Origin of the sequence: Rhodococcus sp. H36-A4 (assembly GCF_027158005.1) — a bacterium.
In the GTDB taxonomy this organism is placed as follows: domain Bacteria; phylum Actinomycetota; class Actinomycetes; order Mycobacteriales; family Mycobacteriaceae; genus Rhodococcoides.
In genome coordinates this window covers 1-461,373 of the sequence record NZ_JAPVLQ010000006.1, presented here as the reverse complement: position 1 = coordinate 461,373, position 461,373 = coordinate 1, and the positions used below count along the sequence as shown (strand labels likewise).

Sequence of the window (461,373 nt, the reverse complement as noted above, 5' to 3'; positions counted from 1 at the left end):
CGTTTTTGTCAACTGAACGATGCCCGCTTTCGCTGCACCGTATCCGGGAACCAACGGAGACCCGAAGTAGCTGTACATCGAACCGACGTTGATTATCGATCCACCAGACTCCGCCATGAGCGGCTTGAGGGTGACCGCGACGTTGAACGATCCCACGAGATGGATGTCGACGATCTCGCGGAAGACCGCAGGATCGAACTCCTCGCCGGGGGCTGCCCTGCCGGCGCATTGAACGATCGTGTCGAGTGATCCGAATTTTGATGCGGCTTCGAAGATGCTGGAAGGGTCTCGGACATCGGCAACTACATCGTCGATTCCCTCTCGTGGTACATCCGGCACCGGAGAAACGTCGACAGCGATCACGCGAGCGCCGGCAAAGACGAATGCGCTTGCTATTGCCGAGCCGATACCGCCCCGGCCGCCGGTTATCAGTACCGATTGACCTGTCACAGTGAAATCTGGTGATGACATGCGTGGTACCACACTTTCATTTTCGCAGAGAAGTCCACGGAGACTTAAGGATTCGTCGTCTTGCGAACACCGCGATTCGTTTCTGTAGCCACGAAATGGCGATGTCCTGGTTCACAGTATGGATCGCAAGTGACTCAGGACACTTGACTCGAGGCGACAGTCTTTTGATAATTGACGACATGGACGATCTAATTCGGGCTTCGTCGCTGGCGAACTTCATCGGTTTGGTCGCCCAGCAAGGGGGTGACGGTGAACAGATCTTGTCCGACTGCGGAATCAACCCGGAGTGGGCCGGTAACCACGACAAGTTCATCAGATACACAGCCCTGTCCCAGGCTGTTCATGTTGCTTCGTCATCGGCTGGGGGGAGTGACTTCCCCATCAGGCTCGCCCAAGCTCAGGGCGCAGACATCCTCGGTCCGGTAGCTGTTCTGGCACGAAACGCTGTCAGCATCGGTGAAGGCATCGACGATGTTGCCCGATACCTTCACACATACAGCCCGGCCGTACGCGTTTCACTGCGACGAAACCTGCCCTGCCCGCAATTCCGATTCGAGATCGTCCTCCGGAGCCTCGTCGGACGCGACTCGATGGTGGAACTCAGCCTTGGAATCGCGCTCGAGTTGCTCAGGCTGCTGATCGACCCATCTTTCGTCCCTGAACGGACAGGATTTGCCCACGCGCAGATCTGTCATTCCTCGGTGTATCGCGAGGCCTTCGGATCTCCTATCGAGTTCGAAGCCGACGGAAATTTCTTCGCGCTACCCAGTGCGATCCTGGAGGAACCGACACGAGGCGCCGATGCGGTTTCGCGTCGTCTCGTCGCTCAATTTCTCACGCCGATCGCCGCCTACGAATCGGTGGTCGACCAGGTCGCCGATTTCGTACAGCGATTGCTGCCGCTCAATCAGGCAACACTGGTCCATGTGGCCTCAGCAATGTCTACGCATCCTCGTACGCTGCAACGCCAAATGGTCAAGGAAGGTAGTACATTTTCAGCGACTTTGGATGGTGTACGTCGCAAGATGGCGTTACGGCTTGCTGGCGAAGGGTTCTCCGCGAGTCAGATTTCATCCTCCCTCGGATATAGCGAACAAAGCTGCTACACCCGCGCCTGCTGGCGATGGTTCGGTGAAACCCCACTCAATCTGGCATCCCGATCCGCTGGCCGCCGGTGACCTGGGCGCCTGTCGCGTGAAGGCGGATGTTACCTTTTCGGCCGACTTGTGCTGTGCGGAAAGGGATTCGCGCTAACCGCTGAATTCTCCGCTGCGGCCAGCATTGTCCGATGCGTGACGATCCAGGCGGCGACGAGTGTTGTTGTCCTTGCTGCTGCCCTGGTTGGGTGTGCAAACACTGACATCGCTGCAGATCAGCTAAACCCGACGACTGCGCGACCGCAGCCGCCGAGCGAACAATCCGAGCAATACGTGGCTGCATTGCACCAACTCGTACTTGTCGACCACCCTTTTGCGCGAGCGCCGTCACCCGTTCGGTACCTCTACATTGTCAACGGCAGTAGTAAACCGCCTAGCCCGGTACCGTCCTTCGGCAACGAGGGAATGCAGATCGAATCCGAACTGAGGAACGAGATGACAGCCCAGTCCGGCGATCTCCCTCCCATCGAGTTCATTGCGAGCCCGGACCAGCGAGCCGACCCGGAACGAAGCGGCCTCACCGTAGTCGAGAACGACGGCGTGATCATCAGCTTCATCCCCGCCCGGCAACAAGAGAATGGGGGAGTTCACGTCGGCGCGTACCTCTGGTGTGGCGTCGACTGCAGACTCGGACTCACCTATGCTCTCGACAAGGTCGACGGACACTGGACGGTCACCGGAACGACCGGGCCGATCAGCATTTCCTGATCTGCTTGGATTCGTCGCGCTCATTGTGTGTACTGCGGCGGATAGACTTCGGTGATGCCGCACTCCGCTGATGCGGTCTCACATCCGATCGGATTGTGGGGCGTTGTGGCTATCGGCGTCGGAGGCATGGTCGGTGGCGGGATCTTCGCCGTCCTCGGACTATCGGTGCAAATCACCAAGGGCGCCGCCCCGGTCGCGTTTCTCCTGGCCGGACTGGTGGCGTTGTTGACCGCGAGATCGTATGCGCTGCTCTCGAAGTCGTATCCGAGCCGCGGCGGCACGGTGACGTTCGTCAATCGTGCGTTCGGCACGGGATTGTTCTCCGGTGGAATCAATGTTCTGCTGTGGATGAGCTACATCGTCATGTTGGCGCTATATTCTCAAGCGTTCGGGAGCTACGCGTCCAGTTTCCTGCCACCGGAGTTTCGCAGCCTTGGCAAGCATCTCCTTCTCACAGCGGCGATCGTCCTCATCACCGTTCTCAACATCGCCGGTGCATCTACGATCGCTCGCACCGAGCGCTACGTCGTGGCGATCAAGATCGCGATCTTGGTGTTGTTCGTGGTGGTCGGGCTGGCGGGGGTCTCCGCAGCACGGCTCGAGCCGTCACAATGGAGCTCCCCGATCTCCATCGTCGCAGGCGGCATGATCATCTTCTTGGCCTACGAAGGATTCGAACTCATCGCCAACACCGCCGAGGATGTCGACGATCCCGGGCGCACCCTCACGAGGGCCTACTACATTTCGGTGCTCTTCGTGATCGTGTTGTACGTGCTTGTCGCTGTTGTCTCTGTGGGAGCCGTGCCGTTGGCGAGCCTGATCGACGCGCGTGACTACGCGCTGGCCGAGGCCGCCCGCCCGGCGCTCGGAGCAGTCGGGTTCACGATGATCGGCATCGCGGCGATGCTGTCGACCGCTTCGGCGATCAACGCCACTCTGTATGGATCGACTCGGATGATCTACATCATCGCGAAGTCGAGAGAACTACCTGCCCAGCTCCAACGGCCCATCTGGAACCACCCGATAGAAGGGCTGCTGATTACCTCCGGATCGACCATCGTGCTTGCGAACGCACTGGACCTGAACAGCATCTCCACCATGGGTAGCGCAGGCTTTCTCATAATCTTTGCCGTGGTGAACGCCGCAGAAGCTCGCACCGCGCGCCAGCGTGGATCGACGCCGTGGATCTCCGTCCTGGCAGCTACGGCATGTGCCGGCGCGCTGGCAGCACTACTCGCCGAGAGCGCCGTCGGCCCTGCTACCGTCCTGGCAGTTATGTTGGCGCTGTCCTTCGGTATCGAAGCAGCCTTTCGGCACTTTCGTGGCCCGGCACCCCAGCTGTAGGAATTCATGGCCGATCAGGCCAAGTCCCGGCCAGCGTCGCGGCAAGATAGCTATCCGGCGCGGGTTGGGGCCGAGCTGTTCTGGAAGAGTTCCTACGCATGGAATCAGTTGTGACCTTGTCGGCGAAGGACGCGGGTGAGCTATTCACGCTCCAGCGTGCCGCTTACGTGACCGAGGCCCAGGCCCACGAGGATCTGAAGCTTCCTCCGTTGGTCGAATCGCTGACCGAGGTGACGAATGAACTCGACAAGCCTGAAGTGGATTCGTTCGGGTTGCGCGATGGCGCACAACGCCTCGTCGGGGCGGTACGTGTGCGTGTCCTTCCTGCGAATGCACAGTGTGCAGAGGTGGGCAGGCTGGTCGTAGCCCCTGATGTGCAGGGTCGTGGATTGGGAAGTCGGTTGCTCGAACTCGTGGAGGAGCGAGTTTCTGAGGACATCACCGAGCTGAAGCTGTTCACTGGCGAACGCAGTGTCGGTAACCTGCGGCTCTACTCCAGGTTCGGGTACCAGGAAACGCACCGTGTACCGACTTCGAGCGGCTATGCACTTGTCTATCTGAGCAAGCGACTGCGATAGAAATTGTCCTCATATGGCCGGTACGTTTCCGCCTCCGCATCCATACCGCCAAGAACTGTGGCGTGCTCTATTTCCTGTCGCACGGTTCGACAAGAACTGAATTCGGTTGAAAATCGTACAAAGCAAGCTATCGACCTGAGCGCACTTCACCCGCTCAGGCGACTCTCAGGGCGCGGATCGCGGCGTGGTGTCATGCTTTTGCACCCCGATCCGACTATCGCCGCAACCGGAGCAGTCTCCGCTCAGTCGGTACGAGTGAGCGGAGACTGGCGGCAAGTGGATTCAGCCGGGGTTGTCGAGAACGAGCAGCCCAGGGGGGGAGTCCTATGTTGCGGGAACGACTGGAGGCATCGTGAAGGTGCCGGCCAGCACGTCTGCACCGGGAATGTAGGACCTGGCGAAGAGTATGAACTTCTTTCCGTCGGCCGGGCTGGGTAGCCAGTTCGCGGCCGCGTCGGACGAGGGTGCGGTTGGTTGAATGTGGAGATCGATACTGCCATCCGGGTTGGAGATCAAGCCTTCGGTCTCACTGCTGATGACATAACGATCGATCGGGTTCGGCGATGGGTATTGGCCGTTCTCCCGAACCTCGTACAGCGTGACCGACCAGAATGCCTCCGCGGGAATTCCACCCTCGGGTAGGCGAAGCACGTAGTCCGCGGTGCCGAGCAGTGGGGCATTGTCGGCGTCGGTGAAGGTGATCCAATAGTTCGCCTCCTTACGGTCCATCCCCAACATGCCGCCGCCGGCCGACAATGCAAAGGCCCGTCGGGTGTAGTCCCTTTGCTCCGTGGTGCCGAGAACCGATCCGGGCGGGTTGTAGTTGGTCCAGCCCTGCGATGGGCGGTTCGCGAACTCTTGCATGTAGCGACCGAACTCGGGATACTTCGCGTTCCACGCTGCCTTGACGTCATCGGGCAGGGGTCCCCAGCCGCAGTCGGCCCCACAGATGCCGACCTCACGGAACCGGTCGACGGCCGACTGGTCATGTGCTGGCGGGGGGTTCAGCTCGAGCATCTGATTGACGACATCGAGGTAGTTCTCGGGGTCATCGTCGGTGGGCTGAATCCGCTTCGTCGAGCTTTCCGACACAGGTTGAGTGGGGGTGAAGCGGAATCCATCCTGCACAGCATTCGCCGCAACTTGGTCGGCGGTCCCGGTCGTCTGAACGCGCAGATTGACATATACGTCGTTCGTGGGCGCCCTGACCACAGTGGCGTCGGCGGGGGCCTCACCCTGCCAGTCCGGCCCCACGACCAGATGCTTCTGCGCTTGCGTGCCGGTGGTGCGCTCGCCAGCGTAGAAGAAGCTGTTGGAGTAGAAATCGATCAAGACTAGCGAGTAGTAGCGTGACTGCACTTCCGGAATATCAAGGTAGACAGGTCCGTCCGCCAAATTCAACCAGGCAGTGGAGTAGAGAACGTCCTGGCTCGGCCCGTTCGCCCAAGTGTCGTCGGGCCCTGCCAGTGACCGTGAGTGCACGAAGTTGTTCAGCGTGGTGCTCGTCCGTGAGTCGGTCGTCTCCAACGCCGTCCATCGATAACGTGAAAGGTCGTAGAGCGGAAACGCGAAACTGTAGGCTTCCTTGATTGTTGCGTCGAGATCCGTCGCCGTCACTGCTGGTTCCGATTCTGGTTCCGATTCCGTGGCGCCCGATGAGCAGCTCGACGCCGCGAATACAGCCAAGCAAAGTCCTGCTATGAGCGCGGCCTTTCGGGTCCCTACGCGGCATATTTTCTGATGCATCGTCAAATTCCTTTTCTTGTCTACCAAGTACCGTCGCCGCGAAGGACAGCGTCGGCGCCGCCGTCCAGGAATACGACTTGGCCGGTGATATGAGAGTTTTCTTTGGACACCAGCCAGGAAATCAATTGCGCCACCTGTTGTGGCTGGGCATGACCGTTCAACGGCATCGGCACGCTGCCATCGATAGCCTTTAGACCTGCATCGGTGTCGAGCATCGCCTGGATCATCGGTGTGACGATGGTGCCGGGGGCGATGGCGTTGAGCGGAATGCCCATGCCTGCCCACTCAGCCGTGACGGCGTTGCGACGCACCCAGCGTGCGATCGCAGCCTTCGACGACGAATAGATCTGTGCACCGTGGCCGCTTTCCACGGCGGACCGGGCTGCTGCTGTTGCCGCCGCTTCGTCGCCGGCAAGTGCAGCTTCGACGATGGAAGAATCAGTGGGGTGTAGTGACGCTACAGACGAGATCACCACGGCCCTCGGATCGGTCCCTTCGACGAGTAGAGGCCGCAAGCCTTCGAGGGTAGCCACAGCACCGAAGTAGTTGACACCAATGGTGATCGGGTCGAACTGTGCGACGCCCGCGCAGGCTACAACCCCGTCCAACCTTCCGCCTGTCAACTGGTGAGCCTGTTCGACGAGCTCGCGTCGTCCGTCTGCCGTCGCGAGGTCAACGGTGATATCGCTGTCTCGCAGATCTGCGCCGACGACGTGAGCACCCTGGTTGCGCAGATGCGCGGTAGCGGCAGCACCGATACCGGAAGCACTACCGGTCACTAAGTACGTTCTGGTCATGTCCCGCCTTGTCATGGTTCGAGGAAGCGTGATCGCAATGCGCGCATATGAGACAAGTTGCCAATCTATGCCATCATGCTAATGTGTGTCAAAGACCTCCGGAGGAACTATGACCCGACCGCAGCAGTCGTTGATGGACCGTCGTCGGGCGGCAGTGCGGATGGACATCGCCGCGAGTGCTGCACGACTCTTTGCTGAGCGCGGATTCGACGCGACCTCCGTGGAGGACATTGCGCGCGGAGCCGGTATGTCGGTTCGAACCTTCTACCGGCACTGCGATGCGAAAGAAGACACCTTGACCCCAGTGGTTGTGTCAGGGATTCGTCACTTCGTCGAATGCCTGCGCACCAGACCAGAACAAGAATTGGTGTCCACATCCGTTCAGCAAGCATTTCTGCAGGTATTCGAACGTTACAAGAACGCAGAAGGCATTTCGTCGAGTGAACTTTTCGTCATCCTCACTTCAGTGCCCGGTATTCACGCACGATGGATGGTTGCGGCACATGGACTAGCAGAGGAAATGCGACCGCTTCTCGCCCGGCGTGCCGGATTGGAACCTGATGGTCTCGAGGCGCGCATATTGTCGCATACGCTGATCGGCGCGCTCACAGTCACTTTGGAGTACTGGGCAACCCAGGAACCGGGCGATCCCAACGAGATCGGACAACTCGCAGCATCAGCATTATCAGTGCTCCGGATCATTACCGTCGAACAAGAACACTGAACTGACTCCAGATTCGGCAGAATAGGAAAAATGATGATTCGATTTATCACACGTAACGTGATTGTTCCCGTGCTCCCAGATATCGCGTGGGAGTACGTGGGGGACTTCGATGCTCTTACATCTTGGCATCCCGGTGTTCCTCCCGTAGAAATGGAAAACAATGCAGACCCGACAGGGATAGGTTCTGTCCGAACCTTTTCGTAGACGGACGAGTAGTGGCCCGTGAGCAATTACGCGCCCGCGATGCTGAGAAGCGCAGCTACAGTTATGAAGTACTCGACCCGATGCTGCCCGTCCGTGACTACGTCGCGACGATCGCGGTCGTCTCCCACGATCAGGGCTCAGAAATCCAATGGAGCGCTACCTATCGATCCGGCGACGATGCTGTAGCCATGATCGAGCAGGCATATGGCGACAACGTCTACAGCACTGGACTCAAAGCTGTTGGAGAACATTTTGTTGCATAGCGGCTCGCAGATCGGCTGCATGCTGCACGAACATTTGCCCGCATGACTCGTTCACAACAGCTGTGCTGACACAACGTCGGCATCTGAACTTTCAAGCCTCGATGCAACGGTCGGTGGTGTCACGCGCTGTAGAAATCCTTTGGCTTTCGGGTGAGGCCATCGCCCCCTGCTCACCTATTCCAAACCTGCCGATCGTGATGCGGCGACAACGAGGTGGCGCCTTTGCCGTGATAGTGCACCAGGGTAGAGGATTAGGCCTCACGCCTGTTCGTGCCTGTACTGGAGGTTGCCGTGACAAAAGTTGTTCGTACGCTGCTTGTCTGCACATCCGTTGTCATCGGTTCGACGCTGGCGACGGTTGGCACTGCGTCCGCGGCTGTGATCGTTCCGTTTCAAGTCGACCCGGCACCGTTCGGAAATCCGAACGGAAGCTTCGACGCTCACGCTGTGCGTTGTGTGGCGGTGCTCGGCGAACAGCCTGGCACGGTGACCATTACCGGTGCCAAGGAAGGCAGGTGGGGGTGCTTGATCTCGTCCGACGTGCATTGGTTGAATCTGTCGACCGGAGCGTCTGGCTCCGCGCGAATGTCTGACGGAATCTATGGATTTCCGTCCGAGGCGACGCTGATGAGTGGGTCTGGGCATATTGTTGTCACCGTCGTTTCCACCCTTGGGACGATCACTCCAGGAATCGCAAGCTTCTTCGTTCCATAATCGTGCTCCGGGCCGACTCCGATCGCCCCTTAGAGTCGAGCTATGACTCCCGTGAGCTGGACATTCGACGCATCCGATGGAGGCCAACTGACGATCAAGACGGACGTCACCGGCAAGGCGTCCAAACTGGGCCACCGTCTCACCATTGCAATGAAGTCGTGGACCGCCGCTGTCGACTGGTCTGGGAACACTCCCACCTCGGTCACCTTCACCGTCGAAGTCGATTCACTCGACGTGGTCGGCGGTGAAGGTGGTGTCACGCCGCTGATCGGTCCGGAGAAGATCCTCGCAAAATCCAACGCGCTGAAGACCTTCGATGCGAAACGTTACCCCCAGATTCGCTTCCGCTCAGACGATATTGCCGCGATCGAGAACGGATTCAGCCTGCGCGGCACGATGGAGATCCACGGTGTCACCCGCGAGATGACTGTGATCGTAACCGTTGCCGACGATGGTACGAAATGGCACTGTGCATCGGAAAGCACAGTGCGCCAGTCGGATTACGGAATCAAGCCGTTCTCACAAATGCTGGGTGCTATGAAGGTGGTCGACGAGGTGACCGTGTCCTTCGAGGCCGAGCGCACGAAGCCAAACGTCACTCCACCGATTGGGTAGTCGACGCGAATAATCTCAGGTGCGACGGTAGGCGTTGTGATGCGCGACGGGTACTTCGTTGTCGCTGAGTAGACCAACCATGATATGTCGTTCGTGGTCTTTCGAGTTCGACCGAAACCGTGCACACTACGTCGATGACTCGAAGACGGTGGGTACAGAGGGCGATCGGTTCAGCAGCACTACTCGTGGCAATCGGTCTGTCCGCGGGGTGCGGGAACAATTCAGCATCTGCCGATGGACCGCCCGGCGTCAACGTCAACGGTGTCGGTGAAGTCGAAGGCACACCCGACACCCTGACGGCGCAGATCGGCGTCGAGACGATGGCCGACGACGTCACGACTGCCATCGATCAGGCGAACACCGCGGTCGGCACAGTAACCGATGCGATAGCGACCGCAGGCGTCGATCGCGAAGACATTCAGACTCAACAGGTGTCCATCAACCCCCAGTACTCGGGTGGGATGCTCGGCGGAACCCCAGAGATTTCCGGCTACCAGGCAACCAACACCTTGCGAGTCACGGTTCGGGACCTGTCGAAGGCGTCGACGGTCCTCGGCGACGCCACGTCCGCGGGTGGCAACGCAACCCGGATATCCGGAGTCTCGTTCCGCATCGACGACGATTCGGAACTGATATCCGACGCGCGGGCCCGGGCATTCGCGGACGCCCGCGATCGCGCTGAGCAGTACGCGACGCTCTCGGGTGGCGATCTCGGGCAGGTTCTGTCCATTACCGAGAACATCACCGGGCAGGACCAACCGTCGAGATTCATAGATGGTTCCAGTGCAGCAGACTCATCGGTCCCCATCGAACCCGGGCAGCAGACTGTCAGCGTGTCCGTTGCCGTCAAATGGGCTTTGGACTGATCAGCACCGATTTCTTCGCTGTCTAGATCAACTTGTTGTCTCGGTTGTCCCAGTATGGTTTGCGGAGGTCGCGTTTGAGGATCTTTCCGGTGGGGTTTCGGGGGAGGACTTCGACGACGTCGATACTCGTGGGGCATTTGAACTTTGCGAGACGGCCGCGGGTATAGGTGATCAATTCGGATTCATCGACGACCGCATCGGGCACGAGAACGACAACGGCTTTGATCGTTTCACCCCAACGGTCGTCGGGGACGCCGATGACTGCGACCTCGGCGATTGCGGGATGCTCCACGAGGATCCGTTCGATCTCAGGTGAGTAGACGTTCTCACCACCGGTAATGATCATGTCCTTGAGACGGTCTTCGATGAATATGAAGCCGCCGTCATCGGCTCGTCCCATGTCCCCGCTGCGCAACCACCCTTCGGCGGTGATGGTTTCGGCTGTGGCCTCGGGTTTACCCAGATAGCCCGGGGTGCATTGTTCCGACCGCCACCACAGTTCACCAGTGATCCCGGTTGGTGCATCCTCGAGTGTCACGGGATCGACGATCCGGACTTCCATACCGGGGATCGGCGTCCCAGCCGAGGCCATGCGTTCGGTCTGGGCCTCATCGCGATGAACGTCGGGCATCAACGCGGTGACCACCCCAGCCAACTCGGTCATGCCGTAGACCTGTACGAACTCAGTGTCCGGCCAGGCAGCAAGTGCAGCGCGCAGCAGTGGCAGCGGCATCGGTGCAGCGCCGTAGACGATGCGCTTGAATGCCTTGAACGCGTTGATCGCTTGTTCTCCCGCAGCCAACACCCCGGCGATCACCGGGGGAACGAGGAAGGCGATGTTGGCGCCGGCCGCGAGTCCGGCAAAGATAGACGGGCCGTCAGCTTCCCGGGTGAAGTAGCAGTGCTTACCAGCATGAATTCCCATAATGGCGTAGCAGGTTCCACCGACGTGGAACATAGGCATGGCGACCAAGAATCGGTGGTCTTCCTCCACCGGCATGATGTCGAGCATGCTGTCGCTGTGTGCGAAAAGGTTTCGATGTGTCAGCCGAATACCTTTGGGACGACCGGTAGTCCCTGAGCTGTAGAGAATCAGTGCAGTTGCATCCGGGCTAACATGTGGACGGGGGTGTAAAGGCGAGACTCCGTCGATCCAAGGCTCGAACTCATCGTGTTCACCGCCTATCGAGAAGATCCTTTCGACGGCGGTCAGACGGTCGCGGATCGCAAGAATCTGTGGATGGAGTTCGCTGCCGACGAACAGGATGCGGGCACCTGAGTCGGCTAGCACGTAATCGAGTTCTTCACCTGCAAGCCGCCAGTTCGGAACGACGTTCGCCGCACCGAGAAGCGAAGCGGCATAGGTGACTTCGATACATGATAAGTTATTTTTGTCGACAAACGCGACCGTATCGCCGGCTACGATACCCGCGTCGGCGAGGGCGGCCGCGACGCGGAGGATGCGGTCATACCACTGTGACCACGTGTATTCCGACCCTTGGAATGCCATCGCAAGCTCGTCGGGTTTGACCGTCGACCAATGCTCGACGCGATCAGAGATGATTGCTGCGGGGGAATCGGACATCGAACCATCCTCATATCGTATTGGCGTACGGATTACGCAAGTCCGGTTGCCTCGCAATCGTGAACCGAATAGTAACTTGGGCCTCGGTCCGGCGGACGACTTCCGTCCAAATCGAAGTCTCCGAGTTCGCGACGGCGAAAGTGCAATACCTGCCGAGTTCATCACGTAATCCCGTGATCTGGATGGTGCGTTCGGTGATCCGCTTCTGGGTTGCAGCTTTGTCGGCGAACGACGATCTGCTTCGCTCCCATTTCCGGATCCATGAAGCTCGATGCTCTGTGATCGTCACCTGGGTCGAGACCTCGATGCGTCTGCCTTACTGGTGGATTCGAGGCCTCGCATCCCCGCTCGATACTCGAGATGCTCGACAACCCTGGAGTAGGTTCGAGATCGGCCAATTGATCGTTGACACGGGAGCAAACCGACCAAATGGGTGCAGATAGCTGTCTCCGGTGATGTACTGCACAATTAAGGTGTGGAGTACGTAATCGAAGATATCGACGCAGCTGAACTCGCCCGCCGCCGAGCCATCTACGTTCCGCTCACGGAGGCCGTCCGCGACCTCATCGACGCAACCATCCGCACTGAGGTCGACGATACCGTCATCACTCAGGTCCGTGACGAGATCGCCGCTGCGACGGCAAAACTTCGCGTAAAGCAGATCGTCGGTTCATATGGTCTGCGGAAAACCCCCGTTGGCGATTCAGTGTCTTGGGGCAACGTCGCGGTGGGCCTGCGCAATGCGATCGCCCCTCCGATCATGGTCGAGTCTTCCCCCGATGGGCTGCACTGGGCCGAGCTCACTCTCGGTGCAGCCTATGAAGGTCCGACCGGCCTGGTGCACGGAGGGATCGGGGCACTGATCCTCGATCACGTGCTCGGGGCCACCGCGAAATCCGTTGCGCCGAGCTTCACCGGCACCCTCACTCTGCGTTATCGCCGCGGTACCCCGTTGGGCACGCTTCGTGCCGAAGCCCGTGTAGATCGCACGGAACGCCGCAAAGTGATTGTCACTGGAACACTGTCCGACGCCGACGGCGTCACGATAGAAGCAGAGGGCATCTTTATCCGCCCTGAGACGAGCTGATTGCTGAATAAGACCAAAGCGAGCGTCACGGTGCGGTGCGGCCGTTGCCGCGGACTCTATTTCCTGGATCGCCACGCACTTCTAGCGGAAACCGGCTGCACAAGAGACATCCATGCCAACTCGGTGGGGCGCCGTGCCCACCCTTGCTCTGTTGAGAGGGTGTAGCAGTGCCGGTTGCAAGGCCGTGGTCAATTCACTGGTGGCCAGATCGGCGTGATGCTCCAAGGCTGCATCGACTCGATCTGTGAGGCGATGCGGATCAGCAGGTCCTCGCGACCGAACGCCGACACGAACTGCACACCCAGTGGCATACCGGTCGAGTCCTGACCCAGGGGCAGCGAGATTGCTGGCTGGCCGGTGATGTTGAAGGGGCTCGCGAACGCGCTGTAAGCCCCCGCATAGGTCCAAATCGACTCGATGCTGCTGGCATCGAGCAGCCCGAGAGGAGGTGTCGGCTCAGCGAGGGTTGGCGTGACCAGCAGATCATAGTCAGCGAAGAATCCGCCGACTGATTCGGCGACGAGGCTGAGCTTTTCCATTGCGAGAGGGAACGCGCTTGCGCCGAGTTTCTTCGTGCGTTCATAGACCACTCGGACCGCGGCCTCCAGATCGTCGTCTCGGAGCCCTCGCCCGAGTTGCTCCAGCCGGGCGTCCACCGCCATCGCCATCGATGCCGCGGTTCCCTGCCGTATTACAGCGGAATTGTCGCCTAGCGCGAAGTCCGGCTTTCCGGAGCTGATCCGATGGCCCAGACTGGCCAAAAGAGCTGCGACGTCGTCGACGGCCGCCGCGCAGTCCGCGTGTGCGGGCGTGCCGTTCGGCAAGTGCGTCATAGTTCCGATCCGCAGCACGCCTGGGTTGACACCCACCTCCTGCACATAGGGGCGGGACTGCTGCACAATCGTTATCGGCGCCCCGCGCTGCGGTACGGACACGATGTCAAGAAGCAGCGCCGAGTCCCGCACGCTGCGCGTAACTGCATGCTGCACCGACAATGGCGAGGTGAGGGCATTACTCCCGACACTCCCGATGGCTCGCCCCCTAGAGGGCTTGAGGCCCACCAGTCCTGTCATCGCCGCCGGGATGCGTATGGAGCCGCCGCCATCACTGGCGTGCGCGGCAGGGAGCATGCCAGAGGTGACCGCGGCCGACGCACCACCCGACGATCCACCTGGGGAGTGGCTGAGCCGGTGCGGATTGCGCGTAGGTCCGAACAGTGCTGGCTCGGTGCTGGCGTTCTGGCCCCATTCAGGGGTGTTGGTCTTGCCGACGATCGCCATTCCCGCTCGTCGGTAGGCAGTGACAATTGGCGAGTCGGCCTTGGCTACCGCGTCGGCGAAAAGACGAGATCCATGCGTCGTCGGCAGCCCGGCGACATCGGTGACGAGGTCTTTGATCGCGAACGGCACGCCAGTGAGTGGGCCCTCCGGCAGACCCGCCTCGATCTCTGCCCGAACCTGGTCCGGGCGCTCGGCGATAATTGCGTTGATGGTGGGGTTGCGTTCGTCGATTCGGGCAAGGGCGAATTCGACGACTTCGCTGACAGATACTTCTCTATCCGAGATCGCTTTTGCCAACCCCGTCATGTCTCGCTCGTCGAACAATTCTTGCATGCTTGCTCCTGACCTCGCAGTTGTTGCCATACAACGAGGTCTCGCGCCAAGAAAATCGACGCGAGACCTCGTCTCAGGGCGACAACTATTTTGATGCCGCACTTGTGGTCAAAGTAGCAGCGACCCCTGTTCTGGTGGTGACTTGTTTCATACAGCGAGACAAGCGACTAGGACGGCTCTGTGACTTTTCACGGACAATCAGCTTGACGTCTGACGTGCGGAGGCCCGCTGAGCGCGCGCGCAGTGAAAGTCCATCCGCCGCATCGAGTTCTCCCGATTGCGGAACCCTCATCCCGAGCGTTTCACGGTCTTGGCCAATCGGTTGGAGCCCCCCGCTCGAGCGTTGGCGATTCCGGTGCCGAGGAACGCTTTCGTATCCGGCCACTTGCGGCGCAACTGCTTCCGAGCAATCTGCACACTCTTGATATCGAGGGCAACGTGGTCGGCCCGCGGGCGCGGCTTCTTCCCGTAATTCCGGCAAGATCCCAAAGTGATTCTGCTGTAACGATACTCGCGAACGAACGGCGGCAGAACGCCGCGCTCGCAATCGTCCCATCCAGCATGATGGCCAACCGCACGGAGGTATTCCGTAGAATCAAGATCCGCCTAGGGCCTTGCTCGACTGTGCGGAGCCTTCACGTCCCGTCTCGCCGGGACGCCTCACCGAAGGCGAATCAGACAGGTCAGCGGTGTCGGCCCCGCAATGAAACATTTCGCAATGAGACATGAGGTCAGCGCGCGTAGTACTCCCTCATCGGCTCTTCGGCCAGCACTTCGCCGTCGGAGACGATGGTCAACCCGGATCGGTTGAGTTGATACTGGGTGCCGTCGGTGGGGTTGGTAGCGACGAATCCGCCGGCGGAGGGCCGGGGGTCATCGAGTTCGATCCCGGCACCGTCGGTGATGCGGACGCCCTTGTAGTAGTAGCGGCCGACACCGGTTTCGCAGACCACGATCATGGAATCGGTGCTGCGCCCGATGGCGACGGCGAGGTTGTCGGCGTTGCATCGCGGGCCGGAATTGCCGAGGAAGCCTTGACTGTCCGCGCCGGAGACGGGGATCGCCCGAGCGCGGGTGGGTGCGACCGGAGCGGACGTCGGGACGACCGCTGTCGGCGGTTCTACCTCCGTCTTCGGTGCGCTCTGCGAAGTCGGAGCAGCCGCCGATGGTAGTGCAGCCGTGTTGGATTCGGTGTTCGGCGCGAGTGTCAGCCATGCAACAGACGCGCCGAGTCCAAGTACCAGGACGACGAGGAGGGTGATCGCCACGGGGAGAAATGTCGAGCGGTGCGGCCTCGGTTGGGCGATCGGGTACGGGGCTGCATTCGGTAGAGGTGGTAGGGGAGGGGGTGCCGCTGTGTCCCAGGCCTGCGGTCGGGGATGGACGGCATCGCCAACCTTGGTCTGTCGATATTCACCGACGCTGCCAACTACTGTGCCGTCGAGCGTGCGACCGACGATCGCGGTGGCCTCGTCGCGGTCCGGCGGAGTAAGGGCAAGATGGGCGGCGAGCGCGAAGTCGCCTGTACTGGCGAACCGTTCATCAGGGTTCTTCGCCAGGCCGCGGACGACTACTGCATCGAGTGCGCGGGGAAGCCCCGGCCGAGTGAGGCTGGCTCGAGGTGGCGCGGTCATGAGATGCGCTTTGATCAGTTGACTGACGCTGGTCGACGGATAGGGCGCTGTTCCGGTGAGGCATTCGTACAGCACGCAGGCCAGGGAGTACGTATCGGCGCGATCGGTGATCGCATCGGCGTCGAATCGTTCGGGTGCCATGTAGGCGTACGAGCCGATCGCGGTGCCCTGGGTGGTGAGCTGTACGTCCGAACCCGACCGGGCAATACCGAAGTCCACCAGGTATGCGAAGTCGTGCCGAGTTAGGAGAATATTCTCCGGCTTGATGTCGCGGTGAATCAAATTGTCGGCGTGCGCGGCGTCCAACGCTGAGGCGACCTGTGCGACGATCGCGACGGCGCGGCTCGGTGACATCGGACCCTGCGCCTGGAGCGCGGTTCGAAGATCATCGCCGGCGACCAATCGCATGTCGATGAAGAGGACGCCGTCGATCTCGCCCCAGTCGTGAATGGGAATGATGTGTGGCTCTCGAAGACGTGCTGCAGCTCGCGATTCGCGGCGGAACCGTTCCTGATATATCGGATCGTGCGCAAGGTCGGGCGAAAGCAGCTTGAGAGCGACAGTGCGGTCCTTGACCGTGTCGTACGCCTCGTACACCTCACCCATGCCGCCCTTGCCGAGCAAGGATCTGAGCTCGTAGGGGCCGAACCGGCTTCCCTCGCGGGAGTCTGTTGCGAACTGATTCATCGAACCTGCTTCGTGTGTGCCGAGAAGAATACAAACGATGATCCAGTCAGGTTTCGCTGAATACTGTAAATTCGTTACGTCGTACTGCCTCGATCGCGCCCGACTCCAGCGGGTCCGAAGGAGCGAAAACCATGTCGAACATCTTGTTGATATCGGGTAGCTTGTGCGCGAAGTCGAGTAATTCGGCGTTGCTTCGCACCGCAGCCACTTTGACTCCTGACGGTTTCCGCGGCGTGCCGTACGACACAACACCGATGCGGCGATCGTAGACGGGGCATGTGCTCATCTCCCGGTGACTCCAGCAATGATCGATGAGGACGGCTTCATTACCGATGGTGTGGTTCGTGAGGGAACTCGCACTTCGCTTGTAGCACTGTGTCATCGGGTGCCCTTCGCAAGCTGACGGCGGCCGTGCACCCCAACCTTCAGCCGGTCAGGTCACGTCGGATATAGACGGGGAACGCGCAGGCGCACAAAATGATCGCGGCAACGAGAAGAATTGATAGATCAGCGTAGTTGGCCCCGTTGACGAGGGGGTTGCTACCTGCGAAGTAGTACCAGGGACTGACCTTCGTGAAGCCGGCAAGTGAGTCCGACAACGGTAGGAACGCGTTGAGCGCGAAGGCAATTACGGCAAGCACCGCGGGGATGGTTGCCGCGAGCCGGGCGTCACCGGTAAGCGCAGCGATCAGAACCGCGACCGCGCCGAACACCATCGCCAACAGTGCGCTGTGCGCGCAGGTGCCGAACACGCCGGATGCGTCGATACCGAGGCCGCCGATCACATCCCCGATTATCAATCCGGCTGCGACGCCGAGTGTCGCAAGCAGGACGTGCACAATCATGGCGGCGGTCTTGGCGGTAAGAAAAGCGCTGCGGCTCAATGGAAGCGATAGAAGTACGCCCACGGTCTTGGTCTGCTCCTCCCCACAAATTGCTTTGGATGCGGAGAGAATCGCAACCGCGATCAATCCTCCGGGCACGACAAGCGAGACCATTTCGGCATTCATCCACCCCGCCGGAGTCGTCATGTTGGCTCCGGTGAGTACCTTGCCGATCGCGTCCGTGAAATCAGCGGGCAGGCCGACCAGCGTGTCCTGCAGCGGCGGCCACAGCGCTCCCGTTAGAGCACCCATCGCGACCATCGCCGTAGCCACGACACCCACCAGGGTCAACCGGTCGTGCAGAGCGAGCGCGGTCACCCCTTGGATCTGGCGGAGACTGCCGGGTCGTGCCGATCCGGTGGCAGCGTGGTCCGAGATCGTTGTCATCGTGCTCATCCCTTCAGATCGCGGCGGTCGAATGCAAAGGCCGCGATCGTCGCCGCGGCGAGGGTAAGTACGACGAGGAGGAGGATGTGCGGCAGGTCGACGCCATGACTCAGCGGCTCGCTGGAGACGTAGTAATACCACGGGCTGATTCGCGCCCACGCGTCGAGATGTGCAATCGGAAGCATCGAGTTCGACACCCACGCTGCCATCGCGAGACCGCCTCCGACGCCGGCGGCTATACCCGGATCGCCGGCTACTGCGCCCGCGGCCAGCGTGATCGCCCCGAATAGCAAAGCGAGCAGATACAGATGCAGACACGCCGCTGCGATGTGGCGGGGAGTGAGCTCGTCGACGCCGAACAGCATTGCCGACAGAACCGTAGCGGCGCCGAACACTATCGTCACCGCAGCGAGTGCCGCGCCCACTCCCAAAGCTTTCTGTGCCAGGATCGACCGTCTGGTGACCGGCTGGGCGGACAGCAACGCCATCGTCCCGACTTTTTCCTCCCCGGCGGTTGCCGCCGCCGCGGTGATAACCGCGTACGCGATCAGGGCCAGCGGGGCGATCAGGTTGAACAGCTCACCGATCGCATAGCCGCCTGGGCCTGCCGGGATGAACGCAGTGACTGCATCGGGCATCGCGTCGGTCAGATCGGTCATCACGTCCTCGAGCCCGGAGCTGATCCCGGTCACGAAGAATGCGAAGAGTGCCAGCACGACGCCCAGTGCGGCGACTGGCATCCGACGGTCGATGATTTCGCGAGTGAAGATGTCAGTGGACATCTGATGGATCCTTCTTCGCACCGTCTTCTGAGTCTCCGTCGTCTGAGTCTTCGGAACTGCCGCGGTAGTAGGCCAGGAAAATCTCCTCCAGGTCGGCATCACGGGTATGTAAATCGACCAGTTCGTGCGACATCGCCGCCGCCAATATGCCGTTGATCGGGCCGTCGAACGCCACGGTGGCGTGGGTGCCGTCGACGGTGACCTCACGGACGGTGTCTACCTGCGCGAAGAGCTTTGGTGACACCGGCTCCGCGAACTCGATGTCGAGTCGCCGGATCGCTTTCGCTTGCAGGTCCGCGATGCGCTCGACTGCTACGAGTCGGCCTTCTCTGATGATGCCGACCCGTCCGGCGACGCGTTCGACCTCGGACAGAGTGTGCGAGGACAAGAACACGGTGCGCCCTTCCTCGCGCACCTCGTGCAGCATCGTGTTGAACTCGCGCTGCACCAGTGGGTCCAGTCCCGCGGTCGGTTCGTCGAGAATCAGTAGATCCGGTTTGTGCATGAACGCCTGAATCAACCCGATTTTTTGCCGATTGCCGGTGGAGTAGTCGCCGACCTTCTTCGACAGGTCTGCTCGCAACCGCTCCGCGAGCTGATCGACATACTTGTGGTCGACCCCGCCGCGAAGACGCGCGAAGTACCGCAGCGTTTCTGCTCCGGTCAGTTTGGGGTAAAGGGCCAGGTCCCCAGGCACGTATCCGATCGCGGACCGGATTTTCAACGAGTCCTTGCGCGAGTCCATCCCGAGGATCCGTGCGCGACCGGAGGTGGGCCGGATCTGGTCCAGGAGTGTGCGGATCGTGGTCGACTTTCCGGCACCGTTGGGGCCGAGGAAACCGAATACTTCACCGCGTTCGACCTCGAGGTCGAGATCGCACACGGCAGTGAATGCGCCGAACTGCTTGGTGAGTCGATCGGTCCTTATCGCAGGCTGCTTAGACATCATTGCATCGTGTCCCTCGCGGTAGCGGTGGGTGATCGCTGTCCAGATCCGTCGACAAGTCGGCGGTGTTGCGGAAGTTCCGTCAGATAGTCAGTGTACGAAGATTTCGGGGTCGGGTTTGTCGATTTCGATCATGCTCGTGCTCGACGTGACGCGAGTGTTTCCTCTTCGATCCGCGGCGCATGTAGCCTGAAACTACTCACCATGTAGTAGTTCGGTGCTGATGCGGGAGGATGCCGTGCTCGAAGACTCGTTGCCCTTGAGTTCGACTCAAGCTGATATCTGGTATGCGCAACAGCTCATGCCGGACATCCCCTTCACCATCGCCTATTACGTAGACATCACCGGTGAGGTCGATGTAGATGAATTACTCGACAGTGGATTGCAGGCACACCTCGAATTCTCTTCGTCGAGCATGCGCGTCGTCGACATCGAGGGACGGCCCGCTCAGGTATTCACGACACAGATCCATGACGTCGCGCAGATTGTCGATCTCAGAGCGCACCCGAGCGCATTGAGTTCTGCGCTCCAATGGATAGACGACGATTGTCGATCCCCGCTGCCGATGGATGGGCCACTTGTCCGGTTGCGGCTCTTTCGTCTCGCCGATGACCATGTGCTCTGGTACACCCGAGCCCACCACATCGCGCTCGACGGCTTTGCATCGATGAAAGTGCTCGAGCGGGCCGCCGCGATCTACTCGGCCTCCCGAGCCGGGACCGAACCGGAACCTCTCCACCTGTCGTCTCCGGCCGCCCTTGTCGACGAGGACGAAAGATATCGAACGTCCTCGCGATTCGAGCGTGATGGACAGTTTTGGGAAACTACGAATGCTGATGCAGCAGAATCGATTCCGGTCACCCTGGGTCGGGCGGTGCAGCCCGAACCGTTGTCCGTGACGATCGGCGCGGACACCGACGCGCACCGGACGTCTTCGACCGTTTCATGGTCGGTCGGCGATCGCGCAACATCGAGTGTGGTGATCGCTGCGTTCGCCGCTTTCCTTGCGCGCATGACCGGTTCCGACGATGTACACCTGTCGTTGCCGGTGTCCGCGAGGCCGACGGCATTGCTACGCCGTGCCGGATCCTCGGTGTCGAATGTGGTCCCTCTGCGATTGTCCGGAGTCGGATCGGCCACGGTCGACAGCGTCGTCAAATCGACAGAAGTGGCATTGAGTGGAGTATTGCGGCACCAGCGCAGCAGACCCGCTGCATCGGTGAGCGGATCTCCGCTTCGCGTCGGCCAATTCGGGCCCACCGTCAACGTGATGATGTTCGCCAACAACATCACCGTCGGTGATCTGGACGGTCAGATCCACATCGTGACGACAGGTCCGGTCGCCGATCTTGCGGTCAATATCTATCCGAGTAGAACTGCCACGCATCCCCGTATCGATTTCGAGGCGAACCCGACCGTATACACAACCGCTGATCTATCCCGGTATCACTGCCGCTTCTTACATTTTCTCGACGGCTTCACCGAACCTGGTTGCGGAGACACCGCTGTGGCGGATCTCGAGCTCTTCTTTCCCGAAGAAACGCGAACCTCACCCGCGTCCGTCGGCGCAGATGCCGAGAGCTCGACTTCGCTGATCGAAGTGTTCGACGAGGCGGTCCGTCTCTACGGCGATCGGATTGCTGTCCGCGATACCGAAGTCGTCACGTATGCCGAATTGTCCACGCGAGTCGACCGTCTCGCCCGGGCATTGATCGACCGCGGAGTCGGGCCCGAGGACATGGTTGCGGTCCGCGCGTCTCGATCGATCGCCGAAGTCGCGGCGTTCTGGGCAGTAGCGCGAGTGGGCGGAGTGTACGTCCCCATCGACCCGAACTATCCCCGGCAACGAGCCGAGTTCATCCTCCGCGACTGCTCTGCAAGGGTCGGCCTGTGCACATTCGAGCACCTCGAATCCGAACTGGGGGAGGTGCAATGGATAGACATCGACAATCCCGCCGAACCGACACGCTCCGCCCCTGCTGTCGTATCGGTCGACTACAGGGCAGATAGCGCCGCGTACCTCATCTATACCTCCGGCTCGACCGGCAAGCCGAAGGGAGCGATCGTCACTCACGACGGGATCGGTGCACTCACACAACACATTCGAGCCAGCTACCACCTCGACTCCTCCTCGCGCATCTGTCATCTCTCCTCACCGGGATTCGACACCGCAGTCGTCGAACTGCTGGCGGCCGCGATCTCCGGCGCGACGGTCGTGATCGCGCCACCCGGTGTGTACGGTGGACTCGAACTCGCTGAACTACTTTCACGCGAATCGATCACCCATCTGTTGATCACCCCTTCGGCTCTGGCCACACTCGATTCATCAGAGCTGAAGGGCATCGAGACCATCATCATCGGTGGTGAGGCGGCACACCGAGATATCGTCGATCGCTGGTCCCCGAACCGACGCTTGCTCAACGCCTACGGGCCGACCGAAACAACATGCAGTGTCACCATGACCGGCCCGCTACACACAGGTGAGGTGATCGGAATCGGTGCAGCCATGACAGGGGCGGCGATCTACCTCCTCGACCGCACCCTGCACCCGGTGCCCGCCGGTGCCACCGGTGAGATCTTCATCGAGACACGTGGTCTGGCCCGTGGATACCTGCGCCGCAGTGCCGACACCGCCACACGGTTCATCGCAAACCCTTTCGGCAGCAGGGGGTCACGGCTCTTCCGTAGTGGCGACCTGGCACGACTCCTGAAAGACGGAAACCTCGAATTTCTCGGCAGAACCGACGATCAGATCAAGATCCGAGGCAACCGCGTCGAACTCGGAGAAATCGATGCGGCTCTGCGCGCGCATCCACAGGTCACCGCAGCATCCTCGACCGTGCGCTACGGCCCCGATGGTGGGCTACGCATCGACGGCTACATCGTGCCCATCGAACAGGCTGTCGATACACAGCAGATTCGACTGGATATTGGACAGCGGTTGCCCGCACACATGATTCCGTCGACAATGACCATTCTCGACGCGATCCCTCTGACAGTCAACGGAAAGCTCGACCGCGCAGCGCTTCCCGTGCCAACTCCGCAGATTCAGCCGAAGGCACGTGGCATAGAGCCCTCGGGTGCCACCGAAATTGCGATCGCGGCGGCGTATGCGCGCATTCTCGGTGCGGACCACGTCGACGTCGAGACGTCCTTCTTCGATCTGGGTGGCGATTCGCTGGCAGCCACCAGAGTTCTCGCTCTCGTCCGCGTCGACACCAGCGTGGAGATCGGCGTACGAGACCTCACCGAGGCGCCTTCGGTCCGTGCTCTGTCTGCGCTGGTGGAAGCCCGGTCCACCGACCAGGGTTCGGCCTACCCTTCTGGTCCTGAGCGGGGCCTGGCGGACACTGCGGTGTACATCCCGCTCGCTCCGCAGCAGCGCCACATCGATCGAGGCGCACTCCTTCCGTTGTACAACTTGCCGTTCACCATCGACATCACGGGCTCGTTCGATGCGGGCGCGGCGGAAGCAGCGTTCGCAGATCTGACGGTCCGACATCGAAGCTTGAGGACGGTGTATCCGGATTCAGTGAGGGGCCCCAGCCAAGTCATCGAACAGAATGTTCGTCTTGCCGGACCAGCGTTCGGGGCGACTGCGTTCGATGCCGACGAGGTAGATGCGGTATTGGCAGAACCATTCGATGTTCGGTCCGAGCGTCCCATCCGGGCGCAGCTGTTCTCGCTCGCTTCTGATCATCATCTGCTCGCGTGCGTTGTGCACCACATCGCTGCAGATGGGTGGTCACTGGGTGTGTTGGCTTCGGACTTCGTTCACGCGTATCGGGCCCGGGCCGCTGGCAGGAACGTTGATTGGACAGAGTTGCCGCTGGAGTACTCGGACTTCAGCGTATGGGCCGCAGCTCGGTCCACCGCCGCCGATATCGCATTCTGGCGCAAGGAGTTGCTTGGAGCACCACCAGATATCGGTTTGCCCCTGGACCGGCCGAGGCCAGACCTGTGGGATTTCTCCGGCGCCCGGGTTTCGCTGGAATTCGACTCAGCTGTCGTGGATGGGCTGGACGGGCTCGGTCACCGTAGCCGGACAGGACGATTCACCGTACTTCGGTCAGCACTGCTCGTCCTTCTGGCGCGGCTCAGCACGACCACCGACATCGTCATCGGCACTCCTGTTGCAGCTCGAGACGATCCGAGGTTCGAGCAACTCGTAGGAATGTTCACCAATACGGTCGCCATCCGCACGAATATCGCGTCCGCGCGAACGTTCGACGATGTCCTTGCCCTGGGGCGTACCAGCGAACTGAGAGCACTCGATCATGCAACTGCCCCGTTCGTCGACGTCGCGGGTGATCTCGTCGAGGACCCCGTCGATTCCTTGCATCCACTCTTTCAAGTCGCCTTGTCCCTGGATATCTTCACCACTTCGAAGTTCGACGTCGACGACGCCAATTTCGAGGTAACTCCACGTCCGCTGGATATCGCCAAATGCGATATGCACGTCCATGTCACCGAACGTCGGGACGAAGCGGGACTTGTCACCGCGATCGGGGTGGACATCGTCTATCCAACGGCGTTGTTCGACGGGACGACAGTCGCCGAGTTCGGCCAGTCTTACGAGCAGGTCGTACGTGACATCATCGCCAATTCGAAGGCGCAGTGGAATCGTGTACTCGACTGAGAAGCAATGCAATTCGTGCAATACGTGGTGCATCGCACGTGCAACCGAAAGTAGGAAAACCAGTGTCCACGATCAACGGCCTACCAGCCCATATTCTGTTGATTCACTTCGTCGTGGTCCTCGCGCCACTGACTGCACTTCTCGCCGTCGCGGCCAGTGTGTGGGCAGGGGTGCGTCGAAGATTCGTCTGGTTGATCGCGGCTTTGTCGGTGCTGATTCTGGTGCTGACACCGCTCACCACGGATGCCGGTGAATGGTTGGAAAAGCGCGTTCCGAAGTCCGCAGCAGTAGAGACGCATGCCGGGCTCGGCGACACCATGCTCTATTTCGCAATCGCAGCTGTCGTGGTTGCGGCATTGCTGGTACTCCAACATTTACGTGAACGCCGCGAGAAGCCGCCGGTGCGGTGGCTATCGGTTGCCGTCGTGATTGTGGCTGTCCTTGTCGGGGTGGCAACGATTGTCCAGGTGTATCGGATCGGAGATTCCGGTGCGCGTGCAGCGTGGGGTGACACCGTCACTTCTGCCCCCGCGGAGGATGGCCCGAGCAAGTGACGGGAAGCCGACGGCGAGAACTAAGATCCCGCCTCCGGCCAAAGCTATCGGAAGACAGATGAAGGCGTTTCTCCGGCCTCCGGCGCGATGACGTCCTGCGCCACGTCGAACAGCGCTATCGAGATCGACGCGCATGCGGCTATCACCACCAGGCCGGCGACGACGACGGCGTAACGCTGGCGCTCCGGCGGGGGCTCGGTCAAAGCACGCACACGCCGAACGACATCACCACCGGTACTTGCAAGTTTCCGAGACTGCGCATCCCTCTCGAGATGAGTGCGGAGCAAAGCCGTTCGCGCGAGCGCAGACACAGTCACATTCCGGCCGAATGTTGCGGAGTATTCATCTGCTTGACGTTCCGCGGCATGTCGTACCCGAACCACCAACGGGCGCAGTACCGGATCGAATTGGGCCGCGATCTCGCACATCTGAATCCATAGGGCGTGGCGAAATCGCAGATGCGCACGTTCATGTTCGATGACCGCACGCAATTCGGCATCGGACAGAGCCTCCGCGAGGCCGGTTGTCACCACAACAGCACCGCCACCGGATGGCACGGCAAAGGCGTCGGGTTCAGCGGAGTCGACGAGAACTGTTCCCCCTGGTGTTCTGGCTTCGGCTCCGAAGCGCGAAGCCATCGAGGAACTGACTACAACCCGTCGAAGATGCAGTGACACCTCGATGGACCGCCAGAGAATCCACCCGAGAAGTGCAACACCCAGCACAATTCGGAAGGGATTGGGTGAGGAAACCATGACTGCAGCAATTGCCACCATCGAGGCGACAATCGAGAATGCGGTCACGACGGCGAGAATTGGAAACAGCACCACAGCAGTCGAGGGAGTGAACCGGCGATCGATGCGTTCGATGTTCATGCGAATCGCCAGCGACACTACCCAGGGGAATGCGGCCACGAACACAAGTAGCGTCACAGCCCTTGCTCTTCCAGATCGCCTGCATCAGGTGAGAGCAGATTGCGCAGCGTTGCCTCGTCCTCGGGGTCCAAGGACGCGACGAAACTTGCCAGCACATCCGCACGCTTGTCCCGCTCACCGAGTTCGGTTCGCATACGCATCGCGGCACGAAGCGCAGGAATCTCGTTTACCGGTGCTGTGAGGGTGTAGACGAACGATCTGCCTCGGCGTTCCCGCTCGACCAGACCTTTGCCATGGAGCCGAACCAGCGCGGTCATCACGGTGGTGTGGGCGAGTTCGGCGTCCAGGTGAGCGCGAGCCTCCGATACCGACAGCTCTCGATGCTCACCGAGCAGCTGCACGATGGACTCTTCCAGCTGACCGGACGCTCTACGCACAGGATTCACCTCACTCACTGATATGCCCCAAGGATAGGGCACTATTGCGCCACCTGACTGACGTGCCGGGTCGGTGTGGATTCGTCCGTAGTCGCAGTGTCGAGTCGGTGTAGTGCGTAGCCGCCGAGGGTGACCATTGCTGCGGCGATGAGGGCGCCGGCGCAGACGTCGGTGAGCCAATGGACTCCGAGATACATGCGTGTGCAGGCGACAATGACGGTGATGGCGAGAGTGATAGCGAGGAACAGGACGCGTGCTGCCGTTGGGCATCGCGCGCTGGCGATGAGCGCGATCATCATCAGTAGGGCTGCGCTGCCGGTGACGTGCCCTGATGGGAAAGAGTGATCGGTTTCGAGCATCAGCTGCATCGACAGTGGTGGGCGGTCGCGGCCGACGATCAGTTTCAGTGCACTGCACAGAAACGATGCTGCCGCGACGGTCGCAAGCACTACCACCGCTGGGCCGTAGCGCTTGGTTCTCCAGATCAGCACTACCGCGACGAGGATGCCCAATGCTGCTGTTTCGGGCGGGCCGCCTGCGATGGTGATGGCGGTTGCCAGGTGATCGAGGGTGGAACTTCGGTGATCGACGAACCATTGGGCGACTGGTGCGTCGGCGCCGGTCAGAGCGCCGTCGCTGTGTACCGCGACGGCCAGGACCAGCACAGCGAAGGCATAACCCAGTGCGGAGAAGATCGCCCCGCGGGCTCGATTGTCGCGCGTCCGGAGCACTATTCCGAGGATCACGAGACCGAAGGCGACCGCGAGCCCGACCGCTTCGACGTCGGTGGAGGCGGCTTCGGTGAATACTTCGGTGACCGTTGAATGCACGGCGGACGTCGATGAGGAGAGGAGCACGAGCATCAGTGTGCAGATGTAAACCTGAAGAACCGCTGAAAGCGTATCGCTGTCCATCTCCTGGTTCTGGTGTACTTCTTCGGACTCACACAGATGGAGTTGCCGATGAGGGTACTGGTGGTCGAGGACGAGGTGCGTTTGGCGGAGATGGTGCGTCGCGGTCTCGTGGCCGAGGGTTTCGCTGTCGAGGTTGAGCACGACGGTGACGAGGGGTTTCACACCGCGGTCTCCGGGGCGTTCGATGCGCTCGTACTCGACATCATGTTGCCGAGTAAGCATGGTTACGACATCGTGCGGGATCTGCGGGCGCAGGGTGTGTGGACTCCGATTTTGATGCTTTCAGCCAAGGACGGTGAATACGATCTTGCCGATGCCTTCGATCTCGGTGCGGATGACTATCTGATCAAACCGTTTTCGTTCGTGGTGTTGGTCGCTCGGTTGCGGGCTCTGGTGCGGCGAGGAGCTCCGGAGCGTCCTGCAGTGTTGACTGTCGGCGATTTGGAATTGGATCCGGCGCGGCACCGCGTCATGCGGGCGGGATCGGAGCTATCGCTCACCCCTCGTGAGTACAGCGTGCTCGAGTTTCTGATGCGGCGCAGTGGGGTGGTGGTCACCAAGTCCGAGATCGTGCGATCGGTATGGGATGCGAATTATGACGGGGACGAGAACATCGTCGAGGTCTACATCGGTTACCTCCGCAAGAAGGTGGATCAGCCGTTCGACCGCAAGAGCATCGAGACGATTCGGGGAGTCGGATACCGGCTCGCAACCGGTGTGATCGACTGAGCTGTTCGTCTGCTTCTCGAATGTTCCCGCGAGCTCCTGAAGTATCACCGTGGAGCGCTGAGGGTCGGTGTCACACTGTCTCCCCATCCTTGGTATCCACGCTGTCGAATGTGGTGTCGAGAACGTCGGCTTTGGAGATGGTCAAGTACGTCACGGATCCAACGATGGCAATCACGAACACGGCGGTGACGAGGGTCGGTCCGAGTCCGAGGCCGAGGCCGCCGGCAGTCTTGTCCTGTGTCAGGTAGTCACCTATGGCGCGCCGAGTGGGCGGGTGATGATGTAGGCGATCCAGACTGCGAGGACGGCGTTGAGTCGGAGGGCGTAGTGCGCGGCGGCGACCAGGGCGATGATGGCGGCGAAAATGAGTGCCGGGGTGAGGTATCCCAGTTCGATTTGCTCTGCGACGAGATCGCCTGCAGCGGTGCCGAGTGCGAACGTGAACAGGATTGCGAGCCAGTAGAACCCTTCGCCGCGGCGGGTTCGGATGCTGTGAATCGAGAGTGCTCCCTCGGCGATGTACCAGGCTGAAACTTCAGAATCAGTGCGGCGGTGAAGAATCCGGTACTCGTTGCCAGTGGAACGCCGAAATTGTCGGTGAGATTGTCGGTGATCAGCGTGCCGGCGACGCTGATCAGGATGACCACCAGCCAATAGATCCATGGCACGTACCGCCGGAGGGTGAACTGGTAGGTAAGCGCTGCGGCCAACATGATGCCGACGACGAGGGTGGTCCCGGTGCGACCGAACCCGAGATCGACGTTGAGTGTGTCGGCGGCTGTCTCCCTCTGACAGGGTAATCCTGAAGGGATGCTGAAGATGGTCGTTGTCTTCGGCGCTGCAGGTAGGACACTAGGGGCGTGATGTCCTACATCGATGTGTTCCGGCCACGACGTTGGACCGTGCGGGTGCGTTCGGCGGTTGCTACGACCCTGGTGCTTGCTGTGTGTTTGATCGTCGCCGGTGGCGCGTTGTCGAGTGTGCTCTACAGCTCTCTCGAATCCTCTGCCCGTACTGCTGCGGTGGCTCGCGCGGTGCAGGTCTGCGAGCAGCTCGAGTCCGATTCGCCGTCGCAGATCGACAATTCGTTGTTGGCTACCGACGGTCAGATCGGGATCCTGCAGGTCGTCGACGCGTCCGGGGCGGTGCGGGTTTCTTCGAGTGGGGATGGTGATGCGCCGCTGTCGACTTTTCAGGTTCCAGCGTCGACCACGCAGGATCTCGGGCGTGTCGAGGTCGGCGAGAGTGGCGATTTCTGGGTGACGGGCCGCGGCGCGATGAGTGTAGAGGGGCCGGTGACGGTGTTGGTGGGTGCCGACCGGGAGCCGGTCGAAGACGTTGTCACCACGGTCGCGGTTCTACTGGCAATCGTTGGCCCTATTGTGATCTCGTTAGTCGCGTTCGCGACGTACCGACTTGTCGGTGCGGCGTTGAGTCCCGTCGAGCGGATCAGGACTCGGGTGGCGTCGATCTCCAATGGTCAGCTGGGGGAGCGTATTCCGGTTCCGGAGGCACATGACGAGATCGCTCGACTTGCGGTGACGATGAACGAGATGTTGGAGCGGCTCCACGCGGGGCAGCGTGCGCAGCGGCGGTTTGTCAGTGATGCTTCGCATGAGCTTCGGAGTCCGCTTTCGACGATCACTGCTGCTCTCGAGCTTGCCGCAGCACGGCCGGAGTTGATCGATGCGACATTGATAGACGATTCGCTCCTTCCCGAAGCGCGCCGGATGCGGGGGTTGATCGAAGATCTTTTGTTGCTTGCTCGTTCGGACGAAAAGCAGACCGCCGCCAGCGCAGTCGACGTCGACCTCGACGATCTGCTCTATGAGGAGGGCAAACGTGTCGGATCGATGTCGGAGGTGACTGTTCGGACGTCGATTGTTCCTGTTCGAGTGACCGGGGATCAGCAGGCGTTGGCGCGGATGGTGCGCAACATTGTCGATAACGCGGTTCGGCACGCGAACAGTCGAGTGGAATTGTCCTGTGCGGAGTCGGGTGGGTCTGCTCTGATCACGGTCGATGATGATGGGCCGGGTATTGCCGAGTCGGAGCGGGTGCGAGTGTTCGATCGGTTCGTGCGTCTGGATTCCTCGCGAACGCGTGGTGAAGGCGGTGCGGGTCTGGGTTTGGCTATTGTTGCCCGCACGGTCGCTGCGCATGGTGGGTCGGTGACTGTTCTTCGGTCGCCACTGAGTGGAGCTCGTTGCGAGGTCAGACTCCCCATGGGATCGAAAAGTGAGTCCAAAGACAACAGGACTTGATCACGTCATCGTGGTTGCCAACGGATACGAGGTGGGTGTGGCCCGATGGCATCAGAAAACGAGGTAAGCGCGTCCACAACGGACCTCAACGGCGCCGATTGTGAATCCGATGTGATCTCGGGGGCTTCTCAACGGGCACACATCAGGCCAGGTCATCGAGTTCATCGTACATTCGACCACCGCCGTCTCGCTTGGCGCGGTAGAGCAACACGTCGGCGCGATCGAAGCAGTCGAAGAGGGTTTCGCGCTGCTGCAGCGCAGTGAATCCAGCCGAGAATTGCTGACCGTCGGGAACGACCGCTGCGATGTCGGTAAGAATTCGACGCGCCTGCATGACGTCGATTCCGGGTAGAGCCAACGCAAATTCTTCACCACCCCAACGAGCAAACAGGGTCTGCGGACCGAGGATGCCGCGCGCTGCTGCGCTGAACGTGGTGAGCAGTTGGTCGCCGGCGGGGTGGCCGTGCGTGTCGTTGTACGCCTTGAACCGATCGAGATCGATCATCGCCAGTATGAGTGAGTCGGCGCAGTGCGGGGGGTAGCGCAGTCGGTGCAACCCTTCTCGCCATCCGCGGCGATTGAGCAAACCGGTGAGAGGATCGGTCGTTGCTGCGGCATGCAACATGTCTTCGGCGATTCGGCGTTCGGTCGTATCGTGGATGACCGAAGCAGTCCATGTCCGGCCATCCGGTGACGTCACAGCGACTGCGGAGACCCATGCCCATCGCAGGGTGCCATCTGGGCGGACATAACGCTTCTCGAGCCGGAGCACCTGGCCCTGCTCTCGTGCTCCTGCCATCAACTGCGCCATCGCCGCATGCTGTGCGAGATCGTCGGGATGGGTGAATTCGCGGGAGGATCGACCGGCAATTTCTCCCCAGGTGCGTTGGACCATCGCGCAGTAGGCGTCGTTCGCGGCCATCAGCAAGCCCTGCTCGTCGGCTAGTGCTATCGCAACGGTGCTCGCGTCGAACAATGCGCGGTACCAGTGCTCGTCTACGCCTTTGAATGATTTCATGTTCCTGCTGACCTTCTCGTTTGCTACTGGGCACCTTTATCTTGTCAGCGCACGGCAGCGCCTAAGTTATCCAAAATGGCAGCACCCGAGACCATTGCAAGAGGTCCCAGTCCGACGAGCACACGTTGCGCCTTGGGTGACTGCAGGGTTAGTAGTGCCGCATCCGTCCCGTTGGGCTGGATGCCGTCGATCGACGCACATCGGTGGATCGAGATCGAGCGCGTGTGGAACGAGCAGGTGACAAGCTTGGCTAACCGATCGGGGAGTCGCACGGCTACATTCCGCCTTGCCAGCCTAGTGATATCGCTGCACCCCCTTGGCGGTCGCGACTCTCTGTTCGGTCTCCTCGTGGGCCACGTCCGTTCAGGCAATATTAGAACATGTTTCAATTTTGGTTCGAATTGTGGCTGTGGTGGGCAGTTTGATGACGCCTGTCAGTTTTGTGTGTGCGACGTCGGAGTACTTTTACCTCCAATAGGTGGAGTGTGTAGTTTCAGCCGACGCAGCTGAGGTCACCAAGTCGTTGGTGTGGCGTCCCAGTGGTCGTGACCACCGACGGCGAGCGAGGCGGTTCCCCTACGGTGGTGTGATGATCGACATTCCGGTGCGTAGGACGATTCGCTTTGCTCCGGTGGCGTTGGTCCCGATCCTGCTGATTGCCAGCACCTTCCCTGGCGAGTTCTATGTACCGTTGAGCTACTGGTTTCTGGGGTGCGCGTCGGCAGTAGTCTTCAGCGTTGGGGATAGGGCACCGCTCGTTGCGTCCATCACGCTGTCGGCGTTGTCCGTTCCGATGTTCGCCGCGCAAGCCTGGGGCGTGTCGGAGCTTGTTCCCTATCTCGGCGCCGTATCGCTGGGCGAGGTTGCTTTGCGCTCGTCCCGAGCATCTCGAGTTTTTGCGACTATGGTCTGGACAGGTGCGTTGGTGCTCGGGGCGTGGCTCGACCACCCCGATGCCTTCTGGCGATGGACTACAGTCGCCTCGACCGCATTGTTCGTCGGGCTCCCTGTGCTGCTTGGTCTTTACATTCGCGCGCAGCGCGAGCTTGCGGCGACCTATCAGGAACGTGCCGCAGATGCAGAAGCCAGGACGGCAACAGCTGAAATCAGTGCACGCTCAGCTGAGAGAACCGCTGTGGCAAGAGAATTGCATGATCTCGTCGCGCACCACATGGCGTCGATCGTCCTGCGGATAGGAGTGGCACGACATGTACTCGGAAGGGTCGATCCGCGTGTGGACGCAGTTCTCGATGATGTGCACCTCACAGCATCCGACGCACTGGCCGATATCCGTCGACTTCTTGCCGCGCTTCGCGAACCGTCTTTGAACGAAGTGCCTCTGGTGGACCCAGGTGCCGTCCGATCTGAAATCTACGCGGCTATCGAACGCACTCGTCGCGCCGGATACGAAGTGGCGGCCTATGTGGACGCTGATATCTGCGAACTCGACGCCATCAGCAGGCTCTCGTTGCTGAGAATTGTGCAGGAGTCGTTGACGAACGTAATGAAACACGCGGCGACCGGATCGGCTGTGAATCTGTCGATAGCCCGCAAGGGCGCAGGGTTCTCGGTTCGAATCATCAATACTGGAGTCGAAAACATGCCACCTAGCGGCGAGGGATACGGAGTCATCGGCATGAAAGAACGCATCGCCCTGGTGGGTGGACAACTAGTGACAACAGCAATCGTCGACGGATGGGAACTCGACGCGTGGATCCCCGCCGCCCCAACCACACCTGGACACACGCTGTGATCCGGTTGACGATCATCGACGATCAGCGCTTGATACGGGCAGGCCTTCGCATGTTGTGCGAGTCGACACCGGATCTGGCCGTTGTCGGCGAGGGATCCAACGGCATGGAGGCAATTCGGTTGGCCGCCGAATTCGCACCCGATGTGACCTTGATGGATCTCGGAATGCCCGGTCTCGGCGGTATCGAGGCAACGAGACAGATCGTGGCATCAAACCCTGAATCGAAGGTGCTGGTGCTGACGACGTTCGATGACGACGACCATCTTTACCCTGCGTTGGCGGCCGGTGCCGCCGGGTTTCTGGTGAAGGACACCTCGCCGGTCGACTTGCTGAGCGCTATCAGGCGGACGGCCGACGGAGACTTCTTGTTCTCCCCGGAGCTCATGCGTCGGATCGTCGATCGCGCGCTTACCGCCTCTTCGGGCATCGCGGACGCAGCGGTCCCGGCGGTGTCGTTGACTGCGCGCGAACATGATGTGCTGGGTCTTGTCGGCGAGGGGCTGAGCAATCGAGACATCGGCGATCGACTGCATATCGGCGTGACCACGGTGAAATCGCATATCTCGAATTTGATGGAGAAGACCGGTTGCGACAACCGAGTACGTCTCGCGATATTCGCCAAGGGAGCGGGCTAGTGGTGCATGCCTTCAAAATTCGGCATCGATTCCATGCCTGATATGTCGGCGGAGGAGCTTATCGTCTGCGCCGCTTGTGCGCCCGGCTCGACCACGACGAACTGTCCCATCATTCCCTGGTCTTCGTGCATGAGCATGTGGCAGTGATACATGTACGGCGCTGTCGGGTCGGTGTAGCGGCTGAACCGCAATACCAGCCGTAACTGTTGCCCGGGTGGCGTGTACACGGTGTCTTTCCATCCGTCGAGCTCTGGCGGTGGGGGCGTCCCGTTGATGTCGACGATCTGAAACTGAGCGTCGTGTACATGGAAATTGTGTGGCCAATTGTCGACGTTTGTTACCGTCCACACCTCGGTAGTACCCACAATCGACGTGAAGTCGATACGGTTCATATCCATCCGTTGGCCGTTTATCATGAACCATTGCAATTCGAATTCTCTTGTTGCCGCGGCACTCCCAGAATCCAGTTTCGGTAGAACTGACAGAACCGTAGGGAGTTCCGGCGAAGCTCTGAGTTGCTGCCTTCCACGCAGCCGAAAGTATCGGTGGATTCCCAATCCACATCATCGTGATTGTCGATCGGAAACGATCGCAAAATCGAATCGGTTCCCGAATCGATTCGCACGATCATCTCGACGCGTTCACCCGGGCTGATCTGAATTCTGCTCAGTGATATGGGCTCTCGCAGTAAGCCGCCGTCAGTCGCTACGAGCTGAAATTCGCGGTAATCATCGAATCCGAGGTTGTACAGGCGGCCGGACGATCCGTTGAGGATGCGGAGCCGGATGCTCTCGGTAACGACGGCGAGGAAAGCCCCAGCGACCCCATTGGTGACGATGGTGTCGCCCAACAGTCCGATATTTGTGGAGTCCGACTCATCGAGGCTGCCGTCCTCCTCGAATCGACGATCCTGAATGATCAGCGGTACGTCGTCCACTCCGTAGTCACCGGGCAGTTCGAGTGAGTCGGAAACATCATCGTCGATGATGAAAACCCCTGCGAGTCCCCGATACACGTGCTTTTCTGATGAACCGTGCGGATGGGGGTGGTACCACAGTGTCGCGCTCGGCTGGTCGATGGTCCATGTGGGTTCCCACTTGTCACCGGGGTCGATCCTTTGATGGGGTCCACCGTCGAACCGAGCTGGAACGTGCATTCCGTGCCAATGCACGGTCGTCGCTTCGGGCAGAGAATTTTCGACGGTGAAAGCCACAGTCTCGTCGCGACGAGCACGCAACGTCGGCCCCAATATCGAACCGTTGTACCCCCACGTGGCTGTCGTCGTTCCGCTGATTAGTTCCGCTGCGCCGGCCGCTGCGACCAAGTGAAAATGGCGTGTGCCGTTCGCATCGACCGTGGACTCGGCTATGGGCGGTATCGGCAACTGCCGCAACGGCGACGCTCGAGACCGCTCGTTCTCGCCGTCGCCACATCCGGCAAGTACCACGATCGGTGTCGCGGCAAGGCCTGTCAGAAACTGTCTTCTGGATAGTTGTTTCATGATGCTCCTGTTCAGGCGGGACATCGCGATGCCCCGAACTCTCCTGACCAGTCTTCCTAGTTGGAGCGATCGAAGCCTCCATCCGACGGGCCCCCCGCTGCGGTAAGTCCTCCTACCCAGGTACCTACCGTAGAAGCTGTACCCGTGATAAATGATCGACTGCATTCGTACTATGACGAGTCGGCCGAAGAGCTGCGCCGAGCATCCTCGAATGAAGGGTGTCCGGGAGCGCAATGGCGCTACGCGGCCGGGTTGACCGCCTACTCGGAACCCGCGTCATTTCATCTCCTCGGGTGAAGTGCCAATCATACTTTTTCACCGCAGCCCCAGGGGTTTGGGCAGATCGTGATGTCGAGAAACGGACATATTCGGCTTTCGCAACATTAAGCTGGCGAAACGCCGAGCATGAGGAGGTCCCATGACGCAGCTTGGTCCCGATGAACAGACCGGTCGCCGGTCGGATGCGAACGGGTTCGACGAAGTCGATCAGCAGTCGGCCGGTGAACGCGCCGAAGAGGTGAAGCCGGGTCGGCGGAAGCGTCAATGGATTGGACTCGCCGCCGGAGTACTGCTGGCCGTAGTCGTCTACGCGGTAATGCCAGCCGACGTCGGTCATGCTGCGCGGTTGACCGCCGGGACAGCAGTTCTGATGGGTATCTGGTGGATGACGGAGGCCATCCCGATTCCCGCAACTGCACTGTTGCCCCTGATAATTTTCCCGATCTTCGATCCCGACGTCGCCGTCAACGACGTGGGCGCGTCCTACGGCAACAACATCATTTTCTTGTTCATGGGCGGGTTCCTACTGGCTCTTGCGATGCAACGGTGGAACCTTCACCGCCGGATTGCGTTGCTGACTGTCAACGCCATGGGCACCAAGCCGACGATGGTGATCGCTGGATTCATGATTGCGACAGGTTTTCTGTCGATGTGGGTCTCGAATACCGCCACTGCGGTCATGATGATCCCCATCGGTGTCTCGGTTCTGGTTCTGGTGCTCGACATCGGAAAGAAGGCAGGGGCGGATCACGCCACGGAAGAACCCGGCGCGGACACTTCGGCACCGGCACGTCCGACATCCAAGGATGACGTGCCAACCGACGCGACGGTTACGGAGGCGGTGATCAAAAGCAACTTCGGGACCGCCTTGATGTTGGGCATTGCCTACGCCGCTTCGATCGGCTCTTTGGGGACGATCATCGGAACACCCCCCAATACCTTGCTAGTGGGTTATTTGGAGGGCGAGGGAATCACCATCGGATTCTTCGAATGGATGGTTGCCGGAGTGCCACTCGCCGTCGTTCTGCTCGTTGTCGCGTGGTTTTTGCTCACTCACGTCTTGTTCAAGCCCGAGATCGACGACATCCCCGGCGGTAAGCGCCTCATCAGGGGAGAACTCGATGCTCTGGGGAAGATGTCACAGGGTGAAATCCGGGTGGCGGTCATCTTCTGTCTGGCAGCCACATCCTGGGTCGCGGTTCCGCTCATCTTCGATGACCCACCGATCTCCGACACCGGCATCGCGATGACCGCGGCTATTCTGTTGTTCTTACTCCCCAGCGGAGGTAAAGCAGGAGTGCGTCTGATCGACTGGGAGACAGCAATCAAGCTGCCGTGGGGGGTATTGCTTCTGTTCGGCGGTGGACTCGCCCTATCGGCCCAGTTTCAGTCCAGCGGCCTGACCGATTGGATCGGTAGTGTGGCAGCGGGTCTCGACACGATCCCTGTGATCCTGTTGGTCGTGGTGACAACGACCGCGACCATCTTCCTGACCGAGCTCACCAGCAACACCGCGACAGCAGCGACATTCCTTCCGTTGGCAGGTGGCGTGGCGATGGGCATGGACCTCGATCTGCTGCTTCTGACGATTCCGGTCGCGCTCGCAGCAACCTGCGCGTTCATGCTGCCGGTGGCGACACCACCGAACGCCGTATCGTACGCGAGTGGTTACATCACGATCGGTCAGATGATGCGAGGTGGCCTGTGGCTCAACCTCATCGCGATCGCTCTGATCACCGTCGCCAGTTATACGGTCTTTGCCTGGTCCTTGGGAATCGCGTCGTGACGACCTGCTGGGTCTGAAATGGCATGCTGGGATTTTGCAAGAGAAACAGCTCTGCCAGGATCAAACATTCGACACGACGAAAAAGGTATGAGTGATGTCAGGGGACTCGGCACACCGACTCGAGCGGTGGCAACGATATTGGAACAAGCAATCGGCCAACTACGACAAACATATGACATTCCTCGATCGAGTTCTCTTTCGAGACACCAGATCGTGGGTCTGCGCCCGAGCCGAAGGTCGGGTGCTCGAGATTGCCGTCGGTACCGGCCTCAATCTGGACCACTACCCACCTGGCATCGACTTGACCGGCATCGAACTCAGCCCGGAGATGCTTGCCCGCGCAGGCAGCAAGTCCAAGGAAGCCATGCCCGGAGCGCAACTGATTATCGGTGACGCGCAGGCCCTGACCTTCGACGACGCGTCCTTCGATACGGTCGTCTGCACGTTCTCGCTCTGCGCAATACCGGATCCCGACGCGGCACTTGCAGAGATGACGCGTGTCCTTCGGCCCGGAGGGACCTTGCTGCTGGCCGACCATGTGTCCTCGTCCATTCGGGTCGTCCGATGGCTTCAACGAGTCATCGAGTTGATCAGCGTCCCGATCGGGGGTGAGCACTTCCTCCGACGACCCTCCGACTCCGTCAGGCGCAGCCGAAACTTCACCATCGAGGAAATCGACCGGTTCACACTCGGGCTGGTCGAACGTTTGCGGGCACAACGGACGTGAGTGTCGATGTCGTAGCGCAGGATCACATCGAACTTCCGACCATCCACCGTATTACCTGAACATCTCGGGACGGTTCGCATACTCTGACCTGACATTTAGGTTCCCACGGCGATAGCGAACGCTCACTCTGAAAGGCTAGGTCGCATCAGTGCTGATCATAGGAATAATTCTCTTCGGTCTTCTGATAGGTGCCGGCGCGCAGTTGATCTTGGGCAGGTCCAAGACCGGCATGGACTGGACGCTGGCGTTCACCGCCGGAATTGTGGGCTCCTTCGTCGGTGGCTTGGTGGTGAGTTTGATTGCCGGCGACGGAATATCGCTGCGGCCGAGCGGAATCATCGGATCACTGCTTGGAGCATTGCTCGTCACTGCACTGTGGCATCGGTTCAGCCCGGCCCGATCGAACTCCCAGTAGCGGGATCGAGTTACGCAGGCGCCTCAGGCTCCGCGATACTGCCCTGGCCTCTTCTCTTTCGACGTGGCCGGAGCGGCTGACGAGCAGGGGAGACCAGTCGGGCATATAGATGTCAGTTCTGTGAGGGGATGTCCAGGCGATCACGGAGCGACGATTCGATCGATACCAAAAGTGTGGCGAAGTGAAAGTCCCGTGCAAGCCAGCGCTCCTTCGACGGCTCGAGCCACCTCTTTCGGACGCGCAAGGATTTCCACGCTCAGGTCCTACGATCAATACCCCCGACCCAGACAACGTCGTCATGGCTTACGGTGGTGTCGAGATAATGCCCGGCGTCGGGCTTGCCGTACTGCCGCGTGATCGGGTTCGGATAGGCAGGCTCGTTCGGGGTGGGCTTTGTGGTCCACCGCCGCCCCCAAGCGCAGGTAGTTCTTACTGCACTGTCGTCTGTGACTGAGAGTGTCGTGTTCTAACCTCCGGGCCACCAAGAGATCTGGCTTCGCGGCCTCGTCCGAACTTCGGACAGAAATGTTCCGAAATTACCGTCACCGCACACTAGAACGTGTTCTCATTGGGTCTCCATCACTCGACAGGAGCACCTAGTGACGCGTGACGACGTCGCGGAAATCGAACAACTGAAATATCGGTACCTTCGGACCCTCGACTGCCGCAGATGGGACGAATTCGCAGAGACCCTGACCGAGGATGTCGTTGCCGAATACGGTGAACACCTGCGGTTCACCTCACGCGATGATGTCCTGGCATTCATGCGTAGTGCGATGATACCGGGACTCATCACCGAGCACCGCGTAGATCACCCTGAGATCGTCGTCGAGGGCGACAGCGCCAGCGGGGTGTGGTACCTGTCCGACATGGTCATGCATCCCAAGTACGGCGCCATTCTCAGAGGTGCAGCGTTCTACGACGACCGTTATCAGCGGGGTGAGGACGGCCGTTGGCGCATAGCGCACACCGCTTACACCCGAACCTACGAATTCACACACGAACTCACTAGCCTGCCCGGATTTCGGATGACGGCGGATCCATGGCAGGACGGAAGGACACAGTTGTGACCGAAAACCTTACCGGCAAAATCGCTTTGATCACCGGAGGCGGCCAGGGAATCGGACGGGGCGTCGCTCTGGAGTTCGCACGCGCGGGGGCCAAGTGTTTCCTCGTCGGCCGTACTCGCTCGAAACTCGAGGCTGTAGCCGAGGAGATTGCGCAGGTGACCTCGGCTGCAGACGTCGCCGTATACGAGGTGGACATCGCCTCGGACGGTGCCTGCGAGGCTGCTGTGAGCGCAGCAATGGACACTTTCGGCGGCGTCGACATTCTGGTCAACAACGCCAATTCCGCGTTCCCGGTGCCGCTCGACGAATCCGGCGACGACTTCTTCGACTACGCCCTGAGAACAGGACCACGAGCTGTACTGCGCCTGATGCGAGCCGTCCACCCATCGATGGTCGAGAGGGGTGGGGGAGTCATTATCACGATGATCACCTCGTCTGCAGTTCGTTGGGACACATCAGGATTCGGTGTTTACGCAGCCACCAAGGAAGCCATGCGCGTGTTGACTCGGACTGCCTCCAGTGAATGGGGACATGAAGGAATCCGCGCGCATTGCGTTGCTCCGCATGCACTTACGCCAGCACTCGAGTGGTGGATCGAAAACAATCCGGAGGAAGCCGAGGAGTTCGTTCGGACGATCCCAATGGGGCGTATCGGCGATCCTGAACGCGACATCGGCCAAGCCGTTGCGTTTTTGGCCTCGGATTCCTCGCGTTATCTGAGCGGCGCGGTCATCCCGTTGGACGGCGGTCAATCTCGCTGGTGAGGTCGGTATCCAACCCACGTTGACGCCTGCATTCTCCGAACAGAAAGGCCCGCACCCGTTTCTCCGGGTGCGGGCCATCGGCAGTTGGTGGTCAGTGCTGCAGTGCTGGATAATCCGTGTAACCCTCTGCACCACCGGAATAGAAGGTGTTCTGATCTGGTGTATTCAAGGGTAGATCTTCACGCCATCGGTACGCGAGATCAGGATTGGCGATGGCAGGGCGACCGACGACCACTGCATCGCCGATGTCGTCCGACAGAAGGGTCAGCGCTTCGGCGCGGCTGGTGATCTCGCTGAATCCGCTGTTGACGAGCGTCGGACCACCGAAGGCCTGCCGCAGGCTCTGGACGAGTTCCCCCGCCGGATTCTTGTGCAGCACACTGAGATACGAGAGGCCTAGTGGCGCAAGCCGACCGACGAGCGCCAGGTAGGTCGCCCGCACGTCGTCGGCGTCCTTCTCGTAGGCATCTTGGATGTTGTGTTCGGGAGAGATGCGGATTCCGACTCGCCCTGCACCGACGGCCTCCGCAACGGCCGCGACGACTTCCGCGACGAAACGGGCCCGATTCTCCGGCGATCCGCCATAGGAATCCTCACGTCGATTCGACGCCGGCGAGAGGAACTCGTGGAGCAAATAGCCATTGGCACCGTGAATTTCGACGCCATCCATACCAGCTGCGATCGCGTTCTTCGACGCCTGCACGAACTCCTCGATCACCGAGGGCAGTTCGTCGGTTCGGAGTGCACGCGGGACCGGGTAGGACTGCTTGCCGTCGTAGGTACGGGTTTCGCCTTCGATGGCAACCGCACTCGGCCCCACTACCTCGCGGCCGCCCGTTGTCCCCTCGTGCGTCACACGCCCGGCGTGCATGACCTGGGACACGATCAGCCCACCTTCGGAATGCACTGCGTCCGCGACGTTGCGCCAACCAGCGATCTGCTCAGGCGTGACGAGACCGGGCTGACCCGGGAATCCCTGACCTGCATGAGATGGATATGTCCCCTCGGTCACGATGAGACCGAGCGAGGAACGCTGCTTGTAGTGCTCGACCACCAGGGGGCCGGGAATTCCGTCTCGTCCTGACCGCACACGTGTCAGCGGCGCCATGACCAGCCTGTTTGCAAGCTTCAGTTCGCCTAATGTCAGTGGGGAAAACAATTTCACTGGTTCTGCTCTCTTCGTTGGCGCATCTGTAGTCTTCATTCCAATTACTTACAGTCGCTAACCTTCGGAGATGGTGACCTATTCCGAGCCGAGACGATCATCACGCGTTGCACAGGCTCGAGGAATCGAGTTTCCGGCGGGGTCAGGTCTCATGCTTGGCCAGAACGGGATCGCGGACGTCGTCCCACCTGGCACGCGGTCCCGCTCACCGAGAAATTCCGCACATCGGTAGGTTTTTCGACTTTACTGAACCTTGTGACGAGGACCGATTCGACCACCGAGAGCCCAATCCAGCCGATACCTGAAGCGCAGGTGACGGAGTGGAATTACGAAGCCGACGTCGTCGTCGCTGGATTCGGTGTAGCAGGGGCCGCGGCCGCGGTCGGTGCGGCCCAGGCAGGTGCCGATGTCTTGGTGCTCGAACGCACCGGTGGATGGGGTGGCGCGGCCGCGATGGCCGGTGGCTTCATCTACATGGGTGGCGGAACCCCGTTGCAGAAGGCCTGCGGATTCGACGACACCGTGGACAATATGAAGGCCTTCATGAAGGCAGCCTTGGGGCCCGGTGTCGACGAGGCCAAGATCGACGTCTACTGCGAGGGAAGCGTAGAGCATTATCACTGGCTGGCCGATGACTGCGGAGTTCCGTTCAAGGAGAGTTTCTGGGGTGAACCGGGCTGGGAGCCCCCAGACGATGACGGTTTGCAGTACACCGGAGGGGAAAACGCGGCACCGTTCAATTCGATCATTCCGCCGGCGCCGCGAGGGCACGTCCCTCAAATGAAAGATAAGCACGTCAGCTCCGAAAAGGGCGGCGGATACATGCTGATGAAGCCGCTGACCGACAAGGCTGCCGCCCTCGGAGTCAGATCCGAGTACGACATGCGGGTTCAGACGCTGATCGTCGATACCGACGGACGGGTTGTCGGAGTCCAAGCGAAGCAATACGGCAAGACCGTTTCAGTCCGCGCACGTAAGGGCGTGGTGTTGGCCACCGGCAGCTTCGCCTACAACAAGACAATGGTCGAGTCGTACGCGCCCAGGTTGATCAATCGTCCGGCCGCGTCGATCGAAGAGCACGATGGACGCGCAATCCGCATGGCGCAGGCAATCGGTGCCGACCTCGCGCACATGGATGCCGCTGAGGTCGCATTTTTCAGTGACCCACAAATGTTCATCCGTGGAATATTGGTCAACGGACGAGGCCAGCGTTTCATCAACGAGGACACCTACCCCGGCCGTGTAGGTCAGGCTGTTCTGTTCGAAAACCTCAACGAGGCGTTCCTCGTCATCGACGAGGCCTCATACGAGGTCGCGATGACTACGCAGACTTCGACCCCGCAGCTTCGGCGCCGACCCACCTGGGTCGCCGAGACGGTGGAGGAGCTGGAGTCCGACATGGGATTGCCCGCAGGCGCTTTGCAATCGACAGTCGAGCTGTACAACCGTCACGCCGTGAACGGTGAGGATCCGTTGTTGGGTAAGAAGACCGAATGGGTCAAGCCGATAGGCACTCCCATTGCCGCGATCGACCTGCGCGGCATGACGGGCGGATTCACGCTGGGCGGACTGCGGACGAGTACAGCTTCCGAGGTGCTCCACGTCTCCGGCCAACAAATCCCCGGCCTCTTCGCGGCCGGTCGCTGCACCGCAGGTGTCTGCGCAGGCGGCTACGCCAGCGGGGCGTCACTCGGCGACGGCAGCTTCTTCGGCCGTCGTGCCGGCCAGAGCGCGGCTAACGGGGGCTGACGGACTCTGCTACCTCAGCGAGCTATCGCGGTCACGATCAAGTACTGCCATTGCATTGCTTTACCTTCGTAGAATTCTCCAGCCAGCTCGATCAGTGAGCTGTCCAAAACCCTGACCGCGGCATGGTCGTCCGCGATCCGGCGGTACACCGCGATCGTCGGACCATAGTTCTTCTTGAAGTAGTGCACGAAGTCCTCCGGCCGGGCGAACATGTCGACGGTCAGTGTTCTCACCTCGGCGGTCAATTCGCGGACCCGATCTCCGAACAGACCGCGGACATGCGCCTCGTCGCCCCACAAGGGTGGCGGCTGTGCGCCGGGAGGTGGGGGAGCGGCGTACGGCTTCATCGCCGAAAACATCTTTCCGATGAAGCCGTCCGGCGTCCAATTGATGAGCCCGATCGTTCCACCGTCCCGGCAGACGCGTACCAGCTCGTCCGCAGACTGCTGATGATGCGGGGCGAACATGACGCCGACACACGACATCACGATGTCGAACTCGTTGTCCGCGAACGGAAGAGCCTCGGCGTCACCCTGGATCCACTCGAGGTCGACCTGCTGAGCTGCGGCCAACTCGCGGCCGCGAGCGAACAGTTCGGGTGTCAGGTCACTTGCGATCACGGTTGCGCCGGCCGCAGCAGCCGGTACTGCCGCGTTCCCTGATCCTGCTGCGACGTCGAGCACTCGCTGACCGGCCTCGACCCCGCACGCGCGTACGAGTGTCGGCCCGAGTTCCTGAACTACTTCGGCAGCGACGGCAGGATAGTTTCCCAGCCCCCACATGGTTCTGTGCGCCGCCTTCAGCGCACGGTCTGCATCGACAACTTCTGTGGTTTCGGTCATTGTCCCGCTCCTTCGACGTTGTATCGGCTATGAGTCGAAGAGTAAGAATGTGAGCTGGGTTTATCCAGTACAGGATCTGTACCGGGAACACGATGAGCGCTATCGTCGGTAGATGGGGTCCTCGTACCACCAGTTCTGCCCCGTCGCCAAGGCGATGGAGCTGTTCGACGAGCGTTGGACTCTGCTGGTGGTTCGCGAATTATTGCTCGGCAGTCGCCGCTTCAACGATGTGCGACGCGGACTGCCCCGAATGTCACCCACTCTGCTGTCGAAGCGACTTCACCAACTCGTTGTAGCCGGGATCGTCGAAAAGCAGGATTCGGGAAATGAGGCGCGCTACGTCCTCACCCGAGCGGGAATGGAGCTGCGACCCGTTGTCGAAGCGCTCGGTATGTGGGGCACGCGCTGGGTCGGAACCCTCGGCGATGGGGATCTCGATCCTGCACTGCTCATGTGGGACATGCATCGCAACGTATGTTCGACGTCCATCCCGGGCGAGCATGCGGTGATCGAGTTCCACTTCACCGACGTAGCAGTGCATTCCCGGGCATGGTGGCTCGTGATCACCCCCGGTGAGGTCGACGTGTGCGATGTCGATCCAGGTCTGACCGTCTCGGTCTGGGTGAGCACAAGATTGCGTGTGCTGACCGAGATCTGGCGCGGCGACGTGACCTGGTCGCACACGCTCGAGTCCGGCGACCTGACCATCGACGGGCCGGCAACGTTGCGCCGCGGGCTGCCGAGCTGGTTCACCCTTCCGAAGTCCGCGGCGGTGCCCAGACCTGTCCACGATCGGGCGTGACCGATGACGACCGTCAATGGGTCGCTCGCTCGGCCAGCAACGCCAACCTGCGCAGGGCCTCCGAGTTTCGAGGATGCACTGCGCCGTGCTGCAGCGAGTCCGGGAGCAGACTGAAAGGCTTGCTCGCAGCGTCTTCGATCATCTGGATTCGACAACCGCGCGCCTGCGGGTGCAATCGAACAGTGATATGACCGGTCCCGAACGGCAGGGCACGTGCCCGGAGCTGTAGCTCCCGTCCGGGGAAAGACTCGGGGACGGTCGTGGTGTCGTCAAGTACCGCAGGCCACAGGCCAACAGAGTGATGAATCGAAGAACCCGGCGACGGCCACGTGCTGTCGACTGCGCGAATGCGGGATGCACCCACGACCCACATGGCGTATTGCCATCCGTCGGCCAGCACCGCCCACACCGCGTCGGCGTCGGCGTCGGTGGTTCGTTCTGTCCCTGAAGTCATACCCAACATGCTTACCCGAATGGCCCCGGTCTGGCGATAGGGTACGACCGGAAACGACGTCACGTTGCAGGATGGGGTTTGCCCGTGTGCAAGGCGGGGCACTCCCCAGTACCAATACGGAGGTGCCGGTGACCGTTGCACGAGAGCGTTCGTTTCCATCCATCAGTGTCGACGACGGAGTTTATGCGCCTCAGGAAGATTCGTATCTTCTGTGCGACGAGATTGCTGCGCACTCCGGACTCGCTGGTGCCCGGGTTCTCGACCTGTGCACCGGCAGCGGAATCGCCGCGATCGAAGCTGCACGACGCGGTGCCCGGGAAGTAGTTGCGTACGACATCTCTGCCCAGGCCGTAGCCTGCGCTCTGTCGAATGCCGACGCGAACGGCGTCGACGTCGACGCACGCTTGGGGACGCTGTCCGACGCGCGGCAAGACGCGCCGTTCGGTGTCATAGTCTCCAATCCGCCGTACGTACCCTCACCTCGTCCGCCGGTCGGGATGGGTCTGCACCGTGCGTGGGACGCAGGAGACCGCGGCCGAGTGGTGTTGGATCTTCTGTGCACACACGCGTTCGATCTCCTGGTGCCGGGTGGAGCAGTGATGATGGTGCAGTCTGAACTTTGCGGGGTAGAGGAATCTCTCGATCGGCTGAGGGACACCGGGCTCGACGCCGAGGTAATACGCCGTCGAACGATCGATTTCGGGCCCGTCCTCCATGAGCGCGCAGCGTGGATGGAAGCGGCAGGCTTGATCGAGGTGGGATGTCGAAGCGAAGAACTGATTGTCATCGAAGGCCGTCGGCCAGCCGACTCCTGATCCGACACTCGGTTGATTCACCACTACCCGGGGTAGTCGGTGCTACATGAGACGAGACGAAGACATCGAATCCGAGTCCACCGAGCCTAAAGGCGGTCGGCCCGGGCCGACCGACGAAGGTAAGACTGGAGGAATGGCTACTCGGGAAGTAGCTCCCGAAGTCGCCGAGAACGAGGACAAAGACAGCTGACCGCAGAGGCGCCGCGACGCTGACAAGTGCTGCGGAAACACGTCTGCGTGTGTTTCGCACTCACGGCCTTGGGTATCAGAGACAGTGGCACTGAAGCAGATTGGCGCCTCGAAGTGTACGAGCAGCCACAGTCTGGAGTCCGAATGTCAATCGACGACACTACCGAGTCCGTGATTTGGTTCGATCCGAGCCCATTGGTCAGTTGGTGGGATCGAGTGATGAATCAGAGCACCGTCGCTCCCGCCGGCCGAAACTGATAGTCGGTCTGGCCGCTCGAAGGCCAACTCTTGCAATGAAAAGCGAAGGAGCAGTCCCATGAAAGCAGCTACTTGGCACGGTAAGCGCGATGTTCGCGTCGACTCGGTTCCCGACCCCATCATCGAGCAGCCCACCGACGCCGTCATCGAGGTCACCTCGACCAATATCTGCGGTTCTGACCTGCACCTGTATGAGGTGCTGGGCGCCTTCATGAAACCAGGAGACATCCTGGGCCACGAGCCGATGGGCATCGTTCGTGAAGTCGGTAAGGAGGTTACCAACCTTGCTGTCGGCGACCGAGTAGTGATTCCTTTCCAAATATCGTGCGGAAGCTGTTTTATGTGCGATCGCTCGTTGTACACACAATGCGAGACCACCCAAGTGCGTGAGCAGGGTATGGGTGCGGCACTGTTCGGTTTCTCCGAGCTGTACGGCAGTGTTCCAGGAGGACAGGCCGAGTACCTGCGCGTTCCACAGGCGCAGTTCACCCACATCAAAGTTGCATCTGGAGCACCCGATTCGCGGTACGTATACCTGTCGGACGTGCTTCCGACGGCGTGGCAGTCCGTTGTGTACGCCGACATCCCGCCGGGCGGTTCGGTGACGGTCCTCGGTCTCGGCCCCATCGGAGACATGGCTGCCCGCATCGCAACCCACCTCGGCTTCGACGTCATTGCGGTCGATCGAGTCCCCGAGCGACTTGCCCGTGCGCAAGCCCGCGGAATTCGGACCGTCGATCTCGCCCAGCATGCGGGGGAACTCGGCGACGTGATTCGAGATCTCACCGACGGGCGCGGCACCGACTCGGTGATCGACGCTGTCGGGATGGAAGCACATGGTTCACCTGTGGCGAAGGCTGCGCAGCAGCTCACCGGTCTGCTGCCGGACTTTCTCGGTAAGCCGATGATGCAAAAGGCCGGAGTCGACAGACTCGATGCGGTGTACTCCGCCATTGACATCGTCCGTCGTGGGGGCACCATCTCACTGATCGGTGTCTATGGCGGGGTTGCCGATCCGCTTCCACTGCTCACCATGTTCGACAAGCAAATTCAGCTGCGCATGGGCCAGGCAAACGTGAAGCGGTGGGTGGACGACATCATGCCCCTGCTCGGTGACGACGATCCATTGGGTGTCGATTCGTTCGCAACTCACACCCTGCCGCTCGAGCAGGCCCCGCACGCGTACGAGATATTCCAGAAGAAGCAGGACGGCGCGGTCAAGGTGATTCTGAAGCCCTGAGCGGCGATGGGGGCGAAAGGCTTTCGTTGGTCAGAGTCCAGACGGCGAAGGGTGGTCGGGTGACAGCCTGTTCTCGTCCAAAAGAGACTCCAACAACCTGACCGTCAGTTGCACGACTTGGTTCTCTTCTGCGCCCGCTAGCTCGTCGAGGGTTCCGGCTGCGCGTCCCAACGCAATACCCGCCAGCACGGCTACTGCCATCTGAGCCCTCAATCGTGGGGAGTCGAGACCTGCCTCCTTCATCCGATCTTGTATTCCCGCAGTGAGTTTGGCGTCGATCCGAGCTGTAGCTGCGGTCTGAATCGCCGGATCGTCGTGTGCGCGAACAACTGCTTGCAGTACGGGGCTCGGACCGACCTGGTGAACACGCCGAATCGTTGCCTCGATCCGAGCGGGATCGAGCATGTCCGAAAGGTGCGGATTTTCGTTTTCCGTTGGCAGGGTTTGGATATACAAGGCCGCCTTGCTCCCGAAATAGCGGGCGATCAAGGCGGGATCAGCGCCTGCCTTCTCGCCGATCTCTCGGATCGTCGTTCTCTCGTATCCACGCGCGCCGAACAGTTCGGTTGCAGCTTCGAGAAGATCCTGCTTGGTGCGGTCGGAGTCACGAACGCGCGCTACCGGGCGTGTTCGGATCATCGTGAATCCTCACTCTGTCCTCTGCGGCTGGCGATGTCGTAGGCAAAGCCGCCGGTGGCGGCCGACTCGATGCTCTCGTCGACCAATCTGGCAGGCAGTTTTTCGGCGCGGCTGCCTCGATAGGACAGTGCAAAAGCCAAGATTGCCGTGCCCGTCCATAGGCCGATACCGACGATGGCGGTTGCTGTGTAGCCGGCGCTGTCCGGGAACGTCTGCCCGGGGGCTGTGTATATCGCGAGCACGGTGGCGCTCAATGCGCTACCCACCGCACCACCGACCGTGCGTGCTACTTGGTTGACCCCTAGTGCGCTGCCTGTTTCGTGCGGTGGGACCGCGCTGACGATGAATGCCGGCATTGCGGCGAAGGTGAACCCGATCCCGAGGCCGGCTACCCCCATGAGTACGAAGACTACCCATAGTTCGTCTCGACCGAACAGGAACAGCGTGAGGGCGCCGGCGAAGGCCATCGCACCGATCGGCATGATCATCGATTTGCTGATCCACCGCTCGGCCAGGGGAAGGAGCCTGTTCGCGAACACGCTCGTCAACGAGAACGGCACGAGTACGAGGCCAGCCACCATCGCCGACTGACCGAGGCCATAACCGGTGTCGGACGGAGTCTGTATGAAGCGGATGACGGCAGATGACAGAACGAACATCCCGATACCGGCGAAAAGCCCGGTGACATCGGCGGTCAGGACTGCGGGTTTGGACAACAGTCCCAATTCCACGAGCGGGAACCGAGTCCGCAGCTCGTGGAAAGTCCAGCCGACGACGACCGCGAGGCCCACCGCAGCACATCCGATCGTCTGGAAGGAAGTCCAACCCCAGTAGCTGCCGGAGGTGAGCGCAATCAGAAACAGAGTGAGGCCGATTCCAAGGAGTGCTGCCCCGACGATATCGAGCGGCTTGCGCGGTAGGTGCCGGCTGGAAGGAACCGATGTGATGCCACCGACCAACACTGCCAGCGATGCCGCAGACGCGACAACGAAGCAGGCGTGGTAACCCCAGAAGTGGGCAATAACCCCAGTCACGGGGTAGCCGAGACCGATGCCCGCGACTGCGGTCACCGACAATGCCGCAACGGTGCGTTTGGCCTCGAACGGTGTCAGGTGATCGCGCGCTACCGCCATCGCGAGCGGCGCCAGCCCCAGCCCGACTCCTTGGAGGCCACGCCCGATGAGCAGGAGTGCGAGGTTGCCGGGGATCGCGGCCAGAACACAACCGATGAAGACTACGGACAGCGCTCCGATGATCACGGGTCGTCGGTGGGGACCGTCTCCGAGGCGGCCGAGGACCGGAACGGTAACGGCTCCAACCAGCATCGTTATCGTCAGCGTCCATTGCGCACTCGTGAACGAGACCGAGTACGCGTCGGCCACTGTCGGAATCAAAGGTGCACCGACGCTGCTGACGATGGCGACGACGGTACAAATTGCGGCCAGGACCGGTACGAACCCGCGGGGGGTCGCAAGTTGTTCCTCCGGTTTGTCATCAATCGATGTCATCGCTTGATGTTATACCCAGTTCCGTGCGTGGACCGGATCGAATTCACACGTGGGTCGACGTCGGATAGATCGGAAGGTCCGCGTCGAACGCATAGTTCGGTGATCCCAACTCTATTGTCGGGACTATGAAAAACGTGGCGATCGGACAGGTGTGATGGGCAGTTCGCCCTCACCGGGCCATTCCAGGCGGCCGCCGTCACGGTTCAGGTCGGCCAGTATCTTGCTCGGTCCAGCTTTCGTTGCGGCGATAGCCTATGTCGATCCAGGGAATGTCGCCTCGAACGTCAGTGCCGGCGCGCAGTTCGGCTACTTGCTTGTGTGGGTGATCGTTGCGGCGAACTTGATGGCCGGACTCGTGCAGTTCTTGTCCGCGAAGCTCGGCATCGTCACCGGCATGACGCTTCCCGAAGTCGTCCGCTCGAAATCGAGCAGGTCTGTGCGACTTGCATATTGGTCTCAAGCGGAAGTTGTCGCCATGGCGACCGACCTCGCCGAGGTCGTCGGTGGTGCGATTGCGCTGTATCTACTGTTCGACCTGCCCCTTCTTGCCGGTGGTCTGATCACCGGACTGGTGTCGATGATGTTGCTGTTGGTGCAGGATCGGCGTGGACAGCGGCCGTTCGAGTTCGTGATCCTCGGTTTGCTTGCCGTCATCGCTGTCGGCTTCCTGGCCAGCATGTTCGTCGAACCTCCATCGTTTTCGCAGGCCGCTGCGGGACTTGTCCCACGATTCGACGGTGTGGAAAGCGTGTTGCTCGCAGCAGCGATGCTGGGTGCAACGGTCATGCCGCACGCGGTCTACCTCCACTCCGGACTTGCACGCGATCGCCATGGACACCCCGAAGCAGGACCGGTACGTCGGCGGTTGCTGCGGATCAGCCGGATAGACGTCGGATTGGCAATGCTGTTGGCCGGAGCCGTCAACATGTCGATGCTGCTCTTGGCGGCAACAACTCTCGGCGGACGCGATGGCGTCGATTCGATCGAGGGCGCCCATGCGGCGGTGGGGGAGACATTGGGCCAATCGGTCGCGCTGCTGTTCGCGGTGGGGCTCCTTGCGTCGGGGCTCGCGTCGACGTCGGTAGGGGCGTATGCGGGCGCGATGATCATGGACGGCCTACTACGCAAGCGGATTCCGATTGTGCTGCGGCGAGTGGTGACGCTAGTGCCTGCACTTCTCATTCTTGCGGCTGGGATCGATCCCAGCCGCGCACTCGTCGTCTCCCAGGTCGTGTTGTCCTTCGGTATCCCGTTCGCTTTGATCCCATTGGTGCGGTTCACCTCCGATCGAGTGTTGATGGGACAGGATGTCAATCACCGGATCACCACCGGTGCGGCGTGGCTCATCGCAGGCATCATCGTTGTTTTGAATGTGGTCCTGATCTATCTGACCTTGACATGAGTCGGCTGCGCTTGTGGCTTTCGGATCCGGTTGCATTGTGTGTTCGAGGCGCGGTTTACGGGTAGTTACCTGTGGCGTCACACTCGAACAGCAGGAGCCTCGAATGAGCGAACTGACCTTTACCATCGGGCACGAGGAACTGATGATTCGTCAGCGATGGGAAGTCGTCAGTATCGTCAACGACATTCTGGTTGCCGTCTGGTTCATCGTCGGCAGTGTCTTGTTCTTCGGCGAGACGACGGCGGTCGCTGGCACGTGGTTGTTCCTGATCGGCAGTGTCGAGCTCTTGATTCGCCCGATGATCAGGCTCGCTCGACGCATCCACATTCAGCGGGTCCGACAGGGGACTGCGGCCTCCGACTCCAGTGACGACTACTGACATCGCCCCGAGTGTGTCGAGCGAGAGCCAGGCGCCGCTGCAATCAGCTTCCTGACAGTTCCGAATCCAAGGAGAAACAGTGATCTTCATCGTCGTACAGTTCGAGACGAAGCCCGAGTGGACCGAGCGTTGGCCAGAACACGTAGCCGAGTTCACCGCGAATACCCGCGCCGAGGCAGGCAACTTGTGGTTCGAATGGTCTCGTAGCCTGGAAGATAGATCCGTCTATGTCTTGCTCGAGGCCTTCCGCGATGATGAAGCCGGTGGTGACCACGTCAACAGTGATCACTTCAAGAAGGCAATGAAAGAACTCCCGCAAGCACTGGCGTCGACGCCCAAGATCATCAGCCAGACCGTGGATGCAACCGGATGGGGCGAGATGGGCGAAATGTCGGTCGACGCGCAGTAGTCGAATGCCACGTGGAGCACCTGATGCTCTGGACAAGTGCCCGCGCGTTCTGCTGCAAATCTGGAATTCTTCGAAGGTCCATCGGCGTGAGATGAGTCACCGAATGGCATCCTCACGTGCAACTCTACCCTCACGGGAGGGTAGGTTCGTGAACGAAGCTTTTCGGGGACGCACACAATCTGCGCCCGTCCTGAGATGTTGCCCCCACTCCGGCAAGCGTTCACCACCTCGCATCTTTCCGATCACCCCACGTTCCTCGACAGAGAATGGAGCATCTACATGGCTTCCGCGGCCACCGCAGCGCAGACGATCGAACCGCAATGGACGGTGTGGTCTGCCTTGCGATCGCCGAGACGGTTGCGGACCGAGGTTCTCGCCGGGCTGGTGGTTGCGTTGGCTTTGATTCCGGAGGCGATATCATTTTCCATCATCGCCGGAGTGGACCCACGGGTCGGATTGTTCGCCGCGTTCACCATGGCGGTGACGATCTCGATCGTAGGTGGTAGACCTGCAATGATTTCGGCTGCCACCGGTGCAGTTGCGTTGGTCATCGCGCCATTGGTGCGGGACTACGGGGTCGAGTATCTGATCGCGACAGTCATTCTCGCGGGCGTGCTACAGATCCTGCTCAGTGTGGTGGGGGTCGCGAGATTGATGCGGTTCATCCCACGCAGCGTCATGGTGGGATTCGTCAATGCGCTGGCGATACTCATCTTCATCGCCCAGGTTCCGCACCTTCTCGGGGTCCCCTGGCTGGTGTATCCCATGGTTGCCATCGGGATCGCGGCAATGGTGTTCTTGCCCAAGGTGAGCACCGTCGTCCCTGCACCGCTGGTCGCGATCGTGTTACTGACGGCGGCGACGATCGTGTTCGCGCTGAATGTTCCCAATGTCGGTGACGAGGGGGAGCTTCCGTCAAGTTTGCCGTCACTAGTTCTTCCCGACGTTCCGCTCACGTTCGAGACATTGAAGATCATCGCCCCGTATGCGTTCACGATGGCCATCGTAGGTCTGCTCGAGTCACTGATGACTGCGAAGTTCGTCGACGACATCACCGACAGTCACTCGAACAAGACCCGAGAGTCCTGGGGTCAGGGTGTCGCCAACATCGTCACCGGATTCTTCGGCGGTATGGGCGGGTGCGCGATGATCGGACAGACGATGATCAACGTCAAGACATCCGGCGCACGAACTCGGATCTCTACGTTCCTCGCAGGCGTGTTCCTGCTGACCCTCGTCGTCGGTCTAGGCGACATAGTCTCACTGATCCCGATGGCCGCGTTGGTGGCGGTGATGATCATGGTTTCGGTCGGCACCTTCGATTGGCACAGCATCGCCCCGGCGACACTGCGGCGGATGCCCACGAGCGAAACCCTAGTCATGGTCGCCACCGTCGCGGTCACCGTTGCTACCGACAATCTCGCCTACGGAGTGGCGGTCGGCGTCGTGACCGCGATGGTCTTGTTCGCGCGACGCGTCGCGCATCTGACCGAGGTCGTCGATGTGGCACACCCGGACCCGGACACCCGCGTCTACGCGGTGCATGGTGAGTTGTTCTTCGCCTCCAGCAACGACTTGATCTATCAGTTCGATTACGTCAGTGACCCTGCACATATCGTGATCGACATGTCGGCATCACACATCTGGGATGCGTCGACCGTCGCGACCCTTGATGCGATCACCACCAAATACGCAGCCAAGGGAAAGACCGCGACCATCGTCGGGTTGAACGAGGCCAGCGCGCAGCGACATGGGTTACTGAGCGGAAATCTCGGCGCAGGGCACTGACGGGTTCGCGCGTGAAAAGAAGGAGCTATGCGGATATGCCTGAACGCGAAGACGAACCGGCACAGATGCAGATCGGCAACGTCGCAGCGCGAACCGAGCTGTCCATCAAGACGATTCGACACTACGACGACGCAGGTCTGGTGACTCCGTCGGCGCGAAGCAAAGGCGGATTCCGTTTGTACACCGAATCGGATGTGCAGCGGCTACTCGTCATACGGCGCATGAAACCGCTGGGATTCACGCTCGAGGAGATGCGCGAACTTCTTACCGCTCTCGACGCGCGAGCAGATGGATCCGCCGACCGCGAGGCACGGGCAACGGCCGAGCGATACGTTGACGAATGCCATCGACGAGCCGAAACCACGTGCGCCGAATTGCGAACACAGCTCGCTTACGCCGAAGAATTTACTGCACTCCTTGCACAGCCCTGATCGTCAGACTCCGGCAATACCCAACAGTTGTCCGATCAGGTAAGTCACGATCATTGCCAGCGCGCCGCCGATGACGATGCGCCACATTGCAGGGCCTGGCCTCGAGCCGCCCAGTCGCGCACTGACCTGGCCGGTCAATGCCAGCGCCAGCAGAACTGCCACGAAGGTCACCGGGATTCGAGCCGTTGCCGGTGGCGCGAGTATCGCAATGAGGGGCAACGCTGCGCCCAAGGTGAAAGACAGAGCAGACGACAGTGCTGCCTGAACCGGACTGGTCAGGTTGTCCGGGTCCAGGTGCAACTCGGCATCGACGTGCGCTGCGAAAGCGTCGTGCTCGGTGAGTTCGTGAGCGACGGTGAGCGCAGTTGCCCGGCTGAGTCCCTTGCTTTCGTAGATCGAGGTCAGCTCTTCGAGTTCCGCGTCGGGATCGTCACGCAACTCCATTTTCTCCTTGGCCAGTAGGGACTTTTCGCTGTCCCGTTGGGTGCTCACCGACACGTACTCGCCGAGTGCCATCGACACGGCACCAGCGACGAGACCGGCGACGCCTGCAGCGAGTATCGGTCCCCGCTCGGACGAGAGTGCTGCAACACCGACGACGAGTCCTGCCGTGGAGACGATTCCGTCGTTGGCGCCGAGCACACCAGCGCGCAGCCAATTGAGCCGTGACGAAAGACTCTCGCCGTGCTGTTCCCCGGGATGGGCTGCGTACGTCTCATTGCCGAGGCCGTTCGACTCGCTCATCATGCAAACGCTAGTTTCTATCTCGGCTACGCGCCAGCAATGCAAGGCTTCCCGTAGTCGATTGGCGGTAGCGCCCGTGCCCGCCCTGCGCATCGTCGGTGTTGTCATTCGGCGTAGGAGGACTCATGATTCGAAGCGCACACTGCGGGGTAAACACCGGCGGACTGCATCGCCGTCACTTTGCAGCGCAAGCAAGGCCCACAGCCAGGTGTGTTGTTCACATGGTGGTGTCGAGTAGATCGGGTAAGGACCCTTATGTCACGTACACGTATTCGCGTGGTGGAGCGCGGGCCCATGCTTGTGAACGGTCCGGTGGAGATCACCATGCCCGACGGATCCCAGGTCGTATCTGATCGCAGTGTCGTCGCGCTCTGCATGTGCAAGCGGAGCAAAATATATCCATTCTGCGACACCAGCCACCGTGCACGCCGAGAGCGGACGCCTGTCGCGAAAGCCGGTCGAGCCGCCGAAGACACCGTGGGGTAGACCGGATCACCACTTGAAACCGAGACGGGCTGTCGACATTCAAGAACGCATGATCCGAACGGGTGCGTGACACACCTCGACCGCGCCACCCAATGACGGCCCATGGGTCAAAAGTCGACGATTGCCGAGATATGTGTCTCCAAATTGATTCGCGCCCTTCCTGACGGGGGTGGCGTACCCAATCCGAACGCGCGCACCACTGCCGCAACCGAGGCGCCGCCGAGTGCGACATCGCTGCCGAGTTGCGGCCAGGTAGACAGCGACACCCCGATTTCCGGTAGCGAAGCGAGCATTCGCGGAGTGAGTTTCGTGGGGTCGAGAATCCGGGCAGCCAGCGGTGCCTTCTGCTCCGGCGTGATGTCGGCCAGAGAGCGGGCATCGAGATCTCCGAGGAGGCCGTGTAGCAACGGTCTGGTCGGTTCGAGATCGAATCGCTCGACATCGAGTATTCCGCCGTCGCTGGTCTCCATCAAAACTGGTATGCCTCGACTTCTGGCGGCCTCGCGGAGATTCAACTTCGCGTCGAGCGAATCGCATTCGTCGATGACGATATCGAGTCCGTCCATGAACGTGTCCATACTGGAAGCAATTAGACCTTCGGGATGCGTAACCACTTTCAGATATGGGTCCAATTCAGCGATTCGGCGTGCCGCGACCGTGGTCTTGTTGATGTCGAGGTCGAACACCGATGCCGGGACTCTGTTGAGATTGGACAGGTCCAGGACGTCGAAATCGGCGAGTCTGAGCTCACCGCACAACCCTTCGATGGCGATGGTGTGCGCCACGGCGTGCCCCACGCTGAGACCGACCACTCCCACCCGCAGTTCGGTCATCCGCTCCTGCTCGGAGAGGGTGATTTTGTTTCTGTTCCGGTCCAGTCGCAGAGTCCGAAAGCCTCTCGGCCCGAGAAGTTTCACAAGGGAGTGTCTCCACGGATAGTGAATCCACCGTTGTGGCTCGGCGAGGACGTCCACCGGTGGGCTCGGCAGGAGACCCGTCAACGATTCGAACTGATTCTGTGAAGCGTCGAGAATCCGCATCCCTGGTAGACCCGCTAGTTCCTCGACGGTCGTCGAATCGCTCTCGAGGGCCGAATTCAGTATCCGATGTTCTGACACGTGGCTCTCACTTTTCTCGTTCGGACGCTCGAGCAGGTGCTCCGCTTTCGTCAAGATAACCGATACAGGTGTACTCGGTGTTCACTGAGGTCCGATACGACTGCGAAATCCGAGTCGAAAGATTCGACAAAGTGCGTCATCGGTACCGGAAATATGATTATCCGCAGTGCTGGAAGAAGATTTACGACCTTCGAACAGTCAAATGTTCCACGACCAGGAAGAATTGCCTGGTTGCCACTTGGCAACTGAACTGTTGGCGCTCGATAGCGTCGGCTTTTCGCCCCATAGCCGGGGACTTCGGATCCCGGTATGTCTACTTAGGAGAAATTATGTCTGCACCTGCGACAGTCGATTACCGCTATGCAACCCCTACCGCGAACAGGGGTTCGCGTGCCGCTCGGTTGAAGCTGTCAGGAATGCGTCGGCCTGTCGACGCATCATTCGGGCCAAGAATCAGCCACTGCGAGGGATCGATGACTCTCGTTGCGGCAATGCCTTCTGCAGCGCCGGAACTCTGGACGCGGTATGTCGACGGTGCTTGGTCGTCGTATTCGCGCCATGGTGTGACGTGTGCTCTCGACATCGACGAAGTGGAATCGGGCGCGACGACAGCGTTGTTCTACGTCGTTCTCGGACCTGAGGGGGAGATGCTCGGTGGAGTTAGGGCGCAGGGTCCTTATACCTATGTCGAGCAGTCGCATGTGTTGACCGAATGGGCGGACTCACCGGGGCTCGACGTGGTCAGGGGTCAACTTCTGACTCGACTTCCGCACGGAATCATCGAGATGAAGAGCGCGTGGGTTAGAGAGGGAGCGCCGGCGCGGCTGATTTCGGGAATGTTGGCTAGAACGGCGCTGCCGACCATCGAACTGACGGGCAGTAGGTATTTGTTCGCAAGTGCTGCCGACCATGTGCTTCGTCAGTGGGAAACGTCCGGAGGGCGAATCGACACCACTGTGCCCGCTGCTGCGTACCCAAGCGATCAGTACCGCACTCGTTTGATGTGGTGGGATCGGGAGACCATTGCACGAGATGCACATGCGGATGTCTGGGATCTCATGGAAAGCGATTCGCGTGCGCTGACCGGAAACGGCTATCACTCTTCTGCAGTCGCATAGTGGATATCAAGTCTTCGACTGCGGGGAACTATCTTCGAGGGGACAGCGATTCACCGGTCTGCCGCGTCGAGTTCCACGTGACCATTATTGTCCCGGCGTGTGACGCACGGTCACGGCCACTGGATTTGGCGGCGTAGAGGGCGTTGTCGGCGGCGTGCATGAGTGTATCGATGACTTGCTCGACGTGGGGGCTGTCCAATTCACCGTCGATGGTGAGCCTGGGATCGAGGACGGCACGGACGTCGGCAGTCACCGATCCGATGCTGACGGTGACCTCGCATTCGGAGCGGACACGTTCGAGAATGTTCGATTCGAAACAACGGTTGTCGGTGAGGGGAGTCAATACGAGAAACTCCTCGCCACCGATGCGAGAGACGATCGTTCCACGCGACCCCGTCTCCTCGGTTGCATGAACGAGGGCATCCGCAATCGTCACGAGTATGAGATCACCTGCAGCGTGACCATGACTGTCGTTCACGGCCTTGAAATGGTCGATATCGATGACATGTGCGGACAACTGACTGCGACTGTCGCACGTCTGGTCGAGCAACGCTTCTACCTGTGTCATCATTCCGCGGCGATTGAGCAAACCGGTGAGTGGATCGGTATTCGCCAGAACATTGAGGCGCTTGTTGACGATGAGCAGAGACCGGCGAAGGGTCGCGATCAGGATCACCGGTACCAGCACAGACGTTGCTCCCGCACCGATAGCGACGATGGTGACCGCAACGCCTGAGGACGAGAGACTGACGGCCGACAACCACGTCGCCATTGCCACCGAACCTGCCGTGAGAGCAGCTGTCATGCGGGGCGAGGAGCCGGACGCTGCAATTGCAGGTACAACGGCAAGCAGTGACGTCACTGCCCGCGTACCTGCAGGGTCGGCGATGAGGTAAGCCGAAATTGCGACACCGATCATGCCGCCCGCACCGAGCGCCGCGAACTGCCCATCTGTCAGTCTGCCGACGTGCACGGCGTACAGCACGGTAATCGCAGTGAAGACGACGATCGCGGTCAGGAGGGGTAGCGCGCCGTCGCGAAGGAACGACGGTGAGATCAGCGCAATTGCCAGTAGCGGCAGCGCCCCAGAGGCGCTCGTGATCACCATCGTTGTCCGCGTGTCGAATCGCGTCCAGAACGACTTCGATTCGGACTTGGTTCGGCGCAAGGTCGCGCTCATGTATCAGTCGCGCTCATGTATCAATAGCCTCGGTTCGCCGCCGGATGTAGCCGACAGCATATCGCGGCTACAGTCAGCCTGACGATCTTGATGCCCCGGTGCGGCGGACTTTTCCTTCGCGTCGCCGGTCAGGTGAATTCAACCGTCCGAGGGCACAGGGAACCCGTTCGATAACGGGCTGATCGCCCGAATAACGGTGCCGCGGTGGCTAGGTTGCGAGCGGGGTTTGTGGCGACGACTGAATCAGTAGACGTTTGATCACCTTGCCGGTTGCGGTGCGCGGAAGCTCGTCGAGAAACGTGACGTCGCGAGGTACCGAGAATCGGCTCAGCCGATTTCTGATGTAGAGACGAACCATGTCATCGTCCAGTCCTGCGGCGCCGCGCATCACTACGAATGCGGCAAGCCTCTGACCGTATTCCTTGTCCGACACACCTACTACTGCGACCTCGCCGACCTGAGGAAGATGAGCAATCGCATCCTCGACAGGACCAGGAAAGACGTTCTCTCCACCTGAGATGATCATCTCGTCATCCCGGCCGCAGACGAACAACCGGCCATTGCAATCCAGGTAACCCAGATCACCGGTGTCCATCATGTCCGCCCCGAGGCCTGCTGTGACAGCAGGCGTCGCGCCGTTGGTATATCCGTTGAACAACATGTCGTTGCCTACGAAAATTCTTCCGACACAGCCGCGCGGAACCGGATCACCCCCACCGTCGAGAATGGCCAAAAGGGTTCCAAGTGGCGGCTTCCCCGCCGTCGTAGGAGCAGCTCTGAGATCAGCAGGGCCGGCTACCGTTGCCCACGATACCTCTGTAGAGCCGTAGAAGTTGTACAGAACGTCACCGAATGTGTCCATGAAACGAGTGACCATCGAACCCGCCAGAACCGATCCACTGCATGCGACTACCCGCAGACTCGAGGTGTCGTACCGTGCGCGGACGTCCGCCGGCAACTCGAGGATACGTTGGAGCATGATCGGGACTGCGATGAGCGAAGTACAACGATTCTCAGCAATCGCTCGCAAGCAGGATTCGGGTTCGAATCTGTCCTGCAACACAACCGTCGATCGAAGCGGTGTACTGAGCTGAAGCGCGGCGAGACCCCAGCTGTGGAACAGTGGGGCGGCAATCATCATGCGCTCGTTCACCTGCAGCGGCATCTTGGACAACATCGCCGCAATCGTTCCGAACCCTTTGGCGGTGGGGCGGAATGCGCCCTTGGGAGTTCCGCTCGTTCCAGAGGTGAGGACCACCAGTGTTCCCGGATGCTCAGGCCGAGCGAATGTCGCGGACGGGGGCGCCACCAGCTGCTCGAGCAGGCGCCTGCCAGGGACGGTCGAGCGTGAGGAGAGGCTGATTCGCGGCACTTCCTGGGACACATGCGAGACGATCGAGTCGAACTCGTCGTCGGCGAACAGCGCTTTCAGCTGATGGTGGTCCGCGATACTCTCGATTTGGCGTGCTGCCAGGCCGGTGTTCAACAGCACCACGTCCACCCCGAGTAATCCGCAGGCGACTGTGCATTCGGTCATCGCGATGTGATTGCGCGCCAGCACCCCGACGGTGTCTCCGGAGCGCAGACCCATCGCGAACAAACCCGCAGCTATGCGGTGTGACCGTTGATGTACTTCTGCGAACGTCCGGGTTCCTCGGTCGTCGATAAGTGCGATCGCGTCCGGTGAGGTCGCCGCGGCTGCGCCGAAACCGCCGCCCAGTGTGAAACCCCATTTGGACAACGAACTCAGTTGTCGAAATGCGAGATCTGGTCGTGCGGTGCGGATGACGCCGGTTTTGTACATCGTCTTGGCGATATCGAGTTGCATTGTCCTGGAGTTACCCGAACCGGAAAGAATGGAGGTCGGCTTCCCCGCCAGGTAGTCGGAAAGGTGTGCGAACCCAGCTCGCAACCAATCGCACACAACGCCGTTGCGGTCGGGAACAGACGAGTACGCACCGTTCAAAGATGCTTTGAACACGGTCACGTCGGCTGTACATCGCCCGGGCGAACCCTCGGTGAGGTGGACATTGACGAATCCACCGGAATCGAGATGAGTGATCGACATCGTCGTTCTCACGTAGTCGAGATCGAGCCGCACGGCGTGATCGGTGCCGTCGGCCCTTGCCATGAACGCTCCGGGAATCGACTCCGAAACAGGCAGGCAGGACTCGAGCCCCATGAAGAACCGGGAATACCATTCCGGCGCAGTCACGATTTCCCAGACTTGATCTTTCGAATGTTCGAAGTCGATGGTCACATCGATCACGTCGGACAACATAGCTGTTCCGCCCCCAGTCAGACGTGCGCCCCACCAGTGCGGGGATTGATTTATCCAAACCCAATAACGGATCGTAGACGGCAACCTGCACAGCTGAGCAGCGTTCGGGAAAGTTTGTCAGATCAGGCTCGACAAACCAGAGTTCCACGCTGCCAGCATCCGGTCGCCCAGCGCAGCGTCGACGAAATCGAGTGCGCGCATCCCGAAGACGATGTCGGACTCGAGATGGGGTTCTGTACGAATGAGGCCACCGACGACGTCGTGACGCAATAATTGCTCGTGCACGGCGTCTGCCTCGACGTGCTCGGCGTAGAACTCGATGCAGGCCTGCGGTGCCCCCAGCCGCTCGAGGCCGGTGACCAGCCGCTGTGACCCGGGCGAAGAAGTGATCTCAGTGGCAGCGAAGTGCCCGACCGTCGCGCCGCGCAGTCCCCGGTGAAGACCGAAGAGCGACATCAAATTGACCCAGGCGAGCGTCTCGGCAGGCGCTCGGTCGGTATATCCGAGGTATGTCGAATCCAAGTCGGCGGCATCCATGAGATCTGCCCACAACTTCTGATGTACTCGCTCGCCGCGCCCGCCGCCGTACTCGTCGAACTCGACCGCGACGTACGAGGCTTTTGCCTGTCCGTGTAGCCGAGGGATCGCCCACGCGTGCGGGTCGGCTTCCTTGAGGTGGTAGATCGATCGGTGGACAAAGTACTCGCGCATGTGATCCCACGAACCTTCGTCGCGCAGATACCAGGAAGGCCCGCTACCCGAAGAATGCGCAACGGACAAGAACTCCATCTCGGCCATCGCGTCGTCGCCTGGCTCGACGCTGTCTCGGAGATACGACAAGAACGACGCTTCCAAGGCTGCGCGGAATCGCAGCACCTCCGAATCCCATTCCCAGCGGTCGTCGACCCCGTCGAAACCTCGGTAGTGCAACTCGTAGCACGTAGCCAACGCCACATGGAGGTCCCGAGACATCGGCTCCAAGCCACCGACAGTCAGGGGCGCAGCCGTCGACTTGCCGGTGATGAAGTCCATGACACCGGCCGACAAGGGACCACAGGGTGCAGGTAGGGGAGGCGACGAAACGAGGTGAGTACTTGTCATCGGTCCTGTCTACCCCTTCCGGCCGAAGCCAATCTCCTCTCTGACGTCCGAGAGGAGATTGGCGAGAGCACAGGCCGTCCGGCACAGCAGGTGAACCCGATGCGCCGGACAGTCGATTTCTCTGCTCAGACCAGATCGAAGCGATCCAGCTGCATGACTTTGTCCCACGCGGCGACGAAGTCGTGGACGAACTTCTCGCGAGCATCGTCCGACGCATAGACCTCGGCCAGTGCGCGCAGTTCGGAGTTCGAGCCGAAGACGAGGTCGTTACGGGTACCGGACCACTTCGTTTCTCCCGTCGCAGCGTCCTTGCCCTCGTAGATGCCTTCCTCGGACGTGGGAATCCACTCTGTGCCCATGTCGAGAAGATTCACGAAGAAGTCGTTGGTCAAGGTTCCAGGACGCGTCGTCAGGACTCCGTGTTCGGACTTCTTGTGGTTTGCTCCCAGCACTCGAAGACCGCCGACCAGCACTGTCATCTCGGGCGCACTGAGGGTCAACAGGTTCGCTTTGTCGACCAACGAGTACTCGGCCGGAAGACTCTGGCCCTTCCCGACGTAGTTGCGGAACCCGTCCGACTTGGGTTCGAGAGCGGCGAACGACTCGACGTCCGTCTGGTCCTGTGCTGCATCTGTACGCCCGGGAGTGAACGGCACCGTGACATCGTGGCCGGCACTCTGCGCGGCACGTTCGACGGCTGCACACCCGCCGAGGACGACGAGGTCGGCGAAGGAAATTTTCGCTGTTCCCGCAGCATCGAAAGTCTCCTTGATGCCTTCCAGCACACGAATGGCGTTTGCCAGTTCGTCCGGTTCGTTGATCTCCCATCCGGCCTGTGGCTGTAGGCGAAGACGCCCACCGTTGGCGCCTCCACGCTTGTCACTGCCCCGAAACGACGACGCTGCAGCCCACGCGGTGGAAATCAACTGTGATCCGGTCAGCTCCGAAGCGAGGATGGCGCTCTTGAGTTTTGCGATGTCTGCTTCGCCGACCGGTTCATGATCGAGCGCCGGGATCGGGTCCTGCCAAAGGAGGGTCTCGCTCGGAACTTCTGGACCGAGGTAGCGGGAGACGGGCCCCAGGTCACGGTGGGTCAACTTGAACCAGACCTTCGAGAACTCCTCTGCCAGTTCCTCCGGGTGATCGAGCCAACGTCGAGTGATTTGCTCGTAGATCGGGTCTACACGCATCGCGATGTCACTGGTCAGCATCATCGGAGCGTGCCGTTTGGAAGGGTCGGCGGGGTCGGGAACGAGATCGGATGCAGCGCCGTCCTTCGGACGCCACTGCCATGCACCACCCGGACCCTTGTGGACCTCCCATTCGTAGCCGTACAGCGTTTCGAGGAACGTGTTGTCCCAGGTCGTCGGAGTCGGTGTCCAGGTACCTTCGATGCCACTGGTGATGGCATCTGCACCGACGCCCGTGCCGTAGCTGTTCTTCCAGCCGAGACCCATCTGCTCCAGCGGTGCGGCCTCTGGCTCTGGGCCTATGTGTGGCTCTGGATCGGCTGCACCATGAACCTTGCCGAAAGTATGGCCGCCGACTGCCAACGCAGCGGTTTCGATATCGTTCATCGCCATCTTGCCGAACGTGTCGCGGATGTCGACGGCGGAACCCGCGGGATCGGGCTCGCCGTTCGGGCCCTCGGGGTTGACATAGATCAGACCCATTTGGACAGCGGCCAGAGGATTGTCCAATTCCCGCTCGCCCGTGTAGCGCTCGTCGCCGAGCCATGTCTGTTCCGGTCCCCAGTAGACGTCCTCGTCGGGCTCCCAAACGTCGACGCGGCCGCCGGCGAATCCGTAGGTCGGCAACCCCATCGACTCGATCGCTACGTTTCCGGTGAGGACGATGAGATCGGCCCATGAGAGCTTGTTGCCGTACTTCTTCTTGACAGGCCAAATGAGTCTGCGAGCCTTGTCGAGACTTGCGTTGTCCGGCCAGCTGTTCAACGGAGCGAATCTCTGCATCCCCGCGCCCGCACCTCCGCGTCCGTCCTGAATCCGGTACGTGCCCGCCGCGTGCCAGGCCATACGTACAAAAAATGGTCCGTAGTGACCGAAGTCCGCAGGCCACCATGGCTGTGAGTCCGTCATCAAGGCCGCAAGGTCAGCCTTGACCTCGGCGAGATCGAGCTTGGCGAACTCTGTGCCGTAATCGAAGTTCTCGCCCATCGGGTTGCCCACAGCTGGGTTCTTCTTGAGAATCCGAAGATTGAGGCTCTGCGGCCACCAATCACGATTGCTCCCACCCTCACTCGGGTGTAGCTGCCGATCATGTAGTACTGGGCAGGCGCCTCCCTCTTGGGGCTGGTCCTGGTTCATCTCTTTTTCGCGAGTGGTGTGGTCTTCAGACACGAGATTCCTTCCGGGGCTGGCGGATCGAACCGATCATGATTGTGATCGTGAACTCTGTGGGGACGCGCAATCGGGGCAGATACCCCAGAACACGACCTCGGCTTCGGAGACCGCGAATCCTCGAGTGTCGGACGCGGTGAGGCACGGAGCCGATCCGACCGTGCAATCGACGTCGGAGATGGCCCCGCACGAGGTGCACACGAGGTGATGGTGATTGTCGCCGACTCTGGACTCGTACCGCGCCACGGAACCGGCGGGTTGGATGCGGCGAACGAGTTGAGCGGCCGTCAAAGCGCTGAGCACGTCGTAGACGGCTTGCCTGGAGACGACCGGCAGTTCAGCGCGAACTGCGGTATGGATGAATTCGGTGTCCGAGTGCGGGTATGTGTGCACCGCGTCGAGCACCTCGATGCGAGGGCGCGTGACGCGAAGTTCTGCATCGCGCAACATCTCCCGGTAGTTGGGCCTCGAGGTCACCCCTGTGATACGACTCTCATTTCTTGAACAAGTCAAGTATTCGTCCGATACCGCCCGTACTCGGAAGGACGCTCGGGTCATCGCCGCACCCAGTTCGAAGTCTCCGTCGATCTCGAACTCGTGGTAGACAGATCGCGGTCGGATGAGCGTTCGAGGTCTGGTGGTCGGAGATGGTGGGCAACAGCAGCGTGTGGTCGCGATCGAACCAAACGATGCACCCGTCGTCGATCGTCAGCGTCCTACTCGTTCTCGGTTTGGTGACAGGGTGGCTTTTGCTGTACTCGGTCAGCATTGTGGGAGCGCTGTGGAGAATGCGGGAGCCCAACGCGCCGACCCCGGTGCTGAGCGTGTCGGATCAACGGGCCGACCTCGTTGCGCTGGCGGTCCAGATGTCGTTGGGGTTCATTGCTATCGGGCTGACACTCCTCCTACGGCGACGCACTCTCGCCGCAGTGTTGCCAGAGCGCCGCGGAACCGCTCTCGATGCGTCCATCGCATGGTGCGCGGCTATCGCAGGTGCATCAGCGGTCGTATTGGTTCTCGGCCAGTTAGGTCTCGCGCGGTTCGACTTCTCGGTGCCGGCGGTCGTGGCGTCACCCTGGTTGGCTGTCGCTTCGGCGCTGGCCACCGGGCTGCGTGAAGAACCACTCCTAGCGGCGCTGCCCGTTCTCCTTCTTTCGGGTCGACTACCGATTGGATGGATCATAGTTCTCGCTGCCACCATGCGGGGCCTGCTCTACGTGTACTTCGGCTTCGGCGGGTTCGTGTGGGCATTCCTCTGGGGTGCAGCTGCGGTATGGGTCTACTTCCGGTTCCGAAGACTATGGGTCCTGATACTTCTCCACGGTCTCGTGATGAACATGCAAGCGCTCGACCGTGTCATCACCGACGACAACGCAGCGACAATTTTGCAATGGTGCAACATTCTGGTCCTTTTCGGTGCGTTGCTGTGCTGGCTTGTACCACGTGCGCTCGATGCGGTGCTGCCCGGCGAATCGGAGGTCCCAGCTGTCGGTGGACACACCGGTTCGGACACGGTTGACGTGCACGAGGTCCCGCCGACAGTGCAGCTTCCTACCGAAGATGCAGACAGAGTGTGACCGGTCGAGCGATCGAAAAAGATTGTGGGATATGGCAATGAGCACAAGTCGATCAGCCCGACGCCTCGGTGAGTCGTTGCCTGGCGTCGGGCTGTGTATGGGCGCCGGGGTAGGTATCACCATCGGCGTCGCCGTCGGCGGCGCGCCCGGTATAGCAGTCGGAATCGTTGTGGGCGCAGGCCTTGGACTGGTGGGGGGGTCGATCGCGTCGTTGTGGACCCGGTCTTGGTGCGAGAGCTCGGCGTTGCGCGATGAGTAGGATGTAGCAACCGTTCCGCACACCGACCCAGGAGTTGTCGATGCCCGATTTCGACGCGCAGGTCGTCGCGGCGTTCGGTATCCACTCCGGTGTTTCCGGTGGTCGATCCGACAGCGAAGTCCTGTGTAACGCCGGCCTGCCGAATTTCATCCCGACATGGATTACGTCGTGATCGACGACGAACGACTGGAACGTCCGTCGATCGTGTCCGCGCTATCGGAATTCGAATCTCGGCGGATGGCAGTCGGCGACATGCGAGCGGCGGCAGTGGCCATAGCCATCGGTGGTGAACCGTACAGACGACGGATGCTTCTCACCATGCGTCCCTCGCGTCTGCGCGCTCATCCGGGGCAGTTCGCTTTGCCAGGAGGTGGCATCGACCCGGGGGAGTCGGCCGAGGATGCTTGCCTGCGTGAACTCGGCGAGGAGCTGAACGTGCATGTTTCCCCTCACGATATTCTTGGCCGGCTCGACGACTACAGCACTCGATCCGGGTATGTGATCACGCCGTTCGTCGTGTGGGTAGGCGATACGTTGAAGCAGGTCGTGCCGAACATCGTCGAGGTAGAGATCGTGTACGAGGTCGACGCCTCGGAGATCGATATAGACCCGAGGTTCGTGGCGATTCCGGAATCCGAACGGCCCGTCATCCAATGGCCGTTCCGAGATTCGCTGGTACACGCGCCGACGGGTGCAGTCGTTCACCAGTTCCGCGAAGTCGTCTTCCATCGGCGTCATACTCGCGTGGCAGACTTCGAGCAACCGGTGTTCGCGTGGCGTTGACTCTTCACCCCACGTGTGGGTACCAATCCAGCCTCAATCAGGGCGTCGACGACAAAGGATCGAGGTGTGCGTGGTGAGCGATCCGGGTTCCGATGCCGATCTCAGTAGCCGGGTTCTCACAGTGCCGAACGTGCTCAGCACACTTCGGTTGCTGGCAATTCCATTGTTTCTTTATCTGCTCCTCGTTCCTGAAGCCGACGGATGGGCGCTGACAGTCCTGCTGCTCAGCGGTGCAACCGATTGGCTCGACGGAAAGCTTGCACGGGCGCTCGATCAGTCATCGCAACTGGGTGCGCTTCTGGACCCGTTGGTGGACCGATTGTCGGTTGTGAGTGCTCTCGCTGCATTCGTTGCCCGTGGGATCGTTCCGTGGTGGGTGGCGGCGATTCTGATCGGACGCGACGTCGTCCTCGCGGGTACATTGCTGATCTACCGTCGACGCGGACTACCGCCACCCGAGGTGATCTATCTGGGTAAAGCAGCAACTTTCGCTATCATGGTCGCCCTGCCTGTACTGCTCGGTGCCACCGGAGAATCGGTTGTAGCGGACGTGCTCACACCGATCGGATACTCGCTGATCATTTGGGGGACCGCTCTCTATACCTGGACCGGGGTGCTCTACACCTACAAAGCATCGATCGTGGCGAAGACGATCCCGAGGAGCCAGAATCAACGTGTGTCGTGATGCGTAAACCACCGATACGCAACCCGACGCCTTCATTGCTGAAGTCATTGATGAGCGAGCACCTCGACCCAGGGTATGCAGCCGCATCGGCGACCAAGTCGTCGAAATCCACTCGGACTCGCATGGATGTGGTCCTTGCCATCGTCGGCGTAGTTCTCATCGGCATTGTTTTCGGTGTGGCGCTATCTCGAGTCGACGTCCTCAGGTCGGACGCGTCCGGTCAAGCGCACGACTTGGTGGAGACGGTACGCGAGGCAGAAAGCCGGTCCGACGCGATGGAACGAACACGCTCGACTCTCGCCGGCGAGGTCGAGTCGGCCCGGTCGAACGTCTTACAGAGCGACAACGATGGTGCATCGATCCTGAGTTCACTGATGAACATCGAGTCTGCGGCGGGCGCCGAAACCTCGTCCGGCGCAGGTATCGCCGTCGTGGTCACCGAGCCGCCTGCCTCGGCAAACCTGTCCGATGTTTCGCAGAAGAAACGCGGAAACTCTGCGGCCACCGTGCTGGATCGAGATCTCCAAGTGGTCGTGAATTCATTGTGGGCGAGTGGTGCCGAGGCAATTGCAGTCGATGGAATCCGAATCGGGCCGAACGTGACGATCAGACAGGCGGGCGGTGCCATGCTCGTAGACAATCATCCAGTCTTCTCCCCGTACGCGATCGACGCAATCGGGTCGCCCGAGCAGCTCCAGGTTCGATTTGCGGTAAGTGATGCCCACCTGCGAATGTCAGCGCTCACTCAGCTCTACGATGTCGGGTTCGAAGTGCGGTCCGAGGATTCACTCGAACTGCCCGCAGCGGTTATCAGGACGGCCGCACGCGTACAGCAGGAAGGCGGAAGGTGACACAGGAACGTAACGACGGGGCAGCAGCGAATTATATGTCCGACGACCGCGCCACACATGCTGTGAGCAGGCGCGGCGGAGGGTTGGTTTTGCTCGCTTTCCTTGCTCTCGGGATCGGGGTCCTGATCGGAACCGTGTCGGGTCCGCAGATTCCCGGCGCAGTCGCTCCATATCTACCGATCGCCGTAGTCGCTGCGCTCGATGCGGTCTTCGGCGGTCTCAGAGCGTATCTGGACGAGATTTTCGATTCCAAGGTCTTCGTCGTCTCGTTCGTCTTCAACGTTCTCGTCGCAGCGCTCATCGTGTGGCTGGGAGATCAGCTCGGAGTGGGTACACAGCTGTCGACGGCCATAGTCGTGGTTCTGGGAATCCGGATCTTCGGAAATGCAGCAGCCCTGCGCCGTCGACTGTTCGGGGCCTGACCGCCGTGGCGCGAGAGGGAAGGCACGAGTTCCACGGTGATCGACGCAGACGCAGAACGATCGTGTTCGGTTCGCTGACGATCGTGTTGATGATCGCCCTCGGGATCGGCTTGGCTGCGCAGGTTCGCGTGAACGACAGCGAGAACTCACTCGACAGCGCGCGCCCGGGAGATCTTCTCGTTCTTCTGGACAATTTGGGTCGTCGAGAAGCTGCGCTCCGTGACGACATCACGTCACTACAGGACACCCTGTCGACACTGCAGCAGGAGGACGGTGGCTCCGGTGCCGCACTCACGCAGGCGCGCGAGCGTCTCGACGCCTTGTCGGTACTGGTAGGGACCGTTCCTGCGACGGGCCCCGGCATCGTGATGACGGTGGAAGACCCTCGCACCGGCGTCGGCTCCGAGGTCCTCGTGGACGCACTGCAGGAGCTGCGAGCGGCGGGCGCGGAGACGGTGCAGATCGCCGGCAGCGACAACGATGGAGTTCGTATCGGCTTGGACTCGTGGATTGCGGGACGTGCAGGGGCGGTCGTCGTGGACGGGCAGAAGGTAAGTGCTCCGTTCGTCTACACCGCAGTCGGAGATCCGGCGACGTTGGCCGCAGCATTGGATATTCCAGGCGGGGTGGTCGATACGGTAGCCAGGAATGGAGGTCAATGTCGGATTTCACAATCGGAGCAGGTCACCGTGTCCGCCTTGCGGGACCCATGATCACGTCAATACGCTCATCCAGCAAAACCATTATCACCGTCCGGTGAGCTGAGACGAAAGGACTGCCGAGTTGAGCGAAATCGAGCTGCCTGCCGATTTGTTTTACACACCCGAACACGAGTGGGTGCAGCGAGTAGGCCCATCCAGTGTTCGCGTCGGTATCACCGACTACGCACAGGCGCAATTGGGTGATGTCGTGTTCGTGCAGCTGCCTTCTGTCGGCGAGGAAGTCACCGCCGGCAGCTCCATGGGCGAGGTCGAGTCGACCAAAAGTGTGTCCGACGTGTTCGCACCCCTGACCGCCAAAGTTATTGCCGTCAACGAAGTTCTGGAGGCAGATCCGGAAAAGGTGAATTCGGGACCCTACACCGACGGGTGGTTGGTCGAACTGGAGGTCTCCTCGGCGGAGGTCTTGGACGCGGCAGTGTCAGAGATGCTCGATGCGGACGGATATGCTGCCATTACGACCGAGTAACTAGCGGACGCGAGCTGAAGCAACCGTCTACACCCATGCCCGTCCGCAAGGTACGGTCGTTGTTGTGCAGTTGTCGTGTCGGGGCGCAGGTCCGTAGGAACACAGAACAAGCAAACTATTTTTGCGTCGACCGTGGTGTAAGTCGCCAGGGTGCAGAGGACTGAGAAGGAGAAACGGTGAGCGAGAACGACAACGACGGCATCTACGGAGAGTCGCCAGCGGAAACCACTTCGGTTTTTCGTGCGGATTTCCTGCAGGAGCTGGATAACTCGGCGACGAGCCAGACCTCGGAGGCCCCGGTGTCGGGTGTGGAAGGCCTGCCCGTCGGATCTGCTCTTCTCGTTGTGAAGAGGGGACCGAATGCAGGGTCTCGATTCCTTCTGGATCAGCCGACGACTTCTGCCGGCCGTCATCCGGATAGTGACATCTTCCTCGATGATGTCACTGTGAGTCGGCGTCATGCCGAGTTCCGTCAGGACGAGGACGAGTTTCAGGTGGTCGACGTCGGCAGCCTCAACGGAACCTATGTCAACCGCGAGCCTGTCGACTCGGCTGTGCTCACCAATGGTGACGAGGTCCAGATCGGCAAGTTCCGCCTGGTATTCCTGACCGGTCCACGCGGCGGCGCCGGATCCCAGGTCGGCGAATCGTCTGCGGGTGCGGGCAGCCAGTGACCGCCGTCGGGCAGCAGTCTCCTGGGGGGATGTCGATTGGCTCCGTCCTCGATCGTCTTCGGCCCGACTTTCCTGACGTCACGATTTCGAAGATTCGATTCCTCGAAGCGGAGGGTTTGATTTCGCCCGAGCGCACAGCGTCCGGATACCGTCGTTTCTCCATCGCTGATTGCGAGCGGTTGAGATACGTATTGACGGCGCAGCGAGATCAATACCTTCCGCTGAAAGTGATCAAAGAGCAGCTAGAAGCCATAGACAGTGGTGTCGCACGCGTCGAGCGTGCAGAGGACGCGCCTCGTAGGCCGCGCGGTCTCAGTATCGCTCCCGGTGAAGTGTCGCCTGAGGAGTTCCTCGCTGATCGTGAGGTCAGAGTCAGCAAAGCCGACCTCATGGAGCGAGCGGGTGTCGACGAGACATTCGTGACGGAACTCATTCGAGGCGGCCTTCTTACGCCGGGCCAAGCAGGCTTCTACGACGAGGGCTCGGTAACCCTCGCGCGGACTGCGAAAGCGATGTTGCAATTCGGTCTCGAGGTTCGGCATCTACGAGCTTTCAAACTGGCTGCCGATCGAGAAGCCGGTTTGGTGGCGCAAATTGCCGGACCGGTTGCGAAGGGCAGAGATGCGGGAGCACGGGACCGAGCCGAGGAAATGATCAGAGAGCTCGCTGCGCTGTCTCTGACTCTGCACACTTGTCTGGTCAAAGCCGCGGTGCGCGGTGCGCTCGATCGCTGAGCGTTCGGTTCGTTTCGTGTTCATCCCTAGGCCACCCTCCGCATGGCGGTGGATTCCAATAGACTCGGCTGCAGTGGGCGGACCCAGACCTGCGGCCCGATTTTCAACGCATATGGGAGGCAGAGGCAATGAGTGAGATGCGTGTTGTCGGTATTCGTGTCGAGCAGCCTCAGAATCAGCCCGTCCTGTTGCTGCGTGAAGCCGATGGGGAGCGGTACCTACCCATTTGGATCGGGCAGACCGAAGCTGCTGCCATTGTGCTCGAGCAGCAGGGAGTGCAACCGGGCAGACCCTTGACGCACGACTTGATCAAAGACTTGATCGGCGCTCTGGGACACACTTTGAAGGAGGTTCGCATCGTGGACCTCCAAGAGGGCACCTTCTATGCGGATTTGGTCTTCGACAAGGACATCCGAGTTTCGGCCCGTCCATCGGACTCCATCGCGATCGCGTTGCGGGCGGGCGTGCCTATCTTCGCCGACGAACCCGTCCTCTCCGAAGCAGGGCTCCTGATGCCTGATGAGCGCGAAGACGAAGTCGAGAAGTTCAAGGAGTTTCTGGAATCGGTTTCACCGGACGATTTCAAGGCCACGGACGGCTGAAGTCCTCTATTCGGTAACGGAAGAGTCTCAACCTCAACTTTAGGTTCAGGTTTACGGCGCGTTGCGTTGATTGTCTCTCCTCGGCCCCCTAACGTTCCCGTTGTGAAGTACAGAAGTCGACGATCGTGTGTCGTCGATTCGCGCCGGGGCGTAGTCTTGCCGGGTACGCGGAGTGGATTTCACGCAGAAGTACACCGGGATGATTTCCCGGTCGGATCGCTATCGTCGTGGTCCGAACAGCAGCGTCGAGACATCCGAAGAGGGAGCAAGTAAGTGGAAGATCAGCCGCAGGGACGCCACCACGGTTCAGCGAGCGTTGTGCCGGACGATGCTGAATCGGTGGATACCTCGAAGGCAGATCTGCCGACGCAGCCTGCGGCAGATGTCACGGCGACACCCTTCGTGCCCGACTTTCAGCCGGGGCTGTTCCCTGACGATTCCGTTCCAGACGAACTGGTGGGCTATCGAGTTCCGAGTGCATGCCAGATCGCGGGCATTACTTATCGTCAACTCGACTACTGGGCTCGTACGGGGCTAGTAGTACCGTCCATTCGCAGCGCAGCGGGTTCCGGTAGTCAACGCCTGTACTCCTTCAAGGACATGCTGGTTCTGAAGATCGTCAAGCGTTTACTGGACACTGGTATCTCTCTGCAGAACATACGGGTAGCGGTAGATCACCTTCGCAAGCGCGGCGTCGGAGATTTGGCAAACATCACCTTGTTCTCCGACGGCACCACTGTGTACGAGTGCACGTCTGCAGAGGAAGTAGTCGATTTGCTGCAGGGCGGCCAAGGGGTATTCGGCATTGCCGTCAACGGAGCGATGCGTGAACTGACCGGTCTGATCGCCGACTTCCCAGCCGAGCGTGCAGACGGTGGAGAGTCCGAGACGAGTCCCGAAGATGAACTCGCCTCCCGCCGCAAGACTCGGGCCAGCCGCAAAACAGGATAGACTTCGAGCGTCGCGCTTGCGCGGGAGAGTTCCGGGACAGCCAGTCTCGGACGCCGAAGGAGCAATACCTCCCCGTCAATCTCTCAGGCACACGGACCGTGTGAGCTTCGACGTCTCTGGAAAGTGATGGGAGTACCCGTCCGCCCAAGGTGAAAAGACGTTCGGACAGCTCCTCGAGTCCGGATCGGCTGAATCTCTCAGGCGCTCGTTTCGGTGAGCACGCGACAGAGGGGGAGGATCCGGCCCTGTCGTATGCACACCTTGGAGCGCCCCGTGATCGAAAGTTCTTCTAGCACAGCTGATCCGAAATCGGTAAAGGCACTGTTCGCCGACCGGCACATCGGCCCGGACAGTAACGAACTCGAACGAATACTTCACGTTGTGGGCGTCGCGTCGTTGGACGAGCTGGCAGCCCGTGCAGTGCCGAAGTCAATTCTCGATCCTGCGTCGTCTTCAGGTATCAGCGACGGTCTCGAAACCCTCCCGGAGCCGGTGGGTGAACATCAGGCTCTCGCCGAGTTGGCCGTCCTTGCCTCACACAACACAGTGGCGACGTCGATGATCGGTCTCGGCTACTACGACACGCTGACGCCACCGGTGTTGACTCGCGGAATACTCGAAAATCCAGCGTGGTACACCGCCTATACGCCCTACCAGCCGGAGATCAGTCAAGGTCGTTTGGAGGCGCTGCTCAACTTTCAAACAATGGTGTCCGATCTGACCGGAATGGAAGTGGCCAACGCGTCGATGCTCGACGAGTCCACTGCAGCCGCTGAGGCCATGACGCTTCTTCGCCGAGCTAATCGCAAGTCGACTTCATCGCGCTTCCTCGTGGACATCGATGTGTTCCCGCAGACTCGTGCGATCCTCCAAACCAGGGCTGAGCCGCTGGGCATCGACTTGGTCTCGATCGACCTGGCCAAGGGTCTTCCCGAAGATGACTTCTTCGGTGTGCTTGCACAGACGCCCGGCGCCTCGGGCGCGTTGGTCGACCACACGGACACGATCGCGCGAGCACACGAGGTAGGTGCTCTCGTTGCGATCGGGGCAGACCTGTTGGCGCTGACTCTGCTCACCCCTCCCGGGGAAGCGGGTGCGGACGTATGTTTCGGCACCACTCAGCGTTTCGGTGTTCCCATGGGTTACGGCGGCCCACACGCCGGGTATCTCGCAGTGCATGCACAACATTCGAGGCAGCTTCCAGGCCGCCTGGTCGGAGTGTCCGTCGACGCGGACGGAGACCTCGCCTACCGGCTTGCCCTGCAGACCAGGGAACAGCACATTCGTCGCGAGAAGGCGACCTCGAACATCTGCACTGCTCAGGTTCTGCTGGCGATAGTGGCGGCAATGTACGCCAGCTATCACGGAAGCGAAGGACTGCGAGCGATTGCGCACCAAGTGAATTCGCACGCACGACGGCTTGCCGGCGGCCTTTCGAATTCTGGCATAGAACTGGTTTCGGACCGTTTCTTCGACACGGTCACGGCGATAGTTCCAGGACGCGCGCAGGGCATCGTCGATGCGGCCAAGAGCTCAGGTATCAATCTTCGACACATCGATGCCGACAGAGTAGGAGTGTCCTGCGACGAGGCCACCACCACAGCGCACGTCGACGCAGTTCTGAGTGCTTTCGAAGCGGGTGACTTCATTTCTGAGTCGATCGAGTCCATTCCAGCGAACTTCGTGCGAACTTCCGAGTTCTTGACCCACCCGGCGTTCACTCGCCACCGATCCGAGACCTCGATGCTCCGCTACCTACGTATGCTGTCGGACAAAGATATCGCGCTCGACAGAAGCATGATTCCTCTCGGCTCGTGCACGATGAAACTCAATGCAACAGCGGAAATGGAGTCGATCACCTGGCCGCAATTCGCACGGTTGCACCCCTTCGCTCCCGACGGCGACACGGCAGGAATACGTTCTGTCATTGCCGATGTCGAAAAGTGGTTGGTCGACATCACCGGTTACGACGCAGTCAGTCTCCAGCCCAACGCTGGAAGCCAGGGGGAGTACGCAGGATTGCTCGCGATCCGCAACTATCACCTCGGGCGGGGGGACAGTCACCGTGACGTCTGCCTGATTCCGTCGAGCGCACACGGGACGAACGCTGCCTCTGCCGTCATGGTTGGTATGAAGGTCGTCGTGGTGGCCTGCCGTAGCAACGGCGACGTCGACGTCGACGATCTGCGGGCCAAAATCGATCAGCATTCAGGTTCGTTGGCGGCGATCATGATCACCTATCCGTCGACCCATGGCGTGTACGAGCATGAGATCGACGACATCTGCGCACTCGTGCACGACGCCGGCGGCCAGGTGTACGTAGACGGGGCAAACTTGAATGCTCTTGTCGGCCTTGCCCGCCCGGGCCGTTTCGGTGGTGACGTGAGTCATCTGAATCTGCACAAGACCTTCTGTATTCCGCACGGTGGTGGTGGCCCCGGTGTCGGTCCGATCGGAGTACGCAGTCACCTCCAGCCATACCTTCCCGGGCACCCCCTGCGAGCCGACCTCGGGGGCGGACCCGCGGTATCGGGCGCGCCGTTCGGCAGTGCTTCGATCCTCACCATCACGTGGGCGTATATCCGCATGATGGGCGCAGTGGGGCTGCGTCGCGCGACGCTCACCGCCATCGCGTCGGCAAACTACATAGCCCGGCGTCTGGACGAGCACTTTCCGGTTCTGTACACCGGCGACAACGGGATGGTCGCGCACGAGTGCATCCTCGATCTTCGAGGGTTGACCAAATCGACGGGCGTCACGGTCGACGATGTCGCCAAGCGTCTTGCCGACTATGGCTTCCATGCGCCGACGATGAGCTTCCCCGTCGCAGGCACTTTGATGGTCGAGCCGACCGAGAGTGAAAATCTGGACGAGATCGATGCCTTCTGTGACGCCATGATCGCGATTCGCGCTGAGATAGATCGAGTCGGGGCAGGCGAGTGGCCAGTGGAGGACAACCCGCTGCGCGGTGCGCCGCACACAGCGAAGAGTCTCGTGGGTGAATGGAATCACCCGTATTCGAGGGCCGAGGCAGTGTTCCCCGACGCAGTGAACGGAAGGGCGAAGGTCTGGCCGTCGGTGCGGAGAATCGATGGGGCACACGGAGATCGAAACCTGGTGTGCTCATGCCCGCCGATCGAGGCTTTCGCCTGAAGCTATGCTCCGACGAGTTGCAGCATCGAGATTTCCGGCGGTGCTGCAACTCGTACGGGAGGACCCCACGCTCCGGCGCCACGCGTGGTGAACAGGGTCGTGCCGCCGATCTTGTCCAGTCCCTCGACGCTGGGCTGCTGTAGCGGCACCAGGTAGCGCAGCGGCCAAATCTGCCCCGCATGGGTGTGTCCGGACACTTGCATGTCCACTCCCATGTCGGAAGCCTCGTGTGCCTGCTTGGGTTGGTGGGCCAGGAGAAGAACGAATCGATCGGAGTCATGCCCTTCGAGGGCAACGCTCAGATCGGGTTCGTAAGGCGCGGGTGCTGTCGCATCGTTGATGCCGGCGATGTCGATGCTCACGCCGTCGCGGGTCACTTCCTGGCGCTCGTTTCGCAAAACGGTGATCCCCAAGGTCGACCACAGGTCGAGCCACTTGCCACCGTCATCGGCGTAGAACTCATGGTTGCCACTGACTCCGAAGACGCCCAGTGGTGCTGACAACTCGCTTAGTGGGCCCAGATCGGAGCCGACGAGATCGACTGTCCCATCGATGAGATCACCGTCCAGCAAGATGAGGTCCGGGGCCTGCGCATTGATATCGTCGACGACCTTCTGAACGAAGGATTCCCCGCGGGCCGGTCCGACGTGAAGGTCGGACACCAACGCGACTCGCAGCCCGTCGAATTCCGCCGGAAGTCGCTCGAGGGCCACCGTCGTATTCGTTATCCGTGGTTCGCTTGCTTCGACTACTCCATACGTGACTGCGACGACGGACGCGGCGGCAACCAGAGCAGAACCCAGTCTGTTCACCCGAAACCGGATAGTACCGGACTCGCGTCCGCGCAGCGATGACACGATCCGGATCCCGAGACTGACAACCCCGACGAGCAGGGTGCCCAGTACGAGATACAGAATCACAGCAAGCCAGGTGAGTCCTAGGAATCCCGGCAAACGAGCCCAACTCGGATCGAACAACTCGCCCGAACCGATACCCACGAGGGCCAGAACCCACATGATTGCGAGAACGGTATCTGCGACCAAAGAATAGGGTCGGGGGAGTCGAGTACCCCGCACGAAACGGAGATGAATCACCAGGCATACCAACGCGAGGAAGATGCCGAATGCAATAAGTCGAGTCATGTTTCAGTACAAGAACTTTCCGAGAAGCGCAGCTAGGTCGGATCTGTCCGACGACGAAACAGAGGTGAACGTGCCGCCGGTAACCGTGGACACCGCCTCCAAGGCCACAGTATCGGCATTGGTTCCGATCGATACGACATCGACCGCTACAGGTCGGGCCGGATCGACAAGCTTGGTGATATCGGCCAACACACTCTCGGACGACTCTGCCGGATCGTCCTTCGGGCCGTCGGTGACCAGGACGATGCTGTTCGGTCGTCCCGGGATGAAACCTTCGAGTGCCGAACGGTATGCCGCGGTCACCGACGGATACGTCGAGGCTACGTTCTCGGGTTTCAGGCTCTGTGCCGCCGCAACGAGCGCTTGCCGTCTGCTACCGGCAGGAAGTTGTTCGGACACCGTGCCGGTGGGAACCAATATCCGATACGGACGATCTTCGTCCAGATCCTTGCTGTCGGACCACAAACCCAGGTCGGTCGAATCGATGACTGCGTCGAACTGTGCGGTGAGTGCCGATACGACGTTCTGTAGACGCGATCGACCACCTTCTTCGGTGTCCATCGATGTCGACACATCCATGACAACTGTCGATCGACGCTCTGTTGCAGGATTCGTCACAGCGTCGAGCAGGGCTGTGCGGACGTCGGGTCCGGTGGGGGCGCCGAGTGGTGTCGATCCAGGAGCGTCGTAACCCGCGTCTGTGAACATCTTCGAGTTCTCTGCCTGCAAGATGAACTCGACGAACTGGGCGCCGGCACGCCTGAGCGTCTCGTTCACCCACGACCCGGACATGATGACCGACGGATAGTCGATCGACACCGTCGAGCCGGGTGGTGCATATCCCGTCAGTTCGTTCTGACCGGACGTACCGAGTTGTTGTTCGGTCACCGGAACCGAATGGAAGTCGGCGTCGGGTGAGAGCTTGCCCGCCAACCCGGACAACGCCATATCCGTTGAATCGGGTACTGCGGCCGCAACCCCGCGGTCTGTCGTCGCGAGGGCGGCCAAAGCAGACCGTGTCGGCGACTTCAGGGGTAGCTGCAGTGTTGTCGTCGGCACATCGGAGGAAGTCGTTGCCGACGACGCAACGGCAGCGAGAACGGCTGTCGTCGCATCGGAATCCGGTCCGACGGGAAGTTGCAACCGTAGCCCACCCCATCCTGGAAGGTTGAGGCCGAGCAACGACTCCGGATTGCTTTGCAGTGCAGGGAGATCGGCCCAACCGACACCCTTCGCGTCCAGTGCGGCCGTCAACTGAGGAGGACTCGCGAGCACAACAGGGGTGCTGGCAATCGTCTTCGGCGTCCCGTCGACGGTTCCAGCTGGGAGCGCAGTGACCGAGTTGGAAGAACGTGGTATCCACAGCGCTGGGATCGGACCGAGTGCAGAGGGTTCCCAACTCTGCTCTCCTGCTGCCAGCGCGCGGGCGATGGCAGTCGAATCTGCCACCTCCACGGCGACAGAAATACAGTGATCACGAACGACGGGCCCGGTGGTGGCGAACCGTGTCGCAAGGTCGGTGACCTGTGAAGCAATATCGGGATCGACCGTGACCGACAAAGTCTCGGCACCTTCTACGCAGGTCTCCGCCGCTGCAGCACCCTGATCGGCTATCCGATCACGCAATTCGAACCACCCGAACACGGCGAGCACCACCACAATGATGGCGCCCACCGTGAACACTGGGCCTTTGCTGATACTCCGTATCCCACCGGAGTTGCGATGTTCACCCACGCGCGAAGGTTACGAGACCGTCAGTTGCCCGCGGCCTTGTACTCGCGTCTGCGTCGATGCAGAATCGGCTCGGTGTATCCGCTCGGCTGCTTGGCCCCTTGGAAAATCAGCTCGCTGGCGGCCTGGAACGCGATATTGGTATCGAAGTCCGGAGCCAGGTTCTTGTACGTAGGGTCGGACGCATTCTGGCGATCGACGATGGGGGCCATGCGTTCGAGGCTCGCACGGACTTGATCCTCGGTGACGATGCCGTGGCGCAGCCAGTTCGCAATGAACTGGCTCGAAATCCTCAGCGTCGCTCGATCTTCCATCAAGGCAATGTCGTTGATGTCGGGCACCTTGGAGCAACCGACTCCGTGATCGATCCACCGTACGACGTAGCCGAGAATCGACTGTGCACTGTTGTCGATTTCCTTCTGCTTCTGCTCTTCGCTCCAGTCGGTGGCGGGGGCGAGCGGAATCTCGAGGATCTCGTCGACGGTCGCGCGCTTGGCCTGTGCCAACTCGAGCTGGCGGGCGAAGACGTCGACCTTGTGGTAATGCAATGCGTGCAAAGTGGCCGCGGTGGGGGAGGGAACCCATGCGGTGTTGGCGCCGGCCTTCGGGTGGTTGATCTTCTGCTCGAGCATGTCGTGCATGAGATCGGGCATTGCCCACATGCCCTTGCCGATCTGAGCCTTACCCTTCATTCCTGCCGCGAGGCCCGTATCGACGTTGAAGTCCTCGTACGCCGAAATCCACTTCTGGGCCTTCATCTCGCCCTTGGGGACCATTGCGCCTGCCTCCATCGAGGTATGGATCTCGTCGCCGGTGCGGTCGAGGAAGCCGGTGTTGATGAAAACGACCCGCTCCTTGGCTGCCAGGATCGAGGCCTTCAAGTTGACCGTGGTGCGACGCTCTTCGTCCATGATGCCCACTTTGAGCGTGTTCTCCGGCAACCCGAGCACCTGCTCGACGCGGCCGAAGAGTTCCGCTGTGAACGCAACCTCATCGGGCCCGTGCATCTTCGGCTTGACGATGTACAGCGAACCGGTTCGGCTGTTCGAGAGGAGGTTGTCTGCGGTCAACGAGTGCATTCCGGTGAGCGAGGTGAACAGCGCATCGAGGATGCCCTCGGGAACTTCGTTGCCGTCGGCGTCGAGAATGGCATCCGAGGTCATCAGATGTCCGACGTTGCGGACGAACAACAGTGAGCGTCCGTGCAGGGTGACAGGTGACCCGTCGACTCCGGTGTACGTGCGATCAGGGTTCAGAACGCGAGTGAACGTCTTCCCACCCTTGGAAACATCCTCGGAAAGATCGCCTCTCATCAATCCGAGCCAGTTCCGGTAGCCGAGAACCTTGTCGTCGGCGTCCACGGCTGCGACCGAGTCCTCGAAATCCATGATGGTCGTGACTGCCGATTCGAGCAGCACGTCCTTCACGCCCGCCGCGTCGGTAGCACCGATCGGGCTCGTAGGGTCGATCTGAATCTCGAAATGCAAGCCGTTGTGTACGAACAGAATTGCTGTGGGTGCATCCGGCGTCCCGTGGTATCCGAGTAGCTGCGCCGGATCCTCGAGGCCGGTGGTGGTTCCGTCGGCGAGGGTGACTGTCAACGAAACCGCATCGACGACGTATCCGGTCGATCCGACATGTGACCCGGACGCCAGTGGGGCTGCCTCGTCGAGGAAATCGCGCGCAAAGGCGATGACCTTGTCGCCGCGCACCTTGTTGTAGGAGGTGCCCTTCTCGGCGCCGTCCGTTTCGGGGATGGCATCTGTGCCGTACAACGCGTCGTACAACGAGCCCCAACGCGCATTCGATGCGTTGATTGCGAATCGCGCGTTGAGAACGGGAACGACGAGCTGTGGTCCGGCCGTCGACGTAATTTCCGTGTCGACACCGGTGGTGGCGATGTCGAAGTCAGCGGGCTCGTCGACGAGGTAGCCGATTTCCTTCAGGAACGCTTTGTACGCCGCACGGTCGTAGTCGTTTCCGGCATGCTCACCGTGCCAGGCGTCGACCTTGCCCTGAATCTCTTCACGAACGGCCAGAAGCGCCTTGTTCTTGGGGGAGAGATCGGCGATTACCGCTTCGGCACCGGACCAGAACGCCTCCGATTGCACACCTGTACCCGGAAGTGCCTCGTTCTGTACGAAGTCGTACAGCACCTTGGCGACTTGAAGACCACCGACACGAACTCGCTCAGTCATGAATTCCTCACTCTTTCCGGTCTGGGCGCCCAGAAGGGCGGTAAAGCGACATCGGCCTAAATGTTACTTGGCAGTAAGTCGGCCACCGTACCCGCCGCTCACCAGTAGATTTTGGCATCGCATCGCCAGCGCCGAGCGGAGAGGGGCAGCCCTGGCCGACAGGTCGGTTTGCGCGCGCACATATTCTGACCGACCGGACGGTGTTTCGATCGCGATAGGCGATAGGCCATAGCCGGAGAGGTCGTATGGGCTGGCGCGCATATCGATCGCCCGTGCATCGAGTGCAAGTTCGAAGCAGTCGAGCACAAGGTCCGAGTCGATCAACGGTGAGAGTTTGTAACTCCACTTGTACAGATCCATGCTCGCGTGCACACAACCCGGCTGCTCTCGTTCGGTCCTACTCGTCGGGGACAGGTCGAGAAAATTCTTCGGGGCGGCGTCCGGGGTGAAAAATCTGAACGCATCGTAGTGTGTGCAGCGAATTTTCATCGACTCCACCACCGCATCGGTGCCGTCGTGGCCGAGCCGAAGCGGCACCGATCCGTGCCGCAATGCAGGCTGTCCGCCCCGATAGACCATTGCCCACTCATGGAGCCCGAAGCACCCCAGATTGGGTTTGCGCGTCATTGTCGCCTCGAGGAGGTCACGGGTGAACACGATGGCCGAACGCCTCTGCTCTACCAGAGAGCGTCGTACCCGATAGCCGGAGTCCGGTCCGTCGACGGGTTCGTAGGACGCGAACGCCGCGTAATCCTGAGCGGCTTCGCCGGTCAGGATTACCTCGAAACCTGGGTTCCAGCGCTTCAGGTGGCCGGGTTTGTAGCTGTAGTAGGTGAACAAGAAATCGAGCACCGGATGTGTATTGCCCTGTGCCCGATCGTGCAGATATGTACCGATCAAGCGGTCCACCCGAGCCGAGTGGTCCGCACGTCTGGCGGTCCAGTCCGGCTCGGTCAACGCGACCGACATCCCGGTCGCTGAGGTCTGCATCATCGGTCGGTGCTCGTCATCTTTCAGTTCTCGCCACCGGAACGTGCAGGCAAAGACTGGCCCGGTGACGGCCCTGCGATCCGGTGCGTGCCGTCACGGACGGTTCCGACGAACTCCTCGACCAAGTCTTCCAGTGCCACGATCCCGATCGTCGTGCCTGACGAATCGCTCACCGCGCCCAAGTGGCTGCTGGCCCGCCGAAGTCGAGTCAAAGCGTCGTCCAGCATCGTCTCGGAGGTGACCACCGGCAGCCTTCGGACCTCGGAACGCGGTATGACCGTCTCCGGACCAGCAGCGTCGTCGAGCATGTAGCTCAGAACGTCCTTCAGATGGAGATACCCGACCATCGATCCATCCTCGGCTTGCACCGGGTATCGCGAGAAGCCGGTGGCGATCACCGCCTCTTCGACGGATCCGAGGGTGGGACCCGAGCCGGGTTCGAGGCCGGAGAGACGCACGCTGCGGACCTTGGCGGATGGAATGAGCACCTCCGCCACCGTGCGCCCGGAGATGTCCAGCGCCTGGGTGAGGCGTCGGTGCTCCTCCTCGTCGATGAGACCTTCCGATCGTGACTCGCCAATCATCTGTGAGAGCTCGACGGCGGACACAGACGAATCCAACTCGTCTTTGGGCTCGATGCGCAGTGCACGCAACGTGAGGTTGGCACACATGTTGTAAAACGAGATGAGCGGTTTGGCGAGCTTGATGAACATCAGATGGATCGGGACGAGCAACATTGCCGTCTTCTCCGGGCCTGCGATCGCGATGTTCTTCGGAACCATTTCGCCGATAAGGATGTGCAACACCACGACCAGCGCCAGTGCAATGGCGAAAGCTATCGGGTGCAGCAGGCCTTCCGGGATTCCGACCAGTTCGAGTGGCTTCTCGATCAGATGTGCCACCGCAGGCTCGCCGACGCGGCCGAGGAGGATGGAACAGATCGTGATTCCCAGCTGTGCCGCGGCAAGCATGAGGGACAGATTCTGACTGGCCTCGATTACCGATTTCGCCTTCTTCTTTCCCTGCGCCAGCAACGACTCCAGTCGGTCACGGCGCGCCGAAATCAGTGAGAACTCGGCGCCCACGAAAAAGGCATTGCCGCCAAGGAGGAGGACGGCGAGAAGTACGGACAGGTAATCACCCACGAGCCCTCTCCTCCGATCGAATCTGCTCTATCACGTCGGGGCCGACCGGTTGCAACATCACTCGATCGATTCGTCTGCCATCCATCCTGGTGACTCGACCTGCCCATCCACCGTGCGTATCGGCAGGGTCATCCTCAGGTGGATCGGGCATGATCACGCGGTCACCTTCGACAGGAATACGTCCCAGTTCGGTCAATACGAGCCCGCCGATGGTGTCGTACTCGCCTTCCGGCGCCCGGTACCCGGTCGCGGCTGCCACTTCGTCGATTCGGAGCAGTCCCGAGCACAGCCAAGTGTCCCCGAACCGCTGGACGTCGATCTCGGGCTCGTCGTGTTCGTCTCTGACGTCGCCGATAATCTCCTCGATCAGGTCTTCCATGGTCACCATGCCCGCTGTGCCACCGTATTCATCGACTACAAGGGCCACTTGCATGCCGTCGGAACGAACGCGTTCCATCACCGAATCACCGTCGAGACTCGACGGCACGACCGGCACGTCCTGCGCGAGAGAGTCCAGGCGAGTCCCGGCACGTTTGCCTATCGGCACGGTGAAAGCATGTTTGATGTGAACGACACCAACAGTGTCGTCGAGGTCTCCGTCGACTACTGGAAAACGCGAAAAGCCGGTTCTAGCCGCCGTTTCGATAAGGTCGGATACCGAGTCGGACACCGACAACGACTCGACTTTGACCCGTGGTGTCATCAATTCCTCCGCGGATCGCTCGCCGAACTTCAGTGATCGGCCGACGAGTCTGGCCGTGCCCTCATCCAGGGATCCTTGCCGCGCAGACGTGCGCACGAGCGACCCCAGCTCACTCGCTGATCTCGCCGAGCGTAATTCTTCTGCGGGTTCGAGTCCGAGTCTGCGGACCAACCAATTGGCAGCGCCGTTGAGTCCGTTGATCGCCCAGCGAAATACCATCGAGAACCCGGACATCGCGCCAGCCGTCGCCCTCGCGGTTCCCATCGGCATCGCGATTGCGATGTTCTTCGGAACAAGTTCACCGAAGATCATCGAAAACGATGTCGCGATGATCAGCGCCGCGACCAACGACACAGCAGATGCAACCGAGGTAGATGCACCCAGTGCAGTCAGAACCGGGACGAAGAAGCCGGCGAGGACAGGTTCGGCGAGATAGCCGGTGATGAGTGTGGTGATGGTTATGCCGAGCTGGGCCCCGGAGAGCTGGAACGACAGCGTTCGGTGTGCACGTTGGACCTGACGTGAGCGCGCATCCCCGACGGTGCTTACGGACGAGTCGACCGTGCTCTTCTCGAGAGCTGTCAAAGAGAATTCGGCTGCCACGAACAACGCGGTACCTGCGGTAAGAGCCACGAACCCGATGAGGCCCGCGAGGCTGATGACTATGTCCATCCGCTACCGCCGCCGAAGTTCCGAGAGGAGCATCGCGCCCTGACCGGAAGCAACAGAGACGCGGCCGGATACAACCCCGCCGCGGTGTGGAGCTAGCTGGAACGATGGTGGTCCGCCGGGTTTGTCTCCCGGCTCGATAGAGGAGCCCTCCGAAGTGGAGCCCTCGTCACCGGACTCGGTCGGCGCAGTCTCGGTGCTGGTGATGACGGGTGCCTCAGGCACCTGGTTCCCTTCTGTTGTTCCGCTACGAATCGATCGGCGGAAGTGAGTTGTAAGCGTGAGCCATCATTCTACCGGCAGTCGGGCAGGAGATTGGATCCTGGGCCGGACCGACCGCCGTCACAGGTCACCACCCGGATGGAAGCGGGCGACCTTCGGCGAAACCGGCCGCCGACTGCACACCGAGCACGGCGCGCTCATGAAGTTCGGGAAGGGTGCGGGCACCTGCATAGGTACATGTGCTTCGAACTCCGGAACAGATGTAGTCGATGAGATCCTCGACGCCGGGGCGATCCGGGTCCAAGCGCATTCGCGAACTGGAGATTCCCTCTTCGAACAGTGCCTTCCTAGCTCGATCGAACGCACTGTCGGCCAACGTGCGTGCAGCGACGGCGCGCTTGGACGCCATTCCGAAGCTCTCCTTGTACGCGTTGCCCGCTGAATCGACCCGAAGATCGCCCGGTGACTCGTAAGTACCGGCGAACCATGACCCGATCATCACGTTCGCCGCACCCGCTGCCAACGCAAGCGCGACATCTCGCGGATGGCGAACCCCGCCGTCGGCCCACACCGAGGCACCCACTTCGGCGGCAGCCGCCGAACACTCGGCGACGGCCGAGAACTGTGGTCGGCCGACTCCGGTCATCATCCGGGTCGTGCACATCGCCCCGGGCCCGACGCCGACCTTGACGATGTTCGCGCCGGCGGCCACGAGATCTCGAGTGGCTGTAGCGGACACGACATTGCCTGCCGCGAGTGGAACACCGAGATCGAGGGACCGGACCGAAGCCAAAGCGTCGAGCATCTTCTTCTGGTGACCGTGGGCAGTGTCGATCACGAGTAGGTCAGCGCCCGCCTCGACGAGCGCCTGAGCCTTCGCCGCGACATCGCCGTTGATTCCGACAGCGGCCGCGACGCGCAGCCGCCCCGAACTGTCCAGAGCAGGCGCGTAGATGCCGGTACGGATTGCCCCGGTGCGCGTCAGGACACCGGCGAGTGCCCCATCCGGTTCGATCAGAACGGCAAGTCCCTCATGAGCGGCGTCCAACGCATCGAAGATCGCTCGAGGGGACGCGTCGGACGGCACCGTGACGAAGTCCGTCGCGGCGACCGATTGCAGTCTGGCGAACCGGTCGACATCCGCGCAGGTCGACTCGGTGACGACGCCGATGGGTCGGCCGCCTTCCACGACGACTACCGCGCCGTGGGCCCTCTTGTGCATCAAAGCGAGTGCGTCCGACACCGACGCATCCGGCCCGAGTACGACCGGAGTGTCTGCGATCAGATCCCGGCTCTTGACGAACGCGACGGTCTCGGCCACGGCTGCGGTCGGTAGATCCTGAGGAAGAACGGCAATGCCACCCCTGCGTGCAACAGTTTCGGCCATTCTGCGGCCCGACACGGCGGTCATGTTCGAGACGACGATAGGGATTGTCGTGCCGGATCCGTCGACTGTGGAGAGATCGACATCGAATCTGGAAGTGACATCGGTTCGGTTCGGGACGAGGAAAACATCGTCGTACGTCAGGTCGTGGGGCGGATGTTGGCCATCGAGGAACTGCACGTTGGGTCAGCGTACCCGTCATTGCGCAACAGGGTGTCCGGTGACCTTTGCTTGCGCTCGCGAGAGGGCAACTGTTGCAACGACCATCACTGTCACGCAGACCGCTATGACCACCAAGGAGAACGCGTCGTCGCGAATGCGTTCGTCCAGGACGGTGATTCCGAGAAACGCGGCTCCGAAAGGTTCTCCGATGGTGATAGCCGGGAGTGAAGCAGACAACGGGCCGGACTGAAAGGCGCGCTGCTGGAGGTAGAAGCCGAGGATTCCGCACCCGACGAGTGCGTACGTCTGCCAGGCAGTAACTGCTTTGGCAAGATCGGTTCCTAGAAGATCGGTGACGTACTTCGTCAACGCCACGGCCATCCCGAAGAGCAAGCCTCCGGCCGCGCCCAGAAGCAGGGCCCGCCAACCCGGGTTGGTCGACAACAATCCAGCAAGTGTGGCGGCCAACACGAGGCCCGATGCAATGGCCAACGGAATCATCCACTCGGAGAACGGCGCATCGGAGTTTCCCTCCGTCGGGTCACCGACGCCGATGAACACGGTGAGAGCTATCGCCAGCGCCACCGCCCAGACCCATGACGAGCGGGTCATCCGATAGCCGGCGAATTTGGCCGACAGAGGCAATGCGAACAACAGCATGGAGACGATCAACGGTTGCACGATGAGGACCGAGCCGGCCCACAGTGCGGCAACCTGAAATCCGTAACCCCCGACGTCGCCGCAGAGACCGGCCCACCACCGTGGGCTTCGTAGGAGCGTGGTGATCAGCGATTGGCCCTCGGGCACAGCTGCGGCGGCACTTTGTTGGGCGACCGATGCGCAAGCGAACAGGAAGGCGGCAATCAGTGCCAGCACGATCGACAATATCGGAAGTCCGTTCATCGTCGACCCGATCGACCTGGCTTGTCCCGGGTACGCCGAGGCGCCGAGCGTTTTCGGCGATCGACCTCGCGTGTGCGCCCGCTCTGGTCGACTGTCGGTGTCACTTCGACGATCGGTGATCCAGGAGGTGCCTGCGCACCCGTGGATTTGGACAGTGCTGGACTCGACGCCGTCACATCGGTGAACTCGGCCATGATTCCAGCCTCGGCTGCAAGCGTCGCGACGTGCGATTTTTGGCTTTCGGTGACAAGCGTGACGACGGTGCCGATCTCGCCTGCACGCGCCGTACGTCCGGCGCGATGCGTGTAATCCTTCGCATCGGCCGGCGGGTCCACGTGCACGACCAAGGTGATTCCGTCGACGTGCAGGCCGCGGGCCGCGACGTCGGTGGCGACCAGGACAGGAACGGAACCATCCGCGAATGCAGCGAGAGTTCTCGTTCGATTGGCCTGAGATTTGTCACCGTGCAAGGCCAGTGCAGGCACGCCCACTTCGCGCAGGGACGCGGTGAATCGATCCACTGCATGCTTGGTGCGCAGAAAGATCATAGTTCGCCCTGTTCGCGCCGCGATTCGCAGTGCAATCGAATTCTTGTCGGTGTCGGCCACTCGGAAGAAGAGGTGCCGCATTGTCGCCTGGGCGAGTGGGGGTGGCTCGGCGGAGTGAATAGCGGGGGAGTCGAAGTACCGCTGCACCAGGTCGTCGACATCTCCATCGAGGGTCGCTGAGAACAGCATGCGCTGTCCACCTTTCGGGGTGCGGTCCACAAGCTTCCGCACCTGGGGCAGAAAGCCGAGATCGGCCATCCGGTCAGCTTCGTCCACCACGGTGATGTCGATGTCTGCGAGCGAGACAGCAGCGTGCTGGATGAGATCTTCGAGACGTCCTGGGGTAGCCACAACGACGTCGATACCGCGCATGAGGCGTTCGGATTGGCGCTTGATCGGCACCCCGCCGACGATTCCCATCACTCGGATGCCCAACGCGAGTGCCGGCTCCTCCAGCGCCCGTTCGATTTGCAAGGCCAGCTCGCGTGTCGGGACCAGTACCAACCCGCGGGGACACTTCGGTCGGCTGCTCGCACCCGACAGTCGCTGGAGCATCGGCAGTCCGAAGGCAAGGGTCTTCCCTGATCCGGTCGGAGCGCGACCGAGAATGTCTTGTCCGGCAAGGGCATCGGGGATCGCTGCCGTCTGAATGTCGAAAGGAACATCGATACCGATCCGACGCAGAGCGTGGACCAGGACAGGTCGGAGCCCCAAATCGGCGAACGACGTTTCGGAACGGGGCATAGCGGAACAGTACCGTCCGGGGAGTTTCTGTCGGTGCCATAGGCAATCATTCTCGATACGAACATACGTTCGATGCAGTAGATCCGGCCGGCTTGTTCGCTGCTGGATCTCGAGAAGCTTGGGGGAGCTATGTGTGCGATGTGTGACGGGCAGTCGATGGCGGACTACGTGCGAAACGTGCACGGCCTAGTGGACCGCCACGGCTGGGCTTTGCAGTATGTGAATTCGGAGGTGAATTCGAATTTCGATCCGGACAATGCTGGGGTGATCGAACCGGCTTTCTGCTACACAGTCGGCTTGACGGCCCTCGGACACCCCGAGTTGATCGTGACGGGGCGATCACCCGGGGAATCTGCCGCCGCATTGAACACGCTGGCGAGGCGGGTGATACTCGGAGGTCGGGCGTTCGAGTCCGGCATGGAGTGTACGGCAGCTGGTTTCGAATTCCACTTCGTCGACGTGACGCACTGCGACGAGTGGCTCCTCATGGCCTCGGAGGTGTACCCATCAGATCGGATCCGCGCGGTCCAGGCCGTGTGGCGTGACTCCCAGGGGGACTTGCCATGGGAAGGCGACGTGTCGTCGACGATCGTGCAACCCATCCTCGGAACACCGTTGGGCTGGGGTCTGTACGACTGAATACGACATTCGGATCATGTTGGGCGACGGTGCGATGGCAACCATCGACAAGTGGTTGCCATCGCACCCTACGGCCGTGTTCGGTTTGATTCAGGCTTGAACTTCGCTTCGGTCACCGCTCCAGAGCGTGTGGAACTTGCCCTCGGAATCGATGCGCTCGTAGGTGTGCGCGCCGAAGAAATCTCGCTGGCCCTGCGTCAATGCGGCGGGGAGCCGCTCGGCGCGAAGTGCGTCGTAATACGCCAGAGAAGAGGCGAACGCGGGCACCGGAATGCCGAGTGACGCCGCGGTGATGACGACTCGACGCCAGCTGTCGATTGCGTCCTCGATCGCGTCACGGAAGTACGGCGCGAGAATCAAGCTCGGAAGCGAGGAATTGTCTTCGTACGCATCTTTGATTCGGTTGAGGAAGCGCGCACGGATGATGCAGCCTCCGCGCCAGATCGTGGCGAGATCACCCGGGTGGAGGTTCCAGTCGTATTCGGTGCTGCCAGCCGCGATCTGATCGAAACCCTGGGCGTACGCAACGATCTTGGACGCGTACAACGCCCGACTGATGTCGTGCGTGAACTGCTCGGCATCAGTCGGCTTGTCTGCGAGTACGCCCGACGCCAACCCGACAGCCGCCTCGCGCTGCGCGCGCGAGCCGGAGAGTGCGCGTGCAAACACGGCTTCGGCGATCCCGGTCACCGGCACACCGAGGTCGAGAGCGGCCTTGACCGTCCACCGGCCGGTGCCCTTCTGCTCGGCGGCGTCGACGATGACGTCGACCAACGGCTGGCCTGTTTTCGCGTCGACCTGTCGAAGGACCTCTGCTGTGATCTCGACGAGGTAGCTTTCGAGGTCACCCTTGTTCCACTCGGTGAAAACGTCCGCAACCTGGGCGGGTGAGTAGGCCAGCGCATCACGGAAAAGGTTGTACGCCTCGCCGATCAACTGCATGTCGGCGTACTCGATGCCGTTGTGCACCATCTTGACGAAGTGCCCGGAACCGTCCGGGCCGATGTGCGTGCAACACGGTGTTCCATCGACCTGTGCCGCAATAGATTCGAGGAGCGGGCCGAGTGCCTTGTAGGACTCGACTGGACCACCGGGCATGATCGACGGACCGTTGAGCGCGCCTTCTTCGCCACCGGAGATTCCCGCGCCGACGAACAGCAGTCCACGCTCCTTCAGTGAAGCTTCGCGTCTGATCGTGTCTGTATATAGTGCGTTTCCGCCGTCGATGATGATGTCGCCCTGTTCCATGGCACCGGCAAGTTCTTCGATCACAGCGTCGGTCGGCTCACCGGCTTTGACCATGATCAAGACTCGGCGAGGCTTCTGCAGTGCGGCGACGAATTCTTCGATCGTCTCAGTGCGAATGAACTTGCCTTCGCTACCGTGCGCTTCGATGAGTGCATCCGTTTTGGAAATGCTGCGATTGTGAAGCGCAACCGTGTGTCCGTGATGCGCGAAGTTCCTGGCGATGTTCGAGCCCATCACTGCAAGGCCGGTGACACCGATCTGGGCGAGTTCTGACGAGTCCACTGCTGAGGTCATGAGTACAGCTTTCCTTGCCGAGCGCACAAACGAAAGCCAGGCACGCGCATCGCGTCGATCGAGTCAGCGGAATTTGGTGCCCGACAGAGCTCAGACGGATGCAGCAACCAAAAATGGAGGGCACTGCTTCTTACGAAGCCGTGCCCTCCATTATCGAATGAACTGAACCTTCGAATGAACTGAACCGATCAACTATCAGTGATCGCGCGCAGGCCCGTCGAAGCCGTCGTACGAGCGGCGATCGGTGCGGCTACGAAATCCGCTTGTCTTCGACTCTTCGCGGACGAATGTCGACTGCGTGCGGGGGCGGTCGCCCTGGTAGCCGCCCGAACTCGGTCGGTCGCCCTGGTAGCCGCCGGTGCGGGGACGGTCACCCTGGTAGCCGCCGGTGCGGGGTCGGTCGCCCTGGTAGCCGCCGGTGCGGGGTCGGTCGCCCTGGTAACCGCCGGTGCGGGGACGGTCGCCCTGGTAACCGCCGGTGCGGGGACGGTCGCCCTGGTAGCCACCCGAACTCGACCGATCGCCCTGGTAGCCACCCGAACTCGACCGATCGCCCTGGTAGCCACCCGAACTCGACCGATCGCCCTGGTAGCCACCCGAACGAGGGCGGCTGTCGCGTCGGTCCCTCGGCGCACTGCTTTCGGCGCGCAATGGGTCGCCCGTGGGCTTCTTCGCTCCGGTGATGCTGTTGAGCTCGGCCGAGCCTGGTGCGACGTTGACCGAAGTCGCCTTGACTCCAGCCATTCCGGTCAGACGCTGAACCTGTCGACGCTGGTTCGGCAGGACGATCGCAACGACTGTGCCCTTTTCGCCTGCACGGGCGGTACGGCCTGCGCGGTGAAGGTAGTCCTTGTGATCTGCGGGTGGATCGACGTGAACGACCAGATCGATTCCGTCGACGTGAATTCCACGGGCCGCGACGTCCGTTGCGACCAGAACAGGCGTGCGCCCGGCCTTGAATCGCTCGAGGACGCGGGTGCGCTGGTTCTGGGCCTTGCCGCCGTGGAGAGACTCTGCGGCGATGCCAAGAGCGCGGAGGCGGTCGGTGATGCCGTCGCATCCAAGTTTGGTCCGAGCGAACATGATCGTCCTGCCCTCGCGCGCACCGATCTCGGAGAGAACTACATCCTTCTGGCCGCGATCGACCATCAGCATGTAGTGATCCATCGTGTTGACGCTGGCCTTGCCGTCCTGCGTCGAGTGCTCGACGTGATCAGGAAGGAACTGGCGAACGAGTGACTGGACTTCACGATCGAGGGTGGCGGAGAACAGCATTCGCTGTCCATCGGCCGGAGTGTCCGCCAGAACGGCACGCACCTCGGGAAGGAATCCCATGTCGGCCATCTGGTCGGCTTCGTCGAGGGCAGTGATTTCGATCGAGTCGAGAATACAGGTGCTCTGGCGTAGGTGATCGGCAAGACGCCCTGGTGTCGCGACGAGAACGTCGACTCCTCGGCGAAGCTGCTCGACCTGCTTGTTGAACGGCGTGCCGCCAACCGCAGCAAGCAACCGAAGACCCTGCGCATTGGCGTAGGGGAGCAGGGAGTCCACGACCTGGAAAGCAAGCTCACGGGTCGGAACCAGCACCAGCGCACGAGGACGCTTGGCGGCTGGCCTGTCTGTGTGCTGTGCGAGGCGAGCAAGAATTGGTAGACCGAAGGCCAGGGTCTTGCCCGAGCCGGTCTGTGCACGTCCGAGGACATTCTTCCCGGCAATCGCGTCGGGGAGTGCTTTGGCCTGAATCGGCGAAGGCACGGTGATGGAGTTGCGGGCCAAAGCGGCCACTACCGCCTCGGGGAGTCCGAGCTCGGCGAAGGTGACGACCGTGGTCGGTACTTCTTCTGCGGTGGGTGTTGTTGGTGTACTAGTCGAAACAGCGTGAGTCACGCAGTTGAACCTCTCCGGATTACGGGCACGCCACGAAGCCACAGCTGAGAAAGACCCGCAGGAGAAGGGCACATAAAACAGCTAGATCACATAGAGACGAGCCAGGGCACTGTCACCTGGCCATCCTTGCGCAGTTGATCTTCGCGCAGAGTGGGGCTGTTTGTGCCTTATCGAATTACTAGGCCGCGATGGCGACCTAGGACTACTGTACGCGACCGGTCTTCGATTCATCGACTCGAAATATGTGAGCTGTCCTACTCCCGAGAGGGAACGACACGGCTAACTCGAGCCGAGTAGCCGACCGAGCTCGTCGAGCCACGGCATCGCGACGAAAATAGTCGGCAGAACCAAAATGATCGCGGCGGCAAGGTACGCCGAAATGCTGATGCGGATATCGGTACGAGGACCACCGAGACGTCGCACCCTGATCAGGGTGCTCGGGCCGCCTGCCGCAAGTGCACCACGCGGAGCGGTCGATCCGGCACACGTCACGAGTGCCCGAGCCAGCGGTGTCGGCCCGGTGACCTTGACGGCAGAGTCGTCGGCCAGCAGTTCGACGAGCAACTGCACGCTACCGAGGGCGGATCGACTTCGGACGATGCGTGGAAAAGCCTCGTTGACTGCCGTGAACGCCTCGAGGACGAGATCGTGACGAGAACGTAGGTGTGAGCGTTCGTGACTGAGGATTGCCTTGATCTCGAACCTGTTGAGATTGGTCAACACGCCCTCGCTGAGCACCACCCGTTGACGAAGACCTGGTAGGCAATAAGCGATCGGTTCTACGGCATCGAGGACACGTACATCCGCGTCTCGCACGCCTGGGAACGGCCGATCGGAGTCGCTGCTGCGGTCGAGCAGGTCGACCAGAATGCGATGGCGTGCCCGCCGACGCCGTGTTCGCACGAATACTTGGACGAAGGAGAACATCAGTTTCGCACCGATGCTCAGGGTGATTGCCAGCACCACCACGTACAGAATCCACAGTGGCAGGCCAAGTGCTTCGATTTCGTCAGTCGGAGCTGTGGTTGGACGGCCGTCCGGACCGGGGACCAATAACAGGCCACCTATGGCCAGACCCGAGCTGAACGCCGAGAGCACCGCAGCGATAGCAATCGCTTGCCAGAGGACAAGAGCTGCACGCGGCGCGCGGTAGGGCCATGTTGCACGAGAGAACACAGCAGGAACGGGACCTGCAAGAAGCAGTGCGAGTACCGCGAAAACCAGCGCAGTGGTGGAGTTCAATGGTCCTCACTAACCGATGGCAGGGGTCAATCGGATTGCGGCGCTCCGACATGTGACGTCGAATGTACATCCGATTGTGCCAGTTCCAGAGCCGCTAGCGCTTCTCGGAGGGCCGCTGCTTCGTCTGCCCCCACTTGGCCTACGAAGTGAACCAATGCTGCTGCTCGTCCACCGGACTTGGGTGCTTGCGCTAGAGCGTCCACCATGAGGCTCGCAACCAACTCGTCGCGGCTGTGAAGTGGGGCATAGCGGTGTGCGCGATCATCGCGCTGCTGAACTACCAGCTGCTTTTTGGCAAGCCGCTGGAGCACGGTCATCACCGTTGTGTACGCCAGTTCACGATGTGCGGCGAGCGCTTCGTGCACCTGTCGAACAGTCTGTGGCTCCGTGGAAGCCCACAGATGATCCATTACTGCACGTTCGAGTTCGCCTAGACCTGCCATTCTGACAAGTCTACGGGTAGTGCGACACAAATGCGTACTACTCCATGTAGTAAATCTATGATCTGAATTGCGGCGTGGTCGAACTTGTTGCGTGGCGAATTCATCGACAGTCCCAATTTCGTACCCCGACATGCCTATTCTGCAGTGGTGTCAGAACTTCATCGGAGTCCGGTCTTCGACGTGCTGGAGGGGGCGGAGTGCACTCGATCTTGTCTCTTTCGCTGATCAGCGGCACCACGCCGATCTTGGTATCGATCCTCGGCCTCCTCGGTGCCTTGTGGCTACTGGCGTCGAGGCGCAGGTGGTATCTCCTGCGAGCAGTACCGATCGCACTCGTGGTGGCATCGGTCTTCGGGTTTTCTCTCTATTACGTCGTGGAAAAGGTGTGGCGGCCGTTTCCGGATCCGATCGAGGTCGAGATCTACTTATGGATCGCGATCGGAACTGCCGCACTGCTGCTCGTGGTGCCCAGAACCATGGTGGCGTCGGGATTGTTGGGTAGAGCGACATCGATTCTCGCTGCGCTATTGGTCGTTCTTGCGGCGTCCACGCAAATAAACCTGGTGTTCTCGGCGTATCCCACTGTTGGCACAGTGTTCGGGGTCGATTCGGCCGATCGGATCTCCCTCGCGGATCTTCCCGGTCCAGAAGTCGGCGTGGTCACCGGCGATCCACTCGACACGTCCTGGCGTCCTCCGGCCGACATGCCAACTGCCGGCAAACTGACCTCGGTGGCGATTCCGGCAACTGCCTCGGGATTCAGTGCGCGAGATGCACAGGTGTACCTGCCGCCGGCCTATTTTGTCGATCCGCGCCCACTGCTGCCGGTTCTGGTGCTCCTGGCCGGCCAACCGGGGGAACCCGAAGATTGGCTGAACGGGGGCAAGCTGATCGAAACGATGGACGCATTTGCGCGCGATCACGACGGTCTTGCACCGGTGGTCGTGGTGGCGGACGCCACTGGGTCGGCCCTTGCCAATCCGCTCTGCGTGGACTCGGCCCTCGGCAACGTTGCGACGTACCTGGCCAAGGACGTACCAGATTGGTTCACATCCGGACTCCAAGTCGATTCGAACCCGCGCACTTGGACGATCGGTGGATTGTCGTACGGCGGTACGTGCTCGCTTCAGATGGCAACAAATTTTCCTGATGTCTATCCGACATTTCTCGATCTGTCGGGCCAGCTCGAGCCGACGCTCGGCGATCGAAACCGAACAGTGAACGAAGTGTTCGGGGGGAACGAGGCCGCATTCCTAGCAGTGAATCCGATGGATTTGCTGAAGACGAGGCAGTTTCCCGATTCTGGTGGCGCATTCGTCGTCGGAGCGGACGACAACGACTACAAACCAGGACAGAAGACGGTGTACGAAGCCGCTCAGGCAGCAGGAATGGATGTCCGTTACTCCGAGGTGCCGGGTGGCCACAGTTTCGCCGTCTGGTCCGAAGGTCTCAAAGAGCAATTGCCGTGGCTGATGCAGAGAGTGGGACTGATCTCGTGAGCAAGATTTCCGAAGGAAACCAACAGGTCCCATCCAAAGATGCGACGGCACCGGACACGACTCCTGCGACCCCGTCTTGGTTCGATCGGCGACGACTCCGAGCAGTGACCGCGTGGCACAAAGCGATAAGACAACTCGTGCGACTGCGGGCGCTGATCGTATTCGGTGCCAAGGGAGCGCCCGTCAGCTTCGGATTGCTGACCGCTGTCTTGATATTCGGCATTCTCGGGGCGAGCCTCGGGCGCAACATGGTTCATCGTGACTTCGCCGTCGGGATCATGCCGTTCGAGGAGTTCCGGGTATGGACAGCGTTGACTTCCGGGCTTGTCGCGCCCGGTGTCCTTGGGTACGTGGTGGCGATCGTTGCGATCCTGGTGGCCGCCGCTCCGATCGAACGGAGGATAGGTTCGGTCAAGTTTGCAATAGCTGCATTACTCACTCAGGTATTGGGTGCATTGCTAGGCCTCGGAGTCGCAGCCTTGGCCAAGATGTTCGACGCGGACTGGGGTTTTCGGCTGCATGTCGGAACCGCTATCGGGCCTACGACGTGGATCGTGGGTGTCGTCATGGTGGCAAGCGCTCGCATGGACACCTTGTGGCGACGTCGTATCCGCGTGGGGTTGTTCGCGTTGTTGGTCACGCTGGCGCTGTTCAGTGGGCATTTGCAGGATGTCATTCGCCTCGCGTCCGCTGTGGTCGGATTGCTGCTCGGTCCCGTGATCGTGGGGAGGTCTGCGCGGGGTCCGAGGCTCGCCGGCACGCAGCGCGAAGGTCGTGTGCTCGTTGCGCTCATCGTGGCTGCAAGTGCGCTCGGTCCGGTCATCGCTGCATTGAGTCCTGACGCCGTCGGCCCGTTCGCGGTGTTACGCGACGTCGTGCGTGGGGTTCCGTACACCGCCGCCGAGGTGCGCGAAATCTGTGCCGATTCACCTACGGATCCGGAATGTCGTACCGGCCTTCTGGAGTTGCGGTTGGGTGGAGTGGGACCGACGATACTCTCGCTGATGCCATCGATCTTCTTGCTGTTTCTGGCAGACGGGCTGCGGAGAGGTCGCAAATTCGCTTGGACCGCAACAGTTTTCGCCCAGATCGTACTGTTGATCCTGTCCGTGGCCAACTTTGCGATCAGATTCGTGGAATCGGGTGACGACGAGTCGGTCTTCTACGGTCTGGAGTCGCCGACGGCGTACCGCACGATTGTTCCGTTCCTGCTGCCCCTTGCGGTTCTCGTTCTTCTACTGTTGACGCGCAAGTTCTTCGACGTCTCAGCGCCGAAGGGGACGTACCGCACATGGGGCTTCGCCGTCGTCGGATCGGCAGTGGGTCTGGCTGTTCTGTACGTTCTGGGCGGCCTCGCGGCGCGCGGGGGATTCGACAACGAACCTTCGATCCTCGGATTGCTCGCGGACTTCCCGCAGAGGTTGGTGCCACCGGTGTATCTCCAGTGGCTCGAGCCACGGTTCTTGCCCGAGAGCATTCCGACCACGTTGCTCTTCGAATGGACCGGGGTCGTGTTCTGGGCTGCACTGTGCGTACTCGTCCTCAATACCTTTCTCACCCCTGCGTACGGTGTCGATACCGACGCCACCGAACGGGCCAAGGAATTGCTGACAACCAGCAGTGGCAGCGCGCTGTCGTGGATGACGACCTGGCGTGGCAACAAGTACTGGTTCTCACCCGATGCGCGGAGCTATGTTGCGTATCGGGTCATTTCCGGCGTGGCCCTGACCACCGGCGATCCAGTAGGGCCACGAGAAAGACTGCACGACAACGTCGTCGACTTCGCCGAGTTTGCTTCGAAGAACGGATGGATTCCATGCTTCTACTCCGTGACACCTCAGGTGCGGGAGATCACCGACAGCATCGGGTGGGGTGGCATTCAGGTCGGCGAGGAGACAATTCTCGACCTCGAGAATCTTGCATTCACCGGTAAACGATTTCAAGACGTCCGGACGGCCTTGAATCGTGCAAAGAAGGCGGGTGTGGTCGCGGAGTGGATCAGCTTCCCCGAAGCTCCACTTGCCATCACCGACCAGATCACAGCGATCTCGGAGGAATGGGTCGCCGATAAAGGGATGCCCGAAATGGGCTTCACACTCGGAGGCCTGGAAGAAGTCGACGATCCACACGTCCGGTGCCTGATCGCTGTGGACGAGCATCGGACCGTTCACGGAATCACCTCATGGATGCCGGTATACGAGAACGGCGAGATCGTCGGCTGGACTCTCGATTTCATGCGTCGCCGCGCTGAAGGTTTTCGACCTGCGATGGAATTCCTCATTGCATCGGCCGCTCTGCTCCTCGAGCAAGAGGGTGTGAGATTTTTGAGCCTGTCCGGTGCACCCCTGGCCAAGATCGACGACGGCCGCGGCGCGGAAACGTCGGCCGATGCGTCGACCTTCTCGACTCTGCTCGACCGCTTGCTCGACGTGCTGGGCAGGACCTTGGAACCGGTGTACGGATTCAGGTCTCTGCTCGCCTTCAAATCGAAATTCCAGCCGAGGTACGAGTCCATGCATATGACCTTTGCCGATCCAGCGGCATTGCCGAGCATAGGAAATGCGGTCGGTCGGGCGTACCTCCCCGAAGTCTCGCTGGGGCAGGGCTATCGACTGGTCCGAACGATGATCGAGCGTTAGCTCTCCGAGGAGAACGAGGTCGTTACGACCGCTTCCCTGTGTGGGCCGCCTACGGCGCCGTAGACGTGTCGAGTACCGATAGGAACGATGAGGGGGCGATCGGAAACCGGATCTTCGATCACCCTCGCTTCGAGGCCGAACACGTCGAGTAGAAGCTTTTCGGAGATTACGTCCTGGGGGCGACCCGCTTCGACTATCTTGCCCTGTGACATGACGATGATCTGGTCGCTGTAGCGAATGGCCAAGTTGAGGTCGTGAAGCACCATGATCACGGTGCGGCCCAGGTCCTCGTGGAGTCGGTCGATCAAGTCGAGAACCTCCAGCGAGTGAGCGAGGTCAAGGTAAGTGGTTGGTTCGTCGAGCAGCAGAATGTCCGTGCCCTGTGCAAGTGCCATGGAAATCCAAGCCCGCTGGCGCTGACCACCGGACAGTTCGTCGACAGGACGATCGGCCAGATCGCCGACTCCGGTCAGCTCGAGGGCGTTCGCGACCTCCGACTCGTCGTCCGAGCTCCACTGTCGAATCCAGGATTGATTGGGGTGGCGACCCCGTGAGACGAGGTCGGCGACAGTCAAGCCTTCCGGCGCGACCGGTGCCTGAGGCAGCATCCCGAGGACCCGCGCGACGTCCTTCGTGCGCATCGACGAGATCGCTTTTCCGTCGAGGACCACCCTGCCCGACTTCGGTTTCAGCAACCGGCCGAGTGCGCGCAACAAAGTTGATTTGCCGCACCCGTTGGGACCGATCACCGTGGTGATCACACCGGTCCGAACCTCCAGGCCGAGATTCTCGACGACGATGCGGTCTCCATATCCGAGGGTGAGATCCTCCGCGACGAGACGTGGCAAATCGGTGGCGGTCATGCGGAGGCCTTTCGATTACTTCGGACTAGAAGGTACAGAAGGAACGGTCCGCCGAGTGCGGAGGTCACGATGCCGACGGGAAGCTCTACCGGCAGGATCGTTCGCGCTATGAGATCGCTGCCGACGACGAGTAACCCACCCAGGATCGCCGACGCAATGATCGGCGGACCGGGTGTTCTCAGTAGCCGCAGTGCGATCTGGGGGGCTGCCAACGCCACGAATCCGATGGGGCCTGCAGCGGCCGTCGCGATGGCCGCGAGCGCTACCGCAGCGAGAAGCATTGTTGCCTGACGCAATTGCAGTCGCACGCCGAGGGATCGGGCGTTGTCGTCGCCGAGGCGGAGAGCGCCGAGGGTGAAAGTCGACATGACGGTCAGGCCGCCGACAACGAGTACCGCGCCCAGGACCGGCCACACCGAACTCCAGTCTGCACCGTTCAGCGAGCCGTTGAGCCACAGCTGAGCTCGGGACACGTCGTTTATGTCGGCACTGATGAGAAGCCATCCGATCGACGCTGTCAGCATGGCATTGATAGCGATTCCGACGAGTATCAACCGAAATCCCTGGACGCCGCGCTTCCATGCGAGTGCGTAGATGACCACCGCGGTGGCGATTCCACCGATGAGCGCAGCGAGCGGCAACCCGAGGGTCGCGAGTATGCCGGCGAAGGTGCTACCGCCACCGAGGACGATGAGCGCGACGGCTGCCGCGCTGGCGCCGGCGGTGATACCGAGAATATCTGGACTTGCCAGTGAGTTTCGCGAAATGGATTGCGTCACAGCACCGGACATACCGAGTGCCATCCCGACGAGCACCCCGGTAAGAGAGCGCGGCAATCGTAAGTCCATCACGATGAATCGTTCGATTCGGGTGCCGCCACCGAGCAGCACGTCGATGACGTGCCCTATCGACAGGGGGAAGTCTCCCCGTCCGATGTTGAGGCACACCACCAGCAACAGTGCCGCCAACAGAACGAGATTGACGAGCACCATGAAGGGGCGCCGTACCAGCGAGAAGCGACCGATCCGGAATCCAGGCCTGGACGGAACTGTCAGCCTCGTTGCCTCCGCGGACGTGGTATTCGATTTCACTGTGGTCACAGGCTCGCCAACTTTCGTCGACGGACCAGCGCAATGAAGAACGGGGCGCCGAACAGTGCAACGACGATGCCCACTTGTAGTTCGCCGGGGCGCACGACAACGCGTCCGATGACATCTGCCATCAGAAGCATCACGCCGCCCATCAAACCTGCGTAAGGGACCAGCCATCGATAGTCCGGTCCGGTGACGACGCGGGCAACGTGTGGCACTACCAGTCCGATGAACGCGATCGGTCCGCACGCAGCCGTCGCGGCACCCGTAAGCAGCGTAATGGCGATGATGCCGACAGTTCTGCTGAGTGCGATGTTGACACCCAACGAGCGTGCGACGTCCTCGCCGAGGCTCATGACGTTGAGGCCCGGAGTACTGGCGAGAGCGATGACCACGCCGAGCACGAGAAACGGGAGAACCTGCCAGAGGACGTCCAGCCCTCGGCCGGCAACCGAGCCCACCGACCAGAACCGGTAACCGTCCAAGGTTGTTTGGTCTATCAGCACCACTGCATTGGTCATGGCTGCCAGGAAGAACGCGACCGCAGCACCCGCGAGCGCAAGATTGAGCGGACTCGCCTTCCCATTCCCGATCGAGGACAACCCGAATACCACGACGCTCGCCAGCGCCGAACCGGCAAAGGCGAACCAGAGATACTGGCTGGGGGAGTTGAATCCGAACAGGTAGATGGCGAGCACGACGAAGAAGGCTGCGCCGGCATTCAGACCCAGCAACCCGGCGTCGGCCAGGGGGTTTCTGGTGTGGCCCTGAATCAGGGCTCCGGCGATCCCGAGCGCGATTCCGACGACAAGCGCAAGGAGGGTGCGCGGGAGGCGCAGAGTACGAACGATGATGTCGGTATCGGTGCCAGTCGAATGCACCAGTGCATTGCCGATCTCCTCGAATGTAAGCGGCCTCGCTCCGATGGCGATGCTCGCGAGAATCGCCGCTGCCAGCGCGACGGTCAGAACGAGAAGTCCGAACAGCCTACGTCTACGGATGGCCTGCACCGAGGTGTCGCGCGTGACGGGTGCGAACTTTTCGGCGTATGCGGTCTTGTCGCGTACCACCTCAGTGCTCGAGCGGCCGAGAGCGAACTGCCTGCAGAGTCCCCGACGGACACCGATCGGTCCTCCGGTCGCGGAGTCGCGGACTACGAGTCCGGTCCATCGCCTGCCAGTGCTCTGACCGTCGCGCCCGGTGCGAAAACCCTGATTCCACAGCAGCAGCCCGATTGCAACGATCACCGAGATGGCTCCGAAGACGAACCTGTCCGCCTCACCACCACCATTGTCGTCGCGGAGAGAATCGACGATCGACCACCCGATGCCCACAGGTAGCAACACGATCGCAAGGTCGACGATCGCTGCCAGGACGCGAAGAAACCACGGGGCAGGGCCGCGTGGGATCTCCTCTCTCGAAAAGTCCACGTCCGATGGTCGACGGGGATTTTTCGATCCGAGCGATGGGGCCGTCGTCACTGTTGTTGTGACTCCTCACTTTGTTTGAAGGTACCGCTGCTTAGGTTACGGAACCCTTTGTCAGTCCGTGCGTCCGGGAAGGGTAGCCAATCCGTACAGGCGAAAAATGATGAAGACGCGGTGTCGACCAGATGGATTGGTTAGGCTAACCTATATTACAACCCGTTAAGGGTTGTACCTTTCGAACAAGGGAGTGTTCTGGTGTCAGTTGCAACAACGACGTCCGATGCCTGGGCCGATGTGCATCGTTCGCTTACGTGCAGCGACGACGTCGGTCCACTGGGCGCGGCCAGCGTCGGTCTTCGTGCGTTGAACTCGGACTATCCCCGCATGTATGCGGTTGCATCGATGGCAAACGAGGCCAAGCGTCGCTGGTGGCAGTTGGCCGCAGGCCTCGAAAGAGGTCGAGTAGAGCAGATGATCACTCGCTCTCTCGAGGACGTGAAGACTCCCGAGGTGGCAGCTGTCCAGGTGGCAACCGCGTTGATTCATGCAATCGTGGGCCGCGTCGTCGCGCTTTTGGTTCTTCAAGGGCGGGCGTGGGATCCGGGTATCGACAATCTGTGGATTCACATGGACAGCGACGGCGGAATCGACTGGGCAGGGCTTACCTCACCCGTATTGAGAGTCTTGCCCGGCGACAGCCTCGATGGAGCTTCGGGGACGGTCACTCTCCCCTGCGAGGAAGCACTGCTGATCTGGACGGCTCACCGATGCGTCACTTCCCTCGATGTCGTTGCCCGGGCGATCGCTGATCGTGCGCCCCTCAACTTGCGGGTCTTCTGGTCGTTGGTGGGCGATGCAGTGCTCGGTGCATCGACACACGTGCCCATGTTGTCTGGATCGCTCGGAGTATCGAGTGCTCGTCGCGGTCAGGATCTTCTCGACGCGTTCGTTGCTGCCGGTGTTCCGGTTCGTTCTCGTCCGGCATCGATCGGGCGACTTCGCTTGCGCGCCCCGTGATTACCACTTGTCGATCGGATAAGGATAGCCTAGGCTTGCATTGAACTAACGGACCGCGCCGGAGTCCTGAGGGCTGCAGTGACTCCCGGTCCTTGCCGCGGCGGGCCTCACATCCATTCGGATGTGGGGCCCGCCGATTTTTCTCGGCTGGGTCTCGTGTAGTCCTGGTGAGATCACACGCCGCTCGCCACGCGCGGCCACGACACCCTAGGAGGGCCTGATGAGCCAGACCGAACCGAAGGAAACAACTACCTCTGACACGAATGTCGATCCAACCGACATCACCGAGATGGTCGCCCAGGGTTTCGACGGCACCCTGGGGCTCGAGTATCTCGAGGTCTCTGGTGATCGAGTCCGTGCTTCCTGGGATGTGACACCCAAGCTGCACCAACCAGCCGGGATCATGCACGGTGGGGTTCTCTGTGCCGTGGTCGAGTCGCTTGCCAGCATCGGCGGAAGCGTGTGGCTCGGCGACCGCGGACACGTCGTTGGCGTCAACAACAACACGGACTTCCTCCGCGCAACGCGTTCGGGACAACTCACCGGCGTTGCCACGCCCGTCCATCGGGGCCGCACTCAGCAGATCTGGCAGGTGGACATATCCGACGAAGCCGGAAAGCTTGTTGCGCAAGGCAAAGTTCGACTCGCAAATATCGTCGACACAGCAATTCTGGGAAACGCCGCGACATGAGCTTGCAGGTGGACTGTCGGCGCGGGGCGAACGCTCGTGTCTGCGCTGCGTTGTCGCGTCGATGGCACTCCTCGGACTCGACGCACTACCGTTGCGATCATGAGTGAATCGGCCGGTAGCGGTATGTCGTCGCCGGGGGCCGGAGCCTTCGATCCCGAACACGTCACCCAGGCGCGTGCCGCAATCGATGCAGTCGACGACATCGGGGTGTGGGTCCAACGCTTCGACCTGTTGGGCGATCCGACCCGGCTCCGCATTCTGCTGTGCATGCACAGGGCGCCGGGTATTTGCGTGACCGACCTGGCGTCGGCGCTGGAGATGACGCCGACCTCCGTCTCGCACGCACTACGCCTTCTTCGCAACGAGGGATGGGTTGTCGTTCAGCGCGAAGGCAAGAAGATGACCTACAGACTCGACGACGACGTCGTGCACGGCATGTTGCACCAACTCGGCGCCACCCATGCACGAGATGTGCACGAATGACGCCGAGTGATCAGCTTCGGTAAAGCGGTCAGCCTGCGGCTTTCTCCTCCTGCTTTTCAACCCTCTTCGACGAGCGTTTCGATTCCATCGAGTTCAATTGTTCGATGGCCAATCGGGCGAACACCTGCTGCTCGGTAGACGCCATCTGTGCACGTCCCTTGCCGAGGAAGGTGACGAACCAAGAAATGACCGTAGTCAGGCGGCTGCGGTAACCGACTAGGTAGTACAGGTGCAACGCGAGCCACATGACCCAAGCGATGAAGCCGCCGAACTCGAACTTTCCGACCTTGGCGACGGCGTTGAAACGCGACACCGTTGCCATGGACCCCTTGTCGAAGTATTTGAACGGCTTGCGCTCTGCAGGATCAGCACCTGTCAGTGACGCCTTGATCTGCTTGGCGGCGTAGTTGGCCCCCTGGATCGCGCCCTGTGCCATACCGGGAACATCCTCGACGGACATCAGGTCGCCGACCACGAAAACATTGGGATGGCCTTTGACTGTCAGGTCGGGTTCGACGATGACCCTCCCTGCACGATCGGTCTCGGACCCGGACTGATCAGTGAGTTGCTTCCCCAGTGGGCTGCCCTGTACTCCGGCGGACCAGACCTTGCACTGTGCGTCGATGCGACGGGTTGTACCGTCCTTTTCCTTGACGGTCAGGCCGTCGTTGTCCACGTCGGTGACCATGGCGTTGAGCTGAATCTCGACGCCCAGCTTCTCGAGACGTGCTGCGGCTTTCTGGCCGAGCTTTTCGCCCATGGGCGGCAGCACGGCCGGGGCGGCATCGAGCAGAATGACACGCGCATCACGGGGGTCGATATTTCGGAATGCACCGTCGAGGGTGCGATCTGCCAATTCTGCTATCTGACCGGCGAGTTCGACACCGGTAGGTCCGGCACCGACAACCACGAAGGTCATCAGACGGTCCTTCTCCTCCTGATCGTCCGACAATTCGGCCTGCTCGAACGCGCCGAGAATACGACCACGAAGCTCGAGAGCGTCGTCGATCGTCTTCATGCCAGGCGCGAACTCGGCGAAGTGGTCGTTGCCGAAGTACGACTGCTGCGCTCCGGCCGCGACGATGAGGCTGTCGAAATGGGTGACGGTGACGCGTTCGAGAAGCTTGGAGGTGACGGTCTTGGCCGTCAGATCGATGGCTAGAACGTCACCGAGGAGTACTTCAGCATTCTTCTGCTTACGCAGGATGACCCTCGTCGTGGGCGCAATTTCGCCCACGGACAGGATGCCGGTGGCCACCTGGTAGAGAAGAGGCTGGAATAGATGGTGGGTGGTCTTAGCGACCAGAGTGACGTCGACGTCGGCCTTCTTGAGTGCCTTGACGCCGAACAAGCCACCGAATCCGGAACCGATGACAACGACGTGATGACGCTTCGATTCGACCGGTTGGATGCTCATTAACCTGCTCCTAGAGATTTGAGATGTACCACAACGGTAACGGTCCGGGTTTGCGGTGTCTCGGCAAGGTTCCCATGTCGGAGGCCGAATCGGGTGCTGGCATGACGATTAGTGCCACTGACCAGGGCAAGTGATCAGAGCTCGACTGCGAGAACCGACACGCCGGCTTCTGTATCGCTTCAGAAGCACGTCATCGGATCACCGGGCGCGAGCGCGCTGTGCCAGTTCCACTGTTGCTGCGCGTAGGTCGGCAAGGGCTGTAATCGGTTCGGTATATGCAACGCGAGTGGTCGCCTTCCCACGCGGAGTGAGCACGGCGAGGTCGAGTCCGTACCGGTCGGCCGACATGACCGTACTTTCCGTCGCATCCGGGTAGCCGCCGATAGCGCGCGCCATTGCGAGTAACGATTCGCCGTGATCCTCGTTCAAGTGCGTGAGCGCACCGGCGGCCTGCGTTGCCACCGGGTCTGCTGTCGCATGTGAGTAGTCGTCACCGAGTGCAGAATCCATCCGGCCGTATCCGCCTACCCAGCGGACTCGATTCACACGCAGAATCCACACCGAGAAGTCGCTGTAGTCGATGTAGTACTTGGCGGCGGGGACAGCTGATAGATGCGCCTGCCGCGCAGCGGCCATCTCATCTCTAGATGGTCGTTCCACCACGCCTGCCAAGGTGATCCTCGACGTCGCGAGCGGATCGGTGACCGATGCTGGGGAGACCACCGACAAACTCGCTCTGGGGTCGTGATCGAGGTTCCTTCCGTGCTCGGCCATGTTCGAAACACACAGAACCGGTGAGCCTCCCATTAGGCCATAGGTGATGTAGGACGCCCACGGGTCGCCCTCGACAGTCAAACTTGCGAGGGTGCCTATGTTGGTCGATGCTGCGACGGTTCGAGCCTCTTCGGCTGCCGACATCCGTCGGGCAGGCTCGAAGGCGCCCAATGGGGGAGGGACGGAAGGAGCGTCGCCGGGATCGCCATGATCGAGTGCCATGATCGCAGTCTACGGAGCATGCTCGGCTGTCGTGAACGTTCGTGTGGCCCAGGCGACTCCGAATATCCGTTTCGTCGCGCGAATCGCGGGCATACTCACCCGGTGATCAAGGTAATGCGCACGAACCAAACGGTCCGGGCCATGGTGGCTGCAATGGGGTTGTTCGTTGTGGTGGCTGCCATATGGGCGGGTGTCGGATACGTATACGCCGATGACCACAAAACCATGTCGGCGACCACGGTGGGGCTATGTGTCTTGGCCGCCGGGTGGTTGGTGATTCTGGGGGCCTTCGCCATCAAGTTCGGTCGCTTGCGGGCTCGACGACGTAAGAGCGAACACGACGGCTAGCTCTCGAGCACGACCAACTTTTGCGTCGCACGCGTCATCGCCACATAGCGGTCTACAGCTCCCTCTGTGTCTGTACCGAATGCGTCGGGGTGGATCAGAATCACGAGATCGAATTCGAGGCCCTTGGACATTTCTGGAGTCAGCACGCGAACGCGTGAATTCGCCCGGAGTTCGATACTGCCCGTGACATCGACGCTGACGATGCAGACGATCCCTTCGGTGTGCTGGGCCAGCCATGACTCGATAATCGAAGTCAACTCTGACGTGCGTCCGTGCACGACGGGGATGCCGCTCCGACGAATGGAGGTCGGAACGTTGGCGTCCGGCAGAACGGTTCGAATGATCGGTTCGGCTCGGCTTGGATCGTCCCCAGCACATCGCGCATCCGGTGCGAGCTGTCACTGCCGAGACTCGCTATGAATGCCGAGTGATCGTCGAGTGCTGCGTGCCGGCGCACCCCATTCTCGCTTTCGATTTCGTCAGCAGTGGAAACCTCGTCCCGATAGTCGCTCACACGGCCACGAGTCCAGCGATACCGACGCCGACGCGCCAGCCCCATCGGGTTGGCCTGTGTTGCGCCGAAGTACGGCTCGGCTGAAGGGGAGCGCCAGTCGGCGATCAACGCGGGGTGGGCTTTGGCGATGAGTCGACCCGAGAGATCGAAGGCACTTTCGGTCACAGGACTCACGCTGCCGCCTCCCACTGCTCGATTCGCGATGGGATCGAAGTAGGTGGTAAATCCGGCACAGGTAGATACATGAGTTTCCCTCCCTTTCTGCAGCTTTCGGATTCAGCCGGTAATTCTGCGCCGCACCCGGGGTCTTGCCACAAGCCCCCGGGTGCGCTATGTGTTGCAAAGGGAAGGGAAGCTGTTGCACGCGGTAAGCGGCTCGGTGGAGGTCGAGAATGGCCTTGCTACCGGCCCCCATTTATCAGACGAGGCGGTGTATCAGCCCGAGACGTCGATGATTTCGATCGCGAAAACCAAGGTGTCGCCTTGCTCGATGCCAGCTGACGGTTGACCACTGGGGTACCCGTCGGCGGATGTCATCGCGACGGCAACCTTCGACCCGACAGTTTGCCCCGCAATCGCCTTCTGAAAGCCAGGTACGACTCGTGCAAGCGGGAACTCGACCGGTGCGCCACGTTCGTAGCTGCTGTCGAAGACCGAACCATCGCGGCCGTTGACTCCCATGTAGCACACCGAGACCGTCGCGTCGTCGGCCACGACCGGTCCGTCACCGGTCTGCAGAGTGTGTACCTGGGTTTCGGTCACAGCGAACGGCGTGGTGACCTCGACGAGGGGCGCCGTCGTATCGGTTGATCCGGCGACTGCCACGCTGCCGGTGGATCCGGGAAGCGTCCATTCGGGTGTGGTGCCGGCCTCGGGCGCTTGGGACGGGCATGCGGTGGATGCAGGTGCAGATTCGCTGACCGATGAGGTAGTCGAATCGGAGCCGCATGCTGCGAGCACCACAGCGAGCGACGCGGCGCAAGCCGCGAGTATGCCGGATTTGGTTGCGCGAGAATAATTCACGTCGACCACGCTACAGACTTCGTTTGCGCGTGAGAGCTGCTCCCCGCCGCCACCTGCGAATCTCGAGCGCGTCGGGAATCCTCGGGACAAGCGATCGACGTTCATCATGCTGACAGCCAACGGAATACGTGCCACCAGAGCTGCAGGAGGAGTCCGCTCTCGCCGTTTACCGGCAATGGGAAGCCACTGTCGGCGTCGAACAAGTGACGCAGATGGGGGGAGACGCTCGCAGCCCTGGCTGTATCGGGACGGCTCCGGCCGCTGTGGTGAGCTGAAGCGACAGTCGATCCGCGGCCGAGATTCCTATCTGCCACGGGGTCGCAATAGGACCCGGCCTATTCGGTATTCCACGTATCGTCCTCCGACTGCTCGTGGGGAAGAATGCCGTGCAGGATGATGTCGGCCAAGGCGTCGGCGACCGGTCTCGGATCGTCGATATCGCGGACCGACATCGCGAAGATCGCGGCACCCGCGAGGATGTCGAGGAGAGTGTCCACGTCGACACCTGCACGAATTTCGCCCTGTTCGCTGCCCACCGCCATTCGGCGCTCCAGCTCCGCTCGCACTCCCGCGAGCTGGCGTACGACCAGTACTTCACGTAACGCTCCGTCGGTACGCACCTCGCTCATCAGCCCTGGGACTGCTGCCCGGGTGGCAGGGGAGGCGAACAGTGCGACCGCGCCCTGCACCAGTGCGTGAACTTGGGCAACCATCGTGCCGGTGACGCCGAGTGTCGAGTCGATGTCGGCCCCCAGATCGGTGTCCAGAACCGGGTAGACGGCCTCGTTGACGATGTGGGCCTTCGAAGGCCAACGACGATAGATGGCGGGGCGTCCGACGCCCGCGAGGGCGGCGATCGCGTCGATCGTGGTGCCGGAATAACCCTTCTCAGTCAGCAATTGGCGGGTGGCATCCAGCACGGCTGCGTCGATCGTCGGGTTTCGCTGCGGGCCGAGCCGATGCTGGGCCTCGGGTTCCTTCGGCATTCTTCTACGGGCCCCTTGTGGTTTCGGTGTGACGTCCGTTACATTCTGTCACGACTTCAGTCGATACGAAGTGTAACGACTAGCGCGTGCCATCAGTGTCTCCCAAGCCACTAGGAGTGGTTATGACTTCTGAATCCACGGGAGCAGATCCCGACTTTGCCGAACTCGCCAGACCAGTTGAGTCCCGCAGCGATCCCGCTGTCTTGCGGGCGCGACTCGAGCGCTGGCTGGCCACAGTTCTCGACGCCGAGTCCCAGCCGGAGGTGACCTCGACCGAAGTTCCCGCCGGGACAGGGATGTCCAACGAGACGGTGCTGTTCGACGCTGTGTGGACCGAGGACGGTTGCCGCTCGGAGCACCAGCTGGTAGCGAGGATTGCGCCCGCCGCCATCGGGGTGCCGATCTTCCCGACCTACAACTTGGACCAGCAGTTCCATGTCATGCGGGCGGTTGCGGAACACACGTCGGTGCCGATTCCCCGTGTCTACTGGTCGGAGTCCTCGCCTGAGGTACTCGGTGGCGAATTCTTCGTCATGGAGCGGATCAATGGCGACGTCCCTCCTGACGTGATGCCGTACAACTTCGGATCCTGGCTGTCTGAGGGCACGGCGGAAGAACGTTCCCGACTCCAGCTTTCCTCTATCCAGGTTCTCGTCGACCTGCATGCCATCGCCGAGCCCCACCGCGTCTGCCCGAGTTTGAGATGTACCGACAGCGACGAAGAGCCCTCCGGAGAGGCGGCGTTGCGTGCGCATGTGGCGGGTCAACGGCGCTACTACGAGTGGGCCACCGCTGACGGACCACGGTCTCCGCTGATCGAACGCGGACTCGACTGGATCGAGGCGAACCTGCCCACCGACGACCGACCGGCGGTGTTGTGTTGGGGCGACTCCCGCATAGGCAACGTCATGTACCAGGACTTCCGGCCTGCAGCGGTACTCGATTGGGAGATGGCCACGCTCGGTCCGCGCGAGTTGGACCTCGGCTGGATGGTCTACTTGCACAGGTTCTTCGAGGACCTCGCCACGTCGGCCGGGCTCCCTGGGCTGCCGGACCTTCTCCGCCGAGAGGACGTCGCCGACACGTATTGCGAGCTGACCGGGCACCGACCGGCCGATCTGGACTTCTACACGCTGTACGCGGCTGTTCGTCACGCCGTCATCATGTTCCGAGTGCAGCGCCGTGCCGTCGCTTTCGGCCAAGCTCAGTTGCCGGAGAACCCAGACGAGATGATCATGCACCGAGCAAGTCTCGAAGCCATGCTGGACGGCACCTACTGGGCCGTCGTCACGGCAGGAGCCGCGCTATGACTCTATCTCCGCTCGACGACTACCCAGTCCACCAGATCGCCGAGCCGATCCGACACGTCGGCACGTCGGACCGCAATTTTTACGACCGGTACTACTTCAATTGTCATGCCGGGGTCGACGGAGCCGATCCACTGTTCCTCATCATCGGACTGGGCCAGTATCCCAATCTCGGTGTGTGCGACGGGTTCGCGGTGCTGCGACGCGGAGATGATCACCTCGTCTTTCGAGCTTCCCGAGCGCTGGGGGAGGACCGCATGGATCTGTCCGTCGGACCGTTGCGGATCGAGATCATCGAGGGATTGCATCGTCTGCGAGTCGTTCTCGAACCGAGCCTGGAGGCTCCCGACCTCAGTTTCGATCTCGAATTCGAGTCCGACGTGCCGGCGAACCTCGAGGCGAGGCACTTCCATCGGCAACTCGAGCGGGTCACCTTCGACACCCAGCGGTTCGTCCAAACCGGGACGTGGGCGGGGACACTGACGCTCGACGGCGAGGCCATGTCCGTCACGCCGGACACATGGCGCGGCAACCGTGATCGTTCCTGGGGTGTACGGCCAGTGGGCGAAGCGGAACCACCTGGACGCAAGGCCGATCCAGCCATTGCTGCCGAGCAGAACTTCTTTTGGATCTATTCGATCATGCAGTTCGAAGATTTTTCTATCGTCACGGTCATTCAGGAGGACAGGCACGGTCGGCGAATCGTCGAGGACTCGACGCGGGTGTTCGCCGATCTAACCCGGGAACGGGAATGGCTGGGCCGACCGGATCACGAGTTGACCTTCGTTCCAGGTACCCGCGAAGTCGAGACGGGCACACTGTACTTCCGCAGACCGGGTTCGCCCGGCCAGCCGGATCACGTCCTCACCGTCACATGCGAACCAGTGCTTCCGCACTACCTGGGGGTCGGCACCGGGTATGGCCTCGAGCAGGATTGGCGTCACGGAATGTGGCAGGGCGAGATGGTGGTCCAGGGGTGTCGCGAGAAGGTCTCCGAGATCGAACCCTGGAAGAAAATGCTCTGCCCAGTCGACAATCTCGCTCGATTCACCATCATCGAGGACGGCGTCACCCGCACTGGCGCAGGACTCTTCGAGATAGCGGTCATCGGACCCCACAAGCAATACGGGTTCACCGGGGTCGGTGACGTCGCCATCTGATTATCCGGGCCTCGGCCGAATTCGGAGCCGCCGTAAACGTCCCGGTCAGTGCTTCACGCGATACCGCACGTGCGTCGTGAACGGAGAGTGAATGGCTTCGATCGGTTCAAGGCTCGAGTTCGTCAGGCCATCGAACGGTGATTCACCCCTTCCGAGCAAGACTGGTGTGATGTCGAGGACGAGTTCGTCGATCACGCCGGCGGCGAGGGCTTGATGAACGGTCGACGCGCCGCCGGCGATGGAGATGTCGTTTTTGCCGGCCACGGCCTTGGCCTGGGCGTACGCGGAATCGAAACCATCGGTCACAAAGTGAAAAGTGGTGCCACCCGCCATCTCGATTGGATCGTGTCGATAGTGGGTGAGTACGAACACCGGTGCGTGGTACGGAGGATTGTCACCCCACCACCCGCTCCAGTCCTCATCCCACTCACCGCGGATGGGACCAAACATGTTGCGACCCATGATGAATGCTCCGCGAGGACGCAGTAGTTCAGCGGTGAGCGCGGCATCGGCCTCGTTCGTGGCCTCACCGATATGCCATGTGTGCAGTTGGAGGCCTCCGACACCCAAGGGGTTGTCCTTGTCCTGATCGGGGCCGGCGACGAAGCCGTCAAGGGAGATCGACATATGTGCGGTAGTTCGAGTCATGTCGTTCAGACTGCCACCGCGATCGAAACTCATCGCCTTCATCGCAAAGGCAATCTGCTTGTGGTCAAGCCAAGCTATGGAGTTGCCAGAGAACCCGTTTCACCCTCGACGGGATCCCCAGCATTCTCTGGACGCCCGAGTCCGCACCCGGGCCGGTGCCGCTGGTTTTACTCGGCCACCCTGGGGGATTGCACGCGATGCATTCCCGGTTGGCAGGGCGGGCCCGGGCTTCGGTTCTGGAGCACGGCTTTGCCGCGGCCACCATCGAGCTTGCTGGCGGCGGTGAGCGGACCCGTTCCGCCGCGGAGCAGGCCCGCAGTGATCTGGCGGGCGCTGGCGGCCGGTGAGCCGGTCGACGAGATAGTCGATCGGCTTGTACTTCCGCTGGTGGACAAGGCAGTCCCGGAGTGGCAGGACGCTTTGGATGCTCTTCTTGCGCTACCTGAAGTTCGCGGACCGGTCGGGTTCTCGGGAGGACCGATAGCCATCGGTATCCGATTGGCGGTGGTCGAGCCGCGTATCACTGCCGCCGTGTTGTTCGCGGGTGGCTTCGTGCCCGCCGCCATGTTCGACGAGGCCCGTCAAGTCACCATTCCGCTACTGGTTCTCCTGCAGTGAGACGATGAAACGAACGCCCGGCAGGTTAGTTTGAATCTGTTCGACGCCTTCGGCTCCGAGGAAAAGGCGTTGCACGCGAACATGGGCGGGCATTCTGGAGTACCACAATCCGAGGTCACCGGTGGGGCCCAGTTCCTCGCCCGACACTCGAGTTAGTCATCGTTCCCGGCACCTGCAGCTACGCCCGTGACCAGGTGCCGAGAGCGGGTGCGGGATGGGGTCTTCCTCGCTTGCCATGACCTCATGCTTGGCGACCAGTAGGCCGGGGATGCACACTTGTCGAACCAACGAAAGGGCCCCTGATCATGAACGCACTGCTGCCGTACACCTTCGAGGACACGCCTGATTGTGCCTCACTCACGACCGTGGGGTTCGAGAGTCTCGTCCGGTCATCGGGGGATTGTTTCGGCAAGCTCGATGCGGTCGTTGGCGCGCGATGAACTCGATGACGCCCCTCGCCGATCTGACCCCCGCTGATCGGCACCGAGCGATAGCCACCGTTTTCACTGAAAACGTTGCACTGGTGCATGATTGGGAGTTGCCCACTCCGGTCGAGGGCTGGGTCGTCCGCGATATCGTCGCGCATCTGGTCAACTGGTTCACCGACTTCCTCAGTGCCGGCGGTCAGAAATTACCACCTGGACCGGACATACAGTCCGATCCCGCAGCCGCTTGGCAGGCGCACGTCGAGGGTGTGCAGGCCCTACTCGACGAAGCCACCGACGAGAGCGAGTTCAGCCACCCGATGGTGGGCACCCACCGACTCGCCGACGCGATCGATCAGTTTTACACCTCGGATGTCTTCATGCACACCTGGGACCTGGCAACCGCCCTCGGTCGAGCGCCGAACCTGGACCCTGCATTCGCCACACAGTTGCTCGACGGTATGGCCGGAATCGAAGAGCTGCTGCGGTCTTCTGGCCAATACGGTCCGGCCGTCGCCGTGGCCGCCGACGCGGATCCAGTGACGTCACTGGCAGGCTTCATCGGACGAGATCCGTACTGGCCTGGAAATTCGTTGCCGGGTAGCTGACCACCTGTGGAACCTATCTCGATGGCCCGTTCGTGGACAAAGTGCACCCTGGATAGTGGATCCCGATAGCGGGAAATGCAGGTTTCGCTGAGAGGATGTCCCCAGCTGAGAGGATGTCCCCATGTGTGAAGTGATCGAAGGGCAGTGGACTTGAAGTCCCAGAACCGCCAGGATTGGGCCCCGCTCCTGCAAACGCTGGCCGGACGCCGTGAAGCTGCACGGGCCATGGGCGGGTCCGAGAAACTCGCCCGCCACCGCGCCGGCGGGCGAGTCGACGCCCGCACCAGAATCGATGAACTGCTCGATCCGGGTAGCTTCATCGAAATCGGCACTCTGGCCGGCGACGGTTCCACTCCCGCGGACGCTTTCGTCGCAGGCTCCGGTCTCATCGATGGCCGGCCTCTTCTGGTCGGGTCCGAAGACTTCTCGGTCAGCGGTGGTTCCATTGGCACCGCCGCCGCCACGAAGCGCGCTCGAATCGCAATGCTCGCACAGCAGGAGCGTCTTCCTTTGGTCATGATGCTCGAGGGTGCGGGGCACCGAGCCGTCAACGGACTCTTCCCGCACCGACCGGCACCCAATGATCTACAGGCGATGAGCGAATTGGCCGGATTGGTTCCCACCGTGGCGGTGGTTACCGGCCCGTCCGCCGGGCATGGGGCGCTGACCGCGCCCCTGTCTGACTTCGTGGTGATGGTCGACGCGGATGCCGCGCTGTTCACCGCGGGTCCTCCACTGGTCCGGGCGTCGACAGGCGAGCAGGTCACCAAGAGCGATCTAGGTGGGCCCGCAGTACACGCGGTGGAGAGTGGAGTCGTCCACAACGTTGTTGCGGACGTCGAGGAGGCACTCGCACTGGTACGACGCTATTTGTCGTATTTCCCGAGCAGCGCTTGGAATCGACCGCCCACGACGACAGCGGTTTCCGGGCACGATCTCGACGAGCGCGATCTCGATGACTTGTTGGACATCATCCCGCCGAATCCGCGGAAAAGCTACGACATGCGGGAAGTGCTGGAGCGGCTTGTAGACGCTGGATCCCTGTTGGAGATCCAGCCCGAGCATGGTGGTTCGATCATCACAGCCCTTGCCCGCATCGGCGGACATGTGGTAGCGATCGTCGCCAACCAGCCACTGGTACTTGCTGGTGCGATCGACAGGGCGGCCGCAGAGAAAGCGGCACGATTCATTTCGATGACCAGCGCATTCCACCTACCACTGGTGCAGCTGGCGGATAATCCGGGCGTACTGGCCGGAAGCGTGTCGGAGCGCGCCGGAATCCTCCGGGCCTCGGCCCGGATGTTCGCCGCTCAGCATCGTGCGCAGGTTCCAAAGCTGCATGTGACCGTACGTAAGGCCTTCGGTTTCGGCAGTTCGGTGATGGGGCAGAACGCGTTCGGCGGGCAGACTGTTTCGCTGGCGTTTCCCGGTGCCATGCTCGGTGGGATTCCGGCCGGTGTCGGCGGCGATACTGCGAAGGAAGATGAGCAGACACGAGCGGCACTGATCGAGAACGAAAACTCCGGCCCCTGGCGTTTGGCCGGCACGGTCACCTACGACGAGGTTATCGATCCGCGCCAGTTGCGCAACGCATTGCTGGGAGGTCTGCGAATGGCCCGAGGTCGTGAGCCCGCCCCGGTCGAACCAATTCGGCACATCGGCTATCTGCCCTGAGCGAAGCGGCAGAACTAGCACGAGGTGAATTTCGCGCGTGCTGCGTGTGACGGTCGGTCGCCGATGATGGCTGTTGATATACATACACGAGGTGCGAGTGAATTTTGTTCGGCGGAATACGGATCCAGTCGATGGACCGGGCGTTATCAGACAATCGGTCGTTGGATCGAGCGTGAACATCTCAAAAGAGGACGAATGATGACTACAGAGTTGACCATCCAAGAGCGACGAACGCAGGCACTTGCGGCGGTCACCGCCCCGGGGCGGCAATTCGAGCTTGTCTACGAGGACGTTCGCGGTCATCGAATGCAGGTGTTCAAAAACCGGGCGCGATCGCTGAGCGAAGCTCTCACTGCGTCGGCGGCCTATGGTGATCGCGAGTACCTGATATGCGGCGACGGTCGGTTGACGTTTTCCGAGCACCATGACCGGGTGGCCTCGCTGAGTCGGGCACTGCAGGAGAAATACGGGGTCGGCAAGGGCGACAGAGTGGCGCTCTTGGCGGCCAACAGCGCGGAATGGGTCCTCTCGTTCTGGGCGGTGACCGCACTTGGCGCGATAGCCGTCGGGATGAACTCGATGTGGTCGGCGCGCGAAACCGCGGATGCCATCGAACTCTGCACACCCATGCTCGTCGTAGCCGATGAAAAACGCCGAGCAATGCTCGACGATCCGAAAATTCCCGTGCTGACGATCGAGGAGGACATTCCTCGGCTCAGCCTCGAATTCTCGGGTGCCGAGCTGCCGCCTGCTGTGGTCGAAGAGGACGACCCCGCCATCATCATTTTCACCAGTGGCACCACAGGTAGGGCGAAGGGTGCTACACATTCGCACCGCAACGTGATTGCTGCAGCCGACTATTTCGCCGTCAATGACGCGGCAGCGACCGAGATGGGAATTTCGCGTCCGGAACAACGCCGCGTACTTCTCGCCGCGCCGCTGTTCCACATGATGTCACTGCACAATCTAGTGGTGCCCCGATTGGTCTTCGGGGATGCGGTGGTGATCTACCTTGGAAGGTTCGACATAGACAAGGCGCTCCAACTGGTCGAAACGGAGCATGTGACCCAGTGGGGAATGGTTCCGACCATGGCCAACCGCCTGGTCCAGCACAGTGATCTTTCGGGCTACGACCTGTCCTCCCTCACCACTATTTCCCTGGGGTCGGCACCGTCCTCTCCGTCGCTGAAAACTGCGCTTCGCAAAGTTCTTCCTGACGCAGCGAAATCGCTGGGTACCACCTACGGGCTCACCGAATCCAGTTCAGCGGCGACGATCGCGACCGCCGCCGACATAGCGCTCTACGAGGATTCTGTAGGCACCCCGGTTATGACCATGCAGGTGCAGATCCAGGAGATCAGCGGAATCCAGGTGACGGACGGCGTCGAAGGCGAAATCTGCTTGAGAGGCCCATTGGTAATGCTGGGGTACTGGAACAACGCCGTGGCGACAGATGCTGCTATCGATGCTGACGGATGGCTGCACACGGGGGACATCGGAGTGATGCTCGACGGGCATCTCCGACTGCGCAGTCGGAGATCCGACCTCATCATCCGAGGCGGCGAGAACATCTATCCAGCTGAGGTCGAAGCCGCACTCGCGGAGCACCCCGCTGTGCAGGAATGTGCAGTGTTGGGCGCGCCGCACGAAGACTTTGGTCAAGAGGTGGTTGCCGTAGTAGTGACAGCGACCGACACGACGGAAGCAGACCTGAAGGCGTTCATGTCCGATCGTATTGCGCGCTACAAAGTCCCAACTCGCTGGGTTCTCACTCAGGTCGAGTTGCCGCGCAACGCCACAGGCAAAATCGTGCGGCGCGGGCTGGAGGCGTTTGCGCCGCCCACGACATAAGGATTCTCGACCCGATAGTGCGCTTCCGACGAAGTCTGTGCAGTCGCTCGATGGCCAACCGCTGACCATCGAGCGACGACCTGCCGACACCCGCGACTAGGACGTCTCGCCGGAGGGCCAGCGCTCGGTGATCATCTCTGTCATCTCGTCCACCCAGGTCTCGTCCAGAGCGGAGTCGCGGCGAATGAGGATGCGGAAGATCGCAGTGCCCGCCACAACCTCGGCGAGCATCGGTAGCTCGTCATCGCCTCGGCGCTCCTGACGGAAGCGAGATTCGAAAGCTGTCAGATTGCCGGCCAACCGGGCGATCATCGTGCTGTGCACTTCAGGGTTGGCGACGGTGTCGGCAATCAGGCCCGGCAACGCCATACGCACCTCAGGAGCGTCGAACATAGTGCGGATCGTTTCGACCAACGCTCGAATATCCTCACGAATATCGCCGGAACCGTTCGGCGTGGGGATGGATTCGGCGGGTAGCACTGCCTCGTGGACAAGCTGTGCCTTGCCCGACCACCGCCGGTAGATGGCAGCAGTGGTGGTCCCGGCGTGCGCGGCGATCGCCGACAGTGACAACGCGGAATAGCCCGTCTCGAGTATCAATTCGCGGGTCGCCGCAATGATCGCGTCATCGATCCTGCCGTCGCGCGGACGACCCGGTGCGATATGCGCTGCGCTATTGCCTTCCATGCGGTTTTCTGCTGTCATGACTTCAGCATAGTTCCAATACAGTGCGTATCGTATTTGAGGGAGACTTGTGAAACTGAGCCCGCTCGACGAATATCCAATTCACCAAACCCCTGCGCCGATGACTTGGCCGGCCACATCCGATCGAAACTTCTACGATCGCTCGTACTTCAACGTGCTCGACCGAAGTGGCCGCTTCATGGCTCTGACCGGAATCGGCTACTACCCGCGACTGGGCGTCAAGGACGCCTACTTCGTCGTGCGGCGCGGCGAGACTCAGACCGCAGTACACCTCAGCGACAGCATCGACGATGACCGCCTTCACCAGAACGTCAACGGCTACCGTCTCGACGTCATCGAGCCGTTGCAGGAGATGCACCTGACACTGGCGCCGACTGAGGGCATTTCCGCAGATCTCACGTGGCGCGGGCTCTTCCCTGCCGCCCTGGAAAAGCCGCACGAGATGCTCACCGAGCGGCGAGTGACGTTGCAGGCGTGCCGCTTCGCGCAGGTCGGCTCCTGGCAAGGCTGGATCGATGTCGACGGCGAACGGTTGGAAGTCGATCATGACAGCAGTGTGGCCAGTCGCGACCGATCCTGGGGGATCCGACCTGTCGGTGAGACCGAGCCGTCCGGTCGTCCGGACGCCACTTTCCGCGGACTGTGGTGGCTCTACCTTCCACTGGCCTTCGACGACTACCAACTGTTCCTGATCCTGCAAGAGGACCCGGATGGCCATCGCAACCTGTACGACTGCACGCGACGCTGGCGAGACGGCCGCGTCGAACAACTCGACGGAGTGCGCGCCACCGTCGATTATCTGTCCGGGACGAGGATTCCGAAGGGCGTCCACGTCGAGTTCATGAATCGCGCCGGAGACCGAATCCGACTGGACGTCGAATCGAAGCTGTTTGCGCCCATCGCTTTCGGGTCGGGCTACGGTGGGGACTCCTCGTGGTCACACGGCAGCTGGAAGGACGGGCCGTTCGCCGAACGCGTCAGCTTCGACCTGTCGGACCCAGAGGTGATCGCCCGCGCGCCGTTCAGTCTCATCGACCATGTCGGCCATGCCGTGTGCACGGAAGCAGATGGGACTACCCGTGAGGGCGCGGGTTTGTTCGAGCACGGGGTGATCGGCCCGCACCACCCGTCCGGTTTTGCCGACTGGACAGACGTAGCGAACTAGGCGACGTCAATGAAAATCATGACAGCGCTGTTCGGGCCCACTGACGCGGTCGAGCGCGCACAAGTGTTGCAGGAAGCCGGTGCATCCGGTGTGTTCACCTTCGAAGGACCTTTCGACGTGTTCACCCCTCTGGTGCTGGCTTCGTCGGTGAAGGGTCTCGACGTGATGTCGAACGTCGCGATCGCGTTTCCCCGCAACCCGATTCAGCTCGCCCACCAAGCCAACGATCTGCAACTACTCAGTGAGGGGCGTTTCATCCTGGGGCTCGGCACGCAGGTGCGCGCGCAGATCGAGAAGCGCTATGGGGCCGAGTTCGATCGGCCGGTCGCGCGGATGAAGGAAATGGTGGGGGCGCTGCGAGCGATCTTCGCAACGTGGAATGACGGTGAACGACTGGACTTCCGCGGTGAATACTACCGACACACCTTGATGACGCCGACCTTCGTACCGGGTCCGAACCCGTTCGGTCCGCCGCCGATCTACCTCGGCGCCCTCGGGCCTCGGTTGACGAAAGCCACCGCAGAAGTGGCCGACGGTCTGTTGGTGATGCCTTTCGGGTCGAAGCGGTTCCTTCACGAGAGGACGATGCCGGCTGTACGTGAAGGGCTCGCTGCTGCCGGCCGCAGCGAGGATGACTTCGAGGTGGTGCCCGAGATCATCGTGTCGGTCGACTCCGGAAGAGACGACGACCATGCCTCGACTCGAATGCTGTTGGCGTTCTACGGTTCCACCCCGGCCTACCGGCCAGTGCTCGACGCCCACGGCTGGGGCGATCTTCAGCCGGAACTCAACACTATGTCCAAGCAGGGCCGGTGGCAGGAGATGGCTACATTGATCGATGATCGAATACTGCACACCATCGCCGCCTGCGGCACCCCAGCCGAAATTGCCGCGCACATCCGCGACCGTGTCGACGGCGTGTCGGACCGAATCTGCCTGTATCAACCGGGCCCCATCGAGGTTGACGCGCTCGCCGAGATCGTAGACTCGTTGGGAGGAAAACCATGACGCTGAGAACTGTCGAGTTCGATGACGTCAGCGACGACCGCTACGGCGGTAAGGCCGCTGGGCTCGCTGAACTGCGACGTCTCGGCCTATCGGTGCCAGTGGGATTCGTCATCGCCGATGCCTCCACGGACGGCTCCGTTAGTGTTGCGGCACAGCGGTTCTTGCAGATGGCTGCCGACGGCACGACCCCCGTGGCAGTCCGGTCTTCGGCCGTCGGGGAGGACGGTGACAACCAGTCCTTCGCCGGGCAATACGACACTGTGCTCGGTGTCGACTCCGTCGATGACTTCACCGAGGCAGTGTGCACGTGCACCGCCTCGGTGAATTCCGAACGAGCCTCGTCCTACAGCGGGGAGTCAGCGGCCATCATGCATCTGGTGGTTCAGCAGATGGTCGACGCGCGCGCCGCCGGTGTCGTGTTCACTGCGGATCCGACCACCGGCCGGCGCGACGTCATGGTTATCGACGCCATCGCCGGACTCGGTGACGCGCTCGTCGACGGTACGGCGTCTCCTGACCACATACTCCTGGATTCCCGCGGAATCCCCGTCGTGCACGAGGTTGGCGAGGTGCCGGTTCTGTCGCCCCGGGAGATCGCCGACATTCGCTCCGATGCTTTACGCGCTGAGCAACACTGGGGGAGGCCTATGGATCTCGAATGGGCGATCGACCGGTCCGGCACTCTGTGGTGGCTGCAGGGCAGGCCGATCACCAGCCTGCCCGCTGAACTCGACGAGATGGACTCGCCACTTGCGGGCGCCGATCACGTGTACACGCGCTGCAACATAGGGGAGATGATGCCGGGTGCCTTCTGCCCGCTGACCGCGTCGGTATCCGGCTACGCCATCGACCACGCGATGCAAAGGCTGCAAGTGGTCGCGCGGGCACAACCGAGTTACGAGAAACCGTGGCTTCAGGTCGGATATTTTTATGGACACATGTTCCTGAACCTGACCGAAGGCACGGCGCTGAGCTCGGGCCTACTCGGAAATTCGCTGGAGCAGTTCTCCACATCGATCTGCGGTCGGGTGGTCGACGAATTGAAGCCCAAGCCGGCGAAACCCTTCTTTCGCAAACTTGGCAATACGGTCCGGCTCACCGCGTATGCACTATCCGCCGGTCCGGCGATCAGACGCCTGGGCGACCAGATCGCCGGATTTCCGGTTCCGACCAGTGATGACCGACGAGACGTTCTGCGGCAGTTGGAATTCGGCGTCGAACAGTACTGCGACATCACGCTGACTCATGTGCGGTCGTCGTCACGCGCAGCGGTTGCAGCCAACATCCTCGAAAGCGTTCTGATGAAGCAGGCGGTCAAGAAGGGAGGCAGTGAGGACGAGGGGAGAGCCGAGGCAACCCGCCTTCTGGCCGGCGCCTCCGATGTCGAGAGCGCGCTCATGCTCGAGCATCTCGACTCGGTAGTGAACACCGTCGCCACCGACGACGAGGCCACCACGAGATTCTTGGCCGCGGAGCCGGGCAATGCGGTCGACGGATTGCGGACTACAGACAGCGCCGGCGGTATAGCTTTGCGACAGTTCTTGATTCGCTACGGTCACCGCGGATACCGTGAGCTGTGCATGCGAGACCCATCTTGGGCCGAGGACCCGGAAGGGCTGGGATCGATGATGCAGGTCATGCTGCGCTCATCTCTCGATCAGGCTGTTCGCGGACCGATGTTCTCTCGGGTTCGGACGCCCACATCGTCGACCGTCAGACTTCTCGCCCGCCTGGCGCAGGGCGGCGCGCGGGGACGCGAGGAGACGAAATCGAAGATGGCTCTGATGGCCCATGCGCTCAAGCTGGGGTACCGCCACCTGGGGGAGTTGCTGGCCTGTACTGGACGGCTACCCGACCCTGATCTGGTGTTCTTCTTCGACCGCACAGAATTGAACCACATCGTCGGTCCGCACGACGTTGCCGATCTCGTGCTGCGCGGTCTCCAGCGTCGTGAAGCACTCGCGTTCCAGGGGTTCCTCGAGTTCGACGATGTGTCTGTGGGGAGGCCGTCGCCTCTCATTGCTCGGACGGAGCGCAGCTTCACCGACGACGAGATCGTCGGACGGCCCGCCAGTCGGGGTACGGTCGAAGGCTTTGTGCGTGTTGCGAAGTCGATAGTCGATGCGCGTGAAGTGCAGCGTGGTGAAATTCTTGTCGCCCCGGTCACCGACGTGGGATGGACTCCGTACTTCACCGTCATCGCCGCTCTGGTCACCGATATCGGCAGCTCCGTTTCTCACGGCGCTGTGGTGGCGAGGGAGTACGGGCTACCGTGCGTCGTCAATACCTTGGTGGCAACGCAGGTGCTCGAGACCGGCGACCGGGTTCGCGTGGACGGGGACCGAGGTCTGGTCACCAAACTCGATAATCCCTGACCCCACCCTCGGTTACGTGTGGACGGCCAGTGGGTGACTTCGATTGCCCGCCACACCAGCGGCGTAGGTTTGTAATTCGGTGCCTGCACGCGGGTTCCGATGCTCGGGGCACCAGGTTTTCCCAGGGCCGGCTATCGCGTCCCGTAGGAAGCGGCCGTGCCGCTCCAGTGAGACATGCTTTTTGCTTGCCGACGTCAAGATTTTTTGGCGATTGTAAGTCGTCAAGATATGTTGACGATATGTATTCCACGAAGAAACTCACCGCGGCCGAACTGTCCGCGATGTACGACGAATACAACGCCGCCCTCGCAGCGGTCGAGCTCGCCGAAGGTGTGCGCAATCTGGGGCGTGAGGATGCTGAAAAGTGGATCACCGACGCCGAGCGGCGTCGCATTGAGGCCGTCTCTGATTTCGATGCGCTCGAGATCAACGCGTTCCTGGCTTCGACGATGATCGCCGACCGCTACGCCATCATCGAGCGACTGCGCAGTGCAAGACCGCCGGTGCCGTGGTCGAAGATTGGCGACGTTCTCGGCATGAGCAAGCAAGCAGTGCACCAGTGGTACGGCGGCTACAATCTGCGGCCCAGAATGAAGAACCCGACGGACCCCGAACGGCCGCAGTGAAACAGGCGCAGCGAATCGATTCGTTGCGCCGAATGACCCGGTGCCTGGTATAGCCATCGCGCAGCGGCCACACACCGATGGTCCGCCGACCGTCGGCTGACGTGTCTGCATGTGTCACGCAGAGTGCGCGAGTTGTATCGACTGGTACACGAAGTGGAAAAGTTCTCGACAGGGGACAACATCCAACATATTACTTGACATAATGTTGATTATCGGCAAATTGGCCAAAATACAGGTTTACCAGGTCAGCGCGCAGTCGGCACGGTGAGCTACTTCAGTGGGTAATCAGCCTTCAGCCTCCATCGATCAGTCGCTTGTGAGCAGTACGCCGAATCGCGCAAGCGCGAAATGCACGCATATTGAAAATTTTTGCCACGCTCGCTGCATTCCACTTGCGTGGCAAAATTTTCGATGCCTCCAGATGCATCGCTGCGGGTCCATGTGCATTCCTGCCGAAACTCCCGGACGCTACCTCGCAGTCCATCCCCCCTTGGCAGGCTTTCAACCTGTCGAATCGTCACTGTGACGATTCGACAGGTTGAAACGGTCAGCTGCCCTGAAGACCTCTGGATGATCTGCGGGTCTCGCACCCGTCAGCAGCCAATGCTCTGATCTTCCTTTCCCGCCCGTGGATCCAGACGAGAATTCGGCGCCACAGGCGGGATTCATCCGCAGTGGGTGAGTATTTTCAGCCCAGGACGGCTCACACTCGAATTCGACAACCGCTGCCGCGAGGATAGAGGAATGTGATGACTGCTGAACACGATCGCCATCCCGTAAAACAAGGATTTGCAGCCGGAACAACATTTGCCGCCGCAATCCTGCTGCTTACTGTGTCGATTTTGACAGTGCTGCAGGGTATTTCGGCGATATCGAAAGACGCATTGTTTGTCGCCGGACCTGAGTACATCTACAAATTCGATCTCACCACGTGGGGTTGGATCGTCACGATTGTAGGTGTACTCGGTGCGCTTATTGCAATCGGCATGTTCAGTGGAGCTGTCTGGGCCCGAGTCGGTGCAATTGTGATCGCAGCGCTATCGATCATCGCCAATTTTCTTTGGCTCCCCTACTACCCATGGTGGTCGGTTTTGGTGATCGCCATCGATATCGTCGTAATCTGGGCAGTTGCCTCCTGGAGGACTGACTGAAGCACTTCGGCGGCAAGGGAAGTCGGCCCGAGGCGGACACGTCCCCCGCCTCGGGCTGCAGGTGCATGTCGATCATGTGCGTCCCAGTGGAGTCACCTATCCCCCACTGGTAAACCTGTGTGCTGACTTTATCAATCGGATTCGACGATTCTCCAACGTCCTCGACATCAAGAATAGGTACGCATCCTTCGTGTACAACTTGCTCGGAATGACTGAATTCACCGCCACCGCAACAGAAGCGATCAGCCCGGGCAAGCACCAGATCCGTGCAGAGTTTGCCTACGACGGAGGCGGTCTCGCCAAGGGCGGCACCGTCACCGTCTTCTACGATGGTCGCGAAGTCGGTAACGGTCGGGTAGATCAGACACAGCCGATGGTTTTCTCCGCCGACGAAACGACCGATGTCGGCGACGACGACGACCATTCGCACGTCATCGACCCCGCCGACATCGCCAGAGTCGCAGTATCGCGCCAGTAGCGCCAGGCTTGTTCTCGACATCTGAACCTTGTCGGATCGGTTTCCTCCACCGGTTCGACAAGGTTCAGTGCTATTTCGGAGGCATGACGCTTCGGAAGTGGCCAGCGATGTCACCTGCCGTCGTGAACCAAACGCCGTCGGCACTCGCCGTCATGTGTTCGAGGGCGGCGCGAAATCGACGGAGTCGATACGGCTGTCCGGTCAGGAATGTGTGAATCGAGATGGCCAGCACCACGGACTGCTCGGCTGAATTGTCCTTAAGTTCTTCGAACGAATCGATGATCGTGCGCTCGAACTCGTCCGCTGTGCCGTGATGGTGAACGAATGCCGGTAGATCGTTGGCCTCGTGGGGGTACGGAACGCTGAGCAACGGTCCGCCGCGGGTGGAAAGCCATACCGGTTGATCATCGATCGGCCAGTCGAGTGTGTAATCGAATCCACGATCGGCAAGGAGGTCTTCGGTTACGCGACTCGGATTGGCGCCGGGACTCATCCACCCGCGAGGCGGTATCCCTTCGAGGCGTTCGATCGTGCGATAGACCTCGTCGATGGTCTGACGCTCGTCGGTCTCGTCCTGTTGGTTGGGTTGGACGGCGTTGGTGCGGCCGTGGGCTACGAAGTCAGCGTCGAGTTCACGAAATGCGTCGAGCAACTCCGGTGCGTGATCGTATGTTTCGGTGTTGAGCAACAGGGTGGGCCGTATCCCGCTCCGCTCCAGAGTTTCTGCGATCCGGAATCCGCCTACACGGTTACCGTACTCACGCCACCCCCAGTTATAGGTGTTCGGTTGATCCATATCCGGGGTGTAGCCGAGGCCGGGGGGGCCGTCGTCGTAGGGAAAGTGCTCGCAGTTGACGGCGACGTACACCGCAAGACGAGCACCACCTGGCCACTCGAACTGTGGACGATCGGTGATTGCCGAGTAATCGAAGCGTCGGTGTGAGGCGAGAGCCATCGGTTCATTATGCCCCGCCACGCCACTATGGGTGCTGAAGCAGAATCATCCTGGGCGGGTGATGCTGCCTGGACCGGAAAAGGACCATGCTCGAATGCCGAGGACAGCATCTCGGTCTCTGGTGAACTCGACACGCCTGAGCGATGCCACCGCACATGATGACGAAGGAGTGCCCGTGAGCACACGGTCAACGCCTAACCGGGCTCCCGCGATAGTCGATGCACCGTCACCCGAGCATTCGGGTTCAGGGCGTGCTGCGCGTGCCTTGGTATCGCGCCGGGAGCTTGGAAGTTGGAACTCGGCAACTCGCGGTCATGACCCTCTGCAGACAATACTGGCGCAGAGCGATATTCGAGCACCGGACCTCCTCCCGATCCGACATGGGCGAATGAGCCATTCTCCCTGGACGTACTACCGTGGGGCCGCGGCAGTGATGGCCGCCGACCTCGCCTCCACCGCAAATACCGGGATCATGGTCCAGATGTGCGGCGATGCGCACATCCTGAACTACGGTCCGTGGACCTCTCCCGAGCGAAATCTCCTCTTCGATCTGCGGGACTTCGACGAGACCCTACCCGGGCCGTTCGAGTGGGACCTCAAACGTTTTCTCGCGAGCGTCGTCGTGCTTGCGCGAGACAACGGCGTGCCGGAAAGGCTTGCACAAGAGTCGGTTCGAGCTGGGTACCGCAGCTATCGCAAGCACATGAAGACTTACGCAACGATGCCGCAGATCGACGTCTGGTACGACAAAGTCGGTGTCGACCAGTTGGTCGAGTATGCGACCACCGACGATGAGGGCGAAATGGATGCGCTCATCGAGAAGCGTGCCAAAAAGCGGACAGGCCGGGTGGCCTCGAAGAAGCTCACCACTCTGGTCGACGGCCATCGAGTGATCACCGAGGATCCCCCGTATCGAGTACACCGGCTCGGCGACGCGGCTGATCAAATCTTGCTCGACGTGATGCGCAAGTATTACGACTCCATCCCCGACCATCTCGATAACCTGCTCACCCGTTACGACGTGGTCGACGCAGTACGTCAAGTCGTCGGCGTCGGAAGTGTCGGCATGCGGGTGTTCCTGACACTGCTCGAGGAACGGCGCACAAAAGACCCACTGCTACTGCAGATCAAACAGGCGGGCCCATCTGTCTACGAACAGTTCCTGGGCAAGAGCCAGTACGAAAACCACGGATCACGCGTAGTGCATGGTCAACGCATGATCCAGAGCGCCACCGACATGTTCGTGGGATGGACATCTTTTCAGGACGCGAATCTGCACCTCGATTTGGATTTCTACGTCAGGCAGTTCCGCGACGGCAAAGTAATCCCCAAAGGTGAGGTCGTCGCTCTTCGTCTCCCGCAATTTGCAGCAGCCTGCGGCAACGTCCTGGCGCGCGCTCATGCTCGTAGCGGTGACGCTGCAGCTATCGCCGACTATCTCGGCGGTGGCAGTAAGGTCGAGGAAGCGATGGTTGCGTTCGCAAGCGCCTATGCCGACCAAAACACAGCAGACCACGCTCAACTGGCCAAAGCTGTTGCTGATGGCTCCATCCCATCCGAGCGTGGCTGGCCTGATGTCCCCTGAGAACTGCTCAGCTTTTTCCGCTGTCGGTCAGTTACCGACATATCGCGCGAGGTAGTCGCCGGTAAGGGTCGTTCGGTCGGCGACGAGATCTGCGGGCGTACCTTCGAAAACGATCTTGCCGCCGTCGTGTCCGGCTCCGGGTCCGAGATCGATGATCCAGTCCGCATGCGCCATCACAGCTTGATGGTGTTCGATCACCACTACCGATTTACCGGAGTCGACGAGGCGATCGAGTAGGCCGAGAAATTGCTCGACGTCGGCGAGATGGAGACCGGTGGTCGGTTCGTCGAGTACGTAGATTCGGCCTTTTTCGCTCAAGTGGGTCGCGAGCTCGAGGCGCTGCCGTTCACCACCTGACAGTGTGGTCAGAGGCTGACCCAGCTTGATGTAACCGAGGCCGACGTCGCAGAGTCTGCTCAGTATCTTGTGTGCGGACAGTATCTTCGCATCGCCTTTGCCGAAGAAGTCCTCGGCTTCGGACACCGGCATTTCGAGAACTTCGCTGATATTTCGGCCACCGAAAAAATACTCCAGCACCGATGCCTGAAAACGCTTGCCCTCACACACTTCACATACGGTGGCAACCCCGGCCATTATTGCGAGATCACTGTAGATGACGCCCGCACCGTTGCAGTTCGGGCATGCACCGTCGGAGTTGGCGCTGAACAAAGCAGGTTTGACGCCGTTGGCTTTGGCAAACGCTTTTCGAATCGGATCGAGTAGCCCGGTATACGTAGCTGGATTACTGCGTCGGGATCCGCGGATCGCTCCCTGATCGACCGAGATGACGTCGTCCAGTCCGGACAGAGATCCGTGAATCAGCGAACTCTTGCCCGAACCGGCGACACCGGTGACGACAACGAGAACTCCGAGCGGCACATCGACGTCGACGGATCGAAGGTTGTGGGACGTCGCACCGCGGATTTCCACAACCTCGGTAAAGGCCCGGACGGAGTCCTTCAGTGCTGCCCGGTCGTCGAAATGTCGGCCCGTGACGGTCCGACTTGCGCGGAGTCCTTCGACCGTCCCTTCGAAACAGAGCTCGCCTCCCCCGCTGCCGGCGCCGGGACCGAGGTCGACGATGTGGTCGCCGATCGCTATCGTTTCCGGTTTGTGCTCGACCACCAGCACCGTGTTGCCTTTGTCGCGAAGCCTCAGGAGGAGATCGTTCATCCGAGCGATGTCGTGCGGATGCAGGCCGATCGTGGGCTCGTCGAAGACATAGGTGACGTCGGTGAGCGAGGAACCGAGGTGGCGAATCATTTTGGTGCGCTGGGCTTCACCACCGGACAATGTGCCGGATGGACGGTCCAGACTCAGGTATCCGAGCCCGATCTCGACGAACGAGTCGAGGATGCCGCTCAACGACGTCAGCAGCGGCGTCATCGTCGGTTCCTGCACATTACCGACCCACTCGGCGAGATCACTGATTTGCATCGCACAGATGTCGGCGATGTTCTTGCCCTTGATCTTCGACGATCGCGCAGCCTCGCTGAGCCTGGTGCCGTCGCAGTCTGGGCACGTTGCGAAGGTGATTGCGCGCTCCACGAAAGCACGAATGTGGGGTTGCATCGCGTCGACATCCTTGGCCAGAAACGACTTTCGAATCTGTGGGATCAGTCCCGTGTAGGTCAGGTTGATGCCTTCGACCTTGATTTTTGTCGGCTCCTTGTAGAGCAGATCGTTTGTTTCTTTCTTGGTGTATTTGCTGATCGGTTTGTCCGGATCGAAGAAGCCGCAGCCGCGGTAGATGCGGCCGTACCAACCTTCCATGCTGTAGCCGGGCACGGTGATGGCGTTCTCGTTCAAGGACTTGGCTGCATCGAACAGTGCGGACAGATCGAAATCCGATACCGAGCCTCGTCCCTCGCATCGGGGGCACATTCCTCCGGTGATGCTGAAACTGCGCCGTTCCTTCGTCTGTCGGCCTCCTCGGTCGATGGTGACCGCGCCCGCCCCGGAGATCGAGGCGACGTTGAAGGAGTACGCCTGCGCCGAACCGATGTGTGGCTTGCCGAGTCTGCTGAAGAGGATACGAAGCATCGCGTTGGCGTCGGTGGCTGTGCCGACCGTCGATCGCGGATCGACACCCATTCGTTGTTGATCGACGATGATCGCCGTTGTCAGCCCTTCGAGTACGTCGACGTCGGGCCGAGCGAGCGTGGGCATGAAGCCTTGGACGAACGTGCTGTAGGTTTCGTTGATCATGCGCTGTGACTCCGCGGCAATGGTGTTGAATACCAACGAGCTTTTGCCCGAGCCGGACACACCGGTGAAGACGGTCAGCCTGCGTTTGGGTATATCGACGCTGATGTCTTTGAGATTGTTCACTCGGGCGCCCTGGACTCGAATCAGATCGTGAGCATCGGCGGCATGCAGTCCATGCGAACTCGCACTTCTCTTCGTGACCATGCGTTCGGTTCTCCATCTCCAGAGCAGGTAGCTGTCGCGGCTTATGTGTCGTCACGGTAGCTTCGCGTCTCACTGTCCCGCTTCTCGATTCCTGATCCATATTATCGGCGGGTCCTCGCGGGTTAGCATCTGCGCATGAAGCTCGGCGAATACATGTCCCTGGATGCCCTGTCATTGGCAGAAGCCGTTCGCACCCGGCAGGTAACTGCGCGCGAACTACTCGATCTCGCACGTGAACGAGCGGCTGAGGTGAACGGCAAGCTGAACGCCATCGTGGCGCCGTTGGACGCTGCAGACGCGCGGGCCGGCGACCCGTCGCTCAGCGGCCCTCTCGCAGGTGTGCCGTTTTTGATCAAAGATCTTCTCCAGGAGTACAAGGGCTATCCGACGTCGTACGGTTCGCGATCCCTGGCCCATCACGTCGCTACCGATCACGCCCTCGTGACGCAGCGGTTTCTCGACGCAGGTCTGGTGATCTTCGGGAAGACCAACACACCGGAGTTGGGTGCGAAGGGTGTCACCGAACCGGACTACTGGGGAGCTGCCCGCAGCCCATGGAACCTTTCCCGCACGCCCGGCGGTTCTTCGGGTGGATCCGGCGCGGCCGTAGCTGCTGGGATTGTGCCCGCAGCCGGCGCGAACGACGGCGGCGGTTCGATTCGGATCCCCGCGGCGTGCAACGGTCTCGTCGGCCTGAAGCTCAGTCGAGGACTTTCCCCTTACGGTCCGCAGACCGGAGAAATCATGTTCGGAATGGTGACGCAGGGGGTGGTCAGCAGAACTGTGCGCGACAGCGCTGCCCTGTACGACGCGATTGTCGGCCCTGATCCGAACTCGGACTACCAAGCTGCATTTCCCGCGCAACCATTTTCGAAGGATCTCGATCGAGCCCCGTCCCCGCTACGAATCGGCTGGTCCTCGTCCTCGGCGGTCAATCCGGCACCGCACCGGGAGGCTGTCGAGGCGGTGGAGCGTACCGCCGAACTGCTCGCAGGCTTGGGGCACCACGTCGAGCAGGTGACGCCGCCCTACGACGACTGGGCGCTCTCGCGTGACTTCCTGACGATATGGTTCGCTCAGGTACACGCGCAGATTGCTGATATCAAAAGACGAACCGGCGCAAGCGATTCCGATTTCGAGGCTGACACTGTGGCAATTGCCGAGTTCGGTCGTTCGAGTGGTTTGCTAGCTACGATCGAGGCGTTGGAACGAACGACGTCCCATGTCCGTTCGCTCAGCGCATTCCACGAGCGTTTCGATTACCTGTTGACTCCGACACTGGCTACTCCCCCTCTGCGAGTAGGCGCAACCTCCACCTCGTCGTTGATGCAGCGAACCGCTCGTCTTGTCAGCAAGGTTCGCGGCGGGAAACTGATGGCTTTCAGCGGGGTACTCGACGACGTCATTCAGGACAGCCTCGGGTGGGTCCCCTATACCCAGTTGGCCAATCTCACGGGCCGCCCCGCGATCAGCGTTCCTCTGCATTGGACCGAGGGCGGGCTACCACTGGGTGTGCAGTTCGTCGGAAAATTGGGATCCGATGGTGAACTCCTCCGGCTCGCGGCTCAGCTCGAGGAAGCACAACCGTGGATTCATCGATTCCCGGCTCCGGCAGATTGACCTCGTAACCCGCGGTACCGAGCGCAGTCGGTACCGCGGGTCAGTGAGTCAGAGTTCGAACTCGGCCGGATCTATACCGACGGCGAAGCACGCGTTGCGTACCGCGTTCTTCTCGTGGTCATCGAACAGTCCGTCTGCGCCACCGATGATGATGCCGATCTGGATGACTGCTCGAGCTTGTTCCGGCTTGGTCTTCAACTTGCCGATGGTGGCAGTGGCTTCCACTTTGCCGAAGTCGAAGTCACCATTCAGCTTGTCGCAATACCAGTCGAACTTCTGTCGAAGTTCGTCGGCAGGGAAGACCTTCAAGGCTTCGTTGCTGGCAATGAGTGATGCTGTCTTCTGCCGTTCGGCCGGATCTATGGTGCCATCCGCTGCGGCGATGAGAGCGCACATCGCCATGCTGCCGTTTGCGAATTCTTTGTTCTTGAACTGGACGGTCTTGGTCTGCAACTGTCCGTTCAGCTCTTGGGCCTTCGATTTGAGTTGGTCCCAGAAAGCCATGGATCTCCTTCGTTCGGCGTCGCGCCGTTCGCGCGATCGACTCCATTGTCCACATCTTGGTCCGAAGTGTCCGAAACGACGAACCAACTGGCCTGGTGAGCCCTATCGCAGCCGTTCGGCGTCTTTTGCTCTGGCCACGAGTTCGACGCACAGTTGGGCAAGTTCTTCCGCTGACGCACCTTCTTGCACGGCAATCGCGACGTCTTCGGCGGCACATCTGACCTCGAACGTGCGGTCGATCAATGCTGACGCCTCGTCGGCCGACAATACGATGGCATCTGCCGGGATGGATGTGCCCTTGACCGCACTCCGGTGCTCGTATGCCCGCTGCCGGCACGACTGACGGCAATACCGCCTCCGCCGACCCATTCCGGAGTTCGCGACCTCGCGTCCGCACCATGCGCACGCATGAACTCGACGAGACGACACCGGCATGTACAGAGCCTAACGGTGCGGGACGGTAGAATGACCACGGACTGGCGCCGACAAAGACTTCTCGCGTGTCGATACGGGAACGAACGACGCGGTACAGACGTTGACATATTTGTGAGTTGCATGAGGGCATCACCAGCCCCGTGCAAAATCGCATGCACTATGAGGAGAGGACTTCACAATGGCAGACCGCGTACTACGGGGTAGCCGTCTCGGTGCTGTGAGCTACGAGACCGACCGCGATCATGATCTCGCGCCTCGCCGGGTTGCCCGGTATCGCTGTGACAACGGTGAAGAGTTCGACATCCCGTTCGCCGACGAAGCCGAGATTCCCGGCACTTGGGCGTGCAAGAACGGCCTCGAGGGTTCGCTCCTCGAAGGAACGGCACCGGAGGCCAAAAAGGTAAAGCCTCCGCGTACTCACTGGGACATGCTCCTCGAGCGCCGGTCCGTGGAAGAGCTCGAAGAGCTTCTCAAGGAACGTATGGACCTACTGAAGGTCAAGCGCCGGGGCGCCTGATTTCTTCATGTCGAGTGCACGGGCGCTCGACCGACATAAAGTAACTGTGCTTGCGCCGAACGAATGGAAACATTCGTTCGGCGCATTTTTTTGTCACGCTTCCTACCGTGGGTTTGTTTTCGAGAAGCACGTATTTCGAATCGACGACGAATGAACAATTTCTTCGTGGACGCCGTCCCAACTCCGCCGTGCAATGAAAGTATTGTGCTCTGAGCCATACTGAGTTCTAACGCCACGCGCGGTCGTCAGGACTGCGGACCGTAAGGCATCGTCGGTATGGCGCAGGGGTAACAGCTCGAGGATCACTGTCGATGTATATGTCGACGCGGTAGGTGGAAACGCTGCATTCGAACTCGGACGCGGTATCCACGGCAGAGCGAGAGGGGCGGCACCAGGTGTACGGGGATTCCGAAAATCTTTTGAGCTCTCTGCGCGAGGAATTGGACGCGGTCGATCGCTGTCTTATGGATTCGATTCGTGACCGGATCGATATCTGCGTGCGTGTCGCGGCGGTCAAGCGTGAGTTCGAAATACCGATGATGCAACCGGGCCGCGTCGGGGTCGTTCAGGAAAGAGCCCGCGAATTCGCGCGTAGCAATGATCTGTCGGAGGACTTTCTCACCTCGGTGTACAAGTTGTTGATCGCAGAGGCATGCCGTGTCGAAGACCTCATCATCGACTCGGATTCCCCCACCCAGCGCGCCGCGTCCGACGCGCAGCATCGTTAGGTGATGGACATGGCTGTTCGCACGTTGCTCATAGACAATTACGACTCGTTCACCTATAACCTCTACAGCCTGTTGGCAGAGGTGAACGGCGTGCCACCTGTGGTCGTCAAGAATGACGTGCCCTGGGAGTCCATCGACTTCGGAACCTTCGACAATGTCGTAGTGTCTCCGGGGCCTGGGCGTCCTACGACCGCGCACGATCTCGGAATCAGCGCGCGCGCTATCGAAGAATGCGAGCTGCCGATACTCGGTGTGTGCCTGGGTCATCAGGCGATATGTCACCTGTTCGGCGGCGTGGTCGATCTTGCACCCACGCCGATGCACGGTCGAATATCGGAAATTGTCCATACTGGCGACGATCTGTTCGAGGGAATTCCGTCACCGTATTCGGTAGTGCGATATCACTCGTTGCTGGCAGTGGAAGTGCCCGACGAACTCGAAGCCGTCGCGTGGACCCATGATGGCTTGGTAATGGCTGTTAGTCACCGCACCAAACCGATCTGGGGAGTGCAATTCCATCCAGAGTCGATCAGTACCGATTACGGTCGCGAACTGCTGGCAAACTTTCGGGATCTCACGGTGGCTCGCAAGCCCCGAGCATCGACCGGCATTCCATGTCGATCTCCGTACTCGATCGAAACTCTCTGCATAGACGGCGAATTCGATACCGAGCGAGCGTTCTCTGCGCTGTTCGCAAGTGGACCCAACAGCTTCTGGCTTGATGGCAGTGCCGCGGTCGAGCCGAATTCACAGTTCACCATCATGGGAGACTGCTCTGGTCCGCTAGCGGAGTACGTCACGTACCGAGTAGCCGAGGGACAGGTCAGTGTTGAAAGCAGTGATGGATCGGTGGAAACCATCGATTCGACCTTCTTCGCGTACCTCGACCGCCAGCTGCGTGATCGTGCAACTCCCCCACTCGAGCACCTACCCTTTGCATTCGGACTCGGCTACGTCGGATACTTGGGCTACGAACTCAAAGCCGACGTCGGCGGACAGCTTGTTCATACCGCACCGACTCCGGACGCCTCGATGGTTTTCGCTGATCGCGCCGTAGTATTCGACCATGTTGGACGGCAGTGCTACGTCATGGCCCTGGTCCGGGATCGAGCGGAGACGGAAACTGCGACGTGGTTCGCATCGGTCGAGCGCGCATTGAGATCACTCGAACACGAGGACAAGCAGGTTCCGGACACACAGGCGCTGATCGCTCCACTTGTTCAGAACGAGTTGCCCCTTCGCCACAACCATGCGAAGTACCTAGACCTGATCGAACAGTGTCTGGCCGAAATCCGGTCGGGAGAGACATACGAAGTGTGCCTTACCAATACAGCGACGTTCCCCGGTCCGATCAACGCGCTCGATACCTATTCCTATCTGCGTGAAATCAACCCCACGCCCTACAGCGCATTTCTGGGCTTCGCTGATCTGTCGGTGTCGAGCGCATCACCGGAGCGGTTCCTGCGTATCGATGCCGAACGAATCGTCGAATCGAAGCCGATCAAGGGGACGCGTCCGCGCGGTGAAAGCCCCGAACAGGACGCCGAACTCCGCGCGGATCTTCTCGACAACGAGAAGGACAAGGCCGAAAACCTGATGATTGTCGACCTTGTCCGCAATGATCTTGCCCGCGTGTGCATCCCGGGGTCGGTACATGTCCCCAAATTGTTCGACGTCGAAACGTACGCCCCCGTACACCAATTGGTGTCCACAGTGCGAGGTCGACTACGCGAAGATGCCTCTGCCGTCGACTGTGTCAGCGCTGCATTTCCCGGTGGCTCCATGACTGGAGCGCCAAAAATTCGAACGATGGCAATAATCGACAAGCTGGAAGATGGTCCGCGCGGTGTGTATTCGGGAGCAATCGGATACTTGTCGGTGACGGGTACCGCCGACTTCTCGATCGTCATTCGAACCATCGTCTCCACCGAGCACGAGGTCACGTTCGGCGTCGGAGGCGCCATCGTTGCTCTGTCGGACCCGGAAGAGGAGTTCGAAGAAACGATGGTCAAAGCAGTCTCGATGCGGCGGGCGCTGGGCCGCCGGCCTGAGGGACGAAGCTAGCTGTTCCGCCCCTCAGTCGTCGGCTCGGTCAGGGAGTAGCGAAGTACTCGAACACGGCTGGTTGAACCTGCGGATTGGCATTGAGCGTTCCGATGATCGATCCCGCCACCACGCCGATGACAGTTCCGATGATGCACCCGGAAATGAAGTTCGGAAAGATCGAAACGCATCCGATGGCGAATCCGAGTGCAGCGCCCACAGCGGTACCGATTGCGCCACCATTGGTGTAGCCGATGGCGATCTGATTCAGAGCATTATCGAGTGCCGCTTGCTTGGTGACCGGGCCCGCCACGTCGGTCACGAGCGACGCTGCCGGTTGTGGCGTCAGCAACAACTCTCGACTGCCGAGTACGGCGGGCGCTATCGAATACGACGTACCGTTGACGGTATAAGTCAGTGGCAAGGCGGCCAGGACGTTACCGGATGCACCGATCACCTGAACTTGCTCAGCAGTTGCGTCGAGACGAAACGCGCCTGAGTCGAGAATTGTGCTGACTGCTCCATCCGGTAGAACGGACGTCTGGTAATTCACTGATTCGTTCGCTGCGACCGGATCGGCAGACGCCGTGCCGCCACCGATCACAATTGTCACCGATGTCGTAACAAGCACCGCAGCAACTGTTGCCGTTACTGACTTGATCCGCTTCACAGGTATCCCCAGACCGTAGTTCGACGAATTGTTCGTTTTGTCTCTGCGATGGTATTCGCTACCACCAGATTCATGTGCTCAATACAGGTTTTCATCGAGATAGATTTCCAATACTGTGCCGATTTCCGCGAGCACCTGCGGTTCGATCATCTGATTGTGGGCGCAGTCGACTTCATGAATTCGGACTTTTCCGGTCACGAATTCATTCCATTGCGCCGGGTCGCGAGAAACTCCATCGCCGGAGCCCTGTGCTGCGGAGAAGAACAGAACGTTTCCATCGAAGACATCGGGCACGAAGCGGTTCATGATTGTCGTCGAGTTACCGAATCCGTCGTTGATCCGTTCCAGATGCTGCGGAGTCACACCGGTGTTCTGGCCGAAGGATTCGTTCAGAAGTTCCACCGCGCTCTCGTAGGTCAGCGCTCCGTCCGATTCCTGGTTCCCGACATCGAGGCCGAGACCGGCGAGCAACTCCTCGACGCTGAGTCGACCTTCGACCGCCTCGGCGGGTTCGAGGACGTAGCTGTCCAGAATCGTCAGGGACTCGACGATGGATCCGTCATGGCAGAGTTCGACCGCGACCGCATGAGCGATGGCGCCGCCGAGTGACCACCCGAGCAGGTTGTACGGACCGACCGGCTGGACTGCGCGGATCTCCTCGACGTAGCGGTGTGCGAGAGCCTGAATCGACTCGAAGGCACCGCCTTCGGAGATACTCGGAAGCTGAAGACCGTACACAGGTCGATCGGCCGCGAGGTGACGAACAATTCCGGAGTAACCCCACGACAGTCCGATGCCGGGGTGAACACAGAACAGAGGTGTTCCACTCCCCTGCCCGCGCAACGGAATCACGACGCCGAAGGCACTGTCCAGAGAAGACTGCTCGCTTTCCGTGGAATCGATTCGGGCGGCGAGCCCAGCCGCGGTCGGGTCGAGGAAAAGGGCCTGCAGCGGCACGCGCACACCCGTCGCAGTCTCCAGAGCAGGTACGACGCGTGTTGCCACCAACGACGTACCTCCGAGATCGAAGAAGTTGTCGTCGACACCGATGGTCTCGACTCCGAGAATCTCGGTGAAGACCTCGATGACAGAGGCTTCGGTCGCCGACGACGGCGCCCGATAGGCGACTGTCGCTCCCGTCAATTCCGGTACCGGCAAGGCTCGACGGTCCAACTTACCGACGGGAGTCAGCGGAATCTCGTCGAGGACCACGATTGCGGTTGGGACCATGTGCCGCGGAAGCGTTTCACCGACGAACTCGGTCAGCGTGGTCGTAGTGACCGAGCGCCCATCGGCAATCCGAATGTACGACACCAGGACGGTGTCGCCGGACGGCGCGGTATGACCGATGGTCGCCGCGAACACGACGGCGTCGTGCGCGGTGAGAGCGGCGTCGATTTCGCCGAGTTCGATTCGGAACCCACGAACCTTGACTTGGAAATCGCTGCGCCCGACGAATTCGATCGTGTGGTCGACAGTCCACCGAACCACGTCTCCCGTGCGATACATCCGTTCGCCCGGTTCACCGAACGGATCTGCAACGAACCGTTCCGACGTCAAGGCGAAACGAGAAAGGTAGCCGCGAGCAGTTCCAGGTCCGGCAATGTAGAGCTCTCCTGCCACTCCCGCCGGAACTGGACGCAGGCGTGCGTCGAGGACCAGGTAACGGAAGCCGATGGCGGGCTGTCCCACATCGATGACCTGACCGGGGACGAGTGGCCCACCCACGCTTGCTTGGATGGAAGTCTCGGTCGGTCCGTAACCGTTGAACATTTTTCTGCCGGGTGCCCACCGAGCGATGAGTTCGGACGTACACGCCTCTCCTCCGACTGCGAGAACGCCGACGTCGGTAAGCCGGTCGCCATCGATGGAGGACAGCGCAGCCGGGGTGAGAAAAGCATGCGTGACGCCGGACTGCTCGAGCAGATCTGCAAGATCGTCACCGCCGAAGATCCCGGGCGCAACGATGACGACAGTGGCTCCCACACCGAAGGCCATCATGAGTTCGTAGATCGAGGCATCGAAGCTCGGGGACGCGATATGGGAGACCCGCGACTTCATAGTCGGATGGAACCGGTGCGTGACCTCCTTTTCCAGATTGGCCAGACCACGGTGCCGCACGGCAACGCCTTTGGGTCGTCCTGTCGAGCCCGAGGTGTAGATCAGGTAGGCAGGATGATCGAGCTGCAGGGTAGACGTCCTATCGGCGTCGGTGACCTCCTCGGTCGGATAACGCTGTGCATCGTCGACGAAATCGGGATCGTCGATGACGAGCCACGGGATCGTGTCGGGAAGTTGGTCACGGTATTCGGCGACAGTGATACCGATCGGTGCTTTCGAGTCGGTCAGCATATGAGCGATGCGATCGGAAGGATAGTTCGGATCTACCGGTAGGAAGGCCGCACCGGATTTGGTCACCGACCACATCGACACGACCGATTCGATCGATCTCGGTAGGGCAAGCGCGACGAACGACTCGGGGCCCAAGCCGAAGTCGATCAACATGCGCGCGATACGCGTCGACAGGTCGTCCAGGTCTCGGTACGAGAGGCGGGTATCCCGAAATTCCAACGCGATGCCGTCCGGATTCAGCGATGCCTCTGTCGTGAGCATCTGCGGCCAGGTCTGCTCCTGCACACCGTCATCACCGCGTGCCGGAGCAAACTTTTCGCGCTCCTCGGGCTCGAGTACGTCCACGTCACCGATCGGTGACGTGGGGTCGAGGGTGACCGAATCCAGTATCCGAACGAAGCGATCGGCGAAGGACTCGACCGTGGCGGGATCGAACAGCGATGTCGCAAAGTCGAATGCAGCTTCGATTCCCGCCGGCTGCCCGGCCTCGTCGAATGTCTCCGAAAGCAGCAACTGCAAGTCCTGTTTCGCGACAGGAACATCGAAGTCGAATCCTTCGACGGTCAGCGAGGGTAGTTCGAGCCGTGCCTTGGTGTTGTTCTGGAATGACAACGCGACCTGAGACAACGGTGAGTACGCCGTCGACCGTGCCGGATTCAGTACTTCGACGACACGCTCGAACGGGATCTCGGTGTGGCCGAAAGCTTCGAGATCGGCATCGACAACCCGACCGAGCAGCGACTCGAACGATTCGGCGCCATCGACGACAGTCCGAAGTACGAGAGTATTGACGAACATGCCGATCAAGTCGTCGAGTGCCGCTTCACCTCTGCCTGCCACCGGAGTGGTGATAGCGATATCCTCTGTTCCGCTGAGGCGGGCAAGGGTCGCGGCAAACGCACCGTGCACGACCATGAACATAGTGGCGTTCCGCTCGCGGACGAATTCCGTTATGCGCCGATGCACGTCCTTGTCGATGGAGAACACGATGCGTCCACCGCGGAAGTCCTGCAAGTTCGGCCGTGGACGATCCGTCGGCAGCGGAAGCAGGTCGGGCACTCCCTGGAGTGCGGTGCGCCAGAAATCCAATTGTCCGCTGGCGATGCTGGCAGAGTCCTTCTCGTCTCCGAGTAGTTCGCGCTGCCAGAGCGTGTAGTCCGCGTACTGCACGGGCAACGGTGCCCATGCGGGCGCGCTCGAGGCAGTCCGAGCCGAGTAGGCGATCATCACATCGCGGGCGAGCGGGGCCATCGAGGCTCCATCGGCCGCGATGTGGTGCACCACGATGGCAAGGACGTGCGTGGGTTCGACCGAGGACTCGATTCGGTATAGCGCAAGACGAATCGGGATCTCGGTAGTGACGTCGAATCCGGTCCCGGCGATAGTGCCGATGGCATCACGAAGGTCGCCATCGGCAATGGACACCACCGAAACAGCAGGAACGACGTCTTCGGTCCGGTGGATCCGTTGTTCGGGCATGACACCGTCGGACGGGAACGTCGTCCGCAGGGATTCGTGCCGTTCGAGCAGGTCCGCGACGGCCAGTTCGAGTGCGTCGAGGTCGAGTTCTCCGGTCAAGCGCACCACCAGCGGCACGTTGTACGCGGGCGAGCTCGGATCGAAGGTGTTGATGAACCACATGCGCTGTTGTGCCAGCGACAGCGGGATCCGCTCGGGGCGAACGACAGCGCGTAGGGCGGGGCGGTCACCCGAGGGCGAGGACGTACCGATGGCCGCAGCCAGTCCTGCGACTGTGGGCGTTTCGAAGATTGCGCGAACTCCCAGTCCCGCACCGCTCGCGGCATTGATGCGCGCGATCACTCGGGTGGCCGACAAGGAGTCTCCACCTAGATCGAAGAAGCTGTCGAGCGCACCGACGCGGTCGATCCCGAGAGTCTCCTCGAAGACGGTCGCAACCGTGGTTTCTCGAGCGTTCCGCGGCGCTATATATGCGTTTGTGTCCGAACCGAATTCGGGTTCGGGCAAAGCACGGCGGTCCAATTTTCCGACCGGTGTCAGCGGTATCTCGGCAAGCTGCACGAAAAAGGACGGCACCATGTGACCGGGAAGGCTCGCCGACGCATGTGCCGTCAGTTCCGCGGTGTCGATCTCCGCAGAACGGTCAGCGGACCGGACATAGGCAACCAGAACTGTTGCACCCGAGGGCGATTCGGATCCTACGGTCGCAACGAAGTCAACGGCTGGGTGGGTGGAGAGCACGGCGTCGATCTCGCCGAGCTCGATGCGGAACCCGCGCACCTTGACCTGGAAATCGCTGCGCCCGATGTATTCGACGGTGCGCTCGGGCGTCCATCGAACGACGTCCCCGGTGCGGTACATACGAGCGCCGGCCATCCCGAACGGGTTCGCGACGAAGCGTTCGGAAGTCAACGCTCCTCGTGCGTGATAACCACGTGCCAGGCCCACGCCTGCAAGGTACAACTCACCAGACACGCCGACTGGAACGGGCTGCATCCGGGTGTCGAGCACGACTTCGTACACCGCGCGGATGGGACCGCCTATAGTCAGCGCGGAATCAGCGTCCAGCGGGTCGCTGATGTTCGACATGATGGTGGTCTCGGTCGGGCCGTAACCGTTGAACAAATTACGGCCGGGTGCCCAGGTTGCGACCAGCTCGGCGGGAACCGCCTCGCCTCCGACGGCCACGTACTGGAACGAGTCGAGGCCGGCAGGATCGACCGAAGCGAGAACTGCCGGGGTGATGAATCCGTGAGTAACTTTCTCGGACGCGAGAATGTTCGTGAGCTCTTCGCCACCGTAGACTGTCGGCGGGACGATGACCATTGTCGCGCCCATTCCGAACGCCAGTAGGTACTCGAGCACCGAGGCATCGAAACTCGGTGACGAAACATGCAAAGTCCTCGATTGTGGGGTGATCTCGTATCGCTCGGACTGCTCGGCTGCAAAATTGTCGAGACCTGTATGCGTTACGACAACACCCTTGGGTAGGCCGGTCGAACCGGATGTGTAGATCGCGTAAGCGACGCTGTCGAGCTGGATACCGTGGACTCGCTCGTCCTCGCGAAGAGGTGACACCGCGTACTCGTCGAGTTCGGTCGCTATCTGTGCATCGTCGAGAACGGTCCAGCCACCGCCCCCGGCAAGGGTCTCGGGGAGGCCGGGCACATTGGCCCGCATCGTCAGACCGAACTGCGCACCCGAGTCACTGACCATGTGGTCGATACGATCTCGTGGGTACCCGGGATCCACGGGGACGAATGCGGCACCGGTCTTGGCGACCGCCCACACGGAGACGACCGATTCGATCGACCGAAAAAGACCGAGTGCTACGAACGATTCTGCGGACACGCCGCGTGCCAGGAGCAGTCTGGCCAGTCGCGTTGACTGCCGATCCAATTCACCGTATGTCATTGTCCTGTCGGCGAATCGAAGTGCGATGTGGTCGGGATCGAGTGCGGCTGCCTGCTCGAAAATGTGTGGCAACAGTCTCTTCGAGCCGCCTTCAGCGCCGACGACCGGAGCCAAGGAAGCGTGTTCGATGTCGTCGAGCAGGCGAACCCGCGCCAACGGGCTGCGATCGTCGATGAGTACGGCATAGAGCACCCGCTCGACGCGGGCAACGATGCGATCGATCTGTTCGGCGGTGAAGAGATCGGGCAGATATTTCGCCTTCAAGTGAAGGCGATCATCGACCGACGCAACAAGAGTCAGCGGATAGTGCGCGGCGTCCGAACCCAGGACGTCGGCCACCTTCATTCCCGCGATATCGGTCTCTTCCGACAAACCGGCGCGGTCGACCGGATAGGACTCGAAGACGGTAAGGGTGTCGAACGAAACGCCCGGGCCTGCAGCGCGCTGAATATCGGTCAGACCCAGGTAGTGATGGTCCAGCAATGCTGCCTGTTCCACCTGCACCCGATCGATGAGGTCACCGATCGGTTCGGCTGGGTCGAGCGTGATCCGCACGGGCAACGTGTTGATGAACAGGCCGATCATCGACTCGATGCCGTTGACTTCCGGCGGCCTGCCGGACACTGTGGCGCCGAAGACGACGTCGCTACGACCGGTCAGTGCGGCAAGTACCACGCCCCAGGCGCTCTGGACGATGGTATTGAGCGTCGATCCGTGCTGTGCCGCGAAATCTCGCAGCGCCGCAGTGGTCTCCAGTGACAACGATCGAGACCTCTCCACCGAAGTCGTCGAGAGATGACGGCCACGATCTGCATCGGCGAGAAGGGTGGGTTCTTCGACGCCTGCCAGAGCACGCGTCCATTCTGCAGTGGACAGCGAAGAGTCGCGGGTGTGCATCCACGCCAGGTAGTCGCGATACGCGGGCACGCGAGGCAACATCGAATCGTCGCCCGCAGTTGCGTAGAGCGTCAGCAGTTCCTTGATCAGCAGAGGTGTCGACCATCCGTCGAGCAGGATGTGGTGGTTGGTCATCAACAGACGCCACTCCCCCTCTGCTTTGGTGATCAACGTGAACCTGAGTAGCGGAGCACGATCCAGTGCGAATCGCGTGGCGCGGTCGGATTCGAGAACACGGTCGAGAGCGGCGTCGCTATCGGTTTCGCCGCGCAGATCGACGTGACTCCAGGGAACCCGAATCCCCGTTTGAACAACCTGCACGGATTCGCCGTCTGCATTGTGTACGAACGCTGTTCGCAGATTGGCGTGGCGATCGAGCAAGGTCTGAGCCGCAGCATTCATTCGAGCGATGTCCACGACACCGCGGAGCTCCAACCCGAGTTGCACCATGTAGGCGTCGACACCGGTGTCGACGCTCTGGTCGACCTCGCCGGCCAACCGCGCGTGGAACAACAGGCCGGCCTGCAACGGCGACATCGACCAGACATCGTCGAGAGCAGGAAAGCGTGCCTCGAGCTCGGTGATGGTCGCCTGATCGATATCGACCAAATCCAGATCCGACGGCGTGAAGCCACCCGCATTCGACGTCGTCGCGTGCGTCGTCAACGCGGTCAGCGCCGCAACCCACAGTTCGATCAGTCGATCCACCTCGTGCGAGGCCAGAACACCGGCTGGATAGGCGAAAGTGGCGTCCAGAACGGGGCCAGTCGATGTCGCGTTCGTGACGGCGTTGATGTCCAGCACAGCTGGAACCGGCATGTTCGGGTTCTGTGCGTCGCCCAACGTTGTGTCCGACACCGGAATCCATCCGACATCCTGCATGTTCTCCGAAGAACCGGTGGCGAAGCGCCCCAGGTAGTTGAAGCTGACCTGTGGACGGGGGAACCCGCCCAGGACAATTCTTCCTTCCTCGGTCAGATACCGCAGCATGCCGTAGCCGATGCCATGATCCGGGATCGCCAGCAGCTGTTCCTTCACCGATTTGATGGCATCGCCGGCCGCGGGTCCCCCTTCGAGGACGTCGTCGAGATCGATTCCGGTCAGACCCAGGCGCACCGGGAAGATAGTGGTGAACCAACCGACGGTACGTCCGAGATCTGCACCCGGCACGACGCCGTCTTCACGACCATGGCCCTCCAAAGTGACAAGGGCATTATCGGCAGTCGAGCCCTGCTCACGTCGCCAGGCCGTCAGTGCCACAGCGAGACCAGTCAGTAGTCCGTCGTTGACGCTGCCATGGAATTTCTCCGGGAGTGTCGTCAGAAGATGCTCGGTGACAGTCGTCGGCAACGACACTCTGATGCGTTCGACGGTGGCGTCGACGTCCACGGCCGGATCCAGGACCCGTGAACCTATGACCTCGTCGGCTCCGGCGAGCATGCCCTGCCATAGCGGCAACTCGTCCGTACGCGTCCCGGCGACCTCGGCGAGACCTGTTGCCCATCGACGCATCGAGGTTCCGGTCTCGGGCAGAGCGGGTTCGGTACCGGCCACAGCATGTGCCCAAGCCGAAGCCAGATCCGGCACGAGGATGCGCCAGGACACCCCGTCGATCACCAGGTGATGCGCGACGATGAGAAGACGACCACGGCCCAAGCCGTCGGCGAACCAGACCAGCTGAATCATTCGACCGACCGTCGGATCGAGACGATCTGCGGCAGCGTCCAATTCGAGCGCGGCTAAGGTGGAGAACTCTGATCCTTCGATCGAGTCGACGTCGACCCTGTGGATGATCGACGAAGCCTCTACCGACCCGACCGGCTCCACCGTTTCCGACCAGACACCGTCATAGTTCCGGTACAGGCGCGCACGGAGCATGTCGTGGGTGTCGAGGACGGTCTGAACAGTAAAGTGGAGAATCTCCCGCTCGATCTGCGTAGGCAGTTGCAGCAGCGCAGTCTGGGTGTATCGACCGAACTCTTCGCTGCGTTCGAGCATCCACTGCACGACGGGGGTCAGCGGAAGGTCGCCGACTCCACCACCCGGCAACTCCTCGAGGACCACAACTTCGGAGTCCTCGGCGCGGCGAGCTACCTCGGCCAGTGCCGCAACGCTCTTGCGCTCGAACACGTCTCGCGGAGCGATGACCAACCCTGCTGCCTTGGCGCGCGAGACCAGCTGGATCGACATGATGCTGTCGCCACCGAGCGCGAAGAACGAGTCGTCCACTCCGACTGCATCCAGTCCGAGAACCTCGGCGAACAACGATGCAAGGCTTTCTTCGATCGGCGTCGCAGGGGCCCGGCTCAATGTGACACTCGAGGCGAAGTCCGGTGCCGGCAGAGCTCGGCGATCGAGTTTTCCGTTGGCCGTCAACGGAAGCGCGTCGAGGACGATGACTGCCGCGGGCACCATGTACGACGTCAGCGTCCCGCTGACGAACTCCAGAATCGACGAAGTGTCCACGGTCCGGCCCGCTTCCGGCACGACATAGCCGACAAGACGATCGCCTGCCCCGCCGTCGCGAACCGAGACCACCGATTGAGCGACGCCGTCGTAGCTGGACAACGCAGCCTCGATCTCACCCAGTTCGATTCGGAATCCATGTAGCTGGATCTGCATGTCACTACGGCCGAGGTACTCGAGTTGGCCGGCACGGTTCCACCGAGCGGTGTCACCGGTGCGATACATCCGAGTTCCGGCGCTGCTGTCGGGGTCCGCGACGAAGCGCGTCGACGTCAGAGCTGTTCGACCGAGGTATCCGCGTGAAAGTTGTGCGCCGGACACATACATTTCGCCGGTGACGCCAGGAGGAACCAGACCCAAGCGTCGATCACGCACGGACACAGTCAATCCGGGGATAGCCTGCCCGATGACGCTTGCGGACGCAGAGGCGGCGAACTCCTCGTCGAGCGGAAGGTAACTGACATGCACGGTGGTTTCGGTGATTCCGTACATATTCACCAGAGTGGGCGAATCCTCGGCATATCGGGAATACCAACGACCGAGTTGACCGAGATCGAGTGCTTCGCCACCGAAGATCACGTAACGCAGCGCCAGAGGATCGGAGTCAGCAGGCGCCGTGCGGTCTGCCTCGGCGAATTGGTAGAACGCCGTCGGTGTCTGATTGAGTACGGTGACCTGTTCGGCAACCAGTAACTCACGGAACAGCTCCGGAGAGCGCGCCGTGTAGTAGTCGACGACGACGAGTTTGCCGCCGTACAGCAACGGCCCCCAGAGCTCCCACACCGAGAAGTCGAAAGCGTAGGAGTGGAACATCGTCCACACATCGGATTCGTCGAAGCCGAACTTACCGATGGTGTTCTCGAAGAGCGTCGCGACGGTCGCATGCGTAACTTGAACGCCCTTGGGGCGGCCGGTGCTCCCCGATGTATAGATGACGTACGCGACCGAATCCGGCCTGGCGTCGCCGACACGCTCGTTCGAAGACAACGGTTCCGGTGACAGCGAATCCAAAGTCGACACGGTTTCCGGGTCGTCTATCAGGACCGTTGCGAGAGCGTCGGTGGGAACCGATTCCACGTCCCGAGTCGTCGAAACGACACACACGGGCCGAGCATCGTCGAGCATGAATGCCAGTCGGTCTGCCGGATAGGTGACGTCGACGGGGAGATACCCGCCGCCGGCCTTGAGTACCGCCAGCAGTACGACGATCAACCCAGCAGTCCGCGGCATAGCAACTGCTACAAGCGTTTCCGGGCCTACCCCGGCTGAGACCAGGTGGCGAGCGAGCTGGTTCGCGCGAGAATCGAGTTGTGCATAGGAATATCCGGTTTCACCGTCGACGACGGCCGGGGAGTCGGGGAAGCGTCGAACAGCAGCCTCGAAGCGAGCGGTCAGGGTCTCGCTCGACGGCAGTGTTCCTGGGTGATTCCAGTCGGACCGCATCGCAGCCGTCTCGGCGGGGTCCACGATCTCGATCTCACCGATCGTGACGGTCGAGTCCGCGGTCACAGCATCGACGATTGCGACGAATCTGTCAGTGAACTTCTGCACCGAGTCCTCGTCGAACAGGTCGACGGCATAGGTCAGTGCACCCGACATCCCTGAGGGAGAACCTGATTCGTCGAAGTGCTCCGACATCGTCAACTGCAGGTCGAACTTTGCGACTCCAGCATCGAATTCGAGAGCTGTGACGCTGAGATCGGGCAGTTCGAGGTGTGCGCTCTGGTTGTTCTGGAACTCCAGTAGTACCTGGAACAATGGTGAGTGATCGGTCGAGCGTGTCGGTGCCAGGGCGTCGACGAGTCGCTCGAAGGGGATGTCGGTGTTGTCGAAGGCCGCGAGATCTGCAGCACGGGTAGCAGCGAGAAGTTCGGTGAAACTCGCGTGCGGTGAGACCTCTGTCCGCAGAACGAGGGTCCCCACGAACATACCCACGAGGTTGTCCAAGCCCGCTTCACCGCGCCCGGCGATGGGAGTACCGATAGTGATGTCCTCGGTACCACTGAGACGAGCCAGCAGTAATGCCAGCGCAGAATGGACAACCATGAAGACTGTCGAGCGGGTCTCACGTGCGAGCCCGACCAGGCGATCATGAGTTGCTGCATCGATGTCGAATGCGACCGAAGCACCTCTGTTGGATTGTTGGTTCGGGCGTGGATGATCGATCGGCAACGGCAACACATCCGGCACATCTGCCAACGCCTGAGACCAAAACGCCAACTGACGCGACAGCACAGAGTCCGGATCATCCTCACTACCGAGAACCTCACGCTGCCACAACGTGTAATCGACATACTGCACCGCCAACGGCTCCCACCCCGGAACCCCACCAGCAACCCGAGCGCTGTACGCCACCATCACATCAGCAGCAAGCGGCGCCATCGACGCACCATCAGCAGCAATATGATGCACCACAATCGCCAACACGAACTCACCTACACCCACCCGATACAACGACGCCCGAAACGGCACATCCACCGTCACATCGAACCCCGCAGCAGCATCGGCAAGAATCCGCTCCTGCAACCCATCCGCATCGAGCTCCACAACCGCCAAGTCGACCACCACATCGGAAACAGACCCGATCAACTGACACGGCAACTCACCCTCCACCGGGAAAGTAGTCCGCAACGACTCGTGACGAACCAACACATCCCCCACCGCAGCCTCTAGCGCAGCCACATCGAGAGCACCCGACAACCGCACCGCAAGCGGAATATTGTACGCAGGCGAAGACGTATCGAACTGATTGATGAACCACATCCGACGCTGCGCCTGTGACAACGGAATCACCGACGGACGCTCCACCACACCCAACGCCGGGCGCGGACTGGCGACGGCGCTATCTGTTGTTCGAGTGGAAAGCGTTGCAACGGTGGGTGATTCGAACAACATGCGAACGCTGATGTTCGCGCCCAGCGCAGCATTGACCCGGGCCGTCACTCGTGTGGCGCTGAGTGAATCACCGCCGAGATCGAAGAAATTGTCGTCGAGGCCTATAGCTTCGGCACCGAGCACTTCTGCGAAGACCCGGGCGATGGCTACTTCTGTCTCGTTGCGAGGTGTACGTCCGCTGCCGGCACTGGGCAATTCTGGCGTAGGTAGTGCTCGGCGATCCAACTTACCTGCCGGAGTCAACGGAATGGAATCCAATACCACGAACACCGACGGAACCATATGCGCCGGCAACACCGACACCACCCGATCCCGCACCGCATCGACATCAACCACCCCACCCACCACACCGAGCACATACGACACCAAGATCGTCGCGCCCGCCGGACCATCGACACCCACCGTCGACACGAAATCAACCTCCGGCAAAGCCGCAATCACCGCATCGATCTCACCCAACTCGATCCGGAACCCACGAACCTTCACCTGAAAATCACTGCGCCCCAGATACTCCAAAACCCCAGAACCAGTCCACCGCACCACATCACCCGTGCGATACATCCGCACCCCATCACCGAACGGCGCCGCGACGAACCGCTCCGCCGTCAACCCCAATCGATCGTGGTAGCCGCGAGCCAACCCACCACCCGACAGATAGAGCTCACCTGCAACGCCCACCGGCACCGGCTGCAAACGCGAATCCAACACCACCACAGCAAAACCCGACACCGGAGAACCGATATCGACCGGATCACTCGGCGACATCGGCGCACTCAACGACGCAAACACCGTCGCCTCCGTCGGACCATACGCATTGAACATCGACCGGCCCGGCGCCCAACGATCGACCAAATCCGACCCCGAGGCATCACCGCCGGTCGCTACGACTGCGAGTGAATCGAGACCGGTGGGATCCACCGACGCCAACGCAGCCGGCGTGACGAAGGCATGCGTGATCTTCTCATCGCGCAGCAACCGAGCAAGCTCGACACCGCCGAAGACATCGGTCGGCGCAATCACCATCGCCGCACCGCCACAGAACGCCAACACCAACTCGAGCACCGACGCATCGAAACTCGGCGACGCGAACGCCAAAGTCCGCGATGCAGGAGTGACCCCGAACCGAACACGTTCTTCCTCAGCCAAATTCGCCAAACCACGGTGTGTCACAACGACACCCTTCGGTACACCCGTGGAACCCGAGGTATAAATCAGGTACGCAGCATCATCGAGGTGGACCGATCCCAGGCGATCGCTGCCGAAAAGCGGCTCAGCTGAAAGATCGACAAGCTCTCGTACGGTCGACTCCTCGTCCAGGGCGATCCACGACACCCCGCCGCCGGCCTGGGTCAAACCCGACACATGCTCGACCGCGGTAATACCCACTACAGCACCAGAATCGGACAACATATGAGCAATACGGTCCACCGGATACGACGGATCCACCGGTAAGAACGCGCCACCGGCCTTCGCTACCGCCCACACCGCAACCACCGACTCCACCGAACGACGCAACCCCAACGCGACGAACGAACCCACACCCACACCACGCGAAATCAACAACCGCGCCAGGCGTGAAGATCGAACATCCAAATCCCCATACGACACCGACACCCCACCACACACCAACGCTGTTGCGTCCGCACCGGCGGCATCGACCGCAGAAGACAAAATCTCCGGCAACAACAGGCCATCCACCGACACACCACCACGCACCGGCACCAACAACTCACGCTCGGACACCGACAATAAATCCAGCTGTCCCATGAGTAGGTCCGGCGTCGTTGAGAACGCCGTCAACACTCGAACGATGCGCTCGACGATCGATTCGACCTCCATCGAGTCGAACAGTTCGGGTAAATATTTTGCTTCGATGTGCAGTTGTTCGTTCGCCATGGCGACCAGCGTCAGCGGGTACTGAGCGGTATCGCTGCCGTCCAGAATGTTCTGTACCCGCATACCCGCGATGTCGGTGTCATCGGAGAGTCCTGCCCGATCGACCGGATAGGACTCGAACACGGTGAGCGTGTCGAATGCGACTGCCGGTCCGACCGCACGCTGGATCTCGGTCAAACCGAGATAATGATGGTCCAACAGACCAGCTTGTTCCGACTGGAGTCGAGCGATGAACTCGCCCAACGTCTCCCGTGGGTCGAGTGTGACGCGAACCGGCAACGTGTTGATGAACAACCCGATCATCGATTCGATGTCGTTGATCTCGGGCGGCCGACCGGACACCGTTGCACCGAACAATACGTCGCTGCGTCCTGTCAGTGTACCGAGGACAGTTCCCCACGCGGCCTGGACGAGCGTGTTGACCGTGACCCCGCGCTCGCGTGCCACCCCGCGCAGTCGATCGGTGTCCGCGGCTGACAGTGATGTCAGTACACGTGCTGCGAGCGTCGACTCTTGCCGACGGCTTTCGATCGGCGTCAGCAACGTCGGTTCGGACAGCCCGGACAACGCTTCGCTCCACGCAGACCGCGCGCTCGCTGAATCGCGGCGACTCATCCATTTCAAATAGTCGCGGTATGCAGGTACACGAGGCAATATCGAGTCGTCACCATCGGTTGCGTACAACGTCAGCAGTTCGCGGATGAGCAGAGGCGTAGACCAACCGTCGATAAGAATGTGGTGATTGGTCATGACCACTCGCCACTCGCCCGGATGGACGTCGATGAGCGTGAACCGCAGGAGCGGCGCCTCGGCCATGTTGAAGCGCGTAGCGCGATCGGTAGCCATGATGCGTTCGAGTTCGATCTGCGCCGCGGACTCGTCCAGTCCAGTGAGGTCGTATTCGTTCCACGGCACCTCGACATCACGTTCGACGATCTGTACGGAATCGCCTTCCATGTTGTGCACGAAGGCAGTCCGCAGGTTTGCATGCCGGTCGAGAAGTCGCTGCGCGGCAGCCCGGAAACGTGCCCGATCCAGTGTTCCACCCAGCTCCAACACCAGCTGGACGATGTAGGCATCGACGGACTGGTCCGACAACTCTGCGTGGAACAGCAGTCCGGATTGAAGCGGTGACATGGACCAGATGTCCACGAGCTTCGGATACCTGAACTCGATGTCGTCGATGGCCGCTTGATCGAGCTGCACCAAGTCGAGATCCGACGGGGTGAACCCACCGGCGTCGACACTGCGTGCGTGCCGCGCCAGGCCGGTCAAAGCCCGGACCCATAGCGCGGTCAGTTCCTCGACATCTTCGGAATCGAGCACGCCCGACGGAAAGGCGAAGGTGGCTTCGAGAACTGGGCCTGCCTCACCGGTCGTGGTCACCGCGTTGATGTCCAGTACCGCTGCTACCGGAAGATCCGAGTTCTGGACGTCGCCGATATCCGCGTCGTCGACAGGTAGCCAACCCACGTCACCAAGGTTGTCCGGGATGCCCGCGCTGTAGCGACCGAGATAGTTGAAGCTGATCTGCGGACTGGGGTGTGCGGCAAGCGCCTCCCGTGACTGCTCGTCGAGGTAGCGAAGCATGCCATAACCGATACCGTGATCCGGTACCGCCAACAGGCGTTCCTTGACCGATTTGATCAGGCTTCCGGCGGATACTCCACCGGCCAATGCATCGTCGATGTCAGTGCCGGACAAATTGATTCGAACTGGGAAGATGGTGGTGAACCATCCGATGGTTCGCCCTAGATCGGCACCGGGCACCACGTGATCTTCACGTCCGTGGCCTTCGAGGCTGACGAAGACCTCGCCGTCCACTACCTCGTCGTCCATTCCGCCTCGTGTACGGCGCCACGCTGCGATTGCCAGCGCGAGTCCGGCCATCAATCCGTCGTTTACACTGCCGTGGAAGACATCGGGGATCGTGGTGAGTAGATCCTCGGTGACCGCTGCGGAGAGCTCGACGTCGATTCGCTCCACCGTGTCGTACACATCGACTGCCGGATCGAGCGGACGAGACCCGATCAATCTATCGTGACCGTCCAGCACCTGTTGCCACAGATCGAGTTCGCTGCGGCGATCGACAGCTTCATCTCGGAGACCGTGGGCCCAACGGCGCATCGATGTTCCCACCGGCGCGAGTACGGGCTCTTGGCCGGCGACTACTTGCGACCAGGCCGATGCCAAGTCCGGCACCAGAATCCGCCAGGACACACCGTCGACCACGAGGTGGTGGGCGACGATCAGTAACCGGGAAGGCTGTGAGCCTGCGTCGAACCACACCAACTGCAGCATCGACCCCGCGCCCGGATCCAACCGGCCCGCAGCTCGATCGAGTTCGGCCGACGCCAAAGTCGAGAATTCGTGACCCGAAGCCGAATCGACGCCTACGCGGCGGATGATCTCGGCGGCAGCGACCGCCCCTGCGGGACGAACGTCCATCATCCATTCGTCTTGGTCGTGCTGCAGGCGAGCGCGAAGCATGTCGTGGTGGTCAAGCACAGATTGCACTGTGCGCTCGAGCACCGTTTGCTCGATGCCGGGTGGCAGTGTGAGCAATGCGGTCTGCGTATGACGATCGAACTGTCGAGTCCGCTCGATCATCCAGGACACGATCGGTGTCAGCGGGACCTCGCCGACTCCGCCGCCTGGAAGCTCCTCCAAGATCGCGGTGTCCGCGTCATCCACCGACAGGGCGACCTCGGCCAGCCCAGCAACGGTCTTGCGTTCGAAGACATCACGTGGTGACAGAACGAAGCCTGCTGCTTTTGCGCGCGAGACCAGTTGAATCGACATGATGCTGTCGCCACCGAGGGCGAAGAATGAGTCGTCGACACCTACATGATCGAGGCGCAGAACCTCCGCGAATAGGCCGGCCAACATCTTCTCGACCGGAGTGTTCGCGTCTCGGCCGGACTCGGGCCTGTTGTCGAACGACGGCTGCGGTAGTGCTCGGCGATCGAGCTTGCCTGCGGGGGTCAGCGGAATGGCATCGAGTTCGACGAATGCCGTCGGAACCATGTGAGCGGGCAACGCTGCAGCAACCTGCTCACGCAACGCGCGCACATCGAACCCGGCATCGGCTGTCGGCAGGACATAAGCAACGAGAATTGTGTTTCCCGCAGGCCCGGTAGTGCCGGCAGTCGTCACGAAGTCCACGGACGGATGCGCAGCGAGCACACTGTCGATCTCGCCGAGTTCGATGCGAAAACCTCGGACCTTGACCTGTGAATCACTGCGCCCAACGAACTCCAACGCACCGTCGCGGTTCCAGCGAACGATGTCACCGGTGCGATACATGCGCGAACCGACCTCGTCGAACGGGTTCGCGACGAACCGCTCGGCGGTCAGCCCGAGACGTCCGTGATAGCCGCGGGCAAGTGCTGGGCCCGCGAGGTAGAGCTCACCCGGTACGCCGACCGGGACCGGATTCAACCGCTCGTCGAGTACGACTTCGACGAAACCGATTGTCGGGGAACCGATGTCGACGGGTGCCCCCGGGGACATGCTGGTGCTGATCGAAGAGAAGATAGTCGCCTCGGTAGGACCGTAGGCATTGAACATCGACCGCCCCGGTGCCCACCGGGCAACCAATTCCGGAGGACAGCTGTCGCCACCGGTAGCGATGACCTCGAGCCGGGTCAGACCGATCGGGTCCACGGATGCCAGTGCTGCGGGTGTGACGAAAGCATGGGTGACCTGCTGTTCCGCGAGGAGCCGACTCAGATCGGGCCCGCCGTACGTCGCAGGGGGTGCGATCACCATGGTGGCTGCGCCGCCGAAGGCCAACATGAATTCGAGAATCGACGCATCGAAACTCGGGCTGGCGAACGCCAAGGTGCGCGAAGCAGGAGTGACCCGGAATCGGGTGCGCTCCTCCTCGGCGAGGTTGGACAACCCCCGGTGAGTGACGACGACGCCCTTCGGAACGCCAGTCGAACCCGAGGTGTAGATCAGGTAGGCGGCGTCGTCGAGTCGCAGCGGCCGAAGACGATCGACGTTGCGAACCGCATCGCCCGAGTGTTCGGCGATGGCGACCATCTGGTCGGCGTCGTCGAGCAACACCCAGGTCGTCGCCGAGAGACGCTGCAGCTGGGGCGCATCTGATGACGTCGTGAGACCGAGGACAGCTCCCGAGTCGGTCAGCATGTGTTCGATACGGTCAGCTGGATACGTCGGATCGACGGGGAGGAATGCAGCACCAGCCTTGGTCACAGCCCACAGTGCAACGATGGTGTCCGCCGAACGCGGCGTGGCCAGCGCAACTACCGCGCCGGGACCTGCACCGAGGCCGACCAACGCTCGGGCCAGCTGCGATGAACGGATATCGAGTTCTCCGTAGCTGACGACGGCGTCTTCGAACCACAGGGCGTCCGCTGCAGCACCCGCTGCACTGACTGCCGCCGTCAAGATATCCGGAAGCAGTCGTGCGTCTTCTCCTGATGCACCGCGGACGGGCGCCAGCGCATCTCGCTCCACGGTGGAGAGGACATCGATATCCCCGACGATGATCGTTGGTCGGCCGGTCACTATATGCAGAATTTTGAGCAGACGAGTCGCGAACACCGATACGGTCGACGAGTCGAATAGATCACTCGCGTACCGGAACGACGCATCGATACCTGCTTGACGACCCGAATCATCGAAAGACTCCGAAATTGTCAGCTGGAGATCGAAGTTCGCAATGGCATTGGCAAGTTCGATCCCCTCGATCTCGAGGTCCGGCAAAGTGATGTTCGGCCGATCGGTCTGCTGGAACTCGAGCAAGACCTGGAACAGCGGCGTGTACGAGGTCGATCGAGCGGGGTCGAGCGCATCGACTACCCGCTCGAACGGGATGTCCGAGTGCGTAAAAGCTGAGAGGTCCGCAGTGCGCACCGTGTCGAGCAGAGTGTCGAAGGGAGCAGATCGGTCGATCTCGGTACGCAGAACCAGCGTGTTGACGAACATGCCCACCAGGTCGTCCAGAGCCGCGTCGCCACGTCCCGAGATTGGTGTGCCGACCGAAATGTCATCGGATGCAGACAATGTCGACAGCAGCACGGTGAGAGCTGCGTGAACGATCATGAACACGCTGGAGTCGCGAGATGCCGCCAGCTCGGTTATCGCGCGGTGAAGATCGACGTCGATGTCGAAATCGATCTGAGCGCCTCGGAACGACGCTTCCGCCGGGCGAGGCCGATCGTACGGAAGTGCGAGTACATCCGGGGCGCCGGACAACGAGTTGACCCAGAAGGAGAGTTGAGTCGACATCAGCGATGCCGGATCGGACTCCGAGCCGAGAAAGTCACGCTGCCACATCGAATAGTCCGCGTACTGGACGGGTAGCGGTGTCGGAGTGGGGGCATCACCACCAGACCGAGCGCTGTACGCGACGATGAGATCGCGGGCGAGCGGAGCCGTGGAGAAACCGTCGGAAGAGATGTGATGAACGACGAAACCGAGAACGTATTCTTCCTCGTCGACTTCGATCAGTCGGGCGCGAACGGGAACCGAACGTGACACATCGAAGCCGGTGCCCGCCATCTCGGTTACCAACTCGAGTACGTGTGCAGCTGAATTCGCGGAAATCGGTGTCAGGTCAGGTAACGCTTGGTGGGATTGAAGAATGGACTGGATCGGTCCAGTGTCGGTCAGCGGGAAGACCGTGCGCAAGGACTCGTGCCGGTCGATCACGTCGCCGATCGCACTGCGCAAAGCGTCGATATCCAGGCGCCCGGTCATCCGCATAGCGAAGGCAACGTTGTATGCGGCGGAGGATGTGTCGTACTGGTTGATGAACCACATTCGCTGTTGCGCGAGCGACACCGGGATGGATTCTGGGCGCACTACCGACGTCAAGGCCGGGCGTGCATCGGTCCGGTATCCGTGGGACTCGGCGGTCTCGGCCAAAGCTCGGACTGTCGGCCCGTCGAACAGATCGCGCACTGTCAATGTCGAACCGAGCGCAGAGTTGACGCGTGCCACCAGGCGCATGGCTACCAGCGAGTTGCCACCCACTTCGAAAAAGTTCTGGGTGACTCCGAGCTGGGAGAGACCGAGAAGATCGGCGCACTCGGCAGCAATGATCTCCTCGACCGGGTTCTGCGGGCTGACCAGCTCGACATCAGCAGTTCCGAATTCTGGCTCCGGAAGCATCTTTCGATCGAGCTTGCCGCTCGCGTTCAGAGGGAACTCGTCGAGTTCGATGAAAAGGGAGGGAACCATGTACGCGGGTAACGACTCCGCCAGCGCTGTGCTCAGTTCGGCGCCGTCGACTACTCGCCCGCGTGCAGCGACCACGTAGGCGACCAGAACCTCGCCGGTTGCTTCGTTGCTGTGGACGATCGCGACTGCCTGGGCAACGGACTCGTGGCGCAGCACAGCAGCTTCGATTTCCGGCAGCTCGATACGCAGACCACGGAGCTTGACCTGGAAATCGGTACGACCGATGTATTCGAGGTTGCCGTCGCCGCGCCATCGTACGAGGTCCCCGGTGCGGTATATCCGAGCGCCTGGCTCCCCGAACGGATCTGCGATGAACCGATCCGCGGTGAGATCCCCGCGTCCGACGTACCCGCGAGCAAGCTGAATACCGGCGAGGTAGAGCTCACCGGGTGCACCGATGGGAGCCGGCTTCAGGGACGCATCGAGAACGTAGACCCGCGTGTTCCACACCGGCGCCCCAATCGGGACAACGGTGGGATCTGTTGCAGCGCAGTGGTAAGCAGTGACGTCGACCGCAGCCTCGGTGGGACCGTACAGGTTGTGTAGATCCGCACCGGAGAAGTCTGTGAACACGCCGACGGTTGCCGGCGGCAACGCCTCCCCGCTACAGAACACCAGCCGCAACGACACGCAGTCGTCGGAATGTGCACCATCGGTGAAGACGGCCAGCATCGACGGAACGAAGTGCACCGTGGTGATGCGCTCACGGAGAATCAAACGCGAAAGGTATTCCGGGTCGCGGTGCCCATCCGGTTCGGCGATGACGAGCTTCGCGCCGATCTGCAGAGCCCAGAAGAACTCCCACACCGACACGTCGAAGGTTGCAGGAGTTTTCTGCAGCACATTGTCCGACGGCTCGAGGCTGTATTCGTCCTGCATCCACAGCAGGCGGTTGACGATTGCTTCATGGCTGACCGCAACACCCTTCGGGCGCCCGGTGGACCCCGAGGTGTAGATGACATAGGCGGTGTTTCGTCCGCTGATCGCACTGTGACGCTCAGCGTCCGTCACCGGATCGGTAGCCCGGTCCGAGACGTCGATCAAATCCACGGCGAGCACTGGAGTGGCCACAGGGACGTTGATCCAGTCCCGACTGGTGGTCAGAATGCACACCGGATCAGCACTGTCGATGACATACGCCGAGCGATCGGTCGGGTGGTCCGGATCTATCGGGACGTAGGCACCGCCCGCCTTGACGATTGCGTACATTCCCACAAGTAGATCGATCGAGCGCCGTATAGCGAGCCCGACGTGGGTTTCCGGACCCACCCCGAGTGAGATCAAGTGACGTGCAAGCTGATTGGAGCGGTCGTCGAACTCGCGGTAGGTCACGTGTTCGTCCTCGAAAACCAAAGCTATCGAGTACGGGCTCCGGGCCACCTGCAAATCGAACAGGGTATTGAGCGTCGGATCCGAACCGACCGTCGCCGGCAGGACGTGATCGGTTGCGTTCCAATCTTCCAGAACGGTCTCGCGCTCGCGTCGTGACAGGATCTCGACATCGCGGAGCGGGACTGTCGGAGACTCGCATATCGAACGCAGCAATCTGAGGAATCGATCCACGAAGTTGTCGATGGTAGATGCATCGAACAGTTCGGTGGCATACGTGAATGCTGCTGGGAGCGAACCTGATCCCGTTGCGGCTTCATCGACCCGCAGCTGCAGATCGAACTTGGTCGTTCCGGTCGACAATTCCTCGAACGCGACGGCGAGGCCGGGCAGTTCGAGGTGTGCGCTCTGGTTGTTCTGGAACTCCAGTAGTACCTGGAACAATGGTGAGTGATCGGTCGAGCGTGTCGGTGCCAGGGCGTCGACGAGTCGCTCGAAGGGGATGTCGGTGTTGTCGAAGGCCGCGAGATCTGCAGCACGGGTAGCAGCGAGAAGTTCGGTGAAACTCGCGTGCGGTGAGACCTCCGTCCGCAGAACGAGGGTCCCCACGAACATACCCACGAGGTTGTCCAGGCCCGCTTCACCGCGCCCGGCGATGGGAGTACCGATAGTGATGTCCTCGGCACCACTGAGACGAGCCAGCAGTAATGCCAGCGCAGAATGGACAACCATGAACAGGGTGGAGTCATGGTTCGACGCCAACTGCATCAGTCCATCCCGACTGTCGGCGGGGATCTCGAATGCGCGGGTTGCACCCGATATCGATTGTTGGTTCGGGCGTGGATGATCGATCGGCAACGGCAACACATCCGGCACATCCGCCAACGCCTGAGACCAAAACGCCAACTGACGCGACAGCACAGACTCCGGATCATCCTCACTACCGAGAACCTCACGCTGCCACAACGTGTAATCGACATACTGCACCGCCAACGGCTCCCACCCCGGAACCCCACCAGCAACCCGAGCGCTGTACGCCACCATCACATCAGCAGCAAGCGGCGCCATCGACGCACCATCAGCAGCAATATGATGCACCACAATCGCCAACACGAACTCACCTACACCCACCCGATACAACGACGCCCGAAACGGCACATCCACCGTCACATCGAACCCCGCAGCAGCATCGGCAAGAATCCGCTCCTGCAACCCATCCGCATCGAGCTCCACAACCGCCAAGTCGACCACCACATCGGAAACAGACCCGATCAACTGACACGGCAACTCACCCTCCACCGGGAAAGTAGTCCGCAACGACTCGTGACGAACCAACACATCCCCCACCGCAGCCTCGAGCGCAGCCACATCGAGAGCACCCGACAACCGCACCGCAAGCGGAATATTGTACGCAGGCGACGACGTATCGAACTGATTGATGAACCACATCCGACGCTGCGCCTGCGACAACGGAATCACCGACGGCCGCTCCACCACACCCAACACAGGACGCGAACCCCTGGCCTTGGAACTTTCGGCGCGTAATGCCAGCTCTTCGATGGTGGGTGCCTCGAAAAGGTCGAGAACCCGCAGTCCGGTCCCGAGCTCCGCATTGACGCGCGCCACGAGTCGTGTTGCGACGAGCGAATTTCCACCGAGGTCGAAGAAGCTTTCGTCGATACCTATTCTGCGGCCGTCGAGAAGTTCGGTGAACACGTCGGCGATTTTCTGCTGTCGCGCTGTTTCCGGAGATCGGAATTCGGACTTGCGTCCGAGTTCCGGCGTGGGTAGTGCTCGGCGATCCAACTTGCCCGCCGGAGTCAACGGAATCGACTCCAACACCACGAACGCCGACGGAACCATATGCCCCGGCAACACCGACACCACCCGATCCCGCACCACATCGACATCGACTGACCCGCCCGCCACACCGAACAGATACGACACCAACACCGTCGTACCCCCAGGACCATCGACACCCACCGTCGACACGAAATCAACCTCCGGCAAAGCCGCAATCACCGCATCGATCTCACCCAACTCGATCCGGAACCCACGAACCTTCACCTGAAAATCACTGCGCCCCACATACTCCAAAACCCCAGAACCAGTCCACCGCACCACATCACCCGTGCGATACATCCGCACCCCATCACCGAACGGCGCCGCCACGAACCGCTCCGCCGTCAACCCCAACCGATCATGATAACCACGCGCCAACCCAGGACCAGCCAAATACAACTCACCCACAACACCCACCGGCACCGGCTGCAAACGCGAATCCAACACCACCACAGCAAAACCCGACACCGGAGAACCGATATCGACCGGATCACCCGGCGACATCGGCGCACTCAACGACGCAAACACCGTCGCCTCCGTCGGACCATACGCATTGAACATCGACCGGCCCGGCGCCCAACGATCGACCAAATCAGAACCCGACGCATCACCACCAGTAACCACCACACCCAGCGAATCCAGACCCACCGGATCCACCGACGCCAACGCCGCCGGCGTCACAAAAGCATGAGTAATCTCCTCCTCACGCAACAACTGCGCCAACTCCACCCCACCGAAAACATCCGTCGGCGCAATCACCATCGCCGCACCACCACAGAACGCCAACACCAACTCGAGCACCGCCGCATCGAAACTCGGCGACGCGAACGCCAAAGTCCGCGACGAAGTCGACACCCCGAACCGAACCCGTTCTACCTCAGCCAAATTCGCCAGACCCCGATGAGTGACCACCACACCCTTCGGCACACCCGTCGAACCCGAGGTATAAATCAAATACGCCGCATCATCGAGACGAACCGAACCCAACCGATCACCATCGGACACCGGCTCACCAGACAACCCACCAACCTCACGCGCGATCGCCTCATCGTCCAGGACGATCCACGACACCCCACCGCCCGCCTGACCCACATCCGACACATACTCGGCCGCAGTAATCCCCACTGTCGCAGCCGAATCCGACAACATATGCGCAATCCGATCCACCGGATACGACGGATCCACCGGCAAGAACGCACCACCGGCCTTCGCTACCGCCCACACCGCAACCACCGACTCCACCGAACGCCGCAACCCCAACGCGACGAACGAACCCACACCCACACCACGCGAAATCAACAACCGCGCCAACCGCGAAGACCGAACATCCAAATCCCCATACGACACCGACGCCCCACCACACACCAACGCCACAGCATCCACACCCGCAACACCCACCGCAGAAGAGAAAATCTCCGGCAACAACAGGCCATCCACCGACACACCACCACGCACCGGCACCAACAACTCACGTTCGGACTCGGACAACACGTCGATATCATCAGTGAAGACGCGCGAATTCTGAGAGACAACGCGGAGCATCTTGATCAGCCGAGCGAGGTGACCACGAAGTGCCACTTCGCTGAGAACTGCTGCTTCGCAATCGAATCGGATTGCAATCCCGCGGGGAGCGCCGAGCGCATCGAACGTTTCGTCGACCGACACCACCAGTTCGACGTCGGTGTCGACCGCGGGCGTCGCTTTGGTTCCGAACGCCAGCACGACGCGATAGAGATCGTCGCGTGAGAGTTTCTCGAAGACGTCGGCCATCGACACGTCCGCATGAGCGAGAGCAGCGGTATCGCTCTCGTGCGCGCGGGAGGCCAACTCGGCGAACGGTTCTCCGCGCACGACCGAAGTCCGAAACACGATGGTGTTGCCTTCGGTGAACGGTGTCCGCGCGCCGATCGCGATGTCGGTCTCCCCCGAAAGGCGGGCCAACAGTGCGACAAGAGCAGCGTGAACAGTGACGAGAACGCTGGATCCGTGCTTTGCCGCATCGGAAGTAAGTCGTCGGTGGACTCGGTAGTCCACGCTAGCCTCGACTCCAAGTCTCGGCTTCGGATGAACCTCGGAAGGTGTTCCCTGTGTGGACGGCCCCAGGCCGACTCCGGCAGGTGCGTCGGTAAGCGCTGTCGACCAGTAAGCCAACTGTTGTTGCTCGAGTCTGCGGCGGCGGCCGACAGCTGCGCTCTCGGCGTGCACATCGTCGACCAGATCAAGTGGGCCTGCCTCGACGAACGCGGAGAGGATGTCGATGAATCCACGATGATGACGGGCGAGATCCGCATCGACGTATCTGTTCGGATTTCCGCGGAAGTCGATGAATGTTTTTGCTGGAGAGCCGCTTTGGTAGATGTTGACCAAAAGGTCGTCGACCGGGCCAGAGGTGACGATGTTGAATTCACCGGAGATGGGCCCGAGATGGATTTCTTGATGAAACAGCATCACGTTGACCATGGGCGCAAGTAGGCCGCTATCGAGGCCCTTGGCGGTCAGGTCGCGTCGGATGTCCTCGATGCTGAATCGCTGATGTCGCAGCGCTCCCATGAGTTCGAGTTGGACATGCTGTACCAAATCGCCGATGCTGCCGGCCGGAGAGACACTGATGGGCAGCGGAGCGACGTTGACCAGCATTCCGCCGGAGCGACGGAGAACTGCGGTCGTTCTTGCGGACACTGGAATGTTCACCAGGACGTCTTCGCGCCCCGTCATGCGTGAGAGATAGCACGCGAATGCTGCGATGACTACGGCGGCTGCCGTTGCGCTCTTTGTGGCGTCCGACTTCTCGAGGTTCTTCACGACGTGCTCGTCGAGGGCCGCGCTTTCGAGCTTACTCGCGGCTACCGTGGCACCATCGGAGTTCGCCAGTGTGGCGCCACCCTGCACCTCACGTACGTGTTCGGCCCAGTACTCGCGGTCGGTTTCGAACCGCCCTGAATGTCGGTATTTCTGATCGAGTGAGTACAGCTTCTTCAAATCCGCTGCACTCGACGGCTTGGGATCCTTTCCTTCGAGCTCGGCTGTATAGAGCTCGGCCGTGCGGTTGACCATGGTCATTGCGCCGTAGCCGTCGAGTGCGACGTGGTGAATTTTGCTGTACCACAAGAAACGACTGTCCTCGACTTGCAGAATCCACACCGTGACCAGGCGATCGCGGCTCAGATCGACTGGTGCCGTGTAATTTTCGTCGATCCATGCTTTTGCGGCGGCCATGGGATCCGCTTCGCTACGCAGGTCCAGAAAATCGACGTTGTCGTCTATGCCGTGATCGACGATCTGGATCGGTTCCCCGTCGATCTCGGACAGGCGAAGAAAGGCAGATTGAAATTCGTGCCCGGCGGTACGTGAAGACTTTCTCAGTAGCTCGAGATCGAGGTCACCTCGTAGGTCCACGTACTGCGCAATGCAGACCGGGACCTCGGGCGCCAGTTGCTGCGCAAACCACATTCCACGCTGCGCCGAGGAAAGCGGAAATCCTGAGGTCTCGTCATCGCTTCGAGGAAGGGAGCCATGCGACTCCCCCGAAATCACGGCTCGCATTCATTCGCCTTTCTGACGCGGGAACCTCGTCGAACAGATCGTCGGCTTCGACACCGGTCGTCGATACGATGCGCGAGCAGGATCGATCAATGTGTTCACTGTCCGTTCTGATCGGGTGCAGTTGTGCAGGCCAGTACTGAGCATTCGGCTTCTCGGCGCGGGCAACGCAATCGGCCAACTCAGGTTGATTCGAAGCGGACCACATCATGGATTGGAACTGTGCGCGGATTCAGAAACGTGCTTGCAGTCTGTTTCCAACGTCGTGCAGTGCTGCGGGTCGGCTGTCTACACTCCGTGCCTTCTACGGCAAGACTCATCACCGGCGCCCCCTCTCATGCGCGTACACCACCGAACGTCCAGGGCCCCGGTCTTCCTGGTCGACGGCTGGCGATATGCGTGCTGCATATCGCGCTCATGACAATTTCGATCTACCAACACACAATAGCCAGCCGCCATTGTTTTGGCGGACTATTAATTGAGAATCGAGAACAATTCCCTGTCCGTTACACTTCCGGTGAAACCGCAGGTGAGTCGAGTGAATTGTCCAATTCGGTAGCGGACGATATGAGGGTTGAAATATGTTCAAAGCTTATTTGCGGACTTCTGAATTGTTTCCTCGCCCGATAACCGACTCGTTGCCTGTTGTTCGCGGGCGTACAACTGCGAGCAGCAGAAACAGTGCCGCGCTGATGCATATAAGCCGTTCCGGCCACGCACCCAGATCTGTTGCGACGGTCGTTCGGCTATGGAGTCCGATCTGTGCGACGAGGGTATCGGGGACGAACAAGGGAGTCTGCTCGACGACCGACCCGTCGGGCGAGACAATGGCGCTGACCCCGCTGGTTGCGGCGACTACAACGGATCGCCCGTGCTCGACAGCACGAATTCTCGACATCGCCAACTGCTGATAGGTCATCTCGGTGTCACCGAAGGTGGCGTTGTTGGTCGGGATCGCGATGAATTCTGCGCCCGATCGGACAGATTCGGTCAAAGCTCTGTCGAACGCGACTTCATAGCACGTCGCGATACCTGCAGCGATACCAGCAGCGTGAACTACGCCGTTTCCCGTACCCGGGACGAAGTAGCCAGCTTTGTCGGCGTATTCCGAGAACATTCGAAAGAAGCTTCGGTAGGGTAAGTATTCACCGAACGGTTGAATTATCTTCTTGTCGTGACGTTCGCCGGGCCCGTCGGCGCCATTCCATGCGATGACCGAATTAGTGGTTGTGCGATCGTCGTTGACCAGGACGGTGCCGACGAGAATCGGTGCCCCGACGGCCAATGATGCCGCGGTGATTTCCGAAGCCGCGTCCGCGTTTCGCAACGGGTCGATATCCGAAGCGTTCTCGGGCCAGACGACCAGATCCGGTCGATCCGCGCGCCCTGCCGATACTTCGTCGGCCAACGCCAGTGTTTCCCGGACATGATTGTCCAATACCGCGCGGCGCTGAGAGTTGAAGTCCAGACCCAACCGAGGCACGCTGCCTTGGATTGCGGCCACGGTGATGGTGCGCTCTCCTGCTTCTGGTTCATTGCTCACCAGTGTCGGAAGAAGCGCAACTGCGACAATGGATGCCGCGCTCGTGGTCGCGACCGCGACAACGAGTCGGCCTCGGACAGCAGGTTTCTTTCTCGCCGCGAGAGTACATACGACCGCCGCAAGTCCAGTGCCGGTAAGCGCAACGCCGAAGCTCAGCAACGGAGCTCCGCCGATGCTCGCGAGCGGCAACAACCAACTGTCCGGTTGCCCGAAGGACAATCGGCCCCAAGGGAATCCACCGAACGGAAAACTCGACCTCGCCCACTCGACGAGGCTCCACACCGCAGCCGTGGAGACCGGCCACCAGCGGTTTCGGGAGACTACGACGGCTAGTACGCCGAAGAGACCGATGAACAAAGATTCTGCTGCAGCGAGTGCCAGCCACGGCAGCGGACCGACGTAGACACCGATCCAGGGAAGCAGTGGAACGAAGAACCCCAGTCCTGCGAGGAATCCATAGCCGAGACCGCTCTTCTTCGAGACCGACCCGGTAGTACCGAAACGGCGCAGGACGAGGACGAGAAGTGCCACCCCGACTGGGGCGAGAAACCAGAGGGGGCGGGGAGGGAAGCTCAGGAACAGCAGGAGGCCGGACGCCACAGCGGACAAGACCGACACACCAGTGCGGACCACCTGCACTCGTGCGACCCCCACCCCTTCAAGCGCCATGAATTGTCCGCCCACGATGCACGGTGCGAAGACAGGTCGGGGACGGCGAGCCAGGCTCGAGCGATGGCAGGGCAGGGACACCGGCCCGCGGGTCGGTCGACCAACGCGCAACACTGTCTTTGGGTGCTCTGACCACGAGATCGGTTGCGTCCCAGATCGCGTAGCTTGCCGGAGCCCCCGGCGTCAGGGTGCCGGCAAGGCCATCCCGCACGCCGCCCGCGCGCCACGCACCGCGCGTAGCGGCCGAAAACGCCGCTCGAGGCGAGATTGCACTCCCCTCGGTTCGGTGATTGACCGCTGCGCGCAGCATCCTCCATGGATCGAGCCCGGTGACCGGCGCGTCGGAGCTGAATGCGAGGGAGACGCCAGAGGAGGCCAGTTGTGCAAGCGGGTTCATCGTCCGCGCACGATCCCCCCCGAGTCGACGCGCATACATCCCCTCCTCGCCACCCCACAACTCGTCGAACATCGGCTGCATACTTGCGATTACTCCCCAGGACGCCAACTTCGCCGCTTGTTCACCGGACACCATCTCCACGTGCTCGACGCGATGTCCGAGGGCTGCCAGGGCGGGGCCACCGATGGCGGCCGCTACACGGGAAAACCCCTGCACGACGGCGGATACAGCGGCGTCGCCGATTGCATGGAAGCCCGCTTGGATCCCGGCTTCGGTGCAGGCTGCCACCTGCGTGGCAATCGCGTCGACGTCCAGGAACGAGAGTCCGGTGCCGGGCCCGTCGTCGTAGGGCGCGCTGAGCCACGCCGTATGTGAGCCGATCGAGCCGTCGACGAACAGATCGCCCCCGAGCGCATGTGCACCTGTCGCGTGCATGAGCGCGCGTGCTTGATCTGCGGTGGACACCGATTCACCCCAGTACCCGCGTACTTCGACCCCGTGTTCGGTACCGAGTAGTTCCTGGAAATCGTCACGGCCGGAGATATCCGGACCGCCACATTCGTGCACGGCACAGATGCCGTTCGATGCGGCGTTGTCGAGGGCTCGGGTTCTCGCGGCCGCTCGAGCGGACGGAGTCAAAAGCTTCAAGGCGGCACGACGAACCGCGTGGTGAGCGTCACCGGTAAGCGCATGTTCGGGATGAAATCCCGCGAGGGAATCGAGCGCGCCACTGGCAGCACGGAGAACCGTCGAACTTGCGGCGCTGTGTCCGTCCACGCGGGCCAGATAGATCGGCCGGCCGGGGGCGGCGTCGTCCAGATCCGAGGTCGAGAGCACACCCGGCTCGTCCCACGCCGTGTCGTCCCAACCGTTCCCCCAGATCAACGGATCGGAGCTTTCCAGCGCGTAACGGCGTATCGAATTCACACACTCTGCACGTGAGCGGCACGCACTCAGATCGAGTGCACCGAGAGCCAGGCCGTACGCGGTGGTGTGGACGTGTGTGTCCACGAACGCGGGGGCCACGAACGCGCCGGCCAGGTCGATCTCTTCGGCACCGGGGTGCAGCGCGCGGCCCGTTCGATCCTCACCTGTCCACGTCACGATGCCGTCGGTAATTGCGATAGCGCTCGCGTCGGGAGCCATCGGGCTGTAGATCCGTCCACCGAGAAGCAGTTGGGTACTCACGATGGTTCAGTGTGCCCTTAGCGAACCGGCTTCTGGAAATCCTGCCCGTCGATGTCGACTATCTGTCCCTCGAGCACCATGCTCGAGGACGGTCCGTCATAGGCCGTCCGTCCGGGCGAATCGGAGACGACCTCGCCGTCGATGACGGTCGGCCTCATCCTGCCAGCGGCCGTGGCGACCGTCGGCATCCATCTGGCGGCCGCCAGCATCACCAGGGGACGTAATGCCCAGCGTGTGGGGGGCAGAAGAAGCAAGATACCGAACGCGGTCGTGACCAAGCCTGGAGCGAACATTGCGACCGAACCTATAGCGAACAGCACACCGTCGGCGACCGCTCCACCAGGGGACCGTTCACCGCGACTCGCGCTGCGGAGGCCTTCCATCACGCGACGGCCCTGACCGCGGACGAGTATCAACCCGGCAGCGGAACCGGCGATGAGGAGCAGCACGGTCCAGAGCACGCCGATAGCGCTACCAACAGCCACCAGCGCGGCCACCTCGACGATGACATAGAGGGCAAATAGCGCAATCACGTGTTCGTTCCTTTCGTCGCCTTCACTGACAACGGACGACCACGTTGTATTTCTCCCTGAATCCGTCGTCGTTTCGGTAACGATTCACGACCGAGGACGCACGACGCCCGTTTCGTATGCAAGAACCACCGCTTGAACCCGATCACGAAGGCCGAGTTTCGTCAGAATTCGGCCGATGTGGGTCTTCACCGTGGCTTCCGACAACACCAACTTACCGGCGATCTCGGCGTTGGACAGTCCTGTTGCGAGCAATCCGAGCACCTCCCGTTCACGGTCGGTGAGAGCGTCGAGCACCACCGGGTCCCGTGCGAGTGGTGCGTCCTCGGCGATGAAGCGTGACAGTAGACGCCGCGTCACTTTAGGTGAGACGACCGCGTCACCGGCGGCGACGCTGCGGATCGCGGATATCAAATCCTCGGACGGGGTGTCCTTGAGTAGAAACCCGCTCGCCCCTGCCCGTAGTGCTCCCAGGACATGCTCGTCGAGATCGAACGTCGTCATGACGAGCACTCGGGAGTTCGACTCGGATTCGGTGATCATCGAGGTAGCTCGCACACCGTCGATTCCCGGCATCCGAACATCCATGAGAACGACGTCCGGTCGATGCTCGTGGACAGCGCGCACGGCTGCCGATCCGTCTGCCGCCTCCGCGACGACGGTGATGTCTTCCTGGGCGTCGAGGACCATCGTCAGGCCCATCCGCATCAATTCTTGGTCGTCGACGATGAGCACTGTAATCGGCACGGTCCCAACCTAACGTCATTCGAGCGGCAACTCAGCGCGTACTCGCCACTTGCCGTCCGCCGTTCGGCCGGCTTCCAACGCACCCTGCAGTACGGCAACACGCTCACGCATGCCGAGCAGGCCGTTCCCTGTCCCCTCGACGGCACTGGTTCCTGATCCAGCACCGTTGACGATCTCGACGAGGACGTCTTCCTCGCGGCGCACGACTGCGACCCGTGCCCGCGGAGCGTGGCCCCCGTGGCGCAGAACGTTGGTGAGCGATTCCTGAACGAGACGATGGATACCCAAACTGATCGCGGGACTGATGTCGTCCAGATTCCCGGTTTGTTCGAGTTCTACGTTCAATCCGGCACGCGACATCATGTCGACCACTTTTGCCAGCCCCGCAGTCCCGTACATGGGCATGTCCTCGGAATGGGGAGTGGTTCGGAGTAGTGCGACCGTGCGCCGTAGTTCCGCAAGCGCCTGCCTGCCGGTGGCAGAGATGTTCGCGACTGCTTCTTCTGCTCGATCCGGATCCCGCCGGATCGCGTACGACGCCCCATCTGCCTGAACGATCATCACGCTGACACCGTGTGCGATGACGTCGTGCAACTCCCGGGCGATGCGGGTGCGCTCGTGTGCAACGGCTTCCTCGGCACGCCTGTCCCGATCATATTCGGCGACAAGCAGTTTCGCCTCGACCGCCTCGTCGTACGCACGGCGAGCTCCGAGGAACTCGGCAGCGATCCAGGCGAACCCGTACAGCAGAACAGTGAACAGCATCGAAAGAACCACATCGTCGTCCAGCGCCCATACCGCCAGACCTCCATCGAGCAGTACCCCGCCCAGATAGAGCAGTCCTTCTCGGCGGCCCACGTACGCGATAAGTGTGTAGAGCATGATCGGCAGGGACAGTGCAGCAGGATGAATAGCGGTTGGCGCCCCGACGGCAAGTCCACCGAGCGTGATGAGCAGCGAGCCTGCCAGCACCGACCACGCGACCGTCCGCGGGTGCCGTCGTCGCCATGCGATCGGAGCACTCAACGCCACCGCCCCGACGACGAACACCATCGGGCTTCTCATATCGACGTTGCTGACGAATGTCACAACCTCGAAAAGGAACAGAGTGCCTGCTAGCAGCATGTCGGCGATGAAGGGCTTCCCCCTGAGCCACAAGCTGAATCTACGCATGTGATTGAGTTTGCCGCATGACTGCCGCCGACTGGGGATTGTTGATGGTCGCAGCGACAGCGGCAGGTTGGGTCGACGCCGTAGTCGGTGGTGGTGGGCTCATCCTCCTGCCCGCGATCTTGCTCGTCGCGCCTCAGCTGGCCCCACAGGCGGCGCTCGCCACGAACAAGATGACTGCCGTGTTCGGTACTTTCGCAGCCGTAGTCACCTTTTCCCGTCGAATCGCACTCGACTGGCGACTGCTCGTTCCCGCCGGAGCCCTCGCAGCCGTCGCGTCGGCGGCAGGTGCCGCTGCGGTGTCCTTGATCGACCGCGAATTGTTCATCCCGATCATCATGGTCGTATTGATCGCTGTCGCGGCCCTGGTGACCGCTCGACCCACGATCGGCTCCGCTGCAGGCTCACACGCCCCGAGCAAGCGGAAGACACTGACCGTCGTATTCCTCGCAGCCGGCGGATTCGGATTTTATGATGGCATACTCGGGCCTGGCACCGGAACGTTCTTCATCATCGCTTTTGCGACGTTGCTCGGAACCGAGTTCGTGCGCAGTGCAGCAATGGCGAAGGTGCTCAATCTCGGCTCCAACCTCGGGGCATTGGCATTCTTCGCCGTCACCGGTCACGTGCTCTGGCAGTTGGGAGCGGCGATGGCTGTGTGCAATGTGATCGGCGCAGTGTCGGGCTCACGCATAGCGCTCGCTCGTGGTTCCGGATTCGTGCGAGTGGTGTTGCTGGTGGTCGTGTTCGGGATGGTCATCCGACTCGGATGGCAACAGTTCGGCTAACCTCGATTCCTGTGACCCAGCAGCGGCGAAGACATGTGGACCCGGACTTTCTCGAGCTCCCCCTGCGCGAACTTGCCGAGGCAGTACTCGATACCGCGCGGCGAGCGGGTGCTGCCCACGCCGATCTTCGCGTGCACCGGTTGACCACGCAGTCTCTCAATCTTCGCGACGGTGCGGTTCAATCGGCTGTGGACGGCTCCGAGATCGGGCTGGCAGTTCGCGTGGTGATCGACGGTACTTGGGGATTCGCCTCGCACAGCGACTTGTCCGTTGCCGCTGCGGTACGGACGGCCAAGACGGCCGTCGATGTCGCCACTGCTCTGCGGGCCCTCAATCGCGAGCACGTCGAGTTGGCAGGCGAACCGATCTATTCGGACGCAACCTGGGTGTCGGACTACGAGGTGGATCCTTTCGACGTTCCCACCCGTGACAAAGTCCAACTTCTCGCCGAATACTCGTCGCGATTGGCAGCGTCCGACGGAGTCGACCACGTGACGGCGTCGGTCCAACAGGTCAAAGAACAGACGTTCTATGCGGACTCGGCGGGTAGTTCGATCACTCAGCAACGCGTTCGACTGCATCCACAGTTCGAGGCGACCACGGTCGACTCCGACGCCGGCGCCTTCGAGACGATGCGTACTCTTGCGCCACCGATCAGTCGTGGGTGGGAGTACCTGGCTGCGGACAGCACGTGGGACTGGGCCGACGAACTCGCGCGCATACCCGACTGGCTGGGTGAGAAAGTGAAGTCTCCTTCGGTGGTGGAGGGTCCCCTGGACCTCGTGATCGACCCGACCAACCTGTGGCTCACGATCCACGAATCGATCGGCCACGCTACGGAGTACGACCGCGCCATCGGATACGAGGCGGCCTACGCCGGTACATCTTTCGCGACGCCGGACAAACTCGGCACACTGAAGTACGGCAGCGAATCCATGCATGTAACAGCCGACCGCACCGAAGTTCACGGGCTGGCAAGCACGGGCTACGACGACGAAGGTGTCGCCGCCCAGAAATGGGACCTGGTGCGCGACGGTGTACTGGTGGGGTACCAATTGGATCGCGTTTTCGCGCCGCGGCTCGGACTTTCGAGGTCCAACGGGTGCTCGTACGCCGACTCCGCACATCACGTTCCGATTCAGCGCATGGCCAACGTCTCCTTGCAACCGGACCCGAATGTCGATCGCAGCATCGACGACCTGGTGGCGGCTGTCGAGGACGGAATCTATGTCGTCGGCGACAAGTCGTGGTCGATCGATATGCAGCGGTACAACTTTCAGTTCACCGGTCAGCGGTTCTTTCGTATTCGCGATGGACGACTCGAAGGCCAAGTCCGCGATGTTGCCTATCAAGCGACCACCACCGACTTCTGGGGCTCGATGGATCTGCTGGGTGGTGAGTCGACCAGGCGGCTCGGTGGCGCATTCAATTGCGGCAAAGCGCAACCCGGTCAGGTTGCTGCGGTCAGCCATGGCTGTCCGGCAGCTCTCTTCCGAGGTGTCAACGTACTCAACACTCGATCGGAGGGGGTCCGGTGATTCGAGCTCAGGACGTCGTCGAGCAGGTTCTACGTGCCGCCACAGTGGACGAGACCCTGGTGATCGTCACCGATTCCAGTGAGTCCTCACTCCGATGGGCCAACAATTCGATGACCACCAACGGCGTCGGAGTGTCCAGACGATGGACGGTCGTCTCCATCGTTCGCGCGGACGATGGGACTCGGGTTTCCACGTCTTCGTCCAGCAGCGTCGATCCGAAAGACATAACCGCAACGGTCCGTGCCTCCGAAAATGCCGCTCGCACAGCTGAGACGGCCGAGGATGCAATGCCCCTCGTCGAGGGGAGCACGGTGGCACCGGATTGGGATGCCGATCCCGCGCAGACCGACATAGGGGTGTTCGAGTCCCTCACCGGTTCCCTTTCGACCGGTTTCGACGGGCAGGACCAGCTCTACGGTTTCGCCCACCACCAGATCGAAACGGTATGGCTCGGGTCGTCGACCGGCATCAGACGGCGATTCACGCAGCCCACGGGATCGATCGAGATCAATGGAAAGCGTTCGGATGCCAGCGCGTGGGTCGGCGCGAGCACGAAGCACTTCGACGATGTGTCGATCGAAAAGTTGCTCGAAGACCTGTCCACCAGGCTCGACTGGTCCAGACACCGAATCGATCTACCCGCAGGTCGGTACGAGACTCTACTGCCGCCGTCCGCGGTTGCCGACTTGATGATCTATCTGATGTGGACCATGGAGGGACGTGGCGCACAGGAAGGACATACGGCGCTTTCTCGGGCGGGCGGAACTCGTATCGGTGAGAAGCTGGGCCAGTTACCGCTGACGTTGTTCTCGGACCCTCGGCACCAGGGGCTCGAGTACTCGCCATTCGTCGCAACGGGTTCTTCGAACGACTCCGTTTCGCTTTTCGACAACGGCGTGTCCACCTCCCGAGTCGAGTGGATCCGAAACGGAACGATCAATGCGCTCGCCTACCCGCGCTTTCTTGCGGAGAAATACGACACCGAGCTGACAGTTCCGGGCGACAACCTCGTTCTTACCGGCGGGTCGGACACCACCCTCGAAGAGATGGTCGCGCGAACCGAACGAGGACTGCTACTGAGCACCCTCTGGTACATCCGCGAAGTGGACCCTGCGACGCTGCTGCTGACGGGGTTGACTCGCGACGGCGTCTACCTGGTCGAAAACGGCAAGGTAGTCGGCGCGGTCAACAACTTCCGCTTCAATGAAAGCCCACTGGCACTGTTGCGCCGCGCCACGGAGGCCGGGGCAACGGAGAAGACGCTGCCCCGGGAATGGAAAGACTGGTTCACGCGAACGGCTATGCCGCCGTTGCGTATTCCGGACTTCCACATGTCCTCGGTGAGTAAAGCGCAGTAGCTATTCGCTGGGGCCCGCGATTTCCAGGGCAATATTGTCGGGGTCACGGAACTCGACGATCGACAATCCCGGGCCACCGCTCTTGATGGGTTCGTGTGCGATACCGAGCTTGTCCAGCGTCACCACTGCGTCCTTCAAGTCCTGATGCTTCTCCACACTGAAGGCCAGATGGTCGAGTCCCGTTCGATCTTCGTCGAAGGAATCTCTCTCGGGTGCGACCGGTCGCAAGCCGAACAATCCGCCGGGGAACTTGTAGATCACTCCGCCGAAGAGAAACCACAGAGACTTCTTGGTTTCTTCGTCTGCATTCGGATCGAAGGCAAAAGCGACCTCGAAGCCGAACACCTCGTCGTAGAACTTGCGCGAGATGTCGATGTCGCTGACTGTGAGACGAACATGGTTGTAGTCGGATACTGCGATCGGCACGTTGAAATCTCCGTTCTGGCGACGGAACTCGTCACCGTTTATCGAGCACTCGAAAAACATTCGGAACTGTCACCGCGAACGATTGCCGACCGAACGATATGACTGTCGAATCAAGCAAGGACCGGTGGCAGGAACGTCGGTGGCGGCTGTAACCGTCTACTACGCCGGCACGATCGAGATGCCTACCGTCCCTGACTTTCCTCGACGAAGCGAGCTTCCCTTCACCGTCAACCAACCGAGAATGCCGTACTTGGACGATATTGCCGAGCGCGCCTTCTCAGTACCTGCGGCGTCCAGAACCTCGGCGACACCGTCGACTGCGTCGCCCTCGACCTTGCCCCGCGCCGAACACGAGGCGATGGTGACCGAGGAATTGCGCTTGATGCGCTTGACCTTCCACGAATCAGTCGGCGTCCACACGAGAAGACGATCTCCGTCGCGCGCACCCCACAATGGCGTCGCGACGGGAGTCCCGTCCTTCTTGAAGGTGGTCAGTGACACGTATTTTCCGTCGGCGATGCTCGTAAAGGTGGCCATGCCGATAAAGGGTACGGCTACTCCCCCTCCAGGTCGCCTTCGGTTTCGAGATACACCTGGCGTAGACCGTCGAGGATTGCGGCGTCGGGCTCGGCCCACATCTTTCGTTCGGCCGCTTCGAGCAACCGCTCCGCGATCCCGTGCAGAGCCCATGGATTGGACTGCTGCATGAACTTTTGATTCTGCTCGTCCAGGACGTACGTCTCGGCCAGCTTTTCGTACATCCAATCGGCGACGACATCAGTGGTGGCGTCGTACCCGAACAAGTAGTCGACCGTGGCCGCCATCTCGAACGCGCCCTTGTAGCCGTGTCGGCGCATCGCTTCGAGCCAGCGAGGATTGATCACGCGTGCACGGAACACGCGAGCGGTTTCCTCGGACAGCGTTCTGGTCCGCACGGATTCCGGCCTCGTACTGTCACCGATGTACGCCTCGGGAGACTTACCCGTCAGAGCACGAACAGTCGCGACCATCCCGCCGTGGTACTGAAAATAGTCGTCCGAATCGGCGATGTCGTGTTCTCGAGTGTCGGTGTTCTTGGCGGCAACGGCGATGCGCCGGTACGCACTGCGCATATCGTCCGACGCGGGCACTCCGTCGAGACCCCGCCCGTATGCGAAACCGCCCCACGTCGTGTAGACCTGCGCCAGATCTTCGTCGCTACGCCAGGTCTTGCTGTCGATCAGTTGCAGCAGCCCAGCGCCGTACGTTCCAGGCTTCGAGCCGAAGATACGGGTCGTCGAGCGACGCTCATCGCCATGCTCGGCGAGATCTGCCTGAGCGTGCGCGCGAACGTAGTTCTGGTCGGCCGGTTCGTCCAATGCAGCAACGAGGCGTACTGCGTCGTCGAGCATCGCCAGCACGTGTGGAAAAGCGTCACGGAAGAAACCACTGATCCGCACCGTGACGTCGATCCGCGGCCGACCCAGTTCGTCCAGTTCGATGACCTCGAGCTTGGTGACGCGTCTCGATGCCTCGTCCCATACCGGCGCGACGCCGAGGAGTGCGAAGACTTCTGCGACATCGTCGCCGGACGTCCGCATGGCGGAGGTGCCCCACACCGACAGACCCACGGACTTGGGCCACTCCCCGTGGTCCTTGCGGTAGCGGGCGAGAAGCGACTCGGCCATTGCCTGCCCGGTTTCCCACGCCAGGCGCGAGGGCACTGCCTTGGGATCGACAGAGTAGAAGTTCCTGCCGGTAGGCAGAACGTTGATGAGTCCGCGCAGCGGGGACCCGCTCGGTCCGGCGGGAATGAACCCACCGTCGAGCGCGTGGAGGATCTGGTCGATCTCGCGAGAGGTTGCCCGAAGTCTGGGAACCACCTCGGTGGCCGCGAAGCGAAGGATCTCGGCGACAACCGGTCCGTGCTCTCCTGCTACTGCTTCGGCGGATTCAGGGTCCCACTGAGTCGTCTGCATCGTCGCCACGAGACCGTGTGCGATCGACTCGATGGCGTCGACTCGTGTTCGCTCCTCGTCTCCGTCCTCGCTCAGTCCCAACGCTTCGCGAAGTCCGGGCACGGTTTGTTCGCCGCCCCACATCTGACGTGCACGCAGCATCGCCAGCACCAATTCCACCTCGGCGTCGCCGACCGGCTCCTGACCGAGGATATGCAGACCGTCCCGGATCTGGACGTCTTTGATCTCGCAGAGCCAACCGTCGACGTGCAGCAGCATGTCGTCGAACACTTCTTCGTCGGGACGCTCCTCCAATCCGAGGTCCTGATGCATCTGGGCCGCGGTCATCAGAGTCCAGATCTGCTGCCTGATAGCAGGCAGTTTGGCCGGGTCCAAAGCCGAAATGTTGGCATGCTCGTCGAGCAACTGCTCGAGCCGGGAGATGTCGCCGTAACTCTCGGCGCGGGCCATCGGCGGGATGAGGTGATCGACCAGAGTGGCGTGGGCACGACGCTTGGCCTGCGTCCCCTCGCCTGGATCGTTGACGAGGAATGGATAGATCAGCGGCAGGTCGCCGAGTGCGGCATCGGTGCCGCACGACGCGGACATCCCGAGCGTCTTACCTGGCAGCCACTCGAGGTTGCCATGCTTTCCGAGGTGGACCATCGCATCGGCACCGAAGCCGCCGTCCTGAATCGACGCCTGGATCCAGCGATACGCCGCGAGATAGTGATGACTGGGAGGTAGATCCGGATCGTGATAGATCGCGACGGGTCGCTCGCCGAATCCGCGGGGCGGTTGAACCATGATGACGACGTTGCCGAACTGCATTGCCGCGATGACGATTTCGCCTTCGGGATCGCTCGAGCGATCGACGTACAGATCACCGGGAGCTGGGCCCCAATGCTTCTCGACGGCGGTCGTCAGGTCCTCCGGGAGCTCGGCGAACCACGACCGGTACCGCGCGGCCGAGATGCGGATCGGATTGCCCTCGAGCTGTGCGTCGGTGAGCCAATCCGGGTCCTGTCCACCGCGCGCGATAAGTGCGTGAATGAGTGCGTCGCCATCGCGGGCGGCCAAGCCCGGAACGGCGTCGGGTCCGTCCTCTGGTCCGAGATCATATCCCGCGGTGCGCATCTCGGTCATCAGCGAAATCGCGCTTGCCGGCGTATCGAGGCCGACGGCATTTCCGATGCGAGCATGTTTGGTCGGGTACGCCGAGAACATCAGGGCAATCCTGCGCTCCGACGTAGGAATGTAGCGAAGTCGTGCATGACGCACCGCGATTCCAGCTACCCGCGCAGCACGTTCGTGATCGGGGACGTAGGTGGTCAGGCCATCGCCGTCGATCTCTTTGAACGAAAACGGAACCGTGATGAGTCGGCCGTCGAATTCGGGAACTGCAACTTGAGTCGCAACGTCGAGCGGCGACATGCCGTCGTCGTTCGCATCCCAGGTAGCCCGGCTGCTGGTCAAGCAAAGCCCCTGCAGGATGGGAACGTCCAGCGCGGCTAGTTCGGTCACGTCCCATGCTTCGTCATCGCCGCCTGCCGACGCGCCTGCAGGCTTGGTTCCGCCCGCGGCCAACACAGTCACGATCATCGCGTCGGCCGACTTCAAAGCGCCCAGTAGTTCCGGGTCTGCGGCGCGCAACGACGCGCAGAAGAGCGGAAGCGCCTTCCCGCCCTTCGCCTCGACGGCCGCGGCAAGAGCTTCGATGTATGCCGTGTTTCCGGCCAGATGCTGCGCTCGGTAGTAGAGGATCGCGATGGTCGGTCCGCCGGCATCGGCGGGTGTCACCGAAGACTCCAACACTCCCCACGTAGGTGTGTGGACGGGCGCAGAAAACCCATGACCGGTGAGCAGAACGGTGTCGGACAGGAAGCCGAAGAGTTCGGCAAGATTCTCCGGGCCACCTTCTGCCAGGTAATTGTGGGCTTGAGCTGCGACATTGCCGGGGACCGTCGACAACTCCATCAACTCGGCGTCGGGCGCCTGCTCCCCGCCGAGAACGACCACCGGCACGCCGGAGGCGAGTACCGCATCGACGCCTTCTTCCCAGGACCGCTTCGACCCCAGGATCCGGAGCACGATCAAATCAATGCCCTCTGCTAGCCCGGCAACATCGTCGGCGAGCAGGCGCGAAGGATTTCCCCACCGATAGTCGGCGCCGCTGGCACGCGCGCTGAGCAGGTCGGTGTCCGATGTGGACAGAAGCAGGATCACGGTTACTGCCCTCCTCGGGGTTTTCGCGCCCCGCATTTGTCTTGCGTGTGGGCTCACGGGAGAGGGTCTGGCTTTCACAGTGGCGCGACCGCGCCGGACTTACACCGGCTTCCTCTCGGCCGAAGCCGTTCGAAGGGGATGCTACCGAAGAAACCCTCCGGCTCGTTACTTCGGGAAACCCCGACAAGATGCACTTGTAGCCTTGGACAGGTGACGTCGAGCGATCCGAGAACAACCCCCGACCGCTGCCCAGGTGCACTGACCTTGCACCAAGCAGCCGATGGCGCGCTGGCCAGGGTGCGGCTGCCCGGCGGATTGGTCGACCCTTCCCACATGCAGGTTCTCGCGAAGGCTGCTGGTGATCTCGGCAACGGGTCCATGCAGCTGACATCCCGTGGCAACATTCAATTTCGCGGGGTTCGGGATAGCACCGAGCTGGCTCGACGCCTAGCGGATGCCGGTATGTTGCCCTCTCCCTCTCACGAGCGTGTGCGCAACATACTTGCCTCGCCCTTGACTGGTCGGGTGAATGGTGTCACCGATGTCCGAACCGTGATCACCGCACTCGACCGAGGCCTGTGCACCTGTGCCGACCTGGTGGATCTTCCCGGCCGGACGCTGTTCGCCCTCGACGACGGCCGAGGTGATGTCACCGCTCTTGACCCGGACTTCGGTGTCCAAGCGCTTTCGCCAGCGTCGTTCGCACTGATCCTCGGTGGCGCTGATACGGGTGTAAGGGTCGACCGCGACAGCGTCGTCGACGTGCTGGTGGACGCCGCCCGGATATTCGTCTCGTTGCGGGGCACAGAGTGGCGACTGACCGAGCTCGCCGACGGACCCGCACGAGTTCTCGCAACGCTGGGCCTCGATTCATCCGGCTACGACCCGACAACTACGGCCCCACTGGCCACTCGGCCGTCCGATACGCCCCCGGTCGGGTGGCTGTCGCAGGGCGACGGACTCGTCGCGCTGGGCGGAGTCCTTGCGCTCGGAGTCCTCGACGCACGGCTCGCCGAGTTTCTCGCTGCAATCGACAAACCGCTCGTCGTCACGCCGTGGCGCGGGATCGTCGTGTGCGATCTCGACGAGGGCGCTGCCGAACAGGTGGTTCGAGTACTGGCCCCGATGGGCTTGATCTTCGATGCCGACTCACCCTGGGTGAACCTCAGCGCCTGCACCGGCGCACCTGGGTGCGACAAGTCGAATGCCGACGTGCGGGGTGATCTACGTGACGCCGTGGCTGCCGGCCGGAATCTTGCTGACCAACGCGAGCATTGGTCAGGATGCGAGCGTCGATGTGGCAGGCCGAAAGGCGAGATCGTGGACGTCGTCGCCACCGGCGCCGGATACCGGGTGTCATGAGGGGTCTCGGTTCTGACCTATCGTGAACTCCATGTACGACTACATCCGCGACGGTGCGGAGATCTATCGACAGTCCTTCGCGACTATTCGAGCCGAGGCAGATCTTTCGGCGTTCGCCCCTGACGTTGCGCAGGTCGTCGTTCGGATGATCCATGCCAGCGGTGAAGTCGACCTCACCGAAGTTGTCGGTGCCACACCGTCGGTTGTTTCCAGTGCCCGCACCGCCCTCGCTGCAGGTGCACCGGTTCTGTGCGATGTGAAAATGGTCGCGGCAGGTGTCACTCGTCGACGATTGCCCGCCGACAACGAAGTGATCTGCACGCTGTCGGATCCGAGAGTGCGTGATCTCGCGGCCAAGATGGGCACGACTCGAACTGCCGCCGCGCTCGAATTGTGGGGAGATCGGCTCGATGGCGCCGTAGTTGCGATCGGTAACGCGCCGACAGCGCTGTTCCGTCTGCTCGAGATGCTGGCAGCAGGCGCGCCCAAACCCGCTGCGATCGTCGGGGGGCCGGTCGGTTTCATCGGTGCTGCCGAATCCAAAGAGGACCTCATCGCATCGAACTTCGGTCTCGAGTATCTGGTGGTTCGAGGACGGCGTGGCGGTAGCGCCATCACAGCCGCCGCAGTGAATGCCATTGCAAGCGAGGAAGAATGAGCGTAATTCCAGGAAAGTTGTGGGGCGTCGGCATCGGGCCCGGGGATCCCGAACTGGTGACGGTCAAAGCTGCGCGGGTCATCGGTGAAGCCGATGTCGTGGCATTCCACAGCGCCAAGCATGGCAAATCCATCTCACGCGGAGTCGCCGCCGGCTATATGCGCGAAGGTCAGATTGAAGAGCACCTGGTGTACCCGGTCACCACGGAGACCACCGATCACCCAGGCGGCTATCAGGGAGCTATCGACGAGTTCTACACCCAGGCAGCCGAACGCCTTGCCGCACATCTCGAGTCCGGACTCTCGGTAGTACTTCTCGCCGAGGGCGACCCGCTTTTCTACAGCTCCTACATGCACATGCACAAGAGGCTCTGCGACCGGTTCGACGTCGAGATCGTACCGGGTGTGACTTCGGTGAGCGCCGCCTCTGCCGCACTGAAGACACCATTGGTCGAGCGCGACGAAGTCTTCACGGTGTTACCCGGAACACTGTCTGTCGCCGAGCTGACGAGGCGGCTTCGAAACACCGATGCGGCGGCAATCATGAAGCTCGGGCGCACGTACCCCAATGTTGTAGCTGCACTGAAAGATTCGGGGCGACTCGACGAAGCGTACTACGTCGAGCGAGCCAGTACCGGTAGCGAACGGGTTCTTGCCGCTGCCGACGTCGTCGCCGACGAGGTGCCGTACTTCTCCATCGCAATCGTGCCGAGCCCGGCGAACAATCCCGTCGAATCGCGCACACTGGGTGAAGTTGTCGTCGTCGGCCTCGGTCCGGGCGCAGACAGGTGGACGACGGACGAGGTTCGTCATGAGCTTCGCGCTGCCACCGACCTCGTCGGTTATGTGACGTATCTCGACCGAGTCCCGATGCAGGCCGGTCAGATTCGGCATGCAAGCGACAACAAGGTCGAGTCCGAACGTGCCGCTTTCGCGTTGGACCTCGCGAAGCGGGGCCGACGGGTTGTAGTGGTGTCCTCCGGCGATCCTGGAGTGTTTGCAATGGCCTCGGCAGTCGTCGAAATCGCCGCCGAAGATCAATGGTCGACCGTGCCGGTGCGGGTCGTCCCTGGAATGACCGCAGCCAATGCGGTAGCAAGCCGCGTCGGCGCACCACTCGGACACGATTACGCCGTGATTTCACTGTCGGATCGCCTCAAGCCCTGGGACGTCGTGGCCGCGCGCCTGTCGGCTGTGGCCGAAGCGGACATGGCGATTGCCATCTACAACCCCGCCTCGAAGTCGAGGACATGGCAGATCTCTGCCACACGTGACATCCTCCTCGAACATCGTGGACCTGACACTCCGGTGGTCATCGGTCGCGCAGTGGGAAGCGAAGACGAGTCGGTGACCACCGTCCGGTTGGCCGATCTCGCCGAAGCGAAAATTGATATGAGGTGTCTCCTCATCGTGGGATCCTCGCTCACCGAGGTCATCGACACGGGTAGTGGCCCAATGATCTTGACGCCACGGAGATACCCTGCTGCAGAGGGACGCGCCTAGCCGAAAAGCGAATCCAGCCAGGCCAGCACGTCGTCCACGGTGTAAACCACACGTCGATCGGGTGGCACTGTCGGCCGGGCGACCATGATCACTGGAATGCCCAGTTCTCTCGCCGCGGTGATCTTCGCTTCCGTCATCACTCCCCCGCTGTTCTTGCTGACGACGGCGTCGATCCCGCGTCGACGCATCAGTTCGATCTCGGAGGCGATGTCGAACGGGCCTCGCGTGAGTAGCAATTCGTGATTGATAGGAAGTACCGGGTCTGGTGGATCGATACTACGAATCAGAAACCAGCTGGAGTCGATTGCCGCGAAGGCCGCTACCTCCTGACGCCCGATCGTCAGCAGGACTCGACCGGCGTCGGCTGGAATGGCCGCCGCTGCTTCGCTGGAATTCGATACCTCGATCCACTGGTCACCGGGCCTGCGGGACCATGGCGTGCGATGCAGTCCGAGAAGCGGGATGCGATGGTGTGCGGCGGCGATGGCGGCGTTGTTCGAGATCGTGGAGGCGAAGGGATGCGTCGCGTCGACCATTGCGTGGATCTCGTGATCGTGCAGCCAGCGGGTCAACCCGTCGGCCCCGCCGAACCCGCCGACGCGCGAAGTGCCCAGCGGGAGTATCGGGTCCCGGACGCGCCCGGCAAGAGAGGTGACGAAGTCGAACCGATCGTCGCCGGACAACCGTGCGGCCAGCTCCCGTGACTCGGAGGTGCCTCCAAGTACCAACACCCTCACTGCTTGATCGATATCCACTGCGCAACCGGAAGCTGCGGGCGCCAACTCGTGAACGAGCCCAACGGCTCCCCTCGGTATATCTGGAACTTCCTCAACGACCCACCGTACCGATCCACGCACTGCAGAAGAAGCGCCTCGGATTCGGCCGTCACCGCATTCGCGACGAGTCTCCCCCCTGGTCGCAGTTGCGACCAGCAGGCCTCGATCATGTCGCTCTGGGTCAGCCCGCCACCGATGAATACCGCATCGGGCAACTCACCGTCGCCGAAGCAGTCGGGTGCAGCGCCGCGAACCTGAAGCCCTGGAACGCCGAGCGCACGTGCGTTGACTTCGATCTGTGATCGCCGTGCCTCTAGAATCTCGAATGCGACTGCGGTGCATCGTGGATCCGTTCGCATCCATTCGATACCGATCGATCCGGACCCGCCACCGACGTCGAACAACACTTCTCCCGGCGTCGGGGCAAGTGCACTGACCGTCAATGCCCGAACCTCGGACTTGGTCAGCTGACCGTCGCCCGCGTAGGCAGCGTCGGGTAGCCCTGGGATTCGACTGATCCGAGATGCAGTGGGCGAGAACACGCAGTCGACAGCGACGACGTTGAGCGGATCTCCGGGCGGCTCGGTCCACGTGCGCGCGGTACCGGTCACCGACCGTTCGGCCTGTCCACCCAGTTGTTCGAAGACTGTGACAGTGGAGTCCGCGAACCCCGATTCACGCAGCAGCGACACCACCTGAGCGGGGGTGTGCTGATCTCGGGAAAGAACGATCACTCGGCCGCCGTGAGCCAAGGCGGGTAACAGCGTCGCGACTTCGGAGTTGACGAGACTGACTGCTGTGGTGGTGTGCACCGCCCAGCCCAGACGCGCACAGGCCAACGACATCGACGACGGGGCCGACATCACGTGCAACCGCTCGGCGCCGAATTCCCTCGCCAGCGTGACTCCGATGCCGTGAAACATCGGATCCCCGCTCGCAAGTACGCATACCCGCTTACCGTCGAACTCGTCGATCGAAGCGCGCAGGCCGGGCAACATCGGGGACGGCCACCGACGTAAGCGATCGTCCGGTATGGGAAGCGTCGCCAACTGCCGAGTCGAGCCGAAGACCACGTCCGAGGACAAGATCACTGCCCTGGCGGATTCGGCTATACCTTCCCAACCGTCCGCTCCGATACCGACAACCGCTATCCGGCCGCCCGGGAGCATCAGCGAGGCATCTTTCGCCAGAGCCACGACGGCAGCAGATTCAATCCGGCGTACAGGGGTCCGAGGATGCCGGGCACCCACACCCGAGACTTCTTTCTTGCCAGCGCATGCGCCACGGCATCAGCGACTTGGCCTGGTGTACTGGAAAACGGTGCGGGAGACATTCCCTCGGTCATCGATCCGATGACGAAGCCTGGGCGGACAAGTAGCAGTGATACCCCCGACCCATGCAGTGAATCCGCTAGACCGCTCGCGAAGCCGTCGAGCCCAGCCTTGGCCGAGCCGTACACATAGTTGGCCTTGCGCACGCGGATGCCGGCCACGGAGGAGAAGACTACGAGTTCGCCGCTCCCCTGTACGCGCATCATCCGAGCCCCGTGAGTGAGAACAGAAATCTGAGCGACAAAGTCGGTATGCACGATCGCCATTGCGTGCTCGGCGTCCGATACTGCCAGTGACTGGTCGCCGAGGATTCCGAATGCCAGAACCACGGTCGCCAATGGGCCGTGCTCCTGCGCGACGGATTCGAGAAACTCACCGTGCCGGCTCACGTCGTCGGCATCGAACTCCACCGTTGCGACGCTGCGTGCACCGGCAGCCTGCAATCGACCGACCTGTGAGGAAAGCTGATCGCTCCGCCTCGCAGCAAGTACGACGGTCCGACCCGGTGCAAGCCTCGTCGCCACCTCCATACCGATCTCGCTGCGGCCCCCTAGAAGCAGGACTGTGCCGACATGGCGCGGAAAAGTGTCACTGGGTGGAGTGGACGTCACGACTGACAGTCTCGCCGATTACGGTCGTAGCATGGCCACCACCCCCGCAGACCCCGCAGCCCTCACCGCCGAGGCGACCGAATTTCTTACCCAACGTCATCTCGCAACGCTGACGACACTCCGCGCCGACGGCACGCCCCACGTCGTCGCTGTCGGGTTCACCTGGGATCCCGAAGCTCGCATTGCGCGCGTGATCACCGGCCGCACGACACAGAAGGCGATCAACGCTGCACGAGGTGGCTATGCAGCTGTAAGTCAGATCGAAGGGCCGCGGTGGCTGACGTTGGAAGGGCCGAGCACCGTGCTGACCGACCGAGACGACGTCCACGAGGCGGAGCTACGATACGCCCAGCGCTACCGAGTCCCTCGGGAGAATCCGGAACGCATCGTCATCACGATCGCCGTCCAACGGATACTGGGCTCCCGGTCACTGCTCGCGCGCTGATCTACGTGGTCGGCAATACCGCCAGCCCGTGCGGCCGAAGGTTGACCGACTCGCACCCGTCCGCGGTGACGATCACGATGTCCTCGATGCGCGCACCCCACTGACCCCGAAAATAAATCCCGGGTTCGATACTGAAGGCCATCCCCTCGACCAATTCGATGTCATTTCCTGCCACGATGTAAGGCTCCTCGTGAACCGACAGACCGATTCCGTGGCCGGTGCGGTGCAGGAACACATCCCCTAGTCCCTCGGCGGACAGTACGTCGCGCGCCGCCGCGTCGATGGTCTCGGCTCTCACACCGGGCCTGACTGCATCGACTGCCGCTTGTTGTGCTCGCTCGAGAACGGCGTACTGCTTGGCAACTTCGGCAGAGGGCTCGCCCAAAACATATGTACGCGTCGAATCGGAGTTGTACCCCGGCGCGACAGGCCCGCCGATGTCGATCACGACGACATCTCCTGCCTCGATGATGCGCTCCGACACCTCGTGATGCGGATCCGCGCCGTGCGGACCGGAACCGACGATGATGAACGCTGCCTCGGTGTGCCCTTCCTCCACGATCGCGGCGCCGATGTCGTGTGCGACTGCGGCCTCCGTTCGGCCGACTCTCAGGAAGTCCCCCATTCGGGCGTGGACCCGGTCGATGGCGTGGCCGGCGCGCCGGAGCGCCTCGATCTCGGCGCTGTCCTTCGACATTCGCAGTTGCCGCAACACCGCGGTCGCCAAAATTGGTGTCCGACCCAGCTTCTCGGCCAACGGCACGAAGTGCAATGCCGGCATGGCGTCGTCGACCGCGGTCTTCGCGCCGGACGGCAAGACGGCGGCGACAAGTGCGTACGGACTGACTCCATCCACCCAATCGGTAATGACGAGACCGAGATCACCGACCGCGGAATCCTGCAAGGCTGCCAACTCGATCCGCGGGACGATCACGGTGGGGCTCGAGCCATCCGCGGGGATCACCAGGCAGATCAGGCGCTCGAACGAACTTGCCCGCGATCCGACCAGGTACTGCAGATCTGGACCAGGGGTGACCAGCAACGCATCCAGGCCCGCCTGCCCGGCGTACTCGGCCGCGTGAGCCAGCCGCGAGGCATAGATTTCTGTCGCGAATCGGGTGGGTGACGACGTGGAATCGGAACTCATGACTTCAGGCTAACGGCGTTTGGCAAGATGATGTCCATGACAGCCCCGGGAACGTCACCTCTTCTTCTTCTCGACGGAGCCAGCCTGTGGTTTCGGGCCTACTACGCGCTACCCGAATCGATCACGGCCCCGGATGGGCGACCGGTCAACGCCGTGCGGGGATTCATCGACATGGTCGCTGCTCTGATGGCTCGAACCGAGCCGCGCCGTCTCGCCGTCTGCCTCGATCTCGATTGGCGCCCGAAGTTTCGAGTGGATGCAGTGCCGTCGTACAAGGCGCATCGCGTCGCAGAAGTACTGCCCAGCACCGGATCGAGCGAGGAAGTACCCGAAACACTGACCCCGCAGGTCGAGATGATCAAGAACGTTCTCGCTGCCGCGGGGATCGCAACTGCCGGATCGGTCGGACTCGAAGCCGATGACGTACTTGGAACTCTGGCTGCGCGCGAGCGAGAGGATCCGGTCGTCGTAGTCAGCGGAGATCGAGATCTGCTGCAGGTTGCGTCCGATGAACCCAACCAGGTCAGGGTCCTCTACGTCGGACGAGGGTTGGCGAAAGCAGAGTTGTTCGGCCCCAGCGAAGTAGCAGAAAAGTACGGGGTTCCCCTGCACCGGGCGGGCGAAGCATATGCCGAACTCGCCCTTCTACGCGGTGATGCCTCCGACGGACTCCCGGGTGTGAAAGGCGTCGGCGAGAAAACAGCGTCGACCCTCATGCTGCGCTACGGCTCGGTGGCCGACCTGCGCGCAGCGGTGAACGATCCAGCATCCGATCTAGCGAAGGGCATCCGAGCAAAACTGACCGCGGCGAGCGACTACCTGGATGCAGCACTGCCCGTAGTTCGCGTCGTCACCGATGCCGAGGTCGAGTTCTCACGCTCGGACATCATCCCAGCTGCGCCCGCCGACCCGGATCGGCTGTCGCAGCTGGCTTCCGAGCTCGGAATCGGCAGTGCTGTGGACCGACTGACCTCGGCAATGGGCACCTACGGTCGCGCCTGACCCGAAACCCAGATACACTCCGTGGCCCAGCTGGCTTTCGTACATCAGCCGGTTCCAGTACGTCAGCGGGGACGTGATACCTCGTAGGTTCCGGTGTCATCGGTGAACGTCAACGTCACCTTTTTGTCGATGCCATCGACTCGCACCGAGCAATCGAAGGATGCACCTTTTTCGACGGCCTGGCCGCTGGGGCAATTTACGTTCGAAATGCTTGTGGCACCGTAGGTTCCGGAGACGATCTCTTCGATTCCGGCCTCGGCAGCGTCAGGATCAAGGGTCTTCGTTCCACCCAAGGTGGCAAAAAGCACCCCACCGATGAGAAGAATTGCAACGACCAAACCGCCGATCAGGAACAGGGGTGTCTTCGACTTGGTGCCCTGCGGTGATTGTCCACCTGGATTCCACTGCTGCTGACCGGGCTGCTGCTGACCCGGCTGCTGCTGACCGGGATACATGCCCCCGTACTGGCCCTGCGGGTTTTGCCCCTGCGGATACTGCCCCTGGGGGAACTGGCCCTGCGGAAACTGCCCCTGGGGGAACTGGCCCTGCGGAAACTGCCCCTGCGGAAACTGCCCCTGGGGGAACTGGCCCTGCGGAAACTGCCCCTGCGGATACTGCCCTTGAGGAAATTGGCCCTGCGGAAACTGGCCCTGCTCGTAGGACTGAGTTGGATAGTTACCCTGCCCCTGGGGCTGCGCCGGGTATTGCCCCTGTGGATAGGGCGGCTGCTGCAGGTAGCCCTGAGTCGGTTGGCCCGATGTAGGTCCGGCTTGGCCCCATGCTTGCTGACCGGGTACCTGTTGATCCCACGGCTGACCGGTCGGAGGGAGTTCACCAGAAGGGGTCTCCGACGCTGGTTCTTCCCGTTGCCCCTGATTGCGCGACCATTGCTCATCAGGGTTGTTCGGACCGTAAGGGCCGGTCATCTCGCCTCCACTTGATTCGATGTCGTCACACCTTAACGGAATTCACTCACGCCGCATCGACTGCGACAACACCACGTCGTAAGGCAGTGACAGCGCGAGCTGCCGTCTTGGATATCTCCGGATCCGGCGAAGCCAGACGTACCTGGTCGAGTAGATCGATGACCTGTCGGCACCATCGAACGAAATCACCCCCGGACAGAGCTTTTCCGTTGTCCCCTGCAGCGACGAGAGCATCTACGAGCGAGCTGTCGCTGGCCCAGCGATATACGGCTTTCACAAACCCCATATCGGGTTCACGTGTCGGCGGCAGGGAATGTCGAATCTCGTCGGCACGCAATTCCGTCCATACCCGAACCGTCTCGGTCAGAGCATGACGCACAGGTCCGGTTGGCCCCTGTGGAGTCGAGTCGCCTTCCTGCCGTGACTCGAACACGACCGAGGACACAACGGCAGCAAGTTCGGCGGGCGCAAGGCCGAGCCAGAGGCGTTGCCGCAGGCACTCGGCGACAAGCAGATCCGATTCCGAGTAGATTCGGCTCAACCGCGAACCGTTACCCGTCACCTCGGGTGTACGACCGGCAGTGATGTATTCCCTTTCGGTAAGCAGCGATAAAATCCGGTCGAATGTGCGCGCCAAGGAATTGGTCGTAGCAGATACCTTGCGGCGCATCGATTCATTCTCACGAGCAAGCCGGTTGTACCGCTCGCCCACTCGGCCGAGTTCCTCACGATCGGACCTCGAATGAACCGGATGCGAACGTATGCTCCGCCTCAACGTGGCAAGTTCGCGGTCGTCGGCCGCCGTGGATTTACGGCGTCGGTGATCCGATGGCACGGAGATTCCGGTCGAACGCAACGCCGCCGCCACATCACGCCGAGTACTCGCCGTTCGATGATCGACATAGCGGGGCAAACGCATCTCACCCAATGAGTCCGCAGGAGAGGGGAAGTCGGCAGCCGACACTCGTCCGGCCCACTTGTCCTCGGTCAGAACCAACGGCCGAGGATCGGTGAGATCGTCATCGGGCTCGAGGACAACAGCCAACCCGCTGCGCTTCCCGCTGGGAACAGACACGACGTCACCACGCTTGAGACTCCGTAGCGATTCGACGGCATTGTCCCGTCGGTCCTGTCGTCCCTGACGCTCGAGGGTCTTTTCGCGGTCCTTCAGTCGTTCGCGCAGCTTGGCGTATTCGAAGTATTCACCTTCCGGTCCGCCCAGTCGCGCACCCAATTGGGTCAGAGTCACATCGTTACGCTCGATGCCGCGAACGAGCCCGACGACAGATCGGTCCGCTTGGAACTGCGCAAACGAGCGTTCCAGCAATGCGCGTGAGTCGGCGGCCCCGAATTGTTCGACCAAATTTATCGACATGTTGTAGCCCGGACGGAATGAGCTCCGTAGCGGAAAAGTGCGGGTCGATGCCAGACCCGCTACTTCGGTCGGCTCGGTTCCCGGCTGCCACAGTACGACCGCATGACCTTCGATATCGATGCCACGACGTCCCGCTCGACCCGTCAGCTGGGTGTACTCCCCCGGAGTCAATTCCGCATGGGACTCACCATTGAACTTGACCAGCTTCTCGAGCACGACGGTGCGTGCTGGCATATTGATGCCCAGAGCCAATGTTTCGGTGGCAAACACCGCCCGGACAAGGCCTTTGACGAACAGCTCCTCGACTGTATGGCGGAAGACCGGCAGCATACCCGCGTGATGGGCGGCGAGCCCTCGCTCGAGAGCCTCGCGCCACTCCCAGAAGCCGAGTACTTCGAGGTCCTGACGAGGAAGCTCGGAGGTGTGTTTTTCGACAATGTAGCGAATCTCTTCGACCTGCTCCGGCGTCGTGAGAACCAACCGGGAACGCAGACATTGCGTCAGCGCAGCGTCGCAACCGGCACGGCTGAAGATGAAAGTGATTGCAGGGAGTAGACCCTCCTGGTCGAGCCGAGCGATAACTTCGGGCCGCGGCAGAGGTCGATTGTTCGCACTCGCACCGTGTCCACCGCGCCCGCGTCCTCTTCCATGTGGCGCTTGCCATCTGTCGACGTAATCGAGTGACTGCCGTTCCTTCACATGGCGGACCAGATCGCGGTCGACGACAGGTTTTGCCGCACCCCCGCTGGAGTGAGCGCGACTGTCGAACAAATCGAACAACCGGCGGCCGACCATGATGTGCTGCGACAACGGCACCGGTCGATTCTCGTCCACCACGACGGTGGTATCTCCCCGCACCGTCTCCATCCACGCGCCGAACTCCTCGGCGTTGCTCACGGTGGCCGACAGGCTGACCAGTCGAACGTCCTGCGAGAGATGAAGAATCACCTCTTCCCACACGGCACCCCTGAACCGATCGGCGAGATAGTGAACCTCGTCCATGACCACATGGGACAGTCCCCGAAGGGCATTCGAGTTGGCATAAAGCATGTTTCGCAAGACTTCGGTCGTCATCACGACGATCGGAGCATCGGGATTGATGCTCGAGTCGCCGGTCAACAGGCCGACAGTCGACCGGCCGTACCTTGCCGTCAGCTCGGCGAACTTCTGATTGCTCAGCGCTTTGATCGGAGTCGTGTAGAAGCACTTGCGACCCGATGCGAGGGCGAGATGAACGGCGAACTCACCGATAATCGTCTTACCGGCACCGGTGGGAGCGCATACCAGAACGCCGTGACCCGCCTCCAATGCCGTACAGGCATCGATTTGAAAGCGATCGAGTGGAAAGCTCAGCTCACCCGCGAACTTCTGCAATTCAGACGTCGAGACGCTCACTCCATCACGTCAGATCGTGTCGGTGAAGTCCTGCTGAGGTTGACGGGGTGCCTCGACCTTGCTCGGTGACTCGACCTTGTTCGGTGATTCGATGGATCCAGTGAAATCGATCGACGATGCTTCGTCATCGGATACATCACCCCATTCCTCGCTACTCTTGCGCAATTTACGCCTGTCGTGAATGCGAGCGATCTGCACTGCCATTTCGAACAGGATCGTAAGTGCCAACGCCAACGCCAACATCGAGAACGGGTCTTGACCGGGCGTTGCGATCGCAGCGAAGACGAACAGTCCGAAAATCAGTCCGCGGCGCCATGCTTTCAATCGTTCGTAAGTCAAGATGCCGACGAAATTCAAGGCCACCACCAGGAGCGGAATCTCGAAGCTGACACCGAAAATGATCAGCAAGTTGATCAAGAACCCGAAGTACTGGTCACCGCTGAGCGCCGTGATCTGAACGTTGTCGCCGATGGACAACAAGAAGTGCAGGCCCTTGGCCACGACGAAGTACGCGAGAATCGCACCTGCGACAAACAGTGCAGCAGCTGAAGACACGAACGCGATCGCATAGCCGCGTTCCTTCGCGTATAGACCCGGGGTGATGAACGCCCACAACTGGTAGAGCCATATCGGGCACGCCAACACGACGCCGGCGGTGAACGCGACCTTGAATCGGAGGAGGAACTGATCGAATGGGCCGGTAGCCAGCAAGCGGCACGAGTCGTCGTTGCTCAGATTCGCTCTCAAACTCGGATCGAGTGAGCAGTAAGGACCGCGTAGTAGGTCACCGAGGCTCTCGATGCCGAACAAGGTGTGCGAGTACCAAAAAAAGCCGAAGGCCGTCGTCACGGCAACGGCGAGCAAAGCCCACATCAACCGAGTCCGCAACTCGTACAAGTGATCGACCAACGACATCGTGCCGTCGGGATTCAGTCGGCGCTTGCTTCGCCTTGGGTCGAACGGGATTCGCATTCTCTGTCTTCGCTCAGCAGTGAACCGGGGTGCTGATCAGCACCCCGGTTTGCTACGTATCGTTCTTCTCAGGCCGACTTGGTGTCGGGTCGGCTGCTCACGCCGTCAACGGGATGAGCGTCAACGGAGTGCGGGTCGACCGGCGCCGCAGGATCGAGCTGGCCTGGCGCGGCAGGTCGAGCGGCAGGAGCTTCGGCCTTACCGTCGTTCTGCATTTCCTTCACTTCGCTCTTGAAAATGCGCAGCGAGCGTCCCAGTCCCCGAGCTGCTTCGGGCAGCTTCTTGGAACCGAACAGAATTACGACGACCACCGCGACGATGGCCCAGTGCCACGGGCTCAAGGCTCCCATGTATACCTCCCAGAATCAGATATCTCGAGCGTACCCGACATCAGACCTAGTCGGACCCGAAGAAATCGAGTGTTAACTGTCAGTTCATTGATCTCGAGCGACGCGAACAACCTCTTCGAATCATTCACCGAGCTCAGCATAGGCAGCCAGCGCGGCCCGGGCACGTTCGTTGACGCTGCGCTGCAGTTCCGGCGGTCCGAGCACAGCGATCCCCGTACCGAAGCCAAGCGTCAAACGGGTCATCCACGCCAAGGTCGCGAATCGCATCGTCACCGTGATCGAGCCATCTGCCGCAGCACCTACCTGAGTCATCGGGTAATAGTCCATCACCCACACGAAATCTGTTTGGATCTCGAGAAGTGCCTGTGGGAGCGACGGATCGTCATTGAAGATCTCGAAACTGTCGTCCTGTGGTGCACCCTCGGGCGGGCGCGACGGTTCGGAAAGCTCGCCTGCGCTGTCGATTCGATCGAATCGAAAGAGTCGCACTCCCTCGGCGCGACGGCACCAAGCCTGCAGGTAGCTGTGATCATCGATCAGGACAGTTCGGATCGGATCGACGATTCGTTCGGACACGGCGTCACGCGAAGCGGAGTAATAGGTCAATTCGAGTGCATGTCGATTCCGAAGGGCAGAGCGGATGGCGGCCGCGGCCGCGCTCTCCGGTGCCGATGTCTCCGTAGCCTGCCCGGACGATCGGGGGACGTTGGCGGCAGCAGCTCCTGCTGCATCCTCGATCTTCGCGATCGCTCGCTGCGCAGCTGACGGATCCACCATCCCCGGCATCGAAGTCAATGAACGAAGTGCGACGAGTAGGGCCGTGGCTTCGGTCGACGTCAACCGCAGTGGACGATCGATTCCAGCAGAGAACGTCACCTCGATGCTCTCCTCGGAGAAGGACAGGTCGATGAGATCTCCGGGACCGTAGCCGGGCAATCCGCACATCCAGAGCTGATTCAGATCGGTCATCAGGGTCGTGGTGGATACGCCGAGCTCGCGCGCTGCTTCGGCTGCGCTCAGGCCTGGATTGGCCAGAAAGAAGGGCACCATGTTGAGGAGTCGGGCCAACCGCACCGACAGTCGCGCGCTCACCGTGACGCCTCGACCGCTGCCGAACGCAGTGCACGAATGACATCGGCTCGTAGCTCGGGCGGATCCAGCACCAAAGCGTCACCCCCGTGCCCGGCTACGAGACGGGTCACCCATTCCCATGAACGCACCGGGATCTGTACGACAGATCCACTTCTTCCGCCGACCGTGCGGTTCTCCAACACAGTTCCCAGTCTTCTGATCTCGAATGCGGCGTCGTCCACGACCCAGACGGTTGCCGATCCGCTGACCTCCGCGGTTCCGGCAACTCGTTCGACAATGGACTGAAGATCGATGCCCTCGGGCTTACGCACACTTCCTGTGCGCCCGAACGTGGAAACATCATCGCCGATCCGCGACAACCGGAACGTCCGAGTGTCGTTGCGATCGACGTCGTGCCCCACCAAGTACCACCGCCCGCGGAACGTGACGACGCCCCACGGTTGCACGGTGCGAGTGACGAAGGGGTCTGTGGCCGAGCCCCGATGCTCGAAACGGACGGACCGCCCCGCGTCGATTGCCGTGAGCAAGGCACCGAGCGCAGGTTCGGAGCCCCTGGTCCGCGCTGGAACCGCGGTGACCGATGCCGCCGATTCGTCTTGATCGACCTGAATGCCGGCGGCACGTAGCTTGAGGAGCGCGCTTTGCGCTGCAGAAGTCAACTCTGGGGACTCCCACAATTGCACAGCAACTGCGACGGCGGCGGCTTCTTCTCGGCTGAGATCGATGGCCGGGAGCTCGTAGGCATCTCGATTGATTCGATACCCCTCGATCCCTCCCGAGCCGGCAGCCAATCCAGTCTCCAACGGAACGCCGAGATCTCGGAGTTCGTTCTTGTCTCGCTCGAACATGCGACTGAACGCTTCGTCGGTCCCCGAGTCCCCGTACCCTGCGACGCTGTCTCGGATCCGCTCCGCGGTCACGAACTGCCGCGTCGACAGGAGACAGATGACCAGGTTCATCAACCGCTCGACTTTGGTGATCGCCACTATGGCAGCCTAATGGTCGATACGTGACCCGCTACATCGAAGCGATCAAACGCTCCACGCGTTCGTCGACCGAACGGAACGGATCTTTGCACAGCACGGTGCGCTGCGCCTGGTCGTTGAGCTTGAGATGTACCCAGTCGACGGTGAAGTCGCGCCCCGCTTCCTGCGCGGCGGTGATGAATTCGCCTCGCAGCTTCGCGCGAGTCGTTTGCGGTGGCAAATTGACTGCCTCGTCGATTTGTTCGTCTTCGGTGATTCGTTTGACCAAGCCTTTGCGCTGAAGAACGTCGAACACCCCGCGACCGCGTTTGATGTCGTGGTACGCCAAGTCGAGCTGAGCGATCTTCGGATCCGACAGCTCCATGGAGTAGCGATCCTGGTACCGCTGGAACAGCTTGTGCTTGATCACCCAGTCGATCTCGGTGTCGACCTTCGCAAAGTCCTGTGTTTCGACGGCGTCGAGAGTGCGGCCCCACAGATCGACCACTTGCTCTACCTGTGGGTCGGGTTCGCGGGACTTCAGGTGTTCGACGGCTCGCGCGTAGTACTCACGCTGGATTTCCAGTGCACTGGCCTGACGTCCGCCGGCCAGGCGGACCGGCTTCCGACCGGTCAGATCGTGGCTTACCTCGCGAATCGCCCGAATCGGGTTGTCCAGAGCGAAGTCTCGGAAGGAGACGCCGGCCTCGATCATTTCCAGAACGAGCGCAGCGGTACCGACTTTGAGCATGGTGCTCGACTCGGACATGTTCGAGTCACCGACGATGACATGCAGGCGCCGGTACTTCTCGGCATCGGCGTGTGGTTCGTCTCGGGTGTTGATGATCGGTCGAGAGCGCGTAGTAGCTGACGACACACCTTCCCAGATGTGTTCGGCCCGCTGAGAGAGGCAGAACGTCGCAGCTTTGGGTGTCTGCAAAACCTTGCCGGCCCCACAGATCAATTGGCGAGTCACCAGGAAAGGCAACAAGACGTCGGAGATTCGAGAGAACTCCCCTGCGCGTGCCACCAGAAAGTTCTCGTGGCAGCCGTAGGAGTTGCCAGCCGAATCGGTGTTGTTCTTGAACAGATAGATATCACCGCCGATACCTTCTTCGGCGAGACGCTGCTCCGCATCGATCAGCAGGTCTTCGAGCACGCGTTCACCGGCTCGGTCATGTGTGACGAGCTGCAGAAGGCTGTCGCACTCGGCCGTCGCGTACTCCGGATGCGAACCGACGTCGAGGTACAACCGCGCACCGTTGCGAAGAAAAACGTTAGAGCTACGACCCCAGGACACGACGCGGCGAAACAGGTAGCGGGCCACTTCGTCGGGACTCAGCCGCCTATGCCCGTGAAAGGTACACGTCACACCGAACTCGGTCTCGATGCCCATAATTCGTCGTTGCACACTTCGACAGTACAACGACCTAGCACCCACCTGGGGTCCGAACGTCCCGACTTCTGTCGTGTCACTTCGCTCCGCATAGGCTTGAACTGTGAAGCACAGGCCATCGCGACTACCCGACCTGATCCATACCTGGGACGTAAGAGTGTTCGATCGCATTGCTGTGAGCCGCGCGTCCGCTGCCGATCCACTGTTGCGCGAACTCAGTACGGCCGCAAATCACAGTCTTCTGTGGGCAGCCTCGGCAGGACTGCTCGCTGCGCGCCCCGGCCCGACGCGTCGTGGCGCTGTTCGCGGACTTCTTGCCGTCGCCGGCGCAAGTGCAGTCGCAAACGGCGTTCTCAAGCCACTCCTACCGCGCACCAGACCAGGGTTCGAGCGGACTCCACTCGTCCGACGCCTGCTGTCTCCACCCGAGTCTTCCTCGTTTCCGTCCGGGCACTCCGCGTCGGCGGCAGCCTTCGTCGTCGGGGTTTCCCTCGAATCACCGCTGGCAGGAGCGCTTGTGGCTCCGATCGCAGCCGCAGTCTGCTATTCGAGGGTGCACACGGGCGTCCATTGGCCATCCGACGTCGTCGCAGGCGCTGCTCTGGGTGCGGGTATCGCTCTGTCGACCAGGAGGTGGTGGGCGGTTCGCACAGAGGAAGCAGCCGAGCTCGGCACTTCCATGGAAGCACCCGCGTTGCCGAAGGGAAGAGGACTACTCATCCTCACCAACCCTGGTTCCGGGACGGACGACGATATGTCCGTGGTGATCAGCGAACTGCTCCCCGAGGCCGAACAATTCACGCCAGATACCGACAGCGATTTCAACGAACAGCTCGAGAGGCGTATCAGCGACGGCAGACCGCGAGCGCTGGGAGTGTGCGGAGGTGACGGCACGATCGTAAGTGTGGCGGAATCAGCTGTTGCACACGGACTCCCGCTCGCAGTATTCCCCGGAGGAACACTCAACCATTTCGCCAGAGACGCCGGGGTCGCCAGCGTCGAAGCGACTGTGCATGCCATCGAGAGTGGATACGCATCGCGGGTCGATCTCGCATCGGTCGTCGTCGACGGCTCTCGGTCAGTGCATTTCGTCAACACGGCAACGTTCGGCGGGTACCCGGATTCCGTACGACTTCGAGAACGCCTGGAAGGCAAGATCGGTAAATGGCCGGCAGCGGCGGTAGCGATGATCCGTGTTCTGGCGGCGGCGCAACCCTTGAAGATTTCCCTCGACGGCCAGCAAAGATCGGTGTGGATGCTGTTCGTCGGCAATGGCCAGTACCACCCCAGTGATCAGGTCCCGATGTCTCGACGCTCCATCGGTTCTGGCACGCTCGATGTTCGGTATCTTCCATCGAAGCCGTTTTTGTCGCGCACACGACTGCTGATCGCAGCATCGACCGGCACGCTCGGAACTTCGGCGACCTATGTGCATTCCGTTGCTCGAACGTTGAGTGTGAAGGTCACCGGCTCGGAGGTTGCACTCGCGACCGACGGCGAAGTAACCGCTGACGGTAGTGAATTCGCCTTCTCCACCGACGACAACGGCCTCGTACTCTACCGCGACAGGTAGCGCACGAGGCCGGTTCGCAACAACTCAATCAGCCGTCGAGGACTCGGAAGTCGATGCGAGATTCGGCAACATTTCCTGCAACGCCGGGCCCGCTATGCGTCGAAATGCACGCCGGGGACGAGCTTGATCGAGAACGGCGACTTCGAGGGAACTGACTTCGAGAATTTTCTTCTCGGAGTCGGCACCGTTCGCGGTCGTAGTCGTAGTCGTCGACACCGTGCCCTGCGCAAGTGCGTCGACTGCGATCTTGACCGCAGCGCTGAGGTCGAGCCCCTGCCGGTAGGACGTCCGCAGCGCGGTCACGATCGGTTCGGTGGTGCCGCCCATGACGATGAACTCTTTCTCGTCGACGATCGAACCGTCATAGGTGATTCGGTACAGCTGCGTCGACGACGGCTCGTCGGAGTGACCTACCTCGGCAACACAGATCTCCACTTCGTACGGCTTGAGTTGCTCGGTGAAGATCGTGCCGAGCGCCTGGGCGTAGGTCTTGGCAAGAGAACGTCCGGTGACGTCACGACGGTCGTAGGTGTAGCCCTTGGTGTCAGCGTGCAGAATTCCAGCCTTGCGGAGGTTTTCGAACTCGTTGTACTTGCCTACAGCTGCGAAACCGAGTCGGTCGTAGAGTTCGCTGACCTTGTGAAGTGCCGAAGAGCGGTTCTCGGCGACGAACAACACACCATCGGCAAAGGTCAAGACGATGACACTTCGACCTCGTGCGATGCCTTTGCGTGCCAGCTCCGAGCGATCGCGCATGATCTGCTCGGCAGATGCGTAGTACGGCATCGTCATGACGAAAGCCCCCCGGCCTGAGCGCGTTCGGCTATCACTGCCCGAGCGGCATCGGCAATTCGTGATTCGGCAACGTCGACAGCACCGACACTGGTGATGGTGACAGCGGTCGGATAGATGCCCCGTGTCACGTCCGGTCCGCCAGTCGCGGAGTCGTCATCTGCTGCGTCGAAGAGGGACTCCACTGCTGCACGCAGCGCGGCTTCTTCATCCATGCCCGGCGAAATCAGCTTCTTCAGCGCCGATTTCGCGAATAGCGATCCCGAACCTACCGAGTGATAACCGGATCGTTCTTCGTACCGGCCGCCGACCACGTCGTACGAGACGATGCGACCAGCAACCTCGGGATCGGCGGCGTCGACGTCGAATCCGACCAACAGTGGCACTGCTGCCAGGCCTTGCATTGCGGCACCCAGATTGCTGCGGACCATCGAAGACAGCTTGCTCGCCTTACCGTTGAACGTAAGCGGAACGCCCTCGATCTTCTCGTAGTGTTCGAGTTCGACGGTGAACAGACGCACGAGTTCGATTGCGATACCTGCAGTCCCGGCAATGCCCGCCGCCGAGTATTCGTCCGTGACGAAGACTTTCTGCATGTCTCGGTTGGCGATGAGGTTGCCCTGCGTCGCACGACGATCGCCTGCGATGAGAACGCCACCGGCGAAGGTAACCGCGACGATGGTCGTGCCGTGGGGCGCCAGATCCGACATCGTCACGAAATCGCCTGCACTTCCGTGTGGATCCGCACCTGCTTCCGGCGAAAATCGATTCCCCGGAAGCAGGTGCGGTGCATGATCACGTAGGTGGTCGGTGAACGAAGAATGATGCGAACCGAAAGTCGGCAGCAGATCATCGAGCGCGGACGCCGTCCGGTCCAACCTCACTGGCCGCCCTTCTGAACGTAAGCACGTACGAAGTCTTCGGCGTTTTCCTCGAGCACGTCGTCGATTTCGTCGAGTAGGTCGTCGGTTTCCTCTGCCAGCTTCTCGCGCCGTTCCTGACCACCGCCGGCCTCACCGGGGACCTCGTCGTCGCCATCGCCACCGCCAGAGCGTCGTGTCTGCTCTCGAGCCATAGTCGCCGACCTCCTTACGTATTCGCAGTACCTGCTCGGACCTTCACCCTACCGATTCGGCGCTGGGACGGGCGGCAAGACACCAGATCAGGCAGGAACGGAGCCTGCGGAGTGACCGAGATGAGCAGGAGCGGAGCCCGCGGAGTGACCGAGATGAGCAGGAGCGGAGCCCGCGGAGTGACCGAGATGAGCAGGAGCGGAGCCCGCGGAGTGACCGAGATGAGCAGGAGCGGAGCCTGCGGAGTGAGAGCCGCGTGGGTCAGCTGGTGAGTTGTTCGACAAGCTCGGCGGCAGTCTCGGCGGACTCGAGGAGTGCCCCGACATGCGCTTTGCTTCCACGCAGCGGTTCCAGGGTCGGTATTCGCACCAGCGAATCGCCGCCTAGGTCGAAGATCACCGAGTCCCAGCTTGCGGCTGCGATATCGGCGCCGAACTTACGTAGGACCTCACCGCGGAAATAGGCCCTGGTGTCGGTCGGTGGGTTGCTCACTGCGTCGAGGATCTGCTGCTCGGTAATGAGACGCTGCATGGATCCGCGCGCCACGAGTCGGTTGTAGAGGCCCTTGTCGAGCCGCACATCCGAGTATTGAAGGTCCACGAGATGCAGCCGTGGCGCTGACCATCCCAGGCCTTCGCGCTGCCGGAACCCCTCGAGCAGGCGGAGTTTCGCCGGCCAGTCGAGCAGATCCGAGCATTCCATCGGGTCGCGTTCGAGCAGGTCGAGGACCATCGCCCACTTCTCGAGGATGTCCGCAACCCGTGGGTCGTCGTTGCCCTCACCGGCTACGAACTTGGCGACGCGTTGATGGAAGATCCGCTGCAATGCCAATGCGGTCAGTTCTCGACCGTCGGTGAGTGCGACGGTCTGCCGCAGGGTCGGGTCGTGGCTGATCTGGTGAACTGCGGTGACGGGACGCGCAAGCTGAAGGTCCGAGAGATCGACGCCTGCCTCGATGATGTCGAGGACCAGCGCTGTCGTTCCCACCTTCAAATAGGTCGCCATCTCGGCAAGGTTGGCGTCGCCGATGATGCAGTGCAGTCTCCGGTACTTGTCTGCGTCGGCATGCGGTTCGTCCCGGGTATTGATGATTCCGCGCTTGAGGGTCGTTTCGAGGCCTACTTCGACCTCGATGTAGTCGGCGCGCTGCGAGAGCTGGAAGCCTGCTTCATCGCCGGACTGACCTATACCTACCCGACCCGATCCGGTGAAGACCTGACGGGATGCGAAGAACGGAGACAGGCCGGCGATGACAGCCGAGAAAGGGGTCGTGCGGGACATGAGGTAGTTCTCGTGAGTTCCGTACGACGCGCCTTTGCCGTCGACGTTGTTCTTGTACAGCTGGAGCCGCGGGGCACCGGGCACACTCGAGGCATGCCGTGCCGCGGCCTCCATCACCCTCTCGCCTGCCTTGTCCCAGATGACTGCGTCGAGAGGATCGCGTACTTCTGGTGCCGAGTACTCCGGATGTGCGTGGTCGACGTACAGCCGTGCACCGTTGGTCAGAATCATGTTTGCGGCGCCGATCTCGTCGGCATCGATGATCGGCGCAGGTCCGCTGAAACGGCCGAGATCGAATCCACGAGCATCACGCAGGGGCGACTCGACCTCGTAGTCCCAGCGGGTTCGCTTCGCCCGGGGTACCCCGGCTGCGGCGGCATAGGCCAGCACTGCCTGAGTGGACGTGAGAATCGGGTTGGCCGTTGGATCGGTTGGGGAGGAGATTCCGTACTCGACCTCGATGCCAATGATGCGCTCCATACATCCGAGCCTAGGTGATGGTCGGGTCTGCAATCGAACGACCAGGCCGGACCGGATCGATATCGTCGCGACATTGCGACGTATCACCGAGGGCGAAGTGCCGTTTCCGCTCGGAATCAGAACTGCTCGGCGCACCTACCGAACGAGCGGCGTGTGCGTCGAGCAGTTCTGGACGACGATCTTCCTGTCGAGAAACTCGGTTGCTACAGGTACTGCCCCGTGTTCGATTCGGTATCGATGGCGCGGGAAGCACTTGCGTTCTTGCCGGTGACCAGGGTGCGAATGTAGACGATCCGCTCGCCCTTCTTGCCCGAGATCCGAGCCCAGTCGTCTGGGTTCGTGGTGTTGGGCAAGTCCTCGTTCTCGGCGAATTCGTCGACAATCGAGTCGAAGAGGTGCTGGACGCGAAGTCCTGGGGTTCCCGACTCGAGAACAGACTTGATCGCGTACTTCTTCGCACGATCGACGATGTTCTGGATCATGGCACCGGAGTTGAAGTCCTTGAAGTACAGGACTTCTTTGTCTCCATTGGCGTAGGTCACTTCGAGGAACCGATTGTCGTCGCTTTCCGCATACATGCGGTCCACCACACGTTCGATCATCGCCCGAATGCAGGCAGTCCGATCTCCGCCGAATTCTGCGAGGTCGTCAGCATTGACCGGTAGTGAATCGGTCAGGTACTTCGAGAAGATGTCCTGAGCCGACTCGGCATCGGGGCGCTCGATCTTGATCTTCACATCGAGCCGACCGGGACGAAGAATCGCCGGATCGATCATGTCTTCACGGTTGGACGCACCGATGACGATGACGTTCTCGAGTCCCTCGACGCCGTCGATTTCGGCGAGAAGCTGTGGGACGACCGTTGTCTCGACATCCGAGGACACCCCAGAGCCACGGGTACGGAAGATGGAATCCATCTCGTCGAAGAACACGATGACGGGCGTACCCTCGGATGCCTTTTCACGCGCACGCTGGAAGATCATCCGGATATGCCGCTCGGTCTCACCGACGAACTTGTTCAGCAGCTCGGGACCCTTGATGTTCAGGAAGAACGATTTTGCTTCCTTGGCATCCTGGCCGCGAGATTCGGCGATCTTCTTCGCAAGCGAGTTCGCGACAGCCTTCGCGATCAGCGTTTTACCGCAGCCGGGTGGGCCGTAGAGCAGTACTCCCTTGGGTGGCCGCAGGGAGTACTCGCGGAATAGATCCTTGTGGAGGAACGGAAGCTCCACCGCGTCGCGGATCTGCTCGATCTGGCGGCCGAGACCACCGATATCTTCATATCCGACGTCCGGCACTTCTTCGAGCACCAAATCTTCGACCTCGGCCTTGGGTACACGCTCGAACGCGTACCCGGCTTTGGTGTCGACCAGGAGCGAATCGCCGGGCCGCAGTTTGCGGGACGGCTCGTCCGGATCTTGGGGAAGGGTGTCGTTGACCATGTCGAACAACGGCTTGGCGAGCCACACCACGCGCTCTTCGTCTGCGTGACCCACGACCAGAGCGCGGCTGCCGTCGCCGAGCAACTCTCGGAGAGAACAGATTTCCCCGACTTGCTCGAACGATCCCGCTTCGACGATCGTCAGCGCCTCGTTCAACCTCACTGTCTGGCCGGGCGCCAGTGATTCTGCCTCGACGTTGGGCGAACATGTCAGCCGCATTTTGCGTCCGGACGTGAACACGTCCACCGTGTCGTCTTCGTGCACTGCCATCAAGATGCCGTACCCGCTGGGGGGTTGTCCGAGCCGATCGACTTCTTCACGCAGCGCGATGAGTTGCTGACGCGCTTCCTTGAGGGTGTCCATCAGCTTCGAGTTTCGTAGCGACAGCGAATCGATGCGGGTCTCGAGTTCACGAACACGCTCCGGCGATTCCCCGAGTTGACCGAGTTGTCGCCGTAGTGCCGAAGCCTCGGTACGAAGCTCGTCGAGTTCCGCCCGTGCCGCAGCCGATTCTGGATTGTCTGTTGAGCTCATGAGCGACTCCTCCCAGTCCGATCTTTCAACGCTACCGGCACAGCGACCAAAGCGCGTGTGGACACGTTCGAGTGTTGTCGACCGGGTGACGAATAGAGCCATCGAAGACTTCGTAGAGCCATGTTAGCCTCGCCTGCCTAGTAACCCGAGAGCCCCGCCCGAAAGAAGCTCCACCAGTGAAGATGCGAGGTTTCTCGGTACTGATTGCAACCGCGCAACAGTGATGGCCGTTACCGGTTGTAGCGATAGCGAGGATTCCGATCACGCTGATCACAGTTCGGACTCCACCGTCGAGAAACCCGAAACAACGTCCATCGTGTGCGGCGCCGACAGCTTCGGAACTCGAACCTGGCCTCGGCCGGGTTCGAGTTGCCTGGGTCCGTCAGCCCTTGCCGGATCGGCGCTGAGGCTTCGGGGTAACGGTCCCGGCTGCCAGTTTGCGAGCGCTGATCAGGAATGCGGTATGCCCCTGCATTCGATGCTCGGGGCGCACTGCCAATCCCACGACGTGCCAACCGCGGACGATGGACTCCCACGACTTCGGTTCGGTCCAGCATTCTTGCGCGCGCAGAGCTTCGACGACGCGTGAGAGTTGCGTTACCGTCGCGACGTAGACGATCAACACCCCGCCGGGGACGATCGCGTCCGCGACGGCGGGCAGGGCGTCCCACGGTGCGAGCATGTCGAGAATTGCGCGATCCACTGTCTCACCGGGATGATCCGCGGCGAATTGATCGATGTCGGCCACCGTCAAATCCCAGTTCGACGGCCGCTCGCCGAAGAAAGTTTCGACGTTCTTCACGGCATAGTCGGCGTGGTCCTGCCTGATCTCGTACGAGATGACGGTGCCCTCCGATCCGACCGCCCGAAGCAGCGAACACGTCAGTGCGCCGGAACCCGCTCCTGCCTCCAACACGCGTGCACCGGGAAACACATCGCCCTCGTGGACGATCTGCGCAGCATCCTTGGGGTAGATGACCTGTGCGCCGCGCGGCATCGACAGGACGTAATCGGTCAAGAGCGGGCGCAGCGCCAGGTATGGCGTGCCGTTCACGGACGTGACTACGCTGCCCTCGTCGGCACCGAGGAGCTTGTCGTGGGTGATTCCGCCGCGGTGAGTATGGAACTCCTTGCCGGGCTCGAGTACCACCGTGTAGTGCCTGCCCTTGCCGTCGGTCAGCTGGACTCTGTCGCCGGTGCGGAACGGTCCGCTGCTGGCGGGTCCGGCATTCTCGATGGGCTCAGGAGCTGTGTCGGATGCAGGAACCGGGTCGGATGCAGGAACCGGGTCGGATGCGAAGGCCTCCTCGGAAGATTCGATTTCGCCCGAAGACATGCTCTCGTCCGAAGACACAGCCATTCCCACTTTCTAGTACTTGCACTCAACCATCTGCCCGCGCGTAAATCTGCATGGGAAGGCGACCGCCGATCCGAGAATTCGGAAGCGACTCGACCGCCCAGACTACGGCCTTCCCCGATTCTGTCGGGGCAGGGGCTTACCCTGCCCTATGTGAGTATTTTGGAATTTCCGGCGCAGCCACGTCCGCGTCGGAGTAGGCCCGCACTGTCGCCCTCCCGCGCGAACGACTTCAAACAGTGTCCTTTGCTCTACCGATTTCGAGCAGTGGATCGTCTTCCCGAGAAGTCCACCACAGCTCAGGTCAAAGGAACCGTCGTTCACGCTGCACTCGAAGCGCTGTACGCAATGCCCACCGAAACAAGGGATTCCGTCGCTGCAGTCGAGTTGGTGTCCCCCGCGTGGGATCGTGTGCTCGAAGAATCACCGGAACTCGACGCACTGTTCGAGGGTAAAGATCGCGAGGCACTCCTCGACCAAGCGCGGACGCTGGTGGCCGGGTACTACGAGATGGAAGATCCGACCAGCTTCGATCCGGAGTCTTGCGAACAACGAGTGGAGATCGATCTGGCCGACGGCACTCCTCTTCGCGGATTCATCGATCGAATCGATGTCGCACCCAACGGCATGATCCGCGTCGTCGACTACAAGACCGGTAAGTCTCCTCGTGAGTTCACCGAGGCCAAGGCCCTCTTCCAGATGAAGTTCTACGCACTGGTGATCATGCGTATGCGCAGCGTCGTACCCTCCCAGCTCAAATTGATGTACCTGGGCGACAAGAAGTCGCTGACCTACACACCCGACGAGGAAGAATTGATTCGGTTCGAACGGATGCTGTCGGCGATATGGAAGGCAATTCTCGAGGCAGGGCAGTCCGGCGACTTTCGACCGAAAAAAACCAAACTGTGCGGGTGGTGCGATCACCAGGCTGTGTGTCCTGAGTTCGGTGGTACTCCCCCGGTCTATCCAGGGTGGCCTGACGAACTTCAGGATCAGAACTTGCTCGTCTCGGAGATGAGCCAGTGACCTCGAGCGAGCACACCCCGAACTCCGAGACCCCCGCTGCCGAGACCGAGCCGGAGGCATTCTTCGTGCCCCTCGGGCTCAATGCCCGAGGCAACGAGGTGTTCTCCACGACTCGTCGTACGGTGAGCTTGTGGGCACCGACGATGCAGCATGGCGCACCCCCGTCAGCCTTGCTCGTTCGCGCTCTCGAGCGCGTCTCACCGCGCGAGGACGTACGTGTGAGCCGGGTCGTCGTCGAATTGCTCGGCCCGGTGCCCATCTCGGACATCGAAGTTCGTTCCTGGGTCGATCGACCGGGCGCGAACATCGAACTTGTCGTCGCCGAATTATGGGCTCGGTCTCCTGACCGTGTCGATCGGGACGGTGTCGTCCGCGAGGGTGTCGAACGCCCGGTTGCCCGAGGCACAGCGTGGCGCATGACCACAGTCGACACCTCGAGCGAGTCCCACCAAGCCGACGCGTCCTTGAAACCCCTGTCGGAGGGGACAAGTCACAACTGGGGAGGAATGTGGAAGTCCGGGTATCTCGACAATATCGAGATCTTCGCGCTTACCGAACTGGGCGGTAACGGACCGGGGCAGGTATGGGCAAGGCCTACACCGGCTTTGGTATTGGGCGAAGAGATGACGCCCCTCGAAAGGCTGTTCTCGATTGCCGATATCGCAAACGGTATCGGTGCCAAACTCGACCTGAACCGGTGGACCTTCCTCAATACCGATCTCACCGTCCACATCTTCCGCGTACCGGAGGGTGAGTGGGTTGGGATTTCGGCCGAAACGTCCACCGGCCCAGATGGGTTCGCAATGTCTGCCGGTGTGCTACACGACGAACGAGGGCCGATCGGACGTATCGCACAGACAGTGCTGGTCAGACCGCGCCCATAGGGACGACAGCCGACCCGGTCAGAAGGCGCGGCAGGACCTGATATCCGAAGCGAGAATAGCTTTGGCTCCAAGGTCCGCCAGCTCGTCCATGACGCTGTTGTGCACCTTGCGAGACACCATTGCCCGCACCGCAACCCAGTTGTCGTCGACCATCGGTGAGAGCGTCGGGGATTCGATGCCGGGCGTGATCTTGACGGCCTCGTCAAGAATGGACTTCGGGCAGTCGTAATCGAGCATGAGGTACTGCTGAGCGAACACGACGCCCTGCACGCGAGCGATCAACTGCTTGCGAACCTTGTCGGTGTCCTCGCTACCTGCCCGCGAAATCAGAACACCTTCCGAATCGCACAGGGACTCACCGAACGCGACCAGATTATGTTGCCGCAAGGTACGACCGGAGCCCACGACATCAGCGATGGCATCGGCGACACCGAGCTGGATGGAGATCTCGACGGCGCCATCGAGTCGAATGACCTCCGCAGTAAGGCCGCGACGAGCCAGGTCTGCTCGTACGAGGTTCGGGTACGAGGTTGCGATTCGGAGTCCGTCGAGGCTCTCCGCAGTCCATTCTTTTCCTGCCGGCGCTGCGTATCTGAAGCTGGATTGCCCGAAGCCGAGGGCCAAACGCTCATCGACCGGGGCACCTGAATCGAGTGCAAGGTCGCGGCCGGTGATGCCGAGGTCCAGCTCGCCGGAGCCGACGTAGATGGCGATATCTTTCGGGCGCAGAAAAAAGAACTCGACCTGATTGGCTGGATCGAGGACTGTGAGATCACGAGCGTCGGTCCGGCGTCGATAACCGGCCTCGGACAGAATCTCAGCGGCGGATTCGGAGAGCGAGCCTTTGTTGGGAACTGCTACACGCAACATGGAGTTTTCCTGTGTTCGGGGTGTCGGTCGGGAATCGTCGGGGCGGAGCTCACAGATGTCGGTAGACATCTTCGAGTTCGAGACCCTTACCCACCATCAACACCTGAACCCAATACAGAAGCTGGGAGATCTCCTCGGCGAGCGCTTCGTCGCTCTCGTGTTCCGCGGCGATCCACACTTCGCCTGCTTCTTCGAGGATCTTCTTTCCTTGCGCATGCACGCCGGCATCCAACGCAGCGACGGTGCCGGAACCCTCAGGGCGTGTCGCGGCGCGATCGGTGAGCTCGGCGAACAGGGATTCGAAGGTCTTCACGGGTTGTGATTCTTTCATGACGAAGTAGTGGAACGCGCATCGCACCACGCCGAGGAGAGTTCGTCGGCGGTGAGCCCGACGAGCGAGCTGCGAACGACATAACCCGCACGAGGGGTTACTGCGAGTTCGGAGGGCACAAAAAGCACGGAACAACCTGCGCGATGAGCGGACAACGATCCGGTCGGTGAGTCCTCGACAGCGAGGCAGTCCTCCGGAGCGACACCGAGCAACGAGGCCCCGCGGAGATAGGGCGCAGGATGCGGTTTGCCGGCCTCGACTTCGTCGCCGCTCACAGTGGCGTCGAAGTAGTCACGGCCGACGGTGTCCAACGCGAACTCGACCAGGCCCCGCTCGGTGTTGGTCACCAGAGCAGACCTGAGACCGAGGTCGCGGACAAGCTGAAGAGCGTCCTTGGCACCGGGGCGCCACGAGATTCCCTCGGCGAACAATACAGCGACACGGTCGGTGAGCCAGTTCCTTGCGGTGGCCAGCGACTGGTCGGTCACCTCGGTGCCGGTGTGGGCGAACACTGTACGGAGGGCGTCCTGCATCGAGTTTCCGAGAGTGCTCTCGCGAACCTCTGGCGTCAGTTCACGTCCGAGATCGAGGGACAGTTCCTCGACCGCGACGTCCCAAATCTTCTCGGAATCGAGCAAAGTTCCGTCCATGTCCCACAGCACGGCCCGCAGACGGCGGTCAGAAGAGTCAGACATTGAAATACTTGGCCTCCGGGTGATGAAGAACGAATGCGTCCGTGGACTGCTCTGGATGCAGTTGTAGTTCTTCCGACAGCTTGACGCCGATCCGTTCGGGTTCGAGAAGTGCAGCCAACTTGATGCGATCCTCGAGGTCTGGGCACGCACCGTAGCCGAAAGAGTAACGCGCACCACGATATTCGAGCTTGAAGTATCCCTCGGCCTCGGTCGGATCCTCGGCCGCGACACTCGCACCACTGGAAAGCTTCAGTTCTTCACGGACTCGGCGATGCCAGTACTCGGCGAGCGCCTCGGTCAACTGCACACCGATGCCGTGCACTTCGAGGTAGTCACGGTACGAGTCCGCAGCGAACAGCTCGTTTGCGAAATCCGCGATCGGCTGCCCCATCGTGACCAGATTCATCGGAAGGACATCCACCTGACCAGATTTCGTGGCATCTTCCCTCGACCGAACGAAGTCGGCGATGCACAAGAATCGATCACGATTCTGACGTGGGAAGGTGAACCGGAATCGTTCGGGCGCATCGACGCGCGGCTCGGTCAGTACGACGACGTCGTCACCTTCCGAGACCGCCGGAAAGTATCCATAGACGAGGGCCGCATGCGCGAGGATGCCGTCGGTGCTGAGACGATCCAGCCAATACCGCAGTCGCGGTTTGCCTTCCGACTCGACGAGGTCCTCGTACGTTGCTCCTTCGCCCTTGCGTGCGCCACGCAAACCCCACTGGCCGAGAAAGAGTGCGCGTTCGTCGAGGAGTTCGGAGTAGTCGGACAATGACACACCCTTGACGATGCGAGTCCCCCAGAACGGCGGAGTCGGAGTCTCGATATCCGTCGCGACATCCGAACGCTCCGGCACCACGACAGGAACCTCGTTTGCCTTGCGCTGCTCGGCGATTCGACGTGAACGTTCGTGGCGGGCCTTGCGCTCTTCGGTTTTCGCCTTGGCCGCCAACGCCTCCGGGCTGTCCGGCGCCGGCCCACCTCCACGCTTGGTCGTCATGATGGTGTCCATCAGGCTCAGACCCTCGAACGCGTCGCGGGCATAGTGGACATCGCCTTGGTAGACGTCCTGTAGATCGTTCTCGACATAGGAGCGCGTCAAGGCCGCGCCACCGAGCAGCACCGGAAACTTCTCGGCGACTCCCCTGTTGTTGAGTTCGATCAGGTTGTCCTTCATGACAACCGTGGATTTGACAAGCAGTCCCGACATGCCGATGACATCGGCACGCTTGTCGATCGCTGCTTCCAGAATTGTCGCGATCGGCTGTTTGATCCCAAGGTTGACGACCTCGTACCCATTGTTGCTGAGAATGATGTCGACGAGGTTCTTGCCGATGTCGTGCACGTCGCCCTTGACCGTGCCGAGGACGATTCGCCCTTTGCCGTCGTCGTCCGACGCTTCCATGTGGGGTTCGAGGTACGCGACAGCGGCCTTCATCACCTCAGCGGACGCCAACACGAACGGCAGCTGCATCTGACCGGAGCCGAACAACACTCCCACGGTCTTCATGCCTGACAGGAGCGTTTCGTTGATGATCTCCAGCGGTGGCTTTTCTTTCATTCCCGCATCGAGATCCGCTTCGAGTCCGTTGCGCTCGCCGTCGACGATGCGCCGCTCGAGCCGCTCGAACAGCGGCAATCGGCCAAGTTCTTCGGCACGAGACTCGCGCGCCGACGCCGCCGAAACCCCTTCGAAGAGCTGCATGAGCTTTTGCAGCGGGTCGTATCCCTCGGATCGACGGTCGTACACCAGATCGAGTGCAATCTCGCGATGCTCGTCGGGGATCTTGTTCATCGGCAAAATCTTCGACGCGTGCACGATGGCCGTGTCCAAACCGGCCTGGGTGCACTCGTGCAGGAACACCGAGTTGAGGACCTGCCGTGCAGCAGGATTCAAACCGAAAGAGATGTTCGACAATCCGAGCGTGGTGTGCACCCGCGGATAGAGTTCCTTGAGCTGGCGGATGGCCTCGATCGTTTCGATTCCGTCGCGTCGCACTTCTTCCTGCCCAGTGGAAATCGGGAAGGTGAGTGTGTCGACGATGATGTCTTCCTGACGAAGACCCCAGTTGCCGGTGATGTCCTCGATCAGGCGCGCGGCGACGCGGACCTTCCATTCGGCGGTGCGTGCCTGACCTTCTTCATCGATGGTCAGAGCGACGACAGCAGCACCGTGCTCCTTGACGAGCCGCATGATCTTCTGAAAACGCGAGTCCGGACCTGCTCCGTCCTCGTAGTTGACCGAGTTGACGGCGCTGCGGCCACCGAGATGTTCCAATCCGGCTTCCAACACGGCAGGTTCGGTCGAGTCGAGCATGATCGGCAACGTGGATGCCGTCGCCAGACGACTGGCGAGTGCAGCCATGTCAGCGGCCCCGTCCCGGCCCACGTAGTCGACGTTCAGGTCGAGCATGTGTGCGCCGTCGCGAGTCTGGTCCTTGGCGATGTCGAGGCACTTCTCGTAGTCCTCGGCGAGCATTGCGTCGCGAAATGCCCTGGAGCCGTTGGAGTTGGTGCGCTCACCGATCACCAGGATGCTGGAATCCTGCTCGAAGGACACGGCCGAGTATAGCGAGGAAACACCCGGTTCCGGGGTGGGCGTGCGCTCGGCCTGGCGGGTGCCATGAACGAGATCGGCGACCTGACGAATATGCTCGGGCGTCGTTCCGCAGCATCCGCCGACCAGTGACAGGCCGTATTCGGAGACGAAGCCACTCAGTGCGATCGCCAACTCGGGCGCGGTCAGCGGATATTCGGCTCCCCTGGCTCCCAGAGTGGGCAGCCCGGCGTTCGGCATGACGGACACAGGCAACCGCGAGTGCTTCGACAGATGCCGAAGATGCTCACTCATCTCTGCAGGTCCAGTTGCGCAATTGAGCCCGATCATGTCGATACCGAGCGGCTCCAGCGCAGTGAGCGCGGCGCCGATCTCACTTCCGACGAGCATGGTGCCGGTGGTTTCGACGGTGACATGCGTGATGATCGGAATGCGCGCACCCAGCTTGTCCATCGCGTGCTGGCTACCGATGATCGCCGCTTTGACCTGTAGCAGGTCCTGGCAGGTTTCGATGAGAATTGCATCGGCACCACCGTCGATCATGCCGAGCGCGGCCTCGGTATATGCGTCACGAAGGCGCGCGAACGGCGCGTGACCCAGCGTGGGAAGTTTGGTACCCGGGCCCATCGACCCCAGCACGAAACGGTCCATCCCATCACGACCGGGGCCCATCTCATCGGCCGTTTCACGCGCGAGGCGTGTCCCCTTCTCGGCCAGCTCGCGGATCCGATCCTCGATGTCGTAGTCCGCCAGGTTCGGAAGGTTGCAACCGAAGGTGTTGGTTTCGACGGCGTCTGCGCCCGCATCGAAGTAGGCGCGGTGGATCTCACGAAGCACGTCGGGACGAGTGTCGTTGAGAATTTCGTTGCAGCCCTCGAGGCCGATGAAGTCGTCGAGCGTCAATTCTGCGTCCTGCAACATAGTCCCCATCGCACCGTCACCGATGACAACGCGCGAACGAATCGCTTCCAGCAGACCGGTCTTGTGTAGCGCAGGCATTGCTACAGCCTAGTGGTCACGCAGCGATACCCAAGACGGGCCGGGCTGGTCGTAGGCTGTCGTGGTGAGTCCCCGAAACAGCGACGGCAATATTCCAGCTGACAACGACGTTACAGAACGCGACAATTCAGACAACGCTGCAGAAGCGCTGCTCGAAGCCGTCTCCGACGCTGTGTCCAATGCCACATCGTTTTCCGTCCCCGAAAACGACGATTCGGATGTCGAGCCGGACCTCCCCACGCTGCGCGACCCGATTCTGGTGGCTGCGTTCGAGGGCTGGAACGACGCGGGGGACGCGGCGAGTGGCGCCGTCGAGCATCTGGAATTGATCTGGGATGCCAGTCCGTTGGCCGAGCTGGACTCCGAGGACTACTACGACTACCAGGTGAACCGTCCGACGATTCGACAGGTAGAGGGCGTCACGAGAGAAATACAGTGGCCGTCGACGCGCTTGTCGGTGTGCTCGCCACCCGGCAGCAGCAGGGACGTCGTGTTGCTGCGCGGTATCGAACCCAACATGCGCTGGCGAAGCTTTTGCGACGACCTGCTGGAGTTTATCGAGCAGCTCGGCGTGGACACCGTGGTCATCCTCGGCGCTCTGCTTGCAGACACCCCGCACACCCGACCGGTACCGGTGACGGGAAGCGCGTACAGCGTCGAGGCCGCCGAGCGTTTCAACCTAGAGCAGACTCGATACGAGGGGCCGACGGGCATCACCGGTGTCCTACAGGACGAATGCGTCAAGGCAGGCATTCCGGCCGTCTCGTTCTGGGCAGCCGTGCCGCACTACGTGTCGCAGCCACCCAACCCCAAGGCAACCGTGGCGTTACTCCAGCGCGTCGAGGATGTACTGGATATCGAAGTTCCGCTCGGTGAGCTCCCTTCCCAGGCCGAGGACTGGGAAGAGGCCGTCAACGAAATGACAGCCGAGGACGAGGAAATCAGCGAATACGTTCGAACGCTCGAGGAGCGCGGAGATGCCGAGGTGGACATCAGCGATGCGATCTCGAAGATCGACGGCGACGCCATCGCAGCCGAGTTCGAGCGTTACCTCCGACGTCGGGGGCCCGGGAACTTCGGGCTCTAGCGGAAGTCGGTCCGGGTCGCAGTTGCATGCCCGCGAGCTACCGCACAGCGACAGAACGATCATCGTGAGATCTTTCTGACCCCTACGTAACGTCAACGCCGCGGGAGTGCAACCCCGACGCGGCACCGTGGCGTCATGGCCAGCACACCGCGATTTCTCCAGGGCGTCTTCCCATTCACCGGGCAGGGGCTCAGCAAGCCCGAGTCGATAGCTTCGTCGACCAGGTTCGTCGTTCCATCCGGGGCTACCGCTCAACCGCTGTACTTCCGTGGCGGTAATTCGAGCGAAGAGCTGGTGGTCGTGACCTTGATGAGGGACGGGCAGCCCATGCGGATGTTCCCCATGGGCTCCAAGAGCGGAGTCAACATCGCGCTTCGTGTCGTCGAGGATGTCGATCCGGATTCCGTCCTCGAGCTCGTCGTCGCGGCACCGGAAGGAACGACCGGTGAAATCGTCGTCGACTTCGGTTTGGTGCTGATCTGATGAGCAACGACGCGATGCGTAGCGAAACGACCGACCTGCGGAAACTGCTCGTGGTCGGAAACGGCATGGCGGGCGCGCGCACAGTCGAGGAGATCCTCAAACGCGGCGGACGCACACTGTTCGACATCACGATGATCGGCGACGAACCGTACGGCAACTACAACAGGATCATGCTGTCGCACGTGCTGTCCGGTGAAGCCGACATCGACGACGAAGATCTGCTCCTCAATCCGATGAGCTGGTATCGCGAAAACGGTGTCACGCTGTATGCAGGCGACCGTGCCGTCTCGCTGGATCGGTTCGCCAAGTCCGTGGTGTGCGAAAGTGGTCGAACTGTCGCGTACGACGTCCTGATCATCGCCACCGGCAGCAACACGTTCTTTCCGAACATGGACGGGCTTCGTGAGAGCGACGGTCGCCTCGCCCGCGGAGTGTTCGGATTCCGGACCATTGCCGACACGAACGGCATGTTGCAGATGGCGGAGGCTCAGGACGACGTCGCTGCGGTCGTGATCGGCGGCGGACTGCTCGGATTGGAAGCTGCGTACGGTCTTCGAACGCAAGGCTTGGACGTCGATGTCGTGCACTCGCCCGGCCACTTGATGAACCAGCAGTTGGACGAACGCGGTGGACGGGTACTGCGCAACAAGATCGAAGCACTCGGCGTCGGTGTGCACACCTCCAAACGCACGACTTCGGTCCTGCGTACCAGCGAGGGCGCAGTGGCCGGTGTGGGCTTCGACGACGGCACCTCACTTGCCGCCGACATGATCGTCGTGACCGCCGGAATCCGTCCCAATGTCGAATTCGCACGCGGGGGCGGACTGGTGATCGAACGCGGAATCGTGGTGGACGATCAACTACGCTGCGAGGACGAGGGGTCGATCTTCGCAGTGGGTGAATGCTGCCAACATCGCGGTGAGGTGTACGGCCTCGTAGCCCCGCTGTGGGAACAGGCTGTCGTCCTCGCCGATCATCTGACCAACGCGAATCCTACTGCGGCATATCATGGTTCACGCCTGACGACCAAGCTCAAAGTGGCCGGTGTCGACGTGGCGGCAATGGGGGTCAAAGGGCCGGAGCGTGAGGACGACGAGTTCGTCCAGTTCTACGAACCACGCAGCGGAACGTACAAGAGCGTCGTCGTGCGCGACGGCAAACTCATCGGTGCCACGCTTCTCGGGGACATCAGCAAAGCAAACTTTCTGACGCAGGCGTTCGACGAGAAGGTTCCGCTCCCCGAGGAACGAATCAGCATGTTGTTCGACATGGGAACCCCGACGGCGGCAACCGGTGCAGCCGAACTGGCCGACGACGTCCAGGTATGCAACTGCAACGGCGTCACCAAAGGTCAGATCGTCGCCTGCGTTCACGCAGGTGCTAAGACGATGATCGACGTCACCGCCAAGACTCGCGCAGGTAAGGGGTGTGGGTCCTGCAAAGGCCTCGTCGCCGATATCTTGGCTTGCGCTGCCGGAGGCGCAGTCGTCCCCGACCCCGCCGCTGACTGGTATGTGCCGTCCATCCCGTTGGCCAAGCCGGCCTTGATCGAGATCATCCGCGAGCGCGACTTACGTTCGGTGTCGCAGGTTTTCAGCGAACTCGCTGCAGGTGGCCGTGAAGATGCGAGCGCGAAGATGCCACTCGCATCGTTGCTGCGAACGATATGGGGACCGGACTGGGTAGACGAACGGGGTGCGCTCTTCATCAACGATCGCGTCCACGCCAACATTCAGCGTGACGGGACCTTCTCGGTCGTACCGCAGATGAAGGGTGGGGTCACGACTCCGGATCAGCTTCGCAAGATCGCCGACGTCGCCGACAAATATCACGTTCCGCTGGTCAAGGTCACCGGCGGGCAGCGCATAGATCTGCTGGGAATCAAGAAGGAAGATCTACCGAAGGTCTGGGGTGACCTCGACATGCCGTCCGGGTTCGCGTACGGCAAGAGTATGCGAACCGTGAAAACGTGTGTCGGCAGCGACTTCTGCCGCTTCGGCCTCGGCGATTCGACGGCGCTGGGCATCGCACTCGAAGAGCGCTTCCAGGGACTCGAGACCCCCGGCAAACTGAAGCTGGCCGTCGCCGGATGCCCACGAAACTGTTCCGAAGCACTGTGCAAGGACTTCGGTGTCGTGTCCGTCGGCGAGGACAAATGGGAGCTCTATGTCGGCGGTGCCGCAGGTGCCCACATCAGGAAGGGCGATCTGCTGGCCACTGTCGTCGGCGGCGAGGAAGTTCTGCGGATGGCAGGGATATTCATCCAGCACTACCGAGAGACGGCGCAGTGGCTCGAGCGAACATACGCGTGGGTCCCCCGGGTCGGACTGGACGAGCTTCGACGAGTTCTGGTCGAGGACGGTGACGGAATCGTCGCTGGACTCGAACAACGCATGCAGACATCGGTGGACGGGTACCGGGATCCCTGGCAGGACCGGGCCGAACCCAAGTCGCCTGCGCAGTTCACACCGTCATTGCCGCTCCTTCCGCTCCCCCAGGTACCGGTCCGATGAGCGTGCCGGTAGGTCCTGTCGAAGACCTGACACCAGGTGAGGGCCGCGCCTACGTCGTCGACGGCAGGCAGGTAGCGGTATTCCTCCTCCAGGATGGGAGTGTGCGCGCCATGGACGCGGTGTGCCCGCACAAAGGTGGGCCATTGGCGGACGGTCAGATCGACGGCTCGGTCGTGATGTGCCCGATGCATCAATACGCGTTCTCTCTCGACGACGGCACCTGTCCGAGCGGAATCGCCTCCGTACGAACATATCCCGCAGTAATCGTCGATGGAAAGATCATGGTGGAGGTGTAGCGGCACCCGCATTTCTTTCGCGACCAACCCCATACCGATTACCGTCAGCCGATCGAGGTGCCGTCCGGCATGATCGCCCCGGTGAGATCGGCACCGTCCAGGATGGCGGTGACGATCTTCGCCCCCGTCAGGTTGGCTTTCCCAAGGTAGGCACTGATCAGGGTGGCACCCGAGAGGTCGGCGTCGCCGAGGTAAGCGCCGGTCATGTACGCGCCGGATAGGTCCGCTCCAGTGAGATCCGCATGCCCGAGGAAGGTCCAGGTAAGGAACGTCATAGTCAGGTCGGCTCCCCTCAGGCGGGTGCGCGTGAGATACGCACGGGCAAAGTTGGCGTCGTGAGCGATCGCGCCGGTGAGATCGGCTCTCGACAAGTCGGCGCCCACGAACTCGGCCGAGGTCACATTGGCGCCCACGAATGAGGCATCGGTGAGATCGGCGCCCGACATGTCAGCGCCGGTCAAGTTCACGCCCGCTAGATTCGCGCCTGCCAGGCTTCGACCCGCCAGGTCGGCGTCGACAAGGCTGGCGCTTCCCGGATTGCCAAGTGCCCGAGCAGCATTCCAAGCCGCAACATCGAAGTGGAGCGGGTCGAGCCGATGCGCCCGCGTTGTCGATGTCATCGAACCTCCGAATAGGACGACGATGGCGGCGAATCACCACCATCCATCAGGACAGTCACCGTCACCGTCACGTTGACGCTGTCAACCTAGCAATGGCTTGTTGACGGCGTCAACCTTCTTCTATCCTGACGAGATGCAAGAACGGGCCCGGGACACACGTCGTGCTTTGATCTCCGCAGCCAGCGAACTCCTCGCGCGGGGCGGACCGGCTCACGTCACACTGAGAGCGGTGGGCGCGGCCGCCGACGTATCGCGTACCGCGCCATACCGTCACTTTCGAGACAAGGACGACCTGCTGAGTACGGTGGCAGTCGAGAGCCTGATCTTCTTGAGAGCTGAAATGCAGCGTGCGGCAGCAAATTCCGATGCCGCCTCCACTCCGTTGTTCCGTGCCTGCCTTGCCTATGTCCGCGTCGCCTGGGAATGCCCCAACCATTACCGGCTCGAGTTCGGAGGCGACTACGCGTTCAAGCCGAGCGGGGTGCTCGAGGTGGCCGCCGTCGACTTCAACCAATACTTCCAGGAACTCGTCATCGAGGCGCAGCAGAGCAACACCCTCATCGCCGACGACATCCGAGACGTCGGTCCACTGCTCTGGGTCATGCTGCACGGACTTGCCATGTCCAACCACCTGGTTGCCGACCAACCATGCGAGACCGGTACAGGCTATGGGGCTGAGGATTTGCCGCGTGTACTCGCCCTGGCCCTGCGAAATCTGGCCCCACGATGAGCCTCACCCCACCCCTGGATCGGATCGAACCGGGATGGGGTGACTCTTCCGACTGCGCAAGGCACGAACCAGGGGGACCAAAGGCAGCGAATGACGGGTTCCGGGAAGGCCGGTGAGACTTCGGGACGCGGTCAGGAGACTTGGCCGTTACCGTAGTTCGGCACATGTAACTACCGAGCCATTTGAGTTCGTCGAATCTGCTTTCCGCATCGAAGACGATCCGTTCGACAAGCTCACGCCATTTCCGCGGTGGCACCGCGTGACTGCCTACTTCGGAAACACCGGGACGGATCACACCTGCAGGGAAGGCAGAGTGCAGGTTCGGTGGTGGGCGATCGTGCTCACTCAGGTGATGGCGTAGCCGAGCTGATGGGCGGCGGTGTCGATCGGTCCGGCGAGGGCGGGATGCGCCAACGGCAGCGACACCGCTGGGTGACGGGGGAACGCGTCGGTGGCGCGTTCGACCAGGGAGATGCACACGCTGCCCGCGAACCGACCCCGGTAGATGATGCCGTCGAGGTCGTCGTGCGCGCGGTGGATGGCGCGCGCCCAGTGCTGGGTGCGACTGTGGGCTGCCGAGTCGAGGGCGTGGTTGCCGCCGACGCGTGTCGCCCACGCGCCGCCGCCGATCCCGGCGACGTCGAGCAGCCGTAGCGGCCGCGCGAAGCGCAGTGCGGTCAGGTAGGGGTCGCCGTAGTGGCGGTCGATGACCCGCGCCGATTGGAATGCTTCGGCCAGGGCGCCGCGGGGACTGGCTGCGCCGTACCAGATGCCGTAGGCGTGGTGTTCCCCCCGCGGTAGCGGGTGGTGGTCGAACCGCAAGATAGGCCCGAACGTCCGCATCCCGTTCCAGGGCAGGATGTGAGAGCCACCGGTGGTGCGGTGCACTCGCCACAGCAGTTCGGCAGTCTGCCAGCTCAGCAGTTCGTCGGGGTGGATTCCCGCGTCATGGAGAACGGAGACTGCGGGCGGCAGTGGCAGAGTCACCGGCCCCATCTATGCCGATTCCCAGGTAGCGGCGGTGATCACGTCGGCGGCCTGTTCGATCTCCTCCGCGGTGCCCGCGCTTCCGGTCAGCCACCGCGCGATCGACACCGGGCGGCCCTCCACGATCAGGGACGGCTGCGGCTGCGTGAGCAGCGACTGAACGGTCAGCGGGTGCAGATCTTTCGCCAGCAGCGGCATTACCTTGTCGATGTGAGGTACCGCGCCGGTGGCAGTGAACTGGGCGGACGGCAGCAGCCTGCCCTGGCCCGAGGTGAACGCCCAGAGAGTGCCCTCGGTCAGGCGCTGGCGGATCCGGGCGGTGCTGACCCCGAGGCGTTCGGCGGCGTCAGGCAACGGCAAGGAGCGCTGGACTAGGTACTGCATACGGATGTCGCGGTCCAGCCGCGCCGCCGTGGCGGCGGCGGGATCGGTGACGAATCCGGCTTCGGCGAGCAGCGTGGAGTCGTGCTCGGACAGTGCCAGCCCGGCCCGGTCTGGTGTCGTGAGGTCGTGCAGGATCCGCGCGAAGAACTCGCGGCCGATGTCGGCGCCGGTCGCTTCCCGCACCGCCGTCTCGAAGTCCAGGTCACCGTGCCGGTAGCGGTCTTCGGCGCTCCTCATCCCGTTTACCATTCCCATCGCTTCCTTACAGTTACTTGCACGTGTAACTCAATGATAGGCGCGGCCGTAGGTCAGCGCCATAGCCGCCGGTGAGGTGCGATGCAGGTGCAGCCGTATCGTGCAGGTTCCACGTGCCCCAGAAGAAGAAAGAACCCACACCTGGCCGGTCTTCTAGCAAGGCCATGAGCTTGCGTTCTTGCTCGACGAGGGTATTCATACAATTTCACTCACCCCCCGGCCAACGCCTACCCTGTTCCAGTGAGCGATTCAGACGACAACGCACCGCTCGGTGCCGCGGCAGCGTTCTTGCAGGAAGATCGCCTCAAACTCTTCGCATTCGCGGTCGCGGAAAAACACAACGAGTATCTTTGGGTGCTTCGTGCCTTCGACATCGCCCGAGCCAACTATGTCGTTCTTCTACATGCGGCCGAGATTGCGGACACGCTGGCCAAGAATGCCCACGAAGACGCACGGCTCACCCCGGCCGAAATCGCACCGCTGCTCGAGCAGCTTCATACCTGGGAGCTTCTCGAGCGCAGCTACGACGGCTCACGCGCGGCTACCTTGGCCGAATACCGCAACCGCCATTACGTCTACCAGTTCAGCCAGGCCGGCTACAAGGCGTTTCGTGCCGTCGAGGACGTGCTCGGTGCCCGGCTGGACGACGCATCCCTGTCCCGGCTCGTCCTTCCCGAGCTGCTCGCCGACATGCACGAGTTGGCCGAGGCGAACCGTCAGGCCGACGGCGACCGCATCTACCGCAAGCTCAGCCGACTCGACTCGACCCTCTCCGAAATGGCCACTCGGGCGGCGCATTTCTATCTGGTCCTCGGCGACCTCGTCCGCACCACCGAGATCACACCCGAATCGTTTCTGGTCCACAAAGATGCACTCCTGACGCATATGCGTGAGTTCAGCTCGGACCTGACGCGGTACGCCCCGAAGTTGGCGGAGGCCATCGCGGTCGTCGAATCGACATCAATATCGACGCTCATCGAGCGCGCCGCAATCAGTGATGAGCGGGTCTTCCTGACCATCGATGAGCGTCGTGCCGACTGGCAGGCGCGGTGGTCGGGTCTATCCCATTGGTTCGTGGCTGCGGAGGCCGAACTCAGTGAGTCCGAACGACTACGTGAAGGCACGATGAGCGCCATTGCCGCGGTGTTGTCGCTGCTTCGACGGGTAACCGAGACGCGCAGAGGTGGTGTGAGCCGCGAGAGTCAACTCCGTCACCTCGCAGGTTGGTTCGCCAACACTGCGACCGAGGACAGTGCGCACGCTCTTTTCCATGCCGTGTTCGGTCTCGGCAGGCCCCGTCATCTGTCCATGGTCCACCCGGATGCGGACATCATTCCCGCATCGCGATCCTGGTGGGAAGCCTCTCCCGTCGAAATCTCTCGCACCTTGGCGGAAACCGGTCGCGCGCCGTCGCCCGGCCTGCCTGGTCGCGTTCAACGCAACGACGGCGGGATTCGTCGCCTCCGTGAACAGCAGCTCGCCGCGCAACGCACTCGCAGTGCCGCAGCTCGATCTTTGGCCTCGGTAGGTGTGTACGACCGGACGCTGAACGAGGAGGAGACCGAAGTGTTGTTGAGCTTGCTCAATGCGGCGCTCACTGCCCGGGTCCGGGTGAGTGGTCGTACGTCCGGCTCGACGGGTTCGGACAGTGGTGTGAAATTGACACTGACCGACTCCGAAATATCGACCGTCGTCCGGACGACGCGTGGACGGCTACATCTGGATCGGCTGCAACTCGAGGTTGCGGATGTGACGCGCCGGTGAGAGCACGCGAAATACCTTCTCTGGCACTCGATTCCTATCAGCGTGCGGCGCGCGTTGCGTTGGCGAACCATCTGGTGACGGCGACGTACCCAGACCGGATCGCTCTTCCACTTCTCCGCAGATGGGCAACCGAGCTTCGCGAGGATCTTCTCGAGTTGTTCGGCTATCGCTTCGAGGTCACAGAAACGACAGCCCGCTTGTTTCCGGTTCTCGACGCGCTCGATTCGACCCAGCCTGCACGAACCGCCTCAGACCGCGTCTTCGATCGACGCAGGTACGCCTACCTGGCGTTGTCCTTGGCTGCGCTCGGCCGAGCAGGCAATCAGATCACGCTCTCCGAACTCGCCGACCACGTAGCCGCCGAGGCAGGCCAGGTGGACGGAGTGGAACTTGCGACCGACCGCGCTTCGGATCGAGATGCGTTCGTCGACGCTGTCGGCTGGCTGGCCGCGCGGGGCGCAATATCGCTCGCTGATGGTGATGCAGGCGGCTGGGCCAACAATCCGGCTTCGGGTGAGGCTCTCTACGACATCGAGCGATCAGTGGTCGTGGCGATGTTCCGTCCACCCAGAGCCGTGCAGCACCTCCGTTCGGTCACCGGTCTGCTCGTGGGATCCGACGACTCGACCGAAGACAGCGAAGAGGACGGGGAGTCCCGGCCGCCGATAGATCCCAAGGAGACTCTCAAAAATGTGCGCCGTGCGTTGGTCGAGCATTCCGTCGTCTATTTCGACGATTTCGATCAGGACGGCCGCACCGCACTCGCGTCGGTACGGACAGTCGCCGACGTCGAACTCCTGACCGGTCTGATCGCCGAGCGTCGCGCCGAGGGCGTCACGTTGATCGATACGTCCGGGCGGATGTCGGACCTCCGATTCCCCAGCACAGGAACAATCGCTCAAGTCGCACTACTTCTGGCCGGTGAGATATCGGACCGGGTGATCGATCCCGATGCCCTCGAATTGGCACGCCATCCGATTCCCGATGACGGCGACCTGATCGACCTCATCGACTCGGCAATACCTGGAGGTGGGGTTTTCGACGACCTCGCCGAATTCGGTGGGCGAGGTCGAACCGGCGAAAACTTTGCTACCGAGCTCTACCCTTTCGTGGAGAACAGTTGGGTGAACAGCGCGGTCTCCGACCTGGTCGAGAGGTACGGACGCACGTTCGCGGCCCAATGGCAGGCCGACCCGATCGGTCTCGGAGAGCGGGCGGTCGGCATGCTCCATCGACTCCGGCTGGTGCACATCATGTCCGGCGGGATACTCGTTCTCCCCGTCATCGCTCGCTACCGCGATGTGGTGATCAGTGTGCGGGACCGGGTACCCCAGGATTCTCTCTTCGAGACCACAGAATTCGACGGCACAGAAACGAGTTCGCATTCTCACACCACGGAAACCGAGGCGCACTAGATGACCGCACATGCTCAGCGCTTCCGCCCGACCCGCGCCGGGATCATCAATCTGTGGGACTACCGCGATCAGGAATTTTCCTTTGCCGACGGTCGCCTCGTGTTGCGCGGACCCAACGGTTCCGGAAAGACCAAAGCACTCGAGGTTCTGTTTCCGTTCGTGCTCGACGGACGAATCGAGCCGAGGCGGTTGAACCCGTTCGCCGGTGAAGAGCGCACGATGAAGTCCAACCTTCTCTATCGCGGCCAGGAGAGCGCGCACTCGTACGTGTGGATGGAGTTCGGGCGGGGCTCACGCGAAGATCCCGAGTCCGTCACCGTCGGTATCGGAATGCGCGCCAGTCGACAGAACGACAAGGTCACTCGCTGGTACTTTGTCGCCGACGGCCGTGTCGGCGTGGACTTTTCGCTTCTGGGGTCCGATGATCGGCCGCTGACCAAGAAGCAGCTTGCCGATCGACTCGGCACCGACGCGCTTTCCGACCGGCCGGTCGACTACCGAGCAGCCATCGACGCTCGGATGTTCGGTCTCGGCGCGCAGCGTTACGACCAATTGATCAATCTGATCTTGACGTTGCGTCGTCCGCAACTGGCAAAGAACTTGGATCCGAAGGGCCTCTCCCAGGCACTGACCGACGGTCTGCGTCCGCTGGACGAGCAACTGGTTCTCGAAGCAGCGCGCTCGTTCAGTGACATGGAAGAGGTCGGTCGAGCGCTCGAAGGCTTGACTCGGGCAGATCAGGCCGCCACAACCTTCGTCGGCGTGTACGCGAAATACCTTCGAGTGCAGGCTCGCTCGGACGTGGAACAGATCAGTCGCAGACTCGAGTCCGTTACCCATGCAACCACGGCACATTTCGCGGCCGCGGCACTGAAGGAACGCCGGTTGTCCGAGCGCTCCGCAGCCGAGAAGCGATTCGACGACGCCGAACGAGCCCTGGACCAAGCTCTCGCCGACCGCGAAACACTGCAGCGATCGAGTGCCTACGAGGGCAAACAGCAACTCGACGATCTCGCCGAATCGGCAGCGAAGCTGAAGATATCCGCCGCCCAGCAGTCCGAGCGTGCCGGTAAAGCGCAGGCGGATCTGGCGCAGCGTTCCACCGAGGCCATCGACGCCGAAAGCTCGGTACGCGACTCGGTCGCCGCACTGGCACGCGCCGAGGACGATCTCCAGATTGCGGCCGAGGACGCCGGCATCGCGTGGGCGTCGATGCCGGCCAGTGCGCGCACCGACCAGTTCAGCACGGCACTGCGCGGTCATGCCGAGGAACGTGACGGTGATGTGCGTGCCGTCCGCGACGCTCTGAGCACCGTCGAAAAGGCGATGACCGAACGCGCCCGTGCAGACAGAAGCGCCTCTCGGGCAAGAGAATTGCTCGAAGCTGCTCGCGCGTCCGTCACCGAAGCCGAAGCTGCCGTGGAGTTGGCCCGTGCGCAGTATGCGTCGGGACTGCGGTCCTGGTGGGCCGAGAACTCGACCCAGTACTCGGCTGCGGGAATCACCGTCGCCGCATTCGATTCCCTCGACGCTGCGGTACCTCACATCGGCGAGGACGACGCACCCAGCCTGGATGCCGTCCTTGCCGAGGCCTCGGCCGAGGGCCTCGAGAACGTGCGCGGACGGCGGACGCAGTCGGGTGCCGCCGCTGCGGCACTGACCGAAGAACTGGCATCGATGCGTGCCGAACATGACCTCGTCACTGCCCAACGCGACGATGCTCCCCCACCGTTCGCAGCTCGTACGTCCTCGCGTGACGGTCTGGTCGGAGCGCCGTTGTGGCAGCTCGTTCGATTCGCCGACGGCGTGGAACCTGCTGTAGCTGCCGGTGTCGAAAGCGCATTGCAGGCCGCGAACCTTCTCGACGGTTGGATCTCGCCGACCGTCACCGTCGGGTCCATGGAGTCGGACCAATTTCTGGTCGGCGTACCGGAAGCCGAGCGTCCGACGGGCCGCACGCTGGCTGACGTCCTCGAGGTGGAACCTGGAACAGACGTGCCAGAGGCCGTGGTGCGCGATGTACTGACCTCGATCGCACTGCTGGAGGAAACTGGCGCATCGAAGAATGCGGTGACCTCGATCGGCATCGACGGGCGCTACTGGCAAGGCGTTCAACGCGGACGTCATGTCAAGCCGGATGCGGAATACATCGGGGCTACTGCCCGTGCGCGTCGTCGGGCAACGCGGCTCGCCGAACTGGACACCTCGATCGAAACAGCCAGTATGTCCTTGGCGGCCACCCGCGAAGAGGAGCAGTCGGCTGCCGAACTTCTGCGCGGCCTCGCGGTTGCGGCGAAGAATTTGCCGAAGGTCTCCGGAATCGTCAAGGCGCAGAAGACTGTCACCGAGTCGGCGGGGGCCCTTCGTACCTCACAGGCAGGGTCCGCGGCCGCGGACAGCGAGCTCGACCAGGCTATCGCGGAGCTCTCGGCGAAGGAGAGACACCTGCGGAGTACTGCGGTCGCCCACCGCACTCCCCATAGCGCACGGGATATCGACTCACTCGCTGCAGCGATCCGGCACTTCGAGAATCAGGGTGGTCTCGTCCTTCGTCGCCGAGGCGAACACGTTCGCGAAGCCGAGCGGGCACGCGAAGCACAGAACCGATTGGAAGAATCCACCGGCCTCGCCGAAGAGTTGGCCGAGGAGTCCGCGATCGCACAGGAAAACCATCTCCAGCAGGTTCAGAGGTTGGACATCCTCACCGAGAAACTCGGATCCACCGCCGAACAGATCAATGCCGATCTGGAGAAGGCGCGCGAAAAAATCGAAGCATGCAAGGTCGAGCAACGCGCAGCACGCAAAGCGGACAAGGAAGCCGGAGAGGCGATCGGTAAGGCCGAAGGTGCATGCAACACAGCGCAGGAGAGTCTGCGAGCCGCGCTCACCGAGACTCTCGACGACACAGCACGCCTCGCCCCGTATGCCCGCAGAGATCTACTCGCTATCCTTGGTGTCCACGAGCTCTATTCCTGGCCATCGTCCGACTCCGCGTGGCTCACTGTCGAACAGATCCTCTACCGAATTCAAAGTGCCTCGTCACCTGATGAAGAGATTTCGGTCCTGCCACCGGTGGTGCACCAACTCCACACGGCGCTCGACGCGGCCACTGCGTCGGTCAAGGCCGGCGACTCCTACCGCAAAAGCACGCGGACTGCGTTGACCGGTGCTTTGCAGGAATTCGACTCACAGCTGGCGTCGTCCGGGCAGGACTACCGGTTGCAGTGGGACGCACCCGACGGATTGACCATCGTTCGTGTGCAGGACGAGCAAGGATTCACCTCGGTCGGCGAGTTCGCACACCGTATCGGTGACGCGCGGTCGAATCAGGAGACGTTGCTCACCGAACACGAGCGTCGGATTCTCGAGGATGCGCTGTTGACCGGCTTGGCGCAGCAGATCCACGAACGCACCGTCGATGCCCGCGAGCTCATCGCGCAGATGTCTTCCGAGATGAAGCAACGGAAGATGTCCTCTGGCAACACGATCGGTGTGCACTGGGTCCTCGCGGACAATCTCGACGAAGGCGCACGAGCGATCTCGAAGCTACTCGATCGTGACGCGTCCGGACTGAATGCGGACGACCTCGCCTCCATGCGAGCACATTTCGCGTCCGAGATCAGAATCGCGCGCGCGGCACACCCGGAGCGTTCCTACCCCGAGATTCTGGCCTCCACGCTCGACTACCGCCGTTGGCGGGTCTTTTCGTTCACGCTCATTCGCGGCGACGGTACCGAGGATCGCCTGACGGTCGCGCGACACAGCGCGTTGTCCGGCGGTGAGCAATCGGTGTCTCTGCATCTACCGTTGTTCGCGGCCGCGCACGTCATGCTGTCCTCGGCAGATCCGCACGCACCCCGACTGCTGGCACTCGACGAAGCCTTCGCCGGCGTCGATGACAACGGTCGTAGTGAACTGCTCGGGCTCAGTGTGCAGTTCGATCTGGATCTGTTCATGACGGGCTACGATCTGTGGATCACCTACTCCGATGTCCCCGGGTGTGCGCACTACGACCTTGCGCATTCGACAGCGGAAAACACTGTCAGCGCAGCGTTACTCGTCTGGGAGAACGGTGAACTGTTCGCCGAACACGATGGTTCCGATCTAGCCGCCGCTCTGGGTTCGCCGTTGACACGACGCGTGCCCACTCACGCCGAAGGCGGTCTCGAATTTGTCCGGTAACGAAGAACTCGGATGGCGAAACACGCCGGAACTCGACGCACTCTTGGCCGCCGCGCGCAAGAAGTTGGAGTCGAACTATCTGAAGGTCGGTGGCAACATCACCGTGCACCTGGGTGAGCCGGCAGAGCTGTGGCGATTGTGCAGTGCAATCTCTCGATCCCGTACCGGTCTGCACAGCCGTGCCCAGACTACGAAACTCGATCTCGCCCGTTTCGACGAATGGCTCGCCCACCCACGAAACGGTGGGATCGGCTTGATCGCAACTCTCGACGCCGTCGCTCCGCTACAGGACAGAAAACAGATCGCATCCGACAAGGCCGAGGTCAAGGCCACTGCACTCGCCGAAGCGCGGGCTCTACTCGCGGAAACAACCGACGACGACTGGGCCGAGCATTGGTTGTCCTCGTTGCTGAATCAGGACGGCACACTCGGAGGACGCGTGGCCGTCGACGCCCTACGGGTGGCTGCACGGGTGTTGGCGTGTCTTCCCGTCGACGGCTTGTCGTTGACCGAACTCGCCGAATACGTGTGCGGGGACACCAAGGCACTGTCCTCCGGTGGTGCCCCACGTCTTGTTCTCGACGCACTCTCGCTCCGCGAAGGAATACCCCGTCCAGTCGACCCCGTCGGCATTCGGTTGCTATGGGAAACTGCCGGAGTCTCGGTCGACGCACTGTCCAGCAGGGTTCTGGTGTTCGGGTATCGAGTCGACGAAACGCACACCGTCGGACGTTGGCTGAACGACGCTGCAGACGCCGGGATTCCGTTCCCACTCACCCTCGACATGGCCTCACGCGGCCCGCTCACCAATGTCGCAGATCGAATTTACGTGTGCGAGAACGTAGCAGTCGTAGCGGCGGCCGCACGATCGTTGGGAAGTCGTTCCGCGACTCTCGTCTGCACCGATGGCCAGCCGTCGGCTGCGCTGCACAAACTACTATCGGGCGTGCGGGCAGGCACGGAACTGCTGTGGCGCAACGACTTCGATTGGCCAGGCCTGCAGATGACCGCCCGCGCCCGCTCGCGCTACAACGCCGTCCCATGGCGGATGGATGCGCAGTCGTATGTTCGTGCGCTCGACGCAAGAAATTCCGAACCGCTGAAAGGCCATCCTGGCCCGAGTGAGTGGGACCCTGATCTTGCGGCAGCGATGCACGAGTCGGGACGCGCGGTAATGGAAGAGCGTCTCGTGCCCGACCTTCTTCTCGACCTGGCGTAGTCCTGTGTGGACGGTTGATCCCGGGTGTCGAAACACCCCGGGATCACTGCCAGTTCGAAAGATGTATCAGCGCAAGGGCACGCCGAGGAGTGCATCGACGGCGTCGGCGAATGCGCCGGGAGCTGTGGTGTCCGATCCCCCGCGCTCGACGGCGAAACTTGCCCACGCATCAAGTGCATCGAGAGCCCTCGGCGTGTCCAGATCGTCGGCCAAGTGCTGACGTAGGCGAACTACTGCGTCGTCGGCGCTGACGGCCGACTCCAGTGCAGCTGCCTTGCGCCACAACGCCAACCTGGTATGTGCACGTTCGAGAACCTCGTCCGTCCACGGGCGATCCTGGCGGTAGTGCCCGGACAGCAGACCCAGCCGAACTGCGGCCGAATCGACGTTGTCGGCGCGAAGCTTCGACACGAACACGAGGTTGCCGCGACTCTTCGACATCTTCTCGCCGTCGAGACCGATCATCCCGGTGTGCACATAATGCCGAGCGAATCGACCGCCACCGGATACTGCTTCGGCGTGCGCGGCCGAGAACTCGTGGTGCGGGAAGATGAGATCACTGCCGCCACCTTGCACATCGAAACCGGTCCCGATGCGATTGAGCGCGATTGCCGAGCACTCGATGTGCCAGCCCGGTCGGCCAGGACCGAACGGAGACGTCCACGACGGCTCACCCTTGCGCTCTGCACGCCACAGGAGAGCATCGATCGAGTCCTTTTTCCCTACTCGGTCCGGGTCGCCTCCACGCTCGGCGAAGAACTTGTCCATCGTCGCCCGATCGTAACCGGACTCGTAACCGAACTCAGCCGTAGCGTCCGCGCGGAAGTACACATCGGGATATTCGGCGTCGTCGACGACATACGCCGCACCCGAGGCGACCAGCTTCTCGACCATGCCGATGACCTCGTCGATGGATTCGACAGCACCGATGTAATCGCGCGGCGGCAGAACTCGGAGCGCCTCCATGTCCTCACGGAACAAGGCGATCTCACGATTACCGAGGTCGATCCAGCTTTCACCGTCGCGGTCGGCTCGTTCGAAAAGAGGGTCGTCCACATCGGTGACGTTCTGCACGTAATGCACCTCGTGACCCGCGTCGCGCCACAGTCGATTCACCAGGTCGAACGTCAGGTATGTCGCGGCATGACCGAGATGCGTCGCGTCGTACGGGGTGATTCCGCACACGTACATCTTCGCCACTTTGCCGGGTGTGACCGGTCGCACTTGCCGATCTGCCGTGTCGTAGAGCCGGAGCGTAGGCCCCTGGCCGGGGATCGAGGGAACGGCTGGTTCGGACCAAGACTGCATGAAGACGAGCCTAACGGAGAGGCTTCAGAAGGCAGGCCACGGTATCGGCCTGCTCGATCGCGGCCCCGGCATCACCGGATGCGCCACGAGCGCACGTGCTCGGCCGAGCAGGGCATCGATCTCCTCATCGGTGATGTGCCCGCGAATTCGTGGTTCGACGACAGTGGCGAACGACTCGACGAAAGCGACGACGTCGGACATCGCAGCGTCGTCGATAGCGGTGCCGGCCCAACCCCACAGCACCGTCCGAAGCTTGTTCTGCGAGTGCAGACAAATGCCGTGATCGACGCCGTACACGTAACCGTCCAGGCCTTCGAGGGCGTGGCCGCCCTTCCGGTCGGCGTTGTTGATGAGTACATCCAGCACTGCCATCCGCTGCAGGCGAGGATCGTCGGCATGAATGAGCGAGACTTCCTCGCCATCGCCGTCGTAAGCCTGCATGACCGGTATCCATCCGGTGGGAACGAGGTCCGGCCTGCAGATATCGACCAGGTCGAGAGTGCGGCCGTGTTCCCCGTCGCGGTCCGGCGTATCGATCCACCGCTGCACCATCCCCGGACCGAACGGACCGTCCCGAAGAATCGTTGTCGGAATTACATTCCAACCCAAAGAGTCCGAAACCTCGTACGACGCGATCTCTCGCCCGGCCAAGGTCCCATCGGGAAAGTCCCAAAGCGGCACTTCTCCGCGAACAGGTTTGTAGACGCACCGAACCGTGGACGTCTCACCGTCGTTCCCGGTGCCTGTTGCCTCGCAGACCAACGTCGCGTTGCTGGCCGACACCACTCGACCGATGATGGTCAACTCACCGGTTTCCATCACCTTGTGACCCGCGAACGGCGGCCGGTCTTCGGTCAAAGCTCTTCACCAAGTTCGCCGGCCGAACCGAAGGTGGCATCTCGTTTGTATCCATTCGATCGGATACAGGTGTGTCCGTCCTGGGTCAGCGGCTCACCACACAAGGGGCACGGCGCACGGCCGGCAGCAATCACCCGCTCGGAACGAAGGGCGAACTCCCGTGCCGCGAGCGGCGTCAGAAAGACGCGGACTGCATCGGGACCTTCGTCGGTGTCATCGAGGACGACGGACTCGTCGACCTCTACCTCACTGATAGCCAGCAGTTCTACCACCACCGCATTCGCATCCGCGTCCCAGCCCAGACCCATGGTCCCGACCCGAAACTCGGTATCGATCGGCGTCATCAACGGACTCGTGTCGCCCAGTTCGGTTTCCTCGGGCGGAAACTCCGCGCCGAACCGTCGTTGAACCTCGTCCAGCAGCAAACCTATCCGGTCTGCGAGGACCTGCACCTGCTGCTTTTCGAGTGCGACCGAGACGACGCGAGCGTCGTGGACTGCCTGCAGAAAGAACGAACGATCGCCTGGCTCACCCACGGTTCCCGCGACAAAACGATCAGGGGTGCGGAAAACATGTATTGCGCGTGGCATTGCACCTCCTGGAGCTTCATTCTCAGATCCGAAAACTCGGACCCGAACTTCATTATCCGCTATCGACGGGCCTACGTTCCGGAACCGCCACCGGGCACCGCATCGGAGTCCATGCTCGACGCCGTCGGCACCGCAGGTACCAACGCGGTCAAGTCGAGACCGGTGTCGTTCGTCCGAAGCACGAACGGCCTGGTGGAGCTGTACCGGACGACACTGACGGAGGCAGGATCGGCAACGATACGTTGGAACGAATCCAAGTGGCAGCCCAATGCATCAGCGAGGATCGATTTGATGACGTCACCGTGTGAGCACGCCACCCAGAGGACATCACGGCCGTACTCCTCCGCGAGGCGCGCGTCGTGTTCCCGGATTGCAAATACAGCCCTCGACTGCACCTGAGCTAGTCCCTCGCCTCCGGGGAACACCGCCGCAGACGGGTGTTGCTGGACCACCTTCCACAGCGGCTCCTTCACCAGATCCTTGATCGATTTTCCCGTCCACGACCCGTAATCGACCTCGATCAGCCGTTCGTCGACCGTCGGAGTCAGACCGCGCCGGGCGGCAAGAGGTGCCACCGTTTGCTCACACCGTTGCAGTGGTGAGTGCACGATCTCCTCGACCGGAAGCCCACCCAATCTCTCCGCAATATGAGCGGCCTGTTCCAGTCCGCGGTCGTCGAGCGCGACACCGGCCGACCGCCCTGCCAGAGCGCCCGCAGTATTCGCCGTCGAGCGGCCGTGTCGCAGCAAGATCACCGTCATGGAACCCAGCCTAGGGCGTCTGACGAATCAGGTGGCCGACACCACGCCCGCAGACAGCAGCGCCATCACGCCGATGCCGAGCACGATGCGATAGCCGACGAACCAGTAAAGCGAGTGATTCGCAACGAACTTCAGCAGCCATGCGATCGAGGCATAGCCCAGTGCGAATGCAACGACGGTCGCGGCCAGCAACTGTGGGCCGGAGGCATTGAGACCTTCACCGGCCGGCTCGAATGCATCGGGCAGCGAGAACAGTCCGGACGCAGTCACAGCCGGTATGGCGAGCAGGAATGAGAACCGCACGGCTGCTTCGCGTTCGAGGCCCATGAACAGGCCGGCACTTGTGGTGGCGCCCGACCGGGACACACCGGGAATCAACGCCAGACATTGTGCGGCGCCCATCACGAGCCCGTCCCGTGTGGTGATTTTGTCGAGCGGTCGCTTCTTGGAACCGAGGAACTCGGCGACTGCGATGACGATGGCGAAGACGATGAGCATCGTTGCGATGAGCCACAAGTTGCGTGCCCCGGTTCGGATCTGGTCTTTGAACAGGATACCCAACAGCCCGATCGGGATGGTGGCGATGATCACGTACCAACCGAGCCGATAGTCGAGATCGCGCGCAGCCTTGTCGAACATGCCGCGGAACCAGGCCTTGACGATTCTCACGATGTCGCGCCAAAAGAACACAAGCACTGCTGCTTCGGTTCCTAGCTGCGTGACAGCGGTGAACGAAGCTCCTGCATCGGACCCGAAAAATACGCTCGAGACGATTCGTAGGTGTCCTGACGACGATATCGGTAGGAACTCGGTCAACCCCTGAACAGCGCCGAGGATGATTGCCTGAAGCCAACTCATGGACTCGCCGATCATGCTCGAACCTCCCCCAAGGTCGACGAGAGCAGAGGGGTCCGGCCAAGGAAAGATGCGCAATTCACGGCCCGACGGTACCTGGCGCGGCTCGCCGGGATCGACCGACACTCGCACCGCCGCCACCGGCGCACTACTCTGCTCACCTGGCGCCGTTTTCCTTATCGACTCAGAAAACCGACACCATCACAATCGACAAGGAATGTTGAAAAACTATGAAGCAGCGATCAGTCGGCTCCAGTGGCCTGCGCGTGTCGAGGATCGGGCTCGGCACGCTCGGATGGGGCAGCGGCACCGACGGTGACGACGCGGCTGCCCAACTCGCTGCCTTCGCCGACGCCGGGGGAACGCTCGTCGACACCTCACCCGTATATGGGGATGGACGAGCGCAACGAGTGCTCGCGGAGGTCCTGGACGACGTGGTCCCGCGCTCGAACCTCATCGTGAGCAGTGCAGCCGGTATCGAAACGGCAAGCGGGCACTACCGCATCGACTGCTCTCGACGAGCACTGCTCGGTCAACTCGATGCGACGCTGCGTGAATTGGGCACCGACTACCTCGATCTGTGGCAAGTGGCGGCATGGGATGCAAGCACGCCCGTGGACGAGATCGCATCCACCCTGGACTACGCCGTATCGAGCGGAAAAGTCCGGTATGTAGGCGCACGTGGCTATCTCGGCTGGCAACTCGCGACTGCGGCTGGAGCCGCGGGCGCAGGCCGCATCGTCGCGACGCAGGCCGAGTATTCGCTTCTTGCTCGCGGTATCGAGGACGAATTGCTGCCGGCCGCGCATCATCACGGTGTCGGCATCCTCGCTGCTGTCCCTTTGGCCGGCGGAGTACTGACCGGAAAATACCGGAACGGCACGCCGGCGGACTCACGAGGTGCCGACGATCTCCACGCAGGATCGCTTTCCGGTTACCTCACCGACGCTGCCGTCAACGTCGTCGATGCGGCCGTCATGGCCGCAAGTGGCCTGCAAACTTCGCCTCTCGCGGTGGCCCTGGCCTGGGCGCGCGATCGCCCGGGTGTGAGCTCGGCGATAGTCGGAGCCAGGGACCTCGCGCAATTGACCGGGGTACTCGTCGCGGAAGACCTCGAGTTGCCTGCAGCTATCACCTCGGCGTTGGACGACGTCAGTAGCTGACCGCGTGCCTACGCCGTCCCGTTGCTCGTCGGTAGTCCGAGAGTGTCGACTTCTGACCCATCAGGCAGGGTGGACTCGACACGTCGTTCCGCTACGCCACACCGTGGCACCCTTCAATCGCACGATCACAGCATCCAGGAGCAGGCATTTTCATGAGAGACAGACGTTTGCGGTGGCGAACTCTCGCCGCGGTCGCGGCCAGCTCGACGATCTTGTTGGCGGCCGGTTGTTCGGGGGACGGCGCCGAGGAGCCCGATCCGGTGAGCGTCGAGCCTTTGGCCGGGGTCAGTTCTCCCGAAACTTCGACTCCCCCAGCAGGGAGCATCACGGCGTCTCCATCCGGGATCCACTTCACCTCTTTCGACACTGCCACGCGCAGCGTTCTCGCGCTCGACGACAGTTTTTCGAACCTGCTGGTGTTCGATACATCCGACAGCAACGCCGAACCGCGTGCAATATCGCTACCGGGCGAAGCGGCCGCGATAGTGGCCCCCGGCGACGGCACAGTCGTACTGCCGATGAACGGAAGTCTCGCACGCGTCGATATAGGCGACTCGAAGGTCACGTCGACGAAAGTCGACGCCAATCTCCTCAGTGCTGCTGTTCTCGAGGACGGCAGAACGGCGGTAGGAGATGATCGTGGTTCGGTTCACATTCTCGACCAAGACGGGACCGAATCGCAGACCATAGACGGGTTGACCTCGGTCGATGCCCTGGCCTCGACCATGTATGGACTTACCGCTCTGGATCGCGATCAGACATCCGTCACCGTTGTCGACGTCGACAACGGTTCCCTGGGCATTGCCCTCCGCGCCGGTGAAGGTGCAGCCGAGCTGGATACCGACCGGTTCGGGCGAATCCTGGTGACGGATGCGACCGGAGAAGAACTTCTCGTGTTCTCCTCGGACGACTTGTTGTTGCGTCAGCGCTTTCCTGTCGATGCGCAGCCATGGGCTGTCACCTACGACGACGAGACCGATGTCGTATGGATCAGCGTCCCCGCCCTCAATGAAGTTGTCGGATACACGCTCGATACGGGAATCCCCGTCGAGGTTTCCAGGTTTCCGACCGTAAGGCAGCCGGACTCCCTCGCGATCGACTCCGCGACGGGTGATTTGCTCGTGGGATCGGCCGCCGGTGCGGGATTACAACGAATACCGGTTGGCGACGCCCGGTAGCGGCAACGAGAGTCGAGGCTATAACCCACCATGTCGAAGAACAGCTACGGGAGCGGGCGCTTGCCGCGTGAGTGGGACTTGACGTCTGAGGAGTGGGAATACGTTCCACTCCGCCTGCCACCGGATGTCACCCGGGTGACGGCCTCGATGCGGCTTGCGATCCAGGTCGAATTCGGCGGTTGGGAACTTTCGCGCGTGCGCGTGTACACCGATGGAAGTCGGCGAGTTCTGCTCAAGCGAAAGAAATCCGCCCAGCACATACCCGATCCTGGAATATGAGACGCGAGTACCAAGATGGAAAGAAGAACCGTGGGCCAGACCTTGTACAGCGCACTGCTTCGGCTGATGTTTTTGCTGCAGCCGGAGCGGATCCACCATCTCGCGTTCGCGACCATGCGCACGCTGACGGCCTTTACGCCGACGAGAAAGCTACTCTCGCGAGTATTCGTCGTCGACGATCCACTACTTCGAAGCACAGTTTTCGGCGTGGACTTCCCCAGACCACTCGGTCTTGCTGCAGGCTTCGACAAGAATGCGGACGGCGTGGATGCATGGGGACCACTGGGCTTCGGGTTCGCCGAGGTGGGCACGGTCACCGCGCAACCGCAGCCCGGTAATCCGACTCCCCGGCTGTTTCGGCTGCCTGCGGACCGTGCTCTGATCAATCGAATGGGCTTCAACAACCACGGCGCCGGCAACGCCGCCAACGTGCTGAGGAACCGCCGAGGCGGTGTACCGATCGGCGCGAACATCGGGAAGACCAAGGTCACGCTCCCCGCCGACGCTGCTGCCGACTACACCGCAAGCGCAACGCTTCTCGGACCACTGTCCGACTTCTTGGTGGTGAACGTCAGCTCGCCTAACACCCCAGGCTTGCGTGATCTTCAAGCTGTCGCGTCGCTACGGCCCATCCTCGAGGCTGTGCAAAGTGTCGTCACGGTTCCCATCCTGGTGAAGATCGCACCCGATCTGTCCGATGAGGACATAGACGCCGTCGCCGACCTTGCAGTCGAGTTGGGACTCGACGGTATCGTCGCAACCAATACGACGATCGACAGGTCTGGCCTGCGCACTTCGGCCGAGGAAGTCGAGTCCATCGGGGCAGGCGGATTGTCGGGTCCACCGGTGGCCGACCGCTCACTGGTGGTTCTGCGCCGGCTGTACGCCCGAGTGGGGACACGTATTGCCATTATCTCGGTCGGTGGGATCGAGTCGGTGGATCAAGCGTGGGAACGCATCACCGCAGGCGCGTCACTGATCCAGGGTTACACCGGTTTCATCTATGGGGGCCCGTTCTGGATGCGTCGAATCAACAAGGGCATCGCCCTGCGATTGAGAGCGCACGGGTTCACGTCGTTGTCTGACGCGGTCGGATCGGACCACCGCCGCAATTGACGGCAACCTGACACAGCAAGAAAGGCCGTGTTGTGCGACGATCCGCACAGCACGGCCTTTCTTCGTGCCGTGGGCCCTATCGAGCCTCGTACAACCCCGTCAGGACGGCTCGTCCGATCGCGTGTGAGAACAGGTTGAAACCGAGAAACGCCGGCGTTGCTGTCTCGTCCACTTCCATGCGCTCGACGTCGACCGCATGGACCACGAAGAAGTAGCGGTGCGGTCCATGACCCGCTGGAGGTGCCGCACCGATGTATCGAAACAGACCCGCGTCGTTCTTCAACGTGACAGCAGCATTGGGCACGCCTGTACCGCCGTCGTCACCGGCACCCACGACGAGCGAAGTCGTGTCGACTGGGATGTTCGCTACCGCCCAATGCCAGAAACCCGAGGCCGTCGGTGCATCCGGGTCGAAGACGGTGAGTGCGAAACTCTTGGTGCCCTCTGGGAATCCGGACCAGGACAGTTGCGGCGAATTGTCGTGGCCCCCGGCGCCCATGATTCCACTCAACTGCTGGCTACCGAGAGTTCCACCGTCCTCCACATCCTCCGAGGTGAGTTCGAAGAAAGGCAGTGTGGGAAGTGCGTCGTAAGGGTTGTACGCCATCAAAAGATCCTTTCGATTCAGCTGTGCAGCAGAAAGTGTTCCAACACCTGTGTACCGAACTCCAGTGAACTGACCGGTACCCTCTCGTCCACGCCGTGAAACAGGGCTGCGAAGTCGAGTTCGGGCGGCAATTTCAGCGGCGCGAAACCGAAGCATCGAATACCCAAGCGCGCGAAAGCCTTTGCATCCGTACCACCCGACAGCATGTACGGAACCGTGCGTCCGTTCTCGTCGTGTGCAAGTATCGCGTCGTTCATGGCGTCGACGAGGTGCCCGTCGAATGTCGTCTCATAGGAGTCGAGCTTGGTGACCCACTCGCGTTCGACGTTGGGCCCGATAAGTTCGTCCACTTCCCGCTCGAACGCAGCCTGACGCCCGGGGACCACCCTGCAATCGATCATCGCCTCGGCGGTCTGGGGAATGACGTTCGCCTTGTATCCGGCTTTGAGCATCGTCGGGTTTGCGGTATCTCGCAGCGTAGCGCCGACGATCCGCGCGATGCTGCCGAGTTTGAGCAAGGTGCCGTCGAGATCGGGGCTCGCCGGGTCGAAATCGAGTCCGGTCTCCTCGGCCACCGCTGCTAGAAACTCTGCCACCGAATCGGAGATCACCAACGGGAATGTGTGGTTGCCGAGCTTGGCCACAGCTTCTGCGAGATAGGTCACCGCATTCTCCTCGTGCAAGAACGACCCGTGTCCGGCTCGCGCCTTCGCAGTCAGTTTCATCCAGCCGAGACCCTTCTCTGCCGTCTCGACCATGTACAACCGCTTCTCGGTGCCGTCCGGCCTGGCTACGGTCAAGGAGAACCCACCGACCTCGCCGACGGCTTCGGTGACACCCTCGAACAGGTCAGGACGATGCTCGACGAGCCACTGCGAGCCGTACTTCCCACCGTTCTCTTCGTCGGCAAGGAAGGCGAAGAGAACGTTCCGCGGCAGGACGGTGCCGTTGGATTTGAATTGCCGCGCCAACGCCAGCGCCATTCCGACCATGTCTTTCATATCGATCGCGCCGCGACCCCACACGTACCCGTCTTCGACAGCGCCGGAGAACGGATGCACGCTCCAATCCGCAGGCTCTGCCGGGACGACGTCGAGATGCCCGTGGATCAACAAAGTGCCGCGGCTCTGGTCCGCACCCGGCAACATCGCGAATACATTCCCACGGCCGGGGGCGCCGGATTCGACGTACTCGGTCTCGTACCCGACTTCGTGAAGTTTGTGCGCCACCCACTCGGCGCACTCCTTCTCACCCTTGGTCGTTTCCAGTTCGCCGGTGTTGGAGGTGTCGAATCTGATCAAAGCGCTGACGAGGTCGACGACCTCGTCGAGCGCGGTCGTCGGGACAGGGTCGGTATGGGGATGATCGGCGGAAGACACCCCACGTTCCTACCACCCGGACCAGAGCTATGGGCGAACTGACGTGGGGATTTGGGCGATAGGCCACCCGTCGTATATCTTTGTCCAGCACGCAGCGAGCAGGCGTGCGAATAAGATGTGTACACCGTGATGCTGGTAATTGCAGTGCACAACTGGTCCGAGTGGCGGAATGGCAGACGCGCTAGCTTGAGGTGCTAGTGTCCTATTAACGGACGTGGGGGTTCAAGTCCCCCCTCGGACACCAGGGAATTGCACAAGATCTTGTGTATGAGTTCCAGAAGTTCTGCGTTGAGACAGACGACATAAGCCCCGATTCCCCGGAATCGGGGCTTATGTCGTTTTCGCACGTAGCAAGGAGAGGGAGACGGATGGTCGACGGGAACGCTGTTGTCGATTCGGAGTTACTCGGATCGTCGACCGACTGCTCGGCGATCGAGCCGGCTGATCTCGCGATCTGTCTCCGTGTCCTCGCCCAGGCTGGGTCGCTGGACAAGGATCATCCTGATTCGATTGTCATGCAGCGCGCTTCGGGGCAACTGTTCAAGGATCTGAAACGGGCACGCCGTGTCGCTGCACGTTCGGCCAAGTCGGATGCGGATCGGGCAGTTGTGGAGGCGACCGCCACCGGGTCGCCGGATCGTATCGACGACGAGACCGCGGGCGTATCGCTGACCTCGCGGACCGAAACCGAGTTCGCAGGCACATTGATTCGCCCTCGCCCGTGCTACATCTGCAAGCAGCGCTACACGCTGGTCGACTCGTTTTACCATCAGCTTTGCCCGGACTGCGCAGTGTTGAACCGGGGCAAACGTAATGCAACTACCGATCTGACCGGGCGCACCGCGCTTCTTACCGGTGGGCGAGCCAAGATCGGCATGTACATCGCACTGAGACTGCTGCGGGACGGCGCGCATACGACGATCACGACGCGATTCCCCAATGATGCCGTCCGCAGATTCGCGGCGATGCCGGACAGCGACAAGTGGCTTCATCGTCTCCGTATCGTCGGAATCGATCTGCGCGACCCGGCTCAGGTTGTCGCACTTGCAGATTCGGTCGCCGCTCATGGACCACTCGACATCCTGATCAACAATGCAGCGCAAACGGTGAAGCGCTCGGTAGGTGCATACAGTGCGCTTGCCGACGGTGAGTCGACACCGCTGTCCCTGGACTTCATCCCAGCCGGGTCTCGGCCGGAAGTGACGAAGTTCGGCACGACGAGTGATGCGCATCCCGCGTCGCTGGCGAGTTCGCTGCCGGAGACCGCGATCACAGCGGGCGGTCGTGAATCTCTCACCGCCGAGGCCGTCGCATCTCTTGCGTTGGTTGCGGGATCGGCGAGCGCCGAACGAATCGAGCAGGGCATCGCTATCGACGCCGGTGGACTCGTGCCGGATCTGGCAGATACGAACAGTTGGATACACACCGTCGAGCAAGTCGATCCGGTGGAACTGCTCGAAGTTCAGCTTTGCAATTCGGTGGCACCGTTCATTCTGGTCTCCCGTCTGCGCGCAGCCATGGAAGCCTCGACTGCCCGCCGCAAGTACATCGTGAACGTCTCGGCGATGGAGGGGCAGTTCAGTCGGGCGTACAAGGGTCCCGGACATCCGCACACCAACATGGCCAAGGCCGCGCTCAATATGCTCACCCGAACGAGCGCCAAAGAAATGCTCGATCACGGAATCCTGATGAGCGCCGTCGATACCGGGTGGATCACCGACGAACGACCCCACCCGACGAAGATGCGGTTGGCGGACGAAGGATTTCACGCCCCACTCGATCTTGTCGACGGTGCGGCGCGTGTCTACGACCCCATCGTGCAAGGCGAGGCGGGTATCGATCTGTACGGCCAGTTCCTCAAGGACTACGGCCCCTCACCCTGGTGATGTCGCGCCCTGGGCGGTAGCCACCATGATCGGCCATCGCACGTTTGTGCTGCGACACTCGAGGGAATACCGGTTTGCGAAGATTCGGTATCGGGCGTGGTGACGGATAGGCGGTTGGGGTATGGGCGACGATGTCGAACAGCGGAAGTTCACCAGGGAGGACCGTCATCGGTTCCGGCAGAAGGTTCAGGACTGCCTCGATGCACTTGCGACCATGCTCGCGCAGGAGACATTCGAGGTCGGGCAGCCGCAAATAGGGATGGAGATCGAACTCAATCTCGTCGACGACGCCATGGCACCTGCGATGGCCAACGCGACCGTCCTCGACGCTATTGCCGACCCGGATTATCAGACGGAACTCGGCCAGTTCAACATCGAGATCAATGTCGAACCACAGCCGTTGCGCGGCCGCAGCATCGAAGATCTCGAGCGCAATCTGCGGACTTCGCTCAATTCTGCTGACGAGCGTGCACGTTCGTCGGGGAGCAGACTCGCGATGATCGGGATGCTTCCGACGTTGACCGAGAAGCACTTCGAGCATCGCTGGTTGTCGGCGAATCCCAGGTACGACCTGCTCAACCAACAGATCTTCGCTGCCCGCGGCGAGGATATCGAACTCGATATCCTCGGGGTCCGGTTACCCGGAGCAGATTCCGCCGAGAAGCTGTCGACCATCACGGACACGATCCTGCCCGAAGCGGCCTGCACGTCGGTGCAACTCCACCTGCAGGTGGCCCCGGAAGAATTCGCCTCCCATTGGAACGCAGCGCAGGCGCTCGCCGGCGTACAGGTCGCGCTCGCGGCCAATTCACCGTTCCTTGCCGGCCGTGCCCTGTGGCACGAGACGCGTATTCCCTTGTTCGAGCAAGCAACCGACACCAGGCCGAAGGAATTGGTCAATCAAGGGGTACGGCCAAGGGTGTGGTTCGGTGAACGATGGATCACCTCGATCTTCGACCTGTTCGAGGAGAACTCGCGATACTTCCCAGCTCTGCTGCCGGTCTGCAGCGACGAGGATCCCCTGGCAGCGTTGGCCGAGGGGGTGACACCGAACCTATCCGAGTTGCGCATGCACAACGGCACCGTCTACCGCTGGAATCGGCCCATCTACGATCGCTCGTCCGGCGGTCACCACATTCGCCTCGAGAACAGGGTGCTACCCGCCGGCCCGTCGATCGTGGACACGCTGGCGGATGCCGCGTTCTACTACGGGACCGTCCGTTCGCTCGCAGACGCCGACAGGCCATTGTGGTCGCAGATGTCGTTCGATGCAGCTGAAGAGAACTTGCATTCAGCTGCTCGAAATGGATTCGACTCTCGGCTCTATTGGCCGGAAGTAGGTTCGGTGAGTCCCCAGGAGTTGGTCCTTCGACGATTACTACCGATGGCCGACGCCGGGCTCGCGTCCTACGGCGTGGATGTCGCCGTGCGCGAAAAGTATCTCGGCATAATCGAGGGTCGTTGCTTGGCGCGACGTTCGGGCTCGGTCTGGCAACGCGAGGCAGTAGTGGCACGCGAGCGCGCCGGAGAGGACCGAGAGGCCGCATTGGCCGGGATGCTCGGTGACTACATCACGTTGATGAATGAAGGCAAACCGGTCCACACCTGGTCTTTCTGACGCGCTGGGGGCATAGGATCGGTTCATGATGTTCCGGGCGCTGGCCGACATCACGGTAGCGGCGCACCTCGCGTTCGTCGTGTATGTCGTCGCGGGCGGATTTCTCGCCTGGCGTTATCCACGCACGATCTGGCTGCACGGCGTCGCAGTTGCGTGGGGGTTCGTCTCGATAGTGATCGGCGTCGATTGCCCGCTCACCCAACTCGAAAGCTGGGCCCGAGTGAATGCAGGCGAATCAGCACTGCCGTCCACCGGATTCATCGACTACTACCTCACCGGGGTCATTTACCCCGAAAGCATGCTCGGTATGGTTCGGTTTGCGGCAATCTGCGCCGTCGCCATCTCGTGGGCAGGGTTTGCCCTGCTCCGATCACGATCGCGGCACCTCAGCGCGAGCTGATCGAGGATGGTGGGCGTCGTCGACTCTTGCCGTGATGCACGTTACTGTCGAGTACATGACTTCGAGTGTTCCCGAACCCGCCGAGACAGCTGACAGAACCCGCTTGTACGACATAGTCGTCTACGGCGCAACAGGCTTCGTCGGACGTCTTACTGCCGACTATCTGGCCCGCCACGCTCCGGAAGGAACGGTCGTAGCCCTCGCCGGCCGGTCGGCTTCCCGTGTCGAGGCGGTTCGACGCACCCTCCCCTCAGCTGCAGCGCAGTGGCCCATCGTCGAGGCCGACGCTGCGGACGAAGAGGCGCTCCGAGCTCTCGCCGAATCCACTCGCGTCGTGATCACTACCGTCGGCCCCTATGCGAAGTTCGGACTGCCGCTCGCTGCCGCATGTGCTGTCGCCGGCACCGACTACGTCGATCTGACCGGAGAAGTACTTTTCGCTCGTCAAAGCATCGACAAGAATCACGAGATCGCCCGGAAGTCGGGCGCCCGCATCGTCCATTCGTGTGGATTCGACTCGATACCCTCCGATATCGGTGTCCACGTTCTGCACGCAGCCGTGGCCGCCGATGGCGCAGGCGAACTGACCGACACCACCCTCGTGGTCTCCTCGATGCGCGGCGGCGTCAGCGGCGGCACCGTCGACTCGGTTCGGACACAACTCGCCGAAATGAAGAAAGACGGCAAACTTCGCAGGCTCGCCGCTCGCCCTTACTCTCTGAGTCCGGACCGTAGCCTCGAGACCGACTTCGGTCGGCAACTCGACGCCCAGGTCGTCAATGGCACCCAGATCTCCCCCAGCGTACGAGGATGGAAAGCGCCGTTCTTCATGGCTTCGTACAACACCCGCGTCGTCCGGAGAAGCAATGCTCTCCGAGATTGGGCTTACGGCAAGCAGTTTCGTTACCGCGAGGTGATGAACGTCGGCACCTCGTTCGCCTCTCCCGTCATTGCCGGCGCAGTCTCCGTCGGACTCGGCGCCGCATTGGTGGGAATGACAGTTCTGCCCCGCACGCTTCTCGACCGCATCCTGCCCGAGCCAGGCAAGGGGCCGAGCACCCAGGCGCAGGAGAACGGTCACTTCACTATGGACGTGTACACGACCACGACGTCCGGAGCTCGATACCGTTCGCGAGTGAAGGCCGACGGCGATCCGGGCTACAAGGCCACCGCAGTGATGCTCAGCGAGTCAGCGCTCGCGCTTGTCCACAACCGAGACAGCCTGCCCGACGCCGCTGGAGTACTCACTCCTGCAACGGGAATCGGTGATGCACTGGTGACTCGCCTCCAGGATGCGGGCTTGGAAATCTGGGCTCGCAAGGAGTGACGGTTGCCGACGGGTCCGATGCCCACACCGATCTCGTGCGGGAGTACGAGAAATCGGTGGGGGTGTCCGGCGACGGCAGCGAGTTCTCGACGGCGCCGTGGGGTAATCAGCTGTCGGCCGTCTTACCGGTACGCGGACTCGCATCCGGTGCTGTTGCAGCGTTCGCGTCGTCAGTGGATCGGTATCGGCGAAGCGTGGGACTCGAGACCACTGCATGGAAACTCAGCCCCGATCGCATTTCCGCGTCCTTCAGCGGTGACCGCATGTACCGAGAAAACGGTGAGCCGGTACGCGCCTTTGCCGAACTCTCCGGGTTCTTCGAATGCGCGGACGGTTGGGTACGCACGCACGCCAACTATCCGCATCATCGACGTGCGCTGTTGCGGGCAATCGGCCTCGACGAAGCAGCCACCGTGGACGCAGCCCGGACACGTATCGGGTCGCTCGACAGCGACATCATCGAGCGCAGATGCGCACGCGCCGGCGCAATCGCGGTCCGGGTCCGCACCGAGCAGGAGTGGGCCGAACACGAGGTCGGCGCAGCGGTTGCGTCCGAACCTCTCGTTCGTTCCATTCTTCGATCCGATGCAGCGCCGCGATCCGATCCCGTTGCGACACAACAGCATCCGCTGCGCGGAATTCGGGTACTCGACTCGACCCGGGTAATCGCAGGACCCGTCGCATCGCGCGCCTTAGCTCTTCTCGGCGCGAGTGTTCTGCGCATCGACCCGCCCGACCTGCCCGAGATCGGATGGCAACACATGGAAAACGGCCAGGGTAAACGTAGCGCCCTACTCGACATGAAGACTGCCGAAGGATTGAATACGGCTCGACAATTGTGCGCCGAGGCCGATGTCTTTCTCTCAGGCTACCGACCGGGCGCCATCGAGAATGTCGGCTTCCTACCCAGCTCGTTTCGGCCGGGGATCGTGTGTGGATTCGTGTCGGCGTGGGGGCACAGTGCTCGGCAGAACAGTGCATGGCTCCAGCGTGGTTTCGACAGCATCGTCCAGGCCGCGAGCGGGATAGCGGTGATCGAGGGATCCGAGGACGATCCTCGCGCCCTACCCGCGCAGGCACTCGATCATGCCAGTGGTTACCTTCTCGCCGCAGGCATCGTCGATGCACTCACCTCGACACGCACGTCGGGATCAGGCCGCGATGTATCGGTGTCACTGGCGCGAACCGCGTCATGGCTCACCTCCGCAAGAGGTCGGACCGAACACCCCGACGCTGCGTCCCTACCCGGACCGGACTTCACCGTCACACATGGATCCACGACGACCGCATTGCCTGCGCTCGCGGACTACAGGGACTACCCGTTTCCAGCACACCCGCTCGGTTCGCACGCCCCGAGCTTCGACGACGACCGAGGACTTACTTCCGCATGACTATTCCGCTGATCGTCGACGTAGACACCGGAATCGACGACTCCTTGGCTCTGCTCTACCTGTTGGCCAGCCCCGAAGCCGAAATTCTGTCGATCGCATCGACCGCGGGCAACGTCTCGGTGAACCAGGTGGCTGCAAACAACCTGGCGTGGCTCGACCTGTGCAAGGCAACCGACATCGAGGTGACGCTGGGTGCACAGGTGCCGCTGGTATCCCCGCTCATGACAACCGAAGAAACGCACGGCCCACGCGGAGTCGGGTACGCCGAGCTTCCGGTTTCCGATCGCTCACTGTCGAATCGTGATGCAGCAACTGCCTGGGTGGAACTTGTACGCGAACGGCCAGGCGAGATCGTCGGATTGGTCACCGGGCCGTTGACCAATCTCGCACAGGCTGTTCGAATCGATCCAGACCTTCCGCGCTTGTTGAAGCGACTCGTGTTGATGGGTGGGGCTTTTCAGCACCCCGGTAACACGACACCGACAAGCGAATGGAATATCGCAGTCGATCCGGAGGCAGCATCGGAAGTGTTCGCGGCATTCTCCGGCCTTCCAGAGGCACGTCTTCCCATCGTGTGTCCCCTCGACATCACCGAAACCATCGAAATGCTCCCCCACCACATCGCGCGTTTGGCCGAACGCGCGGGAAGTACACCGCGCGAGATCATTTCGGAGACAGATGGATCCGACATCAGATCCACCGCGTCCAACGCGGTCGTGCGCCACTTTTCCGATGCAGTCCGCTTCTACATGGAGTTTCATCGCGATCACGACCAAGGATTCCTGGCGCACATGCACGATCCGTTCGTCGCTGCCGTAGCACTGAATCCCGCGATCGTGACTCTGCGAACAGCCACCGTGGATATCGAACTGGACGGAACCCTCACCCGCGGAACAACGGTTGCGGACTGGAGGGGAATGTGGGGCCGCCCGCTCAACGCAGCCATCGCATCGACGACAGACCCGGAAGCCTTCTTCGACGACCTGATCGAACGCATCGGAGCGATGGCCGCACGCCTGTACCCCTGAGCTACCGATTCCTCGGCACGGTCAGGGGTACAGGATGTTCACGGTCGAACTACGTCCACGAGGGCGGCGCGGCAGCATCGAAGGTGTCGAGCAACTCCTGAGCTGCCAATGCCGCGGTCAAAGACCCGTCGCGAACACGCTCTTCGACCCCGACGCGAATAGCTTTCACCGCAGGATTCTGTGCGATTCGGCGCAGCATCTGATCGTTGACCATCGTCCACATCCAGTCGACCTGCTGGCGTCGACGCTTTTCGGCGAATTCACCGGCGTCGGTGAGCACCTGTTGATGCCTCAGAACGGTGTTCCAGAATTCGTCGAGCCCGGTCCCCTCGATCGCGCTGATAGTGAGAACCGGTGGCTTCCAGATCGCATCGTGCGGATAGATCATCCGAAGCGCGCCTGCCAACTCCCTGGCCGCGCTCTTGGCCTCCATGATGTGTTTGCCGTCGGCCTTGTTCACAGCCACCAGATCGGCCAGCTCGAGGACGCCTTTCTTGATGCCCTGCAACTGATCTCCAGTCCGGGCGAGAGTCAAGAACGCGAAGCAGTCCACCATGTTGGCAACCGACACCTCCGACTGCCCTACCCCGACGGTCTCGACGAGGATGACGTCGAATCCCGCAGCCTCGAGCAGAACGATGGTCTCGCGGGTCGCTCGCGTCACTCCCCCGAGAGTGCCCGACGTCGGCGACGGCCGAATGTAGGCGTCCTTCTCCACCGACAGCCGAGCCATCCGGGTCTTGTCGCCCAGAATCGACCCACCGGTACGGGTGGACGAGGGATCGACGGCCAAGACCGCGACCCGATGACCCTGTTCGATCAACCGCATGCCGAGTGCGTCGATGAACGTCGACTTCCCTACCCCCGGAACTCCGGTGATGCCGACGCGATGTGCGCCACCGGCCTTCGGCAGCAGTTGCAGAAGCAGTTGCTGTGCCAGGTCGCGATGATCCGCTCGCGTCGACTCGACCAACGTGATCGCCCGAGCAAGCCCGGAACGATCATTGGCGAGGACCGACTTCGCGACCGCGTCGATATCGATATTCAGCGGCGTTCTGATCGAGCTACTCATCCGAATACGTCACGATCACGCGGTCGCCTCGTGCGGCTCCGGCCCGTTTCCGTGACCGAGCTGTTCGGAGATCTTCTGAACGAGTCCGATAGCAGCGTCGGCGATGACCGTCCCGGGCGGGAAGATCGCTGCAGCACCTGCGGCATACAACTCCTCGAAGTCACCTGGCGGGATGACGCCGCCGACGACGATCATGATGTCGGGGCGATCGACTGCTGCGAGTGCTTCCCGAAGTGCAGGTACCAACGTCAAGTGGCCTGCTGCGAGCGAGGACACACCGACGACGTGTACGTCGTTGTCGGCCGCCTGCCGCGCAACCTCTTCAGGAGTTTGGAACAGCGGACCGACGTCGACATCGAATCCGATATCGGCGAACGCAGTCGCAATGACCTTCTGACCACGATCGTGGCCGTCCTGGCCCATCTTGCACACCAGAACGCGGGGACGTCGACCTTCGTCCTCGGAGAACTTCTCCACCAGCTCTGTCGCCTTGATCAGGTTCTCGGACTTTCCTGCTTCATCGCGGTACACACCACTGATTGTCCGGATTTCGGCCTGGTGCCGCCCGTAAACCTTCTCCAGTGCGTCGGAAATCTCTCCGACCGTGGCCATCTTGCGGGCAGCGTCGATCGCCAGATTCAGCAGGTTGTTTTCCATACCGGGCTCGTCGGACGCCGCTGCACGCGTCAGGTTCGCCAACGCGGCCTCCACCTCTTCGGTGTTTCTTTCCTCGCGGAGGCGCTTCAGTTTGTCGATCTGTTCTTTGCGGACCTTCGAGTTCTCGACCTTGAGAACCTCGATGGTGTCGGGCTCGTCCGGCACGTACTTGTTGACGCCGACGAGCGGCTGGCGACCGGAGTCGATACGAGCCTGGGTTCGTGCAGCTGCTTCCTCGATCCGCAACTTCGGAATGCCTTCGCCGATGGCCTGCGCCATTCCTCCTGCGGCTTCGACCTCGGCGATGTGTGCCCGTGCGCGGTTCGCGAGCTGGTGAGTGAGCCATTCGACGTAGTGAGAGCCGCCCCACGGGTCGATCGGTCGTACCGTGTTCGACTCCTGCTGAATCAGCAACTGCGTGTTACGGGCGATTCGAGCGGAGAAGTCGGTAGGCAGCGCCAATGCTTCGTCGAGTGCGTTGGTGTGTAGCGACTGCGTGTGCCCCTGGGTTGCGGCCATCGCCTCCACACACGTGCGTGCGACGTTGTTGAACACGTCCTGGGCAGTCAGAGACCACCCTGAGGTCTGCGAATGTGTACGCAGCGACAACGATTTGGCGCTCTTCGGCTCGAATTTCGCCACCAACTCTGCCCACAGCAACCGGCCTGCACGCAGCTTGGCAACCTCCATGAAGAAGTTCATCCCGATGGCCCAGAAGAAGGAAAGCCGAGGCGCGAACGTATCGATGTCCATTCCCGCGGCCAGTCCTGCGCGGATGTACTCGACGCCGTCGGCAAGGGTGTACGCCAATTCGAGATCGGCTGTCGCACCGGCCTCTTGGATGTGATAGCCCGAGATCGAGATCGAGTTGTACTTCGGCATGTTCGCACTCGAATACGCGAAGATGTCCGAGATGATCCGCATCGATGGTTTCGGCGGATAGATATAGGTGTTGCGGACCATGAACTCTTTGAGGATGTCGTTCTGAATGGTCCCGGCAAGTTTCTCCGGCCCGACGCCCTGTTCCTCGGCCGCAGCGACGTACAGCGCGAGGATGGGTAGCACGGCACCGTTCATCGTCATCGATACCGAGACGCTGCCGAGATCGATACCGTCGAACAACTGCCGCATGTCGTAGATCGAATCGATCGCTACACCGGCCATACCCACATCGCCTTGCACGCGCGGATGATCCGAGTCGTAACCGCGGTGGGTCGCCAGATCGAACGCAACCGACAGACCCTTCTGACCGGCCGCGAGATTTCGCCTGTAGAACGCATTCGATTCCGCCGCAGTGGAGAATCCGGCGTACTGACGAATCGTCCACGGCTGGTTGACGTACATCGTCGGGTAGGGCCCACGAATGAACGGCGGCGTGCCCGGATAGCTGTCGAGCGGGTAGCCCTCGGCTTCGGCAGCATCGCGATCGGCCTTGGTGAACACAGGCTTGACGTCGATACCTTCGGGAGTGGACCACACAACCTGCTCAGGGGTGTAGTTGTTGGCCTTCGCACCCGCCGCAATATGCTCCGACGCTTCCTCGGCCGTGGGCGAGGACGAGGGCGGCGACTGCGGATCCTTCAGTGGAACATCGGCAAAACTACCGATGACACGAGTTACCCGTGGTTCGGCTTCGTTGGTGGTCATTTCTCAGGCCCCCAGATTGGTGAGGAGATCGGACAGAACGGCGATGGCGTCGACCTTGGCGGTCAAGAAATCGTCCGGCCGACCTTGGCCGGTGATATCGGTGAACAGCTTTTCGGGCCCGGCGAGAAGTACCCTTTCGACGCCGGCCGCGCGGAGCGCGCTCACTGCGGACGAGGCCTCATCGGTGTATCGCTTGTCGGTGCCGCACACGACCGCAATACGAGCGCCCGCTGTGCGTACGGCTTCGGCGATGCTCGACTCGGTCAGCGGTCCTGGATTCTGCGACTCGATTCCACCCGAAGCCAATAGGTTCGCAGCGAAAGTCGTTCGTACATTGTGCTCGGCTACCGACCCGAGCGGCACGAGCAGCGCCAGTGGCCGCGCATCGTGCTCAGCGAGATATGCATCCGAGCGGTCACGTAGAGCTTCGAACGCAGCTCCGTACCGAGCAACCCGTGGCGCTGTGCCCGCCTGCTCCGGGCCTACCGGCGCAAGCGGCGCCTCGGCCAGGTTGGGGAACTCGTTGACACCGGTAAGCGGCGTCCGGCGGTGAGCGACATCGGAATCACGAGCGGCTTTGGTCTCCGCGATCGACGACGCAAGCGTCCCGGACTCGAGTGCAGCACGATAACCACCGTCGGCTTCTATCTTCTGGGTGAAAGCCCATGCCTTCTCGGCGATGTCATCGGTGAGTTGCTCGATGTACCAAGAGCCGGCACCCGGGTCGAGAACGCGCCCTAGATGAGACTCCTCGAGGAGTAACAGCTGCGTATTTCGTGCGATTCGCGCCGCGAAAGTCTTCGACACCCCGGCTGCTCCCCCCTCCAGCGCCACATCGAACGGAAGGACGGTGATCGCGTCGGCTCCGCCGATCCCCGCGCCGAATGCCGCCAAGGTGGTGCGAAGCATGTTGACCCACGGATCGCGCTGCGACATCATCGCTTCGGATGTGACCGCATGCTGCGGAGCGCCGCCGGCGTCGGGCGCACCGGATACCTGCGCGACGCGTGACCACAACACGCGTGCCGCGCGGAACTTCGCGATCGTCTGGAACTGGTCGTCGGTCGCTGCGAAGCGGAACTCCAGTTGCCCGAGCGCATCTCCGATGGAGAGACCACTCGACGTCAGAGCACGGAGGTATTCGAGGCCGGCAGCAACTGCTGCTCCGAGTTCCTGTGCATCGCCGGCTCCGGCGTTGTGGAACACGGTGCCGTCGACCGTGATCGCGCGAACGGTCTCTGCGCGGGCGGACGACTGTGCGGCCAGGTCTACGAGTGTCGTGAGTTCGGGTGCGGGAGCCCCTGAGAACTGCGAGGTGAGCGTGGCACCACCCAGCCGAATGTCCACCGCTTCCGTATTCTCGGCGGCGGTACGGTCGAGCAATTCGAACACTGCGTGTGCGGCTGCTTCGGTGGCGTTACCGGCGTCCACGACCAACGGTGCGAGATCGAGCAGGACGCCGTCGACTGCTTCGGCGATCGAAGCTGCCGGAAGGTCACTCTCGCCGACGCGGAGCCAGAGTGCGCTGACACCGTTGTTCAAGCCGTCCAGTATCGACTGGTTGACCTTCGCTGCGTCCGACTCACCGACACCGAACCTGGCACTGACCTTCCACCCAGCGTTGACGTCTCGGGCCGCATCCCGGCCACGTATGAACGGGAACACTCCAGGGAGTGCGTTCTCGGGGTGCTCGTCGCGAGGACCGTAGAGAGGTGAGATCGTCACCCCGTCGTAGGTCGTCGTCTCGAGGAGACGCTCAGGATCCTCTGGCAGATCTGCGACGTCGACTCTGCGCGACTTCGCCAGAACTCCGGCAACCGCCTTCTGCCAGGCGGCATACGCAGTGCGTGAGGCGTCTTCTTGTGAAGCAATGGGCACGATGACTGCTCCCTCAACTCGATCGACGAGAGTCGGTCGACAATAGCGACTTTTGTGATGTGAAACCCGATCTCTCCGACAGTATCGTGAGGATCACCTCATGTTCGAATCGGAGGTGGTTTGGTCGCGGCGCGAAACGTTTCGACGCAGGTAGGCTCGTTGATCGTGACGAGACGATTGCGAGATCCACGGATGATCGGCATCGTGGTTCTTCTCGCAACTCTGGCAGTGGCAGCGGTATCGGCACCTCATCTGTCGGCAGAACAGCTTCGGCACTGGGCGCTGTCGATCGGACCCACCTTTCCGCTCGTGTTCTTTCTCGTCCACGCGATCGTGACCATTCCGCCTGTGCCCCGAACGCTGTTCACCCTCACTGCCGGAGTTCTGTTCGGTCCGGTCACCGGCATCGCTGTCGCGGTGGGTGCGTCGACCCTCAGCGCCGTTCTTGCATTGTTACTCGTTCGGATTATCGGTCGAGAGTGGTTCGCCGCGAGGATGACACATCCTGCCGTTCGCGCGATCGACGACAGTCTGCTTCGGCGCGGATGGCTGGCGGTGGGATCTCTCCGGTTGATCGCACCGGTTCCGTTTTCGGTCGTCAACTACTGCTGTGGAGTTTCTTCGATTCGGCTCGTACCGTTCGCCGTGGCCACCGCGATAGGCATGGCACCGGGAACGGTGGGCATCGTCGTCCTCGGCGACGCAATCGGCGGACACACGAATCCAGTACTGCTCGCGCTCTCCGGTGTGTGTATTGCTGCTGGAGCGATCGGCCTCTACGTCGACTGGCGTCTTTCGGCATCGACTCGGCTCTCGAAGGTGAATTCCGAGCCGACCAAGTAAACTCTCCAAGCTTGATTATCTCTAAGCAAGCTCTAATCATTGACTAAGTAATATCAAGCTTCTAGGCTTGACGAATGTTTGTCATGACGGTGGATCAACGTCGAAGTCGACGCGATATCGACAGAGTCGAAGCGGTACTGGAACTGACTCGCCACGCTCCCCTCCTTCGAGGTTTCGAACGTACGGCAGGTGATGAAATCCAGGCAGTCGCGACAGATGCGCACACTGTCGTGGATCTCACGCTGACACTGCTCAGGCTAGAAACGTGGAGTGTCGGCATCGGTGTCGGACAGGTCGAAGTGCCGCTGCCCGACACGACACGGGCCGGTCGCGGCCCAGCTTTCGAGGCCGCACGAGACGCGGTCACTCGCGCCAAGAACGCACCCGCTGCAGTCGCCGTCACGGCTGCGGATCCCGATCTCGATACGCCATGCCGAGATGCCGAAACCGCATTGACGCTGATTGCTCTACTCATCACCGACAGAACAGAGCAAGGGCATGCGGCGTCGGATCTGATGGCCCGCGGCCATACGCAGAAAAGCGCGGCGGAGACTCTGGGGATCACCAAGCAGGCCATGTCCCAGAGGTTGTCGGTAGCTCGGTGGAGTATCGAGGCAGGCGGACGCGCCCTCGCCGAGCGACTACTCACCGAACTCGACGTCACCACCCGACACCACTGAATTTTCCGGTCCGATCGACCGCACTCGGCAACGCTGCACCGACACATAGGGGGAATTCATGATCGCCGTGACGCTGATACTTCTGGCGCTGTCGGCAACAGCGTCCATCTTCTCGGGGAGTGCCTCGGTTCCGCGTTGGGTGCCTGCGGCATTATCTGTCACATTGTTGGCCTCGGCGGCAGCGGTCGGGACGACCACCGAGCCGGCCCGAGGATTCGCCCTGGCCTCCACCTACGTCGTCACCGTTCTGGCGGCCGTAGCGGGTGGGTCGCCGATAGTCGCCGAAGTTTTCCGATTAGCGCGACGCGACCGGACACCGACCCCGGACACGCCCGTAGAACCACTACACGGCGGGCGCACAATCGGAGTGCTCGAGCGCACCGCAGTCGCAGCATCCATCCTCGCCGGATGGCCCGAGGGCATCGCAATCGTTCTCGCGGTGAAAGGGCTTGCCCGATATCCCGAACTACGAGGATCCCAGGCGTCCGCGGCATCCGAGCAGTTCATCATCGGAACCTTTGCCAGTGTCATGTGGGCGGTCGCCGTCTGTGGCGTCGGACAGGCACTCGCCACCTGAACTGTGGGCAGATACACATCATCCCTCGGCCGCCACAAGTGACGTGCCGAGGGATGTTTCGAGCCTGATGAGTCGGTGCGGGGCCTAGTTCGGCTCTGCTGGCGGAGCCGTCAAATCCGTCTCGGGCGGCGGTGCAGGAAGTTGTCCGACGTCCGTCCCCTTGATCAGACTGGGATCAGGCGCCAACGAGGTATCGACCGGTGTCCGGGCAACCGCCTCCGCCGCAGCAACCGCCTGGGCCACTGCGGGATCAGTTTTCGTTTCGAACCACTCGGCAACCTCTTCGGAATCGTCTGCAGCCTTGGGCTCGTCGCCGCTACTCGAGCTGGGCTCGTAACGGAAAACGCCGTCCTCGCCTGGTGTCCCGAGGGTCTTGGCAAAACCCTTCAATGCATCGCCGAAGTCGCTCGGGATCATCCAGACCTTGTTGGCGTCGCCCTGCGCCATCTGGGGAAGGGTCTGCATGTACTGGTAGGCAAGTAGTTCCGGAGTCGGCTTTCCTGCCTTGATGGCTGCAAATACCTTCTCGATTGCTTTTGCCTGACCTTGAGCCTGCAGATACTTCGCCGCTCTGTCGCCTTCCGCCCGCAGAATGCGAGACTGACGCTCGCCTTCAGCTGTGAGGATCGAGGCCTGTTTTCCGCCCTCGGCGGCAAGGATACGGCTCTGCTTGTCGCCCTCCGCGGTCTTGATCGCGGACTCGCGGTGGCCTTCTGCAGTAAGAATGGTCGCCCGCTTCTCGCGGTCCGCCTTCATCTGCTTCTCCATCGACTCCTGGATCGACGGAGGTGGATCGATGCTCTTCAGTTCCACGCGAGCGACCCGCAGTCCCCATCGACCCGTCGCCTCGTCGAGGACTACCCGCAGTTGGCCGTTGATCTGATCACGGGATGTCAGAGTTTCTTCCAGCGTCATGCCGCCGACGACGTTACGCAGCGTCGTGGTGGTCAATTGCTCGACGCCGACAATGTAATTGTTGATTTCGTATACCGCGGACTGGGGATTCGTGACCTGGAAATAAACAACGGTGTCGATCGAAACAGTCAGGTTGTCCTTGGTGATCACCGGTTGCGGCGGGAACGACACGACACGCTCTCGCAGGTCCACCTTGGCCCGAATCCGGTCGACGAACGGTACGAGGAAAGTCAGCTGCCCGGAAACGGTGCGAACATAACGACCGAGCCTCTCGATCACTGCTGCCTCGGCCTGCGGAATGATCGATACGGATTTGGCCACGAGTATGACGACGAGAAGAACGATGACGCCGAGAACGATCAGTGCTGCCATAAAACTACGGTCCCCTCCACACGACGGCAGTAGCGCCGTCTATTTCCATCACGGTCACAGTCACTCCCGGTGCGTAGACCTCGGATTCGTCGAGGGGACGCGCAGTCCACACCTCGCCGCCGAGCTTCACCTGACCCTCGTGTGCCGAAACCTGTTCGAGCACAATCGCACTCTTGCCCGACAACGCGGCAGCGTTGGTGGCAAGCGCGGGCGGAGCGGCGAAGCGTCGCAACAACATCGGCCGCACACCCAGCACCAGTACCAAGGACACGAGTCCGAATACAACCGCATCGGCCCACACTGGGAAGTCCGTGACGGCCGAAATGCCGGCGGTGGCTAGAGCACCACCGGCGATCATGAGCAGAAAGAAATCTCCCGTCAGCGCCTCAGCTGCCGCGAGAGCGATTCCTGCGATGAGCCAAATTATCGCCGCCACAACCTCCATCTAACCAGAAATCGGACATCGGGCGGCGGCTCTCACTCGGTTACGAAGTCGACCAGCTGTTCGACCGCTCCGATCAACGGCGCTTCGAGATCTCGGAACGTCGAGACCGACGAATACACATGTCGCCAACCCTGCTTCGGAGTTCCCCACCCGAGCTCGCGACAGATTCCCGTCTTCCAATCCTGACCGCGGGGAATCTTCGGCCAAGCGCTGATTCCGACAGCCTTCGGCCGGACGGCTTCCCACACGTCGATGTACGGGTGACCGGTGACAAGTACGTGCGGGCCGAGCGAGGCAGTCAATTTCGACTCCTTGGATCCCGTGACGAGGTGGTCGACCAGGACACCTACTCGCCGGCCAGGGCCTGGTTCGAATTCGGCCAGGCGCTCACCCAAATTGTCCAGCCCCTCCAGGTGCTCTACGACGACTCCCTCTACTCGGAGGTCGTGGCCCCACACACTTTCCACCAGGGCAGCGTCGTGCACGCCCTCGACCCAGATCCGGCTGGCACGAGCGGTACGAGCACGCAACCCCTCTACCTTGGTAGAGCCGGAGGCCGATCGCGTCGACGTGGCCTTCGGAGATGCCGTCGCACGCACGAGGGTGACGCGCTTGCCGTCGATCAGAAATGCCGCCTCGCGCAATGCGAACAACCGCGTCGTGCGAGCCGAATCTTCGAGGCGTACGAAATCGCCGTCGTACGTGCGCTCGAACCCGACTACCGCCCCGCAATAGCCGGTAGCGGAGTCCTCGACGACGAGTCCGCGCTCGGCAGGCACCTGCGGGACAGGTACCTTTCGCATGCGGCTGTGTCCTGAAAGTATGTCTTCGCCGTACATGTTCGTCACGGCCGACAACGGTAGCCACCCCCACGCCCGAGCGCGCGTCGCCACGCCGACCTATGCTTGGAAGTCGTGAGTTCTCCAAGTGCAAGCCTTGCCGTCTGGGCCAGCTCGTGGCTGGCCGGATTCAGCGCGCCCGACAACGTGATCGATTCGATGGCGGAGTGGGCACCGATGCATCTGGCAGTTGCCGGCGACCAAGAAACGGCGCTCGAGACCGGGCTGCCATGGCCGAGTCCTCGCGACGAGGGCGTGGCAGGCCTACTCACCCTCATTCGCGCTCAGGTACCGAGTGACCGCACAAACCCCGCAATCGAACTCCTCCTCCCCCATCCTGGTGCCACGTCGAACGTGTCACCGAAGAGTCCGTTCGGGCGCCTGGCCATTCAAACCGGAGAGGCCGTTTTGGTCGGCGATCCCGAGACCCGAGGACTGGGACTCGTACCGACCGTAGAGGGGCCGGACGTCCTCCGATGGACGGTGTTCTCGATCGTCCTGCCGGCCCGTGCGATGCGCGACTTCACGCTCGGGGAAGCCGAATACGCCATGCGTGAAGCGGTTCGTGGCGCTGCCGAAGCCCTCGGCTCGCTTCAATCACTACCGACGCGAACCGAACTGGGAGACCCCCGAACACGTATCGCCGTCGAACTCGCCGATCTCGGCCGACACCGCTACCCGTCGGAAATGTCGGACCGGGCACTTCGAGTGCTCGAATCGGCAGATCGAGTGGCAGCCATTCTTTCGGTGGCACAACACTCTTCCCCGACCGAACCCGCCACGGCACTCGGAGCGGCAGCACGTGAGGATTTGATCAGACCGTTGTGGGCTGCGGTGAGGAAAGCTCGTGCGATAGCACTCTCCACCAGTATCGAGTCCAGGGCGCCCGGCCGCTAGCTGGGCCGTGTTGGGCGAACGGGCTGCTCGCAGCATCGAATTGCGCATCGGCTGCCGTTGAGTGTCGAGCCGTACTTCGGGACACTTCCGATTCCACGCGGCGTCGCGTCGCTGATGTGCTCTTCGACGAGTTCGAGGATCATCTGCGCGAACCGAGGGTCCGTTCCCGGTGTCGAGGCCCGCGCGAAAGCGATATTGAGCTCCCTGGCCTTCTCCTCGGCCTCGGTGTCGAGGTCCCAGACGACTTCGAGGTGATCGGAGACGAATCCCACCGGACAAACCACTACCGCTTCTACGCCGTTGTCCGACAGCGCATCCAAATGGTCGCAAATGTCAGGTTCCAACCATGGCACCTGCGGCGGACCTGACCGCGACTGCCAGACGAGGTCGTAGTCGTCCACACCGACGGCTGCCGCAGCGAGCCTGGACGCTTCAGCCACTTGCCTGCTGTAGAGGTGCCCGCCGTCAGCCGGAGGCCCGGCATTTGCGTCGGCAGTGCTCGGAATCGAATGTGCTGTGAACACCAATCTCGCTTTCGAGCGTTTCTCGGGGGGAAGCGAATCCATCGCGGCCGTAATCGAATCGGCGAAAGCGGCGATCAGCAAGGGATGGTCGTAATACTGCCTGATCTTCACCAGGTCGGGTGCGTCGGAACCGACCGCTTCCCTGGCTCTGGCCACATCCTCGTGGTACTGGCGACAACCCGAGTAACCACCCCACGCCGACGTCGGAAACACCAGCGCGCGTTCGATACCGTCCGCCTGCATCTGCGCGAGAGTGTCCTCGACCATCGGATGCCAGTTCCTGTTACCGAAATAGATCGGCAGGTCGACACCGGCCGTGGCGAATTCAGATTCCACAGCGGAGATAATGTCGCGATTGAGCGCATTGATCGGAGACACACCGCCGAAGTGCATGTAGTGCTCGACTACCTCGTCGAGTCGCTCGGGCGGGACCCCACGCCCGCGCGTCACATTCTCGAGAAACGGCCGAACATGTGCAGGCTCCTCCGGGCCGCCGAAGGAAAGAACCAGGATCGCATCGAAACCCGCAGACTCGGTCATGTCCCCATTGTGCGCGCTCGAAGACAACAGGTTCGCTCAGGTTGCCTCATACAAGCATCGATCCACCATCTGGTAGGCCCCCACTCGTCGATGCTTGCATGAGGCCAGACGGACTACATGTCGTCGGGCAACCAGGTGTTGTGGCTGGCACCGCCGTCGACGTACACGATCGAGCCGGTCGTTCCTGGCAACCAATCCGACAGCAACGCCACGATCGACTTGGCGACCACGGTCGGGTTGTCGACATCCCAGCCGATCGGCGCCGATCCGGACCAGTAATCGTTGAGCTGATTCATCTTGGTGGCGTCGCCGGTAGCCGTTCCGGCGATAGCCTTTGCAGCAAGGGTCTTGATCGGCCCGGCAGCAACCAGATTGGACCTGATCTTCTTCGCGGCGCCTACTTCACGAGCCACGTACCGGTTGACCGACTCGAGTGCAGCCTTCGCCACGCCCATCCAGTTGTAGTACGGCATCGAGGTACGCGGATCGAAGTCCATCCCGACGATGGAACCGCCCTCGTTCATGACAGGCAGAACAGCCCGCGCCAGCGACGCGTAACTCCACGCCGAGATTTCGAACGCGCGTGCCGCGTCGGGACCTGGCCCCTCGAGGAACGGCAAAGCACCCGGGCCCATGAGTGTGCGAGGCGCAAAAGCGATCGAATGTAAGACGCCGTCGATGCCTTCGGGGGCTACTTCACGAATACGATCGGCGAGCGCCGACAGGTGCTCCTCGTTGGTGGCGTCGAGTTCGATCGCGGGGGGCACTTCCTTCGGTAGGCGCTGCGCGATGCGATCGATCAACCGAAGCCGATCGAAACCCGTGATGATGACCTTCGCTCCTTGCTCCTGCGCCATGGCTGCGGCGTGGAACGCGATGGAGGCATCGGTGATGATGCCGGTGATGAGAATTGTCTTTCCTTCGAGCAGTCCGCCCATGTTCATCCTTACCGATCGAATCGAAATGAGAAAAGAGGTTTACCAGTTGCGAAAACTCGGATCCCCGAGTGGTCAGTGGCCCATACCGAGACCACCGTCGACGGGAATGACCGCGCCCGAGACGTACGCGGCATCCTCGGAGGCAAGCCAACTGACGACGCCGGCAACCTCGTCCGTCTTTCCCTTGCGGCCGAGTGGAATAGCACTGACAGCCATCTCCTGGTACTTCTCGTCCAATGCCTGCGTCATTTCCGTGTCGATGAAGCCAGGAGCAACGACATTCGCCGTGATCGACCGAGACCCCAGCTCACGAGTGAGCGATCGAGCAAGCCCGATGACGCCGGCCTTCGACGCCGCATAGTTGGCCTGTCCAGGAGTTCCAGCTAGAGCTACAACAGATCCGATGAAGATGAAGCGGCCGTAGCGGGCACGAAGCATCGAGCGGCTAGCGCGCTTGGCGACTCGAAAGGCACCGGTGAGGTTGGCATCGATAACGCGAGAAAACTGGTCCTCGCTCATCCTCATGATCAGCGTGTCGTCAGTGATGCCGGCGTTCGACACCAGAACCTCGACCGGTCCGTGCTTGGCTTCGACCTCTTTGAAAGCAGCATCGATCGACTCGGAATCGGTGACGTCGCAGACGACCCCGAACAGGCCGTCCGGAACCCCGGAACCACGGTGCGTGACGGCTACTTTGTGCCCGTCCTCCGCAAGCCTCTGAGCGATGGACAGACCGATACCTCGGTTCCCTCCCGTGACAAGTACCGATCGAGCAATGAAGTCTGGTTTGGACATGCCTGCAACCTATCTGTTCGTCCCGGAATGACAAAGCGAAACTTACTGGTGAGTAATAACTGGGAATCAGGGCAATCGTTGTCGGAGAACCAAAGCCGTGCCCAAACCCAATGTTGTGAGCAGGACTCCGAGAATCAACCACGGACGGCTCGCATCTCCACGGGTGATCTCGAACCCGATTTGCTCTTCCAGCGTGTCGTACACCGCGCGCAATTCTTCGAGTGAGGAAGCGGTGAAGAAGCTTCCACCGGAAAGATCGGCAATCTCCCGCAAAGACGGGTCGTCGACTGGGACCGGTACTCGTTCGACTCCGGACTCGTCTTCGATGTCGACTGTCCCGTAGCTCGTCCCGAAAGAAATCGTCGAGATCGGTACGTTCTTGTCCTTCGCGGCGCGCGCAGCGGTGTATCCACCCCGCGGATCGTCAGGGCTCTCCGGAACGGTCTGTTTGCCGTCGGACAACAGAACAATTCGAGCAGGCGGGGCCGCATCACCTCCACCGAGCACCGCTCCCAGCGTGTCGATCGACTGCAGCGAGGTAAAAATCGCCTCACCAGTTGCAGTTCGTTCGCTCAATTGAAGTTTGTCGATGGCAGCCTTGGTCGCTTCTCGATTAGCGGTAGGCGATACGAGCACCGATGCCGTTCCAGCGAAGGCAACGAGCCCCAGATTGATACCCGGAGTCAACCCGTCGGCGAACGACTTTCCGGCCTCCTGCGCGGCCGCCAACCGAGACGGTTCGACGTCGGTTGCCTCCATTGACAACGACACGTCGATCACCAGTATCACGGTCGCGCGGTTCCGCGGCACTTTCTGATCAGCAGTCGGGCCCGCCAATGCAATTGTCAGCAGGAGCAGACCAACGAGGATGAGTGCGGTTGGCACGTGACGCAAGTAGTTCGGCCGCGTCGGTGCCACTGTCTCCAACAATTCCATATTGGAGAACCGCAAAGTGTGCTTGTGGCGACGACGCTGCGCCGCGACGTAACCGACGACCAAACCGACAACGACGAGCAGAAACAGCAGCCACCACGGCGAGGTGAACTCGGACAGGCTCACCGGCGACCTGCCCGAGCCGAGTTGACTGCGCTGGAACCGAAGGTGTGGCGGCGCGAAGAAACGAAGCGGACGACGTCCGCTATCCAGTCTCCGTCGGTTCGGAGAGTCAGTCGCGGAGCACCACAGCGACGAAGCGCACGCTCCACGTCCTCGCGATGAGACGCGGCAGCTTCGGCGAAATCAGCACGCAACTGCGGCGTCGTGCTGAACTCACGGGTGCGGCCTGTTTCGGGGTCGTGGAGGACTACATCCCCGACATCCGGCAATTCGAGGTCCCGAGGATCGAGTACTTCCACCGCCAACACGTCGTGCCGTGCAGAGATCGCTCGCAGCGATCGCTCCCAATCGATCGGCCCGAGGAAATCACTGATCACCACTGCCATCCCCCGCCTGCGTTGCGGCCGACGAAGCGCTTCGATGGCCGAACGAAGATCTCCTCGGACGCCGTCTGCGGCACTGGGCGTGGTCGCGATGGTCCGGAGCAACGTCTGTGAGTGGATTCGGCCACCCCTGGCCGGGATCCGAGTCGTTTGCGCTCCAGTAGCAACCACAGCACCGATGCGATTGCCTCCACCACTGGTCAAGTGGGTGATTGCGGCGGCCGCCGCGACAGCCAGATCTCGCTTCTCGCACCCCGTCGTACCGAAATCGAGACTGGCCGACAGATCGACGACCATCCAAGTTTCCAGTTCACGATCCGCAACAGACTGACGGACGTGCGGGTGAGTCGTCCGAGCGGTAACCGACCAGTCCATCTGTCGGACGTCGTCACCAGGCTGGTACTCCCGCGCGTCGCCGGGCTCGGAACCAGGTCCCGGAATCAATCCGAGGTGGTCACCGTGCAACACGCCGTCGAGACGGCGGCGGACTGTCAATTCCAAAGTGCGCAACGCCGCAGCGAGTGTGGGGTCACGTAGTTCACCGCTCCGGAACGACGGGGGCCGCGAGTCGGGTGGTCGACCCGCCCCGCGGGCAAGTGCCCCGCTCACTGCTGCTGGCTACCCACGGCTGGGGAATTCCCCGCGGATTTGTCCAGGGACGGGGCTGGACCCGGCTGTCCTTGTGGCACGCCTGCGTTGTATGCCTGCTGCGGCACTCCCTGCTGCGGTACTCCCTGCTGCGGTACTCCCTGCTGCGGCATTCCCTGTTGCGGAGGATGCTGCGGCGCCGCGCCTTGGTTCGCCGGTTGCTGCGGGACGAAAGGCGCTCGGGGGACCTGCTGCGCGCCGACCGCTTGAGGGGCCACCTGGGGAAGACCCACCGCCTGCAAGATACGAGTGATCACATCTTCCGGAGTCACCTCGTCGGCGAGTGCGTCGTAGGACAGGACGAGGCGGTGACGGAGAACGTCGGGGATCACTTCGAGCACGTCCTGCGGCACCACGTAATCACGTCCTCGCACTAGAGCAAGGGCGCGCGATGCCGAGATGATCCCGAGAGTTGCTCGCGGAGACGCGCCGTATGCGATCCAACTTGCGACGTCGTCGAGACCGAGTTGTTCGGGCGTTCTCGTCGCAGCGATGACGCGGACGACGTAGTCGACGAGTGCATGATGAACGAACACCGAACTCGCGACGTCTTGGAGCCGAACCAGCTCCTCTGGATCGAGGATTTGCTTCGGAGTCGGGACCGCGGTGCCCATCCGGTAGACGATTTCGCGTTCTTCCTCGACAGAGGGGTAGTCGACGACGATTTTGAACAAGAACCGGTCACGCTGAGCTTCGGGAAGGGGATAGACACCTTCGTTCTCGATCGGGTTCTGCGTCGCCATGACCAGAAAGGGGTCGGGCATCGCGAAGGTATGACCACCGATGGACACTTGCCGCTCCGCCATTACTTCCAGCAATGCGGACTGTACTTTTGCGGGTGCGCGGTTGATCTCGTCGGCCAGCACGAAGTTGGCAACGACTGGACCTAGTTCGGTGTCGAATTCTTCGCGCCCCTGCCGATAGATGCGTGTACCGATCAGGTCTGTGGGCACAAGGTCGGGCGTGAATTGAACGCGAGAGAACGTTCCACCGACAACCTTGGCGAAAGTTTCCACTGCAAGGGTCTTCGCCACTCCGGGCACACCCTCGAGGAGTACGTGGCCGCGTGCAAGAAGTCCTACGAGGATCCGTTCGACCAGTCGATCCTGGCCGACGATCACACGCTTGACCTCGTACACGGCCTTTTCGAGGATCTGCACATCATGTGCGAGCCCTGCCGCATCGGTGCGGCCCGATCCATTCCCGCCCGAGGCGCCGCCCTTGGACATGCTGCCGTTCGAACCGCTGTCCTGCGAGACGCTGCCGTTCACTTCGGCGCCGTCACGTGATGTCACCAAGAATTCACCGCTTTCAATCGAATCACTTCTCGGGCACGTTCGGTATCGACCATCGACTATTTCAGACGATGACTGCTTGCGCCGTGAGGCCGCCCCCCAAGGCTACCGATGTCTCCTGTGGGGCGAGCCTACCGAGTGGCCCCCGAAGAATGCCGTCAGGACACCATACGTACTGCATACGGCGTCATACCGTCGTATCGAACGGACGAAACCTTCACGATGTCACCGGATTGAGGGGCTTCGAGCATCTTCCCGTCGCCCAGATACAGCGCGACGTGCTGACTGGCGTTCGGTCCATAGAAGATCATGTCCCCGCGCTTCATGTTCGAGGATGGGACCTGTTTGCCTGCCGTGTATTGATAGCCCGTGTAGTGCGGCAGCGATATGCCGAGTCCCCCGAACGCGTAGATCATCAATCCGGAACAGTCGAAGCCGACCTTGTTGTAGTCGCCGTAGCTATCGGCCACTCCCCCGTCCCGGATTCCTTTCGTCGGTCCGTTTTCGTCGCCGCCACCCCAGGAATACGGGACGCCCAGCTGGGACATTCCGCGGTCGATGGCGAGCTCGACTGCTGCACTGCCGGTGAGGGACGAACTCGATTGGCCCGAGCTTCGCGGCTTCTTCGGTGTCGTGGGTGTCGTGGTGCCCGTGCTGCCTGCAGAGTCGCTGCCGGTGGAGTCGCTGACGACAGAGTCCTGATCTTCGTCGATATCGGCGTGGGATCGTTGACCTGCTGCTGCGGCAGCCGCAGCCGCACTCGCAGCCTGGTTCGCTGCAACCCTGGCAGCAGCTTGAACTGCCGCCTGCTTCGCTGCGGCCGCCGCGGCGGCAATGGCTGCATCCTCCGCTGCCTTCTGTGACTCCCAGGTCGAATAGGCGACGCGCTGATCGGCAAGTCCTGCCACGTTCGATCGTGCGGAATCGAGCTGACTCTGCGCTGAGTCACGCTCGCTCTCGATCGCAGCCTTCTGTTCTGCCTGGGCTTGGAGCGCGGCGCGGGCGGTCGCTATCGCTTCCTCGGCATCTGCTTTCTTGGACTCTGCTGTCGAGGCTGCGGCATCGGCTTGTTGTTTGGACTCGCGAGCCGCGGAGTCACGGTTGGCCTGTTCGGTTCTGGCCCGTTGGAGACCGTCGAGCACAGCGTTCTGGCTGTTCGACAGAACCTTCAGTACCTGCGCACGGTCGAGAACGTCGTCTGGTCCACTCGATCCGAGGAACGAGGACACCGAGGCGACGCCTGTGCCCTGGGTGTAGCTCGACACGGCGAAATCGTTGAACTTTTGCTGTGCCGCCTGGATTCGAACACCTGCATCGGTGAGAGCCTGCTGAGCAAAGACGACGAGTTGCGAAGCTACGTCGGCGGCGTCGCGAGCATTTTGAAGATCGACGAGGGCCTTGTTGACGTCCTCGCGTTTGATCGCCACGTCAGCATCGAGTTGGGCGAGCTGTTGGTTCGCAGACGCGACTTGATTGATCAGCGCACCCACGGCACCGAGTTGTTGCTCTACCGCGGAGCCCGCGGCGGCAATGTCGGAGTCGGATGGGTTGGGCGGCGGCGGCGGAACAGCGAGAGCGGTGCTGGAAGCGCCGCTTATCAATGCAACAACCATTCCGGCCCCAACGAAGACTCTCGCGGTTTTGGAGAACGCGCAGCGGCGTGTCCCGCGGAATGCTCGTCGCGTCAAAGTTGTCTCCCTCTGCTCCGGCGCTCGCGACGTTCTATCGATCGTCGACGCCGAAGGAGAGGACCCAGCACCCACATCAGGTGCCGGAATTCGCGCTCATCGGGCAGGGAGGAAGCACGCAGCATCACCACAGGTGTAGACCACGTCGGTCCCACCCGAAGCAGGCGTCACCCGAGGTAACTCGGATAGACCTCTGCCCTCTGCGACACTCCTTCCCCAGCAGTGCCAATGGCACCGTACGACACTTCGCACACTAAAGAAACTCCAGTCCCAAAGAACATATATGTAATTCGACCAGCGCAAATGCCCTGAACTCGGTGTTTACGCGAAACAGTTTTTTCGACTTTTTCCAACAGATGACGAACGCCCCGACCAGAAGTCGGGGCGTACGGTCCTGCGGTATCCGGCAGAGTCGATTTTCAGCGTTCGGTGGCAGACTCGCCAGAAGAGTTGCTCGGTTCGGATGCCGGCGTGGGCCGCTCCGTTTCGCGAAGCTCTGAAGTCGAGACAGCCCGCGCCTTGTGGCGCCGGATTTTCGCCATTGCAGTTGCTGCTGCCACCGCCGTGACGAGAACAAGGATCAGACCCGTGATCAAACCCCACGGAGTCTGCGGGCCGACCAGCGTGTCGACGAAGTTGTCGGCTCCGACGACAGGATTGCCCGTGTAGGTGCGATCTTGCCCAGCTTCGAGCGTCACTCGGCTGACAGTGTCACTGAAAGACCCCACCTGACCTGGGCTCAAGACGAGGACGGTGCCGCCGTCCTGGGTACCGACCGCTGTCGCAAGATCACGTAACTGAGAATCGTGAATGGGGTCCTTTTCCATCACCACGATCCCGAGATCGACTCCATGCTCCTCTGCACGCTGAACTACGACCTGCAGATCGCTCCGAAGTGCAGGAGGCGCACTGACCCCGGACTCGGCGACGTCGGCCACGACCGAATCGATGTCCGTGCCGGGTGGGACTTCGGCGGCCAGCGGAACAAAAGCAAGAATCGGATCAGGCATCTCTCGTCCAGTCGCAATAGCGGAGTCGGTGGGTGGCGGTCGTTACCGAACAGTACGAGCGGCCCGTCCGAACCTTACGTCACCGACTCCTCGCAGGATCGCATTGGACACTGGCGGCATGGCCGGTAGTGAGGTTGCCCTGCATTGCGAAGGTAGTGCCACTGCGTGAGGATTGTCGGTGTAGGGCTCGCCGACACACCATCAGGCCTGCCCTCAGGGTTTCACAGGACAAGCGTACTGTTAGACTTACAACGAGGCGTTCGGCGCACCGCTCGGTCGCGTAGAAGGTCTCGCTTCAACCGTCGACACAGCCCCGTCGGCGGTGTGCCTCATAGACGAGTGGAGCTGAAGTGACCGCTAGTAATAACTCATTCGGTGCAAAGGGCACCCTCGAGGTCGGAAAGAACTCCTACGAGATCTTCCGTCTGTCGGCCTTGCCCGGTGCCGAAAAGTTGCCATACGCACTGAAGGTCCTCGCGGAGAACCTCCTTCGCACCGAGGACGGTGCCAACATCACCGCCGACCATATTCGTTCGATCGCTTCGTGGGATCCGTCCGCGGACCCGAGCATCGAAATTCAATTCACCCCAGCTCGAGTCATCATGCAGGACTTCACCGGCGTGCCCTGCATCGTCGACCTGGCCACCATGCGCGAAGCCGTGACCACACTGGGCGGCGACCCGAGCAAGGTCAACCCGCTCTCTCCTGCCGACATGGTCATCGACCACTCGGTGATTCTCGACGTGTTCGGCCGCGCCGATGCCCTCGAGCGCAACGTGGACCTCGAGTACGAGCGCAACGGCGAGCGCTACCAGTTCCTTCGTTGGGGACAGGGCGCGTTCGACGACTTCAAGGTCGTACCCCCCGGCATGGGTATCGTGCACCAGGTCAACATCGAGTACCTGGCACCGACCGTCATGACCCGCAACGGCCAGGCGTATCCCGATACGTGCGTCGGTACCGATTCACACACCACGATGGTCAACGGCCTGGGCGTGTTGGGTTGGGGCGTCGGCGGGATCGAAGCCGAAGCAGCAATGCTCGGCCAGCCGGTCTCGATGCTCATCCCCCGCGTCGTCGGCTTCAAGCTCTCCGGGGAGATTCAGCCCGGCGTGACCGCGACCGACGTCGTTCTCACCGCGACCGAAATGCTCCGTAAACACGGCGTCGTCGGCAAGTTCGTGGAGTTCTACGGCAAGGGCGTCGCAGAGGTACCTCTGGCCAACCGAGCAACGCTGGGCAACATGAGCCCCGAGTTCGGTTCCACCGCGGCAATTTTCCCGATCGACGAAGAGACCATCAACTACCTGCGCCTGACCGGCCGCAGCGACGAGCAGCTGGCGCTTGTCGAGGCGTATGCCAGGGAACAGGGCATGTGGCACGACCCGGAGAACGAGCCCGTGTACTCCGAGTACATCGAGCTCGACCTCAACACCGTCGTTCCGTCCATTGCCGGACCGAAGCGCCCGCAGGACCGAATTCTGTTGTCGGAGTCCAAGCCTGCGTTCCGCAGGGACATCCACAACTACGTCGATGAGAGCCACCCCGCACACGAGGGTGACAGCAAGCTCGACGAGGCACTCAACGAGTCGTTCCCCGCGAGCGACCCCGCTTCACTGTCGTTCACCGAGGACGACGCCGTCGCCGTCCAGTCCGCCGCGTACGGTTCCGACGGTCGCCCGAGCAAGCCGATCACCGTCAAGTCCGAAGAGGGCGCCGAGTTCGTCCTCGACCACGGCGCGGTCGTCGTCGCAGGCATCACCTCCTGCACCAACACCTCGAACCCGTCGGTCATGCTCGGCGCTGCACTGCTCGCGCGCAACGCCGTCGACAAGGGCTTGACCACCAAGCCGTGGGTCAAGACCAACATGGCGCCCGGCTCGCAGGTAGTCACCGACTACTACGAGAAGGCCGGTCTGTGGCCGTACCTCGAGAAGCTCGGCTACTACCTCGGTGGCTACGGATGCACCACCTGCATCGGCAACACCGGTCCTCTCGCCGAACCGATCTCGAAAGCGATCAACGACAACGACCTTTCGGTCACTGCAGTGCTCTCCGGTAACCGAAACTTCGAGGGTCGGATCTCCCCCGACGTCAAGATGAACTACCTGGCTTCGCCCCCACTCGTCATCGCATACGGTCTCGCCGGCACGATGGACTTCGACTTCGAGACCGACTCTCTCGGAGACGACCACGACGGCAAGCCCGTCTACTTGAAGGACATCTGGCCGTCCGCACAGGAGATCGACGACACGATCAAGTCGTCCATCAGCCAGGACATGTTCCGCAAGTCGTACAAGACGATTTTCGACGGGGACAGCCGCTGGCAAAACCTTTCGACCCCCGAGGGTGACACGTTCGCGTGGGACGAGAAGTCCACCTATGTGCGCAAGCCCCCGTACTTCGACGGCATGACAATGGACCCGGAGCCGGTCAAGGACATCAAGGGCGCTCGCGTCCTTGCACTGCTGGGAGATTCGGTCACCACCGACCACATCAGCCCAGCCGGCCCGATCAAGGCCGGAACGCCTGCTGCCCAGTACCTGGACTCGCATGGAGTCGAGCGCAAGGACTACAACTCGCTCGGTTCGCGCCGCGGCAACCACGAGGTCATGATTCGTGGAACGTTCGCTAACATCCGCCTGAAGAACCAGCTCCTCGATGACGTCTCGGGCGGTTACACCCGTGACTTCACCCTGGAAGATGGACCGCAGGCCTTCATCTACGATGCTTCGCAGAACTACCAGGCCGCCGGCATTCCGCTCGTGGTCCTCGGTGGTAAGGAGTACGGTAGCGGCTCTTCACGTGACTGGGCTGCCAAGGGAACCAGCCTGCTCGGCGTCAAGGCCGTCATCACTGAGTCCTTCGAGCGTATCCACCGCTCCAACCTCATCGGGATGGGCGTTGTTCCGCTTCAGTTCCCGGTTGGCGAGAGCGCTGCATCGCTGAAGCTCGACGGCACCGAGACATTCGATATCGTCGGCGTCGAGAAGCTGAACGAGGGTGTCACACCCAAGACGATGGCAGTCACGGCGACGAAGACCGACGGCACGAAGGTCGAATTCGACGCCGTGGTGCGCATCGACACCCCCGGCGAGGCGGACTACTACCGCAACGGCGGCATCTTGCAGTACGTCCTCCGCAATATGATCCGAGGCTAGGCACTTCTTTTCAAGCTCGGCCCTGGTGAGTGAACTCGACCAGTGAGACTCAGAACGCGCACGACCACTTCGAGCCCGGTTCAGGCTCGAACAGACAGTGGGCGTGCGCGTTCTGCGCTGAAGGCGGGACCACGTATCAGCCTATGAAGGAGGCAGTGTGCCGAAGGTCAGTGAGGACCATTTGGCAGCACGACGTAGCGAGATCCTCGACGGCGCACGACGTTGCTTCGGTGAATTCGGCTACGAGGGTGCGACGGTCCGCCGCCTCGAGGAGACGACTGGTCTGTCCAGAGGTGCGATCTTTCACCACTTCAAGGACAAGGACGGGTTGTTTCTCGCGCTCGCGCAGGAAGATGCTCGACGAATGGCAGAAGTGGCTGCTCGTCAAGGCCTGGTTCAGGTCATGCGGGACATTCTCGAGCAACCCGATCGGTTCGAGTGGCTCGGTACTCGGCTGGAAATAGCGCGGCGCTTACGCACCGATCCGGAATTCAGGAAGAGCTGGGCGGAGAAATCCTCGGAACTCACCGATGCAACCCTTGCCCGTCTGGAACGTCAGAAAACGGCGGGCAAACTGCGTGAGGACGTTCCGAAGGATGTGATGCACGACTATCTCGATCTCGTGCTCGACGGTCTTGTCGCTCGCATCGCCTCCGGTCAGGGAGGACCAAATCTCTCGGCGGTACTGGACCTTGTCGAAGCATCGGTTCGCAGGCCCGACAGCACTTAGCCCCCTGTACAGCTATTCGGCGCGATGTCACTTCTGCCGATTAGGGCCGCCCCTCGAACGTAACGCGACACCCGATTCGGCCAGTATCTTGTGCACGAATCCGTAGGATCTGCCGAGATCGTGGGCCAGACTGCGAATGCTGGCCCCTGCGGAGTACTGCTCCTGCAGTGACGCTCGGAGCCGATCGCGCGATTCGCCGGTAATCCGTGCGCCTTTACCGATAGGCGGGCCCTCGGACTCGGTGACGGATCCTCGGGCCGGTAGTGGTGGCATGGCGTTCCTCCAGTCAGCGACACTTCACTCACCGAACACCCCCGCACAACCAGGGTAGAGGACATCACACTTCGACCACGAGAAAATCGCCGATCAGGCCAGCTGAATCAGTTCAAGGTAGTCCTGCGACCAGTGGTCCTCGTTGCCGTCGGGCAGCAGAATGACCCGCTCGGGTGACAGAGCTTCGGCCGCACCAGGGTCGTGAGTGACCAACACGACGGCTCCCTTGTAACTACGGAGAGCATCGAGCACCTGTTCACGTGAAATCGGGTCGAGGTTGTTCGTCGGCTCGTCGAGAAGCAGGACGTTGGCTGCAGAGGACACAAGTCCGGCAAGTGCAAGTCTGGTCTTCTCACCGCCCGACAGCGTGCCCGCCGGCTGCTCCAGCTGCGGTCCGGTAAACATGAACGCCCCCAGCAGCGAGCGCAACTCCTGCTCCCCTGTGTCCGGTGCCGCATGGCGAATGTTCTCCCACACCGACGCGCGATCGTCGAGTGTGTCGTGTTCCTGTGCGAAGTATCCGACGCGGAGTCCGTGGCCGGCGAGGATCTCACCGGCGTCGGACTTTTCGGTACCCGCAAGAATCCGAAGCAAGGTCGTCTTACCCGCACCGTTGAGTCCGAGTACTACGACGCGGCTGCCGCGGTCGATGGCCAGATCGACTCCGGCGAAGATTTCCAGCGACCCGTACATCTTGGTGAGGTTCTTCGCCATGAGGGGGGTCTTGCCGCAGGGTGCAGGTTCAGGGAAGCGGATGTGCGCAACTTTGTCCGAGACTCGCTCGGCGTCGAGGTTGGCCATGAGCTTGTCGGCACGCTTTGCCATGTTCTGCGCGGCAACAGCTTTGGTTGCTTTCGCGCCCATCTTCGCGGCCTGCACGCGCAACGCGCCTGCCTTCTTCTCCGCATTGGCACGCTCACGCCGCCTGCGCTGCTCGTCGGTTGCCCGAGCATCGATGTACTTTTTCCAGTTCATGTTGTAGACATCGGCTTCGCCGCGCACCGCATCGAGGAACCACACGCGGTTGACTACGTCACTCAGAAGGTCGACGTCGTGGCTGATCACGATCAACCCGCCATCGTGATTCTGCAGGAACCCACGGAGCCAGGTGATGGAGTCGGCGTCGAGGTGGTTGGTGGGTTCGTCGAGCAGTAGTGTCGTGTCGGACCGTCCGCCGCTCCCGTCGGAGGCCGCGAACAGAATGCGCGCAAGTTCCACGCGCCGACGTTGGCCGCCGGACAGCGTGCGCAGTGCTTGGGCGAGAATGCGATCGGCAAGTCCCAGGCTGTTGCAGATTCGCGCTGCTTCGCTCTCTGCTTCGTAACCGCCCAGCGATGCGAATCGCTCCTCGAGCTCGCCGTACTTGCGGACCGCCTTGTCCAGAAGCGCCTCGTCGGCGACCTCGGCCATCAACGCCTGCTGCTTCTCCATGCGATGCAACAAGGTGTCGAGTCCACGCGCGGAGAGAACTCGATCCCGGGCAAGCACATCGAGGTCGCCCTCTTTCGGGTCCTGTGGCAAGTATCCGAGATCGCCCGTACGCACAACGGTGCCCGCGTAGGGTTCGCCCTCACCCGCAAGAATTCTCAGCGTCGTGGTCTTGCCCGCTCCGTTACGGCCGACCAACCCGATACGGTCTCCACCTTGTACGCGGAGTGCTGGTCCTTGCGTCGAGAGCAACGTGCGGACACCGGCACGAACTTCCAAGTCGGTGGCGGTAATCACGCGGGTGCTCCTAGCTATAGCGGGCGAAGTTCGGCGTCTGGCCGTTTTCACGAGCGGTCGAGTCGCAGGCGGTAGCGAACGATGACTCGTCGAAGGTGCGCTGGGCCTGGCCCTGAAACCACTCATGGCCCATGAACCTCCCATTTTAACCCCTCGGGGGCCGTGCTACCGACCGTCCGAGCAGTGACACCGGTAACGTCTTGATTCATGACCGCCGCAAAAACAGCCCAAGAGCAGGATCTGACAGGCCGAGTGGCTCTCGTCACCGGTGCCAGCCGAGGAATCGGCAAGGCAATCGCCGCCGAGCTGCTTGCTCGAGGCGCACGTGTGACGATCACCGCTCGTAAACCGGAACCGCTGGCCGAGGCGGCCCGCCAACTCGGCGAAGCCACCGGAAACGGGACCGACAGGGTCCTGGCAATTGCAGGCAATGCCGGTGATGCGGGCTCCCGTCGCGACTCGGTGGACAAGACGATCGAGGTATTCGGTTCGCTCGACATCCTGATCAACAACACCGGCATCAATCCTGTCTACGGTTCGCTGATGGACGCCGATCTCGACGGTGTCAAGAAGATCTTCGACACCAATGTCGTCGCCACATTGGGGTACATCCAGGAGGCCTACCGAGCCTGGATGGGCGCGCACGGTGGTGCCGTAGTGAACGTCGCGAGCGTCGCAGGCCTGCGCTCCACGGGTGTGATCGCTGCGTACGGCGCTTCCAAAGCGGCCCTGATCCGCTTGACCGAAGAACTCGCGTGGCAGCTGGGACCATCGATACGAGTGAACGCAGTCGCACCGGGCGTGGTCAAGACGAAGTTTGCCGAGGCGCTGGTGGCTGGAGGTGAGGAGCACGCTGCCGCGGCATATCCGATGAAGCGGCTCGGATCTCCGGAAGACGTCGCAAGTCTCGTGGGATTCCTCGTATCCGACGCATCGTCCTGGATCACCGGCGAAACCGTCCGGGTGGATGGCGGATTGCTGGCCACCGGCGGACTGTGAACGATTCAACGCTGTCCCAAGACGTTGCGGCGGACCTCGTCGTGGTCGGGCTGGGCCCGGCGGGTCGCGCCCTCTCACATCGAGCGTCCGCCGCCGGGGTCGACGTCGTAGCCATCGATCCTCACCCCAACAGGCGCTGGACCCCGACATATTCGGCCTGGTCGGACGAGCTCCCCCACTGGCTCCCCGCCGCAGCCGTCGCGTCGACCATCGCTCGGCCGGCGGCGTGGACGGTACGACGTCACACGATCGATCGGAGGTATTGCGTACTCGACACCGCTGCGCTGCAACAGGTGCTCAGCGAAGGATCCACACGTGTGCTCCGAGGAACAGCCACATCGGTGACCAAGGACGCCGTGCGTCTCGCCGACGGGAGAACGGTCACCGGACGCACGATTGTCGACGCGCGCGGATCCGCCGGCGTGCTAGGTCTCGCCGAACAGACGGCATACGGCATCGTCGTCGATCGCTCGGCGGGCGTTTCGCTCCTGGAGGACACCAGTGCTTGGTTCATGGACTGGCGATACGACAATGGCACCTCACCTGAGGAGGTACCGAGCTTTCTGTATGCGGTCCCGCTCGACGACGATCGAATCCTGCTCGAAGAGACCTGTCTTGTGGGGAGTCCGCCACTGGGTCTCGATGTCCTACGAGATCGCCTCGCGAAACGATTACACAACCGCGGCGCCCGCCCGACGGGGACCGAGCCGATCGAACGCGTCCGGTTTCCGGTACAACCGCCAGGGCACCTGCGAGGTGAACGCGGGGCTGTGCGGTTCGGCGCACGATCCAGTCTCATGCACCCCGCCACCGGCTACAGCGTCGCAGCATCACTGGCCACAGCCGACACCGTAGTCGCGACACTTCGCACCGGAAATTCTGTTCGCCCCCTGTCGGTTTGGGCGGTCCAACGTCTACGCAACCTCGGGCTACGTACCGCGCTCGAACTCGAACCCGAGCTGATCCCCCACTTCTTCGCCAGCTTCTTCGAGCTTCCGGTCGCCCAGCAGACTGCCTACCTGTCCAACCGAACGGATCCACTCGCAACGATGAACGCAATGATGCGAATGTTCCCGACGCTGCCACCTCGAGCTCGCATGGCGATAGCGCGAACGGTAGTCAATCCGCGGCGGGGAAACGGCCATCACTCGTCGTCTCGATAACGAAACCCTCGACACGACACCCGTGCCTCGTGAATCATGAACCTCATGCGTTCCATATGGAAGGGATCTATCGCCTTCGGGCTCGTCAACGTGCCTGTCAAGGTGTACTCCGCGACGGAGACACACGACATCCGGTTCCACCAGGTACACGCGAAAGACGGCGGTCGGATCAAATACGATCGTGTCTGCTCCGAATGCGGCAAATCGGTGCAGTTCGCCGACATCGACAAGGCGTACGACTCACCCGACGGTGAACGCGTCATCCTGACCGACGAAGATTTCGACAAGCTCCCCGCCGCCGAAAAACACGAGATCCCGGTCCTGGAATTCGTCCCTACCGAACAAATCGATCCCATCCTGTACGACAAGAGCTATTTCCTCGAACCCGACTCTTCGTCGCCGAAGGCATATGTGCTGTTGCGACAGACACTCCTGGATACGGAACGTACCGCGCTGGTGCATTTCACCTTGCGGCAGAAGACGCGACTGGCCGCCTTGCGGGTTCGCGAGAATACTCTTGTGATCCAGACATTGCTGTGGCCGGACGAGGTGCGGGCCGCGGAATTCCCCTCGCTGGACGATGCACCCGAAGCAAGGCCTCAGGAAGTCAAGATGGCCACCTCACTGGTGGAGAGTATGTCGTCAGATTTCGATCCCACGGAGTACACGGACGACTACCAGATCGAACTACGTAAGCTGATCGACGACACGATCGAGAACGGTGGAGAGAAGGTCGTCCGTCCCGAGGGCGAGACAACCAGCGACGGCGAAGACGCCGAGGTCGTCGACCTGGTGGCTGCCCTCCAACGCAGCGTCGAAGCCGCGGGCAAGAGCGCCAAGACCGCACACTCGTCTTCCAAGACCAAGACGGCCGCGAACAAGGGTGCGTCGGAGAACAAGAGTGCGTCGGAGGAGAAAACTCCGCAGAAGAAGGCGGCCGCAAAGAAAGCACCCGCCAAAAACACTGCGCCGTCAAAGCGACCCGCTGCCGAAAAGTCGGCGCCGGCTAGAAAAGGCGCATAACCGAACCTGCATCGACCAAAAACCTGCAGGTTCGTTCAAGCTAGGACGCCTTCGAGCAAAATTCGGTTCACCAGAACGTCCAGGACATACCGAGCGTACTGGTGAACCTACGCGTAATTAGCCCTCACGAGGCGAGATCACACGGTAAAGCCGAGAGCCCTGAGCTGCTCACGTCCGTCGTCGGTGATCTTGTCCGGTCCCCAAGGCGGCATCCACACCCAATTGATCTTCAGGTCGGCGCACAGACCACTTCGCACAAGCGCGCCACGCGCCTGATCTTCGATGACGTCTGTCAGCGGGCACGCAGCCGAAGTCAGCGTCATATCGACCGTGACGATGTCGTCGGCGTCGATATTGATGTCGTACACCAGGCCGAGGTCGACGACGTTGATCCCGAGCTCGGGGTCGACCACATCGCGCATTGCCTCTTCGAGGTCTTCGAGAACCTTGATCTCATCCGGGGTGAGCGATGCAGGCACCGCCGTAGACGACGAGTCGGCCGGAGCCGAGCCGGCCGAGTCGGTCTCGGGCGCAGCAGTGGCACCGTTCTGCGAATCGGTTGTCTGTGTCTGGGTCATACCTGTCCTCCGGATCGTGCGGGTGCTGCGGGAGTCTCTTCTACTATTCGAACAACCGCATCCTTGAAGGCCATCCATCCGAGCAGCGCACACTTGACGCGGGCGGGATATTTGGACACTCCAACGAACGCGATTCCATCGCCGATGACATCCTCGTCACCATCTACGGTACCTCTGCTGCCGACCATTTCACTGAAGGCATCCACGACTCTCATCGCTTGCTCGACGGGTAGTCCGATGACCTGATCCGTGAGGACCGAAGTCGCAGCCTGACTGATCGAACAGCCCTGCCCGTCGTAGGACACGTCGGTGACGGTTCCACCATCGTCGATGTTCACCCGCAACGTCACCTCGTCACCGCAAGTCGGGTTGACGTGGTGGACCTCGGCTCCGAACGGCTCGCGAAGACCGCGCCCGTGCGGGTGTTTGTAGTGGTCGAGAATGACCTCTTGGTACATCTGCTCCATGCGCATGTCAGGCAGCACCTCTGGTCCCGAAGAACTTCTGGGCGTGCTCGATCGCCGAACCCAGCGCATCTACTTCATCGAACGTGTTGTACAGAGCAAACGACGCTCTCGCAGTGGCTGCGACACCGAAACGGCGGTGCAAAGGCCACGCGCAGTGGTGCCCGACGCGGATAGCAACACCGTCATCATCGAGAATCTGACCGAGATCGTGTGCGTGGACGCCGTCGACGACGAACGACACCGCTGACCCTCGATCGATGTTCTCGGTCGGTCCGATCACTCGAACACCCTCGATATTTGCAAGCATGTCGAGTGTCGCTCCGACGAGGGTGTGCTCGTGCGCCGCAATTGCGTCCATACCGATCGACCCGAGATAAGCGACCGCTGCGCCGAGTCCGACCACCTGAGAAGCCATCGGTACGCCCGCTTCGAACCGCTGAGGCGGCGGCGCGTAAGTGGTCTTCTCCATTGTCACTGTCTCGATCATCGAACCGCCTGTCACGAATGGCGGCATCGCGTCGAGGAGTTCTGCTTTGCCGTACAAAACGCCGACGCCCGACGGCGCCAGCATCTTGTGCCCCGAGAACGCCGCGTAGTCGACATCGAGTGCATGAAAGTCCACGCTCATATGCGGCACGGACTGGCATGCGTCGAGCACGACGAGCGCCCCGACCTCACGAGCCCGTCGAACGAGCTCGGCAACAGGTGACACCGCGCCCGTCACGTTCGACTGATGAGTGAACGAGACAACCTTGACCGCATCGGTGAGCTTCAGAGAATCGAGATCGATCCGTCCCTCGTCGGTCACGCCGAACCATCGCAGCGTGGCACCGGTTCGTCTGGCTAATTCCTGCCACGGCACCAGGTTGGCGTGATGCTCGAGTTCCGTGATCACGATCTCGTCGCCAGGTCCGACGTGGCGATCGAATCGATCGTCTCCGAGAACATAGGTGACGAGATTGAGCGCCTCGGTGGCGTTCTTGGTGAACACGAGTTCACCGGCGTCCGCACCGACGAACGACGCGATGGCGGCGCGGGCGCCCTCGTACGCGTCGGTCGCTTCTTCGGCGAGCTGATGTGCGCCACGATGAACCGCGGCGTTGCACGTCAGCAGAAACTCACGTTCTGCGTCCAGAACCTGGACCGGGCGCTGAGATGTAGCACCCGAGTCCAAGTACACCAACGGCTTACCGTCGCGAACCGTACGCGAAAGGATCGGGAAATCGGCACGGATCGAGCTGACATCCAATGTGCTGTTCGACAGAGCTGCTGGTGCAGCCATACTTACGCTCCTGTGGTCGCAGGCTGAGTGAAGTCGGTGTAGCCATCGGCCTCGAGCTCGTCTGCCAACTCTGCTCCACCGGACTTCACGATCTCGCCATCGACGAACACGTGAACGAAGTCGGGCTTGATGTAGCGGAGAATCCGCGTGTAGTGCGTGATCAACAGAACGCCGCCGTTCTCGCGTTCCTTGTACTTGTTGACACCCTCCGAAACGACTCGGAGCGCATCGACGTCGAGACCGGAGTCGGTCTCGTCGAGGATGGCGATCTTGGGCTTCAGCATTCCGAGCTGCAGGATCTCGTGGCGCTTCTTCTCACCACCGGAGAAGCCTTCGTTGACGTTCCGCTCGAGAAAAGCCGCATCGATTTCGAGTTCGGACAGGGCCGTCTTGGCTTCCTTGACCCAGTGCCGAAGCTTCGGAGCCTCACCGCGGACAGCCGTCGCTGCAGTGCGGAGGAAGTTCGACATCGACACTCCGGGAACCTCGACCGGGTACTGCATCGCGAGAAACAAACCTGCGCGAGCCCGCTCGTCGACAGTCATCGCGAGCACATCTTCGCCGTCGAGCGTGATGGTGCCCGAGGTCACTGCGTACTTCGGGTGACCGGCGATGGCGTAGGACAACGTCGATTTACCGGATCCGTTGGGGCCCATGATCGCGTGTGTTTCACCGGACTTCACGGTCAGGTTCACACCCTTGAGGATGTTGATGGGCTCAGCGGTTGTGTCGGAGTTTGCGACGCTGACGTGCAGGTCGCGGATTTCGAGCGTGGACATGAAATTTTCCTTACGAATGTCGATAACTACGGGAGCCGGAATTTACGAGCCGACGAGGGCCAGTTCGGCCTCGATCGCGGCATCGAGTCGCTCACGAACCGCGGGGACCGGAATCTTGTCGATGACTTCGTGGAAGAAGCCGCGCACGACGAGTCGTCGAGCCACTTCTTCGGAGATTCCTCTGGACCGGAGGTAGAAAAGCTGTTCGTCGTCGAACCTGCCGGTCGCACTGGCGTGGCCTGCACCGACGATCTCGCCGGTTTCGATTTCGAGATTCGGTACCGAATCGGCGCGTGCGCCGTCTGTCAGAACCAGGTTGCGGTTCAATTCGAAGGTTTCGGTTCCCTCTGCTTCAGCCCGGATCAGAACGTCGCCGATCCATACGGTGTGGGCATCGTGCTTACCGACACCGACCTCGCCCTGCAGGGCACCCTTGTACATGACATTCGACTTGCAATGCGGCGCCGAATGATCGACGAGCAAACGCTGCTCCAGATGCTGACCCGCATCGGCGAAGTAGACGCCGAGGAGGTTTGCATCGCCGCCGGGAGCGTCATAATGCACGGTCGGGCTGATGCGAACCAGATCGCCACCGAGACTGACGTTGAAGTGCCTCAGTGTCGCGTCGCGGCCGAGCCGAGCGTGGTGAGCTCCGACGTGCACTGCGTCGGACTCCCATTCCTGGATCAGTACGACCGAGAGGTTGGCTCCGTCGCCGATGACGAACTCGATATTCTCCGCGTAGGTGCCCGATCCGACCTGGTCGATCACCACGGTCGCCTTGGCGAACTTGTCCAGGCGAATCTGCAGGTGACCGTATGAGACAGCATCGATGCCAGGCCCGGTGACTGTGATCTGCACAGGCTCGACGACCTCGTTCTCGGACGCCACCGAGACGATCGTAGCCTCGGTGAATGCCGAATACGCTTGCGCAGCAATGCGATCCGCGGGAACGCCGGCGACACCGATACGTGCATCGTCACGGCCGACCGTCTCCACTGTCACACCCTCGGGTGCCTGGACGAGAACGTCGGACCCGGCGGTGGCCACCGCGGAACCGTCGTGCAGCCCCTTGAGTCGACGAATCGGCGTAAATCTCCACAGCTCGTCACGGCTGGAGGGGACCTCGAAGGCGTTGACATCGTACGAGGTGAACTGAGCACCCTTGTTCGCAACGATGGCCGACTTGTCCTCGGCCGCTGGATTCTCCGACGCTACGGCGCCCTGAACTCCTGTGAGCGACTGTTCTGTATTCGAATTGGTCACTTAACCGACCGACCCTTCCATCTGAAGCTCGATGAGCCGGTTCAGTTCGAGTGCATATTCCATCGGAAGCTCACGCGCGATCGGTTCGACGAATCCGCGCACCACCATCGCCATCGCTTCGTCCTCGGTGAGGCCACGGCTCATCAGGTAGAACAGTTGGTCGTCACTGACCTTCGAGACTGTCGCCTCGTGGCCCATGGACACGTCGTCTTCGCGGATGTCGACATAGGGATATGTATCCGAGCGCGAGATATTGTCGACGAGAAGTGCATCGCACTTGACGGTCGAGCGGGACCCATAGGCTCCCTTGTTGATCTTGACCAATCCTCGGTACGAAGTCCGTCCTCCACCGCGAGCTACGGACTTGCTCACGATGTTCGATGACGTGTGCGGCGCGAGGTGCAGCATCTTCGAGCCCGTGTCCTGGTGCTGGTCGGGGCCGGCGAACGCCACGGACAGGACCTCACCCTTGGCGTACTCACCCGTCATCCATACAGCGGGGTACTTCATGGTGACCTTGGAGCCGATGTTGCCGTCGACCCACTCCATCGTGGCGCCTGCTTCTGCCTTCGCACGCTTGGTCACCAGGTTGTAGACATTGTTGGACCAGTTCTGGATCGTCGTGTAACGGCAACGACCACCCTTCTTGACGATGATCTCCACGACGGCCGAGTGCAACGAGTCCGACTTGTAGATGGGTGCGGTGCAGCCCTCGACGTAGTGCACGTAGGCACCCTCGTCGACGATGATCAGAGTGCGCTCGAACTGCCCCATGTTCTCGGTGTTGATCCGGAAGTAGGCCTGCAGCGGGATGTCGACATGGACGCCTGGCGGGATATAGATGAAGGATCCACCCGACCAGACCGCGGCGTTCAGCGCGGAGAACTTGTTGTCCCCTGCAGGGATGACCGTGCCGAAGTACTCGCGAAAGAGTTCGGGCTGTTCCTTGAGCGCGGTATCGGTGTCGAGAAAGAGCACCCCTTGCGCTTCCAGGTCCTCGCGGATCGAGTGATAGACGACCTCGGACTCGTACTGCGCGGCAACGCCGGATACGAGACGCTGCTTCTCGGCCTCAGGGATACCTAGCTTGTCGTAGGTGTTCTTGATGTCCTCGGGAAGATCTTCCCAGGTCGCAGCCTGCTTCTCGCTGGAGCGAACGAAGTACTTGATGTTGTCGAAGTGGATACCTTCGAGGTCCGCACCCCAGTTGGGCATGGGCTTGCGGTCGAACGTCTTCAGTGCCTTCAGCCGCGACTCCAGCATCCATTCGGGCTCGCTCTTCTTCGCCGAGATGTCACGCACCACCAACTCGGAGAGTCCACGCTTGGCGCTGGCTCCGGCGACGTCGGAGTCCGACCAACCGAAACCGTAAGTACCCAGCGACGCAATCGTCTCGTCCTGAGTAAGAGGAGCAGCGGGGGTCAGCGGCGCAACGGGTGTCACCTGGTCTGGTGTGACGGTCATGCGAGCTCCTTCCGGGGGCTTGTGCGATCTCCGGTACTGGGCTGAGCACCGGAAGTTATGGATGAGGCGGGGTGGGGCATGGAATTCGACTTTTTCGAAATCTCGGGGCGGTTCCGACCGGTGAACGGAACATGCGTAGTGCAGGCGCAGTCGCCGTTCGCGATGGTCGCCAGTCGTTGCACGTGAGTTCCGAGCAGATCGGAGAAGGCTTGCCGTTCGGCGTCGCACAGCTCAGGAAACTCGGAGGCCACATGCGAGACGGGGCAGTGGTGTTGACAGATCTGCACGCCGTTGCCTACCTGACGGGTCGTGGCGGCAAATCCTGCAGCAGTGAACGCGTCGGCGATCCGATCCGCTGCTTCTTCCACGTCCACAGGTCGACTTCCCACCGCTGGCTCGACATCGGCCACGATGGCTTCGACGCGCTGGCGTGCGAAGGCCTCGATCGCACGGTCCCCGCCGATCTTGCGTAACTGACGCATTGCTGCGCCTGCAAGATCGTCGTAGGTGTGTCCAAGCCTGCTGCGACCGACTGCAGTCAACTGGAAATGCTTGGCCGGTCTTCCGCGGCCTCGTTGAGTAACGACGGTAGAGGACGTTATTCGCGCCTCACCGTTGTCGATGAGTGCTTCGAGATGTCGTCTGACCCCGGCAGCACTGAGGCCCAGACGGGTACCGATATCGGAGGCGCTGATCGGGCCCTCTTCGAGAAGTAGGGTGACAACAGCTCCCCGCGTCTGGCCTTCGTGACCGACAACAGCTGAACCCGTCACCGTGGAGGTGGTGCCGCGACGTGCGCGTTCTCCCCCATGCGTGGTACTCGCTGATGATTTCACAACACCAGTGTGACGGAATTAGCCGGTATGGTCCACCAAGGGTGCCCTACTTCACCAGAGTCGGTACCAGGGAATACTGGCGCGGTCTTCATCTGCTGCCGAATCTCTCCCGGATGCACTGCGATCGACGGGCTGTGCAGCGTCACAGATACGCTGCCATTCGTGTCGACGACCCCAGCCGAGAAGCAAACCGCCGAAAAATCCGGCGTGCAACTTCGCATCGTCACCCCACTTCGCAAGCTGGTCGGCCTCGATACCGATCGACCCACACCGACCGTCGCTGCCTTACACGGCGACGAGGCCGAGGCGCCGGGCCTGAACAAGACCGAGACGGCACAGCTCCGCGGAGTCCGGCGCTTCGGCGCAGTGGGTTCGATTCTGATGGCGATCGGTGCGCTCGGGGCAGGCGCCCAACCTGTTTTGCAGAACCCGGTCGTCGGTGTTCGCATTCTGAGTCTTCCCTCCCGCATGGCCAGCTCCGCGCTGACCATCACCATGACGGGCACCGTCATGGTCGTCCTCGCCTGGCTCCTCCTCGGGCGATTCGCGGTCGGGCGTCTACGTGATGGAACTGTTCCGAGAAGGCTGAGCAGATCACAGTTGGACCGAACGCTGCTGCTGTGGATCTTGCCACTGTGCGTGGCACCACCGATGTTCAGCAAAGACGTCTACTCCTACTTGGCACAGAGCGAGATCACCGCACGGGGTCTCGACCCGTACGAGATCGGGCCTGCTGGGGCCCTCGGCGTCGACAACGTCCTCACCCGGACCGTGCCGAACATTTGGCGTGAAACCCCCGCGCCTTACGGTCCGCTGTTCTTGTGGATGGGTCGCGGCATCACGTGGTTGACCGGTGAGAACATCGTTGCCGGGATCTTCCTGCACCGTCTTCTGGCCCTCGCAGGTGTCGCGATGATCGTGTGGGCACTCCCCCGGTTGGCGCGTCGATGCGGCGTCGCGGCGGTCAGTGCATTGTGGCTCGGTGCGGCCAACCCACTCCTCCTCTTCCACCTGGTCGCGGGCATACACAACGAAGCGCTGATGATCGGTCTCATGCTTGCCGGGCTGGAGATCGCACTACGTGCCGTCGAGTCCAGTTCTCCGATTCGCGCGCCGTCTTTCCTTCTCCTGCTCTCCGGTTCTGCATTGATTGCGCTTTCGTCTACCGTGAAAATTCCGTCCTTGCTCGCGCTCGGTTTCGTCGGGATGGCATTGGCCCGAAGATGGGGCGGGACCGTCCGAGCCGTACTGAGTGCAGCGGCAATCCTTGGGCTTGTCACCGTCGTGGTGCATGTCGGAGTCAGCCTGGGTAGCGGCCTGGGCTTCGGCTGGATCAACACCCTGGACACTGCCAGTGTCGTGAGGAGTTGGATGTCCATTCCCACAATTCTGGGAATCGGAACCGGGTTTGTCGGTGTATTGCTCGGACTCGGTGACCACACCACTGCGGTGCTCGGCCTCACTCGACCGATCGCAGCGGCCGTTGCCGCCTTCGTTGCTCTTCGCATGCTCGTAGCCGTACTGAAGGGGCGGTTGCATCCGGTGGGCGCACTCGGTGTCGCACTCGGCGCTCTCGTTCTGCTGTTCCCGGTCGTCCAGCCGTGGTATTTGCTGTGGGCAGTGATACCCCTGGCCGCCTGGGCGACCCGCCCGGCTTTCCGCGTTCCGGCAATCGTGTTTTCCTCCATCGTCAGTGTCATCTTGATGCCCAACGGGAGCGAGTATTTGCCGTTTCAAATCGTTCAGGCCGCCGTCATGATGATTCTGACTGTCGGTCTCATGTTCTTCATCACCCGCAATCGACTGCCTTGGCGGTCGAACCTCGGGCCGTCGGCAAACACCACCGCCGCCGGGGCATACGCTGGATCCTCATGATCGTTAGCGAGTCGAGTTCGACGCATCCTGCCGTGCAGCTCACCGGTGTACGAAAGACGTACGGCGGTATCGCAGCCGTCGACGGACTCGACATCACTGTCGAGAGGGGTCAAGTTCTAGCCCTCCTCGGCCCGAACGGAGCGGGAAAGACCACGACGGTGGAGATGTGTGAGGGATTCGTCACCCCTGAATCCGGGTCCGTTCGGGTTCTCGGCCTCGACCCCATCGCGCAATCGGCACAGCTGCGACCACGCATCGGGGTCATGCTGCAGGGCGGCGGTGCGTATCCAGGCTCGAAAGCGGGCGAGATGCTCCGCCTGGTTGCCTCGTATTCCGCAAACCCGTTGGACCCTGACTGGCTTCTGGACTGCCTGGGACTCGACCGCGCCGTGAAGACACCGTATCGAAGATTGTCCGGGGGGCAACAGCAACGGCTGGCACTCGCTTGCGCCATCGTGGGCCGCCCCGAACTCGTGTTTCTCGACGAGCCGACCGCAGGACTCGATGCCCAGGCTCGACTCCTCGTGTGGGAGTTGATCGACGCGCTGAGTCGGGACGGAGTGAGCGTTCTGCTCACAACCCACCTGATGGACGAAGCAGAGCAACTCGCCGACGAACTGGTGATCATCGACCACGGCAAGATCGTCGCTTCCGGTACCGCTTCAGAGCTGACCAAACAGGGCGCGGAGGGGAGCCTGCGATTCAGTGCGCCGGCTGGACTCGATCTGACATCGCTCGCCGAGGCACTACCGAGGGGGTACAGCCCTCATGAGGAAGGACCGGGCTCCTATGTCGTCGTGGGAGTCATCGAGCCCGGAATCCTCGTCATCGTCACCTCCTGGTGTGCTCGACAGGATGTATTGGCGACCGAACTTCAGGTAGACCAGCGCCGTCTGGAAGACGTCTTTCTGGAGCTGACAGGAAAAGAGTTGAGAAGATGACGATCAACGGTCAAGACCGTCGTCCGGACAACCGATTCGATGTCGGATTGTTCACTCCGAATCCGACCCCCAACACAGCCGTTGCGATGCTCACAGCGCAGTCGGTCCTCGAACTCAAACTGTTGCTTCGCAACGGCGAGCAGTTGCTCCTGACGATGTTCATCCCGATCACCCTTTTGGTCGGGCTCACGCTGCTACCCCTCGGGGCGATGGGCGACCATCCGGTGGACCAGGTCGTCCCGGCCGTGATGATGGTGGCGATCATGTCCACTGCCTTCACCGGTCAAGCGATTGCAGTCGGCTTCGACCGCCGGTACGGCGCACTCAAACGCCTCGGAGCAACGGCACTACCCCGGTGGGGAATCATCGGCGGCAAGAGCATCGCAGTAATGATGGTGGTAATCCTGCAAACCGTCGTGCTCGGCACGATCGCGGTGGCGCTGGGTTGGCGTCCCGACACTGTCGGGCTGGCGCTCGGAGCAGTGGTGATCGCATTGGGAACGGTGACATTCGCCACCATGGGACTGCTGCTCGGAGGCACACTCCGAGCCGAGATAGTCCTGGCATTGGCAAACATCTTGTGGTTCATCATGCTCGGAATCGGTAGCCTCGTCGTTCTCTCCGAAGACATGCCGACGGTGTTGCACACCATCGCCCGATTGGTTCCGTCGGGCGCGCTGGCCGAGGCATTGGGACAAGCCGTCGATGGATCGTGGGATTGGTTCGGCGTTGCGGTGCTCGCCGCCTGGGCTGCAGCCTGCGCTTGGCTCTCGGTCCGCACTTTCAAGTTCACGTGAGGGGTATCCCCGGCTCTCGCCGAGCACACAGCATGGGGTCAACGACGCTCTGTAGTTGACGGCCGTTTACCATCACAGAGTGCTGTATCGAGCGTTTCTCCGCGTCGTGGACCTGCTGCCTGTGCCTACCCTACGAGTGCAGAAGATCGTGGCATTCATCGTGATTCTGACTCAGGGCGGAATTGCCGTCACCGGGGCCATCGTGCGGGTGACGGCGTCGGGACTCGGTTGCCCGACGTGGCCGCAGTGCTTCCCAGGCAGTTTCACGCCGGTCGGCGTCTCGGAAGTTCCGGTTCTGCACCAGGCAGTCGAGTTCGGCAACCGGTTGTTGACCTTCGCCGTCGTACTTGTTGCAGCCCTGATAGTTCTCGCGGTCACACGTGCCCGGCGGCGCCGGGACGTACTTCTATTCGCCTGGCTTATGCCACTCGGAACCGTCGTACAGGCAGTGGTCGGCGGCTTCACGGTACTGACCGGCCTGCTGTGGTGGACGGTTGCCGTACACCTCGTCCTGTCCATGATCATGGTCTGGCTCGCAACGCTGTTGTACTTCAAAGTGGCCGATCCCGATCCTGCGGGACCTTCTGTCCCCACCGTTCCCGAACCGCTGCGATTGCTGACCGGTTTGTCCGCAATCGTGTTGGGAGGTGTCCTGATAGCCGGGACAATGGTGACCGGCGCGGGCCCACACGCAGGCGACAAAAGCATCGACGAGCCTGTGCCGCGCCTCGGAATCGAGATCGTGACGCTAGTGCATCTGCACGCTCAACTGCTCGTGGGCTACTTGGCCCTTCTGGTCGGGCTGGGTTTTGCGCTTTATGCGGTGAAGGCTCCGCTGACAATCAAATTCCGGTTGAAGGTACTGGTCGGCATCGTCCTGGCGCAGGCATTGGTGGGAGTCGTCCAGTACTTCACCGACGTGCCGGCCGTCCTGGTTGCAATCCATGTGGCAGGTGCAGGTGCGTGCACGGCCGCAACTGCCGCAGTCTGGGCGGCCTGTCGCACCCGCAGCTCCCTCGATGACGCGTCCGGCGACAAGCTACCTGGCGCCCGGACTGCAGCCGAAGCCGCTACCAACGAATAAAAGAGGAGAGATAGTCGGACTCCCCCTCAGACGACCGACTACCTCTCCTGCTTTCTTTGACGCACCCGATCGGTGAACGGTTCCGTTTCCTCCGAACTATTTTTCCATCGACGCGTTTCTGGCCTTGGGAAAGCGTGTCTGACGTGCGACCCATCCGGCCATCTTCCGGTAATGACCCTGTGCGGGGTTGACCGAACTGACGAGTTCGCGATCCCACTCCGACTCGGTCAAGTTGCCGGCGGCCTCGACCAACGCACGTGCGACTGCCGGGCTTTCCACTACCTGATCACCCAATATCCCATCAGCTCCGACCATTGTCACACGTGTTCCGGCCCGTCCGACCGGCTGAATGACGACTTTGCCCGAACCGCCGTGTTCGCCGACGAAGGATCGGACGGCCGACAACGCACCAGCAGGCACATCGATTGTCGGGCCGGACTTGTTCTCGGTGGTCGAATCCTCGACGGACGGGTTCTTTGCATCGGTTGCCATGGTTCGACAATACCGCTGGGTAACAGGCATAGAACAGACAGGTCGGCACCGGATACCACCCCGCGGCTGCAGGCAATCGAATCCCGCGCAGCCGATCGCCCGAACCTGTCGCGGCAGCTGTTCGTCACCAGGACGCAAGGGGGGTCGAACTCAGGACAACAGTTGAGTGAGCGTGTCCCAGCCGACCACGGAGTCCACGGCCAAGCCACAGAAAACCAATGCCAGATACTCGTTCGAGAGGATGAAGAGCTTCATCGGCTTGACCGGAGTGCCCGCGCGGACACCTGAGTAGAGGCGATGGGCCACGGTGAGGAACCAAACGCCGGCCGCCACGGCGATCACGGCATAGATCACACCCGATCCAGGTGTGAGTGCCAACGTTGCAGCGACAGTTGCCCAGGCGTACAGAACGATGTGCTTCGTCACCTTTCGTTCGGATGCCACCGCCGGCAACATCGGAACGTTCGCAGCCTGGTAGTCCTCCTTGTAACGGAGCATCAAAGCCCACGTGTGCGGAGGTGTCCACAGGAAGATGACGAGGAACATCACCACGGCCTGCCAGCCGATCGTGCCGGTGACCGCCGACCAGCCGATCATGACGGGCATGCAACCAGCGGCACCGCCCCACACGACATTCTGCGACGTCCGGCGTTTGAGGACCAGGGTGTAGACGAAGATGTAGAAACAAATCGTGACGACGGCAAGGATGCCGCTGAGCAGGTTGGTGGTTACCCACAACCAGAAGAACGAAATGACGCCGAGACTGACCCCGAACACGAAGGCGTGCGACACCGGCATCGCTCCACGAGCAAGAGGCCTCTTGGCAGTGCGAGCCATGATCTTGTCGATGTCGGCATCAGCGACCATGTTCAGACTGTTCGCACTGGCTGCCGCAAGCATTCCGCCGAACAGCGTGGTGAGGATCAGCATGGGCTGAACATGACCACGGTCGGCAAGCAACATCGCCGGAATCGTCGTCACCAGCAGCAGTTCGATCACTCGCGGCTTGGTCAGGGCGACATAGGCCATGACCAGTGCCAAAGCCCGACGGGGGGCCGAAGTGGGACGACTCGGATCGGCTTCGCTTCCAGCGTCGGTACCGAGGTCGTTGTCCTCTGGATTGCTGGGACCGCTTGCGAATCCGTGGCCGCCGGACTGCTGCCCAATTCGCACTACGTCTCCTTGCACAGGCTCGAACACACATGAACATGCGTACGCGCGGTGATCGCGGTCGGCGATTACCTACGTACTACTACAGGCGATGGTAGACGCCGAGCATCCCGGCTCCAATTCGCAGGCCCTCAAAGTGAGAAACATATCCCCTGCCGCCAACCGAGTACTGCCCGGGCAGCGAGTGCAGCGGAGCCCGACGGGGGGAAGGCACGACAATGAGCTGCCTCGGAACTAGGCTGGTGGTCGGCTGCATGTCGATCAAACGAAGATCGAACGCACGTCGGCCTCAATAATACGAATGTCAGGAGATCTCTGCTCGTGTCGACCACAGACGATATTGACGTCCTCACCACGGCGCACCACCCCAGCGACTGGACGGACCTGGACACCAGGGCGGTCGATACCGTCAGAGTCCTCGCTGCAGACGCGGTTCAAAAGGTCGGAAACGGTCACCCCGGGACGGCGATGAGTCTCGCGCCACTCGCGTACACGCTGTTCCAGCGGACCATGCGCCACGATCCGACCGACACCCACTGGATCGGTCGCGACCGCTTCGTGTTGTCTTGCGGGCATTCGAGCCTGACGCTGTACTTGCAGCTCTACTTCGGCGGATTCGGCCTCGAACTGATCGACATCGAGTCCCTACGCACATTCGGGTCGAAGACCCCGGGCCACCCCGAGTTCCGGCACACCGACGGCGTCGAAATCACCACTGGGCCACTCGGTCAGGGACTGGCGTCGGCTGTCGGCATGTCCATGGCGTCACGACGTGAGCGGGGATTGTTCGATCCCGAGCCTGCCCTAGGCGCAAGTCCGTTCGACCACTTCATCTATGTCATCGCTTCCGATGGCGACATCGAAGAGGGAATCACGTCCGAGGCGTCGTCGCTTGCCGGCACCCAGCAGCTCGGCAACCTCATTCTCTTCTACGACGACAACAAGATTTCGATCGAGCACTCGACCGATATCGCATTGTCGGAAGACACCGCAGCACGCTACGAGGCGTACGGCTGGCACGTCCAGGTCGTCGAGGGCGGCGAGAACGTCACGGCCATAGAGGCAGCCATCGAGGCAGCCAAGGCGGTGACCGACAAGCCGTCGATCATCGTTCTGCGCACCATCATCGGCTTCCCCGCGCCGACGATGATGAACACCGGCGCCGTTCACGGTGCGGCGCTCGGCGAAGAAGAGATCGTGAAGGTCAAGAAGGCTCTCGGTTTCGACCCTGAGAAGACGTTCGAGGTGACCGACGAGGTCATCGCGCATACACGCACCCTCCAGGAACGCGGCCGCAAGGCGCACGAAGAGTGGAACATCGAATTCGACGCCTGGGCAGCGCGTGAGCCCGAGCGCAAGAAGTTGCTCGACCGTCTCACCCAAGGGACCCTCCCCGAAGGATGGACCGATGTCCTCCCGACCTGGGAGCCCGGCAGTAAGGCCATCGCCACCCGAGCGGCCTCCGGCGAGGTTCTCAACGCGGTAGGACCCGTTCTCCCGGAACTGTGGGGCGGATCGGCGGACCTCGCGGGCAGTAACAACACCACCATCAAGGGCGCCAAGTCGTTCGGCCCCACCTCGATCTCCACCGACGACTGGGATGCAGAGCCATACGGCAGGACCCTGCACTTCGGCATCCGCGAGCACGCAATGGGCGCCATTCTGAGCGGCATCGTCATGCACGGACCAACGCGCGCCTACGGCGGCACGTTCATGCAGTTCAGTGACTACATGCGCCCCGCTGTTCGGTTGGCGTCGCTGATGGACATCGATCCCATCTACGTGTGGACACACGACTCCATCGGTCTCGGCGAGGACGGCCCGACCCACCAACCGGTCGAGCACCTCGCTGCATTGCGCGCAATTCCGAATCTCTCGGTGGTCCGCCCAGGCGATGCCAACGAGACAGCCTTCGCATGGCAGGCCGTGCTGGCCAAGTCGAGCAGCAGTGGCCCGGTCGGGCTGGCGCTGACGCGTCAGGGCATCCCGGTCCTGGCAGGAACCAGCTATGAGGGTGTGTCCAAGGGCGGTTACATTCTGTCGGACTCCCCGACCGCACCCGACGTCATTCTCATCGGTACCGGTTCGGAACTCCAGTACGCGGTAGAGGCGCAGAAGCTGCTCGCAGAGCAGTCGATAGCCGCTCGCGTCGTATCGATGCCGTGTGTTGAGTGGTTCGAAAGCCAGGACCAGAACTACCGCGACCAGGTGATTCCACCCACGGTCAAAGCCCGCGTCTCGGTCGAGGCCGGAATCGCAATGCCGTGGTACAAGATCGTCGGAGGGTTCGGCGAGATCGTTTCGCTCGAACACTACGGCGAGTCGGCGGACGCCAAAACACTGTTCCGCGAGTACGGATTCACAGCCGAGGCCGTCACCGCCGCCGCGCAGCGTTCGATCACCAACGTGAAGGGATGACAGACATGACCCAGAACAAGAATCTCGCCGCTCTCTCAGCCGCTGGAGTATCGGTATGGCTCGACGACCTGTCGCGTGACCGTATCTCCTCGGGCAACCTGCAGGAACTGATCGACAGCAAGAGTGTCGTCGGCGTGACGACCAATCCGTCGATCTTCCAAGCAGCTCTCAGCAAGGGCAACGCCTACGACGCTCAGGTGACCGAGCTGGCAGAGCGTGGTGCCGATGTCGACGCCACCATCCGCACAGTCACCACAGACGACGTACGAAACGCGTGCGACGTCTTCACACCGGTCTTCGAGGCGACCGGTGGAGTCGACGGACGCGTTTCCATCGAGGTCGATCCACGCCTGGCACACGACACCGGGAAGACGATCGCTCAAGCGGTCGAGCTGTGGAAGATCGTCGACCGGCCGAACGTCCTGATCAAGATCCCCGCCACCGAGGCAGGCATCCCCGCCATCGCCAAGGTCATCGGTGAGGGGATCAGCGTCAACGTGACGCTGATCTTCTCCGTCGAACGCTACGAACTGGTCATCGGCGCATACCTCGAAGGCCTCGAAGCTGCTCGCGCCGCAGGGCACGACCTGTCGAAGATCCACTCGGTCGCGTCGTTCTTCGTCTCGCGCGTCGACACCGAGATCGATGCGCGCCTGGACAAGATCGGCACCCCAGCCGCGAAGGACCTCCAGGGCAAGGCCGCGCTGGCGAACGCGCGGCTCGCGTACGTGGCCTATCAGCAGGCGTTCGAGGTGGGCTCACGGTTCCACGATCTCGTTGGGTCCGGCGCTCGCCCGCAGCGTCCACTGTGGGCGTCGACCGGGGTCAAGAATCCGGCATACCCGGACACCTTGTACGTCACCGATCTGGTCTCGCCCAACACCGTGAACACGATGCCGGAAAAGACCATGGATGCGGTCGCCGATCATGGTGAGGTCACCGGTGACACTATTTCCGGTAAGGGCCCCGAATCCCAGGAAGTGTTCGACAAGCTTTCCGCTATCGGGATCGATATCTCGGACGTGTTCCTCACCCTCGAGAACGAAGGCGTCGAAAAGTTCGAGGCATCGTGGAACGAACTGCTCGAAGCCACCGGTGAGCAGCTTCGCCAAGCGGGCCAGAAGAGCTGATACGTGGCCACCGCAGACACTGACCCGAAGAGCAATGCGGAGTGGCACAACCCACTTCGTGACCCTCGCGACAAACGCCTTCCGCGTATCGCCGGCCCGTGCAGCCTGGTGATATTCGGCGTCACAGGCGATCTCGCTCGAAAGAAGCTCATGCCTGCGGTGTACGACCTGGCGAACCGGGGGCTACTCCCCCCCGGTTTCGCCTTGGTCGGATTCGCTCGTCGCGAGTGGGGCAACGAAGATTTCGCGAAGATCGTGCACGATGCAGTCCGCGATCACGCACGAACGCCCTTCAGCGAAGAAGTGTGGAACACACTCGCCGAAGGATTCCGGTTCGTACAGGGGTCATTCGACGACGACGCCGCGTTCGACGAATTGGCCCGCACGCTGGGGGAATTGGACGCAACACGTGGAACCGCCGGTAACCACGCCTTCTACCTTTCGGTACCTCCCAGCGCATTTCCGGTAGTGCTCGAACAACTCTCGCGATCCGGGCTGGCGCAGAGCACCGACGACAATTGGCGTCGCGTCGTCATCGAGAAGCCTTTCGGCCACGACCTAGCGAGCGCCAAGGAACTGAACGCCGTCGTGAACCGAGTGTTTCCCGAGGACACCGTTTTCCGCATCGACCACTACCTCGGCAAGGAAACCGTTCAGAACATTTTGGCGCTCCGGTTCGCGAACCAGTTGTTCGATCCGATCTGGAACGCGCACTATGTCGATCACGTCCAGATCACCATGGCCGAAGATATCGGTCTAGGTGGGCGGGCCGGTTACTACGACGGCATCGGTGCAGCGCGTGACGTGATTCAGAATCACCTGCTGCAACTGTTGGCCATCACTGCCATGGAGGAGCCGGTCAGTTTCAGTCCCACCGAATTGCAGTCGGAGAAGATCAAAGTTCTCTCGGCAACGAAGTTGGCGGAACCACTGGCCCAGACTTCCGCGCGCGGTCAATACAGCGCGGGTTGGCAGGGCAGTCAGAAGGTCAAGGGTCTGAAGGAAGAGGAGGGTTTCGACACCGAGTCGAATACCGAGACCTACGCCGCCATCACGCTGGAGGTCGACACGCGGCGATGGGGTGGAGTTCCTTTCTATCTCAGGACAGGTAAGGCACTCGGTCGCCGGGTTACCGAAATTGCGATGGTGTTCAAACGTGCGCCGCATCTTCCTTTCGACGAAACGATGACAGAAGAACTCGGCCAGAATGCACTCGTCATCAGAGTTCAACCCGATGAGGGTGTGACGATGCGTTTCGGGTCCAAGGTGCCTGGGTCGAGCATGCAGGTTCGAGACGTCAGCATGGACTTCAGCTACGGCCAGGCGTTCACGGAGTCTTCACCCGAGGCGTACGAGCGACTCATCCTCGATGTGCTGCTCGGTGAGCCATCACTGTTCCCGGTCAACGCCGAGGTCGAACTTTCGTGGCAGATTCTGGATCCGATTCTCGACTTCTGGGCTGCGGGTGGCACAGCAGAGCCGTACGAGGCAGGTACGTGGGGTCCGACATCGGGCGACGAAATGATGCACCGCACCGGACGCGAATGGAGAAGGCCGTGATCGTCGATATGCCCGCCACGACGACAAGGGCAGTGGGCAAGAAGCTGATCGAGCTTCGTGAATCCGGTGGCGCTGTCACCATCGGACGGGTGCTCACGCTTATCGTCGCCAGCCGTGACAGCGAGCAAGCCGAGCCTGCGATAGAGGCCGCCAACGAAGCGAGCCGCGAGCATCCGTGTCGCGTCATCGTCCTCATTCGCGGAGACAGATCTGTCGAATCCGGGCTGGATGCCCAAATTCGGGTGGGTGGCGATGCCGGAGCGTCCGAGGTAGTTGTACTCAGGCTGCACGGTGAACTTGCCGAGCACGAGCACAGTGTCGTCATTCCGTTTCTGTTACCGGACACCCCGATCGTAGTCTGGTGGCCGAACGAAGCGCCAAAGATCCCCGCGCAAGATCCGTTGGGCAAATTGGCAATTCGGCGAATTACCGATGCGACGAAGTCGTCGGATCCGACGTCGACGATCAAGTCACGGCTCGACAGCTACACCCAGGGCGACTCGGACCTATCGTGGAGTCGAGTCACCTACTGGCGTGGGTTGCTCGCCACCGCGTTGGATCAGGCTCCGTACGAGAAGGTCTTGGACGTCACTGTTTCCGGCCTCGCGGAGGAGCCTGCACTCGACATCCTCGCAGGGTGGCTCGCAGTGAAGCTCGAAGTACCGGTGCACCGTAGGACTGGTGAACTGAAAGTCGAACTGAAGCGTGAGAACAGCGCGATCAGTATTGTTCGACCCCAGACGGGAAAGACGGCAACGCTGTCGAGAACAGGTCAACCCGACGCCGAGGTCGCACTCGCGCGCCGTGAGACTCGCGAGTGCCTTGCCGAAGAATTACGCCGACTCGATACCGATGAAATCTATGAACTCGCATTGAAAGGGCTGTCCAAGGTGAGCTATGAGTGAGACGTCTGTTCTGCGGTTCCTGGACGCGCAAGCACTGGTCGACGCTGCGCGATCCCGGTTCGTCGAAGTGATTGTCGCCGCCCAGGCCGATCGCGGTTCTGCCTCGGTCGTACTCACGGGGGGCGGCACCGGAATCGCGTTGCTCGAAGCCCTGCGAGAGGACTCCGGCGCAATCGACTGGTCACAAGTGGACGTCTACTTCGGTGACGAACGCTTCCTTCCGTCGGGCGATCCGGAACGGAACGAAGTACAAGCCAGGGACGCTCTACTCGACCACGTCCCGGTTCACCCGGACCGTGTGTTCCCGATGGCCGCGTCCGACGGACCGCACGGGAGCGATGCGCGACTCGCCGCCGTGACCTATGCGCAAATTCTGGGGTCGCATTCGGAGGGTGACCACACTCCGGCGTTCGACATCCATCTGCTCGGTATGGGCGGTGAGGGCCACGTCAATTCGCTCTTCCCGCATACCGATGCAGTGCGCGAGAAGACTCACTACGTCGTTGCAGTCGAGGACTCCCCCAAGCCACCAGCGGTTCGAATCACGTTGACGCTACCGGCAATTCAACGCGCCAAGCATGTGTGGTTGCTGGTGTCCGGTCTCGCGAAGGCCGAAGCGGTATCCGCTGCCGTAGGTGGCGCCGACCCAGTCGACATTCCGTCTGCCGGTGCGCTGGGTTCTACCTCGACCGTATGGTTCCTCGACGCGGATGCAGCGTCGGGACTTGCCACCGACTGAGGACACAGTAGGCGCCGATTCTTGTCGAATCAGACAGGATCGGCGCCGTGTGTGTCCGATTCGAGAGCCTGCTCGGCGTCGACCGGGGTCTGCCTGACCGGCAGCTGAACTCGACGCGCCCCGTGCCCGACCGAGCGGTAAGCCCTTCCGTCGCGCCATGATTCGATGCTTTCTCTGCATTGCGACATGTCTGCCTCCTTGGTCCGCGGTCCCGTCCCCTACCTCCTATGACGCGCCGACAACGGGACCGGTTCCACCGACGTCCCAATTCGTTCGATCGTGCCGAGCCGCTCGTTGCCCGGGACCGATCGAGCCCGGGCGAACGCAAACTCAGCCGCTGTTGCGAAGTGCGGTCGCGAGACCGTTCATCGTCAACAGAATTCCGCGTTTGACGCGTTCATCTGTATCGCCTGCGCGGAACCGGCGCAACATTTCCACCTGCATCTGGTTCAACGGTTCGAGATACGGGAACCTGTTGTGAACCGACCGCTCCAATGCCGGGTTGTCCTCGAGCAGTCGAGTGTGACCGGTGATCCGTAGATACATGCGCACCGTCTTCGCGTGCTCGGTCTCGATCATTCCGAAAATCCGTCCGCGTAGCTCCCGGTCGGGGACGAGCTCTGCATAGCGCGCGGCAATACCCAAGTCGGACTTGGCCATCACCTGGGCAAGGTTGGACAACACGGTTTGGAAAAACGGCCATGTCCGATAGAGATCGGTGAGAGAGTCGAATTTGTCCTCGTCCCCGCCGACCCACTCTTCTATCGCAGTTCCTGTTCCATACCAGCCCGGAAGCATGACTCGACACTGACTCCACGACATGACCCACGGGATCGCGCGAAGGTCGCTCACCGAATTGGTCGGCTTACGGGAGGCGGGACGGCTTCCGATGTTCAACTCACCGACCTCCGCTACTGGCGTCGCCATCCGGAAGTACTCGACAAATCCAGGCTCTTCATGGACCAGTCGGCCGTATGCCGCACGCGCTCGCTCGGCTAGATCGTCGAGGACCGCGTAGGCAGGCTCCGCATCGTCGCCTAGGCCTTCGACATCCAACAACGTCGACTCGAGCGTTCCAGCGACGAGCGACTCCAGATTCCGACGAGCCCTGGAAGGCTCGGCATACTTGGCGGCGATGATCTCGCCCTGCTCGGTCAACCGAAGTGAACCCTGCACGACCCCGGGCGGCTGCGCCAGTATCGCGTCGTAGCTCGGGCCACCACCGCGGCCGATAGTGCCTCCTCGACCGTGGAAGAGCCGCAACCTGATCCCGGTCTTGCGCGAAGCTTCGAGCAGGTCGAGTTCAGCTCGATACAGCGCCCAGTTGGCCGCCAGGTATCCGCCGTCTTTGTTGGAGTCCGAGTACCCCAACATGACTTCTTGGTTCATGCCGCGACCAGCGATCAGCGCTCGATACACCGGCACTTCGAGAGTGGCGATCAGCGTTGCCGCGCCCTGTTGCAGATCCTCGATAGTCTCGAAGAGCGGTACGACGCCCACGGACGACGTCGGTGCCGACCCGTCGACTCCGGGGTCGAAAATCCCCGCTTCCTTGAGCAACAAGGCTGCCTCCAGCATGTCGCTGACGGACTCGCACATGCTGATGATGTAATTCTGGATCGTCTCGGGACCCAGATGATCGATGGCTTCCTTGGCAGCTCGAACGATGCCCAGTTCCTTCGTCGCGAGCTCGCTGAGCTCGGCGGTCGGACCGATCAATGGGCGCCGGGTCGTCAGCTCACGAGAGAGTACTGTCACCCGGTCCGCCTCGTCGAGTGACAGGTAGTCCTGATGGACGCCGGCCCACGCGAGAAGCTCGGCGACCACAACTTCGTGTGTCTCGGAATTCTGTCGCATGTCCAACGCTTGCAGGTGAAAGCCGAAAGTCTCGACAGACTGCCGCAACTTTCGAAGTCGATCATCGGCAATCAGTGCGTCACCGTCTGCACGCAAGGCTCGATCGACCGTGTCCAAATCGTCGAGAACCTCCTGTGGCCGAGAGTACGGTGCCGACCCGCGGTCGAGCGCCGACACCGGTACCGAGTCGAGTACCGCAGCGGCAGTGGCCGACAGTCGTGCTCGAATACCGGCTATCGCAACACGATACGGCTCATCGGACCGACGATCATCCGGCTCGTCCGAGGCGGAAGCGAGGGTGAGCAGGTCCTCGCTGACGGCCACCAGCCTGGCAGACATCGACAGTTCTTTCTCGAGCGAGACCAATTCGTCCAAGTAGTAAGCAAAGGCGACGTACCCGGCTTGGTGTGTGGCGGAATGCACCACCTCGGCGGTCACGTTAGGATTTCCGTCGCGATCTCCACCGATCCAGGAACCGGGACGCAGAATGGGTCGTGCAAGCAGATTGCTGTCCGGCCACCGGAGCCGCAGTGCGGCCCTCACATCGGCGTTCAGCTCCGGAATGACATCGAACAACGAAGATTCGAAATAGCGAAGACCGACCTCGATCTCATCTTGAATACGCAAGCGCGACAAACGAATCAGGGCTGTTTCCCACAAAGTCAGTACTTGACGCCGGATCTGGGTGTCGATGGACGTCAATTCCTGCGCGGAACTAGAGGCCTTGGCCGTCGAGACGACCTGGCGCCGGCGCATCAGGTCGGTGATTTTCGCCTGGACGTCGAATACGGTGCGCCGACGGGTCTCGGTGGGATGCGCCGTGATCACCGGCGAAACCAGCGCGTCCGCCAGCGCTGCAGTCACCTGCGATCTGGTGAGGCCCGCTGCATCGAGCGCGAGCCACGTTGCATCGAGACTACTGGCCTGCGGCGGATCGTTTCTGTCGACGTGGATGGCGCGCCGTCGCTCGCGGTGTAGGTCCTCCGCAAGATTCGCAAGGAGCGAGAAGTGGCTGAACGCTCGAATCAATGGAATCGCTTGGGCCACATCGGCATCGGCATAAAAGCCGGCAGAATCTTCGCGCTCGACCTCGGATCGGCGAACAGCGAAAGATTCTAATCGCGCGCGTTCGACGAGATCGAACACGTCAGGACCTTCGTGTTCACGAATGATGTCGCCGAGGATTCCACCGAGATACCGGATGTCCTCGCGGAGGGGCTCGGTCAACTCACGGCCCTGAGTGGTGGGTACGACGAATGCAGGTGACCCGACCGACTCGTAAGAGGATTCGCTCATCCCCCCAGTATCGCCGAGTCGAGCCGCGTGCGCAGCCCAAGACCGGATCGATACTGCGGTCAGCCGAATATCAGGAGTACTTGATTTCCAGACCGATTCCGAGAATTGCGATAAGCCACACCACTCCGGTGAAAATCGTCAAACGATCGAGGTTCTTCTCGACCACAGTCGAGCTGGACAAGCTCGACTGGACGCCACCACCGAACAGACTGGACAGACCGCCGCCCTTACCGCGATGCAGCAGGATCAACAAAATCAGCGCCAGACTGGTGATAACCAGCAGGATATCGAGAAACAGATCCATGTCCACCTCAAAATCGATTGGATGCCTTTGGCAGCTTACCTGCCCTACGAACAGGTTCGGACACCGTGCCCGAGGAGCACGGTGTCCGAACCGTTCGAATCTGACACGATCGCGTCAACTGCCCGACGACCCTTCGTACTCTCGTGCCTGAAAACCGAGAATCGAAACGAAAAACTCCGGATCAGGGAAGAGGCCCACCGGCGGCGATAGCCGACAGTGTGGCAAATTCGTCCGCCTTGAGGGATGCGCCTCCGACGAGCGCCCCGTCGACATCGACCTGTCCGACGATCTCGCCGACGTTCTTGGCGTTGACCGAACCTCCGTAGAGAACTCGAACCACTGCGGCAACTTCGTCGGAAGCCAGGGTCTTCAGTTCCTCACGGATCGCGCCGCACACTTCTTGAGCATCGGACGCGCTGGCCACTCGACCTGTACCGATGGCCCAGACCGGCTCGTAGGCGATGACAACCTTCGAGATGTCCTCGGCCGACAGTCCACTCAGCGAGCCGCGCAGCTGCTTGATGTTGTACGACACGTGCTCACCGGCCTCCCTGATGTTCAAGCCCTCACCGATGCAGACGATCGGGGTGAGCCCGTTCTTCAGAGCCGCCTTGGTCTTGGCCGACACCGTCGCGTCGTCCTCGCTGTGTAGCGTGCGACGCTCGGAATGGCCGACGACCACGAATGTGACACCCAGCTTCGCCAGCATCGAGCCGCTGATTTCGCCTGTAAACGCACCCGAATCGTGCGCCGACACGTCCTGCGCTCCGAAGGTGAGCAGAAGCTTGTCACCCTCGATGAGGGTTTGCACGCTGCGGATGTCGGTGAACGGCGGGATAACCGTCACGTCGACCTTGTCGAAGTACTTTGCCGGGAGCGAGAACGCGATCTTCTGCACCAGCGAAATCGCTTCGAGGTGGTTCAGATTCATTTTCCAGTTGCCTGCAATGAGCGGCTTGCGTGACACGAGTCAGACCTCCAAGGCTGCGAGTCCGGGAAGGTGCTTGCCCTCGAGGTACTCGAGGGACGCGCCACCCCCGGTCGAGATGTGCGAGAAGCCGTCGTCCGGCAACCCGAGGGCACGTACGGCTGCAGCGGAATCACCACCACCCACGACACTGAACGCACCGTGGGCCGTAGCCGATCCGATCGCTTCGGCCAAGCCCTTGGTCCCGGCCGCAAACTTCTCGAACTCGAACACGCCCATCGGTCCGTTCCAGAACACTGTCTTGGCCGCGCGTAGGACCGCTCCGAAGCGCTCCACGGACTCCGGTCCGATATCGAGCCCCATCCAGCCGTCCGGAATCTCGTAGGACTGAACAATCTTCGATTCGGCAGAAGCAGAGAACGAATCGGCAACGACGACATCCTTGGGGAGATGAATGACGTCTCCGAATCGCTCGAGCAGATCTTTGCAGGTGTCGATCATGTCCTCCTGCAGAAGCGAGGTACCCACCGAAACACCCTGCGCAGCGAGGAATGTGAAGCACATGCCGCCGCCGATCACGAGGGTATCGACCTTCGGTGCAAGGGCCTCGATCACCGCGAGCTTGTCCGTCACCTTCGAACCACCCAGGACCACTGCGTACGGTCGTTTCGGGGTCTCGGTGAGTGTCTTCAAGACCTCTACCTCGGTGGCCACGAGATTCCCCGCGTACGACGGCAGGAGTGCGGCAACGTCGAAAACTGACGCTTGCTTGCGATGAACCACCCCGAACCCGTCGGATACGAAAGCGCCCTCGCCATCGGTCAATGCAACGAGTTCCGCAGCCAAGCTCGCGCGCTCGGCGTCGTCCTTGCTGGTCTCCCGCGGGTCGAAGCGGATGTTCTCCAGCAGGAGTACATCGCCGTCCGTCAGACCCTCGGCGCGTGCCTGTGCGTCCTGACCGACGACGTCGCCTGCGAGTTGAACATGGCGCCCGAGCAGCTCACCCAGCTTCGCCGCGACCGGAGCCAGCGAGTACTTCGCCTCCGGTTTGCCGTCGGGACGGCCGAGGTGCGCTGTGATGATCAGCTTCGCATCGGCGTCGAGCAGCGCTTTCAGTGTGGGCAGCGACGCAACGATCCGACCGGGATCGGTGATGACACCGTTCTCGATCGGAACGTTGAAGTCGGCGCGCACGAGCACTGCGCGGCCGGACACGCCGGCCGATAGCAGATCCTGCAGTGTCTTCACGGCCATAGTGATCAGAGAGACTTTCCGACGAGTCCGATGAGGTCCACGAGGCGGTTGGAGTAGCCCCACTCGTTGTCATACCAGGAGACGATCTTGACCTGGTCGTCGATGACCTTCGTCAGCGGTGCGTCGAAGACGCTCGAGTGCGGGTCGGTGACGATGTCCGAGGAGACGATCGGGTCGGTGTTGTACTTCAGGATCCCCTTGAGCGGTCCCTCAGCTGCGATCCGCATTGCCTCGTTGATCTCCTCGACACTCGCCTTCTTCGCGAGGTGGGCGGTGAGGTCGGTGACGGAGCCGGTTGGGATCGGAACCCGAAGTGCGTAGCCGTCGAGCTTGCCGAGCAGCTGCGGGAGAACCAGGCCGATGGCCTTCGCTGCGCCGGTGCCGGTCGGAACGACGTTCAGAGCGGCCGCGCGTGCGCGACGAAGGTCCGAATGCGGACCGTCCTGCAGGTTCTGGTCCTGGGTGTACGCATGGATGGTCGTCATCAGCCCCTTGACGATGCCGAAGTTGTCGTCGAGGACCTTCGCGATGGGGCCGAGGCAGTTGGTGGTGCACGACGCGTTGGAGATGATGTTCTGGCTGCCGTCGTACTTGTCGTCGTTGACGCCCATGACGATCGTGATGTCTTCGCCCTTGGCGGGAGCGGAGATGATGACCTTCTTCGCGCCTGCGTCGAGGTGTCCCTTTGCCTTGGCAGCGTCGGTGAAGATACCGGTGGACTCCACGACCACGTCGACACCCAGATCGCCCCATGGGAGCGCCGAAGGTCCCTCGCGCAGCGACAGAACCTTGATCTTCTGGTTTCCGACAACGATCGTGTCGTCACCCTCCAGGCTCACCTCGTGGGGCAGGCGCCCGAGGATGGAGTCGTACTTCAGGAGGTGAGCGAGGCTCGCGTTGTCCGTGAGGTCATTGACGGCGACGATCTCGATATCGGTTGTGCCCAAAGCCTTCTGCGCATCTACCGCCCTGAAGAAGTTACGTCCGATACGGCCGAAACCGTTAACGCCTACCCGGATCGTCACTATTCGCTCCTAAGTTGTTGAATCGATGTCGTTGCACCGATGTTGTCGAACGATGTTGTCGAACGATGTCTTCGAACCGGTGCTGTTGAACCGGTTCTTCGTGGTCTGCGCATGCGAACTTCCGCGCGCGCAGATTCCACCCTAGTGTGCGGGCACCGCTCGCGCGCGCGACACCCAGGACCGGACCGTTCAGGCCTCGTCGAGTAATTCCGCCGTGACGGCCGACTCGGTGTCCGGAATGCCGGTGTCCTTGGCTTTACGATCCGCCATCGACAACAGTCGACGGATTCTTCCGGCGACGGCGTCCTTCGTCATCGGTGGATCAGCGAGCTGACCGAGTTCTTCCAGCGACGCCTGGCGATGCTGTACGCGGAGAGCACCGGCGTCTGCCAGATGGTCCGGTACCTCGTCCCCGAGAATGTTCAAGGCTCGCTCCACCCGCGCCGCAGCCGCGACGGCAGCTCGAGCTGATCTCCGGAGGTTGGCGTCGTCGAAGTTCGCGAGGCGGTTTGCGGTGGCACGCACTTCCCTGCGCATCCGACGCTCTTCCCACACCAACCGGGTGTCCTGAGCGCCCATCCGGGTCAAGAGTGCGCCGATCGCTTCACCGTCACGAACGACGACTCGGTCGGTACCGCGAACTTCGCGTGCTTTTGCTGCGACACCGAGGCGCCTCGCAGCGCCGACCAAGGCCAACGCCGCTTCGGGTCCTGGGCAGCTGATCTCGAGCGCCGACGAGCGACCTGGCTCGGTGAGTGATCCATGGGCGAGGAATGCACCCCGCCAGGCAGCTTCTGCATCGCCGATCGTTCCGCCGACGACCTGCGCCGGGAGACCTCGGACAGGACGGCCACGCATGTCGAGCAGTCCAGTTTGTCTGGCCAACGCCTCTCCGTCCTTGGCGACTCGGACGACGTAGCGCGAGGTCTTACGTAGCCCGCCGGCACTCAGGACGTGGACGTCGGACGAATAGCCGTAGAGTTCGAAAATTTCGCGTCGCAGGCGCCGAGCGATCGATCCGAGATCGACCTCCGCTTCCACGACGACTCTTCCTGCAACGATGTGAAGCCCACCGGCGAATCGCAGCAGAGCCGATACTTCGGCTCGCCTGCAGCTCACCTGGGTAATCGCGAGCCTGCTCAGCTCGTCCTTCACCTCCGCTGTCATGGCCACGAAGTGTTCCCCTCTCTGCGTGCGGAACCCATCGGTGCCTCGTCCCGCGACGAGACGATGTTACCGAGGGCAGCAGCCAACTTGCCGAAATGATGCGCGTGAGTTCCTGATTCGGCGACGTCCACGTAGACGACGTCGGCCCCGAGCCGTGCAGCAGCTCGGGCCACATGGTCGCGTTCCGCGCCGTCCGGGACGAAGGCGGAATCCACCACGACGTAGTCCACGGAGAAATCAGGTGCGTGTTGGGAGAGTACGTGCAGATGACGCTCCGCAGAGAATCCTGTGGTCTCGCCGAGCTCCGGTGCAAGGTTCAGTACCAGAACCTTCTGCGCGGCTGTCGTCTCGAGCGCCGTGAGTAGATCCGGAACCAAGACATGCGGAATGACGCTCGAGAACCACGAACCCGGCCCGAGTACGACAAGGTCGGCCGCCTCGATTGCCGCTACCGCCTCGGGCGTCGCCGGCGGACCGGGTGGCGTCAGTCGCACCCTTCTCACTTTGCCGGGAGTGGTGGCGACAGCGACCTGACCACGAATGACTCTGCTCACACGAGGATCGTCCTCGAGGCCAGACACGTCGGCTTCTATGTCGAGAGGTACCAGTGCCATCGGCACCACTTGTCCCTCGATGCCGAGCAGAGATCCGATCTCTTCCAGTGCCGATACCGGATCACCGATAACTTCGGTGAGCCCGGCGAGGATCAGGTTTCCAACCGAGTGTCCCGCCAGCGCGCCGGAACCACCGAACCGGTGCTGGAGGACTTCCGCCCATCGCTGCGTTCGCGGATCCTCGGCAGCCAGAGCAGTGAGCGCCATGCGTAGATCACCCGGCGGCAGTACACCCAGTTCGGCGCGGAGTCGACCGGAAGATCCGCCGTCATCTGCCACGGTGACCACCGCGGTCACATCCGACGCCAGTCTGCGTGCGGCACTGAGCGTCGCGTACAGGCCATGTCCCCCACCGAGAGCCACGATCTTCAGCGAAGATCCGACAGCGCCGCCGTCTTTCGCAGTCATTCGCGGCCTGCATCGCGATGCTGAACCCGCACTGACAAATCATCGTGCCGGCCAAGAAGTACGGCCAAAGCCTCCGACATCGCCACGCTCCGATGTTTGCCGCCCGTGCAACCCACCGCCACCGTCATGTACTGCTTACCCTCTCGCCGATAGCCGTTCACCGTCAGCTGCAACAGGTGATGGAACGTCTGCAGATAGTCCTGCGCACCGTCCTGACTCAGGACGTACTCGCTCACTTCGGGGTTACGACCGGTGTGCTCTCGCAATTCTGGAATCCAATGTGGATTGGGAAGGAACCGTACGTCGCAGACCACATCAGCGTCCATGGGGAGTCCGTACTTGAACCCGAACGACTGAACGGTCACACCGATCAGATCTGCGTCGACACCGCTGAAGGCCGTCTCGATCTTCCGCCGTAGTTGATGCACGGACAGTGAAGTGGTATCGATGGTGACGTCGGCGGCAGCTTTCACCTGCGCCAACCGAATCCGCTCCGCCGCGATGCCCTCGGTGAGCGTGCCGTCCTGACCGTCGTTCTGCAGCGGATGACTGCGACGATTCGATTCGAATCGTTGAATCAGGGCGGCATCGGTGGCGTCGAGGAACAGCACACGATTGCGGACGCCCTTGGAATCGAGTTCTCGTACCACCCAGTCGAGGTCACCCGTGAACAATCGACTTCGAACATCCATCACCAACGCAAGACGATCGATCCGCGGTTCCGACTCGAGACCGAGATCGACCATCTGTGATATCAGCTCGGGTGGAAGATTGTCGGCAACGTACCAACCGAGATCTTCGAGAACTTTTGCAGCCGTCCGAAGCCCTGCGCCGGACAACCCGGTGACGAGCGCCACTTCGATGCCGTCACCTAGACCGACCTGCCCGTCCGGCTGGTCGGTGGCATGCTGGATATCGGGTTCGTTCACGTCATGCCTGCCCTGTCGAAGTTGCTTCCTGCCGACCGCGTTCGCCCCCGTCGAACGTGCCGCCACCGGGGACATCATCCCCCACCTCGACGCCGGGCGCGCCGGAAGCCGCTTCGCCGCTGAGTGCAGTGAGCACAGCTTTGGCGGTCATCTCACCGATACCGGGCACCTCGACGATGTCGGCAACGGTCGCTTCTTTGAGTTTCGCGACCGAACCGAAGTGCCCGACGAGTGCATTTCGCCGACTCTCCCCCAGCCCTTTGACCGAGTCGAGAGCCGATGCGGTCATGCGTCTGGATCGTTTGCTGCGGTGGAACGTGATCGCAAAACGGTGCGCCTCGTCTCGTACACGTTGCAGCAGATACAAAGATTCGCTGGTACGCGGCAGGATGACAGGGTCTGCCTCGCCCGGCACCCACACTTCTTCGAGTCGTTTCGCCAAGCCGACGACAGCCACATCGGTGATGCCCAGCTCATCGAGAACCTCGGCCGCTGCTGCTACCTGAGGTGCGCCGCCGTCCACCACGAAAAGATTGGGAGGGTACGCAAACCTCCGTGGCCGTCCGGTCTGCGGGTCCAGCGCCGCTTCAGGCGCGAGATCTCCACCGGAACCGGCTCCGCTCGCATCGGAACTGTGACGCAGGAACCTGCGACGCGTCACCTCCGCAATACTTGCCACGTCGTCGGAGTGCCCGTCTCCGGCCGCTTCCTTGATGGAATAGTGCCGGTAGTCGCTCTTGCGTGGAAGCCCGTCCTCGAACACCACCAACGACGCGACTACATCGGTCCCTTGCACGTGGGAGATATCGATGCACTCGATACGAAGCGGCGCCGAATCCAGATCCAGCGCTTCCTGAATGCCTTGCAACGCTGCAGATCTCGAGGTGAAATCTCCCGCTCGCTTGAGCTTATGTTGCGCAAGTGCTTCCTTTGCGTTGCGCTCCACCGTCTCGGCGAGGGCCTTTTTATCCCCACGTTGCGGCACTCGAAGCGTCACATTGGATCCGCGAAGCGAGCTGAGCCACAGCTGCACTTCGGCTGCGTTGGCAGGCAACACGGGTACGAGAACCTCACGCGGAACCGCGTTGGCACTGCCGTCGTCGTTCTGTCTGTCCCGATTGCCCGGCACCTGTGACGACAGCGCAGCCTGCTCACCGTAGAACTGGGTGAGAAATTGCTCGACCAATGCCGGGAGATCGGATTGATCGGCCGCCTGCTGCTCGATCACCTCACCTGCCTTCTCGACGACCCAGCCGCGCTGGCCTCGCACACGTCCGCCGCGAACATGAAATACTTGCACCGCGGCCTCGAGCGCATCGGTGGCGAAGGCGACGAGATCGGCATCGGTGCCGTCACCGAGCACTACCGCCTGCTTCTCGAGCGCGCGACGCAGTGCGCCGACGTCGTCACGCAATCGGGCAGCGGTTTCGAAGTCCAGATCATCCGACGCCGTCTGCATCTGCTTCTCGATCTGGCGAACCAGTCTGTCGGTCTTACCGGACAGAAAGTCGCAGAAGTCCTCGACGATCGTGCGATGCTCGTCGGCCGAGACACGACCCACGCACGGCGCCGAGCACTTGTCGATGTACCCGAGCAGGCAAGGTCGACCGATCTGCTTGTGCCTCTTGAACACTCCGGCCGAACAGGTACGTGCTGGAAAGACCCGCAACAGCAGATCGAGGGTTTCCCGGATAGCCCAGGCATGTGCGTACGGACCGAAATAACGCACACCCTTGCGTCGTGGGCCACGGTAGACGAACAGTCGTGGATACTCTTCGTTCATCGTGACCGCCAGCATCGGATAGCTCTTGTCGTCGCGATAGCGAACATTGAACCGAGGATCGAACTCTTTGATCCAGTTGTATTCGAGCTGGAGTGCCTCGACCTCGGTCGTCACGACGGTCCACTCGACTGAGGCCGCGGTGGTCACCATCTGTCTGGTACGGGGGTGAAGAGAGGCGACGTCGGCGAAATACGAGTTCAGGCGGCTGCGAAGGCTTTTTGCTTTTCCGACATAGATGACCCGTCCATGCGGATCACGAAATTTGTACACACCGGGCTCGACCGGAATAGTTCCGGTTGCAGGGCGGTACGTAGCTGGATCGGACACGTATCCCAGGCTAGCCGCAGCTACCGACGAACCAGGCCCAGCGCTGCTCGCTCACTCTTCTCGTAACCTGTCGGCGCCCGTGTACTTCGCTTCGAGCGAACGGAATGCCCGCACAGCGTCGACGGCGTGGCCGCGATCGTTGGACTGAATTGCCATCACCGGGATGAACTCGTCGTCGGGGATGTCCACTCGAGCCCACATGGCGCCGTCGGGAAACGACAGCCCGCGCACCAAGTCCCATTCGATCAGGCGCTCGGACAGAATGTTGCGAACGGCAACGCCTTCTCTACCGACCCGCACCCGCGGTCGAGTAAGCAACAACGCTATCCCGGCGAGCAGGACACCGATTCCGGCGAGGGCAAGCTGATCCGCAGTGCGGAAGTAAACCCCGGTCGGGGACACGCGCAGAAGGATCGCCACGGTGGTGTGCGACACCAGCAGCACGACCGCCGCCGCTATCGCGAACCGAGCGGACTTGATCGAACGAACCTCTAGTTCCCAACGAGCTTCGTCGGTCATCGGAACGCCTCGTCGGTCCACGGCTGACGTAGGTGCTTGAGTGTCAGCGCGGTGTCGACAGCAGCTGCCACCGCTTGCGCACCCTTGTCCTCTTTCGATTCCGGGAGACCGGCCCGATCGAGCGCCTGTGCTTCGTCGTCAGTCGTGAGCACGCCGTTGGTGACGGGCGTGCTTTCGTCGAGCGAAACCCGAGTCAGACCGGCCGTGACTGCATCGCAGACGTATTCGAAGTGCGGGGTACCGCCACGGATGACCACCCCGAGTGCAACCACTGCGTCATGCGATTTGGCCAGAGCCTGGGCAACTACCGGAAGTTCGATCGCACCGGCGACACGCACCACGGTGACGTCGGTGATGCCGACCTCTTCGGCCTTCCGCTTGGCACCTGCCAGCAGCGCCTCGGAAATCGTCTTGTGCCACTGGCCTGCGACGATAGCCAGCTTCAGGTCACCTGCACCGGAGAGCTGCAGTTCGGGTTCGCCCTCACCGCTCATCGGTTGGTCCCTGCTTCGTACTCGTCCAAACCGACGAGGTCGTGACCCATTCGGTCTCGTTTGGTGCGAAGGTATGTCAGATTCTCGGCATTCGCGCGGAGCGGCATGGGCACCCGCTCTGTCACGTGAAGTCCGTATCCGTCCAACCCCACTCGCTTCGCCGGATTGTTGGTGAGCAGCCGCATGGACGAGATTCCGAGGTCCACAAGAATTTGGGCACCGATCCCGTAATCCCTGGAATCGGCGGGGAGCCCAAGCTGCAGGTTTGCATCGACGGTGTCCGAACCCGCGTCTTGAAGCTGGTAGGCCTGCAGCTTGTGCAGCAAACCGATCCCGCGGCCCTCATGACCGCGCATGTAGAGCACGACGCCCCTACCCTCTTCCGCAATCATGTCCATCGCCGCGTCCAGCTGGGGTCCGCAATCGCACCGAAGCGATCCGAACACGTCGCCGGTGAGGCACTCCGAGTGGACGCGAACGAGAACGTCGCTTCCATCGCCATCCGGGCCTGCGATGTCGCCACGGACGAGCGCGACGTGTTCGACCTCGTCGTACACGCTCTGATAGCCGACAGCACGGAACGTCCCGTGTTTGGTCGGGATGCGTGCATCGGCGACGCGGACCACATGCTTCTCGTGCTTACGACGCCACGCGATGAGGTCGGCGATAGAGATCAGAGCCAGGTTGTGTTCGTCTGCAAATACCCGCAGTTCGTCGGTTTGAGCCATCGCGCCCTCGTCCTTCTGGCTGACGATTTCGCAGATGACGCCCGCCGGCCGCAAATCGGCCATGCGTGCGAGGTCGACGGCGGCTTCGGTGTGTCCGGGTCGACGAAGAACGCCGCCTTCCTTCGCACGAAGCGGTACTACATGACCCGGTCGTGTGAAATCGTTCGCACCGGTGTCCGGGTCCGCCAACAACCGCATGGTCGCTGCACGATCGGACGCGGAAATGCCAGTGCCGATGCCCTCGCGCGCATCGACGGTCACAGTGTATGCGGTACCATGTTTGTCCTGGTTGGTGGCGAACATGGGCGGCAGCCCGAGTCGATCACAGTCGTCACCGGCGAGCGGCACACACAGATATCCGGATGTGTATCGCACCATGAACGCGACGAGTTCGGGCGTTGCCTTTTCAGCGGCGAAGATGAGATCGCCTTCGTTCTCGCGATCCTCGTCATCGACTACTACCACTGCTTTGCCCGCGGCGATGTCAGCGACCGCGCGCTCGATACTGTCGAACCTTGTCACGTCCTGCGCTCCATACTCGTAATACCCCATCATGCATCCGAGGGTGCGGGTGCACCTTCGAGCGTACTTTCTAGGCGCCTACGGTCTGCAGGCGCTCCACATACTTGGCGATGACGTCCACCTCGAGATTGACGGGCGCGCCGACCTCGGCACTTCCCAACGTCGTCAAGTCGAGAGTGGTCGGGATCAGCGAGATCTCGAACCAGTGCTCGCCGCCTTCTTCCTTACCGAGCGCCGACACGGTCAACGACACACCGTCGACTGTGATCGAGCCCTTTTCCACGACGTACCGAGCGACCGACGTCGGCATCGATACACGCACGACGGTCCAGTTCTCCGAGGGCGAGCGATGAACGACGGTTCCGGTCCCGTCGACGTGCCCCTGCACCAGGTGCCCACCGAGGCGACTACCCATCGCCATGGCACGTTCCAAATTGACCCGGCTGCCTACCTCGAGCCGCTGCAAAGACGATCTGTCGAGTGTCTCCTGCATGACATCAGCGGTGAATGCGCCTTCTGCCAGCACGTCCACGATGGTCAGGCACACCCCGTTCACTGCAATGGAGTCGCCATGACCTGCGTCGGAGGTCACGATCGGCCCCTTGACCGTGAAGCGGGCCGCGTCGACAAGGTCTTCCCTGCCGATGATCTCGCCGAGTTCTTCGACGATTCCGGTGAACACTTTGTACTCACTCCTGTCCGGTCGATCTCTTGTCGTCTCCGCTACTTCAGCGGATGGTGCGTGTGCGTGCAGTTCAGGCGCGTCAGGTCGGAACGGCGCTGAGAAGTATGTCGGCTCCGATCGGCTGGACACTTTCGATAGAAAACCTCAAGGCGTCGGTGATTGTTCCGACACCTGCATTTTCCACCGCCGCCGCGCCGGAACCCAGCACGACCGGAGCGATATAGGCCACGATCCTGTCGACCAGCCCCGCGGCCAGAAACGCACCGGCCAGTGTCGGTCCACCTTCGATCAGAACATCGGTGTGCTCGGCCAACGCGTGCATCACATCGGCCGGCTCGCGACTGCGCACGAACAATGTCTGAGCGTCGGAACTCCGGACCTGCGAAGCCGGGGATATTTCCCGAAGTCCCACGACTACTCGCGTGGGCTGATGTGGAGAGTCGCTGCCGTCGGGCAACCGAGCGGTCAGTCTCGGATCGTCGGCAATTACCGTGCCGGTCCCGACGACGATGGCGTCGAGTTTGGACCGTTGCTCGTGAACGTGTGCACGCGCTGCCGGTCCCGTGATCCATTGACTGGAGCCGTCGGCCGCAGCGCTTCGGCCGTCCAGACTTGCGGCGTACTTCAGGGTCACATGAGGACGGCCGGTCCGCTGCTTGTGCAACCATGCACGCAGTGGCCCCTTCAGGACGCTGTCGGCACCCGTCCCCGACTCGACGAGTACGCCTGCTTCGATCAGCGTGCGGGCGCCACCCTGTGCCAAAGGAGTGGGATCGGCCACGGCGAACACCACCTTGGCGATCCCAGCTTCGACGAGTGCCTGCGAGCACGGACCAGTTCTGCCCGTGTGATTGCACGGTTCCAACGTGACCACCGCAGTGCCTCCGCGCGCCTTCTCGCCTGCCTCCATCAACGCCATTACCTCGGCATGTGGACCACCTGGCGGTTGGGTCGACCCCACGCCTACGACCACCCCGTCGACGTCGAGAATGACCGCACCCACCGGCGGATTCGGGCTCGTTCTCCCTCTGGCTGCGTCGGCCTCGTCGACGGCCAACTGCATCGCCTCGTCAATGACAGCGGAACCGCCACCAGCGATCCGGGCGACGCTCATCCGTGCAACAGATGCTTCGAGGCCCGGGCTGCTTGCGCACGTAGTCCACGGACCGCTCCTGCCGGATCCGAAGTGCCATAGACTGCCGAACCCGCCACGAAGCAATCGATTCCTGCCTCCGCGGCCTGCTCGATCGTGTCGACATTGATGCCTCCGTCGATTTCGACGATCAGCTTCAGCTCACCCGAATCGACGAGCGATCGGACGATCACGGCCTTGCTCAGCACCTCGGGCATGAACGATTGCCCGCCGAATCCTGGCTCCACGCTCATGACAAGAAGCGTGTCGAAAGCGCGCAGGATCTCGAGGTACGGCTCGATGGGTGTGTCAGGTTTGACGGCCAACCCGGCTTTCCCACCCGCTGCGCGAATACTTTTGGCCACCGCAATCGGATCATCGGTCGCCTCGGCATGGAACGTGACGTTGTACGCGCCTGCCTCGGCGTACGGCGGTGCCCAGCGAGCTGGATCCTCGATCATCAGATGGCAGTCCAACGGAATGTCGGTCGCCTTCAGCAACGACTGAACTACCGGTAGCCCCAACGTCAGATTGGGTACGAAATGGGCGTCCATGACATCGACGTGCAACCAGTCGGAGCCCTCGACTGCATCGGCTTCTTCACCCAAACGAGCGAAATCGGCGGAAAGGATGGACGGTGCGATCATCGGAGCTGCCACACCACTGATCCTAGTCGGTACCGTCGTACTGCTTTCTCACAGTCGGGCTTGCCTTGTCTCGCCACGCCGCGACGATCATCTCCCGCAGTTCGTCGCAGTCGACAAGGTCGAGATCGACGATGATGAAGCCGTACCCGTCGTAGTGCTGGGTCGTATAGAACGCGGGACTCCCGCCGCAGAGAAGCGCTTGTTTCTCGTCCAGGCGGCACACCAGAAGCAGCCCACCTTCTGCCTCGGTACGCAGCCTGGCGAACAGCTTTCCGGCAACCTTCAATGCAGGCGTCCCATACGACGTCGACAACGCCACTTTCGGCAGCGTCTGCGCGAATTCGACGACGCTCCTCCACGTGGAACTGCCTGCGCCGACGCCTTCCGTATCGATGCTCATGATTCGAAAGTCTCCTCCGCTCACCGCAGTGGCGCTTGGACGAATGAGTACCGACCCGGTCCTTCGAGTCAGAGAGGTTTACGGAGCGCAGCCATGAACATCGCGTCGGTACCGTGCCGGTGTGGCCATAGCTGCACCGAGGGTCCGTCGCCGATCAGCGGAACTTCCGGCAGCAACTCCCTCGTGTCCAGTTGTTCGACGCCATAGCGTCGGACAGCGTCGGCGACGACAGCGGTCGTTTCCGACAGATGCGGCGAACACGTGGAGTAGACGACGACGCCGCCCGGCCGCACGAGCGAGATGGCCGAAGCGAGAAGTTCCTTCTGGAGAGTGACCAGTGCCGCGACATCCTTGGGTGAGCGACGCCACCGCGCTTCCGGACGTCGACGCAGCGCGCCGAGTCCGGTGCAGGGGGCGTCGACGAGAACACGATCGAATCCGGGGTCGAGGCCGGAGTCTCGGCCGTCGACGACGTGGACGGTGACAGGCAATGATGCGGTGGTCTTTCGGACCAGCTCGGCGCGGTGAGGCGTCGGTTCCACTGCGTCGATCTGTGCACCGTCGATTTCGGCGAGCGCACCGAGGAGCGCGGCCTTGCCTCCCGGCCCAGCACACAGGTCGAGCCATCGACCGCCGTCCGGACCTTCGAGCGGCGCCAGCGTCAGCGCCCTGGCAACAAGTTGACTGCCCTCGTCCTGGACTCCTGCGAGACCCTCGCGAACTGCGTCGAGCTTGCCCGGATCCCCGCCGTCGAGGTGCACTGCATACGGCGAATACGGACCTTCTTCGCCACCGGTGACGAGAGCCAGTTCCTCCGCCGAGATCTCACCCGGACGCGCCACGAGATGCACGGCCGGACGGGCATCGTCTGCTGCCAGAACGTCCGCGAGTTCACCGGCGTCGGCTCCGAGCGCATCGGCGAACGCTTGGGCGATCCACTTGGGGTGTGCATATTCGAAGGCCAGGTGTCCGACAGGGTCCTGTTCTGCGGATGGACCGAGCTCCTCCACCCATTGCTCCTCGGTCTTCTCCGAGACTCGTCGCAGCACGGCGTTGACGAAGCCGGCCTTGCCGCTGCCGAACTCCGCTCGGGCAAAATCGACGGACGTAGCTACCGCAGCGTGCGGTGCAACTCTGGTGCGGAGTAGTTGATACGCCCCGAGCCGCAGAATATCGAGCAATCCGCCGTCGATATCAGCGATGGACCGGCCCGAGCCACTCTCGATGACGGCGTCGAGCAGCCCACGAGCACGGGACGCTCCGTATGCGAGTTCGGTTGCCAGGGCTGCGTCTCGAGTATCGAGTTTGCGCTCGCGTAGCAGGCCGGGCAGGACCAAGTTGGCATAGGCGTCGCGCACCCGAACAGCTTTGAGAACGTCGCGAGCTGCCAGACGGGCCGCATCGACCGCACCGGCAGCGGCGGGGCCGTTACCCCGCGGCGGCCGGTTGGTGCCCGTGCCGCGCGATGTCCCCTGCGGACGTCGAGACGCACCTTTGGTGCCGGACGACTCCGTAGATGACGGCCGACGCTTTCCTGGGCGGCCACCTTGCTCGTGTCGGCCGCCTCCCGCATTGCTGCGACTGGGCTTGTCTTCCGAACTCATTGTGCCACTGCCGTTTCCGTAAGTCGGGCTCCGCGAGCCCAGTCGAGTGCCTTCATCGGTTTCTTGCCCTGCGGCACTATGTCACCGAGGACGACTGCTGTGCTTGCCGTACCTACGTACACACCGTCCTTTCGCACAACGATGTGTCCAGGTTCCATGCTCTCGGTCGATACGGTCACCGGGAGGACCTTCATGCGAATATCGCCTACCTTCGTCCACGCGCCGGGGTTGGGTGTGACTGCACGGATCTGACGGTCGACTGCTGCTGCCGAACGCATCCAGTCGATGCGTGCAGCGTCGACGGTCACCTTCTTGGCGTACGAGACTCCGTCCGCGCTTTGTGTAACTGCGGACGCCTCCCCTGCATCGATGGCATCCAGGGTGGCTTCCAACAGCTCGGCGCCACTGATCGCGAGCCTGGACAGCAGCTCGCCTGCGGTGTCCGACGGCCGAACGACTTCGGTTACGACGCCGAGTATCGGCCCCGTGTCCATCCCTTCCTCGAGCAGAAACGTCGATGCACCTGTGACGTCGTCACCGGCGGCGATAGCTGCCTGCACGGGGGCGGCGCCGCGCCACGCAGGCAGCAGTGAGAAGTGAAGGTTGATCCAACCGAACCGGGGGATGTTCAACACCGGCCGAGGCAGTAAGGCGCCGTAGGCCACGACGGGGCAAACGTCGGGCTCCAATGCCGCCAATGCTTCGAGAAACTCGGGATCTGAGGGCCTTGCAGGCGTCAGCACTGGGATGCCGTGTGAGTCGGCCAGAACACCGATCGGCGAGCGAACCTGTTTGCGTCCACGGCCCGCCGCTGCATCGGGTCGGGTGACTACCGCTATCACCTCATGCTTGTCCGAAGCTATCAGACGTTCCAGCGACGGAACCGCCGGTTCAGGCGTCCCTGCAAACACAACACGCACCAGTGGGCTCCCACGAATAGGCAATACGACTCTTACGACGAACTCCCTATTCTAGGGACCATCTGCTCACGTCCTGACAAACCGCCGCTCACCTGCGGGGTCCTGGCACGTGTCGGTCTTGCATCGCTATCGCGCGGTACTGCACGTACTCGGCATCAATCGGCCCGAGCAGAGATGTCGCCGGCGATCACCCGCTAGCCTGGTCGGGCACGCGAGCGTCGGCCCGACCATCTCGATGTCGCGCTGGTCTCGCGCGCACTGGCTGCGCGTCGAACCGACGGGTCCGTCGAACCGCCACGCGGGGCAACTCGAGCCCGGTCGGACCTGGCAGGTTCGAACCAGCCGACAAGATCGACACACGAGTACCACCCAGCCGATACGCACCACCGCCTCGGCCGATAAATTTGCGCGTACGAGAGGAGAGAGCTTGTCCATCGCAAGCCCCTCGGCCGCGGCAGAGTCCGAATACACGGTGGGCCGACGGACTGCGGCATGCCTCGGTGTCGTTGCCGTCGTAGTCGGCATCGTCTCGACCGGAATTCTGCCGAAACAGCTCTCCGTCGTTCTGGACGACCTCGCGCAGCTGATCTGTGGCGTCGCTGCCGCGTCGATCTGCTGGTACACGGCCAGGCATCGCACCGGATCCGAGCGAAGGTGGCGGGTTCTGATGGCTGTAGGTATGGCTTGCTGGTCGGCAGGCATGCTGACCTGGGCTCTGTACCGTTCGGTTCTCCACACCGCGTTGCCGTCCCCTTCGTATGCAGACATCGGCTTCTTTCTGCTTCCGATCTTCTCCGTCTCGGCTTTGCTCGCCGTCGTCGGAAAGTCGCCGCGCCGCACCGAGGTCGGCTCCACTCACGCTTGGATCACCTCTGTTCTCGACGGAATGGTGATCGTCGGCTCACTGTTCGTACTGTCGTGGTCCACCGCGCTGGGACATGTCGTGCGATCCGAGGAGACGAGTTCTTTGCGGTTCCTCGTCGCATTGATGTACCCGATCACCGACCTGGTACTTGCCGTCATGGTCGGCCTACTCGCCGTCATCGCTGACGTCCCCCGCCGTTATCGCGCACAACTTTCTCTACTCGGCGCCGGACTCGTCTGCGTGGCCACCTCGGACAGTCTGTACGCCTATCTCGTCGCCATCGGCGCCGAGGAGATGCCGTTGGTTGCCGACGCAGGCTTCATCGCGGGACCCGTTCTGGTTGCTCTCGCCGCGTCCGTACCTACCGGTCGACCCGCTGACAATGTCGGTCGGACCGAAGGTTCGACCGAGGCACCGTGTACTCGGTCCACCTCGCCCCGGCTATCGCCTGTTTCCCCCCGGCCTTTTTCCCCCCGGCCTTTTTCCCGCCGGCCTTTTCCCCCCCGGCCTTCGCTCGTTTCGGTGGCCAGTGATCGCACCCAACTGTTGATTCCCTACGCATTGATAGCGCTGATCGGCACGTTCCTCTGCGTGCAATGGGCAGTTCACGGTTCCGTCGATACCGTGGTGCTCGCACTGTTCTTCGCCGTGGTGGTGCTCTCGCTGGCCCGTCAGGTGATGACATTGCTGCAAAACGACACACTCCTCCGAAGGCTGTCCGAGGCGCAGGCAGAGCTCAGCTACCGAGCGCACCACGACGGATTGACCGGCCTGCTCAACCGATCCGCATTCGATGATCACCTGAGCACAGCGCTCGACCTCCACAACACGACCGGACGACCGGGTGTGTTGCTGTTGATCGACCTGGACAACTTCAAGGCAATCAACGATCGACTCGGCCACGGCGCCGGAGACCGCTTGCTCGAGATCCTCTCGAAACGGTTGGCGGACACTGTCGATGGCGGCGAACATGGGGGCGTCGTCGCCCGATTCGGTGGCGACGAATTCACCGTACTGATCCCCGCGGGCATCGACGCCGGTTGCCGGGCCGCAAAAGAGATAGTCGACGCACTTCGTGAGCCTCGAGAAATCGAGGGCCACCTGGTATCGATCGGCGCAAGCGTGGGAGTGGTCGAATTGAACGTTTTCGACGGCGACGTGACGGCAGATGCCCTAGTTCGTAGTGCGGACCGGGCCATGTACGAGGCAAAGAAGAGCGGTAAGGCTGGAGTGTTCACCTACGATTGCGACGGCGCACTGCGGATGGTGTACAACCTGGACGATAAGGCTGCGGCATTCGACTGGTGGCCCAACCACCGCAACCGGGAAATCCAGCGGATTCCGATCGGTTCAGGTGATCAAGGAAGCCTGGGGATCAGTCCGAATATCGTTGCGGGCGAACCCGACCCGGCTCGATTGATCGGACCACCGACCAAAACATAGGCCCCCGTGGTGGGCAACGAACCCAGGTTGGTGAGATTTTCCAAACTGATTCTGCGTCGGTCGTAAAGTTCGACCGACACCGGATAGGTCTCGTCGTTGCCGAGATCGGGACCGAACGTGTCGGTTCCCAACGCTCCTCGATCAGCAAGTCGGCCTGTAGCGATGAGCCATCGTGCCGCGTCCACAGAGAAACCTGGCTGATGGCTCACGCCCTCTGCATCGGCGTTGGCGTACGTATCCGAACCCCACCGCTCATTCCATCCCGTCCATAACAAGACTGCTGCGCCCGACGGGATACGGCCGTTGACAGTCTCCCATTCCTGCAGGTCCGCGACCGTGACCGCATAATCTGCATTCGCGGCTGACTTCTCACGAACATCTATTTTCACTGCAGGCAGGAACAGATCTTCCGGCGCGAGTTGGTCGGCGGTGAGCCCGCCCTCCTGGAAGTGCGCCGGCGCTCCCCAATGTGAGCCCGTGTGCTCGCCTTCCCTGACATTCTGGATGTAGAAACCATCTTCGGCTACGGTGGCGGCAGTCTCCAGAACGAACTCTGGATCACCCGGGAATATTGGTGTCGTGGCCGGGTCGTTGACGTGGGAAAGCGACACGATCTTCAGCAAGCGATCCAAGGGGATCCCGATCCCAGGAAGATCTGCCGAACCTGTTCCCGGCGCCGCCTGCGCAAGTGTTGGCCCCGCCAAACGCGCGCCCGCAACCACTGCTAAACCTGTTGCCACGCGTCGAATCAGCTGTCGTCTTTTCATCGAATGAACCTTCGCTTGTCCCAGGGCCCGAACTGCACCCTTGCTCAGTGTCGTAAGAACTTGACCCAATGCCGTAGGAAACAGACTCTATGCGCTCGAAGTCGCACTCCCCCACCGACTACTCAACCGATTCTGATGGGATCGATCTGGACTCGAATCGAAGACGTACTTTTCCTGGCGCTCCTGGCGGCCTGCGCCTCTGCGAGTGAACGGGCAAGGGCCCCACCGGCGTTACGGGGCACCCGAAGCAAAAGTCGTTGTACATCGCCCGGCAGGACCTCTTCCCCCCCGCCGGCTGGAGCACGCTGACCATCAGGGAGGTCTACCGGCCCGAGTACCTCCACCTCGTCCGTCAGCCCAGCCGCCTCGACGAGCGCGGTGATCGATGCCGTCGTCCCATCGATTGCCGCAACGTGGACCGCCGGTGGGAAGCGCACCTCTATGCGCTCCTCCAGCTGACTTCGCGCGTGCCCGACCGGATCCCAACGCACCAATGCCTGCACCGTAGGAATCTCCGATTCCGCCACCACGACCACTCGGCCGTTCTCGGTACCGGGCCGCACCAACGCTGCGGCCGTCATCCATCGGCGAAGTGTCTCCTCTGCTGCCCGCAAGTCGGCGCGGCCGAGCAATGCCCACCCGTCGAGCAGCAGGGCAGCACCGAACCCACCGGGCGCGGTCGGTTCGGCTCCTACAGTGGATATGACCAGTCTCGGTCCGGAAGCAACGGAGTCGAGCACCGATGCTCCCCCGGAGGTGTGAACCGGAACTCCAGGGAATGCGCGGCCCAGCTCTTCTGCTGTTCGATGTGCACCGATGACAACTGCCCGCAGGGTTCGAGACCCGCAGACGGTGCAGCGATGGTTGGTATCGGAGACGCCGCACCAACTGCAGGTGGGGCTGCCTGCGCCGTCCGCTCCCGGAGCAGACGGCAATGACAACGGTCCGTTGCAGCGACGGCATCTCGCCGGATTTCGGCACTTGCCGCAGGCCAACGACGGAACGTATCCACCGCGTGGAACCTGGACCAGCACTGCAAGATCCGCGGCCAATGCTGTTCGTGCCGCTTCGAATGCGATGGCAGGCAAGCGCGCCGCACGTGCCCCAGGGTCTCTGGCCAACGCATGATCGCTGTCCGCCAGCGCGACGACATGTGGTTGTCGAGCACGGACCACTTCCCGGGGCGCGAGAAGATCGTGTGCCCAACCGGAATCCACGAGCGCCTCGGCTTCTGCAGTTCTGGCATGCCCAGCCAAGACGACTGCACATCCGCATTCATGCGCCCGCAACAACGCCACCTCGCGGGCATGCGGATAAGGCGATCGAGGTTCGGCATAACCGTCGTCACCGTCATCCCACATGAGCAGCAAACCCAAGTTTCGTGCGGGGGCGAACACCGCGCTCCTGGTACCGACGACGATCGACACATCACGTCGTAGTGCCGCCAACCAGCGCCGGTAGCGTTTGGCAGGTCCGAGGCCTGCGGACAATGCGATCACCGCGTCCGAGCCTGCAACCGCCTCGCAGGCGGACGCAACACGATCCAAGTCGCGTTGATCCGGCACCACCACGACGACGCTTCGCCCATTCGCCGCTGTGACGCAGGCGAGTTCGGCGATTCGTTGAGCCCAATCCTCGCCCGGAAGCGCTTGCCAGACCGCACGCGGACTCCTCGACGCCCTCAGTGCATCGAGAAAGGCCTCGCCGTGAATGTACGACGACCACGCACTCGAATCGATCGTGGGAGCGACAACGACCGGCATGTCGCCAGAGGGCTCCTCTTCGACCTTGGCATGTCTCGGCGGAACGGCGAGACGCAGGACGTCCGCTCTCGTGCCGGCATATCTGGCGGCGACAGCAGTGACCAACGCGCTGATCTCGGGCGTCAGGACTCTCTCGGAAGAGACGACGCGGTCCAGCCAGCGCAGCTTTCCTGTGTGGTCGCTGGATTCGACACGCTCGACGACGTATCCGTCGACCAGCCTGCCGGCGAACCGTATCCGAACCCGCACCCCGGGCTGAGCACTATCGGCGAATTCGGCCGGTACGAGATAGTCGAATTCCCGGTCGAGGTGAGCGAGCGGCAGCAGCGGCAACACCCGCGCAATGGGATGCTCCTCGGCTGCTGTTCTCGCTGCGCCGCTCACCTCACTCCGTTCGTGAACTTCTTCCCCTCGAGGTACCCGAAGCCGATATCAGAGACCGGCGGCAGCGCGCAGCTTGTCGGCACGATCGGTGGACTCCCACGGAAGCGAAATGTCCGTTCGGCCGAAGTGTCCGTAAGCGGCGGTCGGAGCATAGATCGGACGAAGCAGATCGAGGTCACGAATGATCGCACCGGGGCGTAGATCGAACACCTCGGCGATCGCAGCCTGAATCCGCACTGGATCGGTCTTTTCGGTTCCGAACGTCTCGACGAACAGACCGACCGGCGCTGATTTACCGATCGCGTATGCAACCTGAACCTCGATGCGATCGGCCAGGCCCGCCGCCACCGCATTCTTTGCAACCCACCGCATCGCGTAGGCGGCGCTACGGTCGACTTTGGACGGGTCCTTACCGGAGAAAGCACCGCCACCATGACGGGCCATGCCGCCGTAGGTGTCGACGATGATCTTGCGGCCGGTCAGTCCGGCATCACCCATCGGTCCGCCGAGAACGAACTTGCCGGTGGGATTGACGAGCAATCTGATGTTGGAAGTGTCGAGCGTGGGGATGTCCAGATCTGCGAGCACCGCGCCGAGAACCTTGTCGCGAATATCCGGCGTCAACAGATTGTCCAGGTCGATATCGGCCGCGTGCTGGGTGGAGACGACGACCGTATCCAGTCGCACTGCCTGATCACCGTCGTATTCGATGGTGACCTGGGTCTTGCCGTCCGGACGCAGATACGGCAGGGTGCCGTTCTTGCGCACCTCGGTCAATCGACGTGCGAGACGGTGCGCCAATGCGATCGGCAGCGGCATCAGTTCTGGGGTATCGGTATTGGCGTACCCGAACATCAGCCCCTGGTCGCCTGCACCCTGACGGTCGATCTCGTCCTCGGAGAGTCCTTCGACACGCGATTCGTGTGAATTATCCACTCCCTGGGCGATTTCCGGAGACTGAGCACCGATCGCAACGTTCACGCCACACGAATTGCCGTCGAATCCTTTGGCAGAAGAGTCGTAGCCGATCTCGAGGACCTTCTCGCGGACGATTTTTGGGATGTCGGCATAGGCGGTGGTGTTTACTTCACCGGCGACATGGACCTGACCGGTCGTGACCAACGTCTCCACGGCCACGCGTGCACGAGGATCCTCGGTGAGGAGTGCATCGAGGATCGAGTCGCTGATCGCATCACAAATTTTGTCTGGGTGACCCTCTGTCACAGACTCACTGGTGAAGAGCCGACTGCCGGACTTGCTCACGGATTTCCTCTCGACGCGTACTTGCGGCCGGCCAGGAGCGTTACTCCCTGTCGGCCATCACTTTCATTCGATTCGAGCACCTAACTGGTGAAGCACTCTGAACTACATTTCGTTCTGAACTACAACTATGAGTTCGACGCCCCGAGCCAGTTTCCGACACGAAGCGCCCGTCACTTTAGTCGGGCGGACGGGTGCTGTGCACCCTTCGGATCACCGGTGATCCGAAGGCTGGATCGCGAGCATGCCGACAACTGCGTCGACGACGCGGCTCGCAAGAAGAGCTTTCGAACCCTCTCCGAGCGCTGATTCCGAACCATCGGATCCCAACAGCCACCCGTCGTTGTCGTCGACCTCGAACGCTTTTCCCTCGCCTACCGCGTTGACGACGAGCAGATCGCATCCCTTACGTTCGAGCTTCGCTCGCGCATAGGTGAGTACATCTCCGTGCTCGTCACCGGTCTCGGCAGCAAAACCTACGATCACAGTGGCTTGTGCAATGTCCCCGTTACGACGCGATTCGACCAGTCCTGCCAAGATGTCGTCGTTTCGAACCAGCGGGATCGAATCCGGCTCGTCGGCACCCTTCTTGATCTTGCTCGCGGCGATGGTTGCCGGACGGAAGTCGGCGACAGCTGCCGCCATCACGATCACGTCGGAATCGGGGGCGAACTTGCGCACCGCCTCCTGCATCTGCCGCGCCGTCTTCACATGCACGACGTCCACAGCTGCGGGATCTGGAAGTTCGGTGGTGAAACCAGCGATGAGGGTGACGTCGGCGCCACGTTGAGCAGCCACCCGAGCCAACGCGTATCCCTGCTTGCCGGAACTACGGTTGCCCAGGAATCGGACCGGGTCCAACGGTTCGCGGGTTCCGCCGGCGGTCACGACGACTCGGCGACCGGACAGGTCTTGCGGGAGTGCATCCGATCGCTCGGCCAGCAGCATCGCAAGCGCAAATATCTCGGAGGGTTCCGGAAGGCGACCCGCTCCGGTATCGCTGCCAGTCAGTCGACCGGACGCAGGTTCGACGACGGTGACACCGCGACCACGCACGGTGACGACGTTGGCAACCGTCGCCGGGTGCTCCCACATCTCGGTGTGCATTGCCGGAGCGAGGACGACCGGGCATCGCGCGGTGAGAAGTGTGGCGGTCAGGAGATCGTCCGCACGTCCGCCTGCGATCCGGGCCAGCAGGTCTGCCGTGGCAGGCGCGACGACCACGAGGTCGGCTTCCTGCCCCAGCCGAACGTGTGGAACCTCGGGCACGTCGGAGAAGACTCCGGTGTGGACCGGGTTACCGGACAGCGCTTCGAACGTCGCCCGCCCCACGAACTCGAGCGCCGACTCCGTGGGGATCACCCGAACATGATGTCCACCCTCGGTGAAGCTGCGAATGAGGGAACAGCTCTTGTAGGCGGCGATCCCGCCACCTACTCCGATGACTACGCGCAACGGCTGCTTCCTTACCAGCGGTTCTTATTCGCCTTCGGAATGCTCGAGGAGATCGGCATGAATCTCCCGGAGTGCGATCGAGAGCGGCTTCTCCTGCAGACCCGGCTCGACCAAGGGGCCGACGTACTCGAGGATGCCGTCGCCGAGCTGGTTGTAGTAATCGTTTATCTGACGGGCCCGCTTGGCCGCATAGATCACGAGGGCGTACTTCGACGACGTACGCGCCAAAAGTTCGTCGATGGGGGGATTCGTGATGCCGAGCGGCGTGTCGTAGGCCGGAAGAACGCTGGATCCGTCGAAATCGGACACGGCCGCTGAAGTGCTGCTCACTATTGATCTCCTGAAAGTGCATCGGTACTGCTGCGAAAAATGCTGGTGCTGTCTGCTGGTCGGAGCCACACTGCTGGTAATACAAGACTGTGAAGCTGGCGAAAATCGGCTCTACATCGCCCGGAGTACGCCGGAATCAACCGACCGAAGACCTACCGACCAACAAGGATACCAACTCATCGCACGAATGGTCGACATCGGCATTGACAATGATCGTGTCGAACTCGTTCTGTGCCGCCAATTCGATCCGTGCAGTCTGAAGTCGCCGCTCGGTAGCATCCGATTCCTCGGTAGCCCTGGACGTGAGGCGCTGCACCAGATCTTCCCAGGTAGGTGGCGCCATGAACACCAACAGAGCTTCGGGCTTCGACACGCGGACGGCGCGCGCGCCCGCGAGATCGAGTTCGAGCAGCACCGGATGTCCTCGCTCCAAGGCTTCCTCTACCGGGGCCGCCGGCGTGCCGGAGCGGTGCAAACCACCGTGCACACTCGCCCACTCGAGCAATTCGTCTGCCTCGACCATGCGATCGAACTCGTCGGCAGTCACGAAGTGATAGTCCTCGCCGTCGACCTCACCGGGGCGTGGCGCCCGGGTGGTCACGGAAACGCTGAACCACAGCTCGGGCAGGGTCCGTCGTACAACTCGAACGACGCTGGACTTACCGACGCCGGAGGGACCGGACAACACGATGAGCCGACCCCTCCCACTCGGTGACGCGTCACTGTCGGACACGGTCGATACCTCCGCCACTAGTCGAACCTCTCAGGCTTCGAAATCGAATTTCGTCAACAACGCCTTGCGCTGTCGGTCACCGAGTCCACGTAGACGACGAGTCGGTGCAATCTCCAACTCGATCATCAATTCCTGGGCCTTGACCTTGCCGACCTTGGGAAGTGCTTCCAAAAGTGCCGACACCTTCATCTTGCCGAGAATCTCGTCGGTTTCGGCATCCTTCAACACCTGCTGTAGGTCGGTGCCGCCACGCTTGAGACGCTCTTTGAGCTCGGCTCTCGTTTTACGGGCGAAGGCCGCCTTCTCCAAAGCGGCTGCTCGCTGCTCTGCGGTCAACTGGGGAAGGGCCACGTTTCCTCCGTCACATCGAAAGGTGAACAGTGCACGGGTATTGCTTGCACTTTTGGCTGCGGTATACCAGCGGTAACCTGCAACGACAGCGACGGTACCCACGCTAGACGGAGTTCGCGAACCCACCCCCACCGCCGAGCGCTTTCGGCCGGTGAGCTAAGCCAATGCGGTCTCGATCTCATCGCGCAGCGTTCTGGCGGCGTCTTGGAGGGCGCCGACCGTCGGCCCGGCGGCAAGCACTCCGCGGGACGAACTGGGCAGCAGCAGGTCCTGGCAATCCCCGAAGATGTGCCGCAAGTCGCCGACCTCGGCGCCCTGGGCACCGAGACCCGGTGCGAGAATCGGTCCACCGAAACCTGCCAGGTCCAGACCATGATCTCGGGTGGCACCGACGACCAGGCCTACCGTGCCGAGACCGTCACGACCGACAGTTCGTGCTCCGTCGACAATCGCTTGTGCAACCGATCGGTCGTTGCTTTCGGCCAACTGCACCGAAGAACCTTCGGGATTCGACGTCCGAGCGAGAACGAAGACGCCTCGCCCGTGAGCCGAAGCCACGTCGAACGTCTCGGTCAAGGAGTCGAATCCCAGGTAGGGCGACACTGTCACCGCATCCGAGGACAACGGACTCTCCTCTCCCAGCCACGTCTGCGCATACGCGCGCATGGTGGTGCCGATATCTCCACGCTTAGCGTCGGCGATCACCATCGTGCCGGCATCCCGCAACACCGTGATCGTGCGTTCCAACACCGCAAAGCCTGCGCTGCCGTAGGCCTCGAAGAAAGCGACTTGAGGCTTCACCACGGCGATCTCACCGACGAAGGCCTCGACGCATATCTCCGCGAATGCCTCCAGCCCATCGGCTGTCCTGGGAAGACCCCACGCGTCGAGCAGTGCCGGATGCGGGTCGATGCCGACGCAGAGGCGACCCCGCGAGGCGGTCGCGGTGCGGAGTCGATCCAACCATCCGCCGACGGTCATGCCTGACCGCGTCCGGCCATCGCGGCATGCAGATCCTGAAGCGAGCGAACTCCGATACCGCCTGCGATGGAGGCTTCGATACCTTGCACGGCCGCCGAAGCACCCTGGACCGTCGTGATGCACGGGATGTTCTGTGCCACGGCCGCACTCCGAATCTCGTACCCGTCGACGCGCGGACCCGAATTGCCGTAGGGCGTGTTGATCACCATCGCGATGTCGCCGGCGAGTATGCGTGCGACGATCGTCGTTTTTCCTTCCGGGACTTCCTCGCCGGACTGCTTGTACACCTGCTCGCAGGTGATCCCGTTGCGCCGCAGGACCTCTGCGGTTCCCTCGGTGGCGAGAATTGTGAAGCCAAGATCGGCAAGGCGTTTGACGGGAAAGATCAGGGAACGCTTGTCCTTGTTGGCGACAGATACGAACACCGCACCGGAGAGTGGAAGCGATCCGTACGCCGCAGTCTGACTCTTGGCGAATGCCGTGCCGAAATCGGCGTCGATTCCCATCACCTCGCCGGTAGACTTCATCTCCGGACTCAGCAGAGTATCGACGCCGGTGCCGTCGGCGCGACGGAACCGGTTGAACGGCAACACCGCTTCCTTGACGGCGATAGGTGCATCGAGCGGTGTGGTCCCGCCGTCACCGACCGCAGGAAGCATGCCGCTGACGCGTAGATCGGCAATCGACTCGCCCATCATGACCCGAGCACATGCTTTCGCGAGCTGGACTGCCGTCGCCTTCGAGACGAACGGCACCGTGCGACTGGCACGCGGATTCGCTTCCAGGACATACAGAATGTCGTCCTTGAGCGCGTACTGAACGTTGAGAAGGCCCTTGACGCCGATCCCCTTCGCGAGGAGTTCGGTCGAGCGACGAACGTTCTCGATATCGGCTCTGCCGAGCGTGATCGGTGGAAGCGCACAGGCCGAGTCACCGGAGTGGATACCGGCTTCTTCTATATGTTCCATCACACCACCGAGGTACACCTCGGTGCCGTCGCACAGTGCATCGACATCGATTTCGACGGCATCCTCGAGGAAGCGGTCGACGAGAACGGGCCTGTCGTGCGAGATCTCGGTTGCTCGGTCGATGTACCCGGCCAATGACGGCTCGTCGTACACGATTTCCATCCCGCGCCCACCGAGAACGTACGACGGACGTACGAGGACGGGGTATCCGATGCGTGCCGCGATATCGCGCGCACCGTCGAAGGTCGTCGCAGTGCCGAATTTCGGTGCGGGCAAACCGGCTTCGTTCAGGACGCGACCGAATTCACCACGGTCCTCCGCGAGGTCGATTGCTTCCGGGCTGGTGCCGACGATCGGAACGCCCGCTGCTTTCAGCCGTTTCGCCAGGCCGAGTGGAGTCTGACCACCGAGCTGAACGATGACGCCCGCTACCGTGCCCGACTGTGCCTCGGCTCGGTAGACCTCGAGCACGTCCTCGAAGGTGAGCGGTTCGAAGTACAGGCGGTCGGCCGTGTCGTAGTCGGTGGAGACGGTTTCGGGGTTGCAGTTGATCATGACCGTCTCGTACCCGGCTTCGGACAGCGTCTGCGCAGCGTGAACACACGAGTAGTCGAATTCGATTCCCTGGCCGATACGGTTCGGTCCCGATCCGAGGATCAGAACCTTGTCGCGTTCGCGTTGCTCGGTGACCTCGGACTCGGCTTCGGGATCGAGTTCGTAGGTGCCGTAGTGGTAGGGCGTCTTCGCTTCGAATTCCGCGGCGCAGGTGTCGACCGTCTTGTAGACCGGGTGGACGCCGAGTTCACCTCGCAAAGCCCGGACGCCGTCTTCGTCGCCGAGTTCGGGTCGAAGCGCAGCGATCTGGCGATCCGAGAGTCCGTGGTACTTCGCCTGGCGCAGCAGGGCTTCGTCGAACTCTGCTGCAACGCGGATATCGTTGCCGAGCTCGTGGATCAGCTGGAATTGATCGAGGAACCACGGATCGATCTTGGTGGATTCGAACAATTGCTCGACCGTCGCGCCGAGAGCAAATGCCTTCTCGATGCCGTACATGCGGCCGTCCTGCGGAACGGCCAGATCAGCGAGCAGTCCCTCAAGGTCCTCCGCAGGATCGCCTTCGGCATCGCTCGGCCAGGTCACTTCGGGGCCGGTCCAGTAACCCGCGCGCTTGGTTTCGAGCGAACGCATGACCTTTCCGAACGCCTCGGTGAAGTTGCGTCCGATCGACATCGCCTCACCGACGGACTTCATCGTGGTGGTGAGGGTACCGTCCGCGCCAGGGAACTTCTCGAATGCGAACCTCGGCGCCTTGACCACCACGTAGTCGAGAGTGGGCTCGAAGCACGCAGGCGTTTCCCTGGTGATGTCGTTGACGATCTCGTCGAGTGTGTACCCGATGGCGAGCTTGGCGGCCATCTTTGCGATCGGATACCCCGTCGCCTTCGATGCCAGCGCCGAAGACCGCGACACCCGCGGATTCATTTCGATGACCACGAGCCGGCCATCGGCAGGGTCCATCGCGAACTGAATGTTGCAGCCACCGGTATCGACGCCCACCTCACGCAGAATGTCGATGGAGAGGTCACGCATGGCCTGGTACTCGCGGTCGGTGAGTGTCATCGCCGGAGCAACGGTCACCGAGTCACCGGTGTGCACACCGACCGGATCGACGTTCTCGATGGAGCAGACGATCACGACGTTGTCGCGACTGTCCCGCATGAGTTCGAGTTCGTACTCTTTCCAGCCGAGGATCGACTCCTCGATGAGGACGTTCGCGGTCGGCGAGGCAGACAGCCCGCCGCCGGCGATACGCGTCAGATCGGTGTCGTTGTATGCCATTCCGGAGCCGAGCCCACCCATGGTGAACGACGGGCGCACGACGACGGGAAATCCGAGTTCTTCGACGGCAGCTCGCGCCTCGTCCATCGTGTAGCAGACAGCCGACTTCGCGGACTCGCCGCCGACTTTGGCGACGATGTCCTTGAACTTCTGTCGATCTTCGCCGCGCTGAATGGCGTCGAAATCGGCGCCGATCAGCTCGACACCGTACTTGGTCAGAATTCCCTGCTCGTGCAACGCGACGGCCGCGTTGAGGGCGGTCTGACCGCCGAGAGTCGCGAGAACAGCTTCGATGGGGTGACCCTGTTCGGCCTCCCGGGCGAAGATCTTTTCGATGAACTCGGCGGTGATCGGCTCGACGTAGGTCGCGTCGGCGAATTCCGGGTCGGTCATGATCGTCGCCGGGTTGGAGTTGACCAGGCTGACTCGCAGGCCCTCTTCGCGCAGTACGCGACAAGCCTGGGTTCCCGAATAATCGAACTCGCAGGCCTGACCGATCACGATCGGTCCCGATCCGATGACCAGTACATGGCTCAGGTCTGTGCGGCGTGGCATTACTTCTTCTCCTGAAGGACGCTGGTGAAACGATCGAAGAGATATGCGGCGTCGTGTGGACCGGCCGCGGCCTCGGGGTGGTACTGGACGGAGAATGCCCGCCCGCTCAACAGTTCGACGCCTTCGACGGTGCCGTCGTTGGCGCACGTGTGGCTGACGCGCGCTCGGCCGAAGTCGGTGTCGAATTCTTCGCCGGCCTCACCTTCGAGCGCGAAACCGTGGTTCTGCGCAGTGATGGCGATCCGGCCCGTGGTGTGTTCGACCACCGGGATGTTCATTCCACGATGGCCGAACTTCATCTTGTAGGTAGAGCGCCCGAGGGCGCGTCCGAAGATCTGGTTGCCGAAGCAGATGCCGAAGAGTGGCAGGTCCCGCTCGAGAACGCTCCGGGTGAGGGCAACACTGGAGTCCGCGGTCGCTGGGTCCCCGGGTCCGTTCGAGAGAAAGACGCCGTCCGGATTCAATTCCAGAATCTGCTCGATGCTCGTCGTCGAGGGCACTACGTGCACTCGGACACCGCGCTCGGCAAACATCCGAGGAGTGTTCGTCTTGATACCGAGGTCGACTGCGACAACGGTGAATCGACTCTCGCCTGCAGGCTCGATCGTGTAGCTCGAAGCCGTGGTCACTTCGCCGGCGAGGTCGGCTCCCAGCATCGATGGCTGATCGAGTACCTGCTCGAGCATCTTGTCGGTGCTTCCGAGTGCATCTCCGGAGAACACACCTGCACGCATGGATCCACGGGTGCGGAGGTGACGTACCAGCGCCCGGGTGTCGATTCCGGCGATGCCGACGATGCTCTGTTTCTCGAGCTCGTCCTGCAGCGTTCCGGTCGAACGCCAGCTCGACGGACGGCGCGCTGGATCGCGTACGACGTACCCTGCCACCCAAATCTTGTTGGGGTCACTTGCGCTGGAGGCTTCACCGTCCTCTTGGTTCCAGCCCGTGTTGCCGATTTGGGGAGCGGTGGCCACCACGATCTGGCGGTGGTAACTGGGATCGGTGAGAGTTTCCTGATAGCCGGTCATTCCGGTGCAGAACACTGCTTCGCCGAGAGTTCGACCTTCGGCCCCGAAAGTTGTGCCGCGAAACGTCCGGCCGTCCTCCAGAACAAGAACTGCGCTGCTCACGCGGGTGTCTCCTTCGAATCATCTGTACCGGCACTCGAGCCGGAATCAGTAGTTGTATCTGTGTCGACCCACGCCGGGTAGACAAATTTGTCGTCGGCGCGAAATCCGGTGTCTATCTCGGTGCCCGTGGGTAATTCCCAACGGATCACCAGAAGCCCGTCCTTGCTCATGACCTTGCCTGCGAGCCCACGCTCGGTTCGGATTGCGCGAATCGACTCCTCAGGAATCCAAATAGTGGATTCGCCGGTTCGTACCAACAAGATGCCGTGCTGGTGCCGTGAGAGCTCGGCGGTGGCCCGATGACCGATGTCACCGACCGCTATACGGTCCTGCCAGCTGGGCGCTATGGTGCTGCCGACATACAGACCCGTCGACGGCTCGAGCACCGTGCTGCCGATATCCGACGGCACCTCCGGGAAAGTGCCGATTCGATCTGCCTGCCGTTTCTGCCGTCCTCGCCAGCCCCAGAAGATCAACATGATCATCAGAACCCAGAACACGACGAACGCAACGACGATGAGAACTCTGTCCATGTGCCTTACGCTCCTGTCGGCGTTCGGATCACACCGTTGCGTGCGGTGATGCGCCCGCGGAGCAGCGTGGTGGTCACTTTTGCCGAGAACGTCATCGATTCGAACGGTGTGTTGTCAGCGACACTCGCCAAATTCTTTCCCGTGACGGTCCAGCTTGCTTTCGGATCCACGACGGTGAGATTCGCGATCTCACCGACCTCGATAGGCCTGCCCTGATCCGGCAGTCCCACGATCTCCGCCGGCCGCTCGCTCATGACGCGGGCAACTCCTCGCCAGTCGAGTAGTCCCGGCTCGACCATCGTCTGCACAACAATCGACAGTGCGGTCTCCAACCCGAGCATCCCAGGCTTCGCCTGCGCGAACTCGCAGCACTTGTCCTGTTCGGCGTGAGGCGCGTGGTCCGTCGCGACGCAGTCGATCGTGCCGTCGGCCAGACCGCGCCGGAGCGCCTCGACGTCCGATGTCTCACGCAAAGGCGGGTTCACCCTGTTGATCGCGTCGTACGTTTCGAGCCGTGAGTCGTCGAGAAGCAAGTGATGCGGTGTCACCTCGGCGGTGATCGAAATGCCCTGACCGCGTGCCCACGCGAGTAGGGCGACGGTTCCCGCAGTCGATGCATGGCAAATGTGCACCCTCGCACCGGCGTCTCGCGCGAGAAGAGCGTCGCGGGCGACGATCGACTCTTCCGCTGCTCGCGGCCAACCTGCAAGTCCCAATCGCGCGGCCGTAGGGCCTTCGTGAGCGATGGCCCCGACCGTCAGCCGAGGCTCCTCGGCATGTTGTGCAATCAGGACTCCGAGCGAACTCGAATACTCGAGCGCGCGCCGCATGATCAACGGATCGTCGACGCAATGCCCGTCGTCGGAGAACATGCGTACCTTGCCTACGCCCGCGGCCATGATCGCCATCTCGGCGAGTTGCTTTCCTTCGAGCCCGACGGTGACAGCACCTACCGGATGCACGTCCACGAGGCCGACCTCTTGACCGCGTCGCCACACATAATCGGTAACCACTACCGAGTCGGCGACCGGGGACGTGTTCGCCATCGCGAACACTGCGGTGTAGCCGCCGAGGGCGGCAGCAGCCGAACCGGATTCGATGGTCTCGGTGTCTTCGCGGCCGGGTTCGCGCAGGTGCGTATGCAGGTCGACGAAACCGGGCAGCACGATCTGTCCGCGCGAATCGACGACTTCGGCGTCACCGACATCGAGATCTGTCCCGATCGCCACGATCTGACCGTCGTCGATCAGTATGTCTGTTTCCGGGCTCTCGCCGTAGACGAGTACACCGGTGAGTACAACGCTCATTCCGCTCCTCCGTCCGAGCCGACGAGCAACCGAAACAGCACAGCCATGCGCACGTGAACTCCATTCGTAACCTGTTGCAGCACAGCAGTTCTCGGAGAATCAGCCACCGAGGACGCAATCTCCATGCCACGAAGCATCGGACCGGGATGCAATACGATCGCGTGCTCTGGCAGCAAATCCATACGCTTCTGCGACAACCCGTACGTGATCGAGTATTCGCGAGCCGAGGGAAAGAACCCCCCGTTCATTCGTTCTGCCTGCACTCGAAGCATCAGCACGGCATCGAGCCCAGGCAGCTCGGCATCGATATTGTGCGATACCCGAACCGGCCAGCTCGACGCTCCGACCGGCATGAGCGTCGGAGGTGCGATCAGCACCACTTCGGCTCCGAGCATCGACAGCAGGAACGCGTTGGACCTTGCGACTCGACTGTGCAGGATGTCACCGACGATGGCTACTCGTTTGCCTGCGATGGTCCCGAGACGCTGCCTCAGTGTCAACGCGTCGAGAAGCGCCTGGGTGGGATGCTCATGCGTGCCGTCTCCCGCGTTGATCACCGCCGGGCCAGTGCCTTCACCCTGCCCTGCCGTCCACGACGCGATCTGGTGTGCGGCGCCCGATGCCGGGTGTCGCACTATCAATGCGTCGGCTCCTGCGGCACGCAGCGTCATCGCCGTATCGCGAAGTGATTCACCTTTCGAAACCGATGAGCTGCTTGCACTGACGTTGATGACATCGGCGCTCATCCACTTTCCGGCGACCTCGAACGAGACGCGGGTCCTGGTCGAGTTCTCGAAGAACACCGTCATGATGGTGCGGCCGCGAAGGGTTGGAAGCTTCTTGACCTCACGGCCGAGCAACGCCTGCTCGAAACGATCGGCCTCGTCCAACAGCTGTGTTGCAGACTCGACGGTCAGGTCGGCCACGGACAGAAGATGCTTCATCAGGCCGAGCTCCCATCGGACAATGTGACCCCATCTCGACCATCGCGTTCGGTGAACAGAACTTTCACGTCCTCCGATCGCGCCGTCGGGACGTTCTTGCCCACGTAGTCGGCGCGCAGCGGCAACTCGCGGTGCCCACGGTCGATCAGGACTGCGAGTTGGACGGCACGCGGACGTCCGAGGTCGCGAAGAGCATCCAACGCCGATCGGACCGTGCGACCGGAGAACAGGACGTCGTCGACGAGGACCACCAGGGCACCGTCGACGCCCCCGGCGGGAACGGACGTGCGTTCGAGGGGCCGGTGCGGCTTGTTTCGGAGATCGTCGCGATACAGGGTGATGTCGAGCGAACCCAGCGGCGGACGGACACCCGAGAACGCCTCGATACGATCGGCGAGCCGATCCGCAAGGATGGTTCCGCGGGTCGGGATGCCGAGCAACACGACCCGCGGGGCATCGGCGGAATCGAGTGCTGTCTTTTCGATGATCTGATGAGCAATTCGCGCAATGGTCCTGCCGACGTCGGCAGCGGACAACAATTCTCGCGTGGACTCCGACGGTTCGGGCGGAGGTAACGGGCTTTCGGGCGCAGGCAAACTACGACCTCCTTCTCCGCCTCTCTGGACGGATCGTTAAAGGATGTCTGACAATTGGACAGCCTAGCAATGCATCACCCCCTCGAGCACTGCCGGGGCAGCCTGGCGTGACGGACATTACTCGTCGGAAGCGGGCTTTCGGTTTTCGACCGATGCGGTGTCTTCGCCAGTGTCGTCCGGCTGAGAACTGGGAGTTGCAACGCGCGAAGACACCGCCGCTGCCGCCGCGCGAACCTGCGGCGCGACGAGGACGATTTGGCCGAGTACGCCGTTGACGAACGACGGTGAATCATCGGTGGACAGCTGCTTGGCGAGTTCGACTGCTTCGTCCACCGCAACGACGGGGGGAACGTCGACAGCGTGGAACAACTCCCATACCGCAACGCGAAGAATCGCACGATCCACCGCGGGCAGCCTCTTGAGTGTCCAGTCGTTGAGATGATCGGAGATCACTCCGTCGAGCCGATCAAGGTTCTCGGCCACACCGACCACCAACGTCTCGGTGTACTCGCTCACGGGGGCGATCGAATCGTCCGCGCGAGCAAGCTCTATGCGTTCTTTGGCGAGGTTCACCGGATCGGTGTCACGTGCCTCCGCCTCGAACAGGAAATCTACAGCGCGCTTGCGGGCCTTATGGCGCGCACCGAGCTTCTTCACGGGCTCGGTGCGCGCTGCTACCTTCTTGGACGACACGTTAGGAATTCACACGCCCAAGGTAGTTTCCGTCGCGCGAATCGACCTTCAGCTTGTCACCGGTGTTGATGAACAGCGGAACCGAGATCTCGGCGCCGGTCTCCAAAGTGGCAGGCTTCGTGCCTCCGGTCGAGCGGTCGCCCTGCAGGCCCGGGTCGGTGTGCTTGACCTCGAGTTCGACCGTCACCGGTAGCTCCACATAGAGCGGTGAACCCTCGTGCATCGCGATCTGAACCCGAAGGTTCTCGAGCAGGAATCGAGCGCCGTCGCCGACCGTTGCCTCCGGGATGGCGAGCTGGTCGAAGGTGTCGGCGTCCATGAATACATAGTCGGTGCCGTCGTGGTACAGGTACGTCATGTCACGACGATCGACCGTAGCCGTCTCGACCTTGACTCCGGCATTGAACGTCTTGTCGACGACTTTGCCGGACAGGACGTTCTTGAGTTTGGTACGCACGAACGCGGGGCCCTTACCCGGCTTCACATGCTGGAATTCGGTGATCGTCCACAACTGGTTATCGATGCTGAGGACGAGACCATTCTTGAAATCGCTGGTGGAAGCCACTGGCTTTTATGTCTCCTCGTGTTCGCGTGTTCTTATCTCGCAGTGACCGTGATGTCACACGAGAGTGAGTTGCTTGCTGGTCATGGTGAGAAGCTCAGGACCGCCGGGGCGGACAATGAGTGTGTCTTCGATCCGAACGCCTCCGCGCCCTGAGAAGTACACACCCGGTTCTACAGTCACAGCAGCACCGCACTGCAGTGTACCGGTGCTCGTGCGTGCGATTCCCGGCGCTTCGTGGATCTCCAATCCGACGCCGTGGCCGAGTCCGTGCAGAAACAGTTCGCCATACCCGGCTTCCTCGATGACGGACCGCGCCGCAGCGTCCACCAATGCAGTGCTCACACCAGGGACGAGCGCATTCCTGCCTGCTGCCTGAGCACGCAGAACCAGCTCGTACACATCTCGCTGCCAATCCGCAGGGTTTCCGATCACCACCGTTCGGGTCATATCCGAGTGATATCCGCCGACCAGCGCGCCGAAATCGAACTTTACGAAGTCGCCCGATTCCAGGATTGCCGCAGTAGGTCGATGATGCGGCACTGCGGAATGCGGACCCGCCGCCACGATCGTCTCGAAGGAAATCCCGTCCGCGCCGTGTTCGACCATCAGCGACTCCAGTTCACGTGCCACGGCAAGCTCGGCACGCCCAGGCCTGATCGAACCTCGCTCGACGAGCACGGCAAAAGCGTCGTCTGCCGCGCGGCATGCCTCGCGTAGCAAGCCGACTTCGTACTCGTCCTTCACCATTCGAAGTTCCTCGACGAGACCGGGACTGCACACCAGATCGAGCGAGGCATGTGCCTCACTCCATCCGCGATGCTGATCGACGGTCACGACATGGCTCTCGAATCCGATTGAGCCGCCGGCCGGCGCATATTCGCTCGCCAGCAAATGTGATGCAGAAGACCGGTCGATCACGGCACGAAGATCGGGGACTTGCTCGGCGACTTGACTGAGATATCGGCCGTCCGTACAGATCACGGTTCTGCTTTCATCCGGTGACGAATCACCGGTTCCGACGATCAACGCTGCGTTCGATCCGGTGAACCCGGTGAGATACCGAATGTTCAGCAGGTCTGTGACCAGCAGAGAGTCGAGTTCATTCGCGATCAGGGAGTGTCGGAGAGCCGAGCGGCGGGCAGCAAAATCTGCGGACATTCTTACAACGTACCGCCGTCGCGAGTTCGGTCCCTGGGCGACGCGAAGGCGCCGTTCGTGTGGGGCCCGCCACAGTGCCGACCCGAAACGGATACGCTGTCCCCCATGACAGGGTGGGTGGTACGCGGAATCGGAATGGGACTGATCAACGTCGGAGTGCGAATTCTGCTGGGTTTGGCAGTTGCACAGTGGCCGTTGCACGGTTCGCAGCTTCGATGGTTGGGCTTGGCTGTGGTCTTGCTCGCAGTCATCGTATGGGCCGGCATCGACGGTATTCGTGACCGTCGCGCAAACCCGGACCCGGATTACGGCGCCGACCTGACGATGCTATGGCTAAAGGCGGCAGTCCTCGGCGGTCTGCTCGCCGGACTGCTCGCATGGCTGCTCGGGCTGATAGTGGACTTCAGTCTCGGCCAGAACTCATTGTTCTTCGAAATGACCTCCGGTGCGGCGTTCACCATTCTTCTGATCTTCATCCCGGCGACCATCTCGGTGTTCCTGGGCCGCCTGCTCGTCGGACGCGAGGCGAAGAAGAAGCTCGCCGCATCCGATGCAGTCCACGAACAGGAACGCCACGATCGCCATCTGGTCGGCGCCGGGACTACCGCCTCGAACCAGGGTTCGGCGGCAGACCAAAGTTCGGTAGCGGACCAGAATCGATGGGCCGACGACAATGCGGACACCGAGGTATTCCAGGCTGTGCAGCCCGACGCCGAGGACCCGAAGGGTACTTCACACGGCGAGCATCGTTCCGAACACTGACTCCCGAACACAAGAAATCCCCCCTGCAACTTCGGCCTCGGGCCCAAGATGCAGGGGGGATTTTCCATTCGGATCGTGCCTCGATCAGAGCAGAATTCCCGAGCTACCCGGTCCCGGGGACTCCTTGGCGACTACCGAATATGCAGCGACGAGGAGAGCCGGATCAGGCCCTTCGAGCCTCCCCGGTTTCGCCAGTCCGTCGAGCACGACGAATCTGAGCATCCCGGCGCGATTCTTCTTGTCGGTTTGCATCCCCTTGAGAAGATCACCGAATGCGTCACCGTCGTATCCGACGGGGAGACCGACCGACTGGAGAATACTGCGGTGGCGGTCAGCAGTCGCGTCGTCGAGCCGGCCCGCAAGACGTCCCAACTCGGCCGCGAACACCAGACCGACCGACACAGCTGCACCATGACGCCAGCGGTACCGCTCGCGTCGCTCGATGGCATGGGCGAGGGTGTGGCCGTAGTTGAGTATCTCCCGAAGATCGGACTCACGTAGATCAGCGGCAACAACTCGGGCCTTGACTTCGACGGACCGGCGAATGAGCTCGGGTAGCACCGATCCAGTCGGGTCCATCGCTGCTTCGGGATCGGCTTCGATCAAGTCGAGAATGACCGGGTCCTCGATGAAACCAGTCTTGATGACCTCTGCGAGGCCGGAGACGATCTCGTACTTCGGGACTGTCTCCAACGTCGCGAGATCGATCAACACTGCCGAAGGCTCGTGGAACGAACCCACGAGGTTCTTTCCCGCCTCGGTGTTGATGCCGGTCTTGCCACCGACTGCCGCGTCGACCATTGCCAACAGCGTCGTCGGCACGTGGACCACCTTGACGCCACGCATCCACGTCGCGGCAACAAAGCCTGCAAGGTCGGTAGCTGCTCCCCCACCGATACTCACCACGGCATCGCTTCGGGTCAGTCCGATTCTGCCGAGAACCTCCCAGCAGAAACCGGCGACCGCGAGTTCCTTGCCGTCCTCGGCGTCCGGTATCTCGATGCGGTGTGCATCGATTCCCTTCGCCGCCAACACCTCTCGGACGGCCTCGGCCGTCTCGGCAAGCGGCGGCTGATGGAAGATCGCAACAGTCTTCGTACCGACGAGTTGATCGACCAGGTCGGTCAACAATCCTCTGCCGATGATCACCGGATACGGCGCTGCAGTCTTGACCATTACGCGTACGGGGTCGGTCATCCGTTCACCTTCATCCACTCGACGACTCGTTGTGCACTGTTGATGGCGTAGTGCCTTCCTGGGCATGATGTTGCTTCAGCTTCGCCACGACCTGTCCGACCACTCGGGCCGGACTTCGCCCGTCCGTGCGAACGCGAATGGTCGCGACCGCTCGATAGAGGGGGCGCCGTGTGCGCATCAAAGCCTGATATGTGGCGCGTGCATCCGGACCGGCCAACAGCGGGCGGGATGTGTTGGCCCCGGTACGACGCAACCCCTCCGCGACACTGATTTCGAGGTAGACCACTGTCTGCGACGCCAGCGATGCGCGTGTGCGATCGGAGAGAATCGATCCGCCTCCGAGCGAGACGATGCCCGCGTGGGTGGCAAGCGCGTCGGCAACAACCTGCTCCTCGATCACCCGAAACGCTCGCTCACCGTCCTGCGCGAAGATTTCTGGAATCGTACGACCGGTGCGGCGCTCGATCGCTGCGTCCGTGTCGAGCAGCTCCAACTCGAGCGCCTGCGACACGCGCCTACCGATGGTGGACTTCCCTGCGCCAGGAGGTCCCACCAGCACCGCGTAGGGAGTCATCGTGGTGGTCGGGCGGCGTTGCCCTTCAGGTAATGCGCGACGTTGTTCGTCGTCTCCGCCAACGAATCGCCACCGAACTTCTCGAGCACCGCCTGCGCCACAACGAGAGCCACCATCGTCTCGGCTACGACGCCCGCAGCGGGTACCGCACATACATCGGAGCGTTGATGGATCGCGACGGCTTCTTCGCCGGTCGACATATCCACCGTCGCGAGCGCGCGAGGAACAGTCGAGATCGGCTTCATCGCTGCCCGGACGCGAAGAGGCTCACCGTTGGTCATGCCACCTTCGATACCACCTGCGCGATTGGTCGATCGCAGGATGCCGTCGGGGCCCGGGGTGATCTCATCGTGCGCGGCACTGCCTCGACGACGGGCCGTTTCGAAGCCGTCACCTACCTCGACGCCCTTGATCGCCTGAATTCCCATGAGCGCTGCAGCAAGTCGTGCATCGAGCTTACGATCTCCGCTGACGAACGAGCCGAGGCCGACAGGAAGCCCATGTACGACGACCTCGACAACGCCGCCGAGGGTGTCGCCGTCTCGCTTCGCAGCCTCGATCTCGGTGATCATCGACTCACCCGAAGCGGCATCGAAGGCCCGCACCGGGCTCGCATCGATCGCGTCGAGATCGTCACCGGACGGTGGTGGACCGACATAGGGGTCCGACGCACCGATGGAAATGACGTGGGACACGACATCGACACCGAGTGCCTGTTTCAAGAAGCTACGCGCAACGGTGCCGATCGCCACCCGCGCGGCAGTCTCACGGGCACTCGCCCGCTCGAGAACCGGCCTGGCGTCGTCGAATCCGTATTTCAACATTCCCGAGTAATCGGCATGCCCAGGACGGGGCCTGGTCAACGGAGCGTTCCGCGCCAACGCGTCGAGAACCGACGGGTCCACCGGGTTCGCGGACATGACCTGTTCCCATTTGGGCCATTCGGTGTTGCCGACTTCGATGGCGATCGGGCCGCCGATGGTCCGACCATGACGGACACCACCGGTGATCGTCACCTTGTCGGCCTCGAACTTCATCCGGGCGCCGCGTCCGTAGCCCAGTCGGCGCCGAGCCAACTGATCGGCAATGTCGTCCGAGGTCACCTCGACACCCGCGACCATTCCTTCGAGGATGGACACGAGGGCAGGGCCGTGAGATTCTCCGGCAGTTATCCAGCGCAGCACGGCCTCATCTTTTCATGTCGGTGCAGCCGCGAGTGCCAGCAGGGTCGACAGGCACATGGATGGGCCATGGGGAACGGTGCAGTCTCTGCGGCCGAACACCGCCATCGTCACCCCTACCAGCCCGGTCAGCAGCGGCGGAAGTATCGCAACCAACGCCCACGTGTCGAGACCCGCCATCGCCGCGACACCACCGAGTGGCCACGCCAGCTTCACGTCACCAGCACCGAATGCCATGGGCAGACACACATGAACGAGGAGATAGCTGCCGAACAGACCCGCCGCACCGACGAACATGGGCGCGATGTCGCCGGAGACTGCTCCGAACAACAGGACAACGAACGCTCCTGCACCTGTCAACGGATTCGGCAATCGCCTGCACCCGATGTCGATGCACGCCAACACCGAACACCACCAACCCAACAGCCCGAGCGCGATCCCACAACCGAGCAGTGATCCCGCCGACCACACCACGCCCAGCACCAACGGAAGTCCGAACGCCTCCCAGGACGGTGCCAGCCCTCTCACAGTTCGCTCGGTGACGAGTCCTACTCCCCATCCGATCGAACCGAACGCGAGTGCCCATCCCAAAGATGATGTGGTCATGCGGCAAGTGTGGAACTACTCCCGACCCACGCCGCTTCGGATTCCCAGGTGGACAACTGCCCTGTGTATCGGCGAGCCACCTGTGGATGAACCCGTCAGTAGGCTTCGATCACTGCCATCATCGCCGCGCGCGGCGCGGATAGACCTGTGAATTGCTCGACCTGCCCGAAAGCTTGATTGAGCAACATCGACAGGCCCGAGACGATGATGCCACCAGCCGATTCCACCGCGGTCGCCAACGGCGTCGGCCATGGATCGTAAATTGCGTCGAGAACGATCGGCGCATGCGCAAGGGCCGCCGACACCGGTGCAGCGCCCTCTGCCGGCACGGTACTGACAACGACGGCCGCCGCGGCGGCTGCGCCGGGCAGCGATCCGTCGGACATACCAAGGAACGCGGTCCTCAAGCCCGCCGCTTCGCCGCATGCGAGGGTCTCGCGGGCTCGATCTGCCGATCGTGCGACAACTGTCGCCGATCGTGCCCCCATTTCGGCGAGCGCGACGAGAGCCGGCCTCGATGTTCCGCCGGCTCCGACGACCATGACTGCCCGACCGGCAAGATCGACGACACCGGCCTCGCGCAGCGCCCCCGTCACCCCATCGACATCTGTGCAGTCGGCTCGCCATCCGGTCTTGGTGCGCACCAGGGTGTTCGCCGAGCCTGCAAGAACCGCACGATCGGTTCTCGTGTCGGCGAACTCCAACGCCGCGACCTTGTTCGGCATCGTCACCGACAGGCCGACCCAGTCCGGACCGAGACAACCCACGAGTCCTGGCAGTTGATCGGCAGAACACTCGATGCGTTCGTAGGTCCAATCGCTCAGACCCAAGGCACGGTAGGCAGCGAGATGTAACTGGGGCGATTTCGAATGGATGACCGGATTACCCAGAATGGCGGCACGCACGGTTTCTACCGTCCGCTGTCGAGGAATCCATCCTCGACCTTTCCGATATTCGCGAGGTGCTCGTCGTAGTCGCGCGTGAACAACGTCTCACCTACTTGGTTGATAGTCACGAAGTACAACCAATCGCCGTCTGCGGGAGCCTCGACCGCTTCGACGGCCCCGATGCTCGGCGCCGCGATCGGGGTCGCCGGGAGTCCCTCCATGGCGTAGGTGTTCCACGGCGTCACCGTCGCTCGGTCCTCGTCGGTGGTCGCGACCTCTGTTGTGTCGAGGGAGTAGTTCACCGTCGAGTCGAATTCGAGCTTCTGCGGTGCGGCCAGCCGATTGATGATGACGCGCGCTACCTTGCTGAAATCCGACGGAAGCGATTCACGCTCGACGAGAGACGCTGCCACCAAGGTCTGATACGGGCTGAGCCCCGAGCTGGTGCCTGCGGTCAGTATCCCGGTGTTCTCGTAGGTTGCCGCACTTTCTTCCACGAGCTGTCGGAGAATCTCACCCGGTGCTGCGGTCGGATCGAAGTCCCACGTGCCGGCAGCAATGAGTCCTTCCAACTGGCGGTCTCGATCGGGGACCACACTCACCTCGGCACGCGCCCATTCCGGAACACCCAACGCCGTCGGCTCGGCGAGCCCACCTGCGGTGTTGAAGTCGGCGTAGGAAATACACGTCGGCGTGCCTGCACCTGTCGTGTCGATGCAGCTTGCTTCCGACAAGAGCGTGTAAATGCCCCTTTTGACAGCATCGGTATTGACGTCGCGTGAGTCGTGAAGTTGACGGCCCTCGGAAATCACGACGTTGCCGACTCGAGCGGACGGATCGACGAGTGCTGTCACTGCATCCTGAGCAGGTACATGACTTTCGAGCAGGTAGTAGCCGGGCTGCACCGACGACATTGCCGGGTTGACGACGGCAGCTTCCATGAAGGCACCCGAACTCGCCACGATGCCTTTCTCGGTCGCCTCGACACCGATCTGATCTGCAGTGTCACCCGGCTGCACTCGTAGCACCACCGACGGCCCCGAACTACCAGCCGTGAAGTCCTCGGGGGCCACCGGACCACCGGCAAACCGGTCGTACACGAGGAAACCTCCCACTGCGATCACGATGACGAGGATCATCCCCAGCGCCAACCCGACCTTGCGACCGCGTTGCTTGCGCTTTCGGGCCGACCGGTCCTGCCGAACCTCCGCTCGTGAACGTCCCACCTCCTGCGGACCGCCACGAGTCACAGCGTGATGAAATTCGCTGCCCTCGTCGACCTGATACCCGATCGGATCCGTCAGCGCTTCGTCGTCGTACTCGTACTTCCCCCGGTCCGTGGACCTTTGGTTGTTCACTCGACCTCCGGCGTTGGATCGGTCTCTGCCGATTTCAGCCGCGCGGACCGCTCATCCAGCCACCCCTGCAGGATTGCGACCGCAGCAGCTTGATCGATGACCGAGCGCTGTGATTTCCCCCGCACACCACTGTCTCGAAGTGCACGCGTCGCAGTTACCGTAGTCAATCGCTCGTCCGACATCCGAATCGGCACGCCGGGCAGTCGCCGCGACAATACTCGTGCAAAACCCTCAGCTGCCTTGACCGCGGATCCGCTCTCTCCTCGCAGAGTGCGTGGGAGTCCGATAACCACCTCGACCGCCTCGTACTCGGTGACGATCTCGACGACACGCGCGACGTCGGATGCGTCCGATCCCTTGGGCTTGGACCGCACGACAGTCTCCACCGGGGTCGCGAGTACGCACCGTGGGTCGCTGACTGCAACACCGACACGTACGCTTCCGACGTCGATTCCGATGCGACGTCCGAGGCCGGGATCGTCCGCTCCTGGACGGTCCGGAAGGCCGGGAGGTCGATGAGACGAATCCGGCACGATCAAGCGCCGACGAGTTCTGCGATCCGGGCACGCACAGCGGCCAATCCATCGGCAATACCGCTTGGATTCGATCCGGATCCCTGTGCGGATTCGGCTTTACCGCCGCCGCGTCCACCGATGGCCGGGCCGAAGCTGGCCACCAGTTCCCCTGCTTTCACACCCGCTTCCTGTGCTCCGGCGTTTGCGGTAACCACGAAGGGAACCTTCCCATCGACATCACCGATAAGGACCACAACCGCAGGTTCGGACCCGAGACGGCCGCGGACGTCGGCAGCGAGACCGCGGAGATCGTTGCCGCCAACGCCGTCGGGGGCGCGCGCTATGACTGCTCGAATGGGTCCCAGTCGTTCGGCACCTGCAGCGAGGCCGCCTGCCGAAGCGAGCACGGAAGCTGCCTTCACAGCCTCCAGTTCCTTCTCCGCCACTCGCAGCTTCTCCACCAGTGTTTCGATCCGGCCTGGCACTTCCTCGGTCGGAACCTTCAGTGAGGACGCGATCCCGGCGAGCAGGGCGCGTTCTTTCGCCAGGTAGCGGTACGAATCCAGGCCGACGAATGCTTCGACTCTGCGCACCCCGGAACCCACCGACGACTCGCCGAGCAACGTGACCGGCCCGATCTGCGAGGTGTGTTGTACGTGCGTTCCTCCACACAGTTCCATGCTGAACGGACCACCGATGTCGACGACGCGAACCTCGTCCCCGTAGTTTTCCCCGAACAGCGCCATCGCGCCCATGGCCTTGGCGCTGTCGAGGTCGGTAACCAAGGTGTTGACAGCGAGGTCGGCACCGATCGCGTCGTTCGCGACAGCTTCGATGTCGTGTCGCTGAGCCTCGGACAGTGCGCCCTGCCAGGAGAAGTCGAATCTGAGGTACCCGGGCTTGTTCAGCGATCCAGCCTGCGTGGCATTGGGGCCGAGGACCTGCCGCAGTGCCGCGTGCACCATGTGGGTTCCGGAGTGCCCCTGCGTTGCGCCCTTACGCCACGATGGGTCCACGTCGACGCGCACGACGTCGCCTTCGGTGATCTGACCCGATTGGACCGTGACCTTGTGCGTCCACACCTTCTTCGCGATCTTTTGGACGTCTTCCACGTCTGCGCTGAAACCTGGGCCACTGATCGTTCCGATATCGGCGATCTGTCCACCCGATTCCGCATACAGCGGGCTGCGATCGAGAATGACCTCGACGGACTCCCCCGCTGTAGCCGTCGGGACGCGAACTCCGCCCGAGATCAGGGCAAGCACATTCGCCTCCGAGGACAACTCCTCGAAGCCGGTGAACTCCGTTGCCCCGAGGTCGACGAAGTCCTTGTAGACGGACAGGTCGGCGTGGGCGTGCTTACGTGAACGTGCGTCTTCCTTCGCGCGCTGACGCTGTTCGGCCATCAGCGACCGGAAACCGTCCTCGTCTACGTTCAAACCTGCCTCCGACGCCATTTCGAGCGTCAGATCGATCGGGAATCCGTAAGTGTCGTGCAACGCGAACGCCTCGGCGCCGCCGATTGTCTTCTTTCCTGTCGACTTCACCGACTCCGCAGCTGTGTCGAACAGCTTGGAACCGGAAGTGAGGGTCTTGAGGAACGCCGACTCCTCGCCGACCGAGACAGTGAGGATGCGATCGAAGCCGGTGACGAGCTCCGGGTACGACTGAGCCATGGTGTCGCGGACGACGGTGATGAGCTGGCCCATGGTCCGGTCCGGCGCACCGAGCAGACGAGCCGAGCGCACAATTCTGCGCAACAGACGACGCAGCACGTATCCGCGCCCATCGTTGCCCGGGTTGACGCCGTCGGAGATGAGCAGCGCGGCGGTGCGCGCATGGTCTGCGATGACACGGAACCGGATGTCGTCCTCGTGGTTCTTGCCGTACGACCGGCCGCTCAGTTCCTCGGCTTTGGCTATGACCGGACGAACGAGGTCGGTCTCATAGACGTTGTCGACCCCCTGAAGCAGGAAAGCCACGCGCTCGACGCCCATGCCGGTATCGATGTTCTGCTTCGGCAGCGGCCCCAGGATCTCGAAATCGTCCTTGCTGATTCCCTGACCGCGCTCGTTCTGCATGAAGACGAGATTCCAGATCTCGATATAACGATCCTCGTCGGCTTCCGGCCCACCATCGACACCGTATTCGGGCCCGCGGTCGTAGTAGATCTCCGAGCATGGCCCACACGGACCGGGAATTCCCATCGACCAGTAATTGTCGGCCATCCCTCGGCGCTGAATCCGCTCGTCGGGAATCCCAGCAAGTTCTTTCCACAGCGAAATGGCCTCGTCGTCATCCAGATACACGGTCACCCAGATCCGCTCCGGATCGAATCCGTATCCGCCGTCGGCCACACTGCCGGTCAGAAGCGTCCAGGCATAGTGGATCGCTTCACGTTTGAAGTAGTCCCCGAACGAGAAGTTTCCAGCCATCTGAAAGAACGTGTTGTGCCGCGTGGTGATGCCGACGTTCTCGATATCGAGTGTGCGGACACACTTCTGAACACTCGTCGCCGTGGCGAACGGAGGTGTCTGCTGGCCCAGGAAGTAAGGAACGAACTGCACCATTCCTGCATTGACGAATAACAGGTTGGGATCGTCGAGCACCAACGAGGCACTGGCCACCTCGGTGTGGCCTGCCTTTACGAAGTGGTCGAGGAAACGCCTGCGAATGTCGTGGGTTTGCACCGGTACAGGTTAACGCGCCGCCGGTGCACCCCGTGTCATCACCACCACTTGCACGTCAACGGCTTGTATGTCAACGGCCACGCACGATCCGGCGTAGCTTGCCCACACGAGTCGCGATCTCACGCTCCACACCGTGATCAGTGGGCACGTAGTAGTCCACACCCACCAATTCGTCCGGTGGGTATTGCTGCCGGAGAACACCGCCTGAATCGCTGTGCGGATACTTGTAACCCACCGCACTGCCGAGCGCTTGCGCCCCTTTGTAGTGTCCGTCCCTCAGATGGGCGGGCACCGGACCTGACTTGCCTGCTGCCACGTCGGCCATCGCCGCACCCAGCGCAGCGATGACGGCGCCGGACTTTGGCGCTGTCGCTAGATGAATTGTGGCCTGCGCCAACGCTAATCGCGCCTCCGGCATACCGATGAGCTGCACCGCGGTCGCAGCAGCCATCGCCGTCTGCAATGCGGTGGGATCCGCCATTCCGACGTCCTCGCTCGCATGTACTACAAGTCTGCGTGCGATGAATCTCGGATCCTCTCCGGCTGTGATCATCCGCGCCAAGTAGTGCAATGCGGCATCGACATCGGATCCCCTGATCGATTTGATGAACGCACTGATGACGTCGTAATGCTGGTCTCCGTCACGGTCGTACCGCACCGCCGCCTTGTCGACACTCGCTTCGACGGTGGCGAGGTCGAGTGTCGGTCCGGTAGCTGCCCCAGCGGCCGCCTCGAGCGCGGTCAATGCTCGACGTGCATCTCCTGCTGCCAAACGAACCAGATGAGCCATGGCATCGGCGTCGATCGAGACAGCTCCGTCCAGTCCCCGCGGATCGTCGGCGGCGCGAGTGAGCAACAGTTCGATGTCTGCAGAACTCAACGGGTGCAGTTGGAGCACGAGGGAGCGGGACAGCAACGGTGAGACGACTGAGAACGACGGATTCTCCGTAGTCGCGGCCACCAGAAGAACGATTCGGTTTTCCACCGCGGCCAGCAGGGCATCCTGCTGCGTCTTGGAAAACCGGTGAACCTCGTCGATGAACAGGACGGTCTGCTCACCCGCAGTCAACCGGCGGCGAGCCAGGTCGATGACTACCCGAACCTCTTTGACGCCGGCAGACAACGCCGACAACGCTTCGAACCTGCGACCTGTCGCTCCGGAGATGAGCGAAGCCAACGTGGTCTTGCCGGTGCCGGGTGGACCGTACAACATGACCGAAGATGCCCCTGAACCTTCGACCAGGCGTCGCAACGGGGCGCCCGGTGCGAGGAGGTGTCCCTGTCCGACTACCTCGTCCAAATTTTTGGGGCGCATCCGCACAGCCAACGGAGCGTCCGGTCGGGCGTAGGACCGGCTCGGACGCGGCACTTCGCCTGCGTCGATGCTCGCCGGATCCAGCTCACCGGGGTCAGGTTCATCGGCGTCCAAGGTCTCGAACAGTCCGCTTTCTTCACCCTCGTCGAATCCAGCTCCGAAACCGATACTCACCAGTCGAACGCTACAGAACTTCGGCCGAGGTTCAGCGGTCCCACTTCGACCTCAGAGACGCCAGAACTCTCTCGGCGAAATCGGCCACATCGTGGTCACCGGTACGTTGCGCCTGTTCGAAGAGGATCCGCCAACGCGATATGAGTGCCTCGGACCGTGGAACGGAGAGGTGATGCCTACGCGCGGCGGCGATCCGGGTGTGGTCGTCGGGCAAAAACCAGTAAGTCGACATCCAGACCCAGATGAGCTGAGCATCGAGAATTTTCGACGCAAGGACCCGGTCGTCGGCCAGCTGCGGCCAGATTCCGACCACCTCGGCTCGCCATGCGTCGACCATGGCTTGTGCACGCTCGGTCGAGAGGTCGAAATGGCACAGGCACCCTGGAGAGGACGCCAACGCGTAGGTGATGTCGAGGGTCGCGTCTCGAAAGCCGCCCCATTCGTAATCGAGGAAGCGCACGCCCTCCCCATTGACGATTATGTTGTCCGGGCACAGGTCGGACGGGCTGAAGGCACGAAGCGCGCCGTGCGCGAACAACCGCCCGCTACGCTCCACCCGGTCCAGGACCCGCTGCGGGGTGTCCGTCATGCCGAGTTCTTCGACGAGCATCTTCGGCACGGCAACAAGCGCATCCGGTATCTGCTCCGAAATACCATCGGACGAGTGCGTCAGCCCTACACGTCTGAGCAGCGCCGCGAAGTCGTCCTCTCGGCCGGCGGTGGCGGCATGCATACGTCCGAGTGCTTGCGCCATGGCCATCAACGAGTTGGTAACCGATGCCGAGTCGGAATGTTTGAGAAGCGCAGTGATCGAACTGGCGTCGCCAAGATCGCTGAGAACAAGCAGCCTTGCCCCCAGGTCGTAGGCGAGCAGGGCCGGCCCTGGCCGACTGTCGGTCGCGAGAGCCGTAGTGAATTGATACGACGCCGCCTCACGGAGAAAGGCCGAGCTACCGCCGACCGTCTCCGCTTCGCTGTGGAGTTCGGTGTCGGTTGCGGTGTCTCGGACCTGCTTGATCACCAGGGTTCGCGGCAACTGAAAAAGATTCCCCGAAACTCGAACGCGAAGAACAATTGCCTGGCCACTGCCTCCTAGGTCGACGGGATCGACCAGGGTGACGTGTGCACCGGTACGTCGGGTGAGCAACTGCTGCGCAGCTGCTACCACCTCTGAGACAGGATCTGCCAATGTTGCGGTCATCGCATACCAAGGTACCCGGTCTGTATGACAAACTATGGCGGCTCCGATGCGTCGAATCGGCTTGGCTCGGACTGACCTGGGGAATCGCCGATACCAATTTCATCACGACGAGCATCGAACCGGACAGAACGCAAACAAGGGTATTACCACTGGTGGAACTCCCGGGGTGGTAGCTGCGTCTTCGGAAAGTGCGATTCGATTCGACACGTGCACAGCACGTCGCCACCTCAGGCTTGACACATCCGAGCCGGTGGGGTTCGCTCACCCTGAAATTGCGTCAGTACGCGACGGCGCGTTCAGGATGAACAACGATAAGAAGGGGATATTTCGTGACCAACCCGCCCAATGATCCGCAGTACGGCGGCGTAGACCCGAATCAGCCGCAGTATCCGCAGAATCCGGGCAAAAACTATCCACCACCCGGCAACTACCCCCCGCCCAGCAACTACCCACCATCGGGGAACTACCCGCCACCCGGCAATTACCCACCGCCGCCCGCCTCGGGTAATGCTGGGTACGGCCTCGGATCTCAGTTGCCAGGAGGCGGCCGGCCAGGAGGCTTGGGAGCGCGGTTCGCCGCTCGCTTCATCGACGGCATCATCGTGGCCGTAGTGGCGCTCGTCGTCTATGCAATCTCGCCGGACGGGTTCGTCGGGCAGTTCATTCTCGGCCTCGTCACCGCGGTTCTGGGATTCGCTTACTTCACGCTTCTCGAGTCGAGCCGTGGGCAAACGCTGGGCAAACAACTGCTGGGTCTTCGCACTCTCGGCGCTGCAGGCGGCAATCCCACGCAAGCCGAAGCTGCGAAGCGAAATGCGTTTCTGCTGCTGAACATCGTCCCAGTTCTGGGCGGCTTGCTCGTTTTCGTCGCGTACATCGTCATTGCTGTGACGATCAACTCGAGCCCCATCAAGCAGGGCAAGCACGACGAACTTGCCGGCGGCACTCAGGTGATCACGGTCAACTGAGCCTGGCCCGAGTACAGGGGTGTAACAAGGCGGATCCATCGGAAGAGTCCCGATGGATCCGCCTTCAGCTTTCACCGACCGACGGATACGGATGCTCAGCCGACTTGAACGGCGCACAATGACCTGAAGTCCCTGAAAAAGGAGAAATACCGTGAGCGAGAACCCACCGACCGGCCCGCAGTACGGCAGCACTCCAGACCCCGACCGACCAGACCTGGGGAAGTCTTCGCAACCAGGAGCGGGCGGCTACCCGCCACCGGGCAACACCCCACCCGGCAATCACCCACCTCAGGGTGGATACCCACCCCCCGGTAACTATCCCCCGCCCGGTGGATACCCACCCCCTGGTGGATACCCGCCACCGTCCGGCAACTACCCACCTCCAGCGGGCAACTACCCACCCGGGAACTACCCCCCACCTCCCGGCAACTACCCCCCGCCCCCCGGCAACTACCCCCCGCCGCCCGGAAACTACGGGTCGCACGGATCCGGATCAAGTGGCGAACTACCCCCGACGCTCGACATCGGCGGCGCGATTTCCTTCGGCTGGAACAAGTTCAAGAACAACGCAGGTGTGTGGGTCGGAATCGTCCTCATCGCCGCAGTCCTGCAGTTCGTGGTCAATCTGATCTTTGGCGGATTCGACACTTCCGGGGACTTCTCGTCGAGTTTCAATGTTCTGGGAATCATCGGCACGCTTGTCGGTGCGGTCGTGACCTACCTGATCCAGGCTGCGATGGTTCGCGGTGCATTGCACGAGGTCGACGGGACCAAGCCCACGATCGGATCGTTCTTCCAATTCGCCAATGTGGCAGCGATCATCATCGCCAGCGTGCTGATCGGGATCATGGCGACGATCGGCTTCGTGCTGCTGATCATCCCGGGCATCATTGTGGTGTTTCTGACGTGGTGGACGCTTCAGTTCGTGGTCGACCGCAACGAGGATGCGATCACTGCAATCAAGTCGAGTTTCAGGGCAATTTCGTCGAACGCGGGCCAGTTGTTCTTGCTTGCGCTCGCACTCGTCGGAATCAACATTCTCGGCGCGATCCCATGCGGGCTAGGACTACTGGTGACCATTCCGATCACCATCATTGCCTCGACGTATGCCTACCGCATCGTGACGAGCGGACAACCTGTCGCCTGAGTCTTCGGTCGAACAACTGGAAAGGGCCCCGATTCTCTCGAGAGAATCGGGGCCCTTTCACTGTGATGTCGACTATCGAGCAGCCGAAGGCTCATCCTTTTCGGTCTGCGCGGATTCCTTCTTCTCGGGCTTGGCGTCCTTCTCCGGCTTGGCGTCTATGCCGGATTCCTTACGCTGCAGCGGCGTGATCGGCGCCGGTGCGTCGGTCAACGGGTCGACGCCGCCGCCGGACTTGGGGAATGCGATGACCTCGCGGATGGAGTCGACTCCGGCAAGTAGTGCAGTGATCCGGTCCCAACCGAATGCGATTCCGCCGTGCGGTGGCGCTCCGTAGCTGAAAGCGTCGAGCAGGAATCCGAACTTCTCCTGTGCCTCGGCTTCGCCGATCCCCATCACCGCGAACACGCGTTCCTGAATGTCCTTGCGGTGGATACGAATACTGCCGCCACCGATTTCGTTGCCGTTGCAGACGATGTCGTACGCGTAGGCGAGCGCGGACCCCGGATCGGCGTCGAAAGTCGCCATCGAGTCCGGCTTCGGTGAAGTGAAAGCATGGTGCACGGCCGTCCACGCCCCGGAGCCGACGGCAACGTCACCGCTGGCCGTCGCGTCGGACGTCGGCTCGAACAGTGGCGCATCGACGACCCAGACGAACGCCCAAGCCTTCGGGTCGATCAAGTCGAGTTTGCGCGCGATCTCGCCACGCACTGCACCGAGTAGTCCGCGCGAGCCTTTGACCGGTCCCGCGGAGAAGAAGATTGCATCACCGGGCTTGGCGCCGACGTGAGATGCGAGGCCGTCGCGCTCGGCATCGGTGAGATTCTTCGCTACCGGTCCACCGAGGCTTCCGTCCTCGCCGACGAGAACGTAGGCAAGTCCCTTGTGCCCACGCTGCTTGGCGAACTCCTGCCATTTGTCGAGCTGCTTGCGCGGCTGCGAGGCGCCGCCCGGCATCACTACCGCTCCGACGTACGGTGCCTGGAATACCCGGAAAGTCGTGTCCGCGAAGAAGTCGGTGCATTCGACGAGTTCGATCTCGAACCGAAGATCCGGCTTGTCCGACCCGTAACGGCGCATCGAATCGGCGTACGTGATCCGAGGAATCTTGTCGACGATCTCGTAGCCGACCAGTTTCCACAGAGCCGCAAGGATCTCCTCGGCCAGCAGAATGACGTCTTCCTGGGTGACGAAACTCATTTCGACGTCGAGCTGGGTGAACTCGGGCTGACGATCGGCCCGGAAATCTTCGTCTCGGTAGCAACGTGCAATCTGGTAGTACCGCTCGATTCCGCCGACCATCAGCAGCTGCTTGAACAGCTGCGGACTCTGCGGGAGCGCATAGAAGCTACCCGGCTGCAACCGCGCAGGCACGAGAAAATCCCGTGCACCTTCCGGCGTGGACCGCGTCAAAGTGGGTGTCTCGACCTCGACGAACTCATGGTGCGCCAGCACACTGCGTGCTGCAGCATTGACATGCGATCGCAGACGGATAGCGCTTCCCGGGCCCTCGCGACGCAAGTCCAGGTACCGGTACTTCAGGCGAGCTTCCTCGCCCGGCTGCTCATCGAGCTGGAACGGAAGCGGGGCACTCTCGGCGAGAACCTCGATCGCGGTTGCGTCGACTTCGATCGCGCCGGTCGGAATCTCGAAATTCTGGTTACCGTCCGGCCGGGTCTCGACCTTGCCGGTCACCTTCACCACATATTCCGCCCGTAGGCGGTGGGCCTGTCCGGCGACGTCGCCTTCACGGAAGACGACCTGAGCGACGCCGGACGCGTCACGAAGGTCGATGAAGATGACACCGCCGTGATCGCGTCGCCGCGCAACCCAACCCGTCAGGGTGACTGTTCGGTCGACGTGCTCGGGTCGAAGTGAGCCGGCGAGGTGGGTGCGCAGCACGGGTTTCCTTTCACAAAATTTCACAAAGCGTGTTCGTCGGTAACCAATCCTACGGAGACACCTACGCCGACCGGAAACGCGATCCCACGACGGCGTGCGAAGCTAGTGCCCGACCACGACCGACAGCTCGCAGAATTGACCCCCGAAGAGAGGATTTCGGCCATGACCTTCAACGAGGGTGCTCGTATGCAACCCGGCCGGGTGTCGACCGGCGGAGGCGGTGGCGGACGAGGCGGCAAGCTCGCTCTGGGCGGCGGTGCAGGCGGCCTGGTCATTCTGGTCTTGGCCTTGCTGTTCGGTGGAGATCCGGGATCTGTGCTCGGTCAGCTCAGCGGCTCTACCGACAATGCGGGTCAGTCGCAGGCAGGCGGAACGGTGGAGAACTGCGAGACGGGCGCCGACGCCAACGCCGATATCGACTGCCGCGTGAGCTTCACCGTCGGCAGCCTCGACACGGTATGGGAATCCGAACTCCAGTCGCAGACCGGGGTTGCGTATGTGCAGCCGGCCGTACAGCTGTTCACCGGTTCGATCAGCACGGGATGCGGCAACGCCACCAGTGCTGTCGGCCCGTTCTATTGCCCTGCCGACTCGACGGCTTATTTCGACTCGAGTTTCTTTCAGGTCCTCGTCGACCAGTTCGGATCCAGCGGCGGCCCTCTGGCACAGGAATACGTTGTGGCGCACGAGGTAGGCCACCATATCCAGAACCAGCTCGGCGACATCGGCCGCGCGCAAGCGGATCCACAGGGCCCGCAATCAGGTGCTGTCCGAGTCGAGCTGCAAGCGGACTGCTACGCAGGGGTCTGGGCGCATCACGCTGCGACGATTCCTGCACAGGACACCGGTATTCCCTTCCTCGCTCCGTTGACCGACACCGATATCCGCGACGCCTTGTCCGCAGCGTCCTCGGTCGGCGACGATCGGATACAGCAGGCGTCGAGTGGCCGGGTCAATCCGGAAGGTTGGACCCACGGCTCGTCCGAGCAACGACAGAAATGGTTCCTCGCGGGTTATCGGACGGGCCAGGTCGCGGCCTGCGATACGTTTTCGGCGCGCGATCTACTCACTCCTCCCGCGCTCACCCGGTGACGATCAGAACAACGTGAGGGCAGCGACCGGGACATCGATCTTCGATGCTGCCCCTACCGGAGTGTTCTCCGGCAGAGATCGAGTGTCCCCCGGCGCAAATCCGTGACGGTCGAGGAGAGGGTCGATTCGTTCGCGAAACCACCTCGTGTACTCGGGGGTCACGTAGGACCCGCGCCCATAGAGTTGCCGGTACCGCCGAACAAGGGCGGGGTGTTGCTCGGCCAGCCAGGACATGAACCAATCCTTGCTCGAGGACCGTAGGTGCATCGGCAACGCGGTCACCGACGTGGCACCTGCCTCGGCCAACGCCTCGAGCAGTCCGTCGAGCTGCTTGGCTCCGTCCGTCAGAAATGGGATGACCGGTGCCACCATCACAGCGCATGGCAAACCTGCCTCCCGAATCGAACGGATCAGATCCAGCCGGGCCCGCGGACTCGGAGTCCCGGGTTCCAACTGTTTCTGCAGATCCGCGTCGTGGATAGCGAGGCTGATGCTGATGCGCACATCCACCTCCCGAGCCGCGAGCGTCAGCAGGGGCAGATCACGCCGCAGCAACGTGCCTTTGGTCAGAATCGAGAACGGTGTCCCGGACTCCGCCAGTGCTCGGATGATGCCCGGCATCAGCCGGTAGCGCCCCTCCGCGCGCTGGTAGGGATCGGTATTGGTTCCCAGCGCAACCGGTTCACACTTCCACGATCTTCGAGAAAGTTCCTTGCGGAGCACCGCAGCAATGTTGGTCTTGACGACGATCTGCGAATCGAAATCGTTGCCGGAGTCCAATCCGAGATACTCGTGGGTGGGGCGCGCGAAGCAATAGCGGCACGCATGCGAACAACCACGCGCAGGGTTGATCGTCCAGGTGAAAGGTAAGGAGGCGTCACCGGAAATCTTGTTCAATGCGCTTTTGCACAGCACCTCGTGGAACGTGATGCCCTCGAACTCCGGCGTTTGCACGCTACGCACGAGGCCTGCACGTTCCAAACCCGGTAAGGCGTCCTCATCGGCAGCGTCGAGTGTTTGTCCCGCCCATCGCATGCACACAGTCGAACATTTGTTCTATGTCATGTCAAGACGCAACGAGGCGTGCACCTTTCGCTTCGCGGAGCACTAGGCGGGTGCGACAAATGCGGAGAAGGATAGCGTGTACCCACTGCCCGAACAAGAAGGAGCACTTCTCGCCGTGACTGCACCGAATATCCCGACGCTCGAACCGATCCTGCGACTCGGCGTGGCTCTCGGAATTCCGATCGACATCGGTGGTGTACCCACGGGAGAACGAGTCGTCATCCCCATTCTCGGCGGCGCCGCGCCCGGACCCGACATCGAAGGCACGCTGGCCGGCACTTCGTCCGTCTTCGGATTGACTCGATCGGATGGCTGCACCGAATTCAGCGCCGAGCTCACTCTCGAACTGACGATGGGAGGATATCTCTCACTGTCGTACCGCGGACTCCAGTTCGGCCCGGCCGATGTCATCGCGGCACTGGGAGGGACCGAAGAAGTCGATCCGGCCACGTACTACTTCCGCGGGACTCTGGACATCGCGACCTCCGTGCCGCAGTTCACCTACCTCAACCGCGCGCTGGTGGTGACGTCCGGCTCACGATCGGCCGAAGCTGTTGTGCTCGACGCATTCCTGGTGACCTGACCCATCAGCTCGAACACAGTTCGGCGACTTCGCGATCGGTCAAAGTGGCCAGCGGAGTTCGTCCCGTCGAGCGGACCAGCTCGATGGCTCGAAACAGGGGCCGCTCGTGTAGACCCGCGTCGCGCGCTTCTGCCTTGAGCTGATCGACCAGAACCGATGCGATCGCGGCCGCCGGAACCAACTCGGTGGTCCAGAGCACGTCGGCGAGCTTGCGCAAAGACAGGATCGGCAGCTCTCGGCCACCGCCCTGGGTGTAGAGCGCAAGTGCGATCGTGACGCGAGAGTCGCCGTCGTACAACCGGAGAGTGACGTTGTCGATCCGCGCGGTCCGCACCGCAATCTCGGCCGTCACGACCTTCGGCACCGACAACTGCTTCGTCCGGAAGCCGCCGCGGACATGAATAGTGTTGCCGCTCAGCCATATTCGACGCCGCAACACTATCCATGTCGAGACCACCGTCGGCACCACGACAATGACACCGAGCACGACGGCCACAACCACGGGTAGGAAAAAGCTCGCGATGACTGCGAGCAGGATCGCGACCACTACTGCGCCGACCATGATCTTCATCAGCCGTGGTCTGATGAACTCGACTGGGACCAAATCGAGATCGACGCGATCCGAGCCGTCAGTCGGCAAGACGGGCCTCCAGATGATCGACGACGCCATCCAACGAAACCTGCTGCTGTTCACCGGTGGCAAGTTCTTTGACAACGATGGATGTCTCGGCAAGTTCTTTGTCGCCGAGTACCAATGCGAAGCGCGCTCCCGACCGATCGGCTGCCTTCATTGCCCCTTTCACACCACGATTTCCGTAGGCCAGGTCGACGCTGATTCCTTTTCGTCGCAACTCCCCTGCGATGGCCACGACTTTCGCTTTCGCTTCCAGACCGAGCGGAACTCCGAAGACTGCGCACCGGGCGGAAGCACCTGCCGATTTGCCCTCGGCTGCGAGCGCGAGCATCGTACGGTCGACGCCGAGCCCGAATCCGATTCCCGAAAGCTCCTGGCCACCCAGCTGCGCCATAAGGCCGTCGTAGCGGCCCCCGCCTCCGATTCCGGACTGGGCACCGAGGCCGTCGTGCACGAACTCGAATGTGGTCTTCGTGTAGTAGTCGAGCCCTCGCACCATGCGCGGATTGACCACATAGGTAACTTTCATCGCGTCGAGGTGGGCGAGCACCTCGTCGAAGTGCGCCTTGGCGGAATCGGAAAGATGATCGAGCATGAGCGGTGCGTCGGCAGTCATCTCGCGGACTTCCGGTCGCTTGTCGTCCAGCACACGCAGCGGGTTGATCTCCGCACGGCGTCGAGTGTCCTCGTCGAGCGGCAGGGCGAACAAAAACTCCTGCAGTCGCTCTCGGTATTGCGGGCGACAGGTGTCGTCACCGAGAGAGGTGATCTCGAGCCTGAAGTCGCTCAATCCGACACTACGAAATCCGGTGTCAGCGACGGCGATGACTTCGGCGTCCAGAGCTGGATCGTCGACGCCGATCGCCTCGACACCCACTTGTTGCAGCTGACGGTAGCGGCCGGCCTGCGGCCGCTCGTAGCGGAAGAAGGGTCCGGCATATGCCAGCTTTACCGGGAGCGCCCCTCGATCGAGGCCGTGTTCGATGACCGCGCGCATCACCCCGGCAGTGCCTTCCGGCCGCAGGGTGACCGATCGGTCCCCTCGATCGGCGAAGGTGTACATCTCCTTGCTGACCACATCGGTCGACTCGCCGACGCCGCGCGCGAAGAGGCTGGTGTCCTCGAATATCGGCAGCTCGATATGCCCGTACCCAGCATTTCGCGCTGCGGTCAATAGCCCCTCTCGAACAGCGACGAACTCGGCGGAGTTCGGCGGAAAGTAGTCGGGAACACCCTTGGGTGCAGAGAAGGTCGTCGGCTTGCTCACGAGTGCATATTTCCTTGTTCGGGACCGGACAGTCCAACGAGAAACGGGTTGGACGCGCGTTCTTGGCCGATGGAGCTCTGGCCGCCGTGTCCGGGAAGTATCACGGTGTCGTCGGCCAGCGGTAGCAGAGACCGGCCTATCGAGCGGAGTAGCTGATCATGATCACCACCGGGAAGGTCGCTGCGGCCGATCGAACCGGCGAAGAGAGTGTCCCCGGTCAAAGCAATGGACACATCATCGTCCGGCGCATCGATCGTTGTCGTGAATACCACCGAACCCTGAGTGTGGCCCGGCGTCCGAAGCACGCCGAACGTGATACCGGCGAGTTCGAGAGCCATTCCGTCCTCGAGATCGAGCACCTCGTCCGGCTCGTGGAACTCGGCGTCACCCAACATCGCGGCCAATGCCGGCCCGGTCCCTCGAATCGGATCCGAAAGCATGTAGCGGTCCTCTGCCTGAATGTAGGCGGGGATCCCGAACTTGCTGCAGACAGGTTCCACGGACCACGTGTGATCGAGGTGCCCATGAGTGAGGAGCACAGCAACCGGCGTCGTGTTCGAGGAGTTCAAGAACTCGAACAGGGGCTCTGCCGCATCCTGACCGGGATCGACGACGACGCATTCTTTTGCCCCGTCCTGGGCGAGGATGTAGCAGTTGGTCTGAAACATTCCCGCCGGGAATCCGGTGACGAGCACAGCTGTAGCTCCTAGATCGGTCTGGCACGGTCTTTTCTTCAGCTTAGTTGCACGGTGTCCACACTGACATCGCCAGTGCCTGGCGCTACGTGCCGCGGTGCCCGTCAGAGTGTTCTCAGGATGTAATGGCACACTCACTGACGGCCGGTTTCGGCTCCGAACAGCCGGATCGAGCGCCGGTAATCGATCGAGGACAAGCGGGAGGACAGGCGAATTGCCCAGCAACGAGCAACGGCGTGAGACAGCGAAAAAGAAGCTCGAGCGACAACTCGAACGCCGAGCAGAGCGAGCCAAGAAGCGTAAACAGCTGACGATCGCCGGGTCTGTTCTGGGCGTGGCCGTCGTAATCGGCGCGGTCGCAGTCGTTTTCGCGATCACCCGAGGTGGCGACGAACCCGAGACGACTGCATCGGACACTCCTTCTGCAGACACGCTCATCACCGACGGCCGCTCCGAGCCGCTTCCGGAGACCGTGAACTGCGCGTACCCGGCGGCACAGGCACCGGCGGCGAAGCCGAACACGCCACCGCGCACCGACGCGATTCCGACGAGCGACGAGCCCCTGAGCTACAGCATGGAAACCTCGCAGGGCAACATCGGGCTCACGCTGAACAACCCGCAGGCGCCGTGCACTGTCAACAGCTTCGTTTCACTCGCAAACCAGGGATACTTCGACGGAACCTCCTGCCACCGTCTCACGACATCTGCTGGCCTGCAGGTGCTCCAGTGCGGCGATCCTGCGGGTACCGGTCAGGGCGGACCCGGTTACGAGTTCGCCGATGAGTTCCCGGTCGACCAATACAACGTCGGTGACCCTGCAGCCAGCCAGCCGATCTCCTATCCCCGCGGCACCATCGCCATGGCAAATGCCGGGCCCGGCACCAACGGAAGCCAGTTCTTCCTCGTCTTCGGTGATTCGAAGCTGCCTCCCGCGTACACGGCGTTCGGAACCATCGACGAGACTGGACTGCAGACTCTCGACAAGATCGCAGCAGGCGGGGCCGAAGGCGGCGCCCAGGACGGTAAACCGGCCCTTCCGGTGGATATCACGAACGTGGTGAGCGACCTGTGATCACACGGTCGGCATTGTTCGTTGCTGCCGGCGCGGTAGCCGTGCTCGTGGCCGGTTGCTCGTCGGACACATCGGGCACCGCGACATCCACGACGACGGCGGCAGCATCGACGCCGAAGGCGACCAGCGCCGCGCCCGAGCCGGAGTTGGATCTGAGCCAGTTCGGAGCACTGCCCGCGGTTCCTACGCCCGAATCACCGACTACGAGTTGTGACTATCCTGCGGCAAGTCCTGCCGTCCGAGACAACAACCCTCCGACGACGGACGAGGTGTCCGCCGAAGGGACGGTCGAGGTGGCGATGAAGACGAGCCAGGGGCCGATCGGATTGATCTTGGACCGGGCCGAAGCACCCTGCACTGTCAACAGCTTCACCAACTTGGCAGCTCAGAGCTATTTCGACGACACCCCGTGTCATCGTCTGACCACCTCCCCTGGCTTGCAGGTTCTCCAGTGTGGTGATCCTTCGGGCAAGGGAAGCAGAGGCCCGGGTTACGAATACCCGAACGAATACCCGACGACGGCCTACCCCGCCGATGACCCCGCCGCGTCGACACCGGTTGTGTACCCGCGCGGAACGCTCGCGATGGCGAATGCCGGACCCGACACGAACGGGAGCCAGTTCTTCCTCGTCTACGAGAACTCGGTGCTACCTCCGCAGTACACCGTCTTCGGGACGATTTCTGCCGACGGACTCGCCACGCTCGACAAGGTCGCTGCGGCAGGGGTCGCAACTCCCGGCGGCGACGGCGCACCGAACGCAGCTGTGACAATTCAAACCGTCACCTAGAGCCGACGCGAGTCCACTGATACGGTCGAGCGGCGCGTTCACGCCGCCCGACCGTATCAGTGGAGGTTCAGGCCGCCGAGGTCAGGCGGTAGACGTCGAAGACACCTTCGACGTTTCGGACGACGTTGAGAACATGCCCAAGGTGCTTCGGGTCGCCCATCTCGAAGGTGAACTTGCTGATGGCAACTCGATCACCCGAGGTCGCCACCGATGCCGACAGAATGTTGACTTTCTCGTCGGCCAGAGCCTTCGTGACATCGGAGAGCAGTCGGTGCCGATCGAGGGCCTCGATCTGGATGGCGACCAGGAAGACCGATGATGCCGACGGCGCCCATTGCACGTCGACGAACCGTTCGGACTGCTCCTCCAGCGACTTGGCGTTGGTGCAGTCGGTTCGGTGCACGCTGACCGAACCTCCGCGGGTGACGAATCCGAGGATCTCGTCACCCGGAACCGGTGTACAGCATTTGGCCAGCTTCGCCACGATGCCTTCGGAGCCCGAGACGAGCACGCCTGCATCACCGATATGTCGGGCCCGGGTGGGAATCGTCGACGGTGTCGAACGTTCGGCAAGCTCTTCCTCGACGTCGCCTACCCCGCCCAGGTGAGCAACCAGGCGTTGTACGACGTGCTGGGCAGAGACGTGGCTTTCACCGACCGCCGTGTACAGCGCGGAGACATCCACATAGCGCAATTCGTGGGCGATGGTGGACATCGATTCCGCGTTCATCAGGCGCTGAAGTGGCAGACCTCCACGACGGACTTCCTTCGCGATCGAGTCCTTACCGGCTTCCAGTGCCTCTTCGCGGCGTTCCTTGGCGAACCACTGTCTGATCTTCGATTTGGCACGCGGAGATACTACGAAACCTTGCCAATCACGGCTGGGACCCGCGGTGGCGGCCTTGGAGGTGAAAACCTCGACCACCTCACCGTTGTCCAAGGTGCGTTCCAGCGCGACGAGCCTGCCGTTGACGCGCGCCCCTATGCAACGATGCCCCACTTCGGTGTGGACCGCGTATGCGAAGTCGACCGGGCAGGAACCCGCAGGCAGGGTTACAACGTCCCCCTTCGGGGTGAACACGAAGATCTCTTTGACTGCGAGGTCGTAACGCAGAGATTCGAGGAACTCCCCCGGATCCGCTGCCTCACGCTGCCAGTCGAGCAGTTGACGCATCCAGGCCATGTCGTCGACCTCGGCGTTGTCATTGCCGTGCTTGCCTCGGGTCTCCTTGTATCGCCAATGCGCGGCAATACCGAACTCCGCTGTCCTGTGCATCTCCCGGGTACGGATCTGCACCTCGAGTGGTTTGCCCTCGGGCCCGACCACAGTTGTGTGGAGCGATTGGTAGACGCCGTATCGGGGCTGGGCGATATAGTCCTTGAAGCGGCCGGCCATCGGCTGCCACAACGAGTGCACGACGCCGACCGCCGCGTAGCAATCACGAATTTCGTCGCACAGAATACGAACGCCGACGAGGTCGTGAATGTCGTCGAAGTCGCGTCCTTTGACGATCATCTTCTGATAAATCGACCAGTAGTGTTTCGGGCGCCCCTCCACCACGGCGCTGATACGCGACGCCGACAACGATGCGTTGATTTCCGCGCGAACCTTCTCGAGGTACGTGTCACGGGAAGGCGCCCGGTCCGCGACGAGTCGGACGATCTCGTCGTACTTCTTGGGGTGCAGGATTGCGAACGCCAAGTCTTCGAGCTCCCACTTGACCGTCGCCATTCCCAACCGATGAGCTAGCGGCGCAATAACTTCCAAGGTTTCCTTGGCCTTGCGCGCCTGCTTCTCCGGTGGGAGAAACCTCATGGTCCGCATATTGTGAAGCCGGTCGGCGACTTTGATCACCAACACGCGGGGATCGCGTGCCATGGCAATGATCATCTTGCGAATGGTCTCGCCTTCGGCTGCGGTGCCGAGCGCTACTTTGTCGAGTTTGGTGACCCCGTCGACGAGATGCGCGACCTCCTCACCGAACTCCTCGGTGAGTTGCGGGAGCGAGTATCCCGTGTCCTCGACAGTGTCGTGCAGCAGGGCAGCGACAAGCGTGGTCGTATCCATCCCGAGCTCGGCGAGGATGTTCGCCACTGCAAGCGGATGCGTGATGTAGGGATCGCCCGACTTGCGCATCTGCGTAGCGTGCCGCTCGTCGGCGACATCGTAGGCACGTTGCAGCAACGCAAGATCGGCCTTCGGGTACAGGTCCCGATGCAGACTGACAAGAGGCTCGAGAACCGGTTTGACGGCAGCCGAGCGACCAGCGGTGATCCGGCGCGCCAGACGAGCGCGAACCCTTCTCGATGCCGACGTAGGAACAGCCGGCACAGACCCGCGTCCGGCTGTCGCCGGAGCGGCCGGATCGGCCGTATTCGATTCGGGCGTCGCGGAATCCGAAGCGGGCCGTTCGGGCGAGGGTTGGTCGAGGTAACTGGTCACACTGATCGCCTCCTGCCGCGTTTGAGTTTCATGGCCCGGTCTTGCGCCGGGCACAGACGCTCTGTGGTCCGACTTTAGTCCTCACACAGTTTTCAAGGAGGTGAGCGGGTACCCATCACACCTGGAGCGGCCATCGAGCTCCGATATCTCCAGCACCACCGCCGCTCCCACGACCTGTGCTCCACGTGCGCGAAGCAATGTCGCCGTCGCGGCGATCGTGCCCCCGGTCGCCAGCACATCGTCGACGACGAGGATGCGCCGACCTATCAAGTCGATGGATTCGGGAATTTCCAGTTGCGCGGATCCATATTCGAGCTCGTACCGCTGCGCTACGACGGGCGGAGGCAGTTTGCCGGCTTTGCGCACGGCGAGAACACCCGATCCGAGCGCAAGTGCAACGCCCGCGCCGAGCAGAAACCCGCGAGCATCGATACCTGCCACGAGGTCCGCGCCCGCTCCCGCGACTGCCAGCGCTTCGATGACCGTCGAGAGCCCGTCCGCATCGGCGAACACCGGTGTCAGATCGGCGAAACGTACACCCTGGACCGGGAAGTCGTCTGCCCAGCGGACCAATCGATCGATGTTTGCCGAGGCTGTCTCGGCCGACGCGTTTGCGTTGAAAGTTGTTTCACTGTGTTTGCTCACCGGAGGAGTATCCACCGATCCATATTCCATCCCGCACCCGCCGCGGTCGGATTGGCGACGACGTTCTTCATGCCGTCCGATACCAGGAGCATCCTCGGCTGGTTGAACAGCGGTAACGACGGCATGTCGTTCCACAGAATGTTCTCGCCCTCCGTCGCTACCGCAAGAGAAGTTGCATCGGATGTATCGACGGCAAGCTGATCCACGATTGCATTCACCCGACCGTTGTCGTAACCGCCCACGTTGCTACCGACGCCACCACGCAGGCTGTACCGAGCTGCCGCGTCGGATACGGCGCCCGCCGCTCCCGACGCTGACGCTGTCGATCCGAGTACCACGTCGACTTCACCCCGTTGGAGGGCAGAGGGAGAGAACTGCGCCGACGAAGCGTCGACAACGTTGATTCCTGCTGGACCGCACGAGGCAGCGATGGTCTCCACGATGTCCCCTCGACGTGCATCCGGAGCGAGGTATCCGATCCGGATCGTCGGGTTCGTCACACCGGCGGCCCGAAGTTCGGACGACGATGCGGTCGTGTCCGGCTGGCGATAACGTCCGGCCGCAGTAGCCGCCACCGGCGGGTAGAGCAGGGTGTCGGACTGCACAAGTCTGGCGTCGACGACACCGGATCCTGTCCCGACGCTTTTCTCGTATCCGGAATGTCCTACCTCGTCGAACAACTGTTGGCGCGGAACGCACGAGGCAAGCGCTCGCCGAACCGCCGGCGGAGAGAGGGCTCCTCCGGTAGCGAACGTCAACTGTTCGACACCCTTCGACGGAAAGTCGGTGCGGTCGAATCCGCCGGTGGGTTCATCTCCCCCGGCACCGGCGTCCACGACCTCGAGATCACCTGCTTCGCTCCGTGCCGGGATGTCGGTTCCCTTGGGCCAAATGACGATTCGTTCCGTCTCTGGTGGGACGCCCCACCATTTGTCATTGGCAACCAGCACCAACCCGCCGTCTGCGGTGTAGGAATCGACACGGTACGGGCCGTTGGAAGGCATGAGGGATGTATCGATCGCGTCGGGAGCGAAGTTCCAACCGGCGTTCCAGAAATCGGCGATCCGACTCACCGCACCCAAGTCCCCAGTGTTGATCGGGTCGACGATGTTGGGGACGTTCGCCGCACGCGCGACGATGTGTGCCGGTAGCAGAGCTGTCGCGCCGAACAAGCTGCGCCAGTCCAGGTAGGACCGCCCGGGCGCAAAGGTCACGGTGGCTTCCTTCGTACCGGTCACACAGTCCACTTTGTCGATGTCCGAGTACCCTGCAGTAGACGCAGCGTCGAACAGCGAAGAATTGTCCGCACCGGACACGAAACGGCCACTCTCGGCAGCCCAGGCCAACACGAGGTCGTCGCAGGTCATCGGGACGCCGTCGGAGTAGACGGCCTGTGGAGCGATCACATAGCGAACGGTCAGGGCGCCGCCGGGCACCACCGACGCGCTCCCGATGTCGTTGTCGGACAGCGCCTCTCCCTCGGGTCCGAGATAGCTGAATCCGGTCTGGACACGCGGGAACGCCTGGCGCGCACCGGACGCCGCGCCGTCCACAGTTCGAGCGTTGTACGTGGACACGACATTGTCGACGGCATACCCGATGGACGGAACTGGATCCTCGCCGGCCGAGCACCCCGCGGCAGTAGCCACGGTGACGGTGGCAGCCAGTCCAGCCGCCACCGCCTTTGTGACACTTGTTCGACAGACTCGCACGTGATCAACGCCTCTTCTTGTTGCGCTTTCCTGTCGGCCTCGAGCCTGGCTGCGGTGTGGCCGGAGCGGACACGGTAGCGGCCGAGGACTCGACCATGCCGACAACCCCTCCGCGCTGTGCAGCCTCAGCTCGTTTGGCCATCACCTTCTTGGTATGAACGGCGACCGGCCCCCACTTTTCCTTTATGGTCACGAGCAGCGGTGTAGCAAAGAAGATAGACGAATACGCGCCCACGATCATGCCCACCAACTGTACGAGTGCGAGGTCCTTCAACGTTCCGACTCCGAGCAGCCATACAGCGACGACCATCAAAGCCAGCACCGGCAGGACGCCGATCACCGTCGTGTTGATTGAGCGCATGAGCGTCTGGTTGACGGCCAGGTTCGCCTGTTCTGCGTAGGTCTTGCGCCTGAGATTCAGAATCCCTCTCGTGTTCTCTTCGACCTTGTCGAACACCACCACGGAGTCGTACAGCGAGAAGCCGAGGATGGTCAACAAACCGATCACTGTCGCGGGCGTGACCTCGAACCCGACCAGCGAATAGACACCTGCCGTGACGAACAGGTCGAACACCAGCGCCGCGAGGGCAGCGATCGCCATGTCCCGTTCGTATCTGATGGAGATGTAGATGCTGACGATGACGAGGAACACCAACAGCGCGATCAATGCTTTCTGGGTGATCTGTCCGCCCCAGGTCTCGCTCACGTCGGAGATGCTGATCGCATTCGGTGACGCAACTCCGTTCCCGTCGACCGGCTCGAAGGAATCGAACAGAGCGGTCTTGACCGAATTCACTTCGGCAGCATCGAGGGCCTCGGAACGAACCTGCACGGTGGCAGCGGCGCCGGAACCGACGGTCTGTACCGACACCGGATCGAATCCGAGGGTGTCGGCGAACACTGTCTCGACCTGCTCGGTGCTGACGTTGTCCGCGGCCGGGATCTGAATCCGGGTGCCGCCTTCGAAATCGATCCCGAGGGTGAATCCACGGACGGCGATGCTCAACAGGCAGATCAAGACGATCGTTGAGGTCAAGATGTAATAGAAGCGACGTCGACCGACGATCTCGAAAGCTCCGGTACCCGTGTACAGCCGATTCATCCAGCTGTGCTGCGGCTGATCCATCTGTTCGGCACCGGAATCCGTCAGCAGTGTCGAGGTCGATTCTGAAGTGTTCTTCTCCGGTGAATCGGACATATCACGCCCCCTTGGTCGACGCGTCGGCCGATACAGTACTCGATGTCGTTCGGGCAGCCGCCCGCTTGCGTTCCTGCGCGACCTCCGCCACTGCGCCGAGGCCGTTGACGCCTGGTTTAGACCAGAATGTCGACTTCGTGCACAGGTAGACCAGCGGCCAGGTCACCAGGAAGACGACCACTACGTCGAGGATCGTCGTCAGGCCGAGAGTGAAGGCAAATCCTCGGACCTGCCCGACGGCGAGTGCATAGAGCACCGCAGCGGCGATGAAGCTGACCGCGTTTCCGGACAGGACGGTCTTTCGCGCACGTGCCCAGCCTCGCGGCACCGCAGATCTGAAGCTTCGACCCTCACGAATCTCGTCCTTGATTCGTTCGAAGAACACGACGAACGAGTCCGCTGTCATACCGATACCGATGATCAACCCGGCAATGCCTGCCAGGTCGAGGGTGAAGCTGATCCACCGTCCGAGCAGAACCAGAATTCCGTAGACCATCAGACCTGCCAGCACCAACGACAGCGCCGTCAGCAGTCCCAATGCGCGGTAGTAGACGAGGCAGTAGAGCAGGACCAACACCAGACCGATGGCGCCGGCGATCAAACCTGCCTCCAACGACGCAAGACCGAGCGTCGCAGAGACTGTTTCTGCTTCCGAGGAGGCAAAGGACAGCGGCAGTGAACCGTATTTGAGGGTGTTCGCCAACTCCGAGGCGCTTTGCGCGGTGAACTGGCCGGTAATCGAGGTGGCGCTCCCGGCAGGTGTCGCACCCTGGATCTGCGGTGCACTGACGACCTTCGAGTCGAGTGTGAACGCTGCCTGCTTGCCGATGTTGGCGCCGGTGAACTTCGCCCAGGTGTTACTACCTTCCGAGTCGAAACTCAGACTGACCTCGTGGCGAGACTGCTGGCTGTTGAAGCCCGACGTAGCATCGTCGATCTGCTGACCGTCGATGATGCTCGGCCCGAGTACATAGACGGAGGCACCGTCGGTCGAGCACGCAACGAGGGGTAATTCGGGGTCGTCGTTGCCTTGCAGTGGGTCGGGTGCATTGCAGTCGATCGTCGCGAGGGCGGCCTGCTGAACCTGAGGGTCCTCGCTCTGCCGTAGCGCTTTCGCCTCGGTGATCTGATTGGCTGCCTCATCGGCTTCGGAGACCTCCGGGGGTGCCACCGCGGTCGGAGCGTCGGGGCTGCCTGGATCGCCGGTGTCAGGAGCCACCGGCACCGGATCGACCGCGCTGGGGTCCTGTGCCGGGAACGGACGGCCCTGAGGTACCGACTCGCCGGCCGGGGCCTGCTCGCCCGCAGCGGGCGCAGGTGTTCCGTTCGCGGGTGCTTGCTGTCCTGGCGCCGGCTGTCCTGCCGCCGGTTGCGCTGCGGTCAGCACTGGACGAATGAAAAGCCGTGCGGTCTGGCCGAGCGAACGAGCCTGCGAACTGTCGTCACCGGGCACGGTGATGACGAGATTGTCGCCGTCGATCACCACTTCTGACCCCGACACACCGAGCCCGTTCACGCGAGTCTCGATGATCTGCTGCGCCTGCTTCAGAGAGTCCTGACTCGGCTGGCTGCCGTCAGGCGTCCTGGCGGTAAGCGTGACACGCGTGCCACCCTGCAGGTCGATTCCCAACTTGGGAGTTGGCGACTTGTCTCCGGTGAAAAAGACCAGCGCATACACAGCGGCCATCAATACCGCGAAGACGGCGAGATAGCGGGCTGGATGCACCGATCCGCTGGAAGGTGCCACGGTGTGTGATTCTCCTCTTGGCGTGGGACAACATGCGGTCGATCAGGGGACGCAAGCGGTCTCTGTCGGGTGATACGCGTCGGAACAGGTGATTCCAGACGAACTGGGCAGCATGTGCGCGGCAAGCGAAACCGCTGCCGGAGTTTCTCCGGCAGCGGTTTCGTTCACAGGTCGATCACTCTTTTTCGAGACGACGCGCGCTCTGCTCCACGGTCTCTTCCGAAGACGACGGGGACGCGTCCTTTTCGAGGGTCGTGCTTTTCTCGAGCGACGGAGTCGCGTCGTCGGACTCGATGACGTCCGCGGATCCGGCGAAATCGGAATCGAGATCGTCGGAATCAGGGGGCAAGACCTCTTTTACGACGGCGCGCGACCATGTAGTCACGATGCCATCGGCGATCTCGAGGTCCACGGTGTCGTCTTCGACCAGTACTACGCGGGCGTACAGGCCGGCTGTGGTGACTACTTCGTCACCGATCTTCAGCGAATCCTGCAGAGTCTGAGTCTGGGCAAGAGCCTTCTTCTGGCGCCGGACGTTCAGGAACATCGGCACGAGCAGAGCCACGATGAGAAGGGGGAATAGCAGTTCCATCTTTTACGTCAGTCCTCGAAGTTTCGGTTGTCTATCGGTTTCGGCATTGGTGCCCACGGTGTGTTCACGGTGGTTTCTCACGTTCGCGTACAGCCGAAGTAGGCGACAATTCGGTCACCGCGGCTGTGCTGAAGAACCACGCAAAGAACCACGCAAAGAACCAGTGTGCCATTACTGGACCGGTGATCCGGTCAGCTCCCACCGATTATCAGCAGATTATTCGGATAACTCCTGCTGAGCCTCGTTGGTTCGAACGGAAATTCCGCCGATGGCCAGATCAGGCGGCGGCACGAGTCCGAGGTGTTGCCACGCCGCAGCAGTGGCTACTCGACCGCGTGGTGTGCGGGCAACCATCCCGGCGCGAACCAGAAAGGGCTCGCACACCTCCTCGACGGTTGCCGGTTCTTCCCCGACGGCCACTGCAAGAGTGGAAACTCCCACCGGTCCGCCGCCGAAACTACGAATCAGCGCGCTGAGCACCGCTCTGTCCAACCTGTCGAGACCGAGTTGGTCGACGTCGTAGACCACGAGAGCCGCGCGGGCTGTGGCTTTGGTGATGGTGCCGTCACCGCGTACTTCCGCGTAGTCACGAACTCGGCGCAATAGCCGGTTGGCGATGCGCGGTGTGCCTCGCGAGCGTCCAGCAATCTCGGTGCACGCAGCCTTGTCGATCGGAACACCGAGTATGCCGGCCGATCGCTGGAGAATGAGTTCCAATTCCGCAGGCTCGTAGAAGTCCATGTGTGCGACGAACCCAAAACGATCACGAAGCGGACCGGTCAGCGCTCCTGATCTAGTGGTAGCCCCTACCAGCGTGAACGGTGCTACTTCGAGGGGAATCGATGTTGCTCCTGGCCCCTTACCCACCACGACGTCGACCCGGAAATCTTCCATGGCCAGGTAGAGCATTTCCTCTGCCGGGCGCGCAATCCGATGTATTTCGTCGATGAAGAGGACATCACCCTCGACGAGATTGCTGAGCATCGCCGCTAGATCGCCGGCTCGCTCGAGCGCCGGGCCCGATGTGAGACGCAACGAGGTGTTCAACTCTTGCGCGATGATCATGGCCATCGAGGTCTTACCCAGGCCCGGCGGACCGGACATCAAAATATGATCGGGGGTACTGCCGCGCAGCTTGGCACCTGTCAACACCAACTGCAGTTGCTCACGCACGCGTGGTTGACCGATGAAATCGGTGAGGGTTTTGGGTCTCAGGCTCGTCTCGACATCTGCGTCGTCCGCGATCAACCCGGCCGCGAGCTGCGAGTCCGCAAACTCCTCTTCCGGATCTCCGGTCATCTGCTCTTACCCAGATATGCCAGCGCGGATCGTAGAGCTACCGACGTAGACGCATCGGGACTCTCGACCAAAACCGAATCCGTCGCGTCCTCGGCCTGCTTGCCCGGGAAGCCGAGTCCGGTGAGCGCCTCGACGATCTGGTCACGAACGGAGTTGACCGTTCCGGGTCCGGACTGCACGATCGTGGTGTTCCCTGCTGCCACGATTGCATCGACCTTGTCACGCAATTCCACGATCATGCGCTCGGCACCTCGTTTACCGATTCCCGGAACCCTGGTCAGCGCGGCCACGTTGCTGTCTGACAATGCCGTCCGCAGCGCCTGAGGATCGAGTACCGCCAATGTCGCCATGGCAATACGGGGGCCTACGCCGGAGACCGACAGCAATAACGAGAACAGCTCGCGCGTTTCACTGTCCGAAAAGCCGTAAAGGGTCATCGAGTCCTCGCGGACGATCATCGTCGTCAGCAATCTCGACGCGGAACCTCGGCTCAACGTGCCGAGTGTGTCTGGCGTCGCATTGATTCGGTATCCGACACCAGATGCCTCGATGACAACGTGATCGAGGGCGATATCGAGGACCTCGCCGCTGATCGAGGAGATCATCGTGCCCCAGCCTCTCCTGTTGCACGAACCGGAGCGGCAGCAACAGATGCGAGTCTGGCGCGTTCGACCTTCCGCGCTGCCTGTGCTCGCGATTTACGTTCCTCGGCGAGCCGAATCTCGTACTTCCGCTTCTGCTGCGCGGCCATCGCTTCGGCCTGCGCCATTCTGGCAATCATCGGCGCACGCCAACAATGGCAGATGCCCAGCGCCAGCGCATCCGCGGCATCGGCAGGAGTAGGGGCGGTCTGCAGACCGAGAATTCTCATGACCATTGCGGTGACCTGCGCTTTGTCGGCGCTACCATTGCCGGTTACAGCGGCCTTGACCTCGCTCGGAGTATGAAAACACACGTCGATCCCGCGACGTGCTGCCGCAAGCGCGATAACTCCCCCCGCCTGGGCGGTGCCCATGGCTGTCCGCACGTTGTGCTGCGCAAAAACGCGCTCTATCGCGACCACCGTCGGCTTGTGCGTATCCAGCCAATACTCCGCCGCCTCGGAGATTCGAAGTAGACGCTGCGCCAGATCCATATCGGGCGGCGTTCGCACCACGTCTACATCGAGCGCCACGACACTGCGGCCGGCCCCGCCTTCGATCAAGCTCAGACCGCACCTGGTCAAACCTGGATCGACGCCCATCACTCGCACACTGACACCTTCCGCTTACGAACTGTTGTTCGATAGCGTATCGGAGCGGTGCGACCTATCGGGTGCGCGACACCCGTAAGCGGGATCAGTCTTCACGCCCCGAACGGTTTCACTCCTCGTCGAGTGCAGCCATCACTTCATCGGACAGTTCGACGTTCGAGTACACGTTCTGCACGTCGTCGCTCTCTTCCAATGCGTCGATGAGCTTGAACACCTTGCGGGCACCGTCGACGTCCACGGGAACGGACACCGATGCTTGGAAGGTGGCCTCCGCCGAGTCGTACTCGATGCCGGCTTCCTGCAGTGCAGTGCGGACCGCAACGAGGTCGGTGGGTTCACTGACAATTTCGAAGGTATCTCCGGTGTCGGTGATCTCCTCGGCACCTGCATCGAGGACGGCCATCAGTACGTCGTCCTCGCTTTGCCCGTTCTTCTCCAACGTGACGAGGCCCTTGCGGGTGAACAGGTACGACACCGAGCCCGGATCGGCCATGTTGCCGCCGTTGCGCGTCATGGCGACGCGAACTTCTCCGGCAGCCCGATTTCGGTTGTCGGTCAGGCACTCGATAAGCATTGCCACCCCGCTGGGGCCGTATCCCTCGTACATGATCGTCTGCCAGTCGGCGCCACCGGCTTCTTCACCTGCGCCACGCTTTCGGGCACGCTCGATGTTGTCGTTGGGAACCGAGGTGCGCTTCGCCTTTTGAATGGCATCGAACAGGGTGGGGTTACCCACCGGATCGCCACCACCGGTGCGAGCCGCCACCTCGATGTTCTTGACGAGTTTGGCGAAGGACTTGCCTCGACGGGCGTCGATTACAGCCTTCTTGTGCTTGGTGGTGGCCCATTTGGAGTGGCCGCTCATGCGATAGAGCCCCTTTCCTGCTTCAGCTAAGTGTTGTGTACTTTACGCATGTGCTCGGGTGACCGGATCCGCTATCTCGGTTCCGTCACCCATCGACTGCCATGCATGCACTACTGGGCTCTGCACGTTCCGCTAGGTAGTGCGTACCAAGTCTACGAACAGTTCGTGGACTCGGTGGTCACCGGTGATTTCCGGATGGAAGCTCGTTGCCATCACACTGCCCTGCCGGACCGCAACGACCCGCCCGGCCGCCGGGCCATCCGGAACTTCGGCCAGCACCTCGACGCCGCTTCCTGTTCGTTCCACCCACGGCGCGCGAATGAACACCGCGCGTAACTTCTCACCCTCGATGCCCGCAAACGTCAGGTCGGTTTCGAACGAGTCGACCTGCCTGCCGAACGCATTTCGCCGCACAGTGATGTCCAGCGCATCGAGATGCTGAGCGTCGCGCCGAGTATCGAGGATCTCCGATGCAAGCAGGATCATCCCCGCGCAGGACCCGTAGGCGGGCAACCCGTCCTTCAGCTTCGCTCTCAGCGGTTCGAGCAACTCGAAGACCGTCAGCAGAGTACTCATCGTCGTCGATTCCCCACCGGGAATCACCAATCCGTCTACCTCGTCCAGTTCGCCAGGTCTGCGAACCGTCGTTGCGGTGGCGCCACAAGATTCCAACGCGGCAAGGTGCTCGCGGACGTCCCCCTGCAACGCAAGTACACCGATCTTGGGACCACTCACTGGGGCCTGGCCAGATCTTTGTTCACCCGGTCGGGGTTGCGATCGAAACGCATGAGCCCCTCCTGAACCACGGCGGCGACCATCCGTCCCTGCCGGTCGAAGATTCGTCCCTGCGTCAGCGCCCGACCGAAATCTGCGGAGGGCGAAGTCTGGTCGTACAACAACCACTCGTCGGCCCGAAACGGCCGCAGGAACCACAGGGCGTGGTCGAGCGACGCAGTCTGCGTCGACACGTTGGCATGAGGCACCAATGCCGACCCGAGCAGCGTCATATCGCTCATGTAGGCGAGAGTGCAGACGTGGAAAACCTGATTGTCCGGCAGCCTGTCCCGGTACCGGAACCACACGCGCTGTTGGGCCGCAAAATCCGGGTGCTTCTCGGTCTGCTCATCCGGTACCAGCCTGACGTCCCATTCTTTCCACTCGCGAAAGAACGGACTTCCCCCGTCCGGGAGGTCACGCGAGTCGGCAAGAGACTCGGGGTCGACGACCTTGGGCATTGTGTCCTGATGTGAAATACCTTCGTCCTCGACATGAAACGACGCGGACATGGTGAAGATCGGCTTACCAGCCTGAATGCCGGTGACCCGACGCGTGCTGAACGACCTTCCATCGCGGAGGCGATCCACCAGATAGATCGTCGGCTCGGTCGGGTTGCCCGGCCGAATGAAGTATCCGTGCAAAGAATGGACGCGATACTGCTCGCCTACCGTTCGGACGGCAGAAACCAGCGCCTGTCCGGCTACCTGTCCCCCGAATGTCCGCTGCAGCAGACTGGGAAATGTTCGACCGCGAAAGATGTCGTCCTCGATGCGCTCGAGCTCGAGAATGTCTTCGATACTCGCCATGATCCACCTTTCTGTACCAGCTGCCTGAAGGCTAACAAGGAGACGAACGCGTTCTGCGGCCACCGCGACCTGAGGCCGTGCAGGGAAGGATGTTCTTCTATGCCCCAACTCGAACCGATCTCGCCGGCACGACTCGTCGAGACGTTCAGCGCTTTGCTTCCGTCGGGCCGTCGCTGCATCGCGGTCGTCGACGGGCCGGATGGCGCTGATCCCGTCGACTTCGCCTATCGGACAGGCGCATTCATTTCCAGTACCGGTCGCCCGTGTGACGTCGTCGACCTTCACGACTTCGTTCGTCCTGCCTCGCTTCGATTCGAGTACTCCAGAACAGACGAAATAACCTATCGCACAAGTTGGTTCGATTTCGACGCGATCGAACGCGAGGTGATCGCCCCACTGAGGCCCGGCGGTCGAGGACAATTCCTGCCCCGCTTGTGGGACGAGAAGAGCGATCGCTCGGCGCGCGCTACGCTGCGCGATGCAGCACAGACACACGTAGTGATCCTTGCCGGACCGATGATGTTGGGCCGAGGCCTCGACGTCGACGCGACGATCAGACTCGACCTCTCGGCAGGCGCATTGCGTCGTCGGACACGGCCAGAGGAACAGTGGACGATCGAGCCACTACTCACCTACTACCGTGAGATGGACCTACGCTTGGGCAATGCGTCCGCGGGACCGGCACTCTGGGTTCGCTGGGACCATCCCGATCGACCTGCGGTCCGGCTGGGGTGACGAACCCGGTGGATCCGTCACCGACCAGAATTCACCAGCCGCGCTCGGACAACCTGTGCCCAACCGGGAGATCGTCCACGTTGATTCCCACCATTGCTTCGCCGAGACCGCGCGACACCTTGGCCAGCACATCGGGGTCATCGAAGAAGGTGGTCGCCTTCACGATCGCCTCTGCGCGCTGTTGAGGATTGCCCGACTTGAAGATTCCCGAACCGACGAACACGCCCTCTGCACCGAGTTGCATCATCATCGCCGCGTCTGCGGGCGTTGCAATCCCGCCTGCGGTGAAGAGCGTGACCGGGAGTTTCCCTGCACGTGCAACTTCCACGACGAGATCGTAAGGTGCCTGCAATTCCTTTGCTGCAACGTACAACTCGTCCTCGGGAAGCGAGGTGAGTCGGCGAATCTCGTCGCGAATCTTACGCATGTGCGTTGTTGCGTTCGATACGTCTCCGGTGCCAGCCTCGCCCTTGGAGCGGATCATTGCAGCACCTTCGGTGATGCGACGCAAGGCTTCGCCCAGGTTGGTCGCGCCACACACGAACGGGGCGGTGAAGTTCCACTTGTCGATGTGGTTGGCGTAGTCGGCGGGGGTCAGGACCTCGGACTCGTCGATGTAGTCGACCCCGAGACTTTGCAGGATCTGAGCCTCTACGAAGTGGCCGATCCGTGCCTTGGCCATCACCGGAATACTCACAGTGGCCATGATGCTGTCGATCATGTCCGGATCGCTCATTCGGGACACGCCGCCCTGCGCACGAATGTCTGCCGGGACACGCTCGAGAGCCATCACTGCGACCGCGCCTGCGTCTTCGGCGATCTTGGCCTGCTCAGCGGTGACGACGTCCATGATCACGCCACCCTTGAGCATTTCGGCCATGCCGCGCTTGACGCGGGAGGTTCCGATTCCGGGCTTCGAAACCTTCTCCTGGGAGCCGCTGGTGTCGGTCTCGGTGGGGGTACTCACGGCAAACTCCTGTGTTTGATCGAATGCGTTCTCGATGTCGAATCATCCTTCAACGGCAGCGGGCGCACGTGCCCGCGGATCCGAACGGACGTGTTTGTTCGAGGTCGATTCTAGGCTGGCCGTCGACCACCACCTATAACCACTCGGCGATTGCTGGACTGGTAGCCCTCGATCACCGAGCAGTCGATCTGCCGCCGAAGGATGTCAGCGAATGGCTCGGACGTCCGGCTCCACTCGGCGGGCAAGCACGATGTTGACTTCGTCGAGCAGCTCGGCAAGTTCGAGGGGATAGACGGTTTCGCCCGTCGTACCCAAGGCTCGGATGTCGTCCTCCTCACACCAACGATGGCCGGTGACGGTTCGTCGTTCGAAATCGGTGAAGCCACCGTGCTGAGGTTCGAACTCCTGAGTGCGGTAGGCAAAGAACAGCTCTTCCGAGCGAATCAGGGTTCCGTTGAAAGGGAACGTGGCTACCCGCCGCCACATCGGACCCCTGAGATCGGCTGCTTCGACTTCGAGACCGGTTTCCTCGTAGACCTCACGCACGGCCGCTTCACGCAGACTCTCGCCGGATTCGACCGCGCCGCCGATCGTGAACCAGAAGAAGATTTCCGGAACGATCGGGTCATGTCCACGCAACAACAGAACCCGGCCGCGTTCGTCGACGAGCACCACTCTCGCAGAGGTCCGCTGCACGGCTCTTTCCTTGTGGCCGAAGGTCTCCGACGCCGATCTTTCGGCAATTTCGAAGTACGTCGGCAAGGGCGCGGTACCGCCCAGATGCAAGATCCGCACGGGTGTGGTCGTTCGCAGCGCCAAGGTGTCCCGCACCGCGTCGTTATGGAAACGCCTCGCGATCAATACACGCGCTTCGGAATCTGCCAGTTCGGCAACCAGCTGCGGCGGAAGATCTGCCGGATCGAGAGCTGCGAGTGCCCCGGACACGGCATTCTCGGCGTCCTCACGTCGCGATCTCTCCGCCCTTTCGGCGGTGTCGGCCAAAGCGGCGAGTCGTTTACTGTCCTCGAGCTGATCGCGAGTCGCCGCCGACACTGCACGGGTCACCACGGCACGTCTGGCCAACGCCGAATCGAGTGATTGCCATGCGAGGTCCGACCGAACGTGAAGGCGATCCAATCGATTGGCCGTGGCGTAGGCCCACAGACCGATGACCAGTATCACCACGGAAACCAAGCCCAGTACGAGAATTGTCAACGCAGACAGTGTCATCAGCTCGCCGCCCGCACCTTCTGGCCTCCGACGGTGACTGTCTCGTAGACGCGCATGATCTGTTCGGCGACCACCGGCCAGTCGTAATCGACAACGGCTCGACCTGCGGCTTCGACCAATCCGACTCGGAGCTTCTCCGAGGACAACAGAGAGTCGACAGCGGTCGCCAGCGCCTCGGAGTCGCCGATCGGAACGAGAAGCCCGGCGGCACCGTCGCGTAGCACTCGACGAAACGCATCGAGCTCACTGGCAACGACTGCTGTTCCCGACGCCATCGCTTCGACGAGCACGATTCCGAAACTCTCACCACCGAGGTTCGGCGCGCAGTAGACGTCTGCACTGCGCATCGCAGAAGCCTTTTCCGCGTCGTCGACCTGTCCGAGGAATCTCAGATGATGGCCGAGCACGCCTGCGTCGTTCCGCAGGCTTTCTGCGTCACCGCGACCGACGATGAGAATCTCGATATCGGGATGCCGCGCTACGAGCGACGGGAGGGCACCGAGGAGCACCCCCATACCTTTACGCGGTTCGTCGAAGCGCCCGAGAAACAGCACGGTTTTCCCCGCTCGCGGATAACCGGGCAAAAGCGGCGCCCCCGCGAATGCGGCGACGTCGACGCCATTGGGGATCTCGACGGCGTCGCCACCGAGGGCTTCGACCTGCCACCGTCGGGCAAGCTCTGACACTGCAATTCTGCCGCTGATCTTCTCGTGGTAAGGCCGAAGCACCCCTTGGAATGTGCTCAGGAACAACGACTTCGTGGTCGAGGTATGAAAAGTGGCGACGATCGGCCCGTCGGCAGCTTTGAGGGCGAGCATCGACAGACTCGGCGCATTGGGCTCATGAATGTGCAGAACGTCGAAGTCATTCTCACTGATCCATCGACGGATTCTCGAATATGTCACGGGCCCGAAACGCAGACGGGCAACAGAGCCGTTGTACGGAATCGCCAATGCCTCACCGGCCGAGACGACGAAGTCCGGGAGCAGAGTCTCTTCCGATGCCGGCGCCAACACGCTGACCCGGTGTCCGCGCTCGATGAACACTTCGGCGAGTTGTTGTACGTGCGCTTGCACTCCGCCCGGAACGTCGAAGGAGTACGGGCAGACCATCCCGATCCTCACGACTCCTCGATTCGTGCTCTTCGCTTGTCCGAAAGGTCGGACATCCACAGCGGTTGCAACATGTGCCAGTCCGCTGGGTGCTCGGCGATGTGCGAGGCGAACGAGTCGGCGAGCGCCTGAGTAGCAACGGCGACACCCTCGCTGACGTCGATGCGAGGTGAAATGGTGAAACCCCAGCCGTCACCGTCGAAGTAGCCGTGTACCGGTAGCAGGTGTGCTCCGGTATCGACTGCGAGCTTCGCAGGCCCGGCCGCCATCCGGGTCTGTTCACCGAAGAACGAGACCGGCACACCCTGTTTCGCCAGATCGCGTTCACTGAGCAAGCACACGACCCCGTTGGCTCGAAGCCGCTCCGACAAGGCAGCGAAGGGCGGGGTTTCTCCCCCGCTCAGCGGAAATATCTCGAACCCGAGGCCTTCGCGGTAGTCGACGAACCGCTGATACAACGATTCGGGCTTCAGTCGTTCCGCAACGGTGGCGAAACGACCATAGGTTCGGACCAACCACATCCCTGCCATGTCCCAATTACCACTGTGCGGCAGAGCCAGCACGGCCCCGGAACCCGCACTCAGTGCGGCATCGAGATGCTCGCGCCCGTAAACACATTTGTCGATGACCGCGGCCTGGGAATCCAAGTCCATCGACGGCAGCCGAAACGCTTCACGCCAGTAACGGGCATACGATCGGACGCTGTCACGAATCAACTCGTCCGGCACCAGGTTCGGGTGCACACCGAGCACTCGGCCCAGATTCTTTCGCAATTGCTCCGGTCCACCGCCGCGAACTGCAGCGATATCGGCACCCTTGTCGAACAGCTTCCGAGCCAACGGGTCCGGAAGCGCTCGAACCACTCGCCACCCTGCGGCGTACCCGGCATCGGTGGCGCGCTCGACGAGCGTCATCTCTATTCGGCCTTCCCATCGGATCCGGCTTCTGGCGGCGTGGTCGGCGGGAAAATAATTTCACGTGCGCCCTCGGACCGCCGCACGGCAAGTACTCGCTGAAAGACCGTGACCACACTCGCCGCTGCGAGAATCCACATCGCCGGATAGATCAAGCTCTGGAGCCAAGGAATGTCGAAATAGCGACCGACACCGGTCAATCCAGCACCGACGAGCACGATCACCAGACGGTCCGGGCGCTCGATCCAACCACCGTCCGCCGACAGACCCGATGCTTCGGCCCGTGCCTTGGCGTAGGAGATCACCTGCGAAGTGACGAGGCAGATCAGCGTTGCGATCAGCAATGGCTTGTCGTTCTCGGTGAACACAGCCCACCAGGCGAGGCCACCGAAAATGGCACCATCGGCGACCCGATCGCAGGTGGCGTCGAGAACCGCGCCGTATTTGGTACCACCGCCTCTGGCCCGAGCCATTGCACCGTCGAGCATGTCGAACAAGACGAACAACGTGATGACGACCGCTCCCCACCACAGGTGTCCGGCCGGGAACAGCGTCACCGCGGCAGCCACTGTAGCGACCGTTCCGATCAACGTCACCGCGTTTGGTGTCAGCCCGGTGCTGTTCAACGCCTTACCCAGCGGGGCGGTCAGTTTCGATACCGACGCCCGTCCGAAGACGCTCAGCATGACGACGCCCCGTCGCCGCGTCTACTCATTCGTTCCATGCCGATGACAGGAGAGCACGAGTCTCACGTAGCAACTGAGGCATCACCTTGGTGCCGCTGATCACGGTGATGAAATTCGCGTCGCCTCCCCATCGGGGAACGATGTGCTGATGCAGATGCTCGGACAACGAACCCCCTGCTGCAGCACCGAGATTGAGGCCGACGTTGAATCCGTGTGGCCGCGACACTCTTTTGATGACGCGAATGGTGTTTTGAGTGAACTCCATCAGCTCGGCGCTCTCGGCGGAAGTGAGATCCTCGAGCGCGGCGACACGCCGGTACGGCACAACCATCGTGTGCCCGGGGTTGTACGGATAGAGATTGAGCACGGCGTACACCTGCTCGCCCCGCGCCACGACGAGACCGTCCTCGTCACTCATCTGCGGAATGTCGGAGAACGGTTCGCTGGACTGATTTTTTGCGCCGGGTGCCTCGGCTATGTACGACATCCGATGCGGCGTCCACAACCGCTGCAGACGATCGGGATGACCGAGACCGGTATCGACGATCGCCGCATCCTGTTCGGGCATTGTCAGCTCACTCCTGAAGTGTCGGGAACAAAGAGCGCGGCAGTAGGAGATGTATTGGTGCGTGCGGTAACCCAGTCGGCGATCAGCGTTACCGCATCAGCGGTCGGGACACCGTTGACCTGTGTGCCGTCACGGAAACGGAAACTGACAGCACCTGCCTCGACGTCGCGCTCTCCTGCCAGGAGCATGAAAGGAACCTTCTGCGCGGTCTGGTTGAAGATCTTCTTCTGCATTCGGTCGTCGCTCGCGTCGACCTCCGCACGTATCCCGAGCTTCTTCAAGTCGGCAATCACGGAGAACAAGTGATCCTGATGGACTTCTGCGACGGGGATGCCGACGACCTGCACCGGTGACAGCCACGCTGGGAACGCTCCCGCGTAATGTTCGGTGAGTAGGCCGAAGAATCGCTCGATGGAGCCGAACAGAGCCCGGTGAATCATGACCGGTCGCTCCTTCGTCCCACCGGACGCGGTGTACTCGAGCTCGAACCTCTCGGGCAAGTTGAAATCGAGTTGAATGGTCGACATCTGCCAGGTTCGACCGAGAGCGTCTCTGGCTTGCACCGAGATCTTCGGACCGTAGAACGCGGCACCACCCGGATCCGGCACCAAGTCCAGGCCCGATGCGGCAGCGACCTCGGCGAGAGTGTTCGTTGCCTCCTCCCACACCTCTTCGCTTCCCACGGACTTGTCCGGGTTACGGGTCGACAGTTCGAGATAGAACTCGTCGAGCCCATAGTCTTTCAGGAGCCCGAGCACGAATTCCAATGCTCGAGTGAGCTCTTCGTGCATCTGATCCCGTGTGCAGAAGATGTGAGCATCGTCCTGAGTCATTCCGCGCACACGAGTGAGCCCGTGGATCACGCCTGACTTCTCGTAGCGATACACCGACCCGAATTCGAACAAGCGCAGTGGCAATTCGCGATACGACCGACCCCGCGAGCGGAAGATCAAGTTGTGCATCGGACAATTCATCGGCTTGAGGTAGTAATCCTGGCCGGGCTTGCGCACGACGCCGTCCTCATCGAGTTCGGCGTCGAGATGCATCGCGGGGAACATGCCGTCGCGGTACCAATCCAAATGGCCGGAAACCTCGTACAGGTGGCCCTTGGTGATATGCGGGGTGTTGACGAACTCGTAACCCTCTTCGATATGACGTTGTCGTGAATAGTTCTCGAGCTCGTTCCTGATCACGCCACCCTTCGGGTGGAAAACAGGAAGGCCGGAGCCCAGCTCATCCGGGAAGCTGAACAAGTCGAGCTCCGAACCCAATTTGCGGTGGTCTCGACGCTCGGCTTCCGCCAACAACTCGAGGTGCTTGTCCAGCGCCTCGGTCGACTCCCAGGCGGTGCCGTAAATCCGCTGCAGGTCCGCATTGTCTTGGTTTCCCCGCCAATATGCCGCGGAGCTGCGAGTCAATTTGAACGCCGGCACGTATTTGGTCGTCGGAATATGGGGCCCGCGGCACAAATCCCCCCAGATGCGCTCTCCGGTTCGGGGATTCAAGTTGTCGTACGCGGTGAGTTCGCCGACGCCGATTTCCATGATCTCGGGATCGTCGATACCGGACTTGTCGTTCACGAGCTCGAGCTTGTACGGCTCATCTGCGAGTTCTTCGCGTGCCTGGTCGATCGACTCATACACCCGCCGCGAGAATCGCTGGCCGGCCTTGACGATCTGCTTCATCTTCTTCTCTAGAGCAGTCAGATCTTCGGGAGTGAACGGAGTCTTCACGTCGAAGTCGTAGTAGAAGCCGTCCTTGATGAAGGGACCGATTCCCAGTTTGGCGTCCGGAAAGAGTTCTTGCACGGCCTGCGCGAGGACGTGTGCGGCCGAATGTCGGATCACGCTTCGACCGTCTTCGGTGTTCGCGGCCACCGGTTCGACCTCGGCATCGCCCTCAGGAGCCCACGAAAGGTCGCGAAGGTGACCTTCGCCGTCTCGGACCACCACGATGGCGTCGGGCCCCTTGTTCGGCAGACCGGTGTCCCGTAACGCCGTTCCAGCGGTCGTTCCAGCCGGCACCATGATGCGGGCGGGTGAGACGTCTGTTACGGGCATTGTCACGGCGATGTACTCCTCGATAGGTCATTTCGGTCGGGCGAGACCGAAGGACAGCCTATCGGGAACTCTCCTCGGACTCTTACCTCACTCCGGCCTGCAAGGTCAGAGTGGGCTCGCGAGCCACTGCCAGTCCGGCCCGACCCAGCCGGCGATCAGATGCAGACCACCGATCAACCACAACGTAGCGAGGACCACACCTGCGGTGAACAGCACTCCTGCTGCCCTGGTTGCGATCGGCTGTCGCGAGAACCAATCCATGAACGCGTCGTACTTCCCGCGGGCGAACTGCAGGAGCCGATGCGCCCACATGAACTCGGATGCGAGGATCCCCAACCCGGCGAAGACGATCAGCCAGCCCGGACCCGGATACGGGATGGCAATGATGCCGAGAACCAGGACCGCCAGCCCGACGACGCCGATCACGATGCGATAGGTCAGGTCGAGCGCCGCATTCGACCCGATCTTGTCGCGAAGTCGCTGCCTCCGTTGGGAAAGTCGATCGAGAACACTGTCCTCGTTGTCGATCTCCGCCTGATCGGTGCGAACGTCGTCGGCTGCCACCGTCCCAGATTAGACGAATCCGAAACCCAGGCTCGGAACATCCGACTCCGGAACATGAAGCGCCCCGAACATGCAACAAGCCCCCAACCCGTAAGGGCAGGGGGCTTGTTGCAATCCTGTGGTCCCGGCTGGGATCGAACCAGCGACCTTCCGCGTGTGAAGCGGACGCTCTCCCACTGAGCCACGGGACCGTCTTTCGACTCGCGTCGAACGAGGCAGAACATTAACACGAGCCCCAGATGAAACCCGAATCGCCCCAACTCCGTCGACAAGAGAACTTCAACCGACCGCTTGTTGGTGTTCCGCGCGGCTTTGCGCCCTCAAACCGGCGTCTGACCACGTGATTTGTGAGTTCGTCTTCCGTTGGTCTAATGTTTTGACCGCACCGCAGAGAGAGCAACTGCCTCTGAGGAGCATGCGGATGTGGCGCAGTGGTAGCGCATCACCTTGCCAAGGTGAGGGTCGCGGGTTCGAATCCCGTCATCCGCTCGAGGGACTAGGGCCCGTTGGTGGAGTGGCCGAGTGGTGAGGCAACGGCCTGCAAAGCCGTGCACACGGGTTCGATTCCCGTCTCCACCTCGTAACGAAGCGAAGGTTCCCGACCTTCAACTTCAGATCTTGCGCGATTAGCTCAGCGGGAGAGCGCTTCCCTGACACGGAAGAGGTCACTGGTTCAATCCCAGTATCGCGCACCACACGAATAGATCCCGGCCGATGCGGCCGGGGTCTTTTTTGTGTCTTCAGGTCTGTCGAGATGTTTACCGCCGATGGCGAGTGGTGATTCACGTCATAGACGTGCACTCTGGTTTCCCAGCCCGCGATCGAAAGGACGCCTGCGATGGCCGACGACAATCAACCGAGCACCGAGGGCAACGAACCTCAGGTCAGTTCCGATGCGCACAAGCGTGCGCAGGACGAGGTGGCCGGCATCGATGCCAAGTACGAGCCGGGTTCGAGACCGACGGTTGTTCTTCCTGGCACGAATGGAATGGTGTCGGGTACGGCCTTCGCCGACATGGTCGATGACGAAGGAAACTTGAAAGAAGACCATTCCGAAGACACCGCCGACAGCACGTCGACGAATGGCCACCAGGACGAATGACCGAAGAAACCGACGATTCCGACGACGTCGACATCCCAGAGTTCGTCGATGTAGCCGAGGTGTGCGGATTTCTGCACGCGTCGTCGGGGCCATCTGTGGGTTCTCTCGCACTCACTCACGGCGCAGGAGGGAACTGCAACGCTCCGCTCCTCGTCGCCACTGCCGAAGCGTGGTCGGCACGAGGATTCACGGTTCTACGGTTCGATCTGGCGTTCCGACGTCGAAGGCCGTCCGGTCCCCCGCATCCGTCGAAGGCCGATGCCGACCGCGCGTCGATCGAAGCAGCGGTCACGTACCTCCGCCGGCTTGGCGGTGGCCCTATTGTGCTCGGTGGCCACTCGTACGGGGGTCGGCAGGCATCGTTGCTTGTCGCCGAACAGCCGGAACTGGTCGATGGGCTGATTCTGATGTCGTATCCGTTGCACCCGCCCGGCAAACCGGAAAAGGCCCGCACTGCGCATCTTCCCCAGCTGCGCACTCGAACGATGTTCGTACACGGCACGAAGGACCCGTTCGGTTCACCCGTTGAGCTGTCCGATGCAATCGCGTTGGTGCCTGTTCATACCGCCGCGATCGAGATCTCCGGTGCAGGCCACGATCTGTCAGCGCAAAAATATGGAGTGGCCGACCTGGTTCGGGAGGAAGCGTTCAAATTTTTCGACGTGGGGTCCTGGAATTAGGGCGAGCGGCTCACTGGGCGCGCTCGCGCTCGTCGTTATGCAATCGTCATGCCGCCGACTGTCGACTTACGAGTGAGGTGTTCTACTTAGAACTATGCCCACCTGGGGATGGTTCATCGTCGCATTGGTACTCATCGATGCCGCAGTGCTCGCGGTGTGGCTCCTCGCGCGCAAGAGTCCACCCAAGAACGTTGCTGCCACAACACAATTGATGCTCGCGGGTTTGGATCACTCGGCACGCGAGGACATATACCGCCTCGTGGGGGAAAAGAAGAAGATCCACGCAATCAAGTTGTTCCGCGAAAGAACCGGCGCAGGACTCCAAGAAGCCAAGGATGTTGTCGAGTCCGTCGGTCGCGGAAACCCTATTCCCGCTCTAGGCGCCTCGATGGGCGCATCAGGCATGGATACCGCCGCTTGGGCGGACATCATTCCCAGACTGCGCACGCTCAAGGCCGAAGGCAACACAATTTCCGCCATCAAACTTTTGCGCGCCCGTTCCGAGCTTTCGTTGCGTGAGGCGAAGGAAGCGGTCGACCGCCTGTGACCGTCACTGTATCGACAGCAGGCCTATGGGACGCCGAACAGCTAGCCGATGTCGCGGCCGTCACCTTTCCGCTGGCGTGCCCGCCTGGTTCTTCCGGAGCAGCAATAGCGGCGTTCGTAGACGGCGTTCTCTCGCATGAGCGGTTCGGTGAGTACCTGGCGGATCCGAGGCGCAAAATTCTGGCGGCTACCGAGGATGATTCCATAGTCGGTTACGCCATGCTCGTGTCCGGACCACCATCGGATCCCGACATCGCGCGAGCGCTGACGTTCGCACCGACGATGGAAATCTCCAAGATGTACGTGCTGCCCGACCATCACGGGAGCGAAGTGGCGGCGGCCCTGATGGCCGAATCGCTGGCCCGAGCAACCCTCAGCGGCTGCGGAGGTATTTGGTTGGGCGTCAACCAACAGAACCTGCGCGCTCAACGCTTCTATTCCAAACAGGGATTCGAGATCGTCGGAACCAAGACCTTCGTACTCGGCTCCGAGATCCACGACGATTTCGTAATGGAGCGAGAACTACGGTCGTGAATCTGCCGACCCGAGCGTCACCCGACGGCAGCGAAACGCGACAAGGCAAGCAGACGTGACGTCGCACGGAGGTACTTCTTACGGTATCCGCCGGCCAGCATCTCTTCGGTGAATATCTCGTCGAGCTTGCTGCCCGACCCGGTCACCGGAATGCCTGCGTCGTACAGGCGGTCGGCGAGCACCACGAGTCGGAGCGCAACGGCCTGATCCGCAGCCGGGTGCACGTTTTTCCAGAACACCGCCTGCACACCGTCGAGCAGCTTTCCGTATCGCGATGGATGCAGCGTGCTCAGATGTGCCAACAACTCGTCGAAATCGTCGAGGGTCGCATCCGCCACAGAATCCGCCCGTTCGATCAACTCGGCCTCGGATGTCGGGTCGGGGGCTGGGGGCAGGTCACGGTGCCGGTAGTCGGGTCCATCCACCCGGATGGACTCGAAGATAGATCCAAGCTTCTTGATTTCCCGCATGAAGTCCTCGGCTGCAAATCTTCCTTCGCCGAGTTGACCGGGCAGGGTGTTGGACGTTGCCACGATGGACACGCCGCGCTGGGAAAGCTCGGACAGCAATCGCGACACGAGCATCGTGTCGCCTGGATCGTCGAGTTCGAACTCGTCGATACATAGAACGCTGTGACCCGACAACTCCTCGAGCGCCTTGTTGAAGCCGAGCGCACCCACGACGTGAGTCAATTCGACGAACGTACCGAATGCCTTCGGTTCGGGGACGCTGTGAAAGATCGATGCCAGGAGGTGGGTCTTACCGACACCGAAACCGCCGTCGAGGTACAAGCCTGCACCGGTAGAGGGCGCTTTCTTGCCGAAAAGTCCGCGTTTTCCCTTCCCGCGAATCTTCGTCACTTTCTCCGCGAACGACTCGGCTTTGGCGACTGCCTCGGCCTGGCTGGGTTCGTTCGGATCCGGGATGTACGAGGCGAAACTGACTTCGTCGAACATGGCCGGGGGGACCATCTGCGCGATCAACTGATCGGAGGGAACGACAGGATTACGATCGACAAGACGTCCAGGCATCTAGTAAGCGTAACGAGGTGGTCTTATCTACAATGTGCGCCTACTCGATATTGCGACCTACTTCACATCCGGCTCCGGCTCCTCGTACCCGGCCGACGGCGTCGTCGACCTAGCCGAACTACGCCGGTTGTACGCCTATCCGGACAACCTGACCGCGCCGTGGATCCGAACGAACTTCGTCTCCAGCATCGACGGAGCCGTCAGCGCCGACGGTGTCTCCTCGGGTCTCGGGACACCCTCGGACAAGGCAGTGTTCGATGTGCTTCGGACCCTGGCGGATGCGGTTCTCGTCGGGGCCGGGACGGTCCGAAGCGAGAATTACGGGGGTGTCCGTCTTACGGAGTCACAGCAGAGCCAGCGAATCGACGCGGGCCTGGCACCGATCCCCCCGGTAGTAGTCGTCACTGCTTCGGCCTCGATCGATCCGAGATCGCGTCTGCTCACCGACACCGAAGTACCGCCGACGATCATCACGACGACCTCCGCGTCGGCCGAGTCACGTTCGATGCTTCGCGAAGCAGGTGCGCACGTGATCGACGTCGAGGGAACGACCGTTCCGACCTCTGCTGTCCTGGCTACCCTGGGAGAAATGAGTCTGAGGCGAGTCCTGTGCGAAGGCGGCCCAGGCCTGTTCGGAACACTGCTTGCAGACGATTGTGTCGACGAACTATGCCTGACGACTTCGCCGAACCTGCTTGCGGGAAAGTCGGGGCGTATTGCGCATTCGAACGCCGCGGTACTGCACCGGATGAAACGAATCCACGTGCTCGCCGACGACGACGGAACCCTGTTGACCAGATGGGTCCGAGTGCGCCCGGCCGGGACCGGTGAAGTTCCCGGTGCGGAAAAGTAGATAGCCTCGCAGCGTGACGCAGAAAAGATCGTTGCTCGCAGTTCTTCTCACGGTCTCGTTGTTGGGGGCGGCGTGCAGTGCTGGGCCGTCCGGGCGCCCGGACGTCGCCGTCGAGCAGAACTCCCCTGGGCAACCCGAAGAGTCGACTGCCGACGCGGAGCCGGAGAATCCAGAACTACAGGTTCCGGTGAACGATCTTGCGTGGACCGAGTGCACACAGAGCACCTTCGATCTCTACGGCCTCACCTCTCGCACTCCCGGGGTCGTCCTCGAATGCGCAGACTTCGACGCGCCCGTCGACCCATCCGGTCAGATGTTCGGGTCCTTCTCCGTCGGCGCACTGCGTGCGAAATTGGACAGGACGCCGCCCGATGCCGCACCCCTGGTCTTCACCTCTGGGTCCGACCGTGCGTCGATCGCCACACTTGCCGACCTTGCGGCCGGCAACAGCACGACGATGCTGGAGGCTCACCCGCTCGTCGCCATCGATCGGCGCGGAATCGGCAGGTCGACGGCCATCGATTGCGTGAAAGCCGACACCCGCAAGACCCGCGAGACGCTGGCCAACCTGGGGCAATTCGCGGTGTCCGACGGTGATGCCGTGGACCGAGCCGTCGCCGTCGGACGCGAAGCGACGATCGAATGCACCGATTTACTGCAGCCACAGGAGATAGCTTTCGCCACCAGTTATGCCGCAGGCGATCTGGAACAGCTTCGAATCGCCTGGGGAATCGATGCACTCGGCATCATCGGCACGGGGAACGGTGCATCCACGGCGTTGGCGTTTGCGGCCCAGTACCCGGACCGAGTGGCGCGGTTGATTCTCGATTCGCCCACCGGAATGAACGTAGATCAAATGACCGTGGCCCAGCAGAAAACGGAAGGACGAGAAGCCGCGTTCACTGCGTTCGTGCAGCGGTGCCAGGCCCTCCAGTGCTCGCTCGGATCCGACCCCAAGGCCGCGGTATCCGAACTACTGACACAGGTGGCAAGCGGAGCCTTGGCACCTGTGTCGACCCACTCTGTGCTCGACGGGATCGCCTATGCACTCGCCTCGTCCTCCGGCGACCCGTCGAGCCGGACACTCGAGCTTGCCGATGCACTATCTGCAGCCAAGTCCGGCGATCCGTCCGCACTGAGCCGGTTGTCCTCACGCGGTGCAGTTGCCTACGGAACGGACGGTCAGTTCGTCGCACGGTGCATCGACGGCCAGCAGTGGCCGTCCCCGCAGGCCGTGCGCGATGCCGGTGCAAGTTGGAGCGAGCAGTACCCCATCTTCGGCATCGACGCCGCTCTGACAGCACTCACGTGCTCGTCGTGGCCGACCGCACCCGCTCCGCCCTTGCCGACGTCGTTGTCCGTTCCGGTTCTCGAACTCAGTGGCGCCGGCGACCCGGTCGTCGGGAATGGGGGGTTCGCCGGTGTGACCGGGCTTGTTGCCGCCACCGGCGCGCGTTCGGCCGCCATGACGTGGCAGGGTGCCGGCCACCCGGTGATCGGCGGGTCCGTGTGCGGCCAAGCCGCGGCCGCTGCGTATGCGACCGACGCGTCGCTTCCTCCCGATGGCAGCGTCTGTCCCGCGTGACACGTCTGGTGCCGATCCACGGAGTGGTACCGAACACACCCAACGGGTGTCGACGGTCATTGCCCGAGCCCGGTCAAGGTACCGTTCCCACGTGTCACTTAGCTTCCTCGAGCCCCGCAACGGCCGGACGACCGCGGATGTAGTCCGGTTCGCGCTATGGCCGATCGCGATCATGACTGTTCTCAACCGGGCGATCGTACGGGCGGTCAACGGTGACTTCACCAATGATTTCATCCCCGTCTACCGAGCTGCTCTCGCGTTTCTCAATCGCGAGCCGGTGTATACGGCGAACTTCGACTCGGTTGATCCGCATTATCTCTATCAGCCGAGCGCGACGATGCTGTTGTCGCCTCTCGCAATCATCGACCCCGAACGTTCTCGCTGGTTGTTCATCTTGGCGAGCACGATTGCCATCGTTCTTGCGTTGTACATCTTGCTCAAGATCTTCGGCTTCGGTCTGAACTCTGTCGCGGCGCCTGCACTTCTTCTCGCTGCCTTCGCGAGTGAAACAGTGACCAACACTTTGGTGTTCACCAACTTCAACGGTTTCGTTCTGTTGGGTGAGGTTGCATTCATCTACTGGCTGCTCCAGCGAAAAGACTTGTCCGCCGGTGTGGCGATGGGGCTGACACTAGCCATCAAACCGATCCTCGCACCGCTGTTGATCATTCCGCTGATGACCAAGCAGTGGAAAGTTTTCATCACCGCAATCGCAATTCCGGTCGTGTTGCTCGTGATCGCCTGGCCGCTGTCGGTGGACCCGATGGAGTTCATCGACCGCACCCTCCCCTATCTCCTCGAGTCGCGCGATTACTTCAACAGCGCGATTGTCGGCAACGGCCGCTACTACGGATTGCCGGAGCTCCTGATCTACGGAATCCGCGGGGTTCTCGGCGTGATGGTTCTGGTGTCGCTGTGGTTGCTCTATCGCTACTGCCGCGAGGACCGCCTGTTCTTCATTGCGACAACGTCGGGCCTTGTCCTGACAGCACACTGGCTACTCGGGTCACTCGGCCAGATGTACTACTCGATGCTGCTGTTCCCGCTATTGATGACGGTCGTGCTCAAGAACTCGGTTCTCCGAAATTGGCCGGCGTGGCTCGCAATCTATGGATTCATGAGCTACGACCGCTGGCTGTCCGGTCGATTCCCGACGGGAGGCCGAGCAATGGACTACATGCGCACTACGTTCGGCTGGAGCTTGCTGATCATCGTGATCTTCTCGGTTCTGATCGGACGGTACTTCGCTGCCCGCAGTGACGGCCGCCTCGACGACGGAATCGAACCCGAGTACCTCCTTCCGGAGAGCTCACCTGCGCAAACAACGAAGCAGCTCGAGAAGTATTAGCGTGGTGTCATGAGTTCAGCGACCGAAAAAAATTCTGTTCCCGCCGTTCAGCTCACCGACGCACAATGGCGAGAGAAGCTCACCCCCGAGGAGTACGCAGTCCTGCGTCAGGCGGGCACCGAGCGTCCGTTCGTCGGGGAGTACACCGACACCAAGACCGATGGTGTGTACAGCTGCCGCGCATGCGGGGCCGAACTGTTTCGCAGTACCGAAAAGTTCGAGTCACACTGCGGTTGGCCGTCGTTTTTCGATCCTGCAGACAGTGACGCGGTCATCCTCAACGAGGACACCACGCTCGGGATGCGACGCGTCGAGGTCATCTGCAAGAACTGCCACAGCCACCTCGGCCACGTCTTCGAGGGCGAGGGGTACCCGACGCCCACAGATCAGCGGTACTGCATCAACTCGATTTCTCTCGTTCTCGACCCGTCCTGACCCCCGACCGGCCGGGCGCGCAGCGCATAATGTGACTATGCGCACTTTCACGTCAGCACAGCAGATCACCGCGGCCGTCGGCGAGGACCTCGGCACCAGTGACTGGATGCAGATCACTCAAGACCGGGTCGACACCTTCGCCGACGCCACGGATGATCATCAATGGATTCATGTCGACGTCGAACGAGCAAAGAAGGAAAGCCCGTTCGGCGGCCCCATTGCGCACGGCTACTTGAGCTTGTCCTTGATCCCGGTGCTCACTTGGCAGATCTACACCATCGAGAATGCCAAGCTCGGAATCAATTACGGGTCCAACAAGGTTCGCTTCATCAACCCAGTCAAGGTCGGATCTCACGTCCGGTTGCAGACCACACTGACTTCGGCCGAGGAAGTGTCCGGTGGCGCACTCCAGATCGTGGCAACCAACACACTTCACATCGAGGGCGAAGACAAGCCCGCGTTGATTGCAGAAACGATCAGTCGAGTCGTCTTCTGACTGTCTCTCGTTCTACGAACTGTGGCGGATCGAACGCAGTGATCGGTGGCACTACGCCCTCGAAGCGTTCGATTTGCACCAGCGCATGCTGGCCCGTGCACCCGTGTGACAGCGAGGATGTGCCGACGTCCGCTGTCAGTACATTCGGATTGCCGTGTACGCACATCGATCCGGTATCCGCAGGGTCCTCGGGGTCGTACCAGGCACCCGTCGCCAACTGCACGACGGCGGGCATCATGTCCTCGTCCACCACGACGCCGGCAAGACAAGAACCACGATCGTTGAAGACCCTTACTACGTCGCCGTCGTGTAGCCCTCGCTCGCTCGCGGCCTTGGAGTGCATCCTGATCGGCTCACGGCCGCGCACCTTCGAAGCCTGACTTCTCGCTCCGTGATCGAGTTGACTGTGCAGCCGTGTTCGTGGTTGATTCGCGATCAGATGTAGCGGAAACTGTTGCGCACGTTCTCCTTTGAGCCACTCCACCGGTTCGTACCACGCTGGGTGCCCAATGCAGTCCTCGTAACCGAACTTCTCGATCGCCTCGGAGAATATCTCTATGCGCCCGCTCGGGGTTCGAAGCGGGTACTTCTCAGGATCGCCGCGGTAGTCCTCGAGCAGGGTCAGTCCGTCCTCGGTCGCCATCCGCCATGAACCGAGCTGCCAAAATTTTTCGAAACCTGGAGTGTCCACATTCATTCCGCGTAGGTAACCCCGCCACTGAGCGTAGAGATGCTCCACCCACTCCCCCGTAGTGCGCCCCTCGGTGAATTGTGCACCGACTCCGAGTCGTTCGGCCAGCGCGGAGAACGTGTCGTAGTCGTCTCGCGCGTCGGCAAATCGCGGCACGGCAGCGTGCATGGCGACCAGCAATGGATCGTTGCGTGTGCAGCTGATGTCACTGCGCTCGAGTGACGTGGTCGACGGGACGACGATGTCGGCGTGCTTGGCCATGGGCGTCCAGTACGGGTCGTGCACCACGACCGTGTCGGGTCGTGCCAGCGCCCGGCGAAGTCGTCCGAGATCCTGATGATGATGGAAGGGATTGCCGCCCGCCCAATGCACCAGCCGAATATCGGGATACGTAAGTCGCTGTCCGTCGAAATCGAATTCCTCACCGGGGTGGAGCAGCATGTCCGACACGGCAGCCACCGGGATGAACGCCTTCACCGGATTCGAGCCCTGGGGCAACGTGGGAAGGGGATACGGTACCGGCGCGAGACCAGGCTCGTTCATCGACCCGTAGCCGTGCCCGAATCCCCCGCCGGGGATGCCGATCTGTCCGAGCATCGACGCCAGTGTCACGCCCATCCACGGTGCTTGCTCGCCCGATTTCGTCCGCTGCAGTGACCACGTGACGGTGATCAAAGTGCGACGCCTCGCCATCTCGCGTGCCAGGTCGGTGATCTCCGAGGTGGAGACACCGCAGATGTTCGACGACCACTCCGCGGTCTTGGGTGTGCCGTCCGCGACTCCGAGCAGATACTCCTCGAAGCGTGCGTATCCGGTGCAATATCGGTCGAGAAATGCTGTGTCGTGCAAGTTTTCGGACACCAGAACGTGGGCGAGTCCGAGCATCATCGCGACATCGGTGCCGGGAATCGGTGTCATCCAACGAGCCGCACCGTCGAGATCGTTTCGAAGCGGACTGATGGTGACGATCTTTCCGCCACGGGCGCGGAGCGCATCCAGAGCCGAAGCCGTGGGATGGTCGGAGGTACCTCCGTGGTTGATGCCGGTATTCTTCAGCGGAATTCCGCCGAACGCGACGATCAGTTCCGTCTTCCGGGCGATCACGTCCCAGGAGGTGGAGCGAGAGAACATCTTCCAGTGGGCTCCCAGAACGTGCGGCATGACGACACCGGTGGCACCGAGCGAATAGCTGTGCACCGAGCGCGTATAGCCGCCGATGCAATTGAGAAATCGGTGAACCTGGCTCTGCGCGTGGTGGAATCGTCCTGCACTGGCCCACCCGTAGGAACCGCCGTAGATCGCCTGGTTGCCATGCCTGTCGATCACTCGAGAAAGCTCGACTGCCAGCAATTCGGTGAGTTCGTCCCAGGACATCGAAACGAACTCTTCGCTACCGCGCCGATCTGTCGGACCTGGACCACGCTCGAGCCAACCGCGTCGAACGGCAGGGCCTTTCACCCGAGACCGGTGTGTCACCGAGCCGACGAGATTGCCGAGTACGGGCGAGGGATTGCGGTCGGTCTCCTGGGGATGCACGGCGGTCACCTCGCCGTCGGCACTTTCAGCTCGAAACATTCCCCAGTGACCCATGTGCTGAGACGTTTCCGGGTGCGGCGGCCTCATCGAATTCCGTTGCTCGCCAATGCATCCAGCAAAGCGGTGGGACGCTCTCCCGTCGCGATCGGATCGACGAGGGCAAAAGAGCAGCCTATTGCCCGTGCCGCCCCGTCAGCCTCTTCACTGTCACCGACCATCAAGGTTCGCGCCGGATCCACCCCGAGCGAACGCACCGCAGAAAAAAATATTTCAGGCTGAGGTTTGACGTATCCGACCTCGTACGACAAGACGAACTCGCTGACGTAGTCAATCACTCCGAGCATGTCGAATGCCGGGCGGATGTCGAAGGCAATATTGCTCAGCACGGCCACTGGAATCGCTCTGCCGGCGAGCATCGCCAGCGTGTGTGCCGTGTCCGGGTACGGAGTCCAACACGAAGGGTCGATAACTCGGCCGTACACGGACTCGGCCTGAGCGCGGTCTGTGACGCCGGATTCACGAAGAACATGCAAATATGCCTGACGGTGCAGCGCCGGATCGAGATCACGGTTATTCCAGGCGTGCCTATTCACTTCGTCGAACTCGACGACCTCCCCCACCGGCGCAGTCATCCGTCGCATCAATTCCGCCGCACAGTGACCGTCGACCGGTGTTCCATCCGAGTGCGTGACGGTCTCGAACCAACTCTCGTCCTCCTCCAAACGGAACAGCGTTCCGGAGAAATCGAACACCACAGCCTCGATCGGAGACGCGACGGCCCGGTCCCGCACAACACCTGGTCCCGAAGCGTGCGTCTCCGACCCCGAGGTCACGGGAGCGACGTGACGAGTGCTTCGACGTCGACGCGTGGTCCGGTGAAGAACGGAGTCTCCTCGCGAACGTGCCGACGCGCCTCGGTTGCGCGTAGGTCCCGCATCAGGTCGACGATCCGATCGAGTTCGGGAGCTTCGAAGGCGAGGATCCACTCGTAGTCACCCAACGCGAACGCCGGGACGGTGTTGGCGCGCACGTCCTTGTACCCGCGCGCGGCCTTGCCATGGTCGGAGAGCATCGTGCGCCGCTCTTCGTCGGGGAGCAAGTACCAATCGATGGAACGTACGAACGGGTAGACACAGATGTAGGCACCGGGTTCTTCGCCTGCGATGAACGCTGGGACGTGAGACTTGTTGAACTCGGCCGGCCGATGCAGCGCGGTGTTGCTCCACACTGGGGTACTGGCCTTACCGAGCGCGGTCGTGCGACGGAAATCAGAGTACGTAGCCTGCAGGTCTTCGATGCGTTCCGCGTGTGTCCACACCATGAAGTCGGCGTCGGCTCGCATGCCTGCGATGTCGTACACACCACGTACTGCGACGCCTTTGTCTTCCTGACTCTCGAAGAACACTCGCGCCTGCTTGGCGGCTTCGGCTCGGTCCTCACCCAGGACGCCGGGTGTGACCTTGAAGACCGAGAACATCAGGTAGCGGAGGGTCGAATTGAGGGTTGTGTAGTCCAAACGTGGCATGGCTCTATCGTGCCACTTCCGCAATGAGTGTGGCTGCTCTGGTGGCCGAAGCGACACAAGCAGGCACTCCGACACCGTGACTCCACGCGCCTGCCACTGCCAACCCGTCGACATCGCGCATAGCTGCCTCGATTGCGGCAACTCGACCCAGGTGGCCGGGTGCGTACTGAGGTAGGCCGCCGTGCCATCGCTGCACGAACGAGGACGACGGTGCAGAATCCACGCCGGTCACCCGATGCAGGTCTCGTACGGCCGCCTCGACCAACTGTTCGTCGGACCAGGTGAGCGGGCCTGCGTCGCCGAATCTTGCCAGCGAGGCACGGACGAGTGAGATACCGCGCTCCGCAATATGTGACCACTTCCTGCTGGACAACGTGAACGCCTTGACGGCCAGTCCGGCGTCGGTGGATACGAGCACGCCGGAGTTGTCGGGGAGATCGACGGCAGCGTCGAACGCCATGGCCACCACGACGGACGACGCGAGCTCGATTTCGGCTGCGGCTGCAGCGGCATCAGGAACGGCAGCGCACAGTATCGACGCCAGTGCCGGCGCGGGAACGGCCAGCACCACCGCGTCGACGTGCCCGATCGGATCCACCACCCAACCCTCGTCCTCGCGGTGAACGGCCGTCACGGCAGTGCCGAATACGGTGCGCGGTGCTGCAGCCGCTGTCAGCGCATCGATCAGGGTGCGATATCCATCACGCAGTGCTCCGAAAACCGGCGCTGAACTCGGAGCGGGAAGCGCAGATGCCACGGCCGCCGACAGACTGGTAGCTCCGGCGTCCAGGGCCGCTGCCAGGGTAGGTAGTGCTGCGCGGACCCCGATCGAATCGGAGAGCCCCGAGTAGACGCCGCCCAGCAACGGGTCGACCGATCTCGCGAGAACCTGTTCACCGAATCGCGACCCGACCAATTCGGCGACGCTGACATCGCTGTTTCGGTCCCAGGGCAATTCGGTGTCGCCCTCACCGGCGATAGCTGCCAGCGTCCGTGCATCCACCAGCCCCTCCACGGAGGCCGCGTCGGCCGGGATCCCCATCAGCGTTCCGGTCGGCAGTGGGTGAAGCTTCTCGCCCGAGAAGACGAGTGGACGCAATCCGGCCGGGTGGACGAGTTGCGCGCTCAATCCGAGCTCATCCATCAGGGCCGGCACTTCGGGTCGACGGCCGATGAAGGCCTCGGCACCGACATCGAACGGACCGCCCGCCAACGTGATCGTGCGCAACGTGCCGCCGAGGCGCATCGATTCTTCGACGATGGTGATGTCGGCTTCGGGACCCCACATCTGGCGCAACCTGAATGCAGCGACAAGGCCGGTTATCCCGCCACCCACCACCACAACCCGCGGCGGCCTTCCGGTCACAGCGAGTGCACCAACTCCACCACCCGGGTCAGCACATCCGGATCGGTATCGGGCAGAACTCCGTGCCCGAGGTTGAAGACATGCCCCAGAGCACCACCCTCGACAGCGCGATCGCCCTCGGCGACGATGCGTCGAACCTCACTCTCGACGGCATCCCAACCCGCGAAGAGCACCGCAGGGTCCAGGTTTCCCTGCAACGCCTTCCCCGGGCCGACGCGTCTGGCTGCGACATCGAGGGGAATCCGCCAGTCCACACCGACCATGTCGGCACCGGCCTCTCCCATGGCACCGAGGAGTTCGCCGGTCCCGACACCGAAATGAATCTTCGGTACGCCGGCCGGGGACATCGCATCGAGCACCTTGGTCGAGTGAGGCAGCACGAACTCGCGATAGTCCGCCAGTGAGAGCGCGCCGGCCCAGGAGTCGAAGAGCTGAACCGCGTCGACACCCGCCGCTAGCTGTGCCTGCAAGAACGTAATCGTCGTGTCCGCCAGAGTGTCGAGAAGGGTGTGCCACGTCGCTGGATCCGAGCGCATGAGCGCTTTGGTCTTCTCGTGGTTCTTACTCGGTCCACCTTCGACCAGGTAGGAGGCAAGCGTGAACGGAGCACCAGCGAATCCGATGAGCGGGGTATCACCCAGTTCGCGGGTGAGCGTTGTCACCGCATCGGTGACCGGCTCCACCTGCTCGGCGCTCAACGGCGGCAACGCTGCGACGTCGGCTGCCGAACGTACCGGCGACGCCACCACCGGCCCTGTCCCGGCAACGATGTCGAGATCTATACCTGCGGCCTTCAGTGGAACCACGATGTCCGAGAACAGGATGGCTGCATCGACATCATGGCGCCGAACCGGCTGCAGCGTGATCTCGACGACCAGATCGGCAGTGAAGCACGACTCGAGCATGCCGGTGCCGACTCTGAGCTTGCGGTACTCGGGAAGCGATCGTCCGGCCTGCCGCATGAACCACACCGGACGACGCGATGTCGGCCGTCCCGCGATGGTGGCCAACAAAGGCGCGTCGGGCAGCTGACGGCGAGGGTACGGCGCGTTTGTGTTCATTGCCATCCATGCTGCCACGAGAACAGAATATTGCCGCCACGCAGGCCTGAGCGCGTCTCATGGCCCCGACGATCCCAGGCCGGTTGCCCTGCAGTCGGTCACACTTGCGGCGCGCCTCCGACGATCCCGAAGGTGACGAGTCTAACGTCCGGAGTCGTGACCAATCCCGGATCCACTGCCGAACCTGCGCCGTTTCGATCGGCTGTCGAGGCGATGCAGCGGGCCGTCGTGCACCCCGCCATCGAACTCGGACCGATCCGGCCCCCGCAACGCCTAGCCCCGTTCAGCTACGCGATGGGCGCTGAAGTTCAGCATTCGACCTCCGAAGATATCGCGGAACAATCCGACGGCGATGCGTTCGGTCGGCTGATTCTGCTCTATGACCCGGACGGTGACGAAGCCTGGAACGGAACTAGGCGTCTTGTGGCCTACATCCAGGCCGATGTCGATGAATCGCTTGCCTCCGACCCCATGCTGCCCGAGGTGGCGTGGAGTTGGTTGGTCGATGCCTTGGAGAGCCGGTCGGAGTCACTGAACGCCCTCGGCGGGACGGTGACGTCGACGAGTTCGGTGCGCTACGGCGATATCGCCGGTCCACCGCGAGCCCATCAGCTCGAATTGCGCGCGTCGTGGACCCCCACCACCGGAGAGTTGGCTCCGCATGTCGAGGCCTTCTGCGAGGTGCTTGCCTATGCTGCCGGACTGCCACCCGCCGGTATTACCGAACTCCGCACGCACGGTGGTAACCGGACCTGAGTTCGCACGGCTTCGCGGTACGAGGGCTTAGAGTCTGCTCTCATGTCAGCGATGAGTTCCAACGATGCCTCGGACGTAACGAACGACGGTGACAATGTCGATGCGCCCGCTCCGACACCCCTGCTGGCGCCTGTCGACGGCGTTCCAGCAGTCATCGACACCCCCGAGGGCGTGGTGGCGGCGGCGAAGCTACTCGCGGGTGGTCACGGCCCGCTAGCGGTAGATGCCGAACGTGCGTCCGGTTTCAGATATTCGCAGCGCGCCTACCTATTGCAGTTTCGACGACGAGGCGCAGGCACCGTCCTGCTCGACCCGATCCCGGTAACCGGCGCACTCGAACCGCTGGCTTCGGTGATCAATCCACTCGAATGGGTCCTGCACTCGGCCGACCAGGATTTGCCCGGTCTCGCCGAACTCGGTCTCGTGCCGGCGGCTTTGTACGACACCGAACTAGCCGGACGACTAGCCGGTTTCGAACGAGTCGGGCTCGGTCCGATCGTGGAACGCACGCTCGGCTTGTCGCTTCAGAAGGGGCACGGAGCCGCAGATTGGTCCACACGCCCACTCCCCGACACCTGGCTGAACTATGCCGCGCTCGACGTCGAAGTTCTGCTCGAGCTGCGCGATGCGATGGCCGAAGAACTCGCTGCGAAGGACAAAACAGAGTGGGCACGACAAGAGTTTGCGCACATCCTTGCGCTGGGTCCACCAAAGCCCAAGCCTGACCGCTGGCGAAAGACGTCAGGAATCCACGCCGTCAAGTCGGCGAGGGTACTGGCCTCCGTGCGTGAATTGTGGCGTGCACGCGACGAGATCGCGGAGCACCGAGATATAGCGCCGAGCCGAATTCTGCCCGATTCCGCGATTGTCGCCGCAGCGACGGCAGACCCGAAGACAGAGGGCGAACTACGTGCATTGCCGGTCTTCGGTGGTCCGCGTCAGCGACGCTCGACCAAGGTATGGCTGTCCGCCCTCGAGCGCGCACGACGCTTACCGAGCGAGGAACTTCCACCCAAGTCCGCTCCCTTCGACGGCCCTCCTCCAGTGAATCGGTGGGCACGTCGTGAACCCGAGGCCGCGGAAAGACTGACCACCGTACGTACGGCGATGACAGCACTGAGCGAAGACGTCGAGGTGCCCGTGGAGAACCTACTCATGCCGGATCTGCTTCGACGCCTGGTGTGGGATTGGACACCTGACGAAGGTGATGTCGCGGAGGTCATCATCGACAAGAAGCTCACCGAGGGCCGGGCCCGACCGTGGCAGCGGGAACTGGTCGTACCAGTTCTGGCCGACGCCTTGACTTCCGAACAAGAGCCTGGGACCCCTCGGCAAGAGAGTGGCACCCCTGAGTAAGTTACTGGCGGGTAATACCGGCTAGAGTGGATGGCGGTCCGGCGTCAGCCGGGCCGCAATTCCGCATCTTCCCGGGAGGATCGAAGCGTGTCTGTACCCGCATCCACAAGCTCACAGCGCAATGTCGTGTTCGTAGACGGCATCCGCACACCGTTCGGCAAAGCAGGCCCCAAAGGCATCTACGCCGATACTCGCGCCGACGACCTCGTCGTCAAAGCGATCCGCGAACTACTGCGCAAAAACCCGGCTCTGCCGCCGGAGCGCATCGACGAAGTCGCCATCGCGGCTACGACGCAAACCGGTGATCAGGGGCTGACCATCGGGCGCACGTCCGCTCTCCTCGCCGGACTCCCCCACAGCGTCCCCGGATTCGCCATCGACCGCATGTGTGCGGGCGCGATGACGTCCGTGACGACGACAGGTTCCGGAATCGGATTCGGTCAATACGACGTCGTCATCGCCGGTGGCGTCGAGCACATGGGCCGTCACCCGATGGGCGAAGGTGTAGATCCCAACCCTCGCTTTCTCACCGATAGGCTCGTCGATCCAAGTGCACTCGTTATGGGCAACACGGCCGAGAATCTGCACGATCGGTTTCCGAGTATCACCAAGGACCGCACCGACGCCTATGCCGTCGCGAGCCAGAACAAGTACGAGGCCGCCAAGAAGGCCGGTTTCATCGCCGACACACTCGTACCGGTCGCCACCAAGTCCGCCGCTGGTTGGGGCCTGGCCACCGAGGACGAGCCACCACGTCCCGGAACAACTATCGACGATCTCGCGAAGCTGAAGACTCCGTTCCGCCCAGCGGGCCGGGTCACAGCAGGAAATGCTGCCGGTCTCAACGACGGTGCCACCGCTGCGATCCTCGCCGGCGAGGACACCGCGCACGAGCTCGGTCTGAACATCGGTATGCGCATGGTCGGCTTCTCGTTTGCAGGCGTCGACCCTGCGGTCATGGGCATCGGACCGGTCCCCGCCACCGAGAAGTTGCTCGGTCGCACCGGTTTGAGCATCTCCGATATCGGGTTGTTCGAAATCAACGAGGCGTTCGCAGTGCAGGTTCTCGCGTTCCTCGAGCACTACGGCATCGCCGACGACGATCCCCGTGTCAACCAGTGGGGCGGCGCCATCGCCTGCGGGCACCCCCTCGCGTCCTCGGGTGTGCGACTGATGACCCAGTTGAGCCGCCAGTTCGCTCAACGCCCCGACGTTCGTTACGGCCTGACGACCATGTGCATCGGTCTCGGCATGGGCGGAACCGTCATTTGGGAAAATCCGATCCACTCCGAATACTCAGGAGCGAAGGCATGAGCGACGTCACCACTAGCCCCACGAGCGAAGCGACAAAGAAACCAGTGATGCCCGACGAGGTTGTCACGAACGCGTTCACCAAGATCATCTCCGTACCCGGCCTCGAAGGCAGCATTGCCCTCGTCACGCTGGACAACGGTTACGACCACACCAAGCCGTCGACGTTCGGACCGGCCGGACTCGCGCGGTTCGATGCCGCACTCGACGAGGCCTTCGCAGCTGATCCCGTTGCTATCGCGGTGACCGGCAAGCCGTTCATCTTCGCTGTCGGTGCCGACCTCAACGGCGTACCCAACATCAAGACCAAGGACGAGGCGCTTCAGATCGGGCAACTCGGTCACAAGGTGTTCCGCCGCCTGCGCGAGTCGAACATCCCGACGTTCGCTTTCATCAACGGCGCTGCACTCGGCGGTGGACTCGAAGTCGGATTGCACTCCCACTACCGAACTGTCGCTGACAACGCCGCAGCTTTGGGGCTCCCCGAGGCATTTCTCGGACTCGTTCCCGGCTGGGGCGGCACCCAGTTGCTGCCCAACATCGTCGGTGCTTCCACCGCAGTGACCGTCATCATCGAGAATTCGCTCAACCAGAACCGCACGCTGAAGCCGCAGCAAGCTGTGGACCTGGGCATCGTCGACGCCATGTTCGGCGGCGCCGACTTCATCGAGCAGTCTCTCGCATGGGCTGTTCGGGTGTTGAACGGCGACGTCGTTCCGAATCGGCCCGAGATCGATCGCGGCAAAGCATGGGACGACGCCATTGCGCGTGCGAAGGGCATCGTGGCCGGCAAGACGGGCAACTTCGCACCGGGCCCCGTAGCTGCGGTAGAACTGCTCGAGCTTGCCAAGAGCACCGACATCACCGATTCAGCTTCGCTGGACAAGGCCTTCGCCGCCGAAGACGAAGCACTCTCGACGTTGCTGGTCAAGGACGAACTTCGCGCCGGGTTGTACGCGTTCGATCTCACGCAGAAACGCGCGAAGCGTCCCGCAGGTGCACCCGACAAGTCGCTGGCACGCAAGATCACGGGCGTCGGCATCGTCGGTGCCGGGTTGATGGCCAGTCAGCTTGCCTTGCTGTTCGTGCGTCAGCTGAAAGTGCCCGTTATTCTGACCGACATCGACCAGGAGCGCATCGACAAGGGCGTCGGTTACGTCCACGGTGAAATCGACAAGCTGCTCGGTAAGAAGCGCCTCTCCCCCGACGCCGCGAATCGACTGAAGGCGTTGGTGTCCGGATCGATCGACAAGGCCGCTTTCGCCAAGACCGATTTCGTCATCGAGGCCGTGTTCGAAAACCTCGATGTGAAGAAGAAGGTGTTCGCCGAGGTCGAAGAATTCGTCTCCGCTGAAACGATTCTCGCGACGAACACGTCCTCGCTGTCGATCACCAAGATGGCTGCAGATCTGAAGCACCCGGAACGCGTTGTGGGGTTCCACTTCTTCAACCCTGTAGCCGTCCTTCCACTTCTCGAGGTAGTCAAGGGCGAGAAGACCGACGATGTAACGCTGGCAACAGCATTCGCGACTGCGAAGACCCTCAAGAAGTCCGCGGTTCTGTCCGCAGATCTTCCGGGCTTCGTGTTCAACCGCTTGGTGACCCGCGCATCCAACGAGATCATCGGGGCAATCGACGAGGGCACCCCCTTCGACGTCGCCGACGGTGCAGTAGGCGAACTCGGTATGCCGATGAGCCCGTTGACTCTCCTCGCGCTGGTCGGGCCTGCCGTCGCATTGCATACGGCCGAGACGCTTGCAGAGGCCTACCCGGATCGGTTCAAGGACTCACCCGGATTCCGCGCCCTGGTCGAGGCGAAGAAGCCCGGCGTCTGGACGTACGGACCCGACGGCCAGGTCGTCGACCCCGAGGTTGCGGCCCTATGGCCACAGGGTGACTCACCATCGACTGCAGAGCAGGTGCTCGATCGCACCCGCAACGCAATCGCCGACGAGATCCGAATCATGCTCGACGAAGGCGTCGTCGCAGCACCCGAGGACATCGACCTCTGCCTGCTGCTCGGCGGTGGGTTCGGATTCTGGAACGGCGGCATCACGCCGTACCTCGATCGTAGTGGCGCATCGGAGGCGGCCACCGGGCAGCGTTTCCTCGCTCCCGGCGTTGCCAGCGTCTGAGTCGAGCCCCAGACGCGTCTGAGTCGAATACTGAGAGACGGCCCGCACTTTCGATGTGCGAGCCGTCTTTCATTTCGACACCCTTTGTCGTTTTGCCACCCCCACGGTGACTACCCGACACATGCGGTAACTCTTCGGGTGAAAATCCGCCGATTTGCACCACTTCCGCGCGGACCGGGGCCATGATGGCCTAACCACCATCGCTGCTGGCACACGACCTCGAAAGCTGGGTTCGCAATGACGCAACCTACAGATCGCTACACCGCAAAAGTCATCGGAGTCACCGTCGCCGCAGCAGTCGGCGGCTTTCTCTTCGGTTTCGACAGTTCGGTCGTCAACGGTGCGGTCGATTCGATTCAGGAGAATTTCGGCCTGAGCTCGTTCATCACCGGTTTCGCCGTCGCCATTGCGCTACTCGGTTGCGCGGTAGGCGCATGGTTCGCCGGTCGACTCGCCGATAGCTGGGGACGCAAACGCGTCATGCTGCTCGGCTCGGCACTGTTCACCATCTCGTCGGTCGGTTCAGGTTTCGCATTCAGTGTTCCGGACCTGATGCTGTGGCGGGTCATCGGCGGATTGGGGATCGGGATCGCTTCGGTGATTGCGCCTGCATACATCTCGGAGATCGCCCCGGCGAAGTACCGCGGCGGTCTCGCGTCACTTCAGCAGTTGGCGATCACCATCGGTATTTTCGCCGCATTGCTCTCCGACGCGGTACTGCAGAACGCTGCAGGTGGGCCATCGAACGACCTGTGGTTCGGGATGGAAGCTTGGCGATGGATGTTCCTCGTTGGCGTCGTCCCCGCGCTCGTGTACGGCTTCCTCGCCACGCTCATTCCGGAATCGCCCAGATACCTGGTAGGCAAGCACCTCGACGAAGAGGCCGCGCGCATTCTCGGTGAAATCTCCGGCGAAATGCATCCGAACGAACGAGTCAAGGAAATTCGACTCACACTCAGAGCTGAGGCCAAATCTTCGTTTGCGGACATACGGGGGCCTAAATTCGGACTGCAACCCATCGTCTGGGTCGGTATCACCATGGCGATTCTGCAGCAATTCGTCGGCATCAATGCGATCTTCTACTACTCGACGACTCTCTGGAAATCGGTCGGGTTCAGCGAGAATCAGTCTTTCGTCACCTCGGTGATCACGTCGGTCATCAACGTGAGCATGACCTTCGTGGCGATTCTGTTCGTCGATCGATTCGGCCGAAAGAATCTATTGCAGATCGGTTCCATCGGAATGTTCGTCGGTCTGGTTCTTGCAGCAGTGTCCTTCACGCAGTCGATCGGGTCCGGGGACGACATCACCCTCCCCGATCCATGGGGTCCGGTGGCCCTTGTCGGTGCCAATCTGTTCGTCGTTTTCTTTGCTGCTACCTGGGGACCGATCATGTGGGTCATGCTCGGTGAAATGTTCCCCAACCGAATGCGCGCGGTCGCACTGGGAATCAGTACCGCCGCCAATTGGGTAGCCAACTTTGCAATCACGCTGGCTTTCCCTCCACTGACCGAGACAATCGGACTCGGATTCATCTACGCATTCTTCGCGTTCTTCGCTTTGCTCTCATTCTTCTTCGTCAAGTTCAAGATTCGCGAGACCAAGGGCATGGAACTCGAAGACATGGTTATCTGAGCCACTTCTCGGAGAGAGTGAGATGTCATGTCCACGTTCGTCGTCGAATACTCCTACACACCGGAATCATCCTCCGGTAGAGACGATCACCGGACGGATCACCGTGCATGGCTCACCGAGATGATCCGACGCGGGATCGTGCGATCTTCCGGACCATTGGCGGACCACAGTGGCGCAAAGTTCATAGTCGAGTCGACAGATTTGGACACGGCCAGTCGATTGTTCACCTACGATCCGTTCGTTCGTGCTCATCTCGTCGAGAACGTACGCGTCGCCGAGTGGTCCCCTCCCACTGACGATTCCAGCGACTGAGGTTCACGATTCGATCGACGCGACCACCGAGTCGCGGCCGGACGCACATCAGCGCAGGTTCAGGGTGACTTGGACCAGCCCACGATTCGCTGTGCGACGTCTTCCGAGGTCAAGCCGAGCTCACCGAAAATCTGCTCACGAGAGGCGTGATCCAGGAATCTCTGTGGCACACCGATGCTGTGGCAGATCGTGTCGACCCCCACGGCGCGGACCGCGGCAGACACGCTCGATCCGATTCCGCCATGTAGGCCCGAATCTTCGATCGTGACGACGAGACGGAACTCCTTGGCCATCTCGAGGAGCGATTCCGGCACCGGAAGCACCCAGCGCGGATCGATCACTGTAACCGACAGACCCTGAGCTGCAAGCTTCTCAGCTGCATCGACCGCCATCGAAGCGAAGGCCCCCACGGCAACAATGAGAACATCACGCACTCCGGACTCCGGCTCGACAAGGACGTCGACAATACCGTCGAGCCGTCGCAGCGCTGGAACATCATCCGTCACAGCACCTTTGGGGAACCGCAGCGCCGTGGGACCGTCGTGTACCGCCAAAGCTTCGGCGAGCTCCTCCCGAAGGGTTGCGCAGTCACGAGGAGCAGCGACACGGATTCCTGGAACTATCCCCAGCAGTGACATGTCCCACATGCCGTTGTGACTGGCTCCGTCGTTGCCGGTGACACCTGCACGGTCGAGAACCAAAGTAACGGGCAAGTTCAGCAACGCGACATCCATGAGCAACTGATCGAATGCACGATTGAGGAACGTCGAGTACACGGCTACGACTGGATGCATCCCGCCGAGCGCAAGGCCTGCCGCCGAGGTCATGGCATGCTGTTCCGCGATCCCGACGTCGAAGAGCCGACCGGGGTACTTCTCGCCGAATGCAGCCAAACCGGTCGGACCTGCCATCGCCGCACTGATCGCGACGATATCCTCGCGATCGGCCGCGATATCGATCAGTTCACGAGAGAAGACCGACGTCCAGTCCGGTGCGGCCACCGAGCGTGATTGTCCGGTGAGCGGATCGATGACACCGGTGGCGTGCATCTGATCGGCAACATTGTTCTCGGCGTGCGCGTAACCCATCCCTTTGCGCGTCACCGCGTGGACGATGACTGGGCCGCCGTAGTCCTTGGCGCGCCGAAGTGCCGACTCGAGCGCAGGCTCATCGTGACCGTCGACGGGTCCGAGGTACTTGATACCAAGATCGGTGAAAAGGACCTGAGGGCTCAGCGCATCTTTCACGCCGGCCTTCATGCCGTGCAACATCGCGTATGCGGTCTTGCCGACGAACGGAATCTTGCGGACGATGCGTCGACCGTTGTCGAGGACCCGCTCATAACCGGGTTGCAGCCGAAGCGCTGCGAGATGCTCGGCGAGGCCGCCTATCGTCGGTGCGTAGGAACGTCCATTGTCGTTGACAACGATGACAACCGAACGGTCTTTGCCTGCGGCGATGTTGTTGAGGGCCTCCCAACACATGCCACCGGTCAGGGCACCGTCGCCGACGACGGCCACCACGGACCTGTCGGTTTGCCCTTTCAGTTCGAAAGCTTTTGCCAGTCCGTCCGCGTACGACAGCGAAGCCGATGCGTGTGAAGATTCGACCCAGTCGTGTTCACTCTCTGCGCGTGAGGGGTAGCCGGAAAGACCGCCCTGCTTGCGCAGCGAATCGAAGGCTCCGGTCCGACCGGTCATCATCTTGTGCACGTAGGCCTGGTGGCCGGTGTCCCAAATGATCGGGTCGTGTGGCGAGGAGAAGATACGGTGGATTGCAAGCGTCAACTCGACGACACCGAGATTCGGTCCGAGATGACCTCCCGTCGCCGACACCTTGTCGACCAGGAACTCACGGACCTCGTCTGCCAGGTCTGCCACTTCGGACGGGGCCAGTCGGCGCAAGTCCTCGGGCGTCTGAATTCGAGCTAGGACACCCAACGAGATCGCTCCCTCCGGCCGGAAATCTTCGGTCCTTGCAGTCTTGCCTTGTTCGATGCGAACTGTCTTGTCTCCCCAGTCTACGTAGCGTCCCGTGGAGCGACGCCGAGATAGCTCCTACTGATCGACAATACTGCGGTCCGGCATATGCACCCAACAATCCCAGCGCGTCGATCGTCACATCGCAGGCGGTGGCCGCAGCATAGGGTCACCTCATGACAACTGTCGTGGATCAGATCCTGAAGGACGTGTTCGACGCGTGTCGAGACAATACGTCGGGCGCGGTTGCCGATTACATTCCGGAGCTCGCGGCAGTCGCACCCGACGGTTACGGGATATCCCTCGCGACCAGCGATGGCTATGTCTACGAAATCGGCGACACTGCGACCCCCTTCACCATTCAGTCGATCTCGAAGCCGTTCACCTATGCACTGGCACTGACAGATCGTGGGGAGGCTGCAGTTGCCCGCAAAATCGATATCGAACCGTCGGGTGAGCCGTTCAACGAGATCAGTTTGGACCCGATCACTGAACGTCCCAGAAACCCGATGATCAATGCCGGCGCGATCACCTCGGCGTCGTTGATCAAAGGACGCACACGGAAAGAGCGCTTCGAGCGGATCAGGTTGGCGTACTCGCGTTATGCGGGCCGAGAACTCACCTTCAACGAGAGCGTCTACGCCTCCGAGGCCAGAACCGGAAATCGAAACCGCGCGATCGGATACATGCTGCGGTCCTTCGACATCATCGAGGAGAATCCAGACGCGGCCGTCGACCTCTACTTTCGTCAATGTTCGATCGATGTGACCGCGGCCGATCTGGCCATGATGGCAGCCACCATGGCCAACAACGGCGTGAATCCACGAACGAGGGAACGAGCTCTGGCACCCGCCCTCGTCGAACGAGTACTCAGCGTCATGACCACCTGCGGAATGTACGACGGAGCAGGCGACTGGGTTGCGCGAGTGGGTATGCCCGCCAAGAGCGGGGTCGGAGGTGGACTGCTCGCAGTGTTGCCGGGGCAGATGGGAATTGCGGTGTATTCCCCGCGTCTGGATCAACACGGGAGCAGCGTGCGTGGAGTGGCGACCTGTCGCGAATTGTCCACCAGGCTCGAACTTCACTTCCTGCATGTGACCCGTGCAGCCCGTTCGGCAATACGCGCTCGCTACACGCTCACCGAAGTACCGTCTCGAAAGCGCAGAAGTGACGTCGAGCAAGATGCTCTCGCCGAATTCGGTACTCGCGCAAGGGTATACGAACTACATGGCGACCTGTTGTTCTCTGGTGCCGAAACAGCCGTACGCGAGATCGGCAACCTCGACGATAAGCTCGACGCGTTGGTCATCGATGTCCGTGGGGTCGGCGAGGTCAGTGACGTAGCGCGGAACATGTTCGATGACCTGCACAAACACCTCGCCGAACGTGGCTGCCGAGCCTCACTGGTCGACCCACAGGGCATCATGGGACACAAGGTTTCCAGTGTCGACCCGAACGCTGTAGCGGGGCGGATCTTCTCCGATGCCGGCTCGGCGATTCGATGGGCGGAAGAGTTGCTACTCGACCGCTACTGCGTTGGTCCTCGGCAGCCCGAGACGATCTCGGTATCCGAACATCCGGTCCTGTGCGGACTGACCCCCGCCCAGCATGAGGAAGTGGAAGCGCTGATCGATATCCGGCACTATCCCCAGGGTCAAGTGATCGTGCGCGGCGGCGACTCGGCGTCGGGGCTGTTCCTGGTGCTCGCCGGTGAAGTCAGCTCGATCTTCGTGGCCGAAGACGGTTCACGTCATCGAATAACGACGTTGTCGCCGGGCATGAGCTTCGGCGAGATGCCACTCTTGACCGGCACGACCTTCATCCTAGACTTTTGCGCGGACACGCCGTTGACCGTAGGAGTGCTCTCGGTCGCGGACTTCGATGCACTGACGAAAGACGCACCCGCCGTGAAACTGGAGCTACTGACCAACCTCGCTACGGGGGCATACCTGCAGATGAACACAGCCATAAAGTCGCTAGGCCAGTTCGAAACGCGGCGCTGAACACAGAGTGCGGGTCCCGTTGGAGCATGGACGCCGGCGGAAGAATCTCCACCGGCGTCCTCGTCGACACAGCTCCAGCTGTCACCTTGTTGCTGGGCGCTATGTTCCTAGGCCCTAAGTTGCTAGGCGCTCAATGTCGCCATTGTCAGCACCTCGGTCGGCTGCGGTGAGCCGCCTGCGGGTTCGAGCGAGAAAGCGAAGTTGGTTGCTCCCCCCATTCCCTCGATGACCGTCTTGCCGCCTTCCGCCAGCTGCGCCGGTGAGACCAGCCCGACCGACCGTGGAGTTCCTTCGACGAACCACATCTGATAGTCCTTGCCCGCCTCCGGTGGCGCCACACCGTCGAGTTCCACTACAGCCGAGTCGGCTTCGCGTGAATACGAGATCTTCGCCGTACCTCCACCGGGGAAGCTTGCTGTGGACTCTTGAGTGTCACCGTACGCAATCACCTGCTCGGCCTGCGTCGGGCTTGGATCGTTTCCGATCACTTGCGTCGCGACCACACCTCCACCGACGACAACGACCACTGCCGCGGCCGCCGCCATCAACGAGGTACGCAGCCTGGTGTTCCGTCGATCACGGTGACCCTTCATGCTCGTCACGTTCGACGCGGTCGGTGTGGGCGGGGGCACTTGCGTCGTACGCGGAAGATCGTCGAGGACCCGTCTGCGAACCTCTGCCGGGGGCTCGACGGCATCGAGCACCGACGCCAGCGCCAACGTCTCCTGAATCTCCCCGACGAGAATGCCGAACTGGACGCGGGCGGTATCGTCGACCGACTCGAGATCGCGCTGGATCTCTGTTTCTTCTGCTGCACTGACTGCATGGAGGGCATATACCTCCGCGGAATCGAGCAATCGCTGCCGTATCGCTTCGTTCATGAGGGTGTCACCCCCAAACATGTCTTCAACTTGATCAGCCCATCTCGTATTCGCGATTTGATGGTCGGTACCGCTACCTCGAGCCGCTCGGCAACCTCGCGGTAGGTCCAACCGCTGTAATAAGCCATTCGCACAGATTCACGCTGGGTGTCGGTCAACGTATCGAGGCACGCGATCACAGCCTCGGATTCGAGCCGTTGCGTGACCGCTTCGAGCACCTCGTCGTGCTCGGGTGAGTGGCTGATAGCGCCGTAGGCTGCCTCACGGTCGGTACCTGATTGCTCCGACCTGACCCGATCGACAGCCCGCCGATGAGCCAGAGTCATGATCCACGCGAGTGGACTGCCCTGCTTCGGATCGTAGTTCGGAGCCGATCGCCAAATCTGGAGAAAGACTTCCTGGGTGGTTTCCTCGCTGTACCCGGGGTCACGAAGTACGCGTAGCACCATGCCGTAGACGCGAGCAGACGTCGCGTCGTACAGCTCGGCGAACGCACGCTGGTCACCCTTGGCCACTGCTGCCATGAGACGACGAAGCCGCTCGGTCTCGTCCGCGCGCAAGTTACGCAACTGTGCGCTGGGGACTGCACACGCGGCTCCTTCGGAGTCCACCGATGCCGACGGGTAGTCGTCTGAATCGGAGGTCCCCTGAAACGGCGAGTCCGAACTCGGGGTGGCGCTCACCGGACCAAGGTCCCAACTGATTCGAATCTGATCGCGTTCATTGATCAAGAGAGTAGTGCTCATATGGCTCTCACACCGAAACCTCCGCGTTTTCCCGCCGCACAAGGTATTCGGTACACGGAACGAAAGGGATGGGCGAGCGCGAAAATTGGATTGCGGGCGAGGCGAAAATCAGGCGATCATGGAGGAATGGAATCATCGGCGGCAATATCGACTCACGGCATCGTCAAACGATTCGGCGATACCGTTGCCGTCGACGGTATCGATCTGACCGTTCCATGTGGTGGGGTGTACGGCGTGCTGGGCCCGAACGGAGCAGGCAAGACGACAACCATTCGGATGCTGGCAACGCTCCTCCCCCTGGACGGCGGCAGCGCCCGCATTCTCGGTCACGACCTCGCCACCGAGTCGCGAGCCATCCGGAGCAAGGTCTCGCTCACCGGCCAATTCGCGTCTCTCGACGAGGACCTGACCGGTACCGAGAACCTCGTTCTTCTTGCGCGGCTCTATGGATACTCCCGTCCTGCAGCACGTTCGCGGTCGGAACAACTTCTGACGGCGTTCGGGATCGCCGATGCCGGTGGGCGTCAGGTGAAGACGTATTCGGGCGGAATGCGGCGTCGGATCGATATCGCCGCAAGCATCATCGTCACTCCTGAGCTCATTTTTCTCGACGAACCGACCACAGGGCTCGATCCGCGGAGCCGAAACCAGGTCTGGGAGATCATCAGGGCACTCGTGGCCGGCGGAACAACAGTGCTGTTGACGACGCAGTACCTAGACGAGGCCGATCACTTGGCGGGTCGAGTCGCTGTCATCGACCGAGGGAAGGTCATCGCGGAAGGGACTACCGGAGACTTGAAGGCGTCTGTCGGGGCAGGTGCACTTCATGTGCGCGTTCTCGATCCGGCGCGGCGCAGCGCAGCCGCCGCGATACTGCGAACCATCCTTACCGACGAGGTTGCGGAGGACGCAGATCCGGTGGCCATCTCTGCGCGAGTCGATTCTGCGTCGTCGGTAGCGGCCGCACTTCCCGCTTTCGAAGCAGCGGGTATCGCGATCGCTTCCTTTGCAATCGGACAACCGAGCCTGGATGAGGTCTTCCTCGCTCTGACGGGGCATGCCTCGGAGACGGAGACCGCATCATGACGACCACGACACTCACCGACGCTTCCGCCTCGGTGTCCGAGGTACTGCGTAGCGCCGGGCCACGACCACCGCGACCCAGTGCACTGTCCACATCGTTGAGTTTCGGCTGGCGGGCGTTGCTGAAAATCAAACACGTGCCGGAGCAACTATTCGACGTCACAATGTTTCCGATTATGTTCACGCTGCTGTTCACCTACCTTTTCGGCGGCGCATTGGCGGGTTCGACCACCGCCTACGTCCAATTTCTGCTTCCCGGAATCCTCGTGCAGACCGTGGTCATGATCACCATGTACACCGGCGTCACGTTGAACAAGGACATCGAGAAGGGCGTGTTCGACCGATTCCGCTCTTTGCCCATCTGGCGTCCGTCGCCTCTGGTCGGCGCGTTGCTCGGTGATGTCGTGCGCTACACGCTCGCATCGGTCATCGTGTTGATTCTGGGGTTGATCATCGGATTCCGCCCAGCCGGTGGGATGCTCGGTGTCGCGGCGTCGATTGTGCTTCTGCTGGTGTTTTCGTTTTGCCTGTCCTGGGTGTGGACGATGATCGCGATGATCGTTCGAACAGAATCAGCGGTCATGGCAGTATCGATGTTCATTCTTTTCCCATTGACCTTCGCCAGCAACATCTTCGTCGATCCGCAAACCATGCCTGGGTGGTTGCGAGCCTTCGTCGAGGTCAATCCGGTGAGCTTTCTCGTGACCTCGATCAGATCACTGATGTCCGGCGACACCGATGTCACTGCATTGACGGTGACCACGGTGATGTGCGCTGGGTTCCTGGGCGTCTTCGGACCGATCACGATGCGTCTCTACAACCGAAAGACCTAACTGTGTTCGAGTCCTAGCGACCGCGTGCCGCCGTTCGTGCTCGATGTCGCCGCACCGCATCACGGTTGGAACAGACAGTCCCGCAGTATCGTTGACGGCCCGTTCTGGATACGTCCGCGAACGCGGTGCTGCAATCTTCGGCCGCGCACCGACCCAACCGCGACATTCCGCGCCCAGTCAGATGAAGCGCAGTTCCCACGCTGACCAAGGCCCGAATTACTGACCCCAGGGCGATATTGGGGTCTCGATAGTGGATGTGCCACCCATCTCCTGCGTGGTTGGTCAGACGCGGGTAAGCAGACGCACGGGTGAGCAAACCGTTGAGGATTTCCGCTCGAGATTCATCCGTGGAGGCGTCGATCACCGTCGACCATTCGGCCAGAAAAGCAATCGTGTCCACCAGGTCGGAGTCACCGGGGACGGTGTCGACAACCAACCCCGCCTCGACGCAGCGCCGACCGAGTTCCGCGGCCGACTCGGGTGGAGCATTGAGCAAGCCGACCCCCAAGTGCACGGCATACGTTCCGTAAGGGTTGATATGCATAAGACCATTACAGCACAGTGGGGTTATGCATAGCCACAAAAACCACTCCCATGGCTGGGCAACAGCCTCTCGTCACAACACGAGCGAAGGAGCGATCAGCTACCAGAACTGCACATGCGGAGCCCATCGGATTCTCTCCTCATGCACCTACGAGCCAGGAATCCTCGCCCTCGTCAGCGCCCGATGAGAAAACTCCATGAAATCGCGTCTGCAACCGAGTCCTGGCGCGAGATTCCACCCCTGCGTCAGCCCCTCGAAAGCCATTACTCGATCGCTGTGTGGTGCTCGAAATAAGTCCTCAGCTCTACCTGGTGAACAAGCCGATGCACTCCACGTGGTGCGTGAGCGGAAAGGCGTCGAATGCACGCATCGCTTCGAATGTGTACCCAGCCTCTCGATACAGACCGACATCTCGGGCGAACGACGCTGGGTCGCAACCGATGTGAACGATGCGTCGCGGTGAACGTGATGCGACACACGAGACGACCTCCTTGCCTGCACCCGCGCGAGGAGGATCGAGCACGACGACGTCGGGAGCGTCCAGCAGCTCGACCACTCGTTCCACTCGGCCAGGTTCGAACGCCACTTGCTTCACGTCCTGCAGCGCTGCGGCGCCGTCCGCTGCCGCGCGTCGAGAGAATTCGACACTGACCACCTGCCCGTCGGTGCCGACACTGGGCGCCAGGCTGGCGGCGAACACCCCGACACCGCCGTACAAGTCCCACGCAACCGATCCTGGATTAGGTAGTGCCCATTCGGCTACGACATCGCTGTACATCTGTGCGGCCCCGCGATGTGCCTGCCAGAAGCCGCTCGCATCCAGTTCCCACTCCCGTCCGGCAACGAATTCGTGTGCCCGACCGCTACCGACGACTGTGCGCTGCGCCCGCTGCTGCGCCGACGCAGACCGTCGGGCGGACGCACCTCGCCTGCCCGGCGAACGTCGCCCCGTTCTCGACACCGGTGCGGGTGCAATCTCGACAACGTGTCGCTCGCCTGTACCGTCGACCGCCACGGCAAGCTCCGCCCCCGGACGCCACTTCTCTTCGTTCAATACGTCGAGAGCACCCGACATCACCTGGGGGCACTCGAGCTCGGTCACGATGGTCGAACTTCGGTAGCGGTGAAAACCCGCGCGCCCGGCAAGATCCACGGTTAGTCGAACCCGGCTTCGCCACCCGGTTCCATCTCCCGTGAACGGCAATTCCTCCACCTCGACGGCACGCTCGATGCCCGCGATACGACGCAATTGCGCGCTCACCACGGACGCCTTCATGGCCCGGCCGGCAGCCAAGGTCGCGTGCGAGTAGTCACAGCATCCGGATCCACCTGGACCCGATATCGGGCACAGCGGCGAAATCCGATCCGGTGATGCGACGATGATTTCCACCGCATCCGCTCGGCAGAACGACCCGCCGCGATCCTCTGTCACTGCCGCACGGACGATCTCGCCCGGCAATCCGTGACGCACGAACATCACTCGGCCCTCGTGGCGCGCAACACAAAAACCTCCGTGGCCCGGCGCCCCGAGTGTCACTTCGATGTTCTGGCCTACCCAGTTCTCACTCATCGCGCTCACTTCGCCGTCGGCGGTTCGTACCCGCGGCGGGACGCACCCGGAGCGTTTTGGATCGACTCTCGTTTCGCCTTCTCCGACGAGTGCAACTGCCACGGGACGCTGGTCACCATCACCCCCGGCTGGAACAGCAGGCGGCTCTTCAGTCTGAGGGCACTCTGGTTGTGCAGAATCTGCTCCCACCAGTGTCCGACGACGTACTCGGGGATGAACACGGTCACGACGTCGCGCGGCGAATCCCGGCGCACTCTCTTGACGTAGTCGAGGACCGGCCTGGTGATTTCACGGTACGGCGACTCCACGACTTTGAGCGGCACCGTGACGTCGCTCGCTTCCCAACCCCGAACGAGTGCGCGGGTGTCCTGTTCATCGACGTTCACCGTGATGGCTTCGAGTGTGTCCGGCCTGGTTGCGCGCGCGTATGCCAACGCACGCATCGTGGGCATGTGTAGTTTCGACACCAACACGATCGAGTGTGTCCGGCTCGGCAGGACGCCATCCCACTCCTCGTTCTCGAGTTCGCGTGCCACCGTGTCGTAGTGCTTGCGGATCATCCGCATCAGAACGAATATCGCGATCATCGCCACGATGGCAATCCACGCGCCCGCTGCGAACTTCGTGATCAGCACAATCACGAGCACGGTAGCCGTCATGGCCAGGCCGATGCTGTTCACGATCCGTGAGCGGAACATGTGCCGACGTTGGTCCGGGTCCTTCTCGCTGCGCAGCAAGCGGGTCCAGTGGCGGATCATTCCCGTCTGGCTCAGCGTGAAGGAGACGAATACTCCGACGATGTACAGCTGAATCAGCTTCGTCACTTCGGCACCGAACACAACGACGAACGCGATCGCGGCACCCGACAGAAACAGAATGCCGTTGCTGAAGGCAAGGCGATCACCGCGGGTGTGCAGCTGGCGCGGAAGGTAGCGGTCCTGCGCGAGAACCGATCCGAGCACCGGGAACCCGTTGAATGCCGTGTTCGCGGCGAGCACGAGGATCAGAGCAGTGACGACGGTGATGAAGAAGAAACCGATCGGAAAGCCGGAGAAGACCGTTTCGGCCAATTGGGCGATCAACGTCTTCTGCTGGTAGCCGTCAGGGGCTCCGATCAGCTGCTCACCGGGCTCCATCGCATACTTGATGCCGATCTTCTCGGCCAAGATGATGATTCCCATCATCAGAGTGATGCCGATGACGCCGAGCATGAGCAAGGTCGTCGCGGCATTCTTCGACTTCGGTTTGCGGAATGCGGGCACGCCGTTACTGATGGCTTCCACACCCGTCAGCGCTGCACAGCCGGATGAGAATGCTCGTGCGATGAGGAACGCGAAAGCGATTCCGTACAGATTCGAGTCCTCGGCTTTCAACTCGAAGACTGCCGAATCTGCTTTCAGATCCTCACCGAATACGTACACCCGGATCAGCCCCCAGGCCAGCATCAACACCATGCCGACCATGAATGCATAGGTGGGAACCGCGAATGCCGCCCCCGATTCTCGGATTCCTCGCAGGTTGATCGAGGTGATGAGCACGATCGCCACGACGGCGAACAGCACCTTGTGTTCGGCCACCAGCGGCACAGCCGAGCCGATGTTCGATGCCGCGGCCGATATCGAGACCGCAACCGTCAACACGTAGTCGACCATCAGCGCGCTGCCCACCGTGAGCCCCGCCGTGGTCCCCAGATTGACCGTCGCAACCTCGTAATCGCCGCCACCGGAAGGATAGGCGTGCACGTTCTGCCGATAGCTTGCGACAACGACAGCCATCACGACGCAGACAGCTAGGCCGATCCACGGCGTCAATGCATAAGCGGAGATTCCGGCGACCGAGAGGACAAGAAATATCTCCTCCGGCGCGTAGGCCACCGAGGACATGGCGTCCGAAGCGAAAACGGGAAGCGCTATTCGTTTGGGAAGTAGGGTATGACCGAGCTTGTCGCTGCGGAACGGCCTACCGAGCACTAGCCGCTTGGCGGCGGTCGAAACCTTGGACACGGTGCAAAGCGTAGGCCGTCCGAATACGGCCGCACCACCGGCGCGTCCGAAACTCGCCGAAGTAGTTCGACGCGCATCCACCGCATTCCTGAAATGCCCGAATTTTCCCAACGCTGCACCGGCTGGGCTCGATCGTTGCAGCGCTGCCGGTTACCTTGTTGTACGAGCACCGAGCGTCACCGGCCCTTGCCGGGAGACGAATCGACGCTATCCGAACGGAGCTGGAGCCTGTGTACGTAGTAGTGATGGGGTGTGGCCGCGTCGGCGCATCGCTGGCCGGTGCACTTCACCGAATCGGCCATGAGGTGGCGATCATCGATCGAGACGAGACTGCATTCCTCCGTCTGGATCCAAGCTTCGACGGCCACCGCATCATCGGCATGGGATTCGACAGGGACGTCCTCGTCCGCTCCGGGATCGAGAAGGCCGAAGCATTCGCGGCCGTCTCCTCCGGTGACAACTCCAACATCATTGCCGCACGTGTCGCGCGCGAGACGTTCGGCGTCGACAAGGTCGTCGCCCGGATCTACGACGCGAAGCGCGCGGCGGTATACGAGCGGCTGGGGATACCCACGGTAGCAACGGTCCCCTGGGCTACCGATCGATTCCTTCATAATCTTCTGCGTGACGATCCGACCACCAAATGGCGTGACCCTTCGGGCAGCGTCGCGGTTGTTCTACTCGATATTCACGATGGGTGGATCGGCAAGAAGCTGGCACTGCTCGAAGAGTCGACCAGTTCACGCGCGGCATTCCTCATCAGATTCGGCACCGGACTACTGCCGGACAGGCGCACGATCATCCAAGCGGACGACGAGATCTATATCGCGGCGGTGTCCGGGACGGTTGCCGAGGCAATCGCGCTGGCAGCCAATCCCCCGCCCTCCGACGACTAGTCACATCCGCACCGAGACGAACGGGAACCCATGAGAGTCGCAATCGCCGGCGCCGGCGCTGTCGGCAGATCCATTGCCCGAGAACTGATTCGTAGCGAACACAAGGTCATGCTGCTCGAGCGTAAACTCGACCATGTCGAACCCGAAGCAATTCCGGAAGCCGAATGGGTTCTGGCCGACGCGTGCGAGCTCTCACTCCTCGAAGCGTCGAACCTCGAAACATACGACGTGGTGATCGCAGCAACGGGAGATGACAAGGCGAATTTGGTGCTGAGTCTGTTGGCCAAGACAGAATTCGGTGTCAACCGAGTCGTTGCGCGTGTCAACGATCCTCGAAACGAGTGGCTCTTCGACGGATCGTGGGGTGTCGATGTCGCGGTGTCCACCCCGCGCATGCTTGCCTCGCTGGTAGAGGAGGCCGTCTCGGTCGGCGATCTAGTTCACCTCATGACCTTCCGCAAAGGACAGGCCAACCTGGTGGAGATCACGCTTCCGGAGAACACTCCGCTGGCCGGCAAGCCTGTTCGGAAACTTCGACTCCCGCGTGACGCCGCACTGGTAACCATTCTTCGTGGCGGCCGTGTCATCGTCCCGCAGCAGGACGATCCCCTGGAAGGTGGAGACGAACTGCTGTTCGTGGCGTCCGTCGAAGTCGAGGACGATCTACGCGCTGCAGTCGGGCTGAACGTCGCGTCGGGCTGATTGTCCATTCAGACGTGCCAGCATTTCGCGGCGTTCATCACCCACTGGGAAACGTCAGGACTTTCTCGCTTGATCGGCGGTTGATTCGCTCTCTTCGTCGAGCGCTCGATCGGCCCGCCGAACAGCCCAGACCGTGACCAGAAGTGCGATGCCGGTAAGTGGCCAACCCATGCCGATACGTGCGACGGCCAGCCAACCTGTCTGATCGGCGTCGTACAACTCGGACTGCACGAGATAACGGGCGCCGAAGACAAGGGCCCACGCGAACGTGGCGATGTCGTAGGAGTGAACCGACCGACGGTGCCCACGCCATTGGGTCCCTTTGCCATTCAGATATCCCCAGGCAACCCCGACCAGAGGCCACCGAGCGACTATGGACACCAGAAATACTGCTCCATACAGCAGGCTGGTGTAGATACCGAAAAGGAAATAGCCTTTGGCGTCGCCTGTTCGGTACGCGATGAACGCACATATTCCGACACCGAAGAATCCCGAAATTGCCGGCTGAATCGGGTTGTGCCGCCACAATCTCCACACCAACACACCCAGTGCAATTGCGAGGGCCGACCAAATCCCGACCGCAAGCCCGAACCTACTGTTGACAGGTACGAACACCACTACGGGAAGGGTCGAGGACACCAAACCGGTCAAACCGCCGAGTTGCTCGAGGACAGTTTGCTTGCTCTCTTCGTCCAGACTCGCCGCAGCATCGACGACGTCGGAGTCCGTGTGCTCGATCGGCTGGGCTGGGTGATCCGCCGGTGAGCCCTGCCGACCCAGCGAACTGTTCTTCGGCTCGGTTCCGTCGGCGGGAACGTCGAGCTCGGGGCGTATGTCATGGCCGCCCATCGGGCGACTGTCTCTCTCGGTCACATCATCGAGCGTGCCACATGAACGATGTCAGGAATCGTCGCGGAGTTCGTAGTACGGGTTGTAGACGATTTTTCGACCGTTTCGCTCCCCCACCCGGCCACGGATGAGGACGGTCTTGCCTGGTTCGATTCCCGCGATCTTTCGTCGGCCGATCCAGACCAACGTCACCGGATCGGTGCCGTCGAAGAACTCGGCTTCGATGTTTGCATTTGCCGCCTTGGAACACGCCTCGACGCTGCGCAGCCGCCCCAGCATCGTAACCTCTTCGCCCCTGGAGCAGTCACAGGCACGGCGGGCGCCCGAGGCTTCCGCAGTTTCCGCCATCTCTTCGGCATCGAGCTGATGGATGTCCTCCGTCAACTTACGCGTGAGCCTGCGAAAATATCCTGCGGCAACGGGTGCCATGGTGCGCTCCTGGAAGCATCTGCGACGAGTTACATCGCTGTGAAGACCGGTACCAACGCCACTGTAGCCCCGCGTGAGTCCGACGGCCAACCGCCAGTTCAACTGCGTCCGCGGGGCCGAATCGTCCGGTCGACGGTCCGCGTGAGGCACCGGGCACAATCACCGGAATGAACGTGACGAGACCAGCAACTCACGTGGTGGTCCTACCGGGCACCGGATCGGATGCAGAGTTCGCATTCGACGCATTTGCGGCGGCGGTAGCGGCAGCGGGAGCCACGATCGAAGCAGTGAGCCCCAACCCCAACGGCATCGTCGCCTCTTACGAGGAGGCGATGTCTGCAGCGGCACACCGACATGAACGAATCATCGTCGGCGGCATCTCCATCGGCGCTGCGGTGGCGCTCTCCTGGGCCCGCCGTCACCCACGGTCGGTGGTCGGAGTTCTGGCAGCTCTGCCGCCCTGGATCGACGATCCGGCCGACGCACCGGCGGCACTCAGCGCGAGGTACACCAAGGCACAACTCGACGCTTCCGGTCTCGATGCGGTGACTGCAGCGATGGAAGCGACGTCGCCGCATTGGCTGGCGTCGACTCTCCGGCGTTCATGGGCGTCGCAATGGCCCGATCTTCCTCGCGCTCTCGCGGAGGCCGCCGCGTACGTGGCGCCGAATCTCGACGAACTACGCAGCACCCTCGTGCCCACCGCCGTGATAGGCGCCGTCGACGATCCGGTTCACCCGATCGACGTTGCGCGGACGTGGCACGAAGAAATTCCGAACTCGTGCCTGTCCACTGTCACCCTTGCCGACATCGGTTCCGATCCAGGGGTGTTAGGTCGCCGCTCGATGCAGGATCTGATGGGCCTCGTCGACTGATACGTATGGCGTCGTTATGACTCCGGCCTCTCTCCCGCGCGGTCAGCGCGAACGAGATGTCAACCGCCCAGCTGTTGCATTGCAGACCCCGAGGAGCCTCGACGCGGCCCTCCGGTAGGTGTTGTCTGGTTAGCAGGCGCGGCGGAGGTCTGTGGCTGAGGCTGCGCATCCTGTGGTTCTGGTCGCGCCTGCTCTGCCTGCTCTGTCTGCTCCGCCTGTTGCTGCTGTGCCGCGGCGAGCTGTGCGGTCAGGGCGGCCGGAAGGACCACCGGGAGCGGGGTGCGCACGGGATGAGGCTCGGTACCGCGATCGACCACCGTCTGTGCAAGGACGTCGCGCGCGATCTGCACGAGAGGAGAGTCGTTGGCGACCGCGCCCGACGGGCCGGCCAGTACACAACGAACCATCCACCGATAGCCGTCGACTCCGATGAAGCGCAGATCCGCGTTCGATGTCACTCCGTGCAGCTCTCGCCCCCAAGGACCGGTCTCCATACTGACTGCGGACTGATCCGAGCGAAGCGAGGTAGCCAAATCGGCTGCAACCTCGCGCCATTGGCCGGGCGACTTCGGTGCGGCGTAGGCCGCAATGGTGATTCGGCCGTGTGCAGTGACGACGTGTACTGCCTGCGGTGCGCCGGCCTGATTCATCTCTACCTGCAACTGGCCTCCAGCCGGCAAGGGCACCAGTACCGATCCCAAGTCGAGTCGCGTCTGGGCAAGGGTGTCGCGATCTTCGTCCAATTCGGTGAGGTCGAACGGACCGAGATCGGGGTCCGCGTGCTCACCGACAGTTCCGCCGCGCTCGGCGGTCGCGGTGCCGAGCGCGTCGCCGCCGCCTGCCGAACTCGAGTTATCGAAGGTGTCTTCGTCCCCGAAGAACCCACCGGTCGACACTTCATCCTGTGCTGCGGTCTTCTTCCGCCGTCCGAACATGATCAGTTCTCTTTCTCTGCGAAATCAGTGCGTTCTCTGCGAGTCAGGGTTTCAAGACTGCCGATTGGGGGCGTCGCGGAGGCCCGCGTGTCCACCACTCGACCCGTAACCGCCAGTGCCTCGTACCGTGTCGTCCAGAATCTCGACCTCGACGAAGGACACCAATTCGACCTTCTGCACGAGGAGCTGAGCTATTCGGTCCCCACGGACCAGTTCGATGCTCTCGCTGGGGTCGAGGTTGATCAGACATACTTTGATCTCGCCTCGGTATCCGGCGTCGATAGTTCCCGGTGCATTCACGATCGAGAGTCCGGATTTCGCCGCCAAACCCGAGCGCGGATGAACCAAGCCCACCATTCCGAATGGAAGAGCAACGGCAATTCCGGTTCCTACTACCAGGCGTTGACCGGGCGCGAGGGACACATCGGCCGTGATGTACAGATCTACCCCAGCGTCACCGTCGTGGGCTCGCTTCGGGACCGGGAGGTCCGGGTCGAGTCGTTTCAACGCGACAGTCGATGGATCGACTTCGCCGATGTCGGCTGAGGCACTGTTGGGATCGTCGCTCACGTGCACCGAGACTACGCTGCCACGACGCTCGGTCCTTTTCTTCCCTCGACGTGCGGCTATCCGTGTTCGACAGGGATACACGTATCCTGGACGAGTGCCACAGGAACAACATCACGATCTCGAACCCGCAGCCGTCCCGGAATCCGCGAAGGGCACCGTCGTCTATACCGAAAAGCTGTGGGTTCCACTGTGGTGGTGGCCGGCAGCGTTGGCTGTCGGTGCATTGCTCGCAGCCGAGGTACACATGGGCGCGCCTGGAGTACGGGCGTGGCTTCCCTATGTGATTCTGCTTCCGTTCCCCATCTGGGCTTTGTACTGGTCGAGCAGAATGACCGTCGAGGTAGTTCGTGACAACGACGGAGCTGGAGAGCTCCGTGTCGGGCGCGCACACTTACCCCTTGATGTGATCGACAAGTGCGCTGCGATACCGGCGACAGCAAAAAGTGCGGCGCTGGGAAGGCAGCTGGATCCCCTTGCCTTCGTTCAGCACCGCACCTGGGTCAAACAAATGGTGTTGATTGTTCTCGACGATCCCGATGACCCCACCCCCTACTGGCTGGTCAGCACTCGGCGTCCGGACGACCTGTTGGCCGCCTTGGCTCAGCCCACCCCCGAAGACCACTCGTAACGGTCTTGGCTGAGCCACTCGATCGTGCGCGCGCGAGGCCAGTTGGCTCGGCGAGCTACATCGACCCGAGCTGCCGGTGCGTCAGTTGTTCTGCGCGTCGATCGCGTTCTCGTCCTCGGTTACGCAGCGCAGTCTCTACACATCAGAACGCCACCCGCGTCACTAGCCAATCGGCTCCGGTGATGGACGAGGAAGCAGCTCGAACAAGTGAACTCGTCGGCCTGCTTCGGCACCACGCGAACCGATAGTTCTTCCCCGGACAAGTCTGCGCCCGGAAGTTCGAAAGACTCTGCTGTGTCTGATTCGTCCACATCGACCACAGCGGACTGCGCCTCGTTGCGGCGTGCCTTCAGCTCCTCGAGCGAATCCTCGGAAACATCGTCGGATTCTGTTCTTCTCGGTGCGTCGTAGTCGGTTGCCATTGTTCCTCTAACCCCTCGTTCTCTTGCATGTTTCCGGTGGTTGCTGCGGGCGACGTCCTAGCGTGATCGCCAGCTGTGATGAGGGCGCTTACGTTGCTCCCACCGTCCTGTTTCTTTTCGGTCCGCACTACTGAGCCGTGCTGCCGTTCGAGCTTTCTTCCTGCAACTTCACTTGTCACTGAGCGACTGCCCGCGAAGCATCTGCTTCGCGAGAGTAACTACTCCGCGAGGTGCCCGAGTCGAGGCGTCCGAAACTACATCGGTTGATGCCCGAATAGCTGTAATCGAAACCTGATCGATACCTCACCAATCGCTCTTGTGGTCCACCGAATCGGCTTCGTTCTGAAACCACCGGGGCCGCCAGACAATAGCCGAGCGGCGAGAGAATAGCTAGGCCGAATCGCCGTCCTACCCATTTTCACGTGTCCAATCCGCAAGAACAACCTCGGGAGCCAGTACATTCCGAGAGGAGTACGAACCACTACCGACGGCTACCAGAACAGCTCGAACACAGCGGCAGTGTGCACCTTCGGACCGTGGCAGTGCCCTTCGTCTTTCCCGCCAACTACAGTGAGCGTGCGCCGACACTCGCTCGACTCGGCGCAGCTTCGATTCTGCCGACGGAAAGGCTTTCCACACCGTGGTTTCTCTGATCACCGAGGGCCGACCGGCCGACGACCAAGGCCGTCCGTTTCGACGTCGGCGAGCGTTTCCCATTCTGATCGTGCTGCTCGTGCTGGCGCTCCTCGGTGTCGTCACCTGGATTCGAGTGTTCACGGCAGGCGAGGCTGCAACGACGACCGTCGCATGCAATGCACCCTCGACAGCACCTGCGAGCGATGGCACCGTGCCCGCACCGCTCGGCGAACGCGTCGACCCGTCGACCCTGTTGGAGGTGGAACCGGCGCCGGTCGCGAACACGAAGGTTCGGGTGTTCAACGCGAACGGAGAACGCGGACAGGCAGCGACGGTAGCCGCCGAGCTCAGCGACTACGGATTTGCGAGCGCACCGGACGTCCAGGTCGGTAACGATCCCGTCTACTTGGATCAGAACATGCAGTGCCAAGGTCAGATTCGGTTCGGCGCGGCCGGGACGGCCGCTGCGAGCACCATGTGGCTGGCGGCCCCTTGCGCCGAACTGATCCAGGACGGACGCCCCGATGACACCGTCGACTTGGCCCTGGGAACCTATTTCAAGGATTTACAGCCGAACCCGGACGCAGAGTCGGTCTTGCAGTCGCTGGCAGGAGTGACGCCCGGCGCCGCGCCTGCCCCACTCGACATCGACCTGCTCTCGGCCGCGCGGAAAGCTCCCTGCTGACCGAGCACCGGCCGTAAAACTCGTTCAATCGGTCGGAATCGGATCCAGCGCACCCAGTTTCCGCAAGGTTTCGGTGAACTCAGCTGCGATACCGGGTGCGACCGCGACGGTGACCGCCCCACCCGAGCTCGTGGAGTTGGGATGGGGCACGAGCACCGTCGCACCTGCCTCCTCGGCGATGAGCGAACCCGCTGCCCAATCCCACGGGCTCAGCCCGTGTTCGAAATGGGCATCCACCGAGCCGGACGCCACCATGCACAAGTCCAACGCTGCAGATCCGATCCGCCTGATATCGCGAACCAGCGGAAGCAATTCGCCGATGATGCGGCCTTGGACGGTTCGTCGAGCCGATCCATATCCGAAGCCGGTGGCTACAAGGGCAAGAGACACCTCGACAACCGGATTGCACACCAGTTCTGTTGTGGATCCGTCTGATTCGGTCACCGTCGCGCCATGCCCGCGCACCGCGGCATACACCTGTTCCCGTGCAACATCGACCACGACTCCGACAAGACTGACACCGTCGACCTGCGCAGCTACCGAAATCGCATAGGCGGGTATGCCATACAGAAAGTTCACTGTTCCGTCGATCGGGTCGAATACCCAACGGACTCCATCCACCGAATCGGTGGCTCCCCCGCCCTCTTCGCCCAGGATCGGGTCACCGGGTCGACTCTCTGCCAGCAATACCCGAAGCAATTCCTCGGTTTCGGTGTCTACGACTGTGACCGGATCCGTAGGAGTGCTCTTGGTCTGCACCGATTCGTCGCCCGCCCCCACGGCCACCGCCGGAGCACCGGGACCGAACACTTCGGGCCTCCTCGTACGCACATGGACAGCTGCAGCAACGGCAATCTCGCGGGCAACCTCCATCAACTCCTTTGTGAGAGTTGAGCCCGGCTTCGATGACGACAAGTCCTGCGATACACGTGGGTTCGACACCCGACCATCGCATCACACCGCACAGGGCAACACCACTCTCGATGAGATTCGCGATTGCGGTCCAATTGTCGAGTCATCGACACATCGCCCACCGGATTGGACATCGAGGATCTATTCTCGGTAGTACATCAGTCTTCGAGTACGCAGATTCCAGTGCACGAATTTCATTGCACGATCCTCGACAACAGGAGTACGCGGCACATGACACAGGCAGGTTCGGTATCGATCACAACCGACAGTGCACATCGGCACGGATTCGGTGTCGACGTCGGTGGCAGTGGAATCAAGGGTGGGATCGTGGACCTGGTCACCGGAGAGTTGGTCGGTGACCGGTACAAGATCGAGACTCCACAACCCGCCACCCCGGATGCCGTTGCGGGCGTCGTAGCGCAGATCGTGCAGCACTTCGGTTGGACCGGGTCGATCGGCGTGACTCTCCCCGCCGTCGTCACCGGTGGGGTTGCGCGCTCGGCAGCAAATATCGACAAGTCATGGATCGACACCGATGCAAGGGCCCTGTTCGCCAAGGCGATCGGCAACGACAACATCACGGTCCTCAACGATGCCGACGCTGCAGGTGTTGCGGAAGACCGCTTCGGTGGAGGCAAGGACAAGACCGGTGTCGTCGTACTCCTCACCTTTGGCACCGGAATCGGATCCGCTGTCCTCCACAACGGTGTATTGCTTCCCAATACCGAGTTCGGACATCTGGAGGTCGACGGCAAGGAAGCGGAGCATCGTGCAGCCTCGTCGGTCAAGGAGTCCAAGGATTTGTCCTACAAGTCATGGGCCAAGGAAGTATCGAAGGTCCTCGAGACGTTCGAAGCACTGCTATGGCCCGATCTTTTCATTGCCGGCGGGGGAATAAGTCGCAAGAGCGAGAAGTGGATTCCGCACCTGACCAACAGAACACCCGTGGTGGCAGCCACTTTGTTGAACACCGCAGGCATCGTCGGTGCCGCTCTAGCAGCCGACACAGCGCCCGATACAGCCATCGACCGGTAACAAAGTTCCTGGGGGTCGTTACAATGGGGGAAGCCGGTCTGCACGCCGGCACATTCGACAAGACCTCTCCGCCGGAAACCACTCTGGCGTGACGCCGCACGACACCGTCACGAAAGGGCGTACGTGGCAGCCACCGATATTCGTCAGACCGTAGATTCAGCATCGGAGTCTGCGTCCACTGCACCTGCTGCGGAAGCACCGACCGGCACGACCCTGGAGGTCGGGGCTGCACCAGCGGCAAAGGTCGCGTCAGCACCGGCCAAGAAAGCCGCCGCCAAAAAAGCTCCCGCCAAACGCGCAGCAGCCAAGAAAGCTCCTGCGAAGAAAGCACCTGCGAAGAAGTCCGCCGAAGACGCGACCTCCGACGCTGATGCCCCCGGCATCGATGAGATCGACATTTCCGAGGGAGACATTGCCGCGGCAGCCAACGACGTCGTCGAGGTTGTTGCCGTGGGCGCAGACACCGAAGAAGAGTCGACTACAGAGCCCACTGCAGAGGACAAAGCGTCCGGAGACTTCGTCTGGGACGAAGAGGAGTCGGAGGCGCTTCGTCAAGCCCGTAAGGATGCCGAGCTCACCGCTTCGGCCGACTCGGTGCGCGCGTACCTGAAGCAGATCGGCAAAGTTGCACTTCTCAACGCCGAAGAAGAGGTCGAGCTCGCGAAGCGAATCGAAGCAGGCCTTTTCGCGACCGAAAAGATGCGCGAGTTCGCCGAAAAAGGCGAGAAGCTCCCCGTGGCCGCACGACGCGACTACACCTGGATCTGCCGCGACGGTAACCGCGCAAAGAATCATCTTCTCGAGGCCAACCTTCGACTTGTCGTATCACTGGCCAAGCGATACACCGGCCGCGGGATGGCCTTCCTGGACCTGATCCAGGAAGGAAACCTGGGCCTGATTCGTGCCGTCGAGAAGTTCGACTACACCAAGGGGTACAAGTTCTCCACGTACGCCACGTGGTGGATCCGTCAGGCCATCACCAGGGCCATGGCCGATCAGGCACGTACGATCCGCATCCCGGTACACATGGTCGAGGTCATCAACAAGCTCGGCCGTATCCAGCGCGAGCTGCTTCAGGACTTGGGCCGTGAGCCCACCCCCGAAGAGCTCGCCAAGGAAATGGACATCACGCCTGAAAAGGTCCTCGAGATCCAGCAGTACGCTCGTGAGCCGATTTCGCTCGACCAGACGATCGGCGACGAGGGCGACAGCCAGCTCGGCGATTTCATCGAAGACTCCGAGGCTGTCGTGGCGGTGGACGCCGTGTCGTTCACGCTGCTTCAGGACCAACTCCAGTCGGTACTCGAGACGCTGTCCGAACGAGAAGCAGGTGTCGTTCGTCTCCGCTTCGGTCTGACCGACGGACAGCCTCGCACGCTGGACGAGATCGGTCAGGTCTACGGCGTGACCCGTGAGCGTATTCGACAGATCGAGTCGAAGACGATGTCCAAGCTTCGGCACCCATCCCGTTCGCAGGTACTTCGGGACTACCTGGACTGACATTTCTTCCGTCAGCGCAGAAAGCCGTCGTCCACACAGTGGGCGGCGGCTTTCGCGCATCTGTCGGCGAACTGTCGGGCGGCATCGGTTCGGTAAGCAATAGCCAGTTCGGCCGGCACTATCGGTTCGACAAGCACAAGAAGAGGACGATCACAGCTTCGGAGGCCCGAATTTCCCATCCTCGTTCGGGTCATAGTCGATGACGCCGGTGATCGCGGACGTGGGAAGTGGCCCGTAGAGATGCGGAAAGTGAATCGCTTCCGGATCTCCCGGCACACCGGGCTCCCAGCGCACTGGTGATCCGAGACGGTCAGGGTCCACGAGAAGCAGGACCATATCGGTTCGTCCCGCGAACAGTCTGTTGGCAGGTAGATGGACGTGATCCGCTGTGGACAGGTGCACGAACCCGATATCGTCGAAACCGGGCGGCCGGACTTCGCTCGAAGCGCGCACGGACAGCCATTCTTCGATACTGCACATGTGAAGCAGAACGGGCGAGGTGTCGGTCACGTCGTAATCGTACGAGACAGGTACGACGAATCGACTCGTGGACAATCCGTCCACATCGCTCGTCCCCGATGTCGCGCGCGAAACGCCGATCGTCGACCAAAAGGAATCAGCTGTAAGCGAACGCAATTTTAGGCAAAGCCCAACTGCCAGGGACTTTCCGCTCGATTTCTGTTAGTGACAACACAAAGAAACACCTACGGGAACAACGCGTGACTGCCAAACGTCTGAGAGAGTGTACGGACCGCGCCATACCGACGCGGCGGACCGGCCCCAGGCGATCGCTTGATACCGAAAGCCAGTACGGAGGAGTCATGCCCGGAACATTGACCAGCCCACAATTGACAGCGACCGACCGGTGCGACCGGTGCGGCGCTGGGGCTCGTGCACGTGTTGTGCTCTCGACCGGTGGAGAACTCCTGTTCTGTGGCCATCATGCCAAGGAGCACGAGGACCGTCTACGTGAAGTGAACGCAACAGTGATGACCGAATCGGACTCTGCAGTGTAACCGGCTCGCTCGTATCGGAAGGCGCAAGCGCCGACGAGACGAATCGACAGTCATTCGACACCAGAACGGGTGGCCACGAGAAATCGTGGCCACCCGTTCTGCATTGCGTATGGGATCCAACGTCTCCGCGTTACATCTTCCGCAGTTGAACGATCCGCTCGCTCAGCTGATCCGCGGTGGCCATAGCAGTCGGTGGCCCGCCACAGATGCGCCGTAAGTCCCCGTGAATGATCCCGTGAGGCTTCCCGGTGCGATGGTGGTACACCGCAACCAGACTGTTGAGTTCACGACGAAGCCCGGCCAGCTGGCCGGCCGAAGACGCGCGTTCCGACACAGCTACCGGAGCTGGCACGGACAGTCCGGGTGCTGTCGGCTTGTCGATCTGTTCCTGCTGGCGTTGCCGAAGCAGATCGCGCATCTGCTTGGCGTCCAACAACCCAGGGAGGCCGAGGTAGTCGGCTTCCTCGTCGCTTCCCGAGAACGTCGCAGTCCCGAAAGATGATCCGTCGTAGATCACCTGATCGAGCTCCGCGTCTGCACCGAGCGAGGTGTACGCCTTCTCCTCCTCGCCTAGCTCGTCTTTCTGCTTGTTGGCATCGGCGAGCAACTCGTCGTCGAACCCGTCCTTTTCGCGGTGAGGCTTGCCCAAGACGTGGTCGCGCTGCGCCTCGAGCTGACTTGCCAGATCCAACAGGACCGGCACCGACGGCAGAAAAACGCTCGCGGTCTCCCCCTTGCGGCGTGATCGAACGAAGCGCCCGATGGCCTGAGCGAAATAGAGCGGCGTCGACGCGCTCGTCGCATACACGCCCACTGCCAATCGCGGAACGTCGACGCCCTCCGACACCATTCGGACCGCAACCATCCACTGTTGGGTGCTTTTCCCGAACTCGGCGATCCGCGCCGACGACGTCGGGTCGTCGGACAGAACGACCGACGGCGCTTCCCCGGTGATCACTTCGAGCAGCTTGGCATAGGCACGCGCAACGGTTTGGTCGGTCGCGATCACGAGTCCACCTGCGTCCGGCATGCCTCCAGCCCTCAGTTGCCCGAGTCTGGTGTGTGCGGCCAACAGCACAGCTGGCATCCAGTCGCCCTGCGGATCGAGCGCTGTCCGCCACGCCCGTGCGGTCTGCTCAGCACTCAGTGGCTCACCCAGACGTGCGGTGAACTCTTCCCCGGCGTTATCTCGCCACCGCGCCTCACCCGAATACGCGAGGAACACAACCGGCCGTACGACACCGTCGGCCAAAGCCTCCGAATAGCCGTACGAGTGGTCGGCGCGTGAACGCATCAACCCCTCGTCGTCCGGTTCGTAATTGATGAACGGAATCGGGCTGTCGTCGCTGCGGAAAGGTGTACCGGTCAACGCCAGTCTGCGCGTTGCGTCACCGAAGGCCTCGCGGATGCCCTCGCCCCAACTCTTGGCGTCGCCACCGTGATGGATCTCGTCGAGGATGACGAGCGTGCGTCGAGCCTCGGTGCGCACCCGATGGCGGAACGGGTGTGAAGCGATCTGGGCATACGTGACGACCACGCCGTGGTAGTCGCTCGAGGTCTGACCGGTCGAGTTGGAGAAGCGAGAGTCGAGCGCAATTCCCACGCGAGCAGCGGATTCCGCCCACTGGTGTTTCAAGTGTTCGGTAGGGGCGACGACGGTGATCTGATCGACGGTTCGGTGCGCCAACAACTCCGATGCGACGCGCAAGGCAAAGGTGGTCTTACCTGCTCCCGGCGTCGCGACTGCGAGAAAGTCCTTGGGTGAGGCCACCAGATATCGGGTCAGGGCGCGCCTCTGCCATGCGCGCAGCGGCGCGCCACCTGCCGAACTTTCGGTGGGTGCTCTTTGGTCTGTTGATTCGGCTTCGGTCATGTCAGCGCTCACTGGCCCGCCGGTTCCTGGCATTCGATCGAATTCCTCGCGCTCTCGGTTGCCCTGCAGTTCCCGCCGTGGAGCCTATCGCTCCATACCGACCGATCTCGCATCGGAAGGAGGACCCGAGGGGACTCGATCGTTCGACTCCTCCAGCGACACGACGGGTGCAGACGGGCACTCCGAGCCTCGTTCAGGAATGCTGGAGGAATCATGAGTGATTCTGCAGGCGAAACACCACCGAGCGGGCAGTTGTCCAGGAGACGGCCGCTTCGATCCATCTGGGTTGTGACGCTACGCACACTGTCCAAGTCCTGGGACGACTCGATCTTCAGCAAAGCTGCGACTGCGGCGTTCTGGCAGACGCTCTCACTCCCGCCGTTGTTGCTCGGAGTACTCGGCAGCCTCGGGTTCGTCGCCGGCTGGTTCGGACCTGACACCATCGACATCGTCGAGTCGAAGATCATCACCTTCAGCCGCACGGTGTTCAGCGACAGCGTCGTCGACGGCATCATCACTCCGACGGTGCAGGACATCCTCCAGCAAGGACGCGGCGAGGTCGTGTCCGCCGGTTTCGTCCTGTCTCTATGGGCGGGATCATCCGCGATCTCCACCTTCGTCGATTCGATAGTCGAAGCGCACGGGCAGCAGGATGCACGTCACCCGATTTGGCAACGAGTGTTCGCCCTGCTGCTCTACGTAGCGTTTCTGGTCGCAGCGGTATTCGTGTTGCCGCTGGTTGCGCTTGGCCCTACGTACGTGAAGCAGATCCTCCCGGGTCCATGGTTCGAAATCGGTAGTGAGCTGGTCGATTTCTTCTACTATCCCGCGGTCGGACTGCTTCTCATCGCCGGATTGACCACGCTCTACAAGGTGGCGCTGCACACCTCGCTACCGTGGCATCGGCTCCTGGGGGGAGCTTTGCTGGCGGGTGTGTTCTTCATGATCGCCAGCGCGGTGCTTCGCCGCTATCTGACCTGGATCACCGGAACCGGTTACACCTACGGTGCGCTCGCAACTCCCATCGCGTTTCTGTTGTTCACTTTCTTCCTGGGGTTCGCGGTCGTTCTCGGCGCAGAGTTCAACGCGACCATCCAGGAGTTCTTCCCCGCGAGGGCAACCAGGATCGATCAGATGAAGGGATGGCTCGCCGCGCAGGCAGATTCCGAGGAGTCGGGGCCGGTGACAGCGGTTGCATGGAGGTTGGCCACCGGGCCCATCCGCGTCGGACAGGACAGGGGCAGATCGAACAGGCCCAAGGAGATATCGGGGAGTTCAACCGTCCCCGATACCTCGGCGGAACCCGAAGGCCCACCTCAGCCGAGCCCTACTCCGAAGGTCCCGCCCTCCGGAGATCACCGACCGGATCCGGACCGCGGTCAGTCGCCCTTCTTCAATCCCTCGTAGACCTTCTTGCAGTCGGGACACACTGGCGAGCCGGGCTTCGCTGATTTGGTCACCGGAAAAACTTCACCGCACAGCGCGACTACGTGTGTTCCCATCACTGCGCTTTCGGTGATCTTGTTCTTCTTCACGTAATGAAAGAACTTCGGTCGGTCGTCTTCCGTGGTTTCGTCCGGCGCGATCTCGGGGCGGTCTTTCGTCTGAGTGCTCATGTCTCGATTATTCCGCATCCGTCGTTGTGAGACGAACGACGCCGACAAGTGCATTCCGGGTGAGGTAGTGCCACAGTGGAGGGATGACGAGAACCCAGGGGTTTTCCGGCTCGGCCGAAAGTGGATCGGCCCGTAACCCCACATTGATCACCGAGGCGCAGCAGTCGGTCGAAGATCAGCACAAAGCTCGCGTGCGGAAATACATGTTCATCATGTCTTTCCGTATCCCCGCGCTGGTTCTCGCCGCCGTGTCGTACAGCATGTGGGCCAATCCTTGGATAGCGATGGCGATCGTCGGGGTCTCCATCCCGCTCCCCTGGGTTGCGGTACTCATCGCCAACGACCGCCCGCCGCGCACCAAGAACGAAGTGAGCCGTTACGACGGCCGACACGTCGAGTCGACACAGATCGAGGCACGCGCTCATCGCGTCATCGACGCAAGCGAAGACTGACGGGCCCGCCGGGTGGACACCTGGGTGCGCGCTGCCTGAAAGACTGTGTCGGTGACTGCGACGCTGCTTTCTGCATGCCCATCTCTCCGACAAGCTTTCGAAACGAGTTGCTACGACGCCGACAGTCTTCTGGAAGCACTCGGCGATGACGCCCACGCCGCCCTGATGCGTAGCGAACCTGTTCCAGTGCGGCGAGAAAGCAAAGATCTTGGGCGCTTGGGTGTTCTGATTCGTCTGTTCCTGCTCGTCGACGACATCGAAGAGTTCGAGGCTTCCGAAGCCCTGTCGCCGCTCTCGATCGACGACGCTGTCGCAGCTGGCATCGTCGAGCGGGTCGAACCTGATCATGTGCGTGCATTGCTCGACATTCGACCACTCGACGCCGGATACGGCACCCGCTGGATCTTGTCCGATCTCGATGGCAGCATGCGTCCGCTACCGACCGCCACCGATCACGTACTGGGTGTCGGTCAGGCATCACTCTCGCTACTTCGTGGAACTCCTACCACCCAGGTCGGAGATGTCCTCGACGTCGGTACCGGGTGTGGGGTGCAGGCGATCCACGCGGCCCAGTACGCCGACGCCGTAACCGGGACCGACATCAGTGAGCGCGCGATGCTTCTGGCCGAGGCAACGTGTGCTCTCAACGGCATGAACATCGAGCTGTTACGCGGATCCTGGTTCGAGCCCGTCGCGGGAAGGACCTTCGATCGGATCGTTGCCAACCCGCCGTTCGTCGTCGGACGCGGAACGATCGAACACAGCTACCGCGATTCGGGGATCGATCTCGACGGCGCGAGCAGACTGATGATCGAACAGGCTCCGAGCTACTTGAAGCCCGGTGGCACAGCAGTCATTCTGGCGTCCTGGATCCACGTCAGCGGTGAGGATTGGCGCGCGCGTGTTGCATCCTGGATTCCCGATCACGGCGTGGATGCGTGGATAGTGCAGCGCGACGTTGCCGACCCGGCTCTGTACGTAGGTACGTGGTTGCGAGACGGAGGGGTAGATCAACGGGATGCTGCTGGAGGGGTCCTCGCAGAGTCCTGGCTGGCGCATTTCGCCGAAGCCGAGGTCGAAGGTATCGGGTTCGGATTCGTCTACCTGCGTAAGACCGACCTGCCGAGCGATGTTCTGGCCGAGGACCTTCACCATGCATTCGAAGACCCGCTCGGCAACGAATCGATCGCCTATTTCGACAGGGTCGCCTGGCTTCGTGAAAACGATCCCGCTGACTCCGTGTTCGTGCTCGATCCCGCGACCGCCCTCGAACGTGTCTATCTGCCGGGCGAAGACGGGTGGGCCGGGGAGGTCGTCCGTGTCTACCGAGGAAACGGCCCGAACTGGCAGCACGAGATCGACGAGTTGGGCGCACACTTGCTCGCAGGAATGCGACCGAACGGTATGGCGCTACGCGAACTGGTCGCACTGTTGGCATCGGCGAACGATCTCGACGAGACCGATCTGTTGGACGGTGCCGTGGAGCTGATCACCGGTCTGTTCCGTCATGGACTCCTCGCGCCGGAGGGAGTAAAGGAGTGAGTTCCCGGCCTGAACCTTCTCAGCAACTTCTCAGGACGGGCACGGGATAGACGCTGGTCAAGCGGGTATCTGCGGGTGGAGCGTGGGAACTTTTCGGGGACACCCGGACGTTGATCCCTATGAGACACCACCGATCAGGAGGCAAGTCATGACCAGCCCCAGCACTACGACCCGCCCACGTCCGACCGACGCCGATCTCGACGCCCAGAGCCCGGCTGCGGATCTCGTTCGCGTCTATCTCAACGGCATAGGTCGCACCGCGCTGTTGACGGCGGAAGAGGAAGTGGATCTCGCCAAGCGCATCGAAGCTGGCTTGTATGCGAAGAATGTGCTGGAGAACACCAAGCGCTTGACGGCGGTCAAAAAGCGCAAGCTGGCGATCATCGTTCGTGACGGTAGTGCCGCTCGCAGCCATCTACTCGAGGCGAACCTACGTCTCGTGGTGTCCCTTGCGAAGCGATACACCGGACGTGGCATGCCCCTGCTCGATCTGATTCAAGAGGGGAATCTCGGTCTGATCAGGGCTATGGAGAAGTTCGACTACGCTAAGGGCTTCAAGTTCTCCACCTACGCAACCTGGTGGATCCGGCAGGCCATCACCCGAGGAATGGCAGATCAGAGCCGGACCATTCGGCTACCAGTGCATCTGGTCGAGCAGGTGAACAAGCTGGCCAGGATCAAGCGTGAACTTCATCAGCAACTCGGTCGCGAGGCCACCGACGACGAACTGTCCAGCGAATCGGGGATTCCCGCCGCAAAGATCGCCGATCTACTCGATCACAGTCGCGACCCGGTCAGCCTCGATATGCCGGTCGGAAGCGATGAGGAAGCCCCACTCGGTGACTTCATCGAGGACTCCGAAGCTACTTCCGCTGAGAACGCAGTTATCGCCGGACTTCTTCACAGCGACGTCCGCACAGTGCTCTCCACGCTGGACGAACGCGAGCAACAGGTCATTCGCCTGCGATACGGCTTGGATGACGGGCAGCCCCGCACGCTCGATCAGATCGGCAAATTGTTCGGTCTCTCACGCGAGCGCGTTCGTCAGATCGAGCGCGAGGTAATGGTCAAGCTTCGTCAGGGTGACCGAGCGGAGAAGCTGCGGTCCTACGCAAGCTGAAGACTGTCCGACCGCATTGAAAAGTGGCGCAGCGGTGTGGATTCCCGCGGCCACCCCTCAGATGGGGTGGCCGAGTCGACTTCCTTCCCCCCTCTGGGAATGTCGACTCGGCCCCCGCTTTCCACAGAAACAGTTGCCACTCGCGCCCGGGACGCTCAGCGCAAGCGTCGCGGGCCGAGGTCGTTCTTACTCGGCTCGGGTCCGAGACGGACGCGTGCATCGGTGATCTGAGCGCCGTGCGCCGACGCCAGAACCGGTTCGCATGCCAGCTCTCTGATCTCGGGGATATCGTCGGCCATGGCCGACACTCGTTGAACAAGGTCCACGAGCGCGCTCTTGTCGACCGGGACTGCATTTCGGTACCCGGACAGCAATGGAGCAGCCTTCGGTGCGTCGATCAGTTGCACCGCTTCGTCCTCCGTCAACGGCAGCACTCGATACGCCCTGTCTCCCAAAAGATCCGATATCACTCCAGCCAGTCCGAACGAGATCAGGGAACCGAACGAGGGATCGTCCTGAACCCGGACCACGCACCCGATACCTTTTGCTGCCATCTTCTGGACGTGGAGCAGAGGCTCGCCAGAATCGGCCGCGAGCGCGCGATAGGCAAGACGTGTGGCCTCGGGGCCGGTGAGATCCAGCCGCACCCCACCGAGGTCCGGTCGGTGTCTCCACTGCGCTCCTGTCGCTTTGACCGCGACGGGGTAGCCCAATTCCTCACCGGCAGTAACAGCTTCGTCCTCATCTATCACCGAACGAAACTCGGTTATCTCTATCCCGTAGCACCCGAGAAGCTCGGCGGTCTCGAAATCCGAAAGCCATCGAGTGTGTTCCTGAGCCGACCAGTCACGAACCAAGGACTGTGCACGTTCGGAATCGATACCGCTGGGCCGCAGGGGTGTCGACACAGGCCTGCTCCGCCAGGCCGCGTAACGCCAGGCCTTCGCAAGTGCCGTCACCGCACGCTCCGGGCTCGAATACGAAGGCACCGATCCGCGGACCGGCTGTCCGAATTCCCCGCGCACGGCCAATACGTCCGGTATTCCCTCTGTCGCGAGGAACGTCGTCAGGACGGGTTTGTCGGCCCCCAGAACTGCATCACCGAGAGCTTTGGCGAACGGCTCGACCGTGACCGCCACCGGTGGTACGAAGACGACGATGACCGAATCGACGTCACCGGCGGCGAGGGCGCCCGCCACCGCGGCCGCGAATTCTTCCGGACCTGCCTGTGGTCCTACGTCGATCGGCACGCCCGCGTGCAATCCATCGGCGCGCGCAGCGTCCACAGCAAGAACTCCGAGGGCCGTCGAGTTGCCGACGACTGCGACGCGTGGCCCGGACGGCAATGGTTGGTAGCCGAACAGAATTGCACAATCGAACAACTGCGCAATGGTGTCGACTTGGATCACACCTGCCTGCTCGAACAACGCCTTGACGATGGAATCATCGATGGCAGGGCCCGTTGCCAATGCCGGCGGCACAGCACCGCGGCCACTCTTGACCGCGATGATGGGCTTGGTACGCGCTACGCGACGCGCAATCCGGGTGAATTTGCGTGGGTTACCGAAACTTTCGAGGTACAGCAGAACGACTTCCGTTTCGGGGTCCGAATCCCAGTACTGCAGAAGATCGTTACCCGACACGTCCGCGCGGTTGCCCGCCGAGACGAATGTCGACAGACCCAGTCTGCGCTTTGCTGCCTGGTCGAGAATTGCGATGCCGAGGGCCCCGGATTGACAGAAGAAGCCGACGCGCCCAGGCATCGGAAGTCGCGGTGCGAGGGTTGCGTTGAGGGCGAAGGCCGGGTCGGTGTTGGCGACGCCCAGCGCATTGGGTCCGACGAGTCTCATACCGTGTGCCCGCGCCGCGTGAACCAACCGGCGCTCGTTCTCCTGACCCGCTTCACCGGTCTCACCGAACCCACCTGACACGACGACGAGGGCTTTGACACCTTTGTCGAGACAATCGTCGAGGACGTCGTCGATGGCATCGGCGGGAACGGCTGCGATGGCCAGATCCACTGAATCCGGAATGTCGTGCACCGATGGGTAAGCTCGAACGCCACGCACGGACTTGTGATCGGCATTGACCGGGTACACCGGTCCGGTGAAGCCGCCGGCAAGGAGGTTGGCCAACACCGCGTTTCCTACCTTGGAACTGTCGGTCGAGGCGCCGATCACTGCCACGGAGGTCGGGCTCAACACGTTTCGGACACTGCGCGCCTCGGCAGCTCGCTCGCGTGAATTGCGCACCGACAGCAGAGCCTCGCTCGGGTCGATGGCGAATTCGAGACGCAGCACGCCCCCTTCGTAGCTTCGGCTGACCTGATACCCGGCTTCGCGGAAGACACTGACCATGTTTCGGTTCTCGGCGAGCACTTCGGCGACGAACATCCGGACACCGTTCTCCGCCGCAGCTCCGGCGAGGTGTTCGAGCAGGATAGGCCCGAGCCCGCGGCCTTGATGCGAGTCGGCGACGACGAATGCGACCTCCGCAGAGTTGCCATCCCCCTCCGGCAGACGTTCGTAGCGGCCGACCGCGATGATGTCGTCGCCGAGTATTGCCACGAACGCGACCCTGGAGTGATGGTCGACAGTGGTGAAGTTGAGGACGTCACGCTGTGGCATGGTCGGGTACGGGCCGAAATACCGCAGATATCGAGTGCGCTCGGACAGCCCGCTGTGGAACTCGATCAGCGCCTTCCCGTCGGACGGTACGATTGGGCGCAGATGCACCACTCCCCCGTCCGAGGCGAGTACGTCGACGACCCAGTGCTTCGGAAATGAAGTTTCCGACCGCATACGGTCCTGCTCTTTCGCCGTGTCGGCGTCTTGGGTGTTCGGCTCAGTCACGAGGATCCTCCGGGTCGAGTCCGAGAAGCGGGAAGCTCGCTCTGCGAGTGGCGATGATCGCCGAATCTACCCTTTCGAGTGCACGATCGGCCGCTTCGATCGATCCCTGGACAGCACCTCCTGGGCCGTCCCACGCGGGATAGTCCACGTCGCCGCCGTCACCCATCGTCTGTGGCAGGTCGACGCTTGGCGCCAGGTGCCGAACCCGATCGCGCCACAGGTCGGGCAGAGGCATCGCAGGGTCTATCGGGCGACCGAGGGCCGCGGCGATCAGATGGGTCCACGCTCTGGGGACCACGCGAACCAGTCCGTAACCACCTCCGCCGACTGCCAGCCACCGCCCCTCTGAATGTTCGTCCGCGAGGTCACGCATCGCGAGAAATGCGGCGTTCTGGCCGTCGACAGTGAGGGCGAGGTCCGCGAGCGGATCCTCTCGGTGACTGTCGACTCCACATTGGCTCACGATGATCTGAGGGCGGAATGCCGAGATGGCCCCGGGCACGATTGCATGGAAGGCGCGTAACCATAGTCGATCTCCGGTGCCAGGCAGTAGCGGAACGTTGATTGCCGTGCCTTCCGCAGCACCGGAACCGACTTCGCTGGACCACCCGGTGTTGGGCCACAACGTTGCCGGATGTTGGTGCAAAGACACCGTCAGCACCCTCGGATCGTCGATGAAGGCATGCTGCACCCCGTCACCGTGGTGAGCATCGACATCGATGTACGCAATTCGATCGAACCCATTGTCCAGCAACCATGAAATAGCGATTGCGGCGTCGTTGTAGACGCAGAAACCAGATGCCCAGTCCGCCATGGCGTGGTGCATTCCACCGCCGATGCTGACAGCTCGTCGAGCCCGTCCGGACGCAATCTCCCGGGCTGCTGCCAGAGAACCGCCGGTCAGCATTGCGCTGGCTTCGTGCATGCGTTGGAAGATCGGATTGTCGTCCCCACCGAGCCCGTGTTCCGGTTCCTCCGAATCGCCGACCGTCGTGAGTTTCTCCGCAGCGGCAAGCTTCTCGGGGGCCCGCTTGACCGCTTCGATGTAGGCCGGAGTGTGAATCCTCAAAAGCTCCGAATCCGGCGCAGCGATCGGCTCCACGAGTTCGATGCCGTCGAGCACACCGATCTGCCGCGCCAGCGACATCGTCAGATCCAGTCGAGTCGGGTTCATGGGGTGGTCATCGCTCCACCGATACGAGAGGTACTCCGCGCTCCACACGACGATGTCTTCGGCGACTGCCGAATCCTGGAACGGTGATCGAGCCACCTGGTCTGCCATGACGGACACGCTACGTGCCGCAACGGCACTCTGCGAGCAATGGCACTGCGCGAGCAACGCAGAACGTTGCCTCCGTTACGTCTCGGTACGGTCCGGCTCGCCAGCGGGACGGCCTGGAACACCTATACGCGCCGATCAACGGTAGAATCAGCCAGGACGAAGGGGTTGAGTGTGAAGGATCTGGTCGACACCACGGAGATGTACCTCCGCACGATTTACGATTTGGAGGAAGAGGGTGTGGTGCCTTTGCGGGCACGTATCGCCGAACGCCTCGAACAGAGTGGTCCTACCGTCAGTCAGACTGTGGCCAGGATGGAACGTGACGGGCTGCTTTCCGTTGCGGGCGACCGCCATTTGGAGCTGACCGAGAAGGGACGCGGACTCGCCGTGGCGGTGATGCGCAAGCATCGACTCGCTGAGCGACTCCTGGTCGACATCATCGGTCTTCGCTGGGAAGACGTCCACGCCGAGGCATGCCGGTGGGAGCACGTGATGAGCGAAGAGGTGGAACGTCGCCTCGTCGCTGTACTGAACAATCCGACGACCTCGCCCTACGGCAACCCGATTCCAGGTTTGGATGAGCTGGGTTTCGGCCAGCCAGCGGCGGTCCACGAAGATTTGATTCGCCTGACGGACGTTTCCCACGGCCACCCGACGGCGGTGGTCGTGCGTCGACTCGCAGAGCACGTCCAATCCGATCCAGAGGTCATCGCACAGTTACGTGATGCGGGTGTCGTCCCGGACGCCCGGGTTACAGTCGAAGCCAAGCCCGGCACGGTCACCATTACCGTTCCAGGTCATGAGGGAATAGATATTTCGGAAGAGATGGCTCACGCCGTTCAGGTGAAATTGGTCTAGTTCATCGCGTCGAGGCGCGGAGGCCGGCATTCATCGAGCGGCCTCCGGCCCTACGAGGAGATGAAGTAGTGAGACTTTTGGTTACCGGCGGTGCCGGCTACGTAGGCAGTGTCTGCGCGGCGGTACTTGTCGATCGAGGACATGACGTCGTCGTCGTCGACAATTTGTCCACCGGAAACAGCGAGGCCGTCCCGACGAACGCGACGTTCGTCGAAGCCGACATCAAGGATGTCGCGGCCTCGCTGTTGTCCGAAACGAAATTCGATGGAGTATTGCATTTCGCTGCCCAGTCGCTTGTCGGTGAATCAGTTGTCGCGCCGGCAACGTACTGGTCCGGCAACGTCGTGACCACTCTCGCGTTGCTCGATGCGATTCGCGAGTCGAACACCCCTCGACTGGTGTTCTCTTCGACTGCTGCCACGTACGGTGAGCCACAGAAGACACCGATCACCGAGGATGCACCGACAGCGCCGACCAATCCTTACGGTGCAACCAAATTGGCGATCGATCACGCGATCACATCGTATTCAGCAGCATATGGATTGGCTGCCACCAGCCTGCGGTATTTCAACGTCGCTGGTGCGTACAAGGAGTTCGGCGAGAACCGGGTTGTCGAGACGCACCTGATTCCGCTCGTGCTGCAAACTGCTCTGGGCCAACGCGAGAAGATTTCGGTCTTCGGTTCCGACTATCCGACACCGGACGGAACTGCGGTACGCGACTACATTCATGTCGCGGATCTGGCCGAGGCTCATATCCTTGCGTTGGAGGCATCGACACCGAGCAGTCACAGGATTTACAACCTCGGCAGCGGGACCGGGTTCTCCGTCCGTGAGGTCATCGACGCGTGCACGCGGGTGACAGGCCTTCCCATCACCGTCGAGGATGCACCCCGTCGCGCAGGTGACCCTGCTGTCCTGATTGCTTCGAGCGATCGTGCCATCTCGGAGTTGGGGTGGACTCCACGTTTCACCGATCTCGACGTCATCGTCGCTGACGCATGGACGTTCCTGCAGAATCTAGGAGACCGATCCCACGCTGTACGAGTCACCGCGCGCTCGTAGGTGGCGACAAACGGACACCACACAGTTCGGCGACTGCGTAGCCACTGAGCGCGACTTCTCTGATCATCTCCGGACGGGCGCCGGCGTTCAAAGCGGAGTCGAGGAGGCGTGCGAGTGAATAGTCGGGGTCGGCGGCCAACGCTAGTTCGATCGCAACCCCTGCCATTACTCCGTCACCGCGTGCGTACGCGCTGAACCCGAGCAACGTTGCGGGGCACGCCCGCTCGGGTGCCGGCAAGGTACGCGACAGATGCGACCACAGTTGCTCGGCAGTGGCAGCACACTCGTGAAGGGCCAGCGCGAGCATGCTGTCGCGAACCATCAAGCGCGTCAAGGCAACCCCGAGCTCGGCGATCTGCACCGCCGAAAGTTCGAGCGATCTCGGCTGGTCGAGTGGCGATTGTGCCCACCGACCGATCTCTTGGAGGATCCGTTCGATGGTGGTTCGCTCCGAGGGCGTGGCCGCATCTCGTGCCGCGCCTATGCACGCGCGCACCTGCCTGCTCACTTCGGTGTCCAAGGGCTGCAACAGATCTGCGAGCGCTTCTCTGGACTCCAGCATTGCCCTCCCCCCGAGCACGTACGCGAGCGTCACGGCCGAAGACCGCGGATCCGATACGGTCCCCCTCTCTCGCGGCTCGGTCAGAGAGATCCATGCACATCCACGCGCGATGTTCTCGGTCAGGAACGTATCGAGCAAGCGGGTACCCCGCGCCTGGAGCCGGTCCTCGAGCCGACTCCCCAGAGCCTGGTAACGAGTATCACCGCCGAGGGCCTCCACAGAGGTCTTCGTTCTGTCATCGACGATGACAGCGATGGCCGTGCGAACCTCATCCCGTTTGCAGACGGCCGCGAAGCGGTCGATCACATCGGCCATCTCCGTGTTTACCGAGCGCAGTGTCGCGGCTGGGTCCGGGAAGCTCAGATCGTGACGCATCATTGTGCCGATAGTGAGGGTTTCGCCGATCCGGCCGTCCAGGCAGATGAGCAGGAGAGATCGCGAAGGGGCGAAGCCGAGCATTGCCGGGATGGCAGCGATCAGGTCACCGGTAGCCGACACCGTGGCCAGCATCGGTGGAGTGGGTCGATTGTCAGGGAACGTCGTCATGGCGAGAACGATGACGTGTCGACATTCGACTACGGATCGGCTGACCTGGGACGAAATATAGCTGTGGACGGGGCAATTCCCTGTGGAAGAACACTGCTTACAGGTTCGAGATCCGACTCTTCTCGTCGGACGGTTGTGCTATCCGGCGTTCACCTTTTGGACCGCAGCGGTGAACAACTCGTCCAACACGGCTGCATCCGGCGCGGAGTTGTCGAACGACATGAACGTTGCTGCTATCCGAACGTCGTCGACCTGAGCCATCAACGTGAGCATCGACTGCGTCACCGAGTCTGCGCCGGTGCCAGAATTCACGGTCTGCTTCACCGCAAGGGTCTCGTCGGCATTGATCGGAGGCGCCGGGGAGATAGTCGACCGGATGACGGAGGTGGCACCGGATTTGGTTGCCTCGACCTCACCGCACTGCTGAAGTTGCTCCTCGCGTACTGACAGAGGCTCGTCGACCACCGTCAGTTCGATCGAAATCGTCGACCGGTTGGCGTTGTCGGTTCCGACGATCAACGCAGCGCCACTGGGCGCCGAACTTGGTTCCGTAGGTTTGCAGCCCGCAGGCGACACCTCGGCGCCGGCAGGAATACCGGTGAGATCCGGCGACGCCTGTGCAATCGCTTGCGGAGGTAGCACTATGGCCTCGTACGGGGCTGGGAACTGGGAGGGGTCGATCAGAAGCGCGCTGAGATCCTGTCCGTCTCCAGATGTAATCGACGTCGACCCCTGGCCGCCGGCTTCAGCGGTGCCGGTCACAGCGGAACCACATCCGGCGATCGACAGGACAGCTGTCGCCCCGATCGCGATCAGAAACGGGCGAGATTTCGATACGGAACGGCACAGCACAGAAGGACCTCCAGTATTCGCAGACGAATCTGTCTCGGGCATCGCGTCGGCGCCTGCGGATAACCGGCTCCCGCCCGGTTCTACCTTCTCATTCGAGTGGTGAACAAGGCGGGAGACAGGCCGAACCTCTACCGCGATTGCCGGTGATCCGGGCGACTTACGACCCGCGCTTGATCCATTCCTCCAGGTGTGGAGACTCGTCGCCGATGCTGGTGCCGTCACCATGACCGGTCTTGACGCGTGTCTCGGCGGGGAGGGCGAACAGCGTGTCCCGGATGGAACCGATGATTGTCGGGAAGTCCGAATACGAGCGTCCCGTCGCACCGGGTCCGCCGGAGAACAAAGTGTCTCCGCTGAACAACTCCGCGGCCTCCGGTACGTACAGACAGGTGGAGCCGGGTGAATGACCTGGTGTGTGGATCGCGACGATGTCGGTTCCAGCTATCGAGATCCGGTCACCGTCCTCGATGGTCCGATGCGCAACACCCGGATGAGTCTGCTTCCACAGCATGTCGTCCGCTGGGTGAAGCAGCACCGGGGCATCGAGCGCCTGCGAGAGCTGGGGGGCGACCGTAACGTGGTCGTTGTGGCCGTGCGTGCAGACGATGGCCTTGACGGTCCGGTTACCGACAGCATCCAGAATCGGTTGCTGCTGATGCGCTGCATCGACGATCACGACTTCGGTGTCGTCACCGATCAACCAGATGTTGTTCTCGACGTCCCAGGTACCCCCGTCGAGACTGAACGTCCCAGACGTCACCACCCTCTGGATGCGCAACTTTCCGCTCACAGGATGACCACCGAACGCAGCACCTTGCCGTCGTGCATCGCAGTGAACGCCGCTTCGACGTCGTCGATACCGATTCGTTCGGTGACGAATTTCTCCAGCGGCAATCGACCCTGCTCATAGAGATCGACGAGCATCGGGAAGTCCCGTTCCGGGAGGCAGTCGCCGTACCAAGAAGACTTGAGCGAACCCCCGCGGGAGAAGAAATCGACCAGAGGCATCTCGAGTGTCATGTCCGGCGTCGGCACACCCACCAGAACAACTGTGCCTGCCAGATCGCGAGCGTAGAACGCCTGCTTCCACGTCTCCGGTCGACCGACAGCATCGATTACGACGTCGGCGCCGAACCCACCGGTCAATTCCTGGATGGCTTCGACCGCGTCGACCGCGGACGCGTCCACCGTGTGGGTAGCGCCCAAGTCCTTCGCCCATTCGAGCTTTCCCTTGTCCCGATCGACAGCGATGATTTTCGTCGCGCCCGCCAGCTTTGCTCCGGCGATGGCCGCATCGCCGACGCCACCGCAGCCGATAACTGCAACCGAGTCACCGCGCGAGACGTTGCCGGTGTTCATCGCAGCGCCGATACCTGCCATGACGCCGCAGCCGATCAGACCGACGACCGCAGGGTCCGAACCCGGCGCAACCTTGGTGCACTGCCGCTCGTGGACGAGAGTCTTGTCTGCGAACGCGCCGATACCGAGCGCAGGCGTGAGCTCGGTGCCATCTGCGAGCGTCATCTTGTGCGAGGCATTGTGCGTATCGAAGCAGTACCAGGGTGTGCCCTTCTTGCATGCCCGACACTCGCCACACACTGCGCGCCAGTTCAGCACCACGAAGTCACCGACCTCGACGTGGGTCACCGCGTTGCCGACAGTTTCCACGGTTCCTGCGGCCTCGTGACCGAGCATGAAGGGGTACTCGTCATTGATTCCGCCGTCGCGGTAGGCCAGATCCGTATGGCAGACGCCGCACGCGTCGATCTTCACTACGACGTCGTTGGGGCCCGGATCGGGAATCGTGATCGTCTCGATCGACACCGCTTCGCCCTTGGCCTTGGCGACGACGGCACGCACCTGTTGCGGCATTAGCACTCCTTCGACGTTCAACTTTTGATCCGGCTTTCGACTTTTGATTGTTGTAGACCAGACTCCCACAACGTAAGCACGACCAGCGACACTCATTTGTCCGTCGGCGTCGGGTGATTGCGTTTATGGCTCTCACCTACCCGCGTCTCACCATCGTCGAGGTACTGCGCGCCGTCGCGAGCTTTTCGAGCTGAGCAGGGGTGTATGCGGCAAACCTGGCTTGCGGGAATGAACTCGGTGTTTCTCGGCGTTCTCCCTAGGTAGTAGTCGTACGCACGGCAGTGCGATCGCCAAGCCGAACCGACGGGTATTCTCCACGCGAGGTCGGTTACGGCCGTGGTGCTGGCCTCGAGTGGGCACGAAGAAACGGAAAGGGGTTCGGCCATGGACGAACAATCGAATATGTACGAGCTGGAATTTCCGGCGCCGCAAACGATGTCCGGTGACGGTGTCGGTCCGGTGTTGGTGCATGGACTCGAAGGCTTCTCCGATGCAGGTCACGCAGTAAAGCTCGCCACCAAGCACCTTCGTGACACGCTCGAGACGGAACTGGTGGCTTCGTTCGATGTCGACGAGCTGATCGACTACCGCTCACGTCGGCCCACGATGACGTTCAAGACCGATCACTTCTCGGATTACGACGCGCCAGAACTCAATCTGTATGCCGTCAAGGACAACGCCGGCACGCCGTTCCTGCTTCTTGCGGGAATGGAACCGGACCTTCGGTGGGAGAAGTTCTCCACCGCAGTTCGTCTACTGGCCGAGCAACTGGGTGTGCGTCGGACCATCGGTCTCGGGTCGATCCCGATGGCAATCCCTCACACTCGTCCATTGGGCGTTACCGCTCATTCCTCGGACAAGTCGTTGATCTCCGAGGAGCACAGCTGGTCTGGTGACATCCAGGTCCCTGGTAGCGCGTCCTCACTTCTCGAACTACGGATGGCTCAGCACGGCCACGTGTCCATGGGATTCTCGGTCCACGTTCCGCACTACCTGGCTCAAACCGACTATCCGAGTGCCGCGCAGACCTTGCTCGAACACGTCGGTGAGTCGGGAGGCCTGGAGTTGTCTCTGGTCGCGCTGGGCACCGCCGCAGCTCGAGTGCAAGAGCAGGTCGACGAGCACATCACCGGCAACGAGGAAGTGCAGTCGGTTGTGCACGCCCTCGAACGTCAATACGACACTTACGTCGCAGCACAGGAACAACAGTCGACGCTTCTCGCCAGCGACGAGAGCCTTCCGAGCGGCGACGAGCTGGGGGCTGAGTTCGAGAAGTTCCTGGCCGAGCAGGGCGGGTTCGAGGCCGAGCCGGAAGATTTGGACACATCGGGTACTGACACGGACGGCACCGATACCGGGCACTGACCGGTACATAGTTCGACCTTTGGATGGGTGATTGTGTGAACGTTCACACAATCACCCATTCTATTTTGTACGGATTTCATGCTTGTGGGATAACGAAACATACCTGTAACCCGAATTGTTCTCGATGTCGCGTCGAGCGTCGTTACTCGTGCGAGAGTTTTCGAGGAGAGAGCTGTCGGGAAGTACAGCAGCGTCGAAGAAGTACAGCAGTCTCGAAGAAGTACAGCAGTGGCCTACAGCTATGAGGAATCAGGAGGCGCGACATGAGCAGTTCTCGCACGCGCAAGCTCCGCACGGTTCCCGATGCCGAACCGAAATTGATCTTTCGCACCATTCATGGCTATCGGCGAGCGTTTCGGATGGTGGGCGAAGGCCCAGCTCTGCTGTTGATTCACGGAATCGGTGACAACTCCGAAACATGGAACTCCATAATTCCGCATCTTGCGCAGAACCACACGGTCATTGCACCCGATCTGTTGGGACACGGGCATTCCGACAAACCCCGCGCCGACTACTCGGTGGCGGCGTATGCCAACGGGATGCGCGATCTGTTGTCCGTCCTGGGAGTCGACCATGTGACGGTGGTCGGCCACTCGCTCGGCGGCGGTGTCGCGATGCAGTTCTCCTACCAATTTCCGCACATGGTCGACCGACTCGTCCTCGTGTCCTCCGGTGGAGTCACCAAGGATGTCCATCCACTTCTTCGGTTGGCCTCGGTGCCGTTGGCAAGCGAAGCAGTCAAGCTTTTGCGCCTCCCCGGGGCCATGTCGGTCGTCAGGTTGGCCGGTAACCTCATCGGAAAGCTGAATACGACGCGGCTGCGGCCGGGTGCACTGCTTCACGACACACCTGATCTCGTGCGCGTGCTGGCGGGCCTGCCGGATCCTACTGCGCACGAGGCATACATCCGCACCCTGCGCGCTGTCGTCGATTGGCGCGGCCAGGTGGTGACGATGCTCGACCGGTGTTATCTCACCGAGAATCTCCCGGTGTTGCTCGTATGGGGAGATCGGGACGTGGTGATACCGGTCAACCATGCGCACCTCGCACATTCCGCGATGCCTGGATCCCGACTCTCGGTGTTTCGCGGGGCCGGCCACTTCCCGTTTCGTGACGATCCGATGCGTTTTCTGCATGTGCTCAAAGAGTTCTTCGCCTCGACGCCGTGTCTGGAATTCGACGAGTCTCGATGGCGGAACTTCCTCATCACCGGAGTCGGTGAAGACATGATCACCGGGAACGCCGGTACCAGGCTTGCGGTACTGGGCGCCATGGGAGCGGACGAGCGCAGCGCAACCTGACACGCCTGGCGCACGGGCCGCTGATGGCGACGCGGCCGGCGCACCATAGCCTGTTACGGTGCTCCTCTCCGAACTCGTACCTGCCCCCACAACCAGCGAGGCGCAGGATCCGGACACGTTGTTCGACATTTTCACCACGTGGACCAGCGAACGAGGGCTGAATCTGTACCCGGCCCAAGAAGATGCCTTGATCGAGTTGGTGTCGGGGTCCAACGTCATCCTCGCGACACCGACCGGCTCGGGAAAGTCGATGGTGGCTGTCGGTGCCCACTTCGCTGCGATGGCGGCCGGCAAGCGGACCTTCTATACCGCACCCATCAAAGCTCTGGTCAGCGAAAAGTTCTTCGCACTGTGCGATATTTTCGGTGCACAGAATGTCGGCATGATGACGGGCGATGCTGCGGTCAACGCGGGCGCTCCGATCATCTGCGCGACTGCGGAGATCGTAGCGAATCTAGCTCTCCGCGAGGGGGCCAACTCCAATATCGGCCAGGTGGTGATGGACGAGTTCCACTACTACTCCGAACCCGACCGAGGATGGGCCTGGCAGGTTCCCATCATCGAGTTGCCGAACGCGCAATTCCTCCTGATGTCGGCGACTCTGGGCGACGTGTCTTTCTTCCGAGACGATCTCACCCGCCGCACCGGGCGCCCCACCACCGTGGTGTCAGGCTCCGAGCGGCCTGTGCCGTTGATGTTCTCGTACGTGAGCACACCGATCGGCGAGACGATCGAGGAGTTGGTTTCGACGCATCTCGCGCCCGTGTACGTCGTGCACTTCACCCAGGCGTCTGCCCTCGAACGGGCGCAGGCGCTGACGAGCGTGAACGTGGCCTCCAAGTCCGAGAAGCAGCAGATCGCCGATGCGATCGGCCAATTCCGGTTCACGACGGGTTTCGGCAAGACACTCTCGCGACTCGTGCGGCACGGAATCGGCGTACACCATGCGGGCATGCTCCCGAAATATCGACGCCTCGTGGAGAAACTTGCCCAGGACGGTCTGCTCAAAGTCATCTGCGGGACCGACACCCTCGGTGTGGGCATCAATGTTCCGATCCGAACTGTGTTGTTCACCGGACTGACCAAATACGACGGCATTCGCACCCGCAAACTACGCGCCCGAGAGTTTCACCAGATCGCCGGACGCGCCGGACGGGCCGGATACGACACGCTCGGAACCGTCGTCGTCGAGGCACCGGAACACGACATCGAGAATGCACGGCTCGTCGCGAAGGCTGGTGACGATCCGAAAAAGCTCAAGAGGGTCCAACGCAAAAAGGCGCCCGATGGCTTCGTCTCATGGGGTGAGCCGACGTTCGACCGGATCATCACAGCGAGTCCGGAGGCGCTGGTCTCGAGGTTCTCGGTCAGCAATGCGATGTTGCTCAATGTCATTGCCCGACCGGGTAATTGCTTCACTGCAATGCGGCATCTGCTCGAGGACAACCATGAGACTCGACCAGCCCAGCGCAAGCATATTCTCCGAGCGCTCTCGCTCTATCGTGGTCTGGTCTCGGCGGGTATCGTCGAACAGCTCGCGGAACCGGATGCGGAAGGACGACACGCCCGCCTCACGGTCGACCTGCAGCCGAACTTCGCACTGAACCAACCACTGTCACCGTTCGCACTCGCCTCGTTCGATCTGCTCGATATCGAATCCGATACGCATGCAGTCGATGTGGTGTCGATCATCGAGTCGACACTCGACGATCCCCGCCAGATCCTGATGGCCCAGCAGCACGCGGCACGCGGAGAAGCAGTCGCACAGATGAAGTCGGATGGTATCGAGTACGAGGAGCGAATGGAACTGCTCGAGGAGGTGACGTGGCCGAAACCCCTCGCCGAGCTTCTCGTGCCTGCCTTCGAGATCTACCGCGGTGGGCATCCGTGGCTGACGGAAGTCGCGCTCTCCCCCAAGTCCGTAGTCCGCGACATGATCGAGCGGTCGATGACGTTCACAGAACTGATCAGCCACTACGGTCTCAGTCGTTCGGAAGGACTCGTTCTTCGGTACCTCGCCGACGCGTATCGCGCTCTACGCCAGACGGTGCCGCCAGAAGCCCGGACCGAGGAAGTACAGGACATCACCGAGTGGCTCGGGGAACTCGTTCGCCAGGTCGACTCGAGCCTGCTGGACGAATGGGAAAACCTCACCGACCCGGGTGAAGAGGCCGAGACGAAGCCCGAACCCTATGGCGGTGACACACCGAAGCCGATTTCCGCGAATCCACGCGCGTTCCGTGTGATGGTGCGCAACGCCATATTCAAACGAGTGGACTTCGCGGCGGCGGGTTGGTGGAACGCGCTCGACGCGTTGGACGACGGCCCTGACTGGGAAACAGAACTCGAACCTTTCTTCGAGGAGTACGGCGAGATCGGCACCGGCCCATCCGCGCGTGGGCCGGCCTTGTTCGAACTCACGATTGGCAGCGATCGGACGACGGTCAGGCAGGTTCTGGAGGATCCCGACGGCGATCACGGGTGGTCGTTCGATGCGGTCGTCGATGTCGAGGAGTCCGATGCTCTCGGTGAGATCGTGTTCGACGAAATCACCATCACTGCCGGCTGAGTTCGCTACCTCGACGGTCGGCTACTGGGCAACTACTGGGCAGTTACTCGCTGACGGCCGATCCGATTCGCGAGACCAGTGCACTCAGTGCCCGATACTCTTCGGCGCGGCCGCTCGACGCACGGTGGACCATGCCCATTCGCCGACCGGGTTTCGGGTCCGCGAACTCGGCCCGACCCAGCGCACCTTTGCCCAGCTCCACGGCAACAGCCGATCTAGGGACGAGTGTGACGCCGAGACCGCCTGCGACACACTGAACTACCGTGGCAAGCGAGGTTGCTCTCGTGTCTCCGGCTGCAGGAACCGCGTCGACCGACCGGCAAAGGTCCAGGGTTTGATCTCGCAGACAGTGGCCGTCGTCCAGCAACAATATCGGCAGGTCGACGAGTACGGACAGGGTCAGATCACGGCGTCCGTCGAGTTCATGACCGACGGGGACGACAAGCACGAAATCTTCTTCGTACAAGGGTATTTCGATGATGCCGGATTCTTCGGTCGGCAGCGCGACCACGGCCGCGTCGATCGCACCCGACCGTAGCGAGGCCAACAGTCGATCTGTCTGATCCTCCACGATGTGCGCGTTCACGTCCGGGAATTCGGCTCGCATCGCCGGGAGCAGGGCAGGCAGAACGTACGGCGCAACCGTGGGGATCAGTCCGAGTCGAAGTGGGCCCGCCAGTCGGCCTCCCATCCCGGATGCTTCGGATACGAATCCGGCGGCCGCATCGAGGGTTGCCCGTGCATGCTCGAGCAGATGTGTGCCGGCAGTGGTCATCAGAACTCGCCTGGTACTTCGTTCGACGAGCTGGACGCCCAGTCCCTGTTCCAGCGAGGCGAGGGCCTGCGAGAGTGTCGGCTGACTGATGTGCAGTCGCGCCGCGGCACTTCCGAAGTGACGTTGCTCGGCAACGGCGACGAAAGCACGCAGCTGTGAGAGCGTCGGTTGATAACTTCTATCAGTCATGCCTATTAGTCTAGTGCTACTAATCACCTTTACCTTTCGAGTATTTTTTGGCACACTCGTACATGTCGGAGATCGACCGTAGGAAGCACCGACAACACGCGGCGGTGCTCCACACACGACTCCACCCATTCGCGACACCGTGCATGTACGAATCCGACGCGCACCACGAGCGCGACGCATGCGCACCACTACAGAGGAGGACCATATGGCCCTGTTGACAATTGGCGATCAGTTCCCCGCATACAACCTCACCGGCGTTATCGGCGGAGACCTGTCGAAGGTCAACGCCCAGCAGCCCGACGACTACTTCACCACCGTCACCAGCGACGACTATGCAGGCAAGTGGCGCATCGTCTTCTTCTGGCCGAAAGACTTCACCTTCGTGTGCCCGACCGAGATCGCCGCATTCGGAAAGCTGAACGAAGAGTTCGCCGACCGCGACGCCCAGGTACTCGGAGCGTCCGTCGACAACGAGTTCGTGCACTTCCAGTGGCGTGCACAGCACGAGGACCTGAAGACCCTTCCCTTCCCCATCCTTTCCGACCTCAAGCGTGAGCTCGCAACCGCTTCAGGTGTTCTCAACTCCGACGGCGTCGCAGACCGCGCGACGTTCATCGTCGATCCGAACAACGAGATTCAGTTCGTCTCCGTCACCGCAGGTTCCGTCGGCCGCAACGTCGACGAGGTTCTGCGTGTTCTCGACGCACTGCAGTCCGACGAGCTGTGCGCATGCAACTGGAAGAAGGGCGACCCCACCATCGACGCAGGCGAGCTGCTGACGGCGAGCGTCTGACATGAGCGTAGAGAATTTGAAGAACGCTCTTCCCGAGTACGCCAAGGATCTCAAGCTCAACCTGAGTTCCATTGCGCGATCGACGGTTCTGAGTGAGCAGCAGCTATGGGGCACACTTCTCGCTACTGCTGCGGCCACGAAGTCTGCGACGACGCTGAAAGAGATCGCCGAGGAGGCTGCGGACACATTGTCCGCCGATGCCTACAACGCCGCTCTGGGTGCAGCATCCATCATGGGGATGAACAACGTCTTCTACCGCACCAAGGGTTACCTCGACGGCAAGTACGACGACCTCCGCGCAGGTCTGCGGATGAATATCATCGGCAATCCTGGCGTCGACAAGGCCGATTTCGAACTGTTTTCGCTGGCAGTCTCGGCAGTCAACGGATGCAACCACTGCGTCGAGGCACACGAGAAGACCCTTCGCGACGAGGGCGTCGACCGTGAGGTCATCTTCGAGTCGATCCGCGCAGCTTCGATCGTCGCAGGCGTCGGCCAGGCCATCGAGGCCAGCCGCACGCTCGACGGTGCAACCGTCTGATAGACGAACTACACAGCGAAAGAGGCCCGCACACACGTGTGCGGGCCTCTTTTTTCCTTCAGTTCACTCGGCGATGGTCGGCCGGATCTCGGGTACATCGACGGCGATCTCGTCGCCGAGGTGGACGCCTTCAGCGAGGGGTAACCGGTCACCGCTCCAGAATTTTCCGGGATCGAACCAATTCGCCTTCTTGTTGCCGTTCAGCAGACCCATCGACTCGTACGTCATTGCGACTACTTCTGCGCAATACGCTGTTTCCAGAGCGGCGGCATGGTGCTCACTCTTACGGAAGCTCGGCACGCGCCCCTTGAACCATCGACCCGCAAGTTTCGCAGTAGTCGGGAACGCCGTTCCGTCCATTCGAGCTATGGTGCGCAGCAATGCATCTTCCTGCTCTCGAGTGACGGCATTGTCGAGTTGCCTGAGCCAGCAACGCTGCCCGTACTTGTTCGACCACTGCATCACTGCCGCATGGAGATCATGCAGCTGCACGCCGCGCTGAAAGTTCCCGGTCCACATGTCCTGCAGCGATTTACCCAACTCGGCGTGCCACATGAGCGGAGGAAGGTCGTCGACCACGACTGCCATGCCGACGTGGTTGACCGGACTGTTGGTCAACGTCTGTATCGCACGATCAGTGGCAGAATGACCGCGGAAGATCCAGATGTCTCCGGTCCGAGTCGCATCAACCGCTGTGTTCAAATCGATCCGCGACGCAGTCATGGCGCTCAGCCTAGATCGTCCCGAAACCGCGAACTCCCCCACCAGGTATTCAGTGGAGTCGTTTGACGTTTGATTCGAAATTAATCAATATAGACATATGTCGAATCAACCCCTCCTCGTCGACGACCTCAGCAGCGGCATGTGCTGCTCGCCGCTGATTGCCGAGCCATTGTCCGCCGACTGGGCAGGGGATCTCGCGCGAATGTTCAAAGCGCTCGGCGATCCGGCCCGGCTTCGACTTCTGAGCCTGGTCGCAAGTCACGCCGGTGGTGAAGCGTGCGTGTGCGACATCTCTGATTCGTTCGACATATCTCAGCCGACGATCTCCCATCATCTCAAAGTGTTGCGTGAAGCTGGTTTGCTCGACTGCGAACGCCGTGGAACCTGGGTCTACTACTGGGTTATACCTGCTGCGCTGCAACAATTGTCGTCGGTCTTGGCCGCCGCCGACCCGACCACCGACGATGCTGCGCTGGTGACCGTATGAGTAGCCAGGCGAACACTTCCGATCACCCGGCCGTCGTCGGCAAGCTCTCCACTCTCGACCGGTTCCTGCCGGTATGGATCGGCGTCGCGATGGTCATCGGCTTGGCGTTGGGTCGGTTGATTCCGAGCCTGAACGACGCCCTGTCGACTATCTCGATCGACGGCGTCTCACTACCTATCGCTGTCGGTCTGCTGATCATGATGTATCCGGTCCTGGCGAAGGTCCGATACGACCGAGTGGAAACCGTCACCGGTGACAAGCGCCTGCTGGCCGGATCGTTGGTACTCAACTGGGTCCTCGGCCCGGCACTGATGTTTGCTCTCGCTTGGCTCTTCCTCCCCGACCTGCCCGAGTATCGCACCGGCCTGATCATCGTCGGTCTCGCCCGCTGCATCGCGATGGTCATCATCTGGAACGACCTCGCGTGCGGCGACCGCGAAGCCGCCGCTGTACTGGTCGCCATCAACTCGGTCTTCCAGGTCTTCATGTTCGCCGTCCTCGGATGGTTCTATCTTTCCGTCCTACCGGGCTGGCTCGGCCTCGAGCAGACCACCATCGAGGCTTCCCCCTGGCAGATAGGGAAGTCGGTGCTGATCTTCCTCGGCATACCGCTGATAGCGGGGTTTGCTACTCGCTACTTGGGCGAACGCACCAAGGGCAGGGAATGGTACGAGTCGAACTTCATCCCGAAGATCGGGCCGTGGGCTCTCTACGGCCTGCTGTTCACCATCGTCATTCTCTTTGCGCTGCAGGGTGATCGGATCACTTCCCAACCGTTGGACGTCGTTCGTATCGCGCTTCCACTGTTGGTCTACTTCGCGGTGATGTGGGGCGGCGGTTACGCCCTCGGGGCCGCGATGGGCCTGGGCTACGCACGCACCACCACGCTCGCCTTCACCGCGGCAGGCAACAACTTCGAACTCGCCATCGCCGTCGCGATCGCCACCTACGGCGCAACATCCGGGCAGGCATTGGCCGGGGTCGTCGGCCCGCTCATCGAAGTCCCAGTCCTCGTCGGGCTCGTCTACGTCTCACTCTCACTACGTAAACGCTTCATATCGGCCTCGCCGACCGCGACAAAGGAGTTTTGATGTCCAGCATCCCCAGCGTGTTGTTCGTTTGCGTCCACAACGCAGGACGGTCGCAGATGGCCGCCGGTTTTCTGAGCGATCTAGCTAATGGAACCGTCGAAGTTCGCTCTGCCGGCAGCACACCGGCAGAAAGAATCAATTCGATCGCTGTCCAGGCGATGGCCGAGGTCGGCATCGACATCTCGGCGCAATCACCGAAGATCCTCACCTCCGACGCCGTCGAAACCTCCGACGTCGTCATCACCATGGGCTGTGGCGATGCATGCCCGGTCTTCCCCGGAGTGCGTTACCGCGACTGGGCGCTGCCCGATCCCGCAGGCAAGGGCATCGACGCCGTCCGTCCGATTCGTGACAAGATCAAGATCCTCGTCGAAGACCTCGTCGCCGAACTCCGCGATCGCTCCACCGTCCGCGATCACAGTACGGTGAAGCGATGAAGCTGTGGAAGATCCTCGGGATGGCAGGCGTCGTCGGTGTTGCCGCGACAGGCGCCCTCGTCGTGAAGTCGGAACGCAAGCGGCAGGCGTACGCCCCCGACGAGGTCCGCGATCAATTGCACAAGCGATTTGCCGAGGCAGCTGAAACTCCAGTGCTCAACGCTGCACCCGAGCGAACCCGAGTGCAGCGCCTGAAGGACCGGTTCAGCCGAGCGCGCTGAGGATTCGGCCGGCGAGATCTTCTACCTCGTGGTCGGTCATCACGAACGACGGCGAGATCTGCATCGCACCCTGCCCTGCAGCGCGCCCAGAGACCCCGTGTTTGCGGAGCGTCGCGACGAAGGGGAGCGCTTCGGCCGGATCGACCAACTGCACGGCTGCTACTGCACCGAGTCCGCTGCGAACCTCCTGCACGCGAGGGTGTTCGGCGAGTGGCGCCAGATAGGTATGCAGCGACGTCTCGAGGCGAGCGGACTCCTGCAGCAGGTTTTCGCGCTCCATGATGTCCAGTGTTGCCATCGCTGCTGCCGCGGCACCGGCGTGCCCACCGTAGGTATATCCGTGGCGCCACCAGACGCCACCTGAGAAGAACGGCTCGGCGATGTGCGGCGCGACGAATACCGCCCCCATCGGGACGTAGCCTGAGGTGAGTCCCTTTGCCGTGGTCATCAGGTCGGGCTGCAGGTCGAAACGAGTCGAGGCGAACCAGGAACCGCCGATCCGCCCGAAGCCGGTCACTACCTCGTCCGCGACGAACAGTACGTCGTTGTCACGACAGATTTGCCGCACCTCCTGCAAGTACCCCTTCGGTGGCAGGTAGACCCCACCAGCACCGATGATGGGTTCGCAGAAGAACGCTGCGATCTTGTCGGCACCGACTTCCTCGATGAGGGCCAGCAAGCTCTTCGCATCGTCCCAAGCGACTGTGCGCGCATCCGGCATCAGCTCGCCGTAGTTCTCCCGATTCACGGCTATACCTGCCAGTGCAGTACCGGCGACATGCATTCCGTGGTAAGCCTTTTCACGTCCGACGATAAGCGTCTTCCCAGGCTTGCCCACCTCGTGCCAGTAACGCCTGGCCAATTTCGCCGCTGTGTCGATCGAGTCGGAACCACCCGAGGTGAAGAACACCTTGCTACCCGCGACGGGCGCGATCTTCCCGAGCCGCTCCGCAAGTGCCAGCGTCGTCTCCGGGACGAAATCACCGAAGTTGGAGTAGTGCGCCAGCGATCCGAGCTGGGCGGCGACGGCGTCGGCGATCTCGGTCCGGCCGTGACCGACGTTCGTGAACCACAGCCCGGCAGTTGCATCGAGATATTTGTTGCCGTCTCGGTCCCAGATGTGAGCTCCCTCGCCACGTGAGACGACGAAGGGGCCTGTTCTGGTCACTGCACCCATATCGGCGAAACCGTGCCATAGGGCGGAGGAGGTGGACTCAGGGGAAGTATCAGCCACAGAAGACATGGCTCCGAGCTTAGTCAACGAGCCGCGTCCGATTGTGCCCCGTACCGCCACCGGCTGCCGAGCCGGCCGACTGCGTTCACCGCAAGTGCCATCAAGACGAATGCGACGGTGAGGACGAGCAGCCCGATCACCAACGCAACGTATCCCTGGCTGCGCGGATCGCCTAACGCACCGCCTAGGGGTATCTCTGTCTGGCAGACTACCGGTATGCATTTCCTACTTGCCGCCGATCCTCCCGCTCCCCCGGCAGCAACCGTTCCGTTGTGGGCATTTCTAGCGGCAGCAGGGGTGACCCTCGTCATTGGACTGCTGTCAATCGGACTGTCGATCTTTACGCTCAGAGCGACCATCAAAAGTACCGATAACCGGGAACTCGTAAAGTGGCGTAGAGATACCCAACTAAAGCATCTACACGACTTCATTGCAGATTCAACGAAACTCAAGCGTCATCTTAGCGATATCCCATACTCCCCACTTCTCGAATCAGAGGCCGACATTCAAACCAGAATGGTCGATACAATAGTTCTACTTAACATGGTTTGCACAAAAGCGTTAATGAACAAGGTAACCGACCTGATGGGCAAGCATCAAAACCAAAACCGCGAAACATCAAAACCGAACAAGATAAAGATCAATGAAATAAACCAAGCCCAACTGGATATGATCGCTCAGTTTAGAAACGAAACAGGAATCAAGCTGTGAAAGCAAACAATCCCCGTAGAGGTGCTACCACACCTGGACCTACGGGGATTGTTCTGAAAGAAGAAACGGGAAAGTGAGCCTAAATCGCTTCTGTACTAATTATCTCATATATCCTGCAATCCGGTGTATTCCAGATATGCCGTGTGGCATACGAGGTTCCCTAAAACATCTACCTGAGTATTCATGCTACTAACATTGAATATCATTGTAGATACGATTGCATTGTTCTGAGTGTAGTACAGTTGCTTGCCGTCTTTGCTTCTTATATTACCGACCTGATTGGACAACTTAATATCATTGTTCGGAAACTCAAGCTTGGCGAATAATTTGCGGGTGTAGGTTTCGCTGAAAACCTCCAAACTGCTTTCAGGCTTCAGACTGGTGACATTGCAGTAGATCGTACCAAAATTCGTATAGTCCCAATCATATGCATGTGAGCCCAGTTCCTCGTTGTACACTTCCCGGCGTTCATAAATATCCACCAGGCTCGGATAAGACTTGGTAATGAGTTTCACCAATACCACCACGACGGCATTCTGTTTCGTCTGAAGTCGTACCCTCTGGTACCGATACCCCTCGATTTATTCCAAGATAGCCTTTTTACAGCCTCTACGACGAGCGGACTTAGCGCAAATACTTTGTTTCCAAAGTCAACGCTAGATTCGTCCTGAGAAACCATGGATACATTTGCTTGCTCGAACACATCTGAGTTCGCCATGTATGCGGCCTGCCAAGCGACGGCGTACTCCAACCAATCCTTGTCGGACTTTTTCGATACGGCAGATTCTGGCCTACCGCTAGCAACCTCTACGATTGCCTGAGCGCGCAGCAGATTTTCAGTAGTAACTTCATATCCAGTAAGTCGCAACGCATCATCGGTTCCACAATACATCGACAACCACCGCATTCTTAATAAATCTCAATTGTAAATCCTCTTTTCCGCAGACGTTTGATGAACGCAACAAAAGTCTACTTAGTTCAATACTCAATTTTACCACCATCCGGCCAACTAAGCATTTCCCGTCGTGGCCCTCAATGACTATCCAAACCGTTGCATGCTAGCGTGCATCAACCAACAGCAGACGGGAAACAGAATTGTCCGAAGTACCTATGGCACCTTTTTACGCGGCCCTGCTCCTACATGACCCTACGCCTCGACCGGGCGACTGGAGACGGCGCAAGAAGAACAAGCCAACCTTGCAGTGGTCAGTCATTGCCGAATTCACTAAAGCTGACTATGAACGGTACAACGACGCGTATCAGACGCTGAACAACCTTCTGAATGTGAACGTTTTTACCTACATGCGTTACACCATGTTCAACCTAGAGAATGCAATCCAATCTGACATAGACGAGATGCTGTCAGGCAGATTCGCCTTTGGTACGCAGGAAGAAATAGTACGTGTAGGAATCAGGATGCGAAGCGCCTCGCTATCTTTCTGCTCGGCTCTACACTACCACCAAGAACATACTTATAAAGAAGTCATAGGCAAGCATGGAGACGGCTCTAAACAGCACAAAAAAATTCAGAGGATATTCAACCGACTTTTTGAGAAAAGTCCCGAATATCGCTTGCTTTATCACACTCGAAACACGATGATCCACTACACCATGGATACCATCACCATAGACGCTGGCGCGGCAATAAACAGAGACAAGAAAAAGACAGCCTACTCCAATCCAGAGGTTGACATTTCTGCAATAGTCGATCTCAATACAGAAATTAGTGACAAATATCGCGAAGAACTGCGCGCAGGACCGCAGCGTTATTCTATACAGGGACTTGCCCGAACCGCTTTCCCATTGGTCGACGAGGCAAACGATCGGATCCTTAGAATAATGCATACCGATCTGGACATTGCATGCAAAGAAGTGATTGAATTCGACAAACTATTTGACGGGAAGATTGGAAGCCGAAAAATCACAACCGAACGATCCACCAACGATCCACCTCCACTCCGATTCACAAATCAATCGTGGTCAGGCAACGTGATAGCGTTCGCGTACAAGTTTGTTTGACAGCGAATAGGGCCTAGGCCGATTGACCTACACCCTATTCGATTCGTGACTATTCAGTTGTACGAGCTACTACGGTCCTGCTGTAATCTCGACTACGCCAAAGGCCTCTTTACGACCTACAGCGAAAGCCTTACGGGTACGCATCTTGATATGTGGCTCGTCAGTACCAAAGCCGGCATCGAAACTAATCAATGACTCGATTGGTGAACGATCACCTACGATCAGGTGCTTACGGTTACCGACAATCAGCAACGGATTACCTGCACTTGGGTTCCAAGTGGATACAGGGCTGGTCTTGGCTCCATCGGAGAAACGGACCTCATATCCGAACAGAGTTTGTGGCTGTCCTAGTGCTACCTGTTCGATGAACATTGGACGACCGTTGCCGTCTACCAGACTGCGTAGCTGGCCCTTAAACGATGTATGGGCGATGATTACATTGTCCACATCGGAGAAGTACCTACCGTTCTCGGCAGTCGCCAGAACGTCACTCAGGTCTGCATAGGTCAATGCACCGGCAGTCTTGAGAACTCCAGCCCCTACCTCTTTGTAGACACTGGTGAACGGAACTGTCGTGCCATTTGCTACGGCGGTAGTACCTAGGCAGGCATTATCGAACTTACGAGCATAGTTGGTTGCCCAACCTTTCTGGAACTCTACGATGACGTTTACATTTGCATCGTTTAGATCCTCTTCGGCGATGATAATACGATCACCGAACTTTGCTGCATCCAACTGGACATTGTCTAGTGTTGGGTTGTCTTCTGGGTACGTTCCACCCTTAGGAATGACAACTACGTCTACATCTCCCAGTCGGGGAGTCTTCTGAATGTCGCTGGTCATATTGACCCTACGACCTACCGCCTCTACAGCGGAAAACTGTTCTACTGTCTGGATAACCTCGGAACCGTACTCTTCTGGAACCCAGGCATCTGCATTTACTCTTGCTATTTGAAACACTTACTTTCTAAATGAAGTTACAGTTTAGAGTCTTGCATAGACTGTGAACGAACTTGGCATCTCGCTTTGCTCGTGAGAAAGCATCCCGCTTTGTAACTATATTATATCAATTTACCGTTTATCGTGCTTGCTGGATTAGTTTCTCGGCAGACGATAGTTGCTTCTTAGCCGTAGGCTTATCTGCTGCATCTATCTTTGCTGCTCTGCGTTTAGGATCGAATAGTTCCGGCAGAGTGGACTGTAGATCGGTGATCTGCTCATCGAGTCCGACCAGTTCCCCCGACTCCGATACGCTGATCTTCTCCATATCCAGAAACTTGGATACGTTTGCATTGGCTACGCCTAGCTTGGACAGTTCGCTAGCTGCCTTACCGGATACATAGCTCGACTTGAACCTATCCGAGTTTGCTTGTGCCTCGGTGAGCTTTCCTTCCAGCTCGGAGGCTTTGTGTCTGTTCGTAGCTGCCTCGGCATTAGCTGCCTTTAGTGCTGCCCGTAGAGCATCTACATCTGCACTGTCATCATTCTGTATAACTTTGTCTTCGTCACTCATTTGTTAGTTCTCCTTCTATAACTGTTGTTGTATTTGGTAGTGCGTTTTGGGCTACTACATTGAGCAGACCATCGTTTTTCCACTTGGTTACTAGCTCCGAGTCGTAGCCATGTTCTAACAGAATCTGCTCGATAGGCAGACCGGCATCTAGCTTCTTCTTATTGATTGACCACTGTTCGCTAGTGTCGATAGATTCGATCTGTTTCCACTGAACCTGCACATCTTCATCTATGCCGTTCAGTTTCAAGACAAACATGAATACCCTACGCAGGGTGTTACCGAGTGCTAGCTGCCTGGTACGGACCTTCTTCACTAGTGGTGCTTCACTGGCTCGTAGAGCTTCACCGGACACGTTCGTTGCTACTGCCTCGAACACATGGAACGGGGTATCGGTTACAGATGCCATAGCTCGTACATATTCCTTGTAGGGATCGATATAGGTGCTCGGATCTGCTGCCGTGAACTGCCCTACCTTCATCACACCGGCAAGGCTCCAGACCTCCCCTGGTGCTCCTGTGAGCTGGTCCTCCTCGTCTAGGTCTCCCCAATCGGACGATGTGCCTGTCTGGTCTCCCTGAAGCATCCAGCGGGTGGGGAAGCCGTGGTGCTCGACAGCCGCTAGCTGTGAGACCAGCATCTTGTTAATCATGTCCTGGCAGCTATAGGCAGAGATGTGCTCTGGCCTGCCGTACTGATCGATGCCGGTAGTGAAGTGGAATACCGGGATCACGCCGAACTCGTTCGGTACAGAGCCGTTTTCGTCCGTTTCGTCATCGATGAACGGCTCAAAGTCCGAGTCTTTGACGGTGAACGGCAGACGCTCGGACTGACTCAAGTATTTGTCTATACGGTCGGGGTAGTACAGGTTGACCCTGGATCTTGGCTTACCGTCTAGCTCTACCTGCCAGAGCTTGGCAGCAACGATGGGCCTACGTGGGTTCTCTGGGTCGTACAGGACCACGGTAGATAGTGGACTGTTGTAGTAGAGCTGGACCTGTCCGTCTGCATCGGGCCATACCGTCATATAGGCAGAGCCGTAGACCAGTGTCTTGGTAATCAACTGGGTTAGTTCCAGCTCTAGGCTGTTCTCTTGCCATGTATCGCCGATGATCTTCTTGGAAGAATCTGACAGAGTAGTAACTCCGGTGACTTCCAGCCTGTTCGCTACGGCATTCACCGGTGTAGCTGCATAGTTGACCCTGTAGTGGTCTCCAGTTTTGGCTAGCTCTCGCTTGACGGATGCGCTAGCGAATATCTCATCTACAGTGCCGTTGTAGTAGTTCTCGGCCTGTAGGTACTCGTCCTGCCTATCTAGAATAGATCGAATCGAATTGGTTAGTAAAGACATATGTTTTTCTATAAGTTCCTTTCATTATAGGTATTGTTCAATTGTAACACTTTTACAACTATATTCATTTAGATATACGACCTTCGCCTGACCCTTGGCCTATTACTGGCAGAGAGAAAGTAATGAATACCCGTACCCATAGCGTCCAGTAGGTCGTCATGGGTTACCTTCGGATACGAATACATCTGCTCCTCTAGCTCGGCAAAGTGTCGGGTATGCCGGACCTTGTTCTTTCGGTAGTAGTCCAACGCTCGTCCCGCTCGTACCGGCTTGGGCTCGGTCTGGTGGATCGACTTGTAGTTGGCCTGCACACCATCGAACACGCTGGACCACAACATGCCGCCCTGGTTGGTCTCTACAAGCACCAGACCGGCATCGAAGCTGTCTACTAGCTCGTTGACCCTGTCCTTTAGCTCTACGGACACGTAGCGCACCTGTTCGGCATGACGGACATAGATCAGACCGTCTTCACCTAGGGATACGACGCATAGGGCTGTGTAGTCGTTGGACTGCTTGGTACTGACGGCAGGGTCTACCGAGATCAGGGTACGAACATATCCGTCTAGACACTCCCCTATCTGAATATCGGACTCTCGCCAGTACTCGGCATCGACATTTACCGGACGATTCATATAGTTCATAGCAAAGGAACGGGTATGTCTTATCTCGTTCAGCTCTTCTAGTGGCTTATATTCAGGCCACCATGAAGACTCCGTACCGTCTGCATTAGTAATAATGGCAGGGTAGTAGTGAACGTGAATCTTCTCATCGAGTACCCACTGTAGGTCCTGGTCCAACGAGTCATAGAACGAGACGGATTCTATCTGCGTCTGTTCAAGATCAAACTCACCTTTGTTTATATTGGTCTTGCTACCCAGTCGCTCCAGTTGTTGTGCCTGTAGGGTTTCAAAGTTTGCTATAGAAGAATTAGGTATAGATGTACCCAAAGATAAAGAAACAGAATTAAGGTCGTTTTTCTCTGACTCATGCTCGCCGGCCTTTGTCAATAGCTGATCGGAATCAGTCGTTGTTAATTCCTGCAAAGGTAACGATTCAATATCAATACACTCGACTATTGGTAACTTTGCACTGCTTGACAATATCGCGACATTCACTGCTGATTCATCATTCAGGCATAGCGAAAGAATAGGCCCTATATCGCCTAGGGCAGAGTTATTACCCGTATTGGCTACTGGGTTACTAAACGACCTTCTACTCCCCCCTGGTTCCATTGAGACACCAGCAATAGAATTTGCCTCGGTTAGGTTACCCTTATCCAGACTTACATAATAGATAGTATCGGCACTAGCATTGACAACCGTTTGCTTTAGTAGATCATCGTTGACAAGCTCGGCAATCTCTGATCCTTCGCTACTACTACGGTAGGTAGTGGCATACTCCCCCACCTTACGGATCTGATCTAGTACTGAGTTAGACATAGTGGTTGTACCTACGATTGCTATTGCTGCCCTATCATTCAGTAGAAAGATTCCATCTAGCATTGTTCGCTTACGAGTCTCGGCAAGGTGTGGACTGTAGTTGGACTCGGTAGGTTCTATGTCATCGAGCAGTATTAGATCAGTGAGGCTCCCCCCGGATGGTGGACACCGAGATAGCGGGATCGATGGTTCCGCTGGAAGGATGTCCTCATGTCCCGCAAACGCAGGTCTTTCACGACCGAGTACAAGGTCGAGGCCGCCCGCAGGGTG

398 protein-coding genes, 5 tRNA genes, 6 pseudogenes and 1 riboswitch (1 of these 410 only partly in view) are annotated in these 461,373 nt (G+C 61.4%); of the genes and pseudogenes, 176 read left to right on the top strand and 233 right to left on the bottom strand.

Annotated features, from left to right (window positions below; genetic code table 11):
• Positions 1–471, bottom strand: the 5' portion of a protein-coding gene (locus O1W68_RS18650; protein ID WP_269306035.1) for an SDR family NAD(P)-dependent oxidoreductase. It extends 249 nt beyond the left edge of the window; only the first 471 of its 720 coding nucleotides appear in the window; it begins with the start codon at positions 469–471; its stop codon lies beyond the left edge, outside the window.
• A 179-nt stretch (positions 472–650) separates the two neighbouring features.
• On the opposite strand from O1W68_RS18650, the gene O1W68_RS18645 reads away from it, so the two are divergent.
• From O1W68_RS18645 to O1W68_RS18630, 4 genes are all read left to right on the top strand, one after another.
• Entirely contained in the window at positions 651–1,649 is a 999-nt protein-coding gene (locus O1W68_RS18645) for an AraC family transcriptional regulator (protein WP_269306033.1), read from the top strand.
• A gap of 114 nt (positions 1,650–1,763) precedes the next feature.
• Positions 1,764–2,336 (top strand): hypothetical protein, encoded by a 573-nt coding sequence (locus O1W68_RS18640; RefSeq protein WP_269306031.1) that lies wholly within the window; start codon positions 1,764–1,766, stop codon positions 2,334–2,336.
• Between the two features lie 54 nt (positions 2,337–2,390).
• Positions 2,391–3,680: an APC family permease gene (locus O1W68_RS18635; protein ID WP_269306029.1), complete on the top strand. Its 1,290-nt coding sequence runs from the start codon at positions 2,391–2,393 to the stop codon at positions 3,678–3,680.
• Positions 3,681–3,778: 98 nt separating this feature from the next.
• The gene (locus tag O1W68_RS18630) at positions 3,779–4,258 is read left to right on the top strand and encodes a GNAT family N-acetyltransferase (protein WP_269306027.1); all 480 of its coding nucleotides are present in this window, start codon (positions 3,779–3,781) and stop codon (positions 4,256–4,258) included.
• A 324-nt stretch (positions 4,259–4,582) separates the two neighbouring features.
• On the opposite strand, the gene O1W68_RS18625 is transcribed toward O1W68_RS18630, so the two are convergent.
• Positions 4,583–5,875 carry a DUF1254 domain-containing protein gene (locus O1W68_RS18625; RefSeq protein WP_269306024.1) on the bottom strand — a complete coding sequence of 431 codons (1,293 nt, stop codon included), beginning with the start codon at positions 5,873–5,875 and terminating at the stop codon, positions 4,583–4,585.
• A 149-nt stretch (positions 5,876–6,024) separates the two neighbouring features.
• Entirely contained in the window at positions 6,025–6,801 is a 777-nt protein-coding gene (locus O1W68_RS18620) for an SDR family oxidoreductase (protein WP_269306022.1), read from the bottom strand.
• 109 nt (positions 6,802–6,910) lie between these two features.
• Between O1W68_RS18620 and O1W68_RS18615 the strand changes: the two genes are divergently transcribed.
• The 6 genes from O1W68_RS18615 to O1W68_RS18590 all read left to right on the top strand — a co-directional run bounded on the left by O1W68_RS18615 (position 6,911) and on the right by O1W68_RS18590 (position 10,187).
• On the top strand, positions 6,911–7,525 hold the full coding sequence (locus O1W68_RS18615; RefSeq protein ID WP_269306020.1) for a TetR family transcriptional regulator: 615 nt from the start codon (positions 6,911–6,913) through the stop codon (positions 7,523–7,525).
• Between the two features lie 30 nt (positions 7,526–7,555).
• Positions 7,556–7,729, top strand: a complete 174-nt coding sequence (locus O1W68_RS18610) for an SRPBCC family protein (protein ID WP_331283595.1) — start codon at positions 7,556–7,558, stop codon at positions 7,727–7,729.
• A gap of 11 nt (positions 7,730–7,740) precedes the next feature.
• Complete coding sequence (locus O1W68_RS18605; RefSeq protein ID WP_269306018.1) at positions 7,741–7,992, top strand: SRPBCC family protein; 252 nt, start codon at positions 7,741–7,743, stop codon at positions 7,990–7,992.
• A 291-nt stretch (positions 7,993–8,283) separates the two neighbouring features.
• Positions 8,284–8,706, top strand: a complete 423-nt coding sequence (locus tag O1W68_RS18600; RefSeq protein ID WP_269306017.1) for a hypothetical protein — start codon at positions 8,284–8,286, stop codon at positions 8,704–8,706.
• Between the two features lie 42 nt (positions 8,707–8,748).
• A complete protein-coding gene (locus tag O1W68_RS18595; RefSeq protein WP_269306015.1) occupies positions 8,749–9,321 on the top strand; it encodes a YceI family protein in 573 nt (190 codons plus the stop codon).
• A gap of 134 nt (positions 9,322–9,455) precedes the next feature.
• Positions 9,456–10,187, top strand: coding sequence for an SIMPL domain-containing protein (locus tag O1W68_RS18590; protein WP_269306013.1), 732 nt, complete (start codon positions 9,456–9,458; stop codon positions 10,185–10,187).
• 22 nt (positions 10,188–10,209) lie between these two features.
• On the opposite strand, the gene O1W68_RS18585 is transcribed toward O1W68_RS18590, so the two are convergent.
• Positions 10,210–11,772, bottom strand: coding sequence for a long-chain-fatty-acid--CoA ligase (locus O1W68_RS18585; protein WP_269306011.1), 1,563 nt, complete (start codon positions 11,770–11,772; stop codon positions 10,210–10,212).
• 475 nt (positions 11,773–12,247) lie between these two features.
• On the opposite strand from O1W68_RS18585, the gene O1W68_RS18580 reads away from it, so the two are divergent.
• Positions 12,248–12,859 carry a PaaI family thioesterase gene (locus tag O1W68_RS18580; RefSeq protein WP_269306009.1) on the top strand — a complete coding sequence of 204 codons (612 nt, stop codon included), beginning with the start codon at positions 12,248–12,250 and terminating at the stop codon, positions 12,857–12,859.
• Between the two features lie 188 nt (positions 12,860–13,047).
• On the opposite strand, the gene O1W68_RS18575 is transcribed toward O1W68_RS18580, so the two are convergent.
• The 6 genes from O1W68_RS18575 to O1W68_RS18550 all read right to left on the bottom strand — a co-directional run bounded on the left by O1W68_RS18575 (position 13,048) and on the right by O1W68_RS18550 (position 19,795).
• The gene (locus tag O1W68_RS18575) at positions 13,048–14,472 is read right to left on the bottom strand and encodes an amidase (RefSeq protein WP_269306007.1); all 1,425 of its coding nucleotides are present in this window, start codon (positions 14,470–14,472) and stop codon (positions 13,048–13,050) included.
• A 731-nt stretch (positions 14,473–15,203) separates the two neighbouring features.
• Positions 15,204–16,793 (bottom strand): serine/threonine-protein kinase, encoded by a 1,590-nt coding sequence (locus O1W68_RS18570; protein ID WP_269306005.1) that lies wholly within the window; start codon positions 16,791–16,793, stop codon positions 15,204–15,206.
• 46 nt (positions 16,794–16,839) lie between these two features.
• Entirely contained in the window at positions 16,840–17,079 is a 240-nt protein-coding gene (locus O1W68_RS18565) for a hypothetical protein (RefSeq protein ID WP_269306003.1), read from the bottom strand.
• Between the two features lie 139 nt (positions 17,080–17,218).
• Positions 17,219–18,064 carry an ABC transporter permease subunit gene (locus O1W68_RS18560; protein WP_269306001.1) on the bottom strand — a complete coding sequence of 282 codons (846 nt, stop codon included), beginning with the start codon at positions 18,062–18,064 and terminating at the stop codon, positions 17,219–17,221.
• Positions 18,065–18,069: 5 nt separating this feature from the next.
• Entirely contained in the window at positions 18,070–18,846 is a 777-nt protein-coding gene (locus tag O1W68_RS18555) for an ABC transporter permease subunit (RefSeq protein WP_269305999.1), read from the bottom strand.
• A complete protein-coding gene (locus O1W68_RS18550) occupies positions 18,836–19,795 on the bottom strand; it encodes an ABC transporter ATP-binding protein (RefSeq protein WP_269305998.1) in 960 nt (319 codons plus the stop codon). Before O1W68_RS18550 ends, O1W68_RS18555 begins: the two co-directional genes overlap by 11 nt.
• Before the next feature lie 220 nt (positions 19,796–20,015).
• On the opposite strand from O1W68_RS18550, the gene O1W68_RS18545 reads away from it, so the two are divergent.
• Positions 20,016–24,431, top strand: a complete 4,416-nt coding sequence (locus O1W68_RS18545; RefSeq protein ID WP_269305996.1) for an amino acid adenylation domain-containing protein — start codon at positions 20,016–20,018, stop codon at positions 24,429–24,431.
• 62 nt (positions 24,432–24,493) lie between these two features.
• The gene (locus O1W68_RS18540; protein WP_269305994.1) at positions 24,494–24,985 is read left to right on the top strand and encodes a DUF2231 domain-containing protein; all 492 of its coding nucleotides are present in this window, start codon (positions 24,494–24,496) and stop codon (positions 24,983–24,985) included.
• 44 nt (positions 24,986–25,029) lie between these two features.
• Here the strand turns inward: O1W68_RS18540 and O1W68_RS18535 are convergent, their stop codons facing one another.
• From O1W68_RS18535 to O1W68_RS18525, 3 genes are read right to left on the bottom strand one after another with little or no spacing between them, the layout of a single operon-like run.
• Positions 25,030–25,917 carry a M56 family metallopeptidase gene (locus O1W68_RS18535; protein WP_269305992.1) on the bottom strand — a complete coding sequence of 296 codons (888 nt, stop codon included), beginning with the start codon at positions 25,915–25,917 and terminating at the stop codon, positions 25,030–25,032.
• Positions 25,914–26,297 (bottom strand): BlaI/MecI/CopY family transcriptional regulator, encoded by a 384-nt coding sequence (locus tag O1W68_RS18530; protein ID WP_269305990.1) that lies wholly within the window; start codon positions 26,295–26,297, stop codon positions 25,914–25,916. Before O1W68_RS18530 ends, O1W68_RS18535 begins: the two co-directional genes overlap by 4 nt.
• 41 nt (positions 26,298–26,338) lie before the next feature.
• Positions 26,339–27,211 carry a phosphatase PAP2 family protein gene (locus O1W68_RS18525; RefSeq protein WP_269305988.1) on the bottom strand — a complete coding sequence of 291 codons (873 nt, stop codon included), beginning with the start codon at positions 27,209–27,211 and terminating at the stop codon, positions 26,339–26,341.
• 48 nt (positions 27,212–27,259) lie between these two features.
• On the opposite strand from O1W68_RS18525, the gene O1W68_RS18520 reads away from it, so the two are divergent.
• Positions 27,260–27,940, top strand: a complete 681-nt coding sequence (locus O1W68_RS18520) for a winged helix-turn-helix domain-containing protein (RefSeq protein ID WP_269305987.1) — start codon at positions 27,260–27,262, stop codon at positions 27,938–27,940.
• A 252-nt stretch (positions 27,941–28,192) separates the two neighbouring features.
• Here the strand turns inward: O1W68_RS18520 and O1W68_RS21550 are convergent, their stop codons facing one another.
• Together O1W68_RS21550 and O1W68_RS21545 are read right to left on the bottom strand one after the other, a co-directional pair.
• Complete coding sequence (locus O1W68_RS21550) at positions 28,193–28,603, bottom strand: hypothetical protein (RefSeq protein ID WP_331283594.1); 411 nt, start codon at positions 28,601–28,603, stop codon at positions 28,193–28,195.
• A pseudogene (locus O1W68_RS21545) lies at positions 28,534–28,752 on the bottom strand (hypothetical protein); the annotation flags it as partial. The gene O1W68_RS21550 and the pseudogene O1W68_RS21545, both read right to left, overlap by 70 nt.
• 51 nt (positions 28,753–28,803) lie before the next feature.
• On the opposite strand from O1W68_RS21545, the gene O1W68_RS18505 reads away from it, so the two are divergent.
• Entirely contained in the window at positions 28,804–30,204 is a 1,401-nt protein-coding gene (locus tag O1W68_RS18505; RefSeq protein WP_269306107.1) for a sensor histidine kinase, read from the top strand.
• A gap of 142 nt (positions 30,205–30,346) precedes the next feature.
• On the opposite strand, the gene O1W68_RS18500 is transcribed toward O1W68_RS18505, so the two are convergent.
• Positions 30,347–31,222 (bottom strand): sensor domain-containing diguanylate cyclase, encoded by an 876-nt coding sequence (locus O1W68_RS18500; RefSeq protein WP_269305985.1) that lies wholly within the window; start codon positions 31,220–31,222, stop codon positions 30,347–30,349.
• Between the two features lie 589 nt (positions 31,223–31,811).
• Between O1W68_RS18500 and O1W68_RS18495 the strand changes: the two genes are divergently transcribed.
• Together O1W68_RS18495 and O1W68_RS18490 are read left to right on the top strand one after the other, a co-directional pair.
• Positions 31,812–32,975 (top strand): sensor histidine kinase, encoded by a 1,164-nt coding sequence (locus tag O1W68_RS18495; protein ID WP_269305984.1) that lies wholly within the window; start codon positions 31,812–31,814, stop codon positions 32,973–32,975.
• A complete protein-coding gene (locus O1W68_RS18490; protein ID WP_269305982.1) occupies positions 32,972–33,610 on the top strand; it encodes a response regulator transcription factor in 639 nt (212 codons plus the stop codon). The genes O1W68_RS18495 and O1W68_RS18490 overlap by 4 nt, the downstream gene beginning before the upstream one ends.
• Here the strand turns inward: O1W68_RS18490 and O1W68_RS21540 are convergent.
• Positions 33,607–34,002, bottom strand: coding sequence for a multicopper oxidase domain-containing protein (locus O1W68_RS21540; protein ID WP_331283593.1), 396 nt, complete (start codon positions 34,000–34,002; stop codon positions 33,607–33,609). The genes O1W68_RS18490 and O1W68_RS21540 overlap by 4 nt on opposite strands.
• A 20-nt stretch (positions 34,003–34,022) precedes the next feature.
• A complete protein-coding gene (locus O1W68_RS18485) occupies positions 34,023–35,111 on the bottom strand; it encodes a multicopper oxidase family protein (RefSeq protein WP_331283592.1) in 1,089 nt (362 codons plus the stop codon).
• Between the two features lie 418 nt (positions 35,112–35,529).
• Between O1W68_RS18485 and O1W68_RS18480 the strand changes: the two genes are divergently transcribed.
• From O1W68_RS18480 to O1W68_RS18460, 5 genes are all read left to right on the top strand, one after another.
• Positions 35,530–37,176 (top strand): SLC13 family permease, encoded by a 1,647-nt coding sequence (locus O1W68_RS18480; RefSeq protein WP_269305980.1) that lies wholly within the window; start codon positions 35,530–35,532, stop codon positions 37,174–37,176.
• Between the two features lie 94 nt (positions 37,177–37,270).
• Positions 37,271–37,903 (top strand): class I SAM-dependent methyltransferase, encoded by a 633-nt coding sequence (locus O1W68_RS18475; RefSeq protein WP_269305979.1) that lies wholly within the window; start codon positions 37,271–37,273, stop codon positions 37,901–37,903.
• 148 nt (positions 37,904–38,051) lie between these two features.
• A complete protein-coding gene (locus O1W68_RS18470) occupies positions 38,052–38,318 on the top strand; it encodes a GlsB/YeaQ/YmgE family stress response membrane protein (RefSeq protein ID WP_269305977.1) in 267 nt (88 codons plus the stop codon).
• Positions 38,319–38,917: 599 nt separating this feature from the next.
• Positions 38,918–39,388 carry a nuclear transport factor 2 family protein gene (locus tag O1W68_RS18465; RefSeq protein ID WP_269305975.1) on the top strand — a complete coding sequence of 157 codons (471 nt, stop codon included), beginning with the start codon at positions 38,918–38,920 and terminating at the stop codon, positions 39,386–39,388.
• On the top strand, positions 39,385–40,152 hold the full coding sequence (locus tag O1W68_RS18460; protein WP_269305974.1) for an SDR family NAD(P)-dependent oxidoreductase: 768 nt from the start codon (positions 39,385–39,387) through the stop codon (positions 40,150–40,152). The genes O1W68_RS18465 and O1W68_RS18460 overlap by 4 nt, the downstream gene beginning before the upstream one ends.
• 91 nt (positions 40,153–40,243) lie before the next feature.
• Here the strand turns inward: O1W68_RS18460 and O1W68_RS18455 are convergent, their stop codons facing one another.
• On the bottom strand, positions 40,244–41,317 hold the full coding sequence (locus tag O1W68_RS18455) for an alkene reductase (protein WP_269305972.1): 1,074 nt from the start codon (positions 41,315–41,317) through the stop codon (positions 40,244–40,246).
• 288 nt (positions 41,318–41,605) lie between these two features.
• On the opposite strand from O1W68_RS18455, the gene O1W68_RS18450 reads away from it, so the two are divergent.
• A complete protein-coding gene (locus O1W68_RS18450; RefSeq protein ID WP_442972414.1) occupies positions 41,606–43,066 on the top strand; it encodes an FAD-dependent oxidoreductase in 1,461 nt (486 codons plus the stop codon).
• Between the two features lie 14 nt (positions 43,067–43,080).
• On the opposite strand, the gene O1W68_RS18445 is transcribed toward O1W68_RS18450, so the two are convergent.
• Positions 43,081–43,908, bottom strand: coding sequence for a class I SAM-dependent methyltransferase (locus O1W68_RS18445; RefSeq protein WP_269305968.1), 828 nt, complete (start codon positions 43,906–43,908; stop codon positions 43,081–43,083).
• Positions 43,909–44,020: 112 nt separating this feature from the next.
• Between O1W68_RS18445 and O1W68_RS18440 the strand changes: the two genes are divergently transcribed.
• Positions 44,021–44,710 (top strand): winged helix-turn-helix transcriptional regulator, encoded by a 690-nt coding sequence (locus O1W68_RS18440; RefSeq protein WP_269305967.1) that lies wholly within the window; start codon positions 44,021–44,023, stop codon positions 44,708–44,710.
• 13 nt (positions 44,711–44,723) lie between these two features.
• On the opposite strand, the gene O1W68_RS18435 is transcribed toward O1W68_RS18440, so the two are convergent.
• Positions 44,724–45,164: an SRPBCC family protein gene (locus O1W68_RS18435; protein WP_269305965.1), complete on the bottom strand. Its 441-nt coding sequence runs from the start codon at positions 45,162–45,164 to the stop codon at positions 44,724–44,726.
• A gap of 128 nt (positions 45,165–45,292) precedes the next feature.
• Between O1W68_RS18435 and O1W68_RS18430 the strand changes: the two genes are divergently transcribed.
• From O1W68_RS18430 to O1W68_RS18420, 3 genes are all read left to right on the top strand, one after another.
• The gene (locus tag O1W68_RS18430; RefSeq protein WP_269305963.1) at positions 45,293–45,979 is read left to right on the top strand and encodes a HemK2/MTQ2 family protein methyltransferase; all 687 of its coding nucleotides are present in this window, start codon (positions 45,293–45,295) and stop codon (positions 45,977–45,979) included.
• Between the two features lie 46 nt (positions 45,980–46,025).
• Positions 46,026–46,169, top strand: coding sequence for a hypothetical protein (locus tag O1W68_RS18425; protein WP_269305961.1), 144 nt, complete (start codon positions 46,026–46,028; stop codon positions 46,167–46,169).
• 315 nt (positions 46,170–46,484) lie between these two features.
• Entirely contained in the window at positions 46,485–47,666 is a 1,182-nt protein-coding gene (locus O1W68_RS18420) for a zinc-dependent alcohol dehydrogenase (protein WP_269305959.1), read from the top strand.
• A gap of 30 nt (positions 47,667–47,696) precedes the next feature.
• Here O1W68_RS18420 and O1W68_RS18415 read toward each other — a convergent pair whose 3' ends face one another.
• Positions 47,697–48,305, bottom strand: a complete 609-nt coding sequence (locus tag O1W68_RS18415; RefSeq protein ID WP_269305957.1) for a TetR/AcrR family transcriptional regulator — start codon at positions 48,303–48,305, stop codon at positions 47,697–47,699.
• Positions 48,302–49,813: an MFS transporter gene (locus O1W68_RS18410; protein ID WP_269305956.1), complete on the bottom strand. Its 1,512-nt coding sequence runs from the start codon at positions 49,811–49,813 to the stop codon at positions 48,302–48,304. The genes O1W68_RS18415 and O1W68_RS18410 overlap by 4 nt, the downstream gene beginning before the upstream one ends.
• Before the next feature lie 154 nt (positions 49,814–49,967).
• Between O1W68_RS18410 and O1W68_RS18405 the strand changes: the two genes are divergently transcribed.
• From O1W68_RS18405 to O1W68_RS18385, 5 genes are all read left to right on the top strand, one after another.
• Positions 49,968–51,215 carry an Nramp family divalent metal transporter gene (locus O1W68_RS18405; RefSeq protein ID WP_269305954.1) on the top strand — a complete coding sequence of 416 codons (1,248 nt, stop codon included), beginning with the start codon at positions 49,968–49,970 and terminating at the stop codon, positions 51,213–51,215.
• Between the two features lie 103 nt (positions 51,216–51,318).
• Positions 51,319–51,594, top strand: a complete 276-nt coding sequence (locus O1W68_RS18400) for a YrhK family protein (protein WP_269305952.1) — start codon at positions 51,319–51,321, stop codon at positions 51,592–51,594.
• 79 nt (positions 51,595–51,673) lie between these two features.
• Positions 51,674–52,003 (top strand): putative quinol monooxygenase, encoded by a 330-nt coding sequence (locus tag O1W68_RS18395; RefSeq protein ID WP_269305950.1) that lies wholly within the window; start codon positions 51,674–51,676, stop codon positions 52,001–52,003.
• A 279-nt stretch (positions 52,004–52,282) separates the two neighbouring features.
• Positions 52,283–53,791, top strand: a complete 1,509-nt coding sequence (locus O1W68_RS18390) for a SulP family inorganic anion transporter (RefSeq protein WP_269306105.1) — start codon at positions 52,283–52,285, stop codon at positions 53,789–53,791.
• A gap of 35 nt (positions 53,792–53,826) precedes the next feature.
• Entirely contained in the window at positions 53,827–54,222 is a 396-nt protein-coding gene (locus tag O1W68_RS18385; protein ID WP_269305948.1) for a MerR family transcriptional regulator, read from the top strand.
• Positions 54,223–54,225: 3 nt separating this feature from the next.
• Here O1W68_RS18385 and O1W68_RS18380 read toward each other — a convergent pair whose 3' ends face one another.
• The gene (locus O1W68_RS18380) at positions 54,226–54,966 is read right to left on the bottom strand and encodes a VIT1/CCC1 transporter family protein (RefSeq protein WP_269305946.1); all 741 of its coding nucleotides are present in this window, start codon (positions 54,964–54,966) and stop codon (positions 54,226–54,228) included.
• Positions 54,967–55,221: 255 nt separating this feature from the next.
• Between O1W68_RS18380 and O1W68_RS18375 the strand changes: the two genes are divergently transcribed.
• Complete coding sequence (locus O1W68_RS18375; RefSeq protein ID WP_269305944.1) at positions 55,222–55,452, top strand: CDGSH iron-sulfur domain-containing protein; 231 nt, start codon at positions 55,222–55,224, stop codon at positions 55,450–55,452.
• 107 nt (positions 55,453–55,559) lie between these two features.
• Here O1W68_RS18375 and O1W68_RS18370 read toward each other — a convergent pair whose 3' ends face one another.
• Complete coding sequence (locus O1W68_RS18370) at positions 55,560–56,570, bottom strand: Rv1355c family protein (RefSeq protein ID WP_442972404.1); 1,011 nt, start codon at positions 56,568–56,570, stop codon at positions 55,560–55,562.
• A 473-nt stretch (positions 56,571–57,043) separates the two neighbouring features.
• Here O1W68_RS18370 and O1W68_RS18365 point away from each other — a divergent pair, with 473 nt between their 5' ends.
• The gene (locus O1W68_RS18365) at positions 57,044–57,688 is read left to right on the top strand and encodes a hypothetical protein (RefSeq protein ID WP_269305941.1); all 645 of its coding nucleotides are present in this window, start codon (positions 57,044–57,046) and stop codon (positions 57,686–57,688) included.
• A 28-nt stretch (positions 57,689–57,716) separates the two neighbouring features.
• Here the strand turns inward: O1W68_RS18365 and O1W68_RS18360 are convergent, their stop codons facing one another.
• From O1W68_RS18360 to O1W68_RS18340, 5 genes are all read right to left on the bottom strand, one after another.
• A complete protein-coding gene (locus O1W68_RS18360) occupies positions 57,717–58,868 on the bottom strand; it encodes a GGDEF domain-containing protein (protein ID WP_269305939.1) in 1,152 nt (383 codons plus the stop codon).
• 208 nt (positions 58,869–59,076) lie between these two features.
• Positions 59,077–61,149, bottom strand: a complete 2,073-nt coding sequence (locus O1W68_RS18355) for an AMP-binding protein (RefSeq protein ID WP_269305937.1) — start codon at positions 61,147–61,149, stop codon at positions 59,077–59,079.
• A 117-nt stretch (positions 61,150–61,266) separates the two neighbouring features.
• Positions 61,267–62,250 carry an iron-containing redox enzyme family protein gene (locus O1W68_RS18350; RefSeq protein WP_269305935.1) on the bottom strand — a complete coding sequence of 328 codons (984 nt, stop codon included), beginning with the start codon at positions 62,248–62,250 and terminating at the stop codon, positions 61,267–61,269.
• Positions 62,251–62,375: 125 nt separating this feature from the next.
• Positions 62,376–64,610 carry a catalase/peroxidase HPI gene (gene katG / locus O1W68_RS18345; RefSeq protein WP_442972403.1) on the bottom strand — a complete coding sequence of 745 codons (2,235 nt, stop codon included), beginning with the start codon at positions 64,608–64,610 and terminating at the stop codon, positions 62,376–62,378.
• Between the two features lie 33 nt (positions 64,611–64,643).
• Positions 64,644–65,087, bottom strand: a complete 444-nt coding sequence (locus O1W68_RS18340) for a Fur family transcriptional regulator (RefSeq protein WP_269305933.1) — start codon at positions 65,085–65,087, stop codon at positions 64,644–64,646.
• Positions 65,088–65,299: 212 nt separating this feature from the next.
• On the opposite strand from O1W68_RS18340, the gene O1W68_RS18335 reads away from it, so the two are divergent.
• The 14 genes from O1W68_RS18335 to gcvP all read left to right on the top strand — a co-directional run bounded on the left by O1W68_RS18335 (position 65,300) and on the right by gcvP (position 76,489).
• Positions 65,300–66,187 (top strand): CPBP family intramembrane glutamic endopeptidase, encoded by an 888-nt coding sequence (locus tag O1W68_RS18335; RefSeq protein WP_269305931.1) that lies wholly within the window; start codon positions 65,300–65,302, stop codon positions 66,185–66,187.
• 37 nt (positions 66,188–66,224) lie between these two features.
• Entirely contained in the window at positions 66,225–66,446 is a 222-nt protein-coding gene (locus O1W68_RS18330) for a hypothetical protein (protein WP_269305930.1), read from the top strand.
• 40 nt (positions 66,447–66,486) lie between these two features.
• Complete coding sequence (locus O1W68_RS18325) at positions 66,487–66,618, top strand: hypothetical protein (protein WP_269305928.1); 132 nt, start codon at positions 66,487–66,489, stop codon at positions 66,616–66,618.
• Positions 66,615–67,229, top strand: a complete 615-nt coding sequence (locus tag O1W68_RS18320; protein ID WP_269305926.1) for an NUDIX hydrolase — start codon at positions 66,615–66,617, stop codon at positions 67,227–67,229. Before O1W68_RS18325 ends, O1W68_RS18320 begins: the two co-directional genes overlap by 4 nt.
• Positions 67,230–67,302: 73 nt before the next feature.
• Positions 67,303–67,914: a CDP-alcohol phosphatidyltransferase family protein gene (locus O1W68_RS18315; RefSeq protein WP_269305925.1), complete on the top strand. Its 612-nt coding sequence runs from the start codon at positions 67,303–67,305 to the stop codon at positions 67,912–67,914.
• A 50-nt stretch (positions 67,915–67,964) separates the two neighbouring features.
• Positions 67,965–68,765: a DUF881 domain-containing protein gene (locus tag O1W68_RS18310; protein ID WP_269305924.1), complete on the top strand. Its 801-nt coding sequence runs from the start codon at positions 67,965–67,967 to the stop codon at positions 68,763–68,765.
• A gap of 35 nt (positions 68,766–68,800) precedes the next feature.
• Positions 68,801–69,187, top strand: coding sequence for a small basic family protein (locus tag O1W68_RS18305; RefSeq protein WP_269306100.1), 387 nt, complete (start codon positions 68,801–68,803; stop codon positions 69,185–69,187).
• A gap of 5 nt (positions 69,188–69,192) precedes the next feature.
• Positions 69,193–69,900 (top strand): DUF881 domain-containing protein, encoded by a 708-nt coding sequence (locus tag O1W68_RS18300; RefSeq protein ID WP_269305923.1) that lies wholly within the window; start codon positions 69,193–69,195, stop codon positions 69,898–69,900.
• A 70-nt stretch (positions 69,901–69,970) separates the two neighbouring features.
• Positions 69,971–70,375, top strand: coding sequence for a glycine cleavage system protein GcvH (gcvH, locus tag O1W68_RS18295; protein WP_269305920.1), 405 nt, complete (start codon positions 69,971–69,973; stop codon positions 70,373–70,375).
• A 176-nt stretch (positions 70,376–70,551) separates the two neighbouring features.
• On the top strand, positions 70,552–71,049 hold the full coding sequence (odhI, locus tag O1W68_RS18290; RefSeq protein WP_088943866.1) for an oxoglutarate dehydrogenase inhibitor Odhl: 498 nt from the start codon (positions 70,552–70,554) through the stop codon (positions 71,047–71,049).
• Positions 71,046–71,783: a transcriptional regulator FtsR gene (ftsR, locus tag O1W68_RS18285; protein WP_269305917.1), complete on the top strand. Its 738-nt coding sequence runs from the start codon at positions 71,046–71,048 to the stop codon at positions 71,781–71,783. Before odhI ends, ftsR begins: the two co-directional genes overlap by 4 nt.
• Positions 71,784–71,911: 128 nt before the next feature.
• Positions 71,912–72,385 carry a bifunctional nuclease family protein gene (locus O1W68_RS18280; protein ID WP_269305915.1) on the top strand — a complete coding sequence of 158 codons (474 nt, stop codon included), beginning with the start codon at positions 71,912–71,914 and terminating at the stop codon, positions 72,383–72,385.
• Between the two features lie 360 nt (positions 72,386–72,745).
• The gene (locus tag O1W68_RS18275; protein WP_269306098.1) at positions 72,746–73,336 is read left to right on the top strand and encodes a MerR family transcriptional regulator; all 591 of its coding nucleotides are present in this window, start codon (positions 72,746–72,748) and stop codon (positions 73,334–73,336) included.
• Positions 73,337–73,347: 11 nt separating this feature from the next.
• A riboswitch (glycine riboswitch) is annotated at positions 73,348–73,445 on the top strand.
• Between the two features lie 143 nt (positions 73,446–73,588).
• Positions 73,589–76,489: an aminomethyl-transferring glycine dehydrogenase gene (gcvP, locus tag O1W68_RS18270; protein WP_269305913.1), complete on the top strand. Its 2,901-nt coding sequence runs from the start codon at positions 73,589–73,591 to the stop codon at positions 76,487–76,489.
• A 2-nt stretch (positions 76,490–76,491) separates the two neighbouring features.
• On the opposite strand, the gene O1W68_RS18265 is transcribed toward gcvP, so the two are convergent.
• From O1W68_RS18265 to O1W68_RS18220, 10 genes are all read right to left on the bottom strand, one after another.
• Positions 76,492–77,631, bottom strand: coding sequence for a metallophosphoesterase (locus O1W68_RS18265; protein WP_269305911.1), 1,140 nt, complete (start codon positions 77,629–77,631; stop codon positions 76,492–76,494).
• A 3-nt stretch (positions 77,632–77,634) separates the two neighbouring features.
• Positions 77,635–79,365 (bottom strand): substrate-binding domain-containing protein, encoded by a 1,731-nt coding sequence (locus O1W68_RS18260; RefSeq protein WP_269305909.1) that lies wholly within the window; start codon positions 79,363–79,365, stop codon positions 77,635–77,637.
• Positions 79,366–79,385: 20 nt separating this feature from the next.
• On the bottom strand, positions 79,386–81,560 hold the full coding sequence (locus tag O1W68_RS18255) for a malate synthase G (protein ID WP_269305907.1): 2,175 nt from the start codon (positions 81,558–81,560) through the stop codon (positions 79,386–79,388).
• 63 nt (positions 81,561–81,623) lie between these two features.
• On the bottom strand, positions 81,624–82,553 hold the full coding sequence (locus O1W68_RS18250) for a 3-methyladenine DNA glycosylase (RefSeq protein ID WP_442972402.1): 930 nt from the start codon (positions 82,551–82,553) through the stop codon (positions 81,624–81,626).
• A 20-nt stretch (positions 82,554–82,573) separates the two neighbouring features.
• Complete coding sequence (locus O1W68_RS18245) at positions 82,574–83,695, bottom strand: hemolysin family protein (protein WP_269305906.1); 1,122 nt, start codon at positions 83,693–83,695, stop codon at positions 82,574–82,576.
• Complete coding sequence (locus O1W68_RS18240; protein ID WP_269305905.1) at positions 83,688–85,070, bottom strand: hemolysin family protein; 1,383 nt, start codon at positions 85,068–85,070, stop codon at positions 83,688–83,690. Before O1W68_RS18240 ends, O1W68_RS18245 begins: the two co-directional genes overlap by 8 nt.
• A gap of 3 nt (positions 85,071–85,073) precedes the next feature.
• Positions 85,074–85,292, bottom strand: coding sequence for a hypothetical protein (locus O1W68_RS18235; RefSeq protein ID WP_269305904.1), 219 nt, complete (start codon positions 85,290–85,292; stop codon positions 85,074–85,076).
• A gap of 124 nt (positions 85,293–85,416) precedes the next feature.
• Entirely contained in the window at positions 85,417–86,853 is a 1,437-nt protein-coding gene (locus O1W68_RS18230) for a GuaB1 family IMP dehydrogenase-related protein (protein ID WP_269305903.1), read from the bottom strand.
• 18 nt (positions 86,854–86,871) lie between these two features.
• Positions 86,872–87,738 carry a DMT family transporter gene (locus O1W68_RS18225; protein WP_269305902.1) on the bottom strand — a complete coding sequence of 289 codons (867 nt, stop codon included), beginning with the start codon at positions 87,736–87,738 and terminating at the stop codon, positions 86,872–86,874.
• Complete coding sequence (locus O1W68_RS18220; RefSeq protein WP_269305901.1) at positions 87,735–89,030, bottom strand: DEAD/DEAH box helicase; 1,296 nt, start codon at positions 89,028–89,030, stop codon at positions 87,735–87,737. Before O1W68_RS18220 ends, O1W68_RS18225 begins: the two co-directional genes overlap by 4 nt.
• A 138-nt stretch (positions 89,031–89,168) precedes the next feature.
• Between O1W68_RS18220 and O1W68_RS18215 the strand changes: the two genes are divergently transcribed.
• A complete protein-coding gene (locus tag O1W68_RS18215; RefSeq protein ID WP_269305900.1) occupies positions 89,169–89,669 on the top strand; it encodes a DUF4262 domain-containing protein in 501 nt (166 codons plus the stop codon).
• A 90-nt stretch (positions 89,670–89,759) separates the two neighbouring features.
• Here the strand turns inward: O1W68_RS18215 and gndA are convergent, their stop codons facing one another.
• The 4 genes from gndA to O1W68_RS18195 form a co-directional block, all read right to left on the bottom strand.
• Positions 89,760–91,211 (bottom strand): NADP-dependent phosphogluconate dehydrogenase, encoded by a 1,452-nt coding sequence (gene gndA / locus O1W68_RS18210; RefSeq protein WP_269305899.1) that lies wholly within the window; start codon positions 91,209–91,211, stop codon positions 89,760–89,762.
• 195 nt (positions 91,212–91,406) lie between these two features.
• On the bottom strand, positions 91,407–93,098 hold the full coding sequence (locus tag O1W68_RS18205; RefSeq protein ID WP_442972401.1) for a DEAD/DEAH box helicase: 1,692 nt from the start codon (positions 93,096–93,098) through the stop codon (positions 91,407–91,409).
• Positions 93,099–93,377: 279 nt separating this feature from the next.
• Positions 93,378–94,340 (bottom strand): M56 family metallopeptidase, encoded by a 963-nt coding sequence (locus tag O1W68_RS18200; RefSeq protein WP_269305898.1) that lies wholly within the window; start codon positions 94,338–94,340, stop codon positions 93,378–93,380.
• Between the two features lie 26 nt (positions 94,341–94,366).
• Positions 94,367–94,783: a BlaI/MecI/CopY family transcriptional regulator gene (locus tag O1W68_RS18195; protein WP_269305897.1), complete on the bottom strand. Its 417-nt coding sequence runs from the start codon at positions 94,781–94,783 to the stop codon at positions 94,367–94,369.
• 197 nt (positions 94,784–94,980) lie between these two features.
• Between O1W68_RS18195 and O1W68_RS18190 the strand changes: the two genes are divergently transcribed.
• Positions 94,981–96,282 (top strand): alpha/beta hydrolase, encoded by a 1,302-nt coding sequence (locus O1W68_RS18190; protein WP_269305896.1) that lies wholly within the window; start codon positions 94,981–94,983, stop codon positions 96,280–96,282.
• Between the two features lie 104 nt (positions 96,283–96,386).
• On the top strand, positions 96,387–98,921 hold the full coding sequence (locus O1W68_RS18185) for a bifunctional lysylphosphatidylglycerol flippase/synthetase MprF (protein WP_269306093.1): 2,535 nt from the start codon (positions 96,387–96,389) through the stop codon (positions 98,919–98,921).
• Here the strand turns inward: O1W68_RS18185 and O1W68_RS18180 are convergent.
• The 3 genes from O1W68_RS18180 to O1W68_RS18170 are packed head-to-tail and all read right to left on the bottom strand — an operon-like array spanning position 98,918 to position 102,356.
• Positions 98,918–99,784, bottom strand: coding sequence for an ABC transporter ATP-binding protein (locus O1W68_RS18180; RefSeq protein WP_269305895.1), 867 nt, complete (start codon positions 99,782–99,784; stop codon positions 98,918–98,920). The genes O1W68_RS18185 and O1W68_RS18180 overlap by 4 nt on opposite strands.
• Positions 99,781–100,884, bottom strand: a complete 1,104-nt coding sequence (locus O1W68_RS18175; protein WP_269305894.1) for a FecCD family ABC transporter permease — start codon at positions 100,882–100,884, stop codon at positions 99,781–99,783. The genes O1W68_RS18180 and O1W68_RS18175 overlap by 4 nt, the downstream gene beginning before the upstream one ends.
• Positions 100,881–102,356 (bottom strand): iron chelate uptake ABC transporter family permease subunit, encoded by a 1,476-nt coding sequence (locus tag O1W68_RS18170; protein ID WP_442972400.1) that lies wholly within the window; start codon positions 102,354–102,356, stop codon positions 100,881–100,883. The genes O1W68_RS18175 and O1W68_RS18170 overlap by 4 nt, the downstream gene beginning before the upstream one ends.
• A gap of 201 nt (positions 102,357–102,557) precedes the next feature.
• Between O1W68_RS18170 and O1W68_RS18165 the strand changes: the two genes are divergently transcribed.
• From O1W68_RS18165 to O1W68_RS18155, 3 genes are all read left to right on the top strand, one after another.
• Entirely contained in the window at positions 102,558–103,319 is a 762-nt protein-coding gene (locus tag O1W68_RS18165; protein ID WP_442972399.1) for a hypothetical protein, read from the top strand.
• Between the two features lie 289 nt (positions 103,320–103,608).
• On the top strand, positions 103,609–104,010 hold the full coding sequence (locus O1W68_RS18160; RefSeq protein ID WP_269306090.1) for a PaaI family thioesterase: 402 nt from the start codon (positions 103,609–103,611) through the stop codon (positions 104,008–104,010).
• 99 nt (positions 104,011–104,109) lie between these two features.
• A complete protein-coding gene (locus tag O1W68_RS18155; RefSeq protein WP_269305892.1) occupies positions 104,110–104,493 on the top strand; it encodes an ArsR/SmtB family transcription factor in 384 nt (127 codons plus the stop codon).
• A gap of 28 nt (positions 104,494–104,521) precedes the next feature.
• Here O1W68_RS18155 and O1W68_RS18150 read toward each other — a convergent pair whose 3' ends face one another.
• Together O1W68_RS18150 and O1W68_RS18145 are read right to left on the bottom strand one after the other, a co-directional pair.
• Positions 104,522–105,910 carry an NAD(P)/FAD-dependent oxidoreductase gene (locus O1W68_RS18150; RefSeq protein ID WP_269305891.1) on the bottom strand — a complete coding sequence of 463 codons (1,389 nt, stop codon included), beginning with the start codon at positions 105,908–105,910 and terminating at the stop codon, positions 104,522–104,524.
• A 198-nt stretch (positions 105,911–106,108) separates the two neighbouring features.
• On the bottom strand, positions 106,109–106,906 hold the full coding sequence (locus O1W68_RS18145) for a HugZ family pyridoxamine 5'-phosphate oxidase (RefSeq protein ID WP_269305890.1): 798 nt from the start codon (positions 106,904–106,906) through the stop codon (positions 106,109–106,111).
• Positions 106,907–107,008: 102 nt separating this feature from the next.
• Between O1W68_RS18145 and O1W68_RS18140 the strand changes: the two genes are divergently transcribed.
• Entirely contained in the window at positions 107,009–107,254 is a 246-nt protein-coding gene (locus O1W68_RS18140) for a hypothetical protein (RefSeq protein WP_269305889.1), read from the top strand.
• Here O1W68_RS18140 and O1W68_RS18135 read toward each other — a convergent pair.
• From O1W68_RS18135 to O1W68_RS18120, 4 genes and pseudogenes are all read right to left on the bottom strand, one after another.
• Positions 107,251–107,613, bottom strand: a pseudogene (locus O1W68_RS18135) (ATP-binding domain-containing protein); the annotation flags it as partial. The gene O1W68_RS18140 and the pseudogene O1W68_RS18135 overlap by 4 nt on opposite strands.
• A pseudogene (locus tag O1W68_RS21640) lies at positions 107,607–107,876 on the bottom strand (AAA family ATPase); the annotation flags it as partial. The pseudogenes O1W68_RS21640 and O1W68_RS18135, both read right to left, overlap by 7 nt.
• Before the next feature lie 327 nt (positions 107,877–108,203).
• A complete protein-coding gene (locus O1W68_RS18125; protein WP_269305887.1) occupies positions 108,204–108,791 on the bottom strand; it encodes an FKBP-type peptidyl-prolyl cis-trans isomerase in 588 nt (195 codons plus the stop codon).
• A gap of 335 nt (positions 108,792–109,126) precedes the next feature.
• The gene (locus O1W68_RS18120) at positions 109,127–109,777 is read right to left on the bottom strand and encodes a TetR/AcrR family transcriptional regulator (protein ID WP_269305886.1); all 651 of its coding nucleotides are present in this window, start codon (positions 109,775–109,777) and stop codon (positions 109,127–109,129) included.
• Between the two features lie 122 nt (positions 109,778–109,899).
• On the opposite strand from O1W68_RS18120, the gene O1W68_RS18115 reads away from it, so the two are divergent.
• Together O1W68_RS18115 and O1W68_RS18110 are read left to right on the top strand one after the other, a co-directional pair.
• Positions 109,900–111,087, top strand: coding sequence for a phosphotransferase family protein (locus O1W68_RS18115; RefSeq protein WP_269305885.1), 1,188 nt, complete (start codon positions 109,900–109,902; stop codon positions 111,085–111,087).
• Complete coding sequence (locus O1W68_RS18110) at positions 111,084–112,244, top strand: hypothetical protein (RefSeq protein WP_269305884.1); 1,161 nt, start codon at positions 111,084–111,086, stop codon at positions 112,242–112,244. The genes O1W68_RS18115 and O1W68_RS18110 overlap by 4 nt, the downstream gene beginning before the upstream one ends.
• Positions 112,245–112,289: 45 nt before the next feature.
• On the opposite strand, the gene O1W68_RS18105 is transcribed toward O1W68_RS18110, so the two are convergent.
• A complete protein-coding gene (locus tag O1W68_RS18105; protein WP_269305883.1) occupies positions 112,290–112,892 on the bottom strand; it encodes a dihydrofolate reductase family protein in 603 nt (200 codons plus the stop codon).
• A gap of 98 nt (positions 112,893–112,990) precedes the next feature.
• On the opposite strand from O1W68_RS18105, the pseudogene O1W68_RS18100 reads away from it, so the two are divergent.
• The 4 genes and pseudogenes from O1W68_RS18100 to O1W68_RS18085 form a co-directional block, all read left to right on the top strand.
• Positions 112,991–113,666, top strand: a pseudogene (locus O1W68_RS18100) (dienelactone hydrolase family protein); the annotation flags it as partial.
• 280 nt (positions 113,667–113,946) lie between these two features.
• Entirely contained in the window at positions 113,947–114,543 is a 597-nt protein-coding gene (locus tag O1W68_RS18095) for a maleylpyruvate isomerase family mycothiol-dependent enzyme (RefSeq protein WP_442972398.1), read from the top strand.
• 144 nt (positions 114,544–114,687) lie between these two features.
• The gene (locus O1W68_RS18090) at positions 114,688–116,217 is read left to right on the top strand and encodes an acyl-CoA carboxylase subunit beta (RefSeq protein WP_269305882.1); all 1,530 of its coding nucleotides are present in this window, start codon (positions 114,688–114,690) and stop codon (positions 116,215–116,217) included.
• A 195-nt stretch (positions 116,218–116,412) separates the two neighbouring features.
• On the top strand, positions 116,413–118,068 hold the full coding sequence (locus O1W68_RS18085; protein ID WP_269305881.1) for a class I adenylate-forming enzyme family protein: 1,656 nt from the start codon (positions 116,413–116,415) through the stop codon (positions 118,066–118,068).
• 96 nt (positions 118,069–118,164) lie between these two features.
• On the opposite strand, the gene O1W68_RS18080 is transcribed toward O1W68_RS18085, so the two are convergent.
• Positions 118,165–118,773 (bottom strand): TetR-like C-terminal domain-containing protein, encoded by a 609-nt coding sequence (locus O1W68_RS18080; protein WP_269305880.1) that lies wholly within the window; start codon positions 118,771–118,773, stop codon positions 118,165–118,167.
• A gap of 49 nt (positions 118,774–118,822) precedes the next feature.
• Between O1W68_RS18080 and O1W68_RS18075 the strand changes: the two genes are divergently transcribed.
• The 6 genes from O1W68_RS18075 to O1W68_RS18050 all read left to right on the top strand — a co-directional run bounded on the left by O1W68_RS18075 (position 118,823) and on the right by O1W68_RS18050 (position 125,576).
• Positions 118,823–119,938: a hypothetical protein gene (locus O1W68_RS18075; protein WP_269305879.1), complete on the top strand. Its 1,116-nt coding sequence runs from the start codon at positions 118,823–118,825 to the stop codon at positions 119,936–119,938.
• A 9-nt stretch (positions 119,939–119,947) separates the two neighbouring features.
• Positions 119,948–120,946, top strand: a complete 999-nt coding sequence (locus O1W68_RS18070; RefSeq protein WP_269305878.1) for a TIGR03617 family F420-dependent LLM class oxidoreductase — start codon at positions 119,948–119,950, stop codon at positions 120,944–120,946.
• Entirely contained in the window at positions 120,943–123,321 is a 2,379-nt protein-coding gene (locus tag O1W68_RS18065; protein ID WP_269305877.1) for a PEP/pyruvate-binding domain-containing protein, read from the top strand. Before O1W68_RS18070 ends, O1W68_RS18065 begins: the two co-directional genes overlap by 4 nt.
• Positions 123,322–123,602: 281 nt before the next feature.
• Entirely contained in the window at positions 123,603–123,947 is a 345-nt protein-coding gene (locus tag O1W68_RS18060; protein WP_269305876.1) for a hypothetical protein, read from the top strand.
• A 749-nt stretch (positions 123,948–124,696) separates the two neighbouring features.
• A complete protein-coding gene (locus tag O1W68_RS18055) occupies positions 124,697–125,098 on the top strand; it encodes a DUF7144 family membrane protein (protein WP_136172299.1) in 402 nt (133 codons plus the stop codon).
• A gap of 208 nt (positions 125,099–125,306) precedes the next feature.
• Positions 125,307–125,576, top strand: a complete 270-nt coding sequence (locus tag O1W68_RS18050) for a hypothetical protein (protein ID WP_442972397.1) — start codon at positions 125,307–125,309, stop codon at positions 125,574–125,576.
• A gap of 70 nt (positions 125,577–125,646) precedes the next feature.
• Here O1W68_RS18050 and O1W68_RS18045 read toward each other — a convergent pair whose 3' ends face one another.
• The gene (locus O1W68_RS18045) at positions 125,647–126,531 is read right to left on the bottom strand and encodes a polysaccharide deacetylase family protein (protein WP_269305874.1); all 885 of its coding nucleotides are present in this window, start codon (positions 126,529–126,531) and stop codon (positions 125,647–125,649) included.
• Between the two features lie 121 nt (positions 126,532–126,652).
• Here O1W68_RS18045 and O1W68_RS18040 point away from each other — a divergent pair, with 121 nt between their 5' ends.
• Positions 126,653–128,116 (top strand): DUF2252 domain-containing protein, encoded by a 1,464-nt coding sequence (locus O1W68_RS18040; RefSeq protein ID WP_442972413.1) that lies wholly within the window; start codon positions 126,653–126,655, stop codon positions 128,114–128,116.
• A 27-nt stretch (positions 128,117–128,143) separates the two neighbouring features.
• On the opposite strand, the gene O1W68_RS18035 is transcribed toward O1W68_RS18040, so the two are convergent.
• Positions 128,144–130,528, bottom strand: a complete 2,385-nt coding sequence (locus O1W68_RS18035) for an excinuclease ABC subunit UvrA (protein WP_269305872.1) — start codon at positions 130,526–130,528, stop codon at positions 128,144–128,146.
• Positions 130,529–130,663: 135 nt separating this feature from the next.
• Between O1W68_RS18035 and O1W68_RS18030 the strand changes: the two genes are divergently transcribed.
• Positions 130,664–132,148, top strand: coding sequence for an amidase (locus O1W68_RS18030; protein WP_269305870.1), 1,485 nt, complete (start codon positions 130,664–130,666; stop codon positions 132,146–132,148).
• 48 nt (positions 132,149–132,196) lie between these two features.
• Here O1W68_RS18030 and O1W68_RS18025 read toward each other — a convergent pair whose 3' ends face one another.
• Together O1W68_RS18025 and O1W68_RS18020 are read right to left on the bottom strand one after the other, a co-directional pair.
• Complete coding sequence (locus tag O1W68_RS18025) at positions 132,197–132,652, bottom strand: tellurite resistance TerB family protein (RefSeq protein WP_084345139.1); 456 nt, start codon at positions 132,650–132,652, stop codon at positions 132,197–132,199.
• Positions 132,653–132,754: 102 nt separating this feature from the next.
• Complete coding sequence (locus O1W68_RS18020; RefSeq protein WP_269305866.1) at positions 132,755–133,087, bottom strand: hypothetical protein; 333 nt, start codon at positions 133,085–133,087, stop codon at positions 132,755–132,757.
• Between the two features lie 178 nt (positions 133,088–133,265).
• On the opposite strand from O1W68_RS18020, the gene O1W68_RS18015 reads away from it, so the two are divergent.
• The 3 genes from O1W68_RS18015 (at position 133,266) to pabB (ending at position 136,396) form a co-directional block, all read left to right on the top strand.
• Positions 133,266–133,604 carry an RNA polymerase-binding protein RbpA gene (locus O1W68_RS18015; protein WP_084345141.1) on the top strand — a complete coding sequence of 113 codons (339 nt, stop codon included), beginning with the start codon at positions 133,266–133,268 and terminating at the stop codon, positions 133,602–133,604.
• 395 nt (positions 133,605–133,999) lie between these two features.
• Positions 134,000–134,332 carry a chorismate mutase gene (locus O1W68_RS18010; RefSeq protein ID WP_269306084.1) on the top strand — a complete coding sequence of 111 codons (333 nt, stop codon included), beginning with the start codon at positions 134,000–134,002 and terminating at the stop codon, positions 134,330–134,332.
• A gap of 9 nt (positions 134,333–134,341) precedes the next feature.
• Positions 134,342–136,396, top strand: coding sequence for an aminodeoxychorismate synthase component I (pabB, locus tag O1W68_RS18005; protein ID WP_269305864.1), 2,055 nt, complete (start codon positions 134,342–134,344; stop codon positions 136,394–136,396).
• Between the two features lie 28 nt (positions 136,397–136,424).
• Here the strand turns inward: pabB and O1W68_RS18000 are convergent, their stop codons facing one another.
• From O1W68_RS18000 to O1W68_RS17970, 7 genes are all read right to left on the bottom strand, one after another.
• Positions 136,425–137,006 carry a hypothetical protein gene (locus tag O1W68_RS18000; protein ID WP_269305862.1) on the bottom strand — a complete coding sequence of 194 codons (582 nt, stop codon included), beginning with the start codon at positions 137,004–137,006 and terminating at the stop codon, positions 136,425–136,427.
• Positions 137,007–137,123: 117 nt separating this feature from the next.
• Complete coding sequence (locus tag O1W68_RS17995; protein WP_269305860.1) at positions 137,124–163,871, bottom strand: non-ribosomal peptide synthase/polyketide synthase; 26,748 nt, start codon at positions 163,869–163,871, stop codon at positions 137,124–137,126.
• A 589-nt stretch (positions 163,872–164,460) separates the two neighbouring features.
• On the bottom strand, positions 164,461–166,080 hold the full coding sequence (gene lnt, locus O1W68_RS17990; RefSeq protein ID WP_269305857.1) for an apolipoprotein N-acyltransferase: 1,620 nt from the start codon (positions 166,078–166,080) through the stop codon (positions 164,461–164,463).
• Positions 166,070–167,665 (bottom strand): amidohydrolase, encoded by a 1,596-nt coding sequence (locus O1W68_RS17985; RefSeq protein ID WP_269305855.1) that lies wholly within the window; start codon positions 167,663–167,665, stop codon positions 166,070–166,072. The genes lnt and O1W68_RS17985 overlap by 11 nt, the downstream gene beginning before the upstream one ends.
• Positions 167,666–167,682: 17 nt before the next feature.
• Positions 167,683–168,198 carry an FxsA family protein gene (locus O1W68_RS17980; RefSeq protein ID WP_269305853.1) on the bottom strand — a complete coding sequence of 172 codons (516 nt, stop codon included), beginning with the start codon at positions 168,196–168,198 and terminating at the stop codon, positions 167,683–167,685.
• Between the two features lie 84 nt (positions 168,199–168,282).
• Positions 168,283–168,942: a response regulator gene (locus tag O1W68_RS17975; RefSeq protein ID WP_269305851.1), complete on the bottom strand. Its 660-nt coding sequence runs from the start codon at positions 168,940–168,942 to the stop codon at positions 168,283–168,285.
• A gap of 15 nt (positions 168,943–168,957) precedes the next feature.
• Positions 168,958–170,115, bottom strand: a complete 1,158-nt coding sequence (locus tag O1W68_RS17970) for a sensor histidine kinase (protein WP_269305848.1) — start codon at positions 170,113–170,115, stop codon at positions 168,958–168,960.
• Positions 170,116–170,132: 17 nt separating this feature from the next.
• On the opposite strand from O1W68_RS17970, the gene O1W68_RS17965 reads away from it, so the two are divergent.
• From O1W68_RS17965 to O1W68_RS17955, 3 genes are read left to right on the top strand one after another with little or no spacing between them, the layout of a single operon-like run.
• Positions 170,133–170,900, top strand: coding sequence for a TSUP family transporter (locus O1W68_RS17965; protein WP_136168983.1), 768 nt, complete (start codon positions 170,133–170,135; stop codon positions 170,898–170,900).
• Between the two features lie 11 nt (positions 170,901–170,911).
• Positions 170,912–172,438, top strand: a complete 1,527-nt coding sequence (locus O1W68_RS17960; RefSeq protein WP_442972396.1) for a TldD/PmbA family protein — start codon at positions 170,912–170,914, stop codon at positions 172,436–172,438.
• Entirely contained in the window at positions 172,435–173,796 is a 1,362-nt protein-coding gene (locus tag O1W68_RS17955; protein WP_269305844.1) for a metallopeptidase TldD-related protein, read from the top strand. The genes O1W68_RS17960 and O1W68_RS17955 overlap by 4 nt, the downstream gene beginning before the upstream one ends.
• On the opposite strand, the gene O1W68_RS17950 is transcribed toward O1W68_RS17955, so the two are convergent.
• From O1W68_RS17950 to cobN, 3 genes are all read right to left on the bottom strand, one after another.
• Positions 173,797–174,222, bottom strand: coding sequence for a VOC family protein (locus tag O1W68_RS17950; RefSeq protein WP_269305842.1), 426 nt, complete (start codon positions 174,220–174,222; stop codon positions 173,797–173,799).
• 159 nt (positions 174,223–174,381) lie between these two features.
• The gene (locus O1W68_RS17945) at positions 174,382–174,759 is read right to left on the bottom strand and encodes a PPOX class F420-dependent oxidoreductase (protein ID WP_269305840.1); all 378 of its coding nucleotides are present in this window, start codon (positions 174,757–174,759) and stop codon (positions 174,382–174,384) included.
• Positions 174,760–174,776: 17 nt separating this feature from the next.
• Positions 174,777–178,385 carry a cobaltochelatase subunit CobN gene (cobN, locus tag O1W68_RS17940; RefSeq protein WP_269305838.1) on the bottom strand — a complete coding sequence of 1,203 codons (3,609 nt, stop codon included), beginning with the start codon at positions 178,383–178,385 and terminating at the stop codon, positions 174,777–174,779.
• A gap of 210 nt (positions 178,386–178,595) precedes the next feature.
• On the opposite strand from cobN, the gene cobG reads away from it, so the two are divergent.
• From cobG to cobJ, 3 genes are read left to right on the top strand one after another with little or no spacing between them, the layout of a single operon-like run.
• Positions 178,596–179,747 carry a precorrin-3B synthase gene (gene cobG, locus O1W68_RS17935; protein ID WP_269305836.1) on the top strand — a complete coding sequence of 384 codons (1,152 nt, stop codon included), beginning with the start codon at positions 178,596–178,598 and terminating at the stop codon, positions 179,745–179,747.
• Between the two features lie 31 nt (positions 179,748–179,778).
• Positions 179,779–180,405: a precorrin-8X methylmutase gene (locus O1W68_RS17930; protein ID WP_269305833.1), complete on the top strand. Its 627-nt coding sequence runs from the start codon at positions 179,779–179,781 to the stop codon at positions 180,403–180,405.
• Positions 180,402–181,907: a precorrin-3B C(17)-methyltransferase gene (cobJ, locus tag O1W68_RS17925; protein ID WP_269305831.1), complete on the top strand. Its 1,506-nt coding sequence runs from the start codon at positions 180,402–180,404 to the stop codon at positions 181,905–181,907. Before O1W68_RS17930 ends, cobJ begins: the two co-directional genes overlap by 4 nt.
• On the opposite strand, the gene O1W68_RS17920 is transcribed toward cobJ, so the two are convergent.
• From O1W68_RS17920 to O1W68_RS17910, 3 genes are read right to left on the bottom strand one after another with little or no spacing between them, the layout of a single operon-like run.
• Complete coding sequence (locus O1W68_RS17920) at positions 181,904–182,662, bottom strand: cobalt-precorrin-6A reductase (protein ID WP_269305829.1); 759 nt, start codon at positions 182,660–182,662, stop codon at positions 181,904–181,906. The two genes, cobJ and O1W68_RS17920, sit on opposite strands and share 4 nt — an antisense overlap.
• Positions 182,641–183,873, bottom strand: coding sequence for a precorrin-6y C5,15-methyltransferase (decarboxylating) subunit CbiE (gene cbiE, locus O1W68_RS17915; RefSeq protein ID WP_442972412.1), 1,233 nt, complete (start codon positions 183,871–183,873; stop codon positions 182,641–182,643). Before cbiE ends, O1W68_RS17920 begins: the two co-directional genes overlap by 22 nt.
• Positions 183,852–184,634, bottom strand: coding sequence for an SDR family NAD(P)-dependent oxidoreductase (locus tag O1W68_RS17910; protein WP_442972411.1), 783 nt, complete (start codon positions 184,632–184,634; stop codon positions 183,852–183,854). The genes cbiE and O1W68_RS17910 overlap by 22 nt, the downstream gene beginning before the upstream one ends.
• Positions 184,635–184,656: 22 nt before the next feature.
• On the opposite strand from O1W68_RS17910, the gene O1W68_RS17905 reads away from it, so the two are divergent.
• Positions 184,657–185,070 carry a TIGR03618 family F420-dependent PPOX class oxidoreductase gene (locus O1W68_RS17905; RefSeq protein ID WP_269305825.1) on the top strand — a complete coding sequence of 138 codons (414 nt, stop codon included), beginning with the start codon at positions 184,657–184,659 and terminating at the stop codon, positions 185,068–185,070.
• Between the two features lies 1 nt (position 185,071).
• Here O1W68_RS17905 and O1W68_RS17900 read toward each other — a convergent pair whose 3' ends face one another.
• Positions 185,072–186,217 carry a M24 family metallopeptidase gene (locus O1W68_RS17900; protein ID WP_269305823.1) on the bottom strand — a complete coding sequence of 382 codons (1,146 nt, stop codon included), beginning with the start codon at positions 186,215–186,217 and terminating at the stop codon, positions 185,072–185,074.
• A 27-nt stretch (positions 186,218–186,244) separates the two neighbouring features.
• On the opposite strand from O1W68_RS17900, the gene O1W68_RS17895 reads away from it, so the two are divergent.
• Positions 186,245–187,219: a 5'-3' exonuclease gene (locus O1W68_RS17895; protein ID WP_269305821.1), complete on the top strand. Its 975-nt coding sequence runs from the start codon at positions 186,245–186,247 to the stop codon at positions 187,217–187,219.
• Positions 187,220–187,281: 62 nt separating this feature from the next.
• On the opposite strand, the gene O1W68_RS17890 is transcribed toward O1W68_RS17895, so the two are convergent.
• The 7 genes from O1W68_RS17890 to pafA form a co-directional block, all read right to left on the bottom strand.
• On the bottom strand, positions 187,282–188,145 hold the full coding sequence (locus tag O1W68_RS17890) for a DUF4333 domain-containing protein (RefSeq protein WP_269305819.1): 864 nt from the start codon (positions 188,143–188,145) through the stop codon (positions 187,282–187,284).
• 46 nt (positions 188,146–188,191) lie between these two features.
• Entirely contained in the window at positions 188,192–190,915 is a 2,724-nt protein-coding gene (locus O1W68_RS17885; RefSeq protein ID WP_269305817.1) for a DEAD/DEAH box helicase, read from the bottom strand.
• A gap of 9 nt (positions 190,916–190,924) precedes the next feature.
• On the bottom strand, positions 190,925–191,887 hold the full coding sequence (gene tatC / locus O1W68_RS17880) for a twin-arginine translocase subunit TatC (protein WP_136168995.1): 963 nt from the start codon (positions 191,885–191,887) through the stop codon (positions 190,925–190,927).
• A gap of 68 nt (positions 191,888–191,955) precedes the next feature.
• Positions 191,956–192,237, bottom strand: coding sequence for a Sec-independent protein translocase subunit TatA (gene tatA, locus O1W68_RS17875; protein WP_269305813.1), 282 nt, complete (start codon positions 192,235–192,237; stop codon positions 191,956–191,958).
• A 120-nt stretch (positions 192,238–192,357) separates the two neighbouring features.
• Positions 192,358–193,329, bottom strand: a complete 972-nt coding sequence (locus O1W68_RS17870) for a helix-turn-helix transcriptional regulator (RefSeq protein WP_269305810.1) — start codon at positions 193,327–193,329, stop codon at positions 192,358–192,360.
• Entirely contained in the window at positions 193,326–194,315 is a 990-nt protein-coding gene (locus O1W68_RS17865) for a helix-turn-helix transcriptional regulator (protein WP_269305808.1), read from the bottom strand. Before O1W68_RS17865 ends, O1W68_RS17870 begins: the two co-directional genes overlap by 4 nt.
• A 31-nt stretch (positions 194,316–194,346) precedes the next feature.
• Positions 194,347–195,705 carry a Pup--protein ligase gene (gene pafA / locus O1W68_RS17860; protein ID WP_269305805.1) on the bottom strand — a complete coding sequence of 453 codons (1,359 nt, stop codon included), beginning with the start codon at positions 195,703–195,705 and terminating at the stop codon, positions 194,347–194,349.
• 88 nt (positions 195,706–195,793) lie between these two features.
• Between pafA and O1W68_RS17855 the strand changes: the two genes are divergently transcribed.
• Complete coding sequence (locus O1W68_RS17855) at positions 195,794–197,263, top strand: bifunctional phosphatase PAP2/diacylglycerol kinase family protein (RefSeq protein ID WP_269305803.1); 1,470 nt, start codon at positions 195,794–195,796, stop codon at positions 197,261–197,263.
• 24 nt (positions 197,264–197,287) lie between these two features.
• Here the strand turns inward: O1W68_RS17855 and prcA are convergent, their stop codons facing one another.
• The 6 genes from prcA to O1W68_RS17825 form a co-directional block, all read right to left on the bottom strand.
• Positions 197,288–198,055, bottom strand: a complete 768-nt coding sequence (gene prcA, locus O1W68_RS17850) for a proteasome subunit alpha (RefSeq protein WP_269305800.1) — start codon at positions 198,053–198,055, stop codon at positions 197,288–197,290.
• Positions 198,052–198,939: a proteasome subunit beta gene (prcB, locus tag O1W68_RS17845; protein ID WP_269305798.1), complete on the bottom strand. Its 888-nt coding sequence runs from the start codon at positions 198,937–198,939 to the stop codon at positions 198,052–198,054. Before prcB ends, prcA begins: the two co-directional genes overlap by 4 nt.
• On the bottom strand, positions 198,936–199,130 hold the full coding sequence (locus O1W68_RS17840) for a ubiquitin-like protein Pup (RefSeq protein ID WP_084348893.1): 195 nt from the start codon (positions 199,128–199,130) through the stop codon (positions 198,936–198,938). The genes prcB and O1W68_RS17840 overlap by 4 nt, the downstream gene beginning before the upstream one ends.
• Positions 199,131–199,389: 259 nt before the next feature.
• Positions 199,390–200,889 (bottom strand): depupylase/deamidase Dop, encoded by a 1,500-nt coding sequence (dop, locus tag O1W68_RS17835; protein ID WP_269305794.1) that lies wholly within the window; start codon positions 200,887–200,889, stop codon positions 199,390–199,392.
• Between the two features lie 203 nt (positions 200,890–201,092).
• Positions 201,093–202,865: a proteasome ATPase gene (gene arc / locus O1W68_RS17830; protein ID WP_269305792.1), complete on the bottom strand. Its 1,773-nt coding sequence runs from the start codon at positions 202,863–202,865 to the stop codon at positions 201,093–201,095.
• Between the two features lie 382 nt (positions 202,866–203,247).
• The gene (locus O1W68_RS17825) at positions 203,248–204,225 is read right to left on the bottom strand and encodes a tRNA (adenine-N1)-methyltransferase (RefSeq protein WP_269305789.1); all 978 of its coding nucleotides are present in this window, start codon (positions 204,223–204,225) and stop codon (positions 203,248–203,250) included.
• Positions 204,226–204,375: 150 nt separating this feature from the next.
• On the opposite strand from O1W68_RS17825, the gene O1W68_RS17820 reads away from it, so the two are divergent.
• Both O1W68_RS17820 and O1W68_RS17815 read left to right on the top strand, forming a co-directional pair.
• Positions 204,376–205,248, top strand: a complete 873-nt coding sequence (locus O1W68_RS17820; protein ID WP_331283591.1) for a RecB family exonuclease — start codon at positions 204,376–204,378, stop codon at positions 205,246–205,248.
• Complete coding sequence (locus tag O1W68_RS17815; RefSeq protein ID WP_442972395.1) at positions 205,245–206,132, top strand: thioesterase family protein; 888 nt, start codon at positions 205,245–205,247, stop codon at positions 206,130–206,132. The genes O1W68_RS17820 and O1W68_RS17815 overlap by 4 nt, the downstream gene beginning before the upstream one ends.
• Positions 206,133–206,150: 18 nt before the next feature.
• Here O1W68_RS17815 and hisG read toward each other — a convergent pair whose 3' ends face one another.
• Genes hisG through metH form a run of 4 tightly spaced genes read right to left on the bottom strand, consistent with a single transcriptional unit; the run spans position 206,151 to position 211,590 of the window.
• Positions 206,151–207,002: an ATP phosphoribosyltransferase gene (gene hisG, locus O1W68_RS17810; protein WP_269305787.1), complete on the bottom strand. Its 852-nt coding sequence runs from the start codon at positions 207,000–207,002 to the stop codon at positions 206,151–206,153.
• Between the two features lie 49 nt (positions 207,003–207,051).
• Complete coding sequence (locus O1W68_RS17805; RefSeq protein WP_179142431.1) at positions 207,052–207,333, bottom strand: phosphoribosyl-ATP diphosphatase; 282 nt, start codon at positions 207,331–207,333, stop codon at positions 207,052–207,054.
• Positions 207,330–208,028 (bottom strand): HAD family hydrolase, encoded by a 699-nt coding sequence (locus O1W68_RS17800; protein ID WP_269305784.1) that lies wholly within the window; start codon positions 208,026–208,028, stop codon positions 207,330–207,332. Before O1W68_RS17800 ends, O1W68_RS17805 begins: the two co-directional genes overlap by 4 nt.
• A complete protein-coding gene (gene metH / locus O1W68_RS17795) occupies positions 208,021–211,590 on the bottom strand; it encodes a methionine synthase (protein ID WP_269305782.1) in 3,570 nt (1,189 codons plus the stop codon). The genes O1W68_RS17800 and metH overlap by 8 nt, the downstream gene beginning before the upstream one ends.
• A gap of 241 nt (positions 211,591–211,831) precedes the next feature.
• Here metH and O1W68_RS17790 point away from each other — a divergent pair, with 241 nt between their 5' ends.
• The 4 genes from O1W68_RS17790 (at position 211,832) to O1W68_RS17775 (ending at position 215,969) form a co-directional block, all read left to right on the top strand.
• Positions 211,832–212,677: a PAC2 family protein gene (locus O1W68_RS17790; protein WP_442972410.1), complete on the top strand. Its 846-nt coding sequence runs from the start codon at positions 211,832–211,834 to the stop codon at positions 212,675–212,677.
• A 135-nt stretch (positions 212,678–212,812) separates the two neighbouring features.
• Entirely contained in the window at positions 212,813–213,160 is a 348-nt protein-coding gene (locus O1W68_RS17785; protein ID WP_269305780.1) for a molybdopterin oxidoreductase, read from the top strand.
• Positions 213,160–215,673: a nitrite reductase large subunit NirB gene (nirB, locus tag O1W68_RS17780; protein ID WP_269305778.1), complete on the top strand. Its 2,514-nt coding sequence runs from the start codon at positions 213,160–213,162 to the stop codon at positions 215,671–215,673. Before O1W68_RS17785 ends, nirB begins: the two co-directional genes overlap by 1 nt.
• The gene (locus tag O1W68_RS17775) at positions 215,670–215,969 is read left to right on the top strand and encodes a Rieske (2Fe-2S) protein (RefSeq protein ID WP_269305776.1); all 300 of its coding nucleotides are present in this window, start codon (positions 215,670–215,672) and stop codon (positions 215,967–215,969) included. Before nirB ends, O1W68_RS17775 begins: the two co-directional genes overlap by 4 nt.
• A gap of 44 nt (positions 215,970–216,013) precedes the next feature.
• On the opposite strand, the gene O1W68_RS17770 is transcribed toward O1W68_RS17775, so the two are convergent.
• Positions 216,014–216,589, bottom strand: a complete 576-nt coding sequence (locus tag O1W68_RS17770; protein ID WP_269305774.1) for a pentapeptide repeat-containing protein — start codon at positions 216,587–216,589, stop codon at positions 216,014–216,016.
• 133 nt (positions 216,590–216,722) lie between these two features.
• Between O1W68_RS17770 and O1W68_RS17765 the strand changes: the two genes are divergently transcribed.
• Entirely contained in the window at positions 216,723–217,319 is a 597-nt protein-coding gene (locus tag O1W68_RS17765; protein WP_269305772.1) for a TetR/AcrR family transcriptional regulator, read from the top strand.
• 345 nt (positions 217,320–217,664) lie between these two features.
• Here O1W68_RS17765 and O1W68_RS17760 read toward each other — a convergent pair whose 3' ends face one another.
• The gene (locus O1W68_RS17760; RefSeq protein WP_442972394.1) at positions 217,665–218,306 is read right to left on the bottom strand and encodes an RES family NAD+ phosphorylase; all 642 of its coding nucleotides are present in this window, start codon (positions 218,304–218,306) and stop codon (positions 217,665–217,667) included.
• A 9-nt stretch (positions 218,307–218,315) separates the two neighbouring features.
• Positions 218,316–218,927 carry a hypothetical protein gene (locus O1W68_RS17755; protein WP_269305769.1) on the bottom strand — a complete coding sequence of 204 codons (612 nt, stop codon included), beginning with the start codon at positions 218,925–218,927 and terminating at the stop codon, positions 218,316–218,318.
• Between the two features lie 306 nt (positions 218,928–219,233).
• Between O1W68_RS17755 and O1W68_RS17750 the strand changes: the two genes are divergently transcribed.
• Genes O1W68_RS17750 through O1W68_RS17735 form a run of 4 tightly spaced genes read left to right on the top strand, consistent with a single transcriptional unit; the run spans position 219,234 to position 227,525 of the window.
• Positions 219,234–220,709 (top strand): TIGR02677 family protein, encoded by a 1,476-nt coding sequence (locus O1W68_RS17750; RefSeq protein WP_331283597.1) that lies wholly within the window; start codon positions 219,234–219,236, stop codon positions 220,707–220,709.
• Entirely contained in the window at positions 220,706–222,124 is a 1,419-nt protein-coding gene (locus O1W68_RS17745) for a DUF2398 family protein (protein ID WP_269305765.1), read from the top strand. Before O1W68_RS17750 ends, O1W68_RS17745 begins: the two co-directional genes overlap by 4 nt.
• Positions 222,125–226,306, top strand: coding sequence for a TIGR02680 family protein (locus O1W68_RS17740; protein WP_269305763.1), 4,182 nt, complete (start codon positions 222,125–222,127; stop codon positions 226,304–226,306).
• The gene (locus tag O1W68_RS17735) at positions 226,296–227,525 is read left to right on the top strand and encodes a DUF2399 domain-containing protein (protein ID WP_269305761.1); all 1,230 of its coding nucleotides are present in this window, start codon (positions 226,296–226,298) and stop codon (positions 227,523–227,525) included. Before O1W68_RS17740 ends, O1W68_RS17735 begins: the two co-directional genes overlap by 11 nt.
• Before the next feature lie 66 nt (positions 227,526–227,591).
• On the opposite strand, the gene mshC is transcribed toward O1W68_RS17735, so the two are convergent.
• From mshC to O1W68_RS17710, 5 genes are all read right to left on the bottom strand, one after another.
• Entirely contained in the window at positions 227,592–228,833 is a 1,242-nt protein-coding gene (mshC, locus tag O1W68_RS17730) for a cysteine--1-D-myo-inosityl 2-amino-2-deoxy-alpha-D-glucopyranoside ligase (RefSeq protein ID WP_269305759.1), read from the bottom strand.
• A 24-nt stretch (positions 228,834–228,857) separates the two neighbouring features.
• Complete coding sequence (locus O1W68_RS17725; protein WP_269306076.1) at positions 228,858–229,652, bottom strand: SCO1664 family protein; 795 nt, start codon at positions 229,650–229,652, stop codon at positions 228,858–228,860.
• 35 nt (positions 229,653–229,687) lie between these two features.
• Entirely contained in the window at positions 229,688–230,281 is a 594-nt protein-coding gene (locus O1W68_RS17720; protein WP_084348874.1) for a DUF3090 domain-containing protein, read from the bottom strand.
• A gap of 71 nt (positions 230,282–230,352) precedes the next feature.
• Entirely contained in the window at positions 230,353–231,042 is a 690-nt protein-coding gene (locus O1W68_RS17715; RefSeq protein ID WP_269305756.1) for a histidine phosphatase family protein, read from the bottom strand.
• A gap of 27 nt (positions 231,043–231,069) precedes the next feature.
• Positions 231,070–231,912: an undecaprenyl-diphosphate phosphatase gene (locus O1W68_RS17710; protein ID WP_269306074.1), complete on the bottom strand. Its 843-nt coding sequence runs from the start codon at positions 231,910–231,912 to the stop codon at positions 231,070–231,072.
• Between the two features lie 215 nt (positions 231,913–232,127).
• Between O1W68_RS17710 and O1W68_RS17705 the strand changes: the two genes are divergently transcribed.
• The 4 genes from O1W68_RS17705 to O1W68_RS17690 all read left to right on the top strand — a co-directional run bounded on the left by O1W68_RS17705 (position 232,128) and on the right by O1W68_RS17690 (position 235,633).
• Positions 232,128–233,060: an aldo/keto reductase gene (locus O1W68_RS17705; RefSeq protein ID WP_269305754.1), complete on the top strand. Its 933-nt coding sequence runs from the start codon at positions 232,128–232,130 to the stop codon at positions 233,058–233,060.
• A gap of 152 nt (positions 233,061–233,212) precedes the next feature.
• On the top strand, positions 233,213–234,238 hold the full coding sequence (locus O1W68_RS17700) for a YncE family protein (RefSeq protein ID WP_269305752.1): 1,026 nt from the start codon (positions 233,213–233,215) through the stop codon (positions 234,236–234,238).
• A 30-nt stretch (positions 234,239–234,268) separates the two neighbouring features.
• The gene (locus O1W68_RS17695) at positions 234,269–234,517 is read left to right on the top strand and encodes a DUF5703 family protein (RefSeq protein ID WP_269305750.1); all 249 of its coding nucleotides are present in this window, start codon (positions 234,269–234,271) and stop codon (positions 234,515–234,517) included.
• 42 nt (positions 234,518–234,559) lie between these two features.
• Entirely contained in the window at positions 234,560–235,633 is a 1,074-nt protein-coding gene (locus O1W68_RS17690; protein WP_269306072.1) for a quinone-dependent dihydroorotate dehydrogenase, read from the top strand.
• 76 nt (positions 235,634–235,709) lie between these two features.
• On the opposite strand, the gene O1W68_RS17685 is transcribed toward O1W68_RS17690, so the two are convergent.
• Both O1W68_RS17685 and O1W68_RS17680 read right to left on the bottom strand, forming a co-directional pair.
• Positions 235,710–236,240 (bottom strand): YbhB/YbcL family Raf kinase inhibitor-like protein, encoded by a 531-nt coding sequence (locus O1W68_RS17685; RefSeq protein WP_269305748.1) that lies wholly within the window; start codon positions 236,238–236,240, stop codon positions 235,710–235,712.
• 17 nt (positions 236,241–236,257) lie between these two features.
• The gene (locus O1W68_RS17680; protein WP_269305747.1) at positions 236,258–237,619 is read right to left on the bottom strand and encodes a M20/M25/M40 family metallo-hydrolase; all 1,362 of its coding nucleotides are present in this window, start codon (positions 237,617–237,619) and stop codon (positions 236,258–236,260) included.
• Positions 237,620–237,774: 155 nt separating this feature from the next.
• Between O1W68_RS17680 and O1W68_RS17675 the strand changes: the two genes are divergently transcribed.
• The 7 genes from O1W68_RS17675 to O1W68_RS17645 all read left to right on the top strand — a co-directional run bounded on the left by O1W68_RS17675 (position 237,775) and on the right by O1W68_RS17645 (position 245,269).
• Positions 237,775–237,863: transfer RNA gene (locus tag O1W68_RS17675), tRNA-Leu, on the top strand.
• Between the two features lie 124 nt (positions 237,864–237,987).
• Positions 237,988–239,505: an SDR family NAD(P)-dependent oxidoreductase gene (locus O1W68_RS17670; RefSeq protein ID WP_269305745.1), complete on the top strand. Its 1,518-nt coding sequence runs from the start codon at positions 237,988–237,990 to the stop codon at positions 239,503–239,505.
• 121 nt (positions 239,506–239,626) lie between these two features.
• Entirely contained in the window at positions 239,627–241,123 is a 1,497-nt protein-coding gene (locus tag O1W68_RS17665; protein WP_269305743.1) for a glutamate-cysteine ligase family protein, read from the top strand.
• A gap of 25 nt (positions 241,124–241,148) precedes the next feature.
• Complete coding sequence (locus tag O1W68_RS17660) at positions 241,149–241,523, top strand: DUF2784 domain-containing protein (RefSeq protein ID WP_269305741.1); 375 nt, start codon at positions 241,149–241,151, stop codon at positions 241,521–241,523.
• Positions 241,524–241,578: 55 nt separating this feature from the next.
• The gene (locus tag O1W68_RS17655; RefSeq protein ID WP_269305740.1) at positions 241,579–242,850 is read left to right on the top strand and encodes a saccharopine dehydrogenase family protein; all 1,272 of its coding nucleotides are present in this window, start codon (positions 241,579–241,581) and stop codon (positions 242,848–242,850) included.
• On the top strand, positions 242,847–244,241 hold the full coding sequence (locus tag O1W68_RS17650; protein WP_269305738.1) for a CoA transferase: 1,395 nt from the start codon (positions 242,847–242,849) through the stop codon (positions 244,239–244,241). Before O1W68_RS17655 ends, O1W68_RS17650 begins: the two co-directional genes overlap by 4 nt.
• Positions 244,238–245,269, top strand: a complete 1,032-nt coding sequence (locus O1W68_RS17645) for a nucleoside hydrolase (RefSeq protein WP_269305736.1) — start codon at positions 244,238–244,240, stop codon at positions 245,267–245,269. The genes O1W68_RS17650 and O1W68_RS17645 overlap by 4 nt, the downstream gene beginning before the upstream one ends.
• A 49-nt stretch (positions 245,270–245,318) precedes the next feature.
• On the opposite strand, the gene meaB is transcribed toward O1W68_RS17645, so the two are convergent.
• The 3 genes from meaB to mutA are packed head-to-tail and all read right to left on the bottom strand — an operon-like array spanning position 245,319 to position 250,523.
• A complete protein-coding gene (gene meaB, locus O1W68_RS17640) occupies positions 245,319–246,341 on the bottom strand; it encodes a methylmalonyl Co-A mutase-associated GTPase MeaB (RefSeq protein WP_269305734.1) in 1,023 nt (340 codons plus the stop codon).
• Positions 246,342–246,356: 15 nt separating this feature from the next.
• Positions 246,357–248,645: a methylmalonyl-CoA mutase gene (scpA, locus tag O1W68_RS17635; protein WP_269305732.1), complete on the bottom strand. Its 2,289-nt coding sequence runs from the start codon at positions 248,643–248,645 to the stop codon at positions 246,357–246,359.
• A 3-nt stretch (positions 248,646–248,648) separates the two neighbouring features.
• Entirely contained in the window at positions 248,649–250,523 is a 1,875-nt protein-coding gene (mutA, locus tag O1W68_RS17630; protein WP_269305730.1) for a methylmalonyl-CoA mutase small subunit, read from the bottom strand.
• A gap of 165 nt (positions 250,524–250,688) precedes the next feature.
• Here mutA and O1W68_RS17625 point away from each other — a divergent pair, with 165 nt between their 5' ends.
• From O1W68_RS17625 to O1W68_RS17615, 3 genes are all read left to right on the top strand, one after another.
• Positions 250,689–251,366, top strand: a complete 678-nt coding sequence (locus O1W68_RS17625) for a TVP38/TMEM64 family protein (protein ID WP_269305728.1) — start codon at positions 250,689–250,691, stop codon at positions 251,364–251,366.
• A 74-nt stretch (positions 251,367–251,440) separates the two neighbouring features.
• Positions 251,441–252,046: a hypothetical protein gene (locus O1W68_RS17620; protein WP_269305726.1), complete on the top strand. Its 606-nt coding sequence runs from the start codon at positions 251,441–251,443 to the stop codon at positions 252,044–252,046.
• A 58-nt stretch (positions 252,047–252,104) separates the two neighbouring features.
• Positions 252,105–252,623 carry a hypothetical protein gene (locus O1W68_RS17615; protein WP_269305724.1) on the top strand — a complete coding sequence of 173 codons (519 nt, stop codon included), beginning with the start codon at positions 252,105–252,107 and terminating at the stop codon, positions 252,621–252,623.
• 84 nt (positions 252,624–252,707) lie between these two features.
• On the opposite strand, the gene O1W68_RS17610 is transcribed toward O1W68_RS17615, so the two are convergent.
• The 3 genes from O1W68_RS17610 to O1W68_RS17600 are packed head-to-tail and all read right to left on the bottom strand — an operon-like array spanning position 252,708 to position 255,194.
• Entirely contained in the window at positions 252,708–253,910 is a 1,203-nt protein-coding gene (locus O1W68_RS17610; RefSeq protein WP_269305722.1) for an SPFH domain-containing protein, read from the bottom strand.
• A gap of 4 nt (positions 253,911–253,914) precedes the next feature.
• Positions 253,915–254,346 (bottom strand): NfeD family protein, encoded by a 432-nt coding sequence (locus tag O1W68_RS17605; protein WP_084349008.1) that lies wholly within the window; start codon positions 254,344–254,346, stop codon positions 253,915–253,917.
• Between the two features lie 41 nt (positions 254,347–254,387).
• The gene (locus O1W68_RS17600) at positions 254,388–255,194 is read right to left on the bottom strand and encodes a DUF3097 domain-containing protein (RefSeq protein ID WP_269306069.1); all 807 of its coding nucleotides are present in this window, start codon (positions 255,192–255,194) and stop codon (positions 254,388–254,390) included.
• 75 nt (positions 255,195–255,269) lie between these two features.
• Between O1W68_RS17600 and O1W68_RS17595 the strand changes: the two genes are divergently transcribed.
• Entirely contained in the window at positions 255,270–256,091 is an 822-nt protein-coding gene (locus tag O1W68_RS17595) for a hypothetical protein (protein ID WP_269305720.1), read from the top strand.
• Here the strand turns inward: O1W68_RS17595 and O1W68_RS17590 are convergent.
• The 8 genes from O1W68_RS17590 to O1W68_RS17555 all read right to left on the bottom strand — a co-directional run bounded on the left by O1W68_RS17590 (position 256,088) and on the right by O1W68_RS17555 (position 264,968).
• On the bottom strand, positions 256,088–257,155 hold the full coding sequence (locus tag O1W68_RS17590) for a ferrochelatase (RefSeq protein ID WP_269305718.1): 1,068 nt from the start codon (positions 257,153–257,155) through the stop codon (positions 256,088–256,090). The genes O1W68_RS17595 and O1W68_RS17590 overlap by 4 nt on opposite strands.
• Positions 257,156–257,268: 113 nt before the next feature.
• Positions 257,269–258,093: an NADH-dependent enoyl-ACP reductase InhA gene (gene inhA / locus O1W68_RS17585; protein WP_136169039.1), complete on the bottom strand. Its 825-nt coding sequence runs from the start codon at positions 258,091–258,093 to the stop codon at positions 257,269–257,271.
• A gap of 72 nt (positions 258,094–258,165) precedes the next feature.
• Positions 258,166–258,888, bottom strand: coding sequence for a 3-oxoacyl-ACP reductase FabG1 (gene fabG1, locus O1W68_RS17580; protein WP_136169040.1), 723 nt, complete (start codon positions 258,886–258,888; stop codon positions 258,166–258,168).
• 66 nt (positions 258,889–258,954) lie between these two features.
• Positions 258,955–259,947 (bottom strand): VWA domain-containing protein, encoded by a 993-nt coding sequence (locus O1W68_RS17575; protein WP_269305714.1) that lies wholly within the window; start codon positions 259,945–259,947, stop codon positions 258,955–258,957.
• Positions 259,944–260,936: a DUF58 domain-containing protein gene (locus O1W68_RS17570; protein ID WP_269305712.1), complete on the bottom strand. Its 993-nt coding sequence runs from the start codon at positions 260,934–260,936 to the stop codon at positions 259,944–259,946. Before O1W68_RS17570 ends, O1W68_RS17575 begins: the two co-directional genes overlap by 4 nt.
• Positions 260,933–262,204 (bottom strand): AAA family ATPase, encoded by a 1,272-nt coding sequence (locus tag O1W68_RS17565; RefSeq protein ID WP_442972409.1) that lies wholly within the window; start codon positions 262,202–262,204, stop codon positions 260,933–260,935. Before O1W68_RS17565 ends, O1W68_RS17570 begins: the two co-directional genes overlap by 4 nt.
• 224 nt (positions 262,205–262,428) lie before the next feature.
• Positions 262,429–263,958, bottom strand: a complete 1,530-nt coding sequence (locus O1W68_RS17560; RefSeq protein ID WP_442972393.1) for an NlpC/P60 family protein — start codon at positions 263,956–263,958, stop codon at positions 262,429–262,431.
• 419 nt (positions 263,959–264,377) lie between these two features.
• The gene (locus tag O1W68_RS17555; protein ID WP_269305706.1) at positions 264,378–264,968 is read right to left on the bottom strand and encodes an Rv1476 family membrane protein; all 591 of its coding nucleotides are present in this window, start codon (positions 264,966–264,968) and stop codon (positions 264,378–264,380) included.
• 350 nt (positions 264,969–265,318) lie between these two features.
• Between O1W68_RS17555 and O1W68_RS17550 the strand changes: the two genes are divergently transcribed.
• Together O1W68_RS17550 and O1W68_RS17545 are read left to right on the top strand one after the other, a co-directional pair.
• On the top strand, positions 265,319–268,129 hold the full coding sequence (locus O1W68_RS17550; protein WP_269305704.1) for an aconitate hydratase: 2,811 nt from the start codon (positions 265,319–265,321) through the stop codon (positions 268,127–268,129).
• Between the two features lie 157 nt (positions 268,130–268,286).
• Positions 268,287–268,859 (top strand): TetR/AcrR family transcriptional regulator, encoded by a 573-nt coding sequence (locus tag O1W68_RS17545; protein ID WP_269305702.1) that lies wholly within the window; start codon positions 268,287–268,289, stop codon positions 268,857–268,859.
• Positions 268,860–268,886: 27 nt separating this feature from the next.
• On the opposite strand, the gene O1W68_RS17540 is transcribed toward O1W68_RS17545, so the two are convergent.
• On the bottom strand, positions 268,887–269,132 hold the full coding sequence (locus O1W68_RS17540) for a helix-turn-helix domain-containing protein (protein ID WP_269305701.1): 246 nt from the start codon (positions 269,130–269,132) through the stop codon (positions 268,887–268,889).
• Between the two features lie 93 nt (positions 269,133–269,225).
• The gene (locus O1W68_RS17535) at positions 269,226–270,857 is read right to left on the bottom strand and encodes an ABC-F family ATP-binding cassette domain-containing protein (RefSeq protein ID WP_269305699.1); all 1,632 of its coding nucleotides are present in this window, start codon (positions 270,855–270,857) and stop codon (positions 269,226–269,228) included.
• Positions 270,858–271,064: 207 nt separating this feature from the next.
• Between O1W68_RS17535 and O1W68_RS17530 the strand changes: the two genes are divergently transcribed.
• Genes O1W68_RS17530 through ku form a run of 3 tightly spaced genes read left to right on the top strand, consistent with a single transcriptional unit; the run spans position 271,065 to position 274,042 of the window.
• On the top strand, positions 271,065–271,856 hold the full coding sequence (locus tag O1W68_RS17530) for an SDR family oxidoreductase (protein ID WP_269305697.1): 792 nt from the start codon (positions 271,065–271,067) through the stop codon (positions 271,854–271,856).
• Complete coding sequence (locus tag O1W68_RS17525) at positions 271,853–273,019, top strand: lycopene cyclase family protein (RefSeq protein WP_269305695.1); 1,167 nt, start codon at positions 271,853–271,855, stop codon at positions 273,017–273,019. The genes O1W68_RS17530 and O1W68_RS17525 overlap by 4 nt, the downstream gene beginning before the upstream one ends.
• Positions 273,020–273,064: 45 nt before the next feature.
• Complete coding sequence (gene ku, locus O1W68_RS17520; protein ID WP_269305693.1) at positions 273,065–274,042, top strand: non-homologous end joining protein Ku; 978 nt, start codon at positions 273,065–273,067, stop codon at positions 274,040–274,042.
• A 137-nt stretch (positions 274,043–274,179) separates the two neighbouring features.
• Here the strand turns inward: ku and O1W68_RS17515 are convergent, their stop codons facing one another.
• From O1W68_RS17515 to O1W68_RS17485, 7 genes are read right to left on the bottom strand one after another with little or no spacing between them, the layout of a single operon-like run.
• Positions 274,180–274,620, bottom strand: a complete 441-nt coding sequence (locus tag O1W68_RS17515) for a metal-sulfur cluster assembly factor (protein WP_269305692.1) — start codon at positions 274,618–274,620, stop codon at positions 274,180–274,182.
• On the bottom strand, positions 274,617–275,093 hold the full coding sequence (sufU, locus tag O1W68_RS17510; RefSeq protein WP_269305690.1) for a Fe-S cluster assembly sulfur transfer protein SufU: 477 nt from the start codon (positions 275,091–275,093) through the stop codon (positions 274,617–274,619). Before sufU ends, O1W68_RS17515 begins: the two co-directional genes overlap by 4 nt.
• A 1-nt stretch (position 275,094) precedes the next feature.
• The gene (locus O1W68_RS17505) at positions 275,095–276,369 is read right to left on the bottom strand and encodes a cysteine desulfurase (RefSeq protein ID WP_269305688.1); all 1,275 of its coding nucleotides are present in this window, start codon (positions 276,367–276,369) and stop codon (positions 275,095–275,097) included.
• Between the two features lie 2 nt (positions 276,370–276,371).
• Positions 276,372–277,148, bottom strand: a complete 777-nt coding sequence (gene sufC / locus O1W68_RS17500) for a Fe-S cluster assembly ATPase SufC (protein WP_269305686.1) — start codon at positions 277,146–277,148, stop codon at positions 276,372–276,374.
• Between the two features lie 42 nt (positions 277,149–277,190).
• Positions 277,191–278,414: a Fe-S cluster assembly protein SufD gene (gene sufD, locus O1W68_RS17495; RefSeq protein ID WP_269305684.1), complete on the bottom strand. Its 1,224-nt coding sequence runs from the start codon at positions 278,412–278,414 to the stop codon at positions 277,191–277,193.
• The gene (gene sufB / locus O1W68_RS17490; RefSeq protein ID WP_088943144.1) at positions 278,415–279,878 is read right to left on the bottom strand and encodes a Fe-S cluster assembly protein SufB; all 1,464 of its coding nucleotides are present in this window, start codon (positions 279,876–279,878) and stop codon (positions 278,415–278,417) included. It lies immediately after the preceding gene.
• Positions 279,875–280,651 carry a helix-turn-helix transcriptional regulator gene (locus O1W68_RS17485; RefSeq protein WP_269306066.1) on the bottom strand — a complete coding sequence of 259 codons (777 nt, stop codon included), beginning with the start codon at positions 280,649–280,651 and terminating at the stop codon, positions 279,875–279,877. The genes sufB and O1W68_RS17485 overlap by 4 nt, the downstream gene beginning before the upstream one ends.
• 282 nt (positions 280,652–280,933) lie before the next feature.
• Between O1W68_RS17485 and mptB the strand changes: the two genes are divergently transcribed.
• The 4 genes from mptB to O1W68_RS17465 all read left to right on the top strand — a co-directional run bounded on the left by mptB (position 280,934) and on the right by O1W68_RS17465 (position 285,411).
• Entirely contained in the window at positions 280,934–282,589 is a 1,656-nt protein-coding gene (gene mptB / locus O1W68_RS17480) for a polyprenol phosphomannose-dependent alpha 1,6 mannosyltransferase MptB (protein WP_442972408.1), read from the top strand.
• Positions 282,586–283,530 carry an ABC transporter ATP-binding protein gene (locus tag O1W68_RS17475; protein WP_269305681.1) on the top strand — a complete coding sequence of 315 codons (945 nt, stop codon included), beginning with the start codon at positions 282,586–282,588 and terminating at the stop codon, positions 283,528–283,530. Before mptB ends, O1W68_RS17475 begins: the two co-directional genes overlap by 4 nt.
• Positions 283,527–284,327, top strand: a complete 801-nt coding sequence (locus O1W68_RS17470; RefSeq protein ID WP_269305679.1) for an ABC transporter permease — start codon at positions 283,527–283,529, stop codon at positions 284,325–284,327. Before O1W68_RS17475 ends, O1W68_RS17470 begins: the two co-directional genes overlap by 4 nt.
• A 79-nt stretch (positions 284,328–284,406) precedes the next feature.
• Complete coding sequence (locus O1W68_RS17465) at positions 284,407–285,411, top strand: COX15/CtaA family protein (RefSeq protein ID WP_269305677.1); 1,005 nt, start codon at positions 284,407–284,409, stop codon at positions 285,409–285,411.
• 96 nt (positions 285,412–285,507) lie between these two features.
• Here the strand turns inward: O1W68_RS17465 and O1W68_RS17460 are convergent, their stop codons facing one another.
• Positions 285,508–285,903, bottom strand: coding sequence for a hypothetical protein (locus O1W68_RS17460; RefSeq protein ID WP_269305676.1), 396 nt, complete (start codon positions 285,901–285,903; stop codon positions 285,508–285,510).
• 150 nt (positions 285,904–286,053) lie between these two features.
• Positions 286,054–287,076 carry a heme o synthase gene (locus O1W68_RS17455; protein WP_269305674.1) on the bottom strand — a complete coding sequence of 341 codons (1,023 nt, stop codon included), beginning with the start codon at positions 287,074–287,076 and terminating at the stop codon, positions 286,054–286,056.
• A gap of 318 nt (positions 287,077–287,394) precedes the next feature.
• On the opposite strand from O1W68_RS17455, the gene tkt reads away from it, so the two are divergent.
• Genes tkt through pgl form a run of 5 tightly spaced genes read left to right on the top strand, consistent with a single transcriptional unit; the run spans position 287,395 to position 293,825 of the window.
• Entirely contained in the window at positions 287,395–289,491 is a 2,097-nt protein-coding gene (tkt, locus tag O1W68_RS17450; protein ID WP_269305673.1) for a transketolase, read from the top strand.
• A 5-nt stretch (positions 289,492–289,496) separates the two neighbouring features.
• Positions 289,497–290,621: a transaldolase gene (gene tal / locus O1W68_RS17445; RefSeq protein ID WP_269305671.1), complete on the top strand. Its 1,125-nt coding sequence runs from the start codon at positions 289,497–289,499 to the stop codon at positions 290,619–290,621.
• 3 nt (positions 290,622–290,624) lie between these two features.
• Complete coding sequence (gene zwf, locus O1W68_RS17440) at positions 290,625–292,181, top strand: glucose-6-phosphate dehydrogenase (protein WP_269305668.1); 1,557 nt, start codon at positions 290,625–290,627, stop codon at positions 292,179–292,181.
• Positions 292,178–293,086 carry a glucose-6-phosphate dehydrogenase assembly protein OpcA gene (gene opcA / locus O1W68_RS17435; protein ID WP_331283590.1) on the top strand — a complete coding sequence of 303 codons (909 nt, stop codon included), beginning with the start codon at positions 292,178–292,180 and terminating at the stop codon, positions 293,084–293,086. Before zwf ends, opcA begins: the two co-directional genes overlap by 4 nt.
• Entirely contained in the window at positions 293,079–293,825 is a 747-nt protein-coding gene (pgl, locus tag O1W68_RS17430) for a 6-phosphogluconolactonase (protein ID WP_269305665.1), read from the top strand. The genes opcA and pgl overlap by 8 nt, the downstream gene beginning before the upstream one ends.
• 29 nt (positions 293,826–293,854) lie before the next feature.
• Here the strand turns inward: pgl and O1W68_RS17425 are convergent, their stop codons facing one another.
• The 19 genes from O1W68_RS17425 to fmt all read right to left on the bottom strand — a co-directional run bounded on the left by O1W68_RS17425 (position 293,855) and on the right by fmt (position 313,368).
• Positions 293,855–294,013 carry a hypothetical protein gene (locus tag O1W68_RS17425; RefSeq protein ID WP_269305663.1) on the bottom strand — a complete coding sequence of 53 codons (159 nt, stop codon included), beginning with the start codon at positions 294,011–294,013 and terminating at the stop codon, positions 293,855–293,857.
• A gap of 142 nt (positions 294,014–294,155) precedes the next feature.
• Positions 294,156–296,978, bottom strand: a complete 2,823-nt coding sequence (gene ppc / locus O1W68_RS17420; protein WP_269305661.1) for a phosphoenolpyruvate carboxylase — start codon at positions 296,976–296,978, stop codon at positions 294,156–294,158.
• 70 nt (positions 296,979–297,048) lie between these two features.
• Complete coding sequence (gene secG / locus O1W68_RS17415) at positions 297,049–297,282, bottom strand: preprotein translocase subunit SecG (protein ID WP_084348831.1); 234 nt, start codon at positions 297,280–297,282, stop codon at positions 297,049–297,051.
• Between the two features lie 181 nt (positions 297,283–297,463).
• Positions 297,464–298,249: a triose-phosphate isomerase gene (gene tpiA, locus O1W68_RS17410; protein ID WP_269305658.1), complete on the bottom strand. Its 786-nt coding sequence runs from the start codon at positions 298,247–298,249 to the stop codon at positions 297,464–297,466.
• A gap of 3 nt (positions 298,250–298,252) precedes the next feature.
• Positions 298,253–299,464 carry a phosphoglycerate kinase gene (locus O1W68_RS17405; protein ID WP_269305656.1) on the bottom strand — a complete coding sequence of 404 codons (1,212 nt, stop codon included), beginning with the start codon at positions 299,462–299,464 and terminating at the stop codon, positions 298,253–298,255.
• Between the two features lie 5 nt (positions 299,465–299,469).
• A complete protein-coding gene (gene gap / locus O1W68_RS17400) occupies positions 299,470–300,489 on the bottom strand; it encodes a type I glyceraldehyde-3-phosphate dehydrogenase (RefSeq protein ID WP_269305654.1) in 1,020 nt (339 codons plus the stop codon).
• A 189-nt stretch (positions 300,490–300,678) separates the two neighbouring features.
• The gene (gene whiA, locus O1W68_RS17395) at positions 300,679–301,662 is read right to left on the bottom strand and encodes a DNA-binding protein WhiA (RefSeq protein ID WP_084348827.1); all 984 of its coding nucleotides are present in this window, start codon (positions 301,660–301,662) and stop codon (positions 300,679–300,681) included.
• Positions 301,653–302,678, bottom strand: coding sequence for a gluconeogenesis factor YvcK family protein (locus tag O1W68_RS17390; protein ID WP_269305652.1), 1,026 nt, complete (start codon positions 302,676–302,678; stop codon positions 301,653–301,655). The genes whiA and O1W68_RS17390 overlap by 10 nt, the downstream gene beginning before the upstream one ends.
• A complete protein-coding gene (gene rapZ / locus O1W68_RS17385; RefSeq protein ID WP_442972407.1) occupies positions 302,675–303,682 on the bottom strand; it encodes an RNase adapter RapZ in 1,008 nt (335 codons plus the stop codon). The genes O1W68_RS17390 and rapZ overlap by 4 nt, the downstream gene beginning before the upstream one ends.
• Complete coding sequence (gene uvrC / locus O1W68_RS17380) at positions 303,609–305,717, bottom strand: excinuclease ABC subunit UvrC (RefSeq protein ID WP_269305650.1); 2,109 nt, start codon at positions 305,715–305,717, stop codon at positions 303,609–303,611. Before uvrC ends, rapZ begins: the two co-directional genes overlap by 74 nt.
• Positions 305,718–305,768: 51 nt before the next feature.
• On the bottom strand, positions 305,769–306,236 hold the full coding sequence (locus O1W68_RS17375; RefSeq protein ID WP_269305648.1) for a PH domain-containing protein: 468 nt from the start codon (positions 306,234–306,236) through the stop codon (positions 305,769–305,771).
• Positions 306,233–306,730: a 6,7-dimethyl-8-ribityllumazine synthase gene (gene ribH, locus O1W68_RS17370; RefSeq protein WP_269305646.1), complete on the bottom strand. Its 498-nt coding sequence runs from the start codon at positions 306,728–306,730 to the stop codon at positions 306,233–306,235. Before ribH ends, O1W68_RS17375 begins: the two co-directional genes overlap by 4 nt.
• Positions 306,727–307,980, bottom strand: coding sequence for a bifunctional 3,4-dihydroxy-2-butanone-4-phosphate synthase/GTP cyclohydrolase II (locus tag O1W68_RS17365; protein WP_269305645.1), 1,254 nt, complete (start codon positions 307,978–307,980; stop codon positions 306,727–306,729). Before O1W68_RS17365 ends, ribH begins: the two co-directional genes overlap by 4 nt.
• A gap of 70 nt (positions 307,981–308,050) precedes the next feature.
• Positions 308,051–308,662 carry a riboflavin synthase gene (locus O1W68_RS17360; protein ID WP_269305643.1) on the bottom strand — a complete coding sequence of 204 codons (612 nt, stop codon included), beginning with the start codon at positions 308,660–308,662 and terminating at the stop codon, positions 308,051–308,053.
• Positions 308,663–308,744: 82 nt separating this feature from the next.
• Positions 308,745–309,779 carry a bifunctional diaminohydroxyphosphoribosylaminopyrimidine deaminase/5-amino-6-(5-phosphoribosylamino)uracil reductase RibD gene (gene ribD / locus O1W68_RS17355; RefSeq protein ID WP_269305642.1) on the bottom strand — a complete coding sequence of 345 codons (1,035 nt, stop codon included), beginning with the start codon at positions 309,777–309,779 and terminating at the stop codon, positions 308,745–308,747.
• Positions 309,776–310,456, bottom strand: a complete 681-nt coding sequence (gene rpe, locus O1W68_RS17350) for a ribulose-phosphate 3-epimerase (RefSeq protein WP_269305640.1) — start codon at positions 310,454–310,456, stop codon at positions 309,776–309,778. The genes ribD and rpe overlap by 4 nt, the downstream gene beginning before the upstream one ends.
• 10 nt (positions 310,457–310,466) lie before the next feature.
• Positions 310,467–310,844: an MmcQ/YjbR family DNA-binding protein gene (locus tag O1W68_RS17345; protein WP_269305638.1), complete on the bottom strand. Its 378-nt coding sequence runs from the start codon at positions 310,842–310,844 to the stop codon at positions 310,467–310,469.
• A gap of 68 nt (positions 310,845–310,912) precedes the next feature.
• Positions 310,913–312,448: an RsmB/NOP family class I SAM-dependent RNA methyltransferase gene (locus O1W68_RS17340; protein ID WP_269305636.1), complete on the bottom strand. Its 1,536-nt coding sequence runs from the start codon at positions 312,446–312,448 to the stop codon at positions 310,913–310,915.
• Positions 312,445–313,368: a methionyl-tRNA formyltransferase gene (gene fmt / locus O1W68_RS17335; RefSeq protein ID WP_269305634.1), complete on the bottom strand. Its 924-nt coding sequence runs from the start codon at positions 313,366–313,368 to the stop codon at positions 312,445–312,447. The genes O1W68_RS17340 and fmt overlap by 4 nt, the downstream gene beginning before the upstream one ends.
• A gap of 427 nt (positions 313,369–313,795) precedes the next feature.
• On the opposite strand from fmt, the gene O1W68_RS17330 reads away from it, so the two are divergent.
• A complete protein-coding gene (locus O1W68_RS17330) occupies positions 313,796–315,676 on the top strand; it encodes a GGDEF domain-containing protein (protein WP_269305633.1) in 1,881 nt (626 codons plus the stop codon).
• Here O1W68_RS17330 and O1W68_RS17325 read toward each other — a convergent pair.
• From O1W68_RS17325 to O1W68_RS17245, 17 genes are all read right to left on the bottom strand, one after another.
• Positions 315,592–316,443 carry a cyclase family protein gene (locus O1W68_RS17325; RefSeq protein WP_269305632.1) on the bottom strand — a complete coding sequence of 284 codons (852 nt, stop codon included), beginning with the start codon at positions 316,441–316,443 and terminating at the stop codon, positions 315,592–315,594. The genes O1W68_RS17330 and O1W68_RS17325 overlap by 85 nt on opposite strands.
• A 122-nt stretch (positions 316,444–316,565) precedes the next feature.
• Complete coding sequence (locus O1W68_RS17320; RefSeq protein WP_269305631.1) at positions 316,566–318,590, bottom strand: primosomal protein N'; 2,025 nt, start codon at positions 318,588–318,590, stop codon at positions 316,566–316,568.
• Positions 318,591–318,638: 48 nt separating this feature from the next.
• A complete protein-coding gene (gene metK / locus O1W68_RS17315) occupies positions 318,639–319,853 on the bottom strand; it encodes a methionine adenosyltransferase (RefSeq protein ID WP_269305630.1) in 1,215 nt (404 codons plus the stop codon).
• A gap of 210 nt (positions 319,854–320,063) precedes the next feature.
• Complete coding sequence (coaBC, locus tag O1W68_RS17310; RefSeq protein ID WP_269305628.1) at positions 320,064–321,305, bottom strand: bifunctional phosphopantothenoylcysteine decarboxylase/phosphopantothenate--cysteine ligase CoaBC; 1,242 nt, start codon at positions 321,303–321,305, stop codon at positions 320,064–320,066.
• A gap of 24 nt (positions 321,306–321,329) precedes the next feature.
• Complete coding sequence (gene rpoZ / locus O1W68_RS17305; protein WP_084348816.1) at positions 321,330–321,635, bottom strand: DNA-directed RNA polymerase subunit omega; 306 nt, start codon at positions 321,633–321,635, stop codon at positions 321,330–321,332.
• Between the two features lie 136 nt (positions 321,636–321,771).
• Positions 321,772–322,368 carry a guanylate kinase gene (gene gmk / locus O1W68_RS17300; RefSeq protein WP_269305625.1) on the bottom strand — a complete coding sequence of 199 codons (597 nt, stop codon included), beginning with the start codon at positions 322,366–322,368 and terminating at the stop codon, positions 321,772–321,774.
• Positions 322,369–322,398: 30 nt separating this feature from the next.
• Positions 322,399–322,719 (bottom strand): integration host factor, actinobacterial type, encoded by a 321-nt coding sequence (mihF, locus tag O1W68_RS17295; protein WP_269305623.1) that lies wholly within the window; start codon positions 322,717–322,719, stop codon positions 322,399–322,401.
• A 156-nt stretch (positions 322,720–322,875) separates the two neighbouring features.
• Complete coding sequence (gene pyrF, locus O1W68_RS17290; RefSeq protein ID WP_269305621.1) at positions 322,876–323,700, bottom strand: orotidine-5'-phosphate decarboxylase; 825 nt, start codon at positions 323,698–323,700, stop codon at positions 322,876–322,878.
• Complete coding sequence (gene carB, locus O1W68_RS17285; protein WP_269305619.1) at positions 323,697–327,062, bottom strand: carbamoyl-phosphate synthase large subunit; 3,366 nt, start codon at positions 327,060–327,062, stop codon at positions 323,697–323,699. Before carB ends, pyrF begins: the two co-directional genes overlap by 4 nt.
• Positions 327,062–328,192: a glutamine-hydrolyzing carbamoyl-phosphate synthase small subunit gene (gene carA / locus O1W68_RS17280; RefSeq protein ID WP_269305618.1), complete on the bottom strand. Its 1,131-nt coding sequence runs from the start codon at positions 328,190–328,192 to the stop codon at positions 327,062–327,064. Before carA ends, carB begins: the two co-directional genes overlap by 1 nt.
• Positions 328,189–328,725, bottom strand: a complete 537-nt coding sequence (locus tag O1W68_RS17275; RefSeq protein WP_269305617.1) for a PH-like domain-containing protein — start codon at positions 328,723–328,725, stop codon at positions 328,189–328,191. Before O1W68_RS17275 ends, carA begins: the two co-directional genes overlap by 4 nt.
• A gap of 5 nt (positions 328,726–328,730) precedes the next feature.
• Positions 328,731–330,032: a dihydroorotase gene (locus O1W68_RS17270; protein ID WP_269305616.1), complete on the bottom strand. Its 1,302-nt coding sequence runs from the start codon at positions 330,030–330,032 to the stop codon at positions 328,731–328,733.
• Positions 330,029–330,976, bottom strand: a complete 948-nt coding sequence (locus O1W68_RS17265; protein ID WP_269305614.1) for an aspartate carbamoyltransferase catalytic subunit — start codon at positions 330,974–330,976, stop codon at positions 330,029–330,031. Before O1W68_RS17265 ends, O1W68_RS17270 begins: the two co-directional genes overlap by 4 nt.
• Complete coding sequence (gene pyrR / locus O1W68_RS17260; protein ID WP_269305611.1) at positions 330,976–331,572, bottom strand: bifunctional pyr operon transcriptional regulator/uracil phosphoribosyltransferase PyrR; 597 nt, start codon at positions 331,570–331,572, stop codon at positions 330,976–330,978. Before pyrR ends, O1W68_RS17265 begins: the two co-directional genes overlap by 1 nt.
• Positions 331,573–331,689: 117 nt before the next feature.
• Positions 331,690–332,265 (bottom strand): transcription antitermination factor NusB, encoded by a 576-nt coding sequence (nusB, locus tag O1W68_RS17255; protein WP_269305609.1) that lies wholly within the window; start codon positions 332,263–332,265, stop codon positions 331,690–331,692.
• Between the two features lies 1 nt (position 332,266).
• A complete protein-coding gene (gene efp, locus O1W68_RS17250; RefSeq protein WP_269305607.1) occupies positions 332,267–332,830 on the bottom strand; it encodes an elongation factor P in 564 nt (187 codons plus the stop codon).
• A 54-nt stretch (positions 332,831–332,884) separates the two neighbouring features.
• Entirely contained in the window at positions 332,885–333,988 is a 1,104-nt protein-coding gene (locus O1W68_RS17245) for a M24 family metallopeptidase (RefSeq protein WP_269305606.1), read from the bottom strand.
• Between the two features lie 105 nt (positions 333,989–334,093).
• On the opposite strand from O1W68_RS17245, the gene O1W68_RS17240 reads away from it, so the two are divergent.
• Positions 334,094–334,750: a B-4DMT family transporter gene (locus O1W68_RS17240; protein ID WP_269305604.1), complete on the top strand. Its 657-nt coding sequence runs from the start codon at positions 334,094–334,096 to the stop codon at positions 334,748–334,750.
• Positions 334,751–334,834: 84 nt separating this feature from the next.
• On the opposite strand, the gene aroB is transcribed toward O1W68_RS17240, so the two are convergent.
• The 10 genes from aroB to O1W68_RS17190 form a co-directional block, all read right to left on the bottom strand.
• The gene (aroB, locus tag O1W68_RS17235; RefSeq protein WP_269305602.1) at positions 334,835–335,947 is read right to left on the bottom strand and encodes a 3-dehydroquinate synthase; all 1,113 of its coding nucleotides are present in this window, start codon (positions 335,945–335,947) and stop codon (positions 334,835–334,837) included.
• A gap of 10 nt (positions 335,948–335,957) precedes the next feature.
• A complete protein-coding gene (locus O1W68_RS17230) occupies positions 335,958–336,521 on the bottom strand; it encodes a shikimate kinase (protein WP_269305600.1) in 564 nt (187 codons plus the stop codon).
• Positions 336,518–337,705: a chorismate synthase gene (gene aroC, locus O1W68_RS17225; RefSeq protein WP_269305598.1), complete on the bottom strand. Its 1,188-nt coding sequence runs from the start codon at positions 337,703–337,705 to the stop codon at positions 336,518–336,520. Before aroC ends, O1W68_RS17230 begins: the two co-directional genes overlap by 4 nt.
• A gap of 12 nt (positions 337,706–337,717) precedes the next feature.
• Positions 337,718–338,308: a prepilin peptidase gene (locus O1W68_RS17220; RefSeq protein WP_269305596.1), complete on the bottom strand. Its 591-nt coding sequence runs from the start codon at positions 338,306–338,308 to the stop codon at positions 337,718–337,720.
• A 95-nt stretch (positions 338,309–338,403) separates the two neighbouring features.
• On the bottom strand, positions 338,404–339,213 hold the full coding sequence (locus O1W68_RS17215) for a shikimate dehydrogenase (protein ID WP_269305594.1): 810 nt from the start codon (positions 339,211–339,213) through the stop codon (positions 338,404–338,406).
• A 5-nt stretch (positions 339,214–339,218) separates the two neighbouring features.
• Positions 339,219–340,553: an endolytic transglycosylase MltG gene (locus O1W68_RS17210; RefSeq protein ID WP_269305592.1), complete on the bottom strand. Its 1,335-nt coding sequence runs from the start codon at positions 340,551–340,553 to the stop codon at positions 339,219–339,221.
• Positions 340,550–341,086, bottom strand: a complete 537-nt coding sequence (gene ruvX / locus O1W68_RS17205; RefSeq protein WP_269305590.1) for a Holliday junction resolvase RuvX — start codon at positions 341,084–341,086, stop codon at positions 340,550–340,552. Before ruvX ends, O1W68_RS17210 begins: the two co-directional genes overlap by 4 nt.
• 2 nt (positions 341,087–341,088) lie before the next feature.
• Positions 341,089–343,758 carry an alanine--tRNA ligase gene (gene alaS / locus O1W68_RS17200; protein WP_269305588.1) on the bottom strand — a complete coding sequence of 890 codons (2,670 nt, stop codon included), beginning with the start codon at positions 343,756–343,758 and terminating at the stop codon, positions 341,089–341,091.
• A 70-nt stretch (positions 343,759–343,828) separates the two neighbouring features.
• A complete protein-coding gene (locus tag O1W68_RS17195) occupies positions 343,829–345,247 on the bottom strand; it encodes a replication-associated recombination protein A (RefSeq protein WP_269305586.1) in 1,419 nt (472 codons plus the stop codon).
• Between the two features lie 31 nt (positions 345,248–345,278).
• Complete coding sequence (locus O1W68_RS17190) at positions 345,279–346,448, bottom strand: kinase (RefSeq protein WP_269305584.1); 1,170 nt, start codon at positions 346,446–346,448, stop codon at positions 345,279–345,281.
• 329 nt (positions 346,449–346,777) lie between these two features.
• Here O1W68_RS17190 and O1W68_RS17185 point away from each other — a divergent pair, with 329 nt between their 5' ends.
• Together O1W68_RS17185 and O1W68_RS17180 are read left to right on the top strand one after the other, a co-directional pair.
• On the top strand, positions 346,778–347,416 hold the full coding sequence (locus tag O1W68_RS17185) for an RDD family protein (RefSeq protein WP_269305582.1): 639 nt from the start codon (positions 346,778–346,780) through the stop codon (positions 347,414–347,416).
• A 151-nt stretch (positions 347,417–347,567) separates the two neighbouring features.
• Positions 347,568–348,563, top strand: a complete 996-nt coding sequence (locus O1W68_RS17180) for a hypothetical protein (RefSeq protein WP_269305581.1) — start codon at positions 347,568–347,570, stop codon at positions 348,561–348,563.
• Between the two features lie 72 nt (positions 348,564–348,635).
• Here the strand turns inward: O1W68_RS17180 and aspS are convergent, their stop codons facing one another.
• A complete protein-coding gene (gene aspS / locus O1W68_RS17175) occupies positions 348,636–350,462 on the bottom strand; it encodes an aspartate--tRNA ligase (RefSeq protein ID WP_269305579.1) in 1,827 nt (608 codons plus the stop codon).
• A gap of 162 nt (positions 350,463–350,624) precedes the next feature.
• Here aspS and ypfJ point away from each other — a divergent pair, with 162 nt between their 5' ends.
• Positions 350,625–351,554 carry a KPN_02809 family neutral zinc metallopeptidase gene (ypfJ, locus tag O1W68_RS17170; protein WP_269305577.1) on the top strand — a complete coding sequence of 310 codons (930 nt, stop codon included), beginning with the start codon at positions 350,625–350,627 and terminating at the stop codon, positions 351,552–351,554.
• Positions 351,555–351,557: 3 nt separating this feature from the next.
• Here ypfJ and O1W68_RS17165 read toward each other — a convergent pair whose 3' ends face one another.
• Positions 351,558–352,589 carry an Rv2578c family radical SAM protein gene (locus tag O1W68_RS17165; RefSeq protein ID WP_269305575.1) on the bottom strand — a complete coding sequence of 344 codons (1,032 nt, stop codon included), beginning with the start codon at positions 352,587–352,589 and terminating at the stop codon, positions 351,558–351,560.
• Between the two features lie 145 nt (positions 352,590–352,734).
• Here O1W68_RS17165 and O1W68_RS17160 point away from each other — a divergent pair, with 145 nt between their 5' ends.
• On the top strand, positions 352,735–353,202 hold the full coding sequence (locus tag O1W68_RS17160) for a DUF3237 family protein (RefSeq protein WP_269305574.1): 468 nt from the start codon (positions 352,735–352,737) through the stop codon (positions 353,200–353,202).
• A gap of 4 nt (positions 353,203–353,206) precedes the next feature.
• Here the strand turns inward: O1W68_RS17160 and O1W68_RS17155 are convergent, their stop codons facing one another.
• Genes O1W68_RS17155 through O1W68_RS17145 form a run of 3 tightly spaced genes read right to left on the bottom strand, consistent with a single transcriptional unit; the run spans position 353,207 to position 355,798 of the window.
• Entirely contained in the window at positions 353,207–353,842 is a 636-nt protein-coding gene (locus O1W68_RS17155) for a hypothetical protein (RefSeq protein WP_269305572.1), read from the bottom strand.
• Positions 353,832–355,103 carry a histidine--tRNA ligase gene (gene hisS, locus O1W68_RS17150; protein ID WP_269305569.1) on the bottom strand — a complete coding sequence of 424 codons (1,272 nt, stop codon included), beginning with the start codon at positions 355,101–355,103 and terminating at the stop codon, positions 353,832–353,834. The genes O1W68_RS17155 and hisS overlap by 11 nt, the downstream gene beginning before the upstream one ends.
• Positions 355,100–355,798, bottom strand: a complete 699-nt coding sequence (locus tag O1W68_RS17145; RefSeq protein WP_269305568.1) for an MBL fold metallo-hydrolase — start codon at positions 355,796–355,798, stop codon at positions 355,100–355,102. The genes hisS and O1W68_RS17145 overlap by 4 nt, the downstream gene beginning before the upstream one ends.
• A gap of 214 nt (positions 355,799–356,012) precedes the next feature.
• Here O1W68_RS17145 and O1W68_RS17140 point away from each other — a divergent pair, with 214 nt between their 5' ends.
• Together O1W68_RS17140 and O1W68_RS17135 are read left to right on the top strand one after the other, a co-directional pair.
• Positions 356,013–356,870 (top strand): peptidylprolyl isomerase, encoded by an 858-nt coding sequence (locus O1W68_RS17140; protein ID WP_269305566.1) that lies wholly within the window; start codon positions 356,013–356,015, stop codon positions 356,868–356,870.
• Complete coding sequence (locus tag O1W68_RS17135) at positions 356,870–357,658, top strand: peptidylprolyl isomerase (protein ID WP_269306061.1); 789 nt, start codon at positions 356,870–356,872, stop codon at positions 357,656–357,658. Before O1W68_RS17140 ends, O1W68_RS17135 begins: the two co-directional genes overlap by 1 nt.
• Positions 357,659–357,725: 67 nt before the next feature.
• On the opposite strand, the gene O1W68_RS17130 is transcribed toward O1W68_RS17135, so the two are convergent.
• From O1W68_RS17130 to O1W68_RS17075, 12 genes are all read right to left on the bottom strand, one after another.
• Positions 357,726–359,990 carry a RelA/SpoT family protein gene (locus O1W68_RS17130; protein ID WP_283475887.1) on the bottom strand — a complete coding sequence of 755 codons (2,265 nt, stop codon included), beginning with the start codon at positions 359,988–359,990 and terminating at the stop codon, positions 357,726–357,728.
• A gap of 192 nt (positions 359,991–360,182) precedes the next feature.
• The gene (locus O1W68_RS17125) at positions 360,183–360,746 is read right to left on the bottom strand and encodes an adenine phosphoribosyltransferase (protein ID WP_269305564.1); all 564 of its coding nucleotides are present in this window, start codon (positions 360,744–360,746) and stop codon (positions 360,183–360,185) included.
• Positions 360,743–362,425, bottom strand: a complete 1,683-nt coding sequence (locus O1W68_RS17120; protein ID WP_269305562.1) for an ABC transporter substrate-binding protein — start codon at positions 362,423–362,425, stop codon at positions 360,743–360,745. The genes O1W68_RS17125 and O1W68_RS17120 overlap by 4 nt, the downstream gene beginning before the upstream one ends.
• A 37-nt stretch (positions 362,426–362,462) precedes the next feature.
• Positions 362,463–363,656, bottom strand: a complete 1,194-nt coding sequence (gene secF, locus O1W68_RS17115) for a protein translocase subunit SecF (RefSeq protein ID WP_269305559.1) — start codon at positions 363,654–363,656, stop codon at positions 362,463–362,465.
• A 1-nt stretch (position 363,657) separates the two neighbouring features.
• Complete coding sequence (gene secD, locus O1W68_RS17110; RefSeq protein WP_269305557.1) at positions 363,658–365,403, bottom strand: protein translocase subunit SecD; 1,746 nt, start codon at positions 365,401–365,403, stop codon at positions 363,658–363,660.
• 175 nt (positions 365,404–365,578) lie between these two features.
• Positions 365,579–365,995 carry a preprotein translocase subunit YajC gene (yajC, locus tag O1W68_RS17105; RefSeq protein ID WP_269305555.1) on the bottom strand — a complete coding sequence of 139 codons (417 nt, stop codon included), beginning with the start codon at positions 365,993–365,995 and terminating at the stop codon, positions 365,579–365,581.
• A 216-nt stretch (positions 365,996–366,211) separates the two neighbouring features.
• Positions 366,212–367,294, bottom strand: a complete 1,083-nt coding sequence (gene ruvB / locus O1W68_RS17100) for a Holliday junction branch migration DNA helicase RuvB (protein WP_136169109.1) — start codon at positions 367,292–367,294, stop codon at positions 366,212–366,214.
• Positions 367,291–367,899, bottom strand: a complete 609-nt coding sequence (gene ruvA / locus O1W68_RS17095) for a Holliday junction branch migration protein RuvA (RefSeq protein ID WP_269305553.1) — start codon at positions 367,897–367,899, stop codon at positions 367,291–367,293. The genes ruvB and ruvA overlap by 4 nt, the downstream gene beginning before the upstream one ends.
• On the bottom strand, positions 367,896–368,546 hold the full coding sequence (ruvC, locus tag O1W68_RS17090) for a crossover junction endodeoxyribonuclease RuvC (RefSeq protein ID WP_269305551.1): 651 nt from the start codon (positions 368,544–368,546) through the stop codon (positions 367,896–367,898). The genes ruvA and ruvC overlap by 4 nt, the downstream gene beginning before the upstream one ends.
• Before the next feature lie 109 nt (positions 368,547–368,655).
• Entirely contained in the window at positions 368,656–369,411 is a 756-nt protein-coding gene (locus O1W68_RS17085) for a YebC/PmpR family DNA-binding transcriptional regulator (protein ID WP_269305550.1), read from the bottom strand.
• 132 nt (positions 369,412–369,543) lie between these two features.
• A complete protein-coding gene (pdxT, locus tag O1W68_RS17080; RefSeq protein ID WP_269305548.1) occupies positions 369,544–370,146 on the bottom strand; it encodes a pyridoxal 5'-phosphate synthase glutaminase subunit PdxT in 603 nt (200 codons plus the stop codon).
• On the bottom strand, positions 370,143–370,994 hold the full coding sequence (locus O1W68_RS17075; RefSeq protein ID WP_269305546.1) for an acyl-CoA thioesterase: 852 nt from the start codon (positions 370,992–370,994) through the stop codon (positions 370,143–370,145). The genes pdxT and O1W68_RS17075 overlap by 4 nt, the downstream gene beginning before the upstream one ends.
• Before the next feature lie 99 nt (positions 370,995–371,093).
• On the opposite strand from O1W68_RS17075, the gene O1W68_RS17070 reads away from it, so the two are divergent.
• A complete protein-coding gene (locus O1W68_RS17070; RefSeq protein WP_269305544.1) occupies positions 371,094–371,729 on the top strand; it encodes a hypothetical protein in 636 nt (211 codons plus the stop codon).
• Between the two features lie 31 nt (positions 371,730–371,760).
• Here the strand turns inward: O1W68_RS17070 and pdxS are convergent, their stop codons facing one another.
• The 9 genes from pdxS to O1W68_RS17025 all read right to left on the bottom strand — a co-directional run bounded on the left by pdxS (position 371,761) and on the right by O1W68_RS17025 (position 380,021).
• The gene (gene pdxS / locus O1W68_RS17065) at positions 371,761–372,696 is read right to left on the bottom strand and encodes a pyridoxal 5'-phosphate synthase lyase subunit PdxS (RefSeq protein WP_442972392.1); all 936 of its coding nucleotides are present in this window, start codon (positions 372,694–372,696) and stop codon (positions 371,761–371,763) included.
• 204 nt (positions 372,697–372,900) lie between these two features.
• Positions 372,901–373,926, bottom strand: a complete 1,026-nt coding sequence (locus O1W68_RS17060) for an NUDIX hydrolase (RefSeq protein WP_269305542.1) — start codon at positions 373,924–373,926, stop codon at positions 372,901–372,903.
• Positions 373,926–375,050: a glycosyltransferase family 4 protein gene (locus tag O1W68_RS17055; RefSeq protein ID WP_269305541.1), complete on the bottom strand. Its 1,125-nt coding sequence runs from the start codon at positions 375,048–375,050 to the stop codon at positions 373,926–373,928. Before O1W68_RS17055 ends, O1W68_RS17060 begins: the two co-directional genes overlap by 1 nt.
• Complete coding sequence (locus O1W68_RS17050; RefSeq protein WP_269305540.1) at positions 375,047–375,952, bottom strand: phosphatidylinositol mannoside acyltransferase; 906 nt, start codon at positions 375,950–375,952, stop codon at positions 375,047–375,049. The genes O1W68_RS17055 and O1W68_RS17050 overlap by 4 nt, the downstream gene beginning before the upstream one ends.
• Positions 375,953–375,954: 2 nt before the next feature.
• The gene (gene pgsA, locus O1W68_RS17045) at positions 375,955–376,638 is read right to left on the bottom strand and encodes a phosphatidylinositol phosphate synthase (RefSeq protein ID WP_269305538.1); all 684 of its coding nucleotides are present in this window, start codon (positions 376,636–376,638) and stop codon (positions 375,955–375,957) included.
• A 25-nt stretch (positions 376,639–376,663) separates the two neighbouring features.
• Positions 376,664–377,206, bottom strand: a complete 543-nt coding sequence (locus O1W68_RS17040) for an HIT family protein (protein WP_269305537.1) — start codon at positions 377,204–377,206, stop codon at positions 376,664–376,666.
• Positions 377,207–377,208: 2 nt separating this feature from the next.
• Positions 377,209–379,266, bottom strand: a complete 2,058-nt coding sequence (gene thrS, locus O1W68_RS17035; protein WP_442972406.1) for a threonine--tRNA ligase — start codon at positions 379,264–379,266, stop codon at positions 377,209–377,211.
• A 105-nt stretch (positions 379,267–379,371) separates the two neighbouring features.
• Entirely contained in the window at positions 379,372–379,830 is a 459-nt protein-coding gene (locus tag O1W68_RS17030; RefSeq protein WP_269305534.1) for a TIGR02611 family protein, read from the bottom strand.
• 119 nt (positions 379,831–379,949) lie between these two features.
• Positions 379,950–380,021 (bottom strand) — tRNA-Val (locus O1W68_RS17025).
• A gap of 226 nt (positions 380,022–380,247) precedes the next feature.
• Between O1W68_RS17025 and O1W68_RS17020 the strand changes: the two genes are divergently transcribed.
• From O1W68_RS17020 to O1W68_RS16990, 7 genes are all read left to right on the top strand, one after another.
• Positions 380,248–380,319: transfer RNA gene (locus O1W68_RS17020), tRNA-Gly, on the top strand.
• A gap of 19 nt (positions 380,320–380,338) precedes the next feature.
• Positions 380,339–380,409 (top strand) — tRNA-Cys (locus O1W68_RS17015).
• A gap of 41 nt (positions 380,410–380,450) precedes the next feature.
• Positions 380,451–380,525 (top strand) — tRNA-Val (locus tag O1W68_RS17010).
• 143 nt (positions 380,526–380,668) lie between these two features.
• On the top strand, positions 380,669–380,932 hold the full coding sequence (locus O1W68_RS17005) for a hypothetical protein (protein WP_269305532.1): 264 nt from the start codon (positions 380,669–380,671) through the stop codon (positions 380,930–380,932).
• On the top strand, positions 380,929–381,612 hold the full coding sequence (locus tag O1W68_RS17000) for an alpha/beta hydrolase family protein (protein ID WP_269305529.1): 684 nt from the start codon (positions 380,929–380,931) through the stop codon (positions 381,610–381,612). The genes O1W68_RS17005 and O1W68_RS17000 overlap by 4 nt, the downstream gene beginning before the upstream one ends.
• Positions 381,613–381,706: 94 nt before the next feature.
• A complete protein-coding gene (locus O1W68_RS16995) occupies positions 381,707–382,159 on the top strand; it encodes a ribosomal protein L7/L12 (protein ID WP_269305526.1) in 453 nt (150 codons plus the stop codon).
• A complete protein-coding gene (locus O1W68_RS16990; protein WP_269305524.1) occupies positions 382,156–382,692 on the top strand; it encodes a GNAT family N-acetyltransferase in 537 nt (178 codons plus the stop codon). The genes O1W68_RS16995 and O1W68_RS16990 overlap by 4 nt, the downstream gene beginning before the upstream one ends.
• 17 nt (positions 382,693–382,709) lie before the next feature.
• Here the strand turns inward: O1W68_RS16990 and zapE are convergent, their stop codons facing one another.
• On the bottom strand, positions 382,710–383,723 hold the full coding sequence (zapE, locus tag O1W68_RS16985) for a cell division protein ZapE (protein ID WP_269305523.1): 1,014 nt from the start codon (positions 383,721–383,723) through the stop codon (positions 382,710–382,712).
• 34 nt (positions 383,724–383,757) lie between these two features.
• Between zapE and O1W68_RS16980 the strand changes: the two genes are divergently transcribed.
• The 5 genes from O1W68_RS16980 (at position 383,758) to O1W68_RS16960 (ending at position 388,440) form a co-directional block, all read left to right on the top strand.
• Positions 383,758–384,576, top strand: a complete 819-nt coding sequence (locus O1W68_RS16980; RefSeq protein WP_269305522.1) for a pyrimidine reductase family protein — start codon at positions 383,758–383,760, stop codon at positions 384,574–384,576.
• A gap of 13 nt (positions 384,577–384,589) precedes the next feature.
• A complete protein-coding gene (locus O1W68_RS16975) occupies positions 384,590–386,161 on the top strand; it encodes an alpha/beta hydrolase (protein WP_269305520.1) in 1,572 nt (523 codons plus the stop codon).
• Between the two features lie 91 nt (positions 386,162–386,252).
• Positions 386,253–387,509, top strand: coding sequence for a glycosyltransferase family 87 protein (locus tag O1W68_RS16970; protein ID WP_269305519.1), 1,257 nt, complete (start codon positions 386,253–386,255; stop codon positions 387,507–387,509).
• A 9-nt stretch (positions 387,510–387,518) separates the two neighbouring features.
• The gene (msrB, locus tag O1W68_RS16965; protein ID WP_084348760.1) at positions 387,519–387,944 is read left to right on the top strand and encodes a peptide-methionine (R)-S-oxide reductase MsrB; all 426 of its coding nucleotides are present in this window, start codon (positions 387,519–387,521) and stop codon (positions 387,942–387,944) included.
• A 37-nt stretch (positions 387,945–387,981) separates the two neighbouring features.
• Positions 387,982–388,440, top strand: coding sequence for a MaoC family dehydratase (locus O1W68_RS16960; protein WP_269305516.1), 459 nt, complete (start codon positions 387,982–387,984; stop codon positions 388,438–388,440).
• Here the strand turns inward: O1W68_RS16960 and O1W68_RS16955 are convergent.
• The 5 genes from O1W68_RS16955 to hemE are packed head-to-tail and all read right to left on the bottom strand — an operon-like array spanning position 388,421 to position 394,619.
• Positions 388,421–390,754, bottom strand: coding sequence for a molybdopterin-dependent oxidoreductase (locus O1W68_RS16955; protein WP_269305515.1), 2,334 nt, complete (start codon positions 390,752–390,754; stop codon positions 388,421–388,423). The two genes, O1W68_RS16960 and O1W68_RS16955, sit on opposite strands and share 20 nt — an antisense overlap.
• Positions 390,751–391,458: an HAD family hydrolase gene (locus tag O1W68_RS16950; protein ID WP_269306060.1), complete on the bottom strand. Its 708-nt coding sequence runs from the start codon at positions 391,456–391,458 to the stop codon at positions 390,751–390,753. The genes O1W68_RS16955 and O1W68_RS16950 overlap by 4 nt, the downstream gene beginning before the upstream one ends.
• Before the next feature lie 38 nt (positions 391,459–391,496).
• Complete coding sequence (gene hemQ, locus O1W68_RS16945; RefSeq protein WP_269305513.1) at positions 391,497–392,192, bottom strand: hydrogen peroxide-dependent heme synthase; 696 nt, start codon at positions 392,190–392,192, stop codon at positions 391,497–391,499.
• Between the two features lie 4 nt (positions 392,193–392,196).
• Positions 392,197–393,558: a protoporphyrinogen oxidase gene (locus O1W68_RS16940; RefSeq protein ID WP_269305511.1), complete on the bottom strand. Its 1,362-nt coding sequence runs from the start codon at positions 393,556–393,558 to the stop codon at positions 392,197–392,199.
• Positions 393,555–394,619 (bottom strand): uroporphyrinogen decarboxylase, encoded by a 1,065-nt coding sequence (hemE, locus tag O1W68_RS16935; RefSeq protein WP_269305510.1) that lies wholly within the window; start codon positions 394,617–394,619, stop codon positions 393,555–393,557. The genes O1W68_RS16940 and hemE overlap by 4 nt, the downstream gene beginning before the upstream one ends.
• Before the next feature lie 156 nt (positions 394,620–394,775).
• Here hemE and O1W68_RS16930 point away from each other — a divergent pair, with 156 nt between their 5' ends.
• The 6 genes from O1W68_RS16930 to O1W68_RS16905 all read left to right on the top strand — a co-directional run bounded on the left by O1W68_RS16930 (position 394,776) and on the right by O1W68_RS16905 (position 402,124).
• Positions 394,776–395,375: a DUF3000 domain-containing protein gene (locus O1W68_RS16930; RefSeq protein ID WP_269305509.1), complete on the top strand. Its 600-nt coding sequence runs from the start codon at positions 394,776–394,778 to the stop codon at positions 395,373–395,375.
• Between the two features lie 42 nt (positions 395,376–395,417).
• Entirely contained in the window at positions 395,418–396,731 is a 1,314-nt protein-coding gene (locus O1W68_RS16925) for a ribonuclease D (protein ID WP_269305506.1), read from the top strand.
• 87 nt (positions 396,732–396,818) lie between these two features.
• Positions 396,819–398,045, top strand: a complete 1,227-nt coding sequence (locus tag O1W68_RS16920) for a thiolase family protein (RefSeq protein ID WP_269305504.1) — start codon at positions 396,819–396,821, stop codon at positions 398,043–398,045.
• Positions 398,042–400,177 carry a 3-hydroxyacyl-CoA dehydrogenase NAD-binding domain-containing protein gene (locus tag O1W68_RS16915; protein WP_269305502.1) on the top strand — a complete coding sequence of 712 codons (2,136 nt, stop codon included), beginning with the start codon at positions 398,042–398,044 and terminating at the stop codon, positions 400,175–400,177. Before O1W68_RS16920 ends, O1W68_RS16915 begins: the two co-directional genes overlap by 4 nt.
• Positions 400,178–400,414: 237 nt before the next feature.
• Complete coding sequence (locus O1W68_RS16910; RefSeq protein WP_269305500.1) at positions 400,415–401,812, top strand: sugar porter family MFS transporter; 1,398 nt, start codon at positions 400,415–400,417, stop codon at positions 401,810–401,812.
• A 27-nt stretch (positions 401,813–401,839) separates the two neighbouring features.
• Positions 401,840–402,124, top strand: a complete 285-nt coding sequence (locus O1W68_RS16905; RefSeq protein WP_269305498.1) for a YciI family protein — start codon at positions 401,840–401,842, stop codon at positions 402,122–402,124.
• Between the two features lie 59 nt (positions 402,125–402,183).
• Here the strand turns inward: O1W68_RS16905 and dxs are convergent, their stop codons facing one another.
• Complete coding sequence (gene dxs, locus O1W68_RS16900) at positions 402,184–404,064, bottom strand: 1-deoxy-D-xylulose-5-phosphate synthase (protein WP_269305497.1); 1,881 nt, start codon at positions 404,062–404,064, stop codon at positions 402,184–402,186.
• Between the two features lie 215 nt (positions 404,065–404,279).
• On the opposite strand from dxs, the gene glsA reads away from it, so the two are divergent.
• Positions 404,280–406,106 carry a glutaminase A gene (glsA, locus tag O1W68_RS16895; RefSeq protein WP_269305495.1) on the top strand — a complete coding sequence of 609 codons (1,827 nt, stop codon included), beginning with the start codon at positions 404,280–404,282 and terminating at the stop codon, positions 406,104–406,106.
• A gap of 122 nt (positions 406,107–406,228) precedes the next feature.
• Here the strand turns inward: glsA and O1W68_RS16890 are convergent, their stop codons facing one another.
• Complete coding sequence (locus O1W68_RS16890; RefSeq protein ID WP_269305493.1) at positions 406,229–406,987, bottom strand: anti-sigma factor; 759 nt, start codon at positions 406,985–406,987, stop codon at positions 406,229–406,231.
• Positions 406,984–407,733 carry a sigma-70 family RNA polymerase sigma factor gene (locus tag O1W68_RS16885; protein ID WP_269305491.1) on the bottom strand — a complete coding sequence of 250 codons (750 nt, stop codon included), beginning with the start codon at positions 407,731–407,733 and terminating at the stop codon, positions 406,984–406,986. Before O1W68_RS16885 ends, O1W68_RS16890 begins: the two co-directional genes overlap by 4 nt.
• Before the next feature lie 126 nt (positions 407,734–407,859).
• Between O1W68_RS16885 and O1W68_RS16880 the strand changes: the two genes are divergently transcribed.
• Positions 407,860–408,819: an ATP-binding cassette domain-containing protein gene (locus tag O1W68_RS16880; protein ID WP_269305489.1), complete on the top strand. Its 960-nt coding sequence runs from the start codon at positions 407,860–407,862 to the stop codon at positions 408,817–408,819.
• On the top strand, positions 408,816–409,649 hold the full coding sequence (locus O1W68_RS16875) for an ABC transporter permease (RefSeq protein WP_269305487.1): 834 nt from the start codon (positions 408,816–408,818) through the stop codon (positions 409,647–409,649). Before O1W68_RS16880 ends, O1W68_RS16875 begins: the two co-directional genes overlap by 4 nt.
• 13 nt (positions 409,650–409,662) lie before the next feature.
• Here the strand turns inward: O1W68_RS16875 and O1W68_RS16870 are convergent, their stop codons facing one another.
• The 3 genes from O1W68_RS16870 to O1W68_RS16860 form a co-directional block, all read right to left on the bottom strand.
• Positions 409,663–410,193 (bottom strand): CGNR zinc finger domain-containing protein, encoded by a 531-nt coding sequence (locus tag O1W68_RS16870; RefSeq protein WP_269305485.1) that lies wholly within the window; start codon positions 410,191–410,193, stop codon positions 409,663–409,665.
• Positions 410,194–410,497: 304 nt separating this feature from the next.
• Complete coding sequence (locus O1W68_RS16865; RefSeq protein ID WP_269305483.1) at positions 410,498–411,763, bottom strand: class I SAM-dependent RNA methyltransferase; 1,266 nt, start codon at positions 411,761–411,763, stop codon at positions 410,498–410,500.
• A gap of 5 nt (positions 411,764–411,768) precedes the next feature.
• The gene (locus tag O1W68_RS16860) at positions 411,769–413,766 is read right to left on the bottom strand and encodes an APC family permease (RefSeq protein ID WP_269305481.1); all 1,998 of its coding nucleotides are present in this window, start codon (positions 413,764–413,766) and stop codon (positions 411,769–411,771) included.
• 230 nt (positions 413,767–413,996) lie between these two features.
• On the opposite strand from O1W68_RS16860, the gene O1W68_RS16855 reads away from it, so the two are divergent.
• A complete protein-coding gene (locus O1W68_RS16855) occupies positions 413,997–414,662 on the top strand; it encodes a potassium channel family protein (RefSeq protein ID WP_269305479.1) in 666 nt (221 codons plus the stop codon).
• Positions 414,663–414,692: 30 nt separating this feature from the next.
• On the top strand, positions 414,693–415,364 hold the full coding sequence (locus O1W68_RS16850; protein WP_269305477.1) for a potassium channel family protein: 672 nt from the start codon (positions 414,693–414,695) through the stop codon (positions 415,362–415,364).
• A gap of 54 nt (positions 415,365–415,418) precedes the next feature.
• On the opposite strand, the gene O1W68_RS16845 is transcribed toward O1W68_RS16850, so the two are convergent.
• Positions 415,419–416,060 (bottom strand): DUF3159 domain-containing protein, encoded by a 642-nt coding sequence (locus tag O1W68_RS16845; protein WP_269306058.1) that lies wholly within the window; start codon positions 416,058–416,060, stop codon positions 415,419–415,421.
• A gap of 204 nt (positions 416,061–416,264) precedes the next feature.
• Positions 416,265–416,642 (bottom strand): OB-fold nucleic acid binding domain-containing protein, encoded by a 378-nt coding sequence (locus O1W68_RS16840; RefSeq protein ID WP_136169148.1) that lies wholly within the window; start codon positions 416,640–416,642, stop codon positions 416,265–416,267.
• A gap of 167 nt (positions 416,643–416,809) precedes the next feature.
• Between O1W68_RS16840 and O1W68_RS16835 the strand changes: the two genes are divergently transcribed.
• Positions 416,810–417,517 (top strand): alpha/beta fold hydrolase, encoded by a 708-nt coding sequence (locus O1W68_RS16835; protein WP_269305475.1) that lies wholly within the window; start codon positions 416,810–416,812, stop codon positions 417,515–417,517.
• Positions 417,518–417,576: 59 nt separating this feature from the next.
• Here the strand turns inward: O1W68_RS16835 and O1W68_RS16830 are convergent, their stop codons facing one another.
• On the bottom strand, positions 417,577–418,452 hold the full coding sequence (locus tag O1W68_RS16830; protein ID WP_269305474.1) for a DUF3710 domain-containing protein: 876 nt from the start codon (positions 418,450–418,452) through the stop codon (positions 417,577–417,579).
• A gap of 51 nt (positions 418,453–418,503) precedes the next feature.
• A complete protein-coding gene (gene dut, locus O1W68_RS16825) occupies positions 418,504–419,028 on the bottom strand; it encodes a dUTP diphosphatase (RefSeq protein ID WP_442972391.1) in 525 nt (174 codons plus the stop codon).
• A 169-nt stretch (positions 419,029–419,197) separates the two neighbouring features.
• Here dut and O1W68_RS16820 point away from each other — a divergent pair, with 169 nt between their 5' ends.
• Positions 419,198–419,650, top strand: a complete 453-nt coding sequence (locus O1W68_RS16820; RefSeq protein WP_269306054.1) for a DUF3093 domain-containing protein — start codon at positions 419,198–419,200, stop codon at positions 419,648–419,650.
• 119 nt (positions 419,651–419,769) lie between these two features.
• On the opposite strand, the gene O1W68_RS16815 is transcribed toward O1W68_RS16820, so the two are convergent.
• Entirely contained in the window at positions 419,770–420,072 is a 303-nt protein-coding gene (locus tag O1W68_RS16815; RefSeq protein ID WP_206488309.1) for a DUF4193 domain-containing protein, read from the bottom strand.
• 640 nt (positions 420,073–420,712) lie between these two features.
• Here O1W68_RS16815 and cei point away from each other — a divergent pair.
• Positions 420,713–421,393: an envelope integrity protein Cei gene (cei, locus tag O1W68_RS16810; protein WP_269305470.1), complete on the top strand. Its 681-nt coding sequence runs from the start codon at positions 420,713–420,715 to the stop codon at positions 421,391–421,393.
• A 24-nt stretch (positions 421,394–421,417) separates the two neighbouring features.
• Here cei and O1W68_RS16805 read toward each other — a convergent pair whose 3' ends face one another.
• A complete protein-coding gene (locus tag O1W68_RS16805) occupies positions 421,418–422,266 on the bottom strand; it encodes an inositol monophosphatase family protein (protein ID WP_269305468.1) in 849 nt (282 codons plus the stop codon).
• Between the two features lie 270 nt (positions 422,267–422,536).
• Here O1W68_RS16805 and ppgK point away from each other — a divergent pair, with 270 nt between their 5' ends.
• A complete protein-coding gene (gene ppgK / locus O1W68_RS16800; protein ID WP_269305466.1) occupies positions 422,537–423,340 on the top strand; it encodes a polyphosphate--glucose phosphotransferase in 804 nt (267 codons plus the stop codon).
• Between the two features lie 60 nt (positions 423,341–423,400).
• Positions 423,401–424,840 (top strand): annotated as a pseudogene (locus O1W68_RS16795) (RNA polymerase sigma factor); the annotation flags it as partial.
• A gap of 150 nt (positions 424,841–424,990) precedes the next feature.
• On the opposite strand, the gene O1W68_RS16790 reads toward O1W68_RS16795, so the two are convergent.
• A complete protein-coding gene (locus O1W68_RS16790; RefSeq protein WP_442972390.1) occupies positions 424,991–425,350 on the bottom strand; it encodes a DUF952 domain-containing protein in 360 nt (119 codons plus the stop codon).
• Positions 425,351–425,661: 311 nt separating this feature from the next.
• Between O1W68_RS16790 and O1W68_RS16785 the strand changes: the two genes are divergently transcribed.
• Positions 425,662–425,856: a DUF7455 domain-containing protein gene (locus tag O1W68_RS16785; protein WP_084348730.1), complete on the top strand. Its 195-nt coding sequence runs from the start codon at positions 425,662–425,664 to the stop codon at positions 425,854–425,856.
• Positions 425,857–425,986: 130 nt separating this feature from the next.
• Here the strand turns inward: O1W68_RS16785 and O1W68_RS16780 are convergent, their stop codons facing one another.
• Positions 425,987–427,729 (bottom strand): DEAD/DEAH box helicase, encoded by a 1,743-nt coding sequence (locus O1W68_RS16780; RefSeq protein ID WP_269305463.1) that lies wholly within the window; start codon positions 427,727–427,729, stop codon positions 425,987–425,989.
• A 213-nt stretch (positions 427,730–427,942) separates the two neighbouring features.
• On the opposite strand from O1W68_RS16780, the gene O1W68_RS16775 reads away from it, so the two are divergent.
• On the top strand, positions 427,943–429,136 hold the full coding sequence (locus O1W68_RS16775; RefSeq protein ID WP_269305462.1) for a YihY/virulence factor BrkB family protein: 1,194 nt from the start codon (positions 427,943–427,945) through the stop codon (positions 429,134–429,136).
• On the opposite strand, the gene O1W68_RS16770 is transcribed toward O1W68_RS16775, so the two are convergent.
• Entirely contained in the window at positions 429,109–429,345 is a 237-nt protein-coding gene (locus O1W68_RS16770; RefSeq protein WP_084348727.1) for a DUF3039 domain-containing protein, read from the bottom strand. The two genes, O1W68_RS16775 and O1W68_RS16770, sit on opposite strands and share 28 nt — an antisense overlap.
• Before the next feature lie 83 nt (positions 429,346–429,428).
• Here O1W68_RS16770 and O1W68_RS16765 point away from each other — a divergent pair, with 83 nt between their 5' ends.
• The 3 genes from O1W68_RS16765 to O1W68_RS16755 all read left to right on the top strand — a co-directional run bounded on the left by O1W68_RS16765 (position 429,429) and on the right by O1W68_RS16755 (position 432,459).
• Positions 429,429–429,797 (top strand): DUF3099 domain-containing protein, encoded by a 369-nt coding sequence (locus tag O1W68_RS16765; protein ID WP_269305458.1) that lies wholly within the window; start codon positions 429,429–429,431, stop codon positions 429,795–429,797.
• Between the two features lie 51 nt (positions 429,798–429,848).
• A complete protein-coding gene (locus O1W68_RS16760) occupies positions 429,849–431,339 on the top strand; it encodes a class I SAM-dependent methyltransferase (RefSeq protein WP_269305456.1) in 1,491 nt (496 codons plus the stop codon).
• A 148-nt stretch (positions 431,340–431,487) separates the two neighbouring features.
• The gene (locus O1W68_RS16755) at positions 431,488–432,459 is read left to right on the top strand and encodes a sigma-70 family RNA polymerase sigma factor (protein WP_084348725.1); all 972 of its coding nucleotides are present in this window, start codon (positions 431,488–431,490) and stop codon (positions 432,457–432,459) included.
• A 155-nt stretch (positions 432,460–432,614) separates the two neighbouring features.
• Here O1W68_RS16755 and O1W68_RS16750 read toward each other — a convergent pair whose 3' ends face one another.
• Entirely contained in the window at positions 432,615–435,260 is a 2,646-nt protein-coding gene (locus tag O1W68_RS16750) for a bifunctional acetate--CoA ligase family protein/GNAT family N-acetyltransferase (protein WP_269306051.1), read from the bottom strand.
• A 43-nt stretch (positions 435,261–435,303) separates the two neighbouring features.
• Positions 435,304–436,593, bottom strand: coding sequence for an acetoin utilization protein AcuC (locus O1W68_RS16745; RefSeq protein WP_269305453.1), 1,290 nt, complete (start codon positions 436,591–436,593; stop codon positions 435,304–435,306).
• Between the two features lie 171 nt (positions 436,594–436,764).
• Between O1W68_RS16745 and O1W68_RS16740 the strand changes: the two genes are divergently transcribed.
• Positions 436,765–437,451: a metal-dependent transcriptional regulator gene (locus tag O1W68_RS16740; protein ID WP_269305451.1), complete on the top strand. Its 687-nt coding sequence runs from the start codon at positions 436,765–436,767 to the stop codon at positions 437,449–437,451.
• Positions 437,452–437,519: 68 nt separating this feature from the next.
• Positions 437,520–438,515, top strand: a complete 996-nt coding sequence (gene galE, locus O1W68_RS16735) for a UDP-glucose 4-epimerase GalE (RefSeq protein WP_269305449.1) — start codon at positions 437,520–437,522, stop codon at positions 438,513–438,515.
• On the opposite strand, the gene O1W68_RS16730 is transcribed toward galE, so the two are convergent.
• The 4 genes from O1W68_RS16730 to O1W68_RS16715 all read right to left on the bottom strand — a co-directional run bounded on the left by O1W68_RS16730 (position 438,499) and on the right by O1W68_RS16715 (position 442,347).
• On the bottom strand, positions 438,499–439,623 hold the full coding sequence (locus O1W68_RS16730; RefSeq protein ID WP_269305447.1) for a DUF4192 domain-containing protein: 1,125 nt from the start codon (positions 439,621–439,623) through the stop codon (positions 438,499–438,501). The two genes, galE and O1W68_RS16730, sit on opposite strands and share 17 nt — an antisense overlap.
• A 138-nt stretch (positions 439,624–439,761) precedes the next feature.
• The gene (locus O1W68_RS16725; protein WP_442972405.1) at positions 439,762–440,412 is read right to left on the bottom strand and encodes a sensor domain-containing protein; all 651 of its coding nucleotides are present in this window, start codon (positions 440,410–440,412) and stop codon (positions 439,762–439,764) included.
• A gap of 220 nt (positions 440,413–440,632) precedes the next feature.
• Positions 440,633–441,265 (bottom strand): MBL fold metallo-hydrolase, encoded by a 633-nt coding sequence (locus O1W68_RS16720; protein WP_269305444.1) that lies wholly within the window; start codon positions 441,263–441,265, stop codon positions 440,633–440,635.
• Positions 441,262–442,347 (bottom strand): S-(hydroxymethyl)mycothiol dehydrogenase, encoded by a 1,086-nt coding sequence (locus tag O1W68_RS16715; RefSeq protein ID WP_269305442.1) that lies wholly within the window; start codon positions 442,345–442,347, stop codon positions 441,262–441,264. The genes O1W68_RS16720 and O1W68_RS16715 overlap by 4 nt, the downstream gene beginning before the upstream one ends.
• A 384-nt stretch (positions 442,348–442,731) precedes the next feature.
• Here O1W68_RS16715 and O1W68_RS16710 point away from each other — a divergent pair, with 384 nt between their 5' ends.
• From O1W68_RS16710 to O1W68_RS16700, 3 genes are all read left to right on the top strand, one after another.
• Positions 442,732–443,712: a proteasome assembly chaperone family protein gene (locus O1W68_RS16710; protein WP_269305440.1), complete on the top strand. Its 981-nt coding sequence runs from the start codon at positions 442,732–442,734 to the stop codon at positions 443,710–443,712.
• Between the two features lie 263 nt (positions 443,713–443,975).
• Positions 443,976–445,013 (top strand): alpha/beta fold hydrolase, encoded by a 1,038-nt coding sequence (locus tag O1W68_RS16705; RefSeq protein ID WP_269305439.1) that lies wholly within the window; start codon positions 443,976–443,978, stop codon positions 445,011–445,013.
• A gap of 58 nt (positions 445,014–445,071) precedes the next feature.
• Positions 445,072–447,582 (top strand): DEAD/DEAH box helicase, encoded by a 2,511-nt coding sequence (locus O1W68_RS16700; protein ID WP_269305438.1) that lies wholly within the window; start codon positions 445,072–445,074, stop codon positions 447,580–447,582.
• 43 nt (positions 447,583–447,625) lie between these two features.
• On the opposite strand, the gene O1W68_RS16695 is transcribed toward O1W68_RS16700, so the two are convergent.
• Positions 447,626–448,546, bottom strand: a complete 921-nt coding sequence (locus O1W68_RS16695) for a hydrogen peroxide-inducible genes activator (protein WP_269305436.1) — start codon at positions 448,544–448,546, stop codon at positions 447,626–447,628.
• A 205-nt stretch (positions 448,547–448,751) separates the two neighbouring features.
• Here O1W68_RS16695 and O1W68_RS16690 point away from each other — a divergent pair, with 205 nt between their 5' ends.
• The gene (locus tag O1W68_RS16690) at positions 448,752–449,339 is read left to right on the top strand and encodes a peroxiredoxin (RefSeq protein ID WP_269305435.1); all 588 of its coding nucleotides are present in this window, start codon (positions 448,752–448,754) and stop codon (positions 449,337–449,339) included.
• 1 nt (position 449,340) lies between these two features.
• The gene (locus O1W68_RS16685; protein ID WP_269305434.1) at positions 449,341–449,880 is read left to right on the top strand and encodes a carboxymuconolactone decarboxylase family protein; all 540 of its coding nucleotides are present in this window, start codon (positions 449,341–449,343) and stop codon (positions 449,878–449,880) included.
• A gap of 63 nt (positions 449,881–449,943) precedes the next feature.
• On the opposite strand, the gene O1W68_RS16680 is transcribed toward O1W68_RS16685, so the two are convergent.
• Positions 449,944–450,603, bottom strand: coding sequence for a hypothetical protein (locus O1W68_RS16680; protein ID WP_269305432.1), 660 nt, complete (start codon positions 450,601–450,603; stop codon positions 449,944–449,946).
• A 97-nt stretch (positions 450,604–450,700) separates the two neighbouring features.
• Between O1W68_RS16680 and O1W68_RS16675 the strand changes: the two genes are divergently transcribed.
• Genes O1W68_RS16675 through O1W68_RS16660 form a run of 4 tightly spaced genes read left to right on the top strand, consistent with a single transcriptional unit; the run spans position 450,701 to position 452,839 of the window.
• Entirely contained in the window at positions 450,701–451,090 is a 390-nt protein-coding gene (locus O1W68_RS16675; protein WP_269305430.1) for an ArsR/SmtB family transcription factor, read from the top strand.
• Positions 451,087–452,181 carry an ACR3 family arsenite efflux transporter gene (gene arsB, locus O1W68_RS16670; RefSeq protein ID WP_269305428.1) on the top strand — a complete coding sequence of 365 codons (1,095 nt, stop codon included), beginning with the start codon at positions 451,087–451,089 and terminating at the stop codon, positions 452,179–452,181. The genes O1W68_RS16675 and arsB overlap by 4 nt, the downstream gene beginning before the upstream one ends.
• Positions 452,181–452,618, top strand: coding sequence for an arsenate reductase ArsC (locus tag O1W68_RS16665; protein ID WP_442972389.1), 438 nt, complete (start codon positions 452,181–452,183; stop codon positions 452,616–452,618). Before arsB ends, O1W68_RS16665 begins: the two co-directional genes overlap by 1 nt.
• Entirely contained in the window at positions 452,615–452,839 is a 225-nt protein-coding gene (locus O1W68_RS16660; protein ID WP_269305425.1) for a hypothetical protein, read from the top strand. The genes O1W68_RS16665 and O1W68_RS16660 overlap by 4 nt, the downstream gene beginning before the upstream one ends.
• Here the strand turns inward: O1W68_RS16660 and O1W68_RS16655 are convergent.
• A complete protein-coding gene (locus O1W68_RS16655; RefSeq protein ID WP_269305423.1) occupies positions 452,823–454,082 on the bottom strand; it encodes an aminotransferase family protein in 1,260 nt (419 codons plus the stop codon). The two genes, O1W68_RS16660 and O1W68_RS16655, sit on opposite strands and share 17 nt — an antisense overlap.
• Positions 454,083–454,096: 14 nt before the next feature.
• Positions 454,097–454,243 (bottom strand): annotated as a pseudogene (locus O1W68_RS21635) (Pr6Pr family membrane protein); the annotation flags it as partial.
• A 46-nt stretch (positions 454,244–454,289) separates the two neighbouring features.
• On the opposite strand from O1W68_RS21635, the gene O1W68_RS16650 reads away from it, so the two are divergent.
• Entirely contained in the window at positions 454,290–454,784 is a 495-nt protein-coding gene (locus O1W68_RS16650; RefSeq protein ID WP_269306112.1) for a hypothetical protein, read from the top strand.
• A 104-nt stretch (positions 454,785–454,888) separates the two neighbouring features.
• On the opposite strand, the gene O1W68_RS16645 is transcribed toward O1W68_RS16650, so the two are convergent.
• Positions 454,889–455,299: a hypothetical protein gene (locus O1W68_RS16645; RefSeq protein ID WP_269305421.1), complete on the bottom strand. Its 411-nt coding sequence runs from the start codon at positions 455,297–455,299 to the stop codon at positions 454,889–454,891.
• A gap of 580 nt (positions 455,300–455,879) precedes the next feature.
• On the opposite strand from O1W68_RS16645, the gene O1W68_RS16640 reads away from it, so the two are divergent.
• Positions 455,880–456,803 carry a hypothetical protein gene (locus O1W68_RS16640; RefSeq protein ID WP_269305420.1) on the top strand — a complete coding sequence of 308 codons (924 nt, stop codon included), beginning with the start codon at positions 455,880–455,882 and terminating at the stop codon, positions 456,801–456,803.
• Between the two features lie 69 nt (positions 456,804–456,872).
• Here O1W68_RS16640 and O1W68_RS16635 read toward each other — a convergent pair whose 3' ends face one another.
• From O1W68_RS16635 to O1W68_RS16620, 4 genes are all read right to left on the bottom strand, one after another.
• Positions 456,873–457,763, bottom strand: coding sequence for a phage major capsid protein (locus tag O1W68_RS16635; protein ID WP_269305419.1), 891 nt, complete (start codon positions 457,761–457,763; stop codon positions 456,873–456,875).
• 118 nt (positions 457,764–457,881) lie between these two features.
• Positions 457,882–458,316: a phage scaffolding protein gene (locus tag O1W68_RS16630; RefSeq protein ID WP_269305417.1), complete on the bottom strand. Its 435-nt coding sequence runs from the start codon at positions 458,314–458,316 to the stop codon at positions 457,882–457,884.
• Positions 458,309–459,664 carry a phage portal protein gene (locus O1W68_RS16625; protein ID WP_269305415.1) on the bottom strand — a complete coding sequence of 452 codons (1,356 nt, stop codon included), beginning with the start codon at positions 459,662–459,664 and terminating at the stop codon, positions 458,309–458,311. The genes O1W68_RS16630 and O1W68_RS16625 overlap by 8 nt, the downstream gene beginning before the upstream one ends.
• Positions 459,665–459,732: 68 nt before the next feature.
• Positions 459,733–461,103 carry a phage terminase large subunit family protein gene (locus O1W68_RS16620; protein ID WP_269305413.1) on the bottom strand — a complete coding sequence of 457 codons (1,371 nt, stop codon included), beginning with the start codon at positions 461,101–461,103 and terminating at the stop codon, positions 459,733–459,735.
• Positions 461,104–461,373: the final 270 nt, after the last annotated feature.

What these genes read in the sequence shown, in the direction of transcription:
- carB (WP_269305619.1), bottom strand. Translation starts at nt 327,062, where the DNA reads ATGCCACGCCGCACAGACCTGAGCCATGTACTGGTCATCGGATCGGGA.
- O1W68_RS18055 (WP_136172299.1), top strand. Translation starts at nt 124,697, where the DNA reads ATGACTGCTGAACACGATCGCCATCCCGTAAAACAAGGATTTGCAGCC.
- ypfJ (WP_269305577.1), top strand. Translation starts at nt 350,625, where the DNA reads ATGACCTTCAACGAGGGTGCTCGTATGCAACCCGGCCGGGTGTCGACC.
- mshC (WP_269305759.1), bottom strand. Translation starts at nt 228,833, where the DNA reads ATGCAGTCTTGGTCCGAACCAGCCGTTCCCTCGATCCCCGGCCAGGGG.
- O1W68_RS18050 (WP_442972397.1), top strand. Translation starts at nt 125,307, where the DNA reads ATGACTGAATTCACCGCCACCGCAACAGAAGCGATCAGCCCGGGCAAG.
- O1W68_RS17890 (WP_269305819.1), bottom strand. Translation starts at nt 188,145, where the DNA reads ATGACCGGCCCTTACGGTCCGAACAACCCTGATGAGCAATGGTCGCGC.
- O1W68_RS18620 (WP_269306022.1), bottom strand. Translation starts at nt 6,801, where the DNA reads ATGACCAGAACGTACTTAGTGACCGGTAGTGCTTCCGGTATCGGTGCT.
- O1W68_RS17555 (WP_269305706.1), bottom strand. Translation starts at nt 264,968, where the DNA reads ATGCCTGATCCGATTCTTGCTTTTGTTCCGCTGGCCGCCGAAGTCCCA.
- O1W68_RS17900 (WP_269305823.1), bottom strand. Translation starts at nt 186,217, where the DNA reads ATGAGTTCCGATTCCACGTCGTCACCCACCCGATTCGCGACAGAAATC.
- O1W68_RS17765 (WP_269305772.1), top strand. Translation starts at nt 216,723, where the DNA reads ATGCAAGAACGGGCCCGGGACACACGTCGTGCTTTGATCTCCGCAGCC.
- O1W68_RS17705 (WP_269305754.1), top strand. Translation starts at nt 232,128, where the DNA reads ATGAAGCAGCGATCAGTCGGCTCCAGTGGCCTGCGCGTGTCGAGGATC.
- O1W68_RS17725 (WP_269306076.1), bottom strand. Translation starts at nt 229,652, where the DNA reads ATGGAAACCGGTGAGTTGACCATCATCGGTCGAGTGGTGTCGGCCAGC.
- O1W68_RS17685 (WP_269305748.1), bottom strand. Translation starts at nt 236,240, where the DNA reads ATGGCGTACAACCCTTACGACGCACTTCCCACACTGCCTTTCTTCGAA.
- O1W68_RS18035 (WP_269305872.1), bottom strand. Translation starts at nt 130,528, where the DNA reads ATGGTCACGAAGAGAAGTGCGAGTTCGCATGGACTGCATGCCGCCGAT.
- ruvB (WP_136169109.1), bottom strand. Translation starts at nt 367,294, where the DNA reads ATGACCGGAGATCCGGAAGAGGAGTTTGCGGACTCGCAGCTCGCGGCC.
- O1W68_RS18095 (WP_442972398.1), top strand. Translation starts at nt 113,947, where the DNA reads ATGAACTCGATGACGCCCCTCGCCGATCTGACCCCCGCTGATCGGCAC.
- O1W68_RS17000 (WP_269305529.1), top strand. Translation starts at nt 380,929, where the DNA reads ATGACCGAAGAAACCGACGATTCCGACGACGTCGACATCCCAGAGTTC.
- O1W68_RS17475 (WP_269305681.1), top strand. Translation starts at nt 282,586, where the DNA reads ATGATCGTTAGCGAGTCGAGTTCGACGCATCCTGCCGTGCAGCTCACC.
- yajC (WP_269305555.1), bottom strand. Translation starts at nt 365,995, where the DNA reads ATGGAACTGCTATTCCCCCTTCTCATCGTGGCTCTGCTCGTGCCGATG.
- O1W68_RS17540 (WP_269305701.1), bottom strand. Translation starts at nt 269,132, where the DNA reads ATGCCACCACTACCGGCCCGAGGATCCGTCACCGAGTCCGAGGGCCCG.
- O1W68_RS16805 (WP_269305468.1), bottom strand. Translation starts at nt 422,266, where the DNA reads ATGGAGGTTGCCCGCGAGATTGCCGTTGCTGCAGCTGTCCATGTGCGT.
- O1W68_RS17565 (WP_442972409.1), bottom strand. Translation starts at nt 262,204, where the DNA reads ATGTCCAAGGGCGGCGCCTCGGGCGGGAATGGATCGGGCCGCACCGAT.
- pabB (WP_269305864.1), top strand. Translation starts at nt 134,342, where the DNA reads ATGGCTGTTCGCACGTTGCTCATAGACAATTACGACTCGTTCACCTAT.
- O1W68_RS18475 (WP_269305979.1), top strand. Translation starts at nt 37,271, where the DNA reads ATGTCAGGGGACTCGGCACACCGACTCGAGCGGTGGCAACGATATTGG.
- O1W68_RS17610 (WP_269305722.1), bottom strand. Translation starts at nt 253,910, where the DNA reads ATGGCAGCACTGATCGTTCTCGGCGTCATCGTTCTTCTCGTCGTCATA.
- O1W68_RS17085 (WP_269305550.1), bottom strand. Translation starts at nt 369,411, where the DNA reads ATGAGCGGCCACTCCAAATGGGCCACCACCAAGCACAAGAAGGCTGTA.
- O1W68_RS18590 (WP_269306013.1), top strand. Translation starts at nt 9,456, where the DNA reads ATGACTCGAAGACGGTGGGTACAGAGGGCGATCGGTTCAGCAGCACTA.
- O1W68_RS18565 (WP_269306003.1), bottom strand. Translation starts at nt 17,079, where the DNA reads ATGAGCACATGCCCCGTCTACGATCGCCGCATCGGTGTTGTGTCGTAC.
- O1W68_RS18015 (WP_084345141.1), top strand. Translation starts at nt 133,266, where the DNA reads ATGGCAGACCGCGTACTACGGGGTAGCCGTCTCGGTGCTGTGAGCTAC.
- O1W68_RS17275 (WP_269305617.1), bottom strand. Translation starts at nt 328,725, where the DNA reads ATGGACAGAGTTCTCATCGTCGTTGCGTTCGTCGTGTTCTGGGTTCTG.
- O1W68_RS16750 (WP_269306051.1), bottom strand. Translation starts at nt 435,260, where the DNA reads ATGCGGTCGGAAACTTCATTTCCGAAGCACTGGGTCGTCGACGTACTC.
- O1W68_RS17005 (WP_269305532.1), top strand. Translation starts at nt 380,669, where the DNA reads ATGGCCGACGACAATCAACCGAGCACCGAGGGCAACGAACCTCAGGTC.
- O1W68_RS18240 (WP_269305905.1), bottom strand. Translation starts at nt 85,070, where the DNA reads ATGGACATAGTCATCAGCCTCGCGGGCCTCATCGGGTTCGTGGCTCTT.
- O1W68_RS18495 (WP_269305984.1), top strand. Translation starts at nt 31,812, where the DNA reads ATGATCGACATTCCGGTGCGTAGGACGATTCGCTTTGCTCCGGTGGCG.
- O1W68_RS16655 (WP_269305423.1), bottom strand. Translation starts at nt 454,082, where the DNA reads ATGTCTTCTGTGGCTGATACTTCCCCTGAGTCCACCTCCTCCGCCCTA.
- pyrF (WP_269305621.1), bottom strand. Translation starts at nt 323,700, where the DNA reads ATGACCGTCGGCGGATGGTTGGATCGACTCCGCACCGCGACCGCCTCG.
- O1W68_RS17505 (WP_269305688.1), bottom strand. Translation starts at nt 276,369, where the DNA reads ATGGCTGCACCAGCAGCTCTGTCGAACAGCACATTGGATGTCAGCTCG.
- O1W68_RS17645 (WP_269305736.1), top strand. Translation starts at nt 244,238, where the DNA reads ATGACTATTCCGCTGATCGTCGACGTAGACACCGGAATCGACGACTCC.
- O1W68_RS18025 (WP_084345139.1), bottom strand. Translation starts at nt 132,652, where the DNA reads ATGGCTTTCTGGGACCAACTCAAATCGAAGGCCCAAGAGCTGAACGGA.
- O1W68_RS17695 (WP_269305750.1), top strand. Translation starts at nt 234,269, where the DNA reads ATGTCGAAGAACAGCTACGGGAGCGGGCGCTTGCCGCGTGAGTGGGAC.
- O1W68_RS18480 (WP_269305980.1), top strand. Translation starts at nt 35,530, where the DNA reads ATGACGCAGCTTGGTCCCGATGAACAGACCGGTCGCCGGTCGGATGCG.
- O1W68_RS17265 (WP_269305614.1), bottom strand. Translation starts at nt 330,976, where the DNA reads ATGAAGCATCTTCTGTCCGTGGCCGACCTGACCGTCGAGTCTGCAACA.
- O1W68_RS18610 (WP_331283595.1), top strand. Translation starts at nt 7,556, where the DNA reads ATGATGATTCGATTTATCACACGTAACGTGATTGTTCCCGTGCTCCCA.
- O1W68_RS18505 (WP_269306107.1), top strand. Translation starts at nt 28,804, where the DNA reads ATGTCCTACATCGATGTGTTCCGGCCACGACGTTGGACCGTGCGGGTG.
- O1W68_RS17245 (WP_269305606.1), bottom strand. Translation starts at nt 333,988, where the DNA reads ATGTCCGCAGATTTTGCTGCCCGCCGCTCGGCTCTCCGACACTCCCTG.
- O1W68_RS18145 (WP_269305890.1), bottom strand. Translation starts at nt 106,906, where the DNA reads ATGGCACTCGATCATGGCGATCCCGGCGACGCTCCTTCCGTCCCTCCC.
- O1W68_RS18280 (WP_269305915.1), top strand. Translation starts at nt 71,912, where the DNA reads ATGAGTGAGATGCGTGTTGTCGGTATTCGTGTCGAGCAGCCTCAGAAT.
- lnt (WP_269305857.1), bottom strand. Translation starts at nt 166,080, where the DNA reads ATGGCGCTTGAAGGGGTGGGGGTCGCACGAGTGCAGGTGGTCCGCACT.
- gndA (WP_269305899.1), bottom strand. Translation starts at nt 91,211, where the DNA reads ATGACCTCAGCAGTGGACTCGTCAGAACTCGCCCAGATCGGTGTCACC.
- O1W68_RS16715 (WP_269305442.1), bottom strand. Translation starts at nt 442,347, where the DNA reads ATGCCGCAACAGGTGCGTGCCGTCGTCGCCAAGGCCAAGGGCGAAGCG.
- O1W68_RS17270 (WP_269305616.1), bottom strand. Translation starts at nt 330,032, where the DNA reads ATGAGCGTTGTACTCACCGGTGTACTCGTCTACGGCGAGAGCCCGGAA.
- O1W68_RS16955 (WP_269305515.1), bottom strand. Translation starts at nt 390,754, where the DNA reads ATGAGGCCGCCGCACCCGGAAACGTCTCAGCACATGGGTCACTGGGGA.
- O1W68_RS17785 (WP_269305780.1), top strand. Translation starts at nt 212,813, where the DNA reads ATGGCCAGCACACCGCGATTTCTCCAGGGCGTCTTCCCATTCACCGGG.
- O1W68_RS17590 (WP_269305718.1), bottom strand. Translation starts at nt 257,155, where the DNA reads ATGACCGAGTCTGCGGGTTTCGATGCGATCCTGGTTCTTTCCTTCGGC.
- O1W68_RS17600 (WP_269306069.1), bottom strand. Translation starts at nt 255,194, where the DNA reads ATGTACGGCGAAGACATACTTTCAGGACACAGCCGCATGCGAAAGGTA.
- O1W68_RS17840 (WP_084348893.1), bottom strand. Translation starts at nt 199,130, where the DNA reads ATGGCTCGAGAGCAGACACGACGCTCTGGCGGTGGCGATGGCGACGAC.
- O1W68_RS18555 (WP_269305999.1), bottom strand. Translation starts at nt 18,846, where the DNA reads ATGTCCACTGACATCTTCACTCGCGAAATCATCGACCGTCGGATGCCA.
- O1W68_RS18330 (WP_269305930.1), top strand. Translation starts at nt 66,225, where the DNA reads ATGAGCACAAGTCGATCAGCCCGACGCCTCGGTGAGTCGTTGCCTGGC.
- O1W68_RS18550 (WP_269305998.1), bottom strand. Translation starts at nt 19,795, where the DNA reads ATGATGTCTAAGCAGCCTGCGATAAGGACCGATCGACTCACCAAGCAG.
- O1W68_RS17945 (WP_269305840.1), bottom strand. Translation starts at nt 174,759, where the DNA reads ATGGCCACCTTTACGAGCATCGCCGACGGAAAATACGTGTCACTGACC.
- O1W68_RS18420 (WP_269305959.1), top strand. Translation starts at nt 46,485, where the DNA reads ATGAAAGCAGCTACTTGGCACGGTAAGCGCGATGTTCGCGTCGACTCG.
- O1W68_RS16995 (WP_269305526.1), top strand. Translation starts at nt 381,707, where the DNA reads ATGCCCACCTGGGGATGGTTCATCGTCGCATTGGTACTCATCGATGCC.
- O1W68_RS18410 (WP_269305956.1), bottom strand. Translation starts at nt 49,813, where the DNA reads ATGACATCGATTGATGACAAACCGGAGGAACAACTTGCGACCCCCCGC.
- glsA (WP_269305495.1), top strand. Translation starts at nt 404,280, where the DNA reads ATGACAACTGTCGTGGATCAGATCCTGAAGGACGTGTTCGACGCGTGT.
- O1W68_RS17970 (WP_269305848.1), bottom strand. Translation starts at nt 170,115, where the DNA reads ATGCGTAGATTCAGCTTGTGGCTCAGGGGGAAGCCCTTCATCGCCGAC.
- O1W68_RS18440 (WP_269305967.1), top strand. Translation starts at nt 44,021, where the DNA reads ATGGGGTCCTCGTACCACCAGTTCTGCCCCGTCGCCAAGGCGATGGAG.
- O1W68_RS17070 (WP_269305544.1), top strand. Translation starts at nt 371,094, where the DNA reads ATGCCCCAACTCGAACCGATCTCGCCGGCACGACTCGTCGAGACGTTC.
- meaB (WP_269305734.1), bottom strand. Translation starts at nt 246,341, where the DNA reads ATGAGTAGCTCGATCAGAACGCCGCTGAATATCGATATCGACGCGGTC.
- O1W68_RS18570 (WP_269306005.1), bottom strand. Translation starts at nt 16,793, where the DNA reads ATGAATCAGTTCGCAACAGACTCCCGCGAGGGAAGCCGGTTCGGCCCC.
- O1W68_RS17190 (WP_269305584.1), bottom strand. Translation starts at nt 346,448, where the DNA reads ATGACCGCAACATTGGCAGATCCTGTCTCAGAGGTGGTAGCAGCTGCG.
- O1W68_RS18635 (WP_269306029.1), top strand. Translation starts at nt 2,391, where the DNA reads ATGCCGCACTCCGCTGATGCGGTCTCACATCCGATCGGATTGTGGGGC.
- O1W68_RS16910 (WP_269305500.1), top strand. Translation starts at nt 400,415, where the DNA reads ATGACGCAACCTACAGATCGCTACACCGCAAAAGTCATCGGAGTCACC.
- O1W68_RS18560 (WP_269306001.1), bottom strand. Translation starts at nt 18,064, where the DNA reads ATGACAACGATCTCGGACCACGCTGCCACCGGATCGGCACGACCCGGC.
- O1W68_RS17375 (WP_269305648.1), bottom strand. Translation starts at nt 306,236, where the DNA reads ATGACCGACGAAGCTCGTTGGGAACTAGAGGTTCGTTCGATCAAGTCC.
- O1W68_RS18485 (WP_331283592.1), bottom strand. Translation starts at nt 35,111, where the DNA reads ATGAAACAACTATCCAGAAGACAGTTTCTGACAGGCCTTGCCGCGACA.
- O1W68_RS18595 (WP_269306015.1), top strand. Translation starts at nt 8,749, where the DNA reads ATGACTCCCGTGAGCTGGACATTCGACGCATCCGATGGAGGCCAACTG.
- O1W68_RS16680 (WP_269305432.1), bottom strand. Translation starts at nt 450,603, where the DNA reads ATGACTGCGTCGCGGATCGATTTGAACACAGCGGTTGATGCGACTCGG.
- O1W68_RS18575 (WP_269306007.1), bottom strand. Translation starts at nt 14,472, where the DNA reads ATGCAAGAATTGTTCGACGAGCGAGACATGACGGGGTTGGCAAAAGCG.
- O1W68_RS16830 (WP_269305474.1), bottom strand. Translation starts at nt 418,452, where the DNA reads ATGTTCGGACGGCGGAAGAAGACCGCAGCACAGGATGAAGTGTCGACC.
- O1W68_RS17775 (WP_269305776.1), top strand. Translation starts at nt 215,670, where the DNA reads ATGAGCGTGCCGGTAGGTCCTGTCGAAGACCTGACACCAGGTGAGGGC.
- hemQ (WP_269305513.1), bottom strand. Translation starts at nt 392,192, where the DNA reads ATGCCACGTTTGGACTACACAACCCTCAATTCGACCCTCCGCTACCTG.
- sufU (WP_269305690.1), bottom strand. Translation starts at nt 275,093, where the DNA reads ATGCGCATGGAGCAGATGTACCAAGAGGTCATTCTCGACCACTACAAA.
- sufB (WP_088943144.1), bottom strand. Translation starts at nt 279,878, where the DNA reads ATGACCGTCACACCAGACCAGGTGACACCCGTTGCGCCGCTGACCCCC.
- O1W68_RS17930 (WP_269305833.1), top strand. Translation starts at nt 179,779, where the DNA reads ATGTACGACTACATCCGCGACGGTGCGGAGATCTATCGACAGTCCTTC.
- O1W68_RS16925 (WP_269305506.1), top strand. Translation starts at nt 395,418, where the DNA reads ATGTCAGCGATGAGTTCCAACGATGCCTCGGACGTAACGAACGACGGT.
- O1W68_RS21550 (WP_331283594.1), bottom strand. Translation starts at nt 28,603, where the DNA reads ATGGATCTATTGGCTGGTGGTCATCCTGATCAGCGTCGCCGGCACGCT.
- O1W68_RS17825 (WP_269305789.1), bottom strand. Translation starts at nt 204,225, where the DNA reads ATGGCTGTGTCTTCGGACGAGAGCATGTCTTCGGGCGAAATCGAATCT.
- arsB (WP_269305428.1), top strand. Translation starts at nt 451,087, where the DNA reads ATGAGTAGCCAGGCGAACACTTCCGATCACCCGGCCGTCGTCGGCAAG.
- prcA (WP_269305800.1), bottom strand. Translation starts at nt 198,055, where the DNA reads ATGACGATGCCGTACTACGCATCTGCCGAGCAGATCATGCGCGATCGC.
- secF (WP_269305559.1), bottom strand. Translation starts at nt 363,656, where the DNA reads ATGTCCGATTCACCGGAGAAGAACACTTCAGAATCGACCTCGACACTG.
- O1W68_RS17340 (WP_269305636.1), bottom strand. Translation starts at nt 312,448, where the DNA reads ATGAGTTCGGAAGACAAGCCCAGTCGCAGCAATGCGGGAGGCGGCCGA.
- O1W68_RS16695 (WP_269305436.1), bottom strand. Translation starts at nt 448,546, where the DNA reads ATGACTGATAGAAGTTATCAACCGACGCTCTCACAGCTGCGTGCTTTC.
- O1W68_RS16850 (WP_269305477.1), top strand. Translation starts at nt 414,693, where the DNA reads ATGAGAGTCGCAATCGCCGGCGCCGGCGCTGTCGGCAGATCCATTGCC.
- O1W68_RS17905 (WP_269305825.1), top strand. Translation starts at nt 184,657, where the DNA reads ATGGCCACCACCCCCGCAGACCCCGCAGCCCTCACCGCCGAGGCGACC.
- ribH (WP_269305646.1), bottom strand. Translation starts at nt 306,730, where the DNA reads ATGAGCGGTGAGGGCGAACCCGAACTGCAGCTCTCCGGTGCAGGTGAC.
- O1W68_RS16665 (WP_442972389.1), top strand. Translation starts at nt 452,181, where the DNA reads ATGTCCAGCATCCCCAGCGTGTTGTTCGTTTGCGTCCACAACGCAGGA.
- O1W68_RS17895 (WP_269305821.1), top strand. Translation starts at nt 186,245, where the DNA reads ATGATGTCCATGACAGCCCCGGGAACGTCACCTCTTCTTCTTCTCGAC.
- O1W68_RS18400 (WP_269305952.1), top strand. Translation starts at nt 51,319, where the DNA reads ATGAGCGAACTGACCTTTACCATCGGGCACGAGGAACTGATGATTCGT.
- O1W68_RS17995 (WP_269305860.1), bottom strand. Translation starts at nt 163,871, where the DNA reads ATGCGAGCCGTGATTTCGGGGGAGTCGCATGGCTCCCTTCCTCGAAGC.
- O1W68_RS17460 (WP_269305676.1), bottom strand. Translation starts at nt 285,903, where the DNA reads ATGGCAACCGATGCAAAGAACCCGTCCGTCGAGGATTCGACCACCGAG.
- O1W68_RS18225 (WP_269305902.1), bottom strand. Translation starts at nt 87,738, where the DNA reads ATGAACGGACTTCCGATATTGTCGATCGTGCTGGCACTGATTGCCGCC.
- O1W68_RS18325 (WP_269305928.1), top strand. Translation starts at nt 66,487, where the DNA reads ATGCCCGATTTCGACGCGCAGGTCGTCGCGGCGTTCGGTATCCACTCC.
- O1W68_RS18105 (WP_269305883.1), bottom strand. Translation starts at nt 112,892, where the DNA reads ATGACTCGAACTACCGCACATATGTCGATCTCCCTTGACGGCTTCGTC.
- O1W68_RS16765 (WP_269305458.1), top strand. Translation starts at nt 429,429, where the DNA reads ATGACGAGAACCCAGGGGTTTTCCGGCTCGGCCGAAAGTGGATCGGCC.
- O1W68_RS17040 (WP_269305537.1), bottom strand. Translation starts at nt 377,206, where the DNA reads ATGCCCGAACAGGATGCGGCGATCGTCGATACCGGTCTCGGTCATCCC.
- O1W68_RS17060 (WP_269305542.1), bottom strand. Translation starts at nt 373,926, where the DNA reads ATGACACTGTCTGCGTTGACAATTCTCGTACTGGGCTTGGTTTCCGTG.
- O1W68_RS18525 (WP_269305988.1), bottom strand. Translation starts at nt 27,211, where the DNA reads ATGGACAGCGATACGCTTTCAGCGGTTCTTCAGGTTTACATCTGCACA.
- O1W68_RS18150 (WP_269305891.1), bottom strand. Translation starts at nt 105,910, where the DNA reads ATGAGCATCCAACCGGTCGAATCGAAGCGTCATCACGTCGTTGTCATC.
- O1W68_RS16650 (WP_269306112.1), top strand. Translation starts at nt 454,290, where the DNA reads ATGCATTTCCTACTTGCCGCCGATCCTCCCGCTCCCCCGGCAGCAACC.
- O1W68_RS16660 (WP_269305425.1), top strand. Translation starts at nt 452,615, where the DNA reads ATGAAGCTGTGGAAGATCCTCGGGATGGCAGGCGTCGTCGGTGTTGCC.
- O1W68_RS17075 (WP_269305546.1), bottom strand. Translation starts at nt 370,994, where the DNA reads ATGGCGAGTATCGAAGACATTCTCGAGCTCGAGCGCATCGAGGACGAC.
- O1W68_RS16905 (WP_269305498.1), top strand. Translation starts at nt 401,840, where the DNA reads ATGTCCACGTTCGTCGTCGAATACTCCTACACACCGGAATCATCCTCC.
- O1W68_RS18365 (WP_269305941.1), top strand. Translation starts at nt 57,044, where the DNA reads ATGACTCTCGTTGCGGCAATGCCTTCTGCAGCGCCGGAACTCTGGACG.
- O1W68_RS18445 (WP_269305968.1), bottom strand. Translation starts at nt 43,908, where the DNA reads ATGACCGAAACCACAGAAGTTGTCGATGCAGACCGTGCGCTGAAGGCG.
- O1W68_RS17050 (WP_269305540.1), bottom strand. Translation starts at nt 375,952, where the DNA reads ATGACGCTCGTCGAGCGCGCCACCGATGCCGGGTACGCCGCAGGGTGG.
- O1W68_RS17390 (WP_269305652.1), bottom strand. Translation starts at nt 302,678, where the DNA reads ATGACTGCGAAAGACGGCGGCGCTGTCGGATCTTCGCTGAAGATCGTG.
- O1W68_RS18390 (WP_269306105.1), top strand. Translation starts at nt 52,283, where the DNA reads ATGGCTTCCGCGGCCACCGCAGCGCAGACGATCGAACCGCAATGGACG.
- O1W68_RS17720 (WP_084348874.1), bottom strand. Translation starts at nt 230,281, where the DNA reads ATGCCACGCGCAATACATGTTTTCCGCACCCCTGATCGTTTTGTCGCG.
- O1W68_RS16675 (WP_269305430.1), top strand. Translation starts at nt 450,701, where the DNA reads ATGTCGAATCAACCCCTCCTCGTCGACGACCTCAGCAGCGGCATGTGC.
- O1W68_RS17515 (WP_269305692.1), bottom strand. Translation starts at nt 274,620, where the DNA reads ATGACCCAGACACAGACAACCGATTCGCAGAACGGTGCCACTGCTGCG.
- O1W68_RS16835 (WP_269305475.1), top strand. Translation starts at nt 416,810, where the DNA reads ATGAACGTGACGAGACCAGCAACTCACGTGGTGGTCCTACCGGGCACC.
- O1W68_RS17165 (WP_269305575.1), bottom strand. Translation starts at nt 352,589, where the DNA reads ATGCGATGGGCGGGACAAACACTCGACGCTGCCGATGAGGACGCCTTA.
- thrS (WP_442972406.1), bottom strand. Translation starts at nt 379,266, where the DNA reads ATGCCCGTAACAGACGTCTCACCCGCCCGCATCATGGTGCCGGCTGGA.
- O1W68_RS17230 (WP_269305600.1), bottom strand. Translation starts at nt 336,521, where the DNA reads ATGACTCCCTACGCGGTGCTGGTGGGACCTCCTGGCGCAGGGAAGTCC.
- O1W68_RS18360 (WP_269305939.1), bottom strand. Translation starts at nt 58,868, where the DNA reads ATGAGCGCGACCTTGCGCCGAACCAAGTCCGAATCGAAGTCGTTCTGG.
- tal (WP_269305671.1), top strand. Translation starts at nt 289,497, where the DNA reads ATGACCCAGAACAAGAATCTCGCCGCTCTCTCAGCCGCTGGAGTATCG.
- O1W68_RS18500 (WP_269305985.1), bottom strand. Translation starts at nt 31,222, where the DNA reads ATGAAATCATTCAAAGGCGTAGACGAGCACTGGTACCGCGCATTGTTC.
- O1W68_RS17665 (WP_269305743.1), top strand. Translation starts at nt 239,627, where the DNA reads ATGGGCGACGATGTCGAACAGCGGAAGTTCACCAGGGAGGACCGTCAT.
- O1W68_RS18045 (WP_269305874.1), bottom strand. Translation starts at nt 126,531, where the DNA reads ATGGCTCTCGCCTCACACCGACGCTTCGATTACTCGGCAATCACCGAT.
- O1W68_RS18545 (WP_269305996.1), top strand. Translation starts at nt 20,016, where the DNA reads ATGCGGGAGGATGCCGTGCTCGAAGACTCGTTGCCCTTGAGTTCGACT.
- inhA (WP_136169039.1), bottom strand. Translation starts at nt 258,093, where the DNA reads ATGGGCGGACTGCTCGAAGGAAAGACAATTCTCATCACCGGCATCATC.
- O1W68_RS18065 (WP_269305877.1), top strand. Translation starts at nt 120,943, where the DNA reads ATGACGCTGAGAACTGTCGAGTTCGATGACGTCAGCGACGACCGCTAC.
- ku (WP_269305693.1), top strand. Translation starts at nt 273,065, where the DNA reads ATGCGTTCCATATGGAAGGGATCTATCGCCTTCGGGCTCGTCAACGTG.
- O1W68_RS18215 (WP_269305900.1), top strand. Translation starts at nt 89,169, where the DNA reads ATGTGTGACGGGCAGTCGATGGCGGACTACGTGCGAAACGTGCACGGC.
- O1W68_RS18385 (WP_269305948.1), top strand. Translation starts at nt 53,827, where the DNA reads ATGCCTGAACGCGAAGACGAACCGGCACAGATGCAGATCGGCAACGTC.
- O1W68_RS18020 (WP_269305866.1), bottom strand. Translation starts at nt 133,087, where the DNA reads ATGCCGGTGTCGTCTCGTCGAGTTCATGCGTGCGCATGGTGCGGACGC.
- O1W68_RS18085 (WP_269305881.1), top strand. Translation starts at nt 116,413, where the DNA reads ATGATGACTACAGAGTTGACCATCCAAGAGCGACGAACGCAGGCACTT.
- O1W68_RS21540 (WP_331283593.1), bottom strand. Translation starts at nt 34,002, where the DNA reads ATGAACCGTATCGACTTCACGTCGATTGTGGGTACTACCGAGGTGTGG.
- O1W68_RS16875 (WP_269305487.1), top strand. Translation starts at nt 408,816, where the DNA reads ATGACGACCACGACACTCACCGACGCTTCCGCCTCGGTGTCCGAGGTA.
- tatC (WP_136168995.1), bottom strand. Translation starts at nt 191,887, where the DNA reads ATGCGAATCCCGTTCGACCCAAGGCGAAGCAAGCGCCGACTGAATCCC.
- O1W68_RS17700 (WP_269305752.1), top strand. Translation starts at nt 233,213, where the DNA reads ATGAGAGACAGACGTTTGCGGTGGCGAACTCTCGCCGCGGTCGCGGCC.
- O1W68_RS17530 (WP_269305697.1), top strand. Translation starts at nt 271,065, where the DNA reads ATGACCGCCGCAAAAACAGCCCAAGAGCAGGATCTGACAGGCCGAGTG.
- O1W68_RS18425 (WP_269305961.1), top strand. Translation starts at nt 46,026, where the DNA reads ATGAGACGAGACGAAGACATCGAATCCGAGTCCACCGAGCCTAAAGGC.
- gcvP (WP_269305913.1), top strand. Translation starts at nt 73,589, where the DNA reads ATGCACACCTTGGAGCGCCCCGTGATCGAAAGTTCTTCTAGCACAGCT.
- pgl (WP_269305665.1), top strand. Translation starts at nt 293,079, where the DNA reads ATGAGTGAGACGTCTGTTCTGCGGTTCCTGGACGCGCAAGCACTGGTC.
- O1W68_RS18250 (WP_442972402.1), bottom strand. Translation starts at nt 82,553, where the DNA reads ATGATGCAGACCTCAGCGACCGGGATGTCGGTCGCGTTGACCGAGCCG.
- O1W68_RS18155 (WP_269305892.1), top strand. Translation starts at nt 104,110, where the DNA reads ATGAGTGAATCGGCCGGTAGCGGTATGTCGTCGCCGGGGGCCGGAGCC.
- fabG1 (WP_136169040.1), bottom strand. Translation starts at nt 258,888, where the DNA reads ATGTCCAAACCAGACTTCATTGCTCGATCGGTACTTGTCACGGGAGGG.
- O1W68_RS16770 (WP_084348727.1), bottom strand. Translation starts at nt 429,345, where the DNA reads ATGAGCACTCAGACGAAAGACCGCCCCGAGATCGCGCCGGACGAAACC.
- O1W68_RS18120 (WP_269305886.1), bottom strand. Translation starts at nt 109,777, where the DNA reads ATGCCGAAGGAACCCGAGGCCCAGCATCGGCTCGGCCCGCAGCGAAAC.
- O1W68_RS18160 (WP_269306090.1), top strand. Translation starts at nt 103,609, where the DNA reads ATGGTCGCCCAGGGTTTCGACGGCACCCTGGGGCTCGAGTATCTCGAG.
- O1W68_RS17325 (WP_269305632.1), bottom strand. Translation starts at nt 316,443, where the DNA reads ATGAAAAGACGACAGCTGATTCGACGCGTGGCAACAGGTTTAGCAGTG.
- O1W68_RS17620 (WP_269305726.1), top strand. Translation starts at nt 251,441, where the DNA reads ATGTTTGTCATGACGGTGGATCAACGTCGAAGTCGACGCGATATCGAC.
- metH (WP_269305782.1), bottom strand. Translation starts at nt 211,590, where the DNA reads ATGCCTGCGCTACACAAGACCGGTCTGCTGGAAGCGATTCGTTCGCGC.
- O1W68_RS18115 (WP_269305885.1), top strand. Translation starts at nt 109,900, where the DNA reads ATGACTTCTGAATCCACGGGAGCAGATCCCGACTTTGCCGAACTCGCC.
- O1W68_RS18520 (WP_269305987.1), top strand. Translation starts at nt 27,260, where the DNA reads ATGAGGGTACTGGTGGTCGAGGACGAGGTGCGTTTGGCGGAGATGGTG.
- O1W68_RS18335 (WP_269305931.1), top strand. Translation starts at nt 65,300, where the DNA reads ATGCACCCGTCGTCGATCGTCAGCGTCCTACTCGTTCTCGGTTTGGTG.
- cobJ (WP_269305831.1), top strand. Translation starts at nt 180,402, where the DNA reads ATGAGCGTAATTCCAGGAAAGTTGTGGGGCGTCGGCATCGGGCCCGGG.
- O1W68_RS17770 (WP_269305774.1), bottom strand. Translation starts at nt 216,589, where the DNA reads ATGACATCGACAACGCGGGCGCATCGGCTCGACCCGCTCCACTTCGAT.
- O1W68_RS18435 (WP_269305965.1), bottom strand. Translation starts at nt 45,164, where the DNA reads ATGACTTCAGGGACAGAACGAACCACCGACGCCGACGCCGACGCGGTG.
- O1W68_RS17805 (WP_179142431.1), bottom strand. Translation starts at nt 207,333, where the DNA reads ATGAAAGAATCACAACCCGTGAAGACCTTCGAATCCCTGTTCGCCGAG.
- O1W68_RS18585 (WP_269306011.1), bottom strand. Translation starts at nt 11,772, where the DNA reads ATGTCCGATTCCCCCGCAGCAATCATCTCTGATCGCGTCGAGCATTGG.
- scpA (WP_269305732.1), bottom strand. Translation starts at nt 248,645, where the DNA reads ATGACCACCAACGAAGCCGAACCACGGGTAACTCGTGTCATCGGTAGT.
- O1W68_RS16625 (WP_269305415.1), bottom strand. Translation starts at nt 459,664, where the DNA reads ATGTCTTTACTAACCAATTCGATTCGATCTATTCTAGATAGGCAGGAC.
- hemE (WP_269305510.1), bottom strand. Translation starts at nt 394,619, where the DNA reads ATGAACACAAACGCGCCGTACCCTCGCCGTCAGCTGCCCGACGCGCCT.
- O1W68_RS18375 (WP_269305944.1), top strand. Translation starts at nt 55,222, where the DNA reads ATGTCACGTACACGTATTCGCGTGGTGGAGCGCGGGCCCATGCTTGTG.
- O1W68_RS18110 (WP_269305884.1), top strand. Translation starts at nt 111,084, where the DNA reads ATGACTCTATCTCCGCTCGACGACTACCCAGTCCACCAGATCGCCGAG.
- O1W68_RS18265 (WP_269305911.1), bottom strand. Translation starts at nt 77,631, where the DNA reads ATGACTCGACTTATTGCATTCGGCATCTTCCTCGCGTTGGTATGCCTG.
- O1W68_RS17800 (WP_269305784.1), bottom strand. Translation starts at nt 208,028, where the DNA reads ATGTCTGACTCTTCTGACCGCCGTCTGCGGGCCGTGCTGTGGGACATG.
- ruvA (WP_269305553.1), bottom strand. Translation starts at nt 367,899, where the DNA reads ATGATCTCCTCGATCAGCGGCGAGGTCCTCGATATCGCCCTCGATCAC.
- O1W68_RS16890 (WP_269305493.1), bottom strand. Translation starts at nt 406,987, where the DNA reads ATGAACGAAGCGATACGGCAGCGATTGCTCGATTCCGCGGAGGTATAT.
- O1W68_RS16705 (WP_269305439.1), top strand. Translation starts at nt 443,976, where the DNA reads ATGAGCAGTTCTCGCACGCGCAAGCTCCGCACGGTTCCCGATGCCGAA.
- sufC (WP_269305686.1), bottom strand. Translation starts at nt 277,148, where the DNA reads ATGTCCACGCTCGAAATCCGCGACCTGCACGTCAGCGTCGCAAACTCC.
- O1W68_RS16885 (WP_269305491.1), bottom strand. Translation starts at nt 407,733, where the DNA reads ATGAGCACTACTCTCTTGATCAATGAACGCGATCAGATTCGAATCAGT.
- O1W68_RS16780 (WP_269305463.1), bottom strand. Translation starts at nt 427,729, where the DNA reads ATGACCGAAGCCGAATCAACAGACCAAAGAGCACCCACCGAAAGTTCG.
- aroB (WP_269305602.1), bottom strand. Translation starts at nt 335,947, where the DNA reads ATGACCGACCCCGTACGCGTAATGGTCAAGACTGCAGCGCCGTATCCG.
- O1W68_RS17965 (WP_136168983.1), top strand. Translation starts at nt 170,133, where the DNA reads ATGACTGCCGCCGACTGGGGATTGTTGATGGTCGCAGCGACAGCGGCA.
- O1W68_RS16840 (WP_136169148.1), bottom strand. Translation starts at nt 416,642, where the DNA reads ATGGCACCCGTTGCCGCAGGATATTTTCGCAGGCTCACGCGTAAGTTG.
- O1W68_RS16630 (WP_269305417.1), bottom strand. Translation starts at nt 458,316, where the DNA reads ATGAGTGACGAAGACAAAGTTATACAGAATGATGACAGTGCAGATGTA.
- O1W68_RS16865 (WP_269305483.1), bottom strand. Translation starts at nt 411,763, where the DNA reads ATGAGTGAGAACTGGGTAGGCCAGAACATCGAAGTGACACTCGGGGCG.
- nirB (WP_269305778.1), top strand. Translation starts at nt 213,160, where the DNA reads ATGAGCAACGACGCGATGCGTAGCGAAACGACCGACCTGCGGAAACTG.
- pgsA (WP_269305538.1), bottom strand. Translation starts at nt 376,638, where the DNA reads ATGCTGAGCGTCTTCGGACGGGCGTCGGTATCGAAACTGACCGCCCCG.
- dop (WP_269305794.1), bottom strand. Translation starts at nt 200,889, where the DNA reads ATGGAGCGCATCATTGGCATCGAGGTCGAGTACGGAATCTCCTCCCCA.
- O1W68_RS16685 (WP_269305434.1), top strand. Translation starts at nt 449,341, where the DNA reads ATGAGCGTAGAGAATTTGAAGAACGCTCTTCCCGAGTACGCCAAGGAT.
- O1W68_RS18415 (WP_269305957.1), bottom strand. Translation starts at nt 48,305, where the DNA reads ATGATCCGAACACGCCCGGTAGCGCGCGTTCGTGACTCCGACCGCACC.
- O1W68_RS18030 (WP_269305870.1), top strand. Translation starts at nt 130,664, where the DNA reads ATGAAGCTCGGCGAATACATGTCCCTGGATGCCCTGTCATTGGCAGAA.
- O1W68_RS18630 (WP_269306027.1), top strand. Translation starts at nt 3,779, where the DNA reads ATGGAATCAGTTGTGACCTTGTCGGCGAAGGACGCGGGTGAGCTATTC.
- O1W68_RS17240 (WP_269305604.1), top strand. Translation starts at nt 334,094, where the DNA reads ATGACAGGGTGGGTGGTACGCGGAATCGGAATGGGACTGATCAACGTC.
- O1W68_RS17660 (WP_269305741.1), top strand. Translation starts at nt 241,149, where the DNA reads ATGATGTTCCGGGCGCTGGCCGACATCACGGTAGCGGCGCACCTCGCG.
- O1W68_RS17715 (WP_269305756.1), bottom strand. Translation starts at nt 231,042, where the DNA reads ATGACGGTGATCTTGCTGCGACACGGCCGCTCGACGGCGAATACTGCG.
- O1W68_RS17405 (WP_269305656.1), bottom strand. Translation starts at nt 299,464, where the DNA reads ATGGCCGTGAAGACACTGCAGGATCTGCTATCGGCCGGCGTGTCCGGC.
- O1W68_RS16960 (WP_269305516.1), top strand. Translation starts at nt 387,982, where the DNA reads ATGCGCACTTTCACGTCAGCACAGCAGATCACCGCGGCCGTCGGCGAG.
- O1W68_RS16915 (WP_269305502.1), top strand. Translation starts at nt 398,042, where the DNA reads ATGAGCGACGTCACCACTAGCCCCACGAGCGAAGCGACAAAGAAACCA.
- O1W68_RS18070 (WP_269305878.1), top strand. Translation starts at nt 119,948, where the DNA reads ATGAAAATCATGACAGCGCTGTTCGGGCCCACTGACGCGGTCGAGCGC.
- O1W68_RS16775 (WP_269305462.1), top strand. Translation starts at nt 427,943, where the DNA reads ATGAGTGATTCTGCAGGCGAAACACCACCGAGCGGGCAGTTGTCCAGG.
- O1W68_RS17220 (WP_269305596.1), bottom strand. Translation starts at nt 338,308, where the DNA reads ATGACCACATCATCTTTGGGATGGGCACTCGCGTTCGGTTCGATCGGA.
- O1W68_RS16710 (WP_269305440.1), top strand. Translation starts at nt 442,732, where the DNA reads ATGGACGAACAATCGAATATGTACGAGCTGGAATTTCCGGCGCCGCAA.
- hisG (WP_269305787.1), bottom strand. Translation starts at nt 207,002, where the DNA reads ATGTTGCGTGTAGCAGTTCCCAACAAAGGCTCGCTCTCCGAATCCGCC.
- tatA (WP_269305813.1), bottom strand. Translation starts at nt 192,237, where the DNA reads ATGGGAGCCTTGAGCCCGTGGCACTGGGCCATCGTCGCGGTGGTCGTC.
- O1W68_RS18615 (WP_269306020.1), top strand. Translation starts at nt 6,911, where the DNA reads ATGACCCGACCGCAGCAGTCGTTGATGGACCGTCGTCGGGCGGCAGTG.
- O1W68_RS16730 (WP_269305447.1), bottom strand. Translation starts at nt 439,623, where the DNA reads ATGACGACGTTCCCTGACAATCGACCCACTCCACCGATGCTGGCCACG.
- O1W68_RS17345 (WP_269305638.1), bottom strand. Translation starts at nt 310,844, where the DNA reads ATGAGCATCGATACGGAAGGCGTCGGCGCAGGCAGTTCCACGTGGAGG.
- O1W68_RS16755 (WP_084348725.1), top strand. Translation starts at nt 431,488, where the DNA reads ATGACCAGCCCCAGCACTACGACCCGCCCACGTCCGACCGACGCCGAT.
- ppc (WP_269305661.1), bottom strand. Translation starts at nt 296,978, where the DNA reads ATGAGCGAATCCTCTTACGAGTCGGTCGGGTCACCTGCATTCGTCGTA.
- ppgK (WP_269305466.1), top strand. Translation starts at nt 422,537, where the DNA reads ATGACACAGGCAGGTTCGGTATCGATCACAACCGACAGTGCACATCGG.
- arc (WP_269305792.1), bottom strand. Translation starts at nt 202,865, where the DNA reads ATGAGCTCAACAGACAATCCAGAATCGGCTGCGGCACGGGCGGAACTC.
- O1W68_RS16745 (WP_269305453.1), bottom strand. Translation starts at nt 436,593, where the DNA reads ATGGCAGACCAGGTGGCTCGATCACCGTTCCAGGATTCGGCAGTCGCC.
- ribD (WP_269305642.1), bottom strand. Translation starts at nt 309,779, where the DNA reads ATGAGCGTCGCCCGGATCGCTGGTGGCGGTTCCGCTGTCATTGACGAG.
- O1W68_RS18350 (WP_269305935.1), bottom strand. Translation starts at nt 62,250, where the DNA reads ATGACAAGTACTCACCTCGTTTCGTCGCCTCCCCTACCTGCACCCTGT.
- O1W68_RS16620 (WP_269305413.1), bottom strand. Translation starts at nt 461,103, where the DNA reads ATGTCTAACTCAGTACTAGATCAGATCCGTAAGGTGGGGGAGTATGCC.
- secG (WP_084348831.1), bottom strand. Translation starts at nt 297,282, where the DNA reads ATGGATCTGTTTCTCGATATCCTGCTGGTTATCACCAGTCTGGCGCTG.
- O1W68_RS17670 (WP_269305745.1), top strand. Translation starts at nt 237,988, where the DNA reads ATGGTCGACGGGAACGCTGTTGTCGATTCGGAGTTACTCGGATCGTCG.
- O1W68_RS16785 (WP_084348730.1), top strand. Translation starts at nt 425,662, where the DNA reads ATGCCCGGAACATTGACCAGCCCACAATTGACAGCGACCGACCGGTGC.
- zapE (WP_269305523.1), bottom strand. Translation starts at nt 383,723, where the DNA reads ATGCCTGGACGTCTTGTCGATCGTAATCCTGTCGTTCCCTCCGATCAG.
- O1W68_RS17755 (WP_269305769.1), bottom strand. Translation starts at nt 218,927, where the DNA reads ATGAGGAGCGCCGAAGACCGCTACCGGCACGGTGACCTGGACTTCGAG.
- O1W68_RS16815 (WP_206488309.1), bottom strand. Translation starts at nt 420,072, where the DNA reads ATGGCAACCGACTACGACGCACCGAGAAGAACAGAATCCGACGATGTT.
- O1W68_RS18405 (WP_269305954.1), top strand. Translation starts at nt 49,968, where the DNA reads ATGGGCAGTTCGCCCTCACCGGGCCATTCCAGGCGGCCGCCGTCACGG.
- O1W68_RS18645 (WP_269306033.1), top strand. Translation starts at nt 651, where the DNA reads ATGGACGATCTAATTCGGGCTTCGTCGCTGGCGAACTTCATCGGTTTG.
- O1W68_RS18080 (WP_269305880.1), bottom strand. Translation starts at nt 118,773, where the DNA reads ATGACAGCAGAAAACCGCATGGAAGGCAATAGCGCAGCGCATATCGCA.
- O1W68_RS18195 (WP_269305897.1), bottom strand. Translation starts at nt 94,783, where the DNA reads ATGGCAGGTCTAGGCGAACTCGAACGTGCAGTAATGGATCATCTGTGG.
- O1W68_RS18220 (WP_269305901.1), bottom strand. Translation starts at nt 89,030, where the DNA reads ATGCCCCGTTCCGAAACGTCGTTCGCCGATTTGGGGCTCCGACCTGTC.
- O1W68_RS16690 (WP_269305435.1), top strand. Translation starts at nt 448,752, where the DNA reads ATGGCCCTGTTGACAATTGGCGATCAGTTCCCCGCATACAACCTCACC.
- rapZ (WP_442972407.1), bottom strand. Translation starts at nt 303,682, where the DNA reads ATGTCCCCGGTGGCGGCACGTTCGACGGGGGCGAACGCGGTCGGCAGG.
- O1W68_RS17740 (WP_269305763.1), top strand. Translation starts at nt 222,125, where the DNA reads ATGACCGCACATGCTCAGCGCTTCCGCCCGACCCGCGCCGGGATCATC.
- O1W68_RS18180 (WP_269305895.1), bottom strand. Translation starts at nt 99,784, where the DNA reads ATGACCGCCACCGATTTGCCACGTCTCGTCGCGGAGGATCTCACCCTC.
- O1W68_RS18355 (WP_269305937.1), bottom strand. Translation starts at nt 61,149, where the DNA reads ATGTTGTCCGACGTGATCGATGTGACCATCGACTTCGAACATTCGAAA.
- O1W68_RS18310 (WP_269305924.1), top strand. Translation starts at nt 67,965, where the DNA reads ATGAGCGAGCACCTCGACCCAGGGTATGCAGCCGCATCGGCGACCAAG.
- O1W68_RS17655 (WP_269305740.1), top strand. Translation starts at nt 241,579, where the DNA reads ATGACTTCGAGTGTTCCCGAACCCGCCGAGACAGCTGACAGAACCCGC.
- O1W68_RS18380 (WP_269305946.1), bottom strand. Translation starts at nt 54,966, where the DNA reads ATGAGCGAGTCGAACGGCCTCGGCAATGAGACGTACGCAGCCCATCCC.
- O1W68_RS16880 (WP_269305489.1), top strand. Translation starts at nt 407,860, where the DNA reads ATGGAATCATCGGCGGCAATATCGACTCACGGCATCGTCAAACGATTC.
- O1W68_RS18255 (WP_269305907.1), bottom strand. Translation starts at nt 81,560, where the DNA reads ATGACTGAGCGAGTTCGTGTCGGTGGTCTTCAAGTCGCCAAGGTGCTG.
- O1W68_RS16870 (WP_269305485.1), bottom strand. Translation starts at nt 410,193, where the DNA reads ATGCATATCAACCCTTACGGAACGTATGCCGTGCACTTGGGGGTCGGC.
- msrB (WP_084348760.1), top strand. Translation starts at nt 387,519, where the DNA reads ATGAGTTCAGCGACCGAAAAAAATTCTGTTCCCGCCGTTCAGCTCACC.
- O1W68_RS17615 (WP_269305724.1), top strand. Translation starts at nt 252,105, where the DNA reads ATGATCGCCGTGACGCTGATACTTCTGGCGCTGTCGGCAACAGCGTCC.
- O1W68_RS18060 (WP_269305876.1), top strand. Translation starts at nt 123,603, where the DNA reads ATGTACGACGAATACAACGCCGCCCTCGCAGCGGTCGAGCTCGCCGAA.
- O1W68_RS17470 (WP_269305679.1), top strand. Translation starts at nt 283,527, where the DNA reads ATGACGATCAACGGTCAAGACCGTCGTCCGGACAACCGATTCGATGTC.
- O1W68_RS18305 (WP_269306100.1), top strand. Translation starts at nt 68,801, where the DNA reads ATGTCCGACGACCGCGCCACACATGCTGTGAGCAGGCGCGGCGGAGGG.
- O1W68_RS17425 (WP_269305663.1), bottom strand. Translation starts at nt 294,013, where the DNA reads ATGTCGCAATGCAGAGAAAGCATCGAATCATGGCGCGACGGAAGGGCT.